The 461,373-nt window shown below is 43.0% G+C and carries 349 protein-coding genes, 10 tRNA genes, 12 pseudogenes and 1 riboswitch; of the genes and pseudogenes, 235 read left to right on the forward strand and 136 right to left on the reverse strand.

Annotated elements, in window-relative coordinates; translation table 11 throughout:
• Positions 1-177 precede the first annotated feature (177 nt).
• The 3 genes from C825_RS05325 to C825_RS05335 all read right to left on the reverse strand — a co-directional run bounded on the left by C825_RS05325 (position 178) and on the right by C825_RS05335 (position 1,683).
• Positions 178-426 (reverse strand): hypothetical protein, encoded by a 249-nt coding sequence (locus tag C825_RS05325; protein WP_010801694.1) that lies wholly within the window; start codon positions 424-426, stop codon positions 178-180.
• A 107-nt stretch (positions 427-533) separates the two neighbouring features.
• A complete protein-coding gene (locus tag C825_RS05330) occupies positions 534-1,274 on the reverse strand; it encodes an antA/AntB antirepressor family protein (RefSeq protein WP_228100153.1) in 741 nt (246 codons plus the stop codon).
• Between the two features lie 157 nt (positions 1,275-1,431).
• A complete protein-coding gene (locus C825_RS05335; RefSeq protein ID WP_010801696.1) occupies positions 1,432-1,683 on the reverse strand; it encodes a hypothetical protein in 252 nt (83 codons plus the stop codon).
• 209 nt (positions 1,684-1,892) lie between these two features.
• Between C825_RS05335 and C825_RS05340 the strand changes: the two genes are divergently transcribed.
• From C825_RS05340 to C825_RS05350, 3 genes are read left to right on the forward strand one after another with little or no spacing between them, the layout of a single operon-like run.
• On the forward strand, positions 1,893-2,153 hold the full coding sequence (locus C825_RS05340; protein WP_010801697.1) for a helix-turn-helix domain-containing protein: 261 nt from the start codon (positions 1,893-1,895) through the stop codon (positions 2,151-2,153).
• Between the two features lie 16 nt (positions 2,154-2,169).
• Positions 2,170-2,421: a DUF4160 domain-containing protein gene (locus tag C825_RS05345; RefSeq protein WP_010801698.1), complete on the forward strand. Its 252-nt coding sequence runs from the start codon at positions 2,170-2,172 to the stop codon at positions 2,419-2,421.
• A gap of 13 nt (positions 2,422-2,434) precedes the next feature.
• Positions 2,435-2,686 (forward strand): DUF2442 domain-containing protein, encoded by a 252-nt coding sequence (locus C825_RS05350; RefSeq protein WP_010801699.1) that lies wholly within the window; start codon positions 2,435-2,437, stop codon positions 2,684-2,686.
• Between the two features lie 710 nt (positions 2,687-3,396).
• On the opposite strand, the gene C825_RS05355 is transcribed toward C825_RS05350, so the two are convergent.
• From C825_RS05355 to C825_RS05435, 17 genes are all read right to left on the reverse strand, one after another.
• Entirely contained in the window at positions 3,397-6,843 is a 3,447-nt protein-coding gene (locus C825_RS05355; RefSeq protein ID WP_010801700.1) for a hypothetical protein, read from the reverse strand.
• Between the two features lie 179 nt (positions 6,844-7,022).
• A complete protein-coding gene (locus tag C825_RS05360; protein WP_052334423.1) occupies positions 7,023-7,346 on the reverse strand; it encodes a hypothetical protein in 324 nt (107 codons plus the stop codon).
• 161 nt (positions 7,347-7,507) lie between these two features.
• Positions 7,508-7,852, reverse strand: coding sequence for a DUF5681 domain-containing protein (locus C825_RS05365; RefSeq protein WP_010801702.1), 345 nt, complete (start codon positions 7,850-7,852; stop codon positions 7,508-7,510).
• Positions 7,853-7,926: 74 nt separating this feature from the next.
• Positions 7,927-8,190: a hypothetical protein gene (locus tag C825_RS05370; RefSeq protein ID WP_010801703.1), complete on the reverse strand. Its 264-nt coding sequence runs from the start codon at positions 8,188-8,190 to the stop codon at positions 7,927-7,929.
• Between the two features lie 15 nt (positions 8,191-8,205).
• Complete coding sequence (locus C825_RS05375; protein WP_010801704.1) at positions 8,206-8,811, reverse strand: hypothetical protein; 606 nt, start codon at positions 8,809-8,811, stop codon at positions 8,206-8,208.
• A gap of 65 nt (positions 8,812-8,876) precedes the next feature.
• Complete coding sequence (locus C825_RS05380; RefSeq protein WP_010801705.1) at positions 8,877-12,914, reverse strand: hypothetical protein; 4,038 nt, start codon at positions 12,912-12,914, stop codon at positions 8,877-8,879.
• 17 nt (positions 12,915-12,931) lie between these two features.
• Positions 12,932-13,330, reverse strand: coding sequence for a hypothetical protein (locus C825_RS05385; RefSeq protein WP_010801706.1), 399 nt, complete (start codon positions 13,328-13,330; stop codon positions 12,932-12,934).
• The gene (locus C825_RS05390) at positions 13,327-13,656 is read right to left on the reverse strand and encodes a hypothetical protein (RefSeq protein WP_010801707.1); all 330 of its coding nucleotides are present in this window, start codon (positions 13,654-13,656) and stop codon (positions 13,327-13,329) included. Before C825_RS05390 ends, C825_RS05385 begins: the two co-directional genes overlap by 4 nt.
• A 69-nt stretch (positions 13,657-13,725) precedes the next feature.
• Positions 13,726-14,229 (reverse strand): hypothetical protein, encoded by a 504-nt coding sequence (locus C825_RS05395; protein WP_010801708.1) that lies wholly within the window; start codon positions 14,227-14,229, stop codon positions 13,726-13,728.
• Positions 14,230-14,239: 10 nt separating this feature from the next.
• The gene (locus C825_RS05400) at positions 14,240-14,719 is read right to left on the reverse strand and encodes a hypothetical protein (RefSeq protein ID WP_010801709.1); all 480 of its coding nucleotides are present in this window, start codon (positions 14,717-14,719) and stop codon (positions 14,240-14,242) included.
• A complete protein-coding gene (locus tag C825_RS05405; protein ID WP_010801710.1) occupies positions 14,719-15,759 on the reverse strand; it encodes a DUF6371 domain-containing protein in 1,041 nt (346 codons plus the stop codon). The genes C825_RS05400 and C825_RS05405 overlap by 1 nt, the downstream gene beginning before the upstream one ends.
• A 10-nt stretch (positions 15,760-15,769) precedes the next feature.
• Positions 15,770-16,102: a hypothetical protein gene (locus C825_RS05410; protein WP_010801711.1), complete on the reverse strand. Its 333-nt coding sequence runs from the start codon at positions 16,100-16,102 to the stop codon at positions 15,770-15,772.
• Positions 16,103-16,235: 133 nt separating this feature from the next.
• The gene (locus tag C825_RS05415; protein ID WP_044214824.1) at positions 16,236-17,339 is read right to left on the reverse strand and encodes an AAA family ATPase; all 1,104 of its coding nucleotides are present in this window, start codon (positions 17,337-17,339) and stop codon (positions 16,236-16,238) included.
• Positions 17,332-17,604, reverse strand: a complete 273-nt coding sequence (locus C825_RS05420) for a hypothetical protein (RefSeq protein WP_010801713.1) — start codon at positions 17,602-17,604, stop codon at positions 17,332-17,334. The genes C825_RS05415 and C825_RS05420 overlap by 8 nt, the downstream gene beginning before the upstream one ends.
• 14 nt (positions 17,605-17,618) lie before the next feature.
• Entirely contained in the window at positions 17,619-17,909 is a 291-nt protein-coding gene (locus C825_RS05425; RefSeq protein ID WP_044214908.1) for a helix-turn-helix domain-containing protein, read from the reverse strand.
• 278 nt (positions 17,910-18,187) lie between these two features.
• A complete protein-coding gene (locus C825_RS05430; protein WP_135033572.1) occupies positions 18,188-18,697 on the reverse strand; it encodes a hypothetical protein in 510 nt (169 codons plus the stop codon).
• A gap of 4 nt (positions 18,698-18,701) precedes the next feature.
• A complete protein-coding gene (locus tag C825_RS05435) occupies positions 18,702-19,892 on the reverse strand; it encodes a site-specific integrase (protein ID WP_010801716.1) in 1,191 nt (396 codons plus the stop codon).
• Positions 19,893-20,310: 418 nt separating this feature from the next.
• Here C825_RS05435 and C825_RS05440 point away from each other — a divergent pair, with 418 nt between their 5' ends.
• Genes C825_RS05440 through C825_RS05450 form a run of 3 tightly spaced genes read left to right on the forward strand, consistent with a single transcriptional unit; the run spans position 20,311 to position 22,612 of the window.
• The gene (locus C825_RS05440; RefSeq protein ID WP_007655329.1) at positions 20,311-20,691 is read left to right on the forward strand and encodes a GntR family transcriptional regulator; all 381 of its coding nucleotides are present in this window, start codon (positions 20,311-20,313) and stop codon (positions 20,689-20,691) included.
• Positions 20,692-20,696: 5 nt separating this feature from the next.
• Entirely contained in the window at positions 20,697-21,590 is an 894-nt protein-coding gene (locus C825_RS05445) for a slipin family protein (protein WP_007655328.1), read from the forward strand.
• Positions 21,591-21,613: 23 nt separating this feature from the next.
• A complete protein-coding gene (locus tag C825_RS05450) occupies positions 21,614-22,612 on the forward strand; it encodes a BF3164 family lipoprotein (protein WP_010801717.1) in 999 nt (332 codons plus the stop codon).
• 2 nt (positions 22,613-22,614) lie between these two features.
• Here the strand turns inward: C825_RS05450 and C825_RS05455 are convergent, their stop codons facing one another.
• From C825_RS05455 to C825_RS05485, 7 genes are all read right to left on the reverse strand, one after another.
• Positions 22,615-23,937: a sensor histidine kinase gene (locus C825_RS05455; protein WP_010801718.1), complete on the reverse strand. Its 1,323-nt coding sequence runs from the start codon at positions 23,935-23,937 to the stop codon at positions 22,615-22,617.
• A complete protein-coding gene (locus tag C825_RS05460; protein ID WP_010801719.1) occupies positions 23,934-25,295 on the reverse strand; it encodes a sigma-54-dependent transcriptional regulator in 1,362 nt (453 codons plus the stop codon). Before C825_RS05460 ends, C825_RS05455 begins: the two co-directional genes overlap by 4 nt.
• Positions 25,296-25,326: 31 nt before the next feature.
• Positions 25,327-26,598 carry an ABC transporter permease gene (locus C825_RS05465; RefSeq protein ID WP_010801720.1) on the reverse strand — a complete coding sequence of 424 codons (1,272 nt, stop codon included), beginning with the start codon at positions 26,596-26,598 and terminating at the stop codon, positions 25,327-25,329.
• 2 nt (positions 26,599-26,600) lie between these two features.
• Positions 26,601-27,866 (reverse strand): ABC transporter permease, encoded by a 1,266-nt coding sequence (locus C825_RS05470; RefSeq protein WP_010801721.1) that lies wholly within the window; start codon positions 27,864-27,866, stop codon positions 26,601-26,603.
• Positions 27,867-27,884: 18 nt separating this feature from the next.
• Entirely contained in the window at positions 27,885-28,553 is a 669-nt protein-coding gene (locus C825_RS05475; RefSeq protein WP_010801722.1) for an ABC transporter ATP-binding protein, read from the reverse strand.
• Positions 28,554-29,146: 593 nt separating this feature from the next.
• A complete protein-coding gene (locus tag C825_RS05480; protein ID WP_010801723.1) occupies positions 29,147-30,085 on the reverse strand; it encodes a FimB/Mfa2 family fimbrial subunit in 939 nt (312 codons plus the stop codon).
• A 756-nt stretch (positions 30,086-30,841) separates the two neighbouring features.
• Positions 30,842-31,780, reverse strand: coding sequence for a FimB/Mfa2 family fimbrial subunit (locus tag C825_RS05485; protein WP_010801725.1), 939 nt, complete (start codon positions 31,778-31,780; stop codon positions 30,842-30,844).
• Positions 31,781-32,370: 590 nt separating this feature from the next.
• Here C825_RS05485 and C825_RS05490 point away from each other — a divergent pair.
• Positions 32,371-34,437 (forward strand): response regulator, encoded by a 2,067-nt coding sequence (locus C825_RS05490; RefSeq protein ID WP_010801727.1) that lies wholly within the window; start codon positions 32,371-32,373, stop codon positions 34,435-34,437.
• Between the two features lie 130 nt (positions 34,438-34,567).
• Here C825_RS05490 and C825_RS05495 read toward each other — a convergent pair whose 3' ends face one another.
• Positions 34,568-34,849 (reverse strand): HU family DNA-binding protein, encoded by a 282-nt coding sequence (locus tag C825_RS05495; RefSeq protein ID WP_010801728.1) that lies wholly within the window; start codon positions 34,847-34,849, stop codon positions 34,568-34,570.
• Between the two features lie 753 nt (positions 34,850-35,602).
• Here C825_RS05495 and C825_RS05500 point away from each other — a divergent pair.
• On the forward strand, positions 35,603-37,171 hold the full coding sequence (locus tag C825_RS05500) for a PD-(D/E)XK nuclease domain-containing ATP-binding protein (protein ID WP_010801729.1): 1,569 nt from the start codon (positions 35,603-35,605) through the stop codon (positions 37,169-37,171).
• 90 nt (positions 37,172-37,261) lie between these two features.
• Here C825_RS05500 and C825_RS05505 read toward each other — a convergent pair whose 3' ends face one another.
• Positions 37,262-38,170 carry an Rpn family recombination-promoting nuclease/putative transposase gene (locus C825_RS05505; RefSeq protein WP_010801730.1) on the reverse strand — a complete coding sequence of 303 codons (909 nt, stop codon included), beginning with the start codon at positions 38,168-38,170 and terminating at the stop codon, positions 37,262-37,264.
• A 367-nt stretch (positions 38,171-38,537) separates the two neighbouring features.
• On the opposite strand from C825_RS05505, the gene C825_RS05510 reads away from it, so the two are divergent.
• The 9 genes from C825_RS05510 to C825_RS05550 all read left to right on the forward strand — a co-directional run bounded on the left by C825_RS05510 (position 38,538) and on the right by C825_RS05550 (position 47,932).
• Positions 38,538-39,479 carry a FimB/Mfa2 family fimbrial subunit gene (locus C825_RS05510; RefSeq protein WP_007655300.1) on the forward strand — a complete coding sequence of 314 codons (942 nt, stop codon included), beginning with the start codon at positions 38,538-38,540 and terminating at the stop codon, positions 39,477-39,479.
• Positions 39,480-39,494: 15 nt separating this feature from the next.
• On the forward strand, positions 39,495-40,595 hold the full coding sequence (locus C825_RS05515; RefSeq protein WP_228100186.1) for a fimbrial protein: 1,101 nt from the start codon (positions 39,495-39,497) through the stop codon (positions 40,593-40,595).
• 224 nt (positions 40,596-40,819) lie between these two features.
• Entirely contained in the window at positions 40,820-41,794 is a 975-nt protein-coding gene (locus C825_RS05520) for a hypothetical protein (protein WP_010801732.1), read from the forward strand.
• A gap of 250 nt (positions 41,795-42,044) precedes the next feature.
• Positions 42,045-42,185, forward strand: a complete 141-nt coding sequence (locus C825_RS05525) for a hypothetical protein (protein WP_162201375.1) — start codon at positions 42,045-42,047, stop codon at positions 42,183-42,185.
• 253 nt (positions 42,186-42,438) lie between these two features.
• Positions 42,439-43,353, forward strand: coding sequence for a hypothetical protein (locus C825_RS05530; protein ID WP_010801733.1), 915 nt, complete (start codon positions 42,439-42,441; stop codon positions 43,351-43,353).
• Between the two features lie 43 nt (positions 43,354-43,396).
• On the forward strand, positions 43,397-45,847 hold the full coding sequence (locus C825_RS05535) for a DUF4906 domain-containing protein (RefSeq protein ID WP_010801734.1): 2,451 nt from the start codon (positions 43,397-43,399) through the stop codon (positions 45,845-45,847).
• Between the two features lie 485 nt (positions 45,848-46,332).
• Positions 46,333-46,725: an HU family DNA-binding protein gene (locus tag C825_RS05540; protein ID WP_010801735.1), complete on the forward strand. Its 393-nt coding sequence runs from the start codon at positions 46,333-46,335 to the stop codon at positions 46,723-46,725.
• A 43-nt stretch (positions 46,726-46,768) separates the two neighbouring features.
• Positions 46,769-47,218: an HU family DNA-binding protein gene (locus C825_RS05545; RefSeq protein ID WP_010801736.1), complete on the forward strand. Its 450-nt coding sequence runs from the start codon at positions 46,769-46,771 to the stop codon at positions 47,216-47,218.
• Between the two features lie 261 nt (positions 47,219-47,479).
• Positions 47,480-47,932: an HU family DNA-binding protein gene (locus tag C825_RS05550; RefSeq protein WP_010801737.1), complete on the forward strand. Its 453-nt coding sequence runs from the start codon at positions 47,480-47,482 to the stop codon at positions 47,930-47,932.
• A gap of 101 nt (positions 47,933-48,033) precedes the next feature.
• On the opposite strand, the gene C825_RS05555 is transcribed toward C825_RS05550, so the two are convergent.
• The 4 genes from C825_RS05555 to C825_RS05565 form a co-directional block, all read right to left on the reverse strand.
• Positions 48,034-48,309, reverse strand: a complete 276-nt coding sequence (locus C825_RS05555; RefSeq protein ID WP_010801738.1) for a Txe/YoeB family addiction module toxin — start codon at positions 48,307-48,309, stop codon at positions 48,034-48,036.
• The gene (locus tag C825_RS05560) at positions 48,306-48,611 is read right to left on the reverse strand and encodes a hypothetical protein (protein ID WP_007655283.1); all 306 of its coding nucleotides are present in this window, start codon (positions 48,609-48,611) and stop codon (positions 48,306-48,308) included. Before C825_RS05560 ends, C825_RS05555 begins: the two co-directional genes overlap by 4 nt.
• 164 nt (positions 48,612-48,775) lie before the next feature.
• On the reverse strand, positions 48,776-48,853 hold the full coding sequence (locus tag C825_RS27815) for a hypothetical protein (RefSeq protein WP_502706252.1): 78 nt from the start codon (positions 48,851-48,853) through the stop codon (positions 48,776-48,778).
• Positions 48,854-48,879: 26 nt separating this feature from the next.
• Positions 48,880-49,668 (reverse strand): Rpn family recombination-promoting nuclease/putative transposase, encoded by a 789-nt coding sequence (locus C825_RS05565; protein WP_010801739.1) that lies wholly within the window; start codon positions 49,666-49,668, stop codon positions 48,880-48,882.
• A 361-nt stretch (positions 49,669-50,029) separates the two neighbouring features.
• Between C825_RS05565 and C825_RS05570 the strand changes: the two genes are divergently transcribed.
• Together C825_RS05570 and C825_RS05575 are read left to right on the forward strand one after the other, a co-directional pair.
• A complete protein-coding gene (locus tag C825_RS05570; RefSeq protein WP_010801740.1) occupies positions 50,030-51,265 on the forward strand; it encodes a site-specific integrase in 1,236 nt (411 codons plus the stop codon).
• A gap of 11 nt (positions 51,266-51,276) precedes the next feature.
• Positions 51,277-51,639 (forward strand): hypothetical protein, encoded by a 363-nt coding sequence (locus C825_RS05575; RefSeq protein WP_010801741.1) that lies wholly within the window; start codon positions 51,277-51,279, stop codon positions 51,637-51,639.
• A 78-nt stretch (positions 51,640-51,717) separates the two neighbouring features.
• Here the strand turns inward: C825_RS05575 and C825_RS05580 are convergent, their stop codons facing one another.
• The gene (locus tag C825_RS05580; RefSeq protein WP_004310576.1) at positions 51,718-52,023 is read right to left on the reverse strand and encodes a helix-turn-helix domain-containing protein; all 306 of its coding nucleotides are present in this window, start codon (positions 52,021-52,023) and stop codon (positions 51,718-51,720) included.
• 31 nt (positions 52,024-52,054) lie between these two features.
• Complete coding sequence (locus C825_RS05585; RefSeq protein ID WP_010801743.1) at positions 52,055-52,354, reverse strand: helix-turn-helix domain-containing protein; 300 nt, start codon at positions 52,352-52,354, stop codon at positions 52,055-52,057.
• Positions 52,355-52,556: 202 nt separating this feature from the next.
• Between C825_RS05585 and C825_RS05590 the strand changes: the two genes are divergently transcribed.
• The 6 genes and pseudogenes from C825_RS05590 to C825_RS05615 all read left to right on the forward strand — a co-directional run bounded on the left by C825_RS05590 (position 52,557) and on the right by C825_RS05615 (position 63,460).
• Positions 52,557-52,913, forward strand: a complete 357-nt coding sequence (locus C825_RS05590; protein WP_010801744.1) for a helix-turn-helix domain-containing protein — start codon at positions 52,557-52,559, stop codon at positions 52,911-52,913.
• Positions 52,914-52,916: 3 nt separating this feature from the next.
• Positions 52,917-53,267 carry a helix-turn-helix domain-containing protein gene (locus tag C825_RS05595; protein WP_005802306.1) on the forward strand — a complete coding sequence of 117 codons (351 nt, stop codon included), beginning with the start codon at positions 52,917-52,919 and terminating at the stop codon, positions 53,265-53,267.
• Positions 53,268-53,287: 20 nt separating this feature from the next.
• The gene (locus C825_RS05600) at positions 53,288-54,853 is read left to right on the forward strand and encodes a DUF3945 domain-containing protein (protein ID WP_010801746.1); all 1,566 of its coding nucleotides are present in this window, start codon (positions 53,288-53,290) and stop codon (positions 54,851-54,853) included.
• Positions 54,854-54,915: 62 nt separating this feature from the next.
• Positions 54,916-57,006, forward strand: coding sequence for a type IA DNA topoisomerase (locus C825_RS05605; protein WP_010801747.1), 2,091 nt, complete (start codon positions 54,916-54,918; stop codon positions 57,004-57,006).
• 163 nt (positions 57,007-57,169) lie between these two features.
• On the forward strand, positions 57,170-57,622 hold the full coding sequence (locus tag C825_RS05610; RefSeq protein WP_010801748.1) for a DUF1896 domain-containing protein: 453 nt from the start codon (positions 57,170-57,172) through the stop codon (positions 57,620-57,622).
• Positions 57,612-63,460 (forward strand): annotated as a pseudogene (locus C825_RS05615) (helicase-like domain-containing protein). The gene C825_RS05610 and the pseudogene C825_RS05615 overlap by 11 nt, the downstream one beginning before the upstream one ends.
• A gap of 248 nt (positions 63,461-63,708) precedes the next feature.
• Here the strand turns inward: C825_RS05615 and istB are convergent.
• Positions 63,709-64,461 (reverse strand): IS21-like element helper ATPase IstB, encoded by a 753-nt coding sequence (istB, locus tag C825_RS05620; protein ID WP_009038478.1) that lies wholly within the window; start codon positions 64,459-64,461, stop codon positions 63,709-63,711.
• Positions 64,462-64,477: 16 nt separating this feature from the next.
• A complete protein-coding gene (istA, locus tag C825_RS05625; protein WP_044214480.1) occupies positions 64,478-66,013 on the reverse strand; it encodes an IS21 family transposase in 1,536 nt (511 codons plus the stop codon).
• A 276-nt stretch (positions 66,014-66,289) separates the two neighbouring features.
• On the opposite strand from istA, the gene C825_RS05630 reads away from it, so the two are divergent.
• The 27 genes from C825_RS05630 (at position 66,290) to C825_RS05760 (ending at position 88,886) form a co-directional block, all read left to right on the forward strand.
• Positions 66,290-66,658 (forward strand): BlaI/MecI/CopY family transcriptional regulator, encoded by a 369-nt coding sequence (locus tag C825_RS05630; protein WP_010801752.1) that lies wholly within the window; start codon positions 66,290-66,292, stop codon positions 66,656-66,658.
• 15 nt (positions 66,659-66,673) lie between these two features.
• The gene (locus tag C825_RS05635; RefSeq protein ID WP_010801753.1) at positions 66,674-67,342 is read left to right on the forward strand and encodes a hypothetical protein; all 669 of its coding nucleotides are present in this window, start codon (positions 66,674-66,676) and stop codon (positions 67,340-67,342) included.
• A gap of 4 nt (positions 67,343-67,346) precedes the next feature.
• Positions 67,347-67,622, forward strand: coding sequence for a zinc ribbon domain-containing protein (locus C825_RS05640; protein WP_228110487.1), 276 nt, complete (start codon positions 67,347-67,349; stop codon positions 67,620-67,622).
• A 2-nt stretch (positions 67,623-67,624) separates the two neighbouring features.
• The gene (locus C825_RS05645; RefSeq protein WP_010801755.1) at positions 67,625-68,086 is read left to right on the forward strand and encodes a VOC family protein; all 462 of its coding nucleotides are present in this window, start codon (positions 67,625-67,627) and stop codon (positions 68,084-68,086) included.
• A gap of 11 nt (positions 68,087-68,097) precedes the next feature.
• Positions 68,098-68,850: an inositol monophosphatase family protein gene (locus C825_RS05650; protein ID WP_010801756.1), complete on the forward strand. Its 753-nt coding sequence runs from the start codon at positions 68,098-68,100 to the stop codon at positions 68,848-68,850.
• Positions 68,847-69,446 carry a uracil-DNA glycosylase family protein gene (locus C825_RS05655; RefSeq protein WP_010801757.1) on the forward strand — a complete coding sequence of 200 codons (600 nt, stop codon included), beginning with the start codon at positions 68,847-68,849 and terminating at the stop codon, positions 69,444-69,446. The genes C825_RS05650 and C825_RS05655 overlap by 4 nt, the downstream gene beginning before the upstream one ends.
• 21 nt (positions 69,447-69,467) lie before the next feature.
• A complete protein-coding gene (locus tag C825_RS05660; protein ID WP_010801758.1) occupies positions 69,468-70,148 on the forward strand; it encodes a zinc ribbon domain-containing protein in 681 nt (226 codons plus the stop codon).
• A 67-nt stretch (positions 70,149-70,215) separates the two neighbouring features.
• A complete protein-coding gene (locus tag C825_RS05665; protein ID WP_010801759.1) occupies positions 70,216-71,016 on the forward strand; it encodes an AraC family transcriptional regulator in 801 nt (266 codons plus the stop codon).
• Positions 71,017-71,097: 81 nt separating this feature from the next.
• Positions 71,098-71,700, forward strand: a complete 603-nt coding sequence (locus tag C825_RS05670) for a TetR/AcrR family transcriptional regulator (protein ID WP_010801760.1) — start codon at positions 71,098-71,100, stop codon at positions 71,698-71,700.
• On the forward strand, positions 71,697-72,326 hold the full coding sequence (locus C825_RS05675) for a hypothetical protein (RefSeq protein ID WP_010801761.1): 630 nt from the start codon (positions 71,697-71,699) through the stop codon (positions 72,324-72,326). Before C825_RS05670 ends, C825_RS05675 begins: the two co-directional genes overlap by 4 nt.
• The gene (locus C825_RS05680) at positions 72,323-73,129 is read left to right on the forward strand and encodes a 4Fe-4S binding protein (RefSeq protein WP_010801762.1); all 807 of its coding nucleotides are present in this window, start codon (positions 72,323-72,325) and stop codon (positions 73,127-73,129) included. The genes C825_RS05675 and C825_RS05680 overlap by 4 nt, the downstream gene beginning before the upstream one ends.
• Before the next feature lie 93 nt (positions 73,130-73,222).
• Positions 73,223-73,588: a VOC family protein gene (locus tag C825_RS05685; protein ID WP_010801764.1), complete on the forward strand. Its 366-nt coding sequence runs from the start codon at positions 73,223-73,225 to the stop codon at positions 73,586-73,588.
• A gap of 287 nt (positions 73,589-73,875) precedes the next feature.
• Positions 73,876-75,225: an MATE family efflux transporter gene (locus C825_RS05690; protein ID WP_010801765.1), complete on the forward strand. Its 1,350-nt coding sequence runs from the start codon at positions 73,876-73,878 to the stop codon at positions 75,223-75,225.
• 28 nt (positions 75,226-75,253) lie between these two features.
• Entirely contained in the window at positions 75,254-76,063 is an 810-nt protein-coding gene (locus tag C825_RS05695) for a helix-turn-helix domain-containing protein (RefSeq protein ID WP_010801766.1), read from the forward strand.
• Positions 76,064-76,087: 24 nt separating this feature from the next.
• Positions 76,088-76,663, forward strand: coding sequence for a Crp/Fnr family transcriptional regulator (locus tag C825_RS05700; RefSeq protein ID WP_010801767.1), 576 nt, complete (start codon positions 76,088-76,090; stop codon positions 76,661-76,663).
• A gap of 9 nt (positions 76,664-76,672) precedes the next feature.
• Positions 76,673-78,067, forward strand: coding sequence for a condensation domain-containing protein (locus C825_RS05705; RefSeq protein WP_010801768.1), 1,395 nt, complete (start codon positions 76,673-76,675; stop codon positions 78,065-78,067).
• 240 nt (positions 78,068-78,307) lie between these two features.
• Positions 78,308-78,673 carry a BlaI/MecI/CopY family transcriptional regulator gene (locus C825_RS05710; RefSeq protein WP_010801769.1) on the forward strand — a complete coding sequence of 122 codons (366 nt, stop codon included), beginning with the start codon at positions 78,308-78,310 and terminating at the stop codon, positions 78,671-78,673.
• Positions 78,674-78,705: 32 nt separating this feature from the next.
• On the forward strand, positions 78,706-80,034 hold the full coding sequence (locus C825_RS05715) for a M56 family metallopeptidase (protein WP_232434972.1): 1,329 nt from the start codon (positions 78,706-78,708) through the stop codon (positions 80,032-80,034).
• A gap of 101 nt (positions 80,035-80,135) precedes the next feature.
• Complete coding sequence (locus C825_RS05720; RefSeq protein ID WP_010801772.1) at positions 80,136-80,501, forward strand: hypothetical protein; 366 nt, start codon at positions 80,136-80,138, stop codon at positions 80,499-80,501.
• A 5-nt stretch (positions 80,502-80,506) separates the two neighbouring features.
• A complete protein-coding gene (locus C825_RS05725) occupies positions 80,507-80,857 on the forward strand; it encodes a DUF3795 domain-containing protein (RefSeq protein ID WP_080650778.1) in 351 nt (116 codons plus the stop codon).
• Complete coding sequence (locus tag C825_RS05730; protein ID WP_010801773.1) at positions 80,854-81,288, forward strand: META domain-containing protein; 435 nt, start codon at positions 80,854-80,856, stop codon at positions 81,286-81,288. The genes C825_RS05725 and C825_RS05730 overlap by 4 nt, the downstream gene beginning before the upstream one ends.
• Positions 81,285-82,685 (forward strand): alpha/beta hydrolase, encoded by a 1,401-nt coding sequence (locus C825_RS05735; RefSeq protein WP_010801774.1) that lies wholly within the window; start codon positions 81,285-81,287, stop codon positions 82,683-82,685. Before C825_RS05730 ends, C825_RS05735 begins: the two co-directional genes overlap by 4 nt.
• Positions 82,686-82,689: 4 nt before the next feature.
• Positions 82,690-84,999 carry a hybrid sensor histidine kinase/response regulator gene (locus tag C825_RS05740; protein WP_010801775.1) on the forward strand — a complete coding sequence of 770 codons (2,310 nt, stop codon included), beginning with the start codon at positions 82,690-82,692 and terminating at the stop codon, positions 84,997-84,999.
• On the forward strand, positions 84,992-86,314 hold the full coding sequence (locus C825_RS05745; protein WP_016270924.1) for a sigma-54-dependent transcriptional regulator: 1,323 nt from the start codon (positions 84,992-84,994) through the stop codon (positions 86,312-86,314). Before C825_RS05740 ends, C825_RS05745 begins: the two co-directional genes overlap by 8 nt.
• A gap of 45 nt (positions 86,315-86,359) precedes the next feature.
• Positions 86,360-87,247 (forward strand): RES family NAD+ phosphorylase, encoded by an 888-nt coding sequence (locus C825_RS05750; protein ID WP_228099967.1) that lies wholly within the window; start codon positions 86,360-86,362, stop codon positions 87,245-87,247.
• Positions 87,248-87,615: 368 nt separating this feature from the next.
• On the forward strand, positions 87,616-88,029 hold the full coding sequence (locus C825_RS05755) for a dihydrofolate reductase family protein (RefSeq protein ID WP_010801778.1): 414 nt from the start codon (positions 87,616-87,618) through the stop codon (positions 88,027-88,029).
• A 251-nt stretch (positions 88,030-88,280) separates the two neighbouring features.
• Positions 88,281-88,886, forward strand: coding sequence for an RteC domain-containing protein (locus C825_RS05760; RefSeq protein WP_010801779.1), 606 nt, complete (start codon positions 88,281-88,283; stop codon positions 88,884-88,886).
• A gap of 64 nt (positions 88,887-88,950) precedes the next feature.
• Here C825_RS05760 and mobC read toward each other — a convergent pair whose 3' ends face one another.
• The 3 genes from mobC to mobA are packed head-to-tail and all read right to left on the reverse strand — an operon-like array spanning position 88,951 to position 92,645.
• A complete protein-coding gene (gene mobC / locus C825_RS05765) occupies positions 88,951-90,960 on the reverse strand; it encodes a conjugal transfer protein MobC (RefSeq protein WP_010801780.1) in 2,010 nt (669 codons plus the stop codon).
• 30 nt (positions 90,961-90,990) lie between these two features.
• Positions 90,991-92,238, reverse strand: coding sequence for a conjugal transfer protein MobB (mobB, locus tag C825_RS05770; RefSeq protein ID WP_010801781.1), 1,248 nt, complete (start codon positions 92,236-92,238; stop codon positions 90,991-90,993).
• Entirely contained in the window at positions 92,217-92,645 is a 429-nt protein-coding gene (gene mobA / locus C825_RS05775; protein ID WP_010801782.1) for a conjugal transfer protein MobA, read from the reverse strand. The genes mobB and mobA overlap by 22 nt, the downstream gene beginning before the upstream one ends.
• A 421-nt stretch (positions 92,646-93,066) precedes the next feature.
• Here mobA and C825_RS05780 point away from each other — a divergent pair, with 421 nt between their 5' ends.
• From C825_RS05780 to cap12, 25 genes and pseudogenes are all read left to right on the forward strand, one after another.
• The gene (locus tag C825_RS05780; RefSeq protein ID WP_010801783.1) at positions 93,067-94,116 is read left to right on the forward strand and encodes a ParA family protein; all 1,050 of its coding nucleotides are present in this window, start codon (positions 93,067-93,069) and stop codon (positions 94,114-94,116) included.
• A 2-nt stretch (positions 94,117-94,118) separates the two neighbouring features.
• Positions 94,119-94,558, forward strand: a pseudogene (locus tag C825_RS05785) (DUF3408 domain-containing protein).
• Positions 94,559-94,560: 2 nt separating this feature from the next.
• Positions 94,561-94,914: a DUF3408 domain-containing protein gene (locus C825_RS05790; protein WP_035457778.1), complete on the forward strand. Its 354-nt coding sequence runs from the start codon at positions 94,561-94,563 to the stop codon at positions 94,912-94,914.
• A 16-nt stretch (positions 94,915-94,930) separates the two neighbouring features.
• A complete protein-coding gene (locus C825_RS05795) occupies positions 94,931-95,659 on the forward strand; it encodes a hypothetical protein (RefSeq protein WP_010801786.1) in 729 nt (242 codons plus the stop codon).
• 201 nt (positions 95,660-95,860) lie between these two features.
• Positions 95,861-96,076, forward strand: a pseudogene (locus C825_RS05800) (DUF4134 family protein); the annotation flags it as partial.
• A gap of 636 nt (positions 96,077-96,712) precedes the next feature.
• Positions 96,713-98,368 (forward strand): group II intron reverse transcriptase/maturase, encoded by a 1,656-nt coding sequence (gene ltrA, locus C825_RS05805; RefSeq protein WP_010801788.1) that lies wholly within the window; start codon positions 96,713-96,715, stop codon positions 98,366-98,368.
• Positions 98,365-98,607 (forward strand): DUF4134 family protein, encoded by a 243-nt coding sequence (locus C825_RS05810; RefSeq protein WP_007845737.1) that lies wholly within the window; start codon positions 98,365-98,367, stop codon positions 98,605-98,607. The genes ltrA (C825_RS05805) and C825_RS05810 overlap by 4 nt, the downstream gene beginning before the upstream one ends.
• A gap of 11 nt (positions 98,608-98,618) precedes the next feature.
• Positions 98,619-98,951: a DUF4133 domain-containing protein gene (locus C825_RS05815; protein ID WP_010801789.1), complete on the forward strand. Its 333-nt coding sequence runs from the start codon at positions 98,619-98,621 to the stop codon at positions 98,949-98,951.
• A pseudogene (locus C825_RS05820) lies at positions 98,948-101,335 on the forward strand (TraG family conjugative transposon ATPase); the annotation flags it as partial. The gene C825_RS05815 and the pseudogene C825_RS05820, both read left to right, overlap by 4 nt.
• Positions 101,336-101,914: 579 nt before the next feature.
• Entirely contained in the window at positions 101,915-103,738 is a 1,824-nt protein-coding gene (locus C825_RS05825; RefSeq protein ID WP_005680466.1) for a reverse transcriptase/maturase family protein, read from the forward strand.
• A gap of 258 nt (positions 103,739-103,996) precedes the next feature.
• A complete protein-coding gene (locus C825_RS05830; RefSeq protein WP_010801791.1) occupies positions 103,997-104,377 on the forward strand; it encodes a DUF3876 domain-containing protein in 381 nt (126 codons plus the stop codon).
• A 23-nt stretch (positions 104,378-104,400) separates the two neighbouring features.
• Positions 104,401-104,607 (forward strand): annotated as a pseudogene (locus tag C825_RS05835) (DUF4141 domain-containing protein); the annotation flags it as partial.
• 629 nt (positions 104,608-105,236) lie between these two features.
• Complete coding sequence (ltrA, locus tag C825_RS05840; RefSeq protein ID WP_010801611.1) at positions 105,237-106,919, forward strand: group II intron reverse transcriptase/maturase; 1,683 nt, start codon at positions 105,237-105,239, stop codon at positions 106,917-106,919.
• A 94-nt stretch (positions 106,920-107,013) separates the two neighbouring features.
• A pseudogene (locus C825_RS05845) lies at positions 107,014-107,445 on the forward strand (DUF4141 domain-containing protein); the annotation flags it as partial.
• Between the two features lie 3 nt (positions 107,446-107,448).
• Positions 107,449-108,453, forward strand: a complete 1,005-nt coding sequence (gene traJ, locus C825_RS05850) for a conjugative transposon protein TraJ (protein WP_010801794.1) — start codon at positions 107,449-107,451, stop codon at positions 108,451-108,453.
• Positions 108,454-108,485: 32 nt separating this feature from the next.
• Positions 108,486-109,109, forward strand: coding sequence for a conjugative transposon protein TraK (gene traK / locus C825_RS05855; RefSeq protein ID WP_004293887.1), 624 nt, complete (start codon positions 108,486-108,488; stop codon positions 109,107-109,109).
• A 39-nt stretch (positions 109,110-109,148) separates the two neighbouring features.
• Complete coding sequence (locus C825_RS05860) at positions 109,149-109,436, forward strand: TraL conjugative transposon family protein (protein WP_010801795.1); 288 nt, start codon at positions 109,149-109,151, stop codon at positions 109,434-109,436.
• Complete coding sequence (gene traM, locus C825_RS05865; RefSeq protein WP_010801796.1) at positions 109,417-110,769, forward strand: conjugative transposon protein TraM; 1,353 nt, start codon at positions 109,417-109,419, stop codon at positions 110,767-110,769. Before C825_RS05860 ends, traM begins: the two co-directional genes overlap by 20 nt.
• Positions 110,770-110,806: 37 nt before the next feature.
• On the forward strand, positions 110,807-111,793 hold the full coding sequence (traN, locus tag C825_RS05870; RefSeq protein WP_010801797.1) for a conjugative transposon protein TraN: 987 nt from the start codon (positions 110,807-110,809) through the stop codon (positions 111,791-111,793).
• 2 nt (positions 111,794-111,795) lie between these two features.
• Positions 111,796-112,371: a conjugal transfer protein TraO gene (locus C825_RS05875; protein WP_010801798.1), complete on the forward strand. Its 576-nt coding sequence runs from the start codon at positions 111,796-111,798 to the stop codon at positions 112,369-112,371.
• 7 nt (positions 112,372-112,378) lie between these two features.
• Entirely contained in the window at positions 112,379-113,281 is a 903-nt protein-coding gene (locus tag C825_RS05880; protein WP_010801799.1) for a DUF8464 domain-containing protein, read from the forward strand.
• Positions 113,278-113,781 carry a DUF3872 domain-containing protein gene (locus C825_RS05885; RefSeq protein ID WP_010801800.1) on the forward strand — a complete coding sequence of 168 codons (504 nt, stop codon included), beginning with the start codon at positions 113,278-113,280 and terminating at the stop codon, positions 113,779-113,781. Before C825_RS05880 ends, C825_RS05885 begins: the two co-directional genes overlap by 4 nt.
• Positions 113,778-114,308 (forward strand): glycoside hydrolase family protein, encoded by a 531-nt coding sequence (locus C825_RS05890; RefSeq protein ID WP_010801801.1) that lies wholly within the window; start codon positions 113,778-113,780, stop codon positions 114,306-114,308. Before C825_RS05885 ends, C825_RS05890 begins: the two co-directional genes overlap by 4 nt.
• A gap of 66 nt (positions 114,309-114,374) precedes the next feature.
• Positions 114,375-115,412, forward strand: coding sequence for a nucleotidyltransferase-like protein (locus tag C825_RS05895; RefSeq protein WP_010801802.1), 1,038 nt, complete (start codon positions 114,375-114,377; stop codon positions 115,410-115,412).
• Complete coding sequence (cap12, locus tag C825_RS05900) at positions 115,409-116,347, forward strand: CBASS system CD-NTase-associated NAD(+) hydrolase Cap12 (protein WP_010801803.1); 939 nt, start codon at positions 115,409-115,411, stop codon at positions 116,345-116,347. Before C825_RS05895 ends, cap12 begins: the two co-directional genes overlap by 4 nt.
• Before the next feature lie 45 nt (positions 116,348-116,392).
• Here cap12 and C825_RS05905 read toward each other — a convergent pair whose 3' ends face one another.
• The 9 genes from C825_RS05905 to C825_RS05945 all read right to left on the reverse strand — a co-directional run bounded on the left by C825_RS05905 (position 116,393) and on the right by C825_RS05945 (position 120,037).
• Positions 116,393-116,614, reverse strand: coding sequence for a DUF7688 family protein (locus C825_RS05905; protein ID WP_016274252.1), 222 nt, complete (start codon positions 116,612-116,614; stop codon positions 116,393-116,395).
• A gap of 118 nt (positions 116,615-116,732) precedes the next feature.
• Positions 116,733-117,041, reverse strand: a complete 309-nt coding sequence (locus C825_RS05910; protein ID WP_010801805.1) for a hypothetical protein — start codon at positions 117,039-117,041, stop codon at positions 116,733-116,735.
• Between the two features lie 53 nt (positions 117,042-117,094).
• Positions 117,095-117,340, reverse strand: a complete 246-nt coding sequence (locus tag C825_RS05915; protein ID WP_016270933.1) for a DUF6956 domain-containing protein — start codon at positions 117,338-117,340, stop codon at positions 117,095-117,097.
• Complete coding sequence (locus C825_RS05920) at positions 117,337-117,567, reverse strand: DUF3873 domain-containing protein (protein ID WP_010801807.1); 231 nt, start codon at positions 117,565-117,567, stop codon at positions 117,337-117,339. The genes C825_RS05915 and C825_RS05920 overlap by 4 nt, the downstream gene beginning before the upstream one ends.
• A 20-nt stretch (positions 117,568-117,587) precedes the next feature.
• Positions 117,588-117,845, reverse strand: coding sequence for a DUF8466 domain-containing protein (locus C825_RS05925; RefSeq protein WP_032934929.1), 258 nt, complete (start codon positions 117,843-117,845; stop codon positions 117,588-117,590).
• A 24-nt stretch (positions 117,846-117,869) separates the two neighbouring features.
• Positions 117,870-119,162 carry a PcfJ domain-containing protein gene (locus tag C825_RS05930; protein WP_010801809.1) on the reverse strand — a complete coding sequence of 431 codons (1,293 nt, stop codon included), beginning with the start codon at positions 119,160-119,162 and terminating at the stop codon, positions 117,870-117,872.
• Positions 119,159-119,575, reverse strand: a complete 417-nt coding sequence (locus tag C825_RS05935) for a PcfK-like family protein (protein ID WP_010801810.1) — start codon at positions 119,573-119,575, stop codon at positions 119,159-119,161. Before C825_RS05935 ends, C825_RS05930 begins: the two co-directional genes overlap by 4 nt.
• A gap of 13 nt (positions 119,576-119,588) precedes the next feature.
• Positions 119,589-119,810, reverse strand: coding sequence for a hypothetical protein (locus C825_RS05940; RefSeq protein ID WP_010801811.1), 222 nt, complete (start codon positions 119,808-119,810; stop codon positions 119,589-119,591).
• An 11-nt stretch (positions 119,811-119,821) separates the two neighbouring features.
• Complete coding sequence (locus C825_RS05945) at positions 119,822-120,037, reverse strand: hypothetical protein (RefSeq protein ID WP_010801812.1); 216 nt, start codon at positions 120,035-120,037, stop codon at positions 119,822-119,824.
• Between the two features lie 421 nt (positions 120,038-120,458).
• On the opposite strand from C825_RS05945, the gene C825_RS05950 reads away from it, so the two are divergent.
• The 5 genes from C825_RS05950 to C825_RS05970 all read left to right on the forward strand — a co-directional run bounded on the left by C825_RS05950 (position 120,459) and on the right by C825_RS05970 (position 125,544).
• A complete protein-coding gene (locus C825_RS05950) occupies positions 120,459-120,596 on the forward strand; it encodes a hypothetical protein (protein ID WP_181990178.1) in 138 nt (45 codons plus the stop codon).
• Between the two features lie 575 nt (positions 120,597-121,171).
• Positions 121,172-122,290, forward strand: a complete 1,119-nt coding sequence (locus C825_RS05955) for an IS110 family RNA-guided transposase (RefSeq protein ID WP_010800321.1) — start codon at positions 121,172-121,174, stop codon at positions 122,288-122,290.
• Positions 122,291-123,064: 774 nt separating this feature from the next.
• Positions 123,065-123,622: a DUF3575 domain-containing protein gene (locus C825_RS05960; protein WP_010801813.1), complete on the forward strand. Its 558-nt coding sequence runs from the start codon at positions 123,065-123,067 to the stop codon at positions 123,620-123,622.
• 8 nt (positions 123,623-123,630) lie between these two features.
• Positions 123,631-125,118: a DUF3868 domain-containing protein gene (locus C825_RS05965; RefSeq protein WP_010801814.1), complete on the forward strand. Its 1,488-nt coding sequence runs from the start codon at positions 123,631-123,633 to the stop codon at positions 125,116-125,118.
• Between the two features lie 57 nt (positions 125,119-125,175).
• A complete protein-coding gene (locus C825_RS05970) occupies positions 125,176-125,544 on the forward strand; it encodes a hypothetical protein (protein WP_224263558.1) in 369 nt (122 codons plus the stop codon).
• A 126-nt stretch (positions 125,545-125,670) separates the two neighbouring features.
• On the opposite strand, the gene C825_RS05975 is transcribed toward C825_RS05970, so the two are convergent.
• The 6 genes from C825_RS05975 to C825_RS06000 all read right to left on the reverse strand — a co-directional run bounded on the left by C825_RS05975 (position 125,671) and on the right by C825_RS06000 (position 135,605).
• Positions 125,671-126,306, reverse strand: coding sequence for a thiamine diphosphokinase (locus C825_RS05975; RefSeq protein WP_010801815.1), 636 nt, complete (start codon positions 126,304-126,306; stop codon positions 125,671-125,673).
• A gap of 26 nt (positions 126,307-126,332) precedes the next feature.
• The gene (locus tag C825_RS05980; RefSeq protein WP_010801816.1) at positions 126,333-127,376 is read right to left on the reverse strand and encodes a PDDEXK nuclease domain-containing protein; all 1,044 of its coding nucleotides are present in this window, start codon (positions 127,374-127,376) and stop codon (positions 126,333-126,335) included.
• A gap of 60 nt (positions 127,377-127,436) precedes the next feature.
• Positions 127,437-128,030, reverse strand: coding sequence for a nicotinamide riboside transporter PnuC (pnuC, locus tag C825_RS05985; RefSeq protein ID WP_010801817.1), 594 nt, complete (start codon positions 128,028-128,030; stop codon positions 127,437-127,439).
• A 13-nt stretch (positions 128,031-128,043) separates the two neighbouring features.
• Positions 128,044-130,245 carry a TonB-dependent receptor gene (locus C825_RS05990; protein ID WP_010801818.1) on the reverse strand — a complete coding sequence of 734 codons (2,202 nt, stop codon included), beginning with the start codon at positions 130,243-130,245 and terminating at the stop codon, positions 128,044-128,046.
• A 63-nt stretch (positions 130,246-130,308) separates the two neighbouring features.
• Positions 130,309-130,424, reverse strand: a riboswitch (TPP riboswitch).
• A gap of 137 nt (positions 130,425-130,561) precedes the next feature.
• A complete protein-coding gene (locus C825_RS05995; RefSeq protein WP_010801819.1) occupies positions 130,562-132,169 on the reverse strand; it encodes a SusD/RagB family nutrient-binding outer membrane lipoprotein in 1,608 nt (535 codons plus the stop codon).
• Between the two features lie 40 nt (positions 132,170-132,209).
• The gene (locus C825_RS06000; RefSeq protein WP_010801820.1) at positions 132,210-135,605 is read right to left on the reverse strand and encodes a SusC/RagA family TonB-linked outer membrane protein; all 3,396 of its coding nucleotides are present in this window, start codon (positions 135,603-135,605) and stop codon (positions 132,210-132,212) included.
• Positions 135,606-136,599: 994 nt separating this feature from the next.
• Between C825_RS06000 and rimP the strand changes: the two genes are divergently transcribed.
• The 9 genes from rimP to C825_RS06045 all read left to right on the forward strand — a co-directional run bounded on the left by rimP (position 136,600) and on the right by C825_RS06045 (position 146,554).
• Positions 136,600-137,067 (forward strand): ribosome assembly cofactor RimP, encoded by a 468-nt coding sequence (gene rimP, locus C825_RS06005; RefSeq protein ID WP_173012337.1) that lies wholly within the window; start codon positions 136,600-136,602, stop codon positions 137,065-137,067.
• A gap of 9 nt (positions 137,068-137,076) precedes the next feature.
• The gene (gene nusA, locus C825_RS06010) at positions 137,077-138,342 is read left to right on the forward strand and encodes a transcription termination factor NusA (RefSeq protein ID WP_007655272.1); all 1,266 of its coding nucleotides are present in this window, start codon (positions 137,077-137,079) and stop codon (positions 138,340-138,342) included.
• A 21-nt stretch (positions 138,343-138,363) separates the two neighbouring features.
• Complete coding sequence (gene infB, locus C825_RS06015) at positions 138,364-141,405, forward strand: translation initiation factor IF-2 (RefSeq protein ID WP_010801821.1); 3,042 nt, start codon at positions 138,364-138,366, stop codon at positions 141,403-141,405.
• Positions 141,406-141,407: 2 nt separating this feature from the next.
• Positions 141,408-141,899 carry a CvpA family protein gene (locus C825_RS06020; protein ID WP_010801822.1) on the forward strand — a complete coding sequence of 164 codons (492 nt, stop codon included), beginning with the start codon at positions 141,408-141,410 and terminating at the stop codon, positions 141,897-141,899.
• 51 nt (positions 141,900-141,950) lie between these two features.
• Positions 141,951-143,396 (forward strand): Fe-S cluster assembly protein SufB, encoded by a 1,446-nt coding sequence (sufB, locus tag C825_RS06025; RefSeq protein WP_010801823.1) that lies wholly within the window; start codon positions 141,951-141,953, stop codon positions 143,394-143,396.
• A 129-nt stretch (positions 143,397-143,525) separates the two neighbouring features.
• Positions 143,526-144,281, forward strand: coding sequence for a Fe-S cluster assembly ATPase SufC (sufC, locus tag C825_RS06030; RefSeq protein ID WP_010801824.1), 756 nt, complete (start codon positions 143,526-143,528; stop codon positions 144,279-144,281).
• Complete coding sequence (sufD, locus tag C825_RS06035; RefSeq protein ID WP_081615930.1) at positions 144,274-145,626, forward strand: Fe-S cluster assembly protein SufD; 1,353 nt, start codon at positions 144,274-144,276, stop codon at positions 145,624-145,626. Before sufC ends, sufD begins: the two co-directional genes overlap by 8 nt.
• A gap of 93 nt (positions 145,627-145,719) precedes the next feature.
• A complete protein-coding gene (locus C825_RS06040; protein ID WP_007655261.1) occupies positions 145,720-146,100 on the forward strand; it encodes a VOC family protein in 381 nt (126 codons plus the stop codon).
• Between the two features lies 1 nt (position 146,101).
• A complete protein-coding gene (locus C825_RS06045) occupies positions 146,102-146,554 on the forward strand; it encodes a GNAT family N-acetyltransferase (protein ID WP_007655254.1) in 453 nt (150 codons plus the stop codon).
• A 3-nt stretch (positions 146,555-146,557) separates the two neighbouring features.
• Here C825_RS06045 and C825_RS06050 read toward each other — a convergent pair whose 3' ends face one another.
• The 10 genes from C825_RS06050 to C825_RS06095 all read right to left on the reverse strand — a co-directional run bounded on the left by C825_RS06050 (position 146,558) and on the right by C825_RS06095 (position 165,232).
• Entirely contained in the window at positions 146,558-147,124 is a 567-nt protein-coding gene (locus C825_RS06050) for an RNA polymerase sigma-70 factor (RefSeq protein WP_010801826.1), read from the reverse strand.
• Between the two features lie 145 nt (positions 147,125-147,269).
• Positions 147,270-150,578 carry a DUF5107 domain-containing protein gene (locus tag C825_RS06055; RefSeq protein ID WP_010801827.1) on the reverse strand — a complete coding sequence of 1,103 codons (3,309 nt, stop codon included), beginning with the start codon at positions 150,576-150,578 and terminating at the stop codon, positions 147,270-147,272.
• Between the two features lie 153 nt (positions 150,579-150,731).
• Positions 150,732-152,312 (reverse strand): RagB/SusD family nutrient uptake outer membrane protein, encoded by a 1,581-nt coding sequence (locus tag C825_RS06060; protein ID WP_007655247.1) that lies wholly within the window; start codon positions 152,310-152,312, stop codon positions 150,732-150,734.
• A gap of 23 nt (positions 152,313-152,335) precedes the next feature.
• Positions 152,336-155,632, reverse strand: a complete 3,297-nt coding sequence (locus tag C825_RS06065; protein ID WP_007655245.1) for a SusC/RagA family TonB-linked outer membrane protein — start codon at positions 155,630-155,632, stop codon at positions 152,336-152,338.
• A gap of 109 nt (positions 155,633-155,741) precedes the next feature.
• The gene (locus C825_RS06070; protein WP_007655243.1) at positions 155,742-156,956 is read right to left on the reverse strand and encodes a FecR family protein; all 1,215 of its coding nucleotides are present in this window, start codon (positions 156,954-156,956) and stop codon (positions 155,742-155,744) included.
• Between the two features lie 78 nt (positions 156,957-157,034).
• Positions 157,035-157,619, reverse strand: coding sequence for an RNA polymerase sigma factor (locus C825_RS06075; protein ID WP_007655241.1), 585 nt, complete (start codon positions 157,617-157,619; stop codon positions 157,035-157,037).
• Positions 157,620-157,764: 145 nt separating this feature from the next.
• Entirely contained in the window at positions 157,765-159,129 is a 1,365-nt protein-coding gene (locus C825_RS06080) for an alpha-L-fucosidase (RefSeq protein WP_010801829.1), read from the reverse strand.
• Positions 159,130-159,295: 166 nt separating this feature from the next.
• Positions 159,296-160,924 (reverse strand): RagB/SusD family nutrient uptake outer membrane protein, encoded by a 1,629-nt coding sequence (locus C825_RS06085; protein ID WP_010801830.1) that lies wholly within the window; start codon positions 160,922-160,924, stop codon positions 159,296-159,298.
• A 37-nt stretch (positions 160,925-160,961) separates the two neighbouring features.
• Entirely contained in the window at positions 160,962-164,345 is a 3,384-nt protein-coding gene (locus C825_RS06090; protein ID WP_010801831.1) for a TonB-dependent receptor, read from the reverse strand.
• Between the two features lie 218 nt (positions 164,346-164,563).
• Positions 164,564-165,232 (reverse strand): FecR family protein, encoded by a 669-nt coding sequence (locus C825_RS06095; protein WP_010801832.1) that lies wholly within the window; start codon positions 165,230-165,232, stop codon positions 164,564-164,566.
• Between the two features lie 514 nt (positions 165,233-165,746).
• Here C825_RS06095 and C825_RS06100 point away from each other — a divergent pair.
• From C825_RS06100 to C825_RS06200, 21 genes and pseudogenes are all read left to right on the forward strand, one after another.
• Positions 165,747-166,691, forward strand: coding sequence for a FecR family protein (locus C825_RS06100; RefSeq protein WP_010801833.1), 945 nt, complete (start codon positions 165,747-165,749; stop codon positions 166,689-166,691).
• A gap of 303 nt (positions 166,692-166,994) precedes the next feature.
• Entirely contained in the window at positions 166,995-170,375 is a 3,381-nt protein-coding gene (locus tag C825_RS06105; protein ID WP_160257426.1) for a TonB-dependent receptor, read from the forward strand.
• A gap of 34 nt (positions 170,376-170,409) precedes the next feature.
• On the forward strand, positions 170,410-172,158 hold the full coding sequence (locus C825_RS06110) for a RagB/SusD family nutrient uptake outer membrane protein (protein WP_010801835.1): 1,749 nt from the start codon (positions 170,410-170,412) through the stop codon (positions 172,156-172,158).
• A 79-nt stretch (positions 172,159-172,237) separates the two neighbouring features.
• Positions 172,238-173,368, forward strand: a complete 1,131-nt coding sequence (locus C825_RS06115; protein WP_010801836.1) for an acyltransferase family protein — start codon at positions 172,238-172,240, stop codon at positions 173,366-173,368.
• Positions 173,369-173,396: 28 nt separating this feature from the next.
• The gene (locus C825_RS06120; RefSeq protein ID WP_010801837.1) at positions 173,397-176,087 is read left to right on the forward strand and encodes a glycoside hydrolase domain-containing protein; all 2,691 of its coding nucleotides are present in this window, start codon (positions 173,397-173,399) and stop codon (positions 176,085-176,087) included.
• Between the two features lie 33 nt (positions 176,088-176,120).
• Entirely contained in the window at positions 176,121-177,542 is a 1,422-nt protein-coding gene (locus C825_RS06125) for an FAD-dependent oxidoreductase (RefSeq protein WP_010801838.1), read from the forward strand.
• Positions 177,543-177,893: 351 nt separating this feature from the next.
• Positions 177,894-178,223: a sigma factor gene (locus C825_RS06130; RefSeq protein ID WP_010801839.1), complete on the forward strand. Its 330-nt coding sequence runs from the start codon at positions 177,894-177,896 to the stop codon at positions 178,221-178,223.
• A gap of 12 nt (positions 178,224-178,235) precedes the next feature.
• Positions 178,236-178,469: a sigma-70 family RNA polymerase sigma factor gene (locus C825_RS06135; protein ID WP_010801840.1), complete on the forward strand. Its 234-nt coding sequence runs from the start codon at positions 178,236-178,238 to the stop codon at positions 178,467-178,469.
• A 125-nt stretch (positions 178,470-178,594) separates the two neighbouring features.
• Positions 178,595-179,533, forward strand: a complete 939-nt coding sequence (locus tag C825_RS06140) for a FecR family protein (protein ID WP_228100152.1) — start codon at positions 178,595-178,597, stop codon at positions 179,531-179,533.
• Positions 179,534-179,644: 111 nt separating this feature from the next.
• Positions 179,645-183,097: a TonB-dependent receptor gene (locus C825_RS06145; protein WP_010801842.1), complete on the forward strand. Its 3,453-nt coding sequence runs from the start codon at positions 179,645-179,647 to the stop codon at positions 183,095-183,097.
• 12 nt (positions 183,098-183,109) lie between these two features.
• A pseudogene (locus C825_RS06150) lies at positions 183,110-185,070 on the forward strand (RagB/SusD family nutrient uptake outer membrane protein).
• Between the two features lie 100 nt (positions 185,071-185,170).
• A complete protein-coding gene (locus C825_RS06155; protein ID WP_010801845.1) occupies positions 185,171-186,859 on the forward strand; it encodes a hypothetical protein in 1,689 nt (562 codons plus the stop codon).
• 79 nt (positions 186,860-186,938) lie between these two features.
• A complete protein-coding gene (locus tag C825_RS06160; protein WP_010801846.1) occupies positions 186,939-187,715 on the forward strand; it encodes a DUF4469 domain-containing protein in 777 nt (258 codons plus the stop codon).
• A gap of 241 nt (positions 187,716-187,956) precedes the next feature.
• A complete protein-coding gene (locus tag C825_RS06165) occupies positions 187,957-190,623 on the forward strand; it encodes a glycoside hydrolase family 2 protein (RefSeq protein ID WP_010801848.1) in 2,667 nt (888 codons plus the stop codon).
• A 23-nt stretch (positions 190,624-190,646) separates the two neighbouring features.
• Entirely contained in the window at positions 190,647-192,248 is a 1,602-nt protein-coding gene (locus tag C825_RS06170) for a YfcC family protein (RefSeq protein ID WP_010801849.1), read from the forward strand.
• Positions 192,249-192,272: 24 nt separating this feature from the next.
• Entirely contained in the window at positions 192,273-193,061 is a 789-nt protein-coding gene (locus C825_RS06175; RefSeq protein ID WP_010801850.1) for a glycoside hydrolase family 16 protein, read from the forward strand.
• Between the two features lie 149 nt (positions 193,062-193,210).
• Positions 193,211-194,425 (forward strand): aminotransferase class V-fold PLP-dependent enzyme, encoded by a 1,215-nt coding sequence (locus C825_RS06180; RefSeq protein ID WP_007655212.1) that lies wholly within the window; start codon positions 193,211-193,213, stop codon positions 194,423-194,425.
• 10 nt (positions 194,426-194,435) lie between these two features.
• Complete coding sequence (locus C825_RS06185; protein WP_010801851.1) at positions 194,436-194,837, forward strand: VanZ family protein; 402 nt, start codon at positions 194,436-194,438, stop codon at positions 194,835-194,837.
• 19 nt (positions 194,838-194,856) lie between these two features.
• A complete protein-coding gene (gene rnhB, locus C825_RS06190; RefSeq protein ID WP_010801852.1) occupies positions 194,857-195,456 on the forward strand; it encodes a ribonuclease HII in 600 nt (199 codons plus the stop codon).
• 678 nt (positions 195,457-196,134) lie between these two features.
• A complete protein-coding gene (locus C825_RS06195) occupies positions 196,135-199,437 on the forward strand; it encodes a SusC/RagA family TonB-linked outer membrane protein (protein WP_010801853.1) in 3,303 nt (1,100 codons plus the stop codon).
• Between the two features lie 19 nt (positions 199,438-199,456).
• Entirely contained in the window at positions 199,457-201,346 is a 1,890-nt protein-coding gene (locus C825_RS06200; RefSeq protein WP_010801854.1) for a RagB/SusD family nutrient uptake outer membrane protein, read from the forward strand.
• A gap of 63 nt (positions 201,347-201,409) precedes the next feature.
• Here C825_RS06200 and C825_RS06205 read toward each other — a convergent pair whose 3' ends face one another.
• From C825_RS06205 to C825_RS06240, 8 genes are all read right to left on the reverse strand, one after another.
• Positions 201,410-201,835, reverse strand: a complete 426-nt coding sequence (locus C825_RS06205; RefSeq protein ID WP_010801855.1) for a SufE family protein — start codon at positions 201,833-201,835, stop codon at positions 201,410-201,412.
• An 8-nt stretch (positions 201,836-201,843) separates the two neighbouring features.
• Positions 201,844-202,839: a M20 family metallopeptidase gene (locus C825_RS06210; RefSeq protein WP_010801856.1), complete on the reverse strand. Its 996-nt coding sequence runs from the start codon at positions 202,837-202,839 to the stop codon at positions 201,844-201,846.
• A 24-nt stretch (positions 202,840-202,863) separates the two neighbouring features.
• Positions 202,864-204,642, reverse strand: a complete 1,779-nt coding sequence (locus C825_RS06215; protein WP_010801857.1) for a gamma-glutamyl-gamma-aminobutyrate hydrolase family protein — start codon at positions 204,640-204,642, stop codon at positions 202,864-202,866.
• 95 nt (positions 204,643-204,737) lie between these two features.
• Positions 204,738-206,693, reverse strand: a complete 1,956-nt coding sequence (gyrB, locus tag C825_RS06220) for a DNA topoisomerase (ATP-hydrolyzing) subunit B (RefSeq protein WP_007655190.1) — start codon at positions 206,691-206,693, stop codon at positions 204,738-204,740.
• 187 nt (positions 206,694-206,880) lie between these two features.
• A tRNA-Glu gene (locus tag C825_RS06225) sits at positions 206,881-206,952 on the reverse strand.
• A 9-nt stretch (positions 206,953-206,961) separates the two neighbouring features.
• On the reverse strand, positions 206,962-207,216 hold the full coding sequence (gene rpsT, locus C825_RS06230; RefSeq protein WP_010801858.1) for a 30S ribosomal protein S20: 255 nt from the start codon (positions 207,214-207,216) through the stop codon (positions 206,962-206,964).
• A gap of 41 nt (positions 207,217-207,257) precedes the next feature.
• A tRNA-Glu gene (locus C825_RS06235) sits at positions 207,258-207,329 on the reverse strand.
• A gap of 132 nt (positions 207,330-207,461) precedes the next feature.
• Positions 207,462-207,851 carry a DUF2721 domain-containing protein gene (locus tag C825_RS06240; RefSeq protein WP_007655188.1) on the reverse strand — a complete coding sequence of 130 codons (390 nt, stop codon included), beginning with the start codon at positions 207,849-207,851 and terminating at the stop codon, positions 207,462-207,464.
• Positions 207,852-207,940: 89 nt separating this feature from the next.
• On the opposite strand from C825_RS06240, the gene recO reads away from it, so the two are divergent.
• Positions 207,941-208,666: a DNA repair protein RecO gene (gene recO / locus C825_RS06245; RefSeq protein ID WP_007655187.1), complete on the forward strand. Its 726-nt coding sequence runs from the start codon at positions 207,941-207,943 to the stop codon at positions 208,664-208,666.
• Between the two features lie 71 nt (positions 208,667-208,737).
• Positions 208,738-208,809 (forward strand) — tRNA-Arg (locus C825_RS06250).
• Between the two features lie 15 nt (positions 208,810-208,824).
• Here C825_RS06250 and C825_RS06255 read toward each other — a convergent pair.
• The 8 genes from C825_RS06255 to C825_RS06290 form a co-directional block, all read right to left on the reverse strand.
• Complete coding sequence (locus C825_RS06255; RefSeq protein WP_010801859.1) at positions 208,825-209,673, reverse strand: BRO-N domain-containing protein; 849 nt, start codon at positions 209,671-209,673, stop codon at positions 208,825-208,827.
• A 182-nt stretch (positions 209,674-209,855) separates the two neighbouring features.
• On the reverse strand, positions 209,856-212,000 hold the full coding sequence (locus C825_RS06260; protein ID WP_010801860.1) for a FimE-like fimbrial tip protein: 2,145 nt from the start codon (positions 211,998-212,000) through the stop codon (positions 209,856-209,858).
• Between the two features lie 12 nt (positions 212,001-212,012).
• On the reverse strand, positions 212,013-214,007 hold the full coding sequence (gene fimD / locus C825_RS06265) for a fimbrial tip adhesin FimD (RefSeq protein ID WP_010801861.1): 1,995 nt from the start codon (positions 214,005-214,007) through the stop codon (positions 212,013-212,015).
• A gap of 15 nt (positions 214,008-214,022) precedes the next feature.
• Positions 214,023-215,468 carry a DUF4906 domain-containing protein gene (locus C825_RS06270; protein WP_010801862.1) on the reverse strand — a complete coding sequence of 482 codons (1,446 nt, stop codon included), beginning with the start codon at positions 215,466-215,468 and terminating at the stop codon, positions 214,023-214,025.
• Positions 215,469-215,481: 13 nt separating this feature from the next.
• Positions 215,482-216,360, reverse strand: coding sequence for a FimB/Mfa2 family fimbrial subunit (locus C825_RS06275; RefSeq protein ID WP_044214813.1), 879 nt, complete (start codon positions 216,358-216,360; stop codon positions 215,482-215,484).
• A gap of 36 nt (positions 216,361-216,396) precedes the next feature.
• Positions 216,397-217,608 (reverse strand): hypothetical protein, encoded by a 1,212-nt coding sequence (locus C825_RS06280; protein ID WP_010801864.1) that lies wholly within the window; start codon positions 217,606-217,608, stop codon positions 216,397-216,399.
• Positions 217,609-217,765: 157 nt separating this feature from the next.
• A complete protein-coding gene (locus C825_RS06285; RefSeq protein ID WP_010801865.1) occupies positions 217,766-218,317 on the reverse strand; it encodes a DUF3575 domain-containing protein in 552 nt (183 codons plus the stop codon).
• Positions 218,318-218,543: 226 nt separating this feature from the next.
• A complete protein-coding gene (locus C825_RS06290; RefSeq protein ID WP_007655171.1) occupies positions 218,544-218,951 on the reverse strand; it encodes a hypothetical protein in 408 nt (135 codons plus the stop codon).
• A gap of 160 nt (positions 218,952-219,111) precedes the next feature.
• Between C825_RS06290 and C825_RS06295 the strand changes: the two genes are divergently transcribed.
• Positions 219,112-220,770 (forward strand): IS1182 family transposase, encoded by a 1,659-nt coding sequence (locus C825_RS06295; RefSeq protein ID WP_010800114.1) that lies wholly within the window; start codon positions 219,112-219,114, stop codon positions 220,768-220,770.
• A gap of 77 nt (positions 220,771-220,847) precedes the next feature.
• Here the strand turns inward: C825_RS06295 and C825_RS06300 are convergent, their stop codons facing one another.
• Entirely contained in the window at positions 220,848-221,795 is a 948-nt protein-coding gene (locus C825_RS06300) for a FimB/Mfa2 family fimbrial subunit (RefSeq protein WP_010801866.1), read from the reverse strand.
• A 152-nt stretch (positions 221,796-221,947) separates the two neighbouring features.
• Here C825_RS06300 and C825_RS06305 point away from each other — a divergent pair, with 152 nt between their 5' ends.
• On the forward strand, positions 221,948-222,940 hold the full coding sequence (locus C825_RS06305; RefSeq protein WP_010801867.1) for a sugar phosphate isomerase/epimerase family protein: 993 nt from the start codon (positions 221,948-221,950) through the stop codon (positions 222,938-222,940).
• Between the two features lie 210 nt (positions 222,941-223,150).
• On the opposite strand, the gene C825_RS06310 is transcribed toward C825_RS06305, so the two are convergent.
• Positions 223,151-223,591: an HU family DNA-binding protein gene (locus tag C825_RS06310; RefSeq protein ID WP_010801868.1), complete on the reverse strand. Its 441-nt coding sequence runs from the start codon at positions 223,589-223,591 to the stop codon at positions 223,151-223,153.
• Positions 223,592-223,803: 212 nt separating this feature from the next.
• On the opposite strand from C825_RS06310, the gene C825_RS06315 reads away from it, so the two are divergent.
• From C825_RS06315 to C825_RS06365, 11 genes are all read left to right on the forward strand, one after another.
• Positions 223,804-224,040 (forward strand): DUF4248 domain-containing protein, encoded by a 237-nt coding sequence (locus tag C825_RS06315; protein ID WP_010801869.1) that lies wholly within the window; start codon positions 223,804-223,806, stop codon positions 224,038-224,040.
• A 26-nt stretch (positions 224,041-224,066) separates the two neighbouring features.
• Positions 224,067-225,977, forward strand: a complete 1,911-nt coding sequence (locus C825_RS06320; protein WP_010801870.1) for a DUF3987 domain-containing protein — start codon at positions 224,067-224,069, stop codon at positions 225,975-225,977.
• Between the two features lie 76 nt (positions 225,978-226,053).
• Positions 226,054-226,431, forward strand: coding sequence for a hypothetical protein (locus tag C825_RS06325; RefSeq protein WP_502706253.1), 378 nt, complete (start codon positions 226,054-226,056; stop codon positions 226,429-226,431).
• 508 nt (positions 226,432-226,939) lie between these two features.
• Positions 226,940-230,155 (forward strand): DUF6383 domain-containing protein, encoded by a 3,216-nt coding sequence (locus C825_RS06330; RefSeq protein ID WP_010801872.1) that lies wholly within the window; start codon positions 226,940-226,942, stop codon positions 230,153-230,155.
• Positions 230,156-230,430: 275 nt separating this feature from the next.
• Positions 230,431-231,327 (forward strand): diaminopimelate dehydrogenase, encoded by an 897-nt coding sequence (locus C825_RS06335; RefSeq protein ID WP_010801873.1) that lies wholly within the window; start codon positions 230,431-230,433, stop codon positions 231,325-231,327.
• A 10-nt stretch (positions 231,328-231,337) separates the two neighbouring features.
• Positions 231,338-232,186: a prolipoprotein diacylglyceryl transferase gene (lgt, locus tag C825_RS06340; protein ID WP_010801874.1), complete on the forward strand. Its 849-nt coding sequence runs from the start codon at positions 231,338-231,340 to the stop codon at positions 232,184-232,186.
• A 10-nt stretch (positions 232,187-232,196) separates the two neighbouring features.
• On the forward strand, positions 232,197-233,393 hold the full coding sequence (locus C825_RS06345) for an FprA family A-type flavoprotein (RefSeq protein ID WP_010801875.1): 1,197 nt from the start codon (positions 232,197-232,199) through the stop codon (positions 233,391-233,393).
• A 146-nt stretch (positions 233,394-233,539) separates the two neighbouring features.
• Positions 233,540-234,352: a glucosamine-6-phosphate deaminase gene (nagB, locus tag C825_RS06350; protein WP_007655151.1), complete on the forward strand. Its 813-nt coding sequence runs from the start codon at positions 233,540-233,542 to the stop codon at positions 234,350-234,352.
• A 179-nt stretch (positions 234,353-234,531) separates the two neighbouring features.
• Entirely contained in the window at positions 234,532-236,136 is a 1,605-nt protein-coding gene (locus tag C825_RS06355) for a PQQ-binding-like beta-propeller repeat protein (RefSeq protein ID WP_010801876.1), read from the forward strand.
• A 138-nt stretch (positions 236,137-236,274) separates the two neighbouring features.
• A complete protein-coding gene (locus tag C825_RS06360) occupies positions 236,275-236,880 on the forward strand; it encodes a porin family protein (protein WP_010801877.1) in 606 nt (201 codons plus the stop codon).
• Between the two features lie 95 nt (positions 236,881-236,975).
• On the forward strand, positions 236,976-238,019 hold the full coding sequence (locus tag C825_RS06365) for an alpha-L-fucosidase (protein WP_010801878.1): 1,044 nt from the start codon (positions 236,976-236,978) through the stop codon (positions 238,017-238,019).
• Between the two features lie 81 nt (positions 238,020-238,100).
• Here the strand turns inward: C825_RS06365 and C825_RS06370 are convergent, their stop codons facing one another.
• Positions 238,101-238,364 (reverse strand): tetratricopeptide repeat protein, encoded by a 264-nt coding sequence (locus C825_RS06370; protein ID WP_007655146.1) that lies wholly within the window; start codon positions 238,362-238,364, stop codon positions 238,101-238,103.
• 157 nt (positions 238,365-238,521) lie between these two features.
• Here C825_RS06370 and topA point away from each other — a divergent pair, with 157 nt between their 5' ends.
• Positions 238,522-240,870 (forward strand): type I DNA topoisomerase, encoded by a 2,349-nt coding sequence (gene topA, locus C825_RS06375; RefSeq protein WP_010801879.1) that lies wholly within the window; start codon positions 238,522-238,524, stop codon positions 240,868-240,870.
• A gap of 86 nt (positions 240,871-240,956) precedes the next feature.
• Here topA and argS read toward each other — a convergent pair whose 3' ends face one another.
• Entirely contained in the window at positions 240,957-242,750 is a 1,794-nt protein-coding gene (argS, locus tag C825_RS06380; protein WP_010801880.1) for an arginine--tRNA ligase, read from the reverse strand.
• A gap of 519 nt (positions 242,751-243,269) precedes the next feature.
• On the opposite strand from argS, the gene C825_RS06385 reads away from it, so the two are divergent.
• From C825_RS06385 to C825_RS06410, 6 genes are all read left to right on the forward strand, one after another.
• The gene (locus C825_RS06385; RefSeq protein ID WP_010801881.1) at positions 243,270-246,242 is read left to right on the forward strand and encodes a hypothetical protein; all 2,973 of its coding nucleotides are present in this window, start codon (positions 243,270-243,272) and stop codon (positions 246,240-246,242) included.
• 5 nt (positions 246,243-246,247) lie between these two features.
• A complete protein-coding gene (locus tag C825_RS06390) occupies positions 246,248-248,104 on the forward strand; it encodes a BACON domain-containing protein (RefSeq protein ID WP_081615931.1) in 1,857 nt (618 codons plus the stop codon).
• Between the two features lie 11 nt (positions 248,105-248,115).
• Positions 248,116-248,682: a DUF3575 domain-containing protein gene (locus C825_RS06395; RefSeq protein WP_010801883.1), complete on the forward strand. Its 567-nt coding sequence runs from the start codon at positions 248,116-248,118 to the stop codon at positions 248,680-248,682.
• A 7-nt stretch (positions 248,683-248,689) separates the two neighbouring features.
• Positions 248,690-250,198, forward strand: a complete 1,509-nt coding sequence (locus tag C825_RS06400; RefSeq protein ID WP_010801884.1) for a DUF3868 domain-containing protein — start codon at positions 248,690-248,692, stop codon at positions 250,196-250,198.
• A gap of 37 nt (positions 250,199-250,235) precedes the next feature.
• Positions 250,236-252,023, forward strand: coding sequence for an Mfa1 family fimbria major subunit (locus tag C825_RS06405; protein WP_010801885.1), 1,788 nt, complete (start codon positions 250,236-250,238; stop codon positions 252,021-252,023).
• A 215-nt stretch (positions 252,024-252,238) separates the two neighbouring features.
• Positions 252,239-253,201 carry a FimB/Mfa2 family fimbrial subunit gene (locus C825_RS06410; RefSeq protein WP_010801886.1) on the forward strand — a complete coding sequence of 321 codons (963 nt, stop codon included), beginning with the start codon at positions 252,239-252,241 and terminating at the stop codon, positions 253,199-253,201.
• Positions 253,202-253,751: 550 nt separating this feature from the next.
• On the opposite strand, the gene C825_RS06415 is transcribed toward C825_RS06410, so the two are convergent.
• Positions 253,752-254,024, reverse strand: a complete 273-nt coding sequence (locus tag C825_RS06415) for an HU family DNA-binding protein (protein WP_007655130.1) — start codon at positions 254,022-254,024, stop codon at positions 253,752-253,754.
• 184 nt (positions 254,025-254,208) lie between these two features.
• Here C825_RS06415 and C825_RS06420 point away from each other — a divergent pair, with 184 nt between their 5' ends.
• The 3 genes and pseudogenes from C825_RS06420 (at position 254,209) to C825_RS27705 (ending at position 256,889) form a co-directional block, all read left to right on the forward strand.
• Positions 254,209-254,919 carry a rhomboid family intramembrane serine protease gene (locus tag C825_RS06420; protein WP_007655129.1) on the forward strand — a complete coding sequence of 237 codons (711 nt, stop codon included), beginning with the start codon at positions 254,209-254,211 and terminating at the stop codon, positions 254,917-254,919.
• Positions 254,900-255,778 (forward strand): rhomboid family intramembrane serine protease, encoded by an 879-nt coding sequence (locus C825_RS06425; protein ID WP_044214810.1) that lies wholly within the window; start codon positions 254,900-254,902, stop codon positions 255,776-255,778. Before C825_RS06420 ends, C825_RS06425 begins: the two co-directional genes overlap by 20 nt.
• Positions 255,775-256,889, forward strand: a pseudogene (locus C825_RS27705) (endonuclease/exonuclease/phosphatase family protein). The gene C825_RS06425 and the pseudogene C825_RS27705 overlap by 4 nt, the downstream one beginning before the upstream one ends.
• A 58-nt stretch (positions 256,890-256,947) precedes the next feature.
• On the opposite strand, the gene C825_RS06440 reads toward C825_RS27705, so the two are convergent.
• Both C825_RS06440 and C825_RS06445 read right to left on the reverse strand, forming a co-directional pair.
• A complete protein-coding gene (locus C825_RS06440; RefSeq protein WP_010801889.1) occupies positions 256,948-257,520 on the reverse strand; it encodes a DUF4468 domain-containing protein in 573 nt (190 codons plus the stop codon).
• On the reverse strand, positions 257,508-258,545 hold the full coding sequence (locus C825_RS06445; protein ID WP_007655121.1) for a DUF4468 domain-containing protein: 1,038 nt from the start codon (positions 258,543-258,545) through the stop codon (positions 257,508-257,510). The genes C825_RS06440 and C825_RS06445 overlap by 13 nt, the downstream gene beginning before the upstream one ends.
• Positions 258,546-258,714: 169 nt before the next feature.
• Here C825_RS06445 and secDF point away from each other — a divergent pair, with 169 nt between their 5' ends.
• The 11 genes from secDF to C825_RS06500 all read left to right on the forward strand — a co-directional run bounded on the left by secDF (position 258,715) and on the right by C825_RS06500 (position 279,776).
• Complete coding sequence (gene secDF, locus C825_RS06450) at positions 258,715-261,738, forward strand: protein translocase subunit SecDF (RefSeq protein ID WP_007655119.1); 3,024 nt, start codon at positions 258,715-258,717, stop codon at positions 261,736-261,738.
• A gap of 184 nt (positions 261,739-261,922) precedes the next feature.
• Positions 261,923-263,920 (forward strand): urocanate hydratase, encoded by a 1,998-nt coding sequence (gene hutU, locus C825_RS06455; RefSeq protein ID WP_007655117.1) that lies wholly within the window; start codon positions 261,923-261,925, stop codon positions 263,918-263,920.
• A 4-nt stretch (positions 263,921-263,924) separates the two neighbouring features.
• The gene (gene ftcD, locus C825_RS06460; protein WP_010801890.1) at positions 263,925-264,830 is read left to right on the forward strand and encodes a glutamate formimidoyltransferase; all 906 of its coding nucleotides are present in this window, start codon (positions 263,925-263,927) and stop codon (positions 264,828-264,830) included.
• A 3-nt stretch (positions 264,831-264,833) separates the two neighbouring features.
• The gene (gene hutI, locus C825_RS06465) at positions 264,834-266,084 is read left to right on the forward strand and encodes an imidazolonepropionase (RefSeq protein ID WP_007655114.1); all 1,251 of its coding nucleotides are present in this window, start codon (positions 264,834-264,836) and stop codon (positions 266,082-266,084) included.
• A 42-nt stretch (positions 266,085-266,126) separates the two neighbouring features.
• Positions 266,127-266,750 carry a cyclodeaminase/cyclohydrolase family protein gene (locus tag C825_RS06470; RefSeq protein WP_010801891.1) on the forward strand — a complete coding sequence of 208 codons (624 nt, stop codon included), beginning with the start codon at positions 266,127-266,129 and terminating at the stop codon, positions 266,748-266,750.
• Between the two features lies 1 nt (position 266,751).
• Positions 266,752-268,242: a histidine ammonia-lyase gene (hutH, locus tag C825_RS06475; RefSeq protein WP_010801892.1), complete on the forward strand. Its 1,491-nt coding sequence runs from the start codon at positions 266,752-266,754 to the stop codon at positions 268,240-268,242.
• A gap of 474 nt (positions 268,243-268,716) precedes the next feature.
• Positions 268,717-269,271, forward strand: coding sequence for an RNA polymerase sigma-70 factor (locus tag C825_RS06480; protein ID WP_224263527.1), 555 nt, complete (start codon positions 268,717-268,719; stop codon positions 269,269-269,271).
• 144 nt (positions 269,272-269,415) lie between these two features.
• The gene (locus C825_RS06485) at positions 269,416-270,546 is read left to right on the forward strand and encodes a FecR family protein (protein WP_010801893.1); all 1,131 of its coding nucleotides are present in this window, start codon (positions 269,416-269,418) and stop codon (positions 270,544-270,546) included.
• Positions 270,547-270,601: 55 nt separating this feature from the next.
• Positions 270,602-274,132, forward strand: a complete 3,531-nt coding sequence (locus tag C825_RS06490) for a SusC/RagA family TonB-linked outer membrane protein (RefSeq protein WP_010801894.1) — start codon at positions 270,602-270,604, stop codon at positions 274,130-274,132.
• 17 nt (positions 274,133-274,149) lie between these two features.
• The gene (locus C825_RS06495; RefSeq protein WP_007655107.1) at positions 274,150-276,033 is read left to right on the forward strand and encodes a RagB/SusD family nutrient uptake outer membrane protein; all 1,884 of its coding nucleotides are present in this window, start codon (positions 274,150-274,152) and stop codon (positions 276,031-276,033) included.
• 137 nt (positions 276,034-276,170) lie between these two features.
• A complete protein-coding gene (locus C825_RS06500) occupies positions 276,171-279,776 on the forward strand; it encodes a beta-sandwich domain-containing protein (RefSeq protein WP_010801895.1) in 3,606 nt (1,201 codons plus the stop codon).
• Between the two features lie 767 nt (positions 279,777-280,543).
• Here the strand turns inward: C825_RS06500 and C825_RS27610 are convergent.
• Entirely contained in the window at positions 280,544-280,666 is a 123-nt protein-coding gene (locus C825_RS27610; RefSeq protein WP_262496329.1) for a hypothetical protein, read from the reverse strand.
• Positions 280,667-280,705: 39 nt separating this feature from the next.
• Between C825_RS27610 and C825_RS06505 the strand changes: the two genes are divergently transcribed.
• The 4 genes from C825_RS06505 to lepB all read left to right on the forward strand — a co-directional run bounded on the left by C825_RS06505 (position 280,706) and on the right by lepB (position 284,243).
• A complete protein-coding gene (locus tag C825_RS06505) occupies positions 280,706-281,800 on the forward strand; it encodes a hypothetical protein (RefSeq protein ID WP_228100100.1) in 1,095 nt (364 codons plus the stop codon).
• A gap of 17 nt (positions 281,801-281,817) precedes the next feature.
• Complete coding sequence (locus C825_RS06510) at positions 281,818-282,237, forward strand: hypothetical protein (RefSeq protein ID WP_010801897.1); 420 nt, start codon at positions 281,818-281,820, stop codon at positions 282,235-282,237.
• Positions 282,238-282,343: 106 nt separating this feature from the next.
• On the forward strand, positions 282,344-283,540 hold the full coding sequence (locus C825_RS06515) for a DUF4934 domain-containing protein (RefSeq protein WP_010801898.1): 1,197 nt from the start codon (positions 282,344-282,346) through the stop codon (positions 283,538-283,540).
• A gap of 25 nt (positions 283,541-283,565) precedes the next feature.
• On the forward strand, positions 283,566-284,243 hold the full coding sequence (lepB, locus tag C825_RS06520; protein WP_007655091.1) for a signal peptidase I: 678 nt from the start codon (positions 283,566-283,568) through the stop codon (positions 284,241-284,243).
• A 61-nt stretch (positions 284,244-284,304) separates the two neighbouring features.
• On the opposite strand, the pseudogene C825_RS06525 reads toward lepB, so the two are convergent.
• Positions 284,305-284,703: pseudogene (locus tag C825_RS06525) on the reverse strand (DUF302 domain-containing protein); the annotation flags it as partial.
• Between the two features lie 250 nt (positions 284,704-284,953).
• Here C825_RS06525 and C825_RS06530 point away from each other — a divergent pair.
• Complete coding sequence (locus C825_RS06530; RefSeq protein WP_007655089.1) at positions 284,954-285,505, forward strand: RNA polymerase sigma factor; 552 nt, start codon at positions 284,954-284,956, stop codon at positions 285,503-285,505.
• On the forward strand, positions 285,502-286,800 hold the full coding sequence (locus C825_RS06535) for an outer membrane beta-barrel protein (RefSeq protein WP_044214808.1): 1,299 nt from the start codon (positions 285,502-285,504) through the stop codon (positions 286,798-286,800). The genes C825_RS06530 and C825_RS06535 overlap by 4 nt, the downstream gene beginning before the upstream one ends.
• A gap of 106 nt (positions 286,801-286,906) precedes the next feature.
• Here the strand turns inward: C825_RS06535 and C825_RS06540 are convergent, their stop codons facing one another.
• The 11 genes from C825_RS06540 to C825_RS06590 all read right to left on the reverse strand — a co-directional run bounded on the left by C825_RS06540 (position 286,907) and on the right by C825_RS06590 (position 300,685).
• A complete protein-coding gene (locus C825_RS06540; RefSeq protein ID WP_007655087.1) occupies positions 286,907-287,509 on the reverse strand; it encodes an RNA polymerase sigma-70 factor in 603 nt (200 codons plus the stop codon).
• Positions 287,510-287,878: 369 nt separating this feature from the next.
• Entirely contained in the window at positions 287,879-289,027 is a 1,149-nt protein-coding gene (locus C825_RS06545) for a DUF4934 domain-containing protein (protein WP_228100101.1), read from the reverse strand.
• Positions 289,028-289,520: 493 nt separating this feature from the next.
• Complete coding sequence (locus tag C825_RS06550; protein ID WP_010801903.1) at positions 289,521-290,825, reverse strand: hypothetical protein; 1,305 nt, start codon at positions 290,823-290,825, stop codon at positions 289,521-289,523.
• Positions 290,826-291,102: 277 nt separating this feature from the next.
• A complete protein-coding gene (locus C825_RS06555; protein ID WP_044214807.1) occupies positions 291,103-292,212 on the reverse strand; it encodes an Mrp/NBP35 family ATP-binding protein in 1,110 nt (369 codons plus the stop codon).
• A 24-nt stretch (positions 292,213-292,236) separates the two neighbouring features.
• On the reverse strand, positions 292,237-292,995 hold the full coding sequence (gene trmB, locus C825_RS06560; protein WP_010801904.1) for a tRNA (guanosine(46)-N7)-methyltransferase TrmB: 759 nt from the start codon (positions 292,993-292,995) through the stop codon (positions 292,237-292,239).
• A 17-nt stretch (positions 292,996-293,012) separates the two neighbouring features.
• Positions 293,013-295,097, reverse strand: a complete 2,085-nt coding sequence (locus C825_RS06565; RefSeq protein WP_010801905.1) for a right-handed parallel beta-helix repeat-containing protein — start codon at positions 295,095-295,097, stop codon at positions 293,013-293,015.
• Positions 295,098-295,164: 67 nt separating this feature from the next.
• The gene (locus C825_RS06570) at positions 295,165-295,878 is read right to left on the reverse strand and encodes a LytR/AlgR family response regulator transcription factor (protein WP_007655068.1); all 714 of its coding nucleotides are present in this window, start codon (positions 295,876-295,878) and stop codon (positions 295,165-295,167) included.
• Positions 295,875-296,942: a sensor histidine kinase gene (locus tag C825_RS06575; RefSeq protein ID WP_010801906.1), complete on the reverse strand. Its 1,068-nt coding sequence runs from the start codon at positions 296,940-296,942 to the stop codon at positions 295,875-295,877. The genes C825_RS06570 and C825_RS06575 overlap by 4 nt, the downstream gene beginning before the upstream one ends.
• On the reverse strand, positions 296,932-298,014 hold the full coding sequence (locus C825_RS06580) for a sensor histidine kinase (protein ID WP_010801907.1): 1,083 nt from the start codon (positions 298,012-298,014) through the stop codon (positions 296,932-296,934). Before C825_RS06580 ends, C825_RS06575 begins: the two co-directional genes overlap by 11 nt.
• Positions 298,015-298,078: 64 nt before the next feature.
• Positions 298,079-300,448, reverse strand: a complete 2,370-nt coding sequence (locus C825_RS06585; RefSeq protein WP_010801908.1) for a TonB-dependent receptor — start codon at positions 300,446-300,448, stop codon at positions 298,079-298,081.
• A gap of 30 nt (positions 300,449-300,478) precedes the next feature.
• Positions 300,479-300,685: an HU family DNA-binding protein gene (locus C825_RS06590; RefSeq protein WP_010801909.1), complete on the reverse strand. Its 207-nt coding sequence runs from the start codon at positions 300,683-300,685 to the stop codon at positions 300,479-300,481.
• 552 nt (positions 300,686-301,237) lie between these two features.
• Between C825_RS06590 and C825_RS06595 the strand changes: the two genes are divergently transcribed.
• From C825_RS06595 to C825_RS06710, 24 genes and pseudogenes are all read left to right on the forward strand, one after another.
• The gene (locus tag C825_RS06595) at positions 301,238-301,399 is read left to right on the forward strand and encodes a hypothetical protein (protein WP_007655063.1); all 162 of its coding nucleotides are present in this window, start codon (positions 301,238-301,240) and stop codon (positions 301,397-301,399) included.
• Positions 301,400-301,468: 69 nt separating this feature from the next.
• Positions 301,469-302,116, forward strand: a complete 648-nt coding sequence (locus C825_RS06600; RefSeq protein WP_010801910.1) for a DUF4136 domain-containing protein — start codon at positions 301,469-301,471, stop codon at positions 302,114-302,116.
• A 15-nt stretch (positions 302,117-302,131) separates the two neighbouring features.
• Positions 302,132-302,764 carry an outer membrane beta-barrel protein gene (locus C825_RS06605; protein ID WP_010801911.1) on the forward strand — a complete coding sequence of 211 codons (633 nt, stop codon included), beginning with the start codon at positions 302,132-302,134 and terminating at the stop codon, positions 302,762-302,764.
• A 15-nt stretch (positions 302,765-302,779) separates the two neighbouring features.
• The gene (locus C825_RS06610) at positions 302,780-303,817 is read left to right on the forward strand and encodes a sensor histidine kinase (protein ID WP_007655060.1); all 1,038 of its coding nucleotides are present in this window, start codon (positions 302,780-302,782) and stop codon (positions 303,815-303,817) included.
• Positions 303,810-304,589, forward strand: a complete 780-nt coding sequence (locus C825_RS06615) for a LytR/AlgR family response regulator transcription factor (RefSeq protein ID WP_010801912.1) — start codon at positions 303,810-303,812, stop codon at positions 304,587-304,589. Before C825_RS06610 ends, C825_RS06615 begins: the two co-directional genes overlap by 8 nt.
• 106 nt (positions 304,590-304,695) lie before the next feature.
• Positions 304,696-305,253 carry an RNA polymerase sigma-70 factor gene (locus tag C825_RS06620; RefSeq protein ID WP_010801913.1) on the forward strand — a complete coding sequence of 186 codons (558 nt, stop codon included), beginning with the start codon at positions 304,696-304,698 and terminating at the stop codon, positions 305,251-305,253.
• A 69-nt stretch (positions 305,254-305,322) separates the two neighbouring features.
• On the forward strand, positions 305,323-306,297 hold the full coding sequence (locus C825_RS06625) for a FecR family protein (protein ID WP_010801914.1): 975 nt from the start codon (positions 305,323-305,325) through the stop codon (positions 306,295-306,297).
• A gap of 292 nt (positions 306,298-306,589) precedes the next feature.
• Positions 306,590-309,769: a TonB-dependent receptor gene (locus tag C825_RS06630; protein WP_228100102.1), complete on the forward strand. Its 3,180-nt coding sequence runs from the start codon at positions 306,590-306,592 to the stop codon at positions 309,767-309,769.
• 12 nt (positions 309,770-309,781) lie between these two features.
• Positions 309,782-311,407, forward strand: a complete 1,626-nt coding sequence (locus tag C825_RS06635) for a RagB/SusD family nutrient uptake outer membrane protein (RefSeq protein WP_007655055.1) — start codon at positions 309,782-309,784, stop codon at positions 311,405-311,407.
• Between the two features lie 123 nt (positions 311,408-311,530).
• Positions 311,531-313,210, forward strand: coding sequence for a hypothetical protein (locus C825_RS06640; RefSeq protein WP_007655054.1), 1,680 nt, complete (start codon positions 311,531-311,533; stop codon positions 313,208-313,210).
• 101 nt (positions 313,211-313,311) lie between these two features.
• Positions 313,312-314,166: pseudogene (locus C825_RS06645) on the forward strand (alpha/beta hydrolase); the annotation flags it as partial.
• A 156-nt stretch (positions 314,167-314,322) separates the two neighbouring features.
• Complete coding sequence (locus C825_RS06650; RefSeq protein WP_010801916.1) at positions 314,323-316,962, forward strand: glycoside hydrolase family 78 protein; 2,640 nt, start codon at positions 314,323-314,325, stop codon at positions 316,960-316,962.
• 32 nt (positions 316,963-316,994) lie between these two features.
• Complete coding sequence (locus C825_RS06655; protein WP_010801917.1) at positions 316,995-320,270, forward strand: glycosyl hydrolase; 3,276 nt, start codon at positions 316,995-316,997, stop codon at positions 320,268-320,270.
• Positions 320,271-320,446: 176 nt separating this feature from the next.
• Positions 320,447-321,010 (forward strand): RNA polymerase sigma-70 factor, encoded by a 564-nt coding sequence (locus C825_RS06660; protein ID WP_010801919.1) that lies wholly within the window; start codon positions 320,447-320,449, stop codon positions 321,008-321,010.
• A gap of 95 nt (positions 321,011-321,105) precedes the next feature.
• The gene (locus C825_RS06665; RefSeq protein ID WP_010801920.1) at positions 321,106-322,032 is read left to right on the forward strand and encodes a FecR family protein; all 927 of its coding nucleotides are present in this window, start codon (positions 321,106-321,108) and stop codon (positions 322,030-322,032) included.
• A gap of 146 nt (positions 322,033-322,178) precedes the next feature.
• Positions 322,179-325,652, forward strand: coding sequence for a TonB-dependent receptor (locus tag C825_RS06670; protein ID WP_081615932.1), 3,474 nt, complete (start codon positions 322,179-322,181; stop codon positions 325,650-325,652).
• Positions 325,653-325,666: 14 nt separating this feature from the next.
• A complete protein-coding gene (locus tag C825_RS06675) occupies positions 325,667-327,487 on the forward strand; it encodes a RagB/SusD family nutrient uptake outer membrane protein (RefSeq protein WP_044214890.1) in 1,821 nt (606 codons plus the stop codon).
• A gap of 95 nt (positions 327,488-327,582) precedes the next feature.
• Positions 327,583-329,892: a glycoside hydrolase family 20 protein gene (locus tag C825_RS06680; protein WP_157310088.1), complete on the forward strand. Its 2,310-nt coding sequence runs from the start codon at positions 327,583-327,585 to the stop codon at positions 329,890-329,892.
• Between the two features lie 5 nt (positions 329,893-329,897).
• Positions 329,898-332,975: a glycosyl hydrolase gene (locus tag C825_RS06685; RefSeq protein ID WP_010801924.1), complete on the forward strand. Its 3,078-nt coding sequence runs from the start codon at positions 329,898-329,900 to the stop codon at positions 332,973-332,975.
• Between the two features lie 13 nt (positions 332,976-332,988).
• Complete coding sequence (locus C825_RS06690) at positions 332,989-334,266, forward strand: hypothetical protein (RefSeq protein ID WP_010801925.1); 1,278 nt, start codon at positions 332,989-332,991, stop codon at positions 334,264-334,266.
• A 42-nt stretch (positions 334,267-334,308) separates the two neighbouring features.
• On the forward strand, positions 334,309-336,228 hold the full coding sequence (locus C825_RS06695; RefSeq protein WP_010801926.1) for a beta-N-acetylhexosaminidase: 1,920 nt from the start codon (positions 334,309-334,311) through the stop codon (positions 336,226-336,228).
• A gap of 80 nt (positions 336,229-336,308) precedes the next feature.
• On the forward strand, positions 336,309-338,825 hold the full coding sequence (locus C825_RS06700; RefSeq protein ID WP_044214889.1) for a glycoside hydrolase family 84 protein: 2,517 nt from the start codon (positions 336,309-336,311) through the stop codon (positions 338,823-338,825).
• Positions 338,826-338,829: 4 nt separating this feature from the next.
• Positions 338,830-341,739, forward strand: coding sequence for a glycoside hydrolase family 2 protein (locus C825_RS06705; protein WP_010801928.1), 2,910 nt, complete (start codon positions 338,830-338,832; stop codon positions 341,737-341,739).
• Between the two features lie 27 nt (positions 341,740-341,766).
• The gene (locus tag C825_RS06710) at positions 341,767-344,811 is read left to right on the forward strand and encodes a glycoside hydrolase domain-containing protein (RefSeq protein WP_010801929.1); all 3,045 of its coding nucleotides are present in this window, start codon (positions 341,767-341,769) and stop codon (positions 344,809-344,811) included.
• A 595-nt stretch (positions 344,812-345,406) separates the two neighbouring features.
• Here C825_RS06710 and C825_RS06715 read toward each other — a convergent pair.
• From C825_RS06715 to C825_RS06725, 3 genes are all read right to left on the reverse strand, one after another.
• Positions 345,407-345,480 (reverse strand) — tRNA-Asn (locus C825_RS06715).
• Positions 345,481-345,515: 35 nt separating this feature from the next.
• A tRNA-Asn gene (locus C825_RS06720) sits at positions 345,516-345,589 on the reverse strand.
• A gap of 34 nt (positions 345,590-345,623) precedes the next feature.
• A tRNA-Asn gene (locus tag C825_RS06725) sits at positions 345,624-345,697 on the reverse strand.
• Positions 345,698-345,803: 106 nt separating this feature from the next.
• Here C825_RS06725 and C825_RS06730 point away from each other — a divergent pair.
• Both C825_RS06730 and C825_RS06735 read left to right on the forward strand, forming a co-directional pair.
• A complete protein-coding gene (locus C825_RS06730; RefSeq protein ID WP_010801930.1) occupies positions 345,804-346,781 on the forward strand; it encodes an adenosine kinase in 978 nt (325 codons plus the stop codon).
• 47 nt (positions 346,782-346,828) lie between these two features.
• The gene (locus tag C825_RS06735) at positions 346,829-348,589 is read left to right on the forward strand and encodes a S41 family peptidase (RefSeq protein WP_010801931.1); all 1,761 of its coding nucleotides are present in this window, start codon (positions 346,829-346,831) and stop codon (positions 348,587-348,589) included.
• Between the two features lie 82 nt (positions 348,590-348,671).
• Here the strand turns inward: C825_RS06735 and C825_RS06740 are convergent, their stop codons facing one another.
• The 3 genes from C825_RS06740 to C825_RS06750 all read right to left on the reverse strand — a co-directional run bounded on the left by C825_RS06740 (position 348,672) and on the right by C825_RS06750 (position 351,646).
• On the reverse strand, positions 348,672-349,796 hold the full coding sequence (locus tag C825_RS06740; RefSeq protein ID WP_007655048.1) for a metallophosphoesterase: 1,125 nt from the start codon (positions 349,794-349,796) through the stop codon (positions 348,672-348,674).
• A gap of 21 nt (positions 349,797-349,817) precedes the next feature.
• Positions 349,818-350,909 carry a metallophosphoesterase gene (locus C825_RS06745; protein ID WP_007655046.1) on the reverse strand — a complete coding sequence of 364 codons (1,092 nt, stop codon included), beginning with the start codon at positions 350,907-350,909 and terminating at the stop codon, positions 349,818-349,820.
• Positions 350,910-351,013: 104 nt separating this feature from the next.
• A complete protein-coding gene (locus C825_RS06750; protein ID WP_007655044.1) occupies positions 351,014-351,646 on the reverse strand; it encodes a SagB/ThcOx family dehydrogenase in 633 nt (210 codons plus the stop codon).
• Positions 351,647-351,845: 199 nt separating this feature from the next.
• On the opposite strand from C825_RS06750, the gene C825_RS06755 reads away from it, so the two are divergent.
• The 6 genes from C825_RS06755 to C825_RS06780 all read left to right on the forward strand — a co-directional run bounded on the left by C825_RS06755 (position 351,846) and on the right by C825_RS06780 (position 368,729).
• The gene (locus C825_RS06755; protein ID WP_007655042.1) at positions 351,846-354,380 is read left to right on the forward strand and encodes a TonB-dependent receptor; all 2,535 of its coding nucleotides are present in this window, start codon (positions 351,846-351,848) and stop codon (positions 354,378-354,380) included.
• 413 nt (positions 354,381-354,793) lie between these two features.
• Positions 354,794-356,830: a beta-glucuronidase LacZ4 gene (lacZ4, locus tag C825_RS06760; protein WP_010801932.1), complete on the forward strand. Its 2,037-nt coding sequence runs from the start codon at positions 354,794-354,796 to the stop codon at positions 356,828-356,830.
• Between the two features lie 698 nt (positions 356,831-357,528).
• Positions 357,529-360,879, forward strand: coding sequence for a SusC/RagA family TonB-linked outer membrane protein (locus tag C825_RS06765; protein WP_010801933.1), 3,351 nt, complete (start codon positions 357,529-357,531; stop codon positions 360,877-360,879).
• A gap of 15 nt (positions 360,880-360,894) precedes the next feature.
• Entirely contained in the window at positions 360,895-362,688 is a 1,794-nt protein-coding gene (locus C825_RS06770) for a RagB/SusD family nutrient uptake outer membrane protein (RefSeq protein WP_007655038.1), read from the forward strand.
• Positions 362,689-363,376: 688 nt separating this feature from the next.
• Complete coding sequence (locus C825_RS06775; RefSeq protein ID WP_010801934.1) at positions 363,377-366,808, forward strand: SusC/RagA family TonB-linked outer membrane protein; 3,432 nt, start codon at positions 363,377-363,379, stop codon at positions 366,806-366,808.
• 16 nt (positions 366,809-366,824) lie between these two features.
• A complete protein-coding gene (locus tag C825_RS06780) occupies positions 366,825-368,729 on the forward strand; it encodes a RagB/SusD family nutrient uptake outer membrane protein (RefSeq protein WP_010801935.1) in 1,905 nt (634 codons plus the stop codon).
• A gap of 210 nt (positions 368,730-368,939) precedes the next feature.
• Here C825_RS06780 and C825_RS27820 read toward each other — a convergent pair whose 3' ends face one another.
• The 3 genes and pseudogenes from C825_RS27820 to C825_RS06795 all read right to left on the reverse strand — a co-directional run.
• Complete coding sequence (locus C825_RS27820; protein WP_224265855.1) at positions 368,940-369,050, reverse strand: RagB/SusD family nutrient uptake outer membrane protein; 111 nt, start codon at positions 369,048-369,050, stop codon at positions 368,940-368,942.
• Between the two features lie 54 nt (positions 369,051-369,104).
• The gene (locus tag C825_RS06790; RefSeq protein ID WP_010801936.1) at positions 369,105-369,866 is read right to left on the reverse strand and encodes a hypothetical protein; all 762 of its coding nucleotides are present in this window, start codon (positions 369,864-369,866) and stop codon (positions 369,105-369,107) included.
• Between the two features lie 175 nt (positions 369,867-370,041).
• A pseudogene (locus C825_RS06795) lies at positions 370,042-370,250 on the reverse strand (DUF6808 domain-containing protein); the annotation flags it as partial.
• A 98-nt stretch (positions 370,251-370,348) separates the two neighbouring features.
• Here C825_RS06795 and C825_RS27825 point away from each other — a divergent pair.
• Positions 370,349-370,929, forward strand: a pseudogene (locus tag C825_RS27825) (hypothetical protein).
• A 157-nt stretch (positions 370,930-371,086) separates the two neighbouring features.
• Here C825_RS27825 and C825_RS06810 read toward each other — a convergent pair.
• Both C825_RS06810 and C825_RS06815 read right to left on the reverse strand, forming a co-directional pair.
• Positions 371,087-372,802 (reverse strand): RagB/SusD family nutrient uptake outer membrane protein, encoded by a 1,716-nt coding sequence (locus C825_RS06810; RefSeq protein WP_010801937.1) that lies wholly within the window; start codon positions 372,800-372,802, stop codon positions 371,087-371,089.
• Positions 372,803-372,835: 33 nt separating this feature from the next.
• Positions 372,836-376,039 (reverse strand): SusC/RagA family TonB-linked outer membrane protein, encoded by a 3,204-nt coding sequence (locus C825_RS06815; protein ID WP_010801938.1) that lies wholly within the window; start codon positions 376,037-376,039, stop codon positions 372,836-372,838.
• A gap of 716 nt (positions 376,040-376,755) precedes the next feature.
• Here C825_RS06815 and C825_RS06820 point away from each other — a divergent pair.
• Genes C825_RS06820 through C825_RS06830 form a run of 3 tightly spaced genes read left to right on the forward strand, consistent with a single transcriptional unit; the run spans position 376,756 to position 380,716 of the window.
• Positions 376,756-378,696, forward strand: coding sequence for a heparinase II/III family protein (locus C825_RS06820; protein WP_044214805.1), 1,941 nt, complete (start codon positions 376,756-376,758; stop codon positions 378,694-378,696).
• A gap of 7 nt (positions 378,697-378,703) precedes the next feature.
• Positions 378,704-379,909 (forward strand): glycoside hydrolase family 88 protein, encoded by a 1,206-nt coding sequence (locus C825_RS06825; RefSeq protein WP_010801940.1) that lies wholly within the window; start codon positions 378,704-378,706, stop codon positions 379,907-379,909.
• Positions 379,910-379,918: 9 nt separating this feature from the next.
• Positions 379,919-380,716, forward strand: coding sequence for a glycoside hydrolase family 16 protein (locus C825_RS06830; RefSeq protein WP_010801941.1), 798 nt, complete (start codon positions 379,919-379,921; stop codon positions 380,714-380,716).
• Between the two features lie 16 nt (positions 380,717-380,732).
• Here C825_RS06830 and C825_RS06835 read toward each other — a convergent pair whose 3' ends face one another.
• Positions 380,733-384,749, reverse strand: coding sequence for a hybrid sensor histidine kinase/response regulator transcription factor (locus C825_RS06835; protein ID WP_010801942.1), 4,017 nt, complete (start codon positions 384,747-384,749; stop codon positions 380,733-380,735).
• A gap of 116 nt (positions 384,750-384,865) precedes the next feature.
• Between C825_RS06835 and C825_RS06840 the strand changes: the two genes are divergently transcribed.
• The 15 genes from C825_RS06840 to C825_RS06910 all read left to right on the forward strand — a co-directional run bounded on the left by C825_RS06840 (position 384,866) and on the right by C825_RS06910 (position 406,366).
• Positions 384,866-385,312 (forward strand): DUF6078 family protein, encoded by a 447-nt coding sequence (locus C825_RS06840; RefSeq protein WP_007655016.1) that lies wholly within the window; start codon positions 384,866-384,868, stop codon positions 385,310-385,312.
• Between the two features lie 669 nt (positions 385,313-385,981).
• A complete protein-coding gene (locus tag C825_RS06845; RefSeq protein ID WP_010801943.1) occupies positions 385,982-389,686 on the forward strand; it encodes a DUF6383 domain-containing protein in 3,705 nt (1,234 codons plus the stop codon).
• Between the two features lie 246 nt (positions 389,687-389,932).
• Positions 389,933-390,520, forward strand: a complete 588-nt coding sequence (locus C825_RS06850) for an RNA polymerase sigma-70 factor (protein WP_007655012.1) — start codon at positions 389,933-389,935, stop codon at positions 390,518-390,520.
• 66 nt (positions 390,521-390,586) lie between these two features.
• Complete coding sequence (locus C825_RS06855; RefSeq protein ID WP_010801944.1) at positions 390,587-391,588, forward strand: FecR family protein; 1,002 nt, start codon at positions 390,587-390,589, stop codon at positions 391,586-391,588.
• A gap of 147 nt (positions 391,589-391,735) precedes the next feature.
• Positions 391,736-395,095 (forward strand): SusC/RagA family TonB-linked outer membrane protein, encoded by a 3,360-nt coding sequence (locus tag C825_RS06860; RefSeq protein WP_010801945.1) that lies wholly within the window; start codon positions 391,736-391,738, stop codon positions 395,093-395,095.
• Between the two features lie 13 nt (positions 395,096-395,108).
• Entirely contained in the window at positions 395,109-396,632 is a 1,524-nt protein-coding gene (locus tag C825_RS06865; RefSeq protein WP_010801946.1) for a SusD/RagB family nutrient-binding outer membrane lipoprotein, read from the forward strand.
• A gap of 101 nt (positions 396,633-396,733) precedes the next feature.
• A complete protein-coding gene (locus C825_RS06870) occupies positions 396,734-397,687 on the forward strand; it encodes an IS110 family RNA-guided transposase (protein WP_010800681.1) in 954 nt (317 codons plus the stop codon).
• Positions 397,684-397,992, forward strand: coding sequence for a hypothetical protein (locus C825_RS06875; RefSeq protein ID WP_007657317.1), 309 nt, complete (start codon positions 397,684-397,686; stop codon positions 397,990-397,992). Before C825_RS06870 ends, C825_RS06875 begins: the two co-directional genes overlap by 4 nt.
• 287 nt (positions 397,993-398,279) lie before the next feature.
• Positions 398,280-399,182 (forward strand): alkaline phosphatase family protein, encoded by a 903-nt coding sequence (locus tag C825_RS06880; protein ID WP_007655007.1) that lies wholly within the window; start codon positions 398,280-398,282, stop codon positions 399,180-399,182.
• Positions 399,183-399,367: 185 nt separating this feature from the next.
• Positions 399,368-401,368 (forward strand): fructose-bisphosphatase class III, encoded by a 2,001-nt coding sequence (locus C825_RS06885; RefSeq protein WP_007655006.1) that lies wholly within the window; start codon positions 399,368-399,370, stop codon positions 401,366-401,368.
• Positions 401,369-401,680: 312 nt separating this feature from the next.
• Positions 401,681-401,845 carry a hypothetical protein gene (locus C825_RS06890; RefSeq protein ID WP_154278477.1) on the forward strand — a complete coding sequence of 55 codons (165 nt, stop codon included), beginning with the start codon at positions 401,681-401,683 and terminating at the stop codon, positions 401,843-401,845.
• 41 nt (positions 401,846-401,886) lie between these two features.
• A complete protein-coding gene (locus C825_RS06895) occupies positions 401,887-402,921 on the forward strand; it encodes an iron chelate uptake ABC transporter family permease subunit (RefSeq protein WP_010801948.1) in 1,035 nt (344 codons plus the stop codon).
• On the forward strand, positions 402,921-403,940 hold the full coding sequence (locus C825_RS06900; protein WP_010801949.1) for an ABC transporter ATP-binding protein: 1,020 nt from the start codon (positions 402,921-402,923) through the stop codon (positions 403,938-403,940). The genes C825_RS06895 and C825_RS06900 overlap by 1 nt, the downstream gene beginning before the upstream one ends.
• Before the next feature lie 333 nt (positions 403,941-404,273).
• Positions 404,274-405,626: an MATE family efflux transporter gene (locus C825_RS06905; protein ID WP_010801950.1), complete on the forward strand. Its 1,353-nt coding sequence runs from the start codon at positions 404,274-404,276 to the stop codon at positions 405,624-405,626.
• Between the two features lie 161 nt (positions 405,627-405,787).
• A complete protein-coding gene (locus C825_RS06910; protein WP_010801951.1) occupies positions 405,788-406,366 on the forward strand; it encodes a DUF4251 domain-containing protein in 579 nt (192 codons plus the stop codon).
• A gap of 131 nt (positions 406,367-406,497) precedes the next feature.
• Here C825_RS06910 and C825_RS06915 read toward each other — a convergent pair whose 3' ends face one another.
• On the reverse strand, positions 406,498-407,709 hold the full coding sequence (locus C825_RS06915; protein WP_010801952.1) for a DUF4934 domain-containing protein: 1,212 nt from the start codon (positions 407,707-407,709) through the stop codon (positions 406,498-406,500).
• 146 nt (positions 407,710-407,855) lie between these two features.
• Here C825_RS06915 and C825_RS06920 point away from each other — a divergent pair, with 146 nt between their 5' ends.
• The 3 genes from C825_RS06920 (at position 407,856) to gltA (ending at position 410,617) form a co-directional block, all read left to right on the forward strand.
• Positions 407,856-408,239 carry a co-chaperone GroES gene (locus C825_RS06920; protein WP_007654999.1) on the forward strand — a complete coding sequence of 128 codons (384 nt, stop codon included), beginning with the start codon at positions 407,856-407,858 and terminating at the stop codon, positions 408,237-408,239.
• A gap of 95 nt (positions 408,240-408,334) precedes the next feature.
• The gene (locus tag C825_RS06925; RefSeq protein WP_010801953.1) at positions 408,335-409,132 is read left to right on the forward strand and encodes a sulfide/dihydroorotate dehydrogenase-like FAD/NAD-binding protein; all 798 of its coding nucleotides are present in this window, start codon (positions 408,335-408,337) and stop codon (positions 409,130-409,132) included.
• A 12-nt stretch (positions 409,133-409,144) separates the two neighbouring features.
• Positions 409,145-410,617 carry an NADPH-dependent glutamate synthase gene (gene gltA, locus C825_RS06930; protein ID WP_010801954.1) on the forward strand — a complete coding sequence of 491 codons (1,473 nt, stop codon included), beginning with the start codon at positions 409,145-409,147 and terminating at the stop codon, positions 410,615-410,617.
• Between the two features lie 636 nt (positions 410,618-411,253).
• Here gltA and C825_RS06935 read toward each other — a convergent pair.
• Positions 411,254-412,372 carry an IS110 family RNA-guided transposase gene (locus C825_RS06935; protein WP_010800321.1) on the reverse strand — a complete coding sequence of 373 codons (1,119 nt, stop codon included), beginning with the start codon at positions 412,370-412,372 and terminating at the stop codon, positions 411,254-411,256.
• A 304-nt stretch (positions 412,373-412,676) separates the two neighbouring features.
• Here C825_RS06935 and C825_RS06940 point away from each other — a divergent pair, with 304 nt between their 5' ends.
• Positions 412,677-412,934 (forward strand): type II toxin-antitoxin system HicA family toxin, encoded by a 258-nt coding sequence (locus tag C825_RS06940; protein WP_010801955.1) that lies wholly within the window; start codon positions 412,677-412,679, stop codon positions 412,932-412,934.
• 11 nt (positions 412,935-412,945) lie between these two features.
• Positions 412,946-413,284, forward strand: a complete 339-nt coding sequence (locus C825_RS06945; protein ID WP_007654992.1) for a type II toxin-antitoxin system HicB family antitoxin — start codon at positions 412,946-412,948, stop codon at positions 413,282-413,284.
• Between the two features lie 98 nt (positions 413,285-413,382).
• Here C825_RS06945 and C825_RS06950 read toward each other — a convergent pair.
• From C825_RS06950 to C825_RS06990, 9 genes are all read right to left on the reverse strand, one after another.
• Positions 413,383-413,455, reverse strand: a tRNA-Gly gene (locus C825_RS06950).
• Positions 413,456-413,470: 15 nt separating this feature from the next.
• Positions 413,471-413,555, reverse strand: a tRNA-Leu gene (locus C825_RS06955).
• 19 nt (positions 413,556-413,574) lie between these two features.
• Positions 413,575-413,647: transfer RNA gene (locus C825_RS06960), tRNA-Gly, on the reverse strand.
• 88 nt (positions 413,648-413,735) lie between these two features.
• The gene (locus C825_RS06965) at positions 413,736-414,188 is read right to left on the reverse strand and encodes a Rieske (2Fe-2S) protein (RefSeq protein WP_010801956.1); all 453 of its coding nucleotides are present in this window, start codon (positions 414,186-414,188) and stop codon (positions 413,736-413,738) included.
• A gap of 4 nt (positions 414,189-414,192) precedes the next feature.
• Complete coding sequence (gene argH / locus C825_RS06970) at positions 414,193-415,530, reverse strand: argininosuccinate lyase (RefSeq protein ID WP_007654988.1); 1,338 nt, start codon at positions 415,528-415,530, stop codon at positions 414,193-414,195.
• Positions 415,531-415,541: 11 nt separating this feature from the next.
• Positions 415,542-415,952, reverse strand: coding sequence for an SRPBCC family protein (locus C825_RS06975; protein WP_007654986.1), 411 nt, complete (start codon positions 415,950-415,952; stop codon positions 415,542-415,544).
• A gap of 16 nt (positions 415,953-415,968) precedes the next feature.
• The gene (gene pyrE / locus C825_RS06980; RefSeq protein ID WP_007654984.1) at positions 415,969-416,607 is read right to left on the reverse strand and encodes an orotate phosphoribosyltransferase; all 639 of its coding nucleotides are present in this window, start codon (positions 416,605-416,607) and stop codon (positions 415,969-415,971) included.
• Between the two features lie 376 nt (positions 416,608-416,983).
• On the reverse strand, positions 416,984-417,451 hold the full coding sequence (locus tag C825_RS06985; RefSeq protein ID WP_010801958.1) for a glucosaminidase domain-containing protein: 468 nt from the start codon (positions 417,449-417,451) through the stop codon (positions 416,984-416,986).
• A 37-nt stretch (positions 417,452-417,488) separates the two neighbouring features.
• Positions 417,489-417,941 (reverse strand): HU family DNA-binding protein, encoded by a 453-nt coding sequence (locus C825_RS06990; RefSeq protein ID WP_010801959.1) that lies wholly within the window; start codon positions 417,939-417,941, stop codon positions 417,489-417,491.
• Between the two features lie 212 nt (positions 417,942-418,153).
• Here C825_RS06990 and C825_RS06995 point away from each other — a divergent pair, with 212 nt between their 5' ends.
• The 5 genes from C825_RS06995 (at position 418,154) to C825_RS07015 (ending at position 425,776) form a co-directional block, all read left to right on the forward strand.
• Positions 418,154-418,390, forward strand: a complete 237-nt coding sequence (locus C825_RS06995) for a DUF4248 domain-containing protein (RefSeq protein ID WP_010801960.1) — start codon at positions 418,154-418,156, stop codon at positions 418,388-418,390.
• Between the two features lie 25 nt (positions 418,391-418,415).
• Positions 418,416-420,779 carry a DUF3987 domain-containing protein gene (locus C825_RS07000; protein ID WP_010801961.1) on the forward strand — a complete coding sequence of 788 codons (2,364 nt, stop codon included), beginning with the start codon at positions 418,416-418,418 and terminating at the stop codon, positions 420,777-420,779.
• A gap of 507 nt (positions 420,780-421,286) precedes the next feature.
• A complete protein-coding gene (locus C825_RS07005; protein WP_010801962.1) occupies positions 421,287-424,793 on the forward strand; it encodes a DUF6383 domain-containing protein in 3,507 nt (1,168 codons plus the stop codon).
• A 284-nt stretch (positions 424,794-425,077) separates the two neighbouring features.
• Positions 425,078-425,236 (forward strand): hypothetical protein, encoded by a 159-nt coding sequence (locus tag C825_RS07010; protein ID WP_167754488.1) that lies wholly within the window; start codon positions 425,078-425,080, stop codon positions 425,234-425,236.
• A 3-nt stretch (positions 425,237-425,239) separates the two neighbouring features.
• The gene (locus tag C825_RS07015) at positions 425,240-425,776 is read left to right on the forward strand and encodes a GNAT family N-acetyltransferase (RefSeq protein WP_010801964.1); all 537 of its coding nucleotides are present in this window, start codon (positions 425,240-425,242) and stop codon (positions 425,774-425,776) included.
• A gap of 7 nt (positions 425,777-425,783) precedes the next feature.
• Here the strand turns inward: C825_RS07015 and C825_RS07020 are convergent, their stop codons facing one another.
• Genes C825_RS07020 through prmC form a run of 3 tightly spaced genes read right to left on the reverse strand, consistent with a single transcriptional unit; the run spans position 425,784 to position 427,787 of the window.
• A complete protein-coding gene (locus tag C825_RS07020) occupies positions 425,784-426,470 on the reverse strand; it encodes a ComF family protein (RefSeq protein WP_044214798.1) in 687 nt (228 codons plus the stop codon).
• Entirely contained in the window at positions 426,454-426,942 is a 489-nt protein-coding gene (locus tag C825_RS07025; protein WP_010801965.1) for a regulatory protein RecX, read from the reverse strand. Before C825_RS07025 ends, C825_RS07020 begins: the two co-directional genes overlap by 17 nt.
• The gene (prmC, locus tag C825_RS07030) at positions 426,930-427,787 is read right to left on the reverse strand and encodes a peptide chain release factor N(5)-glutamine methyltransferase (protein WP_010801966.1); all 858 of its coding nucleotides are present in this window, start codon (positions 427,785-427,787) and stop codon (positions 426,930-426,932) included. The genes C825_RS07025 and prmC overlap by 13 nt, the downstream gene beginning before the upstream one ends.
• Before the next feature lie 54 nt (positions 427,788-427,841).
• Here prmC and ribD point away from each other — a divergent pair, with 54 nt between their 5' ends.
• The 9 genes from ribD (at position 427,842) to C825_RS07075 (ending at position 437,444) form a co-directional block, all read left to right on the forward strand.
• Positions 427,842-428,903: a bifunctional diaminohydroxyphosphoribosylaminopyrimidine deaminase/5-amino-6-(5-phosphoribosylamino)uracil reductase RibD gene (gene ribD / locus C825_RS07035; protein ID WP_010801967.1), complete on the forward strand. Its 1,062-nt coding sequence runs from the start codon at positions 427,842-427,844 to the stop codon at positions 428,901-428,903.
• A 64-nt stretch (positions 428,904-428,967) separates the two neighbouring features.
• Positions 428,968-430,398, forward strand: a complete 1,431-nt coding sequence (gene bamI, locus C825_RS07040; RefSeq protein ID WP_044214797.1) for a BamI family beta-barrel-assembly machinery protein — start codon at positions 428,968-428,970, stop codon at positions 430,396-430,398.
• 79 nt (positions 430,399-430,477) lie between these two features.
• The gene (porG, locus tag C825_RS07045) at positions 430,478-431,197 is read left to right on the forward strand and encodes a type IX secretion system protein PorG (protein WP_010801969.1); all 720 of its coding nucleotides are present in this window, start codon (positions 430,478-430,480) and stop codon (positions 431,195-431,197) included.
• Positions 431,198-431,205: 8 nt separating this feature from the next.
• Positions 431,206-431,949 (forward strand): undecaprenyl pyrophosphate synthase, encoded by a 744-nt coding sequence (gene uppS / locus C825_RS07050; RefSeq protein WP_010801970.1) that lies wholly within the window; start codon positions 431,206-431,208, stop codon positions 431,947-431,949.
• A gap of 14 nt (positions 431,950-431,963) precedes the next feature.
• The gene (bamA, locus tag C825_RS07055; protein WP_010801971.1) at positions 431,964-434,636 is read left to right on the forward strand and encodes an outer membrane protein assembly factor BamA; all 2,673 of its coding nucleotides are present in this window, start codon (positions 431,964-431,966) and stop codon (positions 434,634-434,636) included.
• 124 nt (positions 434,637-434,760) lie between these two features.
• Entirely contained in the window at positions 434,761-435,276 is a 516-nt protein-coding gene (locus tag C825_RS07060; protein WP_007654951.1) for an OmpH/Skp family outer membrane protein, read from the forward strand.
• A gap of 69 nt (positions 435,277-435,345) precedes the next feature.
• On the forward strand, positions 435,346-435,849 hold the full coding sequence (locus tag C825_RS07065) for an OmpH/Skp family outer membrane protein (RefSeq protein ID WP_007654948.1): 504 nt from the start codon (positions 435,346-435,348) through the stop codon (positions 435,847-435,849).
• Positions 435,850-435,930: 81 nt separating this feature from the next.
• The gene (murI, locus tag C825_RS07070; protein ID WP_010801972.1) at positions 435,931-436,764 is read left to right on the forward strand and encodes a glutamate racemase; all 834 of its coding nucleotides are present in this window, start codon (positions 435,931-435,933) and stop codon (positions 436,762-436,764) included.
• A gap of 11 nt (positions 436,765-436,775) precedes the next feature.
• Positions 436,776-437,444 (forward strand): M15 family metallopeptidase, encoded by a 669-nt coding sequence (locus C825_RS07075; RefSeq protein ID WP_010801973.1) that lies wholly within the window; start codon positions 436,776-436,778, stop codon positions 437,442-437,444.
• Here C825_RS07075 and C825_RS07080 read toward each other — a convergent pair.
• Positions 437,441-437,809 (reverse strand): YccF domain-containing protein, encoded by a 369-nt coding sequence (locus C825_RS07080; protein WP_007654943.1) that lies wholly within the window; start codon positions 437,807-437,809, stop codon positions 437,441-437,443. The genes C825_RS07075 and C825_RS07080 overlap by 4 nt on opposite strands.
• A gap of 131 nt (positions 437,810-437,940) precedes the next feature.
• On the reverse strand, positions 437,941-439,215 hold the full coding sequence (locus C825_RS07085; RefSeq protein WP_010801974.1) for a peptidoglycan DD-metalloendopeptidase family protein: 1,275 nt from the start codon (positions 439,213-439,215) through the stop codon (positions 437,941-437,943).
• Between the two features lie 186 nt (positions 439,216-439,401).
• Between C825_RS07085 and C825_RS07090 the strand changes: the two genes are divergently transcribed.
• Both C825_RS07090 and C825_RS07095 read left to right on the forward strand, forming a co-directional pair.
• Positions 439,402-439,827 carry an META domain-containing protein gene (locus C825_RS07090; protein WP_007654939.1) on the forward strand — a complete coding sequence of 142 codons (426 nt, stop codon included), beginning with the start codon at positions 439,402-439,404 and terminating at the stop codon, positions 439,825-439,827.
• Positions 439,828-439,832: 5 nt separating this feature from the next.
• Positions 439,833-440,276, forward strand: a complete 444-nt coding sequence (locus C825_RS07095; RefSeq protein WP_007654936.1) for an META domain-containing protein — start codon at positions 439,833-439,835, stop codon at positions 440,274-440,276.
• Between the two features lie 146 nt (positions 440,277-440,422).
• Here C825_RS07095 and C825_RS07100 read toward each other — a convergent pair whose 3' ends face one another.
• From C825_RS07100 to C825_RS07115, 4 genes are all read right to left on the reverse strand, one after another.
• Entirely contained in the window at positions 440,423-441,058 is a 636-nt protein-coding gene (locus C825_RS07100; protein WP_007654935.1) for a hypothetical protein, read from the reverse strand.
• Positions 441,059-441,153: 95 nt separating this feature from the next.
• Positions 441,154-441,939, reverse strand: a complete 786-nt coding sequence (locus C825_RS07105; protein ID WP_007654933.1) for a DUF5018-related domain-containing protein — start codon at positions 441,937-441,939, stop codon at positions 441,154-441,156.
• A gap of 17 nt (positions 441,940-441,956) precedes the next feature.
• Positions 441,957-443,951: a RagB/SusD family nutrient uptake outer membrane protein gene (locus C825_RS07110; protein ID WP_010801975.1), complete on the reverse strand. Its 1,995-nt coding sequence runs from the start codon at positions 443,949-443,951 to the stop codon at positions 441,957-441,959.
• A 21-nt stretch (positions 443,952-443,972) separates the two neighbouring features.
• The gene (locus C825_RS07115; protein ID WP_007654929.1) at positions 443,973-447,242 is read right to left on the reverse strand and encodes a SusC/RagA family TonB-linked outer membrane protein; all 3,270 of its coding nucleotides are present in this window, start codon (positions 447,240-447,242) and stop codon (positions 443,973-443,975) included.
• A gap of 1,106 nt (positions 447,243-448,348) precedes the next feature.
• Here C825_RS07115 and C825_RS07120 point away from each other — a divergent pair.
• The 3 genes from C825_RS07120 (at position 448,349) to C825_RS07130 (ending at position 451,936) form a co-directional block, all read left to right on the forward strand.
• Positions 448,349-449,086: a hypothetical protein gene (locus tag C825_RS07120; protein ID WP_007654928.1), complete on the forward strand. Its 738-nt coding sequence runs from the start codon at positions 448,349-448,351 to the stop codon at positions 449,084-449,086.
• A 209-nt stretch (positions 449,087-449,295) separates the two neighbouring features.
• Positions 449,296-450,354, forward strand: a complete 1,059-nt coding sequence (locus C825_RS07125) for an MG2 domain-containing protein (RefSeq protein WP_010801976.1) — start codon at positions 449,296-449,298, stop codon at positions 450,352-450,354.
• Positions 450,317-451,936, forward strand: coding sequence for a TonB-dependent receptor (locus C825_RS07130; RefSeq protein ID WP_010801977.1), 1,620 nt, complete (start codon positions 450,317-450,319; stop codon positions 451,934-451,936). Before C825_RS07125 ends, C825_RS07130 begins: the two co-directional genes overlap by 38 nt.
• Before the next feature lie 2 nt (positions 451,937-451,938).
• On the opposite strand, the gene C825_RS07135 is transcribed toward C825_RS07130, so the two are convergent.
• Positions 451,939-453,135, reverse strand: a complete 1,197-nt coding sequence (locus tag C825_RS07135; protein WP_010801978.1) for an exo-beta-N-acetylmuramidase NamZ family protein — start codon at positions 453,133-453,135, stop codon at positions 451,939-451,941.
• 154 nt (positions 453,136-453,289) lie between these two features.
• Between C825_RS07135 and C825_RS07140 the strand changes: the two genes are divergently transcribed.
• The 3 genes from C825_RS07140 to C825_RS07150 all read left to right on the forward strand — a co-directional run bounded on the left by C825_RS07140 (position 453,290) and on the right by C825_RS07150 (position 456,999).
• Entirely contained in the window at positions 453,290-453,472 is a 183-nt protein-coding gene (locus C825_RS07140) for a hypothetical protein (RefSeq protein WP_007654920.1), read from the forward strand.
• 85 nt (positions 453,473-453,557) lie between these two features.
• Positions 453,558-454,100 (forward strand): HDIG domain-containing metalloprotein, encoded by a 543-nt coding sequence (locus tag C825_RS07145; RefSeq protein WP_007654918.1) that lies wholly within the window; start codon positions 453,558-453,560, stop codon positions 454,098-454,100.
• A 166-nt stretch (positions 454,101-454,266) separates the two neighbouring features.
• Complete coding sequence (locus C825_RS07150) at positions 454,267-456,999, forward strand: putative LPS assembly protein LptD (RefSeq protein WP_010801979.1); 2,733 nt, start codon at positions 454,267-454,269, stop codon at positions 456,997-456,999.
• A 67-nt stretch (positions 457,000-457,066) separates the two neighbouring features.
• Here C825_RS07150 and C825_RS07155 read toward each other — a convergent pair whose 3' ends face one another.
• Positions 457,067-457,729 (reverse strand): uracil-DNA glycosylase, encoded by a 663-nt coding sequence (locus C825_RS07155; RefSeq protein ID WP_007654913.1) that lies wholly within the window; start codon positions 457,727-457,729, stop codon positions 457,067-457,069.
• Positions 457,730-457,738: 9 nt separating this feature from the next.
• Entirely contained in the window at positions 457,739-458,776 is a 1,038-nt protein-coding gene (gene asnA, locus C825_RS07160) for an aspartate--ammonia ligase (RefSeq protein WP_010801980.1), read from the reverse strand.
• A gap of 228 nt (positions 458,777-459,004) precedes the next feature.
• Here asnA and C825_RS07165 point away from each other — a divergent pair.
• The 3 genes from C825_RS07165 (at position 459,005) to C825_RS07175 (ending at position 461,250) form a co-directional block, all read left to right on the forward strand.
• A tRNA-Arg gene (locus C825_RS07165) sits at positions 459,005-459,077 on the forward strand.
• Positions 459,078-459,806: 729 nt separating this feature from the next.
• A complete protein-coding gene (locus tag C825_RS07170; protein WP_007654911.1) occupies positions 459,807-460,247 on the forward strand; it encodes a DoxX family protein in 441 nt (146 codons plus the stop codon).
• Between the two features lie 616 nt (positions 460,248-460,863).
• A complete protein-coding gene (locus tag C825_RS07175) occupies positions 460,864-461,250 on the forward strand; it encodes a helix-turn-helix domain-containing protein (protein ID WP_010801982.1) in 387 nt (128 codons plus the stop codon).
• Positions 461,251-461,373 lie beyond the last annotated feature (123 nt).

Raw genomic sequence — 461,373 nt, forward strand, 5'->3', positions numbered from 1 at the left:
CATTTGATTAATTGATAATTTAATCTATTGCCTCCTTACCGTAATCTCACCGTTATTTATGACCCCAATCCAAAATTGGATTCTCATAAAACCCTCCGGTCGTATTACCGGAGGGGCATCTGAACGGACACGTTGGGTACGAAAGACCCCATCGTGCGAGAGTTCGTTATTTAGTTTTTATGTAGCAGTCTTTGTTTGTAGGAACAAATTATGAACTTCGTTTATGGCACTCTCTCCGATCATTTTACCTACGGCATCCATACAAGAAAGTAAGCCGTCTGCAAAAGATCCTCTTTCTTCTATGTGATCTATACCCGTTGTTTCATCAATTATTTGCGTTTGTTTCTCAAATAACACACTTGCTTCTTTCAATTTTATTAGTGCAATAACGAGGTCTGCATTAATCTTCACATCATTTGTTCTCATAATTGTTTATGTCAATATACTTGGTATAGGAGTGGCTGTACGTCATTACTCCATACCTCTTAATGTTTATTATTGATGATTATTTTTGTGGGTTCTTATGTACTCTGTTACGACCGCTTTACCAGATCCAGCAATCGCCCGAAACGATCTGGGAACCAAAGCGGCCATACGTCCTTTTGGCTACCTATCGAAAGGTTAACTCCAAATTCTAAACCGGCTTCTGTTATCTTGTTATAGGTTCTTTGTCCTCTCGTGTCAGATGGGACGGTAACGACTTCAAGATAGCCTTTTTCAACCAGTAGCTTGTTAAACGTTCTAGCCTTCATTTTCGAACCGTGCTCCCTCAATAGCTTGGTGGCGGATTTTATCTTACCGGATATGTATAGATCATAATACGGGTCCCTATCCCGTCGATTGGTGGTCAGGTCAATTTTATCGGCTGGAGCGTGCATAGGAACGCACACCGGTACCGGCATACCCAGCGGACCGGCTACCTGTTTCAACATCTCCAACTTTGTCGGGTTATCAAGGTTGAGGAATCCGGCCACACCTTCCACCCATGCCAAAGACGCTTTTACCTGTTCTGTTAGACTGTCCGTGGGCCTATTACCAGATGGCAACGCCTGTGCGGTTGTCTTGTGGAAAACCTGACGGTAGACCTCAAAGACAGGGCGAACCTTACGGGCAATGAAGAACTCCATGCAGGACACGGAAAGTCGATATTCTATGCTTGGTCTGCCGCCGTTAGAGTTTTGCGGATTTTGCCGTAAAACCTTGTAATCAACATTTTCGATAAAATCACGTTGCAATGCTTCTGCTGCATCCGATTTTCTTCCATACACTAACATCCACACTTCATCAAGATTGATAGGGAACTCATTGTTAGATTTTGACAATTCAAGAACTGCGTTAAAGTAACGTTTGATTTCGCTTTCGCTACTCTCTTTGGATAAGATTAAATTTGTTTCCATACGAATTATATATTAAATAGTTTATAGTATCTGATTAATCACCGGAGTAAGCCCGGTTTGCATACAAGCTACTCATACCAACATGAGACAATACAACATTATGCTTTCTTTCTTCCATCTGCTTTTGAAAAGCTGCTCTCTGTTCAGCCAAGCGGACCATGTTCTTAGCCGAAGCCCATGCTTGTTTCAGACATGATCCGAACGTTCTACCGTACTGCTTACATTCTTTATATAATGTATGAGCCGATTTCATGATTTCGCTTTTGTTATATTTCTGTGTTGCCATTGTTTTGTTGTTTTATTTTGATGACGCAAAGGTATAGGGTAAAACCTATACAATCAAATAAAGTATGTGATTTAACCTATATTTAACACATCTACTACTTATAGGCTTGTTCTTATAATAAAAGTTAAATAATAGCCTATACCCTATTTTATCTAAGTTTTTACATAGAAAGCACTATCTTTGCAATATAATTTATAAACTATATTATTATGGATATAAAGAAAGTCATTAAAGAAAGAGGATGGACACTCGAAAAATTGGCCGCAGAAATGACCAACAAACAGGGTGGGAAAGGTATATCTCAACCGACTGTTTCTCAAATTATAAACGGCAACCCTTCGCTTGATAAGCTGAAAGAAATAGCGTCCATTATTGGGGTAACTGTATCTGATTTATTGCGGGATGAAGATGATAATACATTTGTTTGTCCGAATTGTGGCGCTAAACTTGAATTGAAGAAAGTTGAATGAATATCAATTTAAAGGTATGAGTGCAATAGATATCATTTGCGGAATAATGATCTACATGTATGGCAAGGATCACAACCCGCCCCACCTCCACATTAAAGACGGTGGAAACTGGTTTATCATCACTATCAAAGATAGGATGGTGTACGGTCGAGCGAGTTCTAAGACGATCCGCCTCATCAATGAATACATTGATGCACATCAAGATCAATTATTGGATATTTGGGATAAAGCCCAGAGAGGAGAAACAATTGAAAAAGTTAAACGATAAATATAAAAAGATTATGAATGATAACGAAGCTATGATATTGCTGGTCACATCTGCGGAATATTTAGGCAAATACTCCCTTTTATGCACCTTCAACAATGGAGAAAAGAGAAAGGTAGACTTAACACCGCTACTTGAATATCCTGCATACAAAGAACTTGCAGACGAAAAAGAATTTATCCGGTACGGGGTTGATGGTACTGTATTTTGGGCGAACGGTGCGGATATCGCCCCAGAATACTTGTTGGAACATGGGGTTGAATGTTAACTGAACTGCGGTAAATAACATTGTCCCGTCCCGCTTCTGTAAGTCTCCCGTCTTATGCTTGGGATAGACAACTGTAATAATATCAATAAGTTCAGTATTCTATCCCATTATAGCACGTACGATGTAGTGAACCACTTGGGACAGTGGGACAGGTTAAAGGTTTGGTCGGTTTGGTTGGCAGTTCGGTTTTGACCAAACCTAACCGGACACCAACCGGATATGAGAGTTTACCATTCGAATAAACCCGGTTCGGTATGTACCGAATTACCGAACCAATTACCAAACAAAAAACTCGGTTCGGTAGTACTCTCCCTTATAGGGGAGTACCGAATACCGAGTTTTGCCACCGAATAAAAAAACAAACCCCGTTACCAGATCAAGTCTGTAACGGGATTTTAGCAAAACGACTTTATAAACACCAATGAATAACCTAAACACTAATACCATGAAAAAACTTCATTGCAAATATACTAAATTTCTGGATAACATTGATAGTATGGATGAATGCAGCCCGAATTTGCCTATTCTCTTGCCTGTAGATCGAATAAATTCGTTTTGCTTATATTTTTATAGTTTTCGAAAATAAAGTGCCTCAAATAGCCTGTATCAAGTTCATGCAATCACGATCCAGAATTGGATTTACGTATATCTTGTTATCTATAACTATCCTGACCAGCTTTTCATTTGTTTCATGATTTAATTATTAATAGTTACCATTTTATTGAATTCCATTTCCAGTATTGACCATCATATATCATTAGGCTTATCTGCCCTTGCCCTGATGATGGCACACTACTATACGTCCTATCAGTATAAATACTCTTACCATTTCCGTTAAGAGTAATACCTCTTCCGTTAATATCTGCTATAAATAACACTTTGCCTACAGTGGGGTTACTAGGCATATTAATCGTTATGGCCGAAGTATTATAACACGACACAAAAACATCACTATTTGTTAATGTTACAGACGTCTTCGTCTGTCTGGTCTTAAAAGCCAACCCCGCAAATGCTCCTACAGTACTGATAGCAATATTATTAAAAGGCTGTTTGACATAAGTAATAGGCCCTCCTATAGTTTCTTGGGTGGCAATTGAAGCATCTCCTACATCTATACGTATTCCGTAGTTAGTATCTTGACCATTCTGATGATTATAAATCCACATAGGGACATTAACACCAAAATGGCCCGGTGCAGCATCAACTCCATACCCCCCATAGATTTTGCCATCCTCTTTAGTAAAGGATATGCCATTAGAAGATATTGTAACTCGATCAGAATATATAGATGATTCAGAAATAGTAAAATCTCCAATTGTCCCTCTTACAGCAGCAAGACTAGTGGCGTAAATACTGTCTACATCAATAAGCGATGTTACAATATGTCCTCCCGAAATAAGAGTAGATCCTAATTGGGCAGTCTCCACTTTATCTAAATAGGCAAGGGCTTTCAATGATGCAGAATTCGCCTTTCCATTAAATTCAGTCAACAAAGATGATGCAAGGTCATTTTTTGAGATAGAACTAGCATAAGCCAAAGAACCTAAAGCACTTGTGCTAACCTTTCCATTCAACTCGCTTTGCAGAGCAACACTCATCATACCCTTTGTTATCTGATCTTGCCAAGCCAAATCTCCCAACGAAGATGCATCTGCCTTTCCATTAATTTTGTTATTGACCGTCGTATAATCCGACAGCATGCTAAATGAGACGGCACCGACAAGGTTTATTCGATTAGCTTGTATTAAAACACCATCAGTACCTACGTTAATAGCGTTAACTATCGCTTTGCCACCTTCCATCTCCTTTTTGGCAAATATGGTAGTACCATCAGCCGCAGTTATCCAACCAGATGTTTCGATTGTATTGTTTATCGTATTTACCTTTTCTACAGTAGCTGAAATACGATTACTTTGAATAGATAATTCCGCGTTTGTAGCATAAATACCGAGATCCGGTTTATCCGTCAAGTTGTTGTATCCTGATCCGGATTTTATAGTGAGGTGAGCCGCTACAATCTCCCCATCTACAAGGTTGAAATATGTTTGACCGTCAGAACTAGCAATCACGCTAGTCGTAATACTTCCAGGCAACACTTCTGTGAATCCATAGACATTCCGATAGCTTCTTTCTCCCTCATATTCGCTTGATAAAGTACCAACCAGAAAATAGTAATATCCGTCTCCCGGGTCCATCTTATAGGCAGTCTTGCTCAAAAGAAATGATCCAGTCGTCCCCGTCTTTGAACATTTCGCATAGAAATACATCGCAGCCGTTTCGTCTAAGGCGGGTGATGTGTATGACGACATATCCCAAAACTTATAGTCTGAAGGCTTATGTGTTGGAGATATCTTGTCAATACCTAATGTCATGTGCTGGAGTATCGTAGCCGGAGCCGTAAAGACTTTCGTCTTCTGGTTGTAATCAAAATTAGGTATCGTTTCTACCGGATTTGTTTTATTGTTTACAAAGCGAAATTGAAGACTTTCCGATCCAACCTGTAAAGACATTGTCTGGATATAAATAGGGTTAATAGCCTCTGAAAAGCCGTCAATAGCGGCTTCTAGCATTTTCCCGGTTTCCTCTAGATCCCTAAACCTCCTTTTCGTTAAGGATATCGAACCTTTATACCTATTTTCATCGACAACTTCATTTGAGTCAATCTTACCCAAATCTGTAGAAATAGAGCCTCCCACCGGCACATTAGACAGATCAATAACAGGAGCGTGAGGCTTATTTATATAGTCCTTAACCGAAGTTATACGGATTAGTATTCCTTCTGGCTGAAATTGGGTATCCGAAAACTGAATATATCCACCCGGTACTATTTTGCCCCCTATTTCCAGCCATTTGTTTTTAGCCCATATGGGGTCTAGCTCACCTGTAAAGCTAAATTTCTCCTCTTCGTTCTCATAAAAGTACCTAACAGCCTCTTTAAACATCTCCCATGACGCTCCAGTCTGAGTTGCATCATCTTGGATATATGCCTGTGGTAACTTGATGTTAAAGATTGCATATTTATCCCCGATAGCCGGTTTTAAGTTCTCGTTTGGTAGAGTAACACCATCTTCTTCTAGCGGGACAAGTTTGAAAGTTCTTGTCGCATGATCATAACCAGTCAGATCAGCGTCTGTCTGGACAATATCAAACTCTCTTTCTGCCAATACGCCAGTCTGAAATATCATCGTAGCTTTTTCTCTTGCAATGCGGCAGTCACGATAATTTAGGTCTGCCGGTATCGTCGAATCAACAATGTTGTAAAACGTAACAGGATTGCCAGCATCGTCTTTACCCTCTTCTGTAGTTAAAGCGGTAACTTCGCCTACTCTGGAAGGATAAATATTTGAAGCGTTATAACTATCTTCATTATACTGAGACACTTCTTTATCCGCTCTGGTGATATACATACCATCCTTATCCGTCTTGTATTTACGTCCTTCGTATTCAAGCTCTTTGGATTTAGGTAATAATAGATATCGGCTATTATATGTTGCCAGATCGATATTCCTATCGCCTCCCTGCACAAATAGCATGTTTAGCGGTGATTTATCTCCTTGGGTAGCTCTTCCTACTCCCGGTCTAAAACCATTCCCCTTACCATATGATAAAGCTAGAGGCTCAGTCTTAAACTTCTCGACCTTACGTAAATGGATAGTCTTACCGTCTATTTCCCATTCTGTGTTAAATTCTTGTGCTAGCCTCCCAAGTACATCGTAACAATACTCATGGTTAAACGATAAATATTTTTCCGTTGCTACAATACAATCTCCTACAGTCCACCCCGAATCTCTCAAATTAAGATTGTCCACAAGCAACTGAAGGAACATTTTGGGCTTGGCCGTTAGAGTAAATTTAAGCTGAAAGGGAATATCAGAAAGAGACTTGTATTTGTATCTTTTGAGTATCTCTTGATTACTACCAAATGTTATTTTATACTCAAAATTTCTTGTTCCATGCTTTTTAAAATTATCCGGTCTCCATAAGGTATATCTTTGTCCTTGATACTCTATATATGATCCGACAGGAATAGTTGCATATTCTGGGAGACTAAGATTTAGAGTAACAGAGTTATCCCTCATTATCGTCCGGTTTCTGACGCTGGAATCGTTAACCTGAACATCAAATAATACTTCGCCTGTTTTATCGTAGATAATCATATTTCGATATTTTACGATAAAATTATCCGATACTTCTGTTTGCAGGAAATATCGGATAAAGAGAAACGTAACAGTTACGCAAGTGTGACGATATTTTTTTTATTTGAACAAAACAGCCAGAAAAATAGCACTTATAGCCGCTATCTCTACGATAATAAAGCTATATAGAAGTGTTAGGATTAATCTTGGTTCCGCTTCAATGTATCTATAAACTTCTTCAATGCTCTTTCTACATCAGGAGATAGTTCTTTTAGATCAACAAAGTTAAAATCTTCCCGGCAGAAAGGCGTGCCATCAAAAGATAATTTATCTAGGAGCATATTTTTAGCCTTGCCAGGTGACAGATACACTGTATCTCGATAATTGATATACTCTTTTTGAGATATGAGTTTAAAAAGGCGGATATTGTCAGAAATAAATGATATCCCGAATTTATCCTTTCCAACAATCTCCGCTTTAATCTCTGCTTTGTATTTTGATATGAGTTTAAAAGTTGGTTTCACGATCAATTTGATCCCTAGAATCTATAATCTCAATCTCAATGTCTTCTGATAAAGAAATTTCCTGTTGCCTTAAAAAGACCCGTTTGTCACCTTGATACTCGTACAGTTTAATATACCGTCTTTCGGGTTCCTGGCCTCGAATGATTTGTAGTAAAAACTTTCTATTGTCCATATTTTTTATCCTCCCTTATTTTTAAGATTTTCTCTGTTATTTTATCAATAGCTTCATCAGGTGCATTTTCTATCAACCTTTCCAGAGCATCATATTCGGCATTTATCTGTTCTTGGATACTTACAGATTGCTGTTTGGGCAATACGTAGCAGATTAATCCGGATATTGCTTTAACTCGCTCTGCCGGTTCTAATGCTAATAAATCTTTTTCAAATCGTTTCCGGTTCCCATCGATAACCTGCTGTATCCATTCTTTGACAGTACCGGTTACTTTATTTGGTACTCCTTTAGGTCTTCCTTTAGGGTTTCCTGTTTGTCCTTTTTTCTGTCCCATAATATGTAAATCAATGTTGTTTTCATATTAACTGGGTAGGCTATCCATATGGCAAACCTACCCGGTTTTGATGTTTAACGTTTATCCGGCAAACCTTTCGCCCATTCTTCTGCAAGATCTTCCTCAGAGACTTCGAAATCCTCCTTTTTATACTCAATACCTAGATGCTGACAAACAAACTTATTTTCAGCTTCATTTTGTAAATTCATACGCTCCATAACATTGCCAACATTGTCCATATCCACCCTTAAATCTCCAAAGAAGGAGATTCTAAACACCGGATCTTCCTGTAACTTACGCTTAAAAGATTCAAACTCATTTCTTTCTTTTGTTGTCATAATTTTACTCCGTTTTTAAATATATTCGTAATTCTCTTTTTCAATATAAAACTCTCCGTTTTCAGTTAATCGGCAAAGACATCTTCTGTCATCTTTAATACTACCAAATCCCAGACCGAAATATGGATTGTCAGATACAAAGGCGTTTAATTCATCAATAGCCTTTTTGACGTTTTGAACCAATTCCTCCGCCTGTATCCTGGAATCTGTTGGTTGGATCGTATACTCTTCTTCCTTTTGATTTAACCAGGCAGGGGAAAGAATTACATTTCCGTTTTCGACTTCATAGGCACCAACATCTAATGGTCTTAAGCTGCCTGAGCGAAGAATTGTGTACAATTCACTGGTCTTGCTATTTATCACACCTCGAAGATGGGTTATTGTATCCTCATAGTCCTTATTCCTCCGAAATAAGGCTTTTATCCGGGAAGTGTCTTTTCGTGCCATATCTTCCGCTTGTTTATAAAGCAATTTACAACCATCCCGCAAATCTTTCAACTCGGTAGTTGAAAAGTTAAATCCCTCGTTCAGCATATCGTTTACAATAGGCTGAATCCTTTCAATTTGCAATCTGTGGCGGCTTATTTCTATTTCCAGGCCACTCTTTTTAATTAGTTCCATCTTTATTTATTTTATGTTTATAATACCCGTCGAATGTTACACATGTTAGATTCGACGGATTGTTTTTATCTATTTACGTATAAACCGTTTGTTCTCACATAACTAACATCTTCATTCATCCCCTTTGTATCGGATCTGATTGTCTTTAGGATTGCACCTATATCTTCCGTATTATCCGCAATCCTATTATTGATATTTTTTATATCACTGGACAATTCTTTTATTGCTTCTACATTCTTCCAACCATCGTAACTCTGTCGGGTAAGATCTTTGATGCTACCTGCTATATCGTATGATGATGTTGTCATTTTATCCAAATAGATAAGACCAGCAGTAAATTTACCGTCCAATTTTTCTCCAGTATCCTGAGACATGGATGCCAGACCTTTGGCTTTAGCAGTACGATCATCCGATTGATCAGAACTATCAGGGGTAAATATATCGAACCCTTTCTCTGCTGCCATCTTTTGGTAATCTTTAAGCAATTTATTTGCTAAAGACTGTTGATTGACTGCATCATTTACAAGATTATTAAGTATATTAGACCATTTATTAAACTTTTGTTCATCTGTCAAACCAGCCTCTTGCATAGTATCCAACATGTCTTGTTGTGCTTTTTTCATCAATGGACCTAATGTTACAGAATAAACCATTTGTTTAGCTAATGTTTCTAACATATCAGAAACGGAATCTACATACGATTTAGCCGCATCTGTCCCATTTACCCAAGCATCAACCAAAGCATCAGTCATCGTATTACCCAGATCACCGAATATGTCAGTTAAGTAACCCCTTACTTCTTCTATGGCTTCTTGATAAGATTTCCAATAATCTGACATTTCTTGTAGATATTTCTGGTTTTCTTCGCTCAACTTTTTAAATGTATCTGTACCCAAGAATTTTTCTAAAGCATCCATGTTTACAGAACCATTATCATTAAACAGTTCTGGTACAGCATCTTTCAATGATTGGTATTTTGCGCTTCTAAACCAAGTAGAATGTCGTATTTGTATCTGCATGTCTGCGACAGATTCAGCAATAGAGTTGTAACTATTTTTTACCCCTTCTGCTTCGGCTATCAAACCGATAAGACCAGTGTATTTTTTTCGATTAGCGGCATTATTTTGAGTCTCATTAAAACGCTGGAGAGCATCATTTGCAGCGTTAATATTTTTTTTTGCATTTTTCCATAAATCTTCTCCAAATATGCTATCATATTCATTTTCTCCTATGCGAGCATTTAATTTTGTGATTTCAAGTTCGTGGTTTAATTTGGCCATTTCTTTACGAAATTCTGCCATGTAATCCGTCCGTTTAAATAGACTGATAATAGAAGTTGCAATTTTTAATGCAGCAGAAATAACAGTCAGGATAACAGATGCTTGTTCTACTTTTATTATCGCTTCAGTTGCACCTTCAGCCGCTCTCTCTGTCGCTATTGTAGACCAATTAGACAAAGTTACAATGCTGTCAATCATTTGCAATGTTGATGAGGATATATTGCCAGCGGCTTTAATGATTTCACCAACTGTACCACCTACAGCATCCCCTATTTCGTCAAACTCTTTATCTACTTTTTGCAAAGTACTATACAAATTCTGCCATTCTTTTATTGTTCTTTTACCAGGAGATACATTATTTTGTGTAGCTTGTTTGATGCCTATTGTATTTTCCAATGTGGCCACTTTTGCCCGCATTGTAGCTAATTTCGGATCATTGGGATTTATAAATTCTTGACGCTGTAATTCTTCTTTAGCAAGCATCAACATTTCCCGTAACTTTTCCAAACTTAAATTAGCAACATTATCGGCCCATACTTGAAATGATTCCTGACGTATTGCAAATTCAGAATCGATAGCATCATAAGTTTCCTTTCGCTGATATTCCAATTCGCTGATACGTTCTTGCGATGCTCCAGCGTTTTCTAATGCCGTTCTGTCTTTATCAAATTTCTTTTGAGCTTCAAGCCGTTTAGCTGTGTAATCTTGATATTTAGATAGTAAGTCTTTATAGTATTTAGCAAGATCAGCACTTTGTCTTTTCCTTGTTAGAAACTCTATAGCGTCAAATACAGACGTCTGAGGAGAAACTGAGGTAGAATCAAATGTTTGTTTCTTATAATTGGGGTTCTGTTTTGCTTTGAGATCTTCTTGTGCTTCAAAAATCTCTTTCTGTGCTTGTTTATAAGCTCTAATATATTCTTCTTTCTGTCTTTGCAGAGCTTGTAGTTCCTTTTTATTATTAAGCTCTCTTTGTGCCAGTTCTTTATCATATCCTTCATCCATCGCATTAATGCGCTCTTGCGCTACTTGATTTTCCAAGTCTATTTCTTCTTTAATCCTTGCAATGGCATTTTTCGACATAAGTTCCAATATTCGATTCCGTTGATCTGATATAGCATTTTCTTCTTTAGTAGACTTTCCTGTTATCGCTTCCAGTTTAGCTTGTTCAGCCTTTATTTCTGTTTCAATTCGTTGATATTCTTTAGGATCAACTACTTTTTCTAACTCCTGTTGTTTTTTTGTAATAGCGGCTTTTATGGCACCTACAGATCCTTCCACTAAAGAGTTTGTAAGATTTATACCTGCTTCTTTTAGTTTTTCCGTTCCTTCCTCTTCTGCCGTAATGACATCATTAATTAAAGCATTAAAAGATTCCAGGTACTTTTTTGCCTCTTCTTCTGTTGCTGTCTTCTTTAAATTCTTGCCAGTATAAGAAGTAACACCTCCAAACATACCATTCTGAACATAATATGTTCTTTCTTCGGGCATGGCTTCCGCTTCTCTCATCTTTTCAAGATATCTTACGTACTCCTCCGATGCTAACTTCATGGTTGCTGTGGCTTTTGCTTTAGCGATAATACTTTCCACAAAAGCGGCTTTATTGTTGATTAAAAGGTTTTCTGCTTCTTTTACAGAATTAATGGACGTCCCTGTACTATCAAAAGCATCTTTATTATCAAGTATAAACTTTTCTTGTGCTTTGATATCTCCACCTAACTTTTTCCAGGCCGCCGACATTTTTTCTAATGTAGCAATAGTATTACCAGATGTTTCACTAACGTTTTTATTAAAATCTTCTGTCGTTTTATAAGTCTCGGATAACGCTTTCTTTGCAACAAATAACGATTTAGTCCAATCAATAATTTCTTTGCCGTATAAAGACAGCACCGTTATACCTGCTACTAATGCTGTTTGCCAGGAAAAAATAGAAGATATCAACTGTTTCCATACCGGTGTGGCCTTTTTATTTTCTGCAATTAATGCTTTATACTCTTTTCTCGCCCGTTGTAATTCATCAGCTAACATCGGAAGATTATTAGAGATGGCAAGAAAAAAAGTATTTGCCGAAACGGCCAAAGATGGCAATTCTCTGGCTAATTGTTGGACTTGAACATTTAACCCGTTCCAACCAGATGCATAATTACCGACATTACGTTGAAATCTCATAGTTGATTGCTCCGCCGCACTAAGTTCAGCATTAACTTCACGTATTTGTGTGACTAATTCCTTTCCTGTGGCACCGTTACGAAGGTCACGAGAAAGATTGTCGTATTGCATATTAAGTAATGATAATTGCCTACGAAGCGAATTAAGGCTACCTTCTTGCGCTTGGCTAATTTTTATGTTACTGGTGTATTCTTTAGATAAAGCTCGTACACCATCAGTTGTAACCTTTAATTGTGCATTTAAAGCAGCCCATTTATTAGCATTAGCCTGACCGGAAGTTCCATTCCTTTCCGCCTCGCTCATCGTATTAAATTCTTTCGTCAACTTCTTCATCTGCAATTTTATCCCTTCTATTGAATCAGCATAGCCTTTGAAAGAGTTTGCCGCATCATCATTACTCTTTCGAATTTTTTGAGAATCCTCAACTATCTTTTTAGAGATGTCTACTTGCGCTAAAGCTGTATTAATTTCTGCGAATTTCTTTTTGAGTTTATCAATTTCTGTACTTATGTTCTCAAATTCTTTATACAATTTATCAAATTTGAGACTGCTCTTGCTTAATGATTCGAGAGATGTTTTTAACTCTTTTATCCTTTTTATTAGTTGATTGAATTTTGTCAAATCAGCATCAATATTAAATCTTAATCCTGCCATAACTTTTTAATAACTTATTATTTACTAAATTTTTTCCTTGCTTTTCTTTCTATATTAAAAGCCGCATCAGAAAGAACATCGAGACCTTTCGCCTCTACGTATGAAGCATACTCCATTCCGTCGGCTAGGATGATTCCGTTTTTCGGCCGTTTTCCGTAAATAAGAAGATTTTGCGTTTTATCTTTAGCAGCTTGGTGCCCTGCTTCCGCAGGGACATACAAGTCCACTATTTCTCCTTCTATAACTACAGCCGATCCGGGAGCAGAACGAAGATTTCCAGTGTGATTTTTATATTCCCCGTTCTTTTTGGCATAATCAACACCGTCATGGGACAGTTCTATCATACGCTGTTTTATATCTTCTTCTGCACCCAGTATAAATTTATCTAAGCCAGAGACATTTACGTCTATTTTCATTTTGGCATTGCAATTATATTTGATATACTTTCTACAGCAGTATAGATGTCTCTCGTGTCTTTTTCCATGTCACTATACATAACAGAGACAGCTTCTACTAACTCATCCTTGGTACCTAATGATAATTCTTTAACCAGCGATAAGTTACCTTGAATCAAACAAGAAAGAATTTTGCAAAGGATTTCTTTGTCAAATTCTTGGAATATTTCTTCAATACTATTTCTATTCGGTACATCCTTTAAATATTCTCCTGCAAGAGTTATTTTCTTTATTGTAGGTGAGGTTATATTATAACTGCGATACCCGATAATAAAAATTCTATTCATATCGATAATTTTAATTGATTAATAAATATTTGTAGCTATTGTAAATCTTACTTTGTTTATTAGCATTAATCATACTATTTTAGCTAATACTCCGATCAGTTCTTTTGCCGAATCTCGTTCTATTGGCATATGACAGCATCCATCATCGGGAATATCTTCTTTTTCTATTCCTTCAATTATCAAAAGAGGTTCGTTAACTGGATTGCCCTTTAAATCTTTGGGTTGTTGAACGGAAACCACCCAATCGGCATATTCACAGTTTAACGATAATCCCATTGTGGGAACATCTTCTGTGCTATATTTCAATAGTTTAATAGCAAGCTCTTTCGCTTCCTCTTTCGATAATTCAACACAAGCAGGTTGATTACCAACTCTGACACCTTTATGATGAAATAATCTAAGAGTTATCTTGTCATCATTATCTTTTAGGACCCCACATAAAAATGTCCCTATGCCAAAAACGGTGTCAGGCATGTTATTGCTCAATGCCCGTTCCAATATATCTTTTGTCGCTACACCCCGGGATTTCTCACTACCCTTAGCCCAATCAATAATTTTTTTAATTCTAGTCATACTCTTGTTTTTAGTGATTATTTATTTCGTTTAAAAAGTCGTCGTAACATTTAACGATAGCATAATGACCGCCAGCAGCTTTAATTTTTGCCTCAACATCTCTCTGTATATCCGACTGGCGATCCTTACCTATTTTGATCTCAAAATTGTACACCTTGCCGTTATAGGTCACTTGTACATCGGCAATACCTTTCGTTGTACCGGACTTGCGCCAGCATCCCAGATGCGAATCATATTGTCCCTGGCTATTCTGACGCTGATAGAAGGCATTATTAACCTTTGACCAAGCATCTATACATTTAGCCAAAGAATTGGCTGTATCGTCCCGAAATGAGGTCTTAAATCGGCAATGTTTAGGTATAGAGCTATCCCGGTATTTCCAATCGAAATAATCTTCCTCTAATTGCTTCACGCTATCCGGCTTCATATACCGGGATTTGGCCGGTTTCTTTATCTTTGCTATCGTAGGAATTAAATCATTCGTATTCATTACGCAATAAGTTTTAAATCAAATGTTTCAATTAATGATTTCAGTACCGGGTTAATACCTAACAGTGTATCCAACGTATTCGGAGCCGGTCTACAATCAGTCATAAGATCACGTATTAACCAATCTGCCAGGTCGATCTTATTAGTCCTATCCTGATCGGTCGCATTCTTTTCCAATATATCCGATACCAGGACATTACACCCTATGGATTCAAGCTCTTTGGCCTTATCTTTCCAGTAGTCGAACCCGTCTACATCGGGGAACGCTAGAACCGTTCTTCCATGCAATACCTTCATCTTTTCAATAGATAGCTGGCTTTTGCCGCCTGTGGCCAACCATATGTATTCAGGGTACACACCAGACGCAATCAAGGCTGATTTCTCACTTTCTACCAATGCTACCGGCTTTTTAGGGTACATCTTCAAAAGCTGCTCACCGAATAGGCATTGAACCAGGTTGAAATTGTCCGGCAATAGCTTCTTTTTCTTCAATATCGAATGAACCCAGTTGATGCCACCTGCATCTTTTACCCTATGTCCGGTTTCCGGGTTGTACCGCATGATCTTACCGGTTCGAGCTTTGCCATTGATATCAATCTGCCAGTAGATGATACAACCGTCTTTAGTGGCTCCCAAAGCGTAATCATTCATCAGTCTTTCAATCGTAGGTGATTCCAGCGTATAACGGTCAAATAAGCCGCACAAGAAGCGGATAAACGAACTATTATAGCTTACAGCCTTTTCAACGTATTGAAAAGGAATATAGCCTACTTCCTGTTGAGGCTTCTGTATTGTTTTTTGTCGGACAGGAGTTACAAACCGTTCTTTCTCTACCGGATTATCAATAAAGAACTGTTTCGGTGTATAGTGGTATCCGCAACTACTTTCGTGATTGCACCGTCCTACCGTTTTGGCTATCGGTTCCCCTGTATTGCCGTCCAGGTAATAGGCGAACGAGTGAGGATCGCCACACAACGGACATTCATGCCGGGAAGATCGACCGGCGTATTTTTCCAGATATGGTTGATTGTAATTTGTCATAACCAAAGTATTACGGTTTGAAGCTGAAAGCATACTTCAGGAACATTGCAAACGTCAGATTGTCAACATACAAGTATTTGAACATCATAAAACCATTACTTTCTGTACAATCATCATCAATCTCTATATCCATTTTATGATCGTAACTTTCGATATATCCCTCTTCCAAGCCGATATAAAGTTGTCCCTTTTCAAGCATTATACGCAGCCCTTCGAATGTGTCAGTAATATATTCTTTAGGCGTAAGATTACAAAAGAGACGAAGTGAAGGTATATCCTCAACCTTAGTGCAAATGACAATTTGAGTATTGATATCTGAAATTTTATTTTTTACTGTTTCCATATTGCTAATCTTGTTTTTTTATTCGGTGACAAAAATGGTATGGTAGGTAAGGTACTCCTAAAGGAGTAGTACCTACCTACCATACATTTTTTTTAAGTGCGGTATGGTAGTATGGTACTTACCTACCATACGGTTAAAACTGCAATTGTTCTGCAATGAATTGGTATTTTTCATGTTTGCTTGATTCTACTTTTGTTAGAAATTTTTCGTTAATATAATATTCGACAAATTTACGTGCCGTTTTGTCACTAATACCGAACTCTTCACATACAGGACTGTTTAACGCAGTTTTTGTAATTGGGTGCTCGGCAGCTTTCCTGAGAAATGCAAAATGAATATTCTTATCTATATCTGCCGGTTTTTTTTCTTTTAGCACCTCTTTAGGTTGATCCTTTGCAAGTAATTCAAATGGCCTTCGTCCTCCTGTAGCAGAAAAACAGAAATTCTCGTCCATTCTAAGCACATAGGAGGCTTTTTTTGCTTCGGCTGGTATGTAATTGCCTTTTACAATACAAAGGTGTCTTAAATCGTCTCGTTCACGGTCTAACCGAAATTCAAACATAAGCCTCATCTTTGCCTCAAAGCTCTGCGATCCGACTGCGTTGTTTTTTGACGGTGCCAAATCTTCTGTTCGCTTGCCTGTATGATGTAAAAAAGCAACACAACAACCGAAGTCTTTAGCAATCTTACCATACTCGTTAAGAAATTGTCGGGTTTGGGTCGCATCTTTGGAGTCTTTACCAGTAAATACATCGGAATAAGCATCAATGATAACTGCATCCGCTGGTTCTTCCGTCAGGGCGTTTCGTATCGCCTCAATAACATTATCTACATCATAAACGAAACGAATCCTATTAGCCTGTTCTATGGTTATTTTCATCGTTTTATTTTGCTTACGAAGTAAAAAGGCTGTTGCTTGCATGTCGTCTTCAGTTGATACGAATATGACATTTTGGAATCTGCCAGTATATTTGAATCCCAAAAAATCAGATCCTTTTACAATTGACATAGCCATTTGACGATAAAGCATTGACTTACCAGTATCAGATGCTCCTACCTCTGCAACAAGGCCTATTCTCGGTATTAAATCAGCAAACAACATAGGGACTTCCTCAACTTCCATTTGTAGAAGTTCTCCCCCTCGGATAATATGCTTGTTATCAGTTGTCTGCTTTCCAGATGAATTAATCTGTTGCAATTCAGCTTTAATCATGTCTGTATATGATGTTTCATTCATGATTAACAGGGTTCTCTTGCGCCAGCCAGTAAAGTTTACATCTATTTGATTGTCGGATATCCTGTATATTCAGTCCTTCCCTACGGAGATCTGATATAACTTTTCTGGCATCATTGCCGCCGGTTACTAAATTGATTTCTTTCGCAGTTAATTTTCTTCCGGATCGAAAAAGTGCTTTAACTGTAGTGTGAGTTTGTTTTTTTGCACTATCTTTGTTTCCGGTTTCAGGGGCGGCTTCGGTCGCCTTTTTCTTTTTTTCTACCATAGTTCCGCCTCCTATTATCTAATCCTGTTTCTTACACAATAAGATTGTGCTTGTTGATTTATTTCGGATTCCATGATAACCCTGTTACTTTGTAACCATTGTTCTAATTCCTTACGGTTGAAATAGCACATCTTTCCCATCGGGCCTTTATAATGGGGAATTTGACGGTTCATTGTAAGTTTATACAGATAACTTCTTGAAAGTCCGCAATATTTTGCGGCTTCTTCGCTTGTCAGAACTTCTTTTGTGCAAAAAATAGTATTTGCCGTTATAAGATCGGCTATTTGCTTTAATTCCTCTGTCATAACTTTAATAATAGAGGTTTGGGCTTTCAGGTTACAGGTGCAAGGCTGCACCGTCTTTGCCCCGCAATATTTTGAGGTAAGGCTTGCACTCCTCCGCCTCATCAATTACAGAGGCAAAGGAAGCTAAAAGCAAAAACATGGAGAAAGAAAGCAGAAAAATAAATGCGGGTTAGAAATGACTGTAAAAGTTCGATTTTCTCTATTCATAGATAATCATAGATAGTCATTAATGTGACTATAGGTAGTCTATGGTAATCATAGGTAGTCATGTTAAACTCTCATTCGTTAAATTTTTTTAGTAAATCATCTAAAATAGGGTAGTCAGAACTTTGTTCTAAGCGTCTTTTATCTGACTCTGGGAGCGTTATTTGTTCGCCATGTGTATTAGAAAATAGGTTTAAAATTGAATGTGTATTAATCCAAATTGTTTCTCTGGGAAACAATGTATAAATGAAAAAACGTAATAATTGTTTGTTCTTTCTCCATATTATAGGTTTAAAAGGTGCATCTTTTTTATGTAAATATATACCAAATATCACTCTAAAGTGTTCTAATTTAGTACTTTTTGAAACAAAATCGTATGTTTTTAATCCATTTAATAGAGTGGCCGTTTTATCATTTGACGGGAGTTCTGCTAAAGAAAAAGGAACTCCTGTTGTAATAAGATGTATGAGATTCCCCAGGTTATTCCCTGTAAAATAACCGGATTTTTCATCTGATATCATATTATCTATCATTGTGCTTATCTCTTTTTTTAAGAGCATCAATTCTTTTATTCTTTCTTCCATGATATTATAAATCAAGTTTCGGTAAGCTATTTATTGCCTCTTGTTTAAGGCTGTCTATCGCCCGTGTGTATTTTTCCGTATGCTTTAATCCTGAATGTCCTAAAAGGCTTGCAACGGTCTTTATATTGGCTCCGTTGTTGAGAATATTAACAGCAAAGGAATGGCGGGCGCAATGCCAAGTTATATGTTTATCAATTCCTGCATGTTTAACCCATCTGTTTAAAGACTTGTTACAACTTTGATAGGTTGGTAAATTAAATATTTTAGACTCTTTATTCCCTCCTGACGGCTTTTCTCCGATAAGATTCAATAGTCCTTCATTCAATGGGATAACAACGCCGCTGGCAGCAGAATGACCTTTTGTCTTGTTTTGTTCAAATTTTAGTAATCGATTGGAGTAATCTACGCTTTCAAAGGTCAAGTCTTTAACATCGCAAAACCTCAAACCACAGTATAGGCAGAGTATAAAAGCTCGCCTGATTTCATTACTTTCGTATTGATAATGTGTTTTTATCAATGTTTGTATCTCATCCATAGAAAGCACATCTTTTCTTAATACTTGCTTATCTACCTTGCAAATAATTCCTGTGCATGGATTTTTTAGTATCACATCATGCTCAACAGCGTATTTTATAACCTTTTTGAATTTTTGAAAAATATTCATGGCCCCTTCACCTTTGCTTCTGCCTTGAATGTAATCGACAAAATTAGAAACCAGTTCTTTGGTGATCTGTTCGGGTTTAATGAATAGTGTATATTTGCTGTATTCTTCTGTGTCTCGTAGAAAATCTTTAAATCTGTTGAGGGTTAAAACCATCATTCGATAATCTTTCTTTGTATAATTGTCATTGTATGCCTGAAAATAATCCAGAAAGTTAATATTCCGATCTTTTTTTAATCTATAACCGTTTATATTTTCTTTGAACTCCTGTTCACGTTCGAATCTGATTTTACGGGCAAGTTCATATGTGCTTTTATTTTGTTGGCGTTCTATGGGGGTTCTTGGAGCTTGCCAAACATAGAGGCTAAGGAACTCTTTTTTTCTATTATGCTTAATTACATTTTTAGCTTTTTTTTCATCATACACCTGTGTATAACCTAGATAATACTCTAAATAGAGACTGATTTGACCATCAGAAAGTATTTTTTCTTTCAATTTGGGGTTGTCTGTCACTTTTGCGTCGTTCTTAGCCATAATTGTAACTTGTTTATTTTCTTTTGTTTTCTTATAGATGCAAATATAATATATTGTTTTTGTATGGGGTGTAAATAGGGTGTAAAAAATGACAAAATAAGAGCATTTATAGGAAGAAAAGAGAAAAAGGTAATAATTATAAATAGCAGATTGTCAGTCGTTTTATTTCTTTTGTTTTCTTTTTTATGGGCGGTTCAATCCCGGGTCTCGCTACTGAAAGGCTTACAAGAAATTGTAAGCCTTTTTTGTTTGTATCTCCTCTGTTTCTAATCTCTCCATTTAAGCTATTATCCGGATAAATCCTGCGAAATGTACTTTTTTTGAAAAAATATTGCTAAAAAGTTTGGTGGAGTGATTTTTCTTGTATCTTTGTTATATAATAATAGTACAATGTTTCTATAATATAATATATATCTATATGATTAAGTTTTTATTGGATTATTCCAGCGGCGTACCGGTGTACCGTCAGATTATTGACCAGATCATATTTGGCATAGCATCCGGACAACTTAAATTGGGTGAACAGCTTCCTACAGTCAGGGCACTTGCTGTGGAACTGAAGGTAAACCTGAATACGGTATCCAAAGCGTATAAAGAATTGGAGATCAAAAATATTCTGGAGACTCAGCAAGGTACCGGCACTTTTATCAACAAAACAGAAAATGTGGTGTCGGAAAAGGAAAGGGAAGATAAGCTGAAAGAGATTTGCATGCAGTTTTCTTCTGTAGCGTTTAGTTATGGCTTTAATCTGGATGAAGTCATGCGGGAATTGAAAGACATTGAAACCTCTAAAAAATAATAGTTATGACAACAAATGTAATTAACAAGGGATGGTTTAATCCAATTTCTCTTACAGTATTGCTGGTATTGATTTCTGTATCGATCATTCTGTCTGTTTTACAGATTGTAAATGTTCAGGTCTTTGTGCTCTTAATCCTCTTTTCCGGATTATTGGCTACTTCTATCCGCATTGCCGACCAGTGGGAGCGGGCAGTGGTGTTACGAATGGGTAAATTCAAAGGTTTAAGAGGTCCTGGTCCATTCATGATTATTCCTATTATTGACAGTGTCTCTGCCTATATCGACCAACGTGTGAGAGTAAGCGCCTTTAAGGCAGAGCAGACCCTGACCAAAGATACGGTACCGGTGAATGTGGATGCTGTTGTGTACTGGACGGTTTGGGACGTTGAAAAAGCGGCTCTGGAAGTTCAGGAATATCAAAGAGCCATTGAGCATATTGCACAGACCGGTTTAAGAGATACGATCGGTAAACATGAATTATCTACTCTCTTGCAGGAACGTGATAAAATAGCCGAAGACTTGCAACATGTTCTGGATCGGAACACAAATCCCTGGGGAATCACTTGTCAAACAGTTGGTATTAACGACATCGCCATACCTCAGGACCTGGCCGACGCCATGAGTAAAGAGGCACAAGCCGAGCGTGAAAGAAGAGCACGCGTTATCCTGGGAACGGCGGAGACTGAAATTGCCGAAAAGTTTGAACTGGCTAGTCGAAAGTACACGGATAATCCGGTAGCCCTGCATCTCAGGGGAATGAATATGTTGTTTGAAGGCTTGAAAGAAAAAGGCTCTATGGTTATTGTCCCCAGTTCGGCGCTCGATTCCATGAACCTGGGTGCCATGGGAGGTTTGGTTTCGTTGGCAAAAAGCAACGAGGCGTTTGCACACGAATGATATTTGTCTTAAAAATAGCGATTATGCGAGTTTACCTTTTTATTCTAGTATTATGTTGCTGTTTATTAGCCTCATGTAGTTCGATTGGTTCCGGTTTTCCCCTCGAAGAAACATTGACACAGGAATTAATGCCTTTGCAGGGGATAACCAATCCTATGCTGGTAGAAATAAAGTCTCCTTTTCTTATTTTAAAAAATTGGAAGATGCATGATAGTATATTTCATATATATGATCTTACCAGCCATGAATTGAAATGGGTTTTTGGTACAGAAGGACAAGGGCCGGGAGAGTTTATATCTCCGTCATTATTTCAAACGCAGCTCCCGGGTATTCTTATAGGTGATTTTGGAAAAAATGAGGTTATTCGTTTCGATATAGATCGAAACGGACAACCTGTGTTCAAAGAATCCCAGAAACTGGTTTATGACAATGCCCTCTATGATGCTGCTTTTATTAATGATTCTTTATATATTGCAGATCCTAAGTATATGCTTATTCCCAGTCTGTATCTTTTAGCTAGGGGAGATTCATTGCCACGGAAGATATGGACATACAGAAATCCGAACATACTGGATTATTCGTTAGATCCTGATAAAGGTGAGGTATATGCGAGTGAAAACCATATTGTTTTTTGTTACAGTTATAAGAAGCAGATTGATTTTATGGATACTGCCTTTAACCTTGTCAAAAGAGTGAAATTTGAGTATGATGATCCGACTGATATTACAGGAGATAATTATGATGATGTCAAAATTAGTTATACTAGAGGATATTTAGGTAAGCGTTATTTCTATGCTATGTTTTTGGGAAGATCATGGAAGAAACATCGCGAAAATTTTACTAAGGGAACTTTTCTTGAAGTATTTGATTTGGACGGTAATCCAATAATCCGATATTATTTGGAAGGAAAGTGTCCGAGTAACTTTGCTGTGGACGAAGAAACTTTCACTCTTTATGGAGCAACAGAAGACGGAGAACCGGAAGATTATTTATTAATGTACAAATTAAAAGGACTGTCATAGTTTTATGAATATGTGCCATCGGCAGTGGGAAAGAATATTTTAAACCGGGTATAACCCTCTTCTGTCGACAGGCTGAATCGGCATCGATGGTTTGTCAGTACCTCTCTGACAAACATCAGGCCGATCCCCTGTCCGGAAGATTTGGTGGTGAAGAAGGGGGTGAAAAGTTTTTGTTTGGCCTCCTCGCTTATTCCGGGACCATTGTCTTCTATGATAATGGATAAAGGGGAATGGTGGGTACTGATTTTTATCCTGCCGTTTTCCCCGATTGCCTCGTAAGCATTTTTGATGATATTGACCAGAACCTGTTCAAACTGGATGCCGTCTACGTGGATATATTGATCATTATCGGTCAGGGATAAAGACAATTCTATATTTCTTTGCCGGCATTCGATGCTGGTCAGTGAATACACCGAACGGGCCTGCTCATTCAGGGAGATCAGGGAAAAAGTCGGTTCGGGTATGCGGATAACCTGCGCCAGGTTACTGATAAAACTGGCCAGATGTCCGCAACGGTCGAAAGAGGCCTCGATAGCCGGCAACACATATTCCCATTTGTTGCTCCCGTCCTGCTTGAAAATATCGGCGACAACATTCAGCGTGGAACCGATCGCCCCGACCGAATTATTTACCTCGTGAGACATCATACGGATGATGCGTTCGTATGAATCTTTCTCTATTTTAAGCAGTTCATGCGTGATCTCTTCAATCAATATAAAAGGATGGTTGAATCCCTGGTCAATAAAAGACGAACGGATACAACGGTACACTTTGTTTACCGAATTGCGGACCATCATATCGTCGCCCTGTTTTAATTGCCCTAAAGCAGGGGCCAGTTCGAATGTGGAATCGTTGAAAGTCTTCCCTTTGATTTCTGAAATATCGGAAATGTTTAATAGTTTCAACCCCGAAGGGTTTACTTCTACGATCTGTTTATCAAAGTTCAGAATAATAATCCCCTGTGGCGATGCGTGGATAAGCAGGTCAAGGAACTGGTTTTTTTCGCGTACTGCCAGTCGTTCACTCCGTAACTGTGAGATCATCCGGTTGAAAATCCCGATCAGTTCGTTGGCATCTTTATTTTTGACCAGACGTAAATGGGTTGAGAAATCCTGGTCTTTGAGTAATTGCATTCCACTAAGCAGAATGTGATAGGGCTTGACCAGTTTATGATAGATAAAGGTCGCCAGCAGGAGCGATAAAATGGCAATGCACTGTATCACCCAGAAAGGAATCGGTTCATTCCGGAACAAAACGAACCCTATACCACTCGATATACAAGCGATAAAGGCCGTGATCGTCCAGAATATCCATTTCGATTTCATTCGGGAAGTTTAATGTCGTATTTTTCGAGGCGGCGGTATAAAGTCTGTCTGCTCAGTCCCAATGCCGCAGCTATCCTGGAATGATTGCAACCATACAATTCGACCGCTTTTTGTATCATGTTCCTTTCCACCATTTCCAGGGAGAGGATTGTATTCCCGCCGGCAGGTTGGCTGGCAGGAACTTCAATATATTGCTGTTTGAAATCAATATCTGTGATGACATCCTTTCCTGAGATAAGAATTGTTCGTTCCACCAGGTTTTTCAGCTCGCGGATATTTCCGTGGAAAGGCAGTTTTTTCAGATATCCGAATGCTTCCTGCGATATTTCCGCTTCAGGCAGATTGTTTTGTTCAGCCTGTTTGCGGGCAAAATATTCAACCAACAGGGGAATGTCTTCGGGACGTTCGCGTAAAGCCGGCATCTGTATGGTGATCAGGTTGATCCGGTAGAACAGGTCTTCGCGGAATGTACCTTGCGCCACCATCTCCGGGAGATTCTTGTTTGTCGCACAGATGATACGGGTATCCACCTGCCTGGGCTTGCTCTCGCCCAGCGGTTCGAAGGTCTGGTCCTGTAAAACTCTCAATAGTTTTACCTGGCAAACCAGATCCAGTTCCCCGATCTCATCCAGAAAGATCGTCCCTTTGTCCGCCAGCTCGAACCGTCCGGTCCGGTCGTGGCGGGCATCGGTGAAAGCTCCCTGTTTATGGCCGAACATTTCACTTTCGAACAGCGATTGAGAAATGCCTCCCAGATTGACTTTGACAAACGGTTTGCCTTGCCGGTTGCTGTTTTCGTGAATTGCTTCGGCAATCAGTTCCTTACCTGTGCCGCTTTCGCCGGTGATCAGCACAGGGGCATTCGTCTGGCTGATGCGTGAGATTGTATTTAAAACCTGTTGCAGAAGGGGAGATCTGCCGATGATCTTGTCAAAACGGTCCGTTCTTTCCGTTTTCCCGTTTTTCGGGTCCGGATTTTTTTCTTCGCTGTCCCTGAGTTGTATGGCTGTTTCTATTGTTTTCAGCAAAGCCAGGTTGTTCCACGGTTTCGTGATAAAATCGAAAGCACCGGCACGTATGCCCTGGACAGCGAGGTTGATGGAACCCCAGGCCGTGATCAGGATAACCGGGACTGCCGGGCAAAATACCCGTACTTTGGCAAGCAGTTCCAGTCCTTCTTCCCCGGTCGTTGTGTTGCTATAATTCATATCCATCAAGATCAATTGCGGACAGGTATGGCGCACGAAATCAATGGCCTCCTGCTGGTTTGCTGCCGTAGCTACCTCATATCCGGCCCGTTTCAAGACCAGTGTAAGCGAAGTCCGTACCGTTGTATCATCGTCACAGATAAGTATCATATTCGTTTATTATTTATCAAAGTTACAAATTTTATTCATCCCGTAGGGCCTCTGCCGGAGGAATCTTTGCGGCTTGTCGGGCCGGGTACCATACGGCTATCAGGGATATCGTTGCCAACAGACCGAAAGTCAATACATAGTTGATAAACTCCTGTTCCATTCCTATGCCTGCCTCCATTCTGTTGGAGATAGGGATGTCCAGCAATTCCAGTAACTCCGTCTGGTTGATGTTAAGGCAGATATTTACACCTACCACACTGGCGATAAATAATATCAGTAATGTCTCCCCGAAAATCATCTGTTTTACTCCCTGCCGGGTTGCCCCGAGTGCCAGCCGCAGACCGACTTCGCTCCGGCGTGTCTGTGTCCGGTACCAGAATGTCCCGATAATCCCCAGGAATATATTCAGGATCAGAAAAGTGGTGATGGCATATATCCCGTTCAGGTCGCCTGTCGGCCAGTTCATTTCTCTTGCATTTTTCGTCGATGAAAAGACGGAAGCCAGAAAATAAGGCCCCAGCATCAGTTGGTCACGCATTTCCCGGGTAAACCGTTCCGCAAAATCATTGTCGACTCCCGGACTCACACGGATATATATCTGCATATTCGCCAGATCATATTCTTTTTTATCCAGCGGTTGTATCATATTGCTGTAAAAAGAATCGAAGTAACTGTCTTTCATCTTATCGGCAGTTCCGATAATAGTGTAGACCGCCTTGTCATGGGTAGCGGTTAATTGTTTTACGTCGGATAGCGGTACAGCATATTCCGAAGAACCGAACTCCCCGTTCCGGCTGGGGGTGATCACGATCATCCTTGTTCCCGGTATTCCCCAATCGCTGAGTTCTTTGACTGTATTTTTTATTTTGAACACATCGAAGAAACTGTCGCTGACCCATCTCATCCGTAGGGTTACCATGTTGGCTGTGTCTTCATTAATATAATAACTGCTCATATAATTCGACCAGGCAAAAGGAGCACCCCATTTCGAAAAACTCACACTTTCCACTCCCGGATAGTTGTTTACACGATTCAGAAAAGTCATAGCCAGCGCTTGTTTGTCCGTCTCTTCCGTCGGCCCGTCTTCTGTCGGAAATGCGGCACTGTCTGCCGGCTTTCTCTGCATATTGATCTGATAGGTATGTTCTATGTCGAAACCATTCGGTTCAAAATAGCATTTTCCCATATAGAAAAGATAATCGACACAAAACCAGAGTACACAGAATACAAGTACATATTCCAGGGTGATCCACGCATTCGTTTTACGTTCGTTCCAGATGATTTTAAATATGTGGCGTATCATAATCAGTTATCATTTTGATTGAGTGAATTAATAATCTTCATCCGTGAAGCCCGGTAGGCCGGTATTCCCGCAGAAAGCAGGTTGATGACCAGGCAGACGGCAAATACCGCCAGCAGGACCGGAATGGAAATCAGCGTATTGACCGGTATTGTACTGCCGGACGGAATATCAAGCAGCCAGTCCCGCATCCGGAATACTATAACGTACGACAGGATCAGACCGATCACCCCACCGATCAGCGAAGTAATCAGGTTTTCAAAAAGCACCTGTATCAGGATCGTGTATCTTTTTGCACCGAACGCTTTCCGTATCCCGATTTCTTCCGTTCGTTTTTTCATGCGCGAAAGGCTTAGTCCTGAGAGGTTGATTGCCGGTATCAGCAAAAGTATCAGCAGGATGAAGATCATTTTCCTGTTCTGGATGGTGATCGATTTCGTAATATCCTCGACGCTGTTTCCCCGGATGTCTTTCTGATAGAATTGATTGTTCAACGGTCCTTTCATATAAAGCGTCCAGGGAGCATTCTCTGTGTTGTATTTTTTCTCCATGTTTCTCACCTCTGCGGTTATTGCCGCAAAATCGCTGGTTTTTTCAGCCATTATAACCACATCGAAATATAGGTTTTCTTTTTTCAGGGATGAATAGGGTACCCATAGATCTCCGTAAGCCCGTTTGAATACCGGCGATACATCCTTCACGATTCCTATGATCCGGTACGGTTTGAAGTTAACCAGAATCGTTTGTCCGAGTGCTGTTTCTCCTTTGAATGCTTTTTTTGCCAGCGTTTCAGAAACGACTGCGACAGATATTCCGGAATTAAATTCCCCTTCGTTGAACGGACGTCCCTTTATAAAAGAAAAAGAAAATATTTTCCAGTAAGTGGCATCGGTGAGCCTTTGGTCTGCACTTATAATCTCGCTGGATCCTTCCCGGCTGACCAGTGTGGACGGACGTTTGGGATGTATTGATGTAACGGCCGAAACATATCGGGGAGTTTTCAACGGGTACAGGTAATCTTTTACGATATCATACGATAGACTGCCCGATTGCCAGCTGTTTTTTGTCGTGTCTTTTTTTACCTGGTAGTTGATATGTAAGGTTCGCTCCCTGTTTATTTCCGGTTGGGCGCTGATACCTTTTATTTCATCGGCCACGATGATTGTCATGATCATCATGATTGCCAGTGCCGTTCCTATAATTGCGATGGCGCTGATAAACTTGTTTTGTTTCAGCATCAGCAGCGCCTGTTTGAAATATATCCTGTACATAGTGGTTCCTTTATAAAATTATTCAACTCGTCTTCCATCGAAAAAACGGACAATGCGTTGCGTTGACTCGGCAATATGCTCGTCATGCGTGACCATTACTATGGTGGTACCATCCTCATTCAACTGAAACAGAAGTTCCATAATCTCCGAACCCATTTTACTATCCAGGTTTCCGGTTGGTTCATCCGCCAGAATGATCTGCGGATTCCCGACAATGGCCCGTGCCAAAGCTACACGCTGGCATTGTCCACCCGATAACTGTGTAGGTAAATGTCTCATCCGGTGTGATAGTCCTACCTTCTCCAATACTTTTTCAGCAGCTTCCCGTCGGCTTTTAGCTGTTGAATTACGGTAGAGCAGGGGCAGTTCTACGTTATCCAGTACATTCAGTGAATTGATCAGGTGAAAACTCTGAAAAACGAATCCCAGCATTTTGTTCCTGAACTCAGCCATTTCTCCGTCTTTCATCTGTGTGGTTTCCATCTCGTTGATCAGGATTTTTCCCTGATCCGGCAGATCCAGCAATCCCATTAGATTGAGCAGGGTACTCTTTCCGCATCCCGATGGCCCCATAATAGAAAGAAACTCACCTTTTCTGACTGTGAGATTTACATTTTCAAGTGCTGTGGTCTCTACTTCCGTTGTGCGGTATACTTTTGTTATACCTTCCAGTTTGATTATTTCCATATTATCCTCAGTTTATCTGTCTCTATAGTAACAATGTATATGCCAAAACCCTATTGTGTTGAAAATGAGTGTTCGCTTTATGGGGAGGGTGTCCGAATACGGACAAATTTGTCCATAAACCGGAATAAAAAAAGCCCGCATTCTCAGATTGTCGTTTATAAACAACTTGAGAATGCGGGCTTATTAATTATGTAACCTCACGGTTATATTAATTAAGGTTTGCTTGCGGAATTAAGGGTTCACACAAGCAGAGTATAGGGTAAAATTTCACAAATTGTATTGTGTCTACAAATGTACTATGTTTAGTTGTATTTGTAGCATGTGTATTTCTATCATACGTGAGAGGCGTACCTGTCAATCTTTGCTTTGATTTATTGCGTGGGTGGTAAACATGTCAATTGTGATCTGTTTGCCTATGCTGTGAATATAGGCAATGTAAATCAATGGTTTTGTTGTAAAAATTAACGCATGTGTTACTATCATAAAGGGCGGTAAAGCTATCACGGAGAATCGCATGTATGAAAAAAAACGGCGCACACGCGGAACTATCCGAATGTGCGCCCTTATGCATATAAAAAATTGAGGGTCAAATTTTAACCAATTGTAACATGTTGAATAACTGTACCCCAGTCTGTTACAACAATATTGCAATTGTTTTTTGAGAGGTCAAAAGTAATTTCTGACAGTTCTCCTTCGTTTACAGACACTTTCTCCGAATTTTTGACATTTTTTGAAGAAAGGATCATGTTATCATCTTTATAAAGCTCTATAGTCACGTCGGAAGCCGGTAAAATAGCTGTGTTGTCAGCAACAACGTTACCTTTTGCGTCCATGGTTGCAGGGATGATATATTCAATTTCTTCGCCTGTCAATTTACCGTTGTGATCAAAAGAAGCTTTTGTTTTCTTTACTTTGTAATAAAAATAACCTTCTCTGGAATCAAGCATTTTAATAACGCCTTTTGTAATCAGGGAAATAGAAGAAACTTTACGTTCGATTTTTAGAGTTTCAACACCAGCCTTGGTAGCAGTGTTCTTTAAAGTAATCTGTCCGTAGAATAAATCTCCCGGTAAAGCGGCTGCAACGCCGTTATTCTGCTTCAGGCTAACCTGTAGGTCGGAAATAATATTCGCTTTGCTCATGGCGCTGATATTTTCGCTATCGGAAGAAAGACCTGCCCATGCAACAACTGTGATCTGTTTTGAACCCGGACAGCTGATCTCAACCGGTTTTGCCTGTAGCAAATAAGTTTTGTCAAGAGACACTTGTGTGTAGTAGTCACCATTCTGATCAAAAACGAACAGAGTAGTCTGGTCTACGTCACCCTTAACAGTAATATCTTTGTTATCGGAATAAGCTTTCAGTACAACAGAGAAAGGAGCCTCGGTCTGAGAATCAGCGTTTTCGATTACGCTTTCATTAATACCTGAGTAAGAAGAATCGCTATCAGCGGAACAACTAGTGAAAGAAATTGCTGCCATCAGTGTGCAAACAATAAACAAACAATTTGTGAAAATTCTACCCTTTTTCATGACCTTAATTTTTTTATATGCTTAAATTACCCTATACTGTCCGAGAGATTTTCTATCCGGTTAAGACCCTCATCAAAACCTTTTGTCTCTCGTTGACATTGCAAATATAGATACAAAAAACGATATGATTATCAAATATATTGACAATAAAAGTTAAAACGATCAAGGAGGTTGCTGAAAGTATCACATTGAGTGGTGTAAAACTCTCAAAAGGTGGTAAAAGCATCATTTTATACTCTTAAAATGAAAATGTATCAGATTAAAATATATTGGATGGCGTGATATGAATACATGTTATATGATAGGAATACAACCTGTGTGGGGCGGGGGGGATATTTCTATTATTATCAAAAGTGAACTATCCTGTCCCCGTGTTTGACACGAGGCCGCAAGAGAACTGGCGGTATCAAAAGATATTATAGGAAACGGTCTGTGCCTTTGCGATCCCGTGTCAAGCACGGGAACGGGATAGCTCAATTCTTTCTAATATCTCTTCTTTTGGTGGGGATGGATTGAATGATATGGATTGGTTATTTTAAGAAGGGTGGTAAATCTGTCATGTGTGATATATTTACCGCTGTTGTTGATGTAAGTGTGGTAAATCAATGCTAATGTTGTAAAAATTAACATATGTATTACTCTCACAAGGGGTGGTAAGGCTATCACGGAGAATCGCATATATGAAAAAAAAGCGGCGCACACGCGGAACAATCCGGATGTACGCCTTTATGCATATAAAAAATTGAGGGTCAAATTTTAACCAATTGTAACATGCGTGATAACTGTACCCCAGTCAGCAACAACAATATTGCAATTATTTTTTGAGAGGTCAAAAGTGATTTCTGACTGTTCTCCTTCGTTTACAGACACTTTCTCTAAATTTTTGACATTTTTTGAAGAAAGGATCATGTTATCGTCTTTGTAAAGCTCTATAGTCACGTCGGAAGCCGGTAAAATAGCTGTGTTGTCAGCAATAACATTACCTTTTGCGTCCATGGTTGCAGGGATGATATATTCAATTTCTTCTCCTGTCAATTCACCGTTGTGATCAAAAGAAGCTTTTGTTTTCTTTACTTTGTAATAAAAATAACCTTCTCTGGAATCAAGCATTTTAATAACGCCTTTTGTAATCAGGGAAATAGAAGAAACTTTACGTTCGATTTTTAGAGTTTCAACACCAGCCTTGGTAGCAGTGTTCTTTAAAGTAATCTGTCCGTAGAATAAATCTCCCGGTAAAGCGGCTGCAACGCCGTTATTCTGCTTCAGGCTAACCTGTAGGTCGGAAATAATATTCGCTTTGCTCATGGCGCTGATATTTTCGCTATCGGAAGAAAGACCTGCCCATGCAACAACTGTGATCTGTTTTGAACCCGGACAACTGATCTCAACCGGTTTTGCCTGTAGCAAATAAGTTTTGTCAAGAGACACTTGTGTGTAGTAGTCACCATTCTGATCAAAAACGAACAGAGTAGTCTGGTCTACGTCACCCTTAACGGTGATATCTTTGTTATCGGAATAAGCTTTCAGTACAACAGAAAAAGGAGCCTCAGTCTGAGAATCAGCATTTTTAATTACGCTTTCATCAATACCTGAGTAAGAAGAATCGCTATCAGCGGAACAACTAGTGAAAGAAATTGCTGCCATCAGTGTGCAAACAATAAACAAACAATTTGTGAAAATTCTACCCTTTTTCATGACCTTAATTTTTTATATGCTTAAAATTACCCTATACTCGAGAGATTATTTCCGGTTAAGACCCTCATCAAAACCTTTTCTCTCATTTTAATGTTGCAAATATAGAGACTAAAATGATATGTGTATCGTATAGTGAGATAATAAAAGTTAAAGCAATCAAAATAATCGCCGAAAATATCAAAACAAGTGGTGTGAATGTCTCAAATAGGTGGTGTAAGTGTCGTTTTAGCCCTCGAATCAGTTTCTGATATTACTGTATTTATATCTTATTTGATAGGAATAGCCTGCGTTTGTGATACGAATACACCCGCTTTTGCCCTGCCGGTTAGTAATAGTACTTATTTCTGTTCCGGTCAATCCCATTATTATGCTAAATATTACTGATAAGCTGGTTTGAATATCGGAAATCGTGCGAAAAAAATATGATAATCATTTCTTTTTACGCAAATAATCTTGCGTTGATGTTCGCAAAACGAAAATTTATTATCATCTTTGCATAGATGATTATACACAGTTATGAGGAGGGTTTACTGTTGGTTCTGAAATACTCGGGAGAAAATTATCTTAGAAATTAAAATATATATATCATTATGAATAATAGAACTTTGTTCAGGAAGTGGTCTGTCTTTCTTGCATGCTTTGCTTTTTGCGGTCAGCAGGCATTTGCAGCAGGAGGCTCCGCCAGCCCTTTGGAGATAACTGTTCTTGTAGTAGTCATTCTTTTGGCATTGTTGTTTGTCCTGGCGGCTTTTTATTTGAGAAAGATGTATGCCGGTTTTTCGAGCCAGTCCCAAAAGGCGGTAAAGGAAAAGGAGTTGCTTGCCCTGAACCAGATTGAGATTGAGCAAAAAAATAATGAGTTGGAAGCTGCTAAGAAGAAGTTGGAGGAGCAGAAGGAGGCTATCGAGTCCAAAGCGGCAGAACTCGAATCTGAGAGAAATGGACTGGAATCTCAATATAATGTATTGTCAACAGCGAATAAAGAGCTGGTTCAGAAACTTTCCACGCAGGAGACGATGATCTCTACGCTGAACAGCAATAAAAAAGACCTGGAGCAGTTGCTCGTCACCAAGATCAAGGAGAGTGATGCCATGCAGCGGGAGGTTGCCGACAGGCTTTCGGAAGCCGAGTCCCGTTTGAAGGATGCCGAAATGATCCACGATAACTTCTTTATCGAGACAATCCACGAAATGCGTACACCTCTTTCACTGGTGCTCGGTTCATTGGCATTGGTGGTACAGAATAAGGATGAAGAAAAAGATATGTCCACCCAATTACTTTCGGCTTATCGTAATACACTTGCTTTGCAGGACCTTGCCGATCAGTTGATCGGAACCCGCCGGGCAAACGATGTCGCCAATTATCTGCGCATCGCCCGTTACGACCTGGTGGAAATATCCCGGCAGATATGCGACCTGTTTGTAGACTGGGTTGCGATGAATAATGTCGATTTCCAGGTCAATACCCAGACGGCTAAGTTATGGATCTGGCTCGACCGCCGTAAAATGGAATATGCTTTACGTACATTATTATCTAATGCATTTAAGAATACATTTGTTTATGGCAAAGTCACGCTGGATATTTCAGTCGTCAGGAAAGACGGGAAAGCATATTGCTCTCTGTCCGTACAGGATGAAGGACTGGATGAGAATGAAAGTGCTCGCCGCGGTTTGAAGCAGGTGCACGATATGGTGGATGACATCGGCGGATTTTATAGCAACGAAACGACTTCGTCGGGCACTGTCTATACATTATTAATACCGTTAGGCAAACAACACCTGATGGAACGCCGGGTGGAATTTGTAGAACCCGAAGCTGACCTGGTGAGATTGAACGACCGTCAGAAGGAAGAGATCGCCGAATTTATTCAGGTTGTCCCGCAGAAAAAGCTCACCGGTAAGAAAATCCTTGTCATCGACGACAGCGACCAGATCCGTTGGTTCCTGAAACATGTCTTTACTAAGGAATATGAGATTCTCGAAGCTCGTAATGGGGAGGAGGGAATACAAGTTGCCTTTGCCAACAATCCGGACCTGATCCTTTGCGACGTGATGATGCCTGTGAAAGACGGTTTTCAAACCTGCAAGGAGTTGAAGGCCGATCCGCGCACTTCGCAGACACCGGTTGTCATGCTGACGGCGAAGGTGGAGAGCGAAGACATCATTGTCGGTCTCGAAGCCGGGGCGGATGATTATATCACCAAACCGTTCGATGTGGAGATTCTTCGCAGCAAACTGAACAACCTGGTGAAACGCCGCGAACAATTGAAGCAGTTCTTCACCAAGTCGCTGGCAGGAACAAGCGCACCGAATACGGATGAAAGCGATTCCGGCATACCGAGCAATCCGTTTATGGACCTGGTTGTTAAAAACATCGAGATGCATCTTGACGATTCCACCTTTGAGGCAAAGGTGCTCGCAGACTCATTAAACATGAGTCTGCCGACATTGTATCGTAAAATTAAGCAATTCTCTGATTGCAGTATCCTGGAACTGACCCGTACGATTCGTCTGAAAAAGGCCGCCGAATTAATCCAGACGCAGCAGTATTCGGTGCAGGAAGTCGCAGAAATGGTCGGTTTCAACGACACGGCCACCTTCCGCAAACGTTTCACGGAACAATATGGAACGACGCCTTCGCAATACGGGCAGCCGTAAGATCAGTATATAGTTATATTTACCTGAAAACCCGTTTTAAATGAGCACAAACTTCGTTTAAAACGGGTTTTTTCTCGTTTTAAACGAGATTTTTTGCATCATCGACCTTTAGAAGATGAATGTGTCGGTATTATTTTTTACCGTTTATAGCTTCCAACAAGAATTTGCCTGGTTTGAATTTTACGGTTGTTCTGGCCTTGATCCGTACCGGAGTGCCGGTCTTTGGATTACGTGCCATCCGGCTACTTTGCGGTCTGGGAATCAACGTTCCGAAGCCAATAAGGGCTATTTCTTCATTTTGGGACATTTTTTCAGTCACGATCTCCATATAGGATTCCAGGACTTTTTTTGCTTTTTGTTTGCTCAATCCGGACTTTTCAGCTAAAGCCTCAATGAGTTCTGCTCTGTTCATGGGTATTTATTTTAATGATTAATAATTCTGCAAAGCTAATGAAAACAAGCTGTATAATTAAATAGTTCCGGCAAAAAATTATAGATGTTTTTGACAAAATGATATTTAATGTGTCTTGTAGGTGGGTTGTACGGAGTGTAGCGCGATATTGATTGCTTGCAGGCGATTGTAATGAGTTTCTGTATGTCCGGTATGTTCTGTATGTCGCATGATAAGCGTTATAATATTCCATGTTGGTTGTGATTCTTGTTATAATGCTCGTCTAGGTGTCTTTTTGTATGAATTTTGATAGTTGACTGTTGGCGTATTTTTCTGTGCTTCCGGAAGGAAAATATGTTCCATAACACGTAATATAGCGCTTGAAAAATTCAAAAAACGGGATTATTCTTCTTTAATTAACAAAAATTTGCTTTAAAACGAAGTGAAATTTTGCTGCAGTCAAATTTTATTTCGTTTTAAACGGATTTGAAATTCGTTTTAAATGAACTTTTTTTTGTTTGCAGAGAGTTGAAAAGTTAGTTGTTATCGGATGTTGTGTTAATAAATGTGTATTTTGTTTTTCTAAAAGGGAGAGATATGGCAATTTGAATGTTACTGAATTTGCTATATCTTTATCATAAAGTTGGAAAATGCGCTTTTGTTGCTGCAAAATGCTATTAAAGTCGTTGGATAATACCGAACCTATCTGTATTTACATTGGCATATTCCTTCATTATTCTTATCTTTGTATTGGTACTTAAAAACGACGGAAATATGGAAACAATGCCGATCAGAAAACTCCCGGTAGGGATACAGGATTTTACAAAATTGCGTGAAGAAAATTTTTTGTATGTTGATAAAACGGCTTTGGTCTATCGAATGGCTGTTTCCGGAAATCCTATATTCCTGAGCCGCCCGCGCCGTTTTGGCAAAAGCCTGCTGCTTTCGACGCTCGAAGCTTATTTCCTCGGACGAAAAGAGGTCTTCAAGGGACTCGCTATCGAGCAGTTGGAAAAGGATTGGAAAGTATATCCGGTGCTTCATCTGAGTCTGAATGCCCAGTATTACGAGGATAAACGGAGTCTCGAACAAGTGTTTGAAGTTCATTTTATTGAATGGGAAAAGCAATACGGTAAAACAGATAAAGAAGTGGGCTATGCCGGACGTTTCATGCAAATCATTCGTCAAGCCTGTGAGAAAACAGGGGAGAAAGTGGTCGTCCTGATCGACGAATACGATAAACCGCTCTTGCGTACATTATTTAATGATGATCTACAAGACGTTTACCGTGAAATGCTGACCGGCTTCTATACCGTACTGAAAGATGCCGACCGCTATCTGCGTTTTGTGTTTATCACCGGTGTAACGAAGTTCTCACAGTTGGGAGTCTTCAGTAACCTGAACCAACTGATGGACATTAGCATGAATCCGGTTTATGCCAATATTTGCGGTTTGACCCGCCAGGAGATTGAACATACCTTTACTCCGGATGTAAAAGCGGTTGGCGAAATGAATGGTTTAACCTTTGAGCAAACGATGAATGAACTGACACGCAGATACGACGGTTATCGTTTTACGCAGATCAAGACAGAAGGACTATATAATCCGTTTAGTATTTTGAATGTGTTTAGCAGTCGTGTATTTCAGAGTTACTGGTTTGCCACCGGCACGCCTACTATGTTGGTCGATATACTGAAAAAGACAGATTATGACCTTCGGAAACTGGATGGCATAGAAGTACCTGCTGCTGCACTGACCGATTACCGGATGGATTTTCATAACCCGGTACCGATCATTTACCAGAGTGGGTACCTGACGATTAAGGAGTACGACCTCCTAAAGAACTTCTATGTACTCGGTTATCCGAATGCCGAGGTAGAATATGGGTGGTTAAATTTCATTACTCCCTATTACACACCTATGTCGGAAGCGAATGCCCCGTTTTATATAGGAAAATTCTGGGATGAGTTGCGTGAAGGTGATGTCGACAGTTTTATGGAACGCCTTCGCGCCTTCTTTGCCGGTATGCCCTACGAACTGAACGACAAGACGGAACGTCATTATCAGGTGATTTTCTATATTGTCTTTAAGCTATTGGGGCAATATGTCGATGTCGAAGTGCGCAGTGCCCGTGGTCGTGCCGATGCCGTCGTAAAAACAACAGATTATATCTATGTATTCGAATTCAAACTGAACGGTTCGGTAGACGAAGCCCTCCGTCAGATCGACGACAGAGGCTATCTGATCCCTTACACAGCCGATGGCCGTCAGTTAGTCAAAGTAGGTGCCTCCTTTAACAAAGAAGATCGTAATATCGGTGAATGGAAAGCCGTTTTCAGTTGACGGTTGACATGTGACAACTTCAGAGATGAAACAAAAAATCAGCAAAGTTTTCCGGAAAGGTGAAACTTTGCTGATTTATATAGTTATGGATTATAATTCGTTTATCTCTTCTATGGACAGACCGGTACATTGGGCTATCGTTTCGATGCAGATTCCCTGCTTTTTAAAATTGGTTGCAATCAGACGTTGTCCTTCGGCAAGACCTTCTGCTTTCCCTTCTGCTTTCCCTTCTGCAAGACCTTCCGCTTTCCCTTCTGCTTTCCCTTCGATCCAGCCGGTTTTGATCACGCTGCGCTGATAACGCAGTGCTTCCATATCTGCATAATATTGTCGCCGGTCTTTCTCATTTAACTGGTCTATGCGCAGGCGTTCGCGAGCTTCCTGTAAGCCATGAGCCGTGCTGTTTTGGTCGATCTCGCCTGTTTTCAGGAAAGCGATCCATTCATCGAGCGGGGTTTTGGCCTGCTGGTTGAAACCGTCCACGCGTAATACGTAATATTCAGGAAAGATATCACCGGCTTCGTGGCGGACAAACTGCTCTTTCTGCCGGACAGAGAGTTGAAGAACGTCATTGTAATGGATACCTTTAAAGGTTGTTTTTCCATGATAGACATAATCTTTTCCCTGGCCTAACTCAAAATAAACGATGTTGATTGAATATACTTTACGGATAATACCATATTCCTGTCCTTCGTTGATATAATCGGTGATGGCCTTGGACGCTCCGTAGAGCATACGGTGGAAATAATCCAGTTCGCGGTTGTTCTGAACTTCAATGATGATAAGTTCGCCTTTACTGTCTTCTGCAAGCATGTCCACGCGGTTGAACTTATCCTCTGAGGTTTCTTTATTGCCTTCGCTTTCCAGCATTTTGACAATACGTATCTCTTGCCCCAGTAAAGTGGACAAAAAACCTTCCAGCACAACAAAGTTTGACTTATTACGCAAAAGGCGCTTGACGGCCCAATCAAAATGAACCAATGCAGAATGATTTTTCATAGTTATTCTTATTTTATATGTTACTTAGGCAAAGATAAGTGATTTTCTCATGCCAGAGTCCTCTTTCTCATTTAAAATCAATTTATTTCCGCGGCTGCTCAAAAAATCTCCTTCTTCCACCCTCAAAAGAGATTTTTACCCCTTTTTTGAGAGTCTTGCAGTTGTCTCTAAATGCTTCAAAAGACCCGTTGAAAAACATTTAGAGTTTTACCGCTGATATTCTTTTTGAAGATGATAGTTTTATCTATTAAGATAGAGAGAACCACCTATACCCCATCCTTTTCATAACAATTACTTTTGCTACATGAAAATAAGGTAAAATATAAATATCAAGGATAGGGTAAAGTCAATCCGAAATTATTAAATTATGGAGTATAATAAATTAATTACAAAACAAACCATTTTTCTGGCGTTGGCGATTGTAGCTCTGTTTGCTACAAGTTGCATAAAAGATAATTTGGATGAGTGTCCAGGGTTGACACTCAAAGTTGTGAATCAGAATAATGAAGATGTCACTCCACTGGGAGCAGTAACTTCTGCGACACTTTATGTGTTCGATGAAGATTTGAAATTACTCGAAACACGCAGTCTGGAGGAAGCTTTCATTAAGAACCGTCAAAACATACAATTGAGTTATCCGGCTGATACGAAGTTGCATTTGGTCGCTTGGGGTAACCTGACGGGAGAAAAGCAGGTCGTTCCTAATGCAAAAAGCGCAGAGGAATTGAATATCATGCTGAATTCTAATAATGGTGAAGCTCAGTCTCCGGATGATTTATTTTACGGCTTAAAGGAATTTATTATTGGAGCCGGAGGTAGCCAGGAAATTGTGATTGCCCCGAAAGTCGGACAGGTTACCATGCAAACCGAAGGACTGCAATATGCAATCGAAAAGAATCCGTCGTTTCGTTCTGCTTCTGTGTCCGGTTCTTCATCGGCTTATGAATTTCAGTTAAACCGTACATTGAGCGGCTATAATTATAAAGGCGAACAAATCGGTGAAAGCGTATATTATAAACCTGAAGGTGATTGGGATGAGACTGCCACCGAATGGGTAACGCCTGAACCTAGTAACGTTTGTGAAGGGCAAAATTTATCATGTTCTTTTATGGATGAAAATGGAGTATTACAGACAGTCGATGAATATGAACATTCGGACGGCACAGTTGGTCCGGTTGACATAAAAGTATATGAAAACATACTGATTCTGTTCAGATGGAACGACCAGGGTGCTTTCATCGGAGCCAAAGTAACTGTTACTCCCTGGGGAGTTGTGGAAGATAATCCTGATTTGAAACCTAAAAATTAATCAATCATGATAAATATGAATAAGATATTATATGCAGGATTCGCTTTATTGCTATGTGCTTCCTGCTCAAATGACAATGATCGGGATATAACTTCACTACCGGAAGCAAAGATTTCCTTGCAGGTGAAAGCCAGCGGAACGAACAAGAAAAGTCCCCTGAAAGCTGGTACAAAAGCTGGTACAGATGCAAACGAACTTGCGGGTGAAGCATACATTAATAATATAACTGCATTTGTGTTTAGCGAAGACGGTTCTCAACTTCTTTCTTCTGCTCCTTTTTATCAGGAAACAACCCCGGCTGACGGCGAGTTGACTATTCCGAATATTCCGGCACGTGCAGCAAAGGCACGGATCGTACTGGTCGGGAATGCAAACGGAGCTTTGAGTAATATTACCTCGTATGCAGGTCTTGAAGCTGCTCTTTGCCAACTATCGTCGCAAGAACAGGATAATCTGACCATGAGTAGCCGGGTGATCGAAACAGAGGAATCACTGGTAGCCGGTGATGAGAATTATATCGGTTATGAATCGATAGGCAAAAATAATATCAACGGAATATCTACTCCGTTGGAGTTGACTCGCCTGGCGGCTCGCCTGGACGTTGTCGGAATAAAGACAAATTTCACTCGTCCCGAATTGTTGGGGCGTACTGTTACAATTGAATCTATTACGGTTGATAACCAAAAGACGGCTTCACGTTTCTTTAGTCACGATTATTGGGGTGCCGTTGTTACTGCCGGAAATTTAGGAACGAGTCCGTCCACCCCTATGGATCTGGTAGTCGACAACAATACATCGCTCAGTGAAATAGCTTACCGTACTTACGTGATGGAAAACGACGGAAGCGAGCAGCCGACCGAATTGCTCATCAAGGCAACCATCAGCGCCAAAGATCCTTATCAGGCCCGGACACGCGAATTCAGGGCCGTTATCAATGAAAAAGGGTTGTCGGCTTACGGACATAATTTCGTAAAACGTAACTATGTATATAAAATATCTTTAGTATTTGATGACGAGAGCTTTAAAGAAGATATATTATACGGAACGGTACGTATTGTAATTACAGTTGCGGAATGGAATACGGAAATTATTGATATTCCGGCTATTGACAGCTGATTAATCGTTTGATAAGGTAAAACTCTCAATGGTTGTTTGTAAATCTATCAATTTAATGAGAAGTAGAATCACCTGCATTTTTTGAGAGTTTTGCCTGTCGTAACGAAGTCATTTCGGGCGTTACATTTGCATCGTCATCCAGACAATATTAAAACATTTGAATACAAAATTCAAAATTAATAACAAGTTAGGGTAATATTATTAACAAATTAAATTTATAAGTTATGAAAGTAAAGAATCTCTTTATTATGTCTTTAGCTGCTTTTTCATTGGTAGCATGTTCAAATGATGAGGAAGCAGTTGTTCCTCAGGAAGGAAGCGTTGTTGTTAACTTAACTACGGCTGATTCAAAAACAAAGGCTGATCCATTAACGACAGAAGGCTATGATGCTGAAAATGCAATGAACTCAGGAAAAGTTTATGCATTTTTAAATGGAACGACATTAGTTGAAACAAAAGACTTTTCTACAAGTTCAAACAGTGTTACATTTGATAAATTGACAGTAGGTAGTAATTATCAATTTGTTGCTGTGGCAAACTCTAGTGCAACAGCTGTAACTGCCGAAGGATTTAAAACGATTGAAATTAACGCTCCTACTGCAAAAGAAAACTTTGTTATGTATGAGGTAGCATCAGTAACCTCTTTAGCTGCTACAAATGATATCAGTATGACTGTTAAACGCGTTCTTTCTGCTGTTCAGCTTGGTACTGTAACAAGAGCACAAACAGAAGCTGTACCTTCTCTTTATAGAAATGCAACAATGACAATTAATTCTTTGACTTTGTATAATGTAAATCCTTCTGTAAATTTGGATGGTAGTAAGAAAGTTGGAACCGCAGAAAATGCAACAGACTTGGCTGCTTCATTTACGAATAAAACTGTTGCAAACAGCGCTTCTGTTAATATCAATGGTACAGATGTTACAGCACGTGCTTACGCTTGTCCTACCGCAGGATCTGCGACTTTATATGGCGTTTTAGAAGTAACTTATAGCGGTGGGATAGGTAAAAAATATTATAATATTCCATTAACTGCAGGTTTGGATGCTAATACCTTATATCTTTTAAATGTAACGATCGTGGGTGTTGGTTCCAATGAACCAGGTGATCCTGACGAATTCGGAGGTGCAACAGGTACGATAACTCCGGCTCCATGGTCGAACGGTTCAGTTATCAATGTTGATAATCAAGAAGGTTAATTGATCAAATCTATAAGAAGTGCCGCCAACCTTCTTGGTGGCACTTTCTTTTTTCAGGAAGCCCTGTCAACCCTCTTGACAGGGCTTTTTTGTTATAGGAAGCTTTGGCAATCCGATTTTTTCGCCTTCTTTTCCCCAAGAAGCCCTGATAATCCGATTTTCCCTCCCAATAAATTAGGATATCCACTGTCAATCGCTTACCTTTATTGCTCTCTGGAAAAAATAAAGTATTCATCCTAATTTAATGCACATGAAAAAAATTACGACACTAAATTTAAACATTCTTCATGTAGAAGAAAGTTTCGGCTACCTTAAACTGGTCAGTGCGGAAACTCCTTTACTGAATCCCGGAGGCGGAGGCGACCGCCCGGAAATTGAATCAGCCCGCTGATTCCCGCCAATAGAAGAAAAAAAGGAGGAGAATGCATTAAAAAACATTGTATTCCTTTGTTGTTTTGACGCTTCGACCTTTGTAAATCTATCTCTGGTTAGGGGTGTAACTATCAATTTTCACTACTTTTCCACATTGCCACTTTTACCCCTTAAACATGAGATTCTGACCTATCCCCACTTATTTCGGCATACCCTACATTTGCAATATAAAATTGAACGAGAAAGTAAATAAAGCAATAAAATATAGGGTCATGAAATTACAGAATATCTTCGCATTAATCGTTACATTGATTGGTTTCGCAGCTTGTACTTCCGAAAGCGAACTACTTGATACTCCTGTAGAGAACAGTGATTTAGTTCCGGTAACAATAAGTTTAGGTTCCATACAGACAAAAGCTTCTGTTGATTTGGATGCTCAGGAAGGGAATATAGAAAATGCAGTAATCGGTATTTTCGATAGTAAAGGAATTCCTACAACTGCTCCGATCGTTTTAAAAAATGGTACAAACACTGGCACTACCCGTCTTCCGCTAGTCAAATCTAACGCCTATGCATTTGTAAATATATCGGATGAAGATATAGTTGCATTACAAGCAATCAGTAGTGAGGTTGAATTTAAAGAATATGGAATCAAAAAATTATTAACCCAGAATGCTGCTGCTTTGCCAAAGTACGGAACGAATACAAATTTTACTCCGACAGAAAATGGAAATATTGCGATCGATGTGCACCAGTTGACAGCACGTTTGGATGTATCGGTCAATGTGATTGTAACAGAAAATGGCGAAGGTGATGTAACTGCTCAACATCCTGAAATAGCATTATCGGAAGCTTCTGTTTCATGGACAAATATCTTGGATAAAGATCAAAATACAACATCTGGTATTGACGGCTCATTCACAACAAATATTGCAGGTACTAGCTATAATGTAATCAACAGAGCTTATTCTTATCCGGGAGCAAGGCCGACTTTATCTTTGAAGGGCAAAGTTAATGGTAAAGATTTTACACGTACACACACAATGAAAGATGCTCTGGATGCTGATAATGTATATTTACTTAAAGCTACCGTAAAATATGACTTGACAACAAAAACCGTAACTGATTTCACTTATGAAATAGTGAAAGCCTCGTCGGTCGAAGTAAATGTTCCGTCTTTCAATTAAATAAGATATAGGGTAAGTTTTTAAATATAAAATAGTAGAAGTCATGAAAAAATATAATGTGAAATTTTTAAGTTTCCTGATCGGCTGTTTATTCTTCTCTTCCTGTTCAAACGAAGAAGAAGTAGGAGGCGATAGCGATAAGCCGGTCTCAATCAGTATCTCCTTCGAAGCTCCGGAAGTAGATCAGATCGTTACAAAAAGTGTGAATGATTACACCTTGATTGATGGTATTTATCTATTTATATTTGATAAGGATGGAAACATAGAAGGGAATGGTCCACTGTTTTGCAATATTAACACATCTGCATCAACTGGAACGATAGCATCAAATATCCCTACCGCAATGGGAGATCATTATATTTACGCAATAGCAAATGCAGACGCAAGTTTTGCTTCTATTAAGGATTTGGATAAAGTAACAACTAGAAACGAACTGTTGGCTAAAAAGGCCGAACTCACTGGAAACTTATTAATGACCGGTAATTTAATCCCGATGGTCGGTTGCGTTTCGGGTAGTACCGACGGTTTAATCGATATTACTAAGAATGCCTCCTATAAAGTTCAATTGGAAAGAATAATATCTTCGGTTAAGTTTAAAGTTTCATGTACCAAGTCGGGTGCAACTTTCGACCTGAAATCTTACGAGGTGGTTAACGTGCCGCAAACTTCAACCCTTTTTGGGGAGAATAAAGGAAGTGATACCGATTTCTGGCCCGGTGGAACCATAACGAATGATAAAGACAACAGCCAGTCATTCGAATTCGGTCTTTTTGAAAATCGTTACACAACAACCGGAATAACAACTTATGAGGATCGCGAAAAAAAGGTCGATCATTCTGCCGTAGGTAAAGATATTCAATTTGAATCGGCTCCTAAATATGCAACTTACGTTATACTGAAAGGTCTCTATAAGGGAGACTCCGATAAAGGAAATGTATCCGCCGATGCGACTTATTATGTTCATCTGGGAAATACCAATAATAGTAATTATAATAATTTTGAAAATATCCGCAACACCGAATATACATATAAAATATCTATTGAAGGTGTAGATAAATTGATCGTTGAGGTAGAAGATTCTAGCAAGCCTTATGACCGGGGCGACGGAACAATCAGCTTTACGGCTGGAACCTTTGATGTGGATGCACACTATGAGTTTTTTAATATCACTATACCTAAAGGTGAAGAATATGTGAGAGAAAATGGTGAAGAGTTACCAGATTGGATTTCTTTTAGAATTTTTGATCAGAATAGTAACACAACCCAAGCATTAACACCAGGTGAAGAAGGAAAATGGGCAACTGTAATGAAGTATAAAACATCGGATGATACTTATAATAGTAAATTAATTACTACGATGAAACAACTTAATGAAGAGTTGAAATCTCATTTTGCTAATACTAGGTCAGAAGAAGTTACATTAACGTGTTATGTCGCAGAAAATATGTCTGATAACTTTCGTGAATGTATAATTTTCAGATCGAAATCCTCAGGAAATGGTAGTACATTACTGAAAGACGGAATTAAAATCCGCCAGAATTATGGTCGTAAATTCTTTGATAACGATGGCGGGTATATGCTCGAAGTACTTAATGAAACCGGTGCGTTGACTGACTATGGTATAAACGCAACAACGAATAAGAAAAATTCATCAGACGATGATGGATTGAAGAATATGAAAGCAGAGGTAGGAATTGATGTAACTTGGCCTGCAATTAGCCAAATGAAAAAGATTTACGCTGCCTGTATGGCTAGAAACCGGGATGAAAACGGAAATGGTGTAATTGACGATGATGAAATGAAATGGTATTTGCCTGCAATAAACCAATATATCGGTATGTGGATTGGGGCTGAGCCTTTGAAGGAGGCTCGTTTATATAAGCTTGAATCAGGAGCCAAGATGCATTTTGTGAGTAATTCTTATAAGGTTCAGGATGGTGTTGAGAGTCGAAATATTTTATGGGGTGAGGAAGGCTCTTCGATAGGTGCGATGTCTGCCAAGGGCGCTGGTAATAATGATAAATTTCAACTTCGTTGTATTAGGAATTTTGGAAATAAACCGAATAGTAAGTATTATTCAGAGAAGAATAAAATTATTACAATGCTTATAGATAATACAGCTTACAGAAATAAGCAGGTAACAGGTGAGTTAAGTCGTAGTGGAGGGCATATGGCACCAGATAATCTGCTTTATAAATCATTTGAATATTCTGATGAAAATGGAAGTGGTACTTTAAAAATTACAGGTCAAAATGACAAAGCTGACAAGAATAGATCTATTTGTTCTGAGAAAGGTAATGGTTGGCGTTTACCCAATCAGCGTGAACTTTCAATGATGAGGGTAGCCGGATTAACGAATAAGCGTCTTATTTCTCGCACATATTCAACGTTTGAACCTTCCCGTGCATTTTATTATGCTCAAGGTAATTTAGCATTATCTAATCCTAATAATATAGGTAATAATAGTTATGTTCGTTGCGTTCGTGATAAGTAAAATATAGGCACTATACAAAATGATGGACAGTGCCTTTCAAACCGACTTTCCCTTCGTTGTGAACGGGGATAGTCGGTTGTGTTTATAAAACCACAAGATATAATCAAAACCGAAATCTGAAAAATTGTCAGTAAAATATGTACTGATTTCCCTATATTTTTCAATAGTTTTTTGTTGTAGTCCTTTCCAAATTTGGGGTACTAAAGTGCAATTGAATGAAAAAAGTACCCGAATGTTCCCGAATAGTCCCGTATCCTTCCGTAGGGTCCCTCGGCCCCTGACCGGTGTCCTATCTTTGTAACATAATCGAGAAACAAAGGTCTGACGGTGTTTGGATGAAAAAACGGTTGCGATTAGGTACATATGTGGCAGTAAACCGATTTATTCCTATTTAAACCTTCTTATCCCGCACTAAACCGCTCTATCCCGTTTTCGTCGGAACAGCCCGTCGTACCTTTGTTTCGTAATCATAAAACAATAATAGTATGGCATTAAAGTATGTAGTCAAGAAAACTGTTTTCGGTTTCGATCAAACCAGGACAGAGAAATATGTAGCCCGCCCTCTGCTGGCCGGTACAGTGAATTATCCCGAGCTTTATGAACAGGCCGCCAAACGTTGTATGGGAGTGTCGAACAGTGTGATAAGAATGGTTATCGACGATTTGATCAAGGTGTTGGAATGGAATCTGCTCAATCACATGTCGGTGAAGTTGGATGATTTCGGGACGTTTCGTCCGGGACTCGGATGTAAGCCTCAGAGTGAGGAAAAGGATGTGAATGCAGATGTTTTGTGCCGTCGCAAAATAATCTTTACCACAAGCGGAAATTTCAAAAGGATACTGGATAATGCAAGTGTCCGGAAGTCCGAAAAACGATGAATTTGTAGTCTCTTTTTTAATAATCATTTAATAACAAATCAGTATGGCATTAAAGTATGTAGTTAAGAAAACTGTTTTCGGGTTTGATAAAACCAAGGCAGTGAAGTATGTAGCCCGCCCATTGTTGGCAGGTACGGTAGATTATTCCGCTCTTTGCGACCAGGTGACCAAAGTGGGGATGGCACCGCGTGGTGTAGTGAAAATGGTGACCGATGGTCTGATCGATGCGATCATGTGGAATCTGGAAAATCATTTGTCGGTGAAGCTGGGTGATTTCGGGACGTTCCGTCCAGCTTTCGGCAGCAAGAGCCAGGATACGGAAGAGGCTGTAAATGCGGAAGCTTTACGCCATCGTAAAATCATCTTTACTCCGGGTTCTTATTTCAAGGGGATGTTGAGTGATGTAAGCATCCAGAAGTTCGAAATTCCCAAAACTGATGAAACAGGCGGTTCTCAGGGCGGCGGTTCAGAAGATCGTCCGGAAATCGAATAGGTTTCGCCGGAGTAAGTAACGTATTAAAGTATCTAAAATATTGCAGTTTCAGAGAAGCAGTGAGAACAGGAAAAAAGCTTCTTTTATGAGTTTTTATTGGGATCAATACGTTGTTTATTAGAATGTTATTGCGTTTTGATGTCCTGTTTTTATTGCTTTTTACCCCTTTGAGCATAGTATATCTTTGCAGTGTAATCGATTATTTATTGAAAACAAAGAATTCATTATATCCTTTTTTATAATCATTTAAAAATAACTAGTATGGCATTAAAGTATGTAGTTAAGAAAACTGTTTTCGGGTTTGATAAAACCAAGGCTGTGAAGTATGTAGCCCGCCCATTGTTGGCAGGTACGGTAGATTATTCCGCTCTTTGCGATCAGGTAACCAAGGTTGGTATGGCGCCCCGTGGCGTAGTGAAAATGGTGACTGACGGTCTGATCGATGCGATCATGTGGAATCTGGAAAATCATTTGTCGGTGAAGCTGGGTGATTTCGGGACGTTCCGTCCTGCTTTCGGCAGCAAGAGCCAGGATACGGAAGAGGCTGTAAATGCCGAGGTTTTGCGCCATCGTAAAATCATCTTTACCCCGGGGGCTTATTTCAAGGGGATGTTGAACGAAGTAAGTATCCAAAAGTTCGAAATCCCCAAAACCGATGAAACCGGTTCGGGCAGTAGCGAAGGCGGTGGTTCCGACCGTCCGGAAATCGAATAGGAACTATTCTTTTTCTGATTAACAAAGCAGGCACGGACCGGATAACGGGGCGTGCCTGTTTTGTTTTTTCTTAAATAGAAGAATCAGGTTAGAACCAAGATTCATTTATCATTATAATGACCATAGGCATTGACAATAAGTACATCAATTTTATCTTTGTGGATTTCGTAAACCAAGCGATGTTTATCTGTTATTCGGCGTGACCATTTGCCGACGAGATTGCCTCGTAGCTGTTCCGGCTTTCCTGTTCCGATTTCCGGATGTTCCATCAATTCAACAAGTAGTTTTGTCAGCTTTTTATATGCAGAGGGTTCGTTCTTTTTTAGCAAACGGATGTCATCAATGGCATCATCAGTGTAAGATAAGTTAAAACTCATAACCCTTCCAATAGTCTGAATAATTCATCTTTCCCACTTATGGTAGTCACTTTTCCGGCCTTTGCTTGTTCGCTAGATTGCAAAATACGGTTTATATTTCTTTCATCGGAAAAAAAAGGATCACCTGATGGACTTGGGTTATTTAAGGCTGCATCAATTGCTTTTGCTTGTTCTAGCAAGACATTTTCCAAATATTTTTTCAAACTTATTCCTTTTGCAGCAGCAGCCATCGCCAAACTTCTAACCGAATCAGATGGAAGATCTACTGCTTTTCGTTGTTTAAATAACTCTGTTGTATTCATATTCTAAATATTATGAGTACAAATATATGCAAAAATACAATGTGTATATAATGATAATATATGCATAATGTTATTTTAACGATTGCACGATGGAAAGATTTTATCGCTTTCCGGTTCGGGTAGTGGCGAAGGCAATAAATATTTATGTATCTCTCTGATTTGTGTTATAGTATGGCTATATCTTCGAGAGAAAGTCCGGTATATTGGCTGATTGTTTGCGGATCCAAGCCTTTGGCTTTCATGTTAAATGCTATAGCCTTAGTGGCTTTTAGGCTACCTTGTTCAATCCCTTGCTCAATTCCCTGTTCAATTCCTTGCTCAACCCTTCTTCCTTGGCAGCACTTAGGACGTCGTTTTGGATCATTATATTTTCTAAGTGACGGTCGTAGGCTTGACGTTCCTGAGGGGGCATATCGTAATAGCGAAGTTTTTCGCGCGCTTCGGGAAGTCCCGGGGCTTTGGCTTCGGAGGATATTTTCCCGGTTTTCAGGTAAGTGATCCATTCTTCTAAAGGAGTTACGGCAAGTTTATTGAATTCGTTGACGCGTATCAGATAGTATTCCGGGAAAATTTTATCTGGTGTTTTTCTGATGATGGCATTCTTTTCTTTCAGACTGATTTCGAGTTCATCATGGGTGTTGAGTCCGCAGAAGCGTGAAGAACCCTTGTAAATATAGTCTTCTCCTTTTCCCATATCGAAATAGATGATACTGATGGAATAGATTTTTTTTATGGATGAGTACGAGTCTCCTATATTAATATGTTCGGTAATTGCTTTCGCTACCCCGTAAAGAATGCGTTCAAGATAATAAATCTCATGTGTGTTTTGTATCTCAATGATGATGATATCGCCTTTACTGTTCTTTGCTTTGATATCGACACGGTTGAATTTATCACTCTCGTCTTCCATGTTTGCTTCACTTTCGAGAATTTCCATGATATGAATATCTTCTTCCAGAAGAGTTTTGAGGAATCCTTCGAGTACGTCGAAATTCGCATTGTTGCGTAAGAGCCTTTTTGCGGCCCAATCGAATCGGATGTAATTTTCTTCTTTCATAGTTGTATAATATATTGATATTTATAATTATACAAAGTTACTACAAAAAAGTGAAATGCGGAAAGATATAGTGATAGAATTGAGTTACAAGGGTTTTGGTTTAAGTGGCGAAAATTCGTGAAGCCATTACAATCCCTGCCGAAGCCAAATCCTGACGCCGCAACGTTACTTGTTCGTAACCATGCCCGATAATGCGACAAACGGGTACGGATAGAGAAACAAGGCGCAGAGGGATAGTGAGTTACCCACAACTCACGCGAAAAATCCGGTTACGGAAAAAGATTGCGCCGTTCCTCACCGTTTTGCGTACCAGAGAAGGACTCTTCACCAACTAATTTTGAAACCAAAAAAATTAAGGACGATGAAGAGTACATTTTCAGTTATCTACTATCTCAAACGGCAGGTAGTGAAGAAAGACGGGACAGTTCCCGTCATGGGACGTATCACGGTGGACGGCAACCAGACACAATTCAGTTGCAAGCTGAGTGTCGATCCGAAGCTGTGGGACACCAAAGGGGGGCGTGTCACGGGCAGAAGCACGGCGGCACTCGAAACGAACCGTATGCTTGACAAGATGCGGGTGCGCATCAACAAGCACTATCAGGAAATCATGGAGCGTGACAACTTCGTCACGGCAGAGAAGGTCAAGAACGCTTTTCTCGGACTGGAGCACCGCTACCACACGCTGATGCAGGTGTTCCGCCAGCACAACGAGGACTATGAAAAACAGGTGGAAGCAGGCATGAAAGCCAAAGGCACGCTGCTGAAGTACCGCACCGTTTACAAACACCTGCAAGAGTTCCTTGACATCCGCTACCATGTGAAGGACATCGCACTGAAAGAGCTTACCCCGGCTTTCATCTCCGACTTCGAGATGTTCCTGCGCACGGACAAGCACTGCTGCACCAATACCGTGTGGCTGTACGTCTGCCCGCTACGGACGATGGTGTTCATCGCCATCAACAACGAGTGGCTGACACGCGACCCGTTCCGCGAGTATGAAATCAAGAAGGAGGAAACGACACGCAGTTTCCTTACCAAAGAGGAAATCCGCCTGCTCATGGACGGGAAACTGAAAAACGCCAAACAGGAACTGTACCGCGACCTCTACCTGTTCTGCGCGTTCACCGGGCTGTCGTTCTCGGATATGCGCAACCTCACGGAAGAGAATATCCGCACCTACTTCGACGAACACGAGTGGATAAACATCAACCGCCAGAAAACGGGCGTGGTGTCCAACATCCGCCTGCTTGACATCGCCAACCGCATAATCGGCAAATACCGGGGTCTGTGCGAGAACGGCAGGATATTCCCCGTCCCGCATTATAACACGTGCCTTGCAGGTATCCGTGCCGTCGCCAAGCGTTGCGGCATCACCAAGCATATCACGTGGCATCAGAGCCGCCACACGGCAGCCACGACGGTGTTCCTCTCCAACGGCGTACCTATCGAAACGGTCAGCTCCATGCTCGGACACAAGAGCATAAAGACGACGCAGATTTACGCGAAGATAACCAAAGAGAAGCTCAATCAGGACATGGAGAACCTTGCGGCAAGGTTGAACAACGTTGAGGAATTTGCAGGTTGCACCATCTAAAAAGAGAAGCCATGAAACGTGACATAATCATCATAGAGGACAAAGCGGTCAGCGTAACCGGTAACGACGTGTGGATGACCGCCACCGAAATCGCCGGACTGTTCCATACGATCGTCCCGGCAGTGAACGCAGCCATCAAAGCCGTCCGCAAGTCGGACGTGCTGAACGACTACGAGGTGTGCCGCTACATGCAGCTTGAAAACGGGCTGTACGCGGACGTGTACGCGCTTGAAATCATCATTCCGATTGCTTTCCGGCTGAACACCTACAACACCCACCTTTTCCGTACATGGCTGGTGGGAAAGGCTCTCGCAAAAGAGAAACGGCAAGCATACGTGATGTTCATACAGAACGGAAAAGCCGGGTACTGCTGATTGCACATACCCCATAAGACAAGGAAACGGGCAGCACCACAAAAGGTGTCGCCCGTTTCCTTTTTCATGTTGGCCGCCTTACTCCAGCGGCTTGCGGTAGTTCGCTTCCAGTACCTCGCGCAGCCCCGTTTCCGGGTAAAGCACCTTCCCTCCCAAAAGTATGAAGGGCAACACACGGTTGTTGCGGTATTCCTGCAAGGTGCGTCGGCTCACGCGGAGCAGTTCCGCCACCTCGCCGTCCGTCAGGTAACGCTCCCCGTCCAGCGGAGGACGGTAACTTTCCAGAAATGCGGACAGCCATTTAGAGCCTTTGCGCATATCCTGCACCACAGAGGCTATCGGCTCGTCTTCCATCGTAAAAACATCGTTGTTCTCGTTCATCATAACTTCGGATTCAGTGGGTGAATAAATCAAATCATCTGCCGTGCGGATAGAGCGTGCCGACAAGCGGTATCAGCCGCTTCACCTCCTCCGGCTTGTAATAGAACCTTCGGTTTATCTGCGAGTAGCCGATAAGCCGCCTGTCACGAAGCGTCTGCAACGTGCGCAGGCTGATTCTCAACTGCCCGCAGACCTCCTCGCCCGTGAGCCATTTTTCCATGCGCCCCGAGTCGCTTTTGCGCCTCAGGGCGGCGATCTTCTCCGAGAGTGCGCCGAATGCCGCCACCATCATCTCGAAAGTCTTTTTCTCGATAGATACTATTTCCATATTCATAAAATTATCGGTTTGCCCGCAAAGGTAACGACGCAGCCCTTAACACGTACCGTTTTCCGCTGAAAGGCTGCCTGTTGCGCCGTTTGACCGGGTTACGGAGCCATCTTCCGTAAAAATCTTACGTGAGTCACGTAGTGAGTTGTTAAAGCCCCTTTTGTTTATTGCCGAATTTTGCCGCAGAAACAAAAAGAAAGGACTGAATATGAAAGTGATAACGATGGAAAGTTCCGCCTTCCGGTCATTGACGGAACAGATAGCGGAGATTGCGGCACACGTCCGTGCCGTCTCCGGCGACAAGAAAGCGGCATCGCCCGACAGGTTGCTCACCACACGCGAGGCGGCGCACCTGCTTAACGTGAGTACCCGCACCCTCCAGCGTATGCGCAGCGAGCAACGCATCGGCTATGTCGTGCTGCGCGGCAAATGCCGCTACCGGCAGTCTGAAATCGACCGCCTGCTTGAAGCATGTGCCGTCAACGAGGACGCGGCGACACCGCAGGAACTGAAACGGAACCACACGCTGCGCACGGGCGGCAGCCCCAAAGGACGGAGGACATAGGTCATGGAACTGCTCACACGAAACAACTTCGAGGTCTGGATGCAGAAGCTGATGGAACGGCTCGACCGTCAGGACGAACTGCTGCTGGCGATGAAGGCTGAGGGGAAACAGCCCGCTATCACGGAAAGCATCCGCCTTTTCGACAATCAGGACTTGTGTATGCTGCTCCAGATAAGCAAGCGCACCCTGCAACGCTACCGCAGCGTCGGCGCATTGCCTTACAAGACACTGGGCAAGAAAACCTATTACAGCGAGGAGGACGTGCTGACATTCCTTTCCAACCATATCAAGGACTTCAAAAAGGAAGATATAGCCTTCTACAAGGCTCGTATCCATAATTTCTTTCATAAATAACCCATTAAAACATTTTTCAGATGGCAAAGAAAAAAGACGAAAAGGACGTGCTGGTAGTCCGTGACGAGAAGACGGGCGAGATCAGCGTGGTAGCCGGGCTGAACGTGGACGGCACACCCAAGCGCACCCCCGCGAAAGCGGAGAACGCGCAGAGTTTCCTGCAATTCGACCGACATGGCGACGTGCTGGACAACTTCTTCAAGAACTTCTTCCGGCAGTGCAAGGAACCCAGCCGCTTCGGTTTCTACCGTATCGCGGCGGACCAAGCCGAAAATATCTTGGAGGTGATGAAGCAACTGCTGAAAGACCCGGAAGGGAACAAGGAACTGCTTGCCCCTCACAAGGTGGACACCTCCGGTTATGAGAAGAAGGTGCAGGAAGAACAGACTTCACAACAGGTAGAAAAACAAGTACCTCAAAAACAGGAAAACATGGAGCAACAGAAAGAACAACAGGAAAACCCGCAGCAGACGCAGGGCAAACGGGGCTACCAGCCCATCGACGAGAGCAAAATCAACTGGCAGGAACTGGAGGACAGATGGGGTGTGAAGCGTGACGACCTTGAAAAGTCCGGCAACCTTACGAAGATGCTCAACTACGGCAAGTCCGACTTGGTGAAGGTCAAACCCACCTTCGGCGGCGAATCATTCGAGCTGGACGCCCGCCTCTCCTTCAAGAAGGACGGCGAGGGAAACATCAGCCTCGTGCCGCACTTCATCCGCAAGGAGCAGAAGTTAGATGAATACAAGGAACACAAATTCTCCGACGACGACCGGAAGAACCTGCGCGAAACGGGCAACCTCGGCAGGGTCGTGGACATCGTGGACAGGGAAACGGGCGAGATTATCCCCTCCTACATCAGCATCGACCGCAAGACGAATGAGATCACGGACATCCCGGCAAACAAGGTGCGCATCCCGGAGCGCATCGGCAAGACGGAAATTACCAAGCAGGAGCAGGACATGCTCCGCGCCGGACTGCCCGTGCGCGACAAGCTCATCGAGCGCAACGACGGCAGGAAGTTCGTCACCACCCTGCAAGTGAACGTGGAGCAGCGCGGTGTGGAGTTCGTGCCGGGAACCGGCAGGTCGCCCCGTACCGCACAGACGCAGGAAGCCAAGAGCGACACGTCGAAAAGTCAGGCGCAAGGCGGGGAGAATGCCGCCCAGACCAAGAAGGAGCAACGCCGCAACACGTGGACGAACGAGGACGGCAGCATTCGCCCCATCAGCAAATGGAGCGGCGTGAACTTCACCGACCAACAGAAAGCCGACTACGTGGAGGGCAAAGCCGTGAAGCTGGAGAACGTGACCGACAAGCAGGGCTTCCATGCCACGATGTATATCAAGTTCAACCCGGAGAAGGGCCGTCCGTACCGCTACGACACGAACCCCGACAACGCCCAGCAGGTCGCCCCGTCCAACGAGAGCCGCACGCAGGTGGCGGTGAACAACGAGGGCAAGACCAACGAGGCGACAAAGAACCTGAAAGAGCCTTTGCAGAAAGGTCAGACCGCCCCGAAGACCGCCAGCCAGCAACAGCAGCAGGATAAACCGAAGAAAAACAACAAGGGCATGAAGATGTAATCCCGTGTCCGCCACTAAATCCAATCCAAAGTAAAAAAAGTAATCATTAAAAAAGAAAAAGCATGAAGACAATCATTGCAGAAAAGCCCTCCGTGGCACGTGAAATCGCCCGCATCGTGGGCGCGACAAAGAGAGAGGAAGGATATTTCGAGGGAGGCGGCTATGCCGTGACATGGGCATTCGGACACCTCGTCCAACTTGCCATGCCCGACGGCTACGGCGTGCGCGGCTTCGTCCGTGACAACCTCCCGATTATCCCCGACACCTTCACGCTCGTCCCCCGTCAGGTCAGGACGGAGAAGGGCTACAAGCCCGACAGCGGCGTGGTGTCGCAGATAAAAATCATTACCCGGCTTTTCAATGGGAGCGAACAAATCATTGTGGCAACCGATGCCGGGCGTGAGGGTGAGCTAATCTTCCGCTATCTCTACCACTACACGGGATGCAAAACCCCGTTTGTGCGCCTGTGGATCAGCTCGCTCACCGACAAGGCTATCCGTGAGGGGTTGCGCAACCTCGAAGACGGCGGCAAGTATGACAACCTATACCTCGCCGCCAAAGCGCGGAGCGAATCCGACTGGCTCGTGGGCATCAACGGCACGCAGGCACTTTCTATCGCCGCCGGACACGGCACGTACTCGGTCGGACGGGTGCAGACCCCCACATTGGCGATGGTGTGTGAACGCTACTGGGAGAACCGCCGTTTCACGCCCGAAGCCTTCTGGCAGCTCCATATCGCAACGGACGGTTGCGATGGTGAGGTCGTGAAACTCTCTTCCTCCGAGAAATGGAAGGAGAAAGAGCCGGCTATGGAGCTATATAATAAGGTAAGGGCGGCAGGCTACGCAACGGTAACGAAAGCCGAGCGCAAGGAGAAGACGGAGGAAACTCCGCTCCTGTACGACCTGACCACGCTCCAGAAAGAAGCCAACGCCAAGCACGGCTTCACGGCGGAACAGACGCTTGAAATCGCGCAGAAACTCTACGAGAAGAAACTGATAACCTATCCGAGAACGGGTAGCCGTTACATTCCCGAAGACGTGTTCGCCGAAATCCCCAAGCTGCTCGCCTTCATCGGCACGCAGCCCGAATGGAAAGACAAGGTGCGGGCGAAAGCCGTCCCGACACGCCGCAGCGTGGATGGCGGCAAGGTGACGGACCACCACGCCCTGCTCGTCACGGGCGAGAAACCGCTCTTCCTCTCCAAAGAGGACGGCACCATCTATCAGATGATTGCCGGACGTATGGTCGAGGCATTCTCCGAAAAATGCGTCAAGGACGTGACCGCTGTCACGGCGGAATGTGCGGGAATGGAGTTCACCGTGAAAGGCAGCGTTGTCAAACAAGCCGGATGGCGTGCCGTATATGGCGAGGAAAACAAGGAGGAAACCACCATCCCCGGCTGGCAGGAAGGCGACACGCTGACGCTGAAAGGCTCTTCCATCACCGAAGGAAAGACCAAACCCAAGCCGCTGCACACCGAAGCCACCCTGCTGTCCGCTATGGAAACGGCGGGCAAGGAAATCGAGGACGACGCGCTGCGTCAGGCAATGAAGGACTGCGGCATCGGCACTCCCGCCACACGCGCCTCCATCATCGAAACGCTCTTCAAGCGCGGTTACATGGAACGCTGCAAGAAATCGCTTGTCCCCACTGAAAAGGGTCTTGCCCTCAACTCCGTTGTCAAGACGATGCGCATCGCCGATGTAGCCATGACGGGCGAATGGGAGAAGGAGCTGGCACGCATCGAGCGCGGGGAACTGTCCGCCGACACCTTCCGCAAGAAGATAGAGGCGTACACACGGGAAATCACCTCCGAACTGCTCTCGTGCGACAAGCTCTTCGGCAGCCGTGACTCCGGCTGCGCGTGTCCCAAGTGCGGCACGGGCAGGATGCGGTTCTACGGCAAGGTGGTACGCTGCGACAACACGGAGTGCGGACTGCCCGTGTTCCGGCTGAAAGCGGGACGCACCCTGTCCGACGACGAAATCAAAGACCTGCTCACCGACGGGCACACCAAGCTGCTCAAAGGCTTCAAGAGCAAACAGGGCAAGAGCTTCGATGCCGTGGTCGCCTTTGACGGGGAATATAACACGGCTTTTGTGTTCCCGGAGGCTAAAAAGGGCAAGAAATTTTCAGGACGGAAGAAATAATGCTAACTTTGCCACTTGTTCAGAGTAATGAATTGTTCTTCGATACCGGATTACACTCATACTTTGGATTTAGTGGTGGCACTCGGAGGGATACCGAGTGCCTTTTTCTTCCTTTTTCCAACCGATTATCCCGTTAAATATCAATCCACTAAACTCCAAAGTAATGAACAACAAGAAGAAAAACGAGGGTCAGACCGACTTTTCCTATTACGGTCTGTACCTGCTGGACTATCTCCGCACGAACAAGTTTGAACAGGCTTCCGATGCCGCCTTCATACGGGAACGCGCCGACCGTGCCGCCGAAACGTATGAAAAGGCAAGGCTCGAAGGCTATCCCGCCGACGGTGCGCAGGAGCTGGCGATGGACACGCTGCTGCGCGGGCTGCGCTATTCCCGGTACGCCATGCTCCGCGAAGTCGTGGAAAACGAGTTTGCCGATGAAGTGCCGGAAGAGAAGTGCGAAGCCTTCATACAGAAACTCCTGCCGCTTGTCGGCAACGTGTTTTCCGTCTATGACCTCTCGGACGACAATTTCGCCCTGTCTTCCGATTACGACCTGCTCTACACGGAGCTGACGGGGGCAACCGCCCTTTATATCGGGGAATATGGCGTTTAACCGCAAACAGAAACTGCGGGACAACATCGAGGCGATACGGACGGCATTCATCCTTGACAGGGAAAACAGGACAGTGACAACCGAAGAGCGTGCCATACTTCAAAGGTACTGCGGTTTCGGCGGTCTGAAATGTATCCTCAACCCTGCAAAGGAACTGACGGATGCCGTCCGCTGGGCGAAATCCGACCTCGAACTGTTCGCCCCGACGGTGGAGCTGCACAGGCTTATCCGTGAGAACAGCAAGGACGAAACGGAGTACAAGCGGTTTGTGGACTCGCTCAAAGCGTCCGTACTTACCGCTTTCTACACTCCCAAAGAGATAACCGACACCCTCGCGGACGTGCTGGCGGATTACAGTGTCCGCCCCGCCCGTATGCTCGAACCGTCGGCGGGTGTCGGCGTGTTCGTGGACTCCGTGCTGCGGCACAGCCCCAATGCGGATGTGATGGCTTTTGAGAAGGATCTGCTCACGGGTACAATCCTGCGGCATCTCTATCCTGACCAAAAGATGCGTACCTGCGGTTTTGAGAAAATCGAAAAACCGTTCAACAATTATTTCGACTTGGCGGTGTCCAACATTCCCTTCGGTGACATCGCCGTGTTTGACCCTGAATTTCAGCGGAGCGACTCATTCGGCAGACGCTCCGCCCAGAAAGCCATCCACAACTATTTTTTCCTCAAAGGGCTGGATGCCGTGCGTGACGGCGGCATCGTGGCGTTCATCACCTCGCAAGGGGTATTGAACAGCACCAAGACCTCCGTGCGTAACGAGCTGTTCAGTCAGGCTGATCTGGTATCCGCGATACGCCTGCCCAACAACCTGTTCACGGACAACGCGGGGACAGAGGTGGGCAGCGACCTGATTGTCCTGCAAAAGAACCTGAACAAAAAGGAAATGTCGCAGGACGAGCGGCTGATGACCGTGATACAGACGGACACGAAAACCGGCCTGACAGACAACGCCTATTTCATCCACCACCCGGAACGCATCGTGCATACGACGGCGAAACTTGACACCGACCCCTACGGGAAGCCCGCTATGGTTTATCTGCATGAGGGCAAGACCGCAGGTATAGCCGGGGACTTGCGCCGTATGCTCGACGAGGATTTCCATTACAGGCTCGCCATGCGTCTGTATTCGGGAACAATCCGGCAGTCGGGAACGGAAGAAAAAGTTATTGTTCAAAAGGAGGCGGAGCGTCCTGCTGTAACACAGAAAACGGTATTTTCACAAACAGTTGAAACTCCGACGGAGAAACCGCAACCCACAGAGGAAAAGCCGGAGATAGAGCCACGTCCGAAATATTCTGATGGGGTGCAGCTATCATTGCTCGATCTTTGGGGTATGACGGAAGAAGTCAGCCAATCGAAAACCGCCAAGAAGAAAAAGACGGCAAAGAAAGAAAGCCCTACAAGGCGCATTTCGCCTAAGCCGCAGGTGCAGGCAACACCGAAAGTCACTGCTATACCGACTGCTTCCACACCTAAGACTGTAACGGAGAACAAGGAGGTGAAAGTGGACAATGCCGCAAAGCCTGCCGACCCGGACGACATCTATGCCACGCTGGACTGGGATACCAATCCTCCCATCAACGGCTTCTATGAGATGATGATGGGTTTGACACCGGAACGCAGGAAGGAACTTCGGGAGCTGGCGAGGCAGCATAACGAGAAACAAGTGGCGGCGGAAAAGACGGAAGTGAAAGCCGTGTCGGAAGCTCACCGTGAGCAAACACGGCAAGAAGAAGCACAGCCGGAGGCAGTCGCCGCACCTGCCGTTACAGATACCCCATCGGAAGCAGTGGCGACTTCCCTTTTCCCCGACATCGAAGCGGAGAAGCCGAAGGAGGAAGTCGTGGACCTATCGCCCCGTGCCTACCACCGCACACCGGAGATGCACCTGCGCGAAGGGTCGCTGGTGGCTGACTGGGGACGTCATAACATCGGCTACCTGAAGGACATCACCCCATACGGGGCGACATTCCAGCCGCTCGACCTGAAAGGCTACCAGAAGGAAAAGGCTTTGCTGTATGTGTCGCTGCGTGACGCCTACGAGCGTCTGTACCGTTATGAATCGAACAGGCACGAGGCGAATGTTCCGTGGCGAGAGCATCTGAACACCTGTTACGATGAATTTGTCATGCGTTACGGCAACCTCAACGCCAAGCAGAACGTAAAGTTGGTGATGATGGACGCAGGCGGTCGTGACATCCTTTCGCTGGAACGGGCGGAGAACGGGAAGTTCGTCAAGGCGGACATCTTCGAACGTCCCGTTTCCTTCGCGGTGGAGAGCCATACCAACGTAGGTTCTCCCGAAGAGGCACTTTCCGCGTCGCTCAACAAGTTCGGCACGGTCAATCTCGACTATATGCGGGAGATAACCGACAGTACGGCGGAGGAATTGCTCACAGCCCTGCAAGGGCGCATCTATTACAATCCGCTCGTGACCGGTTACGAAATCAAAGACCGCTTCATCGCCGGGAACGTGATAGAGAAGGCGGAGCGCATAGAGGCATGGATGGGCGACAATCCCGAAAATGAGCGTATGCCGGAAATAAAACAGGCGTTGGAGGCTCTGAAAGATGCCGAACCGCCGCGCATCGCCTTCGAGGATCTGGACTTCAATTTCGGGGAACGATGGATTCCTACGGGTGTCTATGCCGCCTACATGAGCCGGTTGTTCGATACGGAGGTGAAAATCGCCTACTCCGCCAGCATGGACGAGTTTTCGGTGGCGTGCGGATACCGCACCATGAAAATCACGGACGAGTTTCTGGTGAAGGGGTATTACCGGAACTATGACGGTATGCACCTTCTGAAACACGCCCTGCACAACACCTGCCCCGACATGATGAAGTCCATCGGCAAGGATGAGCATGGCAATGACATCAAGGTGCGCGACAGCGAGGGCATACAGCTCGCCAACGCCAAGATTGACGAGATACGAAACGGCTTCTCCGAATGGCTGGAAGAGCAGTCGCCGCAGTTCAAGGAACGGCTGACGACGATGTATAACCGCAAGTTCAACTGTTTCGTGCGCCCGAAATATGACGGCTCGCACCAGACTTTTCCCGACCTCAACTTGAAGGGGCTGGCAAGCCGGGGCATCAAGAGCGTCTATCCCTCGCAGATGGATTGCGTCTGGATGCTGAAACAGAACGGCGGCGGAATTTGCGACCATGAGGTGGGAACCGGAAAGACGCTGATAATGTGCATCGCCGCGCATGAAATGAAGCGTCTTAACTTGGCACACAAGCCGATGATTATCGGGTTGAAAGCCAACGTCGCGGAGATTGCAGCCACCTATCAGGCGGCATATCCCAACGCACGTATTCTGTACGCTTCGGAGAAGGATTTTTCGACTGCCAACCGTGTGCGTTTCTTCAACAACATCAAAAACAACGATTACGATTGTGTCATCATGTCGCACGACCAGTTCGGAAAGATACCGCAGTCGCCGGAGTTGCAACAGCGCATCCTGCAAGCGGAGCTTGACACGGTGGAGGAAAACCTCGAAGTGCTGCGGCAGCAGGGAAAGAACGTGTCGCGGGCGATGCTGAAAGGGCTGGAGAAGCGCAAGCACAACCTTGAAGCGAAGCTGGAGAAGGTGGAACACGCCATAAAGTCACGCACGGATGACGTGGTGGATTTCAAGCAGATGGGCATCGACCACATCTTCATAGATGAGAGCCACCAGTTCAAAAATCTGACTTTCAACACGCGCCACGACCGTGTGGCGGGATTGGGGAACAGCGAGGGTAGCCAAAAGGCACTCAATATGCTTTTCGCCATACGCACTATACAAGAACGTACAGGCAAGGACTTGGGAGCAACTTTTCTTTCCGGCACGACCATCAGCAACTCGCTGACGGAACTGTACCTGCTGTTCAAGTACCTGCGCCCGAAGGAGCTGGAACGGCAGGACATCCGCTGTTTCGATGCGTGGGCGGCGATATTCGCCAAAAAGACGACGGATTTTGAATTTAACGTGACGAATAACGTGGTGCAGAAGGAGCGTTTCCGCTACTTCATCAAAGTGCCGGAGCTTGCCGCTTTCTATAATGAAATCACGGACTACCGCACGGCAGAGGACGTGGGCGTGGACCGTCCCAACAAGAACGAGATACTGCACCACATACCGCCCACACCCGACCAAGAGTATTTCATCAAGCAACTGATGGAATTTGCCAAGACGGGCGACGCCACTCTGCTGGGCAGGCTGCCGCTTTCGGAAACGGAGGAAAAGGCGAAGATGCTCATCGCTACCGACTATGCCCGGAAGATGGCTCTCGACATGCGCATGATAGACCCGCATTATGAAGACCACCCCGACAACAAGGCGAGCCACTGCGCCAAGATGATCGCGGAGTATTACCAAAAATACGATGCGCAGAAAGGCACGCAGTTCGTTTTCTCGGACTTGGGGACATACCAGTCGGGGGACGGTTGGAACGTCTATTCGGAAATCAAACGCAAACTGACGGAGGATTACGGCATACCGCCAAGCGAGGTGCGCTTCATTCAAGAATGCAAGACTGACAAGGCACGAAAGGCGGTGATAGATGCCATGAACGCTGGGACGGTGCGCGTGTTGTTCGGCTCAACCTCTATGCTCGGAACGGGCGTGAACGCACAGAAAAGATGTGTGGCAATTCATCATTTGGACACGCCGTGGCGACCGTCGGACCTGCAACAGCGTGACGGACGGGGTGTTAGAGCCGGGAATGAGATAGCCAAGCATTTTGCCGGGAACAACGTGGATGTAATCATCTATGCGGTGGAGAAGTCGCTGGACAGCTACAAGTTCAACCTCCTGCACTGCAAGCAGACTTTCATCAGCCAGCTCAAAAGCGGGGCGATGGGTGCGCGTACCATCGACGAGGGTGCTATGGACGAGAAATCGGGCATGAACTTCTCGGAGTATATGGCATTGCTCTCCGGCAACACCGACCTGTTGGACAAGGCTAAACTTGAAAAGCGCATCGCCTCGCTCGAAGGGGAACGCAAGTCGTTCAACAAAGGCAGGCGTGATTCGGAGTTCAAGCTGGAGTCGAAGACGGGTGAGCTGCGCAACAACACGGCTTTCATTGATGCCATGACGGAGGACTGGAACCGCTTCCTATCAGTGGTGCAGACCGACAAGGAGGGCAACCGCCTTAATATGATAAAGGTGGACGGAGTGGACTCCACAGACGAGAAGGTCATCGGAAAGCGTTTGCAGGAGATAGCCAAGAACACCACGACGGGCGGGCTTTACACACAGGTCGGAGAGCTTTACGGTTTCCCGATAAAGGTAGTGAGTGAGAGGATACTCAAAGAGGGCTTGGAGTTCACCGACAACCGTTTTGTAGTTGAAGGAAACTACAAGTACACCTACAACAACGGGCATCTGGCGATGGCTGACCCGTTGGCCGCCGCCCGCAACTTCCTGAACGCAATTGAGAGGATACCCCCATCATCGACCAGTACAAGGCGAAGAATGAGGTGCTGGAACGTGAGATACCGCAGTTACAGGAGATAACGGGCAAGGTGTGGAAGAAGGAGGTCGAGCTGAAACAGTTGAAGTCCGAACTTGCCGCCCTCGACCGCAAGATACAACTGGAACTTGCGCCCACGCCCGAAATCGCCGACAAGGAGAACGAAGGGCAGCAGGTCAAGCCGGAAACGGAAGTCGTGCGGAACAGGCCGACGCAATATCACGGAGATACACCGCCACAGATACGCAGTCCGGCAAATGAACAAAGTTCCACGGGCAATTTCATTGACAACCATATCGTAATCGGTCGTCCGGGGCTGTATGTCAAGGATGAAAACCGTCCGAAAGGATTGAAAATATGACAATGACAGCAAGAGGAAGAATCATTTGAATTGTATCCTCTTGCTTTTTATACAATAATCCATAAACGTCCGTATTATAATGGACACAGATAACCCTTTTGTTTATAAATGGAAAATCCACTCAAAGTAGCCCCCTTAATTCAGAGCAATTTGACCCCTGTTAAATTTTTCCATTCTTCCATCCTGTTCATTCTTGTTTTCTTCGTATTCTTCCTGTCAGTTATGCCGGGTTCTACATTAAATTTCGTTTATAAATATAACGATTCTTTTTTACTTTTACATTTGCGTAGCGACTCTCCGAAGAGCTCTATACGTATAGCCTGATGTACAATTCTGTCCAGAACGGCATCGGCAATCGTCTTTTCTCCAATAACGTCATACCAATCCCTTACCGGGACCTGTGATGTTATGACGGTGGATTTTTTACCATGCCTGTCCTCTATGATATCCATCAGGTTCATCCGCCCTTGGGAATCGAAGGGTTGTATGCCAAAATCATCCAGTATAAGCATATCCAACCTCTCGATTTTCTTGAGTTCTTGCAGGATTGTACCTTTTGCCTTGGCAACCTTAAGCATCCCCATAAGTCTGGATGTGTTGGCGTATAGTACTTTATATCCTTTCTGGCAAGCCTGGAAGCCAAAAGCGGTTGCCAGATAACTTTTTCCTGTTCCGGCACTTCCGGTAATAAACATGTCTTTGCGTTCCCTGACAAACGTAAGGTCAGCCAAACGCTGGGTAAGATTCTTGTCCAGCCCCCTTTCCACTGAGAAGTCTATTTCTTCAATGGTGGCCTTGTATCTGAAGGAGGCCTGACGGATAGCTCTCTCTACCGCGCGGTTTCTGCGGTCATCCCATTCACTTGAGACCAGCCATGAGACGAACTGGTCGGTAGTCATGCTCTCTGTCCGATGTGTTTCCAAACTTGTTTTAAAGGCATAATACATACCTTTAAGATTCATTCCTAACATCTTTTCCAATGTGTCCTGATTCATTTCCATATTGTATCTGGTTGGTTTATTGATAATATTCTTTTCCTCTGATATTCTCATGGGAAGGCATCTCCGTTTCTTGCCCGGCACTGTCTTCCAACGGGAACTCATCCTGCCGGTTGTTAAGGATGCGCTCGATGATGGGATAATTGTACAGACCGTAACTTGTAGCCCAACGGCAGGCATTGGTCAATCGGGTGTTGCCGACCCTGCGTGCGAAGCTAAGAATGCCCTGACACGATTTATAGGCTTGCTCCGGATGCTTTTTCTCTTCCATAACCTGACGGATATATGCCTCCACATCCGGATGAATAGCCGCCGCTTCACGTATAAATTTATCCGGGTTCCATTCCGTGATATAGCGATGGTGTGAAGCCAGGTGCTCTTCCAGGGTCGTGTACCGGCAACGGGCCCTGTTGCGGGTATGGGAAGCAATCAGCTCGTAGCCGTAATAGATGCATACCTCGCGTGAGGTATATAACAAGATGACCTTCTTGCCTATATAGCCGCAAGGCACACTGTAGTAATGGGCGTCTTCCCCCAGGCGGACATGACCGTTTTTCATCACGGTAGCCCTGTAACGCTGTTTGAGTTCAAAACGGATGGGATTGAGCTTGCGTAAAGAATCACGTTCTATCTCCTCGAACTGTTCCCGTCGACTGTATTTACGGTCTGTCAGCGGAGTGTTGTTGTGGAGTTCCAAGGCGACACGGATAGCCGCGTTCAGTGAATCAAGGTCATAAAACTCGCGTTCCTGTATCTTTGGATAGATACTGCGATAGATCAGTTTAACGGCACCCTCGACCAGTGCCTTGTCACGTGGCTTGTAAGCCCTGGCGGGAATTACGGTACAGCCGTAATGTTCGGCAAAGGCTGCAAAGTCCTCATTCAGGATGGCCTCGTATTTACTGCTCTTAGTAACGGCGGACTTGAGATTGTCCGGGATGATGGCGGAGGGAGCCCCCTGGTAGTATAACAAGGCGTTTTCCGAAGCACGGATCAAGTCCTCCTTTTTCTGGCTCATGACCGCTTCCACATAGGTTAACTGGCTGCAGGGAAGGATCGCGACAAAAACCTCCACCGGGATGATTTCGCCCGTCTCAAGGTCGATGATGGAGAGTTTGTCACCGGCGAAGTCTATGAACACTTTATCACCGGCCTTGTGTTCAAGATGCATGATGGGACGGCTGCAGGCTATATGCTGCTGAATCAGAATATAGAAGCGGGTGCGTCCGTAACCATCCGGATGGGAAGAGAGGTACTCACGATGTAAAGCCTCACGGGTAACACCTTTCTTCTGAAGCCGCTTGCAATATTCGGGCAACAACGACTTTAGTTCTTCCATCCGTTCGCTTTCTGTCTTTACTCTGGTCTTTTCGTGGAATAACTCCGAGAGTTCCTGGTCCGATAGAGACAGTACTCCTTCATAATCCAAACCGCTGCGCTGAAATACCTGTAAGTATTTCTTGACCGTATTGCGCGAAACGGTTAACATACTGCTGATACTTTTGGTCCCATAACCCTGAGAGTAACAGCGTAACACTTGACGAATCTTTTCCATTCCTAATTGTCTATTGGGCATAACTGACTTTTATTCGTTTTTAACAAACAAAATAGAATTATAGATCGAGTAAACAAGAATGAAACTCACTTTTTAGGGGATCATTTTAAAGTGAATTTAAGGGGGCACTTTCGAGTGAATTTGGGGGATCACTTTAAAGTGAACGGAGGGGGGCAATGGTGAGTGAATTTTCCAATAAAGGATAAAAATAGGTGAATTTGCTTGGTTGACTAATTTATTTAGACTAACTTTGCATATACTAAATTTCATTTGATGATGGAACAACTTACTAAGCGTGAAGAAGAAGTGATGAACAAGTTTTGGGAGAGGGGCGAAGCTACCGTCAAGGAGATTATAGCCACTTATCCTGAACCTCGTCCAAGCCGGACTGCCATATCTACATTTGTGAAGTTTCTTGTCGAGAAAGGCTTTTTAGGGCATAAGCCGGCAGGGAACAACGGGTTCATATACTACCCACTCATAGAACGGGATGAGTATTGTGGCAACAACCTGAAGAATGTAGTACAGAGATATTTTAATAACTCTATTCGTGGTGTGATAAGCACTCTTGTAAGAGATAGGAAAATGTCGGATGATGAAGTTCGGGAGTTGATAAATCAGGTAATTGAAGGAAATCGCCAATAATAAAATTGAAAAGATATGGGTAATAATTTATTAGAGCAATGCCATAAAATTAAGGAAGAAATTTCCAATGAAACCACATTTCATTTGGGAATTGAAAACTTATTGTCTTTGCGTACCCAATTATTTGATATCTTAGCGCAGTTCAAAGTGGAATTATGTCGTGCTGATTTCAATGCTATCCCATTCATTGGAGAAGACGGTTTTCACAGCAAGACAATTGCCTATTCCATCTGGCATATATTCCGTATCGAGGATATTGTTACCCATACTCTAATCAACAAGGACAATCAGATATTCTTTTCAAGGGATTATAAAAGCTCGATTGGCTCTCCAATTATCACAACGGGTAACGAGCTTGAAAAACAGGAAATATCAGATTTCTCCAAAACATTGAATTTAGATGCGCTATATGAATATGCTGAATCTGTAAAAGACAATACCAGCCTATTGTTGAAAGAGCTTTCTTTTTGCGATTTGGAACGCAGAATGACTGATGAGGATAGGGAAAAACTCAAATCACTTCATGTTGTGAGCGACTCTGAAAATGCCCGGTGGTTGATAGATTACTGGTGTGGTGAAAATATCCGAGGTCTTATAATGATGCCTTTTTCCGAACATTGGTTGGCTCATATTTATGCGAGTTGGAAAATTAAATGCGCATTAAAAGGAATATCAAACAACTAAATATATGAATATGGAACAAAAATTTTGTCAAAGTTGCGGTATGCCGTTAACTGACAAAGATAAGGGAATAAATGCCGATGGCAGCCGCAATGATGATTACTGCAACTATTGTTACATGGATGGCCGGTTCACGCAGGACTTTACAATGGAGCAGATGATTGAGCATTGCGCTCGGTTCACCGATGATATAAACAAGTGGTCCGGAGAAAATATGACCGTGGAACAGGCTAAAGAGATGATGCGCCAATTCTATCCCAACCTCAAACGCTGGAAAAAATAAATATGAGATATTGTTGTACGGTTTTATCCGTGTCAGATATAAGCAAAGCCCGAAGTTTCTACGAAAACATATTCGGGTTGGAAGTCTGTCAAAATTATGGACGAAATATCCTGTTCTCCTGCGGTCTGGCTTTACAGCAGAATTTCGATTGGCTTATTGGCGTACCCAAAGAAAAAGTTCATAAAAAGTCAAACAATGTTGAAATCGTCTTTGAGGAACGTGATTTTGATGGCTTTCTGCAAAAGCTGAAAGGCAATTCGTCAATCGCATTCTTAGGTGAAGTCGTTGAGCATGATTGGGGACAGCGAGTAATCCGCTTTTACGATTTGGATGGGCATCTAATAGAAGTCGGTGAGGAAATGAAAATGGTCATAGAGAGATTCATTTCTAATGGAATGACTTTGGAAGAAGTTTCCAAGAGAATGGATGTTTCTGTCGATGACCTGCAAAAACTATTGAATTAAACCCTATAAATATGGATATACAACGTATAATCAGCTTGGTCAAAGAGACTAAGGGGATAATCACAAACAGGGAAATGGCAGCCCTTGTGAAAGAAAAAGGAGTAGCCGATTACGTTACTCAAGTGGATGTCGCCGTTCAGGATTTCTTGAAGAAGGCATTACATACACTTGCGCCGGACATACAGTTTCTCGGAGAGGAAACCGGCTTACAGCGTATGGATACAGACAGCTACTGGATTCTTGACCCTGTTGATGGCACTACCAACCTCATGCACGACTATCAGCATAGTGTGGTGTCGTTAGCTCTTTGTAGTCAGAAAGAGATAGTAATGGGCATTGTCTATGATCCGTTTCACGATGAACTTTTTTCTGCTGTCAAGGAAGAAGGAAGTTTCTTGAACGGCAAGCCCATACACGTTTCATCTGCCACAAAACTATCGGAAACCATCATAGGCATCGGCACTGCAAAAAGAGAATTAGCGAAAGAAAACTTTGCCCGATTTCTGAAAGTTTACGAAAATTCCCAAGATGTCCGAAGACTTGGCTCAGCCGCTTTGGAGTTGGCATATACAGCCTGCGGCAGACAAGGCGGATATTTCGAGATATATTTGAATCCGTGGGATTATGCGGCAGGGATGCTTCTGGTACAAGAAGCCGGAGGAAAAGTGACTGATTGGAACGGGAATGCGCTTGACCCGGCTAAAGGAAGTCACGTCGTAGGAACAAACGGGCAAGTCCACGAAGAAATACTCAAATTATTATGAATGTAAAAGAAGTGTTGCAACAATTCGTTGAAGGTGCAACCGATCTGCGGTTTAATAACGTGGAGGTTACACCGGAAACAATACACGCAATCATGATAAATGAGATTGTTCCGTCACATCCGGAAGAGGACTTCTATGGAAAATCAGATGCGGCGTATATGACAACGACAATTCCGTTGTTCAAAAAAGCCGGGATAGAGGTAGATTCTGTGCAGGATATTCTCAACAAGGGGATTTATATTACCAATGCGGTTAAAATACCCAAAAACGGATATGTCGTTTCAAAGGAAAGCATAGAGGAAAGTCTGCCATATCTGGAAAGAGAGCTTGCATTGTTTCCCAACGTCAAGGTTATAATGCTTATGGGTGATGTGGCAAAGAAGGCCTTTAATATGATTGGCAAGAAGGCAATCAAGAAAAATGTTATCCCAAGCGTATCCACATACAAATTGCGAAATACAGAGATTTCATATAACGGTGTTCGCATCCTCCCCTCCTATATAATGACGGGACAAAACATACTCATAGAGAAATCTAAGTTTGAAATGGCTTCTGAAGATATTTCCATGATGTACCGGTTGATAATGAAGAAGTAAAAATCATTTAATAAATAATATATGGAACAAAAATTTTGTCAGAGTTGCGGGATGCCTCTTAATCCCGCAAATCCCGGAACTAATGCCGACGGCAGTATAAGTGAAGATTATTGCGGTTACTGTTACAAGGATGGAGTATTCCTACAAGACTTCAATATGAGTCAGATGATTGAGTTTTGTGTGCAGTTTACCGACCAGATAAACAAGGAAACAGGATGGAATCTCTCTCCGGAACAGGCAAAGGCTCAAATGCGCAAGATTTTCCCAACGCTCAAACGCTGGAAAGAGAAAGACAAAAGAAGCCTCACAGAAAAAGCTGTCAGTTTGCTTGCGCAATGCAATGAGGTCACACTTGCCACGATAAATGCGGATGGATTCCCACGCCCTGTGCCCATCAAGAAAATTAAGACCAACGGATGCAACGAGATTTGGATGGCAACCGATGCCGCATCCGTGAAAATAAATGACCTCAAGACAAATTCCAAAGCCGGAGTAAGCTATTATTTTTATGGTGATAGTGTCGCTCTGCGTGGCATAGCGGAAATTGTCAGCGATGATAAAATCCGAAAAGAGATGTGGCAGGAGTGGCTGATAAATCATTTCCCCGGAGGTGCTACCGATCCGAACTATACTCTAATCAGGTTTGTAGGCGAGGACGCAACCATATATATTGATGGCGATTTTGCGCACGAAAAAATATAAATACTCCGAATGCTTTAATGTCCGTTTTTTACTATCGGAATAAATAGCCTTGTTATAATTTTGCAGGATGCAAACATTCAAGATCATACATCCCTCTCCTGCGCTGAAACCGTTTGTGCGGTATTATTGGGTATTGCAGGATAGCTCACCCGGCATGGTGTCGCAACGCACTTTGCCGACGGGGTGTATGTCGCTTGTGTTTCATCGTGGTGAAAGACTGAAAGTTGTAAGTCAGAATGACTTACAGCCACGCTGTTTTATAAGCGGACAAGAAACCAGCTTTACAGATGTCATTTCCACGGGAAACATCGAAATGATAGTGACTGTGTTTCAACCACACACGGCAAAGATGTTTTTTCATATCCCCGTCAGTCTGTTTTGCAATAGGAACATTTCCATATATGATATGGAGGACATTGAGTTGCAGGATTTGGCAGGGAAAATGGGTGATGCCGACAATCTTGAAACAGCCGTTATCTTAATTGAAAATTTCCTATTAAACCGCGTACTACTGGAGAATAACTACAATATACCGAGGCTTTCCACCGTGGTGCGTCACATTAGCAATTCTGTCCATACAAACATAAAGGGGCTTGCCGACATAGCGTGCCTGAGTGAAAAGCAGTTTTGCCGTGTCTTTTCAGAACACATCGGAACTACCCCAAAGGATTTCCTGCGCATCATCAGATTGCAACGCACCTTATCCGTATTACAGCATAATCCGAAAATAGGTTTTGCCCAACTATCATATGAATGTGGTTATACAGACCAATCACATATGATAAAGGAATTTCGGCTATTCACCGGTTACACCCCAAAAGAGTACATATCCCGTTGCGCTCCTGTTTCCGACTATTTTACGTTCTGAAAATTACGCTGATATAGATTTCGATTTGGTTGTCACCGATTATTTTTATAATTTTGTCACCACTTAGTGACATTAACCAAAATGGAATTGAAAGAAACAGAGAAAAGGCTGCTTGATGCAGTGAGCCATATCATAGAGAATGACGGATTTACCAAAATTGGGGTAAACCGCATCGCCAGTCAAGCCGGATGCGATAAAGTTTTGATTTATCGCTATTTTGGCGGCTTGGATGGTCTGCTCGTCGAATGGGCAAAACGGCACGACTATTATTCATTTGCCTATTCGGAGTTTATAGATACCATCAAACAGTCCGAGAAGAAGGATATAAGGCAGATTGTCAAAGATGTGCTTTTCCGGCAACTTCATTATCTGAAGGACAATGTTCTCATGCAGCAACTTCTGGTATGGGAATTATCCGGTCATTCATCGTTCAAGGGAATCCTCGAAGAAAGGGAGCGCATAGGCTACAAATTGCAGGAAGAATTAAACAAAAGTCTGGATATAGGTAACGACAACGATATGTCCGTTGCCATAATCATATCCGCAATCAATTACATTGTACTTTTCACAAGACAGTACCCCAAACTGAACGGCATAGATTTCAGCAAGCCGGAAGCGTGGAGCAGAATGGAAGCAATGATTTCCAAGTATGTTGATTTCATCTTTGACGACAGCAAACTATGAAACATATCATCGTAATAGCACTGACGCTGTTTCTTGCAGTCTTTGTTATGGCGCAGGAAAGGAATTACATTTCCACTTGCGGCAAGACGAAAACGTCTGTCAAGTGGTCGGAGGAACACAAAGACGGGAAGATATATCTGAATACAATTCAAGGCAACGAAAGGCATGAGTATATTTTGGACAATGGGTATAAGACCGAAAGTTGGAAAATAATCAACCCTGTTTCAAATACCAGCTTGACTGTCAGCTTAAAAAACGGCAAATATTCTATATCCGGCAAGTTCAACGGCAAACCAATCTCGAAGACAGTTAAAAGCAAAGGCAAACCGTGGTATCAGAATATTGCCTACAATGCGGGGCTGACCTTGAAAAACGGCAAGTCGTTGGAATACGAGTGTTTTCGCCCTGACAATATCAAACTCTACACCATGTCGGCTGTCAAGAAGGGTATTGAAAGATTTGACGGTGGGCACACCGTCAAAATAGAAGTCAGTCTGACCGGTTTTATGTCGGCATTCTGGAGTTGTGACTATTATTTTGACACGGCTACCTTGATGTTCGTGGGCTACAAAGGTGTGAACGGTGGCCCCGGAACACCCGAAACAAAAATATCAATTTCAAGATGAGAACAATAATATTATATCGCTCATCATACAAAGGCAATACGCTGAAGATCGCACAAAGCATGGCTGACGCACTGTCCGCCGAACTGGTATCAGTGGACAACACCCCGACAATAGACCTGTCAGGCTACGATTTAATTGGCTTTGGCTCTGCAATAAATTTTGCAGCCCACGATATCCGGCTTCAAAGATTTGTTTCAGAGCAGAATATTGATGGGAAAAATGTTTTCATATTTTCCACCCGCTGCCGTCCATTCTTGGGGGCATATCATAAACCCCTGAAGAAAATCATCGAAAGAAAAGGCGGAATTATAGCCGGTGAGTTTTCTTGCCGTGGTTTTGACCGTACAGGCCCTTGGGTGCTGATGAATGGTTACAATAAAGCCAGACCGAATGAGCTGGATATGTTCAAGGCACGGCTGTTTGCAAAAGGACTCCACCGGAAACTGCACCCATTGGCTTCCGTTCACAGAAATCTGGTTATCGGGTATTCGGACGGCATCCCGATACGCCATAATGGGGCAGATTTGGTTTTCGGTGACAAGGTAGTGTTTCTCAATGCCTCCTCATGCGTGAATTGTGGAAAATGTGTCAAAGTATGCCCGATGCACATCTTCACAAAAACGGATAAAGTATTGCCAATGGATGAACTAAACTGTATCCAATGCCGGTTATGCGCTGACAAATGTCCGACTTCATCAATATACATCAACGAGTCTTTCCTGAACGGATTACGGATTGCATTCAGAGAATCTTTTAGTGACAAGTTGCAGAAAAGTTATAATTCAGACGATAAAGGGCATTAAAATGTACCCAAGGAATGGAATGTCCGGTTTTTACTATCATAGGCTGTCGTGTCGCTGTAACTTTGCAGCGTACTAATCAAAATAACAATAAGTATGATTGCATTTTTTGAAATTCCCACCAATGACTTCGACAAGTCGGTGGCATTTTATCAGGCACTCTTCGGAGAGGAACTGGAGGTGTCGCAGTTCGGCGACGAGAGAATGGCGTGTCTAATGAAAGACGGAAAGAGCGTGTGTTCAATCTCTTCCGCTCCCTCGTTCTCCGGTTTTGCTCCCTCTGAAGGAGGCGTGCTAGTATATCTCAAAGCAAGAGACTTAGATGCCGATGTGAAAACGGCGATTGACAACGGCGCAACACTCGTCACTCCCAAGACCAAGATTCAGGTGGATGGCTGGGGTTCTTTCGCCATCATCGCAGATCCTGTCGGCAACCGCATCGGACTTTACGGTGACAAGTAAATCATTGTAAATCGGGTCATTTTGGTTGGGATAGCCATTGGGTTATCCCAACTATTGAAAGATGCTGTATTTTTAAAGTGGAATTATTGGGATAAATAGAGAATTTGCCCATAAACAAAAAGTATCCTTATAAATTTCATCTTCAACGCTCTTGTTTTCATTCAAATGATTGAAGAGGTAGTTTATCGTATTTGCTTCTTAGATGTCATGTAAAAAGCGACAATGTCGTTTTTGTACAATTTAATACGAGTCAAGTGGAGTAACTTTGCCGGATAAATGAAATTAGTATGAATATTTCCTATATATCAATTTATAAAACCAGCCTGCCTGTATTGGTTAGTTTATTAATGGAATACTTGATAGGTTTTACTGATACAGCTTATTTAGGAAGGGTTGGAGAAACCGAATTGGCGGCATCAGCTATCGCCAGCACTTATTACTTGATTATATACATGATTGGATTTGGGTTCAGCATCGGAGCTCAAATCTTGATAGCTCAATATAATGGAAACAGACAGTATAAGGAAGCAGGAAAAATTCTTTCCCAAGGAACACTATTTTTGTTAATAATAGCGATGACAATAATATTGATTACTTCTATAATTTCGCCTATTATATTAAAGTTGATTATAGATTCTGAATCCGTATTCCAAACAGTTATGCTATATCTTGACTGGAGAATCTATGGTTTCTTGTTTTCTTTTACAATTATCATGTTTAGAGCATTTTATATCGGAATAATACACACATCTGCACTAATGCTCAATTCCATAACGATGGTAGCAGTCAATGTTATTCTAAATTATATTTTAATATTTGGAGCATTAGGCTTTCCAGCATTAGGAATTTCCGGAGCAGCCATTGCATCTGTCATTTCCGAAGCTGTCGCAGCAATTTATTTCATTATATATACCCAAAAGAATGCAAGCACGTGCAAATATGGAATCAAATGGCGATTTGCCATAGATTGTAGAGTATTAAAAAAGATACTCTCTGTTTCTGTTTTGATGATGCTGCAAAATGGGTTAGTATTTGGCAGTTGGTTCGTTTTTTTTATCACAATAGAGCATTTCGGGGAAAGGTCACTGGCGATTACTAATGTTGTAAGAAACATTTCGTCCTTCCTTTTTCTTTTCGTACAAGCATCTGCATCTGTTGTCAGTTCATTAGTTGGAAATCTCATAGGAAAAGAGAAAAGCACCCCTTTCCTATATGTATGCAAAAAAGTAATGCTTTCATGTTACATGATTATTTTGCCAATAATAGTGTTGTTCGCTCTTTTCCCTGAATCTATTTTACGGATTTATAGTGACAATACTGCATTGGTGTTTGATGCTATACCTACATTAAAGGTTATGCTCACTTCTTACTTGATAGCTGTACCTACATTCGTGTTTTTTAGCACAGTCTCTGGAGTAGGCCATGCTGCGGCATCTCTATTGATAGCATTCGTGTCTTTATCTATATACATAGCGTATGTGGGAATAATTAGTCATTTTAGTTCAAGTGTTCCACTATTGTGGACATCGGAACATATTTACTTTTTGAGTGTGTTTATACTTTCTATCTATCATATTCATCATTGGTTTACAGGAATTAACAGTCAAGGCAAAAAAATAATCACCAATATTCCTTAGAATCATAGTTTATACCGACATTTGTAATATGTATAAAGAATATTCGCCATGTAGTTTATTAGCTCCTTTCATAGATCGCTATTGGGAATATAAGGGAGAAACAAGAGGTGGAATGAAATTCAACATTCCACCTCATGGTTGTTCCGACTTTGTTTTCAACGTGGGGAATGCCGCAGACTGCGTCAGTAGTGGACTGATAATGAAACCTTATCATTCCTATTTTTTCGGTCCAATGAATACATTTACGGAATTGGTCACTCAAAAAAAACTCATTCATATTATAGGGGTACGTTTTCAACCGTGTGGACTTTCTCGATTTATAAAAATTCCACTTTCCAAATTTATGAATCAAGGATTAGACAGTCACGAGTTTCCTGCTCTTTTTAGTCAATCTTTCACATATCAACTCTCTGAAATTCAAAATCCGATTGGTTATATTGAACATGAATTGGTTAGGCAATTGTACAAAAACAGCATGGACGCAGAAAAGCAAATATCTCATGTTGTTTCCTTGATCCGCAGACAGAAAGGAATTGTTTCGATTAAGGAATTGGTAACAGAAGTATGCTTATGCCAAAGACAATTTGAGCGCAAGTTTAAGTTTCATACAGGTTATTCCCCAAAAGAATATAGTCGAATTGTTCAGTTTTGGAATGCTGTACATCTTTTGAAACCTAATATTTCATTCGATAATCTTTTGTTTGTTGCTGTCCAAGCGGGATATTATGATGCTTCTCATTTATATAGAGAGGTAAAAAGGCTTTCTGGTCATACCCCTAAGGCATTTCTTACACTCCCTACAAATGGAAAAGTAGAAGTGTTACATTTTGAATTATAGAAATAATCAGAAAAGAAAAAGTATATGAACGGATTAATTAATCTTCTATGTAGTTTGAATATAAACAATGCAGATGTGCTCGAATACACCAAGCGTCTGAAAAACATCCAAATCAAGAAAGGTGAACATTTTCAGATGCAGGGCTGTCCAGTCAGATACATGGGATATGTAGATTCCGGGAAATTCAGATATTACAAAATAGACAAAGATGGTAATGAACGTACCCTTTGGTTCAATAAATCTTTTCCGTTTATCGGAGATTATCATTCGTTCTTGAAAAGAACAAATGCCGAACTTTGTATTCAAGCAATGGAGGATTATGAGATTACATTGTTTAGTTACGAACAGATGATGGAATTATTCGACACGAATATAGATACGCAAAAGTTAAGGGCGACCATTGCGGAGCGTTCTATGTTCGGCTGGCGTAATATTGCTTTAGCACTGTATTTCGATACCGCTGAGGAAAGATACATTGAATTATTAAAAGATTTTCCCGACATTGAAAAAGAGATTTCCTTAAAACATATCGCATCCACTTTGGGCATTTCTCCCGAAACGCTAAGCAGAATAAGAAAAAAGTTAGATAAAAATCCATAGGATTGACCTATGTCAAGAATTGATAATTTCCAACTCTCTACCTTTGCTGTCTTTATCAACATAAAGAGCATGGAAACTAATATTCGAATATTTACGGAACGCCACCTTCTACGGAATCCGTCACTTACGGTTCTGATGAAACTAAGCGTTGACGGCCACTTGGATGAATTACGTTTAAAAAAAACATTGCTTAAATTAAGAAGTGTTCACCCGCTACTTTATTCATCCATTTGCATGAATAATGAGGGAGAGGCATTTTATCAGGAAAACACTGTTCATCAGCTCGAATTGCATTTTATTAAAAGTGAACATTCAAATCAATGGCTGGAAATTGCCGAGTCCGAGAATAAAAAGCCTTTTAATTGCGAAACAGGTCCACTCATACGTTTTTTTGTATTCTACACTGAGATTGGTTTTGATATTCTGGCTGTATGTCATCATCTATTAGGTGACGGTAACGCTATTGCAAGATTATTGAGGGATGTAGTGTTTGTTTATGCTGGAAATAATTTGCCCTTAAAAGAACAACAGCTCATCTCAAAACAAAGTGATTTTCCACAAAAAGCTAAACTTTCTTTTCCTGTAAAATTGCTTCTGCGTTCACTAAATTCAAAGTGGTCTAAAGGTAAGCAGCAACGTTTTGGAGAAGCGGAATACCGGGAGATATTCAATAAGTACCATCAGTTAACAGATATTGCTTTGTCGTACTCAACCATAAACAAAGTTGATATGAACGCTTTGTACAATGCTTGTAAAATACACGGCATAACAATAAATGATGCAATTGTTACGGCATTTATTGGAGCTATGCAAGAAACATTCATCAATAACAAAAAAATGGTAGTCGGGATTCCGATAGATATACGGAGACAACTTTCGTTTTCAGCAGACAGCAGCTTAGGCAATTTTGCTTCGGCCATTACAATTGCATATAAGTATGATCCTAAAAAAGACTTTTGGCAAAATGCTATTCTTATAAAGAAGAAAATAAAATCTAAAATGGATTCAACCAGAGCGCAATGGCTTATACTAAATGCCTACGCATCAATGAATCCTTTACTAATTGATGCGATGTATTTTGCCTCTTATGGGGAGTGTGATGATAAAACTGCAAAAAAAGTTGCTTCAATGTTTTCGATTGGTAATCCTTCATCTACGGCGATATCTAATCTGGGACGATTGAACTTTGATACTCACATTGGTTCTTATAGCATTCGTGATTTGATATTCTTTGCGCCAAAAGCTCCGGGCAGTTATATTGTTCTTGGAGTTGCCACATTAAGTGACACTATGCAAATTGGATTTAGTTTTGACCGCAAAATAATATCTTCTGTGATTGTAAATAATCTGAAATCAAATATGTTGGCTTTACTTTTAAACCTGAATAAAGATATAAAAGTATGAAAAATCAATCCAAGCTATCCACACATAGAATTAGGGACATTCTAAGGATGTGTATGCAACTACTGCCAGGATTATATTGATTGGCGCAGGAACTTTCGATATCAATCGGCTATTCGGTTATCCACACTATTGAAAAATTTCAGTTTTTTCTAATAGTATTATTTTGTCGTCTAAAATAATTAGACTATTTTTGCATTACTAAATCGTCTAATTTAATTAGACTAAATATAAATGGAAGATATGAAGCAATTAACAGAAAGAGAAGAAGAAGTAATGAACTTCTTTTGGGAAAGCGGGGCACTCTCGGTTCGGGATGTCGTTGCCCTTCACAATGAGCCGCGTCCAAGCCGGACTACGGTAGCCACATTCGTGAAACTTCTCGAACAGAAAGGCTATCTCAATCATAAAGTTGAAAGCACAAGCTTCATATATTTCCCCATAATAGAGCGAGAGGATTATTGTGGACAAAATCTGAAGAGTGTCATTAGGCGGTATTTCAACAATTCCATTCAGAATGTTGTGAACTTCCTGATTAACAGCGAGGAATATAGCGATGAAGAGGCTAAGGAAATAATATCACAAATATCTAACAGAGGAAAGGAATAACAATGGCAGGCATATTTTTAGCATATTCATTATTGGCAAGCACTCTCCTGATTGTAGTCTGGGTGGTGTACAAATGTGTTCTTGCCAATACCAGATGTTTCCGGTTCAATAGGATATTGTTGTTGTTCTGTATAACGCTTGCTTTCGTTTCTCCAATCTTCATACTTAATACTTTTTGGATAACGGATATTATGGAGGATAATATTGAAATCGCTTTTAATCCGGTCGAAGTTACCTATATTGCCAATTCGATATCAGAGGAAATCACTCCGATATGGGATTATATAGTCACACTTTACCTTATCGGGGTTATTGTCATGACTCTTTATTTTCTCGTTTCACTGGTACGGTTGGCACTCTTCATTATTAAAGGAGAACATATAAAACAAGATGGCAGTCACATAATCCTTCATCGCCACAACAGTGTTGCTCCGTTTGCATGGTGCGGGTATATGATGATGCCCAGACGTGACTGGTATGAGTATGGGCAGATGATAGTACGCCATGAAAAAGCGCATATAGAATGTCGCCATTGGATTGACTTGCTTTTTATGCAGGCAGCGATTATTATCACTTGGTATTGTCCAGCTATATGGCTTCTGCGCAATGAGCTTCATACCCTCCATGAGTATGAAGCCGACAGCCGTGTGCTTGCATCGGGCGTAAAACGAGAGGAGTATCAGATGTTTCTAATAAAAAAGACAGTTGGAGCAAGGTTCGCAACTCTTTCCAACTGTCTCAATCACAGTTCACTTAAAAAACGTATAACTATGATGTTATCAAGCAAACAGACAGGCACAGCCCGTGTGCGTGCCTTTGTCATGGTGCCTGCGATGGCACTCGCATTAATCGGTCTGGCCACCCCTGCAGTGTCAGCAGTAATCAACGAGGTATCTGCCGCTACGCCGGTGGAGGATCTGCGCTACAAAATTAGCGAAAAATCCGATTCCACCATTCGCGTGACAGAAAGAAATTCCGATATGGTGGTGACGGAGAAAGCGGATGCGGACAATGCCGTGCCATTCATCAAGACTGAAACCGCTCCCAACTTCCCCGGCGGCAAGGACAAATTGAGAGCTTTCATCAACAAGAACATAAAATTCCCTGAAACCGCCTATAAAGACGGTGTTCTTAATATGGATGCAGTCGTGCAACTCACCATTGCTAAGGACGGAGTGGTAAAAGATGCCAAAATAGTGAAAAGTTCAGGAAAGACACTTGATGGCGAAGCCCTTCGTGTGGCATTTATGCTTCCGCAATTCCATCCCGGACTCAATAACGGTCTGCCAGCAGAATCAAGCTATACATTGGAATTTAATTATTACATCTGCAATGAATATTGGTCGTCAAACGGCGAATAATAGCAAAACAGAATACCAATAGGACAATTATCTTATCTGATGCTTGGAGTATGCCGTATTTTTCAGTACGGCATCTCCTGTATCATAAAACTAAAAAAACAATGGAATTAGTATTTACAATACTTATCGGAGTCGTTATCGGAGCCGTCAATGCCCTCCCTATGTTTCTCAAAAAAATGGATAAGGCAAACTGTTGGTCTGCTTTTGTGCAGTATGTGGTGGTAACTTTCATTATCTTCAACACTACACTTCCTCAGTTGAATGTCAACGACTTTTTAGCCGGTCCGATTGTATCAGTTCTAATGACTATGCCTATGGTGATTATGATTGCTAAGAACGAAAAGAAAGCTGTTCCGATTGTGCTTGTCAATGCGGTCATTTTAGGGTTGATTATAGCGGCAATCAAGCATTTCAGAGCGTCTTTAGGGTTGATTATAACGGCAATCGAGCATTTTAGAGCGTTGTGATTTGTATGAATCAGGTAATAGCAGATTTTGATAGCGTCGCAGCTTGCGAGCTGTTTTGTGGATCGTGTCGCAAATTCTTGTCAGGGAGATGTCCCGGATGTGAGAAGAACGAAAAAGCATCGTGGTGTAAAATCCGTCAATGTTGCATAAGCAGAGGCTATCATACCTGTGCCAAATGTAAGCGTGACGTAAGAGAGTGTAAAACCTATTCCAACTTTATAAGCAAAGTGTTCGCGTTCATCTTCAATTCTGACCGTCCGTCTTGTATTAGCTATATAAGGGAACATGGCGAGATTGCATATGCAGAAGAAATGAGCAGAAGAGGATGTCAAACAATAAAACGAAATAGAAAATGAAATTACCCAACTGGACCATTTTATTTATAGGTCTATTGTTGCTTTCTTGTGACAAGAATACAAGTGTGGGGCTATCCGGTAAATGGCGAATCGTGGAGTATAAATGTATCGCAACTTCCACGCCATTCGCCCTTTCCACCGTAGCCGATGGAAGTGATTATTCACTTGAATTTGATAATCAAGGAAATGTATTCTGTAATACGGGGTGCAATTTGGTGTCCGGTCAATATATTCTCAAAGGGGACAAGTTGATATTTCCGGAAATAACATCCACCGAAATGGCTTGTGAGGATATGCTTATGGAAGAAAGTATGAAGCACATTCTTCCTGCTATAAAGACCTTTGAGATAAAGAATGATACGATTCTATTTCTTAAAGATGCAGATGGCCATACCTTGATGGAACTAACTAAAACAACAGATCAGGTATGAGCAAGAAGTTTCTAATGATGGTATTTATAGCCATTTTTTCTGTAATCAGTGTTATGGCATCGAAGAATATATCAGGGGCATGGAGCGGGACATTAAGAATCACTCCACAGTTGTCACTGAAATTAGTATTCAATTTCAAAACCGAAGAGGACGGAATACAGTTGGTAACTCTCGATTCTCCGGATCAAGGTGCTTATGGAATAGCAGGAGATGTGAATTTCATTTCTGCCGATTCGGTTAATATATCATTCCGACAAATTGGATTATCTTTTGCCGGACGACAACAAAATGGGATTATAACAGGTATTTGCAGTCAAGGGGCGATGAAAGCGAATATTGAATTATCTCCGGGAACTGTTGAATTAAAACGGCCACAGACTCCGCTACCTCCGTATCCATATACGACCAAAGAAATCAACATCAATAATCCATCGGACGATGTAATCCTTTCAGGGACTCTCACTCTCCCAAAAGATTATAACACTGCAACTCCCGTCGTTGTAATGATAACAGGTAGCGGGCTTCAAAACCGGGATGAGGAAATTTTTGGACACAAACCCTTTGCTGTGATAGCCGATTATCTTGCAAGAAATGGCATTGCATCTTTTCGGTATGATGATCGGGGACATGGGAAATCAACAGGTGACGGAACAACTGCCACGACCGAAGATTTTGTGCGGGATGCCCGATGTGTATTAGAATATGTACGAATGGTGGAGAACTTCAATAACGTGGGATTATTAGGGCATAGCGAGGGGGCAACTGCCGCTTTTATGTTGGGGGCTGAACCTGAGATAAAAACACAAGATAATTTATGCGTAATTGATCCGGGTAAACCGGACTTTATTGTCGCAATCGGAGCGCAGGCAGTTCGTGGTGATACCATTCTGATAGACCAGAGTGCGACTTTACTCAAACAAGGCAATATGCCTGACAATATAGTATCGGACTATGTAGAAGCCTTGCACAACATCTATGACTTGAAAATAACACAAGATGATGAGATAGCTATTGATAGTATTGACGCAATATGCAAAAATTGGAGTAATACACCCATCCATACTGCGTTGATGTCCAATCTTAAAAAGATTGCATCCGATACCAATCCGTGGCTGAATTTCTATATCGGTTTCTCTCCGGCTGAGAGCATTTTAACTACCCGTTGCCCTGTATTTGTGCTTTATGGTGAAAGGGATATACAAGTAAAACCGAAACTAAATATGCCGCAAATGCAACGACTCGCACCAAAGGCTCAAATAAAACTCTACCCGGAACTGAACCATCTTTTCCAACATTCCCAAACCGGAGCCGTACAGGAATACGGTACAATTGAGGAAACAATCTCTCCCGAAGTTTTACAGGATATTGCCGATTTTATCATATCTATAGTTCATTAGGTTTATGAATTCTATCCGTAAGTTAATCTCTTGTGGTTATATTCTAATATTCATGTTTATAGGAATAATCATTTATTGCTATAAGCATGAATGGCAAAAACTTGAATCATTAGAAAAAGAGAATCAAGCGGCGGATGAATTACGTCAGAAAATAAATGAATTAAACTTTCATTTGACAGGACTTTCTCTATTAGGAGAAACCGTATTGGAATGGAATAAGGATGAAAGAGGACACTATCACGCCAAACGCATGGCAATAGACAGTATGCTATGTAATTTCAGAAGAACTTATCCGACAGAGCGGATTGATAGTGTACGTTATCTTTTAGAGGATAAGGAGCGACAGATGCTCTCGATTGTACGGATACTTGACAAGCAGCAAGCCGTTAACAAGAAGATAGCCGATCAAGTACCGGTCATCGCACAGAAAAGTGTGCAGGAACAGCCAAAAAAGCCGAAACGAAAAGGATTTTTGGGCATATTTGGCAAAAAAGAAGAAGTGAAGCCAACAGCAACAGCTACTATGCTTCATTCGCTCAATAAAAACATAATCAGCGAGCAAAAGGCACAAAGCCGCAGATTGTCAGAACGTGCCGACAGTCTTGCGGAACACAATGCGGAACTTAACAGACAACTGCAAGAACTGATTCGCCAAATTGATGAAAAGGTACAGATTGACCTAAAAAATCGGGAAAATAAAATATCCTTGATGAGGAAAGAGTCGCTAATGCAAATAGGTAGTTTGACAGGATTTGTACTTCTATTGTTAATCATTTCTTATATCACCATATACCGTGATGCAAAACAAATAAAACAATACAAATGCAAAACAGCGGAGTTAATCGGGCAACTTAAACAATCCATACAACAAAACGAAGCTTTAATAGTTTCACGAAAGAAGGCAGTACACACAATAACCCATGAACTGCGCACACCGCTTACGACAATAACCGGCTATACCGAATTGTTACGGAAAGAATGCAGCAATGGAAATAATGTGCATTTTCTTCAAAGCATACAACAATCCTCCGACCGTATGCGGGATATGCTCAACACCCTGCTGGACTTTTTCCGCTTGGACAACGGAAAGGAACAGCCCAGACTGTCACCCTGCCGCATTTCAACAATCGCACATACCCTTGAAACGGAGTTCATGCCAATCGCCATGAACAGGGGGCTTTCCTTGACCGTAAAGAACGAAAACGATGCGGTTGTACTGACCGACAAAGAGCGAATAATCCAAATCGGGAACAACCTCCTGTCAAATGCCATCAAGTTCACGGAGGAAGGTGGTGTGTCGCTAACTACCGGCTATACCGACGGAGTGCTGATACTGATAGTCGAGGATACAGGCACAGGCATGACCGAAGATGAACAACAACGTGTATTTGGTGCATTTGAACGCCTCTCAAACGCCGCCGCAAAGGACGGCTTCGGGCTTGGACTTGCCATCGTGCATAATATCGTGACAATGCTACACGGAACAATACGGCTGGATAGCGATAAAGGGAATGGTAGCCGTTTCATAGTGAAAATACCCATGCAGAAAGCCGAAGACGTACCGAAAAAAGAGATACAGACTTGTATCCACCAAAAGGACAGAAACCTCAATGTTGCCGCCATAGACAATGATGAGGTGCTACTCCTGATGCTGAAAGAAATGTATGCACAGGACGGAATACACTGCGACACTTGCACCGATACGGGGGAACTGATGGAAATGGTACGCCGGAAAGAATACAACTTGTTGCTGACGGATCTGAATATGCCCAGTATAAACGGTTTCGAGTTGCTGGAACTGTTGCGATCTTCCAACGTGGGCAATTCACAGACAATCCCAGTGGTCGTGGCAACCGCTTCGGGCAGCTGCGATGTGGAGGAACTTCTGGAACGAGGCTTTGCCGGATGCCTTTTCAAGCCGTTCTCCATATCGGAGCTGATGGAAGTTTCCGACAAGTGCGCTATTAAAAATACACAGGACAGTAAACCGGACTTTTCTGCTTTGCTGTCCTACGGCAATGAAGCTGTCATGCTGGAAAAGCTGATAACGGAAACCGAGAAGGAAATGCAGGCGGTTCGGGATGCGGCAACGCGAAACGACCTGCAAGAACTTGATGCCTTGACACACCATTTGCGCAGTTCGTGGGAGATACTCCGTGCCGACCAGCCGCTGAGGATACTTTATGGAGTGCTACATGGAAAGGCAATGCCGGAAGAAAGTGAGTTAAGCCATGCTGTTACCGCAGTATTGAATATGGGAGCGGAAATAATCCGACAGGCAAAAGAGGAAAGGAGAAAATACGAAAATGGATAGGACAAGAATAATCGTCGTGGAGGATAACATCGTGTATTGCGAATATGTCTGCAACCTGCTGGCACGAGAAGGCTACCATACCGTAAAGGCTTACCACCTATCGACAGCGAAAAAACATCTGCAACAGGGGACGGATAATGATATAGTGGTTGCCGACCTGCGTCTGCCTGACGGCAACGGCATAGACCTGTTGCGCTGGATGCGCAAGGAGGGGAAACTACAACCCTTCATCATCATGACCGATTACGCCGAGGTGCATACGGCAGTGGAAAGCATGAAACTCGGTTCTTTGGATTACATACCCAAACAGCTTGTGGAAGACAAACTCATTCCACTTCTCCATTCCATACAGAAAGAACGACAAGCGGGACACCGCCGTATGCCCGTGTTCGCCCGTGAGGGTTCCGCCTTTCAGAAAATCATGCACCGGATAAGGCTGGTAGCCGCTACCGATATGAGCGTGATGATATTCGGGGAGAACGGCACAGGCAAGGAACATATCGCCCACCACCTGCACGATAAGAGTAAACGGGCGGCCAAACCATTTGTGGCGGTGGACTGCGGTTCTCTCTCCAGAGAACTTGCGCCATCGGCTTTCTTCGGACATGTCAAAGGCGCGTTTACAGGTGCGGACAGTACCAAGAAAGGATATTTCCATGAGGCGGAAGGTGGTACGCTATTTCTCGACGAGGTGGGTAATCTCGCATTGGAAACCCAACAGATGTTGCTCCGTGCCATACAGGAAAGGCAGTATCGCCCGGTCGGAGACAAGGCGGACAGAAGTTTCAACGTCCGCATCATCGCCGCCACCAACGAGGATCTGGAAGCGGCAGTGAGTGAAAAGCGTTTCCGGCAGGATTTGCTCTACCGTCTGCAAGACTTCGTGATAACCGTGCCGCCCTTGCGTGACTGTCAGGAGGACATCATGTCGCTGGCGGAGTTCTTTCGGGAGATAGCCAACAGGGAACTGGAGTGTAATGTAAGCGGTTTCAGTTCCGAGGCCAGAAAAGCGTTGCTGACCCACGCATGGCCGGGCAACGTGCGCGAGCTTCGGCAGAAAATCATGGGAGCGGTATTGCAGGCTCAGGAAGGTGTGGTCACGAAAGAGCATCTTGAACTTGCCGTGACGAAACCGACCTCACCAGTCAGCTTCGCCCTACGCAATGACGCGGAGGATAAGAAACGGATAATGCGTGCGTTAAAGCAGACAAACGGCAACCGAAGTGCCGCCGCCGACCTGTTGGGAATAAGCAGAGCTACACTTTATAGTAAACTTGAAGAGTATGGACTTAAATATAAATTCAAGCAACCATAGCCCGTAATTCGCTGAAATTTATTATTTTTGCAGTGTTAATTCAGAATGATGAGAGTCGATAGAGAAAGCCCCAACAAATATTTTGATGAAAGTGATGCGAGTTATGAAGCTCGTAAAATTTGGTATGCGTTTAAAGATGTTGTACTTTACAAAGATCGCTTTTTTGTAAAACATCAACTTTTGGATATACTATCAAAGTATGTATCTGAGAATATTGTTGAGGTTTATTCTGGTCAAATATTCTTTAGGTCAAGAATTATTGATGATAGTTGTATCAATGACCATATGGTATATAAATGTTATGGAGCACCAGATGGTGAACGGTTAGATATAGGTTATCATAATAAATCGAATCCATTTAAAGGGCTTACAAAAGAGGCCTCTTTCGTTCCACCTAAAAATGTGAGAGTTTCGGATGGACGTGCGAATCCTAAATATATTAAGTATCTATATGTTTCAGAAAGCCCTACTACAACATTATTTGAGGTACGACCTTTTATAGGTGATGCAGTGAATATTGCTCAAATAAGAGTTAATAGACCTCTTAAGATTGCAAACATTGCTGTTGAACTTGACTTGTCTGAAAATAATAATGCGACAGTAGATATGTATATTATGAGGATGATACAAAGGGCATTTTCTAAACCGACTAACGATTCTGACGATTATATTCCATCCCAGATTATAGCAGAGTATCTTAAAAATCTTGGATATGATGGTATAAGGTACAATAGTTCATTACATTTTGGAGGTGTAAATTTGACTATATTTAATTATGAGAAATGTGAAGCCATATCTTCTCAAGATTTTAGAATAGAAGACATCAAACTAACGGCAAGAGCGGCTTTTGGTTGTGCTAATAATCAGGGGGATTTAGCGTATATTAATGATAATAACCCGTTATATCTCGATTATGAGAAGCTAATTAAATAAAATACTATCAAATCACAATAACCTTTATAGTGTAAAAAAGCATTCTTACTAAGAACGAAAAACGTATAAATTCAAGCAATCATAGCCCGTAATTCGCTGAATTTCGCTATCTTTGTAGAACATTTGAGAAATAACGGCGATTGGCTGGAGCTTTTCGCCGCCGACATATAGAATAAGACCGCAAGGAGTTTCAAGCGTAAATCTGGTAAATTGAAACTAAACGAAGCTAATTGCGTGATGCTTATGCTATGCCTACGCATAGCGTGCATTCACGTATTTCGTTTAGGGGCTTTACCAGAGCCTACGCTTGAAGTAGTGTGGATTGCACGCTACTTTTTTTGCACCTTGCCTAACGAAAGGATACGATTATGGGAAAAGTTCAGATTCTTGCCGTCCTTACAATAGACGGATGTCTTTCTTCCGAGTTATATGGCAAAGCGCATAAGGATTTGCGTCTTGACCGTTGCGGTCTTGATGAAATCAGAAAAAACGCCCTTTACCGTGTCACGCCTGACTATTCCATCTCTATGCTGCACGAATGGCGAGAAGACGGCACAAACACCTGCTATCTTGCGGAAGCGACACCTGACACGGCGGACTATATCAACGGGCTGCTGCGTATGCAGGCGGTAGATGAAATCATACTGTACACCATTCCTTTCATTGCTGGAACCGGACGGCATTTCTTCAAGTCGGCACTCTACGAAAAACACTGGACACTTGCTTCGCTGAAAAGCTATCCCAACGGTGTATGCCGTTCCATATATGCCCTTGACAGATAAATAAGAACACCTGAAATGTATGCCGGTCATACATTTTAATTTACGAAAAATTATATAAATGTCTAATTTATAGTCAAATTAAGTCTTCGTCAATTCATTCCTGATAAAAAATATCAAGATTTATACATCTGAAATCCAGTGCTTTGTGAAAACGGGTGCCGGATTTTCTGTTTTCTGCCACGCTTATTGCCAATAATATTCATGTGCGCATACCGAAAAACAGAGTGTAAAACTTCAAAATTGACAGGAACATGAACTACTTTTTATTAGCGGAAACCGACTTTTTCCGCCTGATAAACGAAGCCGGCGACTGCAATATGGAAACGGCATATATGGCTTTCGCCACCCAAGTGATCGAACTGTGCAATGGCAGCATGGACGCAAACCGTACCATCATCGCATTGGCATACATTGAAATCGAGTTACAACACCATCCCGTGCGCAACCTTTCCGAAGAAAGGAAAGAGATTGCCGCATACGTCAGCAAGGCTCTCTCTTTCGTCAGGAAGATGCAGAAGTTCCTTGCAATGTCCCAAGTGCCACCACTAATATCCGCCAACACTACAACCGATAACACTGCCAACCTCCTGCAATGGACGGGCAACGCCATCGACCTCGTGGAACTTATCTACGGCATTGACGAGATGGGCTGCATCAACAACGGCAAAATGCCGCTCAAACAGCTCGCTCCGCTTCTTTACAAGATATTCGGTATTGAATCAAAGGACTGCTACCGTTTCTACGTTGACATCAAACGCAGGAAGAACGAAAGCCGCACCTACTTCCTCGACAGGATGCAGGAAAAACTGAACGAGAGGATGCTGCGCGACGAAGAGTTGGAACGCATGAGAAAATGATATCAAAAAACAAGCGGGACAGGTTTTGAAACTTGTTCCGCTTATTTCCATTATTGCCAATAGGTTACTTCTGCTGCAACAGATGTTTCAGGTTATCATCGTTTGCGATACGCTCCAGTTCCTCCTGAACAATCTGTTTCACCTCTTCCTTGATTCGCCTGTAATTAGCCTGCACCGTTTCCTTCATGCGGTCGTTGCCATTCTCGTCCGTGAAGTCGGTAATGACGGGGATAGGCTTGTAGGCACTTTCCTCCCGCTTCACCTTCTCGGCATCCACCACAATCTCGCAGTGAAAAATCTTCTGCTCGATGCGCTCGTTAAAGTTGTCGGACACCGAACCGACAAACATTCCCTGCGTAAGCCCGGAAATCTTGCTCGGTGGAATGAGCGCGTCCATCTGCGTGTTGATGGAGGTGGACACGTCCTGCCGGTTGATGGAAATGGACTGCCGCTTCTGCAACACCTTACCAAACCGCTCTGAGAGCGTCTTGGCAGTTTCGCCTACCACCTGACCGGAGAAAATGTTGCCGACAGTATTCATCACCACCTTCGCCTCTTTGTCCCCGTAGTCACGCACCAACTGACTGAAATCCTGAAAGCCCAGACACACGGCAACCTTGTTGCTTCGTGCGGTGGCAATCAAATTGTCAAGCCCCTTGAAGTATATCGTCGGCAGCTCGTCTATGATGACCGACGACTTCAACATCCCCTTCTTGTTGATGAGCTTCACGATACGGGAGTTATACAGACCGAGAGCCGCCCCGTAGATGTTCTGACGGTCGGGATTGTTGCCCACGCAGAGGATTTTCGGCTCTTCGGGATTGTTGATGTCCAGCGTAAACTCGCTGTCAGACATCACCCAGTAGAGCTGCGGGGAAATCATCCTCGAAAGCGGAATTTTTGCCGACGCTATCTGTCCCATGAGCTGCTCCGCAGCCCCTCCGAGCCACGCATCCATAAATGGGGAAAGGTAGTTCTCCAGTTCGGGATAAGAGGTCAGTATCGGAAAAATATCCTCATAGCGGCGGTTCAAAAACTCGATGGCATGGGGAAACGTGCAATACTTACCGTTCTGATAGATTTTGAGATACCAGATAATGCTGGCAAATAAAATGATAGGTGACTCCACAAAGAAGTCGCCCTGCTTTTGCACCCAAGTTTTATTGAGGTTGAGCATTATCGTGTATGCACTTTCGTAAGCGTCCGTAATATCCTCCATGAAATCCGGATGTATCGGATTGCACCGATGTGAACGTCGCGGGTCGTCGAAGTTGATTACATAGAACTTTGGCATCACCTTGTAGCCCTCCGAATTGTTCATCAGGTGGTTATAGGCGATGGTAGAGAGGTCGGGATATTTGAAATCATAACAATACATCGAAAAGCCCTTCTCAATCTGTTGCTTGATAAAACTGTTCACCACAGCGTATGACTTGCCGCTGCCCGGTGTCCCTAACACGATGGACGCACGGAACGGGTTTACCACATTTATCCAGCCGTTGTTCCAACGCTTTTTATAGTAGAAGCGTGTGGGCAGATTAACGGAATACTCGCTTTCGATGAGCCTTGTTTCCTGCATGAAACTCTCGTTTTCGTTGTTGAAAACATCCTCCATCAGATTGTGTTTCAACAGGCGGCTCATCCACAGACCTCCCATCAAAAGGCAGACATAGCCCGTGCCGATGGTAAGGATATACAAGCCTGTCACCGCTTCAACAGGTAGTGGCAGAGCCAGTATCCACCAGTTGAGGAAAAACAGCACGAACCCGGCGGCGAGTGCCGTCCAGATTTTACGCCAAGTGATTTTCTCACCCTTGACCCCTTTTGTTCCCAAGCACGACAGCGCAAGCAGCAGGACGGCAAACAGCTTCGTGTACAGTATGGAATGGAACAGCCCCGCCGTGCGGTTGAAGTTCATCAGTATCCTGTCCACCACGCCGATGTCCACGCCCCAAAGCCGGATGGCTTCATAGCAGAACCAGTACACGTTCATTACCACTAAAATGATACTCACGGCACGCAGAAAATCCATGATTTTCGCCAATGCCCTCAAATCGTCTTCTTGTTGTGACATACATTGATTTTTTAATTGTTGATACTCCGATTACATACCCAACCCCTTGCGCTTTTTCTTCTTTTTGCGCTTCATCGCCCGGATGAAAGCCTCTTCCTCGGCATCGGTCGCCGGACCTTCGGGAGTGAGCAAGCCCATACCGCCCGCTACGTCTGCACCGTCGTATGCGGTCTGCACGTGTGCCTTATCCGCAGCATCCACCGAAATGGATAGCGGTATCGGCGGTTGTCCGGCGTATGGCAGGGAGAAGTGTTCCTGCAAGGCATTCGCCGAAAGTTCCTTGCCCATGCGTGAGCCGTTCAGCACGCACCCCGTGCGGTGGTCGATGAAGGTGGCCCCATAGATGCGCCCTTCCTCCGTGTAGCGCAGTACGGAGTCTATGCCCTTCTCTTTGAGTTGGGACACAAATTTGTCCTTGTCATAAGTGCCTTGCAGCACGGATAGGACGGTGCGTTTCGTCATGTCGGCGAGCTTCCTGTCCTTAATCTCTGATTTGGAGCGGTCAAACTTCTTCTGCACGGCTTCATAGCCTGCGGACCACCCGAAGAGAGAGGACTTGAACGGGTTGCCCACCTTGTTGCCCTTGTCGTCCGTGACGGAATAGACCAGCCCGTGATATTCCCGTCCGCGCACGTTGCCCCTCGCTTCCTCCACCGTCAGGTTATAGAGGGAAAGGAGCGCACGGTATTCGCCCATCGTCTGGAAACGGTACTGCCCGTTCAGAGCTTTCAGGGTATTGCCCACCTGCTTCTTCACATCGCCAGCTGATGCGTCCACCTTGCGCAACGGGTTTTCCAATCTTGGATTTTTACGTTCAGCCGGATGCAGCCCGTATTTCTGTTCCAGTTCCCTGCGGATGCGGTCGCTGCGGCGGTGGAGGAAATCCCGGTTGAGCCGTTTCCCGTTCTCGTCCACGTTGATTGTCACGATGTGCAGGTGGTGGCGGTCGATGTCCTCGTGCTTGAAGACAAGATAAGGCTGGTTTCCGAAACCGAGCCTTTCCAGATAATCGCGGGCGATATTCTGCAACTCAATATCGGTCAGTACATCCTCCGGATGCGGGTTGAGCGAGATATGCACTACCGGTTTCTCCACTTTCATCTGCGGCGGCATGAAAGTCTGGAAGCTCTCCATCGCCTTGCCGATGTCCACCTTCCCCGAACCGTCATTGTAGATGCGGTTGGTGGTGAGCAGCCGCCCCTGTGCCTCGTTAATCTTCTCCCCGTTGTAGGCAATCGCGCCGTACAACGAATTTCCTACACTGATTTTTGCGACCATTTCGCCTCCAATTCTCTCGAAAGTTCCACAATCTGACGGCTCAGTTTCACGAGTTCGACGGTTTGTTGCTCCAGTTTATAGAGCAACGCCATCGCCTTTTTCTCTGAAAAATGCAGCCTCAGTTCCTTCACTACTTGGTTGTAATTCGTTCCCACGGCGCGGAACTGCGCGTGAAAATCCGACAGCTTGGTGTAGTAGTCCACCAGCGTCTTGTCCACCTTCAGCACCTTGAACGGCTGCCCGAAGAAGTGCGCTTTGAGGAAAACCGACCGTGCATAGACACCCGATTTTCCGAACATGGCGAGGAAACGGTTGTGTTCCTCCTCGTTGAAACGGACGGTGTAGCGGTACACCGCCGGATCAAGTTTGGGATTTCTCCCAGCTTTGCTTTTCTTTTTCTCTTTCATATTACTTTGGATTTAGCGAATTGACGGCATAAGCCGCCGCTTCGGGTCACAGCACCGCAGTTCTGAAAGGCTTCCCGACTTCGGAGGGGAAGCCCGCCCCCTGCAAGGGCAAGTGCTTTTCGTGGCTGCTCAAAATATTTTGAGCGGCTGAAAAGACATCTTGCTATGTTCATGTGAACATAAAAATCCGTCAGGGGACGGATTGGAAAGATACCTTTCAGGACTCCGGCTGCGCCACCATCGGCGAACCCTGCTGTCCGGGGGCAAAGTTATGCCCTTAAAGCGGTATCGGACAGATGCTTGACCCGGTCAATGACTGCCAACCGGCGCAACATGCCGCCACTTGCTTGGGAAGTGATACAGGTTCCAAAATATACTTGTTTATTTGCAGCATGATTCAAGAAACTAACGATTTGAAGATATGAGAAAAGGAACATTCAAATACCCGGACAACCGCTTCGGCGGACACTTGCCGAAGCGGATACCCGAACCGTCGGAACCCCGGTTATCCGACAATCCGGTGAAGTACGGATTCAATGACTTCATGACGCAATGTCGTCATTCATCACTTGTCCGCCGCACCGCTTCACCGCAGAACCGGATACGCGACGACCCGCCTATGTGTGTAATCACGGAAGCGGATAATGCGACAGCCAAATCCGCATGGAAACAGAAAAATAAATCATCAACAATTAAAATAAATAGAACCATGAGTAAAGAAATCTTCGTTGCATTCGCAACACAGAAAGGTGGCATCGGCAAATCCACCGTCACGGCACTCGCCGCCAGCTACCTCCACAACGTGAAAGGCTACAATGTCGCCGTCGTGGACTGCGACGACCCACAACACAGCATCCACGGACTGCGCGAACACGAAATGGGGCTTATCGACAGCAGCACCTACTTCAAGGCTCTCGCTTGCGACCATTTCCGCCGGATCAAGAAGAATGCCTATACCATCGTCAAGAGCAACGCGGTGAACGCCCTCGATGATGCGGAAAGTATGATTGCCACCGAGGACGTGAAACCCGACGTGGTGTTCTTCGACATGCCGGGAACACTCCGAAGCAACGGCGTGATAAAGACGCTCTCGCAGATGGACTACATCTTCACTCCGCTGAGTGCCGACCGCTTTGTCGTGGAGAGTACCCTGAAATTCGTCACGATGTTCCGCGACAGGCTGATGACGACCGGACAGGCGAAAACAAAGGGATTGTATCTGTTCTGGACGATGGTGGACGGCAGGGAGAGGAACGACCTGTACGGCATCTACGAGGAAGTGATCGCCGAAATGGGCTTCCCGGTGCTTTCCACCCGCCTGCCCGACAGCAAGAAGTTCCGCCGTGACCTTTCGGAAGAGCGCAGGAGCGTGTTCCGCTCCACCATCTTCCCGATGGACACGGCACTGCTGAAAGGTAGCGGCATCCGTGAGTTTTCCGAAGAGATAAGCGAAATTATCAGACCGCAGTGAGCATGGGCAGCAGGAAAGTGAACACGGAAGGCATCGACGAGGAACTGCTGTTGGCCTCCATCGGGCGGCGCACACAGGACGGGACACTACGCCCGGCGCAGGAAGTTCCCGCAGCCGCACCGACCGAAGATGACACCGCCGCACCGGAAACGCCCCGGCGCAACCCGCCACACGGGAAAAAGCGCAGAGAGAAGGTAGCCGCCGGAAAAGGCAGGACGAGGACTACAACGAGCTGTTCCTGCGCCGCAACGAGATAAAGACCCGCCAGTGTGTCTATATCAGCCGCGATGTCCACGGCAAAATTCTCAGAATCGTGAACGACATCGCCGGAGGTGAAATCTCGGTAGGCGGCTATGTGGATACCGTGCTGCGCCAACATTTGGAACAGCACAAGGAGAGAATTAACGAACTGTATAAGAAACAACGTGAAGACCTGATTTGAAAATGGAAAAAGAAATGACACCGAATGAAAAAAGACCGCAACAGGAATGTGGAGGTATGCTTGCCCAAGTGCAGGCGAGTGTGGAAATCCTGTCGCCCGTCCCAGTAAGCGGTAAATGCAATGAAAAGGATTATGAGCGTCTGTTTATCCGTAATCCCGAAGTGAAGGCGCGAGAAGGTAAGATGGCGTATGTGCGCCCGGAGTACCACGACCGCATCATGCGCATCATCCGCGTAATCGGGCATGACAGGCTCAACCTGTCCGCCTACATCGACCATGTGCTGACGCACCACTTCAACCAGTGCGAGGACGCTATAAAAAGCCTTTACGCCCGGAACTACAATTCAGTATTCTAACCAAAAACGGGAATATATGAATGAAACAATCAGCATGACAGACATTTTGCTGGCCGTATCGGTCGGCTGCAACCTTTGGTTCCTGTTCCTGCTTCTTTACGACCGTATCATGGAAACCAAGATGTTCCGGTTCTTCAAGGGGATTACCGGATTGTGGCGGTCGCTGGAAAGCAAAGGGACAAAGAGCGAGGCAACACATAAGGAAGTCCCCACGGCAAAGGCGGACATTATCGGTAAGAGCCGTTTCAGGATGGCATCCACCCGGACAACCGCTGCCATACCGACGCAACAAGCCGCCACTTCGGAAAAAGGCATTGAGCTGTCGGAGGAAGAGGCTACTTTTGACGACGAAAACGCGGAAACCACCTCACGCACGGCACAAGTCCCGGAGGAAAAACTCGATGAAACCTTCACGAGCATACCACCGGAGGAACTGGGATATGGGGAGGACGAGCCGGAAGAGGACGCTCCGGACACGCCACGGGCTTCGGGCAGCAGCTTTGACGAGATCGACGACGCCTGCAAGACCGCCAAGAACCCGGATGCGACGCAGGCGCAACGTGAAAAGGCGGCTAAGGTGTTCACCGACATGGAAGGCACGGAGCTGTACGAGAAAATGATGGAAGGCTCTTCGGAGATAGGCATCCGCATCAGGGGGCTTATTGAAATCCGGCTGAAAAAACCTAAAAAGGTGTTCGTCGTGCCGGACAACATCGAGGAGTTCGACATCCGCAACTATGTATGACAACAATAAAAGAAATGAACATGAAGGAATGACAATCAACCCACGCGGCGAGGAAACGCAAGGCGCATCCGGTCCGCAACGGACACACCCAAGTCCGTGGAAACAAACGGGCATCCACTAAAACCAAAGTAAAGTAACAGAGTATCAACCGCCCGACAAAGGACCATCCACCCTTTCGACGGCAAAAAACAAGTACAGTTTATGAACAAGAACATCGTAAGAAACAGAAAAGCAATCCTCTCAGCGGCACTCATCATCGCCGCTACCGCCTCCGCCTTCGCGCAGGGAAACGGCATCGCGGGCATCAACGAAGCCACCTCAATGGTGAGTTCCTATTTCGACCCCGGCACGAAACTGATATACGCCATCGGCGCGGTCGTCGGGCTAATCGGGGGCGTGAAAGTGTACGGAAAATTCGTGCGACGTGAAGTTGCGTAAGTGATTGTGTAACATTAAGATTACACCTCCAGTTCCGTCTGGAGTAGCCTACGGACACATGCATTAGGAGTAATTCTTTTGTATGAAGCTGTCCCGACAAGGTAGCCTTTCCGAAAGGAGAAGATTGAACCGTGAGGGGAAATCAACGGCTGATAACACCATTCAGCACGAGGAGCTTGGCTTAGCGGTATGGTCAACGAAAGTGAACTGTCCGATAAACATCGTAAAGTACAACGAGCCAAAGGTTGTTGACAGGCTCGAACCAAAAGGTAAGCAGTCGGCTGTCCTCTTGAATTTTGGGGACACACGGACATTAGCACTGCCGGTGGAATAGACAGGACCTAACCCGCTTATTTGTCACTTATGTAAAACACGGTAAGCCCGTACCTCTCCAGTTCATTAAAGCTGGTAAGCAAGCCGCAAGGCAAGCCTACATGGGGTGCGGGTATAGGATAGCGGAAAAAGCGAATGCCTCCCTGTAATGGGGAGGATACGGATTGAGCCAATATCACGGGTTGGTAAAGGTAACATCATCCGACACGAAAGTGGGCAGACTTCCGCCTATGGTGACACTTTACAAGATAGTTTACAGAACTTTTAAAGAAAGGAAAGCAAATGAACGCAAAGAAATTGGCGTGTGCGCCCGAAGACATAGACATTCACGAACTCTGGTCGAAAATCGACTGGGACAAATGCGAGCGTTTTGTCCAAAAGCTGCAAGCACGTATTGTAAAGGCTCAAAGGGAAGGCAGACATAACAAGGTGAAAGCCCTGCAATGGATGCTTACCCACTCGTTCTACGCCAAAGCATTGGCGGTAAAACGAGTTACGACTAACAAAGGAAAATCTACTTCCGGCGTTGACAAGATTACATGGTCTTCTCCATTGGCGAAAGCCAAAGCCATATTCACTCTGAAAAGACGTGGCTACAAGCCACAACCTCTAAAACGTGTGAATATCAAAAAGAAGAACGGGAAATTACGCCCACTCGGAATACCAACGATGAAAGACCGTGCGATGCAGGCATTATACTTAATGGCACTTGACCCGATAGCGGAAACCACTGGCGACAGCCATTCCTACGGATTCCGCAAACATCGCTGTACGCATGATGCCATTGAGCAATGTTACATTGTACTTTCTCGCTCGGTAGCTCCCGAATGGATTCTTGAAGGGGACATCAAAGGATGTTTCGACCATATCAGTCATGAGTGGTTAATCAACAATATCCCTATGGATAAGGAGATACTACGCAAATGGCTCGAATGTGGTTATGTGTTCAACGGTGAACTCTTTCCTACGGAAGAGGGAACCCCACAAGGCGGCATAATATCCCCAACTCTCGCAAACATGGCACTTGACGGGTTACAAGGATTACTGGAAACATGTATCAAAAAGTATAAAAAGAATTATAAACAGATATACTCTAAGATACATCTTATACGGTATGCAGACGATTTTATTGTAACAACAAAGGATAAGGAAACGATAGAACTGGTTATACTTCCATTAGTACGCAAGTTTCTTGCGGAAAGAGGTCTGACACTATCAGAAGAAAAGACAAAAATCACACATATAAGTGAGGGATTTGACTTTCTCGGCTTCAATATCCGAAAGTTCCGCAATAACACATTGCTGACAAGACCGTCAAAGGATGCGCAAAAGAGATTTTGCGATAAAATCCGTAAAACAATAGAATCCAACAAGTGCGTAAAGCAGAAGTCGCTGATTATGATGTTGAATCCAATCATAAAAGGTTGGGGAAACTATTACAAATACGGTGCTTCTGGTGAGATATTTCACCGAATGGATTGGGAAATCTTTAAGAAAATATGGCAATGGGCAAGACGCAGACATCCGCAGAAATGCAAAGGATGGGTAAAGGATAAGTATTTCAGAACACTAAATGGACACTCGTGGAGATTTGCGGCAGATATGGGCAAGAAAGATAAGATTGATTATCTCGAACTGACCTATCTACCAACCATCCACCATGAGAAATTCGTCAAGGTTCGGCATTATGCCAATCCGTATGACCCAGCCGATAAGTCGTACTACGAATGGAGAGAAACCTACCGAATGAAGCAAACGCTGAAAGGCAGGCAATCTCTGATAAACATTTGGAAACGACAAAATAAGGTATGTCCTGTATGTGAAGAGCGTATTGACAGGGAAAGACCTTGGAGTATCACTGAACAAATAGTCAGCGGACAAAAGATAAGAACTCTTGTACATACCAGTTGTAAACGTAAAATGCATAGTAGATTATGAATATGAAAGTCGAAAATGAGATGGCTCTACCGATAACAAAGTCGGTAACGGTCATGTTGCTTGAGCCGTATGCGGGGAAACTCGCACGTACGGTTCTTAGAGGGGAAAGCTCCCGTAAGGGGGCTGACCTACTCGACTCATCGGGCGACCCCGACACCAGCAAGACAGCTGCCTCATGGTTCGGCGCGTGCATCTTCCTGATTGTAGCCGCCACCATCCTGCGCTCATTCTTCCTTTAATAAAATAATGTATGGCTGAATACCCGGTAAACAAGGGTATCGGCCGTCCGGTAGAGTTCAAGGGCTTGAAGGCTCAGTACCTCTTCATCTTCTGCGGAGGTCTGCTGGTTCTTTTCATCCTGTTCGTCATCCTCTACATGGTCGGCATCGACCAGTGGGTATGTATCGGCTTCGGCGCGGCATCGTCCTCCCTCCTTGTGTGGCAGACCTTCGCGCTGAACGCCCGGTACGGCGAACACGGGCTGATGAAACTGGGAGCGGCACGGAGCCATCCCCGATACCTTATCAACCGGCGGCGGATAACCCGTCTGTTCAAACGACAACGAAAGGAAGAAACGACATGAGGAATACATCGAAAATAACAACTCTGGAAAACAAGTTCCCCCTGCTTGCGGTGGAGCATGGTTGCATCATCTCAAAGGACGCCGACATCACGGTGGCTTTCGAGGTGGAGCTGCCGGAGCTTTACACCGTGACGGGCGCGGAGTACGAGGCTATCCACGGCTGCTGGTGCAAGGCGATCAAGGTGCTGCCGGACTACTCCGTCGTCCACAAACAGGACTGGTTCATCAAGGAACGCTACAAACCGGAGCTTCAAAAGGACGACATGAGCTTTTTGAGCCGTTCCTTCGAGCGACACTTCAACGAGCGTCCGTACTTGAAGCACACCTGCTACCTCTACCTGACCAAGACGACAAAGGAGCGTAGCCGGATGCAGAGCAACTTCAGCACGCTGTGCCGGGGACATATCATCCCGAAGGAACTGGACAGGGAAACTGCCACCAAATTCATGGAAGCCTGCGAACAATTCGAGCGCATCATGAACGACAGCGGGCTTGTCCGCCTGCGCCGCCTATCCACCGATGAGATTGTGGGTACTGATGGAAAGACGGGGCTGATAGAACGCTACTTCTCGCTCATGCCGGAAGGTGACACCACCTTGCAGGACATCGAGCTTTCGGCAAGGGAGATGCGCATCGGCGACAACCGCCTGTGCCTGCACACCCTCTCCGACGCGGAAGACCTGCCGGGCAAGGTGGCTACCGACACCCGTTACGAGAAACTCTCCACCGACCGGAGCGACTGCCGCCTCTCCTTCGCCTCCCCCGTGGGGCTGCTGCTCTCCTGCAACCATATCTACAACCAGTATGTGCTGATAGACAACAGCGAGGAAACCTTACAGAAGTTCGAGAAGTCCGCCCGAAATATGCAGTCGCTCTCACGGTATTCAAGGAGCAACAGCATCAACCGCGAGTGGATAGACCAGTACCTGAACGAAGCCCATTCCTACGGGCTGACCTCGGTACGGGCGCACTTCAACGTCATGGCATGGAGCGATGACGCGGAGGAGCTGAAACACATAAGGAACGACGTAGGCAGCCAGCTGGCAAGCATGGAGTGCGTGCCGCGCCACAACACCATCGACTGCCCGACACTCTACTGGGCGGCGATACCCGGCAACGCGGCTGACTTCCCGGCGGAAGAGAGTTTCCACACCTTCATCGAACAGGCGGTGTGCCTGTTCACGGAGGAAACCAACTACCGCTCTTCGCTATCGCCCTTCGGCATCAAGATGGTGGACAGGCTCACGGGGAAACCGCTGCACCTCGACATCAGCGACCTGCCGATGAAGCGGGGCATCACCACCAACCGCAACAAATTCGTGCTGGGTCCTTCGGGCAGCGGCAAGTCGTTCTTCATGAACCACCTCGTGCGCCAATATTACGAACAGGGTACGCACGTCGTGCTGGTGGACACGGGAAACTCCTATCAGGGCTTGTGCGGCATGATCCGGCGCAAGACAGGCGGAGCGGACGGCGTCTATTTCACCTACACGGAGGAAAAACCCATATCGTTCAACCCGTTCTACACCGACGATTACATCTTCGACGTGGAGAAGAAAGACAGCATCAAGACCTTGCTGCTGACGCTCTGGAAGTCGGAGGACGACAAGGTGACGAAGACGGAGAGCGGTGAACTGGGCAGTGCCGTGAGTGCCTACATCGAGCGTATCAAGGCTGACCGGAGCATCGTGCCGTCGTTCAACACCTTCTACGAGTATATGCGCGACGACTACCGCAAGGAGCTGGCTGAGCGTGACATCAAGGTGGAGAAGTCCGACTTTAACATCGACAACATGCTCACCACCATGCGGCAGTATTACCGGGGCGGACGTTACGACTTCCTGCTCAACTCCACGGAGAACATAGACCTGCTGAACAAGCGGTTCATTGTCTTCGAGATTGACAGTATAAAGGAAAATCGTGAGCTTTTCCCGGTGGTGACGATCATCATCATGGAAGCCTTCATCAACAAGATGCGGCGTCTGAAAGGGGTGCGCAAACAACTGATAGTGGAAGAGGCTTGGAAGGCTCTATCTTCGGCAAACATGGCTGAATATCTGCGCTATATGTATAAGACCGTCAGAAAATATTACGGCGAGGCAATCGTGGTGACGCAGGAGGTGGACGACATCATTTCCTCTCCCGTGGTCAAGGAGAGCATCATCAACAACTCCGACTGCAAGATACTTCTCGACCAGCGCAAGTATATGAACAAGTTTGACCAGATACAGGCGTTGCTCGGACTGACGGAAAAGGAGAAGGGGCAGATACTCTCCATCAACATGGCGAACAACCCTTCACGGCTCTACAAGGAGGTGTGGATAGGCTTGGGCGGCACGCAGTCGGCGGTATATGCCACGGAGGTCAGTGCTGAAGAGTATCTGGTGCGCCCGTAAAGGGAATTTGACGAATGTCGCTTTGGCAAGCGACTGGGCAAGTGTTTAAAATGCCCATTAACAACCGCTAACCGGAGGGGAAAACCCCACAAGGGAACATAGCACGTTGGTAAAGCCATAAGTCAGCCAACTGTCAGGCTGCGACCGAATGGCAAGTTAAAATGATAGATATGAGGATAAAGCCTGCATTGGTTGAACGATAGTCCGAGCAGTCGTATCCTTGGGCAATGACGGAAGACAGTTGAATAATTCTTCGGAATTATACCGTTATGTTGCGGTACTACACTGATGACACGTAGCAGGAGTAGCATAAACTTACCGCAAGGCAACTACCATAAGTAGTAAAGGACGAAAGTCGTATCCGACAATCTATCGAGCCAAATAGTCGTCAAATTTCTAAACGGGGATTGCCTAAACCGGAAAGCCAGTTGTAGGGCTATGGGGTCTGCCCTGAATATCCGGCATGGCAACGGAGCTTCCATAGTAGTCTGAGCAGGGTAACGCCCTGTACATGGCGAAGGGGAGCAGCTAATTAAGTTTAACAATTTAAAGGAAGATGTGAGAGACATGAGAAATCCAGAAAATGTGTTGAACAGTCTGAGTAAACACAGCGGTAACTTGAACTATAAGTTTGAGCGGCTGTATAGAGTGCTGTTTAACGAGGAAATGTTTTATGTAGCCTATCAGAATATTTACAGCAAGACAGGCAACATGACGGCAGGAGCCGATGGTAAAACCATTGACGGAATGAGTATTGACCGAGTTGAACAACTGATTGGCAGTCTTAAAAATGAGACTTATCAGCCTAATCCGTCCAAAAGGACGTACATACCTAAGAAAAACGGGAAAAAACGTCCGCTTGGCATACCCTCTTTTGATGATAAGCTGGTACAGGAAGTAGTCAGAATGATACTTGAAGCAATCTATGAAGGTAGTTTTGAACATACTTCACATGGGTTTCGTCCCAAACGAAGTTGTCATACTGCTCTTATAGATATACAAAAGACATTCACTGCCGTGAAATGGTTTATTGAAGGCGATATTAAAGGATTCTTCGACAATATCAATCATGACGTACTGATTAATATTCTTCGGGAACGTATCGCCGACGAGAGATTTTTGCGGCTTATCAGAAAATTCCTGAATGCCGGATATGTGGAAGACTGGGTATTTCATAGAACGTACAGTGGAACTCCGCAAGGCGGGATTATCAGCCCAATACTGGCTAACATCTACCTTGACAAGTTCGACAAGTACATCAAGGAATACATCAATCGGTTCAATAAAGGGGTAACAAGAAAAGGCGACGCTCGATACAAGCTCTACGAACAGCGAAGATACCGACTGGCAAAGAAACTAAAGAATGAGAAAGATGTAAAGGTAAGGAAACAGATGACCGCCGAAATTAAGCGGCTACGAGAAGAACGGAACAACTATCCGGCACGTAATGAAATGGACAGCAGTATCAAACGGTTAAAATACGTGAGATACGCAGATGACTTTCTGATTGGAATTACCGGTAATCTTGAAGACTGCAAAACAGTAAAAGAGGATATTAAGAATTATTTGAATGAAGCTCTTAAACTGGAACTGTCAGACGAAAAGACACTGATAACCAATGCGCAGAAACCAGCGAAATTTCTCGGATATGACGTATTTATACGTAGGTGTAACGATTTACGTAAGGATAAGTACGGTAAAACGGTTCGTGCATTCGGACACAAGCCTGTATTGTACCTGAATTTTGAAACGATGCGGAAGAAACTCTTTGATTATAAAGCCGCAAGAATCGCGGTCGTCAATGGCAAAGAGGTTTGGAAATCCATCGTCAGAACGTACATGCTGAACTTGGATGACTTGGAAATAGTCAGTCAGTTCAATGCCGAAATCCGAGGGTTCTATAATTACTACTCAATAGCCAATAACAGCTATGTCATCAATTCTTTCTATCACATTATGTCATACAGCATGTATAAGGTATTTGCGAACAAATACAAATCATCTGTAAAGAAAATACTTCTGAAATATAAAAAGAACAAGGTTTTCCAAGTGGCATATGAAAATAGCAAGGGTAAGACACTTTACCAATCATTTTATCATGATGGTTTCAAACGCAAAAAGGTTGCAGGGAATATTTACTGTGACACTATTCCACGGACAGTTTCCATAACAGGTGGACGTAACAGCCTTATGGAAAGGCTGAAGCTCCAAGTTTGCGAATTATGCGGTGCTACCGATAAACTCGAAATGCATCACGTTCGCAAACTTAAAGACCTGAAAGGTAAATCCGACTGGGAAAAGAAAATGATAGCTCGAAGACGAAAAACTTTGGCTGTCTGCTCAAAGTGTCATGCAAAAATAGACCCCGACCGAAGAATCAGACTGAATTAATTAGTGGAGAGCCGGATACAGGGAGACTTGTAAGTCCGGTTCGGAGGCGAGTACTCGGAAACCTACCATAGAAATATGACAAGGCGCTGGGTGCTTAGCCTACGCGTACACCACCGAGGAAACGGAGAAAGTGGAGGTTTACCGTCTGGCGGAAAAGTTAGGCGGCGACATCGAAGCCGCCATCCGTCAACTTGCCGAAAGGCGGAGAAACAAGGAATAAGTGAAAATGAATTTATCAACTAAAAAAGAAAAATGAGTATGAGTTTATCAAAAGTGAAAATGCTGCAAGTCAGCAAGTGTTTAATCGGATTGGCGGTCGTGATGCTGCAATCCTGTGACGTGGAGGAAAACCGCCGTGACCTGCTTTGCGGGAACTGGGAAAGTGTGGAGGGGAAGCCCGACGTGCTTATCTACAAGGAGGGCGAAGCCTACAAGGTGACGGTGTTCTGCCGGAGCGGTCTGCGCCGCAAGCTCAAACCGGAAACCTATCTCTTGCAGGAGGAGAACGGCAACCTTTTCATGAACACCGGCTTCCGCATCGACGTGTCCTACAACGAAGCCACGGACGTGCTGACCTTTTCGCCCAACGGGGATTATGTGCGGGTGAAGCCGCAGCCGGATAAACCGACAGAAGAATAACAACCGCTAAAATCCAAAGTAACATGAGAACAAGAATAACAATGATTGTCTGCCTGTGCCTGCTTCTCGCGGGCACGGCAAGCGCACAGTGGGCGGTGATAGACCCGTCCAACATCGCGCAGAGCATCGTGAACACCTCCAAGAACGTGGTGCATACCTCGACCACCGCCCAGAACATGGTGAAGAATTTTCAGGAAACCGTGAAAATCTACGAGCAGGGGGTGCGACACGTATAGTTGCATAAATGATTGTTTAACAAGCGGCTAACCGTCGGGAACGGTAAGCCAAAGTTTAAACCCACTGTTCCGTCAGTGGTAGCCTACGGGCACGTGCATCACGAGTAATTGTTTTGTACGAAGCTGCTCCGGACAAAGTAACCCACCCGAAAGGGGAAGCCGAAGCCGTAAGGTGGACGCAACGACCGCCAGCATCAGGAGGTTAGGGAGCGAGGCTGAGTGATATGGCTAACGAGAGTGAACTGTTTTTGACGCATCGTAAGGTATGAAACGAGCTAAAGATGCTATAAGGCTTGAACCAAAATGGTAAGCAGCCGGATAACCCCGAACCTTGTGGGGCTACACGGACACTAGAGCTGCCGGTGTATAGACAGAGCCTAAGTCATTCGAAAGTCATTTATGTAAAACGTGGTAAGCCCGTATTTCTCCTATCATTCGATAGGTAAGTGAGCCGCAAGGCAAGCCGAACGGGATGCGGGTATAGGATTGCGGAGAAAGCGAATGCCATTCTGTAATGGGATGGATAGAGGTTTAAACGTCACCTCACGGGAAACCGGGCAGACTTCCGCGTTAGGTAACTCTTTACAAGAAACTTGTTGAACTATAAAAAAGGAGGAAAGCAAATGAACGAGATTAGAACATCGTGTGCGCCTACTGACCAAACAATCAGCAATTGGGAAAGTATCGACTGGAACAAATGCGAGTTAGAGGTTAGAAAGCTGCAAGCACGTATTGTAAAGGCTCAGAAGGAAGGTCGCTACGGCAAGGTGAAAGCCCTGCAATGGCTACTGACCCACTCGTTCGCGGCTAAAGCATTAGCCGTAAAACGGGTGACTTCCAACAAAGGGAAGAACACATCGGGAGTAGATAAGGTTTTATGGTCTACTCCCATCGCTAAGGCGAACGCTATCACAGAGTTGAAAAGGCGGGACTACAATCCCATGCCTTTGAAACGGGTAAACATTCGTAAGAGTAACGGGAAATTGCGCCCGTTAGGAATACCTACAATGAAAGACAGAGCGATGCAGGCATTGTACCTTATGGCATTAGACCCCGTTGCCGAAACCACAGCGGACAACCATTCATACGGTTTCCGTAGGGAAAGATGCACGGGCGACGCCATACATCAGTGCTACATCAACCTGTCCAAAGAGTCATCCCCGCAGTGGATTTTAGAGGGCGACATCAAAGGATGCTTCGACCACATCAACCACGAATGGTTGCTGAACAATATCCCGATGGATAAAGTGATGCTCCGTAAGTGGCTGAAAAGCGGTTTTATTTTCAATAAACAGCTTTTCCCCACCGAGGAAGGTACTCCGCAGGGCGGTATTATCTCGCCGACGCTTGCGAATATGGCACTTGACGGTCTGCAAACAATGCTTGAAGCAAAGTTTCACAGGGTTGATTTGTACAGCCCTAAGAGATCATACTATCCGAAAGTGCATCTTATACGGTATGCCGATGATTTTATAATCACCAGTATAAGTAAGGAGATGCTCGAACAGGAAATCATGCCGATGGTCAAAGAGTTTCTTCAGGCACGGGGGCTTACCCTATCAGAAGAAAAGACGAAGATTACTCACATCGACGAAGGTTTTGATTTTCTTGGATTCAACATTAGGAAGTATAAAGGCAAGTTTCTAATTACGCCGTCAAAGGAGAGCCAAAAGAAATTTCAGCGGAAGATTAACGAGATTGTCAATTCTCACAAAACTATCCCGCAGGAATCGCTTATTAGGCTTCTTAATCCGGTCATTACCGGATGGGCGAATTATTACCAACACGTGGTATCGGGCAAAGTGTTCCAAAAAATGGACTTCCATATCTACCAGAAACTTTTGCAATGGTCGCTCCGACGACATCCAGCGAAAGGGAAATGGTGGGTAGCAGAGAGGTATTTCCATAAACACAGGGGCAGGTCTTGGGTTTTCGCCGCACCTTTCGACAAGGACGGTAGGCAAGAACTGTACCCGATTAAGTGGCTGACGGATACTAAAATTACCCGCTATGCAAAGCTTAAATGTGATGCAAACCCCTACGACCCAGATTGGACAGAGTATTTTGAAAAACGGGAAACCCGTCTGATGCTCCAGTCTGCAAAAGGTAGGAATACGATAGTCCGTATTTGGAAACGCCAACAGCGAAAATGTCCCTACTGTGGGGAACCCATTACCCGGAATACTCCTTGGCGGGTATCCGAAAAAGTGGTTCACGGTAAAACCGAGCGAATGCTCGTGCATAGCTACTGCGGTAGAAATAATGTTCAACCTTTTAATAACGAAGAATATGAGCCGGTTTCATAACAGAAATTTTGAGTTGCTTGAGCCGTATGATGCGAAAGTATCATGTACGGTTCTTAGGGGGGAAAGGGGTAGCAATACCCCCGACCTACCCGACAAGAAGTATTATGACGCGCTGAAATCAGTGAACAACCTTGTCCGGGATGCCCGCAAGGTGCAGCAGACCATTCTGATGGTGGGCGACATCACCGACATCTATGTGACCAACTTCCAACGGATGATGCGTGACGACAACTTCACCGTGGAGGAACTGGGAGCCATCGCCTTCGGGTACACGAAGCTGCTGGAAGAGAGCAACGATGTACTGACCGAACTGAAAAACGTGGTGAACATCACCACGCTCTCCATGACCGACAAGGAGCGCATGGACGTGGTGGAACGCTGCCATTCCAAGATGAAGCGTTACCGCAACCTCGTGAGCTACTACACCAACAAGAACATATCGGTGTCCTACCTCCGCGCTAAAAAGAAGAACGACCTCGACCGCATCATGGGGCTGTACGGGAACAAGAACGAAAGATACTGGTAGCCTATGGAGTTTGACAACCTTCACCAGATATTACGCTCGCTCTACGAGCAGATGATGCCGCTGTGCGAGGACATGGCGGGCGTGGCGAAAGGCATCGCCGGGCTGGGCGCGTTGTTCTACGTCGCCTACCGGGTATGGCAGTCGCTGGCGAGAGCCGAACCGATAGACGTGTTCCCGATGCTCCGCCCCTTCGCCATCGGTCTTTGCATCATGTTCTTCCCCACGGTTGTGCTGGGTACGATAAACAGCATTCTCTCGCCCGTCGTGCAAGGCACGGCGAAGATGCTGGAGGCGGAAACGCTCGACATGAACACCTACCGCCAGCAGAAGGACAAATTGGAATACGAGGCGATGATGCGCAACCCCGAAACCGCCTACCTCGTGTCCAACGAGGAGTTTGACAAGCAGCTGGAGGAACTCGGCTGGTCGCCCTCCGACATGGTGACGATGGCGGGGATGTATATTGACCGGGGGATGTACAACATGAAGAAGGGCATCCGCGACTTCTTCCGCGAGATACTGGAACTGCTGTTCCAAGCCGCAGCCCTCGTGATAGACACCGTCCGCACCTTCTTCCTCGTGGTGCTGGCGATACTCGGTCCGATAGCTTTCGCCATATCGGTGTGGGACGGCTTCCAAAGCACGCTCACGCAGTGGATATGCCGATACATACAGGTCTATCTGTGGCTGCCGGTGTCGGACATGTTCAGCACCATACTGGCTAAAATACAGGTGCTGATGCTGCAAAGCGACATCGAGCGGATGCAGGCTGACCCGAACTTCTCGCTGGATTCGAGCGACGGGGTGTATATCGTATTCCTCTGCATCGGCATCATCGGCTACTTCACGATACCCACCGTTGCGGGCTGGATCATCCAAGCCGGAGGCATGGGCAGTTACAACCGCACCATGAACCAGATGGCGGGACGTGCCGGAGGCATGGCGGGCGGAGTCGCAGGAGCGACCGCAGGAAATGCCGTCGGACGCATCGGCAAGCTGCTGAAATAATCAATGTGAAATCATAAACGGAAAAAGAAAAAATGGAATTCAAGTCACTCAGAAACATCGAATCGTCGTTCAGGCAGATACGCCTGTTCGGTATCGTCTTCCTCTCGCTATGTGCCGTGGTGACGGTGTGGAGCGTGTGGAACTCCTACCGTTTCGCCGAGAAACAACGGGAGAAGATCTATGTGCTGGACAACGGCAAGAGCCTGATGCTCGCCTTGTCGCAGGACTTGTCGCAGAACCGCCCGGCGGAGGCACGGGAGCATGTGCGCCGTTTCCACGAGCTGTTCTTCACGCTGTCACCCGAAAAGAGCGCGATTGAACACAACGTGAAACGAGCCTTGCTGCTGGCGGACAAGAGTGTGTACCACTATTATTCGGACTTCGCCGAGAAGGGGTACTACAACCGCATCATCGCCGGGAACATCAACCAAGTGCTGAAGGTGGACAGCGTGGTGTGCGACTTCAACGCCTATCCCTACCGCGCCGTGACCTACGCCACGCAGAAAATCATCCGGCAGAGCAACGTCACCGAGCGCAGCCTCGTGACCACCTGCCGCCTGCTGAACGCATCACGGTCGGACGACAACCCCAACGGCTTCACCATCGAGGGGTTCACCATCATCGAGAACAAGGATTTACAGACAATCAAACGGTAACAGGTTATGAAACGGAAAGTAAAAAGTATCAGAAAATCAATGTGGGGTATGTATTGGAAGCTCCACGACAAACGGAAACAAATCGTGGCAAAAGTCAAAGGCTATCTGGACGGCTTGCCGCCGGAAACACGCCGCCGCATCGTGCTGGGGATGCTCGCCGCCTTCGCGGTGCTTGCCCTCTACACCTTCGGCAGAGCCGTCTATGACATCGGCAGGAATGACGGCTCACGCATGGAAATGGGACACGCCGGACGGGTGGAACTGCCGACCCCGACGGAAACAGGCAATCACTTAACACCTTATTTATATGGAACAGACGAAGAATGAACCGACGAAAGAGAACAAAGCCGCTCCCGACACGGGAAAGCCGAAAAAGGAGCGCGAACCGCTGACCGAGGCACAGCGGCTGAAACGGCAGAAGATGATCGTGCTGCCCGCTATGGTGCTGGTGTTCATCGGGGCGATGTGGCTGATATTCGCTCCGTCCTCCGACAAGGAGCAACCGCCGGGAACAGACGGCTACAACACCGAGATGCCCGACGCGGACAAGGCGAACAAGCAGATTATCGGCGACAAGCTGAAAGCCTACGAGCATGGGGAGATGGAAGAGCGGTTGGAAAACCGCAACCGTGCCATCGGGCAGCTGGGCGACATGTTCGACCGCGAGATAGCGGGAACGGAGGACGGGACGGACTTCGACCTCGCCAATCCGGGCGGCAAGGAGGAAAAGGCACAGCCCGCCACGCCGCAGACCATCCAATCCTCCGCTGCCGCCTACCGTGACCTGAACGCCACGCTCGGCAACTTCTACGAACAGCCGAAGAATGACAATGCCGAAATGGATGAACTGCTGGAGCGCATCGCCTCGCTGGAGTCGGAACTGGAAAGCGAGAAGGGCAAGGCTTCCGCCGTGGATGACCAAGTGGCACTCATGGAGAAATCCTACGAGCTGGCGGCAAAGTACATGGGCGGTCAGAACGGCAGACAGCCTTCGGCGGAACAGGCGGCAGAGCCGCCCACTGTGCAGAAGGGGAAAAAGAACACGGCTACACCCGTAAGACAAGTGACCCGCCAAGTCGTTTCCTCGCTTGCACAGCCCATGTGCAATGCGGAGTTTGTCGCCGCCTTCTCGCAGGAAAGCAACCGGGGTTTCAACACGACTGTCGGCACGGCGGAGGTATCGGACAGGAACACCATCCCGGCGTGTGTGCATGGTGCGCAGAGCGTGACAGACGGGCAGACGGTAAGGCTGCGCCTGCTGGAGCCTATGGCGGTGGCGGGCAGGACAATTCCCCGCAATGCGGTAGTGGTCGGCACGGGCAAGATACAGGGTGAGCGGCTCGACATCGGGATCACCTCGTTGGAATACGACGGCACGATTATCCCGGTGGAGCTTGCGGTCTATGACACGGACGGACAGCCCGGCATCTTCATCCCGAATTCGATGGAGATGAACGCCGTCAGGGAGGTCGCCGCCAACATGGGTGGCTCGTTGGGGAGTAGCATCAACATCTCCACCAATGCCGGGGCGCAACTTGCCTCCGACTTGGGCAAGGGGCTGATACAAGGCACGAGCCAGTATATCGCCAAGAAGATGCGAACCGTCAAGGTGCATCTGAAAGCCGGGTACAGGGTCATGCTTTACCAAGAAAAAGATTGAGAACAATAAAAAAATTACCACTAAAAATCCAAAAGTAATGAGAAAAGTAATCATCATGTTTGCCCTCGCTATGGGCATCGCAACTGCTAACGCGCAGGAGAATGTAACCGTTGAAACGACCAACGGAAGTGAACAACCGACCTTGACGAAGGAGGTCTACCCGCAGAAGGAGGCGGACGGCGACCTGTATCACGGGCTGTCGCGCAAGCTGACCTTCGACCGCATGATACCGCCGCACGGTCTGGAAGTGACCTACGACAAGACCGTCCACATCATCTTTCCGGCGGAGGTGCGCTATGTAGATTTAGGCTCGCCCGACCTGATTGCCGGGAAAGCAGACGGAGCGGAGAACGTAATCCGCGTGAAGGCTACCGTGCGGAACTTCCCCAACGAAACCAACATGTCCGTCATCACGGAGGACGGCAGTTTCTACACCTTCAACGTGAAGTATGCCGCCGAACCGCTGCTGCTCAACGTGGAGATGTGCGACTTCATCCATGACGGCAGCACGGTGAACCGCCCGAACAACGCGCAGGAAATCTATCTGAAAGAGCTGGGCAGCGAAAGCCCGATGCTGGTGCGACTTATCATGAAGTCAATTTACAAGCAGAACAAGCGCGAGGTGAAGCATATCGGCTGCAAGCGTTTCGGCATCCAGTACCTGTTGAAAGGCATCTACACGCACAACGGCTTGCTTTATTTCCACACGGAGATAAGGAACCAGAGCAACGTGCCTTTCGATGTGGACTACATCACTTGGAAAATCGTGGACAAGAAGGTGGCGAAGCGTACCGCCGTGCAGGAGCAGATCATTCTGCCGCTCCGTGCGCAGAACTACGCCACACTCGTGCCGGGCAAAAAGAGTGAGCGCACGGTCTTCACTATGGCGAAGTTCACCATCCCCGATGACAAGTGCCTCATTGTGGAACTTAACGAGAAGAACGGCGGCCGTCACCAGTCCTTCGTGATCGAGAACGAGGACTTGGTACGCGCCAATACCATCAACGAACTTCAAGTGCGCTGACCATGAGAAAATACATCGCAATAATCATCGCGTCGCTTGCCCTTTTCACGGGGCAGGCGCACGCCCAGCGATGCCTGCCGAAGATGCAGGGCATCGAGGTAAGAGCGAACATGGCGGACGGCTTCAATCCCGGTGGCAAGGACGGCGGGTACAGCTTCGGGGCGGCACTCTCCACCTACACGAAGAAGGGGAACAAGTGGGTGTTCGGTGGCGAATACCTCCTGAAGAACAATCCCTACAAGGACACCAAGATACCCGTGGCGCAGTTCACGGCGGAGGGCGGATATTATTTCAAGATACTGTCGGATGCCCGAAAAATCGTGTTCGCCTATGCCGGGGCTTCGGCTCTTGCCGGATATGAGTCGGTGAACTGGGGAAAGAAGGTGCTGCATGACGGCTCCACGCTGCACGACCGGGATACCTTCATCTACGGCGGTGCGCTGACGCTTGATGTGGAGTGCTACGTGGCAGACCGTATTGCCTTGCTTGCCAACCTGCGGGAGCGTTGCCTGTGGGGTGGCGACACAAGGAAGTTCCACACGCAGTTCGGGGTCGGCATCAAGTTCATCATCAACTGACACGGGCATGGAACGGACGGAAATAGATGCTGTCAGACGGATGCCGCTTGCGGATTTTCTCGCACGGTTGGGGCATGAGCCTGTCAGAAGGAGCGGTAACGAGCTGTGGTATCTCGCCCCGTACAGGGGCGAACGCACACCCTCTTTCCGTGTGAACGTGGCGAAACAGCTCTGGTACGACTTCGGCTTGGGCAAGGGCGGCGATATTTTCACGCTTGCCGGGGAGTTTCTGCAAAGCGATGACTTTAGGACGCAGGCGAAGTTCATAGCGGAAGCCGCCAATATGACGGTGACCGGATGGGAAAAGCCCGCCTATTTCCCAAAGCCGACCGAACCCGTCTTTGAGGATGTGGAGGTCGCTCCGCTGTTTCGTTCACCGCTGACGGAGTATTTAGAGGAACGGGGCATACCAATCGGAGTAGCATCCCGCCACTGTTGCCGTCTGAACTACGGCGTTCGTGGAAAACGGTATTTTGCCGTCGGTTTCCCGAACATGGCAGGAGGTTATGAAGCCAGAAGCCGCTTTTTCAAGGGGTGCATACCACCGAAGTCTGTATCGCTGGTAAAGGCGAAGGATACCACGGCTGACGAGTGCCTCGTGTTTGAGGGCTTCATGGACTTCCTATCCGCTCTGACGCTTGGTGTAACCGGTAACGCAGACTGCCTTGTGCTGAACTCTGTCGCCAATGTAGGTAAAGCTGTGGAACTGCTGGACGGTTACAGGCGCATCGGCTGCTTCCTCGACCGTGACGAAGCTGGACGGCGGACGCTTGACACTCTTGCCAAACGGTATGGGGCGCGTGTCACCGACCGTTCCTCACTCTATGACGGTTGCAAGGACTTGAACGAGTACCTGCAACAGACAACGAAAAAACAGAAAAACAACCATCAAAAAATCGAAGAAAAATGAACATACTGAACAACAGAAACAAGAGAACAAACATCTTCAAGGCGGTGGCGTTATGCCTGATAGCCGCCGTGTCATTCACCCTCGTGTCGTGCGACGACGACATGGACATCCAACAGTCCTATCCCTTCACGGTGGAGGTCATGCCCGTACCGAACAAGGTGACTAAGGGGCAGACGGTTGAAATCCGCTGTGAGTTGAAAAAGGAAGGCGACTTCGCTAACACCCTTTACACCATCCGCTATTTTCAGTTTGAGGGAGAAGGAAAGTTGAAAATGGATAACGGCATCACCTTCCTGCCCAACGACCGCTACCTGCTGGAGAACGAAAAGTTTCGTTTGTACTACATAGCGGAGGGCGACGAAGCACACAATTTCATCGTGGTGGTGGAGGATAACTTCGGCAACTTTTTCGAGTTGGAATTTGACTTCAACAACCGGAATGTAAAGGATGACGGCTTGACCATCGTTCCCATCGGCAACTTCAGACCCTTGCTGAAATGATGCGTGTATTCATGGTAATGCTCTGTTCGCTTCTGGCGGTCTGTTCCGTGTCTGCACGGATCAGCCGCCAAGAGGGGACGGACGGGCAGGCGGCAATCTACCGTCTGCCACTTTTCGAGAGGGCGGTACGCTGCACGAAATATTTTGAAGGCTGGCACTCGGAAAAGCACCACCCATATGTGGGTTGGGGTCACAAAATTTTGCCGGGCGAAAGGTACTCGGCACGAACCATGACAAAACGGCAGGCGGACGCGCTCCTGCGGAAAGACCTGCGGAAGTTTTGCGCGATGTTCCGGCAGTTCGGGAAGGACAGCCTTCTGCTTGCCACGCTTGCCTACAACGTGGGCCCATACCGGCTTTTGGGGAGCAAGACAATCCCCAAAAGCACCTTAATCAAGAAGCTGGAAGCTGGCGACAGGAACATCTACCGTGAGTATATAGCCTTCTGTAACTACAAGGGAAAACGCCACGCCATGTTGCTTAAACGGCGAAAGGCGGAGTTTGCGCTGCTGTACGAACGACAATAATAGTTAGGTGTGCCAATTTGTCATTTGGCACGCCTTTTGTTATTTTTTTTGTAAAAAGTGAAAAATATGGATTATTCCCAAAAACTGAGAAAAATAAATAATCGATACAACCCAGACTCGTCAATGCTCGTAGAGCAAAGAATGTTCAGTGGAGAATCTTTATATGATAAAGATGTAGCAAGATATGTAATGCGTGCAATGAAAGCCGTTGATGAGGAATATACAAAACGGTCTAAAGCTGCAGGTGAAGTTGTTAAACAGCATCTAAAAGAATTACTTACGAATGTATCGTATGAATATCAAGGTTCTGTTATGACAGATACACACATAAGGGGAGCTAGTGATATAGATTTACTGGTACTATGTGATAAATTTGTTGGAACAGATATTTTTAAGGTAAGAGAAGAATTAGCGAAAACATGGAAATATAACAGTTATCAGCTAGGTAGATTATGTCAGTTTGATAATTCTTTCTCTCAATATGAGGGTAATAGTTTTCGGGATATGGCATTTTTGCGGACTCAAATTGAAAAGATTATGTCACGTACATATACTATATGTGACATATCAAAGCCCAAGGCGGTAAAAATTACCAATCAAAATCTTCATCGGGATGTAGATATTGTAACATCATCATGGTTTCAATCGTTGGATTATGTGTTGGACGGAATGCCAGAAAACAAACGTGGCATAAAAATATACAATAAAAGCACTGGATTTTCTGAAGGTCCTGATTATCCGTTTCTAAGCATATCAAGAATAAACCAAAGAAGTTCAGATACAAATGGACGTTTGAAAAGAATGATTAGATTCCTTAAAAATGTTCGTACAGATTCTGAGAAAGATATTCCACTTACAAGTTTTGAAATCAATGCTATCTGTTACTCAATACCAGTACAAGATTACGCACAAAAAGAATACAAGGAATTGGTTTACATCTTGTGGTATTCTATGTTCCATTTATGGAATGATGGCAAACAAGATGAACTTAAGTCAGTGGTTGGAGACGAATATATCTTTAAAGATAAGCCAGAAAAACTTGCGGCATTAAAAGTATTGGAAGACGAAGTTTATAAAATAAATAAAGATTTAGGTAATATATGAAACCAAGAATATTTATCGGTTCATCAAGCGAAGGTCTTGATGTGGCCAACCGAATCAAGGACTTTTTCAAGGAGGATTACGATTGTTATCTTTGGACAGACAATATCTTTAAGAACAATGAATCATTTTTGGAAACGCTGATCAAATCTGCCAGTTTATTTGATTTCGGTTTTATGGTATTTTCTGCTGATGACGAACTTATTGTCAGAGATAAGCATTTTGAATCAGCACGTGACAATGTCTTATTTGAATATGGTCTTTTCCTTGGTCGTGTAGGTTTAGATCGAGCTTTTGTTATTGCTCAACAAGAAGCAAAAATACCTACCGATTTGTTAGGCATAACGAACACTCGGTATGAAGTGAAAAGTGGTACAGACGGAAAGAAAGTCGCTACAGATTCATTAGAAAAAGGTTTAGCTAAATTAAAAAAACAAATTGACGAAAGCATCAACCTCGGGCATCTAGGGCTCTTGCCATCAACAGTGTTGGCAATTTCCTACTTTGAGGGATTTGTTAAACTTGCGGCAGAATGGCTTACAGAAAACACACCGGGATTGGAAATTGATGGTACCCAATATGACAAGGGTATCTTAAAAATTGTAATGCCGGATTCTCTTGATGCAGATATAAAAAAGTGTGCAATGTTGTATTATAAGAAATTGGGACTAAAAGAGGCTAAGATTGATACAAAACAAAGAAGTTACCCTATTCATTTTGCGACAAAAGATGGCGAAGATTCTTTGGAAATATATGATATGCCGACTATTTTGACGGGTATAGACAAGGCAATTGATATGTATTTTCGAGTAGGACATATTGGTAAAAAGATAGAACAAGAACTTGCGGAAGAAAATGAAATGAATAATTTTCGGAGGGTTTTACAACTTTTGATCAACGAAGATGCCTTTTGTAGAGAATGTGTTGTAATTATATAATCTACAACTCCGATGAAGCCGCAACTTCATCGGAGTTTCCGCTTTTCATACATTCGGGATTGTTCCTGTGTCTATCACGCCACCGTCCCTGCAATGCTCGATGCTGCCGGGCGTAAATCCCATGCTATTGATTGCGATGTGGCGAATATAGTCCGCATACTCCTTACCTTGAAAATTCTGTCCCGTAAGGTTTCTGAAAATCATCTTTATGCTTATGCCGTCGTTGCCGTGCAAGATGATTTTTCCGTTCTGCCTGATTGTTTCCATGATTAAAACTTGTTTTTTGTGAATGGTATCGCAGATTGGCACAAAGGTTTCTTTGCTACTTTCTTTGTCCGCCATCATGCTCACTGAAAGAAAGTAGGGCGGCTCTCGCCGCCGCCACTCAAAAGCGTGTGTAAAGTCCTGTCACCATCGTGAACATTTCTTCCAGCATATCAAAATAGATACCCTCGTATACGGCAATGTCCTTCGTCCTGCATTCGAATGTCTTCTTGCTGAACGTCTTGCGGTAGAAACGCATATTGTAGAGGTCTGCCCCTGCATCATAGATGATGTCAAGGCGGTTTGCGCTTGTCTTGTTCCTTGAAAGGCTCATCCGTAAGCCGTTGCCCATATCTATAAAATCACGACTTCCTGTCATAGTGGCGAAGCGTTTTCCGCCTATCTGCTGTAATATCGTCTTTGCTATCATATCCGTTGTTCTTAGGGTTTTAAGTGTTGGCGGTGCGCACACCGCCAACCCGTTCAAAATTCTATCATCTCGGCAATGGGTGTCTGACATTGTAGCCATTCCTTCACGCACTCCATATTATACTCGCTCGTGATGACTGCCGTATGGCTGTCGGTGGCGGTGAAGCGTGTACTTTCGTAGTCGTCAATCCACCCTTTGAGGGTGTCTGTTCCCCACGCTTCGGCATCGTCAAATATGCCGTCCAATGCCGTGATAGGCTCTTTGAACTTGACAATCAGTGTTTGATAGGTTGTGTTCATACTCTGTCCTCCTTTCCTTGTTTTGCGGTCAACCATTTGTCCCTTGCTTCCCGACATTCGTCCAATGTGGGTTTCACACAAGCGAACAATTCTCCGTCTGTGTGGCGGTAATCGTATTGTACAAGTGTCCGCCTGCGTCTACCGATACCCGATTGGAAACGCTCGTATTTCTCCGTACCTGCTTCCGTGCAGGTGCTTACTCCGTTGATGGTCATTCGTGTTGTCATAATCATCGCTCTTTTAGATGTTAAAAATGTACTGATAAAAGTCTGTTCTTCATCACCATTTCGGGGTTGCTCGTGTAGCGTTGGTGCAGGTAGAAATGGTGTGAGCCGAAGCCGTAATGGAAGAACTTGTCAAGTTCGTGCTTCTCGGCAAATTCCCTTACACCTTTTCTTAACCCCTCCTCACTCGTTGCGAGAATGAGGAGGTTTACAAATTCAAGGAACATCGTGGGGATTGCATCATCCCACACACAAATCATACTTTCAATTCTTACTTCCATATCCATATCGTTTTAGGGTTTATGCTATGCTGATTTTCTCATCCGTTTGCGGATTAGGTTCATATTGCTGTCCACAAGGTTTATGATGCGGTCGTGATACTCGGTGTTTTGGTTGCACACTCCACGGCTCTGCACCACCTTGAATGTCTTTAACGACACCTCTATCGTTTCAATGCGCACTCCGTCTATGGTAGCCGAAAGGATAAGGGAGTGTTTTTTGAGATAGTAGGAGTTAGACCACACACAATGGCGCATTTTCGTTCCTTCTTCCGCAAACTCGGCTACGCTCTCCAATACACGGATGCTCAATGTACCGTCTGTAAAGGCGATGCCAAAGAACTTGCCTTTGAGCCTGCGGTATTCCTTTTCGTGTTTTTTCGCTTCCTGCTGCCGTTCCCTCAACTGCTGCCGTTCCCTTTGGCGGTTGCGCTTTTCCACCCACTTGTCGTGTTCGGCGTTGAGGTCTTGGGGGCAGACATACTTCGGGCTGTTCGTGTCTTTCCCGAAGTGTCGCAGGAGTTCTATCATATCACGCCACATAGAGCCGTCTGCAATGGTGTAGCCGTTGCGGATGCAGATTTTTATTGATGCCCAATACTCCCCGATGTTGAATGAGTAGCGCAGATAGTGGCGCAACATAGGGTATTGCCCTGCCTTCAAAAGCGTTTCCGCACGGCTGTCGGTTAGAATGGCTTTGAAAAGGTCGTAAGGCAGTATGTTGTGATATTCACCTTTGAAGCCGTTGCGTTTCACTTCGGGGATAAAACGCTGTCGGGGGTAGGTGCATATCGGGGCGATGTCGTATGCCCGGAGTTCTTGGTTCTTGCGCACCTCCATGTCGCTGTATTCCGTCCACTGGTCATAGTAGAAAAGCGACATACCACGCAATCGGGCAACGGTTGTTGTCTTTCCGTTGGGGGCAATCCACCTCTGTACCACCTCAAAGATGGAATACTTGGCTGTCTGTCCTACTTTGTATCGGGACTTGACGGAAAAGAAGCGTATCACTTGGTACTGCTTGCAGGTGGTGATAATGGAGAAATACTCCATATCGCTGATTACCCTCTTTCGGGTGCGCAACGCTTCCAACTCCATGCCGCAACGGGGGCAGGTGCATCCGCAAATGGTGTCCGCAAGGTCGTGTCCGCTCTTCCACGAATGTCCGCACTCGGTGCAGATGTTCGTGCCGTTTGCCCTTTTGACTGCGTAATGCTTGAAGCAATGGCGGAAAGCGTATGCCTTCTGTGCTTCGGTCAAATTCGGTAGTCGCTTGCTCAGACGTGCGACTTCCTGCTGGATGCGTGTTCTCGGTTTCATAAGCCTAAATCAAATAATGAGGGTTGTGATTGGGTTTCTTTTTTCGCTGACGGTCTGTTGCGGTTCTGCAACTTGCGGAGTTCCTCCTCTTGGTATCTGCGGACTGCGTTCTGCCGTGCCTCCGCCTTTTCCTCTGCCGTGAGTTCCACAACGTGGTTCACTACCACTTGGCAGTTCATCGGCTTGCCCACCTCTATCTCGTTCTCGTCATAGTAGTGGATGGCTTGCCCGAAAATCTCTCCGTCCGTGAAGCCGTTGCAACCGCTTTTCTGCACATAGTTCAGAATGTAGGTTACGCAATCGTCTATGTTCTTGGCAGGGTTGCGGTAGTTCTTCGCAAAGAGCGCATCTTCTTCCGCACGCTGTTCCAAATACATCTGTATCGTTCTCTTGAAATGGTCTGTTCCTTTCATATTGCTTTCGTTTTTAGATTGTCTGTTTCAGTATATCTCTCCAATAGGTAGGCTGTACCTCGCTGAGTAGGAAGTCTATGAAATCCCTCCGTGCGTCCTTGTTCAGTTCGTGGTAGAGTTCACGGAATGTGCTGAAATTGCCGTTGATGTACGTTTCCTCCATATACTCGAAGATGTTACCCACCTCGTAATATCTGCACTGCTGCGCTGCCGTCTTGCTGTTTCTCTTTGCCATATCTGTAAGGGTTAAAGGGTGAGTAACCAAAGGATGAAGCCGAAGAAGGCAATGGTGGAAAGGATAGCCACGATTACACCTATCGCCACTCGGAACACTCCGTTTACAATCTCTGTGATAATGCCCCAAAGGATGCCGAACACCCCGAAGGCGGTGCGCATTATCAAGCCGCATATCGTCAACCCGATGTATTGCGCTGTCTGTTTGAAGTCTGCCGTTGCTGTCATATCTTCGCTGTTTTTGATTTTTTTGTTTTTTATGCGGATTCAAGAGCTGAGGGAGTTGAGTTTCAAACTATCTTATCTGCCTCTCGTTTATCCGACATTTTTTTTATGCGTCTTTCTGTCGCATCGGTCGTTTTCGTTTCGGGTGCTTGAAAAGGTAGGGATTAGGGAATGCAAGGTTTTTCGGCGGAAATACTACCCGAAGGGCTGGAGATTTTTGCCGAAAACAGGAGGCGTGACCTTGCTTTCCCGTCAAATCCCGGAATTACCTTTGCGCCCAGAACGAAAATGACTGACTGATGCGGCTCTACTGAAAGGCGCAAGATGGAGGTAAACGAAAACAGAGGCAGATTGGAATACAAAAACTTCAGGGGAAATCCGTAAAAAGAGGGAACGACTAAAAGAAAAGGAAATCATCGGAAGCGTGAAAAGGGCAAACCACCGACAAGGAAGTATGAATGTTTCCGATCCGATGGCACTTGTTCCACCGGGCGGCAACATTCTTTCTTCCCGGTTTGCCCGGCTGTGTGTGGCCGCTTGCTTCATTCATGGGGCAAGCTGACGCACTCTGCATATATTCCGCTTCCGGCACAAATGGACAACGAAAAAAGAAAAATCATCTGAAAACCCGTAAAAGCACCTCTTGGCATAGCCACAAAAGAAAGGGGCATTGCATCATCAGTCTAAACATCGTTTAGGCGTTAGGCAATGCCCTTTTCTCAGGCTATGTGGTAGTCGGCACACGTTTGTTCAAAACTCGTTTTGGGCAATGGTGTACCGACGGATAAAATCGCTTTTACGGAAAAATCTTATGTATGAGGGAATAAAAAATCCGGGAACTTGTTTCAAAATCTAGGATAAAATAGCTACTTTTGCATACGAAGAGTTCTTTGAAGGTTACGCAATGCGCAGAAGGATAATGCAGTAGATAACTAACTAAATCGTAACCTATTACTATCAAGAGCAATTAACCTACGCTCATTTCCAGTAAATTAGACCTTTTTCGTAACTTCATATGACAAACTTACATAAAAATTGAGATTTATAAGCGCGTCTAATAAAAATAAAGACCACTCCCTGCTGTTATTCCACCGACTTTCGTTATTTTAAAGTTGTAATACAAAAAAACTATATCTTATGGACAGAGTTTGTGGTCTTGATGTGCATAAAGATAGTGTCTTTATGTGTATTCTCACAGCAAACGGTGAGAAAATTGAAGATGTGTTTGGAACTTTAACACCGGAACTGGATCGCCTTCGTGACACTTTAGTCTCTCATGGTGTTGGTAAAGTTGCAATGGAAAGCACCAGTATTTATTGGGTTCCTATTTGGCGCATTTTGGAATGCGATTTTGATGTTAAATTGGTTAACCCTTATTTCATCCGTCAACTCCCTGGTCGTAAAACTGATATTAAAGATGCCCAATGGATTGCGACTGTTCTTCAGAAAGAGCTAATTAAGGGAAGTTATATTCCTGATTCAAAAATACAGGAATTACGTCAGTACAGTCGTCGTATCTTCCATTTGACTCGTCGCAAACAGCAAGCTGAATCTGCTATCGATCTAACGTTGCAACGTTGCAATATTCGTTTGAGTAATTATGTTTCTGATATTGGTTGTAAATCCATGCGTAAGGTGGTCAATGCATTAATCTGTGGTGAAACTGATTCTGAAGTATTAGCTCTGTTGGTTCACAAGCGTATTCGTAATAAACATTGTCATGAGGTTATTAAGTCGTCTTTGACTGGTATTGTATCTTCATCAGACAGAGACATGCTTAAAATGAGTTTGGAAGAAGTGGAACTTTATGATCGTCAGCTTCTTGAGTGTAAAGAGAAAATGCGAATAATTTGCGAGGGACATTATGCCGAGGAACTGGAAATCCTTCAAACAGCTCCTGGGATAAAAGAGGAAAGCGCTATGAGAATCATAGCAGAAATCGGTGTTGACATGAAAGCCTTTCTAACAGCATCAGCTTTAGTTGGCTGGGCTGGATTAAGACCGCGAAATGATCAAAGTGCAGGAAAGATCAAAGGAAGAAAGACTTTACATGGAAACAAGTATTTACGTGTTATGCTTACACAATGTGCATGGGGAGCCTGCAGGACTCAAACATCTAAATTTTATAGCAGATATCATACCTTGAAAAAGAGAATGAATCACAACAAGGCTTTAATGGCAAATGCTCGAAAGCTACTCGTTGTTATTTGGAATTTATTAGCTAAAAAGCAACCTTATATGCCATTTGTGAATTAATGGTTGCTTCTTAATGAGCGTTCCAAGACCCTTATATTTGTGGTGGAGTAAACCCCGTTTTTGCAAACTGGTATACAGGCACGCTCTGGCAAGGAATTGCGTCTGAGACAAACAAGCTCGAAGAGGAAATTATTTATCACTCTCTGCATAGACAAAATGTAGGGACAGCTACAAAGTGATCTTATTTTAACGGGAGTTCGAAATAAGGTTAGTGTAACTTTTATTACACAGAAAATAATAAGAAAAAAGGGACCCTTATACAGACTCCCTCCCAAAGATCATACATTTCATAGTCAAGACTGTGGCAATGTTATCTCTTTGTGTTTTTCATAGTTAAAATCTTTTCGTCAAAGGACAGGTTTATTTTTCTTTAATACAAACTTTTTGTTATATTTTTACACATACATGTTATTAAACATGGCTTGACTGTTATTCTGAGGAAGGTTATGGTACTTATTTCGAACTCACGTTTGTTTATTTATAGAGGAAATATACGACATTCTTGGAATACCATTCGCGAAAGTCACTGCTTTTTGAGAATGAAATCCAAGAAAATCGCAACTTTCCCAGATTATGTTTTGTCGGTATTTCTATCCGTAGAGGCGAGGTGAGGTGGTGTTTCTATCAAAACCGGCTAATTTGGTAGAAACACCCTATTAACTTGAAAGACTTGCCTATTATTTGGAATAAAGTAAATAACTACTTTTGTAAACGTTGAAAATCTTTCTTTTTAATTAGATTTGCAGGGTAAATGAAATTATAATAATAATGTATATGAAAAAAGTACTTTTCCTCTTTTTGCTTTTGGCAGGTATGACGAATGTCTATGGACAGAAGTTTGCGGTGAAGTCTAACTTGCTTTACGATGCTACTGCTACCATTAACCTGGGAGTAGAGGTCGGATTGAGCAAAAAGTGGTCGCTGGATTTGTCCGGTAACTATAACGGCTGGATGCTGGGAGACGAAGCTCGTTTTAAACATTGGCTGGTACAGCCGGAAGCACGTTATTGGCTGTGCGAGAAATTTAACGGACATTTCTTCGGTGTACATGCTCATTATGCTGATTATAATGTGGGTGGTCTGAAGATTCTGGGTGAAAATATGGAAAATCACCGTTATCAGGGACATCTGTATGGGGCAGGTCTGTCGTATGGTTATCAGTGGTTGCTGAGTAACCGGTGGAGTATGGAAGCTGTGATCGGTGTGGGTTGGGCGCATTTGGAGGACGACAAGTATCCGTGTGCTGTTTGCGGCTCTATAGAGAAAAGCCGTACCAAGGATTATTTCGGCGTGACAAAAGCCGCTCTTTCCTTTATTTATTTCTTTAAATGATCGGGACAATGAAAAACAGAAAGAATATCTATATAGCAGCCGCTTTGTTGGTGGCCGGTGTGGTTCCAACAGGAGCACAAACGGGAAACAGTCCGATCAGTGTCGCTTGCAACGACCTGATGCAGAAAGGGGATTCACTTTATATCGATGCAACAATCCGGGTGAAGGGTGACCTGATCGAATCGCGTAAGTCATTGACATTGACTCCACTGTTGGAAAGTGCAGAACAGAAAGAAGGACTTCCTTCCATATTGCTGAACGGAAAAAATCGTGCAAAAGTTTATAAACGTGAAGTCGCGTTGAAGAACTTGCAAGATGAACCGCGTTATCAGGTTCTTCGGGCCAGTGACGCTTCGGAGCATACTATTCCTTATAAAATGGTGATAGCCTGGGAGCCATGGATGAAAGATGCCCGTTTCATTCTGGCACAGGATCTGTGCGGTTGTGGAAAAGAAGAGGTAGTAGGTCCGTTACTGATTGCCGATAAGATTCGTATGGCACCGACGGAACGGTATAAGGTGCAGCCGACACTGGCATATATTTCGCCGGAGGCTGAAACTGAGAAACATCGTGCCGAAGTGGGAACTGCTTATCTGGATTTCCAGGTGGGAAAATCGCAGATCTTGCCGGATTTCCGTAATAATGCGTCTGAATTGGACAAGATCAACAGTACGATCCGTTCGGTAACGTCGGATAAGAATATCACTCCGAAGGGTATTATATTAAAAGGTTATGCTTCGCCGGAAGGTTCGTATGCTTCCAACGACCGTTTGTCGGATAACCGTGTGAAGGCTTTGCGCGATTATATCCGTTCGAAGAATGATTTCCCGCAGAGTTTCTTTACGCTGGAAAACGAACCTGAAGACTGGGCCGGTTTCAAAGCGCAGGCAGAGGCTGACTATGATATGCCGGCACGTGACGAAGTGCTTAGTATTATCAACAGTGACTTGCAGCCCGACCAGAAAGAGGCTAAACTACGTGCTTTGAAAAGCGGATCTGCTTTTAGTTATGTTTTGAAAAATATTTTCCCGTCGTTGCGCCGTTCGGAATATCGTATCGACTATACGGTTCGTGAGTTTACGGTAGAAGAAGGTCGTGAGATTATCAAGACCCGTCCGCAACAATTGAGTCTGAGTGAAATGTTTGCCGTAGCCAACAGCTATGAAACGGGAAGCAAGGAATATAATGATGTATTTGAAATTGCTGTACGCATGTACAGTTCTGATCCGGTGGCTAATCTGAATGCTGCTAATATCTCTATAGGAAAAGGTGATTACGAATCCGCTAAAAAATATCTGTCGAAAGCAGGTAATTCGGCTGAAGCAATCCATGCCCGTGGCGTTATAAAATTAATTGAGGGCGATCTTGACGGGGCAGAAACTTTGCTGAAACAGGCAAAAGAAGCCGGTGTGATAGACGCAGCAGCTAATTTGAGAGAATTACAGAAGAAAAGAGATGATAATGCTTTATTTGATAGTTTCAACATGCATAATTGATATGTATACCGTGTGGAATTATAATAAATAGAGTCTATTTTTGCATCAGAATGATTTATGGAAAAGCATAAAAATAATAATATGGAACATGCTGCACAAGTCGAATACGTTTTAGTAAACGAGATTGACAACCAGAACGGAGTGCATCTGTATCTGGAAGGAAATAAATGGTGCGCCTATGAACGTTCCGCTTATTATCTGGCTCAGTTGAAAGTGCCGGTTGTAATAAAGAAGGAAATAGTTCGTGACGGATATGACGTGATTCTGTTGAAAGCTTTTTTTGAAGTGGACGACATGCGTTTGCCTCTTGCTCCGAAGACTATTTTGAAACAAGTGGCTGACGACAAGCTCTTATTTCAGTTGAACGATCAGATCGATGGCTTCCCCGAATGGAAGGCTTGTCAGCTGAATAAATTACCAGCATAAAAGGTGAAGCCGTGAGGCTTCGGTTAAGTATACTAAGTTGTAAAATTGAGGGTGTATTAAGTCCCCGGAAGTGAGTGGTTATCCTTCCGGGGCATTTTTTTTTAATTGAAAATTGAAGATTGAAAATTATGCGGGGGACTGGAAATAGATGATTAATCGGGCATCGGGGGATAAGGTGAGGGTAAACTCGGTTCCCAGGGCTTCGTTGAGGGAGCCTTGCCACCAGGATGTCAGGCGCCGTCGGGTGATGGGCCATCGGAGGCCTTCGGTGGTTATTTCTCCGCAGGGATACATGGAAAAGATGGATATTTGCTGGCCGGGTGTGCATGGTAGCGTTGTTGTCCGGAGGACAGGGATGAAGCGACCGTAATCGGAGAGCATTTCCACGACTTCGAATAGAGGAGCAAAGTCTGTCAGCAGGGAGATATTTCCGAGTGTATGGTCTTCGCGAAGTCCCGTAGCTCCGAGAATCAGTATTTTCCGGTAACCGGAAGCGTGGGCGAAACGTACAGCCTTGGTCAGGTCGTTTATCTCTTGGTCTTCCACGGTATGGATACGGTCGGCATATAGCCGGAGCATTTCCGATGGAATACTGTCCAGGTCGCCGACAATGGCCGACGGGACCAACCCCCTTTCATGAAGGTTCTGCACGGCCCCGTCGCAGGCAATGATGACGGGTGTTGCTTTTAATAATTCCAACGGCCCCGCTGTTTGCGGAAAACTGCCGTTAGCAACTACTACACAATCATATAATGTTTCCATTTGTATTTAATTCCTTTCTTTAAACTTTATTCTTTTAATTCAGCTTCAATTTCTTCTATTGAAGGCAGGCTTCCCTTGAAGTCTTCCGGACATAGGCGAGTTAGTTCGTATTCCGAGACGCCAATGGGCTGACTAATTCCTTTCAATGAATATTCGGCAATAAAGCTATCTTTATTTTTACATATCAACAGACCTATTGACGGATTATCTGCAGGGTGTTTCAATAAATCATTTACTGCAGTCAGGTAAAAACTTAATTTGCCGGTATATTCTGGTATGAAATCGGTTGCTTTCAACTCGATAACAATATAACATCGTAGTTTTAGATGATAAAAGAGTAAATCCAGATAAAATTCTTTATTACCTACTTTTAAAGGTATCTGGCGGCCTACGTAGGCAAAAACAGCTCCTAACTCAATTAAAAATTTCGTGATATTGTCGGTTAAGGCATTTTCCAGTTCACGTTCTTTATAGCTATCTGTAAGTGTAAGAAAATCGAAATTGTAAGGATCTTTTAGTAATTCCTGGGCCAGGTCACTCTGGACTGTTGGTAACAAACGGGAAAAATTTGATACGGAATGCCTTGTTCGTTGGTAGTCTTGTTGTTTGATGTGTAATTCTAAAATACTGCGGCTCCAACCGTTTTCAATTGTTTTGTGTATATAAAAAAATGCTTCTTCAATGGATTTGCATTGAATGATAATACGTGAATTATGTCCCCAGGGAATTTGTGAAACTGTTTCCCGTAATTGGTCAACAACTTGTTGACCAATTGTAATGTCTTGGTTATAAAATGAATACCATCTTTTGATGTATTTGATATTGGTTGTGGAAAAACCTTTCATCTCAGGAAATTCCTGCTGTAGATCTGAACTTAATTGTTTTATCAAGCCATCCCCCCACTGTGATTGTTCCTGTTTGGAAACAATTTCCTTTCCAAGCTCCCAATATAGGTTGATTAATTCTGTATTAACTTTCAATGCCGCTTTGATTTGGCTGTTTCGTATACGGAATTTAAGATCGGTGAGCCATTGCTTATATTCAATGTCAGATTTAAGAATTACATTCATAAGGTTTTGTTTTTTATAAGTTTGTAATACCTCACAAATGTAGAGTTTATTTTCAACATTTCATATCCGTTCTTTATTTATTCCTTTCTTTTTCCAGGTGAAATATCCGACGATGGCCAATATTGCGTAGCAAATGTACAAAAACATGGTTGGATAGAGGCCACGGAGGTAATAAAGATAAACGGATACGAAATTGACGATTACCCAGAAGATCCAGTGTTCGATGATACGGCGGGCCAGCATCCAGGTGGCTACGATGCCGACGGAGGTGGTGAAGGCGTCGCCCATCGGGATGGGGGAGTCTGTGAAGTTATGAAGTACGTAATATAATAAGGCGTATATAGCTAGGATAGCGGAAGCTATCCCTGCTAATAACGGCCAGGTGATATGACGGTAGAAAATCAGGTCATCGGAGACTTTCTCTTCAGTGACGCTTTTTTTCGTACAGGTCCATTTTTTGAAACCGTAAATGCTGATGGCAACATAGTAGATATTCAGCCCCATATCGGCATATATCTTTGAGAAGAAAAAGACAAATACGTAGACCAGGGAGGTGAGGAAGCCTACTACCCACATTGCTTTATGCTGCCTGATCTCTAATAACAGGTAGAGAAAACCTGTAATGACACCGAAATATTCTAATAGTTGTTCCATAATTTATATTTTTCTAGAACCTGATTGTTACTCTGACCATGGCGTTTGTGCCGGCCTGGGTGAAATAACCGTCGTCTTTGTTGACGATCCCTTTGCTGATGTAGGTATATACCCAGGCGTTTGTTTCATATTTCTCGTTGAAGAGGTTGTTGATGGTGACGTCGACGCCGATCTCCTTGACAAACTTCGGTTTGAAAACGTATCCGACACGCAGGCTGTTCACGAAATAGGGATCGATGGAACGGTCTTTGGTGGAGGTATTGTCGATGTATTGACGGCCTACAAACTGTGAGTTGAAGCTGGCGGAGAATCCTTTCAGGTTGAAATCGAACATGCTGTTGGCGATGATGCCGGGAGAGAAGGCGATGTCGGTTGTTCCCAGATAATAACTTGCCTGGCCTCCGTTATCGAAGTCATCTATGTAATGAGTGAAATTCTTTATTTTGTTACGGCTCAGAGTGATGTTTCCGTTCCAGTCCAGCCAGTGGGTGATACTTGCGCCTCCGGTCAGTTCAATTCCCATGCGGTAGCTGTCTTTGATATTGCTGGTCAATGCTTCACCGATTTCGCTGATTTTGCCGCTCAGGATCAATTGGTTGTTGTAGTCCATAAAATAAAGATTGGCTCCGGCGCGGAAACGCTGGTTGCCGAAGCTGTAACCGGCTTCGTAGTCGTAGAGTGTTTCGTGAGTAGGACGTTCGTTGACTGCGGCTTCCGTAAAATTGTCGCGATTGGGTTCACGGTTGGCGACGGAGAAAGAGACGAAAGCATTATGACCGCCTTTCTGGAAATTGATACCGGCTTTCGGGTTGAAGAAGTTCCAGTTTTTGTTGACGTAGATTTCCTTACCGGTATTGTCGTCACTTCCTTTGATCGTGTAATGGATGCCACGGTATTGCAGGTCGAGGTATCCGTTCAGGTAGGGGTGGAACCGGTAGTTGCCTTTTACGTAAAAGTTATAATCCAGTTTGTTCCCTCTGTTACGGTAATATTCGTAGTCAGGCGAGGGGAGTGCTTCTGCATTTTTGACCCACATGACACGGCCGAAATGGTCGCCTACATATTTATTGACAGCTGAACCGAAGCTCATCTGGAGACGTTCGGAACGATAGTTCGCACTGTAAACGATACCGTAAAAGTCGTTGTCCAGCCATTTACGGCGGACGAGGTCGGACTTGACGATTGTGTCGCCTTTCCCGTTGATATAAGACTCGGGGAGTTTATATTTTGTAAATTCTTCATTGGGCTTATAGTCTTCGTAATATCCTTCTCCATGTGTGTAATGGAGTGTCAGGTTCATATTCCACAGGTCGCTCAGTCGCTGACTTGCCATCAGGTGGTAGTTCTGTTGCCGGTAATTGTCTGTCTGGTTATCGTAGAATTTTTTAACGCCGTTTTCTTTATATTCTCCGCAGGGGTTGTAGGTCCGGTCGTTGTCCAGATAAATGGAAGGGACACCGTTCCAGGCCTGATACGTTTTTTCTATATTGCCGAATGTCTGGAAGCGGACCAGAGTGTTGTCGCCGTAATAGGTGGCTGAGCCGAAATAAGAGTGCATATTGGCTGTTGCCCGGTCGATGTATCCGTCGCTTTGGACGTTGGAGTAGCGGGCGTCGAAAACGAAATGATCCCGGAGTAACCCGGTTCCTGTTTTGACTGAGTTTTTGACGGTTCCGAACGAACCTGCCGAAAGGCTGTATTCGGCATACGGTTTCAGGTCCGGCTTTTGCGTTTGCATGGCGACGGTGGCACCGAAGGCGGCGGCTCCGTTGGTCGATGTCCCGGCTCCCCGTTGTATCTGTATGTTATCGACGGAAGATGCGAAATCGGACATGTTGGCCCAGAAAACGGTGTGAGACTCGGAGTCGTTGACCGGTACGCCGTTGACCGTGATGTTGATGCGGTTGGCGTCTGTGCCGCGGATACGGAAGCCCGAATAGCCGATACCTGTCCCGGCGTCCGAAGTCATGATGACGGAAGGGGATTGGGAGATGAGATAGGGGATACCCTGGCCATCGTTTTTGCGGCTGAGTTCGTCTTTGGATACTTCGCTGTAAGCCACCGGAGTACCTTTGGCTACTTTGGTGGCGGTGACGACTACTTCGTCCAGCGATAAGTCACGTGAAATTTTGAGAGAATCGACAGGGTCGGGACGGTTTCCCGCTGCTGCGAATGTTGCCAGAGATCCGGCACAGATAATCAATACACTTTTCATCCTTTTTACCTTAATGTTTAAAAACCTGATAAGTGAATAGGAGAGGTGTGTTGTGTGAAGAAGTATACCATGTTTTACAATTCCCTTCGCCGGCATTATCCGTATCAGGTAATATGGGTATAATCTCAGCCTGCGGCACGTACTGTATCGGTACGTGGCAAGCACCCCTTTGTATTCGGGGCACAAAGATAAGGAAAGTCAGGGAATTGTACAAATGGAAAAAACCGCCGCGAATCACTTCGGGGCGGTTTCGACTCCACAATTTTCCATCAATTATGTTGTAATTATTTACTGTGGATATATCTCTGTTTATTTGTTATTCAACAGTGGTGTACCAATTGCTCTTCATCCAGTTCAAAGGAGCGTACCAGCTGTCTTCCTTACCTCCCAGATGGGCATTCAGGTTGGCTGAGTTATAGTCTTTTTCGTCAGCCGGATACTGGATGCGGTCCAGAGGAAGCGGAGTTGCGACAGACTGCGGGTCGCGTTTGAAATAAATTTCCGGATATCCGGTACGGCGGACAACATTCCATGCTTCATATTCCTGGATAGCACCGTGATGGATCCAACGCTGTGTCAGGATACTCTTTTGCGGATTGCTGGCGTCCCATTGTGTTTCAGCATATGCTTCAACTTCGGCTGCTGAGGGAGGAGTTAACGGATCACGGTAGGTACCGGTTGAATTCAAATCGAAATAGAATTCAGTGGAAAGTTTTATACCGTTGATATATTCGCTCTTGGCATTACCGGTAGCCCAGTTGTTGGCATAGGCCTCCGCCTTCATGAAAGCAACTTCGGCTGCTGTCATCCAGAGTCCCGGGAATCCGGGGTTACGGGTGAAGGTCGATGTATCCAGGGCTGCGTAATATTTAGCCGTACCATGTGTAGAGATACTCATATTCGTTTCCTGTTCCGTGAGTGTTTCAGACGGATCGAGGCCGATATATTCGTTATTCCAGTTACTGTCATACAAGACTTCCAAACGTGGGTCCGGATTATTGGTGTTGGCATTCAATGCGCGTTGCATTGGGCCGGACATGCGGTTGTAAGTTGAATTCTCGATTGCATTTTGCAGGTCGCGGTCAAAATCAAACTGGTCATCGTCGGTTTGTGGCACTGTGATATTATCAGAGTTTAGATCTACCATCGGATAAGTACCGGGATTTTCCAACATGGTTTTGATCGCAGCACGTGCTTCACTTACCAGGTCGCCGTTAGAAGCCAGGTGAGTAGCTACACGTAAACGCAGGGAGTTCACATATTTACGCCATAAGGTGATATCACCGTTGTTCACATAGTCTTCTGCATTCAGGTAAGTACTGGCATTGGCTGTAAGCGAACGGCCGTTGAGGTATGTGTTGACTTCGTCCAGGTCGCTCAGGATCATTCTATACAAATCGATATCCGAGTCGTATTTAGGTTTGGAAGCTTCTACGTCTCCTGTTGCCCATAATGTGCCGGCTTCAGAGAATGGTACTCCACCCCAGGAGGAACAAACTTCATAAAGTTGTTCTTCCATTACCGTACGTCCCAGCAAGAAGAAGATACGATAGTCTTCTTTTTCTTCTTCCGGAAGGTTGTTGAATTCGGTTTCCAACACCCTGTACTGGGTGACAGTGTTGTAGAAGTTTCTCCAACGTTCGTTGAAGTAACCCTGGCCAGCACCGGCAAAGCGGTCTTTACTGTTTGTATGACCGATCACTCCGGAGAATAACCCGGAAGTGGTGGAAGATACGTAATATCTGTAATAGACCGGATTCATCCATGTATTAGAGGCTTGCCATACTCCAACCATCAAGGCCGGGCATGATACCGTCTGTGTCTTTGACGGGTCCTGATATTGATCCGTGAATTTGTCGTCACTACAGGAAGACGTTGCCAGAAGGGCAGCACATCCAAGTGCGAGTGCATATATTTTTTTCATAAATCTTTCAATTTTAATATTCTATATTATTTTTCGTCAATTAGAAGCTTGCACGTAATGAGAAGCCGAATGAACGTGTTGTGGCTGTTGAACCACCAATCTGTGCCTGCGTGATCCAGGTTGTACCGTCCGTACATTCTGCATCGAATTCTTTCAGGCTCTTATAGAAGTAGAACAGGTTACGACCGTATACGGAAACCATCAAGTTCTTACAACCGAATTTGGAAGTGATGTTTTTCGGTAATCTGTAACCAAGGCTCAGTTCACGCATCTTTACATATGAATTCTTCTGTATTGCGTTTTCATAAGTGATGTTTCCGGAATATCCCCAACCGTATTGGTTGTAATATGATTCACCGGCAGTGATGATCGTTTTGTTTTCAGAACCGTCTTGTTTAACGCCCGGCTGGATTACACCGTTATCGTAAACCATGTTACCGTTTACTGTAGATCCGGCAGGCTGGTCTGTCAAATGACGTTTTGAAGGGTCTGACAGGTCGTTTCCGTCTGCATACCAGGTAAGACCGCCACGTGAAGCGTCACGGTTATCCAATGTACAATCCAGGATACCGAGTTCGGTCATATACTGGTAAGGCAAGTTCAGTACGTCACCACCAATACGGAAGTCGATAGTGGCATCCAGATAGAAATCTTTATAGTTCAATGATGTGCTGATACCTCCGACAACTTTCGGCATGGCGTTACCTGCTCTCTGGCGTTCTGTATAGTCTACGATATACAGACCGTTATCGCCAACGACTTTGTTTCCGTTCTCGTCTTTTACCGTACCGTAAACATACCAGTCACCCATCGGGCGTCCTACTCTGGATTGCAGCACTGCGGCTCCGTTATCAACAGTAGAATGGTCGATAGAGTTGATACCGTCTATCAGTTTTGTTACTTCGTTCTTGTTCCATGACCAGTTGGCACGAATATCCCAGTTCCAGTCTTTAGTCTGGATAACTGTACCATACAGAGACATTTCAACACCGGCGTTCTTTAATTCACCGACATTCATCCAGATGGAAGTACCTCCTGAAGATGCTGATGTTGTAGTCTGAAGGATCTGGTCTTTTACTGTATTCTGGTAATAAGAAAGTTCGAAGCCCAAACGGTTGCCGAGGAATTTGTTTTCCCAACCCAATTCGAATTCGTATTTCTGTTCCGGTTGTATCTCATTGTTTCCAAGTGCCTGTGGAACCTGATTGTAGATATAACTGCCTACAGCGCTCTGGTTGTAACCGGTAGCTGCTTTATATATTTCCGGGGCGTTACCTACAACACCGTAGCTAAGACGAATTTTACCATAATCCAGCCATTCGGGTTTATTATCTTTCAGCAAAGATGAATAAATGACGCTACCGTTCACAGAAGGATAAACGAATGTGTTGGATCCGGGGTACAACGTAGATGTTTTTTCCTGACGCACAGTTCCTTCCACATAAGCCCAACTGTCGTAACCGAAAGAAGCTGTAGCAAAGAAGGCTTGTTTTAACAGCGATGCTTTTTTCATCGATGGATTTGCCGGTGTTAATCCGGAAGAGTTCAGGTGGAACCAGTTTTCAACACTCAGACCTCCGCGGGTACTCACTGAGGTGTCGAACTGACTTTCCTGACGGGCAGACCAACCTGCGGTTGCAGCAACATTGTATTTTTCAGCAAATGTACGGTCAAACATCAACATGATATCACCGTAATAGATCTCATACTTTGAATTTTTCAATGAATAGGATCCGGTATAGTTGCCCGGCTGTCTGAATACATTTGGCGTTTCCGTTGAGTTCTTATTCTCAATTACATTGTACGTCAAGTCTGTTGACAGACGGCCGCGTGCGGTCAAACCCGGAATGATTTCCCAACTTGGCGTTACACTCGCGATGAAACGGTTATTGTCTTCCAACTGTTCTTTACCTAAGATATTCCAGAAATACTCTGAAGACATCTGATAGTTGGCCGGATTCCAGTCCCAGGCTTCATCAGGAGTCAGTGTATTGCTGGTATAAGGGACGTTCATGTATCCCAAGCTGGTAACAGTGCTGTTCTTCATTGCTGCGATGTCATCATATCCGGTGAACATACCTGCATAGTTTGTCAACAAGCGGCTGATACGGTAAGCACGGTTTTTAACATGCTGGCGCATATAGTTTGCCGAGTAATCCACTTTTAAGTTTTTCAGGATATTGGCGCTACCAGAAAGAGCAAAGTTGTGCTTGTTGTTGTGCGAGTTCAACTGTGTCGGCGTATTATCCATATAGGTATAGGAGAAACGCAGGTTGCCTTTTTCCGTTCCGTTGGTAATGGCCAGGTTATAAGTCTGGTTGATACCTGTCTGGAAAACATCATTCCACTGGTTGTGGTCGATAGGTGCGTAAGTACGAATAGCCCCGTTATAGTTGTATAACTGGGTGGTATAGTCGTACGGACGTCCCCAGGCATAGTATGTGTTACGCGGGCTGATTACCTGGTTTCCGTTACGGTCTGTACGCGTATTCTGGAAACCGGTTTGCTGTTCGAATTCACTTGCGGTGGCCAACAGGGCATTGTCATATCCCGGACCGAATTCTTTCTGGATGCTCGGCATGTAGGCTACTTTGTCAAAGCTTACATTTGCACTGAAGTCTACACCGAGACCACTCTGGCCTTTACCGCTTTTAGAGGTAATCATCACAACACCGTTGGCTGCTTCAGATCCGTACAGGGCAGATGCGGCGGCACCTTTCAGGATAGAGATGCTTTCGATATCTTCCGGGTTGATGTCCACCATACCGTTGGATTCTACACGCTGGTTAGTCCAGTAACCGTCTTTGTTGGCGTCGCCGTTGTGGATGGGCACACCGTCCATTACGATCAGCGGCTGTGTCGTACCGGTGATAGAAGACAGACCACGTACGGAGATGGATACGGAGGAAGTACCACCACCCGGAGCTGCCTGGATGCGCACACCTGAAGCCTTACCGTACAATGATGTGGCGAAGTCCGGAGTACCCGTTTTGATCAACTCTCCGGCATCGATTGTACTTACGGCATAACCTAGTTTTTTGGCGTCTTTCTTGATACCCATGGCGGTAACGACTACCTCGTCCAGTTTTTGAGTATCTTCAGCCAGTAGGACTGATAAGGAAGATTGACCGGTGTATGTCACTTCCTTTGTTGCATACCCGATGAAAGAAATCTGGATGACGCTTCCGTTCTTTACATCGCTCAGGCTAAAATTACCTTCTGTGTCGGTAATTGTGCCGTTTGTGGTTCCTTTCACGACTACAGATGCTCCGGCGATCGGGCCGAATTCATCTTCTACGGTACCGGTAACTTTCCCGTTCTGCTGGGAAATCGCGGTTTCATGCTTCTCTGGCGCAAAGTCAGCGGATGCACTTACGGGAAGTGTCATTGCTCCTGCGACAAGAATCAAGCTGACAGGTTTGAAGTTTTTCAACATAATAATTGATTTTATTAATAAATGAGGCGTTCTCTTTGTCCCCCTTCTTTTTCTTTTACTCTATTTTGTTTAAAATGTGTATAGAAAACTTTAGATCCTGACGTTTAATAGTTGGCGAATTCATAGTCCTAAAAGAACTCATGTGCTTTTATTATGTTGATGAATTGGGCTTAATTTGCATATTATCAGTTTGTTAAGCATGTATTGGGCTTGGTGTGTATTCGGCCTGTTGGAATTTGAAAAAATCAGAGATATATCAGAATGAAAAAATTAGTCCGTTTATGTCTGAATTATTGAAAAAAGCGCCTGTTTTTAACACAATCCCCTGTTTTATGAAGAAAATTAACAGTTAGTTCCCGGATAACAGATTGTTCTTCTACTGCGGTTCAATATTAATATCTGAGCTGCTTTTTGTGGTTATATGACATATCTATAGTGATTTATGGAAGATATTTATACCGCCTGAAAAGGTCGTATTGTGCAATGTTTTCTTTTTTAACAATATGTATCGCTTTAATGTTTATTTTATATATTGATAAATAAATCTTCGCGATTTTTAGGATTGAGATATGAAAAAATATTATTTACGGTTAGTTAGGGGCATAATTGTTGGCGATATGTTAAAAAACGGACTATCAATCATTTTTTTTAAACAAAATGCAATATATTGAAACAATTATTCCATATATTTGCACTGTAATAATTGTATAGAGTTCTTTTAGAACTACGTTATATATCAATGAATTAAAGTCCTTTCCAGCCTTGTTTTTTATGTTTTCACCGGAATTCTCCCATTGTTTTAATTTCCTAAAAGATGTAACCTATGTTAAGTATTGAGATAAAGAGAGTTTATCTTAGGCTGCAAAACGAACTTTTCTGATAAAAAGATTGTATTTGTTTGAAAACTCACTGATTATTTGTATATTTGCGGGCGATTAAGCGAAGATGAGGAGGGGGCGGGTAGTCCCCTTCTTTTGTTCTTAACAGTATGTTTATGATTGAAAAGGGAGTAATAACTCAGTTGGTTGAAGAGAAATTGGCTTCTTCCGACAATTATTTGGTTGACGTAGTAGTTAAGCCGGGAAACCTTATTATTATTGAGATTGATAATGATGAGGCAGTTTGCATTGATGATTGTGTGGAATTGAGTCGGTATGTAGAGGAACATCTGGACCGGGATGTGGAAGACTTCGAGTTGGAAGTCGGTTCGGCAGGAGTTACCTCTCCTTTTAAAGTGCTTCGTCAATATGTAAAGAATATAGGGAACGAAGTGGAGATGCTGCTGAAAAGCGGTGTGAAACTGACCGGAGTCTTGAAATCGGCTGACGAGAACGGTGTTGTAGTTACCGTTGAAAAGCAGGTAAAACCTGATGGTGCCAAACGCAAAGTTACTGTCCGGGAAGATCAATCCTATACATTCGAAGAAATAAAATATACAAAATACCTAATAAGATTCAAGTAAAGAAAGATTATGGCCAAGAAAGAGGAAACAATCAGTATGATTGACACACTTGCGGAGTTCAAGGAGTTGAAGAATATAGATAAGGATACGATGATCAGCGTGCTGGAAGATTCCTTCCGTAACGTAATCGCTAAAATGTTCGGTACGGATGAGAACTACGACGTAATTATCAACCCTGAAAAAGGTGACTTCGAGATCTGGAGAAACCGCACGGTTGTGGCTGATGACGAACTGGAAGATCCGAATCTGCAACTTACGTTGACCGAGGCCCGTAAGATCGATGCCGACTGTGAAGTAGGAGAAGAAGTAACCGACGAGGTTCATTTCGCCGATTTCGGACGTCGTGCCATCCTGAACCTGCGTCAGACGCTGGCTTCAAAGATTCTTGAATTGCAGAAGGATAGTTTGTATGCTAAATATAAAGATAAAATAGGTACAATCGTAGCAGCTGATGTATATCAGGTGTGGAAGAAAGAGATCCTGTTGCTGGATGACGAGGGTAATGAGTTGCTGCTCCCGAAATCAGAACAGATTCCTTCCGATTTCTATCGCAAAGGTGAAACTGTACGTGCGGTTGTACAAAAGGTGGATAATTATAATAATAATCCGAAGATTATCCTGTCCCGTACAGATAAAATGTTCCTGCAACGTTTGTTCGAACTGGAGGTTCCCGAAATTAATGACGGCCTGATCCTGATCAAGGCTATCGCGCGTATCCCGGGAGAAAGAGCAAAAGTGGCCGTTGAGTCATACGATGACCGTATCGACCCGGTAGGTGCCTGCGTAGGAATGAAAGGTTCTCGTATCCACGGAATTGTGCGTGAGTTGAGAAACGAGAACATCGATGTTATTAATTATACATCCAATGCGTCGCTGTTTATCCAGCGTGCATTAAGCCCGGCTAAAATTTCCTCTATACGAGTGAACGAAGAAGAACATAAGGCAGAGGTTTATCTTCGTCCTGAAGAAGTATCACTGGCTATCGGTAAAGGCGGTTTGAATATTAAACTGGCCTGTATGTTGACTGAATACACGATCGATGTATTCCGTGATGTGGAAGGAGCCGACGAGGAAGATATTTATCTGGATGAATTTACAGATGAAATTGATAGCTGGGTAATCGACGCACTGAAGAATATCGGTTGCTATACGGCCAAGAGCGTGCTTGCTTTGAGCCGTGAAGAACTTATTGAACGTGCCGACCTTGAAGAAACAACAGTCGACGAGGTACTTGCTATCTTATCTGCCGAATTTGAAGATGAAAGTCAGGAATAAAGTATTACGACAAAGTTAGATATGCCTATAAAATTAATACAAGTACAAAGAAAATTAAACGTAGGGATCAACACGGTTGTTGAGTTTCTACACAAGAAAGGTCATCCTGTTGAGGAGAATGCAAATCCCAACACGAGGATCAGTGATGAACAGTATGCTTTGCTCGTAAAAGAGTTTGGAAAGGATCTGCCTGAGGGTGGTTTTGAACGTCCGCGGGTAGAACGTCCTCACAGAGAGAAAGAGAGAGAGGCCGCTTCTGTGAAAGAAGAGAAGACCTCGGAAATAAAGACCGTGATCCCGGAAGAGTTCAAGCCTAAAATCGTAACGAAAGGCCGTATCGACCTGGACGGACAGCATAAAAAAGTTCAGGAGACTCCTGAAGTGAAAGAAGAACCGGTAGTAGCCAAGCCGCAGCCTGTCGTTGAACCGCAGCCTGTCGTTAAGCCTCAGCCGGAAGTCAAACCGCAACCTGTTGCAGAACCGCAACCGGTTGTCGTTTCTGCTCCTGCTCCTGAAAAAAAGACAGTAGAAGCCCCTGCAAAACAGGAAAAACAGGAGGTTGCTCCTGTTGAAAAGCCTGTGGAGAAAAAAGAAGTAAAAGAGATAGTTGTGGAAAAAGAAAGAATCGAAGAGAAAAAACCGGAAGTTAAAGTGAAGCCGGAAACGACGACAAGCTCTTCTGAAGAAGTGAATAAAACGGCCGCAGAGGGTCAGACTTCTGCTGAATCGGAAGACAGTAGCTTGTTCCGTTTGAACACTCCGAAGTTCGAGTCGAATATCAAGGTAACCGGCAAAATTGACCTGAATGCCTTGAACCAGTCTACTCGTCCTAAAAAGAAAACAAAGGAAGAGAGACGGAAAGAACGCGATGATAAACGCGAAAAGTTCAACAACAATAACAGACCCGGACAACCGGGATTCCATAAAGGACCGAAAGATCCGAATGCCAAACCGGGTGCACCGGTGAAGCCGGGAGCTCCTGTTAAACCGGGCGAAGCGAATGCGGATGCGAAAAAGAAACGTAACCGTATCAAGAAGGACCGTGTGGATGTGAACAACACTCCGGGTACGAACTACAGCCGTCCCGCTAACCAGCATCAGCGCGACGACCGTGGCAAACCCCGTCTGAAAAAGCCGGTTAAGGCCGAAGTAAGCGAGGAGGATGTACAGAAGCAGATCAAAGAAACCCTGGCTCGTTTGACGAACAAGGGAAATAAGAATAATAAAGGTGCCAAGTACCGTCGTGATAAACGTGATGCAGCCGTTAAACGCGAGCATGAATTGCTGGAACTGGAAGAACAGGAAAGCAAAGTGTTGAAACTGACCGAATTTGTTACGGCAAACGACCTCGCCAACATGATGGACGTGCCTGTGACGAAGGTTATCGCTACTTGTATGAGTATTGGTATTATGGTTTCAATCAACCAGCGCCTGGATGCGGAAACGATCAATATCGTGGCCGAAGAGTTCGGGTTTAAGACTGAATATGTCAGTGCGGAAGTGGTGGAAGCCATCAATGCCGACGAAGAAGACGATAACGAAGAAGACTGGGTAGCACGTCCGCCTATCGTAACAGTGATGGGACACGTCGACCACGGTAAAACGTCTTTGCTGGATAATATCCGTAATGCCAATGTGATTGCTGGTGAAGCCGGTGGTATCACGCAGCATATCGGTGCTTACAATGTGAAGCTGGCCAGCGGACGCCGTATCACCTTCCTGGATACTCCGGGTCATGAAGCGTTTACCGCTATGCGTGCCCGTGGTGCCAAGGTAACGGATATCGCTATTATTATTGTAGCTGCCGACGATGCCGTCATGCCGCAGACCATTGAAGCGATCAACCATGCTTCGGCTGCCGGTGTACCTATCGTATTTGCTATTAATAAGGTAGATAAGCCGCATGCCAACCCTGAAAAGATCAAGGAAGAACTGGCTAACATGAACTACCTGGTGGAAGACTGGGGTGGTAAATACCAGAGCCAGGATATTTCGGCCAAGAAAGGCATGGGCGTTGAAGAGCTGCTTGAAAAAGTATTGCTTGAAGCCGACCTGCTGGATCTGAAGGCTAACCCGACAAGACGTGCAGTCGGTTCCATCATCGAATCATCCCTGGATAAGGGACGCGGATATGTTTCTACCGTATTGGTTGAAAACGGTACCTTGAAAATGGGTGATATCGTCTTGGCCGGTACACACCACGGACGTATCAAGGCTATGTTCAACGAACGTAACCAGCGTGTGGAAAAGGCCGGTCCTTCCGAACCGGTTCTAATCCTCGGATTGAACGGTGCACCTCAGGCCGGTGATACATTTAATGTATTGGAGACTGAGCAGGAAGCACGCGAGATTGCAACCCGCCGTGAACAGTTACAACGTGAACTGGGTATCCGTACACAGAAAATGCTTACGCTGGACGATATCGGCCGCCGTATCGCTGTGGGTAACTTCCAGGAACTGAATGTAATCGTGAAGGGTGACGTGGACGGCTCCGTAGAAGCATTGTCCGACTCTCTGATCCGTTTGTCTACCGAAGAGATCCAGGTGAACGTGATTCACAAGGCTGTCGGTCAGATTTCCGAATCGGATGTGGTATTGGCTGCCGCTTCGAATGCGATCATCATCGGATTCCAGGTTCGTCCGTCCGTACAGGCTCGTCGTAATGCAGAGAAGGATGGCGTTGAGATCCGTCTGTACTCTATCATCTACGATGCGATCGAAGAGGTGAAGAGCGCTATGGAAGGTATGCTTTCTCCGGAAATCAAGGAAGAGATTACCGCTTATGTGGATGTACAACAGGTATTCAAGATCACGAAAGTGGGTACGGTTGCCGGCTGTATGGTTAAAGAAGGTAAGATCAAGCGTACAAACAAGATTCGCCTGATCCGCGACGGTATCGTTATCTATGCCGGCGAACTCGGATCGTTGAAACGCTTCAAGGACGACGTAAAAGAGGTTGTGGCCGGATTGGATTGCGGTTTGAACATTACGAACTTTAATGATATCCAGGTAGGCGATGTGATCGAGTCGTACGAAGAAACTGAAATAAAGAAAACTTTATAAACATGAACTGGTTAGACATTATACTAGTATGTCTGGCAGGAATTGGATTTGTGAAAGGCCTGTTTGATGGAGTCATCAAACAGGTTGTTTCGCTTATAGCCCTGGTTGTTGCCATCTTTTTTTGTTCGAAGGCGGCAGCCTGGTTGAAGGGATATATCGTTGCCCTGAACTGGTTTCCGCCTGAAGGGGTGACCATACTTAGTTATGTGGCCGGTTTCCTGCTGATCGTGGGAGTGATCATGCTGGCAGGTGAAATCATGAGCCGGGTTGTCGGAGTTACGCCCCTCAGTGTGCTGAACCATCTGGGAGGAGGAGTGGTCGGGCTTTGTTTTATGTTAGGATTTGTCAGTCTTATACTGAATGCACTCGAAGGCATAGATAGGGGATCCGTGCTGATCCCGCGTCAGGCTAAGGTGGAATCCCATTATTATAACCCGGTTAAAGAGATTATTCCAACCATTTACTTCGATAAATTGTTTTGGGGAAAAGAGTAAATATCTTGAAGGTTTGTTATCCGGCAAGATGTATAATATATATAAATGTATATGGAAGATTCGAATAAGATAATAAATGAGGTAACGAGCAGCGACTATAAGTATGGTTTTGTTACTGATATAGATACGGAGATGATCCATCGCGGTCTGGATGAGGAGACCGTCCGTATCATCTCGGCCAAGAAGAATGAGCCTGACTGGCTGCTTCAATTCCGCTTGAAGGCTTTCCGCCACTGGCAGACGCTGGAGATACCCACATGGCCTCATCTGACGATTCCGCCGATCGATTATCAGGATATAATCTATTACGCCGCTCCGAAGAAAAAGGAAGGCCCGAAAAGCCTGGACGAAGTAGACCCGGAGTTATTGAAGACTTTCGATAAGCTGGGTATTCCTTTGCACGAACGTGCCCAACTGGCCGGTATGGCGGTCGATGCCGTTATGGACAGTGTTTCTGTAAAGACAACCTTTAAGGAAACGCTGGCAGAGAAAGGGATCATCTTCTGTTCGTTCAGTGAAGCGGTGTTGCATCATCCGGATCTGGTACAACAGTATCTGGGAAGTGTAGTGAGCTATCGTGATAATTTCTTTGCGGCATTGAACTCGGCAGTCTTTTCTGACGGTTCGTTCGTTTATATACCGAAAGGCGTACGTTGCCCGATGGAGTTGTCCACCTATTTCCGTATCAATGCGGCCAATACGGGACAGTTCGAACGTACACTGATCGTGGCCGACGATGAGGCATATGTAAGTTATCTGGAAGGATGTACCGCCCCGATGCGCGACGAGAACCAGTTGCATGCCGCTATCGTTGAGATTGTAGCCAAAGAACGTGCGGAGGTGAAATACTCGACCGTACAAAACTGGTATCCGGGTGATAAAGAAGGTAAAGGCGGTATCTATAACTTCGTGACCAAGCGCGGCCTGTGTAAAGGCGAAGGCAGCAAGATTTCGTGGACACAGGTGGAAACCGGTTCGGCCATTACCTGGAAATACCCGAGTTGTATCCTGGCCGGCGATAATTCTGTCGGTGAGTTCTATTCGGTTGCTGTAACCAACAATTACCAGCAGGCAGATACCGGAACGAAGATGATCCACCTGGGTAAGAATACGAAAAGTACGATCGTGTCGAAAGGTATTTCGGCCGGTCATAGCCAGAACAGTTACCGTGGCCTGGTGAAAGTATCTCCGCGTGCGGAAGGTGCCCGTAACCATAGCCAGTGCGACAGTCTGCTGCTGAGTTCTACCTGTGGCGCCCATACGTTCCCTTATGCCGATATACAGAATGAAACGGCCGTGGTGGAACACGAAGCTACAACGAGCAAGATCAGCGAAGAACAATTGTTCTATTGCCAGCAACGCGGTATCTCCGTCGAAGAGGCCGTCGGTCTGATCGTAAACGGCTATGCCCGTGAGGTAATGAACAAACTCCCGATGGAGTTTGCCGTCGAAGCACAGAAGCTGCTGACCATCTCCCTGGAGGGAAGCGTTGGGTAAAACGGAATCGCGCGACGTCCGTGATAGGGATCGAGCAATCTCCGCGATGGGTATCGAGCGATGTCCGCGATAGGGATCGCGTATCATCCTCGATGAGTATGGAATAAATATAGAGAAATAACAACAGATATGTTAGAGATAAAGAACTTACATGCCAACGTGAATGGCAAAGAGATATTGAAAGGTATCGACCTTTCTGTAAAGGCCGGTGAGGTACATGCCATCATGGGGCCGAACGGTTCGGGAAAGAGTACACTCAGCAGTGTGCTGGTAGGTAATCCGGCTTTCGAGGTAACTCAGGGCGAGGTGATCTTCAACGGGAAGAATCTGCTGGAGTTGGACCCCGAAGACCGCAGCCGTGAAGGTATTTTCCTGAGTTTCCAGTATCCGGTGGAAATTCCGGGCGTAAGCATGGTGAATTTTATGCGTGCCGCCTTGAATGAGCACCGTAAATATAACGGTCTTGAACCGGTTTCCGCAACCGATTTCCTGAAACTGATGCGTGAGAAACGTGCTATCGTTGAACTGGATAACAAACTGGCGAGTCGTAGCGTGAACGAGGGTTTCTCCGGTGGTGAAAAGAAACGCAACGAGATTTTCCAGATGGCTATGCTCGAACCGAAACTGGCTATCCTGGATGAGACGGACAGCGGCCTGGATATCGATGCGCTCCGTATCGTGGCAAACGGTGTGAATCAATTGCGTACGCCTGAAAATGCAGCGATCGTAATCACTCACTACCAACGTTTGTTGGATTACATCAAACCGGATGTAGTACATGTATTGTACAAAGGACGTATCGTAAAAACAGCCGGTCCGGAACTGGCCCTCGAACTGGAAGAAAAAGGCTACGACTGGATCAAGAAAGAAATGGGAGATGAGTGAGATGAGAGCCGAACAACAATATATCGATCTTTTTACCAGATATGAGGACCTGGTGTGTCGTCATAGCGCAGCGGTGATGAATGCTCCGCGTGCTGAGGCACTGGCCGATTTCGATCGCCTGGGTTTTCCTTCGGTAAAGAGTGAAGATTATAAATATACAGATGTAGCGCAGGCTTTTGCCCCCGACTATGGGGTGAATATCAATCGCTTGGCTATTCCGGTCAATCCGTATGACGTGTTCCGTTGCGATGTCCCGAACCTGAGTACTTCCCTCTATTTTGTCGTGAACGACACGTTCTACGATAAGATGATGCCGAAAGCGCATCTGCCGGAAGGAGTATACGCCGGTGGCTTGAAAAACTTTGCGGAGCAATATCCGGAAGTGGCAGCCCGTTATTATGGTAAAGCGGCAAAAAGCAACCATGACGGTATCATCGCATTGAATACGATGCTGGCGCAGGACGGTTTCGTGCTTTATGTGCCGGAAGGTGTGGCTGTGGAACGTCCTATCCAGCTGATTAATATATTCCGCAGTGACGTGGATGCTATGGCAAACCGCCGTATCCTGGTTATTATGGAACCGCGTTCGGAAGCCAAATTGCTCATCTGCGATCATAGCATCGACGATGTGAAATTCCTGGCTACCCAGGTCGTTGAGATATTTGCCGGCGAAGGTGCTTATTTCGATTACTATGATCTGGAAGAAAGCAGCATTTCCACTTCCCGCTTTGCCTCGGTCCATGTGAAACAGGAGGCTTCCAGCAATGTCCTGGTAAACGGTATAACCTTGAACAATGGTCTTACGCGTAACAACTATTATATTGAACTGAACGGCGAATATGCAGAAACAACCCTTTGCGGAATGTCCGTTATGGACCGTGAGCAACAGGTGGATACGTATAGCCATATTACGCATGCCGTGCCGAATTGTACGAGCAATGAGTTATTCAAGAATGTTCTGGATGACCATGCAGTCGGTGCATTCAGCGGCCGTATCCTGGTAAAGGAAGGTGCCCAGAAAACGGCTGCTTTTCAGACAAATCGCAACCTCTGTGCTACCCGTGAAGCCCGTATGTACAGTAAGCCGCAATTGGAGATTTATGCGGATGATGTGAAATGTTCGCACGGTATGACGACCGGGCAGTTGGATGAGAATGCATTGTTCTATATGCGTAGCCGCGGTATACCATTGAGCGAAGCCCGTATGATGCTGAGTGTAGCATTTACGTCGGATGTGATCGACCATGTGCGTCTGGATGCTTTGAAAGACCGTTTGCATAAGCTGGTGGAAAAACGTTTTCGTGGAGAACTGGCACGTTGTGCCAATTGCCGTATCTGCAAATAAGATATTATCTGATTTTAGAAAGGCCCGGATAGATGTTATGTCTGTCCGGGTTTTTTTGTCTATCTTTGTATTTCACCAATCATTTATTATCATATGCAATTGAGTCATATAGCGATTTGGACGAAAGAATTAGAACGTTCCCGTGAATTTTATACAACGTATTTTAATGGGAAAAGCAATGAAAAATACGTGAATCCCAAGAAAGGGTTTGCTTCTTATTTTGTGACTTTTGAGGGAGGGGCTTCCCTGGAAATTATGCAACGGACAGATATTACAGAAGAGAGGGCTGGGCTGTTTATAGGTCTTGCCCACTTTGCTTTCTCTATCGGTTCAAAGGAAAAGGTAGATAGTATGATAGAACTGTTTCGTGAAAATGGTTATACAGTACTCGGTGAACCACGAACGACGGGAGATGGTTTTTATGAGGGGGCCATTGCTGATCCTGACGGAAATATTGTAGAAATAATTGCCTGATATGGAGATACGTATTGAACAAACGACAGACTATCCTTATGATTTGCTTCTGTTAGCGGATCCGAACCGCGAGTTGGTAGATAGTTATCTGAAAACATCCGATTGTTTTGTCGCTTTGTGTGAAGGACAAGCCGTAGGAGTGATTGTTGTTCAGAAACAGTCTGTAAACGGGGCAGAAGTATTGAACCTTGCCGTAGGTGAGTCTTTCCAGCGGAGAGGTATTGCACGCCGTTTGCTTCGCTTTGTCTTTGATGAATGGGCGCGATCGAATCGAATCGCTCTGTTGAAAGTCTGTACCGGTACTTCTGCTCCAGGTCCCATGATGTTGTACCAGCAGGAAGGTTTTGACCTGAAAGAGTTGGACCGTGATTATTTTGTACATAATTATCCGGAACCGATCTGGGAAAATGGCATTCAGTGCCGCCACCGGTTAATCCTCGAAAAAAAACTGTAACAACTAATTTATATAAAATAAATACAGGAAAACCGGATAATAATCTTTCAGGTTGGTATGTAATTTCTTCAATGCTTTGGAAATATGGTACTCGACCCCTTTAGTGGTTATTCCCAACGTTTCCGCAATTGTTTTATGAGATTTGTTTTCATAACGGCTCATAATGAATACTACTCTGGTTTGTTCTGGTAAAACGGCCAGGGTTTTATTGACTATTTCTTGTGCTTCGGCAGTAAATAGTTCGTCGGGATCACAGGCTTCCAAAGTCGATATGCGGGTATTCAGTTCCCATTCGGCATGATTCAGTAATTGTTCGTTGACATCTTCTCTTACCTGCAGGTGCTGCAAATAGTTCAGGCATTTGTTTTTTATGATAGTAAGAATATAGGCAGGCGCATTCGAATCTTTTTCCAATGAATGACGATTCTCCCAGTAATACATCAGGGCTTCGATAGTAAAGTCTTCAGCAACAGCTATATCCCTTACATACGTATTAGCAAAGCGGATGAACCGGCCCTGGTAATCTGTAAATAATTGATTGAATGCTTTTAAGTCTGTTGTATTCTCCATTCCCCGAAATTTGTAATCGGTCGTAAATATAATAAAAATAATGTTACCGTTTCTCTCTTTGTTTGGGGGATTCTTATATAAAACAAAAGAACGACCTTCAATTGTTCTGAAAGATCGTTCTTTTATTTGGATTAGGCTTTATTTTTCAATGAACATCCTCATTCATTAATTTAGCCCAAATATTTCCCGGATACAGCTGAATAGCCTGATTAAAATCATTTTTTGCTGCCGACGGATTCTTCAGTAGCAGATGTATCAGACCGGAGTAATAGGAGATATTGCTCTGTTGTACGTTCTGATTGGCTTCACCGAACTTAGCATATGAATCCATCAGGTTTTGTTGCATGCGTTCCAGTGTTTTTTGCATATTGCTTAAAACAGCATCTGCTTTTTCATTTTTATTTAATTTCCTGAGAGATTTTATTTTGTAGTAATTCAGATCTGTCAGGTAGTCCCTGAAGTGTGTTTCAGCAGATTTTTCAAAACATTCCCTGGCTTTGTCTGCTTGTTTCATAGCTTCGTATGCAATACCGGATAAATAATATACCTTGGCTTCATAACCACCCCGGGGAGACGGAGCTACTTCCAAATTGGCAGGATACTGATTAGCCAGGTCGAATTCCCGGATCGCTTCTTTATACTGTTTTCTTTTTAGAAGTTGCATTCCTTTCAACATATGCGAATCAACATAGATGTCGTGTACCTGTCCGCCGCCTTCCCATAAATGGAAATGTCTGGTATCCATTATTTTTATTGCTTTATCATATTTTGCTGTGGCATTATAGAGTGTAAGTAACCGCATTACGGCATCGTCATGTTTCATGACGGTTTTCAGATGGGATTCCAGTCTTTTTAATCGCTGGGTTGCCGGAACATTCGCCTGCTCATATATTTTATCCGATTCTGTTAGTAATAACGGATCATTCGGGTTAGCATTGATTGCTCTGTCATAATACTTCATGGATTTTTCCAGATCGTTCAGACATCCGTATCCGAAACCAACATTACGCGCTGCGATAGCGAAGGCAGGATCAGCCTCTGTTGCGTGTAGCCAGTGTTCTAGACCACTCTCTTTTTGTCCCAGGTAATAGAGTAAGTTCCCCAGGTGATAGTGGAGGAGTGCATCATTCGGTCTTTCCTGCAATAGCGTTGTGAAAAGAACTATTTCTTCGATCCGGAAAGGATAGTTGTTCAACGGCGATAATGATGCGGCTTTATCCAGACAAGCCTGGAACTCTGTTGTATTCTTTCCTTTCAACAGGTTATATGCTTTGTAATAATAAAGTAGCGGATAAGAAACATAGGGTTCGCCTAAAGAAATGGCACTGTTCAGTAAGGTCAGTGCATCTTCTGTGGCTCCGATTGTCATGTAATTGTTCACGACCTCCAGCAATTCCTGTACGGCAATGATCCCTTTGCTGTTATGATTCGTTCCGGCTTTTAGGAAAGAAGCACCTTGTGAAACGGATAAGTTGGTTTCGGCAGCACTCCAGTAATCGAGCGGATCGATCTGCTGGATATAACGGATCGTTTCCTGTGCTTCCTCTTTCTTACCCTGCATCCGAAGAATGTAGGCTTTGAGAGTAAGTGCCTGTAAGTCGCGTCCTCCTACGTAAAGCGATTGGATAATCATGTCCATAGCCCGCTTGTAATCCTTGTCTTTCACTGCCAGGACAGCCAGTTCATAGAAAGAACGATGTTTGAAGTCGGGAGTCCAGGTAGCAGCCCAATAAGCATCCGTCGCTTTGCCGATATTGTCTGTCATCTGATATAGATACCCCAGATAATAAAGCGCTTCCGTGTTCTTTACTGTTGTATAATCGTGAGACAAACGTGTCTGGGCACGTAATAAATGTTGTTCCGCTTTTTCCCATTTCCCCTGACGGATATAATGTTTCCCTACTTCGATATTTACGCGGGCATCCATCGAGTCACGTAAAAGAGCTTCGTTATAGAAATCCATATAATCCAGACGGGCATTGTTGAACTGATCGACGCGGAGACCAGCTAGGTAAAGCTCTTCATTTGTTTTATATTCTTTGACTGGCTTGGTGCCGTCGATGACTTTAGGAAGCGGTTTTTCTTCCTGTACGATCGGACGGTAATCGACCAGTAGGTTACCTTCAGCATCGTAAAGTGCAGTATAAAGTGCCGAGGGATCTGACGGATCGGGCACGGATACCTGTTCGAGGAAATATTTGTCCGGATCGATGTTGATCCGCCTATCCATTATTATCCGGTCTTTATATTTTACGACAACACGGGCATTTTCGTACAAAGTAGTTGCGCAATAACCTACACGATAGTTGTTGCCTTCGGTCGGTTCAAAGTTTACGGCTGCATCATTCGTGGCATTCTTTACGCCTTTGATACCTTTTATCGGATACCATATTTGGCTGAATTCGCGGATTTCGCCCGGGTTTATCCAGCTGTAATCCGGTTGGTTATCGGAATAACCGCCTACCATCAACTCCAGGTAATGTCCGTCGTTGTCGGATAGTATTTTGTTCCACATCTCGCCGTTCGCGTTGTTTCCCCATAAGAAGAATTTCTTTCCGGGTACGATATGGCGGTTAGCTACATGTACTGTTCCTGCATCTTTTCCATAGTCGTAACCGGCAAGGAAAGACATTTCGCTTCCCCAGGCAAAAATTGAACGGGAGTTTCCTGTAAAGTTTTTCCACCAGGATAAATCGTCATTTTCCCCACTGCCGAGGTTTGCTTCTCCGATCGGCCAGTTTGTGAAGTATACTTTATGGTGGTCGGCTCCGAATTGTACATCAGGCGGGAATATCACCTGATATTGATCGTTACAATGGACGGATACATTTGCCCAGTACAGCATCGACTGGATCATCGGGGTCGGGTTGATCACTTTGATTTTTGCTTCCACCCAGGAACGGTTGGGGTATACCGATACACCTACCGACCATTTTAGCCGGTGACGTAATTCTGTTTCTCCCACCCAGATTGTCTTGCTTCCGTCTTCATTTTCTTTCATTGTCCAGTTGATGGGCATGTAACTGCTGGCACGGTGATGGTCGGGGATATTCCATTCGACACCTCCCGAAAGCCAGGCACCTAACATACCGATCAAGGCTGGTTTTACTCCTGTTTGGGTGTAAAAGAAAGGATAGTCGTTGGTTTTGTCGGAGGCGGCAAAAATACGACCGCCGATCTCCGGAAGAATGGCAATGTCGACATACTGATTGTCCAGCCGGAGTACATTGTAATCTTGCTGGACTTGCTTTTCTGTCAGGACATCGTAAAGGGGATAAGGATAAATATATCCTTCCGCTCCCTGATAAACGCGGCCGGTAAAAAAGATCGGATCAATTTCCGGGGCACCGATCTGATAGGTCGGAATTTTCTCTGTTACAGATTTCATGTTAACCTGTTGTCCCCAAAGGGTACCGGCACACAATAATAGAAGTGGTAAGAATTTAGATTTCATGGTTGCTATAATTAATAATTTAAGAATGTATACATAAAAAGAAATTAAAAACATGGGTGAGGAGTAAAACTGCCCCGAGATCACTCCCGGGACAGTTCTTAATAAGGCTTAAGCCTTAGAAAAATTTGACTAATACCTTATTTGTAATGTAATTCAACGTGTTAGGTTTGAATTCTGCTGTTTGTCTGTTGAGGGATAAGGTAAATAAATTGACTTTTCACCTTGCCATGTAGTTGCATCAGGAATTAATACAGTTTCTGCAATAGAAACACCAGGAGCTACTTCAATCGGAGTATTGGTTTTACGTTCGTTGAAGGTCTGTTCCAACAATTCCATACGCATCTGGTCGTCACGGCGAGTTACCATACCAACCCAGTAGCCTGCAACTTCCCAACCGTGTTCTTTAAATGCAGCATCGGCAAAAGCAGAACCGCTTAATCCGGATACCGGTTCCAAACCTGCACGTTCTCGTACTTTATTCAAACATTCATAAGCCATGGCATTAGGAGTACCATCTGCACGTGCCTGTGCTTCAGCGTACCATAGCAACACTTCTGAGTAGCGGATCAAACGGTGGCGATGGTCATTGGTCATCCAACCGGTATTGGCTGGTTTCGTATAATCATAATCACCACCATCTTCACCGATTGTAAAGATACAGAACATAGGATGTTGTTCCGGTATATCCTTATCCCACCAGTCCAGTAATTTATTTCCTGCTGTATTTTTCTTCAAGATTTTAGGGTTATAGGTTGCATCTTTACGAGGACCTGCTGGGAATTCTTTCCAGAACTTAATTTCACCCCAACCATCACCCCAACCACCGAGCGATTCGAACAGGTTACTATCTGTCATCTGAGAGTCTTCAACCCATGTAAATGCACGAGAGTAGTTGATACCTACAACCGTTTCGTTTGTATAATTATGACTCGGAGCGTATACATATTTATATTCCGGTTCCAGAATATATTCATACGTACCTGCGTTTACACCATCGATAACAGCCTTAGCCTGTTCTGCTGCGGAAGCATAATATTGCGTTTGTTTCAATGGCCAACCTGCCATTGCCATATAAACAGCAGCCAAAGTCGCTTGAGAAGCTTGCTTCGTGATATATACATTAGCACCTTCATATTTGCGCGGAGCTGCAGAATAATCAGTTGGAAGTGTTGCAATACAATCTTGCAAGTCCTTTACTATTTGAGTATACACTTCTTCAACAGAAGCCAGTGGACGTTCATAATTCACTTCATTATCCAATACTAAAGGTATAGGTCCCCAACGACGAACTAACCAGAAATAGTTGACTGCACGCCAGTATTTTGCCTGACCGATTGCAATGTTGACTTCTTCCTTTGTGGTTGGAGTCCTTTCTGCATTTAAAATAATGTAGTTTGCAGCCTTGATAGCTGTATAAGAGGTTTGCCAGGCGGCTTCTATTCCTTTATTCGCATCGGTCGGATGGAATGCATCAACCTCTGCATAGGCTTGTTTATTACTGCCTGGATTAGTAGTTAAATCGTCACCCTGCCAACTGGGAATGGTAGGATTGGTATTGGTTTGGATCATACATATCTTATTATATAAAGCATAAGTAGCCATATCCAATTCTTCCTGAGTGGAGAAGAACGTCGAGGGAGTTAATTGTCCCTTCGGATCTTCATCCAGGAAATCATTACAAGAGGTTGACAGTAAAGCCAGACCTAAAGCATATACTATATATTTAGTTTTCATAATATTATATCTTTATTTAATGGTTAGAAATTCAAGCGAACACCAAATGTATAAGAACGAGTCAACGGATAAGCTCCTAAATCAATACCGTCATTTACGTCGACGCTACCATTACCAATGAAAGAGATTCCTGCCGGATCCATTCCTTTATAGCTGGTAATCGTAAACAGATTCTGACAACTGAATGTAAAGCGAAGATCAGCAAACTTTGCTACTTTTTTCGGTAAGTTATAAGATAAACTTAGGTTGTCCAAACGGAAATAGTTTGCAGATTCCAGGAACTTCGTAGAAATGGAGGCTGATTGATAATCATTGCCTGTAACAGAAACTGAAGGATAACGGGCTGAAGTTCCCTTCACATCATAGTTGTTATTTAAGTATTCACGTAACGTGATGAATGCGAAATCTCCAGTCATAGCAGTTCCCGTAAAGCGAACCAAATTCAGGCGGTCGGCTCCAAACGAACCTGTAAAGAATAGATTCAAATCCCAATTTTTCCAACGGAGCGTATTATTCCATCCTAATGTAAAATCAGGAGTGGATTTTCCAATGAAAGAACGGTCGCTGCTATCTATTATGTTGTCATTATTTATATCTTCAAACGAATCTTTGCCTTCTGCATCCAGACCAGTCCATTTGTAACCGTAGAAAGCACCGATAGGTTGTCCTACTTCCACGCGGGTTACACCATCTGTCGGGATCATACCTGCTGCCGGAGAAATTCCGGAAACGAAGTCTAATCCACCTAAGTCTTTTACTTCATTCTTCAGATAAGTACCGTTGAATGTTGAACTCCAGCTAAAATCAGGAGTGTCGAAGATTGTTGCATTGATAGAAAAGTCAATACCTCGGTTGCTTACTTCAGCCGCATTTACCCAATAAGAACCACCGCCATCATAATTCGGAATGGAGCGTTGCAACAAACCGTCTTTTGTTCTCTTATCAAAATAATCAAATGAGATATTCAGACGGTGATTCAATACAGAAAGGTCTACGCCTAAGTCGAATTGATGTGTTGTTTCCCATGATAGATTCGGAGTAGCCACTGTTGTTCCTACCCAATAACCTGTGTATTGAGAAGCCCCTCCGAAAGCATACATCGCTTTAGACATCAATCCTAATGTTGCATATGGGTCAATAGCCTGGCTACCGATCAAACCGTAGCTGGCACGAATCTTCAAATCCTGGAATATGTTTTGATTTTCCATAAAACCTTCATTACTTAAAGACCAGGCAGCAGCAATAGATGGGAACCACCCCCACTTGTCATCAAAGAATTTGGAAGAGCCGTCGGCACGGATTGTCCCTGTCAACATATATCGGTCTTTATAGTTATACATTACGCGGCCTACACCTGACATCAATGCCCATTTAGAATAACTGTTGTCTGAAGTACGGCTGGAAGCCATATTAACATTCCACCAACCAACACTTTCGGTCAACAAACCAGAACCGTTTAATGTCATATAACGATATTCGGACTGAGTCGCTTCGTAAACAGCAGTTGCAGTAAGAGCATGGTCATCCCATTTGTTTTGATAAGTCAAATTGTTGGTCGTTTGTAACGTCATCCGGTAAGCATCACTATTTCCCATACCGTTATTGCTGTTAGTAACCTTTTTGGTTGAGAATGAATATCCTTTCTGATCATTATAATCTATACCATTACTAGTTGTAAATGTTAATCCAGGGAGAATATTAAATTTTAAATCGATGCGGGCATTGACAATATCGTTAAGAGTTTCTCCTACTTGTTCTCTCAGTATTCCCACCGGATTATTTTGGGTCAAAGCACTGTATGGATCTCGGGTATATGTACCATTTTCATTTAAAATACCGAGTACTGGAGAATAGTTCATTGCTACATTAATAATATTACCTTTTCCAGCATTGAAGTCTCCGCTTTTTCTTACATTATGAGATGCATTCACATCAGCGGTAACATGCAACCAATCCAATACTTGAGAGGTGATATTGGCACGAGCTTGATAACGTTTGTTTGAATTCTCAATAACGACGCCTTCTTGTCCTACATAGTTACCGGAAACTAAATATTGAATTTTATCGCTACCACCGGAGAATGTCAGTTTGTAATCTTGCGTAATACCTGTCTTATAAATCTCATCCTGCCAATCTGTACCAGCCGTTCCATTTTGAAAAGCAGACAATTGATCGGAAGAGAATGTATTGGCTCTATAAGTATTATATAATGTAGCAAATTCATATGGATTCAGCGTATCATAACGTTTAGCGACTGTACCGATACCGATTTGTGCATCGAGCATCACCTGCCGTGTGTTGGCTTTACCTGTTTTTGTCGTAATCAAAACAACCCCGTTGGCTCCACGCGAACCGTAGATAGCCGTAGAAGATGCATCTTTTAAAATCTGCATAGACTGAATGTCTTCCGGGTTCAATCCTGTCAGACCACTTTCACGAACAATGCCGTCGATTACATACAACGGATCATTGCTACGGTTGATAGAACCTGAACCGCGGACACGGATCTTAACCGTACCGCCCGGTACACCACTATTCTGTACCTGAACACCTGATACGCGTCCTTGCAATGCATCAGAGACCTGTTTGATCGGTTGGTCTTTAAATGATTTGCTGTCCAAAACGGATACAGATCCGGCCAAGTCTGCTTTACGGACTGTACCGTAGCCAACAACTACAACCTCGTCAAGAGCTTGATTGTCCTCTTCTAATACAATGTTGAACAATGTCTGGTTGTTTATTTCGATTTCTTGTGGCAGATAGCCGATGTACGACACTTGCAGAATAGCATTTGCCGGAACATTTTCCAATGTGAATTTTCCATCTAAATCAGTAATAGTTCCGTTTGTGGTTCCTTTGACAAGGATATTAGCTCCAGTTACTGGTCCCATGTTATCCCTTATGGTACCTGAAATTGTACGAGTGTCTTTCTGATTTGTTTCAGTGTTTACAGGTACTTCTTTCTTTGAAATGATTATCTGACGGTCAGATATAGAATAGTTATTTTCCGTGCCGGAAAATAACTGATTGAGTATTGTATCTATCTTTTTGTTTTCAACATTGATAGACACTTTGCGGTTCAAGTCGATTGATTTGTCGAGATAAAAGAAAATAAACTCACTGCTATTTTCTATTTCATTAATAACTTCTTTAACTGTCTTATTATTGTAGTTGATAGAGAATGATGCTTCCTGAGAATATGTTTCTGAGGCAAAGCATGATCCGACGGTTAAAAATGCAAAAAGTAAAAAAAATTTCATGGCGCGTATTAGTCTTTTTTGTTTGGTTTTCCCTTGACTAAACCAGGTTTGCTTATTCATATTCTGTAACGATTTAAGTTTATAATACGGTTTAATACTAGTGATTTGATAATGGGTAAGTCCTAGACTTTTACCCAGCTTAATTTAAGGTCCCATATTAATTTGAATTTTAATGTTTAACAATAATGTTTATAAATTCATTTGTTTGTTCTATTTCAATCGGCGCAGCATTCCGCAGTGCATTGAATACCTTGTCCAAATCATCTTTCAGATCCAGCTTACCGCTACAAGTTAGTTCACTAACTTTATCGTCCCAGTGGATTTTAACCCCATAGTACTTACAAAGTTTTTCGAGTACAATATTCATCTTTTGATGCTTGAACTGGTAATAGCCATCTTTCCAGGCAACATAATCCTGGGTATTAACAGTTGAAGTATAAATCTTGTCATTAGAATTGTCGTACGAGAACAACTGGTTCGGACTGATAGTGTTTTTCTTGCGGCCTTTTACCAGTACTTCCACTTTCCCTTCTACCAGTACGACATTGCTGTAGGATTCGTTTTCATAGGCTGAGACATTGAACTGCGTTCCGAGGTCTCTGATTTCCATCTTTTTTGTCTTCACGATAAACGGTCGTTTTTCGTCATGAACCACATCCAGATAAATTTCACCTTCAACGAAGATCTCCCGACTATGATCTGAGAATTTGTTCGGATAAATAACTTTCGAACCGGAATTTACCCATAATTTACTACCATCTGCAAATGTGACGAAAGAACGTTTGCCGACAGGGACGATCAATTGGTTGAACGATTGAACTTCTTTCTCTTTTTGTTTTTCTTTCCCTACTTCTATATCTTGTGAATTAACGCTAATACTTCCTTCTTCATTATATTCGAGTTGAGTCTCTTTCCCTTCAATCGAGAGTTTTTTATTCTCTGAAAGGATTAATTGAACATTTTCCGAAGCATCATCTGTTGAGGGGATCGATTCGATAATCGCTTCATAATTAATTTCGGATTTATTGGAATATATGCTATACCATCCATAGGTAAGTATAGCCAGTAAAGACGCGGCTGCTACAGCTGTTATTTTCAGGAAACTGTTCCGGCGTTTCTTTAAGTCATACTTATTATTTGCTGTCTGAATACGTTTCCAAAGCTCTTTTTGTTCTCCTCCCGGTAAAAAATGAGCTTCTGTAGATGTTTTTATATTTTTTAGGAAAGAGTGTGCAATCTGCATCTCCTGTTTAAAGGATTCGTTTTCGTCCTGAAGTTGTTGCCAGAATTGATGGTCCTGAGTAGTCGGATGTAATATCGATTCCAGGAAATAATCATCATTCAACAGCTGATGGGCTTTATATTTTGTATAATCCTTATTCATTTCGGAGGTGCTTTTAGAATGAGGATACATCAATTCTTTTTTTATACTCACTTAAAAAAAGAAATTTTAGAAAATATTTTATTTTAGTGAAATAGCGAGTATTAATAGGAATACTTCAATGGAATCGTAATTTTGTCTTACTTTTTTGAGTGAACGCTGAATCAGGTTCTGTGCAGATTGATAATTAAGGTTCATCAGTATGCATATTTCATCCATACTTAATTCTTGGATAAAACGGTAATAGATAATTTCTTTTTGACGGGGCGTTAAAAGAGCAAGGATCTCATTGATCATTTTCTGCTGATTGGCATATTGTTCATTATTGATGAAATCTTCTTCGACGGTAGATTCTAATGAAAATTGAATGTTTTCCGGTAATTCCCGGTCATAAAAAGATTCCTTATATAGAGTGCGTATAAGGCAGTTTTTTACAGAAACGAATAAGTATACTTTGATATTATCAGGAGTGATGAGGCTATTCCTGTTTTTATACAGCGAAGTGAAAACTTCTTGTATACAATCTTTTATGATTTCAGGGTCAGAAGTAAAACGGAGGCCGTACCGGTATAAAATTTGTACATAAGTAGTGTATATCCAGCTGTACGATTCGTTATCACCGGAAACAAATTGACGCCATTTTATTTTACTTTCATCTACTTGCATACTTGTGTTTTGTGTAGCAAATATAAGACAATTATACTAAAATCAAAGGTTCGGTCTATCGTTTATGAGAAATAAAAAAGCTTTGGGAATAAAAATAAAGACCTCTGATAGAATATTTTCTCAAAGGCCTTTAATTCAAATTTATTTAGAGCGTTTCGAATACGGAGAAATTTATTATCTGAGGATCCGCTTTCGATTCGGTCACAACTAATTTTATCGCTTCAACTGTTTGGGAGTCAAATCTGTTAATATGTTTATGTCCGATGCTGCTACCCGAAGATAACTCGATCCATTCATTTTCTTTTTTACCTTTCAGTAAATATTTCAGTGTCCGTTCCCCTTTGGATATATCTTCCTGTATGACGACACGGTTTATGCTGGTCGGTTTATCGAAAGAAATGGTGTATTCTGATCCGGTACCAGCTATTTGTTGTAGCGGTGTTCCATATTGGCGTGCAATCTCATGGCCAAGTGCTTCGACCTGACGGACGTCGGCTTCAGGGATAAGACCTTTATTATCGACAACCAAACCTAAAAGCATATTCGTGTTTCTTCCTACACTGGTCTCATATTTTGTTAGTAGTTCGGGGAGAGTGAACATCATGCTATCCTGTCCGGCCGTCCAGAACCAGCCTCCCTGGAAGGAACGATTCCAGCGCAGGGTGAAATCTGATTCCCCCGGACACCAGAACGGGGCGAAAGGATCGCCGTTCAAGCCATTTATAACACGCGTGCCGTCGGCATTGGTTGTCGAATCGGCAGTAGACCAACACGGATAAGGGGCGACACCTTCCTCATTGCCTACCCATCTGATCAGGTTTGGATGACCGTACGGGCCCTGGAAAGCGATGGCATTGGGTTGTAGTTTCTGTACCAGGGATAGTACGTCTGCACCGCCCTGGTCTTTGGAGAGCACGCCGCCGTCAAACCATATTTCAAATAATTCCCCGTAATTGCTCCATAACTCGGTCAATTGCTGCGTTACGATTTTGTTGTATTCTTCCTGAGTGACCGGACCGCCTTCCTGGACAACGCCGGGATTGTCTACGTACAGATAACCGTTTGCTGTTGTGCTGGCGTAGATTCCCGGTTTGATGTTATACTTTTTGCAGGAAGCGATAAAATCGGCAACAATATCACCTTCGCCGTTTTTCCAGGGGGATTGTTTGATACTGTAATCATGTGCTTCCGTTGGCCACAGGCTGAAGCCGCTGCAATGCTTGGCTACCAGTACGGCATATTGGGCTCCCAGTTTGTGCGCGGTTTCCAGCCATTGGTCGGTATTCAATTCTGTCGGGTTGAAAATGGATGCGTCCGGATGCGTTCCCCATTTCCTGAAATTGTAGTCCGGTTGGTAAACAGGCATATCAAAATGGATCAATACGCCAACTTCGGCATCGGCCCAGGCCAGTTGCCGTGCGTTTGGGGTGACAACGTTCGTCGGTTCGTTGGATGAACAGGAAACAAGAACTGACAAGGCTGCCAGTAATCCTACAAATGTTTTTTTCATGATTGAGTCAGATTATATTTCAGATGCAAGTATAGTGAAAAATAATATGCCAATATGCTAATGTGTCAATATGCCAATAAAATACCGTGGATCTAAAATTCTTAAAACTGGTACATTAGCATATTGCCTTATTGGCATATTGGCACATTAGCTCATTGGCACATTATTAGTTTGTCCAACCCGGATTCTGCGGTAACAGATTAGGATTGTAAGTAAACTCGTCTGTCGGGATCGGATACAGGTATAAACGATCGTACCATGTGCGGGTCATACCCGGATAAACAACACGGTATTCACCTGTTGCCGGATCGCGCGGACCTAAATAAGTTTTTATGTTTTCCAGTAACTTCCCTGCTTTCCATCTGCACAAATCGTTCCAACGGAGGCCTTCGCAAGCCAGTTCTACACGACGTTCGCGACGAATTTCGTTTAATAGCGGAGAGATGGGAACTTCCCAGTTCGGCCAGTTCGGATCGGTAAATCCTACATCTGTTGTCAGATGTTTCATGCCTACACGGTCACGCAGTTTATTGATCGTTTTGTCCAGAACCGCCTGGTCGCATTCACCCAATTCGGCTTTTGCTTCGGCATAATTCAGAAGAACTTCACCGTATCGGTAGATCAGGTCGTCCAGTGTACATTTAATATATTCGTTATCTTCCGCTAACGGAGAATACATTTTGTATAAGCGGTAGCCTGTATTTGAGAGATTACTGAATACCGGAGAATTTTCATATTCTTCAGAACCATCTGCCAATATAGCGATAGGACGTTCTGGTGTATATATACATTGTTTCAAACGCGGGTCACGATTTTCAAACTCATCAGTGAATTTTACGTCACCTTTATACCGGTCGCTTAGAGCAATAGGTTTACCATCATCGCATAAGAATGATTCTACAAAGTCCTTGGTCATACCTGTATATGACTCGCGGACTGTACGAGGCCTGTTATTCATGCGTTTATCTGTCACATAGGCAGCAAAAAAGATCGCTTCCTTATTGTTTGAATAATCTTGTTGGTTGAACAGTGCATGATAGTCGTCTTCAATATTACCGGTAGAGTAAACAGTAAAATTACCACTATTGATAATTTTTTCGGCAGCATCTACACTAATACGTAGATACTTATCTGCATTTTCAAGATTTCTGTATTTTCTCCAGGTTCCTTCAAACAGACATACCCTGGATTTCAGAGTCAATGCAGCATATTTACTTAGACGTGAGTCTTGCATTGTTTCCGGCAACCATTCGCTGGCTTTGTCCAGGCAAGCACAGATAGAGTCGATAACAGCTCCGCGATCATTACGTGGATTGTATAGTTCTTCGGAAGAAGTAGTCAGGTCTGTTGTCAACCAGGGTACATCACCGAATCGAAGAACTTTTTCGTAATAGAACTTGGCTTTAAAGAAGTAAATCTCCCCTACATACTGGTTGATCTTTTCAGCATTCCCCTCAACGGTATGATAACGGCTCAAAAAATAATTACAACTTCTGATATTAGCCCAATCGCCTTTAGCCCAACCCCCTCCGGCTGTGGGGATGGTGTAATCGCTCCAAACAAAATTATCCTTAGATTGAGGTGCCTGATTGTCTGAGGCATTGTCACTGTTATATATACCGGTATTATCCAGTGTTGTATAGAACTGGTTGGCAAAGTTTTTCAAGTCGCTTTCTGTCTTCCAATAAGTCTCGTCGTTGATCTTATCTTCCGGATACAAGTCCATAAAGTCGTTATTACATGCGGAAAATCCGAGTAATAAAGACAAGCTCGCTATATAATATACTTTTTTCATTCTGTTTTTAATTTTAATTATTCTACAATGTTTCATCTTAGAATGTCAGGTTAGCACCAAAAGAGAATGACCGGATAAATGGATAAGCATTTACTGTAGCCAATTCAGGATCGAAAGTGTCAGGCATTCCGGAGAATTCAAACAAGTTGTCTGCATTGAAGTAAACTCTCAGCTTGGAGATTTTAGCCTTTTCCGTGATATATTTAGGAATAGTATAACCAAGAGCGAGCTGTTTACAACGGATATAAGCACCATTCAACATGAAACGGGTCTGGTTTTCATTTACAGCAGAACCGTTCATACGGGCACGTGGAAAGAACGCATCGCGGTTGTCTTCTCTCCAATAGTCATAATTCATCTTTTGGGGAACAGACCACTCAGATGTATAATGAGACAGATAGAATGTCTTTGACGGTATAATATCACGTTTCATAGTACCCTGGAAGAATAACGTGAAATCAAAGCCCTTATACTCGGCTGTACCACGGATACCGAAGTTATAACGCGGTGTTTCATTACCGATGATCTTCAAGTCACCAGAGTTGTTGACCGTGTTTTCACCTCTTGTAACTTCTCCGTCACCATTCAGGTCGGCAAATTTGATATCACCGGCATATTGCGTATAACCGACTATTTTTGACTGGTTCCATGAAGAGGCTTCTTCGTCGGACTGGAATAAACCATCTGTTACGAATCCCCAGATTTCACCCAACTTCTTGCCTTCATAATAATTGTCTGACAAGTTCTTTGTCGGATTATCATATTTGGTGATTTCAGCCTGATAGTCTGATAAAGATAGTGTTGCACTATAGGCCAAACCATTCTGTAAGGCCGATTTCCAGGTTAAAGCTACTTCCCATCCACTGGTTCTCAAATCGGCAGCATTCATCTGAGGTTCAGAAACACCTAAAATGGAAGGTAATGTTTTTGATTTTGTCAACATGTCTTCTGTTGTTCGAACGTAATAGTCGAATTCTCCGGTCAGTTTGCTGTCAAACATTGAGAAGTTAAAACCTAAGTCCCATTGTTTAACTGTTTCCCAGGTTAGCTGGTCGCTTACCAATCCCGGAGCATATACTCCCATCTGTTTTTCACCACTAAACAGGTAACCTACTTCACCTGTGGTATAGGTAGAAATATAGGGATAATACATGTCATTACCACCTTGCAGTAGTACCTGGTTTCCTAAAGCCCCGTAAGAACCTCTGATCTTGAAGTCATTTACGATATGGGCGATCGGTTTCCAGAATTTTTCCTGTGAAAGTCTCCAACCCAATGAGAATGTCGGGAAGAATGCAAAACGGTCATCTTTCGGGAAACGTGAAGAACCGTCGTAACGGCCATTTACCTGTACCAGATATTTGTCGTCGTAAGCGTAGAACAGACGGAAGAAAGCACCACGGATGGCCCACTGGTTCATATAATCACTGGTCGAACGGTCGCCGGTTGCCAGGTTCAGAAATGGAATATCGTTGGCGATCAGATTGTTTCTACTCAGACCCACACCTTTATAAGTCGCATTTTCCTGGTTGAAACCGATCATTCCTTCCAAAGCATGTACTTTGTTGATTTTCTTCTTATAGGTAGCATATGCATTGAATACGTCGTACTGCGATTCTCTTTTGTTATAAGAGACCTGATTCGGAGAAGTATGCGGGAAGATTGAACCCTGATTTCCGTCGGCATCATAGTCGATGTATTCACGTACATGGTTCTTGAAAGAATAGTTATAGTAGTTATATGTATAATCGAAGTTGATTTCCAATCCTTCGAACGGGTTCAGTTTAGCGAATGCCGTTGCATACATATTATTGTTTCTCATTTCGGCAGAACCTCCTTGTGATAACCAGGCAGCCTGGTTCGTAAAGTAACCGTCGCCACAGTAACCGGCAAAATGTCCGTCCGGATGGTAAACCGGCATCAGGGGACGGCTGTCGCCCGGAATCGTAGCTCCCAAAGAGTTGCTACCATATTTATTTTGTGGACCAGTATTCATTTTTACCATTGACAGAGTTGCTCTCAAGCCAACCTGCAACCAGTTGTTCACCTTGTAGTTTACGTGTTGCAATACATTGAAACGTTTGTAATCTTCGTCTGTCCATTTAGAGATACCGTCTTGCTGGAACATACCGGCCGATGTCATATATTTGGCTGTTTCGCTACCGCCTTGTACACTGATGTTGTACTGTTGCATCGGATAACTTTTCTTATTCAAGGCTTCATACCAGTCGGTATTGCCGCAATAACGGTATTTGCTGGCTGCATCGTCCGGATGATGGAATACCGGAAGATTATTGACCGGATCGTTGTAATAATTTCTGACATGCTCCATGGTGATGTCATCGAAATAGTTACTACCGTTGCTTGTTGTGTTGGCATCATTCATCCATTGTGTATATTCCATGGAGTTCATATAATTGGCATGAACGGTCGGAACGTTGATGGAATAGTTTGCGCTCAGTGAAACGACCGGTTTTTGTGATACGAAACCTGTCTTAGTGGTGATCAGGATTACACCGAAAGCGGCACGTGCGCCATAGATAGACGCGGAAGCCGCATCTTTCAGTACGGTTACATCCTTCACATCCTGCGGGTTAATCAGGTTCGGGTCCATTTCGATACCGTCCACCAGTACCAGCGGACCTCCGCCGGATAAGTTTGTCGTACCACGAATATTGAAGGAAGAACCTGTTCCCGGCGCACCGCTGGAAGAAGTGATATTCAAGTTGGCGATTGCGCCCTGCAAACCGGCTCCCAGGTTGGTCAACGGGCGGTCTTCGATCACTTCCGAACCGACGGTTGCCACAGAACCTGTCAAGTCTGCTTTTTTCATGGTACCGTATCCTACGACAACGACTTCTTCCAATGTTTCGGAGTCTTCCTGTAAGATGATTTCCATTCTTCTTCCGGCGTTAGCTTTCACTTCTTCTCTGACATAGCCGATGAAAGTGATTACCAGCGTAGAGCCTGATTTTGCGTTAATAGAGAAATTCCCTTCTACGTCCGTTGTAGTTCCGTTGGTTGTCCCTTTTTCGACAATGTTGGCACCGATAACGGGGTCTCCATTGGTGTCGATTACTTTACCTCTGATTGTACTACTTTGTTGCGGAGCGGCAGCCATAGTCTGTTTGCCAAGTACGATATGGTTTCCTTCTACAGAATATGTGATACCCGAATCAGCCAACAATTCTTCCAGTACTTTGGAGACAGGCTGGTTTTTAGCCTTTAACGACACCTTCTTGTTTACGTTTACCTGGTTGTTGTAGATAAACAGGTAATCAGTCTGGTGTTCAATCTCGTTCAGTACTGTTTCCAGTTGAACATTTTTCTTGTTAATACTGACCCTCGCATTTTGTGAATGTGTATTTTCTGCAAAAGTGCAGAACACACATACTAAGAGCAGGAATGTCGTGATTCTCATAATTCTGAAAATTTTTAAGGGTCGCGGTGCCCGATAATTACACCTCGACAAAGTGTTTTCTTTCATACTTTGTTGTGATTTGAAATTAATAAATTAATAATTTAGTTTGTGTTAATTGGATGTCTGCCGGCTATTGCCCCCCAGCTTTCACCGGCATTACGGTTAACAAATTTTTTATCCCATAAGCATTTTAATTTAGGTGAAACATATTGTTAAAATCATTTGATATAAATAATGTGATTGTCGTCATCCCGTTCATAGGCAAACTTTATATCTTTTTGTAAAACCCTCAATGCATAATCAACGCCGTCGGTTTGTCTGAACTTTCCTGTATACAAGTATTTTTGTACTTGTTTGTTTGTGATATAGATGTTTATCCCATAGTATTTCTCAAAATCTTTCATGATCGATGCAAATGTCTCGTTTTTGAAACAGATCAGGCCTTCCCGCCAGCGGTAGGGTGTATAATCGTCTACCGGTTTTACCCGCAGTTTGCCATCATGCAGATAGGCTTTATTGTGTGGTGTGAGCATCAGGCTTTCGTTTGCATCGGTCAGGGAAGAAATTTTCACACTTCCTTCCATCAGGGTTGTTTCAAATATTTCTGTTTCCGAATAAGAATCGACATCGAATTTAGTTCCCAATACCTCTACGTTATAATTGTTTGTTTGCACGATGAACGGTTTGCTTTTATCTTTTGTCACATCGAAATAGGCTTCGCCGTCCAGTTTGACCAGACGTTCCTTTTCGTTAAAGGTGATTGGGTATTGAATGGTAGTCCGTGCGTTCAGCCAGACATTTGTTCCGTCAGCTAATGTAATATTGATGCGTTGTCCTGCCGGGACAGTGATTGTTTGCAATGCTATCGGAGTCTGTTCCGTTTGCATTTGCCGGTAGATAAAACTCCCGCCAAGCGTAAGGGCGATGACTGCGGCTATTTTGATTAACTCAGTTCTAAGAGAACTAAGGTTTATCTATTTCTCTAGAAAGAGTTTTAATATTTCTTTGGAAGGATTCAAAAACAGGCCCGGCAGGATAAAAAAAGAAATAAAATGTAAAGTATCATTTTATTTCAGCTCTATTGGGCGGATCGGATTTCTACCGCAGAAAGTTTCTTTCGCTAAAATTCCCCACTGTTTTTGTTTATGTGGGGAATTTTCCCCACTACAAAGGGGAATAATCCCCACAGCAATGGGGAAAAATACCCACTGCAATGGGGTGAGAGTTAGACTTCACAAACAAATTTGATAAAATCAGAGCTGTTTCTGTCTTTATTGACACCACTGGAAACAATATCATATAAAGGAAAAATTGAGTTTGTAATATTTTTTTATATTTTTACTAGGGATATGCAAGTCTGAACTGCTATTAGTATAGAAGGGTAATCCTAAACGATATAAAATGAACAAAGATATATTATATAAATTTTTTGAAGGCAACGCATCATTTGAGGAGGAAGCGGCTGTAAAACAGTGGATGGAAGAGTCTGCTGAGAACCGCCTGGCCTTTTTGAAAGAACGGAAATTGTTTGATGCCATGTTGCTTTTGGGGAATGAAGAAATAATTAAGAACGGAAAGAAAAGATTTTCTATAAACCTTAGTTCTCTTAGAACTGAGTTAATCAAAATAGCCGCAGTTGTCGCAATCACTTTGGGAGGAAGTTATTTTTATTATCAGTCTTCGTTGGAAAAAGAATTGATGGCGATGCAGACAATCACTGTCCCGGCAGGCCAACGTATCAATATCACATTGGTCGATGGCACAAATGTCTGGCTAAATGCCAGGACTTCACTGTCATATCCGGTGAAATTCGGTAAAAATAATCGTCAGGTGGTCTTGGATGGCGAAGCCTATTTCGATGTGACAAAAGATAAAAGCAAACCGTTCATCGTGCAAACGGATAATTATAACGTAGAGGTATTGGGTACCCAATTTGATGTAAATGCCTATTCAGAAACAGGCGAGTTTGAAACAACGTTAATGTCGGGTAGCGTAAAGGTAGCTTCAGCAAGCGACTCCACGCAAAAAATAACTCTGAAACCGAACAATAAGGTTTTTCTGCAAGACGGTAAATTGCATGTAACCGCTGTGGACGACTATAATCCTTACCGCTGGAAGGAAGGCTTGATTTGCTTTAAGAATGAAACGTTTACATCCATTATGAAAGATTTTGAAAAATACTATGGATTAACAATTCAGGTGAAAAACAAGAATGTCTTTAAATACGTTTACACAGGTAAATTCCGACAGACAGACGGTATCGATTATGCGCTGAGGGTATTGCAGAAGGATATCAAGTTTACTTATCAGCGAGATGACGAGAACCAGATAATTTATATAGAATAAGATTGTAAGAATGATATTATTAACTTTAAAAGAATGCTTATGAATATACATGATCACTAGCTGAAAAATGCCGGCAAACGCTGGGGGGCAATTACCGGCATTCAATCAACACAATTCAATTAAAAACTGTATTAACTTCAAATCATCAACAAAGGTATGAAAAAAAACTCTTTGTCGGGTAGGTATTATCCTAAAAGCCCGAAACTTAAACAAATCTTTAGAATTATGCGAATCACCACGTTCCTACTCTTAGTATGTGTGTTCTGCTCTTTCGCAGAAAATACGCATTCACAAAATGCCCGGGTGAGTATTAGTAAACGTAATGCCCAGCTGGAGGAAATATTGACTGAAATAGAAAGTCAGACAGATTATCTGTTTATTTATAATAATCAGGTCGATGTGAATCGTAAGGTTTCTGTCAAAGTTAAAAATGAGCCGGTATCGGCAGTTCTTAAAAGCATTCTGAAAAATTCGGATATTGATTTTGAAATGGAAGGTACGCACATCGTGCTAACCAAAACTGGAAAAACGGAGGCTGAAATCCGGAAACAAACAAGAAAAATCAATGGGACAATACTCGATTCAAACGGTGAACCGATCATCGGGGCGAATGTGGTGGAGAAAGGTACGAGAAACGGAACGATAACGGATCAAGACGGGCATTTCTCTTTGGTAGTTCAACCGAATGCATCTGTTGTCATTTCTTATATCGGATTTGAATCGCAAACGCATGTTGTGACTGGCAATGTACTGAATGTTGTAATGTCGGAAGACAGCCAGGCGCTGAACGAAGTGGTTGTTGTCGGTTATGGTACTCGTAAAGCCGGCGAGATAACGGGGGCCGTTTCTACAGTAAAGGCTGGTGAAATCCAGAAATTGGCGATTACGAATGCCGGTGAGGCTCTTAAAAATGTAGCCGGTGTGACCACGCTACAGTCGAATACGCCGGGTGCGGAACCTACCATCTTGATTCGTGGTATCGGTACGATTAATGACAGTCGTCCTCTCTGGATTGTGGATGGTGTGCCTGACGGAAAGGTTAACCCGAACAATATCGAGACAATCACAATATTGAAAGATGCCGCTTCACAGGCTATTTACGGAACAAGAGCAGCTAATGGTGTTATTCTTGTTACGACGAAAAGTGGTAAGAAAAATCAGAAGGCACACATCTCTGTCAATTTGCGTTCTGGTTTTGTGCAGAATACCAACCATTATAAAATGTTGAATACCCAAGAATATGGTGAAATGCTTTGGTTACAGGCCAAGAATGGAGGTATTGCCAATTATTCTCATCCTTTGTATGGTTCAGGAGCGACACCGGACATTCCGGACTATATTTTTCCGAACAGAGGGGTGAATGTGGATGAAAGTCTGTATGATGACAAGATGATCAACCAAGATGGAACAGATACTTATTTGATCACGAAAGCAAACAAACAGGGGACGAATTGGGCGAAGGAGATCGAACGTACGGCACAGTATCATGACGTGTCGGTCGATATAAGCGGAGGTAGCGAAAATACGATTTATGCTTTTCAGTCCGGTTATTTGAAACAGGAAGGTGTTTTGAAATGGACTGGAATGGATCGCTATAATTTACAGTCTAATATTGTTTCAGACGTGACGAAATGGTTGCAGGTCGGTGAAAATCTGGGTGTGACTTATTCGGAAACGTATGGTAATATGGTTGACAATTCGCAGAGTTCTATCATTTCACAGGCTTATCGTATGCAGCCGATTATTCCGGTATATGATATCGGTGGTAATTTTGCAGGAACAAGAGTCGGAGGTGATACCGGCAATGCGAGGAATCCGGTAGGATTGTTGTATAATGACCGTTTTGATAAGCGGAAGACAATGGCTGCCAATGGAAATGCGTTTGTTAAGATTACTCCGATTTCAGGATTGAATCTTAAATCTCTTTTCGGTTTTGTTTATTCGTATACAGATTATAAGAATATTGATTATGTAGATCTCGGATGGGCAGAGAGAACTTCTGTAGACCAACTGACTCGTGAAGAATCTTACACGAAACAGTGGAACTGGACGAATACGGCAGATTATTCGAAACAGATCGATGCTCATGATTTCACGATTTTGGTCGGTACGGAAGCGATTGCCAACATTTATACTTTCGTGACAGCCGGTCGTTCCGACTATATGTTCAAGGATCCGCTTTATATCGAACTGAATACGGGTTCTTCCGGTAGAACGAACTATGGCAATATTTCCGAATGGAGTTTGTTCTCTGTATTTGGTCGGGTGAATTATTCGTATGATGACAAATATCTTTTCGAAGGTGTGATCAGGCGTGACGGTTCTTCCCGTTTCGGTGGAAATAACAAATATGGTACATTCCCGGCATTTTCTTTGGGTTGGCGCGTTTCGAATGAAGAATTCATGAAGTCGACACGTAATTGGCTGACTTCCCTGAAACTCCGTGGCGGATATGGTGTGACGGGTAATGACCGAATCGGCAACTATAATAGTTTCTCTCAGTTCGGTATGAATAACTGGGGCTCTTATTATGATATAACCGGAGCTAATAATACGGAAGGACAGTTTGGTTTTTATCAGACGACATTTGGAAACATGAATGTGAAATGGGAAACGACACATACGTCCAACTTTGGTTTTGACGCGACTTTGTTCGAACATCTGTCTGTCGGATTGGATATCTGGAAACGTAATACGAAAGATATGCTTTTCCCGAAAGCGATACCGATGGTCATGGGTGACATTTCGGCTCCTTATGTGAATGTAGGAAAAATGAAGAACAAAGGTATCGACTTTGAAATCGGTTACAACGGAACGGCTTTAGGTAATGAGTTGCGGTATAGTCTGAATGCCAGCATCTCTCATTATAAAAACGAGATTGTGGATCTGTCGGGAGAAGAAGATGAAACATTGAACGGAGGCAGTTTTGAAAACCAGTTTTATACACGTGCTGAAAAAGGCACTTCGTTTCCGGAATTTTACGGTTATGTAGTAGATGGCATTTTCCAGACGGCGGAAGAGGCGGCTGCTTGGCCTACGGCTTTCGGTAGTAATGGCTCTTATAATAAGCCAGGACATTATAAATACCGGGATATTAGCGGGCCGGACGGAACTCCTGACGGGGTGATCAATGAATATGACAGAACCTATATCGGTTCTCCTCATCCTAAATTTGTCGGTGGTTTGAATTTTACGATCGAGTATAAGGGATTTGATTTGAGCGGGCAGTTCTATGGAAGCTATGGAAACAAGGCTGTGAATTTCCTGAAACGCTTTACAGACTATTCTTTGTTCAGTGGAGGACGCGGTTATGATCGTCTGTATAATTCATGGGGCAGTCCTTATCTGTCGGATAACTCGAAGGCTAAACTTCCGATAGCAGAGTCGAATGATACGGAAAGCCAAGTTCCTTCTACTGCGTTTATCGAAGACGCTTCTTTTTTACGTTTGCGTAATTTGATGTTGGGATATGATTTTGCTCGTTTGTTGAAACAGCCCGGAATTACTAATTTACGTGTGTTTGCTCAAGTTTCTAACGTATTTACGTTGACGAAGTATTCGGGATTGGATCCGGAAATTAATATGAAAGGAACCGGAATAGACGCTGCGAAGAATTTAGGTATCGATTCTGGTTCATGGCCGACTCCGAGACAGGTGTTGTTTGGTGTAAGTTTAGGATTTTAGTAGATTTATTTGTTAAAAGAATTGGATATAAATTATGAAAAATATAGTTGTATCAATAAAAATAGGGTTATTAACGGGATGCATGGCTTTGTCATCTTCTTGCAGTGATTTTTTGGATAAACAACCTCCGGCTTCGACTGCTGGGGTTGCTTTGGAAAGTGAACAGGGAGTAGAGGCTATATTAGTCGGAGCTTATGCTGACTTAGATGGGATTGATCGCTTTGGAGGTGCGTTAGGTGCAGACTGGGTTTTTGGTAGTTGTGCTTCGGATGAGGCCTATAAAGGTTCCGAACCGGGCGACAATATGGCGATGAATGCAGTCGAACAATACGCAACGATGCCGGATAACGAATGTGTAACTGAAAGGTGGCGTTCTTGTTATGACGGAGTTTCTCGCGCTAATCAGGTATTACAGTTTCTTCATGGTGCGCAAAGTGGTAGTTATCCGTTGAAACAAGAACGTGCCAGACAAGTGGAAGGTGAAGCAAGATTTTTAAGAGCGTGGTATCATTTTCAGGCAAATAAAGTATTTAAGAACATTCCATATATAAAAGCGCAATATGAGGTTGATTTTGATCCGGTAAATACGCCCAACAAAGATGCTGGCTGGGATGAGATCGAAACAGATTTGCAGTTTGCTATTGATAATCTGCCGGAATCGTTTCCGAATGAACCGGGGCGTGCGACCAAATATGCTGCGATGGTGACCAAGGCACATGCTCATTTGTTCCAAGGCGAGTATGCGGAGGCGAAAACTTTGTTGGATCAGATTATTAACAGTGGTCGGTTTAGATTGGTTGATAATTTCTTCGATAACTTTGATGAACGGACGGAGAATAATGAAGAATCTATCTTTGAGTTCCAAGCTTCTTCAAGTGGTTCGAGTGCCATTACGTTGGGGATGCAGGGACCTTGTATGCATCAAAAAGGTCCGGCTTCCGGAGGATGGGGTTTTTTTCAACCTTCCCAATCGTTGGTTGATGCTTTTCAGGTTACATCCGAAGGCTTACCTTATTTGGATATAGTAAATAGACCGACTTTGAAAAGCGATATGGGGATATCCAGTACAGAGGATTATACTCCGAGTGACAAGGCTGTTGACTTGCGTTTGGACTGGACGGTTTCTCGCCGAGGTGTTGATTTTCTTGGATGGGGTATCCATCCGGGAGCGGATTGGATCCGTTCCCAGTCGTTCGCAGGTCCTTATATGACAAAAAAGTATATGCATTTCGAAGCGACAAAGGATCAACAATTATGGAATGGCTTTAACAATAACCGAAATTACAGAATATATCGTTATTCTCATGTGATTTTGTGGAGAGCTGAATGTGCTGTAGTCGATGGAGATTTGGAAAAGGCTCGCGAGTTAGTGAATATGATACGTAATCGGGTAAAGACGAGTACTCCGGTAATGGGGCGTTGCTTGTCTACTAATTTTGCGGAAGACACTGAGTTGGTTGTTGATTGGGAGCAGCCGGCGGCTAATTATAAGACGGAACCTTATCCGGCAGGTCATGTTGCTTTTTCTTCTCAGGAACAAGCTTGGAAAGCGGTCAGAACAGAGATCCAGTTGGAATTTGCTACGGAAGGACATCGGTTTTTTGATTTGAGACGTTGGAATATTGATAGTGAAGTTTTGAACGACTTTATTGCGCGTGATTCGAAATTCCGCGATTTCATGCAGGGAGTATCTTATTCGGTGAATAGAAGGTATTGGCCTTTGCCACAGACACAGATTGATATTCAACAAGGTGTTTTGTCTCAGGACCCGAATTACATGTAATCTTGTGGATATATGATCTTTTGGACGGCAATTTCTTCATTGCCGTCCAATGATAACCAATTTATTAGTATATAAATTTATGGATACGAATTATAAACGTTTGGAATCTCTTGATGTTTTACGGGGGTTCGATTTGTTTTGCCTTGTGGCTTTGTGTGGAATCTTGCATTCGTTGAGACCGGTTATTGCAACTTCATGGTATGATTCTTTCTTGTGGAATTTTTCGCATGTGGCGTGGGAGGGGTTTTCTCCTTGGGATTTGGTTATGCCGCTTTTCATGTTCATGGCAGGTGTTTCGATGCCGTTTTCGTTATCGCGTTATAAAGATGTTCCGGATAAGTGGGTGGTTTATCGGCGTATAATCAAGCGTGTATTTTTGCTTTGGATTTTCGGGATGATGTGTCAGGGAAACTTGTTAGGATTGGATCCGAATAGGATCTATCTGTATTCGAACACGTTGCAGTCGATAGCGACAGGTTATTTGGTTTCTGCTTTGTTGTTTCTTCATGTGCGACCCTCCGTGCAGGTCATGACGGCATTCGGCCTGTTGATTGTTTATTGGTTGGTGATGCAGTTCGTATCCGTTGATGGTTATGGAGGAGGGGATTATACGAAAGAGGCGAATTTGGCGGAATGGATAGATAGGATGGTCTTGGGACGTTTTCGTGACGGAGCTGTCATGGATAGTGGGCAAGTCGTGTTTTCTGACGTTTACCGGTATACCTGGATATTGAGTAGCCTTAATTTTGCAGTGACGGTATTGACGGGAGTGTTTGCCGGACAAATATTAAAGGGCAAGATGGATCAAAAGCGTAAATGGCAATGGCTGCTGGGAATCGGTACAGTTATGGTAGTTTCAGGTTGGCTGTGGGGATTGCAATTGCCGGTTATTAAAAAGATATGGACGAGTTCAATGGTTTTGGTCAGTAGCGGTTATTGTTTCCTTTTGATGGGATTGTTTTATTATTGGATTGACTATAAGGGACATAAGAAATATTTATCATGGCTGAAGGTGTACGGTATGAATTCGATTGTGGCTTATATGTTGGCCAACGTGGTTGATTTCAGTTGTATAGGAGGGTCTCTTTTTTATGGCCTGGGACAATATATAGGGGATTGGTATGCTTGTTTGATGAAGTTATCGACGGCACTGATCATTTATGGAATATTATGGGGGCTTTATAAGCATAATATATTTTTGAAAGTATAGGAAACGTTTTTGGACTTTTATCATAATTATGTTTAGACATTTTAAATGGAATCTGGTTGCTTGGTTATTTCTGTTTCTTCCGAGACTGATGCAGGGGCAGGAGGGAGTGACGAATGCTTTTGATGATCTGGAGAGGCAGGGGACGGTGGAGAATGAGGAATATTGCGAGATGCGTCAAGTGGCCTCTTCTGATGAGATGGAAATGTTGATACAAGAGAATCCGGTTACCGGTTATTTCTGTTTTACGGAAGACCGAATGCATGACATTCGCATGACGGATGCTATTCCTCAACGTTGGATTGACCGTCCGGCGGCCTTGCGGACAAAATTGAGCGGAGATTGCTCTCCCGGTGAGTTCTATACTTGGCAGGTTGGGGTATTTGCTCCTTATAAAACACTTTCTGATGTTTCGGTCTCTTTTTCCGACTGGAAAAATGAAAAAGGAGATAAGATTCCCGCTTCTGCATTCCGCTGTTTTAATCTGGGAGGAACGGACACGTATGGGAAATTGTTTAAAAAGCGAGTGGATGTGAATAAAGGAGCAGTACAAGCATTATGGATGGGTGGTGATATACCGACAGACGCGTCAGGCGTGTATAAAGGATTTGTTCTTATACAACCAGCCCATGCTCTGCCTGTCAAGATCGCTTGTGAACTGCAAATAAAAGGCCGGATGGTAGATGACAAAGGTGATGCTCAAGGTTGGAGAAAGTCGCGTTTGCGTTGGTTGGATTCCTCCATAGGGAATCAGTCTGAGCCGACATCTCCTTATATTCCGGTTAGGATGGAAAAGCATTCCATTTCCTGGTTGGGAGGAACAATGACTTTATCGGACGCCGGGTTGCCCCGAACGATTTCTACGCATTATGATTCTGATAACCAGTTGTCTGCCTCAATTAGTAATGCTTTGTTGGCTAAGGAAATGACATTTGTCATAGAAACGCAACAGGGTGAAGAAAATTGGAAAAACGGATCGATACGGGTTACGGAGCGGAATCGGGCTTCCGCCAGTTGGACAGTCAATTGTAGAAGTAGTAATTTTCAACTGGTTTGTACAGGGAGCTTTGGTTTTGACGGATTGGTGAATTATAAGATAGAAGTAAAGGCTTTAAATGATGTGAAGGTAAAAGACATGCGTTTGGAAGTCCCTTATACATCTTATGCCACCAAGTATATGATGGGATTGGGGCATAAAGGTGGTTTTAGACCGGATTCTTTGATACGTTGGCGATGGAATACGGATAATCATCAGGATAAGATATGGATGGGAAATGTGAATGCAGGTTTGAACTTTTGCTTTAAGGACGAAAATTATGTCCGGCCATTGGTCAATATTTATTATGCTTTAGGCAAATTAAATTTGCCGGAGTCCTGGGGTAATTCAAATAAAGGTGGTATTGACATTATTCCGGAAGAAAACGGGTGTGTCTTGTTGAATGCGTACAGTGGCGAACGCCTGATGCAGAAGGGGGAAACTTTGCATTACAATTTTAATATGTTGGTGACTCCTGTTAAACCGCTTAATTTGAAAGAACTGACAGAAAAGCATTTTTATCATTCCAATAGCGATGTCAGTGCCGGATATATTCCGGCAGCTTTGCAGGCTGGAGCCAATATGGTAAATGTCCATCATAAAAAAGACATATATCCGTTTATCAATTATCCTTATTATGATGATGCCATACCTGATTTGAGACAGTTTATTGAGAAAGCTCATCAGAAAGAACTGGATGTCCGGCTGTATTATACCACTCGTGAACTGACTGTGAAGGTTCCTGAATTGTGGGCTTTGCGTAGCTTGGGAACGGAGGTAATTCATGACGGTCCGGGACCAGAAACCCGTACTTTGATTCATCGAAGCGGTCCTCATGAATGGCTGAATAAGAATCTTAAAACTCATTTTATTCCGGCCTGGTATAATGCATTCAAGGAAGGGAAATATGCTGGCGATATGGATATTTCGGTTATAACGACTCCGGATTCCCGTTGGAACAATTATTATTTGGAAGGTTTGAATTGGATGATCAAGAATTTGGGGCTGGATGGCATTTACATAGATGATAGTGCGTTGGATCATCAGACGATGCAGCGTGCACGTCGTATCATGGATGCGGATGGAAAACGGCGATTGATCGACATGCATTCATGGAATCACATGAACCGGTGGGCTGGTTATGCCAATTCTTTACATCTTTATTTGGAGCTATTGCCTTATGTGGATCGTACATGGATAGGTGAAGGATTCGGATTCTATAATACTCCTGATTTTTGGTTGGTGGAGATGTCCGGTATTCCTTTTGGATTGATGAGCGAGACTTTGGATGCCCGTAATGTGTTTCGTGGGATGGTATATGGGATGCTCCCGCGTTTGCCGTGGAGCGGAAATCCGGTTTCTTTATGGAAACTTTGGGATGAATTCGGGATGAAGGACGCCTGCTTGAGAGGGTATTGGGATGAACGATGTCCGGTAAAAACAGGTAATGAAAGTATAATTGCCACAGCCTATGTGAAAGATGACAGGGCATTGGTCGTATTGGCAAATTGGACGGATTTGCCTCAAACTGCCCATCTTTCGTTTGATGAAGAGTTGCTCGGATTCAAACCCTCTTCTTGTCTGCTGCCCGAGATCCGGGAGGTACAATGGAAAGGTAGTTTATCTTTACAGAAACCTTGCGAGATTATGGGTAGGGGAGGTTTGATTCTCTTGTTGGAAAAGTAGTTGTAGTTTTTTAATTCTAAATAAGATATAGAAATGAGTTTACATTCGAGGAGAAAGTTTCTGAATAATATATGGAAAGGTTGTATAGGAATGGGCATGACCGGCTTTTTGCCATCTTGTACGAGAGGTGTTGTAAAGGCAGAGTCTGATTTACCGATATTCGACGACGTGGACATATGTGTGCTCGGAGGCAGTTGCACAGGTGTGTTTGCTGCTGTGAGAGCGGCGCGTTTAGGGGCAAAGGTTGCTGTTGTTGAAAAGCAAAATGCTTTTGGAGGGGTGGCGACTAATTCGTTGGTAAATGTTTGGCATTCATTGTATGATGTTGGCAAGAAGCAACGGATCATTGCCGGCTTGACTCAGGAGGTTATAGATCGTTTGAACGAACGCGATGCGGTAGAGCGGAATCCGAATCCGAGTTCGGCATATAGGCTCAATTCACAGGAACTCAAAATAGAATTGGATGAGTTGGTGCTGGAGTCGGGTATTCATCCCCATTTTCATACATTGTTCTCCGAACCGTATTTGGACGGTGATGGAAATTTGACAGGTGTGATAGTCGACGGAAAATCGGGAAGAGGGATAATAAATGCGAAATATTTTATAGATGCGACCGGTGATGGAGATTTGTGCTATCGTTTGGGATTGAAAACCTATACATTCGACCTGTTACAGCCTCCGACGGTTTGTGCACATTTGGAAGGATTGGATCTTGGGGTATATGAAAGCGTGTTGAAAGAACATGGTCAGGAATTCAATATACCTTCCGGAACGGCTTGGGGAGTATATCTGCCGAATACTCATGTTTTCATGTTTGCCGGAACCCGGGTGTATGGAGCGGACTGTTCAGACGCCGGAAATTTGACAAAGGCGGAAATGGAAGGGCGGAGGCAAATTCGCGCCATTATGGATATGATGAGGAAATATGGAAATGACGGGAATATCCCTCGTTTGGTGACTTTGCCTTCTTACATCGGTGTACGGGAGACAAGGCATGTCGAATGCCTTTATCAAATAAGTGATGAAGATGCTTTGTATGGACGGCGTTTTGATGATGCCATAGCCAATGGCAGTTATGTCTTTGATCTTCATCATCAAGATAAGCCGGGATTGACCTTTAGGCATTTGGATGGTACGGAAATTTATAGCAGGCCGGGTTTTCCGGATCAGGTAGGAAGATGGAGGGAGAAAACAGAAGTGAATCCTACTTTCTATCAAGTTCCTCTTCGTTCTTTGATACCTAAGAAATATGATAATGTGATGCTTGCCGGTAGAATGATAGATGCATCTGTTGTGGCTTATTCGGGTATAAGAGTGATGGTAAATATGAATCAGGTAGGAGAAGCGGCAGGAGTCACTTCGTATTTGGCGTGGAAACAGGGTAAAAAGATAAAAGACGTTCCAGCCGGAGAAGTACGAGATGTACTTAAAAAAGGTGGATCGATTATTATTTAACGTGAGTTCGAATAATATTGTGATATAAATCGTTGAATAAAAGAAATATAACGGTAAAATATAGTTGTTTACTTATGAATTGATTGAAGGGACTGTCAAAATCTTGTTTTGTCATGGCAGACTTGATTTGTTATATTGCTATAACTGCTGATTATCAGTGTGATATGCGTTGCTGGATCAAGCCTGGGATGACAGAATAGTGAATTTTGACACCCTCTTTTTTAAGTTTAGGTGAATATTTGATGGGATTCAGTAAGAAAAATCTTTAACTTAACATTTTACCCGGAAAAAAATTCCTATGTTTGTAAAGAACTTTATTTAGAGAGACGGGAGACAATAAGTACCTTAGGTATGAGATCTGTGATTATGGGAATGAATGTAGAGATTGAAGAAAAATATTTGAAAGAACTTGCAGGAGGCAGCCGTAAAGCCTTTGAAGTACTTTATATGACGTACGCTCCCCGTGTCGAGTATTTTTTGCGTGGCTTGCTTAAAAACGATCTTGAAGCGGAGGATATAACACAAGACATATTTTATAAGATATGGAGTAATCGTGAAACGATTGCCCGGCTCGATTCGTTTAAGTCTTACCTGTTCCGTATGGCGAAAAATGCCGTATACAATCATTATTCCCATTTGCTGGTTAAAGAAAACTATATCGAGATCGAGAAGAACAAATAAGATTATGAGGATTTGATCGAGGAGAAAATACATGCCGAAGACCTGGAACTGCTCATCGTTATGTCAATAGAGAAAATGCCGCCTCAAAGAAAGAAAATATTTAAGATGAGCCGGTTCGAACATTTATCCAATGATGAAATCGCACAACAGTTGAATATTAGCAAACGTACTGTGGAATCTCACATCTCGCAGGCAATGAGTGATTTAAGGAAGCTTTTGGTTTTGTATGTGATTACTTTCGTGTAAAAAAATATTTTTTTTTCAATAAGACTCCGTGTGCATAGCTACTTGGCTGTCTTATATATGTAACACCACTAATAATGAGAACAAATTATATATATTCCATTATTACGAAATTTTTTGGCAACGATATGCCAAAGGAAGTTCAACTCCGTTTCCAGCACTGGTTTCTTCAAACTGAAGACAGCCTGGAAAAAGAGAAGGCTCTTCATAAAATATGGGATGGGATAGAGGTAAAAGCAGATGAGAAAACACGCAGGAAATATGCGAAACTGAATGCCCGTATCGATCTGGCGGAAGGGAATAGGAAATATTTTGCAGTGAAGCGGATTGCGGTTGTCGCTGCCATGTTCCTGCTGATGTTGGGATCGGCTTGGATGGCGTGGAATATGAAAGATATGCAGGATGAAGAATCTTTCTATATCGTAGAAGCGCCGCTGGGTGAAAAAAGTAAACTGACCTTGCCCGATGGAACAGTTGTTTGGTTGAATGCCGGTTCGCAATTGCGATATTCCAGTCATTTTAATAAAAACAACCGGGATGTCACTCTGGAAGGAGAAGGTTATTTTGAGGTCACCAGGCAACAGGAAAAAGAATTTATCGTTTATTCTGCCGGATGCGGGGTGCATGTCAAGGGGACGGTATTCAATGTAAAAGCATATCCGGAAGATCCGACCATGGAAGTCCGTCTTTATGAAGGTTCGGTTTGTTTATCCACACCTTCTGTTAGAGAAGAAGACGGAATTTATATGGAACCTGGTGAAAAGGTCCATTATAATAAAAAGAATAAGACCACCAGGAAAGAAAAATTGCTCTATCAGGATGATTTGTCCTGGAAAGACGGATATTACCATTTTGCAGATAATTCACTGAAAGAGATTGCTGCCGAACTGGAACGTATATTTAATGTCCGCATCAAAATAGAAGATGACGATATTGAAAAATATAGATACCATATATCCTTTGTAAATCATGAAGTGTTGCCTGATATGCTGGATGCGATCAACAATGATAAAAAGTTGATTATAACGTATAATAAGGATACGATTGAGATAAGAAAGAGAAGATAATAACTCAATTTATTTGATAGAGATATAGGTAGTAAGCTGGAGCGTACGGTCAGCTGACGGATATTTCTATGCATGAATGTAAACTTTGTATAAACAATTAAATTAATTAACATGAGAACAAGACAGTCCTTTTATGAAAAACCGCTTCTTCTGTTTTTCCTGTTGATGATCTTTGTTTCTTCTACAGTGACGGCACAGGGTGCTGAAAAGATTTCCATGAAGTTAACAAATCTCACGATAGAACAGGCATTGGAGCAGATCACTAAACAGAATGGCTATTCGTATGTGATAAAAAGTTCAGATCTGAATATGCAGAAAAAAACGTCTGTAGATGTCACGGATGAACCGATCAGGGAGGTCCTTTACAAGGTGTTTGAAGGGCAGCCGGTTTCGATAGAGATTGTAGGGAAGAGTATCCGTATTTCAAAGGAAAACCGGAATGCTCCGACAGGAACTTCGCAGAAGAAGGTGGTGAAAGGAACCGTTACCGATGAGACGAACCAGCCGGTAGCCGGAGTGAATGTCGTTGAACAGGGAACGACAAACGGAACGATTACGGATATGAACGGGAATTATTCCCTGGAGGTAAGCGGTCCGAATGCGATACTACAATATTCTTTTATCGGTTCCAGGACGATTACGCAAAAAGTAGGTAATCAAACTTCCATTAATGTTGTTTTGCAGGAAGATTCGCAGGCTTTGAGTGAAGTGGTCGTGGTTGGTTTCGGTACGCAGAAGAAAGTGAATCTTACAGGATCGGTTTCTACGGTTGCTTCAAAAGCCTTGGAATCGAGACCTGTTGCGAATGTCAGTCAGGCGCTTCAGGGATTGGTTCCGGGATTGAATTTCTCGTATGCCGGTTCCGGAAACGGAGGAGAACTGAATAATGATATGAAACTGAATATCCGTGGTGGTGGTACGATCGGTGATGGTTCGAAATCGTCTCCACTGGTATTGATCGATGGGATGGAAGGTGATATGAATGCGCTGAATCCCCAGGATATCGAGAGTGTTTCCGTTTTGAAAGATGCTGCGGCTTCTTCAATCTACGGGTCAAGAGCGCCTTTTGGAGTGATATTGATCACCACCAAGAAAGGGAGTGCCGGAAAAATATCGGTAAACTATAACAACAGCTTTCGCTGGTCTTCGGCAATCAATACGCCCGACATTGCAGATTCGTATACTTATGCCCAATATTTTAACCGAGCCGCAGAAAATATGGGAGAAACCGGACGTTTTACGCCGGAATGGCTTGAACGCATTAAAGCATATCAGGAAGGAACGTATCTTCCGACAACCGTACCGGATCCTAATAACCCGACCCGTTGGGATTGGCAGGGAAATTCCAATAACGACTGGTACGATATCTATTTTAATAATGCCGCGTTTTCACAGGAACATGCCGTCAGTGCCAATGGGGGAAGTGAGAAATATCAATTCTATGTATCTGCCAATTATCTGGACCAGAGCGGTCTGCTCAAATTTAATACGGATAAGATGCAACGTTATACCGTTACCGGTAAAATCAATGCCAAGCCGACAGATTGGTTAAGTTTCAATTACAGTTCGAAATTTATCCGGAATGATTATAAGAAACCCTCTGCGGTGGATGATAATGTTTTCTATCACAATATCGCAAAACGCTGGCCTATGGAACCGTTCCTCGATCCTAACGGACATGGAATGAGCATGGCTGAAAGTTTGTTGCAGGGTGGAGATTATAAGACTCAGAAAGACAACCTGTACCAGCAGTTCCAGCTTATCCTGGAGCCAATTAAGGACTGGAAGATTTTTGGAGAACTGAATTACAGGACTACAACGGAGTTTCTACATAAAGATGTGAATCAGGTAACCAAATATGACGTGAACAACAACCCGTGGACAAATCCGGCTGAACAGTCTTCCGTATTGGAACAGGCAACCAAGAATAACTTTTTCAACCCGAACGTTTATACGGAGTATTTCAAGGAACTTAATGGCGGTCACGCTTTTAAAGTAATGGTCGGTTTCCAGGCGGAACTGAATAAATACCGGGAACTGGGAGCTTCCAGAACGGATATGATCACATCCAATTTACCTACCCTGAATACTTCCACCGGAACGGACAAGATCACGAAAGGCGGATATTCACATTGGGCTACAGCCGGTTTCTTCGGTCGTATCAATTACAATTATAAAGAACGTTATTTGCTGGAAGTAAATGCCCGTTACGACGGAACGTCCCGCTTCTCCCGCGATAACAGATGGAATGTTTTCCCTTCTGTGTCTGCCGGTTGGAATATTGCACGCGAAGCATTCTGGGAACCTTATACGGATGTTGTGAACAATCTAAAGTTTAGAGGCTCATGGGGTGAATTGGGAAATCAGAATACAACCAATTTGTATCCTTATTACCAGTTACTCAAGTTCGCAGCGAACGATGCAAACAGTCATTGGTTGCTGAATGGAATGAAACCCAATACCGCTAATGCTCCTGATCTGATCTCCACATTATTATCGTGGGAAACAATGCGTTCATGGAATATCGGTATCGATGTCGGCGCTTTGCAGAACCGCCTTACGTTCAGTTTTGACTATTTCAACCGTAAAACACTGGATATGGTAGGACCGGCACCTGAATTGCCTGTTATCCTGGGTGCCACCGTCCCTAAAACGAATAATGCCGATATGGAATCGAAAGGTTTTGAATTGGATATCGCATGGAGGGACCGGATCGGTAAAGTCGATTACGGTGCACATATCTTGTTGTCGGACGACCGTCAGCGGGTAACCCGGTATTCAAATCCGACAGGAACATTAAACACCTGGTATGAAGGACAGTATTCCGGAGAAATATGGGGATATGTAACTCATGGTATTGCAAAGACGGATGAAGAAATGCAGGACTGGCTTGCCAACCATAAGCAATCATTCGGAAATAGCTGGGCAGCCGGTGATATTATGTATGAGGACTTGAATGGCGACGGTGAAGTGAATGAGGGCAGTAATACGATTACCGATTCGGGTGATAAGAAAATCATCGGTAATTCCAGTCCGCGTTATAAATTCGGTATCGACCTGGATGCTTCCTGGAATGGATTTGATATCCGTATGTTTTTCCAGGGCGTAGCAAAACGGGATTACTGGTTAGGCGATAATATGTTTTGGGGGGCCAGTGGCGGATTGTGGCAGAGTACTTGCTTCACGGACCATCTGGATTTCTTCCGTTCTGAAGGTGACGACTGGGGAGCGAACCTGAATGCTTATTTTCCTCGTCCGATATTGGATGGCGGAAAGAATCAGAAGAAACAGACCCGTTACCTTCAGAATGCGGCTTATCTGCGTTTGAAGAACCTGCAGATAGGTTATACCTTGCCTGCCAGCCTGACGAATAAGGCGGGGCTGTCAAAGTTAAGAGTCTTCCTTTCGGTGGAGAACCTGTTTACGATCAGTGGCTTGCCGGATAGCTTTGATCCTGAAACATTAGGCTCGGGATACGGAAACTGGAATGGTGCGGTAACGGAGTCTGCCAAATCATATCCTTTGTCAAGAACGGTTTCGACCGGATTAAGTGTAACATTCTAAAATTAATACATTATGAAACTAAAATATATCTTACCCATACTGATAGGAGCATTTTCCTTCACATCATGTAATGATTTTCTGGATAGGGAACCTTTGGATAACGTCACGCCCGAAGCTTTCTTCTGGAGCGAGAGCGATCTGGCTGCTTATACAATCAAACAGTATAGTTTTGCGACTCATGACGGTTGGAATCTGGGCACATGGAAAGATGACAACAATACCGATAATCAAGTAACAGGTTCTTTCAATAACCGTTGGGTGCCGGGCGAATGGCGGGTAAACGAATCATTCTCCAGCCGGGGCGATGACCCGTGGAACTTCGATAAGATAAGGAACCTGAATTATTTCCTGGAGATTGCAGTGCCCCGCTGGCAGAACGGAGAAATAAAAGGGACTGATGTCAATATTAAGCATTATATCGGAGAAGCCTATTTTATGCGCGCCTGGCAATACTTGGGTAAGCTTCAGACCTTAGGAGATTTCCCGATTGTACGTAACACATTGCCGGATGAACAGGAGGCTTTGACCGAAGCCAGCCACCGTCGTCCGAGAAATGAAGTGGCCCGTTTTATTATTTCAGACCTAGATTCGGCTATTATGTTATTGAATAACAATCCGGCTGGCGGTAAAAACCGTATAACACGCAATGCCGCCTTATTGGTGAAGTCGAGAACCGCCCTGTTTGAGGCAAGCTGGGAAACAATCATAAAGGTACGAACCGTGTACCGGGAGGTCCCGGATGGCCGGGTGCTTCCGCTGCTTATTTGAAGGATTATTCGATCAACATCGATAATGAGATCAATTATTTTCTGGACGAAGCGATGAAAGCTGCTGCCGAAGTTGCTGATAATGTTTCTTTGACTGCAAATAACTTCGGGAAGAAGATGGATAATCCCTATTATGCACAGTTTGCCGCAGAAAGTATGGAAGGATATGAGGAAATACTTCTTTGGCGGGCATATGATATGGAGTATAAAGAGAAGCATTCCGCCGGCTATTATTTACAGCGTGGAGGAGGTAATTCCGGTTTTACCAGAGATTTTGTAGAAACATTCCTTTGTGAGGACGGCCTTCCGATTTATGCCTCTTCCAACTATGTGAGCGATAATACGATTGCCGAAGTGAAGGCAAACCGTGATTTCCGTCTGCAACTGTTCATGAAAGAACCGGGTGAGCTGTTAAGCGAACTGTCCGACGTCGATACGTTCGGATATCCGGATATCCTGGCAAAACAGGAAGTGCGCGCCGTAACAGGTTATTGCCTGCGCAAAGGGATGCCGCATACCTGGTATCGCGACGGTGACTATTGTGTGGAGGGATCACCTGTCTTTCGTGCGGTAGAAGCCTATCTTAATTATATAGAGGCTTCTTGCATGAAAAATGGCGGAAGCAGTATCGACAGTAAAGCCGATTCTTATTGGAAAGCGATTCGCGAACGTGTCGGTCTGCCGGCAGATTACCAGATGACAGTAGCAACCACCGATCTGGCAAAGGAAAAAGACTGGGCTGTATACTCCGGGGGCCAGCCGGTATCCAAACTGTTATACAATATCCGTCGTGAACGTCGTTGTGAACTGATGGAAGAAGGTTTCCGTATGAACGACCTGAAACGTTGGAGAGCGCTGGATCAGATTAAGAATTATCAGGTGGAAGGATTCAAGTTGTGGGGGCCGATGCAGTACAACTATGTGGATAGCCAGGGCAACTCGTCTTTGATTCCGGAGGGAACCGAAGGTAAAACAGCTAACGTGTCCAGCCCCAAGAACAGTGAATATCTGCGTCCATACCAGATCGTTAAAACATCGAACCTGGTCTATGACGGATACAACTGGTGTGATGCCCATTATTTAAGTCCGATCGCCATGCAGCATTTCCGCATTACGGCAACAGATCCGGAAAACGGGGAAACCTCCGTGATATATCAGAATCCGGGATGGCCTTTAAAAGCAAATGCCGGAGCAATCGGTTATTAAACGCGTAATCCGAAAAAAATATAGTACTTTAGCCAGCCTGGAAGACACAATTGTTGTGCCGGATTTCCAGGCTGGCTTTTCATTTTAAATCTTACATGCCATGAATACGTATTTAAAGAAGTCTTGCTTGATTTTCATCTCTTTGTTTGGAATGTCCCTTTCTTTGTCATTTGCCCAGTTGAGTGAGCCGTTACCTTTTATGACTCACGCTAAACCTCTCTCTGCCGAGATCGTGGATCTCGGGATGCTGGATACGGTGCCTTCTGCGGCTGCATTGGTTCGTTTACCTAATCGGAAAATCGTTTATATGGTAAAGGAACAAGGGAAATGGGAACCTTTCTATGTGAAGGCGATTGAAACCGGTTATTGGGATACCCGTTATGAAAAAGATACCGATTATGATTCGGTATTTGCCGATATGCGGGAGATGGGAGCCAACACAGCCTATGTCATGTTGCATTGGGAAGATATAGAGCCGACCGACAACCGGTTTGATTATTCTTTTGCCGATTCGGTGGTTGCGGCGGCCGGAAGACAGGGCTTGAAGGTCGGATGGGTCTTGTTCCTGCATGCTCAGAAAGAGCGGGTTCCTTCATTAAAACCTGAAACGGCCTGGACGTTTCACCTGGATGACCGTGACTCGTCAAACTATACGATGCAGTGGGTGAAGCGGGACGGTAAGTTGTATTCGAATATCAAGGATATTTTAGATTATGGGGTACGTCCGCTACATGTATATGGTCATAAGGAAATCTTTTACAGGGTGAGAAGAATGCTTTATCAGTTGGCCCGGCATTATAGGTTTGACGAAACGGTTATCGGTGTCCAGCTAGGAAATGAAGAAGGATTCAGCTTTTTGGATGAAAGCGATTTTAATCCGGTAACGGCTAAACTTTATAAAGAATGGATGCATAAAACCAATAAAACAGATTATGCCCAGTTTAAAAAAGAGGCAATGGATTGGTGGTGGCAACAATTTACTTCTGCTTATCATGAGGGTGATCCGTATAAAATAATATCCTTCAACCTGGATGCAGCACAAGCGGAAGCCGGAGATCCCGAACGGGTAGCTATGACCGGAACAAGCGCCTCTACCTATGCCGACGGAAACCTGGATGTGATAGGTACTATGTTCTATAAAGGATGGGGCTATAAAGCTATTCTGGGGTTAGATCACAGGTATAATAATTCATATAACTATCAGTTGCCCATATTGATCCCTTCTGAAATAGGTATCGGTCATTTCAACTCACCTGTCTGGTTCCGTCATTTTATAGCGCATACCCTGGAAAGGGCAGCACAGGGATTCGGCGTTTATTGTTACGGGGAAGTTCGTAAAGAATTGCCGGAACTGGGGGATGTACGGAATGAACTGATCCGGATGCTGAAGAATATATCTCTGAATGAAGATATCATCTGGGAGGGATTACCCGGACCGGGTGCTGTGTCCTGTCAGGTAGATGAACCGGGGGTACAGATAAGCCATCTGAATAAAAATGGGCAGGAGACATTGATCTTGATCTATTTCCCGGAAGCAAAAGAGATGACGGATAGTAGCCGGATAGCTCGCCTTCAATCCTTGAAGTTGAATTGCAAGGCGCAGAAGAAGGGGCATTATAAAGTGGATGTTTATAAGAATGGCGAATGCATAAAAAGCAATTCACTCTCATTGAAAGCTGGCATATCCCGGTCGATACCTATAGATGGAATAAGAATGGATGATATTGTATTTGTTTCTATCCGGCAAGATATCTGTAATAAAAATAATAATAAAGGCAAAGAATTATAAAAGTTAAATTAAAAGTAATATATTTGTAACTACTAACAGTGAATTATCTTCCTTAGTATTTATATTAAACTTTAAAACCATGACACAAATTAAAGCGATCGCGCATGTTAACAACCTTACAAAAGATGATTCTACTGACTATTATCTCATTCCGCAGATTTTAGCCACTCTAGGACCCGATGGCATTATTGAACGTTTAAGAAAACGTGAAATTGCTACCAAGAATGTTGATGGTAAAAGCTTTGTTGAGACATTCTTAGAAGAATGCTCTGTAGCATCGGCTGAAGGTTATAATATTGTAACCAGTTTCTTTAAAAGCTCCATCGGCCTCCAAGGCGTAGTTTACGCTGAGGACCTAGGCCATCCTATCGCTGCCAACCGGCTTAAAGTATTGGTTAATCTAACTCAGGGTGAAGGTGCTAAAAAGGCTATCGAAGGCACTTCTATCTTTGCGTATGAACAAACCGGTGCAGTCGGTCCTATCATTCAAGCTGTAATGGATCCGACAGAGATGGTCGCTTCCCATCTGAATCCTGGTTCAATGGTTCTTATACAAGGTATGCGGCTCGCTTTGAAGGGCGACGCAGAATCGGTCGGTATCTTATTTACTAATGCTGACGATTCATCCAAGACAGTATTTATTACTCCGGCTAAGGTATATCCGAATACTTCTACCAAACTTCAATTTGTACTTCCTCCGGAAGTAACTGAAGGTACATGGTTTATTACAGTAACAACACAAGCTAGCGGTAATAGCACCATTCTGACTAAAGAACCCCGGTCATATCAGTTTAATACTATATTAAAAGTAGGAAATGCAGGTAGTGGAGGCGGTGACCGTCCGGAGATCGAATAAAGCTTCTTCCATCTCATGGAATAAGTAATGTAGCAGACACGGAAGTAGTAATGTAGCAAACACGGAAGTGGTAATGTAGCAAACACGGAAGTGGTAATGTAGCAAGCATGGAACAAATTAGTTCTTAAACTAAAATTTATAAGGATATGTGGATTTATACAATATATCTATAAATAATATATATGTATTTATCCACATATCTTTTTTATCACTACATTTGAACATATATAAATTATTAACAATGAATAAACTAATTATTTATCTTATATCGATTTTTTGCTGTCTTCCTTTATGGGCAGCACATCAACCGGAGTTCTCGACTGCCGGATTCTTTCGGATGGATAATTCCGGACGGGAGGTTTTCTCAATGAACCCGGCTTGGCGTTTCTATAAAGGAGGTCTGGCTGGTGCAGAAGCCAACGATTTTAATGATAAAGACTGGACGGTAGTTTCCTTACCACATGGCATCGAATACCTGCCGACAGAAGCCAGCGGTTGTGTCAACTATCAGGGAGAAACCTGGTACCGCAAGCATTTCACACCGGATGCCGCTTTGAAAGGGAAAAAGCTGTTCCTGCATTTCGAAGCCATCATGGGTAAGAGTAAAGTGTTTGTGAACGGAAAACAGTTGACGGAGCATTTTGGCGGTTATCTGCCTGTAGTGGTGGATGTGACAGAGGTACTGGATTGGAACGGTGATAACGTGATTGCAGTCTGGACCGACAATAGCGACGATCCTTCCTATCCTCCCGGAAAAGCACAGGATGTATTGGATTATACTTATTTCGGAGGAATTTACCGCGACTGCTGGCTGGTAGCCCATAACAATATCTTTATCACAGACCCGAATTATGAGAATGAGATTGCCGGAGGCGGTTTGTTCGTCGCTTTCGACAAGATCTCGGATGCTTCGGCCGAAGTTTTGTTGAAAATACAGGTTCGTAACGAAACGAAGAAAGCATTTACCGGTGTGGTAGAATATGAATTGCAACAACCGGATGGCAAACAGGTGGCTTTTTTGAATAATAAGATCAGGATAAAAGCGGGTAAGGCTGTGACAAGTTCGGATAAACTGTTGGTGAAGGATCCATTGCTATGGAGTCCTTCTTCTCCTGCATTATATAACCTGTTGGTTCGTATCCGTGATGAAGAAGGGAATGTGATTGATGGCTATCGTCGCCGTATCGGTATCCGTAGCATTGAGTTTAAAGGGAAAGACGGCTTTTGGCTGAACGGCAAACCTTATGAAAAACCATTGATCGGGGCTAACCGTCATCAAGACTTTGCCGTTGTGGGCAATGCTGTGGCAAACAGTATCCATTGGCGTGATGCTAAAAAGCTGAAAGATACTGGTATGGAAGTGATCCGTAACGCCCATTGTCCGCAAGACCCGGCTTTTATGGATGCTTGCGACGAACTGGGGTTGTTCGTTATTGTGAATACTCCCGGCTGGCAATTCTGGAACGATGCGCCTGAGTTTGCGCAACGTGTTTACAGTGACATACGTAATCTGGTGCGTCGTGACCGTAACCATCCTTCGGTATGGCTTTGGGAACCGATCCTGAATGAGACCTGGTATCCGGCAGACTTTGCCAAAAACACCAATGATATCGTGCATGCCGAATATCCTTATCCTTCTTGCTATTGCGGCAGTGATAGTGAAGCACGCGGTCATGAAGTCTTTCCGGTGCTCTTTACCCATCCCCGGAATGCAGATGCGGAATGGGCTTTGAAACAATCGGATGATTCGAAGACCTATTTCACCCGTGAATGGGGAGATAACGTAGACGACTGGAATTCACATAATTCACCCAGCCGTGTTGCCCGCAATTGGGGTGAACAGGCCATGCTGGTACAGGCACAACATTATGCTTCTCCATCTTATCCTTATACCAGCTATGACGCTTTGTTTCAGACTTCCCGCCAGCATATGGGTGGTTGTTTGTGGCATTCGTTCGATCATCAGCGTGGTTATCATCCGGATCCTTTCTACGGAGGAATCATGGATGTATTCCGCCAGCCTAAGTTCTCTTATTATATGTTTATGGCACAGCGTCCGCCAGTGAAGACCGGTCTGATTGCCGAAACGGGTCCGATGGTTTTTATTGCCCACGAAATGACGCCGTTCTCAGGAAAAGACGTGGTTGTTTATTCCAATTGCGATGAGGTGCGGCTGACTTACAACAAAGGAGGAAAAACATATACTTATAAGAAGGATAAGAACCGCAAGGGGATGCCTTCGCCCGTTATCACTTTCCCCGATGTTTATGATTTTATGATAGATAAAGCCTTGTCGAGAGAACGGAAACAAGCCGATGTTTATCTGCTGGCTGAAGGGCTGATAGACGGAAAAGTAGTTGCTACCCATAAAGTAACACCTGCCCGCCGTCCTGAGAAACTATTGCTTTGGATGGATAACGAAGGGACGAACCTGGAAGCAAACGGCTCTGATTTTGTAACAGTTGTTGCCGCCGTAGCCGATAAGCAAGGCAATATCAAGCGGCTGAACAATTACTTTATCAAGTTCCATATCGAAGGTGAAGGACGTATCCTGGGAGGTTCCGATGTGATGGCAAATCCGGCTCCAGTAAAATGGGGAACAGCTCCGGTACTGGTACAGTCTACCTTGAAACCGGGGAAGATCAAAGTCATAGCCAGTGTCCTGATGGAAGGCTCCCAGATGCCGATCAGCGCAGAACTTGAACTGGAAAGTGCCCCGGCCGTTTATCCGTTACTCTATAACCAATCGGAGGCCGCTCTTATTCCTCTGACTGTAACCGGCAAGACAGATATGCAAATGAGCAAATCATCGGCCGAACGCGAAGTCGAACGTCTTCAAAAAGAAGTGAATGCCTTAAAACTGAAAGAGGTGGAAAGACAGCAGACTGAGTTCGGAGAACAGAGATAAGCAATTCTAATCCAAAAGAACGAATGAAACTGAATAAGATACCGCATACTTACACAATTATATCTGTTGTAATCCTGATCTGTGCCGCTCTTTCCTGGATCATTCCTGCCGGCGAATACTCCAGGGAGGTACGGGTTGTCAATGGTACCGAACGTACGGTTATTGTAGATAACTCCTTTCATGCAGTCGATCCCGCTCCGCAGAGCTGGCAGGTCTTCGGTGTGTTGCTGGAAGGATTCGAGAAACAGGCTGGCATCATAGCTTTCCTGCTGATTATCGGGGGAGCTTTCCAGATTATGAACAGTAGCCGGGCGATCGATACCGGGATACTATCTTTCTTGCGTAGTTCGCGTAAGGTCGAGAAATATGGCTTTTTCCGGATGATTGGAGTGAATAATGTCGTGATATCCTTGATTATAATCCTGTTCAGTTTGTTCGGAGCCATATTCGGCATGAGTGAGGAGACGCTTGCGTTTGTCATCATCATTGTGCCGCTTGCCATATCGATGGGGTATGATTCCATCACAGGACTCTGTATGGTTTATGTGGCGGCACATGTCGGTTTTTCAGGTGCTATACTGAATCCGTTTACAATCGGGATTGCGCAGGGATTGTCTGACTTGCCGCTGTTCTCCGGTTTCGGTTACCGGTTGTTTTGCTGGGTGGTACTTACTTCTATCCTGATCGTTATCGTTCTCCGTTATGCGGCGAAGGTGAAAAAAAATCCGAAACTGTCTCCTATGTATGAGGCGGATGCCTACTGGCGGGAAAAGGGAGAAGTTGCTTCCGAAGAGGTACAGGAAGAAAAGACGACGCGTTCTGCCTGGGTTGTCTACCTGTTGTTATTGCTTTCATTGACAGGCTTTTCGATCTATTACCCTTCTACCACATTTGAAGTAGGAGAGAGTGCTGTGAGTTTTCCGGCAGTACCGGTGTTTACCGCCCTTTTTGCTTTGACCGGTTGGTTGGGACTGCGCAAGTCAAATCAGTTTTTTATTTTGAACTTATTGGGCTATACTATTGTCTTTCTGGTAGTAGGAGTAATGGGGTATGGATGGTATCTGATGGAAATATCGGCTATCTTCCTGGCTATGGGACTGTTGTCCGGGTTTGCCAATAACGAGGGAGCCGACGGGATCATCAGCCAGTTCCTGACCGGAGCTAAAGATATGCTTTCGGCTGCACTGGTAGTCGGACTGGCGGGCGGGATTATCCAGATACTACAGGACGGGCGCATCATCGATCCGATCCTGCATAGTATGGCAACTTTGATGGGAGAGGCCGGAAAGATTGCTTCCCTCGGAGTTATGTACCTGATCCAGACTACGATCAATATTATTATCCCTTCCGGTTCGGCGAAGGCGGCATTGACTATGCCGATTATGGCACCATTCTCGGATGTGATCGGTATTTCCCGCCAGGCAACAGTGCTGGCGTTCCAGTTCGGTGACGGGTTTACCAATATGATCACACCTACTTCCGGTGTTTTGATGGGGGCGCTCGGATTGGCTCGTATACCTTATGAAATATGGGTGAAGTGGTTTTTCCGCATTCTTATCCTGTTTATTTTGCTGGGAATGTTATTGTTAATTCCTACAGTTTTAATACCTTTGGATGGATTCTAATCACTTATTCTAAAATACTGCAATATGAGAAAGAACTTTTTAGGGCTATTGGCCTGCTTGGGCCTGATGATTGCCTTACCGTGTTGTAAACCCTCACCTGCTGAGTGGAAATTGGTTTGGGAAGATAACTTCGATCAGACCGGTAGTTTTGATCCCGCTTCATGGAGTAAGATCCCTCGTGGCAAATCCGACTGGAATAACTATATGTCCGATTTTGACTCCTGCTATGCTATGCGTGACGGGAAGTTGGTATTGCGCGGCTTAGTTAATCACAGTTTGCCGAACGATACGGCAGCCTATATAACTGGTGGTGTTTATACAAAGGATAAAGTAGGCTTTACTAACGGGCGTCTGGAAATTCATGCAAAGCTGAACGGAGCGACCGGCGCATGGCCTGCTTTCTGGCTACTGCCCCAGGATGGTAAATGGCCCGGCGGAGGTGAGATCGACATTATGGAGCGTCTGAACAATGATAGTATCGCTTATCAGACAGTCCATTCCCATTATACTTTCGATCTGGGCATTAAAGATAATCCGAAACAGGGGAGCACGGGACTTATCAACCCGGATGATTTTAATACCTACACAGTAGAAATGTATCCGGATAGTCTGGTGTTTTTCATAAATGAAACCCGTACGTTTGCCTATCCCCGGATTGAAACGGATAAGGAAGGGCAGTTCCCTTTTAATGACGGTAAATTCTATCTGTTGCTGGATATGCAGCTAGGCGGTAGTTGGGTAGGTGCCGTTGATCCGGAAGATCTGCCGGTAGAAATGGAGATCGACTGGGTTCGCTTCTATCAAAAGCAATAAAAATGACTTCATAGGGTACAAGAGAGCCTTTCGCGTAGAAACGAAAGGCTTTTTTTATATTCTTATATCTGTATAAATGAATAAATCGCCGTTGTTAAAATAAACATCGTATCTTTGGCGTTTGTTATACGACTAAAGATACACGAGCTATGTTAGATATACAGTCTATCCGGAAAGATTTTCCAATACTGGAACATAAGATATACGATAAACCGCTCATTTACTTTGATAACGGTGCTACAACGCAGAAGCCCCGGTGTGTGGTTGAAAAGATAGAAAGCGGTTATTATAATGTAAATGCCAACATCCATCGCGGAGTGCATTTTCTGAGCCAGGCTGCAACCGAAGCGCATGAAGAGGCACGTAAAACCGTACAATCATTCCTGAATGCACGTTCTTCCAACGAAATCATTTTTACACGCGGAACAACGGAGGCAATTAATCTGATAGCTTCCAGCTTCACCGACGAATGTATGTCGGCTGGCGATGAGGTGATTGTCTCTGTTATGGAGCATCATTCCAATATCGTCCCCTGGCAGATACAGGCGGCCCGCAAAGGAATAGCCTTGAAAGTGATCCCGATGAATGAAAAGGGGGAACTGGATATGGAGCAGTTCCGTGAACTTTTCTCGGAACGGACGAAGCTGGTTTCCGTAACCCATGTCTCGAATGTGCTGGGTACAATAAATCCGGTGAAAGAAATAATTGAGGAAGCGCATAACCATGATGTGCCGGTATTGATAGACGGTGCGCAGGCTGTGCCTCACCTAGCGGTTGATGTGCAGGATCTGGATGCTGAGTTCTATGTATTCTCCGGTCATAAAGTATATGGGCCTACCGGTATCGGTGTGTTGTACGGAAAAGAAGAATGGCTGGATAAACTGCCTCCTTACCAAGGGGGTGGCGAAATGATCGCGACTGTCTCGTTCGAGAAGACGACATTCAATGAATTACCGTTTAAATTTGAAGCCGGTACTCCTGATTATATCGGTAGTACGGCTTTGGCAGAAGCCTTGCGTTATGTCAACCGTTTGGGGATGGATAATATCGCCGTTTACGAAGACGAACTGTTACGTTATGCGACTGATAAGCTGAATGCAATCGAAGGGATGCGTATTTTCGGGCAGGCTGACCATAAGGGGGCGGTCCTTTCTTTTTTGGTAGGCAATATTCACCATTATGATATGGGGATGCTGCTCGACCGTTTGGGAATTGCCGTGCGTACCGGTCACCATTGTGCCCAACCGCTGATGCAGGCTTTAGGCATTGAAGGAACCGTGCGTGCTTCTTTCTCCTTTTATAATACGAAAGAGGAGATCGATACTTTTGCAGCCGGGGTAGAACGTGTAAGAAAAATGTTTTAATAAGTAGTCTATGTTATATTACCTGAAGAAATATCCAATATCCTTGACAATCATTCTGGTTGTTATTTATCTGTCGTTTTTCAAGCCGCCTTCAGTGGAGATCGGAAAGATCCCGGGAATAGACAAGGTAGTCCATATTTGTATGTATGCCGGATTGTCCGGTATGCTTTGGATCGAGTTTTTACGTAATCACCGGAAATATGATGAGGTCTTGTGGCATGCCTGGATAGGTGCCGTGCTTTGTCCGATCCTGATGAGCGGGGCGATTGAATTATTGCAGGAATATTGTACGTCATATCGGGGAGGCGACTGGTTTGACTTTCTGGCAAACATCACAGGAGTTGTACTGGCAACCTTATTCTCTTATTTCGTGTTGCGCCCCTGGATGATAAAAAAGAAGATAGTAAATTGATTCATACAAATAAAACGCTATGTTGTTACCTTATTTGGAAGCGAACCGGATAGAAGCCGGATGTGATGAAGCCGGACGCGGATGTTTGGCCGGATCGGTATTTGCCGCTGCTGTTATTTTACCGCCTGATTTCAAGAACGATGATTTGAATGACAGCAAACAGTTGAGCGAAAAGAAACGGTATGCCTTGCGTCCTGTTATAGAGAAAGAGGCAATAGCCTGGGCTGTCGGCATCGTTACTCCTGAAGAAATTGATAAGATAAACATACTGAAGGCTTCTTTTCTGGCTATGCACCGTGCCATTGACCAGTTGCAGGTAAGACCGGAGCATTTGTTGATCGATGGAAATCGCTTTACTCCTTATCCCGATATAAAACATACGACAGTGGTGAAGGGGGATGGTAAATATCTGAGTATCGCCGCTGCCTCCATCCTTGCCAAAACTTATCGTGACGATTATATGGATGAACTTGCCAAAGAGTATCCGGATTATCACTGGACTGAAAATAAAGGTTACCCCACTAAAGCCCACCGTGAAGCAATCCGTACGATCGGAATTACCCCTTATCACCGTAAAACATTTACTTTATTACCGGAACAATTAACATTGAATTTTTAGTTTTTATTCTTCATCCTTCCTTTTTAAGAGGGTAAGCCTTGACTTGTAAAGCATTTTGAGGTGAATGATCTGGCCGTTCAGATGAATGGTTATGATCTGTTATTCCCATAACCAAAAAGTGTTTAGTGCTCTCTTTGGACTATTTTTTTAACATAGTTCACATAGGACTAGGTTTTAAGAAGATAAAGGATTTTTCTGCAAGAAAGAAGTAATTTATGCCATATTTATTAATTTTGCATCAAAGTATATTCTTTTTGCAAAATATACTATTTGCATCGTTCTTAAAACCTAGTCCTATGTGAACTACGTTAATAATACCACTAGTGTTGATATTTTGAAAAACTTAGTTTGATAAAATATGCAGGTAACTCGATCTGATAGTTTGCTGTTGGATTGTCTTCTTTGGATACATATAGAATATTGTTGTTGTTGTTGATTTTTAGAAAAAAAACGCTAATTGTTTGTTGTGGTATAAAAACGCTAAAAAGTTCCTGTCTTCTGTATTGTGCAGAGGGAGATATATACATCTAAAAAGTCTATATAAAATTGTCTAACTTTTATTCCAGGTTGATTATGAGGTACAATAGCAGCTAGTAGAGGAGATAGAAGGATCGTTCCTTTTAACCTAATCCGTGAATAGTTTTTTTATTCAAGTTCTAATCGTTAATTAATTAAGTTATGAATAATTACACAAAGAAAGTTGCCTGCATGGCCATTCCTTTGTTTTGTCTTAATTTGACCATGGCGGCTGAAAGCAATCTTTCAGACCTTGATATCCGGAAAGCCGTAGCAATAGAGGAAGCAGCATCGGTAAATCAGAATACCCGCAAAGTGACAGGTGTCGTTAAAGATGAAAACGGGGAACCGGTAATTGGCGCCAGTGTTGTTGAAGTAGGTACCACTAATGGTATTATGACAGATATGGATGGAAAGTTTGAATTGTCCGTCAAAGCTAACGGTTCATTGCAAGTCTCTTATGTAGGCTTTGTAACCCAAACTATAAAACCAGGAAATAAAAACAATATTCAAATCATATTACAGGAAGACAACCAGGCTTTGGACGAAGTGGTGGTTGTAGCTTTCGGTAAAAGTACGAAAGAAGCCTTTACCGGTTCTGCCGGCATAATGAAATCGGACGACCTTCTGAAAGCGCAGGTTTCGAACCCGGCCCAGGCTTTGGCTGGGCGTGTAGCCGGTGTACAGTTAAGCAATTCTTCTTCACAACCGGGTAGCTCTCCTTCTATAACAATTCGTGGTTTTGGTTCAATATCCTCAGATACAGAACCTTTGATCGTTGTTGACGGTATGCCTTTCGATGGTGACCTGAACCTGATAAACTCGAACGATATCGAGTCGATGACCGTATTGAAAGATGCAGCTTCCAATGCATTGTATGGTGCCCGTGGTGCCAATGGCGTTATCATGATTACCACGAAGAAGGGTAAAAATGGCGATGCAAAAGTTTCTGTTGATGCCAAATGGGGTGCTAACTCGAATGGTCTCCAGAATTATAAGACGACAAACGCCCAGCAGTTCTACGAAACTTATTACAAGATGTTATATAACTATTATATAACTGAACCGGGAGGCTCTATGTCGGCAACAGATGCCCATGCCTTGGCAAATCAACATCTGACAAACTCATCCAGTGGTGTCGGCCCGGGTTATATGATATATACGGTTCCCGAAGGGCAAGACTTTATCCAACAGGGTGGTGTAATGAATCCGGGAGCGACCATGGGAGCTCTATATGATTATAATGGACAAAAATTCTGGTTGCAGGCCGATGACTGGGAAGAGATCGGTTTGCAGAACGGTTTCCGTCAAGAGTATAACGTATCGGTATCAGGTGCTTCCGAGCGTATAAACTATTATACATCTATAGGATATCTGGATCAGGACGGTATTCAGGAAGGCTCCATGCAAAAACGTTTAACAGCACGTGCAAAGCTGGATTACCAGGCAAAAAAATGGTTGAAAGTCGGTGCAAACTTCAACTATACAAAATATAATTACAGTCAGACATCCGAAGGTACAATCGGTACTGGAACTATCTGGAGCACCATAAAGAGCCAAGCTCCCATTTATCCTGTTTACCTCCGGGATGCAAATAAGAATATCATGATCGATCAGTGGGGAGAGAAAATGTATGACTTTGCACAAGCTTACGATCTGACTCGTGCAGGCGGTGTGGGAGGTAACTGTATTTTCTCAAACAAATATCGTTCTGATGAAACGACCGGTAACTCTTTTATTGCCAGTGGTTATGCAGATATTAATCTGACTCAGGATCTGACCTTCACGTTTAATGCCAATGCATATGATTATGATCGTCGTTATACCTATGCAACCAGTCCTTTTGTCGATTACTATACCAGTTCTTCTGATAATGGCTACTTGTCGAAAGCTTCTTACCGCACTTTCACTTATAATACGCAACAGTTGTTGAATTATAACAAGCAGTTCGGTAAACATGATGTCGGAGCAATGGTCGGTCATGAATATTATAATTACAAATATGAATCATTGAGTGCTTCCGGACGTAATTTCGGAATCGATGGAACACGTGAACTGGCTACTCTTTTGAATTTGAATAATAATCCATATTCTTATTCAAATTCTTATAATAATGAAGGTTACTTCTTCCGTGCTATGTATAATTACGATGCGAAGTATTTCGGTTCGGTATCTTATCGTCGTGATGCTTCTTCACGTTTTGCGAAAGAACACCGTTGGGGTAACTTCTGGTCTGTCGGTGGTGCCTGGCTTATTTCTAAAGAAGCTTTCTTTAACGCACCTTGGGTGAACTCTTTGAAGCTGAAGGCTTCTGTCGGTTCTCAGGGTAACGACAATATCGGTGATTATTTGTATGCCGATTCTTACAAAGTGGTAAATAATGATGATCAGGCTGCTTACCAGTGGCGTCAGAAAGGTTCCGGTGATATTACTTGGGAAACCAATACAAACTGGAATATAGGTACAGAATTTGATCTTTTCGGCGGGCGCTTGGGCGGTAGCCTGGATTATTTCTATCGGAAAACCAGTGATATGTTGTTTTCTCTGAATACACCTCCTTCTATTGGTTACACCAGTTATTTCGTTAACTTGGGTGATATGCGTAATGCCGGTATTGAGTTGGTTTTGCAGGGAACTCTGATCAGCAATAAGGATTTCAAATGGGATGTCAACTTCAATATTTCTCATGTAAAGAATAAAGTATTGACTTTACCGGATGCAATCAAAACAACAAAGGTAGACGGACATAATGGTTATGTCAATCTGGATAAATCGTTTGTATCCAAGTACAAATATTTTGTGGCAGAAGGTCTTTCTCTGTATACTTGGTACTTGCCTAAATTTGCCGGTTTGGATCCTGAAACAGGAGAGTCTTTATTCTATAAAGATATTCTTGATGAGGCAGGAAATGTCACAGGACAGGAAACAACCAAAGATGCAAGTCAGGCAACCGATTATCTGATTGGTGATGCTCTTCCTTCTTTCTATGGTGGTTTGGGTACTTCATTATCCTATCGTGGTTTTGACTTCTCTATCAACCTGAACTATCAATTGGGTGGAAAGGCTTACGATTATACTTATCAGACATTGATGCACACCAGCACCACTACGTCTACAACTTGGCATAAGGACATCTTGAATGCCTGGTCGCCGGAGAATACAGGTTCAAATATTCCGCGTTTGCAGTTTGCAGAAAAGTATTCACAGAATCCGCGTTCAGACCGTTTCATTACTAACGCAAGCTATCTGAATATCCAGAATATTAATCTGGGATATACATTGCCTTCCAGTCTGACACAGAAGTACAATGTTCAGAATATACGTGTTTATTTCTCGGGAGAAAACCTGTTCTACTTCTCTGCACGCCAGGGATTCGATCCTCGCTATACATTGAAAGGATACAGTAATCCGGAACTTTATTCTCCGATACGTACTATCTCAGGTGGTATTTCATTGACATTCTAAACACTAAAAAGAAAACATCATGAAGAAATATAAGATTTTATTGGCTGCTGCGGCTCTTCTGGGGTTAAGTAGCTGTATCGAAGAAACATTGCCGACAGAATATGTGTTGAATGACCAGATTCAAGCATCGGAATCGGCTTTACAAGGGATGGTCAACTCTATTTATACTTCAATGGGCGGGTATATAAATGATGACGGTGGTATAGAAATGATTTCGTATGGTAGTATGCGTGCCATGCTTGAACATAGTACGACCCAGTTTGTCTGTTCCGGAGCGAATGGGTATAACACCATGGGCGCTTATTGCTATGGAGCGATCAGTGCTACCGGTTCCAATCGTGGATTGTATCCTTCTTATCTCTATTATTCTTATATCAAGAATGTAAACGATATTATCGGCATGATCGATGTGAACGATTTGGATGATACGAAAAAGGGATATCTGGGCGTCAGCTACGCTTACCGTGCACTTTATTATCTGGATCTGGTTCAGATTATGGAATACAAGAAACCGACCGATAGCCGTTACAGCTATGTAAGTCCTGAAAATGACTTGACGAATTTGGGTGTACCTATTGTAACGGAGAAGACAACATCGGAAGAGGCTTCCAATAATCCGCGTGCAACAGTGGATGCAGCCTATGATTTGATCCTGAGTGACTTGCAGCAGGCAGAAACATATCTGAGCGGATATACCCGTACTGATAAAACCCAGCCGAACCTGGCGGTTGTGTATGGTTTGTATGCCCGTACATATGCAAATCTGGCTTCTCGTGTGAAAACATCCGCTACCTATAAAGACGAAGCATCCTATTGGCAGAAATCCGGTGAATATGCAGATAAGGCTATTTCTGTAGCCGGTTGTACTCCATTGACGGAAGCAGAATGGACCGATCCGGTTAATGGCTTTAACAATCGTAACTCTCAGAATTCATGGATGTGGGCTACTTCTATTTCCGAAGGTAATACCACTGCTGCTACGGGAAACAATCAGTCATTCTCTTTTGCTATGATCTTCGGAACGGAAACGACTTTCAGTGTGTATGGTTGGCGTGTCGGTCGTTCACTCGATCGTAAATGGTACGAGCGCCTTTCGGATAACGACTTCCGTAAGAAATCATGGTTGGACCCCAGCTTTTTCTATGAATCGAAAAACCAGAAAGAGGGTGAGCCGTATTTAGTGGAGAGAGATGCTGATGGCAAGTTTATTAATAACAAATGGGCATTGAACGATGTAAGTACAAGTACTACTCAAAGCGATTGGAGTGATGATTATTCTGGATTCGGTCCTGATAAATATCAATATAAGTACAACAGTTCTGCCTCATGGATTCGTGCACGTATCAATTCGTCTAACGGTTTCCAGTCATGGCCGTGGTTGTATGTAAATATGAAATTCCGTCCGCATAATGGAGACTATCGTACTCATACTGTCGGTGGTGCAGTCGATTATCCGATCATGCGTATCGAGGAAATGTATTACTTGAAAGCAGAGGCAGCACTTCATACATCGGGAGTACCTGCGGCAGCAAAAGCATTGGAGGATATTGTGAAAACACGTAACTCCGCTTATACCTGTACAGCAACTACTGCCGACGCATTCCTGGATGAATATGTTTTCCAGAAAGGTATCGAATTCTGGGGTGAGGGAATTAATTATTTTGATGCTAAACGTTTGGAAGTTGGTATCCACCGTGCTTACAAAGGTTCCAACTGTGAACGTTATCAGCACTGTATTGATATGGATGGTGCCTATGTAGGTTGGACTCCGGGCTGGAACCAGGCTGAATTGAATGCTAATCCTGCCATCTTCCATTATAATAATCCGTATACGAATCCGACGACTTATTATGTGTTTAAGTCTAATGATGAGCTTAGGTCGTATTATGGTACCGAAATCACTGAATAAGAAGGATTATTTGAAATAGTAGAAAGGTATGTCGCGGTTGTCGGCATACCTTTTTTGTTTGAATTATCCTTGTTCTTTTGTGCGGTAGGCCAGTGCGTACATTCGCATTTGCTTGACCATAGCCACCAGGCCGTTTGAGCGGGTAGGGGAAAGGTGCTCCTTCAATCCGATCTGCTCAATGAAATAAAGATCGGTATCCAGAATCTCCTGCGGAGTATGGCCGGACAGGACGTTGATCAGTAAGGATACGATACCTTTTACAATCACAGCGTCGCTTTCGCCTTTGAATATAATTTTGCCGTCCTCGTAGTCTGCCTGAAGCCATACACGGCTCTGGCAACCTTCGATCAGGTTACTTTCTGTTTTATACTTTTCTTCCAGCGGGGGAAGTGAGTTGCCTAAATCGATCAGCAACGCATACTTGTCCATCCAGTCGTCGAAGGCTGAGAACTCTTCAATAACGTTATCCTGAAGTTCGTTGATAGTCATTGTTTGTATTATTTCTTTTGTCGGTTATATACTACTTCCAGTACCGTTTGCCCTACCGCTTTAAGGGTTTCGCGGTCGATATTTTCCATATTGTCCTTTTGTGTATGCCAGTACCAACCGAAACCGCTTTTGCTGTCAGGGTCGTAGTTGATAATGTCGATACAAGGGATATTGCGTCCTTTGATCACATATTCGTGATCGTCGGTGATGGCGCCGCCTGTGGCATTAATGAAATACCTACCATATCCGAGGTTGCGTGCCGTGCTCCATACCATTTCCACAATGTTGCCAGCCTTGCTCAAGGAAGTCTGTTCCTTGAAGAAAGTGGCGTTTTTAGCTCCGACCATATCCAGCAGGATACCGAAGTCGGCGCGGTAATTGGGTACGTGCGGATTCTTTGCCCAGAACTGGGTACCCAGACACCAGGTGTCGGGTTTATAATCGTCTACAAACTCCGGAGTACCGTAATCTTCCGCATCGAAGAAGATGATGTCGATACCTACTCCGGGATCTTTTTGCCCGATCTGCCTGGCTATTTCAAGCAAGGCTCCTACACCGCTGGCTCCATCGTCGGCTCCGTCGATCGCTTTACGATGATTGGCCGGATCGGGATCATGATCGGAATAAGGACGCGAATCCCAATGGGCGAAGAGCAGGATGCGTTTATTGTTTTCCGGGTTGAAAGAGCCGATGATGTTTTTGGCTTCCAGTCCGGTATTGTCGTAGGCGGTAAGCATGGCTTCCTGTTCGTATACTTTGGCCCCGAAACGTTTCAGTTCGGAGGCGAGATAGTTGCCGCATGCTTTATGGGCATCGGTGTTCGGTACGCGCGGGCCGAATTTTACCTGGTTTTCAACAAAAACATAGGCGCTGTCGGCATTGAAAGAAGGCGTTGTTGTCATTGGCGTCTGGCTGACTGTCGTTACTTCCTGTTGCTGGTTCTTTGCCTGGCTACAGGCGAGCAATGAAAAAGCAAATAGAGCTATATACAAAACGTGCATCATATATCTGTTAGTATTTCTTTATTATCATCCGTTATAGGCCGACTGTACACGTGACATGACACGCAGCAGGTTGCCTCCCCATATCTTTGCAATATCATTCTCCTTGTAGCCGTCTTTCAGAAGGCGCAGGGTGATATTGATCAGTTCGTTGCTTGCACGGCATCCGATCAGTTCGCCGTCGCCGTCGAAATCGGAGCCAATGCCCACGTGGTTGATACCGATCAGGTCCGCTATATGATTAATGTGGCGTATGGCATCGGTAAGCGATGCTTTTTCAGCATCTTCATTGATAAAGCCTTTATAAAGGCATACTTGTACTACGCCTTGTTTTTCGGCCAGTGCTTTCAGTTGGTCATCCGTCAGATTACGCGGATGATTGCACAGGGCGCGTGCCGAAGAATGTGAAGCGATGATCGGTTGGGTGCTGATTTCCAACGCATCGTAGAAGGTACTTTCGGCAGCGTGCGACACATCTACCAGGATGCCCAACCGGTTCATTTCGGCAACCACTTCTTTTCCGAAAGGACTTAGTCCGCCCCATTCTGCATCTCCGCGGGCAGAGTCGCATATGTCGTTGCTCCCGTTGTGGCAAAGCGTGATATAGCTGACGCCCAGCTCTTTGAAACGGGCTATGTTTCGAATGTCTTTACCTATGGCATAACCGTTTTCCAAACCCAACATGATTGCTTTCTTGCCGGCATCTTTCGTTACCCATACTTCCTGTGAAGTCCGGGCGATGTTCATTCTGCCGCGGTTAATTTCCATTTGGCGATGAATCTCGTTCAACCGGTTCATGGCAAAATCGGTTGCCTGCTGCAATGATTCGTCATCCCGTTTGCCTTGCGGGATATAAGCGACCATGATCGCAGCGTCGACCATTCCTTCTTCCATCAGCGGCAGGTTAACTTTGCCTCCCTCTTTCAGTCCGATATTGAACTGGCCGGGGAAGATCATCGGTGTGTCCGTATGAGAATCGAGTATGACGTTCCGGCTATGGATGCGTTTGGCTTCCTTGAACAGGCGGGCCATTTCCACATGATGCCTGAACAGTTCGAGCATAAGTTCGTCGTCGTTGGCAGCCATTGCTTCGGGATGCCATTGCACACTGAAAATCTCTTTTTCGGGATGCTCCATGGCCTCGTTGATACCATCCGGGGCAACTGCCGTTTCTTTAAATTCGGGTGCGATATCTTTGACTGCCTGATGATGGAAAGAGTTGACGAATATATCCGGTTCTTTCTTTAATATATCGAACAGGCGCGAAGAAGTGTCAGTGATCCGTACGGAATGAGAAACCTGTTCGCGCGGCATTGTCTGGCTGTGCTTGAACAACCTGGCTTCGTGTTGCGAATGGATATCCTGATATATGGAACCGCCGAAGGCTACGTTGATAAGTTGATGGCCGCGGCAAATACCCATGACGGGTAACTGGCGGTTAGTTGCCAGCCTAAGCAAGATAAGATCGAACTCGTCGCGGAAAGTATCCACGTCCTGTAATTGCGGAACGGGTTCCTCCCCGACATAAAGTGGGTTGATATCTCCGCCGCCGCTCATCAGCAGTCCGTCCAGTCCGGATACGATTGCCGTAAGTGCTTCCATATCCGTAATGACAGGGATCAGCACCGGGGCTCCTCCTGCTTTCAGTACGGATTGCACATAGGTATCGGCTATACAGGAAAGTCCGTCTTTCCGGTTTGAAGATATTCCTATGCGGGGAGGTTGAAGTTTTTCTTTTTTCGGACTGAAATTGTCAACTTCCCTGAATAAGGCTTCTAAACTCGGACGACGGACTTGATAATTCATAACTATACTTTTTAATTGACAATTGAAATTGACAACTGACAATTATAGATAGTCGCTAATAAATTGTCAATTGTCTATTGTTAATTGTCCGCTGATTAAGCGTCAATATTTGCGTAAGTTGCATTCTCTTCAATAAACTCGCGGCGCGGACCTACTTCTTCACCCATTAACATGGCAAAGATCTGGTCTGCTTCTGCTGCGCTGTCGATCGTGATCTGCTTCAACGTACGGTTTTCAGGATTCATGGTTGTATCCCATAACTGGTGGTCGTTCATTTCTCCCAAACCTTTGTATCGTTGTGTATGGATCTGGTTCTCGTTACCTCCACCATATTTATCGATGAATGCCTGGCGTTGTTGCTCTGTCCAGCAGTATTCTTCTACTTTACCTTTCTTACAGAGGTAAAGGGGAGGAGTAGCCAGGTAAACATATCCGTTTTCGATCAAGGAACGCATTCTGCGGAAGAAGAAAGTAAGAATCAATGTGGCAATGTGGCTTCCGTCCACGTCGGCATCGGTCATGATGATAACCTTGTGGTAGCGGAGCTTGCTCAGGTTCAATTCCTTCGGATCTTCCTCTGTACCGATAGTAACACCCATTGCACGGAAGATGTTCTGGATTTCTTCACTTTCGAACACTTTGTGGTCCATCGCCTTTTCTACGTTCAGGATCTTACCACGAAGCGGCAGGATAGCCTGGAACACACGGTCGCGGCCCTGTTTAGCCGTACCACCTGCCGAGTCCCCTTCGACCAGGAATAATTCGCAGATAGCAGCGTCTTTCGAAGAACAGTCGGCCAGTTTACCGGGCAGACCGCCACCGGTCATCGGTGATTTGCGCTGAACCAGTTCACGTGCTTTACGGGCAGCCTGACGTGCCTGTGCGGCCAGAACGACCTTGTCGACGATGATTTTTGCTTCTTTCGGATGTTCTTCCAGATAATAACCCAATGCTTCTCCGATGGCCTGGTCTACGGCACCGGTCACTTCACTGTTACCCAGTTTTGTTTTTGTCTGTCCTTCAAACTGCGGTTCGGCCACCTTGATAGAGATAACGGCTGTCAGACCTTCGCGGAAGTCATCGCCCTGGATCTCTACTTTTGCTTTTTCCAGCAACTTGGAGTCTTCAGCATATTTCTTCAGTGTACGTGTCAGACCACGACGGAAACCGGCGAGGTGTGTACCACCTTCAATTGTATTAATATCATTTACATAGGAGAACACGCTTTCGTTGAAAGATGTGTTGTATGTCATGGCTACTTCAACAGGAATACCCTGCTTTTCTGTAACGATATGGATAACGTCAGGAATCAGGGATTCTTTGGAACGGTCTACGTAACGGACGAATTCTTTCAATCCTTCTTCCGAGCGGAACAGTTCCGATTTAAAGGAACCGTCTTCTTTTATTACGCGTTTGTCAGTCAGTGTCAGACTGATACCGGCGTTCAGGAATGCTAGTTCGCGTAAACGGGTAGCCAATATTTCATATTTATATTCCAAAACCGTAAAGATACTGCCGTCCGGTTTGAAAGAGATAGTTGTTCCGGTCGTATCGGCTGTACCGACAACTTCCACGTCGTGCAACGGTTTACCGCAGGAAAATTCCTGCATATGGATTTTACCTTCACGGCGGACTTCTGCTTTCAGATAAGTGGAAAGTGCGTTCACACAGGAAACACCCACGCCATGCAGACCTCCGGATACCTTATAAGTACCTTTGTCAAATTTACCACCGGCGTGTAGAACGGTTAATACTACTTCCAGGGCTGATTTGCCTTCTTTCTCATGAATACCTACCGGTATACCACGGCCGTCGTCCGTTACTGTGATAGAGTTATCTTCGTTTATAACTACGTCGATCTGGGAACAAAATCCGGCTAGTGCTTCGTCAATAGAGTTGTCAACAACTTCATACACCAAATGGTGTAGACCTTTTTCGCTGATATCGCCAATATACATGGCAGGTCTTTTTCGTACTGCTTCTAACCCTTCAAGTACCTGAATACTGTCCGCAGAGTATTCCCCGGAAGTATTCTTCATTTCTTCACTCATGAGTTTCTATCCTTTAAAATCACTAAATTTCTATATATCTAAAAATGCTAACAAATGTAGTGAAAATAATTGACTTAGATGGTACAAATGTAGTGAAAATAGCAAAAAAAGCAGGGCGGAGAAAGCGTGACGGGAGGTATAAAAACAAAGCAGTCGAATCACAATTGATCCGACTGCTTCTGTAAAGTAGCCCATAGGGGAATCGAACCCCTCTTTCAAGAATGAAAATCTTGCGTCCTAACCGATAGACGAATGGGCCGAAATATCCTTATGCAAGCTTGTTAACGTGCTTTGTCAATTTGGATTTCAGGTTGCCAGCTTTATTCTTGTGAATAACGTTTTTCTTAGCAAGCTTATCCAACATAGAGCACACTTTCGGTAACAGAGCCTGAGCTTCGTTTTTGTCTTCAGTAGCACGCAAAACACGCATTGCATTTCTAGCAGTTTTTGCATAGTATCTGTTATGTAAACGTCTTGCGTTGGTCTGTCTGATCCTTTTGATTGATGACTTGTGATTTGCCATTTCTTAGCTATTCTTTATTGAATTTTTAATCTTGTTTATTGTAGCCCATAGGGGAATCGAACCCCTCTTTCAAGAATGAAAATCTTGCGTCCTAACCGATAGACGAATGGGCCATCATGTCAAAGTTCTCACTTTCAGCGCTCTGGGGTTGTTGATTTCCCGATTGCGAGTGCAAAGATAGATGTTCTCCCTGAACTACCAAAACATTTCAATGGAAAATTTAATAGATATTCTTGTTTTAACTTCTATTTAGAACTTATGTCTTGTAAATGTATTTCGAGAGCCTTGACGGAAATGTTTATTTCCCAGATACATACGCATAGGGAAGCGGCCAGTAGCAGCAGTGCGACACCGAATATCCAGGCGGCAATGATTTGCCATGAAATATAGATAAAGAACATGGAAATTACGCAAAGGAGCAGACTGAGTATCCCGAGTATCTGCATCGAACGGGTCAGGTAAAGCCGTTTGCGGAGGTTTGCAATCTGTGCAATATCTTTCGGATCGTGTGTCTGCTGGTGTTTTTCTTTCAATGTGCGGACCACGCTGGCGTACGACAGGAAACGGTTGGTGTAGGCCAGTAATATTAATGATATGGCTGAAAACAAAAGCGACGGGGTAGTAAGATCTAACATAACTCAAATGTATTTATAGTATTATAACCTGCAAATATCGTAAATAGTTTGTTGTTTTGTATCTTTGTATCCGATAAAGAACGGAAGATATGTTATGTAAAACACGCGGGATCGTCCTGCATGCCATCCCCTATAACGATAAGTACTCTATTATATATATGTATACGGAGGCGTTCGGTCGTACTTCTTATCTGGTGGCGCGCAGTCGTGGAAAGAAGTCGCCTGTTTCCAGGGCGCTGTTTATGCCCCTTTCGGTTTTAGAGATGGAGGTGGAGCATCTGAATAAGCGTGACCTGCACCGGATTCGTGAGACGAAGTTGTGTTATCCGCTGACTGAAGTCTTTTGTAATCCGGTCAAGAATGTGCTGGCGCTTTTCCTGGCGGAAGTATTGTTCCGGGTAGTAAAGGATACGGAGCCTGACCAGCGACTGTTCGATTATTTATATGAATCCATCCACTTGTTAGAGTATGCCGATAAGGGAGTGGCAAATTTCCATCTGGTGTTCCTGCTCCGCCTGCTTCATTATATGGGGATTTATCCGAATGCCGATTCGTATTCGACGGGTTGTTATTTCGATATGCAGAACGGTGTCTTTGTGGATCGCATTCCCATGCACCGGCATTATCTGAACCGGGAAGAGAGTCAGGTCTTTGCCCGCCTCTTGAAAATCAGCTTTGAGAATATGTCGTTGTATTCTTTTTCCCGTCAGGATAGGGTCGGAGTTATCAATCGTATCGTTGAATATTATCGCCTGCATTTGCCGGACTTTCCGGAAATAAAATCCCTCTCCGTTATGCAAAGTCTCTTTGATTGATCAGATTACTGCCTGAATACTTGCCAGTTTGCAGAAAAGATTATACTTTTGCCCCCACTTTATATAAAGTTGCCCCTGTAGTTCAACGGATAGAATAGATGTTTCCTAAACATTAGATAGCAGTTCGATTCTGCTCGGGGGTACAAAAGACCATACTTTTAGGAAGTATGGCCTTTTTTGTTTTCTTTATTCAATCCGAGTGTCGTTTTTGCATTGAGGGGTGAAACGACGGAATGTCCCAGTTGACTTTCTAGTTGTTCACGGGCAACTTGGGCAACTTTTCCTCCCTGGTGTGCTATGTTTGCATGTTCCTGAAATTCTTTGGGGTCCTTTTCTTTTGACAAATCTGTTGTTGCCGCTTCTGCTAGCATATTGAGAACAAGTTCCGTATTTGTCATATTATCCCGTAGATTCTCTTTTTTCAATCCTTTGAATTGTTTGTACTCTTTGGCTGTTTTTCCTGCCCACGTTTTATAGATAATATCAGTAAGTGTTGCGAATTGTATGCCTTCCTGTAAATTGTGTTTCTTCCATTCATCGGTTAGGTCCTTGCGGATTTCGATGGATTTTAATCGTTGGTTTATCCAGCTATCGGAATATCCGAGACGTTTATAATCCATCATAGCTTGTTCGATGGATAGTTCCGGGTCCTGCATCTGATCTAATCGTTCTTTGGCAATCTGGGCTATCCAAAGTTTGAATGGTTCGGCTTTGGGAGAAGGTATAGATTGGATAAGGCGAAAAAGTTGTTCGGTAGTCGCTACATCTGTCAATCTCATTTTACCATCAAGTGAAGGCATTTTCAACTGGCTACAATTTGTAGCCGTTTCATTGCCTTCTTTTCTAAGCCTTGTCTTTAATACGCTCCAATACTTGCGGGGATTATCACTTTCCGTTAGGACTGCTATCACATCGATTATTGAAAAGTACCATTCTTCAGTTTCGTCATCCCAGAGGGTGCGGACTTTCTTTTCCTCAAAAATTTTGATTGCTTCTTTTTTTGTCATAGTCTGTTTTGTAAGTGGTTGCTAAATGGTATATTTATTTATGTGGACAAAAATAGATTAAATAATTCATATAGTAAAGAAATTGTGAATTAAAATATAGAAGGACCATACTTGTAAATATGCTTGTACAGTCCTTCTCTCACTTAACCAGTAATGAAAATCCATCCCGGATTTTCTCCCTTTTATTGATATAAATTTAAACGCATTCCTGTAAGCAGTTCTCCTACTGTAAATGAACCGGTATAACCGTAACAGGTTATTGTGACCGTATCCGAAAGTTTGTTGCCGGATTTTACGGTGATGTTATACATACTACTCCTGTTGGTTGTGAAATTATTGATAATACTAGTGTTGGATGATGTTGCGGAACGACTCTGGAGTGTGTATGTCAGTCCGTTATAGACGGCACGCAATTCTCCCGAAACACCGATATTGGCAGCCAAGTAATTGTCAACCGCAATAGTTGCATTGCTGAATCCCGGAACACTGATGACTATTTGTTCACGGCTGTCAGGCTGGACCGATTTGAACTGAACGGTCTGCTCTCCGGTTGGTGCCGTCTTGTAAGTATAGCTATACCCACCGTTTACGGCATTCCAGCCTGCCTGAGACGTAGTCAAATTCTTTGTTGCAATAAATACAATCAGCGGATATGTCGGAGGATAATCCGGATATTCGGGAATGGTAAATTTGAGGGTGGCAGAATTGCCTGTTCCATAGGTTACCATGTTATTTCCATTGACAGATACTCCTTCAAACTGACGCGATATCAGTTTGACTTCAGCCGTTTTGAAATAGTCGTTCTCTATCGTTATTGTCTCGTTGCTGTTGTCCAGGCTTGTTTTAAAACTCAGTTCTTTAATGCCGGGGCTGTATACCCAGTATACATATTTATAGACGCCGTCCTCGAATGCTATTTCCAGGTTCTTGTTCGGCTCTACCGGATACAAGTACTTTGTCGTCACTTCGCATTTCAAAGGATACAGATAGTTTGGAATAACATCCGGTATGCGGAATGATAAAGTCATATCCTGATCTTTGCCGGTATATAATTCAGGAGATAAGGCGGCCGGGTCGAAACTATATAATGTACTGGAAGTAACAGTGATTATACGGGAGAGTTCCCCCGCCTTCACCAATAGGGTCGCTTCATTTTGGCCGGCTGAAACTTTGGCGACACGGGCTGTGATATTCCCGTTACCGTCGTACGACAGGCTGCTGATGATACTACCTCTGTCTTCCTGTACCGAGACACTGATCTTGCTATCGTTCAGCACTTCGTTTTCCGTATAATGTGCTGCAACGTTCAGCGTGCCACCCTGTGTGAACAGGAAATTCAGCCTGCTTACCGTCAGCCGGTTATTGTCGCTGTCGGAGATAGAGGGTGAATCCTTGAAGACTTCGGCATAGATGTTATTGGATACTTCCGAATTTTTGGCATCCGCAAAAGTCGTACTACCATTAGCCTGGTCACTGAATGAATTGATTATGACTTTATACTGAAAGTTTCTGACGATCGTATAAGGTTTTTTATCGGTGTCCAGGAACTGTATTTTGTAATACAGTTCCGGACCTCCTCCTTCCAGGTGGCCTTTGATAATAAGATAAGACTGGTCATTGAAGTAGTTAGGATTCTCGAACATATATTTGGCTTCCAGGTTGCAGTCCGCATCGCTCTGGCTTGTTTTAGAGAGCGTACCCGGAGGCAACGTGGTGGCATTATCCTGTATGATGAACGGGTTTGGAGTCATCTCCGGCATAAACGGCACAACAGTACCGCTGGTTGCCATATTGCCGAGCGCATAACCGGTAACCGTAAAGTTGGATGCTTCGTTTTGCACCGTCACTTTGGCCTGATTACGGAAAAGTGTCACGGATAAAGAAGAAGAAGTAACTTCGCTTCTTCCCCAGAAAACCATTTTATTGCCATATAAAGAAGGCATTACTTCCTTTTCATCTTTTTGCAGGGAAGCATTGTCGTTGAAGGAAGACCAGTTGTCGTAGTTGGCTACCACATGGATGATCCCTGTTTCTTCGGGTACTTCTGCTTTAAAAGAACCGCTGCCTACACCGTCTGCCTCCCCGCTGTTCAGTTCGGTTGCCTGAACACGTTCAAGGAACAGTCCGTTCCGGTCGAACGCCAGCAACCAGACATCCGAGAGGTTGTTTTCGAAAGAGGCCGCACGTGTGGCAATCCTATATTCCGGGATGTTTACCGATACCCGCAAAAGCTCTTTGCCCGGTTTCGTTGCTTTCTCCACTTCAAGTTCATTCTGACAGGCGAACAATGCAAGTGAAGCCATTAAATATATGATAACATTTTTCATAACATTTCTATTTTAGAATTTAACATCCCTGACACAACGAACTGACGAGTGCAGTGCATTGAAAGAATTTGTATTACCCACTCTGGGGTCCATGAACTGTACGGCAGAACTGGCCCTGGCACTCCAGTACCAGCTACCTTCCAAGATCTTTTTTACTTCTGCCACCTTGATATTCTGAAGTACATCGATCAGATAGACCTCAGCCAGGGTAGGCATACGCCAATCCGAATACCTTTCATTGGTGGTGGCATCGTTTTCCACATATGCTGCGCATTTATCCCTTGAGTTCGTATAGCTGTCTGCCGTTGTCACCCCGTGCTGGGATGCCAGCATAAGACGTGGCGATATACGGCGGTTGTTTTCTTCCGTATCGATGGTCTGGCCCTCGCTGTCTGTCAGCGGATTTCCTAATACGGCATTGTTTCTGATGTATTCCGCATATGATTTACCTAATGCAGGATTGGCTGCATAATGGGTGTATCCGCTTCCGAAATCTTCGTCAAACTCATCCGGATCGGGTAGGGAAGAGAAGTCGGCAACGAAAGAACCGATCACGAACATCTTATTATTGTTCTGCCCCTGGCTACCGTCCGGTGCGTCGGCGGAAATATCAGAGCCTATATATAAGGCGGGATATTGTAAAACCGTTACTTTCTGTGTCAGACCTACGCCGTTTTTTACGATGAAAGTGATCTCTTTGGCAACGAAGTTTTCAGGTAATGCGCTGACTATGATGATATCACCGGTTTTTACATTATGCGAATAGTTGATAAAAACTCCTTCACTGCCGTTTACGATCTCCTTGCCATTGACAGCTATATCAGATACTTCGACATCCGGTGTGGATGACTGGAACGTGGTTGTAAATTTAGTGCTGTTAGGTAACTTTATATTTGTATCCTCTACATAGATAAAGTTGAAACCTTCCACTGCAACGATCACCTCTTTGGTTGTCCAGTCTTTTATCACATAATTGGCACTGATCTCGATTGCAGTCTCAGGAGTGGGTGATCCCGGCTGGTCTACCAGAACTGTTATGTCGTACAGGTGGTTGCGTTCTAATCTGTATATTGCATTACGTTCAGCCTCCTGTTCTTCGGATGGATTTGCCGTATCATCGGCCGGAATACGGAAGTTGACAGGCACTTTATAATAGTTCTGTGCATACTCCTTGCCATCAGGGCCTGTTGCCGGGATGTTGACTATCAGATAGGTTTCATTCTGTTTCTTCAGGCTCCAGTCGTTCGGATAGGAATAGACAACAATTTTATCTGTTCCCGTACCGGGGGTAATACCGGTAAAACCGGACATACTTTGTAACTGAGGAACAACCGGATTACCGTTTTCCAGTACGGAGGTATTTGTTGCGTACTGGAACAGCTTTTTGCTGATGGTTCCGCCGGCGAAAGCCGAGAAGCTGTTCGTATAGGCTGTCGATACCCTGATTTTTGATGCTGCCCGTTTCAGTGAGACTGCAATTTCCTTGTTAACGACACGTCCGTCATTCAGGATATTGGCGGCAGTACCGTCCATCAGAAAACTGTCCTGTATTTTATCGGGGTTCAATGATGATACATTCAATGCCTTCAGGTCTGAGCGGCTAAGTCCGTCAGCCGGTATGCTCCCGGAATAGTTGGATACCACATAAGTATTATAAGTTGCATTCTGGACAAACTGATCCTGCGTAGCATGCAGTGTTGCGGTATATTCCCCGCTTCCTGTCTGCTCCGGAGAAGGGGTGATATGCTCGTAGAAAGAACAAGTTTCCTGATCTTCCCTGTAAATGAAAACGTCCAGTGTCTTGATCAGGTTTTCATTCAGATCATTTTCTCCAACTTCCGTATCGGCCCGGGTGACGGCCGGTTGCGACAGGGATAGCCGGAGGGCTATCTTGCCGGAACCGGATACAGCCTCCGGCTGGTCCATCAGTTCCTCCTGGCTACAGGAAGAGAACAGCAGGACCAGTGCCGATATCAATTGAATGATGTAGATATTATTTCGTTTCATAACCCTTTTCTCCTTTTATTTATATTCTGTTTGTGTGATCAGAATATCCGTGTCGTTGTTACCCGGCAGCGCCCGCTGTCCGTTGCTGCGGACCGGATTGATCTTTAACTTTTGCCCTTCGGCGGTGATATAGAGATAGACTTTCCTTTCCTGGCTGTTCCAGGGTCTGGAAGCTCCTACCTTGATTTCATATGTATTGTCGCCGGCAATCCCTTTCGATATGGCAAGTTTGCCATTGGTAGAACCTTCCGTTCCGAAAGTAAACTCCAGGCCGTTTGTCAGTGTCGCTGTCCAGACAGCTCCGGCCGGGGCCGTCAGTTTGAAGTTATAACTGGCATACGATGTACTGTTCTGTGATTCACCGTTCAGCACATAAGGATACTGTACGATTCCTGTTGCTGCTTCCGTGTTATTGGCACTGAAGCTGTAATCTCCCTCATTAACCACATGGCCGATCTGTGAGGATGATTTCGTCCACGGCAAAGTGGTTGTTTTAAGTATCAGCAGATTATCCGGATTATCAAGCATCGCGATAATGCGGTAGACCGTGTTGCGTTTCAGACTGTACTTATCGGTTGTTTGTCCGTTGTCGGTGATGTACCCCTTATACCGGTGGCTCACCCCGTCTATGTCTGCTGTTATCAACAGGTAAGGAGTAACGTTTGGATCAGGGTCTGCCGATGCAGCAATATTCTGGTAACTGTAAAAAGATTCCGTCGCATTGGCGGGAATAATTCCTGACATATCATCCGACATGACTCCCAGTACATTGTTGCTACTGATCGTTCTGAGGTCATTTTGAGTTTCGACCGGCGATACCATGATCGTATTCTGATATTCTCCCCGTGTATTGGTTATTTGGTTGACCAGTTCGATGGACTTTAAAATAACCGTGTTGTTCTCTAACCTTCTGCTTTTGAACATATATACATCCAGGCGGGCAACGAGTCTTTCCATTGGAATAGTGGCATCTGTCACAAGACCGTCGATTTGAACCACCTGTTTTCCGACCATCAATAGGTTTGTATCTTTAAACCCGTTCTTGTTCGATATAGTCATCGTTTCCAACTTCGGCAAGAGTTTGGAACCGTCGGGTATCATCGAATAAACTTTATCCTCGTCGTTGTAATTGCCGATGGCATAGATGATTTTATCCTGTGGTGAGACCTGAATTGACCGGGTTAACTCGTCCACGTATTGCGGAGTGATAACCGGGATTAATTCCGAGTATTCGCATACGCCGTTTTCCTTGTTGAATATGTAAAGTGCCAGGCTGGAGAATTTACCGTCGCCACCTTTTACCTGGTCATCCGCAGCTGCGCGGGTAGAGATGGTCAGGTTCAGCCGGGCATTCATTTCCAAGCTTGCCAGTTCGATCTCTTGCTCGTCGCTACAGGATGTAACCAGCAGGGCGACAATGAAGAATCCTATTGACGCTATATAATTGTTATACCTTTTCATATTGTTTGTGGGCTTATCCCAGGCCCGGTTTTATCACCTCTTCATCCCAGGGTAGAACTGTGACCGAGGTTCCATTGAAACGAAAACGGATTCCGACTGTGACTTCATTGATCCCGTCTACCGTGATCCGGTTGTCCTGCATAAAATCCTTCAGATTCAATGTGTATATTGTTTTGTTTGTCTTTTTACTGACTAAGTTGATATAGATACTGTTATTGTTGTTGAACCGCAATACGTTGAATCTCGATTTAAAACCGGAGGCGTTTCCTTCTTTCTGTACAACCGGCTTGTACGAAACATTCTCCGAAGAGAATGTTTTCACAAAGTCGACTGTAGGACTCAGGTTACCAACCTCGATTTCGATCGGAGATGTACCGTCAGCCATGGCCATTTCTTCCAGCCCGTCCAATTCTAAATACATCTTTATATGTGAACTACTGAAATAAACAGTATCTGTGCTTGAGGCATCCTGAAAAATCTCAATATCCCTGCTTCCAATGTACAGGCTATCATTAGTGGTAATTATTTCTTTTGTAAAATAGTGAGGGGCAGCAACCAAAGCTGTGTTTAATGCCGCAGCCTGATTGATCCGGGTATCGTTCTTGGTGTTACCCCAACCAACGACCCGGTATTTGCCGGCCGGGAGGTTGAGGGGAGTTCCCTGATTATTTCTTAAATCACCCTGATCTAGTCCAATCGTTTCTACAAGTGCTCCGTTTTCGCTATATACATACAGATCCACTTTTTCTATTTTTTCAGGGAAAATATCCTTTGTCCCGTCTCCGAAGTATCTGAAGATTAGATTTGTGTCGCAACTATCCAGGTCTTCTTTGATACAACCGGTCGTCAGGGCAACCAATAGCATAATGCTGAAATATTTAATTCGTTTCATATGTTCTGTATGTTGAAATGATGATGAAATCGGATATTATTGATCCAGGTCGAATCCTGGAGTGATAGATTCAACTGCCCAAGGCTCGATTGTTACCTTAACTAATACGTTAAACTGTATATTCTGCAGGTCGTTGTCCAGCATCGGGATCAACTCGACTTCCATATTGTAGATCGTACCGGCTTTAAAATCGGTGGCTGTCATTTCGGTATTCGTATCTTTGAAATACTTTACGATATTGGCGAAACGGACCGTGTTAATCAATGTCGGATTGAATACGTTTACATCAGTCGATGACAGACCTGCGATATTAAGGTCAGCCAGGTCGAGATGAATTTTAGGCAGCTGGTCGCCCGGGAAAATATTGAAAGCATAACTTTTGTTGGCCGGCAGTGTAAGAGGCAGGTCTTCATAACTACCACCTGTGTATTTGCTATAGCTGGCATATGCAGATGCATCTATGGACGAATTATTAAAGAGCCATTGGCCTTCCTTAATATTGTTTACTGAAGTTGTATTATCATACAATTCCGTAGCACTTGCCGGGTCCTGATAAACCGTATAGAAATTGTTCAGGTAGATGCCTTTCAACTTCGGATTAAAACCTGTCCAGCTTACTGTCGCTTTGTGCGAACTGCCACTGATCACGCGGGTGAATTCAAAGGATCCGCTGTCTTTGACTTTGATATTTGTAATTTGCAGACGGGCCACTACCGGCTTAATGGATACATTGGCTGTATAGGTCTGTCCGGTAGTCGGATCCGGGTCGACCGGTTCGCTTACGATTGGTGTAAGGTCGTCGTCAAAACCGAAGTACAAGACTTCAGAACCTTGCTGTTGAGCGAGTGTCGTATTGATCTTGTTGTCGGTAACGGCACTCCCCGGATTACCATAAACATATACTTTAGATACACTTTGCGGCACGTTGACAAATTTGAATCCTTTATCCGGACTAACCAGTTTATCCCAGTTTGAATCCGTAGTTGCATCTTTTGTGATGGTTTCCGATTTAACTACTGTGCCACTACCGTCTGCCAGATTGATAAGTATGCTGTTGACATTCATTGTATCGGCTGTCAGGAAACTTCCGGCTTCTGTCGATTTGGTTTTTACTCCTGATAATCCGGCTAATGATACGGATATAGATTTTGTTCCTTTATTGTCGGGAACGGGTGATTCGTCGTCTTCGCTACAAGCGAATAAAGTAGAAGCTGCGAATAATGCTATAAATAAATTTTTGATTTTCATAACTCTTTTGAAATTAATGATTAATACTCTGTGTGGAAGTCTTTCCTTCCTGCCTGTCATTAGTGGTCTCTTTTGCTCCGGCTAAGCATAAGTATGGCCGTACATATAAAAATATATGTATATTCTTTCTTAAATTTTTCTTATTGATATCTCCTTTCTATTTGAGGATGTAGATGAGGCTTACACCTGCTTTGGTAGGACCGAAGTAATTCTTATGGCCGTCTTTGAGCTTTGTCCCACATTTACCACAAGGATATTTATCATAATCCAGATAAGCGTAGCCTACACCGATGGTTGCTTCTATGCTTAGCCGTTTATTTAATATCCAATGGTAGCCGTATGAAACTCCGGCACCATACAGGTTTCCTTGATAACGATGGTCTTTCAGTCCTAGCATCTTGATGCCGCCAACGTTGTACTCGGCATAATGTGCATGAAGTCCGAAAAAGTGTCCGTTAAATCGTTCGCAAGTCCAGTAGCGCAGTTCGGGTTGAACCAGCCAGTGTTTGAGTTTCTTGCTGTCGGAAAATGTCCATGGATTGTAATTTCCCGACAAGTCAAGTGTAAATTTATCGGATAGACCTATTTCAAACCCCAGGTTCGGAGTTGTAGTTGCCCAATATAATGCGTTTGTCTTGATAGCGTAAGCTGGTAAACTATTCTTATTATCTTTTACTTGTGCTGTTATGCTACTGACAAATGCATACATAATGCATATTATCAATATTCCTCTTTTCATCGTACTTTTACTCACTAATTATTAAAACTCTCTGAAGAATTCCCTTATCACGATAGACGTTTAATCGTCTGATTTTTACCCTATGAGATTCTTGTTCTCTTTATGAATTAAACAACTAAAATTCAGATAAGTTTTAGAAAGTATGTAGAATAAGAAATTTTGACATAACATTTAGTTTTGATGATACTATTTAAGGTTAAAAGGGCTCAAAAGTAACATAATCGTCGCCTAAATAACCGGATAGTTCATCGTAATATATATGTAGGTCGTCAAAGTAAATATAGTCTCCGTTAGAGTATTCCATATAAATTGTTCTGTAGTCGTCATCCCATTCCCACCAAAAAGTAGATTCCAATTCTTCATAGTCATCCGGAAATCTGAAATAGCGGGTGATAATTTCTTCGCCCCTGCCGTCAGAATGGAAAATAAGCCGTTGTGTGCAATAGAAATTATCAATGTCTGTATACTCGTCAAACCAGCCAGAGCCATTGCATAAAATATACTCCGGATCTTCTATGGGATCAAGCGGCTTATCCTCGCAACTATTGAATCCGCAAAGGATGGTAAGTAAAAAGATGAGACTGAGTATGTTTTTCTTTTTCATAACGGTTACTTTTGTTGAGTACAAAGATACTCTTTGTTTTTACGAGGTTGTGTCAAAACGCTGGCACAACCTTTTTTTATGCACAAAGCCCAGACTTTCACAAGCCCAGGCTTTGTTATTACCCAAAGTTTTTGTATCTTTAGGCATAAAGTTTTTCATTATGGCAAAGTTACATTTTCGTCCTTACATTCCCAACCAAACAGTTCTTTTTCCCGGAAGAATTGATGAAAACATAGCAGCGAATGATCCGGTTCGCATAGTTAATACAGTTGTTGATAATCTCAATCTTGACAATTTCAAGAAGCTTTATAAAGCAACCGGTCGTTGTCCTTATCATCCTAAAATGATGCTTAAGGTGATTATCTACGCCTACATGAACAATATCTATTCGTGCCGCAAAATAGAGAAGCTTCTCCTACGTGACATTCATTATATCTGGCTTTCCGGTAATGAACATCCGGATTTTATTACCATCAACCGTTTCCGTAATCGTGTAAAAGAAGAGATAAATAATGTATTCACGCAGTTGGTTCTTGTCCTTGTCGACAAAGGTTTCATCAGCCTTGACGTAGAGTATATCGACGGTACCAAGATTGAGTCCAGAGCCAACAAATATACTTTTGTCTGGCGCAAGACAGTCGAAAAGAACCGTACAAAGCTGATGGATAAGATCCGCATTCTCCTGGAGCAGGTGGATGAAGCCATAGCCCAAGAGAACTCCACCAAAGACACACCCGTAGAGTTCACTCCCGCCATGCTCTCAGATATAGTGAATGAACTTAAAGAGGTGCTGGAACACCAGCCTGTAACAAAGGACAAGGAACAAAAGAAAGTCATCCGGGAAAAGAAGAAACAAGTCCGGGAACTTGAGGAACACCGTGACAAGTTGATGGAATACGACAACCATCTTGACACTCTTGGAGAACGCAACTCCTATTCCAAGACCGATCCTGATGCCACCTTCATGCGCATGAAAGAAGACGCCATGAGAAACGGGCAGACCAAGCCCGGATATAATCTGCAAATAGGTACCCAGAACCAATTCCTCATAGACTTCCGACTGTTTCCCAATCCAACCGATACACTGACCCTCATACCTTTCTTCCACTCCTTTGAGCAACGCTATAACCGCTTACCGACTGTCGGTGTGGCAGATTCCGGTTACGGCTCGGAAGAAAATTACCGATTCATGCAAGATAATGGGATAGAAGCCTTTGTCAAGTACAACTACTTCCATAAAGAACAGCGTCCCCGTTATACCCCCAATCCATTCCATGCGGAGAGTCTCCATTACAATGCGGAAGAGGATTATTACGTTTGTCCTATGGGGCAGCACATGAACCGTATAGGAACCAGGAGTGACAAAACAGCTAGCGGATACATCACCGAAAGTGCCCGGTATAAAGCACAAAGATGTGAAGGGTGTCCTTTACGTGGTAGTTGCTTTAAAGCCCGGGGGAACCGTATTATAGAAGTCAACCACCGATTAAACCAATACAAACGGCTGGCACGGGAAAGGTTACTCTCGAAAGAAGGCTTCAGGCATAGGGGAAGGCGATGTATAGAACCGGAAGCAGTTTTTGGACAAATGAAACACAACATGGCATACAAAAGGTTCCGGCATGTGGGAGAAGACAAGGTTACAATGGACTTTGCCTTCTTTGCTATAGCTTTTAATATCAAAAAGATGTGTACAAAACTATTAAAAGCAGGAAAGAGAAGGAGTACACACATTATATTTATCTTTATCAGACCACGTGTGGCTCAACATACGAGGAATATTAAGCCTTACCTAATTACTGAAGAAATAGTCGCATAGACAAAAAAAGAGGAACGACTATTTTTAAGATAAAAAAGGAGATGTGCCTTAGTTTTGACACACCCCCGTGTATGAAGTTATTCCGGCAATTCATTTTCTTCCGGTTCATCCCACTCGCCGTTGTTCCCGATGATCAGGTTGAAGGTGTTTTCTGTTTCATCCGGTTTGGGAGGCGTATATAAGATACCTGTGTAGCGGATTATTTTGTTGGCGATGGGAATAATATCGGTTACTGTCCGCTTTCGCAGTACCTGATTATCCGAACCGGTGGCCGTGAGCGTGACGGATATCTTTTCATCGCCTGTCGGAATAAAGGAATAAAAGGAATGGATTTTACCGGATTGTCCTTTTTCTTCCGTTTTGAATTCATAAGAGAAATCGTTGGGACCAGCAGATACGATCCCTTTTCCGGTCAGGATATCGAGCCGGTCGGGATGATTGCTGACTGCCAGTTCAAACCGGACGATATCTTCCGGAATCTTGTCGGCTGCCTTAAACTCTATCCGGCTGACAATCCGTTGCAGGTTTATATCGACGTTGGTTTCGTCTCTTTCTTTCAACTGGAGCTCCTGGCCATTATAGAATGAATCGGATAGTTCGTCAAAACTGAAAGCGTTTTCTGAAAATGTAGCTTTTTGTGACTGATGAGCCAGCAGGTAAATCTGATAATTGCCGGCAGGAAGCGTGTCGTAAACAATGCCGAAGTCCGGTTCTGTGTTCGCATGGTAAGTCCGGTGTTTTACCAACTCCGGCTGGTCACCGTCTTTGTAAACCAGATATTCGATGGCAGAACATAACTCTTTTAACTCTTTGTCTGGATTGTCTCCATCCGGAACAGTCGGTTCGGGCACCGTGTTAGGTGGCATACTGCGGGTAGAGGAGAACGGGAGTACCTCTTTTTGAAGTTGAACACTAAATTGTACAGGAAATAAATTCTTTACAATTTCAATTTCGTCCGAAGCCGGATCACTACAACCTGCCAGCCAAAACAGGCAGGCTACTGCACATAATTCTTTCTTTTTCATAGCAAGGAAAATGTTAATGATAAAATCTACACAAAGAAAATACTTATTTTGGAATTTAGAAAATATTAAGGAGGGAACTTGCAGATTATGAGCGGAACTTTTTTAGATTTGTAGAAAACAGACTCAATGTAATAACCTTAAAATTAAAAGAAATGGCACGTCCAGTAACATTATGTACCCTTCAATGGGGGGATTTACCCCTCGAAACAGTTTGTGAAAAAGCGAAAGCATTCGGATATGACGGATTGGAACTGGGTTTACCCAACCATCTGGATGTCCGGCGAACGGATCAGGCCTATTATGACGGCATAAAAGAATTGCTTGCCAAATATGACCTGCAACTTTATTGTATCTCTATCCATCTGATCAGCCAGGCGGTTTGCGATACTATCGACCAGCGGCATAAGGCGGTTCTGCCTGATTGTATCTGGGGCGACGGTGAACCGGAAGGTGTGCGTCAGCGTGCAGCCGAGTATATGGTGCAGACGGCGCGTGCGGCAAAAGCTTTAGGTATCGACACGGTTGCCGGATTTACCGGTAGTCCTATCTGGCATTGGCTTTATTCTTTCCCTCCCGTTACAGATCAGATGATTGAAGACGGTTATGCCGATTTCGCCCGTCGTTTTATCCCGATCATGGATGAATATCAGAAGTTAGGTATCCGTTATGGTCTGGAGGTGCATCCGACGGAAATAGCATTCGATACTTATTCTGCCCGTAAAGCGCTCGATGCGCTGAATAATCATCCGGCATTCGGGTTCAATTACGATCCGAGCCATATGGGATATCAGGGGGTAGATTATGTGGATTTCATTTATCAGTTCTCCGACCGCATTTTCCACGTACATATGAAAGATGTATACTGGAGTGATACTCCTAAGCAGATCGGTGTGTTCGGCGGCCATTCCACTTTCGGTGATTCCCGCCGTTTCTGGAATTTCCGTAGTATGGGACGCGGACGGATTTGTTTCGAAGAGATTATCCGTGCTCTGAACGATATCGGTTATCAGGGGCCGTTGTCGGTTGAGTGGGAAGACAGTGCGATGGACCGTGAACATGGTGCACGCGAATCCTGTCAGTTCGTTAAGCAGGTGGATTTCCAGCCTTCAGGGCATGCTTTCGACGCTTTTTTTGAAAAAAAATAGGATGCAAATGTGTCGTAACCGGGAAATCAAAATGAGAAAACCTTGTAACTACTAAAAAAATAAACGACTGACCCGTACGAGCCAGTCGCTTTAGCTAAAACCTTAACTATGAAAAATACGTCTTTTCGTAATTAAAATGTACTATAGTTTTTTTATAACAAATTATTCGGCTAAAAAATATGACCACTTTAGTTGTATCCTGAGGGGTAGTTACTCAATTTCCGGGCGGTCGCTTCCGCCGCCTTCCGGTGTTTCCTGCTCTTTGCCGATGCGTTCAAGGCTTACTTTTTCGATCATGGCGCGCAGCTTATCGCCGGGGGTGAAGATGATTTTCGGTTTACGGATCATGTTGGCTTGAAAATCTTTTTCTTCGACTGTTCCGGAACTACCGATCGACAACCGGAAATTACCTAGTCTTCCAAGTTGAACAACTTCGTTGCGGAGTAAAGCTTCTTCCATCGCACGAATCAGACCGAGAACAACCAGTGCCACGTCGCCGTCGCTCGCTGTGGAACGGTCGGCTATCAATTCACAGATGGAGTCGAAATCCATCATTCCGCTCACCGGAGCAGATGCGTAATAACGTTTCGCATCTGCCGTCGCTCCTTGGGTAAGGTCTTTTTTCAAGACCAGTTTGTACTTTACTGACATGCTGTTAAATGTTTAAGGGTTAGTGTAATAAGAACTTGTTTCTGAACTACATTGCAAAGATAATACAGGCTTTCCCCTTCATGGGAGGCTGCGGGATGGTGCGTAATGTTCAGTATGTATTTTTTATTTGATAAATATTCGTCTTTTGCGGAACAACGTATTGATATAATGCTTATATTGTGGTGTGTTAATATTATAATTTATAAATAATTATGGAAGACAAAAAAACAGAAGTTTCTCCCTGGAGGAGAGCCTATGGCGTAACGGAATTCGCCCAACTGTATTTTCCCGGTCACACGCCGGTCGTTGCCTATAAACGTATGTGGGAATGGATACGCACCTCCCGCGGACTGAAAGCCAAGCTGGAAGCTGTCGGATGGGTGAAATTTCAGAAACTATATACTCCAAAACAGGTTGCCGTCCTGATGGAACACCTGGGCGAACCCTGAGCATGTTAAATTAAAAAACAGTTCTAATGAACTTGAATCAAAAACAAACCGTTGAATGTACGTTGTATTTCTCGGCATTCGACACGCAAACGTTGATGTTAACCACCCTCGAACGCTACATTGCTGACGTCAGAAGCGGAAAACACAAAAAAGCGGTAGAAAAAGTGCAAGCCTATTTAGCTGCCAGTGAAAATGAAAAAGCCGAAGCCGGTAAGAAGATACTTCCTCTGCTGGTACCCGGCGGAGCGATGGCCGGAGGCCGTAAACTCGAACATATGGTTCGTTACTCCGGTTGCATCTGCTTTGATCTTGATGATGTGCTGTTGCCACCTGAGCAAATTCTCAGCCAGGCTGCGCAACTCGGTTATGTGAAAGCCGGGCATATCAGTCCTTCCCATACGGGAAACAAACTCTTCGTGCTGGTGGACAGCGATCAGGAACATCATCTGCAAGCATTCGAACAGGTGCGGGCGATGATCGAGAACGACCTCCCCGGTGTAACGGTGGATATCTCCGGCAAGGATGCCAACCGCGGTTGCTTTGCCAGCTATGATCCGGATGCTTTTTATAAAGAGGTGGCCGAAGTGGTACATGTCCCGCAGGAAACGGTGCCGGTGGCGAAAAAGGCTCCGGCTGTCCGTGCGTCGTCCTATCCGGACAATTCGCTGTCCAACTACATTGACAAATTTGAAGCAAACAATCCTTTTGCCGGTGGCGGCCGTCATAGCTTCGTGCTCAAATTGGCTTCGGCCTTGAACAGTGCGGGGTTCGACGAAAATGAAGTGATGGCCGAATGCCTGCGCCGTTATGTGGAACCGGGCTTTGCGGAGAAGGAAATCCGGGGCATCGTCGCAGACGTGTACCGCCGTTATCGCTCGTCGCACGGCAGCAATCCCTGGTGCCCTCCGACGGCTTCCACTGGACAAAAGAGTCTCACGAGTGTCACGAGTCTCACCCCCATTTCTGAAAATCCGACTACAGAGGGTGATTCGCCTCTAGGCTTTGATATTGATCCGGATGAAGTCGGTTTGCCTCACTTCGACAGAGCGATTTTGGAGCGTTGCCCCGGACTGATTAGTGAGATTCTGAAGGTGGCTACCGACGACCGCGAATACGACTTGTTGCTCCTCTCTTCGTTGACCGTACTGAGCACCATCATGCCCGGTGTCAGCGGCATGTTGAAGAATCAATTGTATAAACCGCCTTTCTATACCTTGATCGTCGGTCCTTCCGGAAGTGGCAAAGGGAGCATCAATGTGGTCCGTAAGTTGGCTGATCCCTGGCAAAACTATGTATACGACGTTTCGAAAGCGCAAGTGAAGGAATATGAGGAGAAAAGAGAGGCATCAGACAACTACAAGGCGCAGGTACGTGCCGCGAAAGGTAAGAAGCCGGCCGGCCCTCCTGTCGAAGAGCCGGAGCTGGTTCGTCAGAAGCACCTGCACATGAGTGGTTACACGACGACGGCGCGTATGATCGAACAGTTGGATGTGAATAGCCCTTATGCTTCGTTTTTGTATGAGACGGAACTCGAGTCGGTCAATAATACCATTGCGCAAGAGTTCGGAGGGTATAGTTACGTCTTGAACCAAGCATTCCAGCATGAACGGATCAGCTGTTCGTCGAAGACCAACGGGACTTCTTATATCGAATTTCCTGAACTGGGTTTTCTGGCAACAGGTACTCCCGGCATGTTGACAAAGCTGATCCCTTCGACCGAGAGCGGGCTATATAGCCGCATGTTGATTTACCGCATTACCGGCCGTAGCGAATATCAACCGCTTACGTCGGCCGACGATACGCTTTGCAGCTTGCGTTATTTTGAAAGGCTGGGGCAACGAGTGCTTGACATGGCGGTACATTTGGAGAGTTCGCCTACTTTTGTCTCTTTTTCTGACAAGCAGCGTATAAAGACTAGATCGTTTCTTCGAACGTGAATATAATAATGTACGTGTATTTGGCAACAACGATATAGCCTCTGTCGTGTTGCGCCATCGCCTGATCGTTTTCCGCATGGCAATGACGTTGACGGGGATCCGTAAAGGTGAATCGCGGAATATGGACGGTAAAATCGAGATAGCGGACGACGATTTCGAGATCGCTTTTCATATCGGGAAATGCTGCCTGCGTCATTCGTTGCTGGTGAGCACTTCGTTGAAGCATAGCGACACGGAGCAGCATTACAAGTTGCCGGATGCGCAAGTTGACCTTTTCGAGGCCATGCCGGATGAGTTTAAAACGTCGGATATACTCGAGAAGGCTCGTGTCCGCGGAATTAGCCGTGCGAGTGTGTTCCGTATGTTGAAAAAGGCACAGGAGTATGGCCTAGTTCTTTTAGTATCAATCGGTTACTATCGGAAGACGGAAAAAGGCAAAAATGTCAAGAAATGAAAAAGGGGGGTGAGACTCGTGAGACTTTTGAGACTCATCGGTATTTCACGTTCTAAAAACGGCCTTTTTCAGAACGGGTAGTTATCGCTCCGAAAACGAGTAGGCATCGGGGTTCTGACGGGTAGGCATCCGTTGGAAAGGTATTAGGGAAAAACGTCTGTTTTACCGGATTCCAAAAGTGCTTATATCGGTTGAATATTAATCAGTAGATGGGGAAAAGTGAGTGACTAAAAAAAAGGTTCCTTTTTTCTCGCCAGCAAAATTACGACATTCTTTTAAACCACCAATCTTTTTCCGAATATTTTTTTCTTTTCTATGTCCTTTCTTATCAATACAATAACAAAGTTAGTACAAAAATCATCCTTTTTCATACGAAAGCAAAAGATGGGGAAAAACGTGACTAGAAAAAAGGAACGTTTAAACTCGTCATTTAACAATTTGTGACATTTTGACGTGTCCTACAGATAGAACTTTTATAACACTATTATTAATATTAAATTTATTGATTATGAACAAAAAGTTTTCTACTCTTTTGGTCAGTCTCCTGCTGGCCGGAGCTTGGACAACATTGGATGCAGCGGTTGTAAAGACTACTCCTGTTATTGGAGGAACTTATGCGATCGGAACAGGTGATGTTGCTGAGACTATGATGCTTTGGAATAGCGGTTTTAGCGTAAGTTCTGTAGCAGTTTCTGGAAATGCAAAATTCGTTTTAGAACAGGTTCCTGAAAAGGCTGGGCAGTTCTATATTAAGATGGTAGGTGATGAAAGTCAGTATCTGTGTAAGGACGCTGATGGCGGTAGTAATGATTATTTGAAATGGGCAGCTGATGGTAACAAGATCGTCTTTGAAATCAAGAATGGACAGATCGTAAATGCCAAAGGTTCTACCGACGGATTTAAGGATGAGCTTGCATTGTATGTAACGGCTGATAACAAAGTTCGTTTGGCTTATGATAAAGCAACAATCCCTGCTGATGCTAAATCGCTGGTTTATGTAGCTTACAACGAGGACGTTAAATTTGCTGGCGAAAACCTGCCTTTGCAGGCAACTATCACAGCTAACGAATACTATGTTATTGCTGCTGACGGTACCCATGTTTTGAAAGCTGATGGTACTACTGCTGCAATGGTTGCTGAAGCTGATTTGGATCAGGTACTGTGGGCAGTAACAACAGGTACAGCTGCTGACGGTAAAACTGTAACTTACAAATTCACAAACAAAGCTACTGGTAAGGTTTTGGTAATCGAAAACCGTGACAACTTCATTGTGGCTGGTTCTCCTGCTAGCTTCACACTGGGGGTAGGTGAAGGCCAGTTGCTGGATGCTGATCTTAAAGTAGGTACTGCTGTTAATTTCGGTATCTACAAATCACCGATCGTTAAACTGAACTCTGATAAGCTGAACGCCATGTTGAACGACGGTTTCAATATGACAATCAAGAGAGCTAAAGGTGATAACAAGACTATCGAAGGTGCTGAAGCATTCGCTGGTGACTTGGAGGCTGTACAGGAAGATGCTACTCGCTTCCAGTTGAAGAGCGGTGACAAATTTGTTGTCCTGAACAAGAAAGCTCTGTGGGGTGCTAACTTGGGTGCTCCTGATAACAGAGGTGCTAAGTTCGAATTGGTAAGCGAAACTGAATTGAAGGGCGCAAATAAGGCTAACTATCTGTCTTATTTCGAATTCACTCAATATGCAGGTGGTGCAGAAGATGTTATTGATTTAGTTTCTGTATTTGCTGCTAGTGACGCTGATGATGCATTCGGTAACCTCTTCGTTCAGACATTGGATGACAAAGCTGTTTTGACAACAAGTTATGCAAAAGATGCTGACGACGTGCTTACAGAAACATGGCCGTACATCACTTTGGGTGCTAACAACATCGTTAATCCGAAAGAATTCTTACAGGACAAATTTGCTGTAATCAAAGCGCTGAATGAAGAAGGTGCAGAAGATGATGAATTCTTGGCTGCAACATGCGAAGATAAATATATTTGGACTAAGACTGTAGCTAACGATTTGGAAAAACAGTGGGCTATTGCTTACAACGAAGAAACAGAAGTGTACACAATTGTAAACCGTGAAGACAAAGATGTTGAATTTACTATCGCTAAGAATGAATTGCGTGAAAATGGCGATAAAACTGATAACATCTATGTTTGGAAGGGTGGAGACTACGAAATCAAATTCGTGCCGGTAGATGACAGCAAACTATATTACAAATATCTGGCTGAAGATGCAGCAGAATTGAATGAAAAGTCATTCGAAATGTCTTTCTGGTCAAATGTATTCGAAGGCTATGCTAAGGTTGGTATGAATGATGCTAAAAATGCTATCGTTGGTACTTCTGTTGATGCAGTAGAATTTACAGCTACAAAGACTGGTGATTATGAAGTGAAATCATTGATCAACTATTACGAAGGTAATACATTGAAAAAGAAAGAACCGGTATTGAAAGCTCCGATTTACAAATTCAACGTTGGTGAAGGTTTCTTCAAGTTGGATGAGGACAATAAGGCTTCTTGGGCTGCAAATACAGGTACTGAGGTGGTTATCCGTAAGGCTGATAAACATTTCAATTTGGTTGAAGCAACTGCTACCGCTTTGAATGGTAAAGCTTATGTAGGAACAGACGATTCTTATATGTATCAGCAGGAATGTGTATATAGCGCAAACAAGAACACCTTGTTCGAAGTTAATGACAACAACCGTCCTGAATACCGTCGCTTGGGTGTAACAGTAAAAGATGGTTACAATGATATCGAAGGCGAACTGAACATCTTGAAGTTCTTCCGTACAAACGACGAAAATCAGTTCTTGTATGAAAACACTGGAAACCGCAACGCTCAGAATGGCGAAGCTTGCTTGAACTTCTTAGGTGAAACTAACTTGGCAGACAAACCTGCAAGTGCTCAGTTACCGTTCTTGGTAGATACTGCATACATCCGTAACAATACTCGTAAACCGTTGTATATGCTGGCTGTACGTAGCGAATATCAGGAAGCAGGTGAAGAGATTATCCCATGTCCGGTACCTGGTCACGGAACAAATTGCGAACACGCTACGAAAGTAAAGACTCCGGCTTACCGCACTGCTGACTATTTGGTAGCATTGGATGACTCAACAGATATCTATCCTCAGGCTAAATACCAGGGCGATGTTCGTCTGGCATTCGTACCGGCTAAGCACATTGCAGATACATTGGTTATCGAAAGCTCTAATGGTGCTAAAACTAACTGGTTTGCAAACGACTCTATCAAATTCTCTGATAGGAATGGCAAACAGATCGACAAAACTCCGGCTGCATTTGCATTCAAGTTGGTTGACCGCTCTGTTGATCCGGAAGGCGACAAGGCTGCATTTATCATCGAAAACCAGGATAAGAATGGAAACAAACGTTATGTACGTATCCACAACACAGTTCCTGTATTAGTTTCTGAAATTGATCAAGCAGCTGAATTTGAAGTAATGGCTGCTGCTGAAGGCGAAGCTCCGACAGCTAACGAAGGCGTAGAAACTACTACTGTTACAGTAATTGCAACAGACGGTGGTGTAATCGTTAAGGGTGCTGAAGGCAAGAACGTAGTAATCACTAACGTACTTGGTCAGACGATTGCCAACACAGTTGTTAGCTCTTCTGAAGCTACCATCGCTGCTCCTGCAGGTGTAGTTGTAGTAGCTGTTGAAGGCGAAGCTGCTGTAAAAGCAATCGTAAAATAAAAAGTAATTTATAATCAAAATAAAATTCTAAATTTTTACCGTGCGACAGGCGAACAAGCGGTAAATATTAATACTAAAGTAATGAAATAAAGTTCTTCTGTTCTACCTCTGTGAAGAGTGAAAACAGACAAAAGTAAGTTACTTCGGCTTTAGAGTCGGAGTAACTTTATTTTTACAGATCATTTATCTCCTCATAACTTTTCTTTATAAGCTACGGATGGATTTTCGGCAATTATAATTAACTTTGCAGTTGGTTGAAAAGTAAAAACTAAAGTATGAAGAAAATTAGAGCCGCCATCGTTGGTTATGGCAACATTGGAAAGTATGTGTTAGAGGCCCTGGAAGCCGCTCCGGATTTTGAAGTGGCAGGTGTTGTACGTCGTAATCCGAATGACGTACCGGACGAACTGAAAGCTTATACTGTGACAGACAGTATCACCAAGTTAGATAAAGTAGACGTTGCCGTTCTTGCAACTCCTACCCGCAGCGTTGAAACGTACGCAAAAGAAATTCTTTCATTAGGTATCAATACGGTAGATAGCTTCGATATCCACGGAGGTATCGTAGACCTGCGCCGTTCGCTGGATGCTGTAGCCAAAGCACATAATACGGTTGCCGTTATTTCTGCCGGATGGGATCCGGGAAGCGACTCTGTTGTTCGCGCCCTGCTGGAAGCAATGGTGCCGAAAGGTATCACTTATACAAACTTCGGCCCGGGGATGAGTATGGGACATACGGTTGCCGTGAAAGCGATCGAAGGTGTCAAGGCTGCTTTGTCCATGACAATTCCGATGGGAACAGGCGTTCACCGCCGTATGGTTTATATCGAAGTAAAAGACGGTTACGATTTCAAGCAGGTAGCTGCCGCAATCAAGGCTGACGATTATTTCGCACACGACGAAACACACGTAATGCAGGTGGAATGTGTCGACAACCTGCTGGATATGGGACACGGTGTGAACCTGGTCCGCAAAGGTGTATCTGGCAAGACTCAGAACCAGTTAGTTGAATTCGACATGAAGATCAACAACCCGGCTCTTACTGCCCAGATCCTGGTAGCCGTTGCCCGTGCAAGCTTCAAACAGCAGCCGGGTGCTTACACTATGATCGAATTGCCGGTGATCGATATGATCTGCGGCGAAAGAGAAGACTTGATTAAACGACTTGTTTAATACATAAATTATGCTCGATTTTATTACCTGGACGGCTGACCCCGCCATCTTTTCCATAGGTTCACGCGAAATTCGCTGGTACGGACTTGCTTTTGCTATCGGTTTCTGGATTGGTTATTCCATTGTAAGCCGTATGTGGAAAAATGAAAAACTTCCTCCTGCATGGATCGATTCCCTGCTGATTTATACCATGGTGGGTACTGTGGTCGGCGCCCGTCTGGGACATTGCCTCTTTTATGATCCCGGATATTACCTGGCTAATCCAATAGAGATTTTCAAGGTCTGGGAAGGCGGACTGGCGAGCCATGGCGGTACGCTGGGTATCGTCATCGCGATCTATTTTTATTCCAGGCGTATCACGCATAAAAGCATGCTTTGGACATTCGATAAACTGGTTGTTCCGACCGGACTGGTGGCAGCTATGATCCGTTTGGGAAACCTGATGAACCATGAGATATACGGTCATCCGACCGATCTTCCGTGGGGTTTCCGTTTCATCGAGAACCTGCATGCCTGGAAAATGGGGGCAGAGCCTGTCTTTACCGTTCCCAGCCATCCGACACAGCTGTACGAGGCATTATGCTACCTGGTTACATTCGGTATATGCATGTGGCTTTACTTTATCAAAAAGGAGTGGAAGCGGGAAGGTCTTATTTTCGGGGTCTTTATGATTTGTATATTCGGCTCGCGTATCTTTATCGAATTCCTGAAAAATAATCAGGAAGCGTTTGAAGATAACATGGTCCTGAATATGGGCCAGTGGCTCAGTATTCCGTTCGTGCTGGCAGGTTGCTGGTTTGTCTGGAGGGCGCTCACAAGGAAGCCGAATAACTATGAAGAGCTAAAAATAAAAAAGTAAAAAGTATAAAATGTACAAATTAAAAGAAATAGCAGATAAGGTATATTATGTAGGAGTAAACGACCGTCAGAAGGCCCTCTTCGAAAATATGTGGCCGCTTCCGTACGGCGTTTCTTATAATTCGTATTTGATCGTAGACGAAAAGACTGTATTGATCGATACAGTAGACGTTTGCTATTCTGATATCTTTTTGAAAAAAATAGCGGATGCACTGGATGGACGGACGCTCGATTATCTGGTCGTGAACCATATGGAACCCGACCATGCCGGCAGTATCCGCCTGTTGCGCCAGCAATATCCTGACGTGCAGATCATCGGTAACAAGCAGACATTCGGTATGCTGGACGGCTATCACAATATAACGACCGGACTTTACGAAGTGAAAGAAGGCGATACGCTGAATATCGGCCGCCACCAGCTTTCTTTCTATATGGCTCCGATGGTGCACTGGCCGGAGGTAATGGTGACTTACGATTCTACGGATAAGTTGCTGTTTTCTGCCGATGCTTTCGGAACATACGGAACGCTGGACGGTGGGGTGATCGATGAGGAGATGAATGTGGATCATTACTGGGAAGAAATGATCCGTTATTATTCCAATATCGTCGGCAAATACGGTAATCCGGTACAGCGTGCCTTGCAGAAACTGTCGGCCCTGGAGATCAACACGATCTGTTCGACACATGGTCCGGTATGGCGCAAATATGCTCACAAGGCAATTGAAATATATGACCGTTTGAGCCGTTATGAAGGGGAAGATGGTGTTGTCGTTATTTATGGCAGCATGTATGGAAATACGGAGCAGATGGCGGAAGCGATCGCTTCCTCTTTGTCGGCAAACGGTGTAAAGAACATTGTGTTGCATAATGTCAGCAAGAGTCCGGCTTCGTATATCCTGAAAGATGTATTCAAATACAAAGGCGTCATTATCGGCAGTCCGACCTATTCAAACAGTCTGTTTCCGGAAGTGGAAGCCATCCTGAGCAAGATCGAGATGCGCGAAGTGAAAAACCGCCTGTATGGCTATTTTGGTTCGTTCACCTGGGCTGGTGCGGCTGTAAAACGCCTAACCGCTTTCGGAGAAAAGATGAAATGGGAAACTGTTGGTACTCCTGTGGAGCAAAAACAAGGTCTGAAAGCCGATAAGTATGAAGAATGCTGGGCTTTGGGAGAAGCTATGGCTAACAAATTGAAAATTGAGAACTGAAAATTTGAAAGGACCGGTTTTCGTCATGTAGAGAATATTATTTAACGAAAGATCTAATTAATAAACACAGAAGATTGTCTGTTGATATTGGAAGTTCCTGTAATTTTCAATTTTCAATTTTCAATTTTCAATTAAAAACACTTGTTATGAGACTAATTATTGAACCAGATTACGAGCAACTCTCGAAGTGGGCTGCCAACTATGTAGCTGCGAAGATTAAGAAAGCGAATCCGACAGCTGAAAAGCCATTTGTTCTGGGTCTGCCTACCGGATCATCTCCGCTGGGTATGTACAAGAACCTGATTGAACTGAACAAGCAAGGTGTCATCTCCTTCCAGAATATCATCACTTTCAATATGGATGAATATGTAGGATTGCCGAAAGATCATCCTGAAAGCTATCATTCATTCATGTGGAATAACTTCTTCAGCCATGTAGACATCAAGCCGGAGAATGTAAATATCCTGAACGGTAACGCTTCTGATCTGGAAGCTGAATGTGCTGCTTATGAAGCCAAAATGAAAGCTGTAGGCGGTGTAGACCTGTTCCTGGGTGGTATCGGTCCTGACGGCCATATCGCGTTCAACGAACCGGGCTCTTCATTGGCTTCACGTACACGTGTTAAGTCACTGACTACAGATACGATCATCGCTAACTCACGTTTCTTCGACAACGATGTAAACAAGGTTCCGAAGACTTCTGTAACAGTAGGTGTCGGTACGGTATTGGATGCGAAAGAAGTGCTGATCATGGTAAACGGTCACAACAAGGCTCGCGCTTTGCAACAGGCTGTTGAAGGCTCGATCAATCAGATGTGGACAATTACTGCTTTGCAGATGCATCCGAAAGGTATCATCGTAGCTGACGAAGCAGCTTGTGCTGAAATAAAAGTAGGTACATACAACTATTTTAAAGATATCGAAAAAGATAATCTTTGTCCTTGCAGCTTGCTGAAGTAATTGTTGAGTTTTATTTTGCTAAGAAAAACAAAAACCGGAAGGGAATTCTTTCCGGTTTTTTTGTTTTTGTATGTGTTAATTCTCCTTTGATTAGCAATAGTTTTGGAATAAATGCGTTTATATAATTGTTTTGTTCGGAGAACCGACTGGTATTTATTAATTAAACTTAGGAGTGTATCATGAAAAGGATGTTGTATTTATTCGTTTGTTTGTTGATTCTTGCTCTGCCAATTTCTGCTCAGAATCAGGTTGTGGTGGGATTAACAACGGAAGGAAAGGAGCTGAAGGCCCGTAGTTTTGAATTTGACGGAAGGATACGGGATTATAAGATGGATACAACCGGTACTTTTTTTATGGTGAAAATAGGGTATCTGACCAAAAATGAACAATCTTATAAGAACAAAGGTGAACTGGTTGTTATTGATTTTCCAGCAGGAAAGGAGTTGTGGAAAAGAAAGATGAATTATATGACAGATCGGTTTGCATTGCTTCCCGAAGGTGTTTTATTCAATTCGAAAGGAGTGAAAAGTTCTTTGTTGGATTTGCAGACAGGGGTATCGAAATGGAATAAAAAAATCCTACCTTATATATTGGATCGTGAGGACAATAAATTGTGGGCTTACAAAAACGGGGCTTCGAAAAAACTGGAATGTTATGAGATGAATTCCGGAGAACTTTTGTGGACTCGGGAAGTTCCCCATACATATGGCTGGAATTATCACGGACTGGTTGATGATTCGACAAGGCTGATCGTTTCTGACGGGATGCACCTGGTTAATATTAATAATGGATCGGGAGAGAGTTATCCGATGATAACCGGAACAACGAATTATACGGGAGCGGTGGCATTGGGTGCTTTGGGTGTACTGACCGGCGTTTTAACCGGCTTTAGTGCAGTCCCGATTGGTGCTGGAGTTAATGCGGTCGTGGAACTGACTTCGAATGTGTTGAGAGATGATACCTTGTTTTATTTTGCCAATCGCACACAATTACTATGTCTGGATAACCAGCTGAAAATGAAATGGGGATATCCCCTTCCGGAAGATCTGACATCCCACTCGCAACTGTTTGATTATGGTGAGAGGTTGTACATGATCAATTATGGATCAGGCTATCGTACTAACTTGCGGGATTTACCTTCTGTATATGAAAAAAAGATGATGGAAGTCAATATCGGAAGGCCTTTCATTGCCTGCTTCGATAAAAATACCGGGAAAAATATATATCTGAATCAACTGACAAAGAAAAAAGACAGGATTGAAGACGCTTGTCTGAAAGGGGAGCGGAATACATTATATTTATTGTTTGATAATGGAATCTCCTTTTGCCAGTTATCAGATAGTTCGGAAATAGAAGTTTCGTCTTGGGATGAGAAAAACAACGGAAAATTACAGGGGGTTGTGTATAATTCATTTTATATGGAAAATGCAGATAGTATTTCTTTTAACCGGATCACACCGTCCGATTCTGCATCATGCTTCGTTTATAATGATCGGTATGAGATTTTAGAGATCGATGAGCAGATGGAGGTTATTCGCACTTATCAGCCTGAAAGTTTGTTTTTTTCGGATCTGAACTGGGATGGTTATTCTATTATCAGCCGGGGAAGAGCTCAATATCTGATTGATTTCAATAGAAAGAAAATAGCGGAATTATATATTCCGTTCGATTTGTTTGTGATAAAGGATAGAGTGTTTACGTTGAATGAAGAAAGAACTAAACTTTTGGAAATAAGCTTGAAAGAGTTATTCCCCGAGCGGATTATTGAAGATCCGGTAATATAATAAGTGAAAATGTTTGTAATTTAATTTTAGTATTTATCTTTGGTCCGTGTTTATGAGTGAAAACAGACATTGCAGGAGTAGAATCGTTTATGTTTATTGAGATAGAATTTGTGTTTAATATCTAAAACAATTTGTAGTATGAAAAAGATTGCATGTTTATTACTTCTTTTCGTGGCATTTCAGGTGAGTGCACAAGAATTTCATTTTATCCCGAAGATCGGTTTGAATTTTGCCAATATGACAAACTCTGATGGTAGTATGAAACCCGGTTTGAATATCGGGGTAGCCGGCGAAGTGATGATGACTAATAATTTTGCTATTGAACCGGGTATATTTTATTCGATGCAGGGTGCAAAAGGGAAAGGTGAATCTTCTGGTTTAAAGATAAAGAATGATTATTTGAATATTCCTGTTTTATTTAAAGGTTATGTTTATGAAGGTTTTAATTTATTTGCTGGACCACAATTAGGTTTCAAGGTATCGTCAAAATTAAAGTATTCTAAATCGGGTACTTCTGTTTCTACCAGTGAAGGGAGTGATTTATTTAAATCCGTTGATTTTGCAATCATAATAGGAGCGGGCTATCAATCTTCTATGGGCTTACTGTTTTCATTAAGTTATAATATTGGGTTGGCGAATACAATCAATGCAGATAAGTTCGCCGCATTACCCGGAGGTAGTGGCATGGAAGGTGAAAAGAGCCGTAACGGTGTCCTCCAGTTCAATGTTGGCTGGCGCTTCTAACTAATTTATGCCGGATTTTGCAAACTTTAGGTCGAAATCCGGCTATTATTATATGTAAAAGATCTATTATTTTTGTGGTAATAAATACTATTGCCATGAAATATTCTTTTGTAACGATTTTATTTTTAGCCTTGTCCTTACACTTAGGCTATGGGCAGGATCAGATTTTGCCTGTCCCGTCTAACCAGCCCAGTCCGGCACAACAGAAACAGATTGCCCGGAAGTATGGGATGTTTATTCATTTTGGTATTAATACATTCCATGATCAGGAATGGACGGATGGCTCAAAGCCGGCTTCCTCTTATTGCCCTACAGCTATCGATGCCGATCAATGGATCAAAACAGCTAAAGATGCCGGCATGAAATATGTCATATTGGTAGCCAAACATCATGAAGGCTTCTGTCTTTGGGATAGCAAATATACCGAATATGATGTGGCTAATTCGGGGAATAAAACGAACGTGATAGAAGAGGTAGCCAAGGCTTGCAAAAAATATGATATAGGCCTGGGCTTGTATTATTCATTGTGGGACCGTAAGGTGAATGCAGATGTAAAGGATAAAACTCTGGATGCAGCCTACAACGAATATATGATTAAACAACTGAATGAGCTGATCGATATCGTACAGCCATATACTCATATCGTCGAGTTCTGGTTTGACGGGGGATGGGAGAAAGAACATGAGCGCTGGCCTGCAAGAGAGATATATCAGACAATCAAATCAAGGGAACCGGAATGCCAGATCGGTATAAACTGGACAATCGGCCTGCCCGAAAATCCGGATGCTCATCCCGTATTACCGGAAAATCAGAAAGAAGGTTATCCGATCCGCTATTTCCCGAGTGACTTCCGTTTGGGTGATCCGTACCTGCCCGCCGATAATGATCCGAAGTTATTCTCGCATGACGGCAAATTATATTATATGCCATGGGAATCTACTATCTGTATAAGCGAACGTTGGTTCTACAATACTACTGATAAAAAGTATAAGACGGTAGAAGAGTTAGCCGGTCTGTACCACCAGTGCACAAAGAACGACAATATCCTGATCCTGAACTGCCCGCCCAACCGGGAAGGAAAGATACGGGATGCCGATGTTACATTGTTAATTGAACTACGGAAAAAGATTCAGATGTAGAAATAATAGCACCGACCGGTTTCTGTGAAACAAAAGAAACACAGTTGTGATATGCATTACTTTGTACTTATAAATTGTCTCTTAGTGATTATACATATCTTTGTTATAAAAATCTAATATTTTGATCTGGGCATTATAGGCGGTTTGTGCCGGGCTGTCGGGGTTTAATTCGATAGCCATGAGGTAGTTGTTGAGTGCCTGGCGAATATCGCCCATCTTGCGGTATACGTTTCCGCGCAGATAATACGCTTCATCGTCTGAATCATTTTTTTTGATGTACTCGTCCAACAAATGGAGTGCTTCGTCTGTTTTATTATCGTTGATAAGTTGTCTGATAGTTTCCATATTAAAATAATGTGATATTTTACGGACAAAGATAATTCTGAAGAGGTTACATACATAATAATCACGGTTTAAAAAACTGTTTTTTTGTTACTGATGTACGGTTACGTTAATTATTTGTGTATGTTTGCACTCGATTTCTAAAAAGTGAAAAGTGATTATGCAAAAGAATCTGGTAATAGTGGAGTCACCCGCCAAGGCAAAAACCATTGAGAAATTCCTCGGAAAAGATTTCAAGGTTATGTCGAGTTACGGGCACATCCGCGATTTGAAGACAAAAGAATTTAGTATAGACGTAGAACACGATTATGCTCCGCAGTACGTGATCCCGGCAGATAAGAAGAAGCTGGTTTCCGAATTGAAATCCGAAGCGAAGTCTGCCGAACAGGTATGGCTCGCATCCGATGAGGACCGCGAGGGAGAAGCTATATCCTGGCATCTGTACGAAGTTTTGGGATTAAAACCGGAAAATACAAAACGTATTGTTTTCCATGAAATTACCAAGAATGCTATTTTGCATGCGATTGAAACACCGCGCGATATTAATATCGACCTGGTAAATGCCCAGCAGGCACGTCGTGTATTAGACCGTATCGTGGGTTTTGAACTGTCTCCTATCTTATGGAGAAAGGTAAAACCGGCTTTGTCTGCCGGACGTGTGCAGTCGGTAGCTGTCCGCCTGATCGTGGAACGTGAACGCGAGATCAACGAATTTGTGTCGGAAGCCGCTTACCGTGTCATTGCCAATTTCATACTTCCTGACGGAACAACGATCCTGAAAGCGGAATTGAGCAAGCGGCTGAAGGATAAAAAAGAGGTGATGGAGTTTTTGGAATCCTGCAAAGCTGCCTCTTTCTCTATTGACGAGATCACTAAGAAACCGGTAAAGAAATCACCAGCACCTCCTTTTACTACGTCTACTTTGCAACAGGAAGCCGCCCGCAAACTGGGTTATTCCGTTTCTCAAACCATGATGATTGCACAGCGTTTGTATGAATCGGGATTGATCACTTATATGCGTACCGACTCGGTCAACCTGAGTGACCTGGCATTGGGTACGGCTAAGGAAGCTATTCTGGATATTTATGGGGAGAAATATTATAAATTCCGCCAGTATCATACAAAGAGTAAAGGTGCACAGGAAGCGCACGAAGCGATCCGTCCTACTTATATAAGTAATACGGAAATCAGCGGATCGGCGCAGGAAAAGAAATTATATGAATTGATCCGTAAACGGACGATCGCGTCACAGATGGCTGATGCTGAACTGGAACGTACGACAATCTCTGTTTGCATCAATAATAAGAAAGAAAAATTCGTGGCTGTCGGTGAAGTAATCACTTTCGACGGTTTCCTTCAGGTATATCGTGAAAGTTACGATGACGAAAACGAAAAGGAACAGGAAAACGGTTTATTGCCGCCGGTTGAGCTGCATGAAGTGTTGACACTGAACGATATCGTGGCTACGGAACGTTTTACGCAACGTCCTCCGCGTTATACGGAAGCCAGCCTGGTTCGCCGCCTGGAAGAATTAGGTATCGGACGTCCTTCTACCTATGCTCCGACTATTCAGACGATACAGAATCGTGAGTATGTGATTAAAGGAGATAAGGAAGGGGTAGAACGTATTTATAGCGTGATCACACTTGCTAAAGATAAGATAAAGGAAGCTGACAAGAAAGAGATCGTAGGTGCCGACCGTAATAAGTTGATGCCGACCGATATCGGTACTGTCGTGAACGACTTTTTGATGGCTTATTTCCCGGATGTGTTGGATTATAATTTTACAGCCAGTGTGGAAAAAGAATTCGATGCTGTTGCTGAAGGAGAAATGGTCTGGACGGAAGCGATTGATAAGTTTTATAAGCTATTTCATCCGATCGTAGAAGAAACGGCTGCCATAAAGACTGAACATAAAGTGGGAGAACGCCAGTTAGGTGTGGACCCGAAGACTGGAAATCCTGTATTTGTAAAGATCGGTCGTTATGGTCCGGTCGTGCAGATCGGACAGGCCCATCCGGATGATAAGGAAGCACCGAAACCTCAGTTCGCTACATTGATGAAGGGACAGTCTATTGAAACGATTACACTGGAAGAGGCACTGAAGTTATTCGATCTTCCCCGTACCATCGGTGAATATGAAGGAAAAGATATGGTTGCAGCCGTAGGCCGGTTCGGACCGTTCATCCGTCATGACGGCAAGTTTATCTCTATCCCGAAAGATCTGAATCCGCTTTCCATCACCGCGGAAGAAGCGATCGAACTGATTGATGAAAAACGGAAAAAAGATGAACAGCGTTATTTGAAGAAGTTTGACGAGGATCCTGAATTGGAGATCCTGAATGGACGTTATGGCCCTTACATTACGTATAAGAAAGCCAATTACCGGATACCGAAGACGGTTACCCAGCCGGAAAAACTGACTTATGAAGAATGTATGAAGATCATAACCGAAGCAGCGGAGAAGCCTGCTACACCGAAAAAGCGGACAACCAAGAAAAAAGCGTAAAAGTAAATATCCTTTGGGATAACAAAATAAAAAACCTCCTGTTGATCATTCAGCAGGAGGTTTTTCGTATTATACTTGGTTGGTTGTTACATTCTTTCCGGAACCTCGATGCCCAGTAACGACATGCCTGATTTTACGACTTTGGCGACATTTTCAGATAATACCAGACGGAATTGTTTGATTTCCGGATTCTCTTCACGGAGGATAGAGAAGTCGTGGTAGAACTGGTTGTATTCTTTTACCAGGTCGTAAATGTAATTGGCAATATAAGCCGGGCTGTATTCTTTCCCTGCTTCTTTAACTGTTACAGCGTAATCGGCAATCATCTGGACTAACCCTTCTTCTTTTTCAGAGATGGGAGTATTGGCCGGCAATTGTTTCGGTAATACGATGCCTTGTTCAGCAGCTTTTCGTAAAACAGAACGGATACGTGCATATGTATATTGTATGAATGGTCCTGTATTTCCATTAAAATCAATAGACTCTTTCGGGTTGAAGGTCATATTTTTGCGCGGATCGACTTTTAAGATGAAGTATTTCAGAGAACCTAATCCGACAATGCGGGAAATATTGGCAACTTCTTCCGGAGTCATTTCATCCAGTTTACCCAGTTCCTGCGAAATTTCATGAGCAGTACCGATCATTTCTTCCATCAGGTCGTCTGCATCGACAACCGTACCTTCACGGCTCTTCATCTTACCTTCCGGAAGTTCTACCATTCCGTAAGAGAAGTGTACCAGACCTTTTCCGAATTCAAAGCCCAGTTTATCCAGTAAGATGGAAAGAACCTGGAAATGATAATTCTGTTCGTTTCCGACTACATAGATCATTTTATTGATGGGATAATCGTCGAAGCGCAACTTCGCGGTACCGATATCCTGTGTCATATATACGGAAGTTCCGTCAGCACGGAGCAGTAGCTTTTCGTCCAGTCCGTCCTTGGTCAGATCGGCCCATACGGAACCGTCTTCGCGGCGGTAGAAGATACCTTTTTCAAGACCTTCCATCACTTTACCTTTACCTTCCAGGTAGGTCTGTGATTCGTAATAGATCTTGTCGAAGTCTACGCCCATCATCTTATAGGTTTCATCAAAACCAGCATATACCCAACTGTTCATTTTCTCCCATAAAGCACGGACTTCAGCGTCGCCGGCTTCCCATTTGCGGAGCATTTCGCGGGCTTCGGCCATCAAGGTCGACTGCGCTTCTGCTTCTTCTTTGGTAAGGCCTTTTTCTTCCAGTTCTTTTAACTCCTGTTTGTAATGTTTGTCAAACAATACATAAAAATCACCGATCAGGTGGTCACCTTTCTTTCCGGATGATTCGGGAGTAACGCCCTCGCCCCATTTCTGCCAGGCAAGCATAGACTTACAGATATGGATACCGCGGTCGTTTACGATATTGGTCTTAACCACTTTGTTACCATTGGCTTTCAAGATCTCAGACAAGCTATAGCCCAACAGGTTGTTACGTACGTGACCCAGGTGTAACGGTTTGTTTGTATTAGGTGAAGAATATTCGATCATCACCAGCGGAGATTGTTCCGTAACGGGAACTATTCCGTATGAAGGTTGCTCATTGATCGTGTTCAGCAAGTCGATCCAGCACGGGCCGGCAACAGTCAGGTTCAGAAATCCTTTGATTACATTGAATTCAGATACGGCCGGTTCGTTTTTCTGCAAATATTCGCCGATTTCCTGTGCTGTTTGTTCCGGCGATTTCTTCGATGCACGAAGGAATGGGAATACAACCAGGGTAAGATGTCCTTTAAACTCTTTTTTTGTCTTCTGTAACTGTATCTGGGCGGCAGGAACTTCTGCTCCGTACAGTTCTTTTATGCCGGCAATGATCGCACCGGTAATCTGCTGTTCAATAACCATATTCTTACTTCTATATATTCGGATTTTATTTTGCCTGCAAAGGTACATGATTATTTTCTAAAAACCTGCGTATGGATATTTTGAATTAGCAGTTTGTCTATCCTTTGCTATATCCTCCAAAAGAGAGGGAACCGAGTTTACATATTTGTTGGTAATATTTACAAATCGTGCAGTATGTATGCTTATTTTTTCATTTTTTGAAAATGAAGTGAAAATAATCATCATTATTTTCAAAAAAGTGGAATCGTATTTGGATTTACTCTTGAAATGAGTCGTAAAGGGGAGTGTTAACGCATAATATCAGAAACAACAATAGAATAGTAATTTGTTTGATAACAACGATCTTTGTAATTGAAGGAAAGAGTGCTATTAGGATTCTTTTTCTTTGAGATAATAATGGATGCTTGAGTTTTGCTGATTTGGTAGCAAGATTTTGGGATACTACCGAAAGTCGGATAAGCACGAAATGTTATGACTTGGGATAGTTTGTATATGCTGATTTAGAAAGTAATGTTATTAATGATTGTAAGCGAATATAAAATATATAGAGTATTAATTTATTGTTTATTGCTGGTTACCTTTTTCGCTTGCGCGGATGAAAGTTTTGTCGGCGAAAACAATAATGGGGAGTTCTTGTCAATTACTGGTATCGGTCCTCTGAATGTGACACATGACGGGACTGCCGAAGATCATATTGTGAGTACCCTTCGTATTATAGAATTTGATCCTGCAACCGGTATTTGTCTGTCAAATGTTCTGTACACGAAAGAGCAGTGGACCAATAACATAATAAAGCACTCAATAAAACAGGGAACTTATGATTTTGTATTTCTCGCCAATGAGGCTACTAGTACATCTGTCCTTAATCAGTTAAACGGAGTTTTAAAATATGGGGATTTAAATAAAATAGCTTATCCTGCAAGTGCTTTTTCTTCTGATCTTGACATTCCTATGATACAGGAAATCAAGAAGGTTACTGTTTTGCCAAAAGGAGGAGGTATTGAATTGAGTGATGGAACGCAACAATCTTTTTTGAAGCTGGCATTGAACAGATTGGGAGTACGAGTCGATGTCGTATTGGAAGCCGAAGATGATTTTGAAGCCGTTTTTACCGGTGTTGTATTCAGCAATATACCTGATTTAGTCCCTTTGACAGCTAATTATAGCGGAAGTATCGGAAGGAGTATCATACGTAAATTTACATTAAGTGAAAACGGAAGTTATTTTTCAGACGGAATGCCCTCTACTGTGGGAACAACCTGGGCAAAGAATATAAATCGTATTATTTTACCATCCAGTGAGCCTGTGGATAAATCAGAGAAATCGGAAGCTGTCGTTTTTACTGTTAATATGGGGACTAATTATAATCCTTCCTGTGAGTTGGAGATAAATTCGAATCCGGTAGATTATAGTCTTCCGATGAATAGTAAGCTTGATTTGACGGGTATTATCCGGGATGCTTTGCATGTAAATGTAAAAGCTTCGGATTGGAGTGAATATGATGGAAACTGGATTATATCCGGCAATAAAAAGCTGAATGTTTCACATACACAAGTCAGTATAACCGATTTTAATGGGGCACGGATTTCATTTTGGTCGAATATGCCTGAAGTGAAGGTGTTGCCTGAAGTCTTTATAGGAACGAGTACAGTTACGGCAGAAACAGAAAGTATTTTTAATGATTTGGTGTTGAAAGATATAGATGTAACGGATAATGGAACGACAGTTACTTATGCAACTTCCCGGTTTTCTTATACTTATGATAAAGTTTCCGAATCAGGTTCCGGTTATATGGATATCCTGCTTGATGAGCAGAATGCCGCCGGGCAAAATATATACCGGATCATTTTGTCGGCTGAAGATGAATACGGAGGTAAATTGCAAAAAGAGATAGAAGTGAAAACCAGTCAGTATGGCGGACGTCATGCTTTTACAGAAGGAACAAGGTATGTCGGAGCTTTTTACCGGAAAAATGAAACCGGAGAAAGGGTTGTTACCGGACAGCAGGAAAGGAATAATGACTTGCCGGAATATGACGGACTTACAACATGGAAAGCAACCGTTATCGACGGAGATTTTGTTGTACTAAGTACAACTCCCAGCTTCGATCCGGGCATAGGAACATACAGTCCCGGAAACCCGGAGAAATATCCGGTTACTCCAAATGAATATAAGGGAGAAAGTGGGCGTATGGTAGAAGGTAGAGGACGTATTTATTTCCGTATCGGCCTTAATTCGACGCATAGCGGGGACAAGCCGAGATATGCCCTGGTTTTGGTGGAACGGTATGGAGGTATCTGGGGAGGTGGATATTGGACGTATAAAGATTCCGTCTTTATTCGGCAGGGAGAAGATCCGGATTATATTTTAAGGCCAGGCACTGAGGATGCGATAACCTCGGGGCAGTTGCAAGGCCAGCCGCGTAATGCGGCCAGAATGTTTTCACCGTTTAACTTGACCGCTCCTGAATTTAAAAATGGTGGTGAGGCTGCTAATTATCAGGTTGGTCATAAAAATGGAGTTTTTGTTAAATATCCCAGTCAGGCTGGTGCCTTCTTTCAGTGGGGGCTTCCTGACAGTACGCATTTGGAACCGTATTTTCGCCAGGCTTATCATCCGGTTAATCCGGTGATTGCGTCTTACTGGAACAAGACGTTACAGTTTTTAACGACCAACAGTAGACTATTTTTACCAGTATGGAATACTGCAACAGGAACAGCTGATCCGATATATGACTATGGTTATAAAGATATTTTTGAGATTTGTCCGGAGGGGTATCATCGCCCCAGTGATGGATATACTGACCGGATTTCCTGGAATGGTCTGTATCCTAATATGGTTAAGTATGTGAATGGGGTGAAGGTCGGTACTGCATATGTTGATGTGTTTGAAAAACAAAAGGATACAATCGCAGTAGACCACGGGGAGGATATTGCTTATTCTGAATGGAGGCAGTCGCTTTTCAAAAATCCATTGGCCGGTGATGCTGCGCGATTGGAAAATATAGGAGGATGGGACGGATCATCGGAAAAAAATGGTATTAAAATAGATCGAGAACCTAATTTTTGGCAGGATCCGAATGATACGGAAGAAGCGAAAAGGCACATCACTTTTGCTTTCGGTTTTTATGCAGACGGCTATTTTGACCGCCTTCCGGTTATAAAAAAAAGTGAGTATTCTTTTGGGGTATCTGTTGATAATGCACAGGTTGCTTATCGTGGTATTTTAGTTTATAATAAAGATAATGAGAATGCTTCGGTTTTCTTCCCTTCAGCGGGGAGACGGGCTTCTGTTTCCGGACAGGTTGAATTTTCAGGTTCGACAGGTTATTACCAGTCATCGTCTATCGGTCCTTATTCTGCGAATACACCTCAGAGTGTGTGGAGTATTAGTTTGGGGAAGTGGCCTAATCCGGGGCTCTATTACCAACTACCGACTTTTGCAGAATCAGCCCGTTGTGTCAGGGATGAAACCTTTTCCCGAAGCCGTTGACAACTATGTTTTTTGAAAGGATTGAAATGAGGAAAATTATAATACATATAAACTATCTGTTTCTTTTAGCTATTCTGTTATTTGTGACCAGTTGTGAACATGAGGTTCTGATATCGGAAGATCCGGAAGAAATAGTTGATGATAAAATAAGAATTGAGATTTTTACCCGTGTAGCTTCATATAAGCTTCCTGTTACCAAAGGTTTGAATGATGAAAACACGGTAGGTATTACTCCTTGGATACTTGTGTTTAAAGGAAATAATGAAGCTTCTGCAACTTTTGTAGAAGCTGTCCAGGCTTTTGAACTTATAGGGAAGAGATATGTTTTGCTTACTAGGCAACCTTCTGGTACGAAGTATCATTTATTAATATTGGCGAATCCGCAGAGTGAATTTTATTATGGAGATGCCGATTCGGGATATGAATTTGAAATTGAGAGTTTTACAGCTAATCTGAAAGTTGGTGTAACGACTTTGTCAGAGGCATGTTCCAACTTATTAACTGAGCCGTTGGCTATTCCTGCACAGTCGGTTGTTCCTTATAGTGGCGAAGGCGAGACAATTCCTATGAGTTACCTGTTAGAGGTTGATGAGATAAATAATTCGACAAGAATAGAGAATACAGATGGCAGTTCTTTGTTATTGAGCCGGGTTGTGTCTAAAATAGCCATAGTCAATGCTGCATCTAATTTCGATTTCACAGGCATTACGGCGATTGTGAATGTTCCGCGTCAAGGACAGTTACATAAATCCGATGATGCTGTTTACAATATATCGGGTTTAACTGAATTACGTTATGATGCGAGCTATTCGTCTCCTCTCATCGCAACCTCTGCTGTTTCCGGCGGTCAAAGTACGGCGGACAAGCCGATTTATTTATATGAATCGCCTGTATCTAATAATACTTATTTTATTATTCAGGGTACATATGAAGGGCATAATTATTTTTATAAAATGGCGATCGTGGATGACAATCTGACTTTGATGAGTCTGGAGCGTAATAAGTTATATACGTTTACTATAAACAAAGTTCATGGGCCGGGATTTGATACGGTTGCTGATGCTAAAGTTTCCAAACCATCGAATACGGCACTTGATTATAGCGTACTGGTCGATGATAGTAATACATATGAGATAATAGCCAATAATGATTATTATTTGGGCGTAAGTAACTCCGTCTTTTTTGCTTATACGAATGAAACTGCCGAATATGAGGCTTTTAGGATAATAACCGATTGTAAGACTATTTTCCCAAATTCGAATAAGATAAGTGATGAAAGAAGTTTGGCTGATTATGCATATAGATTGGTTTCTCCTTTTGGGATTTCTATTGCGGGTGCTGGTTCTTCGGACCCTAATGTAACTCCCGTAAATGTGGAAGTAAAAAATTATTTACAGTTTTATGATGAATTTCAGTTTAATCAGGAGGGTACAGCACTTAGACAAAATGCTTACATCACACTTAAGCTAGGAAATCTGGAGAAGCAGATTCATATTAATCAGAGAAAGGCTATTAATGCCGGGGGGGAGACGATACAATATATGCCGACGACAAACAGGGACCCTCAGTATAGAAAGGTAAACTATACTTGCTTGTCTGGCTATGTGGAAGATAATGCGGTATATAGTCCTAAAAACTGGATAAAGTTGCGTCCTTCTTCCGGTGAAGAACGAAATGATACGGATAATATCACAGTAGATGACGGAGCAATATTTATAGAAGTTTTGCCTAATCCGGGCACAGATACGCGAAACGGAATTGTGTATTTGACAACTATTGATAATAATTCATCATCCGGCATGGCGACACAGCGTATTAAAATAGATATAACTCAGTTAGGAAACAGTATTTCCGTAAATTAAAAGTAATATAGATGAAAAGAGCCTTTATACTCCTGTTCTTCATGCTCGGATGCCTGGTCATCGAGAGTAAAGCGCAGAAAATTGCAGTCAAAAGCAATCTATTATATGATGCGACGACGACGATGAATTTGGGATTGGAATTCGGACTGGCCCGTAAATGGACACTGGATATACCGGTCAACTATAACCCGTGGAAACCGGATAATGGCCGCCGCTTGCGTCACTGGGGCGTACAACCGGAGGTGCGTTACTGGTTTTGCGAAAGTTTCAACCGTACGTTCGTAGGGTTGCATGGACATTATGCCGACTTTAATGTCGGTGGCTTGCCGGGTATTTTCAGCAAAAATATGCAAAAGAACCGGTATCAGGGACATCTGTATGGAGGCGGCATTTCGGTCGGGCATTCCTGGATATTGAAAAAACGTTGGAGTATAGAAGCGTCTGTCGGTCTGGGATATGCACGTATAGAATATGAAAAATATCCTTGTGCGGAGTGCGGCTCTAAACTGAAAGATACCGGACGAAATTATTTCGGCCCGACGAAAGCAGCTTTGTCAATTATTTATCTGATTAAATAAAAGAAGAATGATGAAAAGAAATATACAATTCATTATATGCCTGCTGGCTTTTACCTGTCTGAATGTTCTTCAGGTAAAGGCACAGTCGCGCTCTTTTGAAGGAAGTATTACGGTAAATCCCGTACGGCTGGAACAGGTGGGAGACTCTCTTTATATAGATATGGACATCGTCCTGAATGGAGTGAAAGTCAAATCGACTCGTGGTGTGGACCTTATCCCGCAGCTGGTTTCTTCAGAAAAGAGTTGTAATCTGCCTGAAGTAACAATGAAAGGGAGAGATGAATATCGGGTTTACGAACGTTCGCTTTCTCTGATGAATGCGGCGGAGAAAGCCGGTTATGAAAAACCTTATATTGTTAAGCGAGTGCATAGGCCGACAAGCGAAACGATTCAATATCGTTATATCCTTCCTTATGAATCATGGATGGCTGATGCCCATCTGGATATTCAACGAGATGAATGCGGTTGTGGTGAGACATTATTGATGAAAGTGGAACCGGTTGTAGACAGAGTAACACTGGAATATATACCGGAACCCTACGCTATTGTACCGCATATGGCTTTTATTAAACCGGTAGTCGAAGAAATTAAACGCCGTGATATACAGGTGGAAAGTTTTCTGGATTTTGAGGTGAATAAAGTAGATATTCGTCCTGAATATATGAATAATCCCCAGGAACTGGCTAAGATACGGACGATGATCGATGAGTTGAAGTCGGATCCGAGTGTTGAAGTTAAAAGTCTGGATATTGTAGGATATGCTTCTCCGGAAGGCTCGCTGGCTAACAATAAGCGTTTGTCCGAAGGACGTGCGATGGCATTACGTGACTATCTGGGTTCCCGTTATGACTTCCGCAGGAATCAGTATCAAACCATTTTCGGGGGTGAAAACTGGGACGGTCTGGTGAAAGCACTGGAAGCCGGAGATATGGATTATAAGGAGGAGGTGCTGGCTATCATTGATAACTATCCGCTTGAAACAGAGAGAAAAGCGAAGTTGAAACAGCTTCAGAGCGGTATGCCTTATCAATATTTGCTGAGAAATGTATATCCGCGTCTGCGTGTTGCTGTTTGTAAAGTCAACTTTAACGTAAAGAACTTTGATGTGGAAGAAGCGAAGGAAGTTATTAAAACGCGTCCGCAGAACCTGAGCCTGAATGAAATGTTCATGGTTGCCAATAGTTATCCGGCCGGCTCACAGGAGTTTGTCGATGTATTCGAAGTGGCTGTACGGATGTACCCGGAAAATGAGATAGCCAATATGAATGCGGCAGCGGCAGCTATCTTGCGTAAAGATCTGGTTGCGGCCGAGCGTTATCTGAATAAGGTGGATTCAAAAGAACCTGAATATATTAATTCACGCGGTGTAGTAGCTTTATTGAAAGGAGACTATAAACAAGCTGAAAAATATTTGAAAGCAGCCGCAGGTTCAGGACTGGAAGCAGCCAAAGATAATCTGGATGAATTGGCAAAGAAAAAGGCGAATATTGCTGAGATTGAGAAGACAATTAGATAAATAAATGAGTGAAAATTACTAATTAAAATTGAGTGAAATGAAAAAGAAGAATCTTTTTATGTTTGCGCTTGCATCCTTTATGTTTGCAGCGTGTAGTGAAAATCTGCCGGATGGTGGAGATGACGGCGGCGGTATTATCAATACCGATGGAGAAGCTTGGGTATCATTGAACATTAAGGCTGGAACAACTACTAAGGCTTTGCATAATCCGGATGAAGAAAATGGTACGACAAATGAGTCGAAAGTGGATAAAATCATGGTTGTTTTTTTTGATAACCATTTGTCTGCTAGTGCTAATCCGGGGGTGGTCGATACAAAGGAATGGGGATCTGGAGATCCGGAGATCAGTACTCCGGGACAGCCTAACGGAACTGCAACAAAAGCATTCAAAGTGAAGAAAACTGCGAAAGCTTTTCTGGTTGTATTAAATCCGTCTCCCGATTTTGAAACAATAGCGGGTACGGCTACTGATTTTGCTACTATAAACAAAGCGATTATTGACACTGATGTAACTTCGGTTATTGGCGCAGGTAAGGATTACTTTATGATGACGAATGCTAAAGGACAGTTGGAACCGACAACCGTTGTTAATTCCGGTTCGGTTACTGTAACAGATTTGGATCTGGTTACCTATCCGACTTCGGGTGAAGCGGAGTTAAACCCTCAGAAAGTTACTGTCGACCGTGTAGCTGCGAAAGTTCGTCTGTTTGCGAATGCTAGCTATACCGGGAATAGTATTGATGTCACTACTGTAGGATGGGCTTTGAACGTGACTAATAAGAAATATTTCCCGATGTCTGAAAGAACAGAAACATGGATGGAAGGCGGTGGTACTACCAATGCAGGTGACGGCTCTCCTCGTAATACTTATGAATCTCCGTTTGATATCTGGGAATTCGGTTCTTATAGAAAAGACCCGAACTATGAAGGTCAGAAAACGTCTATGACGGATATAAGCACTACTCCTTACACGGATAACTATACTTATTATACTCATAGTAATGTTCCGACATGGTCGGCAGTAACAGCCGGACCTTCTACCAATCCGAATGCCTCTAAGATACCGGCTTTGTATTGTCTGGAGAATACGCAGGAGGAGGCTGATAATTATCAGGCCTATAGTACGCATGTGTTATTGAAAGCTACAGTAGTTCCTACCGGATTAAAACTTCCGGGCGGTGCTACCTATAACGGACCAGCCAATAGCGATACGGATGTGAACGATTCCGGAAACGTTATTTCCGGAAAAGACTGGATTAAAGTAGGTAAAGGTTATTATTCTTATAAGTTAGTTATTAAATATATTGAAGCAGAATTGACATCAAAATATGAAGATAAAGACCCGGATAATTTCCCGACTTCGTTTACTACAACCTTTAATACTTATATTTCGTACTTAGCAGGGAAATCCGGTTCGGGCGTGACTGCCGTTACTCTTCCTACAAAAGATGAATTTGATGCTTTGCCAGGTGCTAATGATGCTGAGAGAGTAACATCTATTGCTAATAAATTTTATCAACAAAAAGTTATTGATAACGGAGCTGATATTTATGGATCTATTTCTTATTACAAAGGAGGAGATAGCTATTATACCATTATGATTAAGCATGATAACGATACGAATGATACAAACAATAAGCTAGGTGAATTCGGGGTAGTACGTAATTCCGTTTATGATATTACTATTAAATCTATCATGAATCCGGGGTATCCGATTATTCAGGAGCCTGATCCAGGTAAAAAAGATGAAGAAGAAGAATTCTACATGTCTATTGAGATTGGTATCAATCCTTGGACTTGGTACGAGCAAGGTGTTGATTTATAAATCCGAATAATCGATTTGAAATTTTTTTTATAGAAGAAGTTGTGGGAGTATTTTCCCACAACTTCATTTTTAACAACAAAGTTTCCGGAAACTTATAAAACTTCGGGATTTAATTTTGACGGAGCAAATAGTTCTGTCCACCGGATTGGAAATAACGAGAAAAGAACGGATGGGTCTTTTCCTCCCTATATAGAATAACTAGAAAACGAAAAAATATGAAGCTAAAAAGCCTATTACGTCACATTGTCATGTGGATCCTCTTTATCGGTTCCCTGATAATGTCCTCATGCGACAGCTTTAACGAACACCTGCCTGAATGCCGTTTGTTTGTTAAATTCAAGTATGATTATAATATGGAATTTACAGATGCATTTCATGCGCAGGTAGATAAAGTGGAGCTTTATGTCTTTGATAAAGATGGCAAGTTCCTGTTCAAGCAGGCGGAAGAAGGAGCCGCGTTGGCAACCAGCAGTTACCTGATGGCTGTGAATTTGCCTATCGGAGAATATCAGTTTATGGCATGGGCAGGAGCGCATGATTCGTATGATCTGACTTCTCTGGAAAAAGGTGTTTCTTCCATCACGGAGCTTCAGTTGCGTTTGAAGCGTGAAGAATCTCTTATTATCGATAAGGAGCTGGAACCACTCTGGTATGGTGAGATCAATAAAGTCAATTTTACCGGTACAACTGATCAGACAGAAGTCGTCAACCTGATAAAAGACACCAATAAAGTGCGGTTCGTTTTCCAGGGAAGTAACGAAGATTCCTGGGGAGTGAATGTAAATGCCTATACGTATGAGATCATCGAATCGAACGGTTACCTTGCGCATGATAATTCACTACTGGAGGATGATAATATTAGTTATCGTCCGTATCATATCGAACAGAAGAACCTGGCGGCAGGAATTATAGAATTAAATACCATGCGTTTTCTGGCGGATCGTAATGCCCGCTTCGTCGTGACAGAAAAGGCGACAGGTAATAAAGTATTCAATATCAACCTGACTGACTTCTTGGTGATGACAAAGATAGAAGGTCATAATTTTTCTTCGCAGGAATATCTCGATCGTGAGAGTGAATATAAGATCGTTTTTTTCTTTTCGGATAAAGATCCCTGGCTGGCCTTACGGATCCAGATTAATGACTGGACCTGGTATTTGCAACCGGAAGAAATTTAATAAAAGAGTCTCCTTGCAGTGTGTCGTCATCTTGCCAGTGTTCTAATAATGTAATATGTTTTTGGATTTGTTGCTGGGTATAGTGTTTGAAGGCTGATAAATCACCTGAATTGCGGAGAATGAAAAAAATATCCGGGTAGTTGTCGAAATAGAGTCTTGTGGGCTTATCAAGATGCGATATCAGAACTGAAAAGGTTCGGTTAATTGATTGAAAAGCAGGATCTTTGTAATGTGATAGATGAAACGGGACCGAAGTCCCGTAATCATGTTTTGTTCGGAATAACAATACTAACCTGTGTAATCAGGTAAGTTTAATATTAATACTAGTGTGGGTTCCAGGGGGCAGTGATGTTCTCTGGAATTATTTTATCATATATTATGCGAAAAGAATATCATAATATATGAGAATGCAGTATCATAATATATGCGAATACTGTATCACAATATATGATAAAACAACATTCCAACAATGAAAGAATAAAGAAGGTGTTGTAAAACTGACAAATGACACTTTTGCAACACCTCTTCGAATATGAAAATATTCCGTTTCTTACTGAACCTTGTCGTTTAACTCTGCGCCGGGTTTAAATTTGATGGCTTTGCGAGCTGCGATTTCAATGGGTTGTTTTGTCTTTGGGTTAACGCCTTTGCGGGCTGCTTTTTCAGTTACAGAGAATGAACCGAAACCTAGAAGAGCAATTTTTCCTCCTGCTTTCATTTCGTCGGATACTGTTTCAACAAAAGCATCTACTGCTTTCTTGGCATCAGCCTTACTTAAACCGGATTTTTCCGCTACAGCTGTGATAAATTCTGTTTTGTTCATGATGGATTGATAATTAATATATTAAACAAATCTGTGATAGCCTGAAAGTCGGTTCAAATGTAGTTTTAATTTGATATTCTGCAAAGAAAAAATCTGTTTTTTTTATTGATTTACTATGTTTTAGTACTATTTGAAGGAAAAACAATCAAAATATATTTACCTTTGCCCGCAAATTGATATATGTATGATGAATCAAAATGGCTCCGGGTTCTTGAATAGTATACCGCCCGTTACAAAAAACCTTATCATTATCAACCTGCTATTCTGGGTAGCCAGTCTGGTGTTGCCGAAAGTAGGGATTGATTTGGTGCAACTATTGGGATTGCACTTTCCGGGTGTGAAAGATTTCTACCCGTTTCAGTTTGTTACTTATATGTTCATGCACGATACGCACTCTTTTGCACATGTCTTTTTTAATATGTTCGGGGTGTATATGTTTGGACGTGTACTAGAAAATGTGTGGGGACCGAAACGTTTCCTTACCTTCTATCTCGTGACAGGTATCGGTGCCGGTATCGTACAGGAACTGGTATGGGCCTATTCGGTGCAATCTTTTGCCAGTGCGAATGGTCTGACGCTGTTTGAACTGGTTCGTATGGATCCCTCGTTGAATATGATGATCACGATAGGGGCTTCCGGTTCAGTGTTCGGTATCCTGTTGGCGTTTGCCATGCTGTTCCCGAATGTGCCGTTGTTCCTGATGTTTATTCCGATACCTATTAAAGCTAAATATTTTGTTGTGTTTTACGGTCTGGCTGAACTATTTATGGGTGTTTCCAGTTTTGGTGGAGACACGGTCGCACACTTCGCCCATTTAGGCGGTATGTTGTTCGGCTTCTTTATGGTTCGCTACTGGAAAAAGAAAGATGCAGACAATGGAAAGTATTTTTACTAATCTGAAGAATACGTTCCGGGCAGGAAATATACTGGCAAAGCTCATATATATTAATGTAGGGCTTTTCATCCTGATCCGGTTGATGGGGGTGATATTTCTCCTTTTTAATATCCCCGGAATATCCTTTTTGCAATATTTGCAGATGCCTTCTTCGCCGGAGTTGCTGATGTACCGGCCGTGGACGGTCATTACTTATATGTTCACCCATTTCGACTTCCTGCATATCCTTTTTAATATGCTTTGGTTGTACTGGTTTGGCGGGCTGTTTCTGACATTTTTCAGCGAACGGCTGTTGGGGGGATTGTATCTGCTGGGAGGTATTGCCGGTGCAATACTGTTTATGCTTGCTTATAATATCTTTCCGTATTTTCAGACGGTGGCTTCTTCAAGTTATCTGATGGGGGCTTCGGCTTCGGTGATGGCAATAGTTTTTGCCGTATCGTTCTACCGGAAAGATCTGGAGATAAATCTGTTCCTGATAGGACGGATCAAGTTGATCTATCTGGCACTCTTCACTTTTGTGATCGACCTGCTGGCTATTACTTCCGAGAATGCCGGCGGGCATATTGCACATATTGGCGGTGCCTTATTCGGTATCTGGTTTGCCATGCGGATTAAGGAAGGGAAAGACCTGACGGCACCGATGAATCGCCTGTTGGATTGGGTGGTGAATCTCGGAAAGAGAAAACCTAAAATGAAGGTGACGCACAAACGTGCAGAAACCGATTATGAATATAATGCCCGTAAACACCGGGAATCGGCAGACCTTGATGCTATTCTGGATAAATTGAAACGTTCCGGATATGAGAGTCTTTCAGCTGATGAAAAAAGGCAATTATTTGACGCAAGTAAAAAATGAGTGAAGAATTGAAAACACTGAAGCTTTTATTCAAATCATTGTTCGTTCTTGCCAATGTTTTGATTGTCGTGCTGTTTGTTATTTCAGCTTATTCAGATCGTGTTTCTCCTGATACTATCCTAAGTTTTTCTTATCTGGGATTGGTTTTCCCTATTTTATGTGTCCTGAACCTTTGTTTTATCCTCTATTGGTTGTTTTTATGGGAATGGCGTTTCCTGCTGATCGGATTATGTTCTATCCTGATCTGCTGGGGACCGGTGAAAAAGTATTTCCCTTATCATAGCCGGACGAAAGATATTCCAAAAGAAAATGTATTGAAGGTGCTGACTTATAATGTAATGGCTTTTGCTTACCTGAACCATACGGCGGAATCTCCTAATAAGATTCTCGAATATATTGCCGGTTCGGGGCCGATATTGTCTGTTTGCAGGAGTACGCCGTGAGTAAATCCGACAAGTACCTGACATCTTCGAAGGTATATAAGGCACTTGATATGTATCCGTATCGTTCTGTTATTCCTATAAATAAGACTAGTTATGCAGATTATGGGATAGCAGTCTTTTCTAAATATCCGATCTCGAACAGCCGGAAGATAAAATATAAGAGCGATAGCAATGCTTCTTCTATTCATGAGTTGAATGTGAATGGAAAGAAACTGACTTTGATCAATAATCATTTGGAATCTTTTAAACTGACGATGGAGGACCGGAGCCGCTATACTGCTTTTATAAAAAATATCGGCACGGATACTTTCGATGGGATTAAAGGTGCGCTTGAACAAAAACTGGGCCCGGCTTTTAAGATACGTGCCCGGCAGGCAGATGCCGTCGCAGAAGAAATCTCAAAGGCAAAAGGTGATTACATCCTGGTTTGCGGTGACTTTAATGATACGCCGATTTCATATGCACATCGTACGGTACAGGGACCTTTAGTCGATTCGTTTGCCGAATCCGGACAGGGGATGGGAATAACCTATAATCAGAATATGTTCTGGTTCCGCATCGATAATATATTGCATTCAAAGAATATGAAATCCATGAACTGCACTATTGATAAGGTACGGTATTCCGACCACTATCCGTTATGGTGCTATCTGAGCCTGGAAGAATAAAATAAGGGAACCCCTTGCCGGAATCCCCTTACATTAATATATATAGTCTGTTTATTTTTTACTCGTCATTATCTGCTGCACTAAACACATCGGCAAATAAATTTTCTGCAAAAAAGAAGGTCGCATTACAGAAAAGTAATGGGTCTTTGATCAATGCGATCGTATTGCTTTTCCCATTGTTGGCAATAACGTTTTCGGCCGGATAGGTCTTATATTTCTTTTCGTTGTTCGGATCGTATTGATATGAAATATCCGTCAGCTCTACATTATATTTCTCGTCGTGGCAATAGATTCTCATCTTGTACTTGACGATTGTTTTATCCGTATCGTTCAGAAGTAGTTCGACCTTGGAGTTGATAAATATCGTTCCTTTCGATTTGTTGGAATTGACACTCGACAGGAAAACATCTTTCCCATAATTCTTCTTGGCCCATTTGTCGATCGCTTTAAACAATTCGCCTTTCTTTACGCCTTCAACGTCTACTTCGTCGCTGTAGCAAACCTTCCCCTCTTTCATCGGGGCACACGACTCTACACTGCCTTTATGTCCCTGTGCCATAGCAAGCACGGGACATATCAGCAATAGCAGTAATATTGTTTTCTTTATCATCTTTGTATTTATCTGATCCATACGTTAAGTATCTCTCCAATAACGATTTTCTGTTGTCCTTCGCTTGACTCGCCCTGCTTAACGCACTGAATCATGAACCAGGTTTCCGTATCATCTTTTTTGGTGAAAGTGATCGTGTAGATGTCGTTATCTTTGACTGCTTTGTAGACTTCACTTTCCGGGCTGATAGAAATAGAAGCGATATTCTTTCCGAACATCTTGCCCATTTCTTTCCAGGTGGCATATCTCTCGATCAGATTCTCTTTATCTGCCGGTGTTACCTGCATTCTGCTATCCGGCAGCATATTCAATAGGGTAGACGGGATTTTATCCGGTTCGAAAGCGGATAAACCCTGGCATACCTCTGTATTGTTGCCGACGGGAGCCTGTGCGATTTGCTGGGCAGGAGCTGCCGGTCTGACTGTTTGTTGCTGCTGTTGCACCGGAGTTGCAGGGGTAAGGGCATAAGCAGGTGTTACCGTACCGGCCGGCTGGATACCGAATGCGGCATCGGCACTCTGGAACATATTTTCCGCAAAATCAACTGTTTTACGACGGAACTTGCCGTTACCGCGATTCAGTTTATCTTTCTTTTTGTTCAGTGCATATTTGTCTGTGATCCATTCTTCTGCTGTGTACTTTTCAGGTTCACGCTGATAGGATACATTGTATTCGTAGCGGATGCCGGCCAGTTTAATTTTAGCTGCATTGTCTTCGCATTCGATGGTTACGCGGTAATCCATCAGTGTGCGGTCCAATGATAAAGCTGTGCTTTGGAATACCAGGTATTCTTCACCTACTGCTGCAATATCGCCTTTGTCCTTGTCAGAATAGACCAGTCGGCGTCCTTCTTCGCTGAAGAACTTTTCGGCCCATTGGTACATGATATCGTAAATCTGCCCTTTCGAAAGCGACGGCATATTTATCTCTTTGGTAAATACGACTTTGCCTCCTTCTTCAGGGATAGCACCGGCTAAATACTTTTGATCTTCCTGTGCCATAAGCAGGGAAGGAATAAATAAAAGGAATAATAATAGCTGTTTCATGGTCAATCTGTGTTTTTTTACTGGCAAAGATATATATTTGTACTTGAAATTAACTAAGAGAGTGACAAATAATTAATCTAATTACTATTTGACAAAGAAAAAAAGCCTATATTTGCACCCTGTGAAAAAACGAAAATAAATAATGTAATAACATAAACTCAAGATTCAAATGCAAAACAAAGGATTTGTAAGGGTCTTCGCGGTGTTACTTACGCTTGTATGTTTGTTCTATCTATCGTTCTCATTTGTAACAAGATATTACAACAATAAAGCCGCTGAGTATGCGGGAGGGGATCCGTCGAAAGAGAGTCTTTATTTGGACTCATTATCTACTCAGAAGGTGTGGCTGGGCTATACGCTTAAGCAATGCCGTGAAATGGAAATTAGTTTAGGACTTGACCTGAAAGGCGGTATGAACGTCGTTCTGGAATTGAATGTGGCAGATGTAATCCGCTCACTTTCAAATAACAACCAGGATGAAAACTTCAACAAAGCTTTGGATTTAGCTTATGCTCGCCAGGCAACCAGTCAGAAAGACTTTATTGACTTGTTTGCAGAAGAGTACAAGAACCTGGATAATGGCGCACGTTTGTCTGCTATTTTCAGTACATTTGAGTTGAAAGATAAAATTACTCCGCAGAGCACAGATGCTCAGGTCGTTTCAGTATTAAAAGACGAATTGAAGAGTGCTATCGATAATTCATTCAACGTATTGCGTACCCGTATCGACCGTTTCGGTGTGGTATCTCCTAACATCCAGCGTTTGGAAACAGCAGGACGTATCCTGGTGGAACTTCCGGGTGTAAAAGAACCTGAACGTGTTCGTAAATTGTTACAGGGCAGTGCAAACCTGGAATTTTGGGAAACTTATCAGTTGCCGGAAGTTTACCAGCAGTTGGTTGCTGCCGACAATGTACTGGCTACTGTTTTGAAAGAACATAACGACGAAGCAGCCGTAACTGAAACAGAAACTGTTTCTGCCGAAGGTACTGAAACAACTGCTACGGAAACTGTTACAGATAATGCTGCCGCTACTAGCGAAGCTGATTCTCTGTTACAGCAGATCGCTCAGGATAAACCGGAAGCTCAGGCTAACCAGTCGATGGAAGAATTTGCAAAACAGCATCCGTTGTTTGCCTTGTTACAGATCAATCAGTATAACGGCCAGTTAGGTCGTGGTGCTGCCGTTGGTGTGGCTAACGTAAGAGACATTCCTAAGATCAACGAATACTTGGCAATGAAACAGGTGAAAGACGTGTTACCTCGTAACCTGTCTTTGAAATGGGGTGTTAAGGCTATCGATGAAAAAGAACAATTTTTCGAATTATATGCTATCAAGGTTACTAACCGTGACGGAACGCCTGCTTTAGGTGGTGACGTAGTAACTGATGCTAATGCAGACTTCGTACAGCAGGCTGGCCGTTCAGAACAGCAGGTTAGTATGGCCATGAACGCAGAAGGTGCTAAGGCATGGGCTCGTTTGACAAAAGAGAATATCGGTAAAGCTATCGCTATCGTTCTGGATGATATGGTTTATTCCGCTCCAAACGTAAATGACGAAATTACCGGAGGACGTTCTCAGATTACAGGTCACTTCACTCCGGAAGAAGCGAAGGACTTAGCTAACGTATTGAAATCAGGTAAGATGGCTGCTTCTGTACATATCGTACAGGAAGACGTTGTCGGTCCGTCACTGGGTCAGGAAGCTATCAGCTCAGGTGTTATCTCCTTTGCTTTGGCATTGATTCTGTTGATGATCTATATGTGTGCATTCTACGGAATTATCCCGGGTCTGATCGCAGACGGTGCATTGGTATTGAACATCTTCTTCACGATGGGTATCCTTGCTTCTTTCCAGGCTGTACTTACTTTGCCGGGTATCGCCGGTATGGTGTTGACACTGGGTATGGCAGTCGATGCTAACGTGTTGATCTATGAACGTACAAAAGAAGAGCTTCGAGCCGGTAAGTCGTTGAGCAAAGCTATTGCCGATGGTTACAGTAACGCGTTCTCTGCTATCTTCGACTCCAACTTGACATCTATCATTACAGGTGTTGTATTGTTCTACTTCGGTACAGGTCCTATCCGTGGTTTCGCTACTACAATGATTATCGGTCTGTTTGCTTCTTTCCTTACTGCGGTCTTCCTGACTCGTATGGTTTATGAAGCATTATTGGCTAAGGATAAACTGAAGAATGTAACATTTGTAACATCCATCACGAAAGACCTGTTGACTAATCCGAAGATCAACTTCCTGGGTGCCCGTAAGACTGGTTATCTGATTCCTGCCGGTATCGTTCTTTTGGGAGCGATCTCCATGATGACGATCGGTTTGAATAACGGTATCGACTTCACCGGTGGACGTAACTATATCGTTCGTTTTGCACAGGATGTAAAAACGGATGAAGTTCGTAATATGCTGGACGAAAAACTGGATGGTGCTGTAAGTGTTATCACGATCGGTACACCGGACCAGGTTCGTGTTTCTACCAACTATAAGATCGACGATGCCGATCCTGCTGTAGACCAGGAAATCGAATCATTATTGTTCGAAGGCGTTAAACCGCTGCTTCCGGAAGGAACAACATTGGATCAGTTTACAACAACTTACATCCAGAGTTCTCAGAAAGTGGGACCGAGTATGGCCGACGACATCAAGAACAGCGCTATCATGGCGGTTATCTTCGCGATGTTCTGTATGGCAGCTTATATCCTGCTTCGTTTCCGTGACTGGTCGTTCTCAGTAGGTGCATTTGCCTCAGTAGCAGTGACAACATTGTGTATCATCTCTTTCTATACTTTATTATGGAAAGTGTTACCGTTCTCTATGGAAGTCGACCAGACATTTATCGCGGCTATCCTGACGATTATCGGTTACTCTATCAATGATACCGTGGTTGTATTCGACCGTATCCGTGAAACAATCGGTCTGTATCCGAAACGCGATCGTTACCAGGTGATCAATGACGCTTTGAACTCAACGTTGTCTCGTACATTTAATACATCATTGACAACATTGGTTGTAGTACTTTGTATCTTTATCCTGGGTGGTAGCACAATCCGTAGCTTTACGTTCGCTATCCTGCTGGGTATCATCGTAGGTACATATTCTACACTGTTCGTTGCAACTCCGATTGCATACGAAATACAGAAAAGAAAGATCAACAAAAAAGCTGCCGAAGCTGCTAAGTAACAGACAGTTTTTATGAAATAATGAAAAGGCCATCTCATTGCGGGATGGCCTTTTTTCTTGTTTACAATATGCTTCTAAACATATAGCCGAAATTGTCCGGTTGCACGGAAATATCTACCTTGTAGGCCACTTGCAATTGTTTTATTCTGACAAATTGTAAGTTTATTTTAAAACGTCATCAGTTATGGATATACATCTAGGTAGCCAATTGCCGGCATATCCTTCTTTTGTTGCCGGTATCCGCCGCGCCCCCGATCGCGGTTATTCCCTTACGTCTGCACAAACTGAAACAGCATTGAAAAATGCCTTAAGGTACATTCCGAAAGAACTTCATGAGACATTAGCACCTGAATTTATGGAAGAGCTTCGTACCCGTGGAAGGATATATGGGTATCGTTATCGTCCGGAGGGTGATCTGAAAGCACGTCCCATTGATGATTATCGAGGAAACTGCCTGGAAGGAAAAGCTTTCCAGGTAATGATTGACAATAATCTCTGTTTCGACATTGCCCTCTATCCTTATGAGTTGGTGACGTATGGAGAGACAGGTCAGGTCTGTCAGAACTGGATGCAATACCGGTTGATCAAACAATATCTGGAGATCATGACACAGGAGCAGACCCTGGTGATTGAATCGGGCCATCCGCTCGGTCTGTTTCGTTCCAGGCCGGATGCTCCCCGGGTAATTATCACCAATTCGATGATGGTCGGTATGTTCGATAATCAGAAGGACTGGCATGTGGCAGCCCAGATGGGGGTTGCCAACTATGGTCAGATGACAGCTGGAGGGTGGATGTATATCGGACCGCAGGGTATTGTGCATGGAACCTTCAATACGCTCCTGAATGCCGGTCGCCTTAAACTTGGCATACCGCAGGACAAGGACTTGCGAGGACATCTTTTCGTCTCGTCCGGATTAGGAGGAATGAGCGGGGCACAACCGAAAGCGGCTGTTATTGCCGGTGCTGCCTGCATTGTGGCGGAAGTGGATCGATCGCGAATAGAAACACGCCATTCGCAGGGATGGGTCCAGTTGGTTACAGATAACGAGGCCGAGGCTTTTCGCCTGGCTACGGATGCTTGCCGTGCCAAAGAGCCTCTTTCGGTTGCTTATCATGGGAATATTGTAGACCTGTTGGAATATGCCGCATCGGAATCTATTCCTATCGACTTGCTGAGCGACCAGACTTCGTGTCATGCTGTTTATGAGGGTGGATACTGTCCCGCAGGAATCTCTTTCGAAGAACGTACGCGTTTGCTTTCGGAAGACCAGGAAACGTTTTGTGCCCTGGTGGACCGTTCTTTGCGCAGACATTATGAAGTGATAAAACGGCTGGTCGAGGGCGGAGCCTATTTCTTCGATTACGGCAATTCATTCCTGAAAGCGATTTATGATGCCGGTGTAAAAGATATATCCAGGAATGGTATCGATGAGAAAGATGGTTTTATCTGGCCGTCTTATGTGGAAGATATAATGGGACCGGAATTATTTGATTACGGCTACGGTCCTTTCCGCTGGGTTTGTCTGAGCGGGAAAAAAGAAGACCTGGTCAAAACCGACCATGCCGCCATGGATTGTATTGATCCGGACCGGCGGGGACAGGACCGTGATAACTACAACTGGATACGCGATGCCGAAAAGAACAATCTGGTAGTAGGTACACAGGCCCGTATCCTTTATCAGGATGCCGAAGGCAGGCTGAAGATTGCACTTCGTTTCAATCAGATGGTCCGTGACGGAGAGATCGGGCCGGTGATGCTGGGACGCGACCACCATGATGTCAGCGGGACAGACTCGCCTTTCCGGGAGACGTCCAATATCTACGACGGTAGTAACGTCATGGCCGATATGGCTGTACAGTGTTTTGCCGGAAATGCAGCCCGCGGAATGAGTCTGGTAGCCCTTCATAATGGTGGTGGTGTCGGTATCGGTAAAGCGGTAAACGGAGGATTCGGTATGGTTCTCGACGGAAGTAACCGTGTTGATGAAATATTACGTTCTGCCATGTTATGGGATGTAATGGGCGGTGTGGCGCGCCGTGCCTGGGCACGTAACCGGCATGCTCTGGAAACAAGTGAAACATTTAATAAGAATAATGAGAATCAGTATCATATCACTCTTCCTTATATTCCGGAGGAAGAATTGATACGAAAAACAATAAAGACCTCTTTAAATACCTGAATTTATGAGTAGTTGGAATAAAATTATGGAGTGTGTCCCCAATTTTAGTGAAGGTAGGGACTTAGGGAAGATAGAAAAGATTATTGAGCCGTTCAGAGCCAGGCAAGGAGTAAAACTGTTGGATTATAGCAATGATGAAGATCATAACCGCCTGGTCGTTACTGTAGTCGGTGAACCGGAGGCGTTGAAAGCCGCCCTGTTGGAGGCTGTAGGACAGGCGGTCGCTTTGATAGACCTGAACCGGCATGTCGGGCAACATCCGCGGATGGGAGCTGTCGATGTGATCCCGTTCATCCCGATCAAAGGATGTGCAATGGATGAAGCGATTGCTTTATCTAAAGAAGTTGGTGAACAGATTGCAACCTTATACCAGGTCCCTGTGTTTTTATATGAGAAGTCGGCAACCGCCCCTCACAGGGAGAATCTGGCAGCAGTCAGGAAAGGTGAGTTCGAAGGGATGGCTGAGAAGATTAAACTAGCAGAATGGCAGCCGGATTTCGGACCGGCGGAGCGCCACCCGACAGCCGGTACGGTTGCCGTTGGTGCCCGTATGCCGCTTGTTGCCTATAACGTCAACCTGGGTACGGCCGATTTGAATATTGCCAGCGACATTGCCCGTAAGATCCGTTTTATCGGCGGCGGTCTTCGTTATTGTAAAGCAATGGGAGTCGAACTGAAAGAACGGGGTATCGTGCAGGTCTCGATTAATATGACCGACTATACTCGTACGGCCTTGTACCGCGCTTTTGAACTGGTGAAGATAGAGGCTCGCCGTTATGGTGTTGCGGTTGTAGGTAGTGAGATTATCGGATTGGTTCCGATGGAAGCATTGATTGATACAGCTTCTTTCTATTTAGGGTTGGAAAACTTTTCCATGAACCAGGTGTTAGAAGCTAGAATAATGGAATAAAACATGAAAGGAGATAAATTACTGATAAGGAACGCATCGCAAGTTGTAACCTGTTCCGGTTTTGAAGCAAAAAGAGGGACGGCAATGTCTGATCTCCATATTATAGAAGATGGAGCAGTGGTTGTTTCCGAAGGTGTTATAACGCATGTCGGTCCGACAAAAGAAATAGTACGTCAGGTAGATCCGGACGAATACCTGGAAATCGATGCCAGTGGAAGGGCATTGCTTCCCGGGTTTGTGGATAGTCATACCCATTTTATTTTCGGTGGTTATCGTGAAGAAGAGTTTTCCTGGCGGTTGAAAGGCGACAGCTATATGTCGATCATGGAGCGTGGCGGTGGTATAGTCAATACGGTCAATGCCACCCGTGAACGTGATTTCGAGCAACTGTGGAGTATCGGTTATGAACGGCTCGACGAAATGTTGGACATGGGCGTAACGACGGTGGAAGGGAAGAGTGGATATGGTCTTGATTTCGAAACCGAACTGATGCAGTTGCGTGTAATGGCAGACCTCAACGAGGAACATCCGGTCGATGTCGTGTCTACTTATTTGGGAGCTCATGCCGTTCCCCCTGAATATACTCATCAGACGGATGATTACATTACTTATATGATCGAACAGGTCCTGCCGGAACTTCGTCTGGAGAGAACGGTTACTTTCTGTGATGTTTTTTGTGAACAGGGAGTATTCTCGGTAAAACAGAGTGAACGTTTGTTACGTGCCGCCAGAAGTCAGCGGTTTAAGTTGAAGATGCATGCCGATGAGATCGTATCTATTGGAGGTACGGAACTGGCGGCCCGTCTGAAGGTTGTCAGTGCCGATCATTTGCTGCACGCTTCGGATGAAGGCATCCAACGGTTGGCACGCAGCGGGGTGATTGCCACCTTGCTTCCGCTCACCGCCTTTTCGTTGAACGAACCTTATGCCCGTGGCCGTGAGATGATTGACGCCGGTTGTGCAGTTGCGCTGGCTACCGATTATAATCCCGGCAGTTGTTTTTCCTGTTCTATCCCGATGCTATTCGCTTTGGCGTGTATTCAGATGAAACTGACTCCGGAAGAGGCGGTTACCGCTTTGACGATTAACGGGGCGGCGGCTCTGGGGCGTGCTAATAAGATCGGCAGCATAGATGTAGGAAAGAAGGCCGACCTGATCCTGCTGAAATATCCGTCCTATAAATTCCTTCCTTATAATGTGGGAATGAATATCGTGGATACGGTGATTAAGGACGGAATCATTTATATGATTTGAGAAACAGTTTATTCATTGTTTAATACCTTAAATATAAATACCATGCTTGTAGACTTGACAATTAAAGAATTTCTGGCGGAAACAGCCAGTAACGCACCGGTTCCGGGCGGCGGAAGTATTTCAGCCTTAAACGGTGCTATCGCTACCGCATTGACGGAGATGGTCGCCAACCTGACCATCGGGAAAAAGAAGTATGCCGATGTGGAAGGGCAGATGAAAACGATAGCTACGGAAGCGGCCCTGATCCGTGAGCGCCTGATCCGCGACATCGACCGTGACAGTGAAGCCTACGATCGTGTGTTTGCCGCCTTTAAACTTCCGAAAGAAACGGAAGAGCAGATCGTCGAACGTGCCCAGGCCATTGAAGATGCCACGAAAGAGGCGGCTATTGTTCCTATGCAGGTTGCCGAAGAGATCGCGTCTGTGATGGAAACCGTCATTTATGTGGCACATAAAGGAAACCGGAATGCCGTTACCGATGCTTGTGTTGCCATGATGACTGCCCGTACCTGTGTCTTGGGAGCCCTGCTGAACGTACGTATCAACCTGGCTTCCATCAAAGACGAAGCTTTTGTAAAGCAGATGAAAGTGAAAGCCGACCATCTGGAATCGGAAGCGATCCGTATTGAAACGAAGTTACTGGATTGGGTTAAAACAATAGTATAACATGAGCAATGTCTATTATGTAGGTTCCGAACCGCTGACATTCGACAGCATTGAGTTGATCCTGACTCAGAACATGAAGCTCGAGTTAAGCCAGGAAGTGCGCGAACGCATCCAGCGTTGCCGCGATTACCTGGACCGGAAAATCGAACAACAGGATGGTCCGCTTTATGGCATTACAACCGGCTTCGGCTCGTTATGCAATAAAAATATCTCGCCCGACGAACTGAGTACCTTACAGGAAAACCTGGTGAAAAGCCATGCCTGTAGTGTCGGTGACGAGGTGAGTCCCGTCATTGTCCGGTTGATGATGCTGCTGAAAGCACATGCTTTGTCTTTGGGCCATAGCGGTGTACAGGTTATTACCGTACAACGTATCCTCGATTTCTTCAATAATGATGTTCTGCCGATCGTTTATGACCGGGGCTCCCTGGGAGCTTCCGGCGATCTGGCTCCGTTGGCGAATCTCTTCCTGCCGCTGATCGGAGTGGGAGATGTTTATTATAAAGGAAAGAAGCGCGAAGCGATCAGCGTATTGGATGAGTTTGCCTGGAAGCCCGTACGCCTGAAAAGTAAAGAGGGACTGGCTTTACTGAATGGAACACAGTTTATGAGTGCAAATGGCGTTTTTGCCCTGATGCGTGCTTTTCGTCTTTCCCAAAAGGCGGATACGATAGCGGCCTTGTCTTTGGAAGCCTTCGACGGTCGTATCGATCCTTTTATGGATTGTATCCAGCAGATGCGTCCTCATCCGGGACAGATTGAAACGGGAGCAGCTTTCCGCCGGTTGTTGGAGGGAAGCGAACTGATCAACCGGAAAAAGGAGCATGTGCAGGACCCTTATTCCTTCCGTTGTATCCCGCAGGTTCACGGAGCGACAAAGGATGCGATCAATTATGTTTCCGGCGTATTGCTTACGGAGATTAATTCGGTGACGGATAATCCGACCATCTTCCCGGAAGAAGACAAGATCATCTCGGGTGGTAATTTCCATGGTCAGCCATTGGCCATTTCTTTCGACTTTCTGGCCATCGCTTTGGCTGAATTAGGAAATATATCCGAACGCCGTGTCGCCCAATTGATCATGGGACTTCGCGGTTTACCGGAATTTCTTGTAGCCAATCCCGGACTAAACTCTGGTTTTATGATCCCGCAATATGCTGCTGCAAGCATGGTCAGCCAGAATAAGATGTATTGTTATGCCGCCAGCAGCGATTCGATCGTATCCAGCAATGGTCAGGAAGATCATGTCAGCATGGGAGCCAATGCTGCAACCAAACTATTCAAGGTAATGGATAATCTCGATCATATCCTGGCGATTGAATTAATGAATGCGGCACAAGGAATGGAGTTCCGCCGTCCGGCCAGGACTTCACCTGTCCTTGAAAAATTCCTGAGAGACTTCCGGAAGGAGGTCCCTTTCATAGAGGATGATATTGTAATGTACACGGAGATCCATCGTACGGTGGCTTTCCTTCGGAGGTATCCGTTGTAGTTACGCTGATCGTAGATAGTTCAGCTATATGTTTTGAGAGACCTTTGTTTCTGAATTATCCGTGTGGATATGGCCTGATTGTAGAGCCGAAGCTTTTGAATATAAAGCTTCGGCTCTAATTTTTTATGAGAATTTAACTGACTAAAAAAAACGATCGTTTTTTTTAGTCACCGCGAAGGTACTCACATTTTTTTATTTATAGATGTTTATAAAAAGAAAAAACGACTGATTCATTGCATTTTATACTTAGAAATACGCTCATAAATCAGGTGTCTTCTTTTACTCAAAAACAGCTAAAATCGTGACTAGAAAAAACGATCGTTTTTTCTAGTCATTCAATATTTTCATATAAAGAAAATCCACTGTTACAGAGGTTTGTATTTATATTTTTGGCTTTGATTGTGTAATAGAATTCTAAGTAGACGCTTTCTGATGGATATAAGCATACGGCAATTAAGAAATAGTAATGAGCAAATGTTTAAAAGTATTGTAGAATCTTATTGGCCCCGTTTACATAAGTTCGCCCAGATTTATGTATTGGATAGAGAGGTGGCCAAAGAGATTGTGCAGGATACTTTCCTTGTTTTGTGGAAACAACGGGAAAAATTGGACAAAGAGACCTGTCTAATAACTTATTTAATGGTGATATGCCGGAATAAATGTTTTAATTATTTGAAAGGTTTACAATTGGAGCAGGTCGAGATTAATGATTTAAATGAGTTTGCTATTTATCAAAGAAGTAATGTTTACGTTTTGGAAAATGATTCGTTGGAAATACTGATGACAAAAGAGTTGGCATCGGCTATAGAAGCTTCATTATCGAAATTATCTGCACGTACAAGAGATATTTTTATGATGAGCCGTTATGACGGTTTCAAAAACAAAGAGATAGCCGAAAGTCAGTGTATAACGGTTAAAGCTGTCGAGTTTCATATCAACAAGGCCCTGAGTCATTTGAGAGATGATCTGTCCAAAGAATATCTCATTCCTATTATTTTTTTGATTTTGTATATAGGATTGAAAAAATAATTGTATTGTTTGTATGTCTGATTATCAAAGTTTTATGGTGTTGCTATGAAAAAACTTACCAAAAAGTGAAAAAAATCTCCATTTTCTACTAGGGTAAAATTAAAAAAAGTTGTTCCTCCTCTGTCTGGTATCAAAAGATAGATTATGAACAACGATTTAGTTATACGATTTATAGAAAGACAGTGCACAATAGAAGAAGCGCGTGAAGTTCTGCGCTGGATTGAGGCAACTGAAGAGAACAAGGCTGTTTTCTGTCAAATGCAGGCTGTACATGCTTCTATTGGAATTGATCATTCAGACCGTACAGAAAAAGTAAGCCCGGAAGATGTCCGGAAGATAATGAAAGAAATAAGCCGCAAACGGTATCGGCTATTACCTTATGCCGCTGCGGTTGTTTGTGCTGTTGTGGCTGTCCTGTTATTTATTATCTCCCCTTTGAATGAAAGAAATCTTAGTGAATATGAAAAAGTCCTGGCCGGAATTGAAGATAAAAAAGAGATTACTCTGACTGTCAACAATGATAAGGAGATAGAATTGTCTGATACTTCGATTGTTGTTACGTATGATAAAAAAGGACAAATCCTGATTAATGATACAGTGGCTGTTCCCGGGGAGAAGGAGAATCTTGATCATTTGAATATGATCCGTGTTCCTTACGGGAAGCGTTCCACTTTGATTCTGGCTGATGGTTCCAAAGTGTATCTCAATTCTGGTTCGTCATTAGTCTATCCGGCTGTGTTTGCCAAAGATAAACGTGAAGTTTACCTGGATGGTGAGGCCTATTTTGAAGTATCGAAAGAAGCACGGCGGAAATTTGTTGTGCAAACGGCTTATAAAGCAGTGGAAGTATTGGGGACGAAGTTTAATGTATCGGTCGATAAAAGGCAAAGCCTGTTTGAAGCGGTATTGGTGACTGGTAAAATCGGTTTGGAAAGTAATACCGGCAAAATAGAACTTATCCCGAACCAATATTATGGTTATGATCCGGATTCCGGACAGGATGAGCTGAAAACAGTAGATACCAGGGATTACATTTCCTGGATTGAAGGGAGACTCCGATTTAATCGTGAGCCTTTGGATAAAGTAATCCATCGGTTAGAGAAATCTTATAATATAAAAATAGAAATTCTTGATTCTAAATACCTCAAATATCAAATATCGGGTAATCTGGATTTGAAAAGTACGCCGGAAGAGACAATGAATGTTCTGATGAGGATTCTTATTCCGGGTTATAATTCTCAAAAACAAAAGTTATACCAAATAAAAGAGAAATGATTATGAAAGCCTATGTAATTAAAAAATTATTGTTTAACAAAAAGAATCTATCATTATGAGAAAGAAGACAAGCACTAGTAAAGCTGGTCCATGCGGACGAGCATCCTGGAGAAGGTTCCTGGTTGTAGGTTTGTGTAGTTGTGTTTCATTGACAATGTATGCCAATGTATTAAAGTCACAGGTAAGTTTATCCTTCAATAATACTACATTGAAGGATGCTCTGGAACAACTTCAGGAACAAGCGGGAGTGAGTATTATTTATTCGAACAATGTGTTGAATGATGAGGCGGTTGTAAATCTTAATTCCAAAAAAATTTCATTGGAAGATGCTTTACATATTTTGCTTCTTAATCAGAATTGCTCGTATAAAGTGGAAAATGGGCAGGTTATATTGTACCCTGTGGAGAAAGTACAACCGGCAGTCACTGTAGTCGCTCAAGAAGGTTTTAAGGTAAAAGGTAGTGTTTCTGATGTTACAGGTCCTTTGGCTGGTGTAAATATTATGGTAAAAGGAACTATGACAGGTGTTATATCTGACATGGATGGTAATTTTGAAATTACTGCCCCTTATTCAGGAGCTAGTTTGATTTTTTCTTATATCGGTTATCAACCTCAGGAGGTACAGATAAATGGACGAAATACTCTAAAAATTACACTGGTGGAAGATACTAAAGCTTTGGAAGAAGTTGTTGTCATAGGTTATACTACTCAGAAAAAAGCAACAATTACTGGGTCTATATCGACCATAACTACCAAAGATTTAAAGCAAAGCCCGACCGCAAACCTGAATAATGCCCTGGCGGGTAGAATGCCTGGTTTGATGGCTAATCAGTTTGGTGGTGGTGAACCAGGTGTGGATGGAGCAGAGATACGTATCCGTGGTATGGGTACATATGGAGACAAATCTCCGATTGTCATTGTAGATGGTGTTGAACGCGACATGAGTTATCTGGCTCCTGAAGAAATCGAGACTTTTACAATTTTGAAGGATGCTTCTGCAACTGCTCCTTATGGTGTTCGTGGTGCTAACGGTGTTATCATTGTTACGACTAAACGTGGTAAAGCTTCTGAAAAGCCTAGTGTGAATTTTAAGGCATCGGTAGGGACAAATGCTCCGGTTAAATTTCCTACTTATTTAGGATCTGCGGATTATGCAACCTTATATAATGAAGCTATGATAAATAGTAATCCCAGAACAGATCCTTCAAAACTTGAGTTGTTTACGCAGGATGCTATTAACAATTACAGAATGGCTAAAGGAGATAATTCTGACGGTTTAGGCTATAACTGGGACTATTTTGATTATGCGTTTAAACCGGGAATTCAACAGGATTATAGTTTGTCTATCCGAGGAGGTTCTGAGCGTGCGCGTTATTATGTGATGGCTAATTATTATTCTCAGGATGGAAACTATGAGCATACAGATTTGACGGAACACGATACTCAGGCTAGGTTTAAGCGTTATAACTTCCGTGCAAATGTCGATGTCGATATTACAAAAGATTTTTATGTGCGGGTAGATTTAGGCGCTCGTATTACGGATCGTCATGCTCCGGGAACAACAGCATCTACAGTTGTTAGTTTATGTAATACGTTGCCTCCTTATTTGCCGATAACAGTACCTGAAAATGATAATCCTGACAATGAAGATTATGTATTGAATAATCCATACGGCATGTTGTATGGGGATTATAGGCATCGTAAAAATATTTTAGGAGAGTTATCAAGAACCGGATATCTGATTGAGAAGAAAACTTATCTGAACGGATCATTTGCAATCGGACATAAACTTGATTTTATAACAAAAGGATTGAAAATTGAAGGAGTTTTCTCTTATGATGCCTCTGAAGGTAACTGGGTCAATCGGAAACTAGGTGTCAATAAAGATGGTTATATGGAGTTTACTAAATATGCTACATTCCAGCCAGCAGAAGGTAGTTACGGTTCATTTTATATGAATAATCCGAATTATACGGGTAAATATATATTAGGAAATCCTTGGTATGACAAAGATGAGACAATAGAGAATACATTTAGCCATAATGCAGCTGAAAGTAAGACCTATTATCAGTTAAAACTAGATTACGCACGTACATTTAATGATCATGATATTACGGCTATGGTTTTGTTAAATCGTTCAAACCGGAGTTATGATAACCGTGTTGCTTATCGTTATCAGGGGCTGACAGCAAGAGCGACATACGCTTTTCAGAATAAATATTTGGCAGAGTTCAATATTGGATATAACGGTTCTGAAAACTTTGCACCGGGTAAACGATACGGAACATTTCCTGCCGGATCTATCGGATGGGTTATTTCCCGGGAAAAATTTATGAAGGGAACTGATAAATGGTTGAGCAATCTTAAATTGAGAGCTTCTTATGGTTTAGTTGGTAGTGATAAAATTTCTGATAATAATGATGACCGTTTTGCTTATTTGCAATTTTTTCAGGGAGGAGACGGTTATTCGTATGGTGTGAATGAATTCGGAAATGGATACAACGGGTTGAAAGAGGGGAATTTTGCGAATCCGAATTTAACTTGGGAAAAAGCACGTAAGTTGAATATTGGTATTGACGCTTCTTTCTTTAATGAACGTCTGACTTTCTCAGCTGATTATTTTTATGAACATCGTTTTGATATTATAACTAACTTAAGTAATTCCGGAAAATTGGGATATCCAGGAATAGTCGGAAAGGATGCACCATTTGTTAACTCAGGTATTGTGGATAATAGAGGTATAGACTTTGAGATCGGCTGGAATGGTAGTATAGGAGATGATTTCCGTTATTATATCAAGCCAAATTTCACATTTGCACGAAATAAGATCAAATTCATGAATGAAGTATCGTATGATAATGACTGGCGTGCAAATACCGGAAAACGTATTGATGAATATTTTGTTTATGAAGTAGACCATTTCGTGTATGACCAGGCGGAAGCTGATCGTTTGAACTCTATGAATAACGGGGAAGGTTTCCAACCTTGGGGAACGTTATATCCAGGTGATGTAGTTTATAAAGATTTGAATGGAGACGGAAAAATAGATGACGAACATGACCGTCGTGCGATGGGAAATCCTCGTACACCGGAAATTCAATTTGGTATTCCTCTTGGTCTCCAGTATAAAGGTTTTGACTTGAGTCTGTTATTTCAGGGAGCTGCCAACTCAAGCATTTTGTTGAACGGTGCAGGTGTATGGGATTTCCCACAGTATGATAATGACCAGATTGGTAAGGTAAAACCGATGCACATGAACCGGTGGACTGAAGAAAGCAAAGATTTTGCAACTTATCCTCGTTTGACAATTGGAAAGAATGACAATAATAAGAATGAGAACAGTAGCTTATTCTTATATAATGCTTCTTATTTGCGTTTGAAGAATGTTGAGATTGGATATACTTTACCCAAAAGTGCTATTCGCTTTGCCGGGTTGCAGAATGTTCGTTTTTATGTACAAGGCATGAACCTGCTTACTTTTGATGGGTTGGATCATGTGGATGTTGATCCTGAAACAAATAATGGAAACGGTGCTTGGTATCCTATCCAGCGCATATTCAATTTTGGTGTTGATATTACTTATTAATTTAATAACAAACGACAATGAAGAAATTATATATATTAGCCGGCTTGGTTGTAGGATTATTATGTGTGACATCCTGTGATGATTATTTAGACCGTACTCCGGATGACAAAACGACAGAACAGCAAGTTTTCACACGTTATGATAAAGTCGAGTCATTGGTTACCGACTTATATGCACATGCAAAATATGCACAGCATCCATTGATTTACTTTAATCATTTCGGTTTGTCGAGTATTTCGGATGAATGTAGTGCAAGTAGCCATGAAGGGGCAATTCCACATCAATTTCATACAGGTAATTATGGTCCTTCTCAAGGAATGCCCTCTGGCAGTAGCGCAGGACAATACTGGGATGATTTGTATTCTACTATTCGCTCTTCTAATATAATATTGGAAGGTATTGCAAAATACAATACACCGGATAATCCGCAGGATGGACGAACGGGAGATTTAAAAAGGCGTATTGGTGAAGTTTATTTTTTGAGAGGTTATTTGCATTTACTTTTGATCCGTTCTTATGGTGAAGCTGTTTATGTCAATCGTGTAATAAATCCGGGGGATGATATGACTTTTGAGAAAGAATCGTTCCATTCGATGGTTGAAAAAATCTGTGCAGATGCTGATTCGGCTTATAATCGTGTTGATAGTTGGAATGGAGGACAATACTTCGGTCGTGTCGATAAAGGAGCATGTTTGGGCTTGAAAGCTATGGCTCGTTGGCTTGCAGCTACACCTCTTTGGAATGGTGGTAATTTACCGAATGATAATCGTATCTTCAAGTCCGAATACGGTTATGACCAGAAACGTTGGGAATTGGCAAGAGATGCAGCTAAGGCTGTATTGGAGTGCACAAAAGAGGACGGCTCTTTACGTTATAAATTATACGAAACCTATACAAAGGATGACTTCAGAGATGTTGATGGTAAAACTGATACGAATAATAAAAAAGTCCAGCAACGTTTGTGGCAGATGATGTATGATATGAATGCTATCCAGGATGAATGGGTTTGGTTCGTAACAAGAGATAAAGATACGGGCTGGTCCGGCGACGTATTGCCTCCGTCACAAGGAGGTCATGCCCGTCAACGACCTTTGCAGGAACAGGTTGATGAATATGAATATATTGCTCCGGATGGATATGGTTATCCTATCTATTGCAATCATGCAGAAAAAGATGGATACGATGATGGCAATCCTTATGAGGGCATTCAACGTGATCCTCGTTTGTATCGTGATATTCGTTATCATGGTTCCTGGTATGGAGGTAACCAGTTGAATACAGCTGAAGGTAATGATGCGGTCGGGGGGAGTTATTTGGATCAGGCTTCTCATACGGGGTATTATTTGAGAAAGTTCTATAAAGATGGTTGGGATCGTGGTCATGGTGGCCATACTATTAACGGACCGGCTATTTGGCGCTTACCGGAATTCATTTATATCTATTGTGAGGCCGTTAATAATCTGACAGGTCCTAATGATGAAATTTATAATTTGATTAACAAGGTTCGTGACCGTTCTTTTATGGCGCCAATGCCACCGGCTGCAAAATCGGATAAAGAATTGATGGAAGAATATATTCAACGTGAACGTCGCGTAGAGTTATTTTATGAAAATAATCGTTATTGGGTTGCCCGTCTTTATCTCCAACCTGGAGATTATAACACGACCTCCAATGTAAAAGCTTCGGAATGGCCATATCCGAAAGATCAGCGTCAGTCTCATGGGATGAAACCGGTAGAAGATCCTAATGGAAAAATAGAGGTTAATGGAAAAAAATATCGTATGGAGCGTTTCGTTGTAGAAGATAACCGTGTGTTTAGTGCTCCCAAATCGTATTTATGGCCGATTTTACAGGAAGAACTGAAGCGTTGTCCTTCCCTGGTACAGAACCCCGGCTGGTAAGATAAGCCGGAACTCCTTTGTGTTTTTAATTTGATGAAAAGCCTGCTGTTTCAATTGAGCGGCAGGCTTTTTTTATCAATAGATCCGTTGAAGTTAAATAATTCATTATACATTTGTAAACTTAATTTTTTAGACAAATGAAATTATCAGTAGCAATCCTTTCGCTCGCAATCCTATCGGGCGGGAATGCCTCGTTTGCCCAAACCGACAAACAAGACAAAAAGGCGAAGGCCTATATGGTAGCCGACGCTCATCTGGATACCCAATGGAACTGGGATATCCAGACAACGATCAAAGAGTATGTTTGGAATACGCTCAGTCAGAATCTGTTTCTGCTGAAACGCTATCCCGACTATGTGTTCAACTTCGAAGGTGGTGTGAAATATGCCTGGATGAAGGAATATTATCCGGCGCAGTATGAAGAAATGAAAGAGTATATCAGGAACGGCCGCTGGCATATCTCCGGCAGTAGCTGGGATGCAACGGATGTGCTGGTGCCTTCTACCGAGTCGTTTATCCGCAACATTCTGCTCGGACAAGAGTATTACCGGAAAGAGTTCGGAGTGGAGAGCACGGATATCTTCCTGCCAGATTGTTTTGGTTTTGGCTGGACATTGCCGACGATCGCTGCCCATTGCGGTCTGATCGGTTTCTCCTCCCAGAAACTAGACTGGCGTAACCATCCCTTTTACGGAAAAAGCAAACATCCTTTCATGATCGGTTTGTGGAAGGGAGTGGACGGTGCTTCCATCATGCTGGCTCATGGTTATGATTATGGCAGAAGATGGAAAGATGAAGATCTGTCCGAAAGTAACTATTTGCTGGAACTCAGCAAACGTAATCCCTTCAATATCGTCTATCGTTATTATGGAACAGGAGATACGGGCGGTTCACCAAATCTCGCCTCTGTCCGTTCTGTTGAAAAAGGTATTAAAGGCGATGGCCCGGTGGAAGTGATCAGCGCCACCAGCGACCAAATGTTCAAGGACTTTATGCCTTATGACAAACATCCTGAACTGCCGGTTTTTGACGGCGAATTGTTGATGGACGTGCACGGTACGGGTTGCTATACCTCGGAAGCTGCCATGAAATTGTATAACCGTCAGAACGAAGTACTGGCAAATGCCGCCGAGAATGCTGCCGTTGCCGCAGATTGGTTGGGAACTGCCGCTTATCCGTTGAATACATTGACTGATGCCTGGAAACGCTTTATCGTTCACCAGTTTCATGACGACCTGACGGGTACAAGTATTCCCCGAGCCTATGAATTTTCATGGAACGACGAACTAATCTCTCTCAAACAGTTTGCCGGTGTACTGACTTCTTCTGTGAGTGCGGTTGCCGGTCAGTTGGATACCCGTGTAAAAGGTATTCCGGTTATACTTTACAATGCCCATTCTTTTCCGGTAACCGACCTGGCGGAAGTTGTGCTGGATATGCCGAAGTCACCGAAAGGATTTACCGTTTATGACGATAAAGGAAAGAAAGTTGCGGCCCAGATGCTTTCTTATGAAAATGGGAAAGCCCGCTTGCTGATCGCAGCTTCCGTTCCGGCAAGTGGTTATGCCGTTTACGATGTTCGTGAAGGTGGACCGGCAACCCGTATGGTTTCAGTTGAAGCGAACGCATTGGAAAACTCCATGTATAAGATCCGTCTGGACGGAAAAGGAGATATCGTCTCTCTTCTCGATAAAAAGAACAATAAAGAACTGGTGAAAGAAGGTAAGGCGATCCGTCTGGCTCTTTTTACAGAAAACAAATCGTATAACTGGCCTGCCTGGGAGATTATGAAAGAGACGATAGACAAAGAACCAGTCTCTATTACCGAAGATGTAAAGATCTCTCAGATCGAGAACGGAGAGTTGAGGAAATCCCTTTGTATAGAGAAACGTCATGGACAGTCCGTATTCAAACAATATATCCGTTTGTATGAAGGTAGCCGTGCCGACCGTATTGATTTCTACAATGAAATAGACTGGCAGTCGACCAATGCTCTGCTGAAAGCTGAGTTCCCGTTGAGTGTCTCAAATCCCGAAGCAACCTATGACTTGGGTATCGGAAGTGTTAAAAGAGGAAATAATACGCAAACAGCCTATGAAGTATATGCACAGTATTGGGCAGACTTGACGGATGCAAATGGTTCCTATGGTGTATCTGTCCTGAATGACAGTAAGTACGGTTGGGATAAACCGAATGATCATACAATCCGGTTGACTTTGCTTCATACGCCGGAAACCAAAGGCGGTTATGCTTATCAGGATCGTCAGGACTTCGGTTATCATACATTTACTTATAGTCTGTTGCCTCATTCGGGAGGATTCGGGAAAGCACAAACAGGTGTCTGTGCCGATAAGTTGAACCAACCGATCATGGCATTTGCCGCCAACAAACATGCCGGTCGTCTGGGTAAATCTTTCTCTTTTGTCAATTCGGATAACACAAGTGTCGTTATCAAGACATTAAAGAAAGCCCAGGTATCCGACGAATTGGTGGTTCGTGTCTATGAAACCGGTGGAGTAAAGGAACAGACTGCCGAAATTTCTTTTGCCGATGCCATTGTCAGTGCAAGCGAAGCGGACGGAACGGAGAAGACGATTGGTAAAGCTAGTTTCACTGGTAATAAGTTACAGGTATCTGTTAAACCCAATTCGGTGAAGACGTTCAAGGTTAAGCTCAAACTATCGGATGTTTCGGTCGACAAACTGCAATATGCGAGTCTGCCTTTGAATTATAACAAGAAATGTGTCAGTTGGAATGAATTCCGTCGTGAAGCCGATTTTGCTTCCGGTTACTCTTATGCCGCAGAATTACTTCCTGATTCGATCGTTGTCAGCTCCATTCCTTTCAGGTTGGGTGAAAAAGAGGCTGTAAACGGTTTGACTTGTAAAGGAGACACGATAGAACTACCGGCAGGTGACAGCTATAACCGTATTTACTTCCTGGCTGCATCGAGGGAAGGTGATAGCGAAGGAACTTTCAGACTGGGAAAAACGGAACATGCGATAACAGTTCCCGAATATACCGGCTTTATCGGTCAATGGGGACATCTGGGGCATACGGAAGGTTTCCTGAAAGAGGCAGAAATTGCTTATGTCGGAACTCACCGCCATGCTCCGGAAGGAGACGAAGCATACGAATATACCTATATGTTTAAATTTGGTATGGATATTCCCAAAGGGGCGACCCAACTGGTTTTACCGGATAATAAAGATATCGTGCTATTTGCGGTAACAGTGGTGAAAGAAGAGAATCCGCAGGTTACTCCCGCCTCCGGGTTATTCCGTATGGCATTGAAACCTCAGCAGGGCGATAAGGCAAATGCTCCGAAAGCCAATCTGATGAAAGGGGCGAAAGTGATTGCCTGTTCCGGTTTCGTCAATGAGGAAGAATCTCCCGAATGCATGATCGACGGTGATACGCAGACGAAATGGTGTGATATTACCGGCGTGCCTAATTATGCAGACTTCGATCTGGGTGAAACAAAAAATGTCAGCGGTTGGAAGCTGGTGAATGCCGGACAGGAAAGCCATTCTTATGTGACCCGTACTTGTTTCCTCCAGGGAAAGAACAGTTTGTCGGAAGAATGGAAAACATTAGGACGCCTGGATGACAACCGTAAGAATGAGGTAACCGGTTTGCTTACAAAACCGGAATCAGTCCGTTATATCCGTTTGTTGATCGCCCAGCCGTCGCAGGATACAGGTAGTCGTGACGCCCGTATTTATGAGTTGGAGGTTTATTGACGGATTGTCTGACAAAACATAATTAATTTATTAAACTAAAGCGTCTGAATCGGATTTTATTCTGATTCAGACGCTTTTTTTGCTCTCCGAAAAAGTTTGTACACTTCTCCTTTCAGGTTTCATTCGCATGGCAGCCTTGAAAAATAAAGAACTGAAATGAAGGGTTGTATGTTTAGGCTTTTAAAATGCCGATGGCTGGTTATTCGTTCGTCTACCAATAGTTATCCATTCATCTACGGATAGTAGTCTGCTGGTAAAGCATAGGTGTTTCGAAATGTTAAGTCAGGACTTTTGATAACGAAACATATATGTTTTGAAGACAAAAGTCCTATGTTTTGCCAGTCGTTATTTTACCTTGAAATTTCGTATACATTTTTTCACAGTTTCATCCCTTCAGCCGGATATTTTGAAAAACACTCCATTCGTAGCTGACTGAAAGCTGAAAGCAATAGCATGCAATAACATAGAGAGGTGGAGCCAACTAACAAACGGATTCATGCTATATTCAATTTAACTCAGAAAACAGTTGTATTTGATTTCAAATACTTAAGTATTTAGTTACAAATACAATTGTATTTGAATCCGGAAATAATAGTGTTTTTTCTACTATCCTTTGCTCTGATATGGGCGTGCTTATATTTTATTCATGTAATACTCATTTTTTCGTTTTTTCAGCTAGGGTAAATTGAGAAAAAGTTGTTCTTCTTTAGATTCATATAATTAAAAATTCTGTTATGAAAAGAAGAATAGCCTTTTGTCTTTTACTGTTAGTCTGTGTACTTGTTTATTTTAAAGTTCTTCAAGCTGATTTCCTTTATTATTGGGATGATCAGGTTATCGTAATGAATCAGTATACTGTCGGAGGTTGGAGTTGGAATAATCTGTGGCATATTTGTACTGATTTCCATGCAGGACAGTATGCTCCTGTCATGGAGATGAATTTCCTGGCGTTATATACTTTCTTCGGTTATAATCCTTTTTGGTTTCATTTGGCGAATCTGTGTTGGCATTTAGGGTGTGTTTGTCTGACCGGACTGTTTATTGTAGAGTTATTAAAAACACATGGCTATTTTTCAAATAAAGAGATTCATCTGATTGCCTTTTTGACTGCGTTTATTTTTTCTATTCATCCGTTTAATGTAGAGTCTGTAGCATGGGTCAGTGCTGTGAAGATTTTGATATATAGTTTTTTCTATTTATTGGCTGTCATTTGCTATCTACGGTATATTAAAACGATGAAGGAAAAGGATTATCTGCTGACTCTTTTTTTATTTGCCGTTTCGTTTCTGGCGAAGGAGCAGGCTGTTACACTTCCTTTGTTATTAATACTCATAGACTGGTTTTGCCATCGGAATTTGAAAGAAAAGGCATTATGGGTTGAGAAACTCCCATTTTTCATATTGTCTTTGTTTTTTGGAATAATTACGATCCTCTCTCAGGCTGGGGGAGGAGATGCTCCTGTTTTTCCATTCGGACAACGTATTGTTTTGGCCTGTTATACACTCTTTGAATATTTAACAAAGTCGTTATTCCCCATTGGGTTAAATTATTTATATCCGTTTCCGATTCTTCCCGGAGAGAGTTTGCCTGTAAGGTTCTGGATTTATCCATTGTTGGTGATCTGTATAATTTCCTGGTTATGGGTCAATAGGAAAAATAAGTTATTACTTTTTGGTGCATGTTTCTTTGTCATTCACCTATTGGTTGCCTTAAATATTATTTCCACATCCAGACAAGCCATAGTGGCAGACCGATATTCGTATATGAGTAATATTGGAATAATCTTTTTAGTTGTGGTCATGCTCGTCTGGTTAAAAAGTAAATGGAGAAATAAGTATAAATGGAAGGGGATACTTGTTGCTTTCTTAATGTATAGTTTCTATTTGGGAGGATATACATATATCTACTCAACACGTTGGGAAAATACAGAGACTGTTAAGCTGCATATCAATGAGTTGTTGAAAGAGAGAGAAACAGAAGAGAAAAATCAGGCTCAGTCAGAATCGGTTGAGTCGAATTATTAATATAAATATTTTACATTATGAAAAAGAAAAACATTATTTCTTTAGCTGGTGTGGTAGCTCTGTTAATGGGGCTGGGTTTGAATCTTGAATACGCACTGGATGATTATGGATTAAAGAGTAACTCATTGAATTTATTTGTGTTGGCACAAGCTAGTAATTCGGGAGGTGGGGTAACTAATGGAGAACAGGCATCTGTTACTGCGCATTGTAAAAAGACTACAACTACAACTACAACTTCAGGAGGGTCTTCCTCTGTGAGTGGTGGTGTCTCTGCAGGAGGTTTAGGTGTTTCCGGTGGTATATCAGGTACAACTGGTAATACTAGCGGAAATACAATGACCGAAACAACGGAGAAAGAGTTTGATGCTGAGTTATTATATTGTAAGCCTCCTAGAAACTCAGTGGAAACTTGTGTGAATTTCGATCCTTGTAAGTAATGTATATTATATCGGATAAGAAATTTGCTAGCTGATTGTTAGTACTCATTATCTTATCCGATATAATTTAAATATCCATTTTTTATATTTATAATACAAATTAGTCATGCAAATAAATATATTATTGTCTTTATTAGTTTTAGTTATACTTCTTTTGTCTTGCAAAGAAAGTACTAGAAATTTTTCAAGAAAAACAGAAGGAGTTTCTCTGTTAACGAATCTTGAAAAGGCGATAGAGGTGAATATTGATTTAAATAATGATTGCTTACCATTCGATAGTTTAATGACTAAAGTCAGCTATGTGAAGTTGGAAACTACAGGTGATAATCTTATAGGAGAGATTTCTCAACTTTTGTTTGTTGATGATAAAATCATAGTAGTGGATGTCTGGAAATCTAAAATAATTACGGTTTATGATATGAAAGGTCATTATCTATATAAAATAGGATCACAGGGACAAGGTCCTCAAGAATATGCCTTTTTTACCCATGTTTCGTTAACTCCAGATAAAAAAATGCTTGTTATAACAGACATGGGTAGTACTAGCTTAAAATATTATAGTATAGATGGTCAGTTTATTAAATCGATAAAATGCCCATATTGGTTTACTACGAGTGAATTTGTAACAGATAATTTGATTGCAGGTTTTACCGATGGAGGTAATGTTATATCGGACGAAAATGAGGATTATAACCCCCTTTTGGTAGTTACAGACTTATTGGGAAATATTTCTTCATCGGCTTTTCAGAGTTATTATAGGAAGGAATATACGAGTACAATTTTCGAACCGATTCGAAAATTCGAGGATCGTGTACTGTACAATAATCCAAATACAGATTCTATTTATCTATTGACCTCCAATAGTATTGAGTTAGCTTATCATCTGAATATAAAAGGAGCTAAACCAATGATAATAAATGAAGATATAACAAATGATCTATTGAGAGAGCATCGTCGGAATAACCCATTTTTCAATGGTGATTTTATCGAATTAAAGGATGGTGCTATATTTCATATTTTTGAATCAGGATTTCCTGGTTATCGTTTTGGTATTTATTCTAATGCTAAACAGCGCACTTTTTGTTGTAATGACATTCGTTATAATCCTTTTTTCTGTTTTTTTGATGCTCCTAAAGCTCGCTATGGTGATAATACGGTAGTTGTAGATACTCGTTCGGATATTGCTCTTGCTTATAAAGATGAACTATACAAGCTTGGAAAGAAAGAGGAAATAGATGAATTTTACAAAGGCTTGACAGAAGACAGTAATCCGATCTTGTTCTTTTATGAATTAAAATTTTAGTTCTATATTCTCTGAAAATGAAAGAATGAAAAGAATATCTGTTATAGGTCTACTATTTATAATCTTATGTGTATTCTTCAGAGTTTTTGGAGGAGAGATCTGTCTTGTGCCGTCTTCGAGTATGGAGCCTGCAATTCTTATCGGAGATTGGTTGTGGATAGATAAATTGACTTATGGTGCTCGTTTGCCTGTTCGTTGGAGTGATATTCCATTAATAAATGTGTTTACATGGAACAGGACTTTATGGGAAAAAGATAGAGGAACAAATTGGGGGTATCGCAGAATAAAAGGTTTTAGAAGTCCATGCATCTCTGATATCATTGTTTTTAATAGTCCTGAAAGACCTGATATTTTGTTGGTGAAAAGGGTTGCAGGAGTTATTTCTGCCGGAGATACTATTACTTTTAATAGGGAGAATTATTCGAGTTTGAAGAAAATACTTGATAATGAGTATGTCTCTTCCTTTATGAGGAAAAATAACATCTATATAAATGGTAGGGGTGATTCCTGTTACCGGGTAAAGCAGAATTATTATTTTGTGTTAGGGGATAATTCCTCCGAATCTTACGACAGTAGATCGTTTGGTTATATTCCGGAGAGTTCTGTGGTTGGAAAGGTTGACCGTGTGTTGTTTTCGATCGATTGTGATCAGAAGGAATTTTGTAGATTTCGCTTTTTCAGATTGTTTCATCGTTTGCATTGAGATGTTTGCCCGTACTTGACATTACAACAGTCAAGTACGGGAGAGAAGGGCCTTTTGTTCATTACTTATTGTTATCGGTCGATTGATTGACAATCTTTTCCAGTAATTCCTGCATCTTCCCGATAACCGGTTCTTTTTCCAACCCATATTCCGATGCCAAGTGTTCCATTTGAGGGAAAGAAGTCCATACTTTGCCGTTCTTGTCTTCCCAAACAGAAATTTTAAGGGGTAACTCGATGGAGATGGCCGGGTTTTCCTGCATCAACTTTGTTCCTACCTTCGGAGATCCGAAGACAATAACCTGGTTCGGGCGTAAATCTAACCCTACTTCTTCTGCGTTTTTCTGATGATCGAATTTGGCGAATACCGGGATATCCATTTTCTGAAGGATTTGCTCGATCCGTCCCATCGTTTCGTCTACACTGAATTTGCTTGCCTGATTATTCATATTATTTGCTCCTTTTTGTGCCAGCACCACTCCTGCAAACAGGAGCCCTGCCAGAATAGATAAATACTTTCTCATGTTACACCTTTTATTATAGATCATTATTTTACAAAAATAGCGGAATGAGATGCTTTGTAAGATAACAGTTTTGCCTGTTGATTTGTCAATTTTCCGTATTATTTTACTACTTTGGCAGAAAATTTTTGAAATTGCATGCAGTATTCCCGCAGTCATTACATTTATATAATAAACACGCGCGGCGTTGATGGGTGAAGCAGAACTGATAAAGCAGTGTATGCGGGGTGTGAATGCAGCCCGTAAAGAACTCTACGATACTTATGCGGAACAAATGTTAAGCATTTGCTTCCGGTACACAGGAGGTATGGACGTAGCTTACGATCTGTTGCATGACGGATTCTTGAAAGTATTCTCCTCTTGCTCAAGTTTTTCGTATCGCGGAGAAGGGAGTTTGAAAGCGTGGATGAGCCGTATATTTGTAAATACGGCGTTGGAGTACCTTCGGAAAAAGGATGTCCTCAAACAAGTAGTCCCCCTTGATATTATTGCTGAAACAGAAGAAGAGCCTCCGGAGGAGATCGAACAGATCCCGACGTCGGTCCTGATGCAATTCGTCCAGGAGTTACCAACGGGATATCGCACCGTGTTTAACTTATATACATTTGAAGAACGAAGTCATAAAGAGATTGCCGAGCTTCTGCATATAAACGAACGATCATCATCGTCACAACTATGCCGGGCAAAAGCAATGCTGGTAAAGAAAGTAAACGATTACATTCAGAAACAAGCCGGAAGATGAAAATGGAAGATAAATTAATAGAGGAATACCGGAATCGGTCGGTTGAATACCGTCTGCCGTTGCCGGAGGATGGCTGGGAGAGGCTGGAAGCTGCGTTCGCTCCGGCTCCTGCTGAAGTTCGTCGCTTCCCTTATCGTTGGTTGGCGGCAGCAGTGTCTTTTTTGGCAGTTTTAGGTTCTGCTCTTTACTTTATGGGGATAGATAAAGAGATAGAGCCGGTCTTGTCGGATATCGTTCTTCCTGCGGAAAAAGTGGAGAGTCCGTCTGCTCCGGTTGTGCCAGTAGAGCCGATCAAACCGCAACCGGTAGTGAAAAAACTGGCGGCTACAGTGAAAACGGCTGAACCGCAGTTGCCAGACTTGTCGCAGGTAGTATCGGAGGTTTACATGTCTATTTCCGCTTATTTTCATGCGGAGATAGGAGAAGAGCATGCGACGGAAAGTAATTCGTACAATAACCGTTCCGTAGTGGAAAGCGGGCAGTACGAATATGTTCCGGAGAAGAGTTACGAGCCGTTACCGGTGGAACCGGCTCCTTCTGCTAAAGGATGGAGTTTTAGTTTGTATGCCGGGAATATGTTTGACCGCTATTCCTCTGCCACAGGAGGATTGCAGATGTTTAATGCGGCAACCCGTTCGGATGTAAGTGTGAATAATAACCCGGGTTCAGGGACATTTGACGACTACATGAAAGATGTGGCGTCGAATGCTCCTAACTTCGGGGATCCGGCAGACTTTACAATGTTTGAGAAGATTGCCGCTGCGAATTATCAGAAATCGACCGGAACGAAGATGAAGCACAGATATCCTTTGTCTGCCGGCCTTTCGGTTAAGAAGCGGATAAGCGACCGGTTGTCTTTGGAGAGCGGGTTGATTTATACCTTCCTTTCTTCGGAGTTGACCGCCGGTGAAGGTGATTTCTATAAACAGGAACAACGCCTGCATTATCTGGGAATACCTTTGAAGGTGAATTATACGATCTGGAAGAAAGACCGTTTGTCATTCTACGCTTCTGCCGGTGCTATGGCGGAGATGTGTGTGGATGGCAGTCTGAATACGGATTATTATCTGAATAACGTCCGTCAGCGTAAAAGTAAGACAGACCTTGATGTTGATAAAGTACAGTTTTCTGCTTTAGCAGCTCTTGGCGTACAATATGATATAGCAAAACCCGTTAGTATCTATGCCGAACCCGGTATCGCCTATTATTTTGATGATAAGAGTGTGGTTGAGACGATCCGGAAAGAGCAGCCACTCTGTGCATCGGTACAGTTCGGCGTGAGATTTGCTTTTTGATGACTAGGTGATGTTGATTTCCTGTACAGGAAAAAAGATGAGCAGAGTTTCCGACGGGAGGCTCTGCTCTTTCTTTTATATGTGTATATCTAATATTAAGTTACGTCTATTTTTTCATCAAAATAAATTGGAGAATGCAGATGGCAACAGTAAAATAGTCCTTCATAAGATCACATTTCAGTTGTTTTAAAGCGTTGTTGATATGGTATTCAACATTTTTTGTTGAAATTTCCAGTTGATCTGCAATTTCTTTATTTCTAAGACCGCTGTATCGGCTTAGCATAAAAATCTCTCTGGTCCGCATTGGCAATTTTTCTAATGAGATTGCTATTGCCTGGTTCAGTTCCTTTGTAATAAGTATTTCCAGTGAATCATCTTCAAGGACATATATATTGCTCCTTTGATAAACGGTATATTCATTCAGATCATCTATCGGTATTGTATTCAGTTGCAGGCTTTTCAGATAGTTTACGCATTTATTACGGCCGACAACCATCAGATAAGTGATCAGGCAGGTATTATCATCCAGAATCTTTCTTTGATCCCAAAGGACCAGAAAGGTATCCTGTACAATTTCTTTTGCTGCCTCTTTGTTTATCACATAAATATTGGTAAATGCATATAAACGAGGCCAGTAAGATTTAACTATCTGTTCAAAGGCTTTTTCATTGCCATCCTTTAGTTGCTGTATCAGAAAAGATCGGCCCATAGTCCAATGGAGTTTTATCCATCAGTTCCCGAAGTGGATGGTTTATAAAAAGGAAGCGTGAGAACTGTTGATATATCTGGATCTGAGGCTCTCGACTGCCCACAACTCTGATATAAACAACAGACTCACGCTCTTTATCCTGAATACACAAGTATATAACATACCTGTCAGTGTATAACAAGGAAAAGAACATGAGCGTTTTGTTGTCTATTATCCAGAGTTGTTGAAATTGTCGAGATTTCAGATACAGGATAATATCTTTAAACGCTTATGTTTTGCTAATAAGTTGCATCCGGCAACGCTTTGCCTGTCTGCATATCATTTGCAAATATAAACAGAAGATATGAAATTCTTTAGTTTCTACTCAATTTATTGCATTTTCGTTTTCATGTGATAAAATAATAAGATCGGATTATCATCTTCCGTAAGACCATCTAATAATAATTCAGCTAACTTTGAATCGCATTTTTTGAGTATATCATTTCTAGCTCCCACAATTTTGCTGGCACTAACCGGAACAACGATTGTATTATCTCCATAATAAAACCAAGGAATATGAAAAAAGCTAAATAGTGGATTTTTGCATTTCCCATTGTTTTCATAGGTTCTATCCTCTGATTTTATATATACTCCCCATGTTAAATAATCGACATTACTCATGTAATGAAAAACAGCGACATCTTTTAAATCAATAAAATGACTATTGAAATAATCGATGTTTCTCATTTGTTCTCTAAAATCGTCATCAGTTGTTGTCTCATCGATATGTAAATGGTTACCCCCTGCTATATTAAATGCATATTTTGCTTTAAAACTATTTTTGTTAACTTCAAATATAGTATCATTGAAAGGAGGATTAAAATAAATATTTGAGCCAAATCGATGAAGGGGATACCCTGTGGAATAGTGGAATTTATTACTATAATAACTTTTGTATTGTGAATAATATACTTTTCCATTCAAATCCGTTATTATAAATGTCGGTTTATCCGGTGTGCCTGGAATTTCATTTCCTGCATCATAATATCCAATCACAAGCTGATCCGTTATAAATTCCATATTAGAGAATGTATAGGGACGATGTTCTGTTTTTGCTAAAGAAGAGCCTGTTAATTGCCCTCCATTGTCATTAAGATAAAAATATTTCAGAGTCATATTCCCTGTATCCATGATTACCACTTGAGAACTATCAGGAGTTAAGGTCACATAGCTTAAAAATGCATATTCGTCCGGGGCTTGTCCCAAGCGTGAAATTTTGTTCAAAAACCGTCCTTGTTTATCATAAACAGTGACTGTCTTTGAGTTTCCTCTGTCCACCGCAATAATATTATCTTTTGTAAATAATAAATAGTTTATATGACCAATCAGGTTCTCATCCGTAGTCTCCAGTTTTACGAAAGAAACACTATCTATCAATTCATCATAGAAATAACCTTTTCCATGAGGATTCAATTTTATTTCTTTTACATTTTCCAGTGATGGAGCAAATATAGATACTTCAGGCTGATCTTTCTCCATAATCACAGATTTATCCTTTTCTCTTTTACAAGAAAACAAAAATAATATCACTATACAAAATAGAACACAATATTTATTCATAACTTTATATATGAGTAATTCAACATTTGCAAAGTTCCGCCGATGGGGTATTTCCATCGGCGGAACTGTTAATTTTTTAATAAAATCCATCACATGGATTATAATTCACACATCTCTCAACCAAATTGCTTCCATCACACCAGTAATGTTCTCCTGTGGTAGTCTTAATTGTAGTAGTACTCCCATAAACCGTTTCAATACTACACTTTATCCCTTCTTTACGTTGATGTCCATAATCGCTTGAACTGGAACTACCTCCTCCTCCATATTGAGCCAATACCATAATTGGCAAAGAGTTAGTTTCAATACCATAATCAGCTAGTGCATACTGAACATTCATTACTAAACCTAACATTAGAACTATTGCTCCTAATGTTACAAATACTTTTTTCTTTTTCAGAACAATTATTTATTAGTTATTATTGAATGGTTCTCCATGCTTTTTTAAAGGAGAACTGTTTTCTCTATTTTTAATTTGTTTTCTAACATGACTTTTTAATGTATCTGTGTCTTTCCAGTCTTTTGTGTAGGAGAAACAGTAAGTACCTAAATAAATTAGATATAAAGCAAAACAAGCCGAAATAAGTAACCTTTTCCATTTCTCTGATAAGGCTTGAATAAAATGAAAAAAAATCCAAACTGTTAAAAAAGAAGTTCCTATGCATCCTAAATAAAGATAGCGGTCAACTACTATGGTAAAACGGGATATTGAAATTAGATGTAAGGCTACTGCAACATGTAGAACCAGAAATAAAATGGAAAACATTACAATTTTATTTTTCCTGTAAACAAATAACATTCCAGATCCTGTCAACACTATAATAGGATAAAACCATAAACGTAAAGGAATAGACTCTTCCGGTAATACAGGGAATGGATATATGTATGATAAATTTACAGGTAAAAATGATTTAACCATATATTCGAATGTTGTATAGCAGGCAAATAGAATTCGGTAATCCAACGAATAAATAAGTTCCTCTCCTTCGCTTCCTTGTGAAAGGATTGTTAGAATCCCTCCTAATAAAGACAAAGAGAAAAAAGAGATTTTTTCTACCCATAGTTCTCTATTATGAAAATCTCTGCCGACAAAATAATCTATGAGAAGTAAACAAACCGGTAATGTGACAGCATGTTCTTTTCCTAAGAACGAACAGATAAAGAAAAACAGAGTTAACAGAAAATATGTGTTTCGTCGATTTTGCACATATTTTAGATAACAAAGTAAAGACAGCAAATAAAAAAACGTATATATTAAAACTTTGGAGGCACTAAGCCATGCTACAGATTCTACATTGACCGGGTGAATTCCCCATAGTAATGCGGTGAAAAAGGCTATAATTCTAATATTATACTCAATGTAGACATTACTCTTACTCAATAGCATAATAAAGAATCGATAAACTAAACAAACATTAGCTAAATGCCAGCATAGACTGGTAAGATGAAAAAATGAAGAATCATAACCAAATAAAGTATGTAACAACAAGTAATTCAATTCATTAAAAGGAGCATATTGGCCATGGTAAAAATCAGTTAGTATATACCATAAATTATTAATATTTATTCCTCCTGTGGTGTAATGATTCATCACAACCCATTGATCATCCCATTGATACAGAAAATTATGGTTTATTACTGGGCAATATACCAATATAACTATTGATATGAGCATCAGATAAGGCCAAACAGTGTCGAATGTAGTGTTTTTTTTCATACAATATTTAAAGTTTACAAGGATTGCTTTTACAAGAGGAACAACTTTTTTGGATTTTACCCTAGCTAAAAAATGAAATATTTTTACTTTTTCATCAAAATAAATTGGAGGATGCAAATGGTTACAATGAAATAGCCTTTCAGAAGATCATTTTAATTAGTTGTAATTCGTAAAGGTCATCTATCGGTGTGAGGGGATTTTAGATAAGGTTGAGGTGTTGATTTTCTATACAGGCAAAAAGAAGAGCAGGACCTCCTGTCGGAAATCCTGCTCTTTTTTACTTTTTACTAACATGTACCCGTTGAGTGGGTGCCATATTGTCGTTGCGGTAGTTGATCTGTTCGACTACGTTTTCTGCCAGTTCGCGGAAAGCTGCTCCGGTGATCGTGTCGGGATTCAAAGCGACAGGTGTTCCGTTGTCGCCTCCTTCGCAGATACTCTGTACGATGGGGATTTGTCCTAACAGGGGAATATTCAGTTCTTCTGCCAGACGTTTGGCTCCTTCTTTTCCGAACAAGTAATATTTGTTCTCTGGAAGTTCGGCAGGAGTGAACCAGGCCATGTTTTCAACTAATCCTAAAACAGGGACATTGATCTTTTCGCCGGTAAACATGCTGATACCTTTGCGGGCATCGGCTAAGGCAACTTCCTGAGGGGTGCTGACAACGATAGCGCCTGTGATAGCCAATGTCTGTACCAGAGTCAGGTGGATGTCGCTTGTTCCCGGCGGCAGGTCGATCAGGAAATAGTCGAGATCGCCCCAGTTGGCGTCGCCGATCAGTTGCTTCAAAGCATTACTAGCCATAGCTCCGCGCCATAAAACTGCATCTTCCTTGTTTACAAAGAAACCGATTGAGAGTAGCTTTACTCCGTAGTTTTCTGCCGGTTGTATCAATTCGCGGCCGTCTACCTCTTCCATATAGGGACGGGCGTCTTCTACATTAAACATCTTAGGCTGGGAAGGACCAAAGATATCGGCATCCAGCAAACCTACCTTATAGCCGAGTCCTGCCAGGGCTACAGCCAGGTTAGCGGCAACCGTACTTTTACCTACGCCTCCTTTACCGGAAGATACGGCGATGATATTTTTAACCTGCGGAAGCAGTTTGTCCGGTTCGGGGCGTGCGGCCTGGCGTGCCAGAACTTCGATGTTTCCTTTGATGTCGACATCTTCGCCGACATAAGTCAGGATAGCTGTCTCGGCTGCCTTTACGACTGATTTGATAAACGGGTCGTTGGGTTTCTCGAAAAGGAGGGAGAAGCTCACTTTATTGCCTTCGATCCGTATGTTGTCTTCTACCATGCCCATTTCGACAAGGTCTTTTCCTGTACCCGGATAGCGCACTTTTGCAAGTGCGTCCATGATAAGTTTAGGATATATAGCCATAATATGATTGTATAATTGGTTGTCTTATTTGCCTGAAGCCAGTGCGCTCCGCTTGCTTCGGTTGAAACTGCGGTAAGGATCGAGCTCGATCTCTACGTCCGGTTCTACCAGTTCGTCTCTTTCTTCACAAACAAACTTGATGTATTTGATGTTCAGTCCGCGGTCGAGCCATTGTTGTTCGTAATAGGTTTTGATAGACAGAATATCGTCTACCAACCCTGAATGATACAGGTCGTTGTTGCTGAACAGGACTGGATAGTTGTTGGCTTTTACCATTTCACAGGTGTAAGTGTACATAAAGTTACTGTCGGTTTTGAGGTGGATGATGCCATCTCCTGACAGTATTTCGCGGTACATCTTCATGAAACGGGTGGAAGTCAGTCGTTTGTTTACCTTTTTCATTTGCGGGTCAGGGAAGGTAAGCCATATCTCGGCTACTTCGCCGGCTGCAAAGAAATGTGAGATCAGTTCGATACTGGTACGCAGGAAAGCTACGTTGGTCATTCCCGAGTCATAGGAATCCTTGGCTCCGGTCCACATACGGGCTCCTTTGATATCTACGCCGATAAAGTTCTTGTCGGGGAACAGGTGTGCCAGTCCCACCGTATATTCACCTTTACCGCAACCCAATTCGAGCACGATCGGGTTGTCATTTTTGAAAAACTCCTTATGCCAGTGTCCTTTCAATTCAAATCCTTTCTCTTGCAGAACGGCAAACGGATACTGGAAAACATGCGGATATCCCGCCATATCGTCAAACTTTGCTAACTTATTTTTTCCCATGCTGCAAAGATAATACTTTATTCAAACAATGCCGATACTGATTTTTCCCTTTCCCGTACGATCCTGTCGAATTCGTCTTCCCGTTCTTTCGGTAACCGGGCTTTTTGTATCCATTCATCACTTCCGTAGACACCGGCTTTTTCGTAATCGAACGGTTTGAACCTGATTTTCCGGATCGCTTTTTGATTCTTGAAATGGAAATCTAAGCGATAAGGGTCTTTGAATGCAGGGTCTTGTATGATAGAATGTTTGTCTTTGATGCCTTTCCAGGTATTCCAGTCGTTATCCAGGAACTTGGGAGGCATATTGTTACGCAGGTCCCAATAGCAATTGTAGTCCATATCTATGTTTGCTTTGTCCCAGGGACCTGACAGATATACTCCGTGATCCATTAGTATGATATTGGAAGTAAAGCTGAACGACTGATGTTCTTCGACCCGCGTAAATTGAAGTTGCTGATGATGATTGAAGGCGAAAATATTGTTTCGTATGTAATTCTTTTCTCCGTAATGCTGATGGAAACCTCCGCTTTTACAACCGTATACCAGATTGTTTTCCATAACGACACCGGTACTTCCCTCATCAGTATAAAGTCCCCAGCCGCCATAATCATAAGAATAAATATGATGGATTACATTATTGTGGATACGGGTTCCGGGAGAGATACCCAATGTGTAAACGGCTCCCATATCGGACAATTCTCCCCAACCGATATGATGAATATTATTGTAAGCGATCTCATTATTAACGGCGTAGCTTTTCCCATATCCCCAGACCCAGCCGACGGAAACTCCTGAATACAACAAATCGGATATTTCGTTATGAGTAACTTTGTTGTCGGAAGAATTGAAAATGGCGACACCGACCCCGCATGGAAAAACAAATCCGGTTTTCTGTATGATATTGTTATCGACTGTAATCTTTTTGGTGAGAAGGTTCGGATCGGGAGTTTCATATTCTCCGATCTTTACAGCCCCGGCTCCCAGGTCAGTCAGATAAGAATGTTCCAGATTACAGTTCGTACAGGCTTTTCTGAACCATATAGCGTAGTTTCCTGTATGTTTGATTTCACAGTTTTCAAAACGGATATTATCCGCAAAGTCGAGATGGATTGCGGCATCGACAGGGGAAGCGGCCTGAGCCGGATCATTACCGGTCTTCGGCATGACATACCCTGAATGTTCAAAAGAGAGGTTACGGAATGTGATGTTTTTGACCGGATAGCCTTTTTCTCCCTTTATTGTGAGTAGCCTGTTTAAAACCGGGGCATGGGCCGTGCTTGTTTCCATGATTTCTCCTTTACGGGGAATATAATATAAGTCGCCGGAAGGCTCCATAAACCATTCCCCTTCGGCCGTCATGGCTTGTTTGTAGTTTTCGAGGATGAAACGGCTTCCTTTTTGTATGGGGTTCCAGGGTTTCATCCCTTGTCCGTTCAGGAAAAAATAACCGGAGTCAGGTATTGCCATGGAGAGATATTTACGGGTATTATCCCATTTATGATAGCACATAACCATTACTTCGTTCAACTCTTCTTCGGAGAGACCTTGCAGGGATACCATATCTTCCGGCTTTGCCTGAATACGTTGTGTGGCATATTCTGGGGAACGCCCCGTCCCTTTATAATGAATGGTCTCATCTGCTTTTTCCACAAAGAACCATCCGGTATCGGGAGTCCGGGCCCGGGTGGCTCTGTTTCCATTGACGTACAGTTGCTCGATCTTTAATCCGTAACGGGCAACTTCATCGACGTGCGTTTTCCACCATCCTTCGGGAGTTTTCTCCCAGGAAGTGAGAGTTATTGCCCCGCTGATTACCGGCTTGTCTTTCCCTTCTCCTTCAATGACAACCGGTACGGAGGGAGATTTATCTATCCGTAGTGTTTGGTTCAATGGATAAAAACCGGATTGGATGCGGATATGAACCGTATCGTTGCCGGTAGTATTAAGTCCTTGTTTCAGGGCTTCTTCAATTGTCCCGTAAGGAGATTCAGAAGTCCCTTTTTGAATGTCGGTCGTTCCGGAAGATACATAAATCGTATTCTGTGCAATGATTGCAGATGAACAGACGGATAAAAGATATAAGAATAAATGCCTTTTCATGATTAATAGAGCTTGTCGTTAAACCTAACAAAAATAGCATTTTATTTTAACTTTATCCGTCAGCGGGTTACATTCTTCCCATCTTGGCAACAAATTCGTCGAAGAAGATATCCCGGTAGTTGTTTCCGATGGCTATTTCGTATTTGTCAATATAGATATCATTATTATCGAATGAGGTAATCTGCCGGGTATTGACAATATAGGAGCGATTTACCCGCAGGAATATTTTAGGGAGCAGTTCATGGATTGCTTTCATACTGGTCTTGGTGATGATACGCTGGTCGGGAAGCTGGATAATGACATAATCTTTAAGCCCTTCGATAAAAAGTATATCTTTGAAATTCACTTTGAAGAAGCGACGTTCAGACTTGACGAACATGAATTCGCTTTCTACATTTTCTATGTTTTCCTTATCTCCGGTCAGCAGGAGGGCGTGGTAAGCCATTGCCTTTTCAACTGCTTTTTGAAATCTTTCGGGAATGATCGGTTTGACCAGATAGTCGACGGCATCCACTTCGTAACTGTCGATGGCATATTCGGCATAGGCCGTTGTAAATATGACCAAAGTACTTTTCGGGATGGTACGGGCAAATTCCAGTCCGGTAACCTTAGGCATGCGGATATCCAGAAAGATTAGGTCGACTGGGTGCTCATGGATAAATTTGGCTGCTGAGGCGGCATTGTTGAAAGAGCCGGCCAGCGTCAGTTGTCCGGTCTCATTTATCAGCATCTCCACAGCTTCACGGGCCAGCGGTTCGTCGTCTACGATTATGCAATTCATAGTTCCAATTGTAAATTAACGGTGTAACTTTGTTTCATTTCAATGATTTCCAGTGAGTGACGACCCGGGTATAATAACTCCAGGCGTCTTTTGATATTCTTCAGTCCCAGGCCACCGATACGTGGCTCTTTTACTTCCTCTTCCGGGAGCGGTATGGAGTTTTCGCATCGGAATAGCAACCGGTTGTCCTGTACGATGAAAGAAAGATGTACGAACGAAGCATTCTCGCTGTCCGTATTATGCTTTACTGCATTTTCAACGAAAGGGATAAACAGGAGCGGAGGAAGCCATACCTTATTTATATCACCTTCTTTCGATATGATATAGTTGAAATTATCCCGGCGTATCTTTTCCAGATTCAGGAAATCATTCATAAAATGAATATCCGAATTGAGCTGTATCTTTTCTTGCGAACTGTCGTTAAGCTGGTAACGCAGCAGGTCTTCCAGCTTGAATAAAACTTCTGCCGCTTCGTTGCGTCCTTTTTTAATCAATACGTAGACGTTGTTCAGCATATTGAAAAGGAAATGCGGATTGATCTGGCTTTTCAGGAATTTCAGTTCCGATTGCAGGGTGGTGGCTTCCAGTTCGTCTATGCGCTGGTTGTTACTGATCCAGTGTTTAAAAAGGACGAGGGCGGATGAGGCGGCAACCAGTAATCCGCAGGAGACTGTCGAAGAAATGATATTCAGCCACATCACCGAAGGACTGGGTGGAATGCTTTCGAAGCGGGTATCTTCGAAAAGGGTTTGAAGTGTACCGAGTATGATGATACATAACAGGACCAGGGTCGTTGAGCTGAGCAGGTAACGGAGAAACCGGCCTTTGAGCAGGAATCGCGGTACCAGTACATAGGCATTGACATAGATAAGCATGTCGATCATCAGGAAATAACCGATCCAGGAGCGGATTCTGGGCGGGGTGATGATCAGTTCGTCTGGTGTATCCCAGAATACATTGATCGTAATAAAGAAGACGATCAGTTGCAGCAGGAGATGCCTGTAAACCCTTTTCTGAGGACTTAGCAGAAAGTCGGGTACTATATGGTCTGTCTTAGTTGCCATGTGTATTCATTTTTAATGTAATGGTACTTGTACCTGTCGTCTTTTCCCGCGTGACGGATAGGGAATAATTCTCCGGATAAAGAAGATCGAGGCGGGCCTTTAAGCTGTCCAGTTCTTTCATCTCCGGTTCTGTCGGATCGTCGAATCGGCAGGTGATATGTATTTCTTCTCCTTCCCGGTCGGCTTGTAACAGGATGGAAGGGCGTTTTTCTTGTTTCACCGTTCTTTTCAAGGCATACTGGATGATCGGAACAAGCAGCAGGGGGGGAATCAGGACACCTGTCAATGCTTTGTCGGAAACGATCTGATAGTCGAAAGTGTCCGAATAAAACTTTTCCAGAGCCAGGTAATGAGTCAGGAAGTTGATCTCGGAATTAAGCAGAACCTTATCACGTGCCCCGTCATACAGTTGATAGCGGAGTAGCTGGCTTAGCCGGAGCACCATATCGGCAGCCTTTTGGGGTTCGCTTTTAGATAGTACCCCTGTGCGGTTCAGCGTGTTGAACAACAGGGAGGGATTCACCTGCTCTTTCAGGTTATCCACTTCCGATTGTATCTGTTTTCTTTCCAATTGGTTTACACGCTGGTTTTCTGTCATCCAGTGTTTTAACAGGACAGTCATGGAAATACCGGTAATACAGATCATGTTCAGCATATAATCCGATAAACTATCCAGGATGCTTACCATATTAAAATAAGAACCTCTGACGGGAGGAATACCGGATGAGGTGAATATCCAGTATTCCTGTACATATCGCAGCAAAAGGAGTAATAAGACGGACACGGAAGAGCAAAGGATATAGACCTGATACTTTTTCTTCAGCAGCAACCTGGGAACCAACAGGTAAAGATGCAGATAGCCTACAATGAAATAGGAGATCAGGGTACATAGCCCGGCCAGGTAGACCTGATTTCCCAGTTGTTCTATTCTGGCCCCAAAGGTATAGATGTTCTGGTTGAGCGATACGGCTGTTACAGCCGCGAGCAATAAAATATGACGGGCTATCCTGTATCTGGGTTCAATCAGGAACTGGTATAAGAAAGTTTGTTTATTCATTTTGTTGTCGACCATACAGCGGCTTACTCTTTAGACTGTCCGAAATTACTATTTTATTTGGTATCTGTTTGCATACCGGTTAGAATTCTAGTTTGTAACTGATATTGCTGATAGGAATGCTGTTCCCGTTCCGTTCCATCACACCGCTTTTCAGATTGTAGTGATAACCGTAATATTCTTCCGTTCCGGTTACATTCAATGCCTTGATGGCGAACTCGTGTGCTACTTTCTTTCTGTTTATTTTGTAGCTGACCGTAAAGTTTGCGATAAACATGACCGGATACTGTTCGGAATAAGCCCTTGTTTCGTCATATAGTGCTTCCTTGTCGGGATGTGCCAGGCTTGCTGCATGGTCGAGGGGAGAATAACGCTCTCCTCCTTGCAGGGTGAATTTGGCGTTGGCACTTAATATGTTCTGTCTTTTGGAACCTACCATCCACTCTTTGCCGATCAACGTATTAAGGATAAATCGGCGGTTAAACCGTGTGTTGTGCCAGACGCCGTCTCCTCCTTTGTATTTCGAATCGAAAACAGAGGCTGTGACCAGGTAATAGAATCCGCGGTTCAGATATTGTTCCAGTGTGATGTCTACCCCGATATTACGTCCCTTTCCTTTGTTTACGAGAGCCTCTTCCACATAAAACTCTCTTCGGTTCAATACGGAATAGGAGCTGTCTGCAATAACCGGAACGTCGTACAGGAATTGTGCATAAGGTTCGACTTTAAGAAGCAGATTGTCGGATAATTTATAGCCGAATGTCAGCATCAGATGGTGAGCCTTGGTAAAGTCGAGGTCTTTGTTTACGGATTCCTTTCCGGTGCTTTTGGAATTGACAAAGTAGACATCCATCTTTTCCATCCGACTGTGCAAGCCATATGCCAGGGCAAACGAAGACTTAGTGGTCGGCGCCCATTTCATCCCCAACCGGGGTTCGAGAGTCCAACTGTTATTAAGCGTCAGAACCTGGCAGTTCAAGCCGACATTTACCGAAAGCCGGTCTGTGATACCGAAAGAGGAACTGGTGTAGGCTGAGATCAGGTCGGTCTGTCCTTTTCCTTTTGAGAGAGTATTTAGCGGGGCCGTTTCAAAAGGAGCCAGGTTTAACCGCATATTATAGAACAAACGGGTATAGGTGAAACCTGTCTGGTTGGTATGGCGTGCACTGAATTTCCGGTTGTAGGAAGATGTCAGGGTCAGGTTCGTCGTGTTGTTCTTCTGATAGGTGAATGGAGTGACGGTGTGATCGGCTGCATGGGCATCTTCTGTCGCATTCATACCGGAATAGGTAGCTGCTAAAGTTGTTTTCAACATCGCATTGTTTGGAAAGAAGTACCGGTGGCTTATCCCTCCGGCAGCCATATATTGTTTGGCTGTCGACTGGAAATTATCCCGGGTATGTTCCCATTCCAGCGGATCGTCCTCGAAATCATTTTCGTATTTGTCGATCAGGCTGGTTCCCCACACGGCAAAAGTACCGGCTTTACGTGTCGGAATGTTGAATTTGAAATTCAGATCCTGGTAATTAAGCGTACCGCCCATGTCGAGGCCGGGATAAATGCTGTTGAGAAGTCCGGTGGTAGAATAGCGGTAGTTGAAGATGTAGGAAGCCTGGTGGTTCTTGCTTAGAGGGCCCTCCGAAGCGACATCTATCCCCAATATACCAACCTGAAAGGTGTTCTCCATTTTCCGGTTGTTCCCGTTACGCAGCTTCATGTCGAATACACCGGAAACGGCATTCCCGTATTCGGCGGGAAAGGCACCTGTGAAGAAGTCGGAATTACCCAGAACCTGGCTGCTGAGTGATGATAAGATACCGCCGCCCAGTATGGATATATCGGCAAAGTGGTTAGGATTCGGTATCTCCACATCTTCCATTCTCCATTGCAGCAGGTGCGGGGCATTCCCGTGGATGGATATTCCGTTGCTGGACAGGTTTGCTGCTACTCCGGCAAACGAACTCACCAGACGGGCAGGGTCATCCAGTCCTCCGGCATAGCGGCTGGCTTCTTCCACACTGAGTATCCGGGCACCGGTAGCCGCCATTTTGTTGAGAGGCTGTTCCTTGTTGATCTGTGGGCGGACAACGACTTCGCTTAATTCGTTGACGTTTTCTTTCAGTGAGATGTCCAGATATACTTCCTTCGCGGATGTTACCAGTATTTCGCTGAAGATACCAGGTTCGTATCCAAGAAAAGAAGCCTGTACGTTATGCCGTCCTACCGGGATCTCCGGCAAAACGAATTGTCCGCGCTCGTCCGTTGTAGTGCCTGTGCCCGGCATATCTGAAAGCATGATGGTGACGTCCGGCATCGAATGACCGGATGCTTTGTCGATAACTGTTCCGCGGATAGTCTGCGACGGCTGGTTGCCGGTTGTTTTCTGGCTATACGCTTTGCCCTGCGATAACGGGCTGATAAAAAGGAGTAAAAAGAGTATTGTACGATACATATATTAGTTGTCTGATAGGTTTGTTACTTACTATGAAAGGTTGCTTTGTTTATTGTTTTTCTTTTCTTTGATAAGACTCAGCAGGCCGTATATCTGTTCAAAGACGGCATTTTTCCATTTGCTCCCGGTTATCTCTTCCGTGAAAACTTCTTCAAACGAGTCTAATACCCTGGCGCAATCCTCCGGGTTGACTCCTGACCTCTCTGCTACTGCTGAAATAACTTCTCTCTTGTTCATCTCTTTTTTTTGTTTTTATGATTATGCCACGAAGGTAGCCTGCAATGGGAAGTGCTTTTTAATTTGTAGACGGAAGTGCTTTTCCAGTATACGGAATCCTTCTTATCGTCGACCAGACCGGTTTACATTATTATACATCTTGCTTTTAACTACCGTTATCTTAGGCACAAATTAAACCAAAGGTTATAACAAACTAATTGTTAACACCTTATTTAGTATAATTACCCTGTACAGGATAATCAGATACACTGTACACCCTGGTTATTTATCCTGTACACCTTGTCCGGCTACCCTGTACACCCTGGCAATAAGGAGTCCTGACTTTTCAATTAATTAGTAGGGAGGAACCGATTAGTTTCCGGTGTCCGCGGGTTAGTTTGTAATTACCCTGATGCGGTTACCCCGGGCAGGAATAACGGTTTCATTTCAGTAACAAAAAAATACAGTTCAGTAAATACAGATTACAGTTCAGTAAAATAATCCCGGCCTCTTATACCTATATATAATAAGTTTGTTTCAGAATTAATGTAAGATGATTAAAATTATAGAGAGATGGGAAATACTTTTTTATTAGCTTTGTTGGCATCGTTTACGTGTGCAGATTATCGTTTGGATCAAATAACACATGAACCGGTTCCGGAAGGAGAAAAAGTGGCTCCGGAGATGCCGGATAGATTTCCTTTTGATGAGTGCGGACGAACGATCGATGAATAAGCCGGATGTCTTTTGCTGACATTCGTTGTGTGTATTGAATTAATTCTGTTACTTAAAATTTAAAGACGTATGAAGAAGTTATTTTTATTTGCTTTGGCTGTTACGGCTTTATTCTCTTCTTGCGAAAAAGATCCCGATCTGAATAAGCTCGACAGCGATTATGCTGTTTATACGAATTATGATAACGGCATTCAGTTTAACAAATTCAGTTCTTATTATCTTCCTGACAGTATTCTGGTCGCCGGTGGCGGTATGAAAGCCCAATACTGGAAAGACGAGAATGCTCAAAAGATCATTAGCGAGGTGGTTGCCGAGATGGACGACCGGGGATATACCCGTGTGGATGACAAAGAAAAAGCCGATATCGGCTTACAACTGTCCTATGCACAGCAGACTACGCAGATCATAACTCCGGGTTACGGTTACGGCTATGGTTGGTGGGGTGCCGGTTTCTGGGGCCCGTTCTGGAATGACTGGTATTATCCTTATCCGGTTTCCTACAGTTATGACACCGGGACGTTTGTTGCGGAAATGGTTGACCTGACAGCTAAATCTGCCAATCAGAACAAGAAAGTCGATCTGCCGGTTATCTGGCATGCTTATGCTTCGGGGTTGGTCTATAACAATTCGCGTATCGACATGCAGCTGACACTTCGTGCTGTGGAGCAGGCCTTTGAACAATCTCCTTACCTTAATATACTGTATACTGATAAATAATAAATCCGGAAGATTATGAAAACGATAAGATACATTTTTAAGAAACAATTCATATTGTTGATGATACTGTCCGTTTTCTGTTTGAAAGGACAGGCACAGGTGGAAGATAACCTTCATTTTAATGTGGACTGGCAGATGAACGCACCTATCAGTACTGATTTTGCGGATAAGATCAGTGGCTGGGGGATGAATTTCGAAGCCGGTTATTATGTGACTCCGCGCTGGTCGTTGGGAGCATTCCTGAGTTTCCATACCAATCATAAATATGTGGACCGCCAGACATTGCAATTGTCGCCGACCCAATCGCTGACTACCGACCAGCAATTGTCGGCTTTCCAGCTTCCTTTCGGTCTTTCCACTTCCTACCGTCTCGGACATAATGATTATCTGAAGCCGTATGTCGGAGTGAAATTGGGAGCGATGTATGCGGAGAACTCCAGTTACATGACGACTGTCCGTTATTATTCAAATCCCTGGGGCTTCTATGTTTCTCCGGAGGTCGGAATGAATATTTATCCCGTACCGGATAAGCGTTTTGGCTTCCATGTGGCTCTGTATTACAGCTATGCCACCAACCAGACAGATTTGCTGACCTATTCGATGAACGGGCAGAACAATCTGGGGTTCCGTGTCGGTTTATGCTTCTAATCAATCCAACAAATAATGCAAAACAAATACAACCATTTTTTCAACTTTTTCCTGTTCTCGGGATTAGCCTGTTTCTCACATTTGTTTCTGGTGCTTTATTCGGACCTTTCACCGCAGCATCAGAACGTGTTGATTTCTTTCTGGGCTTTCCTGTTGGTTGTATTTGTTTTTAATGTGATTGGGTTCAGTATTATCCTTATCAGTGAATGGCAGCGGAAAAGCTATCAGGTCCTGATGAAAAGGAATAATCAGTTACTGATCAATTGCCTGTTGATGGCGGGACTTTTGTTTTTGATAAACTATCTGCTGTCTTCTGTCGTAAAAGTATTGTTGGAGATACCTTCGCCGTTTGTGTTGAAGGGAGCCGGCTTCCGGATGATGTTTGTGGTATGGCTGGTTGAGATGGTGATTGTTTGTCTTACGATGGTAGCTAACTTCTACAGGCAGTTGATCGTTCTCCATGAAAAAGCGAATAAGCTGGAAGAGAGTGCGATAAAGTCACAGTATATCGCTTTGCAGAATCAGTTGAATCCCCATTTTCTTTTTAATAACCTGAATACGCTGATTTCGGAAATAGAATATAATCCAAAGAATGCGGTTGTGTTCACCCAGCGTCTGTCGGACGTTTACCGTTATATTTTGCAAAGCCAGCAGGAGGGGCAGGTCACTTTGCGTTCGGAACTGACTTTCCTGAAATCTTTTATCTTCCTTCATCAGGTGAGGCTGGGGGATTGTATCCATGTGGATAACCGGATCGACTCTTCCTTGCTGGAAAAGAAAATACCATCTTTCACATTGCAGCTACTGACTGAAAATGTGATTAAACACAATACAATCAATTCGGATAACCCGATGACGATTTATCTGAGTACTTCGGATGATAAAAAGAAATTAGTGGTAAGCAATGAAATAAGGCTCAAGCAGAATGTAGTCAAGTCGGGTACCGGACTGAAGAATTTATCTACCCGTTGTAAACTGGTTAGCGATCAGGATATATCGATAGAGAATGATTCTAAATGTTTTACCGTTAAAATCCCATTATTAAATGAATAAGATAAAAGCTGCCATCATAGAAGATGAAATCCCGGCGGCACGTTTGCTGAACAAAATGTTGACGGAGTTGCGCCCTGAATGGGAGATCCTGGTCTTGCCGGGTAATGTGGAAGGTGCCGTAAAGTGGTATCAGGATAATCCCCATCCCGATATCCTCTTTCTGGATATCCAGCTGACCGATGGCGTTTCTTTTTCTTTTATCGAACAGGCGAATCCGGAAAGCATGATCGTATTTACTACGGCTTACGACGAATATGCGATCCGTGCTTTTAAAGCGAACAGTATCGATTACCTGTTGAAACCGATCGATAAGGAACGGCTGGGCGAAGCTTTGGAGAAATACGAAAAGCTTACTTCCAGGTTCTATAAAGAGTTTAATAAGCAAGGAGATATCCTGGAGATACTTCAGAATATAACCAATCCGGCAAAGAAATACAGAACCCGTTTCCTTATTTCGGGGGAGGACAAATTGTTTACGTTGCAGGTGGATGATATTGCTTATTTCTATTCTGAAAATAAAATAACCTTTGCCGTAACTAATCAGAATAAAGAACATATTATAGACTTGTCTCTGGATAAGTTGTGCGAGCAGCTGGACCCGGATCGCTTCTTCCGGACAAACCGGCAAACGATAGTTAGTGTACAGGCCATCCAAAAGATAGAATCTTATTTCCTGGGAAAAGTTGTCGTGAAAGTTATTCCTCCTTTTAAAGATAAGATTATCGTCAGCCGTGAAAAGATCAGTGCTTTCAAGCTGTGGCTGAACTATTGAAAGAATCTGTTTTAGCTCTAAATAATTGACTGATTTGTTTTTTCAGCGAATATAATATACTTTTGATGCAATAATTGCAGGAGTAATATTGTAAGCAATTGAAAGAATGGAGAAGGAGTTAGAGGTAAAATATCTTGAAGCATTGGGAGAAGGAGACCACGAGGCATTCAATATGCTTTTTATGTCTTATCATTCTTTGGTAAAACGATTTCTTTTCGGGTTTATCAAAGAGGAAGATGAGGTGTTGGATCTGGCCCAGGAGGTTTTCATTAAGGTCTGGACCCATCGGAAATCGGCTGCATCGGCTGATTCTTTCAAAGCCTATTTGTTTAGAATGGCCCGTAATGAGCTTTACAATTATTACAAACTAAATGCAATTCATGAGAACCACCTGGAGAGATATTACCAACAATCCGTTTGGGTAGATGATTTGATGGAAGAACGTATTTTAGCGGAAGAACTGGGACTTTTACTGGACATCGCTGTAGAGAATATGCCTCCCCAGCGAAAACAGATTTTTAAAATGAGCCGGAAAGAAGGCCTTTCGAACGAAGAAATCTCCCTTAAACTGAATATAAACAAAAGAACTGTTGAAAACCATATAACTCAAGCCCTTGCAGACTTGCGGAAAGTCCTGAAAATAGTATTACCTTTTTTTATTTAAAAAAAATCACTTTTAGACTGTGTGTGTTTCTTTTTCTGTTTGTCTTAATTATATAAGACTAAAAATAGAATGGAGAAACGACATCTACATACTTTGTTTTCCCGCTTCTTTGGAAATGATTTTCCCAAAGAGGTACGTAATCGGTTTGCCACCTGGTTTATCCGGGAAGAACAGGCCGATGAGAAGGAAGAGGTATTAGAAGATATATGGAACTCATTACCGGAGACGATAGATTTTACATCTTACGCAGAGTTGAAAAAGGTGAACAAGCGTATTCATCCTGAAAAGAACTCTTTCTACCGGCGATTGGCTGTTATTGCTGCAATTATTGTATTGCCCTTATTGGGGATTGTCACTACTACATGGTATTATAAATATGCCGGCATATCATCTGATATGCATATGGTAGAATGCTTTGTTCCGAATGGGGAAAGAAAGCAGGTTATTTTACCGGATGGTTCTATTGTATGGTTAAATGCAAATTCAGTTTTAATCTATCCCGAAAAATTCGGAAAAACACGAACGTTGTTCCTGAGTGGAGAGGGGCATTTTACAGTCACTAAAGATAAGGAAAGGCCTTTTATCGTAAAAACGAATTATTTGAATGTCGAAGCTTTAGGAACAGTCTTTGATGTGCATTCTTATCCGGAGGAAAGTGAAACCACAACTATCCTGGAATCAGGCTGTGTCAGGGTTGACGATAAAATAGGTTCATCGGGTTCTGTCATTCTGCACCCAAACGAACAACTGACCTATAACCATGCAGATGCTTCTTTTCTTAAAAGCTATGTGGATGCTTCCCGGTTAAACTCCTGGACGAAAGGGTATCTGATTTTCCAGCAGGAAACGTTAGCGAATATTTTCCGTGCGTTGGAAAGACAATATAAGGTAAAGATCAATTACAATGATACCAAATATGCAAGCATGACATTTACTGTTCGCTTCCATGCCCGGGAATCCCTGGAAGAGGCATTGGATGTTTTAAAAAGAATTGGAGTTAACTTTAAATATAAAATTGTAGACAATGATGTATATATTCAGTAACAACTAAAAAACAACAATATCATGAAAAAAAGGTATCCGGGAAGCTGACGGCCAATCACTTCTTCCCGGACTGAAATCGAAAATCATCCCGATTTTTGGGGCGTTATATATGCCCTTAAATCAAAAAGATAGTATTCAATTTAATTCTTAAATATACAAAGTTATGAAAATATATAACAAATCACGAAGATGTGTGGTAAATACTTTTTATAAATCTATTTACATTGCATTATTCTTGTGCTGTTCTTTTATAGTAAAAGCTCAAAATCAATTAATTACACTCTCGAAACAAATGACCTTAAAAGAGGCTTTTGTTGAGATAGAAAAGCAAACAAATCTTTCAGTAGACTATAATGACCAATTAATAAATGCGAATGAACGTATTAAAAAGGCATATAATAATACGCAGTTGAATGAAGTTTTAAATGCTATATTGAAAGACGCCAGTTGTTCATATTCAATTCAGGGAAGCCATATCTTAATTACACCTAAGACTGCTCAGCAGGTGAAAAATCAGACTATAACCGGTACGGTTACTGATGAGTTGGGCGATCCGATTATTGGTGCCAATGTAATTGAAGAAGGTACAACTAACGGAATTATGACTGATATTGATGGTAAATTTTCATTGTCAGTATCAGCCGGTTCTAAAATTCAGGTTTCATATATAGGGTATATAACTCAGGATATAAAAGTCGGAAATAAGAAAACTTTCGCGGTCGTATTGAAAGAAGATTCTCAGGCTTTGGAAGAAATTGTAGTTGTGGGTTACGGTACACAGAAGAAAGGTGTCGTAACAGGATCTATCGCAACTGCAAAGGGGGATGATATTATCAAGAGTCCGACTCAGAACTTAGGACAGGCTTTGGCCGGTCGTTTGCCGGGCCTTATTGTGACTAACGGTAGTGGTGAACCGGGTGCTGACGGGGTAACGATCAATATTCGTGGTAAGAGTACAACCGGAAATAATGATCCGTTGATCCTGATCGACGGTATTGCCGGTCGTGGTTCTTTGGACAGACTTAATCCAAATGATATTGAGAGTATTACAGTTTTGAAAGATGCTTCTGCTGCTATCTATGGTTCGCGTTCTGCCAATGGTGTTATTCTGGTAACAACCAAGAGAGGTAAAACAGGAAAACCGTCCATTAGTTATTCTTTCAATGTAGGTTTACAGCAACCGACACGTGTGCCGGATCTGGCAGATGCTGCTACTTTTGCTGAAGTGACGAACGAGTTGGAATCATATGACGGACGTGTTCCCCGGTATACCGCTGATGAAATAGAATTATTCAGGAACGGATCGGATCCGATACATTATCCGAATACAAACTGGGCAGATGAGGTACTAAAGAAAGCCGCTTTTCAACAGAGACATAATGTATCTGTTTCCGGAGGTACGGATGCTGTTAGTTATTATGTAGGTGGTGGTTATTCCAGTCAGGATGGTATCTTTAAAAATGGATCGACAAAGTATGAACAGTATGATATACGTTCAAATATCGATGCTAAAATTACTAAAGACCTGAAAGTCTCGGTGGATATCTCGTCTCGTTTAGAAGATGCAAATTTCCCCAGCATGAGTGCCGGTGATATATTCTGGCGTATAACCAGATCTTATCCTACTGTTTTAGCTCAGTATCCGAATGGGTTACCGACAAATGGTTTGGATAGTAACCCAATCGTGATGGCTACAGATAAAACTGGTTATGAATATGATAAGAAGGCAGTATTTAATGGAACTATTACTGCAGACTGGAATTTATCGTGGTTGTTGGATGGTTTAGCAGCAGATGCTTATATGGCTTATGACCGTATAGGAAAAGACCATAAAAAATGGCAGACCCCCTGGTCTTTTTATACATGGGATGAGGCTACCGATACTTATACGGAACACATGAACACACTTGTTCAGCAGACCTCATTGAGACAAGAGCATTTAGCTGATTGGTCGCTGACATTGAATGCCAAATTGAAGTATAAGAAAACATTTGGCAGTCACGGGATAGATGCTATCCTCGGTTTTGAACAAAACAGCTATAGAAAGGATAATTTCTGGGCATCTCGTGGAAGTTTTATGTCTACAGCTATCGACCAGTTGTTTGCCGGTACATCCAACAAAGATTATTATGATAACTCCGGTGATGCTTCAGAAAGTGCACGTCGCAGTTATTTCGGACGTGTCGCTTATGATTTTGCAGGTAAGTATATGGCTCAGTTTAATTTCCGTTATGATGGTTCATATATTTTCCAGGCAGGACAGCGTTGGGGCTTTTTCCCGGGTGTGTCTGCCGGTTGGAGAATGTCGGAAGAGAGCTTTATCAAAGATAATATCGACTGGATCAATAATTTGAAGATACGCGGATCATTCGGTAAGCAAGGTAACGATAATATCGATCCTTTCCAGTATTTGCTTAAATATAATCTGGGTCGTAATTACGTGTTTGGCGGAACTGATATGGTTGGTTTATATCAGAAAGGTTTCCCTAATAATAATGTAACATGGGAAGTTGCCGATACCTGGAACATCGGTACTGAAGGAACATTCTGGAATGGACTTTTAGGTTTTGAAGTTGAATATTTCAAAACAAAACGTTCTAATATTCTGGCAAAGCGCAATGCTTCTATTCCTAAGTATACAGGTTTGATCGATTTGCCGAATGAAAATATCGGACGGGTTCAAAACCAGGGTATGGAAATACAGTTGAGCCATTTCAATAAGATCGGTGAAGTGAACTTCCGTGCAAGTGGGAACTTTATGTTTGCCAGAAATAAAGTTTTGTTCATGGATGAAACTCCATGGGGTGAAGGACATGAGTATATGAATGAAACAGGTGGTCCGATGGGAGCTGGTCTGCAATATCGTGCTATAGGAATTTTCAGAGATCAGGCAGCATTGGATAGTTATCCTCATTTGGATGCGGCCCGTCCTGGTGACTTGATTTTTGAAGATGTTGATGGCGATGGTAAAATAACCTCACTGGACCGTGTTCGTCAGAATTTGACCGGTTTCCCGGAGATTATCTTTGGCTTGAACTTGTCGGCTGATTGGAAAAACTTTGATATTAGTGTACTGTTTCAGGGACAAGCTCGTGCTGTAAAAGATGTAATTAGTCGTATGGATGCAACGTCGAATTTCTATAAATGGAGAGCTGAAGATCGTTGGACAGAAGATAATATCGATGGAACAATGCCCCGTGCCGGTGGTACTATCAACTATGGAGTCGAAAATCCGTGTAGTTTCTGGACACAAAATGCTTCTTTCGTACGTTTGAAAAACCTGGAAATAGGATACACCTTGCCTAATTTGTGGTTTAATAAACTACGTATATCAAACTGTAGAGTTTATTTGAGCGGACAGAACCTGTTTGCTCTGGATCATATAAAATATGTGGATCCGGAAGGAAGCGGAGAAGGCAGCTATTATCCTCAAATGAGAATCTTTAATATAGGATGTAACTTAACTTTTTAAAAAGGGAAAAAGATGAAAAAGATAATATATTTGGCAGTTTCCGCACTGTTAAGCTTTAGTTCTTGTAGCGATTTTTTGGATAAAAAACCGTTGGATTCACTTACAGAGGATGCTGTTTTTAATGATGATGCTTTGCTCACTGCTTATGTGACAGCTTGTTACAATGCTTATCCGAACGGTTTTGATGAAGCAATGTCTTCCTCGGCTACAGATGAATCATATACTCGTCATGGAGATGGTAGTTCTAATATTGTAGCAAGGGGAGAAATGAACCCGGATAATGTTGAAAACTTTGACTCCGGTCGATTTTCCAACTTTAATTACTGGAATACAGCTTATGAGTATTTGCGTAACATCAACACGTTCTTTGCAAAGTATGAAGAAGCTCAGGTTACGGAAGAATTAAAGAGCCGTCTGTATGGTGAGATGAAATTTATTCGTGCTTTTGTGTATTCTAATCTGATATGGCGTTTTGGTGGTGTTCCTATTATTACGAAAGCGTATACATTGGAAGATACGGATTATTCTATCACACGAAATACTTATGAGGAATGTGTAGATTTTATCTTAAAAGACCTGGATGAGGCTATTGAGCATTTACCAGCAAAAATGGAAGGTGAAAATAAAGGCCGTGCCTCTGCAGATGCTTGCAAAGCATTGAAATCAAGACTGTTATTGTATGCTGCAAGTCCTTTGGTAAATACTTCTAATGATCTGAAAAAATGGGAATTGGCACGTGATGCGGCTAAAGCTGTAATCGATCTGCCAGGTTATAGCCTGGCTTCGGATTATAGAACTCTTTTCTTGGAAGACAATGACGAAATTATTTTCAGACGTTATTATACGAAAGCGAATGCTAACAGAGTGAATTTGTTTAATTCTCCTAATGGTTACGGTGGCTGGGGTGGTAACTGTCCTATTCAGAATTTAGTGGATGATTATGAGATGAAGGCTACGGGTAAGAAACCGGCAGAAGCTGGTTCCGGTTATGATCCGGCAAATCCGTATGAAGGTCGTGATCCTCGTTTTTATGCAACGGTTCTTCATAATGGTGCAATGTTCAGAGGACGTGAGGTTGAAACATTTATTCCTAATGGGCAAGATAGTGAACAAGGAGCCATTGGAAGCTGGAACTGTTCGAAGACTGGTTACTATTTGCATAAATTCCATGATGAAAATCAGGTTGTTAATGAATCGGAAGCAACTACTGTTCCATGGACTTTCTTCAGACTGGCAGAATTTTATTTGAATTATGCCGAAGCCCAGTACTATTTGGGTAATGAAGAAGAATGTCGTAAAGCCATCAATGTAGTACGTTCGCGTGAAGGAGTAGAAATGCCTCCGGTAACAGCTTCCGGAACGGAATTGCTTGAAAAACTTCGTAATGAGCGCAGAATAGAATTAAGTTTTGAGAACCAACGCTATTTTGATTTAAGAAGATGGAAAATTGCTGATGAGTATGAAAATAAGAATTCTATTGGCATAAAAATTGAAAAGGATGAAAATGGTAATTTCAAATATACTGAAATCACTGTTTTGGAACGTAATTTCCTTCCGCAGCATTATTGGTTGCCAATTCCTCGCTCAGAAATTATAAAGAGTAATTATACTTTGGAACAGAATCCTTATTATAATTAATTCGAGTGTAAGTAATTGATTAAAAAAAGCGCATAAATGACACAAATTTGTCAAATAACAAACATGCTATTATCATTTTTGTTCCTTAATTTGTGTCATTATGTGCTATTTAAATAGAAAAAGATGAACTCAAAAGTTTTTATATTCATACTTTTAAGTGTATTGTTGCTTCCGACAAGTTGTGTTGAGGCAAGTAAGGCAAAAGAGGAGAAGAAAAATACCGCTCCGCGAATAATCAATATAGTCAATTTTATCCGCCAGACAGACTATCGTCTGGAAAACTCGGATGCACTGATGTTTGAAACGGTGGAGAAACAAATCGACCTGGTTAATCAGTATAACTTTCCGGCAACTTTTCTGTTTCAGTATGATGCCCTGATCAATCCGGAGTATCAGAAATTGATGAAAACTAAGCTTAATCCTACATGTGAACTTGGTGCATGGTGGGAAATTACCCAGCCTCATGTGGAAGCTGCCGGATTGAAATGGCGTGGAGAACATTCATGGGTATCGACAGCCAATATCGCTTTTACTCCGGGATATACTCTGGAAGAAAGGGAAAAACTGGTGGATGTCTATATGGCGAAATTTAAGGAGATTTATGGTAAATATCCTAAGTCTGTAGGTTCTTGGTATGTTGATTCACATACGTTGGAGTATATGTATAAAAAATATGGTATTGTCGCTTCCTGTAACTGCAAGGATCAGGTTGGTACTGATGGCTATACATTGTGGGGAGGGTATTGGAACCAAGCCTATTATCCCAGTAAGCTGAATGCATATATGCCGGCCCAGACAGACGAATTCCAAATCCCGGTACCTGTATTCCGTATGTTAGGCAGCGATCCGATGTACCAGTACGATGCAGGGATCGGAACGAATCATCAGGGAGTCATCACTCTTGAACCTGTATATAAAGGTGGAGGAGGTGATAAAAAATGGATTGAATATTTCATGGAGTCTATTGTCGATGAACCCTGTCTGGCATTTAATTATGCGCAGGCCGGACAAGAAAATTCATTTACATGGGCAGGTATGGGCAAAGGACTGGAACTTCAATTTCCGATATTCGACTCATTGAGTAAAGCCGGAAAGATCAGAGTAGAAACGCTCGAAGAATCCGGTCGTTGGTTTAAGGAACAATTCCCTAAAACTCCGGCTACTGCTATTACTACGCTCGTCGATGTCCGGAAGGAAGGTAACAAGTCTGTATGGTATAACAGCCGCTTCTATCGTTCTAACCTGTATTGGGAAAAAGATGGTTTTTGCTTCAGGGATATTCACTTATTTGATGAAAAAATGAAATCGGAATATCTGGATACTCCGGGTATAGGCGGACAATTTTTCTATTATACATTGCCGGTAATCGACCGGTTCTACTGGAGTACACCCGAAGATAAAACGGGTCTTAGAGTAGTGGAACTGGATAAGAATGGAAATAAAACGGGTGTAGTTCTGACAGACCCGGTTGTTAGTGAACCCTCGAATAGTGTATTGAAAGTAGAATCCAAAGATAAAAGTGGAAATACTTTTATCTTTACGTTCTATGAAGATAAGATCGATGTTTCATGTAAAGCTACCGGAAAAAAATTGGATTGGGCACTGGAACTGAAAGTTCCTCAGGAAAGGATCGGCCAGTTGCCATTCAAGAATTTCGGTAAATCTTCTATTCAATCGGAATTCAGAGGATTCGATTATACTATAACGTGTAAAAAGGGTAGTATCGTTAAAGGCAATAATACAGACTATGTCCTGCGCTTTGTTCCGTCAGGCAATGGATTGGTTATCAATTGTGCGAACTGATTTTTTATAAGAGCCTGGCCCCTGGTTTACAGATAGGGACCAGGTCTTTCTCTTTGGATAGATACATACTATCTTATATAACTGATTCTAAATTTAATATTATGAGAACATTTGTTTTTATTCTTTGGACATTTCTTGTCTTCAGCAATTCTGTTGCTGCTCAATTTACGGAAAAAGAGTTTGATGTAGATCTATGGACCAACGGACTTCCGAATACGAATGGTATAGATCGGACACCTTTTGATGACAACATCCAGAATTACAAACCTTCGTTACGTGTTTTTTTACCCTCGAAGGAGAAAGCGACCGGACGTGCCGTTATTGCTTGTCCCGGTGGGGCTTACGGAGGTTTGGCTTATGGACATGAAGGATATGAGTGGGCACCTTTCTTTAATAAATTAGGTATTACTTTGGTTGTTTTGAAATATCGTATGCCGCGTGGAAACCGGGAAGTCCCGTTTTCTGATGCAGAAGAGGCACTACGGCTGGTAAAAGAGAAGGCGAAAGAGTGGAATATTAATCCGGCTGATATAGGGATCATGGGTTCTTCGGCCGGCGGACATTTGGCTTCCACTATGGCAACACATGTAAAATCAAGTGTGCGACCGGCTTTTCAGGTGCTGTTTTATCCTGTGATCACAATGGACAAATCATTTACGCATCTCGGTTCTCATGATAATCTATTGGGAAAGGATGCTTCCCGGGAACTGGAAGATCAGTATTCCAATGAAAAGCAGGTAACCAAAGATACCCCGAGAGCTTACATTGCTTTTTCGGACGATGATGATGCGGTTCCTACTAAAAACGGTGCACTTTATTACCTGGCATTGAAGGAAAATAATGTACCGGCTTCTTTCTTTATCTATCCTTCCGGAGGACATGGATGGGGCAGCAGGAAAGATTTCAAATACAATAAGGAAATGTTGCAAGATCTGGAAGCCTGGCTTCAGAGTTTTTAAAGAAATAGGGTATCATTACAGATACTATCAAATATATTACATCAAAAATCATTTTTATAACCAATATTTCTCTTAGAATATGGAGCTTTGGAACGGCTAATGTTCTGACTAAGATAATTCATATAAATGATTTTACTATAAAATAACAAGCGGATGAAAAAGCTTATATTATTTATTACTGTTACTACTTTCTTTAGTTATTCCGGCGCTAACGGGCAGTCCGTTCGTTTGACCGGCTTACAGAGTGATCACCTTGAAACCCCGATAGGTATCGATAATCCGGCTCCTCGTCTTTCATGGAGGATGGACGACAGCAGGAAAGGAGCGAAACAGACTTCATATCGTGTGCTGGTGGATAAAGACTCGATGAAAGTTGTCAACGGGAAAGCTGATATATGGGATACCGGAAAAATAAACTCCGGAGATATGTTGATCACTTATGCCGGTAAACAACTCGAACCTTTTACTAAATATTACTGGAAGGTGATAGGCGGCGATCTGGAAAATAAAGAAGTATCTTCGTCGGTCAGTTCTTTTGAAACAGGAATGATGGATATAAAGAATTGGCAAGGAGCCTGGATTGGCGACGGAAAAGATATAAATTATGAGGCAGCCCCTTATTTCCGTAAGAAATTTGCAACCAACAAAACGATTAAATCGGCCCGTGCCTATATTGCTGTTGCCGGTCTGTATGAATTGTATATCAATGGTGAGAAAATAGGCAATCATCGCTTGGATCCGATGTACACCCGTTTTGACAGACGTAACCTGTATGTCGCTTATGACGTGACAGAACAGCTTCGGAACGGACAGAATGCGATCGGTGTCCTTTTAGGAAATGGCTGGTATAACCACCAGTCGAAAGCTGTCTGGGACTTCGACCGGGCTCCCTGGCGTAACCGTCCGACTTTCTGTATGGACCTTCGCATCACTTACAGCGACGGAACTGTAGAAACCATCCCGACCGACCTTAGTTGGAAAACATCTTCAGGTGCATTGACCTTCAATAGTATTTATACCGGAGAACATTATGATGCCCGCCTAGAACAAAAGGGCTGGAATACTCCGGACTTCGATGATTCCAAATGGCATGGAGTCGGTTTCAGAGGTGTTCCTTCTCAAAATGTGACGGCACAACAGATCCGTCCGATCCATAATGTACTGACTCTTCCGGCGAAATCTCTTAATAAGATAGATGATAAAACCTATGTATTCGATTTCGGTCAGAATATGTCGGGTGTGACCAATATAAAGCTGTCCGGACAGGAAGGTACGGAGGTTCGGATTAAGCATGGAGAACGGCTTTTTGATAATGGGCGTATCGATATGTCCAATATCGATGTTTATTACAGGGGAGATAAGGAAAAAGATCCTTTCCAGACGGATATTCTGATCCTGAGCGGTGGCGAAGATGAGTTTATGGCTAAGTTCAATTATAAAGGATTCCGTTATGTGGAAGTAACCAGCGATAAGCCGATAGAATTGGATCAGAATAGTCTGACTGCTTATTTTATGCACAGCGATGTTCCGCCTGTCGGTACAATCAAAACATCGAGCGAACTTGTCAATAAATTATGGTGGGCAACCAATAATGCTTATCTCTCGAATTTGATGGGTTACCCGACCGACTGTCCGCAACGTGAAAAGAACGGTTGGACAGGAGACGGTCACTTTGCTATAGAAACTGCCTTGTATAATTTTGACGGTATTACAGTATATGAGAAATGGCTGGCAGACCATCGGGATGAACAGCAGCCTAACGGCGTACTTCCTGATATTATCCCTACAGGTGGCTGGGGATATGGTACGGATAACGGATTGGACTGGACGAGTACGATAGCTATTATCCCCTGGAACCTGTATATGTTTTATGGTGACAGCAAACCTTTATCCGATTGTTACGAGAATATCAAGCGTTATGTCGATTATGTGGATCGCACAAGTCCTAACCATCTGACAACGTGGGGACGTGGAGACTGGGTTCCGGTTAAATCGCGTTCAAATAAAGAATTTACATCGTCTGTTTATTTCTATGTCGATACCAGGATTCTGGCAAATGCAGCCAGGTTGTTTAATAAACAAACAGATTACGAACATTACACAGCTCTGGCTGAAAAGATCAAAAAGGCAGTAAATGACAAATATCTGAACAAGGAAACTGGAATATATGCAGAGGGTTCTCAGACAGAACTGAGTGTTCCCTTGCAATGGAAGATCGTTCCTGAAGAGATGATTGCCAAGGTGGCACAAAACCTGGCAAAGAAAGTGGAAGAAGCCGGATTCCATCTGGATGTCGGTGTCCTGGGTGCGAAAGCGATTCTGAATGCCCTGAGCGAAAACGGATATCCTGAAGTGGCCTATAAAGTAGCTGCGCAAGATACTTATCCGTCATGGGGGTGGTGGATTGTCAACGGTGCAACGACTTTGCTGGAAAACTGGGATTTGAAGGCTGAGCGCGATATTTCGGATAATCATATGATGTTCGGAGAGATCGGCGGCTGGTTCTATAAAGGGCTGGGAGGTATTTTCCCCGATCCGGAACAACCTGGTTTCAAACATATCTTGTTACGTCCCAACTTTGTAAAAGAACTGAAGCATTTTGAAGCGCAACATAACTCTCCTTACGGGCAGATCATCTCCAAATGGGAGTGGAACAGGAAAAAGATCAAGTATGAAGTGGTTGTTCCGGCAAATAGTACGGCGACCCTTTATTTACCTGATTATGTAAAAGGCGATAAAGTGATCAAGCTGGAAGCTGGTAAGCATAGTCTTGTTTTGAATGTCTCAAAATAGTCAATAATAATACAATTTAAAATTGGATGATAATGAGACGTTCTGTTTATATGTCAGTGGTAATAGCCGGGATTGTCAGCCTGAACGCCTGTACATCGACGTTGCAAGAGGAGGCAAATTTACCGGGTGTCCCGTCTTTAAAAGAATTGTACAAACCTTTCGGAGAAAATGATGTGAAGAACTTCCAGTCACCTCCGAAAATTTATCATCCGGAAACTTGGTTCCACCTGATTGGCGGGAATGTTTCCAAACCGGGTATCACAGCCGATTTGGAAGCACTCTCTGCTGCCGGGTTATCCGGTATCCAGTTGTTTCACGGACAGTTTGGCGGTCCCTGGCCGGGAGTAGAACCTCAAATTGCCTGTCTGAGCCCTTCGTGGGAAGAAACGATAAAACATGCTGCAGAAGAATGTCGCCGGTTGGGTTTGCGTTTTACGATGCAGAACTGTCCGGGCTGGTCGATGGCAGGCGGTCCGTGGATCAAACCGGAAAATTCGATGCGTCATCTGGTATGGAGCCGGACGGATATAGACGGAGGTAAACAGGTAGCAATGGATTTGGCGGTTCCTCAACCGAGTAGTGAAGACTGGCGGGATTATAAAGATATTACAGTCCTGGCTTTTCCTACTCCGCTGGATGATACCAACCAGCCGCTTCGACCGCAATCTATCCGAAGTAATATAGATTATCCCTGGAGTGATTTTTTGATTGAAAATAAAGATCAGGGACATTGGATCAACCAGGAGGAAGGGCAACCGCATTGGGTGGAAGTCTCTTTTTCCCAACCGACGCCTCTTCGTACAATCGAATTGTCCGAAGTTCGTAACTATAATTATAACTGGTGCTATGAACCGGGAGTGAATATCAAGGTTCAGGCTATATTTCCGGATGGAACGGAGAAAGATATTCTGCAGACAGATGCCCCGCAAAGCAGCTGGCAGGATAATAAGTATTTTACATTAGCCTTGTCCGAAGTACCTGGTGTAAAGACGTACCGTATCTCTTTTACCCATAAGCGTCCTTTGCTTCTTTCACATATGAGCCTTTATTCTGCCACCCGGAAAAATAACTGGGAAGCTGAGGCGGGATGGACATTGCGTGATTTTGTCCGTGCCGGAGAGGAGCCGCAACAGTCGCCTGAAGCTTTCGTTTCTTTAGATCAGATAAAGGACATCACCTCTTCGATGGATGCGAACGGACATTTGAATTGGGAAGTTCCCGAAGGAAAATGGACGGTCTTGCGGGTCGGCCATGTTTGTACCGGAAAACAGAACGGACCGGCTCCAAAAGAAGGAACCGGATGGGAATGTAATAAATTGTCGGAAACCGGACCTGATATACATTATGCGAGTTATATCGGCCGACTGGCTAACGGACCGTTGGAGGGTGGTTTGTTAAATGGTATGTTGTTGGATAGCTGGGAGTGTGAGACACAAACCTGGACAGAAGAGATGGAGGATGAATTTCGTTTGAAATCGGGTTATCCTCTTCGTCAATGGTTGCCTGCCGTATTCGGTTATGTGGTGAATGACCATGAAACAACAACCCGCTTCTTATTGGATTGGCGTAATACGATCGGTTCTCTTTTTGCAGATAAGTTCTACGGGCGTATGGTCCAGTTGGCACATCAGAATGGTCTGGCGGTTTCGTATGAAACGGCTGCCGGGGATATAGTCCCGGCAGACTTACTGGAATATTTCAAATATGCGGATATACCGATGTGTGAATTCTGGCAACCGCTTTCCGAAAGTTTTGTCGGTTCAAACAACTTCAAACCGATTAAGCCGACGGCTTCTGCTGCCCGGATGTATGGTAAACCCCGTGTGGCTGCCGAAGCATTTACCTCTTTTGAACTGACCTGGGACGAACATCTGTCGATGTTGAAGGAGGTTATGAATGTCAATAGTGTGGAAGGAGTGACTCATCTCGTATTTCATACTTATACACATAATCCGCGTATAGACTTTTTACCGCCGGGTACCTCGTTCGGTTCAGGGATCGGAACACCTTTTCTGCGTCTGCAAACATGGTGGAAATATATGCTGGAGTTTGTTAATTATCTTTCCCGATGTACTTATCTGCTGGAACGTGGGCGTCCTGTTTCCGATGTGTTATGGTATCTGGGGGATGAAATCAGCCATAAGCCGGATCAGAATTATCCTTTCCCGGAAGGTTTTAAATATGATTATTGCAATCCGGATGTTCTGTTGAACCGTTTATCTGTGAAGAATGGTAAGATCGTTACTCCGGAAGGTATCGAATACAGCGTATTATGGTTGAACGATAACAAGCGGATGCTGCCGGAAACCTTGGAGAAACTTCTGGCTTTGGTACGTGAAGGTGCTGTTGTTATCGGAGATGCTCCGGAAGGACTTGCCACATTATCCGGACAGGAGTCGGCTCAAAAGCGTTTCGATGCTGCGGTTCATGCGCTTTGGGGGGAAGTGTCGAAAGGTTGTAACCGGATAGGAAAAGGAATGGTCGTAAGCGGCATGTCTCTCGATGAAGCATTATGTGAACTGAAGATGTCTCCGGATGTAACGGCTACAGGGGATGCGTTATGGTTGCATAGGCAGACAAAGGGAGCTGACTGGTATTTTGTTACTGCACCTAAAGGTCAGGGATTTAAGGGCGATTTGAGTTTCAGAAATTCAGGTTACGCGGAAATATGGGATCCTGTTACGGGAGAAATGGAACCGGCGGTTAACCGTAAGGATGGAGACCGGACCGTTGTTTCTTTAGATATGCCCCGGGCAGGAAGCTGTTTTGTTGTATTCCGACATGATCGCAAGGGTGAGTCAAAACCTGTTTTATTGGAAGAAGCCGGAACAATGCCGGTAGGGAATGAATGGACATTGGCTTTCCCGGATGGATGGGGCGCTCCTGCTTCATTAAAGGCGGATGAACTGAAAGCCTGGAAAGACCTGGATATTTCACCGGAAGGGAAAGCTTTTTCCGGTACAGTTACTTATACTACCTCTTTCGATATAGAGAATGCGAAGGAGTATGCCGGTTATTCGCTGGATCTTGGTGCTGTAGAAATGATAGCCAGTGTTTCTCTGAACGGAAAACCGCTGCGTGTATTATGGACTCCTCCTTATCGCCTGGATATTACGGATGCTATTCAGACAGGCGAGAATATATTGGCGGTAGAGGTTACGGGTACCTGGTTTAACCGATTGGTGTACGATGCCGGCCAACCGGAAGAAAATCGTAAGACCTGGACGATTTCCGGGCCATCAAAAGACGCTCCGTTGAGGGATAGTGGCTTGTTGGGGCCAGTAGTGCTAAAGGTATTTAATGATTGATTTTTATATAGTAGTTTAGGCAGAAAGGGTACTCTGTAAAAAGTACTATTTTTTGTAAAAAGAATAAATGTTGATTAATGATTTTCTTAAAAAGGTGTATTGCTCTGTATTTTTAATACATAAAATGTATAAAGGAGAATATTTTATATATCTTTGTTTCTATTCGTGATATTATTATGGAAAAGAGTAGAGATATACAGACATTTAACTTCCTGTTTACGAATTACAAGAGGCGTTTTACCCATTTTGCCAGAACATATGTAGATGATGAGATGACTGCTGAGGATATAGCTGTCGAGAGTTTGATGTATTACTGGGAAAATCGGGAAAAATTGAAAGAACATACAAATATACCGGCTTATGTATTGACTGTTGTTAAGCATAAATGTTTGGATTATTTACGGCATTTACGTATTCAGGAGGACTTTGCAGATACTCTGCAAAGTAATGAAATTCGTAAACAAAATTTACGTATAGCAACCTTGGAAGCTTGTAATCCGGAGAAGATATTTTCTGAAGAGCTCCAATATCTGGTCAATAAGGCTTTAGTTTCTCTTCCAGAGCAGACACGTGATATTTTTATCAGGAGCCGCTATAACAATCAAAGTCATAAAGAAATTGCTGAAACCTTGGGGATTTCAACTAAGACAGTTGAATTTCATATAAATAAAGCCTTAAAAATTCTTCGTGTTGCCTTAAAAGATTACTTACCTGTATTGATGTATTTGCTGATGAAATAGCAGATATTGCATTTTTTTTGAGATATCATAAAAAAGTTCACTTTTCTGTTAGGGATGTCTTTTACTTATACGCTTAATAAATAGAATCGTAAATAATGAAGAAAGAAACATTATATAGATATTTCGAGGGCATAGCTTCTCGTGAGGAAGAAGAAGCCGTTTATCGTTGGTTAGATGTCTCTCCTGCCAATGAGGAAGAGCTGCTTAGGGAACGTGAGTTCTTTGATGCGATGATTCTTGTAGGAAATGAGGAAGGACATAAGCTAAAACGGGTACATTTTTTCGTGCGGGAGATGTTAAAGGTGGTAGCAATAGTTGCTATAACACTTGCTTGTGGGGGGTATTACCATTTGGCTGACAAAAAAGAATTGTTATCGGCGATGAATACGATTACCGTTCCTATGGGACAGCGAATGAATCTAAAGTTACCGGACGGTACTTCAGTCTGGTTGAATGCTTGTTCTGAAATAGTCTATCCGGCCATTTTTTCGGGTGGAAAACGTGAGATACGGTTGACTGGGGAGGCTTATTTCGAGGTGACGCGTCAGGAGAAAAATCCATTTGTTGTCCGGACGGAGAGATGTGAAATAGAAGTGTTGGGGACGAAGTTTAATGTGGAAGCTTATTCCGGTTCAGATGATTTTTCAGTAGCATTGATGGAGGGGGCGGTGAAGGTGTCGGATAGTGATCATTTATCTTCTCCGGTATTATTGAAGCCGGATCAGGAAATACGTTTAAAAGATGGACAGTGGAAAGTTTCAGCTGTCAGTGATTATGATCATTTCCGTTGGCGCGAAGGACTGGTTTGTTTTAAGGATGTTGCTTTCTATGAGCTGATGGCACGGTTTGAAAAATGTTATGGGATACAGATTATTGTGGAAAACAAACATCTGAAAGATTATGCATGTAGTGGTAAATTCCGTATTTCTGACGGGGTGGATAATGCTTTGCGTATTTTACAGCGAAATGCTAAATATACCATTGAAAGGAATGAAGATAATTCGATTATATATATAAAATAAGTCTAATCTAAAAATAAATTGCCTATGAAGCATAAACCATGAAGTTAATCTTAAAATGAAATGCCGACAAGTGTCCCCACACCTATCGGCATCCAATTAACACAATTAAAAAATAACTGTATTAATCAATTAGCAATTACAAAGATATGAATAGAGAAATTCTATCGTTGGATTTATGCAACAAAATTCAGCGATATAAACATTTTTTTAGAATTATGAAAATAACTTTTCTATTTCTGTTTGTGTTGATCTTCTGTTTGCATGCAGAAACCACCAATTCTCAGAATATTCGTGTAACAATAAAACGAAGTAATGTTGAGTTACGAGATGTATTGAATAACATAGAAGAGCAGACCGATTATTTATTTGTGTACGATAAATATGTTGATGTAAATCATAAAGTATCGGTAAATTCAGACAAACGTCCACTAGAGGAAGTACTAGGAGAGCTGTTTGCAAAAACAGATATCAAATATGCCGTTGATGGCACTTATATCGTTTTGTCGTCAAAAGACAAAATAGTGGAGAAAACGCAGATTCAGAAAGTCACTCAGCAGAAAAGAACGATCACTGGAGTGGTGAAAGATATTCATGAAGAACCTGTTATTGGTGCAAATGTGGTGGAAAAAGGAACTACAAATGGAACTATTACTGACATTGATGGTAAATTCTCGTTATCGGTTTCTGAAAACAGTACTTTGCTTGTTTCTTATATCGGCTATGCCAACCAAGAAGTAAAAGTTGGCAATCAAACTTCCTATACTATCGTACTAAAAGAAGACCAACAGGTGTTAGATGAAGTTGTAGTTGTAGGTTATGGTTCCGTTAAAAAAGCCAATCTGACCGGAGCTGTAGGCTATATTGATAATAAGGAATTGGAGAATCGTACAGTCTCTACTTTAACACAAGCAATACAAGGAAAGGTGGCCGGTGTGAATATTTCAACATCTAATGGACAGCTTGGTCAAAATCAATCTCTCAACTTGCGTGGCTATACAGGTATTAACATTGATGCAAATGGAAATAGAAGTAATAGAGCTGATGGACCGTTGATTGTTATTGACGGTGTGCAGGGTGGAGATCTAAGTACTCTGGAAATGAACGATGTGGAAAGTATTTCTTTTTTGAAAGATGCTGCTTCTGCTGCTATTTATGGATCAAGTGCTCCTTATGGTGTGGTTATTGTGACTACCAAGAAAGGACAAACGGGAAAGCCGGTTATTTCATATAATAACAATTTTGGTTTTTCACAGCCAATCAATTTGCCGAATTTTATGAGTTCTTTGGACTATGCTTACGCATGGAATGAAGCTAGTGAAAACTCCAATATGGCTCCTATGTTTTCAGAAACGACAATTCAGCGTATAAAAGATTATCAGGCTGGATTAATAACAGACGGAACCACTAAGAATGCTACGGTTGACGAATGGAATACTTATAATAATGCGAATGCCAATACAGATTGGTTCGATGTTTTATTTAAAAATGCAAGTTTTAGTCAACAGCATAATGTTAATTTTTCAGGAGCTACAGAGTCTTCTTCCTATTTTGCTAGTGTAGGGTATATGCAACAAGATGGTATGTACAAATATGGGGATGAAGTACAGCGACGGTATAATGTTCGTCTTAATTTGTCCTCTAATTTGACCAAATGGCTTACAGTAGGGATGAGATCTGCTTTTTCAAGAAGTGATCTGGATGTTCCTATGGCTGCTGATTCATGGAATTTTGTTCATCTGATAGGACGCAATTTCCCAACGAATCCAATAAAAAATCCAGACGGAGATTATTCTCAACCAAGTTATATAAAATCTTTATCAGAGGGTGGACGTCGAAGAACTATTTCTGATAATGCCATTTTAACAGGAGAATTAAATATTCGTCCGTTATCAGGATGGGATATTACTGCCAATTATACATATAATGGTACTTATGTGAATGTTAAAGAGCATGGTAAAAACTATTCTCTTTTAAGACCCAGTGGAAAACAAGATCTAGTCAATGCTTTCAGTAGTTTTAATCGAAGGATGAATAAAAACCAGCAGTATACGATTAATGCTTTTACTTCTTATGAAAAAACATTAGACAGTGGACATTATTTTAAGGCTATGCTTGGTTATACTCAGGAATTGACAGATTTATTGCAGTTTACCGGATCGGCTGAAAGATTGTATACAGATGAAGTACCGATGCTTGGTTTGAGTTATGGTACTAGAGATGTTGGTGATGATGCTTCTCAATTAGCTATTCGAGGTGCATTTGGACGTATTAATTATAATTATAAAGAAAAGTATCTTATTGAGTTGAATGGTAGATATGATGGAACATCTCGATTCATGAAAGATGTACGTTTTAAATTTTATCCGGGTGTATCTGGTGCATGGGTAGTTTCAAAAGAAGATTTTTGGGAACCAGTACAGGATTATATGAATCAGTTAAAAATTCGTGCTTCGTATGCAAGCTTGGGTGATCAGTCTTTCACAGATAGTTATTATCCATTCTATCCAGGATTGGGTGTGTATGCACCGACAGGAGCTAATTATTATTTCAACGATGGACGTCAGTCTTTGATATCAAATCCGGGATTTGTTAATTATGATCTGACATGGGTGACAGTTAACACATTGAGTTTTGGTGTTGACATGGCGATGTTTAATAATCGACTTGATTTTAGCTTTGACTGGTATAATCGTAAAGCAAAAGATTTTGCTGATTTTGGAGCATCGCTTCCTGCTTTATTGGGTGCAACTCCTCCTCGTAGAAATTCTGCAGAAACAGAGACTAAAGGTTTTGAACTTACTCTTGGTTGGAAAGATCGCATCAATGATTTTTCTTATGGCGCAACTTTTGTTTTAAGTGATTATATAGGGAAAATAGTCAAGTATGATAATCCAGATAAACTACTTAATAATCTTTGGTATGACGGTATGACAATGGGAGAAATATGGGGATATGAAACTGAAGGTTTATTTAAAGATGAGGCTGAAATCGCAACAACAGATCAATCATATTTAAATGCTAACTGGTATCCGGGAGACGTACATTACAAGGATCTTAATGGTGATGGTAAAGTGGATATAGGAAAAAATACGGTAGAAGATCCTGGAGACCGTAAAGTAATAGGAAACAATACACCTCGTTTTTCTTTTGGGTTAACTCTTAATGCAGAGTGGAAGGGTTTTGATGCTTCAATATTCTTTCAAGGTGTAGGTAAACGTGATTACATGTTTGATCCGGAAGCAAACTATTTTTGGGGATTTGTAAATGGAGAATGGAATTCTTCATATTTTACAGAACATGCTGATCGTTGGACACCGGATAATCCTAATGGATATTTTCCGCGTATCTATTTCAATACAGCAAAGAACAGACAGGCTCAAACGAGATATTTGCAAAATGCGGCTTATTTGCGTATCAAAAATCTTCAGTTAGGCTATACTCTACCTAAGACAATTACTAGTAAAATTAATTTCCAAAAAGCAAGATTGTTTGTTAATATTGAAAATTTGGCAACATTGACAGGTTTGACGAATATTGTTGACCCGGAAATTATATCTCCAGATGCAAAAACATATCCGTTGCGGAGAACATGGGCTTTTGGTGTAAATGTTACATTCTAGTTATTTTAATGAATATGAAAAAGATGAAAAATATAATCAAGATATTCGCTGTAACGGCGTTAGCTACATTTGCTGTATCATGTAATGATGAGTTTCTGGAACGATATCCACTAAATTCGATCAGTGATGTAAATTATTGGAAAACGGTTGATGATTTGAGATTGTATGCCAATATTTTTTATAATCGAGATGCACTTGTCCCTTTTGAAACTTCATGGGGAACATTAGGTCCATATGGGAAAGACGCTGATTATGGAACAGATACTCAAGTAAGATCTTCTTATAATACGCGTTTGAATGGTGAACAGACTGTTCAGGCTGATGGTGATGGATGGGATTGGGGACAATTACGTGAAATCAATTATTTTTTGGATAATTACGAAAAAGTAGATGCTCCTTTTGATGAAGTAAAACAATATGTAGGTGAAACTCTTTTTTTTCGGTCTATATTTTATTTTGGGAAATTAAAGCGTTATGGGGATGTCCCATGGGCTTCAAAAACAGTACAGTTGGATTCTGAGATTCTTTTTGCAGAGCGTTTACCGCGTAATCAAGTTGTAGATTCTATGATGTACGATCTTGACAGAGCAATAGAGTATCTTCCTGCTCGTGCAGGAGGTGCTTGGACAGGACGTGTTACCAAAGAATTGGCAATGGCTTTGCAGGCTCGTATTGCCCTTTATGAAGGGACTTGGGAAAAATATCATGCTAATGATGATTTTAAGGCAGCATCCGATCAAAGTATAAAATTTTTGGAAAAAGCAGCTAAAGTATCAGGGGATTTGATTAGTATGTCGGAAAGAGTAGGGTATCCGGCTTTGGATAATGTTGGGATAGAAAATGGTTATCGTGACTTGTTTAATTTGGAAGACTATTCTGCTAGTAATGAAGTCCTTTTTTGGAGAAAGTTTGAAGTTAATGCTAGTTTTTATAATGTAATTGACCGTTATTCTGCAGATGGAGCGATGAGAGGTGCTACTAAGAATTTGGTAGACTCATATTTGAAAGCTGATGGTACTCCTGTCGAACCAGGCTATGATGATGGTACATTGGTTAAACTTGCTGAAAATCGTGATCCTCGTTTAGCCCAAACTATTTGTATTAATAACGGGAAACAACCTGTATGGGAACTAGCGACTCCGGTATGGTATTTCGTTGCACCAAGGTTAGATGTTACAGGAGAAGCAAATTGTCCTACGGGATATCAAACTTACAAAGGGCATAATTATCGATATGCGACAGCTCGCTGGCCGGGAGAAGGATTACAGGCGATAATGTATTTCCGTTATGGTGAAACATTATTGATTTATGCAGAAGCTAAGGCCGAATTAGGAACACTTACGCAAAATGATTTGGACAGAAGTATCAACAAATTACGTGAACGTGTGAATATGCCGTTTATGAGTATTAATGTAACGGTGGATCCTAATTTTGAGTTTGCAGAACTTGGACCGGTTCTTCAGGCTGTACGACGTGAACGTAAGATAGAATTGGCTCTTGAAGGCCACCGTCATGACGATATTATGCGTTGGGCTGCAGCTGATGAATTGATTGTTGGAAAAACACCTCAAGGAAGTAAGTTGGCACAGTGGATTAACTTTAAGTTTTCTGATTATGTTTCAGCAGATGATCCTCAGATCTCAAGGCAAGAGGCCTGGGATCAGATGATTATGACTTATGAAGCGGATGCTGATGGATATATTAAACCTTTTAGAAATACACTGAACGGTGGAGCAGAAGGCTATAAGTTTAGAATAGATCGGGATTATTTATATCCTATTCCAACTAATCAGTTGACATTAAACCCTAATTTGAAACAAAATCCGGGTTGGTAAATATGTTTGAAAAAACCGACCGAAGTTTGAATGATTTTGGTCGGTTTTTATTGCTTAATCAATATCTGATTTACACCAATATTATCTACAATTGTATGAAGAAAATACTAAGTTTGGTTTTTGTTATGCTGGTTTTTGCCTTTAGTAATCAAGCTGCAGAACGTTATCTTGTAAAAAAAGGTAAAACCAATTTCAGAATTGTATTATCTGATTTGCCGTGTGCGATAGAAGAGACTGCTGCAAAAGAGTTGAAAATGTATCTTGATGAAAGTACGAAGATTAATTGGGAGATTACTTCAGAAAAAGATATACCAGAAGATGTACCGCAAATTCTTATAGGAAATTCCTCTCGTGCTAAAAAGTTTTTTCCGGAAGTTTTTCAAAATCAAATTCCTTATGATGGGATAGAAATTCATTTAAAAGGGAATATGCTTTTATTGGCAGGACATGAACAACGCGGTGTAATTTATGCTGTAAATACATTTCTAGAAACTGTACTAGGTATTCGTTGGTGGACATCAACAGAACAGTTTGTTCCAATACATAAAACGCTTCAATTGGATTCTTTGGACATATCTTATGCACCTAAATTGATTTATCGGGAAGCTTTTTATAAGGATGCGTTTGATCCAGTTTTTGCAATGCGAATGAAATGTAACGGGCATTTTGGTAAAACAACTCCGGAATATGGTGATCATCATCATTTTTCATATTGGTGTCATTCTTTTTTTGAATTGATATCGCCAGAGAAGTATTTTAAAGATCATCCAGAGTGGTTTAGTGAAATTAATGGCGTAAGACAACATGAAAATGCACAGCTCTGTCTCACGAATGATGAGATGCGAAAAGAATTGACAAAAAATGTAATAGAAGCGTTACGCAAAAATCCGGAAGCAAAATTTGTGTCAGTTAGCCAAATGGACTGGTACGGACCTTGTATGTGTGAAAAATGTAGAGAGATAGTTGAAAAGGAAGAGGCGCAATCCGGACCATTGGTTCATTTTATAAACAAAGTTGCTGAAGATGTTGAGAAAGAATTTCCGAATGTGTTTGTTGAAACACTTGCTTATAATTATACTCGGAAGCCGCCAATGCATGTGAAACCACGTAAAAATGTAGTGATCAGGCTTTGTACAATGGGATGTGCTTTTGGACAACCTTTAATTAGTGAGCAAAATAAATCATTTTATAACGATATGGAAGGGTGGGGAAAAATTGCTCATCAACTTTTTATTTGGGATTATGTAACAAATTTTTCTTCACATATATTACCACATCCCAATTTGCATGTTATTGCTCCTAATATACGTTTTTTTTTTGATAAAGGGACTATAGGTTTATTTGAACAAGGGGATGCGAATTGTGAACTTGGTGATTTTGTTCGGATGCGAAATTGGATAATATCAAAATTGATGTGGGACCCTACATTGGATGAAAGAGAATTGAGAAAAGAGTTTCTTACAGGTTATTACGGTAGAAAGGCAACTCCGTTTCTTTTAGAATATTTTGATATACTTTCAAATAGGGCTGAAGCTTCGAAGCAATATATTCATTGCTACCAAGAGGATACTGGAAATTGGCTTGATTATGAATCTTTGAAGAAAATAACACAACTTTTTAATAAAGCAATTATAGCTACAGAAAAGAAATATGGACGTGATTCTGATTTTGCATATCGTTTACATCGTGATCGGATGCCATTGGAGCACGTTTGGTTGAAAGGGTATCCAAAGTATAAGAGATTTGCGGAAATGAAAAACGAAAAGCTTCAAGGTCCTGTTAGTCAGCTTGAAGCAGATAAAACGTTTTTCAACTTTTTTGATGAATATCAACTTACTCAATATAGAGAATATCAACCTGGTTCGTTTGATACATTTAAAGAGGGGCTTTTGTTTCATGCTTTTGGGAAAAAAACTTTATTGCCTGAAGAATTGAGTAATATAGATTCTAATTATTTGATGGATATTCAAGATTATGATTTTCAGTTATTCAGTTTAAGATGGATACCTACCAATCATTTTGATTCAGGTGTAATAGAAGATGTAAATGCATCAAATGGGCGAGCAGTAAAACTACCGAATAGCTCGTATTCAAGAGCTACAGTTCGATTGCCTTTTGTTGCTATTGAACCTTTATTAAAAGGAGCAGATGTTAATACGAAATATAAGGTTATCATTTATGCTCGCTGTGAAACAACAGAGGAAGATGGGCTCGCTATGGTATGTGAGATCGGAAATGGTAATAAAAGAAACATTAATATTTCTGAGATATCAGGTTCTGAATATCGCAAAATAGAATTTGATTCAATACATCTGGATCAATCTATGTTCTTAGGTTTCATTCCTTCAATGAATGAAAAGATTCAGAATTTTATTGATCGAGTGATTATTATTAAAGAAAAATAATGAATATGAAAGTTGATATAACAAAAATATTCACTATCTTATTTGTCATAGCTTTTGCCGGATGCTTGTTGCAATCATGTAATTCCTCTATTAATGGTTTGGAACAGGGTTTCTTTAATCCGCCAGATTCAGTTCGCCCTGGAGTGTACTGGTACTTTATGGACGGAAATCTTTCGAAAGAGGCTATGACAAAGGATTTGGAGTCGATGAAAGAGGCAGGAATAGGCCATGTGGTATATTTGGAGGTTAATGTGGGTGTTCCTCGTGGATCTGTCGATTTTCTGAGCGATGAGTGGCAGGAAATGTTCGCTCATGCGGTGGCGGAATGTGAGAGATTGGGAATTGACATTACGTTAGGAGTCGGACCGGGTTGGACCGGCAGTGGAGGACCTTGGGTGGAAGGTGCGCAGTCGATGATGCACTTGGTAAGTTCTTCGGTGAATGTGTCGGGAAAAGGGAAAAAAACGATAGCATTACCTAAACCGTCTCCTAAGCCACATTTTTTTGCAGAAGATAATTTTACTCCAGAATCCAAGAAACGTTGGGAAGAATATTATGAAGATGTTGCTGTATTGGCATTCCCGGCAGGAGCATCAACTTTTGGTACTGATTATGAAGCGGGTTCCGCTTATTTGAGAATAACAGGTATAGAAGAAAAGGCACTTTACTATCGTAAACCGTACAGCTCCGTAACTCAGGTGAAGCCATATCTTACATTTGGGAAAGACTCTTTTACAGTACAAACTGTAGATAAAGATTGTATTATAGACTTAACTGATCATTTAGAGATTGATGGTACATTGACTTGGGAGGTACCGGAAGGTGATTGGACAATTATGCGTTTTGGAGCTCGTAACAACGGAGCTGTGACTCGTCCTGCACCACATCCTGGGGTAGGATTGGAAACTAATAAGTTTGACACTACTGCTTTGAACGCCCATCTGGATAAATTTGTAACGAAACTGTTTAATCGTGTCGGCTTCAAGAAAGCCCAACCTCAAGGTGGTTTGCAGATGTTACATATGGACAGTTGGGAGATGGGTGCACAGAATTGGACTACTCACTTCCGGGAAGAATTCACAAAACGTCGGGGATACGATCCGCAACCGTTTTATCCTGTTTATGCTGGATTCATTGTACAGAGCCGTGAAGAGAGCGAACGTTTCTTATGGGATTTGCGGGTAACTTCTCAGGAATTAATAAAAGAATATCATGCTGGACATATTAAATCGTATGGTAAACGTTATGGTCTGGGATTGTCTATTGAACCATATGATATGAACCCTACCGCGGATTTGGAACTGGCCTCTGTTGCTGATATGCCGATGTGTGAATTTTGGAGTGTAGGTTATGGGTATAATACCTCCTTTAGTGCCATGGAAGGAACATCCGTCGCACACCTGCTGGGCCAACCGGTCGTACCGGCAGAATCGTTTACCGCCTATCTGGACGGTTGGCGTCAGCATCCCGGTTCGATGAAGAACCAAACGGATTGGGCGTTGGCTTCAGGGATCAATCGTTTGATGTTTCATACTTTCCAACATCAACCACTTAATGATCGTCTTCGTCCTGGTATGACCATGGGACCATATGGGGTACATTGGGATAGAAACCAGACTTGGTGGCCGATGGCTGATGCTTATCACCGTTATATTTCTCGCTGTCAATTGCTGTTGCAACAGGGGCGTACTGTAGCCGATATTCTATATCTGACACCAGAGGGTGCACCACATGTATTTCGCGCACCCATTTCTGCCCTTGAAGGTGATTTGTTGGATACAGATAATCTATTCAATTTCAGAAATGAAACACCGCTTCCCGACCGTAAGGGATATAATTTTGACGCATGTCCCCCCAGTCTCTTCTACGATGCCCAAGTGAAAGATGGAAAGGTAGTATTCCCTTCAGGGGTATCGTATCGTTTATTGGTACTGCCTTGCTTCGAAACTATGACTCCGGAGTTGTTGGAGAAGATTCGGGATTTGGTAAATGGTGGTGCCACAGTAGTCGGCCTTCCTCCACAAAAATCACCTAGTTTGGTCAACTATCCAGTATGTGATGAAAAGGTTAGAGTACTGGTACAGGAACTTTGGGGAGGATATGAGATACCTGAAACAGTCGAAATACGTAGCATTGGAAAAGGAAAAGTCATCTGGAGCAAAGAATTGCTGGAGCAACAGGACAATCTGTATCCTACGTATGAATATACAGCCGATATATTAGCAAAGATGGATGTGCATGAGGATTTCGAATCGACAGGAGAAATCCGTTATACGCATCGTACCATGAAAGGATATGAGATTTATTTTGTATCCAATCGTAAGGATAGTCCTGTAACAGTCAATTGTAAGTTTCGTATGACAGGTCATCCTGAGTTATGGAATCCGATGACAGGTGAAATCCGTCCTTTGGCAGAATATACGGTCACAGGAGTGCATACCACCATCCCTTTGCTATTTGATGCCAATGAAGGCTATTTTATTGTTTTCCGCGATAATACCTTTCAACGAGAAATTCAAACGAAAAAGAACTTTCCCGATAGTAGGCGAGTTGCATCGTTGACTGCTCCGTGGAGTGTATCTTTCGACCCGGCATGGGGAGGTCCTGAACAGGTGACTTTTGAAAAACTGACCGATTGGACGCAGCATCCCGATAGCGGTATCAGGTATTATTCGGGTACGGCTATTTATCGACAGACATTTGATAGGCCTGCTGATAACAGTAAACAGCAGTTCTTGGATCTGGGGAAGGTAAAAAATTTGGCGCGTGTCCGTTTGAATGGTCAAGATCTCGGCGTAGTATGGACGGCTCCCTGGCGAGTAGAGATAACGAAAGCTCTGAAACTCAAAGATAATCAATTAGAAATAGAAGTAGTAAATTTATGGCCTAATCGTTTGATTGGTGATGAGCAACTGCCTGATGACGGAATCCGTAACGGTGAATGGCCGGAATGGTTGAAGGATGGGGGACCACGCACAAGCGGACGGTATACTTTTACTACTTACAAACATTTTACCAAAGAATCTCCCTTGTTAGAATCTGGTTTGTTAGGACCAGTCACTATATGGGGAATTGATAATTGAAGATAAAACAATCATGAACTATCATTTGAAAACGTATATAAAAAAAGCATCTCTTTTGGGTATGCTTACAGTGATAACAGCATGTCAACAGCTTAAAGAAGAGGCTATTGAGCCATTTGACATGAATTCTTTTTTCCCACTGATGGCGTGGGATGACGTCCGTGACGAGTCAACGATCCAAAAAATGTCAGAGTGTGGAATCAATTCCATTGCGTTTGTTCCACCGACACTGTTGGATGCCTGTCAGAAATACGACATGAAAGCCATTGTGTTCGATCAGGGAGTGACTCCTGAATGGGATAAACCGTTCAAAGCAGATGTTGCCAATAAAAGGCTGGGAGAACTTATCGAGAAATACAATGACCACCCGGCTGTTTATGGATATCATCTGAAAGATGAACCGTATATAGCTGAATATGGCGAGTTGGGCAAGTCGGTAGAATTTGTAAAACAGCATGCCCCGGGTAAATGGCCATATATCAATCTATTCCCCAATTACGGTTTCCCTGACACAGGCGAGTGGTATGCTGAATCCGGTGCGGGAGATTGGTACAAAAGCGAATACTTGCAACGTTTCGTTGACGAGTGTAAAGGATTGGTCCTTTCTTACGACAACTATTCTCTTATAGGAGAAGATGGATTCTCGGATAACTATTGGACTAATTTATGGGACGTTCGTTTAGCATCTTTGCGGAACAACCTGCCGTTTCACACGATAGTATTGTCAGTCGGTTTCCATGGTTGCCGTATTCCAACTACCGCGGATCTTTCTATTCAAGTATTTGGAGCATTAGCCTATGGAGCTAGAGGTATTGGCTATTGGAAATTTGTAAGTGAAGTGTTGACTCTTTGCGATGCTCCTGAGTTAGGGGATCTCCGTGGGGCTCCTTTGGATGAATTTGGTGAACCTACAGCAATGTATCCTCTTCTAAAAAATTTGAATTACCGTATTTCAAACATGATTCCTGTCTTACTTAAACTTCGTAGTGATGATGTGTATCATATCGGGGAAATACCGGAAAAACATCATGGAGTAACAGAACAAAATATAATTCAAGGAATAAAAGATGGAGGAAAATTTGTAGTCGGTGAATTTACCCATACGGAAGATGGTTCGCGTTGGGTAATGGTTGTTAATAAAGATTTGAAATCATCTGCACTTTTTCAACCTCTTTATAATAAAGAATATGCTTCTGTTCAGTTCCTCTGTATGAAAACAGGAAAACTGAAATTATTGGAACCTTGGTATGCTCTTGCTCCAGGCCATGGTGTTTTACTTAGACTTGAATAATAGTAATTTGTAGATTATCTTAAATTTTAATATAAATAAGTAATGAAAAGAAAGTTTTTAAATTTAGCAACAATTATTTCATTGTTTGCTTGTGTATCTTGTAGTAATACTGTTTGTTCAGAAGAGAATAAAGAGATTACTGTGATTCCGGCACCACAAGAAATGACAATAACTTCAGATTGTTTTACATTAATAAATAACTCTTCGATTGCGTTAGATGTATCTAATGAAGAGTTGAAAGGGATTGCTGAGTATTTAAATGAGAAGATTGCCCCGGCAATGGGTTTTCAACTTTCAGTTGGGAATCAAGGAAAAATTCAGTTTAAATTAGTTGATGATGTCTCTTTAGGAGATGAAGGTTATCATTTGAATGTGAAATCTGATAATATTCTTCTTACAGCTAATAAACCGGCCGGTATCTTTTATGGAGTACAAACATTATTACAAATGCTTCCTGCAGAGATAAAAAGTTTAGAGAAACAGCCTGAAGATAAGAAATGGACGATTCCTTGTGTAGATATCACGGATAAACCTCAATTCCCTTGGCGAGGTCTGTTGCTGGATGTGAGCCGTCATTGGTTTACAAAGGAAGAAGTAATGAAATATATTGATGAACTTGCTGAATATAAAATGAATGTATTTCACTGGCATTTAACAGATGATCAAGGATGGCGTTTGGAAATAAAATCATTACCTAAACTGACTGAAATTGGTGCCTGGCGTGCTCCTCGTGTAGGGAAATGGTGGGATCGTGAGCCCCAACAACCAGGAGAAAAAACGACTTACGGAGGATTTTATACTCAGGAAGATGTAAAAGAGATTTTAGCTTATGCTGCCAAACGCTTTGTGCGTGTTATTCCTGAAATTGATGTTCCGGGGCATAGTCTTGCAGCATTAGTCGCTTATCCGGAATTAGCTTGTATGAATGCTCCGAAAGCTGTTAATGTTGGGAATGAGTTCTATACACAGGAAGAAAATTCACTTTGTGTTGGTAAAGATTTTACTTTTGAGTTTATGGATAAGGTATTGACAGAAGTGGCTGCTCTTTTCCCGGATGAATATGTTCATATTGGTGGTGATGAATGTTTTAAGGGGTTCTGGCATAAGTGTCCCGATTGTCAAGCACGTATGCGAGCTGAAAATTTGAAGGATGAGGAGGAATTGCAAAGTTATTTCATTCATAGAATGGGAGATTTGTTGAAATCTAAAGGTAAAAAACTGGTAGGCTGGGATGAAATTTTAGAAGGTGGACTTGCTCCGGATGCTAATGTGATGAGTTGGCGTGGAATGGATGGTGGTATTAAAGCCGCTAAAGCAGGTCATCATGTGATTATGACACCGACTAACCATTGTTATATCGATTTTTGGCAGGGTGAACCTTCTGTTGAGCCTGCCACGTATGCGATGTGTCGCTTGAAAGATTCTTATAGTTTTAATCCTGTTCCGGAAGGTGTTCCTGCTGAAATGATATTAGGTGGACAAGGTAATTTGTGGGCTGAATCTGTACCGACTTTCCGGCATGCAGAGTATATGACATGGCCTCGTGGCTGGGCTTTGGCTGAAGTTTTATGGAGTGGACCGGCTAATTGTAACTGGAGTGGATTTTGGCCTCGTGTTGAGAAGCATTTTAAACGTGCTGATTTAGCGAATATTAATTATGCTCGTAGTATTTATAATGCAATTATTAGACCATATTTGCAGGACGGTGTATTAATGGTGGAACTGGATAGTGAAATAGAAGGAATAGATATCTATTATACATTTGACAATACTGATCCGGATCAGTATACACCGAAATATATTGAACCGCTTGGTATTCCCAAGAATGCAACATGGTTCCGCGTTGTTACTTATCGGGACGGTAAACCTGTAGGAAAAGTGATAACATTGACTATAGAAGAGCTTAAGCAACGTGCTCAAAGAGACAAACGTGTGACTCATGGTAATTTGAATATAAATTGATTTTAAAAAAAATAAGAAGGCTGTTGAAATATGTATGTACTTATTTTGAACAGCCTTTACTGTATGAATTTATTCCGAATATGAAAACATTATTAACCCTATCCTTCATACTGTTATCTTGTATTTTTTCAACTATGGTTTGGGGGCAGAGTCGTCCTTTGGAACTGTTTCCGCAACCGCAACGAATCGTTATTTCCAATGAGTATTGTAATTTTGATCAAGGGGTAATGCTGAAAGGTATTGATAATCCGGATAAGGATGCTGTTGAAATCCTGAAGCAGGTATTGCCATTGACTCAATCTGCACAGTCATTTCCACTGGAGGTAAAAAAGATGAAGGCTAAAAAGTTGGAGATGAAACGTTCTGGGGCTTATACACTCAATGTTACATTGAAAGGTATTACTATAGGAATAGTAGATGATCGTTCATTGTTTTATGCTGCACAGACGTTGAAACAATTAGCTACTCATTGTGAAGAAGGAAAACATGTGTTACCACTGTGTACTATTGAAGATTATCCCGATGTGCTTTATCGTGGTTCTGTAGAAGGTTTTTATGGAACTCCTTGGAGTCATACTGATCGTATCAGTCAACTTCGTTTTTACGGAGAGTTTAAATTGAATACTTATATTTATGGCCCTAAAGATGATCCGTTTCATAGCGCTAACTGGCGAGAACCCTATCCGACTGAATTGGCACTACAAATTAAAGAATTGGCGGAAGAAGCAACCCGTAATAAGGTTGATTTCGTGTGGGCTATCCATCCTGGTCAGGATATCAAATGGAATGCAGCGGACAGTAGTAATGTGATCGTTAAATTCGAGCAAATGTATGATCTGGGTGTGCGTTCTTTTGCTGTCTTTTTCGACGATATCTCCGGTGAAGGAACGAAAGCGGACAAACAGGCAGGTTTGATGAATTTTATCCAGAAAGAATTTGTGGAAAAGAAAAAAGATATACAACCGTTAATCATGTGTCCTACCGAATACAACCGTTCATGGGCACGAACTGACTATCTGGATATTCTTGGTGAACAACTACATCCTGCTATCCATATCATGTGGACCGGTGATCGTGTAGTGGATGACATAACTCTTGAAGGAGTAGAATGGGTTAATAAACGTATCCGTCGTCCGGCATATATTTGGCTTAACTTTCCGGTAAACGACTATTGCGGCGCGCATTTGTTAATGGGAAAAACTTACGGATTGGATACCCGGGCGGCAAATGCCATGTCTGGTTTTGTAGCTAACCCAATGGAACATGCGGAAGCTTCCAAGGTCTCATTGTTCGGCATAGCGATGTATAGTTGGAATATTCATAACTATGATCCGCAAGAGGCTTGGGAAAATGCTTGCGAGTACATGATGCCGGAAGCGGCTATGGCATTTAAAACTTTTTGTGAGAATAACTGTGATCCGGGTTCTAACTGGCATTTTTATCGTCGAGAAGAATCGGTTCACGATCAGGAGTATACCGATCGTTTCTTAGAATTGTTCCGAAAGGGAGTTTTTGGTGAAACAGAGGCTAAGCTGTTAAGGAATTTATTTACACGAATACAGGCTGCACCTGAACAAATTTGTTCCCAAACGAACAATGAAGATTTACTGCAGGAAATAGGTCCATGGTTGAAGCAATTTGAGTTGCTTGGTACATGTGGAATTTATACCTTAGAGATGACACAGGCTTGGTGTAATAAAAATCTTCAGGACACATGGAGATATTATCATTCCGTCTCTACAGTTATGGACAGTATGAAGGTTATCAATCGATCTTTTAATCAGAACAGCTCATATCAAAAAGGGATTCAAGTCGGCACAAAAGTGTTGATGCCGTTTATTGAAAAATTATATCGACAAATAGGATCTGATTTACTGTCTGTTATGGACAATTCTTCTGATGAAATCAGAGTTAGTTCCGCTTCTATTATCACGAATGTAGAGCTCTTGAAAAACTTATCTTGGACAGAAGATGAGAATTTAATAGCTTATGTACCTATGTTTGAAGTGGTTCAGTTGGAACCGGGACAATACATCGGATTGGCTTGGGAGATGCAGAAACAGGCGGAGTCTTTCACATTCAATTTGCCACAAAGTAATGTCGAGGGACGTGTTTTTGAGTGGTCGGCAGACGGAAAAGTATGGACTTCTCTTACAGGTATAGCATCGGATCAAATCAGTTTGATGATTGATAATCTTGATCCTTCGGCTCGTTTGTTGCGTATGCGCAATACTTCGGATAAACAGATGGGGTTAAAAATATCTTCTTTTTCTGTAAAAACGAAAGATATCTCTGACATGGATGATGAATTGTTGATGTATGATTTGAATTTGAAAACTTATGAGGTACTAAAAGCAGGTGATAAAGTAAATGTTACATGTGAAGATTCTCAAAAAATCGAATTTTATCTGTCCGGAGGCAATAAAACTATGGTTTCCATTTGGGGAGAAGATAAGAATGGTGAAAGTCATGTGTTATATTATGGATATGTAGGTTATATAGGATTAGACAAGGTATCGTTGAAAGATATACAGAAGTTAACCATAACTCCGGTTGGTGAAACCTCTATTCAAATTCATCAAATTGTGAAAGGATAAATATATGAATTTAAGGAAATTATATCGATTTTTACTTGGTTTGTTGTTTGCTTTTCCGATTTATGCAACAGACTTTATAGTACCTCGTCTTTCTCCTTTGCCAGCGAATGTAGAGACGCAAAAGATTTCCTTGTCTGGATTTTGGCAATTCAATCCTTCTCCTGAAAAAGAATTTTGGAAGAAAGAAAAAGTAAATAACTGGAAAAGTATAGAAGTGCCGGGAGAGTGGGTAATGCAAGGATTTGAAGTAGAAAAAGGGGAAACGGCCGGTTATTGTCGGACATTTACTGTTCCCGCTTCTTGGGATGGACAACGGGTAAAGTTACGTTGTAATGGGATATACAGTGATAGTCAAATCTTTATTAACGGTAAGAAAGCAGGCTCTCATTTAGGAGGTTTTACTGTTTTTGAACTGGATGTGACTCATTTGATAGAGCCAGGAAAAGAGAATAGAATTGCAGTTTCTGTTGTTTCTGAGAGTCTTGCTGATTCCACGTCAAGTGCCTCTCAGTATGCGGTCCATCCGTTAGGTGGTATTACGCGTGATATTTATCTATTTGTATTGCCGGAAATAAATTTGTCAATGTTTCATGCTGCTACTTTTTTTGATTCAACTTATACAGATGCAATGCTAGAAACAGAGTTGGAAATAACCAATGAATCTGCGATAAAAGTAGACAGCTTATCATTGTATTTTGCGCTGAAAGATAAGACTGGTAAGGATATAGCCTTGAAACAAGCGACGAAATCGATCCGTATGTTAGAGGCAGGAACTTCTGAGAAAATAGGGGTTTCTTTCTTTGTTCCTAATCCGGCGAAGTGGGATTCGGAACATCCCAATTTGTACACTTTAATCTGTCAATTGAAAGACGGTAAGAAAGTATTACATGAAACAATCCGCCGTATTGGTTTTCGCCAGATAGAGGTGCGTGGCAATCAGGTGTTTATGAATAATATGCCGATAAAGTTGCGTGGTGTTTGTCACCATGAGGTGATGCCATTGCGTGGACGTTCTGTGAATGGAGATATGTGGCGGAGGGACGTGGAGTTATTTCGTCGTGGAAATGTGAACTATTTCCGTACTTCTCATTATCCACCCGACGAAGCTTTACTGGAGGCGTGCGACGAACTGGGAATGTTGGTAGAAGTAGAAGCTCCTTTTTGTTGGGCACATGGTACAAATGTACCGACAGAAAAGTATTATGACGTATTAGTAAATCAGCATATTGAAATGGTGAACTTGAATCGTAGTCATCCCTCTGTTCTCATGTGGTCATTAGGAAATGAATCATTCAAGTATGTTGAGTATTTCAAAAAGGCAGGAGAGATTATAAAGCTAATAGATCCGACACGTCCCCGTATTTTTAGCCAGTTTGAAACGAATGCAGATAATGGCGAACTGGAAGTAACCAATTATCACTATCCCGGATCGACTGGACCGGATAAATACCGTAATAGCGAACGTCCTGTTATATTCGATGAGTTCTGTCATCTGAATGCTTATAACCGTTTGGAACTGGCAGCCGATCCTGGGCTTCGTTCGATGTGGGGACCTTTGCTAAACCGAATGTGGAATGACATGTATCATAGTCAGGGTGTTTTGGGCGGTGCAATATGGGCCGGTATCGATGATACATTTTTCTTGCCAGGAGAAAGGGCTATTGGTTATGGGACCTGGGGACCGGTAGACGGATGGCGTCGTGAGAAACCTGAATACTGGGGAATGAAGAAAGCTTTCAGTCCGGTTAAGATTGAGCAGAAAGGAAATATGTCGACAGATGGCATTATTTGTTTCCATGTAGAAAATCGTCATAACTTTAGTAATTTATCGGAGTGTATGATTGAATGGAAAGCAGGTAACAAAAGTGGTAAAGTGGTAGTTGATGTAGCTCCTCGTTCAGAAGGAGATTTCAATATTCAGTTACCAGAATCTTTACGGAGTATCGAAATATTAGAGTTAACCATTACTGGTGTACGTGGTTTTGTAATCGATGAATATAGTTTTCAAATTTTACCAAAACAGTTGAAAGTGCCAGAAAAACAGGAGATTATTCAAGCTGGAAAACTCTTTTGGCAAGAGAAGGCGGATATGATAGAGATTTTATTAAAAAGCGGAGTATTTATAGTGGATAAACGTAATGGACTATTGACGGCAAGAAAGGATGATAATACTGTTTTGTTACAATCTCCGGCATTGATGATCTTACCATTAAACAGAGAGGGAGAAGGTCTTCAAATGACTGGTAAAAATCAGAATTTTAAGCCGTATAATCCAATATGTGAAAATTGGATTGCTCAGTCTGTTATTTGCCAGTCGGATGATAATACTGTAAATGTAAAGATAAAAGGCATATATAAAGAGGCCGAAGGCCTATTAGAATATTGCTTCCATAAGGATGGAAAGGTGACATTTACTTATGACTTTATGATTCTTCAAGAGGTTTCTCCTCGACAGATCGGATTGGTGTTTACATTACCCGTTTCATTCACTCATTTGGATTGGAAACGAAAAGGATATTGGAGTGTTTATCCTGTAGATCATATAAGTGCTTTGGTGGGAGAAGCAGAAGCATTTGATGTCTCTTTACCCGTATCAGGATTAGCAGGACCTTCCAAACAACCGGAAAAATCCTGGTCGTATGATCAAACAGTTGCTGGTTCGAATCTGTTCCGTTCTACAAAAGAGAATATTTATTCGGCAAGTTTGACAAATTTGGAAGGTAAATCAATGACAATCCTTTCCAATGGTATGCAACATATCCGTTCTTGGATTGAGAATGATGCAATTCGTTTATTGGTAGCTGATTACAACAATGCAGGTGGTGAAAACTATTTGACTTCTCATATAGAGAAAGAATACAGATTATTGAAGAAAGGAGATAAAATACAAGGAAAAGTGACAGTTACTTTTTAAGTGTTAATTTAATGTTTTTTTGATATTATGAAATGTGGATTATTGTATATATTATTTGCTTGCATAGGAATTGCCTGCAATCAGAATACCGTTCAGGCACCGTACACTTATGCCGTAGCAAAGATTCCGTGGAATGAATCTTTGGGTAACCACCGTGCTGTGTTGACAGTTAATGCTCCAGCTGAAGCTGTTAAGCTTTCTTTTGAATGGCGGCGTCCGGATAAGGAGGTGGAAAACCATCGTTTCCTGATTCTTGATGCGGAGACGGGGGATACGATTCCCAATATCCAACGGCTGAAAATCGAGAATGAACGATGTGAACTCTTATTTGGACCGGTCAAAAAAAAAGGAACTTATTTCTTCTATTATCTGCCTTACTGTGTACAGGAGGGATATGGGTTTTATTACCGGGGATATTATCCGAAAGAAGATGAACCTGATCAGCAATGGTTGTCTGTAATATCATCCATCTCTTTTTCCGGACAGTTTCCGGAAGCTACGGTTGCTTGCGTAGAATCGCGTATACAGTTTGACAGCTTCTATCCGATGGAAATAACAGCTTCGGTTGAGGAAAAGGAGCAATACAGGCAAAGCAATCCAGGTCGTTTCCTTGTCTTTCCGGAAGATCGCTCTAATCCTATACGGATGAAAACAAACGTGCCTTATAAATGGCTGCAAGGTCAGGACCGTACTTTGTTTAAAGGTTCTGCTATGCCTAATGAATATTATGCGTTTCAGCTGGGTGTATGGGCGGGAAACCAGGAGCTGAAAAGCATTACCTATGAAACATCCGGTTTAAAAAGCGGAAATAATGTGATCCCTGCAGAAGCTATTACTTGTTTTAATATAAACGGAGTCAATCCGTTGGGAAAACCTTTTACCAAAAAGGTGAGTGTAGCACCGGATGCGGTTCAACCATTGTGGTTCGGGGTTGATCTGAAAGTAGACCAACCCAGTGGCATCTATAAAGGCGTTATTGTCGTTTCAGACGAAACAGGATATACCGTCCCTGTGGATATTGAGTTGAAAGTGTCTGGAAAAATGCTGGCAGACCGTGGAGATAACGAAATTTGGCGTCACAGCCGTTTGCGTTGGCTTAACTCGACTCGTGGAATCAATGATAAACCGACAGAGGGATATACAAATATGTCTTTGGTAGCTAATTGTGTTTCTTGTTTGGGGCGTACGGTTTCCCTTGATATGCAGACGGCTCTACCATCTTCTGTTGATTCTTGGGGACATGAACTGTTGGCATCTCCCATACGCTTTATCATCCGTACTTCTTCGGGAGAAAAAAATTTGAACGGAACTGTTGACTTGACTGAACAATCTGGCGGGAAAATATCGGGGACCTGGAAAGCTGAAGACGAAGACTTGAAGTTGACCTGCAATGGAACGATGGAGTTTGACGGTTGGATCAACTACGTTTATTCCATCACTCCCAAAAAGGACTTACAGATCGAAGATATCCAGCTGAAAATACCGATGAAAAGTGAAGAAGTTCCTTATTTTATGGGATTGGGGCTACCTGGACAGGAGATTCCCACCTGTTATTCTGGAGGCTGGGAGAGACAGGGAAAAACGGTACATGATTACACTGTACCTATTCCTACCTCTGAAAGTTCTTCATGGCTGTGGCCTTTTGACAGTTTTTGGTGTGGTTCAGAAAAAGCTGGTATTCATTGTGAGTTACGCGGAGCGAGTTATACCGGTCCTTTGCTGAACGTGTATCGTCCTGCATATCCCGAAAGCTGGTATAACAACGGCAAGGGCGGTTTCCGTATCAACCGTAGCGGAAACCGGACAACGGTTACTGCATACAGTGGCGAGCGTACCCTCAAAGTCGGCGAGGACCTGATATTCGATTTTGCCTTATTAATCACCCCGGTAAAGAAAGTGAATAGCCGTAGCCAGTTTACTGATCGTTATTACCAAAACGAAGCAGCACCGACTCCCGGTGAAGAAAACTTGAAAGTGGGGATGAAGATCATTAACTTACACCATCCTTCCGACTATATTAATCCATTCATCAATTACCCATTTATTACAGCTGACAAGGTAAAAGACTTTGTGGATAAATGGCATGATAAAGGTTGTAAGGTGAAACTTTATTATACAATCCGTGAACTGACGAGTGTAGTTCCTGAGATATGGGCTTTACGTAGCTTGGGTGACGAGATATTGCGAGGCGGTAATGGCGGTGGTTTCCCTTGGTGTCAGGAACATTTTGTAACTGATTATACTCCTCAATGGTATCAGCATTTGAAAGACTTACAATTAGGTGTGGTAGCCGATGCTTCCGTTTTGACAGCTACGGGAGATTCACGCTGGTATAATTATTATGTGGAAGGACTGGCTTGGTTAGTGAAGCATACAGGTATTGACGGGTTGTATCTGGATGATGTGGCTTTCGGGCGTGATATGCTGAAACGGATGCGACATGTGATGGAAGAGGTAAAGCCGGGGGGCATCATTGATTTACATTCAAATACGGCTTTTTCACGCGGACCAGCTACTCAGTATGCGGAATATTTTCCTTATGTGAATAAAATTTGGTTTGGTGAACGCTTTATGTATAATGAGATGTCTCCGGTAAACTGGCTGGTGGAAGTCTCTGGTATCCCGTTTGGACTGATGGGGGATATGTTACATGGCGGCGGTAATAAATGGCTGGGTATGCAGTATGGTATGAGTGTTCGTCAATCTTGGCAGACAGAGGGGATAATCTGTGATCCTCAATATATTTGGAAGTTATGGGATGACTTCGGGATCATGGATGCACAAATGATCGGTTTCTGGGAAAAGAATCCGGCTGTGACCACTTCAGATAAAGATGTGAAAGTAACTACTTATGTGAATAAAGGCAAAACGCTTCTTTCAATCGGTAATTATTCCAAAGTAAAGAAACTGGTTAAACTGAATATCGACTGGAAACAATTGGGTCTGAATCCGTCATCTGTCCATATACAGGCTCCGGCTGTTACTGATTTTCAGGGTGCGCAAGAGTTTGCACTAGATGATCTGATTCCGATCGATCCGAAACGAGGATGGTTGATTCTTTTAAGTGAATGATATTTATTGTGTTTGCTGATTAAAAGAGAGAACACAGGTTTACTGATTATTTAAATAAAAAACAATTGTCTTGTATGTCGGAAGAAAAGCGCAAGTATTTCCGGGAAAAAACGTACATATTTTTCCGAAAATAGATACGCTTTTCTTCCAATGGATAACTATATAATGGAAAACGGATAGCAATGTAATGAAAAACAGGTAGCTATGTAATGGGAAGATATAACCCCGGCAACACAATACAGCCTGGAATACGTCTCTCTATGAAGTTTTTTATCTTACCTTTCAGGTTTCAGCCATGTTTACACTTTGGCTTTCAACTGACACGGCTGAAAGGAGTAAAATGGAGTTCCTTTAGGATACAGGCTTTAAATATCAAAAGGTAAAAGATACCTGAAGCCTGAAAGGTGAAAATAAAAACACGCTGAAAGGGAAGGCCTTTTCCTATAATCTCAGGTGATAAAAACAACGTTTTTGGGTGTAGTTACCCTAAACCTTAAAACAGGCAGTTACAACAATTAAAATCACGCCCCCCAGGAAATATCGGGTGGGCCATAAAAATAAAAAAAGTTACTCCAATTTGGAATAACTTTTTTCGCTCTTCCTCTTGGACTTGAACCAAGGACCCTCTGATTAACAGTCAGATGCTCTAACCAACTGAGCTAAGGAAGAAAATATGTCTTTCAGTCTTTCCCGATGTTTTTTCGCTCTTCCTCTTGGACTTGAACCAAGGACCCTCTGATTAACAGTCAGATGCTCTAACCAACTGAGCTAAGGAAGAAAATATGTCTTTCAGTCTTTCCCGATGTCTTTTGCTCTTCCTCTTGGACTTGAACCAAGGACCCTCTGATTAACAGTCAGATGCTCTAACCAACTGAGCTAAGGAAGAATTTTCAATCTTTCAGCGGCTTGTTGTATGCCTTTCTGAAATTGCACTGCAAAAGTAGAGGTTCTTTTTGAAATATGCAATATCTTTGCAGAAAAAATTTGAAAAAATGAATACGATAGGCTTAGGAAACGCTTTGGTAGATGTTTTACTTCGGTTAGATAGTGATGATGTGCTTGCAGAAGTGGGTATAAAGAAGGGGGCAATGGATATGATCGGTCAGGAACAGATGATCGCTATCCGTAAAACACAGGAACGGTTGGAGAAAAGCCAGGCTCCGGGTGGCTCTGTTTGTAATACGATGCGTGCAATGGCTTGCCTGGGTGCAAATACCGGTTTTATAGGAAAGATCGGTACGGATGCGGTTGGTGAATATTATGAAAAGGCGTTGCAGGATGCGAACGTGTCTCCTTATTTTATAAAGACAGAGGGTATTTCGGGCAGTTGTACCGTATTGATCTCAAAAGACGGTGAACGTACGATGGGTACATTCCTTGGTCTGGCTCCGACGATTACGCCGGATGAAATAAAGGAGGAGATCCTTAGCCGGTATAATTGTATATATATAGAAGGATATTTGTTGGTAAACGAAGAGTTGGTTCGTACTACTATGCAAAAAGCAAAGAAACTGGGATTGAAAGTGGCCCTCGATCTTTCTAATTTTAATATTGTAAATGCATTCAAGGGATTGCTGGATGATATTATTCCTGAATATGTAGATATTCTTTTCTCTAATGAAAGTGAAGCGGAGGCTTTTACCGGTCTGAAAGCAGAGGAAGCGGTAAAGGTTCTTTCCGGAATGGTAGAGGTGTCTTTGGTTACTCTGGGCAAGGAAGGTGCGTTAGTGGGAAGTAAAGGACAGGTCATTGCCGTTCCGGCAGAAGGAGGCAAGCCGGTCGATACAACCGGAGCAGGCGATCATTTTGCTGCCGGGTTCCTGTATGGGCAATCTGTGGAAGCTACATTGGAACAGTCGGCCCGGATCGGTTCGCTTCTGGCCGGATATATTATAGATGTGATCGGGGCTCAGATCCCGGATGACAAATGGGAACAAATAAAGTTAAAAGTAGATGCGATATTATCCTGAAAAGGGTTTTATGTATACATTTACATCGTTAATTAACTAAATATTCTATGTTTAAGAAGGTACGACGAGAAAGATTGATAGGTTTGTTTTGCTTATTGCTCCTGGCTGGGAGTATTTTGCCGGGACAGGCTCAGAAAGATAACCGCTTTGAAGTAAGTAAGAACCTGGACATTTTCAATGCTTTGGTGAAAGAGGTCGAAATGTTCTATGTGGATTCGGTGGATGTGGAAAAAACAGTCCGGAGAGGGATCAACGCCATGTTGAGTGGGCTGGACCCTTATACCGTCTATTATCCGGAACAGGATATGGATGAACTGAAAATAATGACTACCGGCGAGTATGGCGGTATCGGTTCTTATATCCGGGAACGGAAAGATGGGGGAGTGTATATCATCGAACCTTTTGAAGGTATGCCTGCTGCTTTGGCGGGTTTGAAAGCCGGAGACCGTATCCTGGCTATCGATACAGTCGATACGAGCAATAAAACATCCAGTGAAGTCAGTGAACTGCTGAAAGGAGTGCCCAATACAAAAATGGTATTGAAGATACAGCGTCCGAACGAAAAGAAACCCCGTGAAGTGGAACTGGTCCGTAAGCAGATCCTGGTAGACCAGGTTACTTATTATGGTGTTCGTGGCGATGGTGTCGGTTACATCTATCTGAAAGGGTTTACCGATAAGAGCGCACAGGAAGTGAAAAATGCCCTGGAAGATTTAAAGAAGAATCATCAGATAAAATCATTGATCCTGGATTTACGGAATAACGGAGGTGGTCTGCTGGAAAGTGCAACCCAGATCGTTGGTATGTTTGTCCCGAAAGGAAAAGAGGTGGTATCGACCAAAGGCAAGGTTAGCCAGTGGGACCGTACTTACCGTACATCCAATGAACCGATCGATACGGTTATGCCGATGGCAGTCCTGATCAATGGCAATTCGGCCTCTGCTGCCGAAATTGTTTCCGGCGCATTACAGGATATGGATCGTGCCGTATTGGTAGGCCAGCGTTCTTATGGAAAAGGCTTGGTACAGTCTACCCGTGAACTTCCTTATGAAGGGCGTCTGAAAGTAACAATGAGTAAATATTACATTCCCAGCGGCCGTTGCATCCAGCAGATGGATTATTCCCACAGGAAAGCGGACGGCAGTGTGGCTGCTATTCCTGATAGCCTGACATCTGTATTCTATACATCGAAAGGGCGTCCTGTCCGTGACGGTGGCGGTGTACGTCCGGAGTTTGAAATAGAGGAAGAAGAGATGCCGACTATCATGTATTATCTGGTGACCGATTTTGTCCTGGTGGACTTTGTTACGGATTGGGCACAGAAACATAAGACAATTCCTTCTGTGGAAGAGTTTACTGTTTCCGATGAGGATTTTGAAGCATTCAAAAACTATGCGAAAGAAAAGAATTTCACTTATGACCGTCAGAGTGAAAAGATTTTGAAAAACCTGAAAGAAGTAGCCCAGTTAGAAGGCTATACAGACAGGGATTCAACAATTTTCACTGAACTGGAAGCCCGCTTAACTCCAAATCTGGACAGGGATTTCGATCTTTATAAGGATCAGATTAAAAAGTTACTGGCTTCGGAGATCGTAAAACGCTATTATTTCCAGAAAGGCGAACTGCTTGAAAGCCTGAAAGATGACGAAGTACTGGATAAAGCGATCGAAGTTCTGAGCAACCTGGAATTATATAGCAAGACATTAAGCACTCCGGAAGAAGGAGAAACCAAACCAGCTGACGAAAAAGCTGATTCTTCGACCAAAGGAGGTGATATAGCTTATGTATTTGATAAGACTGTAGGATAGAATCTATAAGACCGATATATTGAGGGAGTAAACAAAATTGTTTATTCCCTTTTTTATTTTGTGAAAAAGGATTTCCGGCTTTCTATTTGAATTTAATATGTAGAACAACCAATTCGGATACAGTCCCTACCCGGTAAGGAGGGCCGGCTATGCCTATGCCGGAAGATACATAAAATTGGGTCGGACCTTTTTTATGATAACCGTAGGGGCATTCATAGATCAGCTTCATTAACAGGGGATAGGGCCATAACTGCCCGTTATGGGTATGTCCGTGAAGCCCCAGATCCACGCCGTTCATGGCCATTTCTGCAAATGACCAGGGTTGATGATCCAGAACAATAATCGGTTTGGTGGTATCGATGTCCGCCATTAACGTATGTAAAGCCTGCCGTTTTTTATTGATATAATCGTCTCTGCCGATCAGGTAAAAGGTTGAATCGGGTTGTACGACCGAGTCGATCAAATGTACGGCTCCGGTTTTTGCCAGCCAGCGATATTTGGCAAAACGGTTGGCGCGGTATTCGTGGTTGCCGTTTACGACGTATACACCCAGCGGTGCTTTTAGTTGCTGTAAATCATTTTCTATATGTTCCATCTCGGCAAAACGGGATTCGTAATCCATAATGTCGCCCACCAATACGACCATATCCGGGTGTTGGGCGTTACTTAGTGCGACATAGCTTTGGACCAGCTTTTTACCGATCACTTCACCTATATGCAAATCGCTCATCATAACCACAGTCAGGCTGTCGCGCTCGCTGCTCCCTTTGGGTAGAGTGACATATACGTCTTTGACTATCGGGTAGGCGACGGTCAGGTAGGCTTTCACCATCAGGCAGGATACTCCGGCTATAATTACAAAAAACAGGGTTAACTTAGTCTGTTTCCAATGTTGTGTCAGCCATTGGGGAAACCAATGGAAGAAACGGTCGGATAGTCTGAGCACTTCCAGCGTCAGCAATGAAAGCGTGATATAGACAGAAGCAATATACCAGGTGTTGCAGATATATTGGATCGTGGTCATTATATGATCCGGCAATTCCTTGCGGAAGAAAAATCCGAAGAAGTAAATCGCCAGTTCCAGTATAAAGAATAATGTATAAGGGATACGCCAGCTTTTTTTAGCCGGTATTGCCTGATAGCCCCTCCAAAAGATATAGGGATTCAGTAACAATTGTGCTACTATCGATTGAATAAAGACTTTCATACCTGTTTGCCTTGCGGGGCTTTATTTGAATGCAATATTGAATACGACCATCTCGCTGTTCGTCCCGATCCGGAAAGGAGGTCCCCAGAGTGATAAGCCGGAAGATACATAGATATGGCTGTTACCCCATTGTCTGTATCCATAACTTTGCTCGAACAAGCGGTCTGTCAGCAGGTTCATCGGCCAGATTTGTCCCCGATGTGTGTGTCCGCTGAATTGAAGGTCTATGCCGGCTTTCTCTGTTTCCTGCAGGTCATACGGCTGATGATCCAAAAGAATAACAGGTTTATCCGGGTCAATGTTTTGCGATAAAGCCTGAAGGGATAAGCGTGACGGATTATGACGGTCGTCACGTCCGGCTATCTGAAGCCCGTTGGGGAGTGTAACTACTGTGTCGCGTAACAGTTTGATCGGGGTCGATTGGATAAAATCAACGCTTTTCTTTATTCCGCTGATATATTCGTGGTTTCCCGGAACCATATAAATGCCTTGCGGTGCTTTCAGTTGCGAAAGCTCTTCCTGCATATTCTCTGCATAAAGAGGTGTTACGCTGTTGTCTATCAAATCTCCTCCGATCAGGATCAGGTCCGGTTGTTCGGCATTGATCATGCTTATATATTTCTTCAGCTGTGCCTTGTTTGTGCCGTAACCCAGGTGGATGTCGCTTATGGCAACAACTTTCAGCGGTTGTTGATTACTGTTGACAACCTTGTTGATAACTATGTTGAAAACTTGTGTCTTCGGATGTTGATAATGATAGTAACCGTAACTTAATAGGCTGAGCGTCAGTAGGAGTGAAATGTAAAACCCATATTTAAAACTCCCGTTGAAAAGTTTGAATATATCGAACGCAACCAGGAATAATACCATATATAAAGTAAAAACCAGCCAACCGGTTCCCACCTCATGTATGGTATGTGCCATCACATCCGGATATTTTACATTCCTTGCCAGCATACTGACTACGAATGCAAGTGCACAACTCCAGAATAGAACTGTCAGAAGCACCTTTACGCCGAAAGGCTGGGCCACAAGCGTCTGTGCCCCTCTGATAAATATATAAATATTCCCTGCAAAGTAAGCGCAAAAAAGAGCGATGAAAATTGTAGGCATTTTGTCAAATTTTCGGCAAATGTACATAATAATCTTCAATTCATTTGTGAAAAAAGGTTTTGGCGTATAAGTAGAAAAATGTTTCACATCTGACAATGTCTGATTTATTTCGGATAACCAACCGGGTTATTCATCATCAATACCTGGCTGTCCGTCAGCTTGAGGATTTTTTTCAGTGCGGCCTGATCCATGCTTGCTCTGGGTACTGTAGACAATCCTATACCAGCACAACATAAGTTTATATTTTGTGAAACGATACCGGCATCCATTGCCGCCATCAGTTTTGTGTGATCCCCGACATTACCGAAACGGGAAAGATCGGATACCAGAACGAGACAAACGGGAGCATCTTTAACGAAATCCTGTCCTCCTCCAACGGCAGCACGATGATCTCCCTTTGCTATCGGATTCAGTGCATGGGCTTTTGCATCATATAGATAAGCGCCATCTTTCATAATAACATACACATCGATATCCTGTTTGTTCAAAGCCGACGGAGCCGTGCGTTTTCCGTCTGTACGGTTAATGCCGTTGGCAGCCCATAACAAATCTGAAAGATCCTGTGCGCTTAGTTCTTTCGCTGCATATTCGCGGTCGGAATGACGGTCGGAAAATGCTTTCATAACAGCTGTTCCGCGAGCCTTGTCCGGAGCATTGAGTTTAATGACTTTAAGATCCTGTGCATTCATAACGGAAATGAATAATAAAGCGGTTAAAATGATTGAAATCTTTCTCATATCTATATTTATTAATAGTAATTCCTACAAATTTAAAACAAATTCATCTAATCGAACAGCAAAATACATCTTTTACAAATCTTTAATCCCGCTAAATACGAAGGTTTCGTAGAAACTTATACATTTGCATCGGGTTTACACTATTTTTTAGTAATAAATATAATAAATCAATCGATAACCTCTAAATTTTTTTAATTTGATGAAAGAAAAACTGCTCTACTTAGTGTTGGTGTTGATGATGACTGTGCCTTTGTGTGCGCAGAACCAGAATGCCGCTGATTACACGATCAAGGGACAGGTAGTTGATTCCCTGTCTAATGAAACAGTTCCTTATGCCACGTTGAGTATCGCTTTGGCAAATGCGCCCCAGAAAGCGATCAAACTGTTGGCCTGTGATGATGATGGAAAGTTTACCACCACATTAAAACAACCCGGTACATACATCATGTCTATGCAATCTTTAGGAAAGCTTCCTGCCGTAAAACGCTTTACATTGTCTGAAGGTAAGAAAAGCTTGAATCTGGGTAAGTTGTTTATGAACGATGACACCCAGCAGATCAATGAAGTAACGGTTGTTGCCCAGAAACCATTGGTAACGGTGGAAGTGGATAAAATTACCTATAGTCTGGATGATGATCCGGAAGCCAAGACTAACAATGCGTTGGAAATGTTCCGTAAAGTCCCGATGATAACCGTGGATGGTGAAGATAAAATCCAGTTGAAGGGTTCTTCAAACTACAAAATTTATATGAATGGTAAACCTTCTAACCTGTTGAGCGGTGAAAACGCATCAGACGTATTGAAGAGTATGCCGGCAAGTTCAATCAAAAATATTGAGGTAATTACAGATCCGGGGTCCAAATATGATGCAGAAGGCGTAGGAGGTATTATCAATATTATCACATCAAAAAATGCAATGCAGGGATATACTGGTACGGTTCGTGCGAATGCAAGTACATTAGGTAGCTTTGGCGGCGGTGGATATGTTTCATTGAAGGTCGGAAATTTAGGGCTTACGGCAAACTATGGTTATAACAACCGTAACTCACCTTGGAATGATTCACATAGTGAACGTGAAACAGATGAAGATCGTTTGGCAGAAGGTAGACCAACTAAATTAATAGAAGACGGGCGTAGCAAGTATAAAGGACCGTTCCAATATGGTTATCTGGAAGCTAGTTATGAAATTGATACATTGAATTTAATAAGTGTTGGTGCCAATTTGTTCCGCGGAAAATCTAAAAACTTATCGGAGTTGGATGCTGTATTAAACCCACTGGGAGACGAATTCAATTCATCTCCGATTTATAAATTTCATCGTAACAGTGTTTCTGAAGGAACTTTCGGTTCTACAGATTTGAATGTGGATTATCAGCATTCTACTTCTAAAAAAGATGAGTTGTTGACCGTTTCTTATCGTTTCAGTCAATCTCCGAACGACAGTGAAAGTAATACCGAACTTTCTGATGTTGTTAATTACTATCTGTCTAATGAATATCCCAAATGGAATATTAATGATGCCTCTACGATAGAACATACCGGACAGATTGATTATACAACTCCACTTTTTAATAAGCAGACATTGGAAGCGGGTGTAAAATATATCAATCGTCAGAATAAAAGTAATACGTTGGAACAGATTTATAATGATTCGACGAAAATGTGGGAGGATCATTCTCGGGATAACAGCCAGTTTCGCCATACACAACATATTTACTCGGCTTATCTGGGCTACCTGATACGTTTAAACAAGTTTGGAATTAAAGCTGGTGTACGTGCTGAAGGAACAAGTTTAAAGGCTGAGTTTGCTCGCAAACCGGATATGGATTTCAGTACCAATTATTTTGATGTGGTACCGAATGCTACTTTAACTTATCAGATAGACATGTCTACTCAAATCCGTTTGGGATATAATATGCGTATTCAACGACCGGGTATCTGGTATCTGAATCCGTATATTAACGATGTGGACCCTCAAAATATCTCTCAGGGTAATCCGAATCTGGATTCGGAAAAGAGTAATAATGTGAACCTGAACTTCAGTAAGTTTACTCAAAAGTTCAGTATCAATGCTAGTCTGAGTTACACATTTGTAAATAATCCGATTGAACGTTATTCTTTTACAGCTGATTTTCCGGTAGACGATCCTCGTTCGCAATATAACGGTGCTATGTGGAATACCTATGATAATATAGGTAAGAAACAGCAAGTTGGTATGTTTCTGTATGGAAACTGGTCGCCTACAACTTGGTTCCGTATTTATATGAATGGTGGACTTGATTATACAGACCTGAAAGCTCCTACTTTGGATTTGAAGAAAGATGGTGTTAGTGGACGTGTATTTGCAGGTACGCAATTTACACTACCTAAAGATTTTCGTATTAACTTGAATGGCGGTTATTTCAGTCCGTGGATCATGTTACAAGGTAAGCAGTCGCCTTTCTATTTTGCAGGTCTGAATGTTAGTAAGGATTTCCTGAAAAAGAAATTGTCCGTTTCTGTCGGTGCAAACAATCCGTTCTGGAAAACGATGAAGATGGAGATGACTACTAATGGGGAAGGGTTCCGTAATGTGTCAACCAACTGGCGTAGTGCCCGTGAGTTCCGTTTCAGTGTCTCTTACCGCTTCGGAACAATGAAAGGACAAATCAAGAAAGTACGCCGTGGTATCAGCAATGATGACTCAAAAGGCGGTGGTGAAAATAATCAGGGCGGCGGAGAGCAGTCGATGTAATTTTTAATTATAATATCTGAAAGGCCCGGATTTTTGTCCGGGCTTTTTTGGGTTTCTATACGATCTGTATTCATTTACCAGCCTTACTAATTCTAATTACTACGGCAACTAATCAATGGTTGATAACCATCAACCGAACGGTTCATAATTATCGGCCGATTGGCTCATAATTATCGACCAAACGGCTGACAATTATCAGCCGCTAAATAGATAGGGTGAAAAATCTTCTAACATACTATAGATGAGTAATGAAGAACGGTATGAAGATTCGATGTAAAGCTAATGAATTTTTTACTGTCCGCTATTCATAAAAAGGCATATTTGGACAAAAAAGTACCTTTTCTTAGACAAAAAGTGTCTTTCCTATCGAAAGGTTCGTTTTATCTTTGTTACCGGAATCAGAAATAAATAACATGAAACACATTATTATTGGTTTGTTGCTGGTACTTTGCAGCACATTTACTTATGCATCCCGTAAGGAGATACTTTTGAATAACGACTGGATGTTCCGTTTCTCGCATCAGGTGCAGAAGAAGAGTGAACAAAGAGTCAATCTGCCTCATACATGGAATAGTGGCGATGCCTTATCCGGTAAACAGGATTATTACCGTGGAATGGGTAACTATGAAAAAACTCTTTTCGTAAAACCCGAGTGGAAAGGAAAACGTTTGTTCCTGCGTTTTGAAGGCGTCAATACAATCGCAACGGTTTTTGTTAATTCAGTTTGCCTGGGTGAACATCGAGGTGGCTACGGTGCGTTTGTTTTTGAAATAACAGATAAAGTACAGTATGGTGCCGAGAATAAGATATTGGTAAAGGTGAATAATGCCTTGCAACTGGATATCATGCCGTTGGTCGGTGATTTCAATTTCTATGGCGGCATTTATCGTGATGTAAACCTGATCATTACCGATCCGGTAAATATTTCACTGACCGATTATGCTTCTTCCGGAGTTTATCTGATACAAAATAATGTAACGAAAGAACAGGCGGATGTGAAAGCTAAAGTCTTGGTTTCAAACGGTTCGTCCACGTCAAAACCGGTACAGGTGAATGTGAAAATCTGGGATGGAAACAAGATTGTGCAGCAGCAGGATATAAATCTGACTGTGGATGCAAATCAGATACATACCGCAGGACTGGAATTTTCTATTAAAAATCCTCATTTGTGGAATGGGCGGAAAGATCCGTTTATGTATCGTACGGAAGTGACATTGCTGGCTGACGGACAGGAAATAGATAAGGTAACTCAGCCGCTGGGCTTGCGCTTTTATCATGTGGATGCAGAAAAAGGTTTCTTCCTGAACGGGGAACATCTGAAACTGCACGGTGTGTGCCGCCATCAGGACCGTGCCGAACGCGGAAATGCGTTGTATAAAGAACACCATGAAGAAGATGCTGCCATCATTGCCGAGATGGGAACGAATGCGATTCGTCTGGCTCATTATCCGCAGGCTACTTATTTTTATGATCTGATGGATAAATATGGTATCGTTGCCTGGGCGGAAATTCCTTTCATTGGTCCGGGCGGTTATCAGGACAGGGGATTCAACGATCTGCCTTCTTTCCGCGAAAATGGTAAAGAACAGTTGAAAGAATTGATTCGCCAGCACTACAATCACCCGTCCATTTGTTTCTGGGGATTGTTCAACGAACTGAAAACACATGGTGATAATCCGATTGAATATATCAAAGAGTTGAATGAATTAGCTCATCAGGAAGATCCGACGCGTCCGACAACGGCTGCCAGCTTCCTGTCGTACGATAGCGATATCAGTAAAATAACCGATGTGATTGCCTGGAACCAGTATTTCGGTTGGTATGGCGGTTCTCCTTCGGATATGGGAAAATGGCTGGACGCTAATCATAAGGCGCATCCGGATTATAAGATCGGTATCAGTGAATATGGTGCCGGGGCAAGTATCTATCATCAGCAGGACTCTATTAAACCTGGTGTTGCTTCGGGCTGGTGGCATCCGGAAAACTTCCAGACTTTCTATCATATGGGCAACTGGGAGGCTATTGCAGAACGCCCTTTTGTGTGGGGATCGTTTATCTGGAACCTGTTTGACTTTGGTGCCGCTCACCGTACGGAAGGCGATCGTCCGGGAATCAATGACAAAGGTCTGGTTACTTTTGACCGTAAAGTGAAGAAGGATGCTTTCTATTATTATAAAGCGAACTGGAATAAGGATGACAAATTCGTTTATATCGCTAACCGCCGTCATCGTGACCGTGATACGAAAGTGACCGATATAATGGTATTTTCTAATCTTCCCCAGGTTGAATTGTTCGTAAACGGAAAAAGTATAGGTGTACAGGGACCGGATAATTATGCCACTTTTGTTTGGAATGGTGTAAACCTGAAAGACGGGGAAAATACAATTGAAGTGCGTGGCATACAGAAGAAAAACAACATAACTGATACAGTAAACTGGACTTGTAAGTAAACATAATAGATGGTTTTTTTCTACTGAATTGTAGTTCTTGCAAAAAGAATGGTAATTTAATAAAGGTTATTGGGAATTATTTAGTAGGAAAGTCTTTATGGGATAAGGTGTTAGTGATTAATACCTTATCCCTTTTTATTTTTGTGAATATAGTTCTGTGTGGACTATGTCTTTTATTTTAACTAAACAGAACGGGACAAAAGTAGCAGATTGTATAAAATATAAACATACATTTTTGTCTAATAGATATGTATAAATTGTCCATAGCTGAAAAATTAACAGATGTATAATAGCTTGTATATAAGCCAAGTATATTTTGACCGATTGTTTCAGTTAGTAAGATATCTCTAAATTCAGCCGAATGAAGAGGGGTAGAAATACAAGATAAAAAAAGATTGTTATTATTCTATTGGCGATTATCATCGTTAATATTATGCTGAAAATTTCTCCTGTCATTCTCCTATGATAATCACTGCTCTCCAATTGAAAAATAGAATTTGTCAAAACTACTATCTACGTTGTGAAAACTAATATTTGACTCTAAAAAAACAATGATTCTTGAATAATAATAGTCCATAGTCCACACAGGACTATTTCATTTGGTAGAAACGAACAAAACTAAAATTCCTGCACATTTAAGTCGACAAGATTTAGTGTGCGCAAACAAAATCAATTTATTAACTAAATCTGGTGTTATTATGACGAAGGATTTTAATCGTTATTATTTTTCAAGACAGATGTTTATAGGAGCTACGATGTTCCTTGCATCTGTGGGAGTTGCATCGGCCAGTCCGACAGCTCTGGGAATGAATGTTCCAGAATCAGATGTTTTCATGGCTTCTCCACAGCAAGCACAGAAAACGGTGAGTGGAGTAGTAGAAGATCAGTTTGGTCCGGTTGCCGGAGCAAATGTAGTTGAGAAGGGAACCACGAACGGAACTATTACTGACATGGATGGTAAATTTACGTTGAATGTTTCTCCTAATGCAGTTCTGGTTGTTTCTTTTATTGGTTATACGGAACAGCAAATTACAGTAGGTAACCAAACTTCCTTCAAAATCCAGATGAAGGAAGACTCCCAGGCATTGGATGAGGTAGTAGTTGTTGGTTACGGTACGCAGAAGAAAGTGAATTTAACAGGTTCTGTTTCTTCCGTAGATTTTACAGAACAAGCTGCCAGCCGTCCTATTACAAACGTATCATCAGCCTTGGGAGGTCTGTCTGCCGGTTTGCAGGTTATGCAAAGCAAAGGTAATCCGACCGACGACGGTGCTACGATCCGTGTTCGTGGTACAGGTACATTGAACAATGCCAGTCCGTTGGTTTTGGTCGATGGAATGGAAGCCTCGATGGATGCTGTCAATCCGCAGGATATTGAGACGATTTCCGTATTGAAAGATGCTGCATCGGCTGCTATTTACGGTTCACGTGCTGCCAATGGTGTAATTTTGATCACAACGAAAAAAGGTAACCGTGAAAAGATCCGTGTAACTTATTCAGGTACTTTCTCTATGGCTCAGCCATCTAACCTGCTCGATTTTGTAACGGATTATCCTACGCATATGCGTTTGATCAATGAAGCCAAATTCAATGAGGGTTACAATGATGTATTTTCAGCAGCAACAATCGAAGCCTGGGAAGCTGCCAATGCAGATCCGAATGGTCTGAATGCAAACGGTGTCCCTAACTGGCTGGCTTATCCGAATACGGACTGGAACAAAGAAATGTATAAAAATAATCTGGTTCAGGACCATGTCGTGTCCGTGAACGGAGGAAGTGAAAAGGTTACATTTTTACTGTCTGCCGGTTATATGGATAACCCAGGTTTGGTGGAAAACACCGGTTTGAAACGTTACACATTGCGTGCCAACGTAGAAGCGAATGTAAACAAATGGTTGACCTTGGGAACCCGTACATATGCTATTATGAACGATAAGGATCAGGGTAATTACGCTGATACCGGTATGTTGAACTTTATCCGCCAGACTACCCCGGGTTTGATTGGTATGTATGATGGAAAAATGGGATATAAGGAAGCTGCCGAAGAAAGCTCTACCGCTAATAATATTGGGGCATATCTGAAACAGACCGACGGACAAAACCGTTCTTCCCGTTTTAATACAACGATGTATAGTAAGATCAAGTTTATGGAAGGTCTGAGCTGGGACTTCAACTTTAATTACGGACGTCGTTTTGACGAATATAACTCACATACAGTTCCGTTGGCCCGCTATACCTTCAGTAATGGTGAGATTGCTTCTACAGCAACGACTCCGGACCAGATGACGACAACTTGGAAGTCGTATGCGGAAGAAACATATACGCTTGAAAATATCCTGCGTTATGACAAGAGCTTCAAAGGTGGTCACGATTTGAATGTAATGGTTGGTTACAACGAATATTTCTATAAACAATACGAGCATAAGCAACAGAAAAAGGGTTTGATAGACCCGAGTATCAGTGTTCCCGATGCAGCCACAGAAATGCAGACCAGTACTGGTACGGCGAAAGACGAAGCACTTCGTTCTGTATTCGGCCGTTTGAATTATGCTTATCTGTCTAAATATCTGTTTGAGGCTAACTTCCGTTATGACGGTTCTTCCCGTTTCAATTCCGATTCGCGTTGGGGTATCTTCCCGTCATTCTCAGCTGCCTGGCGTTTGTCTGAAGAGGAATTTATGAAGAATATCGGCTGGTTATCTAACCTGAAAATCCGTGCTTCCTGGGGACAAATAGGTAACAACCGCATTACAGATAAGGATGGTTACCAGGACTATTATGGTTATCAGGCTACTTATAAGACTTATAATTATTCTTTTGGAGGGGCTCAGGCTGCTGCTTTGGCACAGAACAGGATCGGTAACTCGCGTCTGGAATGGGAAAGCACGACTGTTACGAACTTTGGTGTGGATGCCGGTTTTCTTAATAACCGTTTGACAGCAGAGTTGGACGTATATAATAAGGTAACGGATGGTATCCTGACAACTCCGAACCTTCACTTGACAATGGGTATTAAGACTCCTCCGACCATGAATACGGCTGAGGTTACGAACCGCGGTTTTGAATTGACTGTAGGCTGGAAAGACCATGTAGGTGATTTCAATTATGCTGTTTCTACCAATTTCTCTTACAATCATAATGAGGTAACAAAATATCTGGGTAAGTATGAAGCCGGTTGGGTGGAGAAAGACGGTAAGAAAGTATGGCAATCGAATATCGGTGATGTATCTGTGGATAAAGATAAGGGACGTATCGTAGAAGGACATCCGATCAAAGAATATTATACATTGAATACTTATTCCGGTAATGGAACCCATTTTAACAGCGATGGTTCCGTAAATATAAATGGTGGCCCGAAAGATGGTATGATCCGTACGGAAGGTGATATGAAATGGTTGAATGCCATGATTGATGCTGGTTACAAATTTATGCCAAACCAGAGTGTCGGTCGGAATAATATCTATTACGGTGATTTGATTTATGCGGATTTGAATGGCGACGGTATTTACGGTAGTTCTTATGATTATGACTTTCAAGGATCTTCAGCTATGCCTAAGTTCGGTTATGGTATCAATATCAGCGCCAGTTGGAAAAACTTCGATTTAAGTATGTTGTGGGCTGGCAACGGTGGTTTCAAACTGTATTGGGAAGAAGATCCGTATAATAGTGTAGCAATCAGAAATGGTTTTGCAACATCTGAGCGGGTTGCGAATGATCATTACTTCTACGATCCTGAAAATCCGACTGATTCGAGAACCAATCTGAATGGTTATATTCCCCGTTTGGTAGAAAACTCGAAACAGAGCCGTCAAACCAGCAATTATTATTTGTACAACGGTACTTATATGAAATTGAAGAATCTGACAATCGGCTATACATTGCCTGTAACTCTGACAGAAAAAATTTCTGCAGAAAGGGTTCGTGTATATCTGTCTGGTGAAAACTTGTTTACCATAACATCATTCCCCGGTCAGGATCCTGAAATGGGGGCAACTACAAACTATCCGTCTTTACGCCAGTTTGCTGCGGGTATTAGTGTTACATTCTAAAAAAGAGAAAAGACAATGAAATTAGTAAATAAAATATTAGTTGTTACAGCTGTTGCTTCGGTTATGACAGCTTGTAAACCTGATTTGTTGGATACGAATCCATACGATAAGGTAGGTTCCGGAGCCATGTGGGGAAATGAAACGATGTGTGATATGGGTGTGAATGGTATCTATGCCACATTGCGCGAGGCAAAGGTTGCACATGAAATGTTTACACAAGACGCTATGGGATTTGCCGGTCAGGCCCGTGATCCTCAGGATTTGTTGAATGGAACAATTACTGCCGGCAATAGTTTGTTCTCTGATACCTGGAAACAGTTGTATGAAGGAATTCACCGTGCAAATGATGCCATAGCCCATTTACCGGAAGCTCCATTGGATGATGCAAAGAAAGATCGTTTGATCGCTGAATCCAAATTCTTGCGTGCTTACTATTATTTCCGTCTGAACCGTGTATTCCAGGGTGTTCCTGTTTATCTGGAACCGGTGGAAGACAGCGAGTGTACCAATGGACGTGAAACGGCTGACAAAGTATGGGAAGTTATTATCTCCGACTTGAACGACTGCATCAACAGTGCTAATTTGCCGAATAAGTATGCGAAAGGTGATGCCAATTATGGTCGTGCAACGAAAGGTGCGGCATATGCTTTGCTGGGACAGACATATATGTGGATGAAAGATTATGCAAAAGCGGAAGCTGCTTTGCGTAAAGTCGGAGATGTCGGTTTTGCATTGTTTCAGGGGGATTACAAACAACTCTTCAAAACAGATAATGAACAATGTGATGAGATGATTTTCTCGGAACAGAATATTGGTATCAAAGATTATGGTTCCAAAACACAATTCTGGTTAGGTTCACGTGTTTCTTTTGGTTCTTGCTGGAATAGTTATCTGCCGAGTGTAAACTGGGTGGAATCATTTGAATGTGCAGACGGTAAGCCGTTTAACTGGAATGACTTCCTACCGGGATATAATGAGATGACTCCTAAAGAACGTGTGGTTTTCTTCCTCCGCGATACTGTCGGTGAGTGGGATACTTATTCGGAAGATATAAAATCAAAACTGCGTGCAGGTTTTGAACTGGCCGTGAAAAATGGAGCTGATATGTCTAAATATCTACCTTCCGGAAATGAAGCCCGTTTGCGTAAAGCCTACGAAAATCGCGATCCTCGTCTGGAAGCGACTGTCATTACTCCGTATGCTGAATATAACGGGGCAATCGGTTCAAAAGAATATACTTATACCTTGCGTTGGCCGGCAACCAACTCGGATGAAGTCGAACCGTATGACCTGAGAACGGATAGCCAGACTTTGTTCTACTATCTGTATCGCAAATTTGTTGCGGAAGGATCGTCTGAAACTCCTAATCGTGAATATTGCCCCTGGGATTATCCGTTGATCCGTTATGCAGACGTAGTCTTAATGTTGGCAGAAGCTATCAATGAACAAGGCTTTAAGCAGGAAGCTGTTGATTTGGTAAACTCTGTACGTGAGAGAGCCGGTGCTGCATTATTGCAGACAACAGATGCCGGTAAACCTACTTATGTAAGTGGCCAGGAAAATATGCGTACCCGTATCCGTAACGAACGTCGTTGGGAATTATCTTTGGAAGGTGTTAACCTGTATGACGAAATTCGTTGGAGAACGATCGGTGACTGGTGTAAAACTGGTGATGGTTCCAAAGAAATCTGGGGTACTGTCGTAAATCCGTTCTCATGGGGTGGAGATTATCTTTATACCTGGGCTATTCCAAGCACGGAATGTGAAAGAAATAGCAATCTGGTTCAGAATGATGGTTGGATAAACTAATTATCGAGATCTGTTCTACCGAATAGTTACTCTGTTAAAAGAATAATCCTTAAACAGGAATTGTAAGAAGTTCTTTTGATGAGGAAATGTTTATGGGATAAGGTGTTATTGATTAATGCCTTATCCTTTTTTTTGTGGAGAGTGTAGTTCTAGCTGGACTGTGTCCATATCATGAAACAAAACAGTACGGCACAAAAGTAACACATCGTATGATCTGTTAACATACATTTTTGTCTAATATTGGTGCATTTATTGTCCAAAAATAAAAAATTAACACAATAGTAATGGGCTGTATATGAATATAGTGCATAGATTATGGTCAATTTGCACTAACTATTGAAGTTCTGGCAGGTAGAAATAGAACATTCATTTCTCAAAATTAGGTTATATCAATTACTGTTTTTCTATTAATATTAAGTAATAGAATTCCAACGACTTTTCTAAACTACTTTTGTTCTGCTATTGAAAAACAAAAAGAGAAAGAGCTTTATTCTCAGTTGTTTTCTTATTTGTAAAAAATTACTGATGAGCCAAAATCTAATAATTAGTTAATGAATAAATGGACACAGTCCAGCTAGGACTATTTCCTTTTTATGTGAAACGAACGGGCTAAAATTCTTGCACAACAAGTTGCAGTGATTTGGTGTGCGCAAACACAATTTATTCATTAACTAAATCTGGTGTTATTATGACGAAGGATTTTAATCGTTTTTATTTATCAAAACGGATGTTTTTAGGAGCAACTATGCTTTTGACATCTGTGGGGTTGGCTTCAGCCAATCCGGGAATAGAGATTCCCGTTTCCGATGCGCTTGTTGCTTCTCCTCAACAAGCGAAGAAGATAGTAACAGGAACAGTTGAGGACGCTTTAGGACCGATTGCCGGAGCCAATGTTGTCGAAAAGGGCACAACTAACGGAACGATCACCGATATGGACGGTAAATTCAATCTGGAAGTTTCTCCTAATGCTGTTTTGGTTATAACTTTTATCGGGTACGTGGAACAACAGATCCCTGTAGGAAACCAAACGTCATTTTCTATTAACCTAAAAGAAGACTCGCAAGCGTTGGAAGAAGTGGTAGTAGTTGGTTATGGTACGCAGAAGAAAGTGAACCTGACAGGTTCGGTAGCATCCGTTAGTGCGGAAAAAATAGCCAACCGCCCGGTGATGAACCTCGGACAGGCTTTGGTGGGCGCGGCTCCAGGTGTACGCGTTACTCAAGGAAGTGGTAACCCTGGTGACGAAAGTATCGGTATCCAGGTGCGTGGCCAAGGTTCATTCAACAATAGTAGCCCATTGGTATTGGTCGATGGTGTTGCTGCTGATATGGCTCCGCTGAATACGGATGACGTTGAAAGCATCTCAATCTTGAAAGATGCCAGTGCGGCGGCAATCTATGGTTCACGTGCAGCCAACGGTGTTATTTTGGTAACAACCAAAAAAGGGAAAAAAGACGAAAGCCCAAGAGTGACTTTCAATGCTATGTTTGCACAGGAAAAGCCGATTACCGATTTTAAATTGATGTCAAGTACGGCAGATTTCATGGAGTTGCACAATATTGCTAAGCTGAATGCCAACCCGACTGCCAATACACCAGACTATAGCCTTGAAAGTATTGAAGAATGGCGTCAAGCTGATTTGAATCCGAACGGAATCTATACGAATCCTGTTACAGGGCAACAGATTCCAAACTGGTTGGCATACCCGAATACAGACTGGGCACAAATTTTGTTTGAACCCGCCTTTTATCAGAAATATGGTGTCAATGTGTCGGGAGGTAGCAAGAATACCACTTATCTGCTTTCGCTGGGTTATCAGAATAATCCGGGTACATTGGATAATACAAGCATGGAACGTTTCAATATCCGTGCCAATATAGAAACAAAAATAGCAGATATCATTACTTTCGGAACACAAACCTATGGAACCAAAGAGTTCAAGGATCCGGGAAGTACGTCTATGACTTATTTGCTTCAGGCATGGCCCGGGCAGACTCCTATCTATGATGGCAAGTATGGATGTAGCGAACATCCGGAAGTAACCCAGAAGGATAATATTTTGCAAGGAGTGGCAGCCAATGGAGGACAGAATACATATACACGTCTCAATACGACATGGTATGCCAACGTCGAGTTACCTTTGAAAGGTTTGGTAGCCGAAGCCAAATTCAACTGGAGCCAGTATAGCCGGCAAGACGAACATTACTCTCAAAACCTGCCTCGTTATAGTTTTCGCGAGAGTTTTGAAACACCGAAAGAAGGATTAGGTGTCTTGGACCAGGCTACGACTTATCGTTATTCGTATGAATCGACCAGTTATACGGCTGACTTGATGTTACGCTATAACAATACATTCGGGAAACACGATGTGGCAGGTTTGTTCGGTTATGAGCAGTATCGTGGTGAAACTACAGGATTCAGTGCAACAAAGAAAGGTTTGATAGATTGGAGTATTACTGATATAACATCTGGTGCGGAAATGCAATCCATTGGTGGTAGTGCCAAGTCGGTGAATGCTATATTATCTTATTTCGGACGTGCAAACTATGCTTATGATAACCGTTATTTGTTTGAATTCAGTTTCCGGTCAGATGCTTCTTCCAAGTTTGCTCCCGGACATCGTAGCAGTTTTTTCCCATCCGGGTCTGCTGCTTGGCGTATCAGTGAAGAATCTTTCTTCGAACCCGTCAAAAATGCAGTTAACAATTTGAAACTTCGTGTTTCTTATGGTTCGTTGGGTAACACCGTAGGGGGTAATTATGACTGGCAAGCTTTGTATAAGAAAGTGAACAATGTGTTTGACGAAAGAGTACAAAATGGTTTGATACAATCTTCTATTCAAAACCTGGCACTTTCTTGGGAAAAAGTGACCACTTATAACATCGGTTTGGATGCCTCTTTCCTTAACCAACGTTTAAGTTTGGAAGCTGATTTCTATTTGCGAAAGACTTCGGATATTCTTACTAATTCCATTATGTATAAAACAATGGGTAGTATCAGTGCTCCTATGTCAAACACAGCCAGTTTGTCTAACCGTGGTCTTGAACTGAACTTGGGTTGGAACGATCAGATTAAAGATTTCCGTTATGGCGTAGGGATCAACTTGGCTTTCAATAAGAATAGAGTAACCGATTTTAAAGGCGAATTGCGGTATGAGTTGGATGAAGATGTCAAAGATATCTGGGGTAATCCGACAATGCGTTATACTAATTTGGCAGATGTTTCTACCGGAGGTGATACCCGTCGTGTAGAAGGACACATGATAGATGAGTTTTTCTTGCGTCGTCCTTATTCTGGTGACGGTTCTTATAAGTTGGCCGACGGTAGTGTTAATCCGAATGGAGGACCTCGTGACGGTATGATTCGTACGAAGGCCGATTTGGATTGGGTGGCTGCGATGTTGGCTGCCGGATATACTTTCAATAATAATTTGAAACAAATTAATTCGAATGGTTCCAATTTATGGTATGGCGACTTGATCATGGCCGACTTGAATGGTGATGGTAAATATGGAAATGATGATGACCGCGAATTTACCGGTAAGAGCTCGACTCCGAAGGTTACTTTGGGCTTTAATATCAATGCCTCTTGGCGTGGTTTTGATTTGAATATGATGTGGTCAGGACGCTTTGGAGGTTATCATTACATTAATTCAAAAGGAGCAAATGGATCTATGATTACTAATACCGGTGATGCTTTGCCTGGCGATGCTTGGAACAGATATTATTTCTACGATTCGGAAGCTTCACATGCTGGCATCATTAAAAATGAGCAGGGCGTTGTCATCGGTTCTTCCTACGATCCTGCAGCTGACCCGAATGCCCGAATCTCTAACGAGTATCCTCGTCTGCTTACTTCCGGTGGTACTACCCCTTCAAATACATTCTATTTGTATAATACGTCGTTTGTTAAGCTGAAATCATTACAAATCGGATATACATTGCCTAAGAAGTGGGTTGCACCTGCAAAGATCAATAATTTGAGAGTATTTGTATCCGGAGAGAATTTGTTGACTTTCAAATCCGATAGATTCCCAGGCGTAGACCCTGAATTGGGTGGCTCGCTTGCCGCATACCCGATTGCACGTATGTTCTCAGGAGGTCTGTCTGTAACCTTTTAATTAAAAGCACATAAAGATGAAAAAGATATTTAATTTGTTAACATTGGCGGCTGTTTTCGGAGTCGCAACATCCTGTACGGATATTTTGGATACGGCACCTAATGATAAGCTTTCCAGTGGTACTATGTGGACTACCGAAGAAAGCGTTGACCAGGGCGTTATTGGCGTGTATTACTCCTTGCAGAGACCTTTCCATGGAAATCAAATTATTGGTGCCGATGCCATGATTGGTTATTATGGGTATGATGCGTTTGGTATGACCGGACAGGGAGAGTATGGCATGCAAAACTTGTTTACTAAATCGGTCAATCCCAGTAACGGGTTTTTCTTAAAAACATGGCAATGGATGTATGACGGTGTGCATCGGGCTAATGCCGCTATAGCTGGTATTGAAAATGCTCCTATCAATGAAGCTAAAAAAGCTCGTTTGATTGCTGAGTGTAAAGTACTTCGTGCATTCTTTTACGATCGTTTGAACATTCTTTTCGGTAATGGCGGATTAGGGGTACCTTTGTATACGGAACCGGTGAACCCGTCTGAATGTGACAAGCCTCAAAGTTCGGAACAGGAGGTATGGGCTCAAGTTATTAAGGATTTAAGCGATGCTATAGCTGAGCCGAATTTACCTGACAATCAAATCCAAGGAGAAGGACGAGTAAGTAAAGGGGCTGCTTATGCTTTGCGTGGTAAAGCATATCTGTTGACAAAGGAGTATGATAAAGCAATAGCAGACTTTGCTAAGGTAGGTGAGTGTGGTTACAAATTGTTCCCGGACTACAAACAGCTGTTTAAGGTTGCTAACGAGCGTTGTGAAGAGATTATTTTGGCTGTGCAGTATATAGAAGATCCTACGGGTTATGGTACGGGAATACAGAAGTATTGTGCAGCATTTACCCAGGGAGCTAAAGATAGCCGTGGCTGTTGGGGTGACTTGCAGGTGACTCCTGCGTTGGTAAACCTTTATGAAGAGGTGAATGGTCAGACTGTTAAAAAGTTTGCTTGGGAGGACTATTTGTCTGATTGGAAGAAAGTGACTGACATGGAGACAGCCGAAGGACACACGAAATATCGCAAAGTATTCTTTATTCGCGATAAGTTCGTGAATGGAAAGGAAATCCATTCTACGGTTACGAAGGCAGTTGATACAGAACTGGCCAAATTGCCCGCAGAAATTCAGGCTATTTATTTGCCGGAAGGTAATGAGGCTCGTTTAAAAACAGCATATGCCAATCGTGACCCGCGCTTGGCTTACAATGTTGTGACACCTTATGCCAATTATTTGGGGGTAAATAGTAATTCTACGGCAGAAGCGTGGTACACGTTCCGTTGGCCTGTTGCTGGTAAATATTATGCAGATCAGGCAAATGCCGAACCGAATGCCAATCCGGAGTTACCGAGCGATTATTATGCTTCCGGTTTTATGAATGCACAGGCTGAATTTAAATATATTCATCGTAAATTTATCGGTGAGGGGTTGGAATACCTGCGTCGTGAGCAGAATCCGGTAGATGAACCTATCATTCGTTATGCAGATGTATTGTTGATGTGGGCCGAAGCACTTGTTGAAAAGAATGACTTGGCAGGTGCTATGGCCAAGGTGAAAGAGGTCCGTGACCGTGCCGATATACCGACTATGGCTTCTAGCTTCGCCGACCAGACAATTGCACGCAACTATGTGCGTGACGAACGCCGTCGTGAGTTTGTGAATGAGGGTATAAACTTTTTTGATGAAATGCGTTGGCGTACGTTGAAAGAAACAAAATTCAGTGAAAAGGTTGCCCAGCATGCATGGGGCGGAACAGAGAGTACCGGAGGTACTGTTTATGATTGGATTGGCGACCAGTGGTACACTTGGCCTGTCCCCAAGAGTGAAACAGAGCTTAATACGAATTTGACACCTACACCGGGTTGGGAATACTAATCGATACGAGCACGCACTTTGTTGATTGTATAGAATAATAGAAAGAGGGTGTCAAAGTAATCTGACACCCTCATGAAATAGAAATTTATAAGAATGGATTAGTCTATCCAACCCTCATTTTGTTTTAGGTTTTCATTCATCAGAATTTCAGACCTAGGAATAGCCCAGTTGTATAAATGGTTACCTCCCCAAGTATAAGAATATTGAGGTTCACCCCAAATCTGTTTTTCCCTGTTCATTCAAACATTCAGCTAAAGAAAGGACTACATCCGCATAACGAATTAATGGTATATCAATTGGCGAATAACTTCTGTTTGGTATTTCATTTGCACCTTTAAACCCATAATTTGCTCAAATCTTGAGACTGCCTCTTTCTTAATTAAGGTCGCTACACGTAACCCCAGAATATATATGATTATTGTAAGCTTCTAAAATGCCACTAGCTATCCTAGTATAAGGATTGCTATAAATAAGTCCTGTCGTCTTGTTGTTTACTGCCCCGTAAAGACTCCAGCATATAATACTGAAACTAGAGGTGGAGGGATATGCTTTAATATAAACAAAAGGCAGAAACTCATCGTCTTTTTGCTTATCCATTCGAGCCATAATAGCTGCAGCTTGTGCATAAGTAAAAGAAGATCCTGGAGGACAATTGTTCTCTTCTATAAATGCTGCTCCTTCATACCTATCCTTAAGCTTCTCCCACGCAGTCTTTTCTTCCTTTTTAGAGCCATCAGATTCTGTGTTAGAATCATCAGGTGGACCAGGAAAAGATATAATATTATAACGCATATTATAAGAATATAGCCAGTTTGAAATATCCGTAAGACCTAAAATATTATATCCTACACATCCTCCAAATTGTGCTATTGTTTCTTCGATTGTTAGAGGTCCGGTCAAGAATGTAGTTTTCCCTTTACTCTCATAATCCGACCAATATGGACCCATATCAAAGCCATGATACATAATAGCCCCAATAACCTCTATTCTCCAATCATGTAAATTAAAGGGGCCGTTATCGTTAATGCTTTTTGTAACGAAATCTATGGTAGAATCATCCTTTTCATCAAATACTGTTTCGTTGCTACACGCAAAAAACAACATAAAAGCCACTGATGCAAATAATAGATTTTTCATAATAATAATTTAATAGGTTAAACAAATGGATTATAGAACTACAAAGAGTTAATAAATGCTTTAAATTTATTATTTTATCTACATACCACAAAGCTAAATATTATGTTATTAAACACAAAAAACACCCTACTCTCACAAGCAAGACGGCTAACTTTAGTATTAATATCAAATCAAATTACCAAATCCTGTAATACACCCCCACTTCGACATATGGCGACAGTCCGGATCGTCCTGCCCCATAACCGACAGACAGCCCAATCCCCAAAGGCGGGCAGGTATTTTCTTTGTTATATAGACGGTCTTCGGAAAAATATCTATACTATCCAGGGCGACATTATATCTGCTCACCCACGCCCTGTAATTTTGTGTGACGTACTCTTTCCTGACTTCATCACTTTTCTGCGCTACCACGTCGTGAATTGATTATCAACGAGTTATCTTTTATTTTAGGTGGCGCAAGCTAAAAAACGTAATTTTGCGGCATGTATGTGCGCAAGAAAAAGAACCGCTCTGGCACTATCAGTGTCGTTGTAGTAAGCAAATCCTCCGGTAAGTATGAGGAAATAAAGAGCTTTGGCACCGCGGACTCAATAGAAGACACGGAAAATTTGTGTGATGCCGCCTAAAGATGGATTAACAGCTATGCAGGTCAGCGAGAACTCGAAGAGACCAAGCGAGTAGTCGGCAATATGGATGCTGTATTGATCAACGGAACTCAGTTGCTGCTTGATTGTATCTATGATAATATTGGCTTCAATTGCATACCTGACGAGATATTGCGACATCTTGTGATCGCACGTGTATCTCAGCCTGCGCGAAGAATAGAAGCACACATGTTTGCATTTGCTTTGTCGCCTATAAAATATATAAGGAATTGGAGCGAATTATCAAAGAAAAGAACATTGACCTGAGCGTAGGAAAGGTACTTGATGCCGTCAAAACTATTACTACCATCAGAGTGAAGATGCCTGAAAATGAAGAAATTTATACTAAGACCCTATTCCTGACTGATAAACATCGGGCGATACGCTCACTATTTGACTTCGCCGATGAACCGAAATGATTTGGGTGGCGCATTGACGAAGTCAGGAAAAAGAGGAGGGTGTGCCAAAACTCTCTTTTCAACAAAATCACCCCTGTCACACATAGCTGTAGTAGGGGTGATTTTCATATTTTGGATGTTTTGACACACCTCCTCTTTTTTTGAAATAGATGGGTTATTACCAGTTCGGATTCTGTGTCAAATCCGGATTGATTTCGATTTCTGTAGCGGGTATTGGCCACAGGTAATCGCGGTTTTCGCGGAATACACGGGTTAGCATACGTTTTCCTGTGATGCCGAATTCATCTCTGTTCAATAGAGTATGGGATAATTTCCAGCGACGCAGGTCACTGTCGCGGATACCTTCGCCAGCCAACTCGAATGCTCTCTCACGGAAAATACGCTGGAATACTTCATCCTTTGTATTGGCGGCCAGATAAGAAGGACCGCTGTTCAGCAGGGCGATTCCGGCACGGGCACGAACTTTGTTGATGTATTCGACAGCCTTTGACTGGTTGCCCGTTTCATTATAACATTCTGCCAACATCAGATAAACATCTGCCAGACGAAGAATCGGGAAGTTAACAGGGGTATGGGCACGGTCGGTAATTTGTCCGTTCCAGTCGCCTTCCGGTACAAATTTTCTCCAGAAATAGGTTTCCCATCCCCCCTTATTGTTTCGCATGAAACCGTTATTTTCGTTTACGGCAACAACGTCACCTTTTTCGTTTTTCGCGAAGATGAAAGTCATCAGACGTTCCTGGTTACGGTTCCATCCCAGATAAGTTGTGTAAGGAGCGATAACGGTGGCCGATAAACGCGGGTCACGCTGTTCGTACATCTCTTTTACTTTTTCCGATTCAGCCGGGATATCCAGTACTTCCGAACCGTCGCTGTTGACCGTGCATCTGAATACACGTTCCTTAACCTGGTTGTCGGAGTTGAAGCCGGGGAATACTTCGTCCCAGTCGAACGGGCGTCCGTCCTTGTATTCATACATGTCGACCAGGTTGGTGGAAGGTACCGTATTGTTCCAGCAACTGCCATAGGAGTTACGGGTTCCGGCATAGAAACATAAAGGCATACCGTAGCTGTTTCCTGTTCCTCCCAGGTTGATGATGGAGAAAATCATTTCGGAACTGGTATGGCCCGTCGGAGTGAATAACTCAGCGAAGTCATCATGTAATGCATGTCCAGCCTGGGATTTTTCCAGGTTTTCGATGGCTTTGTCGTATTGTTTGTCGTACAAGTAAACCTTACCCAACAGGGCCTGGGCTGCTGACAATGTAACACGTCCGTAGTTTGCATCGTTCCATTGGTCGGGAAGTCCGGCGCCCAATGCCTTTTCCAGGTCGGCAAGGATAAAAGCACGTGTTTCTTCTGCAGAACTTCTGGGTTTCAGTAGGTTGTTGAACTCTTTTTCCAGATCGGTCGTTTCGTCGTATATGGGAAGTCCTCCGAAATAGTCCAGCAGGTGGAAATAGATTAATGCACGGAGAAAACGGGCTTCGCCCAACATCTGGTTTTTAGGCACTTCGTCAATAGGAGCCTCGCCGATGCTGCGGATAGCCAGGTTGGCACGCTGAATGGCGTTGTATCCGTTTTGCCATTTGCCGTTCAGGAATCCGGTACGCGGGGTACAGGTTCCCAGCTGAAGGGCTTCATACTGGTCATATCCGGCTGCGACATCGGAGTTGACGTCTATCATAAACATTTTACCGTACAGGTCGGTGTTTTTCAGGGAGGCGTAAACTCCCATCAGACCTTGCTTACACTGGTCTTCCGTCTGCCAGAAAGTACTGGAACTCAACTGGTCGTATGGAGCCCTGTCCAGGTCGTAACAGCCTGTCAATGTAAATAAGGCTGCTAAAAAAGACATGATATATTTTTTCATTTTATAATTCTGTTTATTAGTTAGACATTCTGATTAGAAAGTAACATTAATACCGATTACAGCTTGACGCATGGTCGGATAGGTAACGCCGCTCACTTCAGGGTCGTATCCTTTCCACTTCGAGAAAGTGAAGAAGTTTTCCAAACTGCCGTATACTCTGACTCTGTCCATATAGGCAACCTTGGTCCATTGACTGGGCAGGGTATAACCTAATGTGATGTTACGAATTTTCAGGTACGCCTTGCTGGCAACCCAGAAGTCGGAATACTGTTCGTTACGGGTATCGCTATAGTCCAGCAGACGTGGATAACTGGCATCCGTACGGCCTTCGTACCAACGTCCGTCGATAACTTCCTGGTTCATCTGGTAACCTTGGCGGACACCACTTTTATACAGGTTGCTCAGATATACGTCTTTAATGCCGGCTACACCCTGAATCAATGTAGAGAAGTCAATGCCTTTCCAGTTGAATCCCAGGTTCACGCCATACGTGAAGGTCGGGTTCTTGCCATTTCCGATAACGGTACGGTCATCATCGTTTACCAGTCCGTCGCCATTCAGGTCTTTGTACAGGATATCACCTTTTTGAGGAACTCCGTAAGGGAATACGACCTTACCTTCTACTTCCGGGTTATTCAACATCGTTTCAACCAGTGCCAGGTCTGCATCTGTCTGGATGATACGGTCAATTTCGCGGACATACAAAGACCAGATAGGAAGTCCTTCCTTCAACATTCTGGCTCCGTCGTACGAAGGTTCGTCTCCTTTAAATTTATCGACATTGTTTTTGATGTAAGTGAAGTTGAAGCCTACATTATAGTCGAAATCCTTACCGACTTTGTCGGACCAGTTCACAGAGAACTCAACCCCCTTATTGGTTACCTGGGCGGCATTCTGCTTAGGAATTGTCGCGTTACCGTGAACCATTGGAGCCGGAAGGTCAATCAAAATGCCGTCTGTTTTCTTATTGAAGAATTCGAGACTACCGCTCAAGCGATTGCTAAACATATTATAGTCAACCCCCAGGTTGGTGATATAGGTCGTTTCCCAGGACAGATTGGCATTTGCGATGGCAGTTTGAGAAAGTCCCATTGCCACGGCACGGCCTAATACGTAATTGGTCTGTGCATACAGCGATTGCGAGAGGTAGTTGCCGTCGTTATCTCTGTTGCTTCCCAGGGTGTTGTTACCCAGCGAACCGTAAGAACCGCGTATCTTCAGGTTGTCCAGCCAGGTGAAGTCTTTCATGAAGTTTTCTTCCGAAATACGCCAGGCAGCAGAGAACGATGGGAAATAACCCCAGCGGTTATCTTTCTGGAAACGGGAAGAACCGTCGGCACGAAGGTTGGCTTCCAATAAGTATTTGTCATCCCAACCCAGGTTGATACGTCCGAAGAAAGAGCGCATCGCCCATTCCGTAACATTACCGGTTGAGGAAGATTCGCCGATAGCTCCTCCGATTACACCCAGTGACGGGTCGAGCAAATCCTTACGGGTGGCACTGAAGTAAGAACGTTTGTATTGTTCCTGGCTGGCACCAATCATGATATTTGTGCTCAGGCGGTTATTCAGATAGTTACGTTCGTAGCGGGCGATGGCATCCATGAAATTCCTGTAGGTCTTTTCATTGTAATTATAGATGCTTGTCTGGCCCACACCATCCGTATATAACGTATTCGTCTGGAAATTATACATCGGGACGAAGTTCGGTTTCGAATCCTTTTGTTTGTCATAATAATCATAGGTATAAGAACCCTGGATAGTCAGACCTTTTAACGGAGTCAAAATCGCATACATACGGGTTTTCAGCGTGTTTATTCCGATGTTACCGCTCACATTCCTTAAACGATTATATGGATTGTTTGTAGCGTTCTGAGGGTCATCTTCATTATTGGCATTGATACCCAACCGGTTCTGGTCGTCCAGATAGGCGATACCCGGGTTTCCACCGGTTAAGCCGTAGGTATAGATATCGTTGATGTTCTCGCTGACCGGAGTTGTATTGGCTGTATATCCGCTCAGGTTTACACCGATTTTCAACCAGTCTTTTACCTGCGAATCGATATTGGCACGGAGGCTGAAACGTTCGTATCCGCAATTTTCCAGGATACCCGGGTTATTCAGATAATTGAAAGATGTATAATAAGTCACTTTTTCGGAACCTCCGGTTGCTGACAGGCTGTGTTGATGGGAAACACCGGTTTCATACACATCGAAGATGTCGCTGTTAGGATATGCCAGATAGTTCGGAATACCATGCTCATTCAGACCGTTCGGGTCTTTCGACTTCTCACGCCACAAATTTATCACGTTCTGGGAGAAAGGCTCGGGTTTATTGCTGTTGCGCATCCCTTCATTCATATACTCCATGTAGCTGGCATAGTCGGTGACTACGTCGTATGGCTTGTTCAGGCTCTGGAAAGAAACATAACCGGTATAGTCGATTTTCATCCTGCCGGCCTTACCGGACTTGGTGGTAATCAGGATAACACCGTTTGCTGCACGTGAACCGTAGATGGCCGATGAGGCAGCATCCTTCAATACGCTGACTGTTTCCACATCCTGCGGGCTGACGCTGTTCAAATTACCTTCCACACCATCAATAATAACCAGGGGAGAGGAGTTGTTCAATGTTCCCTGTCCGCGTACCTTAATATCCGCATCTCCGTTGTTGGAGGGGATATTGTTGCTGGATGTGATCTGTACCCCCGGTGCAGTTCCGGCCAAAGCCGTAGAGATGTTAGTTAACGGGCGGCTTTCGGCCATCTCGCTGACATTTACGGAGGTAACGGAGCCGGACAGGTTCACCTTCTTCTGCGTACCGTAACCTACTACAACGACTTCGTCCAGTGCCTGGGAGTCTTCCGATAATTTAATCCGTAATGATTTCTGGTTATTCACCGGAATCTGTTGTTCCTTGAATCCGATAAATGAAACGACCAGTACGGAATTAGGTGATACTTCCAGGGTAAAGTTACCGTCCATATCGGTAATTGTCCCGTTTGTGGTTCCCTTCTCAACTACATTGGCGCCTGCTATCGGACCGAACTGATCTTCGACTACTCCATTAATAATGTATTTGGCTTGTTGAGGAGAAGCAGCAACAGGGTTCGGTAAGGCTGTACCCGTAGTTCCTGTTGCCGGACTGGCCGTTGCCAATCCTACAGATGCCAGAAGCAGGGTTGCTCCCAGGAACATCTGTTTTGATAAGTAAAAACGATTAAAATCCTTTGTCATAATAACACCAGATTTAGTTAATGATTAATTAATTGTTTACCCGGTTTACTGATTGTTTTTCCGTGAGTTTCAGCCTGGGTATTTGGCAAAAAACACATAGTTCTAATGGAACTACGCTGTTTTTTTGATTTGGATGGCGAAAGGATTGAAGATCAATTAGTATATAATGACTGTTGAAAACGGTGTGGATTTTAGGGTAACTTTAGGTAAGGCACTGATAAATAAATGGAGAGCGGAGAAAGACAAATCATTGGTATTTGCGTTGCAGATACTGAAAAGATGTTTGGAATGATTAAATCATCACTGTTATTATTATTGAATATCGTTAACATTCTTATCCGGAGGCTAAATATACAAAGGCTTTAAAATAGGGAGATTATCGTTTTTTACAAATAAGCGCTGGACTATTAGTGCATATTAAATGGATAAATTAATACACTCGTTAACATTAATAACATATATATTTGCATCGGTATGATTGGAGTTCCATTAGGACTAAGTTATATTTTAATATATGTGAAAACAGCTTGCTTCAAAGGTGGTATCAAATACCTTAACAGACTAAGACATACCTTTATTTACAGTGAAATAAAAAGAACCTTTTGACTTATTTTTATCCATGCCTTTGGACGATAAGTGCATATGAAATGGATAAATAGACGCCTCTGTTATAGACAATCTTTCTACTTTTGTGATCAAAGCAAAAAAGTAGTACCATGAGAACACAGAAATGTTTAACCTTATTTTGTTTGCTATTCGGAATAATAGCATCAGCAAATGCTTATGTCGAACGTGATCTGCTGCAAAAGGCGGCAGATATACCTGAATTGAAATCCGTTTTATTGATGGACCGGCAATGGGTTCCTTATCCGGATTATACCGATCGCACTGCCTGGGAGCAATTTCTGGGAGATTATAGGAATGATTACATCAAACAAGGAGAGAAACGTTTGGGTTATGAATGGAAAGTTGTTAAAGCAACCGACTATATCGAATACGAACGTAGCGGAAACCGGCGGATCATGGAAGATCCTTTCGGCAGTAACAACGGAGCCATAGCCGACCTGGTAATGGCCGAACTGGCAGAAGGAAAGGGCCGCTTTATCGATCAGCTGATCAATGGTGTTTTTCAGTCCTGTGAGATGACTTCCTGGGTATTGTCGGCACATTTAAGCGCACAGCATTCAAAACGTTCTTTACCCGATTATAAAGAAGATGTGATCGACCTGACTGCCGGCGACCTGGGTTCCTTATTGTCCTGGACTTATTATTTCTTCCATACCGAATTTGATAAAGTAAATCCTGTTATTTCCGAACGCCTGCGCCATGAGTTACAGAAAAGAATACTGGATACTTATATGAAAGAAGACCGTTTCTGGTGGATGGCCTTCAATTACAAACCCGGGACTTTGGTCAACAACTGGAATCCGTGGTGTAACTTTAATGTACTGCAATGTTTCCTACTGTTGGAAAACGATAAAGAGAAACTGGCGGAAGCCGTTCATCGTACAATGGTCTCGGTCGATAAATTCATCAACTATACTCATTCGGACGGTGCCTGCGAAGAAGGTCCTTCTTATTGGGGACATGCTGCGGGAAAGATGTATGATTATCTGCAATTATTGTACGACGGGACCGGTGGAAAGATCAGTCTGTTCGATCAGCCGATTATCAAAAATATGGGTGAATATATTGCCCGCTCCTATGTAGGGAATGGCTGGGTGGTTAACTTCGCGGATGCCTCGGCGAAAGGTGGCGGAGAAGCCCCGATTATTTTCCGCTACGGAAAGGCGGTAGGCAGTGATGTGATGATGCAGTATGCCGCTTATCTGAACAGCCTGTCAACCAGAAAATCACTTTCTTCCGGGAGAGATATGTTCCGCACCTTACAAAGTCTCCTGTATGCAAAGGAGATGGGAGAGGTGGAACCTTCGTATCAGTCTCCGGCTTATACCTGGTATCCGGAAACGGAATTTTGTTATATGACGAATAAAGCAGGTTTTTTCCTGGCTGCGAAAGGTGGATATAACAATGAAAGCCATAATCATAATGATGCCGGTACTTTCTCTTTGTATTCAAATACGACTCCGGTATTTATCGATGCCGGTGTCGGCACTTATACCCGCCAGACATTCAGTAACGAACGGTATACGATCTGGACAATGCAGAGCAACTACCATAATCTGCCGATGATAAACGGAGTGCCCCAGTCGTTTGGTTCCCGATATAAAGCGACTGCGACTTCTTTCGACCCGAAGCGGATGACTTTTACCGCTAATATTGCTACCGCTTATCCTGAAGAAGCCGGGGTGGATAAATGGGTTCGTTCGTATACATTAAATAAGAATAAGGGCGAAGTGAAGATTCAGGATTCATTTACCCTGAAAGAGTTGAAAGAACCGAATCAAGTCAATTTCCTGACCTGGGGTAAGATCGATGTCTCTTCGGAAGGAATCGTCCGGATAGATGTAAACGGAGAAAAGGTAGAATTGCTGTATGATAAAAATACTTTCACCCCGTCTGTAGAGACAGTCGCGTTGGATGACCCGCGTTTATCCAACGTATGGGGAAAAGAAATCTATCGTCTCTCTTTGAATGCCGGAAAAATGGTAAAATCCGGTACTTACACATTTACAATTAAACAAAACAATAAATAAAAGAAGAATGAAAAATTGGATCGCTTTAGCTTTCTCCGCATTCCTGATCTCTTGCGGGGGAACACCTAAAACAGTAGAAAAGAGTTTTATTGACGAGAATATCGATTTCGCCCGTGCACAGCTCGGTAACGAGATAGAAGTCATTGAAGCCAGTGGTAAATGCCTGAATCCTGTGACGCTGAAAAAGGATAGCTCAGTTTATTATTGCGGCTACGGGGACTGGCGCAGTGGGTTCTTTCCCGGCTCGGTGTGGTATCTGTATGAACTGACGGGCGATACGGCCTTGCTTCCACTCGCTCAGAAATATACATGGGCCATAGAAGAAGCCAAGAACCTGACCTGGCATCATGACATCGGGTTCATTGTTAATTGCAGCTTCGGTAACGGTTTGCGTCTGACGGCCGATCCGTCTTATAAAGATGTGATGGTACAGGCTGCCAAGTCATTATCAACCCGTTTCCGTGAGGCTCCCCAGGTAATCCAGTCATGGAATGTAGATAAAGGATGGCAGTCGGAACGCGGTTGGGAATGTCCGGTGATTATCGACAATATGATGAACCTGGAGCTGATGTTCGAAGCGACCCGTCTATCCGGTGATTCCTCTTTTTATAACATAGCGATTGCTCATGCAGACCGTACGTTGCAGGAACATTTCCGTCCGGACGGCAGCTGTTACCATGTCATCGATTATAGTCTGAAAGATGGTTCCGTTCGTAACCGCCATACGGCACAAGGATATGCGCATGAATCGGCCTGGAGCCGCGGACAGGCGTGGGCTATTTACGGATTCGTTGTTTGCTACCGTGAAACGGGTGATCGCAAATATCTGGACCAGGCGTTGAAAACATTCAATTTCATGAAGAATCATAAAGCAATGCCGGCTGACCTGATCCCTTATTGGGATATGGATGCACCGAACATTCCGAATGAACCGCGTGATGCTTCAACTGCTTCCTGTATTGCTTCCGCATTGTATGAAATCAGTACGATGGATGTGGAAGATGCCGTAGCGTATAAGACATATGCCGACAGTATCATGACTTCGCTGGGTTCTCCGGCTTACCGGGCTGCTCTGGGAACGAATGGTAACTTTCTCCTGATGCATTCCGTAGGTAGTATTCCTCATAACTCGGAAATAGACGTTCCGTTGAATTATGCCGATTACTATTTTATGGAAGCGTTGAAACGCAAGAAGGAGTTAGAATCGAAATAATATTTTCTTATGAGAAAAGGTATGAAATGGATATGCGGAGCAGCTGTCATTCTGATGATGGCTGCCTGTAATACGAGACCGGCAGATGAATGGCAGTTGGTCTGGGAGGAAAACTTTGACCAGGCAAACGGGTTGGATACGACAAACTGGTCGAAAATTCCCCGTTGGGCACCGGAGTGGGCAAAATATATGTCTGACAGTGAACTCTGTTATGATTTGGTTGACGGTAATCTTGTTTTGAAAGGTTTAATCAATCCGGACCGCTCGACAGATACGGTTCCTTACATTACCGGAGGCATCTATACTAAATATAAGCGTGCTTTCCATGGAGGCCGGTTAGAGATAAAAGCACAGCTGGGGTGTGCCACCGGGGCATGGCCGGCCATCTGGTTGAAACCGTTTGAAGAAGCGAAGTATCCCTGGCCGTCGGGCGGCGAGATAGATATCATGGAGCATCTGAATTATGATAGCATTGCTTATCAGACAGTTCATTCTACTTATACGCATAACCTGAATATCAAGAAAGACCCGCCTCAGGGAAGCACTGGGCCTATCGATCCGGCAGGTTATAATGTATATGCCGTAGAAATGTATCCGGATAGCCTCGTTTTCTTTATAAATGATGTACGAAACTTTTCATATCCCCGCATAGAAACCGATAAAGAAGGTCAATTCCCATTTGACAAACCCTATTATCTGTTAATCGATATGCAGCTGGGTGGCCCCTGGGTCGGTCCTGTCAACCCGGAAGATCTTCCGGTCGAGATGAAGGTCGACTGGGTTCGTTATTATCAGAAGAAAAAATAATCGTTGAAGGCAGGCATTAGTCTGCCTTCTTTTTCTTGTATTCCGCCGGTGTCGTATCGAACTGTGCTTTGAAGCAACGGGTGAAATAACGGGGGGAACCAAAACCCAGCATGTCGGAGATCTCGGCAATCTGCAAATCCTGACGGGTTATCAACAAGGTGGCGGCCCGCTTCAATTTACAATTCAGGACGAAATCGTTTGGTGTCATTCCGGTCAGGGCTTTGAACTTGGCATAAAGCGAGCTGCGGCTCAATCCCAGTTCTTTAGCCAGGGTATTCATGTCGAATTCCATATTACTCAGGTTTTCTTCTACGATTCGGTTTACCGTGTCCATAAACTTCTGGTCGATCGGGTTGCTGGCCAGCGATTGCGTATCGAAATCCCTTTGCTCGTTGAACTTCTTTTGCAGGATAATACGGTTGCGCACCAGGTTGTTGCAACGGGCAAGCAGTACTTTGGCATTGAACGGCTTGCTGATATAATCGTCGGCTCCCCGCTGCAAACCTTCTATGCTTTGCTCTGCCGAACCGAGCGCTGTCAACAGGATGACCGGTATATGACAGATGTCGAAATCATTCTTGATCTTCAGGCACATTTCGGTTCCAGACATTTCAGGCATCATGATGTCGCTGACGATGATATCCGGCTTTTGGGAACGTGTGATCTCCAGTCCCTCTTTTCCGTTCCGTGCCAGTAAGACATTATAAACCGGCGAGAATAGCGAGTTCAGTATCTGGAGCAGTTCTTCGTTGTCATCGACCAACAGGATGGTGTAGGTGGCATCTGTCTCGGCCAGCGATAATTCGGAGGTACTTTCGGGAATTTCCTGGGTCAGACTTTCCGGCAGTATCTCGTTGCGGATCATCTCTTTCTCCGGTTGTACAAACTGACATTCACCTTCTTTGAAATGGCTTCGGCCCTTCGGCAGATGCACAATGAATATGCTTCCGTATCCCGGCGTACTTTCTACCTGTATTTTTCCATGATGCAACCCGATGATGCTCTTGGTTAGCGACAGACCGATACCGGTGCTCGGCTGCGATATTCCCGATGAGTTATTTCCTGCCTGGTAGAAACGGTCGAATATCTTGTCGATATCTTCTTTGCTGATACCGATACCGTTGTCTATGATTTTTATGATGATCGCCTGGTCATTCTCTTCGACGACCATTTCGATGGCAGCACCCGGTTTTGAATATTTGAATGCGTTCGACAACAGGTTGTAGAATACCTTCTGCATCTGTTTCGGGTCGAACCAGCATTCGATATCTTCCGCCCCGGAGGTGAACTGATAAGTCACCGAACGGCTGGATGCATATTCGTAAAAAGACAGATAGATTTCTTTCAGGAAAGGGATGATGTTTTGTTCATATACTTTCAGTTTCACATGCCCTTGTTCCAGTTTGCGGAAATCCAGCAACTCACTGATCAGCATCCGCATATTATGCGTGTTCCTGTATATTTTCAGTAGTTTGTTGTAGGTGGATGGGGCCACCGAACTGCTTTGCAGCAAGAGTTCTATCTGCGAAATGATCAGGGTAAGCGGTGTCCGGAACTCATGCGAGATGTTTGAAAAGAACTGTAGTTTAGCCTGGTTCAGTTCCTCGATCCTCTCTTTTTCTTTCCGTTCAAACTCCAATGAAGTTCTGAGCAGCAACTGCGATTGTTTGAAGCGGAAGAAGCTATAGATCAACCCGCCGCCGACCAGCACGTATAAGAGATAAAATAACGGTGTGGCATAGAGCGGGGAATGGATCGTGATGCCCATCCGGATCGTTTGCGGTTCGATCTTTGTGTCGTATTGTTTCTCACGCACGACCAGGGTGTATTTACCCGGATTGAGGTTCGTGTATTGGATGCTGTTGTCGGTATTGTTGATCCATTTGTTGTCGAAGCCTTCCAGCATGTATTCGTAAGCCGTCTCTTTCAACGTATTGATATAGTTGTTCGAGTTGAACGAGATGATGAGGTTGTTCTGATTGTGGTTCAACTCTATTTCCTGCGTATAAGGCAAAGCATCGGAGAGACCCCGTGAACGGTCGGAAGGATTTACTAATTCATTATTGATATACAATTCGGAGAAATATAACCGGTAGTCTTTTGCAGGCCGGAACAAGTCCTGTTCGAAGAACGTACTTAAACCGTCTATTCCTCCGACAAAGATTTCGCCATTCGGGCTGACCAGCAGTCCGCATCCTTTGTTGATCCCGGAAACAGGAAGTGCGGTGCCCAGTTCTACCACCTTAAATAACTGTTGTTCCGGATCCAGGAAAGAGAGTCCTTTATCACCGGATATGATCAGGTAACCTTGTATCGACTCTTTGATATCGTAGCAATAGTTGCTTAGGATCATACTGTTTTCGGTTGTATATCCACTGAAAGTATGGTTCTTCTCATCATACAGATAAAGTCCGGCTCCGAGCGTACCGAAGAAGATACGTCCTTTTTTGTCTTCATAGATGGCAGATACCGGCTGGTTTCCCAATCCGTTTTCGCCGCAACGAAAGACTGTCCTGTCTTCCTGGTTATTCAGGTTGATCTTGTTGATGACTCTTCCTGTTGTTATCCATATATAATCCTGCGAGTCGATCAGGAAACAATGATTACCGTATTGCTTGCCTCCGTCGAAAGTCTGGGTGATCTTTTCGGTATCGAGATCCATTTTGACACATCCCCATTGCGTCAGGAGAACCAGGTATTTGTCTTTCCAGATGGCCATCTGATTGATACGGTCGCCGGCTTTTACGGCATACGAAGGGTCTTCGAAATAAGGATTCCGGAACCGTTTCTTCGGGATATCGAATATGGATAGTCCGCCGGTGTGGGTACCGATGTAAAGCTTATTGCGGTTGGCACTGTAGGCAATAGATTTCAGATTGTCATGGGCGATAGAGTTTCTGTCGGGATCGGCCATGAAATAGGTAAATGTTTTCTTTTTCCGGTCGAAGAGGTTCAGTCCGCCGCCTTCGGTGCAGATCCAGATATTATCGTCTTTATCTTCCGTCATATGCCCGACAAAAGGGAAACTGATGCAGTCTTTCCTTGTTTTGTCTGCCGTATAAATCGTGAAAAGGTCCATTTCAGGATTGAAATAGTGGACGCCACCGTAATAAGTACCCAACCAGATGCTTCCCTGCCGGTCTTTGTAAACCGGGAAAACGGAGGAGTGGGCGAGGCTTCCGGGAAGGTTGTCGCGGGTATATACCTGGAAATGATCGTTATAGGGATTATATTTGTTTAGTCCGGTGAAGGTCCCTATCCAAAGGTTACCGGAGTTGTCTTCAACGATTCCCCTTACCTGGTTGCTGGATATATTGTTATCGTTGTGCGGATCGAAGCGGTAGCGTTTGAAATCGCCCGACGGTTCGCGTTTGTAAAGTCCGTTCATGCGGGCGGATATCCATAGGTTCCTATGTGAATCTTCGTATAAGGCATAAATATCTTCACTGGGAATGATATAGGCAAGAGGCTTGTCTTCCTCTTTCATATATAATCCGGAATTGGTCCCTATCCAGCAGCGTTTTTGGGAATCGACCATGATACAGGTTGCATGTTGGTTGGAGAGTTCCAGTTTGAAGCGGAAATGAAGTTTTTCCGTCTGTGTATCCCAGACAAAGATAGAATCGGACGCGTTCACCCAAAGTTGTTCGCCGCTGAAAGCGATCGCATTCACCCATGCTTGTTTCAGGCAGGTAAACTGCTGGGAACGCAGGTTGTATCGTACCAACGAATTATCCGAATTGAAATAAATATTCCCTTGGTTGTCTCCGGTTATGAAGTCGATGCTGTTACCAACGGTTGTTTCCTTCCCGCTCTCATTCTTTAATGTCGGTTTATGCGAGGTTACGTGAACACCGTCGAAAACGCTTAGCCCTTCTTCCGTCCCGAACCACATACGGCCCAGTTCATCCTGATAGATAGACATAACAGAAAGTTGCGAAAGTCCTTCTTTCATCCCGATATGTTTGAAATAGATAGGGAAGGCGTAAGACAAGATATGCAGAAATATGAAAAGGATGATTGATTTTCTCATGGCTTTTACATTATTTGAAGGCGAAGATAATGATAAATTCTGAAACAGCTTTACGTATCAGGTCATATAAAATGCTATCTTTGTAAATCAATGTAACCAATAAACTATTACATATTATGAAAGCAGATTTCAATTATGATGAATTCCCGGGTCGTTTTGCCCATTGTCTCAACGAGAAATGCGTGCGTCGTGATACCTGCCTTCGGCATCAGGTGTGGCTTCGTGTTCCTCAAACGCGCGGAGGTGTATATATTATCAATCCGGGCCACCTTGCATCTCTCACCGGCGAAGAGTGTCCTTTCTTCCTGCTCGACCAACCGCAGCGGTTCGCCAGAGGTATAACCTGCCTGTTCGATGATATCCCTTTGCGAAAAGCCGAGACAATCAAATCACAGCTTATTGCCCATCTGGGACGTAATACCTATTACCGCTGTAAACAAAAGAAGCGCCTGGTCAGGCCGAAAGAGCAGGCATATATCAAAAAGCTGTTCCTTGCCCAAGGCATTACCGAAGAGCCGCAATATGACGAATATATGGAGTATTATGATTTGGATAGAGATTGATTCATAGTCTGTTACGGACTACTGAATGATCTATCTGTATAGATGCAGAAATATCATATATTGTGATACTCAATTCTCATATATTATACGAATGTTGTATCATAATATATGAGAATATGGTATCCTAATATAAGATACAGAAGTTGTCTGGTTGCGGAATGAAAAACAGGTGCGCTTACATTCTCCGAAAGACCGGATTTCTTGGATTTTTGTGCTTGAAAATGGAAAAAGCCGTAATAGTATGGATTTTTTGCTTCCGATAAATAATAATATTAATGTACGCGCATGTACATTATATATAAGACCTTTAATATTTCTCTAACGGATTAAAGACGGAGATGAATGTGTAGCTATTGAATTATAAAACGTGAAGTGCGAAAAAGGACTGACTAATTTAAAGGTTCCTTTTTTCTAGTCACAAAATTACAACAATCTTTTTAACCACCACTCTTTTTCTCTATATTTTTTTCTTTCTCTATATCCTTTCTTATCAACAGAATAACAAAGTTAGTACAAAATTCGACCTTTCCGGTATGAACTCAAATCATACACCAAAAAATGACGAGAAAAAAGGAACGTTTAAACTCGTCATTTAACATTTGACAGTCTCTGAACGGATCCGTGAAATGGACTTTTATAACACTATTATTAATATTAAATTTATTGATTATGAACAAAAAGTTTTCTACTTTGATGGCTTGTGCATTTATGGCAAGTGCTTTCTCATTGGGGGCTCAAACGCATGCGTTGACTGCTCAGGGAGAAATTCCTTACCGTACACAAGCTGTTTTGTCAGAACAGTTCGATGCCTGCCTGACAGGGGTTAAGGCTATTAATCCGGACTATTATTATCAATTACAGGTTAATGCTAACGGTTCTGTAGTTACAGAGGATCAAAATGATTTGGTTCCTGCTAAGGTCTTGGTACAGGTTCGCGATTATGCAACAGGTAATTTGACTTTGAAAGTGATGGATATCGACAAAGCTCCTCTTACAGGTTCTTTGTGGAGAATCGAAGTAAAAGACAATGGTCTTCGTGGTAAGGAATTTGTTTTTGTAAACAGAGAAACAGGTTATACTATCAATTATGATTGTGCAGACGCTTTTGAACCTACAACTGTTAGTACAACTATCAATGTAGATGCAAATCAGACAACTATTATTAAAGATGATAATAATCGTTGGGAATGGTATTCAGATGATGAACAACCCGATATCTTCGGTCCGAAGAAAGTGTACTCTTATGTACATGAAGGTGATAAAGTAATGGGACTGATTGCCAAAACAGATGGTGATGTTGTTGCTGTAAAGGTGAAAAAATCTTTATTGAATGACGAGATGACCAATATCAACTTCCTGACATTGACAGTTCGTACTGCCGGTGCAAAGGTGTTGACTGCTAAAGATATCAATTCGATGATCGATGCAGAAGGTTCATGGCAGAACAGAACCAGCAATAATGAAGCAATCTTTAATGCTTTTGGTTTGATTGGAACTAAGGCTGCTATCACAAACGAAGATTTGGTTACAGGTGCTTATCTGGCTCAAGAAGTTGCTGCTGTATATCCTGCTTATGCTGCTTGGGATATGGTACAGCCTGCGTCTGGTAAGTTCTTCGGATACAATATCCTGTTGAACAAGAAAACTACCGATAAGTATTTAATGGTGGCAACAGACGAGACACACGAATCTATTCAGAATCCGTCTTTACATGGTGGTCTGAAAGTAATAGATGCTAAGCTTGCACGTGTAAATGAAGAAGCTTGTGATGCATTGTTAGCTCGTTATATCTGGAAAGCAACTTATTATGCAACTAATGATAGCCTGGTACTGGAACCACTGAACGCATCTGTAATTACAACAGCGTTGAAGCAGGCTGGTAAAAAATGGAATCAGACAAAATTGGCTGATGCAACTGCTGACGAATACTACAACACGATTAATGCAGGTTCCACAACAGGAAATAATGTTGATTTGAACGGTGAATTTGCTAAAAAGGCAGAGAAAATTCCGGTTGCATTAACAGCTATGAATGCTACTAATGGCATTGATAGCCGTACAGTTATTACTGTCGGTCAGCCTCAGAATGCAGTAACCAGTGGTCATGATGTAAAGACTGCCAATGGTATTGCTATTGTTGCTGCCGAGAACCATGCTAATCAGCCGTTCTGCTATCCGTACGCAAATATGAACGTGAAAGTGAACTTCAATAACACTTATTTGCCTATATTGAACCGTACAACTCAGGCAACAGGTATCTATTATCTGCAACTTTCAACTACTAAGACTAACAGTTCTTTAGATGAAAAACGTTTGAATGGTTCTTATCTGGTTGCTGATTATGCAGGACACTATCGGTACGATGTTTGGGAAGCTGAACAGAACTTCGCTCACATGCCTGCAACACAGTGGGTTGTTGAACAATTGGGTTGCCCGGAAGGTGGAAACCGTTGGGTGAAGATCACAAACCGTGAATTTGCATCTCAGGCATTTATGGGTCAGTTGTATACTGCCGGAAAGAATGCAGAAGGCAAAGAATTGGTGTATATCATCAACCATAACTACCAGGGCTTGCGCGGTCATAACAATGTGGCAACTCCGGCTACAAACAATGCATTGAACTGTGCTGACACATTGATTTTCGCCGCTGTTGAAAATCCGACAATCGGCTATCTGAATATTGCTGATGATGTATTAAGAGAGAACAAATATGCTTTCAACCTGATCGAAAAAGACTTTAGCAATCAGTTCCTGTCTGCTAACGATGTAATTGAAAACTTACGTTTGTCTACTACAGCTACAAACTTTGAATTCTTCCGCGTTGCAGCTCCTGCATTCGGTTATAAAGTTGGTGGTGGTACTATCGGTGAAAAATATTTGTACAAAGTAAAAGTAAGCGATGCCAACAAGATTGATAACGATCATGTTTGGGTTGCATACGATAACAACCACAAATTTGTGATTGCTTCTGAAAAAGATATCAATGCAGGTAGAGACGGTTTGAAATGGGCTACATTCGCATTCAAAGAAAACAGCGAAAACGAAGGTGTTGATTGCTTTACTTTAGTTCATCACGAACTGGTAACTGTAGAGCATGACAAGACTGCTTATCAGCCGGTAGGCGTTCTGTCAAAAGAACTTCAGACTGCTCATACAAAAGCTATCGATCTGTGCCAGAGAGAATACGATGTATTCGATATTATTCCTGATGCAAGACCTCTGTATATGAACATGCGTGGTGATGCTGTCGTTGGCGACAAATATGCAAGCTATATCAACAGCGAAGAAAACTGCATGAAGTTTACTCACACGAAGACTGCTGGTAACTTGTTTGAAAGAAGCTTGCTTGCTGAAGGTTTACTGAACTATCTGGATATCGAAACGCTGTCTGATGCCGGTAGCAGAAAGAATGCAGCTTTGTATGTAGACGAAGTAGCAGCTGCTGTAGATTCTCGTATGCCTCAGTATATGTTTGTTATCAGACCTGATAGCGCAGTTGCTTATACTTGGTGTTCACAACACGGAATCAATTCAACTTGCGAACATTCTGCTCCTTACGAAGGCTATGTAGCAGGTGAATTCCTGGTTAACTTGAATGACTCTATTCACGCTTCTATCAACAAACTGACAGATGCAAGCAAATTCCATAGCGATAACTATACAAGACTTGCTTTCGTAGAAGCTATCCACCAGGGTGATTTCTTGTATGTTCTGAAAGCTCCGTATACAATCGCAAGCATCAGCGCTGCTGATCCTACTACAGAAAAGATGTATGTAGTTCCTACTTATCTGGCTGCTGATCAGGAAGGTATCGTTTACGATAAGATCGCTCTTGACGGTGCACACAACAACGTAGCTTTTGCTATCCGTTATGTAGGTGATACAGAAGAAGACGGCATCATGCTTGAATCTTACGACGTAGCAATGGCTGAAGCTGATAAGTCAGAAGCCGGTATCGGTTCTTTCACTGGTGCTTGGGTTACTTTGAACGGAACAGGTGTTCCTGTATTAGGCAAGTTCCATAATGAAAACGGAAACCACGATACTGACGATTCAGTTGGTGGAGGAAATAGTGCTCCGGTAAAAGACTTTAGCCAGGTTATCAACCAGGCTGCTGTATTCGCTCCGAATGCAACTGAAGGTCCTGCAACAGATACAGAAGAAGTTGAAGTTGCTACTATCAAAGTAATTTCAGGAAATGGTTCTGTTACTGTAATAGGTGCAGAAGGCAAGACAGTTACTATCAGCAACGTCCTTGGCCAGACAATTGCTAACACAGTGGTTACTTCTAACGAAGCTACAATCTCAACTCCTGCAGGTGTAGTATTTGTAGCTGTAGAAGGTGAAGCAGCTGTAAAAGCAATCGTTAAATAAGAAATTATTTATAATCAAATAATTCTAATAGAGTATCACGCAGCGCAATAGCGTTAATTACCCTGTGACAGGTGAACAAGTGGTATTTATTAATACTAAAGTAATGAAATAAAGTTCTTCTGTTCTACCTCTGTGAAGAGTGAAAACAGACAAAAAAAGCAAGCCCCGGGGGATTCGTCTCCTGGGGCTTTGTGTTGTTTAGTCAAAACATTTTGACTAAATTCGCCCGTCCTTATCGAGATACACGTGGAATATTATGAAGAACAAATAGTAAGAGGGGTAAAGGAGGGTGATGAGAACGCTTTCCGGATACTTTATGATAAGTATTATCATCGTCTGTTCTGTATCTCCCGGCAATATCTGCAAGATGAATTTCTGGCTGAAACGATTGTATCGGATGTGTTTTTCCATCTTTGGGAAAATCGTAAAACAATAGATATACAAATCTCTCTGAATGCGTATCTTATACGTATGGTCCGGAATTTTTCCCTGAATTATTTACAGAAGAATTATGTCGGGAGGGAGGTCAGTCTGAATGATATGGATATGACTTCCCCTTTGTTATTTCTTTCGGATGAATATCCGTTGGGGCGTTTGATGGAAAAGGAACTGATGGCTAAAGTACAGGAAGAGATTGAACGCCTGCCGAAAGAAACACGCCAGGTTTTTATTCTCAGTCGCCTGGAAGAATTGAAACATGACGAGATTGCAGCCCGTCTAGGCATTTCGGTCAATACCGTCAAATATCATATTAAACAAGCATTATCAATATTGCGTGATCGTTTAAAAGACTATCTGATAGTGCTTTTGGTCTGCTTTGTGAAATATTTTTGAAAAAAGTGAGTTTTTTCACTACCCCATTTCTCTACTATTCTTGTCTACCTTATAACAACATAGAAAATGAATAAAACGGAACAAATATATTATCCCGATGACCTGATTACCGCTTATTTGAATAATGAGCTGAATAAGGAACAGCGCGTTGAATTGGAACAATGGGTGGCTGCCGACACTGCCCATAAACAATATTTCTATGAAATGACCGAAGTGTGGCTGGCTGCTAACGCCGCTTCGGGGACCCAAGAAGAAAGCAACCGTGCTTTTCAACATTTCCGGGGACGAATCTTCGTATCGCAAAAGAAGAAACGCTTTTCATTGCGTTTTGTCAGAGTGGCGGCGGCAATATTTGCAGGTATCCTGTTGTTGGGAGGAGGTTATTACTGGGGGCATAACCATTTCGATCCATCTTCCTTATATGCGATGCAGACGGTTGAGGTTCCTATAGGATCACGTAGCCGGATCGTTTTGCAGGACGGAACGGTGGTTTGGCTGAACGCGGGAAGTAAATTGAGTTATACAAACGGTTTTTCCCATCAGGACCGCCATGTCCGGCTGGAAGGAGAAGGCTATTTTGAAGTGACTCGCAATGAAAAACTGCCTTTTATTGTGAATACCAGCGATCTCGATGTAAAGGTGCTGGGAACTAAGTTTAGCGTGAAAGCATATACTGACGAAGAAAACATAGAAGTGATATTGGCGGAAGGATCTGTTAATCTGTTGAACATAAAGAACCCGGATGAATCGCTGATCATGAAACCGGAGCAACAGGTTATATATAACAAAGAAACCGGAACAACCGATATACACAAAGTGCCGGCATCATTAGCCGGACATTGGACAACCGGTGCGCACTTCTTTAATGAACAGACCCTGGAACAGATAGTCAGAGAACTGGAAAAGTCATTCGATGTCACCTTTATCTTTAGGAATGAAGAGAAGAAGAAGTTAACCTTTTACGGCGATTTCAGAGTGGATGATTCGTTGGATGACATATTGATGATCATGTCCAGCAGTGGAAAATTCAAGTATAGAAAAACGAATAATATTATAGAGCTCTATTAAAACAAAGTAGTATTAACTAAAAAAGAAAGGAGAATAGATACGGAAATTAGCAATGTGAATAAAAAGCGAATCGGAAAATGTTGGTACCATTTCCCGATTCAGATAGTCATTAAACTTTTTTGTTATTAAAAACAACAATACAAAATTATGGAAAACATTCCTTATGAGAAAATTAGAGCAACATTATTTGCTCATAAAAAAACATTATTTATTACAGGCTTATGTACTGTACTTATAGCAGGTAACGGACAATCTGCTTTTGCGGCACTGCCCCAGGAAAAGAAAATAACCTTGAATGTCCGGAATATTACTGTGAAAGACGCAATAGAAACTGTAAAAAAACAGAGTGGCTATTCTTTTTTCATCGATACGAAAGAGGTACAACTGCACAAACAGATCAGCGTTAATCTGACAGGTAAATCTATTTCTGAAGCATTGGATATTATATTCAGTGATCAACCGGTCAAATATGAGATTAAGGGAAGACATGTCATTGTAACCGGAAAGGACGTATTGGTTCCCCGTGAGAACATGGCAAAAGACGTCCGGATCTCGGGTGTTGTAAAAGATGAGTTGGGGGAACCTGTATCCGGAGCCAATGTAGTCGTGAAAGGACAGGTACTGGGAACTATAACTGATATGGATGGCCGTTATTCTCTGAACGTTCCGGCTAAGTCGGTATTGGTGGTAACATTTATCGGTTATAAGACAAAAGAAGTGCCGGTAGGCAAACAGTCTGTGATAAATGTAACTTTATCAGAAGATGCCGAGTTGCTTGACGAAGTTGTTGTGACGGCTTTGGGTATCAAACGGGAGGAGAAAGCGTTGGGATATTCCGTCCAGAAAGTAGGAGGTGAACGCCTGGCTGCCGTAAAAACAGTAGATGTGGCTACTTCACTGACCGGTAAGATTGCCGGATTGAATGTGAAGAACAGCACGGAATTCGATACGACACCTGATTTGGCTTTGCGTGGGGAAAATCCGCTGTTAGTAATAGATGGAGTTCCTTATGGGAATATGAAGCTACAAGATGTGGCTTCTGATGACATCGAGTCTGTTGACGTATTGAAAGGGGCTACTGCGTCTGCACTTTATGGAGCTCGTGGTTCTTCCGGTGCAATTATGGTGACTACTAAAAGAGGCTCTGAAGATGGCTTGAACATTTCTGTTAACAGCAACACGATGTTCAACGCCGGATATCTGAAATTTCCAAAAGTACAATCGTCCTATAGCGGTGGGCAGGGTGGCAAATATAACCCTACGGATTACGTTTGGGGAGATAAGCTGGATATAGGTCGTACGGCTCTTCAATATGACCCTTATACCTATGAATGGAGTGAGATGCCATTGACTTCAAAAGGTAAAAACAATTTGAAGAATTTTCAGGAAACAGGTTTTGTTACTAATAATAATGTGAGTGTTACACAGAAAGGAAAGTATGGCAGTTTTCGTACATCTCTGACTCATGTTTATAATAAAGGACAGTGGCCGAATACCAAGCTGAATAAAATAACTTATACAGCTTCCGGTAACATGCATTACAAAGGATTCGATCTGGATGCCGGTATTACCTATAATAAACGTTTCTCTCCTAACGGCGAAGATTCCGGTTATGGCGGCAATGGATTAATATACAACCTGCTGGTATGGACCGGTCCCGAATGGGATGTCCGTGATTATAAAAATTACTGGCGGGTGAAAGATGTAGAACAGAACTGGTATAACGAGAGATATTATAATAATCCCTATTATATAGCAAACGAGATTGTCGGTTCCAGCGATTTTGACAAAGTGAATGGGTTTGTCTCCGGTAGTTATAAGATTACACCTTGGTTAAAAGCGATGTTAAGATCCGGATTGGATGCGTATTCAACCCGTAAAGAATGGCGCAACCCGATTGGAGCCTATGGTGCATGGGATAAGAAAGGATATTATGAACTGCAAACGCCGAATGGGTATAGTATCAATACGGACTTTATGTTAATGGCGGATCATAAGTTCGGAAACTTTTCTTTAGACGGTTTTGTCGGGGGGAATATTTACTTTTATCAGGACAATAAACATACCAGCCATACGAAAAATGGGTTGTTGGTTCCAGGCTTTTATTCTTTAAAATCTTCCGTAGATCCGGCTGCGACTTCCTCTTCGGTGGTTAAAAAACAAACGAATAGTTTGTTTGCCAAAATGTCTGTTTCCTGGAAAAGTGCTTTGTTTTTAGATGTGACCGGACGTAACGACTGGTCATCGTCGTTGCCATCCGATACTCGTTCTTATTTTTATCCGTCTGTTGCCGGAAGTGTGGTTTTGTCTGAATTTATTCCAATGCCTTCATGTATTGATTTCTGGAAAGTGAGAGGCTCCTGGACAATGTCGAAAGATGATACAAGCGTGTATGCGACCAACAATACTTATTCAATCTCGACAAATATATGGGATGATGTCACGACTGCTTATTATCCAACAACGATTCGGAATAAATCGGTTAAACCGAGTACTTCAAAATCGTATGAACTGGGTACAATGGTAACTTTCTTCGGTAAACGACTGATTTTAGATGCTGCTTATTATAACAAATATTACTATAACCGGATTGTGAATACAACAATCAGTGCTGCTTCCGGATTCGATAAAACACAAGTGAATTCTAAAGAAGAGTATGTAAGGCGTGGTGTAGAAATACAGGTGAGTGGAGATATCATAAAGAATAGGGATTTGAACTGGAATTCAACTTTCAACTGGGCTTTGGATCGGAAATACTATGCCAAACTCGACCCGGATTTCTCCTCTAAGAAACCTTGGGTGAAGGAGGGAGGTCGTACAGATTATGTAACATACGCTGATTATGAATATGACAAAGATGGTAATATGATTCATGAAGCCGGTTACCCATTAGTCAGTGATTATTCCACCCTTCATGGCTATTCGAATCCTGATTGGATATGGGGATGGGTAAATACGGTCACTTATAAGAATTTTACGTTGAGTTTTACAGTAGACGGGCGTGTTGGGGGGATCGCTTATTCAAATACCAATCAGGCATTATGGAATACCGGAGCGCATATAGAAAGTGATAATCAATGGCGTTATGATGAGGTAGTGAACGGATTAAAGAATTATATAGGTAAAGGAGTTAAGGTTGTATCCGGTACAGTGAAGTATGATTCGGATGGGAATATAACTTTTGATGATCGTGTATTTGCGCCCAATGATGTTCAGGTCTCTTACGAACAGTATATTCGTGAGTATCATTGTAATGCCTATACGGCAAGACCTCAGAATTATTTCAAGCAGACATTTATTAAATTAAGAGATTTGTCACTAACTTATCAGATGCCTCGGACACTTTGTGAAAAAGTCAGATTGAAGGGGGCCTCTATCGGTCTGGTAGGACAGAATTTATTGATTTGGACTAAAGAGTTTAAGTATGCTGATCCGGATGTAGGAAGTGATAATCTGAATGCTCCTTCTACCCGTTTGTTAGGTTTTAATATAAAGTTGGATTTATAATACGGAAAAGACAATGAATAAATATATAAAATTGGCTGTTTGCCTGATTACTGTAGCTTTCTGTTTTACCTCCTGTGGAAATTTTGATGAGATAAATACAGATCCGGATGTGCCAACCCGTGTTACTGCGGCTATGCTGGCTTCCGGGGGAATAAAAAGTATGCTTGGAAGCCCGGGTGCAAAAGATTTTGTTCAAAACAACCTGGCTTGTAAGCATATTGCCTGGGGTGAAAATTCACAGGGCTATCTTTATAATAGTTTTGGACGGAGTGGCCTAAGCGGATACAGTACGATTATCAATATGGAGAAGATGGTGGAACTGGCTCCAGAGCAAGATCAGAGTGCTTATTCCGGTCTCGCTCAGTTTATCAAAGCTTATAAATTGTTTTGGGTATCAATGGATTTAGGGGATATTCCTTATAGCGATGCTCTGAAGGGGGAAGAAGGAAATATGAAACCGAAGTATGATACGCAGAAGGAGGTAATGTTGCATGTGCTTGATGATCTGGATAAATCCTACGCTTTCTTTTGTGAGGCAAAAGATTTCGACGGTGATCCTTTCGTCGGAGGAAGTGTCGAAAGATGGAAAAAGATAGTCAGTGTGTTCCAGCTTCAGGTATTAATGTCGCTGTCGAAGAAAGTTGATGACCCTGATTTAAGAGTGAAGGAGCGTTTCGAGAAAATTGTAAGTTCATCAACTCTGATGACATCGAATGCGGATAATTTCCAATTGGTTTATTCCGATAAAGACGGACAGATTTATCCTTTATATTATACTACTATGTATTGGGATTATCCGATGGTATCTTCTTTTCTCATTGATATGTTGAGAGATACTAAGGATTATCGCTTGTTCTATTATGCAAGACCGGCTGAAAGTAAATTGAAGGCAGGGGTTGCAGCCGATAGCTGGGATGTTTTCGTCGGAACAGATGTTACATTGGATTTTGCATCTCATAAAGACTTATATGTAGCCAAGAATTTTTCCGGCCTGAACTGGCGGTATACTCATACCAGGGAAGGGGAACCGGTTGTCCGTCTGGGATATTCGCAGCAGAATTTCATTTTGGCGGAGGCTGTGGTGAGAGGCTGGATTACAGGAGATGCTTCGACGTATTATAAACAAGGGATAAAAGCCAGCATGGACTTTACAGTAGCGCATACTCCGGATGAGGATACTTATCATCAGGGACGGAAAATGACCCCGGAGGTTATTAACGACTTTCTTGCCCAGTCCTCCATACAGCTGACCGGAGATAAGGAAGGCGATATCGAGAAGATCATTACGCAGCGTTACATCTCGAGCTTTATGCAATACCCCTGGGATGCTTATTTCGAATATCGCAGAACCGGTTATCCGAAGTTGCCGATAAATCCGGCAACCAGCCTGAACACCAATGCAAAGGATAAGATTCCGGTACGCTGGATGTACTCGACAGACGAGTATTCGTATAATAAAGAGAATGTGGAAGAAGCCGTGGCACGCCAGTATGGCGGAAATGATGAAGTGAATCAATTAATGTGGATTTTAAAATAATATCTGATCATGAAACATCCATGAAATAAATTTCGTCCAAGAGAATGTAAATAGGGGGGTATTGTTTACTTTAGTGTCATTCACTCGAAAAAACGAATGCAATGAAAACAGTACCTTTTGAACAAGTCATCCTCCGGGGTTGTGGAATAGATGTCCACAAGGACATGGTAGTTGCTACGATAAGTGGCGAAGGTCTCAAAACTGAAACCCGCAGTTACAAGACCTTCAGTAGTTCTTTGACAGAATTAAAAGAATGGTTATTATCCAGTGGCATTACGCATGTAGCCATGGAAAGTACCGGTGTTTACTGGAAGCCGGTTTATAAGATTCTTGAATGTCCAGATATGAAAGTCTGGATCGTGAACGCACGGCACATCAAGTATGTTCCCGGGCACAAAACGGATAAAAAGGATAGTGCCTGGATTTGCAAACTGCTTTTAGCAGGTTTGTTGAAACCGAGTTATATCCCGGAGCGTGAACAACGTGAGCTTCGTGATTTAACCCGTTACCGTAACAAGTTGATCCAGCATGTATCTTCTGAGAAAAACCGTATTGTTCGTATCCTGGAAGATTGTAACATCAAACTTTCCAGCGTGGTGTGCAGCCTGGACGGAGTCGTGGCGAACAAGCTGATAGATATGTTGATCGATAAGGGTCATGTAACAATGGATGACATAACTTGCATCTATCATAAAAAACTTGAAGCCAGTCCGGAACTTCTTTATCAGGCTTGTGAAGGCTTTATAGAACCGCATCACATCTATATGTTGCAGACCATCCGTAAAGATATGGAACAGACGAAAGCCATCATAGCTGACCTTACCTGCCGTATAAAAGAGGTTTTATCTCCTTATGAGAATGTGATGGAACTCTTGCAGAAGATCCCCGGACTTAGCCGGAAAACGGTTGAAGACCTGATAGCAGAGATAGGTGTGGATATGGAAGCCTTTCCAACCGAAAAGCACCTGGCTTCGTGGGCCGGTGTCTGTCCAGGCAATAACGAGAGCGCAGGTAAAAAAAAAGTGGTAGAACCACCCATGGCAACAAACAGTTGAAAGCCGTAATCACGGAGGCTGCGTGGGCAGCCACCCGTACCAAGAACACCTTTTACAGTGCACGTTATCACCGTTTAGCCGCCCGTCGAGGGAAAAAGAGGGCTTTAGTAGCAGTAGGACACTCGATCCTGAAATCGGTATGGCATGTACTGAAAGAGGCTTGTGAGTATAAGGAACTCGGTGCGGAATATCTCAACCAAAGGATGGAGCAGAAACGGAAAAATTACTTGAAGAAAGAGCTGGAAGCACTTGGCTATAAAGTTAAAATCAGCCGTGATGATGGTCCAATCCCAGAAGTAGGTTAAAAACATAGAGAAGGTCGATTTTTACTGGCTTGTTGTCGTAAGAAACAGCAAGAGGTCGCTCATGAAACTGATCTCAACTGCTAAGCGGTCAAGACTGCGAGTCCTTTAACGCGTGTATGAAATTTTTTTTCTTAGCTGTTGTAAAATTATAAAATGCCCAAAGATAATAGCCAACCGCATTTGTATCTATACAAGTGCTCTCTTTTGTTTTGTCTGAACTCTAAAAAAATCAATTTATTAATGGTTTAAACGGCTCTCTTGAGATAGGGAGCGCAATTTATTTACATATGAAACAAAGTAGATTCTTTTTGTTGATTGTCTGTGCTTTCCTGTGTGTGAATGTCGCTAGTGCGGCAAAGTGGAAAGCCAAACATGTCGTGTTGATCGGCCTCGACGGCTGGGGTGCTTATAGTGTGGAAAAGGCGGAGATGCCGACTGTCAAGAAGTTGATGGCGGATGGTTCTTATACGTTGAAGAAGAGAAGTGTATTGCCTTCTTCTAGTGCGGTCAACTGGGCATCCATGTTTATGGGGGCAGGACCGGAGATTCACGGGTTTACGGAGTGGGGTTCGGAAAAGCCGGAGCTTCCGTCGCGTGAGATCAGCCATTACGGTTTGTTCCCTTCTGTGTGGGGATTGTTCCGTGACGCTAATCCGGATGCGGAGATGGGATATATTTATGAATGGGGCGGCATGAAGTATCTGGCGGAAATGCAGGCGATGAATAAGGAAGTGAATATCGCTCCTTCTGAAAGCAATCCGCGGGGATGTACGGATGCGGTTGTCTCTTATATAAAGGAATCCCGTCCGGCTTTTGTCGGTATCATCTTTGAGCAGCCTGATGGCGTGGGGCATGGCGACGGACATGATACTCCGGCCTATTATACGAAGTTAAAAGAACTGGACGGATATATCGGCGAGATTGTAAAGGCTGTAGCCGATGCAGGCATGCTGGATGAAACGATCTTTATCGTTACTGCCGACCATGGCGGTATCAACAAAGGGCATGGCGGCAAGACTATGCAGGAAATGGAAACACCTTTCATTATCTCAGGTAAAAACGTAAAGAAAGGATATGAATTTACTGAAAGCATGATGCAGTTCGATGTCGCTTCGACAATCGCTTATATCTTTAACCTGAAACAACCTCAGGTTTGGATCGGAAGACCGATGAAACAGGTTTTTAAATAAGACGAATGCCGATAGCAGTTGGTTAGTAAAGTTCGGATAGTAGTCCGTGAAGGAATCGATAGTTACCCGTTGGAAGGCCGGTAACTATCGATTTTTGTTTTCCTGCTGTCCCTAATAATGAAATTGAAATAGCTTGTCTCCCTGTATTTGTTTATCTTTGCACGAAATAAGACAGTAAACATTATATGACGAAAGATATAACACCCGAATATGTGCTTGGTGACCTGCGTTATCTGCAATTGCTGGCACGTAGTTTCCCGACTGTTGCGGATGCCAGTACAGAGATCATCAACCTGGAGGCGATCCTGAACTTACCGAAGGGTACGGAGCATTTCCTGTCTGATATTCACGGAGAACATCAGGCGTTCAATCATGTGCTGAAAAATGCCTCCGGAGCGATCAAGCGTAAAGTGAATGAGATATTCAGCAATACATTGCGCGATTACGAGAAGAAAGAACTCTGTACGCTGATCTATTACCCGGAACAGAAACTGGAACTGGTCAGCTCGAAGGAACCCGATCTGGACGACTGGTATCTGATCACCTTGAACCAACTGGTGAGGGTGTGCCGTAATGTATCGTCCAAATATACCCGCTCGAAAGTGCGCAAGGCATTACCGAAAGAGTTCTCCTATATCATCCAGGAGTTGCTGCATGAGTCGTCGGTCGAGCCGAATAAGTCGGCCTATGTGGACCAGATTATCAAAACGATTATCTCGACCGGGCGGGCAAACGATTTTATTATCGCCATGTGTAACCTGATACAGCGGCTGACGATCGACCTGCTGCATGTGATCGGCGATATCTACGATCGTGGCCCGGGAGCACATATCATTATGGATACGCTTTGCGACTACCATCATTTCGATATCCAGTGGGGTAACCACGATGTCCTGTGGATGGGGGCGGCCTCGGGCAACCTGGGGAGCATCGCCAATGTGATCCGCATGTGCCTCCGTTTCGGTAACCTGGCAACCCTGGAGGATGGCTATGGCATCAACCTGCTACCTCTGGCTACCTTTGCAATGGATATTTATGGCGACGATCCCTGCGAATTGTTCATGCCGAAGACTAATGGGGCCGACTCGGCTTTCGACGAAAAGACGATCCGCCTGATCTCGCAGATGCACAAGGCAATAACGATCATCCAGTTCAAGCTGGAAGGGGATATTATCCGCCGCCGCCCCGAATTCGATATGGACGACCGCCTGCTGTTACACCATATCGACCTGAAACGCGGGACCATCCATCTGGACGGGAAAGAATATGAACTGAAAGACAAAAACTGGCCTACCATCAACCCGAAAGACCCGTACGCGCTGTCTATCGAGGAGGAAGACCTGATGCACCGCATGCTCCACTCGTTCGAATGCAGCGAGAAGCTGAAGAAACATATGCGTTGCCTCTTCCGGCATGGCAGTATGTATCAGGTTTGTAACTCCAACCTGCTGTTTCATGCCTCTGTCCCGATGAACGCCGACGGAACGTTGAAGAACATTTGTATCGAAGGGCAGGAATACAAGGGTAAGGCTTTGCTGGATAAGGTCGACCAGTTGATCCGTACCGCTTATTTCGATTCGGAAGGCTCTCCGGAGAAGGACTTTGCCCTCGATTACATCTGGTATCTTTGGGGAGGAAAAGACTCTCCTTTGTTCGACAAGAGCAAGATGGCAACCTTCGAACGGGCTTTTATCGATGATAAAGAGGTGCAGAAGGAAGAGAAAGGGGCGTATTATACCCTGCGTGAAGAAGAAAAGGTATGCGATATGATACTGGACGAGTTCGGGGTGACCGGGCCTCACCGCCATATCATCAACGGTCATGTGCCTGTCCGCTCCATCCAGGGAGAAAACCCGATCAAGGCAAACGGCAAGTTGCTGGTTATCGACGGCGGTTTCTCCAGACCTTACCATCCCGAGACCGGTATTGCCGGTTATACGCTGGTTTATCATTCCCGCGGTTTCCAGTTGGTACAGCACGAACCGTTCCTGTCTACCGACCAGGCAATCAAGGAAGGCCGTGATATCCGTTCCACCACGATTGTGGTCGAGTTGAGCTCTCACCGCCAGATGGTGAAAGATACCGATAAAGGCGCCGACCTGCAACGCCAGATTCATGACCTGGAAAAGTTGCTGTATGCCTACCGCAACGGATTTATCAAAGAGAAGGAACGGAGTGAGTATTGAATATAGAAATATTTGAACCTACTTTTCCCTTGATGGAAAAGTAGTCAAAAGATCAAGGCTTAACCGGCTTCACTGCTCCGGTGAAAGACTTCGCTGAAAAATCCGAAACTCGCTTCGCTCAGACAACGGATTTTTTTAACCGCTTCGTCTTCCCCCTACGCGGACGTTCACCCGCTTAGGCCTTTTCAAGGAAGCTGTGCTTCCTCTTAGGATGGCCGATACCGGTACTTATAGAACAAAAACTTGCGGATTTAACAGGTAGTATCGGCAATCTTAAGAGAACGCAAAGCGTTCTACGAAAGGCCTCATCTGGTGAGCGTAAAGCGAAGCATCCGTAGTGAGCGCCCGGAGGCTGTGCTGTTTGAGCGTAGCGAGTTCACAGACGACAGCGAACGTAGGATGCGGAGTAGCGAAGCGGATGCAGCCTTGAACTTTTGGTTACTTTTCTTTCAAGAGAAAAGTAACATTCAAAACTGATAAGATGTGAAACTCTCAAATAGGATAATAACTAAATAGAAATGTTTAAACAAATCGCTTTACCATACTTCCTCTTGCCGCTTCTCCTGGCCCTACTTTTTATGGGAGGCCTGGTGTACGGTGCCGTTTCCATCCCGCTGGAGAGCGTGATCGATATCCTTCTGGGGAAAGACGTGGGCCGGCCCGCCTGGCAGAATATCATCTTGCAATCCCGTTTCCCGCAGGCGGTTACGGCTTTGCTTGCCGGAGCCTCGCTGGCTACCAGCGGCCTGTTATTGCAGACTCTGTTCCGTAACCCGCTGGCAGGCCCTTCCATCCTGGGGATCAGCGACGGGGCAAACCTGGGAGTCGCGGCCATCATGCTCTATTTCGGCGGGACGCTCAGTATGGTGACGGAGTTGCCCATCAGCGGTTACCTGGCGGTTATTATCGCTGCCTTTGCCGGTGCCGCTTGTATCCTGGGACTGATCATCTGGTTTTCGGCAAAGGTGAAGAGCAATGTCATGCTGCTGATCATCGGTATCATGATCGGTTACCTGGCCTCTTCCCTGATCTCCGTCCTGAATTACTATGCCTCGACGGATAAGGTGCACGCCTTCGTCATGTGGGGCCTCGGCAATTTCTCCGGCGTATCGCTGATGCAACTGCCTTATTTCCTCCTGTTCACGTTGACCGGACTGCTGCTGGCAATCCTCTTGATAAAGCCGTTGAACGCCCTGCTGCTGGGCGAAATGTACGCGGCCAACCTGGGGATCAAGATCAAGCGGACCCGTATTGCCATCCTGTTCTGTACCGGTTTACTGACGGCTACGACGACCGCTTTCTGTGGCCCGATCTCCTTCATCGGACTTGCCGTGCCGCATATCGCCCGTCTGATGCTGGGTTCGTCCAACCATAAGATGCTGGTGCCCGTCACGATGCTTGCCGGTTCCTGTATCGCCCTGTTGTGTAATATACTGATGGTGATGCCCGGAACCAATAATATACTCCCGTTGAATGCCGTAACCCCCATGCTGGGTGCGCCGGTCATTATTTATGTGATTGTGAATCGTAAAAATATCCAATACTTCGACTGATGAATATGCAAGAACCTGTAATAGAAGCCAGCCGCCTCAGTATTGGCTACCTGCTGAAAGGCGGAAAGCGCAAGGTCATCCATGACGACCTGAACCTGCGCCTGCAACCGGGCGAAGTCACCTGCCTTCTCGGACTGAACGGTGCCGGAAAGTCAACGTTGCTGCGCACGCTCTGCGGTTTCCAGCCTCCCTTGAGCGGCGAGATCCGCCTGATGGGAAAACCGTTGTCTTCCTACTCTCAAAGCAACTTTTCACTGACGGTAGGTGTTGTACTGACGGAAAAGACGAATGCGGGCGGCATCACCGTTTACGAACTGGTGTCTTTGGGCCGTCATCCGTACACCGGTTTCTTCGGACAGTTGAAGAAAACCGATAGGGAGATTATCGAACAATCGCTGACGGCAGCCGGCATTGCCCATAAAGCACAAAACTACGTATCCGAACTGAGCGACGGAGAACGGCAGAAGGCCATGATCGCCAAAGCCCTGGCACAACAATGCCCGATCATCCTGCTGGACGAGCCGACAGCATTCCTCGACGTCACCAGCCGGATCGAGACCATGGTGTTGCTGCATAAACTGGCCGTAGAACAACATAAAGCGATTCTGCTCTCCACCCACGACCTCGACCTGGCGATCCAGATGGGCGATTGCCTCTGGCTACAGGAAAAAGGCCGTCCGATGGCGTGCGGTACGCCCGAAGACCTGATCCTGAGCGGCGCCTTCGAGTCTTTCTTCGGAAAAGAAGGGATTGTTTTCGATCCGTCAACCGGAAAACTGAATACGAAGGCACCCGTCGAACCGATAGGAGTGGAGGGCGACTTCCTTGTTTCCTATTGGGTAGGCAATGCTATGATCCGTAACGGCTTCCGTCCTTCGGCAGTGAAAGACGGACAGCTCAATATCAACTGCCTCGACGCCCGTCATCTGTCGCTGACCCTGCCCGGAGGCGAGGTGAAGGTATTATCCGGGGTGGCGGCACTGGTCGAAACGATAAGGCGGCACTGGGCGGGACGGTAAGGGCGGGGTTCGCACCACCCCGGTGGTGCTGACTGCCTCATCGGGATGGTGCTGACTGCCTCATCGGGATGGTGTTGGCTACCTCATCCCGGTGGTGTGAATAGCATCATCCCGATGGTGCACTACCGGAACAACAGGGGGAGCTATATGCTATCCCGTTCCCGTGCTTGACACGGGATCGCAAAGGCATAGACCGTATCCTGTATTTATCATCTGATGCAGTCAGTTTTTCTGCGTCCCCGTGTCAAGCACGGGGACAGGGCTGAACCAGATATAAATTCAAAACAATTTCTAAATAGAACGAAAGTATAACAAGATAAGTGTAGATGAATTATGGCAAATGAAATAATCGGACGGCTGGAGAACGAGAAAGTGAGCCGCCTGCTGTTGCAGTATGCTATCCCGGCGGTGATCGGGACGATGGTAAATGCTTTGTATAATATTGTGGACCGTGTCTTTATCGGTCAGGGAGTCGGTGCGCTGGCTATTGCCGGACTGACGCTGACCTTCCCGATCCTGCTCTTCTTGCAGGCATTCGGTATGCTGGTGGGGGCAGGTGCGGCTACCCGTGTCTCCATCCATCTGGGGCGGAAAGCAAACGAGATGGCGGAAAAGGTCCTGGGAAATGCCTTTACGCTGACATTCATTATTACGATCATCACGGTCGTTCCCTGTATGATCTGGATGGAAGACCTCCTGCTGGCCTTTGGCGGAAGCGAACAAACGATTCCTTATGCCAAAGACTACCTGAATATTGTGGTCCCCGGAACGATCCTGACTTCGCTCAGCTTTGGTTTCAACGCTGTCATGCGTGCATCCGGCTATCCGAAGAAGGCCATGTTTACCATGCTGATCGGAGCGATAGCCAACGTGATACTCGACCCGATCTTTATCTTCTGGCTGGATATGGGTATCCGGGGAGCAGCTATTGCAACGATCATCTCCATGCTGCTCAGTACCCTGTTCGTCATGAACCATTTTATTCAGAAAGACAGCATTGTCCGTTTCCATAAAGGCACTTTCAAACTGGAACGCCATGTGGTATGGAATATCCTGACGATCGGTGTTTCGCCTTTCGCCATGCAGTTGGCGGGCAGCTTGGTTGTCGTTATCCAGAACTACGCCTTGAAACAATATGGCGGCGACCTGGCTTTGGGGGCCAACGGTATCATCACCAGCGTCGGGATGCTTCTGGTGATGTTGATTATCGGTATTGCGCAGGGGATGCAGCCGATTGTCGGTTTCAACTATGGGGCCGGTCAGCATAAGCGTGTGCAGGATACCTTGTGGCTGGTGATTATCACATCGACTGTTATTATGGGGATCGGTTGTCTGTGCAGTGTCCTGTTTCCGGAAATAATAGCCCGGGCCTTTACCAACGACCCCGAACTGATTGAGGTGACGGCAAACGGTTTGCGTATCAGCCTGCTCGTTTTCGTGGTGGTCGGTTCGCAGATCTCCATTAGCCAGTTCTTCCAGAGTATCGGTATTGCCTGGAAAGCGATGTTCCTGAGTCTGAGCCGTCAGTGTCTTTTCCTGATTCCTGCCCTTTTGACATTCCCGCATGTGTGGGGACTGGACGGGGTGTGGTATGCATCACCGTTTTCAGACTTCATTGCGGCCGTAACTGCTTGGGGTTTCCTGTGGTACCATGTTAAAAACATAAAAAGTAAAGGGATAAATTGAACTTACCGGCACGTTATTTGTCTATATATACAAAAAGAGATATATTTGACGTGGATGGCCTGGCTAAGAAAAATGTACATTGATGTTTTAATCCGCGTTATCCGTATCATCCGCGTCAAAAATATCTCAGTATCCGATTAACAATTAAAAAGAATAGAAGTATGAAAAGAGTATTATTATTGCTAGCTGTCCTGCTGTTTAGTGCCGGTTCAGGGACAATGATGGCACAACAGGATAAAGCAGCCGAGAAAGCTGCCAAAAAAGCAGAGAAAGAAGCCCGTAAAGCAGCCGAAGAAGCTGAAAATATGGCATTGTTCGAACAAGCCGTCCAGGCTCTTAACGACAAGGACTTCGTGCTCGAAGCCGATCGTGTGGAATTTAAACGCGGACGTTTTGTTTATGTCACTCCGAGTACCAACTTCGTCTCTATGGATGGCAACCGCGCAACCATCCAGTTGGCATTCAACGGAGCTTATGCAGGTCCTAACGGCATCGGTGGAATCACTGTAGAAGGAAACGCTTCGAATGTGGAAATGAAGACCGATAAGAAAGGCAATATTACTTTCAGTATGATGGTACAAGGCGTAGCCGTTTCGGCAAACGTGACTTTCCGTATGGTGAAAGGTTCCAACAAATGTACGGCCACTGTCAGTCCTAACTTCAACAGCAACCGTATTTCATTCACCGGTACCCTGTATCCGACCGAACAGTCTAACGTGTTTAAGGGACGTTCCATTTAACGTAACAGATAACACAGATAACACAGATCGAGCAGATTGACGCAGATATTTTAATTAATAAATCTGTGTTCATCTGCTCGATCTATGTTATCTGCGTGCTATTTTGTATTTTAAACGATCACTCTGCCTGATTACTTCTTTATCTGGTCTACCGTGTGGAACAGCATGATCTGTAAAACCGGATTGGCATCGTCATCGAGTGTTTCGATCAGTTTTTTCAATTCGGCATCGCCATGTTTACCTTCGGCTTCCTGTAAGGCGTAGACCTGGCGGGTACGTACGGCAACGTTGCTATTCTGTGTTGTGCTCCAGTTGGTGATGTGCGGATAATCGTCCATCAGCGTCCAGTATGAATTGCCCGGATAGTCGGTCATCTTGTAGATCTGGTTGTCTTTCTTGTCATAGATGTAGTAATGCTCGTCGACATACGGCTTATACGAATGGCAACGCAGGATATAGAACATCAGGTAGCGCTCGGTCTCGATCGTCGGATGCACTTGGGCAAAAGTGGTTGGATATTTGCTTTGGTCGATGATACGCGGAATAACCTGCAAGTCTTGCCGGATTTCAAAGATGGTATCATTGCCCAAATTAGCCATAAAGGCCCCTTTAGGGCTCTTTACCAGGCTTCCGTAGGCCAGGCGCCCGTGGCTATCGTGAGGCAGTTGGGTTGGGAAGCGGATCGGTAATTTTTTTACCGTGCTTCCGTCTTCTTTGCGGACGACCGAATAGCGTGGACCTCCCGGATTGTATCTGAAATAATTGAGCAGGAGCGAGTCGTTGAGGATCGTGATCTCTTTCGCTTTGTTGAGGAAGGTACGTTTGAAGTTCCCTTCGAGGTCGTAGACATACGTGCATCCTTTCTTTAGGTTGGCATCCTGAACGAAGATCTCTTTCCGGAGGGTATCGACGGCATAGCTGCTTATATAGCTGTATTCGCCCGGTCCTCCGCCCTTATGGTCGATTTTCCGGACCAGGCTGCCGTCTCTTTTGAATATATAAATAGCCGCTTGCTCTTCTTGTGCGTAGATGAAGTCGTTAGTCAGCAAATATTCGTTGCCCTCGCATGTCCCGATTTGCCTCAGAAGCGTACTGTCGTTGGTCTCCAGTGGTATATACAACGCATCGGAGAGATCGCTCAGGCGGATATTCGTTTCCGGATAATTCTCTTCTACATTAAAAAAGATAGGTTTTTCTCCTTCATACCAGATGGGAGCGGCCGGCTGTATTGTTGTTTCTGCCGTTTCTTCTCCGTTATCCGGTTGTGCGGCGGAATCTTTTTTCGTACCTGAGCAACCGGTTGCCAGGAAAAAAGTAAAAAATAGAAGAGGTAATGTTTTCATGTTGTAGTCTGTTATAAAGTTGGCGTAATATAAGAATAAAGAAGAGTCAGGCAATGCCTATGGCCGTTTTTTATACTTATTCGTCTCGTATATAAAGATATTTTGTAGATTTGTTCTCATTTATTAATTCTATTTATTCAGTAATTATGCAATTATCAATCGACCAAAAAGACATAGACAAATTCATCATGATAGGCGACAAGGTGCTTATCAAGCCGAAGAATCCGCAGAGTCAGACTAAATCAGGCCTTTACCTGCCGCCCACCGTACAGCAGGAGAAGATACAAAGCGGCTATATCATCAAGGTAGGTCCCGGTTTTCCGCTACCTTCGCAGAAGGAAGAGCATGAAGTATGGGAGAAGAAGGAAGACGAAGCCGTCCATTATCTGCCTTTGCAGGCGCACGAAGGCGATCTGGCTGTTTATCTGCAGAATGCCGCCTACGAGATTAAGTTTAACGACGAAAAGTTCCTGATCGTGCCCCATTCGGCGATTTTAATGCTGCTTCGCGACGAAGGATTGTTCGAATAAAGCCTTTTTCTTTGGCAAAATACTAATAGATTCACTTTTTTGATATATTTTTGCAAGCAAATCAACAAAATAAACTATCAACAGTAGCGATTAGAATGAATAAAATTGTAAGTAAAGAACATTTCTCTGCCAATGTCGTGAAGCTGGAAGTGGAGGCTCCTCTGATTGCCCGCTCACGCAAAGCCGGTCACTTTGTGATCGTGAAGGTGGGAGAGAAAGGTGAACGTATCCCTTTAACCATTGCAGGTGCAGATACTCAGAAAGGAACCATCACACTTGTGATTCAGGCTGTAGGCGGTTCATCCAAGAAGATCTGCGATTTGAACGTAGGCGATTATATTACCGACCTGGTAGGTCCGCTGGGACAGGCTACCCATATCGAAAAGGTAGGTACCGTAGTTTGCGCCGGAGGTGGTGTAGGTGTAGCCCCGCTGCTGCCTATCGTTGAGGCTTTTCATAAGGCTGGCAACCGGGTGATCGTTGTTCTGGCGGCTCGTACGAAAGACCTGGTGATTCTGGAAGAACAGATGCGTGCAAACTCAGACGAAGTAATCGTTATGACCGACGACGGCTCATACGGTACCCAGGGACTGGTAACAAACGGCGTAGAAAGTGTCATCAACCGTGAGAAGGTAGACCTTTGTGTAACCATCGGCCCGGCCATCATGATGAAATTCGTTTCAGCCCTTACAAAGAAATATGAGATACCTACTGTCGCTTCGTTGAACACGATCATGGTAGACGGAACCGGCATGTGTGGTGCTTGCCGTATCACGGTAGGCGGAAAGACCAAGTTTGTCTGTGTGGACGGACCGGAGTTCGATGCCCACCAGGTTGATTTCGATGAGATGCTTATGCGTCTGGGTGCTTATAAAGATATTGAAAAGAAATAACCACTGAAACAAATGACAACAGCAGAATTAATTGCAGCCCGCCGTTCCGAACCCTGGAGAGAAGAACTGCGCAAAAGCAAAAAAAATAAAGAACGCACGGATATTCCCCGTGTAGAAATGAATGAACTGGATGCCGAATACCGTAGTCATACCCGCCTGGAAGAGGTGAACCTGGGATTGACGAAGGAACAGGCCATGCAGGAGGCACAACGTTGCCTCGACTGCCCGAATCCGACCTGTATGGAAGGCTGTCCGGTAAGTATCAATATCCCGACGTTTATCAAGAATATCGAACGGGGTGAATTTCTGGAAGCGGCTAGGGTCCTGAAAGAAACCAGTGCCCTGCCTGCCGTTTGCGGCCGTGTATGTCCGCAGGAAAAGCAGTGCGAAAGCAAATGTATCCACTTGAAGATGAAAAAGGCTCCTGTTGCTATCGGTTATCTGGAGCGTTTCGCAGCCGACTACGAACGGGAGAGCGGCAATATCTCCGTACCGGAGGTAGCAGAAAAGAACGGTATCAAGGTCGCCGTAATCGGTTCCGGTCCTGCCGGATTGTCTTTTGCCGGTGATATGGCAAAACGCGGATACGACGTGACGGTGTTCGAGGCGCTGCACGAGATTGGCGGCGTATTGAAATACGGTATTCCCGAATTCCGTTTGCCGAATAAGATTGTAGACGTGGAAATCGAAGGCCTGCGTAAGATGGGAGTGAAGTTCGTCACGAACTGCATCGTCGGAAAGACTATCAGTTATGACGACCTGCATGAAGAAGGCTTCAAAGGCTTCTTTGCAGCCAGCGGTGCCGGTCTGCCTAACTTTATGAATATACCGGGCGAAAACCTGATTGGTGTCATGTCGTCCAACGAATACCTGACACGTGTCAACCTGATGGATGCCGCCAATCCGGAGAGCGATACGCCGGTATTGCAAGGCAAGAAAGTGGCCGTAATCGGTGGTGGTAACACGGCGATGGACTCTGTACGTACAGCCCGCCGCCTGGGAGCCGAACGTGCTATGATTGTTTACCGTCGTAGCGAAGAGGAAATGCCTGCTCGTGTGGAAGAAGTAAAACATGCCAAGGAAGAAGGTGTGGAATTTATGACACTGCATAATCCTATCGAATATATCGGTGATGAAAGGGGACGTGTCAAACAGATGCGTTTGCAGAAGATGGAGCTGGGCGAACCGGATGCTTCCGGACGTCGTCGTCCGGTGGCTATCGAAGGAGCCATCGATACCATTGATGTGGACGAAGTAATCGTCAGCGTTGGTGTTTCTCCTAACCCGCTTATCCCGCGTGCCTTCAGCGGCCTGGAAGTAAGCAAATGGGGAACAATCGTAGTCGACCAGGATACCATGCGTTCCGCTTTGCCGGATGTATATGCTGGAGGCGATATCGTTCGTGGTGGTGCAACCGTAATCCTGGCCATGGGCGACGGTCGTAAGGCTGCTGCCGCGATGGATGCCGGCTTACAAGGAAAATAATCCGTATCTGATAAAGATAAGGCCCGGTCTGATTGCAGGTCGGGCTTTTTTATTGTTTGTGAAAAAAACGTCAAAATAACTGTTATAAGCCGAATTTTAAGCGCTTACATCCGAAATGTTATTGGAATGTTGAATTAATTCTTATATTTCCTCTATAAATAAACAAACGTGAGTTCGAAATAAGTACCATAACCTTCCTCAGAATAACAGTCAAGCCATGTTTAATAACATGTATGTGTAAAAATATAACAAAAAGTTTGTATTAAAGAAAAATAAACCTGTCCTTTGACGAAAAGATTTTAACTATGAAAAACACAAAGAGATAACATTGCCACAGTCTTGACTATGAAATGTATGATCTTTGGGAGGGAGTCTGTATAAGGGTCCCTTTTTTCTTATTATTTTCTGTGTAATAAAAGTTACACTAACCTTATTTCGAACTCCCGTTAAAATAAGATCACTTTGTAGCTGTCCCTACATTTTGTCTATGCAGAGAGTGATAAATAATTTCCTCTTCGAGCTTGTTTGTCTCAGACGCAATTCCTTGCCAGAGCGTGCCTGTATACCAGTTTGCAAAAACGGGGTTTACTCCACCACAAATATAAGGGTCTTGGAACGCTCATTAAGAAGCAACCATTAATTCACAAATGGCATATAAGGTTGCTTTTTAGCTAATAAATTCCAAATAACAACGAGTAGCTTTCGAGCATTTGCCATTAAAGCCTTGTTGTGATTCATTCTCTTTTTCAAGGTATGATATCTGCTATAAAATTTAGATGTTTGAGTCCTGCAGGCTCCCCATGCACATTGTGTAAGCATAACACGTAAATACTTGTTTCCATGTAAAGTCTTTCTTCCTTTGATCTTTCCTGCACTTTGATCATTTCGCGGTCTTAATCCAGCCCAGCCAACTAAAGCTGATGCTGTTAGAAAGGCTTTCATGTCAACACCGATTTCTGCTATGATTCTCATAGCGCTTTCCTCTTTTATCCCAGGAGCTGTTTGAAGGATTTCCAGTTCCTCGGCATAATGTCCCTCGCAAATTATTCGCATTTTCTCTTTACACTCAAGAAGCTGACGATCATAAAGTTCCACTTCTTCCAAACTCATTTTAAGCATGTCTCTGTCTGATGAAGATACAATACCAGTCAAAGACGACTTAATAACCTCATGACAATGTTTATTACGAATACGCTTGTGAACCAACAGAGCTAATACTTCAGAATCAGTTTCACCACAGATTAATGCATTGACCACCTTACGCATGGATTTACAACCAATATCAGAAACATAATTACTCAAACGAATATTGCAACGTTGCAACGTTAGATCGATAGCAGATTCAGCTTGCTGTTTGCGACGAGTCAAATGGAAGATACGACGACTGTACTGACGTAATTCCTGTATTTTTGAATCAGGAATATAACTTCCCTTAATTAGCTCTTTCTGAAGAACAGTCGCAATCCATTGGGCATCTTTAATATCAGTTTTACGACCAGGGAGTTGACGGATGAAATAAGGGTTAACCAATTTAACATCAAAATCGCATTCCAAAATGCGCCAAATAGGAACCCAATAAATACTGGTGCTTTCCATTGCAACTTTACCAACACCATGAGAGACTAAAGTGTCACGAAGGCGATCCAGTTCCGGTGTTAAAGTTCCAAACACATCTTCAATTTTCTCACCGTTTGCTGTGAGAATACACATAAAGACACTATCTTTATGCACATCAAGACCACAAACTCTGTCCATAAGATATAGTTTTTTTGTATTACAACTTTAAAATAACGAAAGTCGGTGGAATAACAGCAGGGAGTGGTCTTTATTTTTATTAGACGCGCTTATAAATCTCAATTTTTATGTAAGTTTGCGTCTAATGGATTATTCAGAAAAGACATATAGAGAGGTAAAGAAGATATTTATACGATAGTTATAAATATTGGTGTGTCTATGAAGGGAGGGCTGTGGTAGAAATGCTATGGCCCTTTTTGTTAAATTGTAAATATGATATTGTTTGCAACTAATTAATAGTTACATTTGCAAAAAGATTAACCAAATGGGGACTAAAGAAAAACTTATAGAACGTTTTAAGGCTTTACCGTCAGATTTCACATTTGATGAATTAGAAAAGTTTTTAAAATGTTTTGGCTATGAAAAATCGAATAAAGGCAAAACGTCTGGTTCGAGGGTGGTTTATAAGAATAAGGATAAACGTCCGATCATGCTGCATAAGCCGCATCCGGGCAATATCATTAAGACATACGCCATGAAGCAGGTATTAAATGATTTGATTGAAGCAGGATTTATTAAATGAAGGAGGCTACGATGAATACATTAACTTATAAAGATTATATCGGCTCTGTTAATTTCAGCGAGAAAGATAATGTCTTCTTTGGAAAGGTAGAAGGCATTAATGCACTTGTGAATTTCGAGGGAGAAAGCGTGAGTGAATTACGGAAGGCTTTTCAAGAGGCTGTAGATGATTATCTGGCATATTGCGAAGAGGAAGGCATTGAGCCTCATAAAAGCTATTCAGGTTCTTTGAATGTGCGTATTTCGCCCGAAATTCATAATAAAATAGCCATGCTGGCTAAACAAGCAGGGATTTCTATAAATGCATTTATAAAAGAAGCATTGGAAAAACAAGTAGCATCTTCGTTCTGACATACGGCCTCGCTTTTAGAGCGGGGCTTTTTTGTTATCTCTTTTTGCAAAATAAAAAGCCCCGATATTGCAAGCAATACCGAGGCCTTTTGGAAGCGAGCGGAAGACGGGACTCGAACCCGCGACCCTAACCTTGGCAAGGTTATGCTCTACCAACTGAGCTACTTCCGCAATTAAATCAAACTGTACTCGAAGCGGGACTTGAACCCGCACAGCCGCAATGGCCAAAGGATTTTAAGTCCTTCGTGTCTACCGATTCCACCATTCGAGCATCCCTTCTCTTAGAGATGAGCGGAAGACGGGACTCGAACCCGCGACCCTAACCTTGGCAAGGTTATGCTCTACCAACTGAGCTACTTCCGCATTGTTTTCGTTTGCGTGTGCAAAGGTAGACGAAATTTTTGTATTTGCAAACATTTGACTAAAAAAATCTCTTTAGAGGATGATTTTTTTAATACCGGATTAATAATTTGTTCCCCTGCTGAGTGACATCGAATCTCGTTAATGCAAATTCTGACGGGCCATCTGACGGAGTTCCAGTACCATACGCTATTTCGTATTTGGTTCCGCACTTGGGGCATTCTGCCCAGCCGGTATTGTCAGCTTTGACCATTGTATTTTTATTTGCTTCGTGAGGACAGCAGAGGTCATAGGCATAATACTTGGTGTTACCGTTGGAATCGAATCCGCTAACCACCAGCACTCCCGAATATCCGAGTTGTGTACCGTAGTTCTGACCGCTGGTAGATGTTATTTCTTTAAAATGAAGAGCACCTACCAGGTCCTTGTCTTTGTAGGTCAAATCCAGTTCCAGATATACCCGTGCATAAGGAACATTCGAGACGTTTACCTTATTGCACGACATCGCCAACAGTACTACCAAACAAAAAAATATTCTTTTCATGTGTTTATGCTAACAGTTCCTTTTCTGCTTCGTTTACTTTACTAAACGAGAAACCGTCAATAATATTTTGCATCAGAGCAGAAATACTATCATTGCATAGATTACCGATACTACCTTCGTGCGTATGGCTGACCGCTTTATTCGGAGTGAATTTGCCCGCTTCTATATTCAGACCGACCTGTTTGTAAGCGTCGCGGAAAGGCACACCCTCCAATACGAGGCGGTTCACCTCTTCTACGCTGAACAACAAGGCATATTTGTCATCTTCCAGAATATGGTCGTTCACCTTCACTTCGCGCATCATGTGTGTTACCATGCGGATACAATCCTTCAGTTCGTCGAAAGCAGGCAGGAACACCTCTTTGATAATCTGCAAATCGCGGAAATAACCCGACGGCAGGTTGTTGCATATTAATGTAATCTGCTGCGGAAGGCCCTGTATCTTGTTGCATTTTGCGCGAGTCAGTTCGAATACGTCCGGATTCTTTTTATGCGGCATGATGCTCGAACCTGTCGTAAACTGGTCCGGCAATTTGATGAATCCAAAGTTCTGGCTGTTGAACATGCAAGCATCGAAGGCCAGTTTTGAAAGCGTTGCGGCAATGCCCGCCATAGCGAAAGCCACCGTACGTTCCATCTTGCCGCGTCCCATCTGTGCATAGACTACGTTGTAGTCCATCGAGTCGAAACCCAGCAGGTCGGTTGTCATCTGGCGATTCAGCGGGAAAGACGAACCGTATCCGGCTGCCGAACCCAGCGGGTTACGGTTGCAAACCTTATAGGCTGCCTGCATCATCTGCAAATCATCCGCCAGGCTCTCGGCATACGCCCCGAACCACAGGCCGAACGATGAAGGCATCGCAATCTGTAAATGCGTATACCCCGGCATCAGCACTTCTTTGTAACGGTTACTCTGGCTGATCAGCACCTCGAACAAGCCGTTCGTCAGTTCTACCAACTCCCGGATTTGTGCACGCGTGTACAGTTTCAAATCCAGCAGCACCTGGTCGTTGCGCGAACGTCCGCTATGTATCTTTTTGCCGATATCGCCCAGGCGGCGTGTCAGCATCAGTTCCACCTGCGAATGGACGTCTTCCACGCCCTCTTCGATCACGAACTCACCGCGGTCGGCCACGGCATAGATGTTTTTCAGCTCCGCCAGCAGAACCGTCAGTTCTTCTTTTGCGAGCAACCCGATGCTTTCCAGCATCGTTATATGAGCCATCGAGCCAAGAACGTCGTATTTAGCCAGGTAAAGGTCCATCTCGCGGTCCTTACCTACGGTAAATGTTTCGACTTCCTTGTCTACCTGTACATTTTTTTCCCAAAGTTTCTGAGCCATAATGCGGAGAATTAATAGGGCAGGGAGGCTATCACTGTTGATATTTTGTCGAGAGCGTCCTGCAACGGTTTTGATACCATCGGTTTGATAAACGGGTTCAGATCGGCGCGTATCGTCATTTTCAATCGCGTATCGGCCTCTTCCACTTGTTTCAGTTGAATCCACAAGAAGAGTGGCACGGGCGAATTGGTTGTAGTAAATTTGATCGTTTTGTTCGGTTCGCGTTCTACGATCTGAAAGGTTATTTTACCTACGGGATCGACAGCGAAACTGCAAGAGTCGCTGTCGAACTCGAAGTCTTTGATTTTATCTTGTGGAATGCGGTCCTTCACCCGTTCCAGGTTGGAAAGGTCGGACAGCATTGCATAGACACGATCCTCGTTATAGGGGATCGTTTTGATCTCACTTACAAATTCTGTCATTCCGGGTCATTTATGATTAAACACCAGGATTCCAGTTTGAGGGATCCTTACGCCATTCTTGGAGGATTGAAATTTCGGATTCGTCGATATAATCCGTGCGTACGGCTTCTTCCAGGACTGCATCGTAATTGCTCAAGGTTGTCAACTGTACTTTTGCATCTTTGAATGCTTCTACAGCAACAGGGAATCCATATGTAAAGATAGCAACCATACCGACCACATCGCAACCGAAATTACGTACTGCTTGTACGGCTTTCAGACTGCTTCCTCCGGTCGATACCAAGTCTTCGATGATGACAACTTTCGAACCCGGTTTCAGTTCACCTTCGATCAGGTTTTCCAGTCCGTGATCTTTTGGGGTAGCACGAATATAAACAAATGGAAGTCCAAGCAAATCGGCTACTAATGCACCCTGTGCAATAGCCCCTGTGGCTACACCTGCGATAGCATCTGCGTTTTCATATTTTTCGCTGATTACGCGTGCCAGTTCCAATTTGATGAAACTACGAACAGCCGGATAAGAAAGCGTCTTTCTGTTATCATTATAAATGGGTGATCTCCAGCCTGAAGCCCAAGTGAACGGATTTGCCGGTTGTAATTTAACGGCTTTAATCTTTAATAATTTTTCTGCAACTAATCTTTCCAGTGTTTTCATACAATCCTACATATATATTTATATCAGTCTGCAAAAGTAGGTAAACAGAATGAGATAACCTTGTAGAACCTGAAAAAAATGAGGGGGTAAAAAGATGTTATTAAAAATAAAAAGGCCACCGGCCAGCCTTCGGGAGGCGTTGACCGGCAGCCTTATCCCTATGGCAGCCGCAGCCGTATCCTAAGGGATGGTTTCAAATACAGGGTGATCCCTTTCCGTGCCAGGCGGAACAGCAGGGCTGGGATAAGTTTTAGTAACGATAGCCGTTTTATCATCTGTTGACGATTTAAAATGAAACAAAAAATTAAGCAAAGCAAGAATGAATTCGATGATTCGTTTGAATTTGGACATGGTCGTTTTAGGATTAAATGAATGATTAAATAATAATCTCAACAATCGCCCGTACCGTCTTCTCCATTTGGATCAGGCTTTGGCGGTAGGTTTCGCGGTCGTCGCCGTTTAGTTCGCTGATATACGGGCTGTAGGCTATCTCGCGGGCATAGGCTTCCGGATTGTTGCTGGCCTGCCAGGCGGTACGGTAGTTGTTGCGGATCAGGCGGGCGAAGTCGAGAAAGGAATTTTCGCGGGTGTCGTACCGGCGGAAATCCAGGGAGTAACTGTCGGTGTTCACCGTTGTTTTGCCACCGTGCCAGTACTGGTTACTGCAACCGTAGGCCGTCAGACCGAAATAGTTGTTGCTGCCTGTTGCCAGTTTGCTCATTCCCCATCCGCTTTCGAAGGCAGCCTGTGCCAGTATCACGGTGGGATTCATGTTGAAAGAGGCTCCCGCAGACACGGCGGCCTGCAGGGAGTTCTTGACGAAGTTGATTTGTTGTGCTGTCATAGTTTTTAATTGAAAATTGAAGATTGAAAATTAAAAATTACTCAATTTCCGGGCGGTCGCTTCCACCTCCGCTTCCGCCGCCTTCCGGTGTTTCCTGCTCTTTGCCGATGCGTTCAAGGCTTACTTTTTCGATCATGGCGCGCAGCTTATCGCCGGGGGTGAAGATGATTTTCGGTTTACGGATCATGTTGGCTTGAAAATCTTTTTCTTCGACTGTTCCGGAACTACCGATCGACAACCGGAAATTACCTAGTCTTCCAAGTTGAACTACTTCGTTGCGGAGTAAAGCTTCTTCCATCGCACGAATCAGGCCGAGAACAACCAGTGCAACGTCGCCATCGCTAGCAGTGGAACGGTCGGCTATCAATTCACAGATGGAGTCGAAATCCATCATTCCGCTCACCGGAGCAGATGCGTAATAACGTTTCGCATCTGCCGTCGCTCCTTGGGTAAGGTCTTTTTTCAAGACCAGTTTGTACTTTACTGACATGCTGTTAAATGTTTAAGGGTTAGTGTAATAAGAACTTGTTTCTGAACTACATTGCAAAGATAATACAGGCTTTCCCCTTCATGGGAGGCTGCGGGATGGTGCGTAATGTTCAGTATGTATTTTTTATTTGATAAATATTCGTCTTTTGCGGAACAACGTATTGATATAATGCTTATATTGTGGTGTGTTAATATTATAATTTATAAATAATTATGGAAGACAAAAAAACAGAAGTTTCTCCCTGGAGGAGAGCCTATGGCGTAACGGAATTCGCCCAACTGTATTTTCCCGGTCACACGCCGGTCGTTGCCTATAAACGTATGTGGGAATGGATACGCACCTCCCGCGGCCTGAAAGCCAAGCCGGAAGCCGCCGGATGGGTAAAATTTCAGAAACTATACACACCAAAACAGGTCGTCGTCCTGGTAGAACACCTGGGCGAACCCTGAAAATGTTTAATTTAATTATAAATCCATGGATTTAGAAAAACGACAAACTGTTGAATGTACGTTGTATTTTTCGGCATTCGACACGCAAACGTTGATGTTAACCACCCTCGAACGCTACATTGCTGACGTCAGAAGCGGAAAACACAAAAAAGCGGTAGAAAAAGTGCAAGCCTATTTAGCTGCCAGTGAAAATGAAAAAGCCGAAGCCGGCAAGAAGAGACTCCCTCTGCTGGTACCCGGCGGAGCGATGGCTGGAGGCCGTAAACTCGAACATATGGTTCGTTACTCCGGTTGCATCTGCTTTGATCTTGATGATGTGTTGTTGCCACCTGAGCAAATTCTCAGCCAGGCTGTGCAACTCGGTTATGTGAAAGCCGGGCATATCAGTCCTTCCCATACGGAAAACAAACTCTTCGTGCTGGTGGACAGCGATCAGGAACATCATCTGCAAGCATTCGAACAGGTGCGGGCGATGATCGAGAACGACCTCTCCGGTGTAACGGTGGATATCTCCGGCAAGGATGCCAACCGCGGTTGCTTTGCCAGCTATGATCCGGATGCTTTTTATAAAGAGGTGGCCGAAGTGGTGCATGTCCCGCAGGAAACGGTGCCGGTGGCGAAAAAGGCTCCGGCTGTCCGTGCGTCGTCCTATCCGGACAATTCGCTGTCCAACTACATTGACAAATTTGAAGCAAACAATCCTTTTGCCGGTGGCGGCCGTCATAGCTTCGTGCTCAAATTGGCTTCGGCCTTGAACAGTGCGGGGTTCGACGAAAATGAAGTGATGGCCGAATGCCTGCGCCGTTATGTGGAACCGGGCTTTGCGGAGAAGGAAATCCGGGGCATCGTCGCAGACGTGTACCGCCGTTATCGCTCGTCGCACGGCAGCAATCCCTGGTGCCCTCCGACGGCTTCCACTGGACAAAAGAGTCTCACGAGTGTCACGAGTCTCACCCCCATTTCTGAAAATCCGACTACAGAGGGTGATTCGCCTCTAGGCTTTGATATTGATCCGGATGAAGTCGGTTTGCCTCACTTCGACAGGGCGGTGATCGACCGTTTTCCCGGACTGCTTTCGGACGTCCTGAAGGTGGCTGCCGACGATCGGGAATACGACCTGATGCTCCTCTCTTCGCTGACCGTGCTCAGTACCATCATGCCGGGTGTCAGCGGCATGTTGAAGAAGCAACTTTACAAGCCTCCTTTTTATACATTAATTATAGGACCTTCCGGAAGCGGTAAGGGATGTATCAATGTTGTCCGTAAGCTGGCCGATCCCTGGCAAGACTACATCTTCGATATTTCGAAAGCGAAGGTGAAGGAATATGAGGAACAAAAAGAATTGTCGGACAATTATAAGGCGCAGGTACGTGCCGCGAAAGGAAAGAAGCCGGTAGGACTTCCTCCGGAAGAGCCGGTGCCGGTCTGTCAGAAACGTTTGCATATGAGTGGTTACACGACAACGGCGCGTATGATCGAGCAGTTGGATGTGAACAGTCCTTATGCTTCGTTTTTGTACGAGACAGAACTCGAATCGGTAAACAATACGATTATGCAGGACTTCGGAGGGTATAGCTATGTGTTGAACCAGGCTTTCCAACATGAACGGATCGGCTGTTCATCGAAAACCAACGGGACTTCTTTTATTGAGTTCCCCGAATTGGGTTTTCTGGCAACGGGCACCCCTGGCATGTTGTTGAAGCTGATCCCTTCGACCGAGAGCGGCCTTTATAGCCGTCTGCTGATTTACCGTATAACCGGCCGTGCCGACTATCAACCGCTTACATCGGTCGACGATACGATGTGCAGCGTGCGTTATTTTGAAAGGCTGGGGCAACGGGTACTTGATATGGCGGTGCATCTGGAGAAGTCTCCGACCTTCGTTGTCTTTTCTGATAAGCAGCGTAAAAGGCTTGACCGTTACTTTGAACGTGAATATAATAATGTACGCGTATTCGGGAACGATGATGTTGCTTCGGTTGTGTTGCGCCATCGCTTGATTATCTTCCGTATAGCGATGACACTGACGGGAATCCGCAAGGGTGAAACGAAGAGTACGGCGGAAGAAATCGAGATTTTGGATGACGATTTCGATATCGCTTTCCATATCGGGACCCGCTGCCTGAGTCATTCGTTGCTGGTGAGCACGTCGTTGAAGCATAGCGATACGAATCAGCGTCATAAGCTGCCGGATGCACAGGTCGACCTGTTCGATGTGATGCCGGATGAGTTTAAGACGTCGGATATAATCGATGAGGCCGGTGTCCGGGGAATTAGCCGTTCGAGTGTGTTCCGTATGTTGAAAAAAGCACAGGAATACAGCCTTGTCGTTTTAGTATCAACCGGTTACTATCGCAAGACAGAAAAAGGCAAAAATGTCAAAAAATGAAAAATGGGGGTGAGACTCGTGACACTCGTGAGACTCATTAACATTTCACCGACCTAAAACGACCTTTTTTGAAACGGATAGTTATCGCCCCGAAAACGAGTAGGCATCGGACTTCTGACGGATAAGCACCCGTTGGAAGGGTATTGAAGAAAACAGTTTATTCTACTGGGTTCGAAAAGTGCTTGTAAATTATGATTATTAATAGTTAGAGAAGTAGAAAAGACTGACTAAAAAAAAGGTTCCTTTTTTCTCGCCAGCAAAATTACGACATTCTTTTGAACCTCCAATCTTTTTCCAAATATTTTTTTCTTTTCTATATCCTTTCTTATCAATACAATAACGAAGTTAGTACAAAATTCATCCTTTTTTATACGAAAGCAAAAGAAGAGAAAAAACGTGACTAGAAAAAAGGAACGTTTAAACTCGTCATTTAACAATTTGTGACATTTTGGCGTGTCCTCTGGATAGACTTTTATAACACTATTATTAATATTAAATTTTAGAAGTATGAACAAAAAGTTTTCTACTTTGCTTGTCGGCGCATTGCTGACATCTAGTGTTGGAGCTTTCGCTACATCTACAATTAGAACAGTAGGTCATAACATTGACTTGCGTCCTAATGAGACGATGAGCGTTGCGCCTACAAAAACAATTACAAAATTTGAAAACAAGCTGTATCAGTTGTCTGATGGTAACGGTAATGTCCTGGTTCAGGAACGTAACCTGACAACTGGTGAATTGACAATGAAGTTGGTTGCTGCAGCTGATGCTCCAATCAATGCTTCTTTGTGGACAATCACGGCTATTGAAGATGCTCGTAGCGGTTATATCTTTAATTATGTGAATAAAGAAACCAACATGCCTCTGTCTATTGATGTTGCTAAAACGTTGAAAGCGACTGCTGTTCAGGCAACTGCAGATTTGGCATCTGCTAACGCTTCTGTTGTAGAGGGTTGTCTGGAAAATTGGGCATGGTATACGACAGACGATAACGGAACTACTGCTTTTCCGGTATCAAAAGTATATTCTTATTTTACAGCTGACTCTATCGCTGTTCTGCAGAAGAAAGCTGACGGTACAATCGTTACTGTAAAGTATTCTAAAGCTGTTGCCGGTACTAATGCTTCTTCTGTTACTGATGCTATCACGATTCAGCCGGTTGAAGCTGCTGCAATCGTTTTGACAGCTAACGACCTGAACAGAAAAGTCGATTTCAAGTATGAATTGGCTGATGCTGCAGCTGCAATGGGCGTTGTTGCTAGCGATACATTCTCAATCGCTTCTTCAACAGTTCCTACTACTGCAAGTGAATTCCTGAATAACAAATTCATGGCTGAAGCTGTAGGTACAGATATTACTAATGCTACAGGTTATACTGCAGATAAATTGGGTATCACTGCTACTAACAAGATGGAAGATTATGTATATCTGAAAACTACTGATAACAAATATCTGTATGTTTCTGAAAATTTCTATCCTTCCAGTTCTAAATTCCTGAAGTTGGCATTGAGCACAGGTAAATTAGCAACCGCTCCTGCCGTTACAGGTATGACGGATGCTACTTGGAAAGCTCGTTCTGCTTTCAAGGTAACTTACTATCCTTCTGTTGATAGTTTGGTATTCGAACCACTGAATGCTTTGAGCGCAAATCCGGCAAACAATGCTTGGTTGAATGGTGACTATGCTTTCAACTCTGTAAACAATAAGTTGTCTGCATTCTTTAATGCTGCTGCTACTGCTGCAACTGACTTGCAGGATTATACAAACATTGGTCAGGTAGTTGTTCGTATTGGTAATTTGACTCCGACAGAATCAGTTATCACTGCTTACAATACAGAAGTAACAGGTACTTACAATGCTGTAACTAACCCGGGTTCTCTGTTGACTAAGTTCACTTACGCAGACAGAAAATTTGCTTATCTGCAGCGTGCAACTTTGCCTGCTGGTTTGTATTTCATTAAGAATGCAACTACCGCTAAAAACTTGGTTTGTAACTTCGAAGGTACAATGATGTACGACGCTGTTGAAAAATACGAAGGTGGTGAGGTTGCTCAGAATTACAATGATATGCCTGCTACTATGTGGGTAGTTAATACTACGGGTTGTACAACAGTTGATGTTAAGAACCGTGAATATGGTGCTAATGCAACTGCATTTGCTGCTGATCCATTCGCAGGTCAATTGTATGTAGATGCTGATGGTAAATATTATACAATCAACAAGAATTACACAGGCATTGCTGCTAAAAATCAGGAATTGAATAATCTTGAATCTTATGCAATCGATGCTGTTACTGACAACGATGCTTTGACTAGCGAACATCATGGTTATCAGAACCTGACTAAGCTGAATATCTCTAAATACAATTTGGCTTATAACTTGTTTGTAAACAAGGATTTGTTCCTGGATGTAACAGCAGATAAGAATTTTGCTCCGTCTGATGACAATAGCGCTTATTTCGAAGCTGAAGCAGTTACTGCTGCAACAGATGTTAAGTTTGGTGCCGGTGTTGGTGTAGCTAATCTGCCTCAATTGGTGAGAACTGCTTATACATTGAAAGTATACGATACTAACCTGATCGACAACGATAAATATTATGTATATTTGGTTGAAGAAACAGGCGAAAACCCATACTATCAGGCTATGACAGAAGCTGAAGCTATCGAAAAATCTGCTACTGCATCCGTTCGTAAAGGTGTATTCTATCTGAAAGCTGATCAGGTGAAGGGTAGTGACAAATACTATGTATTGATCGACATCAACGAAGCTGGTATCAAAACAGCTGGCTTGTCATTAGCTACAGATAATGGTAACGTACAGGCTCATTGCATCGACGCTGTAGGCCGTATGAGTTATTTGAATCTTGACAACATCGCTTCTGAAAGAGCTTCTGCTTTCCACGTAACATCTACTCCTGTTGCTCTGTATCGTACAATTGCTGATGCAAAGACAGCTAAGATCTTCCGTCAGAGAGGTACTGCTAAAGAATATCTGTTTGAAGATTCTAACAATCAGGTAGGTGCTCCTAACTATGTAAAAGACTTTGGTTATCTGGGTCTGACTGCAGAAGGTATTGCTCCGGCAGGTAAAGGTTCAACAACTGCTATGTACGTTAAATATGTAAAAGCATCTGACGAAATCATGCCTCAGTATTTGTTTGCTGTTGATACTGTAACTGTAAAAGATGGTAAATGGTGTGCTACCGACGAACATGGATATATCCAGGAAGGTGATGCTCATAGCGACCATACTGTTCCTTATATCGGTTATCTGGCAGGTAGATTCCTGGTTAATCTGACTGACTCTATCGAAGGAAAAGATGCTATGCTTCACAATGCTGACAAGTTCAAATATTCAGGTTACGATCGTCTTGGTTTCGTAGAAGCTATCTGCCGTGTAGAAGGTGGTGTTGAATATCTGTATATCCTGAAAGGTGGCAACACTTTGGAAAGCATTCAGGCTAAATATGGCGTAGTTGATCCTGCAACATTTGATGATGCAACTGTATTCGATAAGAAAACATTGGATGGCAAACATGCTAACTATGCATTCTCTTTGCGTCTGATCAACGAAGAAGCTGAAAAAGACTTCCTGATCGAGTCTAAGGGTGAAGGTTCTGCTATTGGTTCATTCAAGGGTGCTTGGGTTAAAGTTCAGAACTCTTGCCCGGTATTGGCTAAGTTCACTACAACTGGCTCTGACCATGAAGATGAAACTGGTACTATTGAAGAGTTGATTAACAACGCTCAGATATTCAATATCGAAGATGGTCTTGACGAAGTTGCAACAGATAACGAAACTATTAATTCAGTTTCAACTGTAGCAGTAGTAGCTGGAAACGGTGAAGTAATCGTTAAGGGTGCTGAAGGCAAGAAGGTTACTATTACTAACGTTCTTGGTCAGACAGTTGCAAACACAGTTATCACTTCAAATGAAGCTGCAATCTCTACTCCTGCAGGTGTAGTTGTAGTAGCTGTAGAAGGCGAAGCTGCTGTAAAAGCAATCGTTAAATAAGAAATTATTTATAATCAATAAATTTTAAATTGACTGCGCGGTCCCGTTAGGAACCAATTACCCCGCGAGGGCGAACAAGCGGTCAGTATTAATACTAAAGTAATGAAATAAAGTTCTTCTGTTCTACCTCTGTGAAGAGTGAAAACAGACACAAACAAAGCCCGACGGAACGATCCGCCGGGCTTTCGTTGGTTAATAAACTTACTTTGTAACTTTAAAAGCGACGTTAATTATTCTATTCCGAAATAAAAGCATTATCTTTGCACCATAATATAGATTATGCTATGGCTAAACCAATTAAAGAAACTCCGGTTTTGACAGGGAAAGATGCTAAACATTTTTCTGAAAAGATTGCCAATATAAAACCAGAGTCTAAAGAGGAAAAGGAAGCTGCAAAAAATGCTTTCGAGAAATTCAAGGCCATTGCTTCATTTACTTTGTAGAAGATGGCTTTTGAAGATTTTAATTTTATACCGCTAAAGGTAGATACAGAGATAAAACCGTTTAAGTGCAAGGATGAGGACTTAAACGGTTTTTTATTGGATGATGCCCGAAAATATTTGGTCGACCTGATGGCGGTAACCTATTTGCTAGAAGATTTATCTACAAATAAAACTGTTGCTTATTTCAGTTTATTGAATGATAAAATATCGTCTGATCCGGAACAAAACTCAGTATGGAATAAGTTGAGCCGACGCATACCTAATCCTAAAAGGCGAAAACATTATCCAGCGGTAAAGATTGGACGATTGGCAGTGTCCCTTGAATATGCGCAACAAGGTTTGGGAAAAGATATTATACGTTTTATCAAATATTTATTCACTCATGGGAATCGGACGGGGTGTCGGTTTATTACAGTGGATGCATATAAGGATGCTATTGTTTTCTATCAAAAGTCAGGTTTTGATTTTATTACTGAGAAGGATAAGAGTGACGAAACTCGTTTAATGTTTTATGATTTAAAGCGTTTTGTGAGCGAGTAGCCATTTTTTACGCCATCGCTATCGCCAGCACGCTCACCCGTACTCCAGGGATCGTCAGCAGTGCTTCGGCACATGCTCCGATGGTCGATCCGGTGGTGATGACATCGTCGATAAGGAGGATGTGTTTTCCTGCCAGGACTTCGCGGTCGACGACAGAGAAAATATTCTGCATATTCAGCCAACGGTCGTAAGTCTGTTTGTGCGTCTGTGTTTCTGTCTCTTTTGTGCGTCGGAGGCTGGTGGTGTCGATCGGGAGTTTCAAAAGGGTGTTGAGGCCGCGGGCGATCCATTCGGACTGGTTGTAGCCGCGCTGTTTTCGCTTCTTGGGATGGAGCGGGACGGGGAGGAGAAGGTCCGGGCGGTCTGACAGGATCGCTTTTTGATACCTCAGGCCGGCCATACGTCCCAGACGGAAACCGATCTCACGGTTGTCGTGGTATTTCAGGGAATGGATAAGCTGTTGCACATGGCCGCCTTTTTCGTAATGCAGGAAAGCGGCTGCATGGTAAACCGGGACTTTTCCGCCGAACAGGTAGGTGGCGGGGTTCTCTTCCAGAAAATTGTGTCCTGTACGGGGCAGGTCGCAAAGACATTTCAGGCAGATATGCTCTTCCCCTCCGACGAGAGGCGTCTGGCACAGCATGCAGAGCTTAGGAAAAAAGAGGTGCAGCAGGTCATTAAAAATCTTCCTCATAATCGTTCCCGTTGAATAATTGTTTCAGACAACGGGATGCTTCCCGGCTTTCAAAGCCACGGCCGGCAGCAAAACGGAGGAGTTTGATGTAGATATCCCGTTCGTCCTTGCCTTTGGTCGATTTCTTTTTCGCCTTCAGCAATGATTGGAGGATATCGGCATATTCTTTTTCGTCTATCCCTTCCAGCGCTTCCGAACGGATGGGGGCAGGGATATTCCTTTTTTGAAGTTCGTATGCGATTTTGATGCGTCCCCATTTGTTGAAGCGCAGTTTGTCGTTCACGAAATAACGGGCGAAACGATGTTCGTCGATGAATTTTTCCTGGAGCAGACGTGCAATGATTCGCTCGCCTTCCTCTTGGGAGAGGCCGGCGGCTTTAATCTTTTTTTGTACATCCTGGATGCAGCGTTCGGCAGTCGAGCAGTAAGCGGCTGCGCGGCGTAGCATTTCGGGTTCGGTTATCTGTTCCATGTTTGTGCCTTTACGAAGCGGTCTTTACCCGATAGGTCCTGTATCAGTTCCACATTCTTGAATTCCATCATGCGCAGCATATTTACCACGGCTTCGCCCATCTGTGCGTTGATCTCGAAATAGAGGTAGCCTTTCTTTTTCAGTTTCTGTTCGGCAAAGCGGGCGATGTTATTGTAAAACAACAACGGGTTGTCGTCGGGTACGAACAGTGCTAGCGAAGGTTCGTAATCGAGCACGTTTTTCTCCATTTCCGCTTTTTCCTTCTCCATGACATAGGGAGGGTTGCTGACGATGACATCGAATTCATCTTCTATGGAATCAGCCGTTTTGGATGGCTGGAGAATATCTTTTTCGTAGAAAGTCAACTGTACGCGGTTGATCCCGGCATTTCTTTTGGCTATTTTCAATGCCTCCGGAGAGATATCGAGTGCTGAAACCTGTGCTTTCTTCAGTAATCTCCTTAAAGTAATGGCAATGCAGCCGCTACCGGTACCTACGTCCAGGATGTCAATACTCTTTTTAGCATAATCGTGTACGATCAATTCCACCAATTCTTCCGTTTCCGGACGGGGGATCAGCACTGACGGGTTCACTAGAAACTCAAATCCGTAAAAGTCTGTTTTACCGAAAATATATTGGATCGGCTCATATTTTACCAATCGTTCTACGATATTATAAATCTGTGTCTTCTCCGTCTCAGATAATTCTTTATCTTTGCAAAGTAAGAATTGGTGCGGCTGAATATCGCAAACGCGTTCCATTATCAAACGAATGAATGCTTTAATTTCACTTGGCGGATAATAATCTTTGAGCGTATTTTGTATATAGGCGACAGTCCCAGTCATATCAATTTAATTTTAATGCAAAAGTAATGCAAAAACCATTTATAAGCAAAGAAAATGGTCGAGGTTGAGAATAAATATATGGCTCGTTGTATTTCACTAGCCCGTGGCGGAGCGGGCAATGTGGCACCGAATCCGATGGTTGGAGCCGTGATCGTGCATCAGGGTAAAATTATCGGAGAAGGCTATCACCGGAAATATGGCGAAGCGCATGCCGAGGTGAATGCAATCGCTTCGGTTCGTGATGAGTCTTTGTTGAAAGAGGCTACGATATACGTTAGTCTGGAACCCTGTTCGCACTATGGGAAGACACCTCCCTGTGCGGAGTTGATTATAAAAAAACGGATACCGCGTGTGGTGATCGGGTGTCTGGATCCGTTTCCGGAAGTGTCGGGAAGAGGGGTACGGATGCTGCGTGAAGCAGGTGTGGAAGTGGTAACCGGTGTGATGGAAAAGGAAGCCTGGGAGTTGAACCGGGTGTTTATGACTTTTCAGGAAAAGCGGCGGCCTTACATTTATTTGAAATGGGCGCAGAGTGCGGACGGTTTTATGGATCGTGGGCGGACGGATAATACCTCACCGGCTGTCGTATTGTCTTCACCGGAGACGATGCGCAGGGTGCATTCTTTGCGGGCGAATGTGGCGGCTATCATGGTCGGGACACAGACGGCTTTTCTGGATAACCCTTCTCTAACGGTACGGCATTGGGCTGGAAACTCACCTGTCAGGGTGGTGCTCGACCGGACTTTACGTATTCCCTCGCATTATCATTTGTTTGACGGTACGGTGAAAACACTGGTCTTTACCGCTGGAAAAGCGGAAAACCGGGAGAATGTGGAGTACGTCACCCTCGATTTTTCACAGCCAGTCTTGCCGCAGGTGATGCACGAATTGTATATCCGTAAATTAAATTCGTTGATGGTGGAAGGAGGAGCTGTGCTTCTTGAGCATTTTCTGGAGGAGAATTTATGGGATCAGATATTTGTTGAAACAGCCCCTGTCAATCTGGAATCGGGTGTAAAAGCGCCGGATCTGAACAGGGTGGCATCTTTGTCGTTAACGGACGTGAAAAAAGTTCAGAACCACGTAATCACTGTTTTTTCACGGAAAAATCAGTGAGCGAAGTAGTTTAACGGAACTAAAATATTATAAATATTAGCCGATATTGGGAATAAAGCAAAAAATGTTTCTACTTTTGTGGCTTTATATGCAACAAACTTATTTTTGGATGAAAAATAGAATAGTACTATTTGTAGCGGGATGTATTGCATTGTTTCTGTCTTCTTGTCTGAATTCAGACGATCAGGAGTATGAGATACCTAAGGATTGTCAGATAACGGCATTCTCTGTGGATCATGATTCAATCCTGGGTGGAAAGTTAGATACAGTGAAGTTTGTGATCGATCAGGTAAACGGACGTATTTTTAACCCGGACTCCCTGCCGTTTGGCACAGAGATCGAGAAAGTTGTTTGTACAGTGTCTGTAGCAACGGGCACCTATACTATCGAAGTGACTCAGGATGCTTTGCCTGACTCTACTTTTTACTGGAATAGGGAAGACTCTTTGGATTTCTCCAAACCCGTTAAATTTGTGACTGCCGCATACGACGGTATTACAAAGAAAACGTATATCGCTCAGGTAAATGTTCATCAGATGGTGCCTGATTCCATGAGTTGGGAACTGTATGATTCTAGCGTTTTAGGATTCCCGGTGAAAGAACAAAAAGTGGTTACATGGGGGGAAGAGAATAATGAATATTATTATATGTACGCACAGGGAACTGATGCAAGCAAAGGATATTCATTATACAGTTCTTCTGTTTCCGATGCAAAAAGCTGGACGGAAATGACATTGAACGGTCTGCCGGCTGGTGAGGTTCGTCTTTCTCAGATGACTGAGTATGATGACGCTTTATTTGTGCCTACAACCAAAGGGGCGCTCTATTGCTCTGTTAACGGACAGGACTGGACGCTTGTAGATCAAACACCGTCTGTAAATGCATTGTTGGGAGCAATTAATAACGAAATAGGTTTAGGCCAGACTTCGTTCCTGTCTGCAATCGTAGAAGAGAACGGTACACGGAGCTTTGCTTTTATGGATAAGGATATGAAATGGACAACCGGTGATGTTGTTCCTGATGAATTCCCAGTAAGTGGTTTTGGTTCTTTGGCTTCTTATTCAAGTAGTAGCAAGCAAAACAGTTTGACTGTGGTTGCCGGAAAAGACAAGAACGGTAAATTGCAGAATTCAGCCTGGGGCACCATGAATGGTAAACAGTGGGTTTTGCTGACCGATATAGAATCTGATTATTTCGATAAGAGAGAAGGTGTAATGCTTTCTGCTTATGATGATAAGTTCTGCCTGATAGGTGGTATCGGTGAATCGAATAAAGCGTTTAAAGATATTTATTTCTCCATAGACAGGGGTGTGACATGGACATTGTCGGACACGCTGACTGTGATGCCGGAAGATTATAAAGCGAGAGGTTTTGCTTCCGTTTTAGTGGATAAAGAGAATTTTATGCTAATTTTCGGCGGTAAAGAGAATAATAATGCAAATGATCTGGACCAGATCTGGAAAGGCCGTATAAACCGTTTAGGTTTTAAGGATTGAGAAAGTTCGTGGAGGAAAGTATAATTTTAGGAAGAATTTAGCGTTAGAAAAAGAGGTGTAGAACATAACAGCATTGCATATGACTTCAACTTTTTTTCAACGGATTCTTATACTGATACTGATGGCCGGCTCATTTACCGGTCTCCACGCACAGGAATATAAATATGAAATAGGCGGAATGGCCGGTGGCGCTTTCTATATGGGAGATGCCAACAAGAATGCTTTCTTTAAAGGAATGAATCCGGCAGTGGGAGCAGTATTCCGTTATAATGCCAACTTCAGATGGGCTTTCAAAGGCAATCTGATGTGGGGACAGGTTTCAGGCAGCACGGAAGGACTGGAAAATGTTTTTCCGGACAATGCGCAGGCATCGTTCAGCCGTAGCCTGGTAGAACTGGGCGGACAGATGGAGTTTAACTTCTTTCCGTACAGTGATAAATTTGCTTATGCAGGGGCGAAGCGCTTCACTCCTTATGTATTCCTGGGATTAGGAATTACATACGGAACAGGTAATGAAGCGTTTTTCGGACCGAATATCCCGTTAGGGGTAGGCGTAAAGTATAAGATCAAGAACAGGATTAACCTGGGATGCGAGTTCTCGTTCCGTAAATTGTTCGGAGATAAATTCGATGTTACGAACGGGGATAATGCAATACTGGATAATCCGTATCAGATAAGTGGCAGTTTCTTGAAGAACAAAGATTGGTATTCATTTTTACTGCTATCTGTTACCTGGGACTTTGGTCCGCGTAACAGGCCATGTAATAGTATAAACAGCAACAGTACGTTTAGATACTGAGAAACACTATGTCATTGATAGAGGAAATAGACAAAGATCGCTTGCCGCAACATGTGGCGATTATTATGGATGGAAACGGACGTTGGGCCAAAGCGCAAGGGAAAGACCGGAGCTATGGACACCAGGAGGGCGTTGTTTCCGTGCGTAGAGTGGTAGAGGCGGCAACGACGATTGGACTGAAGTACCTGACAGTGTACACATTTTCGACAGAAAACTGGAACCGGCCTGAAGCGGAGGTGAAGGCGTTGATGAGTCTGCTTGTCTCCGCCATCCATCGCGAAACTCCGGATCTGATGAAAAATAATGTACGTCTGATGGCGATCGGTAATTTGGACCGTCTGCCGGAGGATGCGCATGCAACGTTGCTGGATTGTATAAAACAAACTTCTGCCAATACGGGAACTACCCTGGTATTGGCTCTTAGTTATTCTTCCCGCTGGGAAATAACAGAAGCTGTCAGACAGCTCGCCGTTCAAGTACTGGAAAAGAAAATAAACCCCAACGATATAACCGAGACAGTGGTCTCGGACCACCTGACGACCAAAGGCATTCCCGATCCGGATCTGCTGATTCGAACCGGAGGAGAAAAACGCATCAGTAACTTTCTGCTGTGGCAATGTTCGTATGCGGAGTTCTACTTTACCGATGTTTTTTGGCCGGCATTCAGAGAAGAAGAGTTGTATGAAGCTATATTGTATTACCAGCAACGTGAACGCCGTTTCGGTAAGACAAGTGAGCAATTAATCTTATAAACAATAGCTGTTATATGTACAAAAGAATAGTGCTGTTTTTTATTTTCCTAGGTTTTGCCTGCGGAGCATTTGCCCAGGAAAGTGACACTACCCAGGTTGAAGTATCGGCAGAAGTGCCGGTCATTAATTATTCGTCGACGCCGAAGCGGTATAAGATTGCCGATATTAAGGTGACGGGTATTAAGAATTATGATGATTTCGTGTTAATCGGTTTCTCCGGATTATCGGTAGGTGACGTGGTCACTATCCCCGACGCCGGAGGTGAGATTACAACAGCGGTAAAGCGTTTTTGGAAACACGGATTGTTCTCGGATGTAAAAATCCTGGCAACCAAGATTGAAGGTGACCAAGTCTGGCTGGAAATTCAGTTGAAACAACGTCCCCGTATATCGGAAGTAAATTATCATGGTATCAAGAAAGGAGAGAGGGAAGACCTTGAAGCCAAGTTGGGTTTGAAGAAAGGTTTTCAGGTAACTCCCAACCTGATGGACCGTGCAAAGATCGTTATTCAGAAGTTCTTTGACGGCAAAGGTTTTAAGAATGTAGACGTTGATATTGTACAGCGTGACGATTTGTCGAAAGAAGGCGAGGTGATCGTTGATATTAATATCGATAAGAACGAAAAGACAAAGATCCACCGTATTTACTTCGAAGGTAATGAAGCGCTATCAGCAAGGGACCTGAAGAAGGCGATGAAGAAGACGAATGAAAAGTTCAGTCTTCCGAACGACTGGAAAACCAGTATCCTGGAAGCATTCAGTACAAAGAAGTTTACTACTGAAGAATACGAGAATGATAAAAATAATATTATCGCTAAGTACAACGAACACGGTTATCGTGATGCAGTGCTGCTATCGGACAGTGTTGTCAACTTTAATGAAAAGAAAGTCGACATCTACCTGAAGGTTGAAGAAGGTGATAAATATTATCTGAAAGATATCCGTTTCGTGGGTAATACGCAGTATGCATCTGACTTTTTGGAATCAATCCTGGGAATGAAACCGGGAGAGGTGTATAACCAGAAGAAGTTGAATGAACGTTTGACGACAGACGAAGATGCGGTTTCCAATGTGTATTATAATAATGGTTATATCTTCTTCAGTGCCGACCCGGTAGAAGTGGATGTGGATAACGACTCTATCTCTTTGGAAGTACGTATCCAGGAAGGCCCGCAGGCTACCATCAACCGTGTAATCATTAATGGTAACGACCGTTTGTATGAAGATATCGTACGTCGTGAGCTTCGTACCAAGCCAGGTATGTTGTTCAGCCGTGAAGACTTGATGCGTTCCGTTCGTGAAATTGCCCAGATGGGACATTTCGATCCGGAAAATATGGAGCCGAAGCCGATACCTGATCCGGAGAACGGAACAGTGGATATCCAATATAACCTGACATCGAAGGCGAACGACCAGATTGAGTTCTCGGCCGGTTGGGGACAAACAGGTGTGATCGGTAAGTTGAGTCTGAAGTTTACGAACTTCTCCATGAAGAACTTCCTGAATCCGAAAACTTATAAAGGTATTATCCCGCAGGGTGAAGGCCAGACATTGACATTGAGTGGACAAACTAACGGTCGCTACTATCAGGCTTATAGTATTTCATTTATGGACCCGTGGTTCGGCGGAAGACGTCCGAATACTCTTTCTGTAAGTGCTTATTTCTCCAAACAGACTGATATCAGTAGTAACTACTATAATAACAGCATGTCGAATTATTACGGTGGCTATCCTTATTATGGAAATAGCATGTATGGCGGTTACTACGGTAACTATGGCGGTTATTATAATAATAACTATGAATTGGCATACGACCCGGATAAATCGATTATGATGTTCGGTCTTTCTGCCGGTTATGGTAAGCGTCTGAACTGGCCGGATGACTACTTCCAGTTTATGGCTACATTGAATTATCAGATGTATATCATGCATGACTGGGCATACTTCCTGGTGCAGAACGGTACTTGCCACAATGTAAACCTGGAATTGATGTTGCAGCGTAACTCTATCGACAACCCGTTGTATACTCGTAGCGGTTCGCAGTTCTCTATGTCAGTCAGTGCTACTCCTCCTTATTCTTTATGGGACGGAAAGGACTATGCTAATATGTCGGACGATAATCCTGATAAGTTTAAGTTTATCGAGTATCATAAATGGAAGTTCAAAGCAAAGATCTTCTCTCCGTTGGCTCCGAGAGCGATCAAACGTACACCGGTATTGATGACACGTGTTGAATACGGATTCCTGGGATCTTATAATAAGCACAAACGTTCTCCGTTTGAAACATTCTATATGGGGGGTGACGGTATGAGCGGATACTCCAGTACGTATGCAACTGAAACGATTGGTTTGAGAGGTTACGAAAACGGTAGTATTGCCGGTAATGGTGGATATAACTCTTATGGTTATGCTTACTCTCGTCTGGCAATGGAATTACGTTATCCGTTCCTGTTGGAACCGTCTTCTACGATTTACGGTCTTGTATTTGCTGAAGCAGGTAATGCATGGCGAGATTTGAAGAGCTTTAATCCGTTTGACTTGAAACGTTCTGCCGGTGTTGGTGTACGTATCTTCTTGCCGATGATCGGTTTGATGGGTATCGACTGGGCGTATGGTTTCGACAAGGTGGATGGTGCTCGTAGTGCAGGTGGAAGCAACTTCCACTTCATCATCGGACAGGAGTTCTAATAATAAACAATGGATTAATTTAAAATTAACAATTCATCGTCAAGCGTTAACCATAATTCGTTGGAACAAAGTAAACCCTCTGCTATATTTGCAGTCAGAGAGTGAAACTATAAAAAGAAAGCGTATGAAGAAGATTATTGTTTTGAGTTGTATGATGCTCCTTTGCTCTTTTGCCGGTATGGCACAAAAGTTTGCCTTGATAGATATGGAGTATATACTAAAAAATATTCCGGCTTATGAGATGACGAACGAACAGCTGAGCCAGGTATCGAAGAAGTGGCAGAATGAGGTGGAAGCTATCCAGCAGGAAGCACAAAACATGTATAAGACCTATCAGAGTGATTTGGTATTCCTTTCTGCCGAGATGAAAACGAAGCGTGAAGAGGAGATAGTGAAGAAGGAACAGGAAGCACAGGACCTGAAACGTCAGTATTTCGGACCGGAAGGCGAGTTGTACAAGAAGCGTGAAAGCTTGATGAAACCTATCCAGGATGAAATCTATAATGCCGTAAAGGAGATTTCGGAAGACAAGGGGTATCAACTCGTTGTTGACCGTGCTTCGGCGATGAGTATTATTTTTGCTTCTCCGAAGATAGATATCAGCAATGAAGTGCTGTTAAAGTTAGGATATTCAAAATAAATGCTTACATTTGTGCGCTTTATGCACAAAATAACATGATTGATTAATAACAATAATATTTTATAGAAAATGAAGAAACTGATTATTTTTTTGTTGATGATCCTCCCGTTAGGAGTTTTTGCTCAGGAAGCAAAGGTGGCAATTGTTAATTCGCAGGAAATTATGATGGCTATGCCGGAAATAGCAGCTATGCAGGAAACAATGAAGCAGATGAATGACAAATATGCGGGTGAGATGAAGACGATGGAGGATGAATTCCAAAAGAAATATACAGATTATATCGCTCAGCAGGATTCAATGACTGAAAATATCAAACTGAGAAGAACACAGGAATTGGAAGATATTCGTCAGCGTGTTGAAAACTTTACACAGGTTGCACAACAGGATATGAATAAAAAACAGCAGGAATTGTTGGCTCCGATCCAGGATAAGCTTAGAAATGCTATCAAAGCTGTAGGTGATGAAAAAGGCTATGCTTATATCATCGATAACAATCCTGGTATCGTTCTTTATACCGGCAATGCTGCAATCGATGCTACTCCGTTGGTAAAAGCTAAATTAGGTTTGAAATAATAGATTCTAATTAGAGATATAACAAAGGATGCCTTTCTATGGAGGGCATCCTTTGTTGTATTATATAAAGAAGGAAGAAATATGTTTTCACAAAAAGCAGGACCTATCGGGATTTTTGATTCTGGCTATGGTGGATTGACAGTCTTTGATAAGATCCGCCAGGCAATGCCTGAGTATGACTATATTTATCTGGGCGATAATGCACGTACACCTTATGGACCACGTTCATTTGAGGTGGTTTACCGTTTCACCCGCCAGGCCGTAATGAAATTGTTTTCCGAGGGGTGTCAGTTGGTGATTCTGGCGTGTAATACGGCATCGGCGAAAGCCTTGCGTACCATTCAGCAGCGTGATCTGCCGGACTGGGATCCGGCCCGCCGTGTGTTGGGAGTTATTCGTCCGACGGTGGAAATGATGGATCAGGTCAGCACTACAAAACATATAGGTATTCTGGGGACAGCCGGAACAATATCTTCACACTCCTATTTACTGGAGATAGAGAAAATGTTTCCTCATATCACTGTGACGGGAGAGTCCTGTCCGATGTGGGTTCCATTAGTTGAGAACAATGAGTTCGATTCTCCCGGAGCGGATTATTTTGTACAAAAACATCTGGATCATATTCTGTCGGTCGATCCCCGGATAGATACACTGGTACTGGGATGCACGCATTATCCGCTTTTAATCGGCAAAATCAGACAGTATTTGCCGCAGGGGATAACCGTCTTTGCGCAGGGAGAATACGTGGCAGATAGCCTGAAAGACTATCTAAACAGGCATCCGGAAATGGACTGCCGGCTTACGCGTGGCGGAGAATGCCGTTTCCTGACTACAGAGTCTGCCGCGAAATTCTCGGAGGCAGCCTCAGTCTTCCTGAATGATCCGATAGAAGTGGAGCAGATATCTATTGATTAAAAAAGAATCCGATGAAGTGGCCGAAGCATATATTCCTGTTAGCGGTACTGTTTGTTTGTGCCTGTGCCGATGCGGAAGAACTGGATACCTATCTGCGCAATAAAGGACTGGTCGATATCTCTGCACAGGATTCTTCCATTCGTGTACAACTGGTTTATGCAACTCCCGATAATTTTATGGGGGAAGCAGTTTATTCCGGAATCACGCGTGCCTGGCTTCATCCGGATGCCGCCGGGAAACTTATCGCGGCTCAACGGCTATTGAAAAAAGAAAATCCCGACCTTACGTTGGTTGTTTATGATGCGGCCCGCCCAATGTCCGTACAACGTAAAATGTGGGCACTTGTTCGCGGAACCGATAAGGTGAATTATGTCAGCAATCCGGCTAACGGCGGCGGATTGCATAATTATGGAATGGCAGTAGATGTAACTATCCTTGATAAAACAGGCGCTCCCCTTCCTATGGGAACGCCATTCGATTTCTTTGGCGAAGAGGCTCATACGAATAATGAAGAGGCTTTATTGGATGCCGGGAAAATAGATCGCACAGCCTATGATAACCGACGTTTGCTTCGCCGGATCATGAGAAATGCCGGGTTCCGCATCATTCCTTATGAATGGTGGCATTTCAATGCTTGCAGCCGGGCAGAAGCCCGGCAAAGCTATCCTGTTTTGGATTAGTTGATATTCTTACCGAAAGGAGTCAGGGCAAGGGCTGCCATCTTGAAATGTTGTCTTCCCCAGGGGATACCGATGATGGTGATACACAGCAGTAACCCGAATCCCAGGTGTGTCAGGCAGATCCAGAAACCTCCGAGTATGATCCATAGAATGTTCATGATAATGCAGAGGCAACCTCCGGAATTGCCATTATCCGTAACCGTGCTACCAAAAGGCCACAAAGCCAGCAGAGCCAGTTTCAATGTCTGTAGTCCGAATGGAATGCCGATGATCGTAACCATCAGCAGGAGGCTTGAGACCAGATATTCAATACTGGTGATCAGTCCGCCGAATATTAACCAGATGATATTACCTAAAAATTTCATACTTGCGTGATTTATAGTTCCTACAAATGTAGCATAATTCTACTTAAAAGCAATAGTTATCGGAGCTGAAACCGATAGGCATCGCTTCATCTGCGGGTAGGCATCCGTTTGAAACCTTCCTGACCGGATATTTATTCCGTTATCAGAAGTGTATCGGCAACTTCTATATGCCGTGTTTGCATGCTGTCCAATTCGGCAAGTACCTGTTGTTTTACGATAGCAAAACTGTCGCGGAATTCCGCTTTGACAGGCAATGAAGGAGGTGCCTCCATGTTCAGGGGATTTATCGGCTGGCCGTTTTTGTGTACACGGAAATCGAGATGAGGACCAGTCGAGAGACCGGTAGAACCCACATAAGCGATCACTTCACCTTGCTGCACATGGCTGCCCACCTGTATGCCTTTGGCAAACTTGCTGAGATGCATATAAGTGGTGGTATATACGGAGTTGTGTTTTACTTTCAGGAAATTTCCGCCGCCATTCTGGTATCCTTTGGCAATAACGGTTCCGGCTCCGATGCTTTTAACCGGGGTACCGACCGGTGCTGCATAATCAACCCCGTGGTGAGCACGATAGCGTTTCAAAATCGGATGGAAACGGGCATTCGTAAAGCGTGACGTGATACGGAAGATATCCAGCGGGGCTTTCAGGAATGCTTTACGCAAACTGTTCCCGTCCTGGTCGAAGTATTCGAATACGCTGTCCTGGGTAAAGGGGATGGCAACAAAGTCTTTTCCCTGATGAGTAAAAATTGCTCCCTGGATACCGCTTATATTCAGTGCAGTTGTGTCGTCGATATAAGCAATATCATAGAGGACACGGAAAGAATCCCCCTCTTTTACATCATAAAAGTCTATTTGCCAGGCAAAGACATCGGCTATATTGATTGCCAACAACGGGTTTACGCCTTTCGATTGTAATACGTTCCATAAGGAGGAATTGATTGTTCCTTCTACGTACTGGCGTTTTAAAGTAATAGGCTTGTTAAACTCGTAGGCACTGATCGTATCGCCGGTAAAGTCGATCACTGCGTAATCGGTTTTCGATTTGGCAAAAGCAATGTAGCGTATCTGTGCAGTGCTGTCTTGCATGGAGAAGGTATAATAATGCATGCCCGCCTGTAGCTTTGTAGGGTCCAGAACTTCTTTGGACGATCTGCTGATACTGTCAGCCATTAAGGCAGAGAAACCGAGGTTAGAGAAGATTGCAGCCGGATTATCACCGTTTTTCATCTTATACTCTTTCAGGTCGAGTGTATCGATGCAGATACCGTATTGATATACGCGTTGGAGGCTGTCGATCCATTCGCTGTCAACTTCTTCTTCGCATTGTTTAGGGGTGTTTTTGCAGGAGATACCTACTATGAACAGTAAAATCAAAATAGGTGCAATGCCTGATCTCTTCATTATATCCTCATTTATAGTTTGTTCGTCGGGTGCAAACTTACGGAAAATAATGTAAAGCATCAGGCGCATGGAAGTAGCGTAGAAGGGAAGATTTGTTAATATTGACTAAATTGAATATCTTTGGGGAACAATTTGGACGGATTTGGCGTCTTATCCTTGTAAGTGATATAACAAATAGTATAGATTATGAAAAGAGTGATTTTTTATGTATTGATGCTCCCGATGGTACTTGGGATGATGATTTCTTGTTCTGAAGCCAAAACAGACGCAAAGAAACTGGAAGGTAAATGGAATGTGGTGGAAGTAAAAGGTGAAAAGATTCTGAAAGAAGGACTGCCCTATATGGAATTCGATATGGCTCAGAATAAATTGCATGGCAATGCCGGTTGTAATATGTTCAATACAACCATTACATTAGATGCCAACGATGTATCTTCGATCACTATTGCACCGGGTGCTGCTACAATGATGGCTTGTCCGGACATGGCAACGGAAGATGCGATCATGAAAGCGATGGGTGATGTGAAAGCGGTTAAAGCCGGTAATTCTGAAAGCGAAATGGCCCTGGTAGACCAGGACGGCAACGTATTGCTTGTTTTATCTAAAAATTAAACCGTATGAAGAAGTATTTATATCTCTGCCTGGCAGTTGTGGGGATAGCCGTATTTGCTTCCTGTAAATCACAAAAAGCTGTGGTGGCTTCCTATTCAGACCTGGATGGCGAATGGAGTGTAGTGGAACTGAACGGTAAGAAACTTGATCCGGCAGACAGCAAACAGCTTATTGTCATTGATGTTGCCCGTAACCATTTGTCGGGGAATGCCGGTTGTAACCGGATGAACGGCAATATCGAATATTCGGAAGCCCGGAAGAACATCATTAAATTTCCGCAAGTCGCCACAACGCGCATGGCATGTCCTGATCTGAAAGGCGAGCAGGAGTTTCTGGAAGCTCTGAATAAAGTAGTTCGTTTTGAGGCGGAAGGAAATGTAAAACCCGTGAATACGATTGCTTTTTACGGGACCGATAATGGAAAGCTGATGGTTATCGAAAAGAAATAAATAAGTAATTTCATAAAAAAGGAGAGGTGGCCCTGTTGAAGGAGGCCACCTCTTTGGTTTAGAGATTGAACATTCCTGTTTGTTGTTGTTTACTTCGCCAATAGTATAAAACCAGTATGTTCTTAAAACCACCAATGTTTCTTCTTTTATTTTTCAATAGCAAAGGCGTGATTGCAAAGCTGTACTACTTGTTCGATAGAATTGAAATCAACTTTGCTTTCATCGATGTATTTCTTTAGTTCTTCTTTTTGTTTAGGAAATAGTTTCAGGAATTGTTTCTCTGTAGAGAATCGTTTTAGCCGTTTGTTTTTTTCGATATAGAATTGATATTCTAATTTGGTTATGACAGTGTTTTTTGTATCGTCTCCTGTTCCATAAACCATATTGGAATAGCTATCAACAGAAGCTGTCTCTGTTTTCCCTCCAAATGTTAAGTCTTTTTTTATTCGTTTTTGACCTGAATATTGAACCAAAATTCGTGGGTCTGATTGTATTACTTCTGCTGCTTCATTCTTGTTTACTAATATGAATATCCGTTCTCCAATCTTTATGGATACAATCATTTCAGGGTCTGCAAATTCTTTTATCTCATTATCCTTGTCGATGAATTGGAACATGTTTTTCAGAAGATCGTAGTTTGACTGTACTTGAAAAACTCTTCCATCTTTATAATAAATATAAGAATCAGTAAATTCAGGAAACAAATAGTTGGAATGAACTCCTTGTGCCCAACAGATAAGTGAATTACAACAAATAAGGAATAGAAAAATAATCGATTTCATATTATTAGGATCAAGAGTGATGATAAGAAAGTTACAAGAAGAGAGTTCCAGATGGTTTTACCATCCGGATCCCTCCTTTTCTTGTAATTAATGATTTAAATGGAACCTGAGGTCCATTTATATGCTTCTTCCGAAGTTGCAGGCAACACATGTACTTGAATTTCATACAGGCGTTTGTATTCCGGAGCTCCGTCTGGACGAATAGCAGTGTTTGTCACTAAGTATTGACGTGGTTGTGTAAAATCGCCCGGTGTACCTAACTTGGGTGCTCCGTTAACCGGATCAACTCTACATGCTCCTTGATCGTCAAGAATAAATTCTAATACCATTTCGTTTATTTTCACTGGCATAATGACACTACGGAACATGCCATCTTGTACTTCTTCATAATAAGCTGTTGGTTTCACACTTTCAGAGTCGAATGCCGATTTAACAAACAAGTGACCTTTGTTGGGTGTTATGTATTCAACTTTGTCTAATGTGAAAACATGAATGATATGTTTTTTTCCTTCCGGGGCAGAACTGTCATCAACAATTTCTTTTGTGTTATTGACTTTCATTGTTTCACCAGCAGCTAATGTCTTGTTCAATATTGTCATCGGTGCTCCGGTATTGTTAGTATATTCAATACCGTTCTCGATAGCATCCATAACAGAACGAGCGAGATAATTTTCCAACCATTGCCCTTTTCCGTCATTATGGTTGACTTGCCATACTTTGTTTACGAAAAGTTCACGCGGACGGTTTCTAACCATGGCTCCAGCTAATTCAAGATTTGAATAAACTGATTCGGGCACTTCATCCCAAACAATGCCGCTTTGGCAGCTGGTAAGGGTTGTTATACCAAATATAAAGGCAAATAATAAATTCTTTATTTTCATAATTTCTTTTGTATATATTATTGATAACTTCTGTTTTCCCATCCAGGATTTTGAACAAAATTACCGTTTACATCCAATGTTGTGCGAGCAAAAGGTAATTTATAGTATACAGCATCATTAAATTTACGTTCATAATAAACCACATTACCACTTAGTGAAGTGATCGGACGGATATCGAAATGAGGAGTGAAGTATTTAGGGTCATCTTTGGATGCCAAATAACCATTGTCTTCTACTTCTGTGCTTTCAACACCTTTGCGGAAAATAAACATACCTTTGGATGATTTGTTTAACTCTTCAATGGTTGTTTTACCTTCTGATTCACCCCATCTCAACAAATCGAAGTAACGGAATCCGGGAACTTCGAATGCAAACTCGATACGGCGTTGCAATTTGTATTCTTCCCACAGATTGTGGCCAACTGCCGATTCATCAAAGTTATCCAAACCTGCACGATTGCGGATTTGATTAACTGCATCGCGAACTTCGTTTTCTTTGCCTCCCAGTTTATAGGCAGCTTCTGCATAGTTTAGCAGTGCTTCTGCGTAACGAACTTGGAAATAAGAAAGCGCAGATTGTGTGTAATTGACTGTTCCGTCCTCATTAAAACGACCTACAGTGTATTTTGTAGGATAATAGCTTGTTACAGTTGATTGTGCACGTCCTGTAACAGCTAACTTTTCAGAGTTTCTGAATTCGGTGTGAAGTGCGCTATATTTTTCCGAACGAGTTGGTTCCGATAAGTCAATCCATGTGCGAACTAAATAACGGAGTTCGTTTCTGTTGGCAAAATAACTACTGTCGTAAACGATTGTTGCATAAAAACGTTTGTCGCGGTCAGTATACATTTGGAGGTAGTTTTCGCTTTCAGCAGCCCATTCTCCGTTTGCATTTTTGGCAACACCCATTTCTTTTGCTTGAGTTGTTTTCCACCATTGCATCCATTTGCCGGTTACTTTATCTTTTTGGTAGTAGCAGTCAACCAAATCCTGTGTAGGGTATGAACCACCGCGATCGCCACCCCAATTAGGAGAAAAGTCGGTAGTTGCACCATACATGCGTCCTTCCGGATGTGATTGTTTCATCGGGCTGAATTCAGCTCTGTTTGCTTCGTTAAACATGACCGGCCAAATAGCTTCAACCGATTGGTGTCCGCTGGATGTATTGAACAGATTGCTATAATCTGGATCTAGTTGATATTTACCGATCACAGATTTTGCAGCGTCATAAGCCTGCTGATAGTAATGGTTTGCATTTTTTGAGAATTTGTAAAGCGTTTTACTTTCAGCAGATCCTGAGAGCTTATCATAAAGACCCTTTGCTGAAGCTTCGGCAGCACAGGCAGCTGCTAATGCCGAACGCGATTTTAATACTTGTACGGCCGACTCGTTTATCAATCCTAAAGCGGGTGCGGCAGTTGTCTGCTTGAAGTATTCCAACGCTTTGTCATAATCTGATAAAATCTGATCGAATACCTCTTCGCGGCTGTTTTGCGGCAGCATGGTCTCATCGAAAATGGTCATCGACTGAGTGACAATCGGCATGATACCCCAATATCTTTCCATGTCGGCATAAAATAGTCCACGGAAAGCATAGCTTTCTGCTAATAGTTGAGCGCGTTCAGAATCAGTTATGTTTGGAACTTCTGGGATACGTTCGATAGCCAAGTTCGCTTGACGGATATTTTTATAACCGGCATCCCAAGGTGCACCGATTAAACCAGTGACACTGTTAAGCTCATCGTATTCTCTGTTGTTGAAGCTATATTGGCGGAACGTATTTTGATCGCGGTCGATATTACCACAAGCATTGTCGGACCATTGTTCGGCTTGGAATGCTTGGTTGGCGCCGGCCGGACTCCACAAATAAAATTGATTGACAAAAGTGCGGGTCAGTTGGGCATTTGACCAGAATTGTTCTTCGCCTACTTTGTTAGTCGGTTCTATACCCAACGGATCACAGCTGGAGAGACAAACCGCAGCGCATAAGGCTAATATATTTAATTTCTTCATTTTGTTTTTGTTCTAATTGTATTACAATGTTAATGTAGCACTCAATGTGAATGAGCGTTGAGTCGGATAGCTACCCAATTTATTGCCACCCCAAATAGAGTTGGCTGGTAGATATTCCGGGTCTGTCATGTTACTGAATGGGTTGCTTTTCTTAACCCAAGTACAAACGTTGTTTGCAATGAAGTTTACACTTAATCCCTTAATATAATCTACGTTCTTAAGAACGCGACGTTTCAAATCATAGCTAACACTGATGTTCTTTAATTTCAGGTATGAAGCATCGTATCCCCATACGTCTACATAGTTATATCCCCATCCGTAGCTGGAATTGGTTGGCAACGGAAGTTTATTGGTAATAGGGTTACTCGGCGTATAAGATTCCTGGAACAAGTATTTACCATAGTTCCAGTAATAATCCTGTTGTGAACGGGCCGGAGATGTAACGTCACCGGAAACACTTGTTGCTCCCTGAAGGAATATTTCGAAACTGAAATCTTTCCATCCTGCTCCTAATGTGATACCATACAACGTCTGAGGAGTTGTTCCTCCACCTGTATTATATGCATAGTCGGCAATACCTAACACACCATCACCGTTGCGGTCGTCCATGCGGAATGTACCGACTGTGTGATTACGTTTGAAATGCAGATACGAGTTATACATATCATCGTAAGAAGTGAAAATACCATTTGTCTGCCATGAGATGTTATAAGTTTCAGCATGAGCATTTACACCCAAATCGTTTAGGTTGGCATAGTAATAATCTGTACTTTTATCTGCATGTCTTACTGTAACTTCTTCCCAATGTGTATAGTTTGCACCGACTCTATAGGTGAAGTCACCGATACGGTCGTTCCAGTTTAAAGAAAATTCCACACCACCTTTATGGGTTGTTACGTAAGGGGCATTCATTTTCGGAGTATTAGGCAAACCTAAGATCGGAGTATAGGTCAATTCCGGGTTCATGTCAATTTCATCACCCTTGTTTAGGTATAGATAGGTGTCGAATGATCCGGACAAACGGTCTTTCAAGAAACTGAAATCAACACCACCACTGATTTGTTGTGATTCACCCCAAGTCAGATTACTAGACACGTTGGTTTCGGTCCAAGCTGTACTAGCTCCCATGTTTTCCCCTAACAGAATGGTTTTAGACAAACCATATTGGTTCATGTAGCTGAATGGTTTTGACAATTCGTTACCTACAATACCGTAGCCGGCACGAATCTTGAATGAGTTGATTAAGTCAGTGTTCAGAATGTCTTTGATGAAGGTTTCCTCTGTAAGCATCCAACCTGCAGATGCTGCATAGAAGAATCCCCAACGTTTATCCGGATGGTAACACAATGACCCGTTATAGTTGGCACTCAATTGTAACATATACTTGCTGTCGTAATCGTAAGTGACACGACCAACCAGAGACGCAGAGCCCCATAAGCCTTCGTCACCATTCATAGAGTCCATGGTCGATCCACCGTTTATCTGCGTGTTGTAGATGGCAGGATAACCATACTTTTTAGCCATTGTCGAATTGGTTCTTCTCTTTTGGCTGGTATAGTTGAGCATCGCGCTCAGGTTATGTTTACCGAATGAACGAACGTAGTCGGCCTGGACAATACCAGTTGTCAATGAATAATTATTCCAGGTTTGAGACAATTTGGCATTATTCGGGTTGTAGCTGTTTTCCTGAGTTGAATATGGAGCACTGTACACACCTATTTGCGGGTGTTCGAATGTCTTGTTCATGGAATTACTGTAGTTGAAGTTGACACTTGTACTAACAGATAATCCTTCTATCCAGGGCAAACTCCATTTTAAACCGATGTTACTTTGCAAACGATAGTCATCTGTGTTATTGAAACCTGTTCGTAAACGAGCATCTAAACTATTATTCCTTTCTAAACCGGTTGTCCAGTTTCGAGGGATCTTGTTCATTTCATTGTCCTCAATCAAGACGTTGTTGAAAATGTTATCTCCTCCGTACGGTTTTTTGTTCTTAGCCATTACGCCATTTAAATTCAATGTGAATTTCAAACTTTTGTCTTTCAACAAATAGGCGTCGGTGTTGACAATGGCGTTATACTGCTCGTAATTGTAGGAATCGCTGATACCGGATTGGTTCATGTATCCCAAACTTGAATAGTATCTAACTCTTTCGCTACCACCTCTTACACTCACATTGGTTTGCGACATAGGTTGAACATGATCAAACCAATCCCATGGATCATAGTTACCATAGTAGTTTTCAATGTCTCCGCCTTGTGTTTTAAATGGGTTAAAATAGTCGTTTATTTCATCTAGTGTATATCCTAAACCGTATTTTTGATTCACCATGTCGGTGATTTCTTGACGGCCGTATCCCTGAGAAGAAAGGTGGTACATATAATATTTGGACATTTCCGTTGCATTGTATGCGGGACTTTCAGCCATGCTGGCAGCATACAATTCGTTTTTCTTGTTCACATAGTCCCAAGTACTCATGGGCTTAAACTTATAGGAAGGTGTCATCATGGTCATCTTTTGGCTTACTGATATTTCCAGCATACCTTCTTGTCCTTTTTTGGTAGTTACTACCACAACACCGTCTTTTGCACGTGGACCGTATACAGCAGTAGCAGATGCGTCCTTCAAGATACTCATAGAAGCAATATCATCTGGGCGCAGGCGGTTGAAGAATACTTCACCCTGTTCCGTTTCCATTACAACATCATCGATTACATACAAGATTTGGCTACCGCCACGGATCCAAATTTTGGAAGTTTCACCCGGAGCACCTGAACGTGCCTGTGTGATGATACCAGATACACGTCCACCTAATCCGTCACTAGGAGAGGTTACTGGTAATTTAGCGATTGATTCGACTTTTACGTTAACGGCTGCTGCTGTCAAAGTTTTTGTTTTTTGAACACCGGCAAAACCTGTTACTACAACTTCATCTAGTGCTTGGGAGTCTTCCTGAAGTTTGATGTTTAAGTTAGGATTCCCTGTGTACTTGACTTCTTGAGTAGTGTAACCTACAAACGAAATTTGGATAGTTGCTCCATTTTTGACATCTTCCAAAACAACTTTACCATCTAAATCGGTAACATTACCATTTGTTGTGCCTTTTACAACTACGGATGCTCCGGTGACAGGGCCGAAATCATCCTCTACAATAACCGTCACTTTCCCATTTTGTTGGGTGATGTTTACGCTTGGTCTAATGGGAAGGGTATCGGCAAGCATACTCGCAGGTGAGCATGTCATTCCGGCCAACAATAATAGACCAATTGGCTTGAAGTTTTTCAACATAATTGATTTAGTTTATTTGTTAATTTAACAAGTTCTAGAAGAACTATGGTTGAAGGTACATTTCTATATTACAATAATAAAATTGGAAAAATGCTCTATATATTTTCTCATTTATATAAACGGAGTTTTATAAAAGAAATCAAATAAAGCGATGCATTTTTTTGTTATTTTAATTTAATATGTAATTTGTAACCTAAAAGAACCATAGTTCTTCTAGAACAATGGTTGTATAGCCCCCGTTAGTGGTATTAAATCGAGTGTTTATTTAAATTTTATTTATCAGAGGTACGATTTTAGGGAAAGAAAAGGAAAAGACAGATTCCTATGGGTGCATTTTAACAATGCCCATTCTAAGGTCGTTATAATGCCCATCCAAGTTACCTTATAATGCCCATTCAAGCAACCTAACAATGGGCATTGTTAAAATGACTGTTCCAGTCTTTGGATTTATATCCATTTCGTAATTGACAAGTGCAGGTGTGAAGGTGGTGAAGACAGTGAGGGGTGTTTTGTAAACTTTCTAAATGTATAAATAAAATATGTGGTCTCTTTAAAGAGAGGTCATATTTTATTTATTTTCTCGCGAAGTTTACAATGGGGGGGTAAAAAACTTCACATCTGTCACATCCATATCCATTTTGTAAAGAAAAAACAGTAACGACTTCTCCAATTGGTTTGAAGGGTGGGATTCTTTTATCTCCTCTTTGATAGTAATGTTACCGGGGATATTTCATACGGGTAGGCACATTCGTTTTCATTTTTTTTACCTGGTTGTATTATTCTATAATACAGTGGATTGTAGCAAAGAAAGAGTGAGGGGTGATAAAATTGCTTTATGTCGGTAGAAACGGCATTTGGTCGAAAAAGAATAGTTCTTGACCCGTTTTCTTTCGGCCGAGAGCGTTTTTGGGTACGGTTTCCTTTGTTTTGTGTTTTTTTTTGTTTTATATTTAAAGCGATTAAAAAAACAGGAGCTAAATTATGATAACATCCATCCCGTATCAAACTCAAAGAAAGTTCCTTTTGCCTGGCTGCATCAGTGGCAGGTAAGTGGAGTGATGCAGCTTGTGGACCACGTATTGTTTAATCGTTAATACATTATTATTGTGAAGGCAAGATTTTTTAGTTTGGTATTATTAACCGTATCGATGTTGGTTGGTTGTACAGAAGTGAATGATCCGGTCTTGGATCAGGAGGTTAATCAGAATGAAGAAAACATAGCTCAGTTGAAAGCGATGGCAGAGGAAGCCGGGTGGATAGTTTCGCCTAAAGTCTTAGAGAGCGCAAGAACTACTCCTTTGACAAAGGTTGAAATTGCACAGCTTCAAGAAGATTTGGATATTTATTCACAATTTCCACAAACCGAAGAAAAACGACAAATGGAAGTAATACCGTTTGGTAATTTATATGTATTTTCTCCTGTGTTTTTACCTAGAGTTATGACTAGGGCTGTATCAAGTGGGTCATTGTTGGTATATGCTACTTTTGGAAGTTGTTGGTCAAATGTTTGTAATCAAATACCTATAAAAGTTTATTATGATTTGGATGAAAAGGGCAATGTTGTTTATGCTTTTGGAGGTACGGAATATAGTATAAATGGTGGAGGTCCTATACGTTGTTTTTGTAATGGAGCGACTTATTACTCAACTCTTTATTATAAATGTGAATGGGGAAATACTATTTTTTTGAAATTATGGATAAGTCGGTATAAAGAGTATAATATTGGTTATAGTAGAATTTATTTGTATTCTGAAGGAAATGTTGATATAAAAACTGGTAATTCTCATTTTGAAACACATGAAATATCAAAAAGTGAATTACCTCCAGAAATCTTTAATCCGTAATTATAAAATTAATAGGCTTGTAAAATTTGTGGTGATATATTAAAAACTGTATTAAGAAACGTGGAATACGCTGACAGAGTGCAGAATAACGCAGACAATATGATTTTTAATAAAATAGTCTATGTAACTCTGCGGATTCCGCGTTGTCTGCGTCCGGTAATAGTTATTTTGCCCCCCATATATAAAGAACAATATAAAACACCAAGGTTATGAACAGATATATCCTTTATCTCTTGTTGTCTGTCGTAATGACAGTCTTTGCACAAGCACAACTCTTTCCTGATACAGTAGCGGGGCGTTTGTGGCAACAGACCTGTTTGTTTCCGAATGAAAAGATCCATTTACATACCGATCGTTCATTGTATATGGGAGGTGATACGCTTTGGTTTCGTGCTTATTTGGTGAATGCGTTGGATAATAAACCGGAAAAGACGAGCCGGTATGTGTATGCCGAATTGGTCAATCCGTTCGGGAATGTTGTGAATCGTGTGAAAATCAGACAGGATACGGATAGTTTGTATTATGGCTATTTGCCATTGGATATTGATTTACCAGGTGGTGAATATACGATTCGGGCATATACCCGTTATATGGAGAATAGTGGAGAGTCATTCTTTTTCCGGAAACCGGTCCGGGTCGTTCAGGCGTTAGGTAAATCAGTTAAAGCCGAAGTTGATTTCAGTGGTAAAGCGGGGCAAAAACAGGTTAAAGGTGTTGTGGGCTTAAAGAATATGACATCCCGGCAAATGATTAAACTGGAAAATGTCTCGTTCTTTGATGAAAAAGGCAAGATTGACTACTGGACAGAAGATGGGCAATGCCATTTCAAGATCACTCCGGACGACTATAAACAGAAAGTTGTCAAGTTGGAAGCTGCCAACTTTCAGCAGTTTCTGCCTGTGGATCTACCGGAAGCTGATTATCATGTAGACTTCTTACCCGAAGGAGGTAATCTGCCTGCCGGTGTTTTGTCGAAGATGGCGTTCAAGGCACTGAATAGTTTGGGGCAGTCGGAAGAGGTGTCCGGTATCGTGAAAGATGAGTCCGGCAACGTAGTCTGTAAATTCCAAACAACCCATGCCGGTATGGGGGCTTTTAATTGGATACCGGAAGCGGGAAAGAAATATTATGCCGAGTGTACTTCGGAAGCCGGTGTCACCCGTCGTTTTGATTTGCCGGTAGCCCATCAGGATGTGGTTTCTTTGAATGTGATAGAAAATAGGGGGGCTTATGTTGTTTTCCATTCGAGGCGGGCAGTCTTTGAATGAAACCACCCGGCCATTTACTCTTTTGGTTCATGAACGGGGGCTTCCTCTTTTGGCGCGGGAAATAGATGTGGAAAAGCCGGTACGCATTAAGCAAGAGGGGATTGCCTCTGGCGTGTTGCATTTTGTCTTGCTTTCTTCGGCAGGGAACATCCTCTGTGAACGGTTGGCGTTTGTAAAGAATGATGACCAGGCTTGCCTTTTGCTTCGTCCGGATAAAGGAACGTACGGCTGGCGGGAGAAGGTAAACCTGTCTGTCGCCTTGCAAGATGTGTCGGGGAATCCGTTAACCGGAAGTTTTTCGGTGTCAGTGACTGATACCAAGGATCTATTGCCGGATTCTACCTATACGATTTATACTTCCTTATTGTTGACTTCTGAGTTGAAAGGGTATATCGAAGAGCCGGGGTGGTATTTCTATTCGGATGAACCTTTCAGGAGGGAGGGTTTGGATTTGCTGATGTTGACGCAAGGCTGGAGGAGTTACCGGTTGGAGCAAGCACTAGTTACCGATTACCAAACACCGGCGATTGCTCCGGAGTTATATCAGCGTCTCACCGGTGATGTGAAACGATTGGTAGGAAATAAGGTCGTGAAAGGAGCGAAAGTGACGGTGAACATACCGGATCAGGGGGTACTGGAAGAGGTGAAGACGGACGAAGAGGGATGTTTTGACTTCAGTCCGTTTGAATTTCCTGATAGTACGCTTTATAGTGTACATGCCGTTTCTCCCAAAGGAAGTTCTAATGTGTTATTGTCTCTTTCTCCGGAAGAATATCCGGCAGTTGAACAAGCATGGCCTTTCATGGAAGAGAGGCACGTTGCTGGTCGGCCATTGGCTGAAAATGTTTCGGTTGATGTCAGTTTCATGGATAAATCCAACCGGCGAGTAAGTTATGAAAACGGCTTGCGTAGTGTGTTTTTGGAAGATGTGGTGGTGACTGCCAAAAAGAGGAAAGCCCCTAAAACCCCTTATGAAACGATACAGGGAAGTATAACTATTCGGCAAGAAGAGATAGAACAGGTGCCGGATATGTCTTTAAAGACTTTTTTGTTGTCAAGGTTTCCAGGATTGTATTTTAAAGAGAATGTAGTGCCTTACTATCGTGGTGATGATCCGGGTAATAGAGTAAGGGTTGTCTTGAATGAATTTCCGGTAAATGACTCTATCATGGAGAATCAGTTGATACAAACGTTGAGTTTGAAAGATATCGAACAGATTGATATCAACCGGGATCGAACAGCAGGATTGGCTTGGTTTCCTATGACTGGCGCTTATTTTATTGCTATCAAAATGAGGCAAGGCATATCTATGGCGAATTATATACCTAAAAACGTTGGGCAAATCCATTTGTTAGGTTATCAGAAACCGGCTGCTTTCTATTCCCCTAAATATGAGACCATGCAACAAAAAGAGAATCCGATGCCTGATTTGCGGACAACTCTTTATTGGAACCCGAAGGTACAAACCGACAAGCAGGGCAACGCTTCGGTTGAATTTTATACCGCTGATAGCGAAGCCCCCTTTTCTGTCGTGATAGAAGGAATCACCGATGATGGGCGGTTGATTCGTGGAAAGTGGTAGTCTTATTTAGATCGGTAATCCGGGTATAATAAATACTTTTTTCGCATTTGTTTATACTTGTCCAGTTCCGGCTGCCAGCTCTCACGTATTTCCTCCTCTGTCAGTCCTCTGACAATCTGGTAACGGAGTTCTTTGGTGCCGGCCAGCAGGTCGAACCATTGCGGACGGGAGAAAAAGAAAGCCTGTTCGTTTCCCGCCTTATTATAGAAGTCCAGGAAAAAGCGCAGGGTCAATCCTCCCTCGAAAGGATATTCCCGGAGGTCGATGCCGTAGCATTCCTTGTCTTTTTGCAAAGGATTCGTATCGAAGCCCGGCAATGAAACAGGAGTGAATGCGAAATCGCCGTATTTCCGGTCCGGGTATCCGATCACCTGGAACGGATAGTAAGTACCGCGTCCGACACTGACGTTGGTTGCCTCGAAGAAGCATAACGACGGATATAGGCGGATCGACTGGTCGTTTGGCAGGTTAGGCGAAGGCTTGACCGGCAACCAGTACGGATCGCCATGTTTCCAGTTTTCCATTTTAACGATATGCAGTTTGCAACTGTCCGGAGAGCTTTTCAACCAGCCTTCACTGTTGATCATCCAGGCCAGTTCGCCGACCGTCAGGCCGTGCAATAGTGGGATAGGATCGACACCGACAAACGATTCAAAACCTTTCTGACGGATCGGGCCGTCTACAAAATCATTAGGGTTCGGACGGTCGAGTACGATAAACTCGACACCGTTTTCCGCACATGCTTCCATGACATAATGCATGGTACTTATATACGTATAGAAACGGGCTCCCACATCCTGGATGTCGAATACGATAACGTCCAGCCCGTTCAACTGTTCGGCTGTCGGTTTTTTGTTTTTGCCGTAAATGGATACGATGGGAATGCCGGTTTTCAGGTCGCGGCTGTCTTTTACTTCTTCTCCGGCATCGGCTGTTCCCCGGAAACCATGTTCGGGTGCAAAAACCTTTTTCACTTGAATGCCTTTTTCAACCAGGGCATCCAGTAAATGTTTCTGTTGTTTTTCCAGAATAGAAGTCTGGTTGATAACCAGTCCCACTTGTTTGTCTTTCAGCAAGCGGGTAATCACATCCATACGCTCGGCACCTAAAACCAAAGGCCCCTGAGTTGTTGCGGCTTGTAATCCGGGCATGAGCAATATGCCGATAAACCAAAGTGTAAGCCTGAAAACTGTTTTCATAATCCGTTTCCTACTGTTTATTATCTGCAAAAGTAGCAAATGTTCGTCTCTTTAAAGCAACGAAAGGATTAAATGTGTTTCTATTTAACATGTTTGCCTTGAACCATCATACTTGATTTCGTGTTGATTTAATATAAACAAAAAGAATAATCATATGACAACAAAACTTCCAAAGATCAAAGAAAAAGCGAAAACCGAAGCATTAGTGTTGGATCACAAAGAAGATCGGTATCCGGTACAACAGGTAGCAACAGACGGTGAAGTAACAAAAAAAGAGGTGAAAGACGCCGTCAAGGAAATCAACCCCGACCTGAATAGCCTCGGAAGCAGAGGATAGCATTTTATCAGCCGTATACTGGATAGCCAATATAAAATATCTGTATCTTCGCAACCGGATTAACTTAAAACAAGGTATGGATAAAATGAATCCTATTGATATTATCTCAAAATATTATCCGGCAGAATCGGATGCTTATCATATATTGGTTACCCATAGCCGGAGTGTTGCCGACAAAGCATTGAACCTGGCCCGGATGCATCCGGAAATGAATCTGGACATTCCGTTCATAGAAGAAGCCGCTATGCTGCATGATATAGGCATTTTCTTGTGTAATGCTCCGGAGATCGGCTGTTTTGGGGATGCCGAATACATCTGTCACGGCTATCTGGGAGCTGACCTGATGCGTAAAGAAGGCTTTCCCCGCCACGCATTGGTTTGCGAACGGCATACCGGGACCGGTATAACCCGTGAAATGATAGAGGAGCGGCATCTTCCGCTTCCTTCACGTGTAATGGTGCCGGTTTCGTTGGAAGAACAGCTGATCTGTTTTGCCGATAAGTTTTACAGCAAGACAAAACTGGATAAGGAAAAGTCCGTTGAGAAGGTAAAACAGGGCCTTTCAAAGTACGGAGAAGATACTGTAATACGTTTTGATAACTGGTGTAAACTCTTTTTAGGGGAATAAAAGCTATAGGGCTCATTAATTTATTATACATTTGCACGCTGTAACGATTCAGTTGACAGTTGACAGTTGACAGTTGGCGATTGGCAATTAGGATAATCTTAATTTTCAATTTTCAATTTTCAATCTTTAATTATCAGTTGTCAACTGTCAACTGTCAACTTAATTAATGAGACACAGAGGCTTATTTATCCTTTTATATTTTCTCGCAGGGGCTTTGATGATGTATTCGCAGGAGCTGGTTGCCCCGCGTGATACCGTATTGCCAGTCAATGGGGATACGATAACGCAGGCAGCCACTGATAGTACAGTCCTTGTATCCGACTCTACCAAGAACAATAAGGTCGGTCTCGATGCACCGGTTGTTTACCAGGCGAAAGACTCTATGGTAATGACTGCCGGCAACTGGGCGTATCTCTATGGCGAAAGTGATGTAAAATATCAACAGATCGGATTACAGGCTGAAAATATAGAGATGAGCCTGGACAGCAGCCTGGTGTTTGCCAAGTTCGGTCTCGACTCTATCGGTGAAGAGTTCGGTTACCCGTTGTTTAAGGATGGTGATCAGGAGTACGAATCGAAAACGATGCGTTATAACTTCAATACCAAGAAAGGGTATATTACCGATGTGATCACCCAACAGGGAGAGGGATTCGTAACTGCCGGCCGTACAAAGAAGATGGACGACGATGTCCTGAATATGGTGGGCGGTAAATATACTACTTGTGATGAGCATGATCACCCTCACTTTTATATTCAGATGACCAAGGCGAAGGTCCGTCCTAAAAAGAATATCGTGACCGGTCCGGTCTATATGGTGATCGAGGATGTACCGTTATATCCGATCGGTCTGCCTTTCTGCTTCTTCCCGTTTTCCAGTACTTATTCTTCCGGTGTGATCATGCCGACCTATACCGATGACTCCCAGCGGGGATTTGGTTTGCGCGATGGAGGATATTACTTTGCACTGAGCGATTATATCGATTTGGCGGTGACAGGTGAGATCTATACAAAAGGTTCCTGGGGGCTTCAGGCGCAGTCTTCTTATAAAAAGAGGTATCTTTTTTCGGGTAACTTCAATGCGGCTTACCAGGTGAGCAGGTATGGCGATAAGGGGCTTGACGACTATAGTCTGTCGAAAGACTTCCGGTTGAACTGGACGCACAGCCAGGATCCGAAAGCGAATCCGTACCGGACTTTTTCTGCCAGTGTCAATTTTGCGACTTCCAGTTTCGACCGTAATAGTGCGATGGGTATTTATAACCCGAATACGACAAACAATACAAAAGGTTCCAGTATCAATATCACGCAGCGTTTTCCGAACAATCCGTTGACGCTTTCGGCAACCATGAACGTGAACCAGTCTTCCAAAGACTCCATGATCTCAGTGACATTGCCTGACCTGACTATTACGCTGAGCCGTATATTCCCGTTCAAGCGTAAGAATCCGGTGGGAAAAGAACGGTGGTATGAAAAGATCTCCATGAGTTATTCGGGATATTTCAAGAATAGCATCACAACGAAGGAAAACCAGTTGTTTAAGTCGAATATCATAAAGGACTGGAAGAACTCGATGGATCATAGTATTCCGGTCAGTGCCACATTTACGGCATTCAAGTATATCAATATATCTCCGTCTTTCAATTATAAGGAAAGCTGGTATACCAGTAAGATCACCAAGCAGTTCGATCCGCACCTGAATACTTTGGTAAACCGTGATACTACTTACGGATTTTATCGTATTTACAATTACAGTGCGTCGTTATCAGCTTCGACTACGTTATATGGTTTTTACAAGCCGCTTCCTTTCCTGGGAGATAAGGTGGAGATGATCCGCCATCGTTTCGAACCATCTGTCAGCATTAGTGCCGCACCTGACTTTGGCGGTAGTATCTTTGGTTTTTATGATCATTATCAGTACATAGATGCAAATGGCGACCCTATCGATTATGTTTATTCTCCTTTCGCCCACAACGGGTCTATCCCGAGTGGAAAGCAGGGTAGTTTGAACTTTTCGCTGGATAATAACGTAGAAATGAAAATTAAGTCGGATAAAGATACTACCGGCTTTAAAAAGATCAGCCTGATCGATAAGTTATCCTTGGGGATGAGTTATAATATGGCGGCGGACTCTTTCAAATGGAGTGACCTCTCTGTCGGATTGCGTCTGAAGTTCTCGAAGAGTTATACGTTGAATCTGAACGGACAATTCGATACTTATACCTATGGTGCGGATAAAAACGGAAAGCCGATAAGATTGGATATCCCCCGTTGGAAAGCCGGCAAAGGTATCGGACGTCTGCGTTCAACAGGAACCAGTTTCTCCTATACTTTCAACAACGATACGTTCAAGAAGTGGTTCGGAGGTAAAACGGATAGTAATATCCCGGAAGAGAATGCAGGAGACGGCGAATTGGAAAATCTGACAGCCGAGAATGCGGATGGTGAGAATGCGGATGCGGAAGGAACTCAGGAAGGTGGCCGTTTGCGTGGCAAGAAGAAAGATACCGGAGAGTATGATTCGGATGGTTATCTGGTTTCGAAAATCCCCTGGAGCCTTTCTTTCAATTACAGTATGCAGTTACGCTATGGCGATTTCGATCCGAACCGCTTGGAGTATAAGTATAAGCTGACCCATGCACTGAGCTTTAACGGAAATATCCAGCCGACAAAGAACTGGAGTTTTAACTTCAATGCGACTTACGACGTCGAGAACAAAAAGATTTCGTTTATGACCTGTAATATAACCCGTAACCTGCACTGTTTCCAGATGTCGGCAAGTATCGTTCCGGTGGGAGCGTATAAGTCGTACACATTCTCTGTAGCAGTAAGTTCTTCCCTGTTGAAAGACTTGAAGTATAACCAGAGCAGCAGCGTTCGTTCCGGTCAGGACTGGTATTGATCTCATAGAAAAGACATAAAGAAAGGGCGATGAATATATTTTCACCGCCCTTTCTTTATCTTGGTATTTACCATTCTATAGGAGTCTGTCCTGTGGCTATCAAATAATCGTTTGTCTTACTGAAATGCTTGTTCCCGAAGAATCCGCGGTAGGCGGAGAGGGGGGAAGGATGCGCTGATTTGAGTATCATATTGCGCGAAGCATCGATAAAAGCACCTTTGCGCTGTGCATATGAACCCCACAGGATATAAACAATGTGGCTGCGCTCTTCTGTCAGTTTGTGGATTACCGCATCCGTAAAAGCTTCCCATCCTCGGTTCTGGTGCGAACCGGCCTGATGTGCACGGACCGTCAGTGTCGCATTCAACAATAAAACACCCTGGTCTGCCCAACGCAGCAGATTCCCGCTTTTAGGCATAGGCGTACCCAGGTCGCTTTCTATCTCTTTAAAGATGTTGATCAGGGATGGAGGATAAGGAGTCCCGTCCTGAACAGAGAAACAAAGCCCGTGAGCCTGTCCCGGTTCGTGGTAAGGATCTTGTCCCAGTATGACTACTTTTACTTTATCAAAAGGACAATGCTCGAAAGCATTAAAGATGTATGGTCCCGGAGGATAGACTGTTCCGTGACTGTATTCCTGTTTTACGAAGTTGATTAACTCTTTGAAATAATCTTTTTCAAATTCGGGGGCTAACCGTTCTTTCCAGCTTTGTTCGATCTTTACGTCCATAATTGAAAGTTAAATTAATAGCATTCCGGCAGCACGGGCTTCCTGACGCATTTCTTCCGGCCAGATGCTTGCCTGGATTTCTCCGATATGAGCTTTGCGCAGATAAAACATACACAAACGGCTTTGTCCGATACCGCCGCCGATGCTTTGGGGCAGTTCGCCGCTCAAGAGACGTTTGTGGAAGTATAGTTCTTTCTTTTCTTCCGCATTACAACTCTTTAGCTGGCGTAGCAGTGCTTCTTTATCCACACGGATACCCATAGAGGATAATTCCAGTGAGCGGTTCAGTACGTCGTCCCAGACAAGCAGGTCGCCGTTTAGTCCGACCTGTCCGTTTTCAGCGACAGTCGACCAGTCGTCGTAGTCCGGAGCACGTCCGTCATGTTTCTGTCCATTGCTCAGTTGGCATCCGATGCCGATGATGAATACGGCTCCGTATTCCTTGGCAATAGCGTCTTCCCGTTCTTTCGGTGTAAAGGTAGGATATTTTTGTAATAAATCCTCGGAATGTATGAAATGAATCTGCTGGGGGAGAGACGGCCTTATCTGCGGGAACATTTCGTAGACCAGATATTCCGTACGTACCATAGCGGCGTAGATACGGCGCACAATCTCTTTCAGAAATTCAACATTGCGTTCTTTAGGGCTCATAACACGTTCCCAATCCCACTGGTCAACGTATAAGGAATGCAGGTTCCCCAGTTCTTCATCCGAACGGATAGCATTCATATCGGTATAAATACCATAACCCTCTTCTATATTATAGTCTGCTAAAGTGAGGCGTTTCCACTTAGCCAGCGAGTGGACGATCTCTGCTTTTGAATCGTCCAGGTCCTTGATAGGAAAAGTGACAGCCCGTTCGGTTCCGTTCAGGTCATCGTTGATTCCCATGCCTTTCAGAACGAACAAAGGAGCCGTGACACGACGCAGGCGTAATTCGGAAGATAAGTTTTGCTGGAAAAAGTCTTTGATTTTCTTGATACCCATTTCTGTTTGAGACAGGTTAAGCAAAGCCTTATATCCCGCAGGTTTAATTAGATAGCTCATATACTTGTTGTGCTTTGTGTTTGTTAAATATGCGTGGCAAAGATAATGATTAATGGCAAAATAGCAATATAGCAGCCCTTTTTATTTGCAAAATGGCAGTATATCCGCTAAAGAGAGTTGCAAAATATCAGAAGTTATGTTTTTCGGCAGAAAAAAGAAAGAATATGAAAACTCATCCTCAATACATTTGCTTTCCTCCGATATTATATTTACTTTTGCCCCGTCTTTGGCCTGGTAGCTTAGTGAATAGAGCGTCAGATTCCGGTTCTGAAGGTCGAGGGTTTGAATCCCTCCCGGGTCACAACAAAAAAAGCGATGTCGTATGATGTCGCTTTTTTTGTTTAAATACTTCTCGTTTACTTTCTCTTTGAAAATAATATAATTGACAAAATGAAGTGATATTGGTCTGTTGCAGAGTAAAATGGTTTTATTTGGCCGTTTTTTATGACGAGCGTACTTCTTTGGATCGGTATTGTAGAAGAGTGTTGAATACATAATTTAACAATGGTATTGAGGCATGCGCGTTTTTCTGTTTGTTTTAAATAATTTGGGGGTTCGTTTAAAACGAGTTTTTTTTCATTTTAAATGAGATGGGGATTTATTTAAAGCAAGATTTCTGTTAATAAGTGTTGATTCTGGCTTTTTCAGAAGCTGTTTTGCGTGGGAAAAGTCTGTTGAACAACATTTTTATTTTCTGTAGCAGGGTAAACAGGCGCAGGTTTTGAATTGGCATATTTGTGATGTTTTTGATTGATGCGGGTCCTATTGTTCTATATTCTTACTTGTATGTTTCATAATGATGTTTTATGCTGTTTAAGTGTGATCAACTGTTATTCATTAAGTCGCCGAGAAGTGCGTGAATTATAACGGGTATTGGGTTGGGATCGTACATCTCTTTCTGGGGTGGGGTGAGTTGACAATTTGATATTTAGTTTTACTTTCGTTTGGGGTGTTAAGCAGGATTGAATGAACTTTTCATTTTTTCTTTTGTTTTATATATAAGTTATTAATTAAGATAAAACAAAATACTATGTTGGCGATATACAGATTTTTGTTTCCGTCGAAGCCTGACGGAATTACTATTTCCTTGTTATTATTGGCGTTGCGCATCCTCTTCGGTGGCTTATTATTGAGTCATGGTATCCAGAAATGGAATAATTATGCGGAGATGTCTGCTGTTTTTCCTGATCCGCTGGGAGTGGGGAGTAATGTGTCGTTGGGGCTTGCTATCTTTGGTGAACTTGCCTGCTCGATCGGATTTATTTTTGGCGCATTATATCGTCTGGCAATGATACCGATGATATTTACTATGTGTATGGCTTTTTTTGTTATCCACGGGAGTGATCCTTTTGCGGTGAAAGAGCTGGCCTTTGTTTATCTGGTGGTATTTATATTAATGTATATTACCGGTCCGGGTAAATTCTCGATTGATCGGTTCATCTCTGTGCCGCTGTCGAAGAAGAGAAGGTAAAAATCAGGTGTTGCAGAGTAGGGTTACGATCCCTTGTTTTGCCGGATAGGTACTATTAATAGACTACATTCTTTTGTGTCTATGTTTATTTGGATTATGGTATTCTGTGTGATCCATCCTTCAAGGAGCCGATCACACGGATAAGTTTTACTGCAATAATCGATATAATGAATAAGTTCCATTGTATCGTCGAGGAAAAGAAATGCCCCTTTGCACATTTTGTTGGAATCGAATAAGCAAGTCAGTGTCGAAGACTCAAACCGGACTTCCAAGCTGGTTTCTTTCTGGGCATTAAATATGTACTGGTTTTCATTCTGTTCTCTGTTAAGAAAGATCGTTTTTACAAAACTAAGGGGTTTGTTGATTGCGAGGCATCCCAGGGTTATTTGCTCTGCATAATTCCTATTGTTTTTTTGAGTCATTTTATTGTCTGTTTAATGAATGATAGGCAAAGGAATAAATGTAGACGGGATGATTCATCAGGTAAGCTGATTTCTTATTAAATGTGGTAGTAATATTATTCGGAGTCTTATCGGCGGATATTATTCTATTAAATAAAATATTATCAGGATTAATACTTACTTTTGCATTAGGTAAATCATATACAATAATTAATATGGAGGCAACAGTAAAGAAAAGTAATCATGGAGCGAATGTTCGTCGTTGGAGGGAATGGCGAAATGTTAATCAGGATGTGCTTGCAGAACAGATAGGTGTTTCACAGGCTACTTTGTCCGGTTATGAGAAAAGGGATAAATTGGAAATAGAAATACTGGAAAAGATTGCTAAAGCTTTAAATATTCCTGTTGAGGCCATTACCGAAATGGAAGATGGAACTTCTATTAATATTGTTGCAAATACATTTGATAATCAATCATCCGCTGTCAATTGGTGTCCAACCTTTAATCCCATTGATAAAATAGTGGAACTTTATGATAAACTTCTGGAAGCAGAAAAAGAAAAGGTTGCTATGTTGCAGGAGGTTTTAAGGGATAAGAGATGATTGATATAGGTATTATAGATTAGGGACATTATATTTAAACTGCTCAGTTATTATCAGTTTTGAATGTTACTTTTCTCTTGAAAGAAAAGTAACCAAAAGTTCAAGGCTCAACCGGCTTCACTG

It is taken from the genome of Parabacteroides sp. ASF519 (assembly GCF_000364265.2).
Classification (GTDB): domain Bacteria; phylum Bacteroidota; class Bacteroidia; order Bacteroidales; family Tannerellaceae; genus Parabacteroides; species Parabacteroides goldsteinii.

Excerpts from the sequence above, each read along its gene's own strand:
- C825_RS05325 (WP_010801694.1), bottom strand. The coding sequence starts at position 426 with ATGAGAACAAATGATGTGAAGATTAATGCAGACCTCGTTATTGCACTA.
- C825_RS05330 (WP_228100153.1), bottom strand. The coding sequence starts at position 1,274 with ATGTTAGTGTATGGAAGAAAATCGGATGCAGCAGAAGCATTGCAACGT.
- C825_RS05335 (WP_010801696.1), bottom strand. The coding sequence starts at position 1,683 with ATGGCAACACAGAAATATAACAAAAGCGAAATCATGAAATCGGCTCAT.
- C825_RS05340 (WP_010801697.1), top strand. The coding sequence starts at position 1,893 with ATGGATATAAAGAAAGTCATTAAAGAAAGAGGATGGACACTCGAAAAA.
- C825_RS05345 (WP_010801698.1), top strand. The coding sequence starts at position 2,170 with ATGAGTGCAATAGATATCATTTGCGGAATAATGATCTACATGTATGGC.
- C825_RS05350 (WP_010801699.1), top strand. The coding sequence starts at position 2,435 with ATGAATGATAACGAAGCTATGATATTGCTGGTCACATCTGCGGAATAT.
- C825_RS05355 (WP_010801700.1), bottom strand. The coding sequence starts at position 6,843 with ATGATTATCTACGATAAAACAGGCGAAGTATTATTTGATGTTCAGGTT.
- C825_RS05365 (WP_010801702.1), bottom strand. The coding sequence starts at position 7,852 with ATGGGACAGAAAAAAGGACAAACAGGAAACCCTAAAGGAAGACCTAAA.
- C825_RS05370 (WP_010801703.1), bottom strand. The coding sequence starts at position 8,190 with ATGACAACAAAAGAAAGAAATGAGTTTGAATCTTTTAAGCGTAAGTTA.
- C825_RS05375 (WP_010801704.1), bottom strand. The coding sequence starts at position 8,811 with ATGGAACTAATTAAAAAGAGTGGCCTGGAAATAGAAATAAGCCGCCAC.
- C825_RS05380 (WP_010801705.1), bottom strand. The coding sequence starts at position 12,914 with ATGGCAGGATTAAGATTTAATATTGATGCTGATTTGACAAAATTCAAT.
- C825_RS05385 (WP_010801706.1), bottom strand. The coding sequence starts at position 13,330 with ATGAAAATAGACGTAAATGTCTCTGGCTTAGATAAATTTATACTGGGT.
- C825_RS05390 (WP_010801707.1), bottom strand. The coding sequence starts at position 13,656 with ATGAATAGAATTTTTATTATCGGGTATCGCAGTTATAATATAACCTCA.
- C825_RS05395 (WP_010801708.1), bottom strand. The coding sequence starts at position 14,229 with ATGACTAGAATTAAAAAAATTATTGATTGGGCTAAGGGTAGTGAGAAA.
- C825_RS05400 (WP_010801709.1), bottom strand. The coding sequence starts at position 14,719 with ATGAATACGAATGATTTAATTCCTACGATAGCAAAGATAAAGAAACCG.
- C825_RS05405 (WP_010801710.1), bottom strand. The coding sequence starts at position 15,759 with ATGACAAATTACAATCAACCATATCTGGAAAAATACGCCGGTCGATCT.
- C825_RS05410 (WP_010801711.1), bottom strand. The coding sequence starts at position 16,102 with ATGGAAACAGTAAAAAATAAAATTTCAGATATCAATACTCAAATTGTC.
- C825_RS05415 (WP_044214824.1), bottom strand. The coding sequence starts at position 17,339 with ATGAATGAAACATCATATACAGACATGATTAAAGCTGAATTGCAACAG.
- C825_RS05420 (WP_010801713.1), bottom strand. The coding sequence starts at position 17,604 with ATGGTAGAAAAAAAGAAAAAGGCGACCGAAGCCGCCCCTGAAACCGGA.
- C825_RS05425 (WP_044214908.1), bottom strand. The coding sequence starts at position 17,909 with ATGACAGAGGAATTAAAGCAAATAGCCGATCTTATAACGGCAAATACT.
- C825_RS05430 (WP_135033572.1), bottom strand. The coding sequence starts at position 18,697 with ATGGAAGAAAGAATAAAAGAATTGATGCTCTTAAAAAAAGAGATAAGC.
- C825_RS05435 (WP_010801716.1), bottom strand. The coding sequence starts at position 19,892 with ATGGCTAAGAACGACGCAAAAGTGACAGACAACCCCAAATTGAAAGAA.
- C825_RS05440 (WP_007655329.1), top strand. The coding sequence starts at position 20,311 with ATGATTAAGTTTTTATTGGATTATTCCAGCGGCGTACCGGTGTACCGT.
- C825_RS05445 (WP_007655328.1), top strand. The coding sequence starts at position 20,697 with ATGACAACAAATGTAATTAACAAGGGATGGTTTAATCCAATTTCTCTT.
- C825_RS05450 (WP_010801717.1), top strand. The coding sequence starts at position 21,614 with ATGCGAGTTTACCTTTTTATTCTAGTATTATGTTGCTGTTTATTAGCC.
- C825_RS05455 (WP_010801718.1), bottom strand. The coding sequence starts at position 23,937 with ATGAAATCGAAATGGATATTCTGGACGATCACGGCCTTTATCGCTTGT.
- C825_RS05460 (WP_010801719.1), bottom strand. The coding sequence starts at position 25,295 with ATGATACTTATCTGTGACGATGATACAACGGTACGGACTTCGCTTACA.
- C825_RS05465 (WP_010801720.1), bottom strand. The coding sequence starts at position 26,598 with ATGATACGCCACATATTTAAAATCATCTGGAACGAACGTAAAACGAAT.
- C825_RS05470 (WP_010801721.1), bottom strand. The coding sequence starts at position 27,866 with ATGTACAGGATATATTTCAAACAGGCGCTGCTGATGCTGAAACAAAAC.
- C825_RS05475 (WP_010801722.1), bottom strand. The coding sequence starts at position 28,553 with ATGGAAATAATCAAACTGGAAGGTATAACAAAAGTATACCGCACAACG.
- C825_RS05480 (WP_010801723.1), bottom strand. The coding sequence starts at position 30,085 with ATGAAAAAGGGTAGAATTTTCACAAATTGTTTGTTTATTGTTTGCACA.
- C825_RS05485 (WP_010801725.1), bottom strand. The coding sequence starts at position 31,780 with ATGAAAAAGGGTAGAATTTTCACAAATTGTTTGTTTATTGTTTGCACA.
- C825_RS05490 (WP_010801727.1), top strand. The coding sequence starts at position 32,371 with ATGAATAATAGAACTTTGTTCAGGAAGTGGTCTGTCTTTCTTGCATGC.
- C825_RS05495 (WP_010801728.1), bottom strand. The coding sequence starts at position 34,849 with ATGAACAGAGCAGAACTCATTGAGGCTTTAGCTGAAAAGTCCGGATTG.
- C825_RS05500 (WP_010801729.1), top strand. The coding sequence starts at position 35,603 with ATGGAAACAATGCCGATCAGAAAACTCCCGGTAGGGATACAGGATTTT.
- C825_RS05505 (WP_010801730.1), bottom strand. The coding sequence starts at position 38,170 with ATGAAAAATCATTCTGCATTGGTTCATTTTGATTGGGCCGTCAAGCGC.
- C825_RS05510 (WP_007655300.1), top strand. The coding sequence starts at position 38,538 with ATGGAGTATAATAAATTAATTACAAAACAAACCATTTTTCTGGCGTTG.
- C825_RS05515 (WP_228100186.1), top strand. The coding sequence starts at position 39,495 with ATGAATAAGATATTATATGCAGGATTCGCTTTATTGCTATGTGCTTCC.
- C825_RS05520 (WP_010801732.1), top strand. The coding sequence starts at position 40,820 with ATGAAAGTAAAGAATCTCTTTATTATGTCTTTAGCTGCTTTTTCATTG.
- C825_RS05525 (WP_162201375.1), top strand. The coding sequence starts at position 42,045 with ATGAAAAAAATTACGACACTAAATTTAAACATTCTTCATGTAGAAGAA.
- C825_RS05530 (WP_010801733.1), top strand. The coding sequence starts at position 42,439 with ATGAAATTACAGAATATCTTCGCATTAATCGTTACATTGATTGGTTTC.
- C825_RS05535 (WP_010801734.1), top strand. The coding sequence starts at position 43,397 with ATGAAAAAATATAATGTGAAATTTTTAAGTTTCCTGATCGGCTGTTTA.
- C825_RS05540 (WP_010801735.1), top strand. The coding sequence starts at position 46,333 with ATGGCATTAAAGTATGTAGTCAAGAAAACTGTTTTCGGTTTCGATCAA.
- C825_RS05545 (WP_010801736.1), top strand. The coding sequence starts at position 46,769 with ATGGCATTAAAGTATGTAGTTAAGAAAACTGTTTTCGGGTTTGATAAA.
- C825_RS05550 (WP_010801737.1), top strand. The coding sequence starts at position 47,480 with ATGGCATTAAAGTATGTAGTTAAGAAAACTGTTTTCGGGTTTGATAAA.
- C825_RS05555 (WP_010801738.1), bottom strand. The coding sequence starts at position 48,309 with ATGAGTTTTAACTTATCTTACACTGATGATGCCATTGATGACATCCGT.
- C825_RS05560 (WP_007655283.1), bottom strand. The coding sequence starts at position 48,611 with ATGAATACAACAGAGTTATTTAAACAACGAAAAGCAGTAGATCTTCCA.
- C825_RS27815 (WP_502706252.1), bottom strand. The coding sequence starts at position 48,853 with ATGAAAGCCAAAGGCTTGGATCCGCAAACAATCAGCCAATATACCGGA.
- C825_RS05565 (WP_010801739.1), bottom strand. The coding sequence starts at position 49,668 with ATGAAAGAAGAAAATTACATCCGATTCGATTGGGCCGCAAAAAGGCTC.
- C825_RS05570 (WP_010801740.1), top strand. The coding sequence starts at position 50,030 with ATGAAGAGTACATTTTCAGTTATCTACTATCTCAAACGGCAGGTAGTG.
- C825_RS05575 (WP_010801741.1), top strand. The coding sequence starts at position 51,277 with ATGAAACGTGACATAATCATCATAGAGGACAAAGCGGTCAGCGTAACC.
- C825_RS05580 (WP_004310576.1), bottom strand. The coding sequence starts at position 52,023 with ATGATGAACGAGAACAACGATGTTTTTACGATGGAAGACGAGCCGATA.
- C825_RS05585 (WP_010801743.1), bottom strand. The coding sequence starts at position 52,354 with ATGAATATGGAAATAGTATCTATCGAGAAAAAGACTTTCGAGATGATG.
- C825_RS05590 (WP_010801744.1), top strand. The coding sequence starts at position 52,557 with ATGAAAGTGATAACGATGGAAAGTTCCGCCTTCCGGTCATTGACGGAA.
- C825_RS05595 (WP_005802306.1), top strand. The coding sequence starts at position 52,917 with ATGGAACTGCTCACACGAAACAACTTCGAGGTCTGGATGCAGAAGCTG.
- C825_RS05600 (WP_010801746.1), top strand. The coding sequence starts at position 53,288 with ATGGCAAAGAAAAAAGACGAAAAGGACGTGCTGGTAGTCCGTGACGAG.
- C825_RS05605 (WP_010801747.1), top strand. The coding sequence starts at position 54,916 with ATGAAGACAATCATTGCAGAAAAGCCCTCCGTGGCACGTGAAATCGCC.
- C825_RS05610 (WP_010801748.1), top strand. The coding sequence starts at position 57,170 with ATGAACAACAAGAAGAAAAACGAGGGTCAGACCGACTTTTCCTATTAC.
- istB (WP_009038478.1), bottom strand. The coding sequence starts at position 64,461 with ATGGAAATGAATCAGGACACATTGGAAAAGATGTTAGGAATGAATCTT.
- istA (WP_044214480.1), bottom strand. The coding sequence starts at position 66,013 with ATGGAAAAGATTCGTCAAGTGTTACGCTGTTACTCTCAGGGTTATGGG.
- C825_RS05630 (WP_010801752.1), top strand. The coding sequence starts at position 66,290 with ATGGAACAACTTACTAAGCGTGAAGAAGAAGTGATGAACAAGTTTTGG.
- C825_RS05635 (WP_010801753.1), top strand. The coding sequence starts at position 66,674 with ATGGGTAATAATTTATTAGAGCAATGCCATAAAATTAAGGAAGAAATT.
- C825_RS05640 (WP_228110487.1), top strand. The coding sequence starts at position 67,347 with ATGAATATGGAACAAAAATTTTGTCAAAGTTGCGGTATGCCGTTAACT.
- C825_RS05645 (WP_010801755.1), top strand. The coding sequence starts at position 67,625 with ATGAGATATTGTTGTACGGTTTTATCCGTGTCAGATATAAGCAAAGCC.
- C825_RS05650 (WP_010801756.1), top strand. The coding sequence starts at position 68,098 with ATGGATATACAACGTATAATCAGCTTGGTCAAAGAGACTAAGGGGATA.
- C825_RS05655 (WP_010801757.1), top strand. The coding sequence starts at position 68,847 with ATGAATGTAAAAGAAGTGTTGCAACAATTCGTTGAAGGTGCAACCGAT.
- C825_RS05660 (WP_010801758.1), top strand. The coding sequence starts at position 69,468 with ATGGAACAAAAATTTTGTCAGAGTTGCGGGATGCCTCTTAATCCCGCA.
- C825_RS05665 (WP_010801759.1), top strand. The coding sequence starts at position 70,216 with ATGCAAACATTCAAGATCATACATCCCTCTCCTGCGCTGAAACCGTTT.
- C825_RS05670 (WP_010801760.1), top strand. The coding sequence starts at position 71,098 with ATGGAATTGAAAGAAACAGAGAAAAGGCTGCTTGATGCAGTGAGCCAT.
- C825_RS05675 (WP_010801761.1), top strand. The coding sequence starts at position 71,697 with ATGAAACATATCATCGTAATAGCACTGACGCTGTTTCTTGCAGTCTTT.
- C825_RS05680 (WP_010801762.1), top strand. The coding sequence starts at position 72,323 with ATGAGAACAATAATATTATATCGCTCATCATACAAAGGCAATACGCTG.
- C825_RS05685 (WP_010801764.1), top strand. The coding sequence starts at position 73,223 with ATGATTGCATTTTTTGAAATTCCCACCAATGACTTCGACAAGTCGGTG.
- C825_RS05690 (WP_010801765.1), top strand. The coding sequence starts at position 73,876 with ATGAATATTTCCTATATATCAATTTATAAAACCAGCCTGCCTGTATTG.
- C825_RS05695 (WP_010801766.1), top strand. The coding sequence starts at position 75,254 with ATGTATAAAGAATATTCGCCATGTAGTTTATTAGCTCCTTTCATAGAT.
- C825_RS05700 (WP_010801767.1), top strand. The coding sequence starts at position 76,088 with ATGAACGGATTAATTAATCTTCTATGTAGTTTGAATATAAACAATGCA.
- C825_RS05705 (WP_010801768.1), top strand. The coding sequence starts at position 76,673 with ATGTCAAGAATTGATAATTTCCAACTCTCTACCTTTGCTGTCTTTATC.
- C825_RS05710 (WP_010801769.1), top strand. The coding sequence starts at position 78,308 with ATGAAGCAATTAACAGAAAGAGAAGAAGAAGTAATGAACTTCTTTTGG.
- C825_RS05720 (WP_010801772.1), top strand. The coding sequence starts at position 80,136 with ATGGAATTAGTATTTACAATACTTATCGGAGTCGTTATCGGAGCCGTC.
- C825_RS05725 (WP_080650778.1), top strand. The coding sequence starts at position 80,507 with ATGAATCAGGTAATAGCAGATTTTGATAGCGTCGCAGCTTGCGAGCTG.
- C825_RS05730 (WP_010801773.1), top strand. The coding sequence starts at position 80,854 with ATGAAATTACCCAACTGGACCATTTTATTTATAGGTCTATTGTTGCTT.
- C825_RS05735 (WP_010801774.1), top strand. The coding sequence starts at position 81,285 with ATGAGCAAGAAGTTTCTAATGATGGTATTTATAGCCATTTTTTCTGTA.
- C825_RS05740 (WP_010801775.1), top strand. The coding sequence starts at position 82,690 with ATGAATTCTATCCGTAAGTTAATCTCTTGTGGTTATATTCTAATATTC.
- C825_RS05745 (WP_016270924.1), top strand. The coding sequence starts at position 84,992 with ATGGATAGGACAAGAATAATCGTCGTGGAGGATAACATCGTGTATTGC.
- C825_RS05750 (WP_228099967.1), top strand. The coding sequence starts at position 86,360 with ATGATGAGAGTCGATAGAGAAAGCCCCAACAAATATTTTGATGAAAGT.
- C825_RS05755 (WP_010801778.1), top strand. The coding sequence starts at position 87,616 with ATGGGAAAAGTTCAGATTCTTGCCGTCCTTACAATAGACGGATGTCTT.
- C825_RS05760 (WP_010801779.1), top strand. The coding sequence starts at position 88,281 with ATGAACTACTTTTTATTAGCGGAAACCGACTTTTTCCGCCTGATAAAC.
- mobC (WP_010801780.1), bottom strand. The coding sequence starts at position 90,960 with ATGTCACAACAAGAAGACGATTTGAGGGCATTGGCGAAAATCATGGAT.
- mobB (WP_010801781.1), bottom strand. The coding sequence starts at position 92,238 with ATGGTCGCAAAAATCAGTGTAGGAAATTCGTTGTACGGCGCGATTGCC.
- mobA (WP_010801782.1), bottom strand. The coding sequence starts at position 92,645 with ATGAAAGAGAAAAAGAAAAGCAAAGCTGGGAGAAATCCCAAACTTGAT.
- C825_RS05780 (WP_010801783.1), top strand. The coding sequence starts at position 93,067 with ATGAGAAAAGGAACATTCAAATACCCGGACAACCGCTTCGGCGGACAC.
- C825_RS05790 (WP_035457778.1), top strand. The coding sequence starts at position 94,561 with ATGGAAAAAGAAATGACACCGAATGAAAAAAGACCGCAACAGGAATGT.
- C825_RS05795 (WP_010801786.1), top strand. The coding sequence starts at position 94,931 with ATGAATGAAACAATCAGCATGACAGACATTTTGCTGGCCGTATCGGTC.
- ltrA (WP_010801788.1), top strand. The coding sequence starts at position 96,713 with ATGAACGCAAAGAAATTGGCGTGTGCGCCCGAAGACATAGACATTCAC.
- C825_RS05810 (WP_007845737.1), top strand. The coding sequence starts at position 98,365 with ATGAATATGAAAGTCGAAAATGAGATGGCTCTACCGATAACAAAGTCG.
- C825_RS05815 (WP_010801789.1), top strand. The coding sequence starts at position 98,619 with ATGGCTGAATACCCGGTAAACAAGGGTATCGGCCGTCCGGTAGAGTTC.
- C825_RS05825 (WP_005680466.1), top strand. The coding sequence starts at position 101,915 with ATGAGAAATCCAGAAAATGTGTTGAACAGTCTGAGTAAACACAGCGGT.
- C825_RS05830 (WP_010801791.1), top strand. The coding sequence starts at position 103,997 with ATGAGTTTATCAAAAGTGAAAATGCTGCAAGTCAGCAAGTGTTTAATC.
- ltrA (WP_010801611.1), top strand. The coding sequence starts at position 105,237 with ATGAACGAGATTAGAACATCGTGTGCGCCTACTGACCAAACAATCAGC.
- traJ (WP_010801794.1), top strand. The coding sequence starts at position 107,449 with ATGGAGTTTGACAACCTTCACCAGATATTACGCTCGCTCTACGAGCAG.
- traK (WP_004293887.1), top strand. The coding sequence starts at position 108,486 with ATGGAATTCAAGTCACTCAGAAACATCGAATCGTCGTTCAGGCAGATA.
- C825_RS05860 (WP_010801795.1), top strand. The coding sequence starts at position 109,149 with ATGTGGGGTATGTATTGGAAGCTCCACGACAAACGGAAACAAATCGTG.
- traM (WP_010801796.1), top strand. The coding sequence starts at position 109,417 with ATGGAACAGACGAAGAATGAACCGACGAAAGAGAACAAAGCCGCTCCC.
- traN (WP_010801797.1), top strand. The coding sequence starts at position 110,807 with ATGAGAAAAGTAATCATCATGTTTGCCCTCGCTATGGGCATCGCAACT.
- C825_RS05875 (WP_010801798.1), top strand. The coding sequence starts at position 111,796 with ATGAGAAAATACATCGCAATAATCATCGCGTCGCTTGCCCTTTTCACG.
- C825_RS05880 (WP_010801799.1), top strand. The coding sequence starts at position 112,379 with ATGGAACGGACGGAAATAGATGCTGTCAGACGGATGCCGCTTGCGGAT.
- C825_RS05885 (WP_010801800.1), top strand. The coding sequence starts at position 113,278 with ATGAACATACTGAACAACAGAAACAAGAGAACAAACATCTTCAAGGCG.
- C825_RS05890 (WP_010801801.1), top strand. The coding sequence starts at position 113,778 with ATGATGCGTGTATTCATGGTAATGCTCTGTTCGCTTCTGGCGGTCTGT.
- C825_RS05895 (WP_010801802.1), top strand. The coding sequence starts at position 114,375 with ATGGATTATTCCCAAAAACTGAGAAAAATAAATAATCGATACAACCCA.
- cap12 (WP_010801803.1), top strand. The coding sequence starts at position 115,409 with ATGAAACCAAGAATATTTATCGGTTCATCAAGCGAAGGTCTTGATGTG.
- C825_RS05905 (WP_016274252.1), bottom strand. The coding sequence starts at position 116,614 with ATGGAAACAATCAGGCAGAACGGAAAAATCATCTTGCACGGCAACGAC.
- C825_RS05910 (WP_010801805.1), bottom strand. The coding sequence starts at position 117,041 with ATGATAGCAAAGACGATATTACAGCAGATAGGCGGAAAACGCTTCGCC.
- C825_RS05915 (WP_016270933.1), bottom strand. The coding sequence starts at position 117,340 with ATGAACACAACCTATCAAACACTGATTGTCAAGTTCAAAGAGCCTATC.
- C825_RS05920 (WP_010801807.1), bottom strand. The coding sequence starts at position 117,567 with ATGACAACACGAATGACCATCAACGGAGTAAGCACCTGCACGGAAGCA.
- C825_RS05925 (WP_032934929.1), bottom strand. The coding sequence starts at position 117,845 with ATGGAAGTAAGAATTGAAAGTATGATTTGTGTGTGGGATGATGCAATC.
- C825_RS05930 (WP_010801809.1), bottom strand. The coding sequence starts at position 119,162 with ATGAAACCGAGAACACGCATCCAGCAGGAAGTCGCACGTCTGAGCAAG.
- C825_RS05935 (WP_010801810.1), bottom strand. The coding sequence starts at position 119,575 with ATGAAAGGAACAGACCATTTCAAGAGAACGATACAGATGTATTTGGAA.
- C825_RS05940 (WP_010801811.1), bottom strand. The coding sequence starts at position 119,810 with ATGGCAAAGAGAAACAGCAAGACGGCAGCGCAGCAGTGCAGATATTAC.
- C825_RS05945 (WP_010801812.1), bottom strand. The coding sequence starts at position 120,037 with ATGACAGCAACGGCAGACTTCAAACAGACAGCGCAATACATCGGGTTG.
- C825_RS05955 (WP_010800321.1), top strand. The coding sequence starts at position 121,172 with ATGGACAGAGTTTGTGGTCTTGATGTGCATAAAGATAGTGTCTTTATG.
- C825_RS05960 (WP_010801813.1), top strand. The coding sequence starts at position 123,065 with ATGAAAAAAGTACTTTTCCTCTTTTTGCTTTTGGCAGGTATGACGAAT.
- C825_RS05965 (WP_010801814.1), top strand. The coding sequence starts at position 123,631 with ATGAAAAACAGAAAGAATATCTATATAGCAGCCGCTTTGTTGGTGGCC.
- C825_RS05970 (WP_224263558.1), top strand. The coding sequence starts at position 125,176 with ATGGAAAAGCATAAAAATAATAATATGGAACATGCTGCACAAGTCGAA.
- C825_RS05975 (WP_010801815.1), bottom strand. The coding sequence starts at position 126,306 with ATGGAAACATTATATGATTGTGTAGTAGTTGCTAACGGCAGTTTTCCG.
- C825_RS05980 (WP_010801816.1), bottom strand. The coding sequence starts at position 127,376 with ATGAATGTAATTCTTAAATCTGACATTGAATATAAGCAATGGCTCACC.
- pnuC (WP_010801817.1), bottom strand. The coding sequence starts at position 128,030 with ATGGAACAACTATTAGAATATTTCGGTGTCATTACAGGTTTTCTCTAC.
- C825_RS05990 (WP_010801818.1), bottom strand. The coding sequence starts at position 130,245 with ATGAAAAGTGTATTGATTATCTGTGCCGGATCTCTGGCAACATTCGCA.
- C825_RS05995 (WP_010801819.1), bottom strand. The coding sequence starts at position 132,169 with ATGAAAAAAATATATGCACTCGCACTTGGATGTGCTGCCCTTCTGGCA.
- C825_RS06000 (WP_010801820.1), bottom strand. The coding sequence starts at position 135,605 with ATGTTGAAAAACTTCAAACCTGTCAGCTTGATTCTTGTCGCAGGAGCA.
- rimP (WP_173012337.1), top strand. The coding sequence starts at position 136,600 with ATGATTGAAAAGGGAGTAATAACTCAGTTGGTTGAAGAGAAATTGGCT.
- nusA (WP_007655272.1), top strand. The coding sequence starts at position 137,077 with ATGGCCAAGAAAGAGGAAACAATCAGTATGATTGACACACTTGCGGAG.
- infB (WP_010801821.1), top strand. The coding sequence starts at position 138,364 with ATGCCTATAAAATTAATACAAGTACAAAGAAAATTAAACGTAGGGATC.
- C825_RS06020 (WP_010801822.1), top strand. The coding sequence starts at position 141,408 with ATGAACTGGTTAGACATTATACTAGTATGTCTGGCAGGAATTGGATTT.
- sufB (WP_010801823.1), top strand. The coding sequence starts at position 141,951 with ATGGAAGATTCGAATAAGATAATAAATGAGGTAACGAGCAGCGACTAT.
- sufC (WP_010801824.1), top strand. The coding sequence starts at position 143,526 with ATGTTAGAGATAAAGAACTTACATGCCAACGTGAATGGCAAAGAGATA.
- sufD (WP_081615930.1), top strand. The coding sequence starts at position 144,274 with ATGAGTGAGATGAGAGCCGAACAACAATATATCGATCTTTTTACCAGA.
- C825_RS06040 (WP_007655261.1), top strand. The coding sequence starts at position 145,720 with ATGCAATTGAGTCATATAGCGATTTGGACGAAAGAATTAGAACGTTCC.
- C825_RS06045 (WP_007655254.1), top strand. The coding sequence starts at position 146,102 with ATGGAGATACGTATTGAACAAACGACAGACTATCCTTATGATTTGCTT.
- C825_RS06050 (WP_010801826.1), bottom strand. The coding sequence starts at position 147,124 with ATGGAGAATACAACAGACTTAAAAGCATTCAATCAATTATTTACAGAT.
- C825_RS06055 (WP_010801827.1), bottom strand. The coding sequence starts at position 150,578 with ATGAAATCTAAATTCTTACCACTTCTATTATTGTGTGCCGGTACCCTT.
- C825_RS06060 (WP_007655247.1), bottom strand. The coding sequence starts at position 152,312 with ATGAAAACTAAATATATAGTATATGCTTTAGGTCTGGCTTTACTGTCA.
- C825_RS06065 (WP_007655245.1), bottom strand. The coding sequence starts at position 155,632 with ATGAATAAGCAAACCTGGTTTAGTCAAGGGAAAACCAAACAAAAAAGA.
- C825_RS06070 (WP_007655243.1), bottom strand. The coding sequence starts at position 156,956 with ATGAATAAGGATTATACAAAATATAAAGCCCATCAGCTGTTGAATGAT.
- C825_RS06075 (WP_007655241.1), bottom strand. The coding sequence starts at position 157,619 with ATGCAAGTAGATGAAAGTAAAATAAAATGGCGTCAATTTGTTTCCGGT.
- C825_RS06080 (WP_010801829.1), bottom strand. The coding sequence starts at position 159,129 with ATGAAAAAAACATTTGTAGGATTACTGGCAGCCTTGTCAGTTCTTGTT.
- C825_RS06085 (WP_010801830.1), bottom strand. The coding sequence starts at position 160,924 with ATGAAAAAAGTATATTATATAGCGAGCTTGTCTTTATTACTCGGATTT.
- C825_RS06090 (WP_010801831.1), bottom strand. The coding sequence starts at position 164,345 with ATGAGAATCACGACATTCCTGCTCTTAGTATGTGTGTTCTGCACTTTT.
- C825_RS06095 (WP_010801832.1), bottom strand. The coding sequence starts at position 165,232 with ATGCAAACGGAACAGACTCCGATAGCATTGCAAACAATCACTGTCCCG.
- C825_RS06100 (WP_010801833.1), top strand. The coding sequence starts at position 165,747 with ATGAACAAAGATATATTATATAAATTTTTTGAAGGCAACGCATCATTT.
- C825_RS06110 (WP_010801835.1), top strand. The coding sequence starts at position 170,410 with ATGAAAAATATAGTTGTATCAATAAAAATAGGGTTATTAACGGGATGC.
- C825_RS06115 (WP_010801836.1), top strand. The coding sequence starts at position 172,238 with ATGGATACGAATTATAAACGTTTGGAATCTCTTGATGTTTTACGGGGG.
- C825_RS06120 (WP_010801837.1), top strand. The coding sequence starts at position 173,397 with ATGTTTAGACATTTTAAATGGAATCTGGTTGCTTGGTTATTTCTGTTT.
- C825_RS06125 (WP_010801838.1), top strand. The coding sequence starts at position 176,121 with ATGAGTTTACATTCGAGGAGAAAGTTTCTGAATAATATATGGAAAGGT.
- C825_RS06130 (WP_010801839.1), top strand. The coding sequence starts at position 177,894 with ATGAGATCTGTGATTATGGGAATGAATGTAGAGATTGAAGAAAAATAT.
- C825_RS06140 (WP_228100152.1), top strand. The coding sequence starts at position 178,595 with ATGCCAAAGGAAGTTCAACTCCGTTTCCAGCACTGGTTTCTTCAAACT.
- C825_RS06145 (WP_010801842.1), top strand. The coding sequence starts at position 179,645 with ATGAGAACAAGACAGTCCTTTTATGAAAAACCGCTTCTTCTGTTTTTC.
- C825_RS06155 (WP_010801845.1), top strand. The coding sequence starts at position 185,171 with ATGAATACGTATTTAAAGAAGTCTTGCTTGATTTTCATCTCTTTGTTT.
- C825_RS06160 (WP_010801846.1), top strand. The coding sequence starts at position 186,939 with ATGACACAAATTAAAGCGATCGCGCATGTTAACAACCTTACAAAAGAT.
- C825_RS06165 (WP_010801848.1), top strand. The coding sequence starts at position 187,957 with ATGAATAAACTAATTATTTATCTTATATCGATTTTTTGCTGTCTTCCT.
- C825_RS06170 (WP_010801849.1), top strand. The coding sequence starts at position 190,647 with ATGAAACTGAATAAGATACCGCATACTTACACAATTATATCTGTTGTA.
- C825_RS06175 (WP_010801850.1), top strand. The coding sequence starts at position 192,273 with ATGAGAAAGAACTTTTTAGGGCTATTGGCCTGCTTGGGCCTGATGATT.
- C825_RS06180 (WP_007655212.1), top strand. The coding sequence starts at position 193,211 with ATGTTAGATATACAGTCTATCCGGAAAGATTTTCCAATACTGGAACAT.
- C825_RS06185 (WP_010801851.1), top strand. The coding sequence starts at position 194,436 with ATGTTATATTACCTGAAGAAATATCCAATATCCTTGACAATCATTCTG.
- rnhB (WP_010801852.1), top strand. The coding sequence starts at position 194,857 with ATGTTGTTACCTTATTTGGAAGCGAACCGGATAGAAGCCGGATGTGAT.
- C825_RS06195 (WP_010801853.1), top strand. The coding sequence starts at position 196,135 with ATGAATAATTACACAAAGAAAGTTGCCTGCATGGCCATTCCTTTGTTT.
- C825_RS06200 (WP_010801854.1), top strand. The coding sequence starts at position 199,457 with ATGAAGAAATATAAGATTTTATTGGCTGCTGCGGCTCTTCTGGGGTTA.
- C825_RS06205 (WP_010801855.1), bottom strand. The coding sequence starts at position 201,835 with ATGACTATCAACGAACTTCAGGATAACGTTATTGAAGAGTTCTCAGCC.
- C825_RS06210 (WP_010801856.1), bottom strand. The coding sequence starts at position 202,839 with ATGATGCACGTTTTGTATATAGCTCTATTTGCTTTTTCATTGCTCGCC.
- C825_RS06215 (WP_010801857.1), bottom strand. The coding sequence starts at position 204,642 with ATGAATTATCAAGTCCGTCGTCCGAGTTTAGAAGCCTTATTCAGGGAA.
- gyrB (WP_007655190.1), bottom strand. The coding sequence starts at position 206,693 with ATGAGTGAAGAAATGAAGAATACTTCCGGGGAATACTCTGCGGACAGT.
- rpsT (WP_010801858.1), bottom strand. The coding sequence starts at position 207,216 with ATGGCAAATCACAAGTCATCAATCAAAAGGATCAGACAGACCAACGCA.
- C825_RS06240 (WP_007655188.1), bottom strand. The coding sequence starts at position 207,851 with ATGTTAGATCTTACTACCCCGTCGCTTTTGTTTTCAGCCATATCATTA.
- recO (WP_007655187.1), top strand. The coding sequence starts at position 207,941 with ATGTTATGTAAAACACGCGGGATCGTCCTGCATGCCATCCCCTATAAC.
- C825_RS06255 (WP_010801859.1), bottom strand. The coding sequence starts at position 209,673 with ATGACAAAAAAAGAAGCAATCAAAATTTTTGAGGAAAAGAAAGTCCGC.
- C825_RS06260 (WP_010801860.1), bottom strand. The coding sequence starts at position 212,000 with ATGAAAAATGTTATCATATATTTAATGGCTTCACTTGCATTGTTCGCC.
- fimD (WP_010801861.1), bottom strand. The coding sequence starts at position 214,007 with ATGAAACGAAATAATATCTACATCATTCAATTGATATCGGCACTGGTC.
- C825_RS06270 (WP_010801862.1), bottom strand. The coding sequence starts at position 215,468 with ATGAAAAGGTATAACAATTATATAGCGTCAATAGGATTCTTCATTGTC.
- C825_RS06275 (WP_044214813.1), bottom strand. The coding sequence starts at position 216,360 with ATGAAACGAATTAAATATTTCAGCATTATGCTATTGGTTGCCCTGACG.
- C825_RS06280 (WP_010801864.1), bottom strand. The coding sequence starts at position 217,608 with ATGAAAATCAAAAATTTATTTATAGCATTATTCGCAGCTTCTACTTTA.
- C825_RS06285 (WP_010801865.1), bottom strand. The coding sequence starts at position 218,317 with ATGTATGCATTTGTCAGTAGCATAACAGCACAAGTAAAAGATAATAAG.
- C825_RS06290 (WP_007655171.1), bottom strand. The coding sequence starts at position 218,951 with ATGAAAAAGAAAAACATACTCAGTCTCATCTTTTTACTTACCATCCTT.
- C825_RS06295 (WP_010800114.1), top strand. The coding sequence starts at position 219,112 with ATGGCAAAGTTACATTTTCGTCCTTACATTCCCAACCAAACAGTTCTT.
- C825_RS06300 (WP_010801866.1), bottom strand. The coding sequence starts at position 221,795 with ATGAAAAAGAAAGAATTATGTGCAGTAGCCTGCCTGTTTTGGCTGGCA.
- C825_RS06305 (WP_010801867.1), top strand. The coding sequence starts at position 221,948 with ATGGCACGTCCAGTAACATTATGTACCCTTCAATGGGGGGATTTACCC.
- C825_RS06310 (WP_010801868.1), bottom strand. The coding sequence starts at position 223,591 with ATGTCAGTAAAGTACAAACTGGTCTTGAAAAAAGACCTTACCCAAGGA.
- C825_RS06315 (WP_010801869.1), top strand. The coding sequence starts at position 223,804 with ATGGAAGACAAAAAAACAGAAGTTTCTCCCTGGAGGAGAGCCTATGGC.
- C825_RS06320 (WP_010801870.1), top strand. The coding sequence starts at position 224,067 with ATGAACTTGAATCAAAAACAAACCGTTGAATGTACGTTGTATTTCTCG.
- C825_RS06325 (WP_502706253.1), top strand. The coding sequence starts at position 226,054 with ATGGCAATGACGTTGACGGGGATCCGTAAAGGTGAATCGCGGAATATG.
- C825_RS06330 (WP_010801872.1), top strand. The coding sequence starts at position 226,940 with ATGAACAAAAAGTTTTCTACTCTTTTGGTCAGTCTCCTGCTGGCCGGA.
- C825_RS06335 (WP_010801873.1), top strand. The coding sequence starts at position 230,431 with ATGAAGAAAATTAGAGCCGCCATCGTTGGTTATGGCAACATTGGAAAG.
- lgt (WP_010801874.1), top strand. The coding sequence starts at position 231,338 with ATGCTCGATTTTATTACCTGGACGGCTGACCCCGCCATCTTTTCCATA.
- C825_RS06345 (WP_010801875.1), top strand. The coding sequence starts at position 232,197 with ATGTACAAATTAAAAGAAATAGCAGATAAGGTATATTATGTAGGAGTA.
- nagB (WP_007655151.1), top strand. The coding sequence starts at position 233,540 with ATGAGACTAATTATTGAACCAGATTACGAGCAACTCTCGAAGTGGGCT.
- C825_RS06355 (WP_010801876.1), top strand. The coding sequence starts at position 234,532 with ATGAAAAGGATGTTGTATTTATTCGTTTGTTTGTTGATTCTTGCTCTG.
- C825_RS06360 (WP_010801877.1), top strand. The coding sequence starts at position 236,275 with ATGAAAAAGATTGCATGTTTATTACTTCTTTTCGTGGCATTTCAGGTG.
- C825_RS06365 (WP_010801878.1), top strand. The coding sequence starts at position 236,976 with ATGAAATATTCTTTTGTAACGATTTTATTTTTAGCCTTGTCCTTACAC.
- C825_RS06370 (WP_007655146.1), bottom strand. The coding sequence starts at position 238,364 with ATGGAAACTATCAGACAACTTATCAACGATAATAAAACAGACGAAGCA.
- topA (WP_010801879.1), top strand. The coding sequence starts at position 238,522 with ATGCAAAAGAATCTGGTAATAGTGGAGTCACCCGCCAAGGCAAAAACC.
- argS (WP_010801880.1), bottom strand. The coding sequence starts at position 242,750 with ATGGTTATTGAACAGCAGATTACCGGTGCGATCATTGCCGGCATAAAA.
- C825_RS06385 (WP_010801881.1), top strand. The coding sequence starts at position 243,270 with ATGATTGTAAGCGAATATAAAATATATAGAGTATTAATTTATTGTTTA.
- C825_RS06390 (WP_081615931.1), top strand. The coding sequence starts at position 246,248 with ATGTTTTTTGAAAGGATTGAAATGAGGAAAATTATAATACATATAAAC.
- C825_RS06395 (WP_010801883.1), top strand. The coding sequence starts at position 248,116 with ATGAAAAGAGCCTTTATACTCCTGTTCTTCATGCTCGGATGCCTGGTC.
- C825_RS06400 (WP_010801884.1), top strand. The coding sequence starts at position 248,690 with ATGATGAAAAGAAATATACAATTCATTATATGCCTGCTGGCTTTTACC.
- C825_RS06405 (WP_010801885.1), top strand. The coding sequence starts at position 250,236 with ATGAAAAAGAAGAATCTTTTTATGTTTGCGCTTGCATCCTTTATGTTT.
- C825_RS06410 (WP_010801886.1), top strand. The coding sequence starts at position 252,239 with ATGAAGCTAAAAAGCCTATTACGTCACATTGTCATGTGGATCCTCTTT.
- C825_RS06415 (WP_007655130.1), bottom strand. The coding sequence starts at position 254,024 with ATGAACAAAACAGAATTTATCACAGCTGTAGCGGAAAAATCCGGTTTA.
- C825_RS06420 (WP_007655129.1), top strand. The coding sequence starts at position 254,209 with ATGATGAATCAAAATGGCTCCGGGTTCTTGAATAGTATACCGCCCGTT.
- C825_RS06425 (WP_044214810.1), top strand. The coding sequence starts at position 254,900 with ATGGAAAGTATTTTTACTAATCTGAAGAATACGTTCCGGGCAGGAAAT.
- C825_RS06440 (WP_010801889.1), bottom strand. The coding sequence starts at position 257,520 with ATGGATCAGATAAATACAAAGATGATAAAGAAAACAATATTACTGCTA.
- C825_RS06445 (WP_007655121.1), bottom strand. The coding sequence starts at position 258,545 with ATGAAACAGCTATTATTATTCCTTTTATTTATTCCTTCCCTGCTTATG.
- secDF (WP_007655119.1), top strand. The coding sequence starts at position 258,715 with ATGCAAAACAAAGGATTTGTAAGGGTCTTCGCGGTGTTACTTACGCTT.
- hutU (WP_007655117.1), top strand. The coding sequence starts at position 261,923 with ATGGATATACATCTAGGTAGCCAATTGCCGGCATATCCTTCTTTTGTT.
- ftcD (WP_010801890.1), top strand. The coding sequence starts at position 263,925 with ATGAGTAGTTGGAATAAAATTATGGAGTGTGTCCCCAATTTTAGTGAA.
- hutI (WP_007655114.1), top strand. The coding sequence starts at position 264,834 with ATGAAAGGAGATAAATTACTGATAAGGAACGCATCGCAAGTTGTAACC.
- C825_RS06470 (WP_010801891.1), top strand. The coding sequence starts at position 266,127 with ATGCTTGTAGACTTGACAATTAAAGAATTTCTGGCGGAAACAGCCAGT.
- hutH (WP_010801892.1), top strand. The coding sequence starts at position 266,752 with ATGAGCAATGTCTATTATGTAGGTTCCGAACCGCTGACATTCGACAGC.
- C825_RS06480 (WP_224263527.1), top strand. The coding sequence starts at position 268,717 with ATGTTTAAAAGTATTGTAGAATCTTATTGGCCCCGTTTACATAAGTTC.
- C825_RS06485 (WP_010801893.1), top strand. The coding sequence starts at position 269,416 with ATGAACAACGATTTAGTTATACGATTTATAGAAAGACAGTGCACAATA.
- C825_RS06490 (WP_010801894.1), top strand. The coding sequence starts at position 270,602 with ATGAGAAAGAAGACAAGCACTAGTAAAGCTGGTCCATGCGGACGAGCA.
- C825_RS06495 (WP_007655107.1), top strand. The coding sequence starts at position 274,150 with ATGAAGAAATTATATATATTAGCCGGCTTGGTTGTAGGATTATTATGT.
- C825_RS06500 (WP_010801895.1), top strand. The coding sequence starts at position 276,171 with ATGAAATTATCAGTAGCAATCCTTTCGCTCGCAATCCTATCGGGCGGG.
- C825_RS27610 (WP_262496329.1), bottom strand. The coding sequence starts at position 280,666 with ATGCCACAGATTATTCCAACTCCAACCTCCGACAGTATACTGATTCAT.
- C825_RS06505 (WP_228100100.1), top strand. The coding sequence starts at position 280,706 with ATGGAGATGAATTTCCTGGCGTTATATACTTTCTTCGGTTATAATCCT.
- C825_RS06510 (WP_010801897.1), top strand. The coding sequence starts at position 281,818 with ATGAAAAAGAAAAACATTATTTCTTTAGCTGGTGTGGTAGCTCTGTTA.
- C825_RS06515 (WP_010801898.1), top strand. The coding sequence starts at position 282,344 with ATGCAAATAAATATATTATTGTCTTTATTAGTTTTAGTTATACTTCTT.
- lepB (WP_007655091.1), top strand. The coding sequence starts at position 283,566 with ATGAAAAGAATATCTGTTATAGGTCTACTATTTATAATCTTATGTGTA.
- C825_RS06530 (WP_007655089.1), top strand. The coding sequence starts at position 284,954 with ATGGGTGAAGCAGAACTGATAAAGCAGTGTATGCGGGGTGTGAATGCA.
- C825_RS06535 (WP_044214808.1), top strand. The coding sequence starts at position 285,502 with ATGAAAATGGAAGATAAATTAATAGAGGAATACCGGAATCGGTCGGTT.
- C825_RS06540 (WP_007655087.1), bottom strand. The coding sequence starts at position 287,509 with ATGGGCCGATCTTTTCTGATACAGCAACTAAAGGATGGCAATGAAAAA.
- C825_RS06545 (WP_228100101.1), bottom strand. The coding sequence starts at position 289,027 with ATGGAGAAAGATCAGCCTGAAGTATCTATATTTGCTCCATCACTGGAA.
- C825_RS06550 (WP_010801903.1), bottom strand. The coding sequence starts at position 290,825 with ATGAAAAAAAACACTACATTCGACACTGTTTGGCCTTATCTGATGCTC.
- C825_RS06555 (WP_044214807.1), bottom strand. The coding sequence starts at position 292,212 with ATGGCTATATATCCTAAACTTATCATGGACGCACTTGCAAAAGTGCGC.
- trmB (WP_010801904.1), bottom strand. The coding sequence starts at position 292,995 with ATGGGAAAAAATAAGTTAGCAAAGTTTGACGATATGGCGGGATATCCG.
- C825_RS06565 (WP_010801905.1), bottom strand. The coding sequence starts at position 295,097 with ATGAAAAGGCATTTATTCTTATATCTTTTATCCGTCTGTTCATCTGCA.
- C825_RS06570 (WP_007655068.1), bottom strand. The coding sequence starts at position 295,878 with ATGAATTGCATAATCGTAGACGACGAACCGCTGGCCCGTGAAGCTGTG.
- C825_RS06575 (WP_010801906.1), bottom strand. The coding sequence starts at position 296,942 with ATGGCAACTAAGACAGACCATATAGTACCCGACTTTCTGCTAAGTCCT.
- C825_RS06580 (WP_010801907.1), bottom strand. The coding sequence starts at position 298,014 with ATGGTCGACAACAAAATGAATAAACAAACTTTCTTATACCAGTTCCTG.
- C825_RS06585 (WP_010801908.1), bottom strand. The coding sequence starts at position 300,448 with ATGTATCGTACAATACTCTTTTTACTCCTTTTTATCAGCCCGTTATCG.
- C825_RS06590 (WP_010801909.1), bottom strand. The coding sequence starts at position 300,685 with ATGAACAAGAGAGAAGTTATTTCAGCAGTAGCAGAGAGGTCAGGAGTC.
- C825_RS06595 (WP_007655063.1), top strand. The coding sequence starts at position 301,238 with ATGGGAAATACTTTTTTATTAGCTTTGTTGGCATCGTTTACGTGTGCA.
- C825_RS06600 (WP_010801910.1), top strand. The coding sequence starts at position 301,469 with ATGAAGAAGTTATTTTTATTTGCTTTGGCTGTTACGGCTTTATTCTCT.
- C825_RS06605 (WP_010801911.1), top strand. The coding sequence starts at position 302,132 with ATGAAAACGATAAGATACATTTTTAAGAAACAATTCATATTGTTGATG.
- C825_RS06610 (WP_007655060.1), top strand. The coding sequence starts at position 302,780 with ATGCAAAACAAATACAACCATTTTTTCAACTTTTTCCTGTTCTCGGGA.
- C825_RS06615 (WP_010801912.1), top strand. The coding sequence starts at position 303,810 with ATGAATAAGATAAAAGCTGCCATCATAGAAGATGAAATCCCGGCGGCA.
- C825_RS06620 (WP_010801913.1), top strand. The coding sequence starts at position 304,696 with ATGGAGAAGGAGTTAGAGGTAAAATATCTTGAAGCATTGGGAGAAGGA.
- C825_RS06625 (WP_010801914.1), top strand. The coding sequence starts at position 305,323 with ATGGAGAAACGACATCTACATACTTTGTTTTCCCGCTTCTTTGGAAAT.
- C825_RS06630 (WP_228100102.1), top strand. The coding sequence starts at position 306,590 with ATGACCTTAAAAGAGGCTTTTGTTGAGATAGAAAAGCAAACAAATCTT.
- C825_RS06635 (WP_007655055.1), top strand. The coding sequence starts at position 309,782 with ATGAAAAAGATAATATATTTGGCAGTTTCCGCACTGTTAAGCTTTAGT.
- C825_RS06640 (WP_007655054.1), top strand. The coding sequence starts at position 311,531 with ATGAACTCAAAAGTTTTTATATTCATACTTTTAAGTGTATTGTTGCTT.
- C825_RS06650 (WP_010801916.1), top strand. The coding sequence starts at position 314,323 with ATGAAAAAGCTTATATTATTTATTACTGTTACTACTTTCTTTAGTTAT.
- C825_RS06655 (WP_010801917.1), top strand. The coding sequence starts at position 316,995 with ATGAGACGTTCTGTTTATATGTCAGTGGTAATAGCCGGGATTGTCAGC.
- C825_RS06660 (WP_010801919.1), top strand. The coding sequence starts at position 320,447 with ATGGAAAAGAGTAGAGATATACAGACATTTAACTTCCTGTTTACGAAT.
- C825_RS06665 (WP_010801920.1), top strand. The coding sequence starts at position 321,106 with ATGAAGAAAGAAACATTATATAGATATTTCGAGGGCATAGCTTCTCGT.
- C825_RS06670 (WP_081615932.1), top strand. The coding sequence starts at position 322,179 with ATGAATAGAGAAATTCTATCGTTGGATTTATGCAACAAAATTCAGCGA.
- C825_RS06675 (WP_044214890.1), top strand. The coding sequence starts at position 325,667 with ATGAAAAAGATGAAAAATATAATCAAGATATTCGCTGTAACGGCGTTA.
- C825_RS06680 (WP_157310088.1), top strand. The coding sequence starts at position 327,583 with ATGAAGAAAATACTAAGTTTGGTTTTTGTTATGCTGGTTTTTGCCTTT.
- C825_RS06685 (WP_010801924.1), top strand. The coding sequence starts at position 329,898 with ATGAAAGTTGATATAACAAAAATATTCACTATCTTATTTGTCATAGCT.
- C825_RS06690 (WP_010801925.1), top strand. The coding sequence starts at position 332,989 with ATGAACTATCATTTGAAAACGTATATAAAAAAAGCATCTCTTTTGGGT.
- C825_RS06695 (WP_010801926.1), top strand. The coding sequence starts at position 334,309 with ATGAAAAGAAAGTTTTTAAATTTAGCAACAATTATTTCATTGTTTGCT.
- C825_RS06700 (WP_044214889.1), top strand. The coding sequence starts at position 336,309 with ATGAAAACATTATTAACCCTATCCTTCATACTGTTATCTTGTATTTTT.
- C825_RS06705 (WP_010801928.1), top strand. The coding sequence starts at position 338,830 with ATGAATTTAAGGAAATTATATCGATTTTTACTTGGTTTGTTGTTTGCT.
- C825_RS06710 (WP_010801929.1), top strand. The coding sequence starts at position 341,767 with ATGAAATGTGGATTATTGTATATATTATTTGCTTGCATAGGAATTGCC.
- C825_RS06730 (WP_010801930.1), top strand. The coding sequence starts at position 345,804 with ATGAATACGATAGGCTTAGGAAACGCTTTGGTAGATGTTTTACTTCGG.
- C825_RS06735 (WP_010801931.1), top strand. The coding sequence starts at position 346,829 with ATGTTTAAGAAGGTACGACGAGAAAGATTGATAGGTTTGTTTTGCTTA.
- C825_RS06740 (WP_007655048.1), bottom strand. The coding sequence starts at position 349,796 with ATGAAAGTCTTTATTCAATCGATAGTAGCACAATTGTTACTGAATCCC.
- C825_RS06745 (WP_007655046.1), bottom strand. The coding sequence starts at position 350,909 with ATGCCTACAATTTTCATCGCTCTTTTTTGCGCTTACTTTGCAGGGAAT.
- C825_RS06750 (WP_007655044.1), bottom strand. The coding sequence starts at position 351,646 with ATGAGAAAGATTTCAATCATTTTAACCGCTTTATTATTCATTTCCGTT.
- C825_RS06755 (WP_007655042.1), top strand. The coding sequence starts at position 351,846 with ATGAAAGAAAAACTGCTCTACTTAGTGTTGGTGTTGATGATGACTGTG.
- lacZ4 (WP_010801932.1), top strand. The coding sequence starts at position 354,794 with ATGAAACACATTATTATTGGTTTGTTGCTGGTACTTTGCAGCACATTT.
- C825_RS06765 (WP_010801933.1), top strand. The coding sequence starts at position 357,529 with ATGACGAAGGATTTTAATCGTTATTATTTTTCAAGACAGATGTTTATA.
- C825_RS06770 (WP_007655038.1), top strand. The coding sequence starts at position 360,895 with ATGAAATTAGTAAATAAAATATTAGTTGTTACAGCTGTTGCTTCGGTT.
- C825_RS06775 (WP_010801934.1), top strand. The coding sequence starts at position 363,377 with ATGACGAAGGATTTTAATCGTTTTTATTTATCAAAACGGATGTTTTTA.
- C825_RS06780 (WP_010801935.1), top strand. The coding sequence starts at position 366,825 with ATGAAAAAGATATTTAATTTGTTAACATTGGCGGCTGTTTTCGGAGTC.
- C825_RS06790 (WP_010801936.1), bottom strand. The coding sequence starts at position 369,866 with ATGAAAAATCTATTATTTGCATCAGTGGCTTTTATGTTGTTTTTTGCG.
- C825_RS06810 (WP_010801937.1), bottom strand. The coding sequence starts at position 372,802 with ATGAAAAAATATATCATGTCTTTTTTAGCAGCCTTATTTACATTGACA.
- C825_RS06815 (WP_010801938.1), bottom strand. The coding sequence starts at position 376,039 with ATGACAAAGGATTTTAATCGTTTTTACTTATCAAAACAGATGTTCCTG.
- C825_RS06820 (WP_044214805.1), top strand. The coding sequence starts at position 376,756 with ATGAGAACACAGAAATGTTTAACCTTATTTTGTTTGCTATTCGGAATA.
- C825_RS06825 (WP_010801940.1), top strand. The coding sequence starts at position 378,704 with ATGAAAAATTGGATCGCTTTAGCTTTCTCCGCATTCCTGATCTCTTGC.
- C825_RS06830 (WP_010801941.1), top strand. The coding sequence starts at position 379,919 with ATGAGAAAAGGTATGAAATGGATATGCGGAGCAGCTGTCATTCTGATG.
- C825_RS06835 (WP_010801942.1), bottom strand. The coding sequence starts at position 384,749 with ATGAGAAAATCAATCATCCTTTTCATATTTCTGCATATCTTGTCTTAC.
- C825_RS06840 (WP_007655016.1), top strand. The coding sequence starts at position 384,866 with ATGAAAGCAGATTTCAATTATGATGAATTCCCGGGTCGTTTTGCCCAT.
- C825_RS06845 (WP_010801943.1), top strand. The coding sequence starts at position 385,982 with ATGAACAAAAAGTTTTCTACTTTGATGGCTTGTGCATTTATGGCAAGT.
- C825_RS06855 (WP_010801944.1), top strand. The coding sequence starts at position 390,587 with ATGAATAAAACGGAACAAATATATTATCCCGATGACCTGATTACCGCT.
- C825_RS06860 (WP_010801945.1), top strand. The coding sequence starts at position 391,736 with ATGGAAAACATTCCTTATGAGAAAATTAGAGCAACATTATTTGCTCAT.
- C825_RS06865 (WP_010801946.1), top strand. The coding sequence starts at position 395,109 with ATGAATAAATATATAAAATTGGCTGTTTGCCTGATTACTGTAGCTTTC.
- C825_RS06870 (WP_010800681.1), top strand. The coding sequence starts at position 396,734 with ATGAAAACAGTACCTTTTGAACAAGTCATCCTCCGGGGTTGTGGAATA.
- C825_RS06880 (WP_007655007.1), top strand. The coding sequence starts at position 398,280 with ATGAAACAAAGTAGATTCTTTTTGTTGATTGTCTGTGCTTTCCTGTGT.
- C825_RS06885 (WP_007655006.1), top strand. The coding sequence starts at position 399,368 with ATGACGAAAGATATAACACCCGAATATGTGCTTGGTGACCTGCGTTAT.
- C825_RS06895 (WP_010801948.1), top strand. The coding sequence starts at position 401,887 with ATGTTTAAACAAATCGCTTTACCATACTTCCTCTTGCCGCTTCTCCTG.
- C825_RS06900 (WP_010801949.1), top strand. The coding sequence starts at position 402,921 with ATGAATATGCAAGAACCTGTAATAGAAGCCAGCCGCCTCAGTATTGGC.
- C825_RS06905 (WP_010801950.1), top strand. The coding sequence starts at position 404,274 with ATGGCAAATGAAATAATCGGACGGCTGGAGAACGAGAAAGTGAGCCGC.
- C825_RS06910 (WP_010801951.1), top strand. The coding sequence starts at position 405,788 with ATGAAAAGAGTATTATTATTGCTAGCTGTCCTGCTGTTTAGTGCCGGT.
- C825_RS06915 (WP_010801952.1), bottom strand. The coding sequence starts at position 407,709 with ATGAAAACATTACCTCTTCTATTTTTTACTTTTTTCCTGGCAACCGGT.
- C825_RS06920 (WP_007654999.1), top strand. The coding sequence starts at position 407,856 with ATGCAATTATCAATCGACCAAAAAGACATAGACAAATTCATCATGATA.
- C825_RS06925 (WP_010801953.1), top strand. The coding sequence starts at position 408,335 with ATGAATAAAATTGTAAGTAAAGAACATTTCTCTGCCAATGTCGTGAAG.
- gltA (WP_010801954.1), top strand. The coding sequence starts at position 409,145 with ATGACAACAGCAGAATTAATTGCAGCCCGCCGTTCCGAACCCTGGAGA.
- C825_RS06935 (WP_010800321.1), bottom strand. The coding sequence starts at position 412,372 with ATGGACAGAGTTTGTGGTCTTGATGTGCATAAAGATAGTGTCTTTATG.
- C825_RS06940 (WP_010801955.1), top strand. The coding sequence starts at position 412,677 with ATGGGGACTAAAGAAAAACTTATAGAACGTTTTAAGGCTTTACCGTCA.
- C825_RS06945 (WP_007654992.1), top strand. The coding sequence starts at position 412,946 with ATGAATACATTAACTTATAAAGATTATATCGGCTCTGTTAATTTCAGC.
- C825_RS06965 (WP_010801956.1), bottom strand. The coding sequence starts at position 414,188 with ATGAAAAGAATATTTTTTTGTTTGGTAGTACTGTTGGCGATGTCGTGC.
- argH (WP_007654988.1), bottom strand. The coding sequence starts at position 415,530 with ATGGCTCAGAAACTTTGGGAAAAAAATGTACAGGTAGACAAGGAAGTC.
- C825_RS06975 (WP_007654986.1), bottom strand. The coding sequence starts at position 415,952 with ATGACAGAATTTGTAAGTGAGATCAAAACGATCCCCTATAACGAGGAT.
- pyrE (WP_007654984.1), bottom strand. The coding sequence starts at position 416,607 with ATGAAAACACTGGAAAGATTAGTTGCAGAAAAATTATTAAAGATTAAA.
- C825_RS06985 (WP_010801958.1), bottom strand. The coding sequence starts at position 417,451 with ATGACAGCACAACAAATCAACTTCGTCAAGAACTCCCTGCAGGCCGCC.
- C825_RS06990 (WP_010801959.1), bottom strand. The coding sequence starts at position 417,941 with ATGTCAGTAAAGTACAAACTGGTCTTGAAAAAAGACCTTACCCAAGGA.
- C825_RS06995 (WP_010801960.1), top strand. The coding sequence starts at position 418,154 with ATGGAAGACAAAAAAACAGAAGTTTCTCCCTGGAGGAGAGCCTATGGC.
- C825_RS07000 (WP_010801961.1), top strand. The coding sequence starts at position 418,416 with ATGGATTTAGAAAAACGACAAACTGTTGAATGTACGTTGTATTTTTCG.
- C825_RS07005 (WP_010801962.1), top strand. The coding sequence starts at position 421,287 with ATGAACAAAAAGTTTTCTACTTTGCTTGTCGGCGCATTGCTGACATCT.
- C825_RS07010 (WP_167754488.1), top strand. The coding sequence starts at position 425,078 with ATGGCTAAACCAATTAAAGAAACTCCGGTTTTGACAGGGAAAGATGCT.
- C825_RS07015 (WP_010801964.1), top strand. The coding sequence starts at position 425,240 with ATGGCTTTTGAAGATTTTAATTTTATACCGCTAAAGGTAGATACAGAG.
- C825_RS07020 (WP_044214798.1), bottom strand. The coding sequence starts at position 426,470 with ATGAGGAAGATTTTTAATGACCTGCTGCACCTCTTTTTTCCTAAGCTC.
- C825_RS07025 (WP_010801965.1), bottom strand. The coding sequence starts at position 426,942 with ATGGAACAGATAACCGAACCCGAAATGCTACGCCGCGCAGCCGCTTAC.
- prmC (WP_010801966.1), bottom strand. The coding sequence starts at position 427,787 with ATGACTGGGACTGTCGCCTATATACAAAATACGCTCAAAGATTATTAT.
- ribD (WP_010801967.1), top strand. The coding sequence starts at position 427,842 with ATGGTCGAGGTTGAGAATAAATATATGGCTCGTTGTATTTCACTAGCC.
- bamI (WP_044214797.1), top strand. The coding sequence starts at position 428,968 with ATGTTTCTACTTTTGTGGCTTTATATGCAACAAACTTATTTTTGGATG.
- porG (WP_010801969.1), top strand. The coding sequence starts at position 430,478 with ATGACTTCAACTTTTTTTCAACGGATTCTTATACTGATACTGATGGCC.
- uppS (WP_010801970.1), top strand. The coding sequence starts at position 431,206 with ATGTCATTGATAGAGGAAATAGACAAAGATCGCTTGCCGCAACATGTG.
- bamA (WP_010801971.1), top strand. The coding sequence starts at position 431,964 with ATGTACAAAAGAATAGTGCTGTTTTTTATTTTCCTAGGTTTTGCCTGC.
- C825_RS07060 (WP_007654951.1), top strand. The coding sequence starts at position 434,761 with ATGAAGAAGATTATTGTTTTGAGTTGTATGATGCTCCTTTGCTCTTTT.
- C825_RS07065 (WP_007654948.1), top strand. The coding sequence starts at position 435,346 with ATGAAGAAACTGATTATTTTTTTGTTGATGATCCTCCCGTTAGGAGTT.
- murI (WP_010801972.1), top strand. The coding sequence starts at position 435,931 with ATGTTTTCACAAAAAGCAGGACCTATCGGGATTTTTGATTCTGGCTAT.
- C825_RS07075 (WP_010801973.1), top strand. The coding sequence starts at position 436,776 with ATGAAGTGGCCGAAGCATATATTCCTGTTAGCGGTACTGTTTGTTTGT.
- C825_RS07080 (WP_007654943.1), bottom strand. The coding sequence starts at position 437,809 with ATGAAATTTTTAGGTAATATCATCTGGTTAATATTCGGCGGACTGATC.
- C825_RS07085 (WP_010801974.1), bottom strand. The coding sequence starts at position 439,215 with ATGAAGAGATCAGGCATTGCACCTATTTTGATTTTACTGTTCATAGTA.
- C825_RS07090 (WP_007654939.1), top strand. The coding sequence starts at position 439,402 with ATGAAAAGAGTGATTTTTTATGTATTGATGCTCCCGATGGTACTTGGG.
- C825_RS07095 (WP_007654936.1), top strand. The coding sequence starts at position 439,833 with ATGAAGAAGTATTTATATCTCTGCCTGGCAGTTGTGGGGATAGCCGTA.
- C825_RS07100 (WP_007654935.1), bottom strand. The coding sequence starts at position 441,058 with ATGAAATCGATTATTTTTCTATTCCTTATTTGTTGTAATTCACTTATC.
- C825_RS07105 (WP_007654933.1), bottom strand. The coding sequence starts at position 441,939 with ATGAAAATAAAGAATTTATTATTTGCCTTTATATTTGGTATAACAACC.
- C825_RS07110 (WP_010801975.1), bottom strand. The coding sequence starts at position 443,951 with ATGAAGAAATTAAATATATTAGCCTTATGCGCTGCGGTTTGTCTCTCC.
- C825_RS07115 (WP_007654929.1), bottom strand. The coding sequence starts at position 447,242 with ATGTTGAAAAACTTCAAGCCAATTGGTCTATTATTGTTGGCCGGAATG.
- C825_RS07125 (WP_010801976.1), top strand. The coding sequence starts at position 449,296 with ATGAACAGATATATCCTTTATCTCTTGTTGTCTGTCGTAATGACAGTC.
- C825_RS07130 (WP_010801977.1), top strand. The coding sequence starts at position 450,317 with ATGTTGTTTTCCATTCGAGGCGGGCAGTCTTTGAATGAAACCACCCGG.
- C825_RS07135 (WP_010801978.1), bottom strand. The coding sequence starts at position 453,135 with ATGAAAACAGTTTTCAGGCTTACACTTTGGTTTATCGGCATATTGCTC.
- C825_RS07140 (WP_007654920.1), top strand. The coding sequence starts at position 453,290 with ATGACAACAAAACTTCCAAAGATCAAAGAAAAAGCGAAAACCGAAGCA.
- C825_RS07145 (WP_007654918.1), top strand. The coding sequence starts at position 453,558 with ATGAATCCTATTGATATTATCTCAAAATATTATCCGGCAGAATCGGAT.
- C825_RS07150 (WP_010801979.1), top strand. The coding sequence starts at position 454,267 with ATGAGACACAGAGGCTTATTTATCCTTTTATATTTTCTCGCAGGGGCT.
- C825_RS07155 (WP_007654913.1), bottom strand. The coding sequence starts at position 457,729 with ATGGACGTAAAGATCGAACAAAGCTGGAAAGAACGGTTAGCCCCCGAA.
- asnA (WP_010801980.1), bottom strand. The coding sequence starts at position 458,776 with ATGAGCTATCTAATTAAACCTGCGGGATATAAGGCTTTGCTTAACCTG.
- C825_RS07170 (WP_007654911.1), top strand. The coding sequence starts at position 459,807 with ATGTTGGCGATATACAGATTTTTGTTTCCGTCGAAGCCTGACGGAATT.
- C825_RS07175 (WP_010801982.1), top strand. The coding sequence starts at position 460,864 with ATGGAGGCAACAGTAAAGAAAAGTAATCATGGAGCGAATGTTCGTCGT.